This is a genomic window from Rhizobium sp. BK377, from assembly GCF_014193935.1.
Classification (GTDB): Bacteria; Pseudomonadota; Alphaproteobacteria; order Rhizobiales; family Rhizobiaceae; genus Rhizobium.
The window spans coordinates 1-331,688 of sequence record NZ_JACIAC010000007.1 but is presented as its reverse complement, the minus strand read 5'-3'; the positions used below and the strand labels follow the sequence as shown (position 1 = coordinate 331,688).

Sequence of the window (331,688 nt, the reverse complement as noted above, 5' to 3'; positions counted from 1 at the left end):
ATCTCCGGAACGGCGACGGCACAGTATGAGACGCCATCCTATATGGATTTCTTCATGCTGTTGGATAACACACCCTCGATGGGTGTTGCAGCCACCGCGGCTGACATTACCGCCATGAAAAAGGCGACAGCAAACGGCCATGATGGCGGCAAAGATAAAAACTGCGCGTTTGCATGCCATATCGTTTCTGAACAGGGCGTAGAGGATAAGAAGAGCTATTATAACGTCGCACGTAATAACGGCGTCACAATCCGTATCGACGTCGTAGCCGCGGCCGTCAAAGCCTTGATGGCCAAGGCTAAGGACACGCAATCCATGCCGAATCAATTTCGTGTCGCAGCATATACGTTCGGGAAAACGGCCCAGGACGCGAAGGATGCGAAGCTCTTTAAGGTCTCCGACCTAGACTACAACCTCAGCGCGGTGGCAGTCGCGACGGACACGATAAAGCTGATGAGCATTCCCTATCAGAACTACTACAACGATCAGCAGACGAGCTTTGACGGAGCCTTAAAAAGTATCGAAAGCGAGATAACGGGCAATATCGGCAAGGGTACGAGCAATGCCGATCGCCAGAAGATCGTATTCTTCGTGGCCGATGGCGTCGGGGACAGCTATAAGGCTGCAGGCTGCACCAGCCCGAAGGGATCGAACGGCGGGCGGTGCATCGAACCGATAGACACGACGTATTGCAAGAAGCTCAAAGATCGCGGCATCAAAGTTGCTGTTCTCTACACGACGTATCTGCCCTTGCCTGACAACGGTTTTTATAATGACTGGGTCAAGCCCTTCGAGACAAAAATAGCGGCGAAGATGCAAGAGTGCGCTTCCCCAGGGTTCTATTTCGCGGTTAGTCCAACCGAGGGTATTGAGGAGGCTATGAAGGCCTTGTTCCTGAAGATCGTCAGCTCGCCTCGGATAACGAGTTAAGACCAGCCGCAGCGGACAATGCTTCCTAGTTGGGAGTTTGTGGCGGGCGCTCCATTTTTTTCGAACCTTTCGACGCCGGGCGCAAATGGAACGGACGTCAAGGCAGGGGGTGGGCAGTAATGGCGAATGTCAATCGGCTTGGTAACGGGACCCCTTATCGGCTCCCAATTGGACGCCGATCACCCCAAATGCGGGGTCCTTAATCCATGCCTAATCACATCGCGGTGGCACTGATGGCCTGGGCCGTTCTATCCGTCGACTTCGCCTGGTCTGTCTGGTCCGGCTCGTTCCTAATTGCCGCGCTCATCAGCGCGACGCTGCTGACCGCTGCCCTCATTACCATGATCGGCGCTACGGCGTTGATCTGGGTGCGCTCCAACCATCTTTTCTCGATCTTCTTCGGATTTTGGGAATTGACGCGCTACCCCCTCAATATTTTTCCGGGCAGCATTCAGACCATCCTCATAACCGCGGTGCCATTGGCCCTCACCAGCTCGGTCCCCGTCGGCGCCCTGCTCGGCAAACCCATCGCGATTCTCGGAGACTGGGCCGGACTTGTCGCCCTTGCAGCCGGTCCGATTTGGGTGCTCATAGCAATCACTTACTGGCGCTATGCCACCGGCAAATACCAGGGCGCCGGAGGCTGATGCTTAAAGCTTAGAACTGCCACCGTGATTGAAATTCCGATCCGATGCTTTGCGGTATCTGTCGTCCTTCTACGCAGGGTGTCCGCGGGATGCGAAGTGTTGCTTCTGCGCCGGAATCATACTCTGGTTGGCGAATGGTGCCAGATCGCCGGCGCGATCGAAGAGGGTGAAAAAGCATGGGAAGCGGCGCTGCGCGAAGTGAACGAGGAGACAAATCTCACCTGCGACCCTTCTGTATTCCGCAGACATTTGTGAGCAGTTCTACGAGGCCGATCGTGATGCCATCAGCATGTTACCGGTCTTTGTCGGCTTCGTGGATACTGATGCGGCTGTTGTCATCAATCACGAACACAGCGAATTTCGATGGGTATCGTTCGAGGCGGCCTTGGCGATGGTGCCATTTGCAGGACAGCGCCATGTGCTGAAGCACGTGGAGGCCGAATTTGTGTTGCATGAGCCGGTTCAGCATCTCTTGATCAAGGCTGCTTTCCGGCGATCCTGACGGGCAAGGGTATTTGTGATGCCTCGATACGTGTCTTTGAACGAAGCGGCGGCGAAATTGGCGAGAGCTAATCGAATTCTTGTCATCGGCTGCTCTGGAGGCGGGAAGACGACCTTTTCCCAGAAGATCGCGAATTTGTTTGGTCTGGAATTTCAGTCACTGGACAGGGATGTCAGGTGGCTGCCTGGGTGGAAAGAGCGCGCCCGTGAGGAGCAAAGGACACTCATCGCCGAAATGGCGCAGCGGAGCCGATGGGTAATGGACGGCAGTGGGGCATCATCTTTCGATCTCAGACTACCGCAAACTGATCTGGTTCTGTGGGTGCGTGTTCCCCGGCGGGTCGCCTTATTCGGACTGGCAAGACGAGTTGCCCGCTTCTACGGTTCAGTGCGACCAGCCATGGCGCCGGATTGCCCTGAACGATTGCCAGACCGGGAGTTCCTTTCCTATATCTGGAATTTCGAGAAGAAGTACGCGCCGATCTTCATTCAAAGTATTGACCAGCATGGGCCAAATGTCCCGGTGGCGGTGCTCCGCTCCCATCGGGAGATGGCCAGACTGTTACAGATTTCATCAAATTTCTGACTTTCGGTCGATAAGGAACCACACATGGAGGGACGCTTTGATTGAGAAAGCCTTGGTCTACGGCACCACGTCTCGCGGTCTTCTGGTATTCGATGAACCCGATTTTCCTGAAGTTCCCATACAAGTGCCGGGAGGCACAGTCGAAGCGGGGGAGCAGGTGATTGATGCCGCCCGTCGTGAATTCGGCGAGGAAACCGGGCTGTTGGACCGAACGGGGTTTCGGATCCTGGGCGACAGTTATCGCACATTCGAGCGAGACGGGCTGCATCTTGATCTCCACCGCACCTACTTTCATTTGCCGCTTGAAGAAGATCTCCCGGATGGTTGGCACCATTTCGAGACTACGCCGTCGGGCGGTGGCGCGCCTATCCTATTTCGGTTTTTCTGGATCGACATCGCATCGGCGCGGGCACGCCTCGACCTTGGCACCGGAGAAATGCTCGATCGATTACCGCCCATGGGGAGCTACGAGCTGGTTCTGGTCGAAAGCGCGGCGGACCAATCCGCCTATCACAGGATACGGCGGACGGTGCTGTTCGAGGCCAGGGGGCGTTTCGACTATATTCCCGACGGGCCGGAGGAGATCAAAGAGCAAAATCTGTCTCTGATTTTGAAGTTTGATGGACAGGCAATAGGAACCGTTCGGCTCGATCAGAAATCGGGTGGAAGGGCAATTGTGCGTCTTGTGGCGATAACGGCCGACTTCCAAAATCAGGGTCACGGGAGAGCCCTCATGACGCATCTTGAACGCCTGGCTCTTTCACTCGGCATCAATGAGCTTCTGGTGCACTCGGCTCCCGATGCGGCCGGCTTCTATCAGAAACTCGGGTTCGCAGCTTTTGAATTCGAAGCCGGAAATATTGAAAGTGTGCAGTTGCACAAAGTGATCTAGCTATCCGTTTTTGCCGCAGAGATCCTGCTTTTGAACGTTGCAAAAGTCTGCGTATCATCTCATGCAAAGAGCGGGATTTTTGCGACAACAGGAGACTGGTGTATGGCGCCTGAACTGCCGCCAAAAAGATACCCTGAAATGAAAGGCAAGATTGCTCTTGTCACGGGTGGCAGCACAGGAATTGGGCTGGCGACAGCGCAAGCCTTCGCGCGCGAAGGCGCAATCGTCATCATTGCCAGCCGCAATGAAAAGCGGGCGAAGCAAGCCCTAACTACGCTCGCGGACGATGGTCGTGGGAGCTGGGCGCAGTGCGATGTGACGGACGGCCGCGACGTTGAGAGGCTTATATCTTCGATACTAAAAGAGCATGGGCAGATCGACTACGCCTTCAACAACGCTGGCAGCGGGGGGAAAATGTCTCCGATAGCGAGCATGAGTGAAGATGCGTGGGGTAAGACGATCAACGGCTATCTGACGTCCGTTTTCCTCTGCATGCGCTATCAGTTGCCCGCCATGCTCAAAACCGGACGCGGTGTCATCGTCAATAATTCATCGGTCGATGGATTGCGAGGCTATCCCCTTGTAGGAGGGGCTGCATATGCCGCTGCCAAGCACGGAGTGTTGGGTTTGACGCGGAGCGCGGCGCTCGAACACGCCAAGGACGGCGTGCGGATTACCGCGATTTGCCCCGGTTGGATTGGCACGCCGCCGGTCAAGAATTTTATTACGAAGAACGAGGAAATCGGCACTCAAATCATAGGGCAAGAGCCCATCGGCCGGCTTGGAACACCTGTTGAAGTCGCCAACGGGGTTCTCTGGCTCTGCTCCGAAGCAGCTTCCTTTATGCTCGGTAGTCCGCTCGTCCTCGATGGCGGTTACATGGCGTAGTATTGCGGAAATCCTGAAACCCGCTGAATGGCAGACAATCGCGCGCAAGACTCGAGCCAGCCCCGCCCGTCGGACGGCGGGAATAATGCATTGCTCAACGAAACTTTGGTACACATTCCACTTCATTGGGTTGAGCAAAGCCCCCGCCCGTGACGAGCTTCATCTCCGAGGGCGGGCATGAATCGTCCGTGACGATTACCTGTTGCCCTTGCCTGAGCGCGCCCTTGTCAGGAACCTTGTCAACAAGCGGGGGCCCGCAACATTAGTTGCTCGAACTCGCGATTGTTGGGAGAATAATATAGGCGCGGATGCTTTAATGAATTGAGGCAACTGCGCCAACACCGGCTTCATTGGCCGCTCGAAGGATCGCACTTCTCAGCTCGTCGCTGCTGGCTTTCCCCCTCATAACGCCGAGAAACGCTTTCACTGCGGTTAGAAACTCCTCGCCATCATCTGATGGCCACTCCTTCGCCCAGTTCCGCGTTCTGGTGACGCGCCGTCCCAAAAGACACGACCGCATACCGCTCCGCGTCGCTGAACATCCGGCGACAGCGTCGGCCGCTCAAGGAACAGTTCTTGGCGGAAGGCAGACTGGTCGTTCTACTTCCGACGTTCTGGGCCCGGCAAACTGCTGATATCGGCCCGTGTTGCCCAATTGACGATAGCAGCGCCGAGGGTAAGCTGCTTGCGTCGGATTCTTCCGAGCCCAACCGTCCGACCGACGTTATACGCGACAGAAGTCTTCGTTTGGTCCTGGACCCTGTCATCAGGAGCGCATGGGATGAGGCCTATCGTTGGGGCAATGGCAATCGTCTTTCGTCGCGAAGAAATTCTGATGATCCGTCGTGCCAAGGACCCGGAAGCGGGCCTGTGGAGTTTACCAGCAGGAAAGATCGAGCTTGGTGAAACGATGCAGGCGGCGGCGGTGCGCGAACTCGCTGAGGAGACAGCGGTCGTAGCTGTGGCGCAACGGGTTCTCGCGCCGGTCGAGGCAATGGAACGCGATGAAGCGGGCCGGATCAAATATCATATTGTGATCACGCCGGTACTGTGCGTCTGGACGTCAGGGGAGCCGTTTGCAGGTGATGACGCGGCGGAGGCGAGATGGGTCAAGCTGGCAGATGTCAACCAACTCAATCTCGTTTCAAGCTTCAATTTGGCGAGGTTGATCGCGCTAGCTGCAGCACCGGAGGGCGGATGCGCGAACAAGCCGTTGCCTTGGGGCTGATGCGTGATCTCGAATGGAGGCTAATTTGCAAATCATCGGCATAGACCACATCCAGATCGCGATGCCGCCGGGCGAGGAAGACGCAGCTCGCGCCTTCTACGGAAGACTACTTGGGCTTCGAGAGGTTGCAAAGCCAACACACCTGGCTACGAGAGGAGGGTGTTGGTTCGAGGGAGACGGCGTCAAAATCCATCTTGGTATCGATGCGGACTTCGCCCCAGCACGAAAGGCGCATCCCGGCCTGCTTGTCCGTGATCTGGCCCAGCTCGTCGAACGACTGGAAGAGGCGGGATTCAGGACGGTCATCGATCAGCCGCTTGACGGCTACAATCGCCGGTACGTCAGTGATCCCTTCGGCAACAGGTTGGAATTCATGGAACGCTAACGTGCTCGGTTCTTGAACCGGGCGACATTATGAGATCAAGCGGGGCCGATGGAAAGCGAGATGCCGAGTGATTCAGATATTCGACCCCGACCGAGGAAGATATCGCGGGCGTGGCGCGGTGGTCACCTAAGCCTGGCCATCAACATTCACTGGTCCACATGGTCCTGGATTGAAAACGGGATCGGCGCGAGGTCGAAACGGAAAAGACCGAGATGACGAGTTGATCGATTGCACGTAGTCTGGCTGTATGAGAACCCCGGACCTTCCCCCTGATCTGACATTTCGAAAGCTCACTCCAACGGCCGAGGAAATTGAGTTCTCGTTCCAGGTGAAGAAGCAGGCGCTCGGTCCCCACATACTATACCAGTGGGGATGGGATGAAGAGTTCCAGCGCAAAGTTCACCACCAGCGACTGCGTGAAAAGCCATCGCGAAGCCGCGCGAGGTGACAGGCCGTTGGGCAGTGCCAAGCGGGACTTCGAGACAATACATGTCGGGAAGACATATGACATCCATTTGCGATCCGAGGACGGTGCTGAGGCAAACATCGAAAAACTACTCGTCGCGTGGAGAAATGGCGGCCGCTCCTCAAGTTTCGTCGAACTGAAGTCCGCTTAGGGCAGACGGGCGACCAACTGCTCTTCAGGAAGCTGACGGCACTGGTCACGGCCAACCCATTCGGCATCCCATTGTGAGTTGTCCTTTCCAGTATTCTGGTGGGCCCTCTCTCGATATTCATCAGATCCCCACCGCCCCATCATCTTATGCTGCTCACGCCTTGGCAGGACAGTGCCGGCGTATTACGGTCTCCTACAAAGGTAGGGACGCGAGCGCGATAAATGTACGAAGCTCTATGGATATTTTCTATCATTGCATTCCCGTTGATCCTCTTCGGCCTGCGAATTCGTGAGATCTACCTTTCGAAACGATGGCGGTCTGCAACCGCTAAGGTTACCGCTTGCTACTCAGCAGCCATCGTGGATGTTGATAGCTTGTTCGTTGATGTTGAATTTGTTCTCGACGGCGTGCGCCATCAAAAGACTGAGGTTAACACGCGTCAGATGTGCCGGGACGGATTCGAGCCTGGGTCTCTTGTTGCAGTATTAGTCAATCCGAATGACCCCAGGCAGGTTGCCCTAGACAAGCGTGACACCAATTTCCTGGATGCTTGGGCGAGGTCTTTTGTCACGCGCTTTTTGCCGACCTCACCGGGACCGATCTGATTCCCACCCCATCATCATTTTCTTCGTAAAGTGGCGACCCGCTATAATTTTCTAAGAACTCGGGGAACGCGCTACGGAGTTTAGGCAGACGAATTGCGCCTGACTGTCATGCCACCGCCGCCTCGTCAAATGATGACTTTACTCGTTGGTGTTCGCCACGTTTGGGATAAACTCCATGAAGTCATGGCTGTCCATCACGTTTGAACAACGCCGTTCGGGTGGATGAAAATGACGAGCCAATGTGTGCTGTCGATCTGGAATGCAATGTGGGACCCGTTCATGGATCACCTCCTGATTGCCAGGAGTTCCGCACGTCGTCGGTAGTAGGTCGAACCCCGCATAGGGGGAAAAGGAGCCCGCCGGAGCGGGCTAGTCGGGGTAACAACAGGAGAGCGGACCGCGCGGCGAGGGCCACGAGTTGAGCGGCTGGCAATCCACGGCAGCTATGTCCGCGGAGCAGACCTTCCTTATAGCGTCGCCATCCGCTCCGGACAGGCTTAGCAACCCCGACCAGCACGCCTGACCGGGGGCAGCCTTTAAGCCCTTGTTGCATTACATTAGAAGTCACAACGACCAGTAAGGAAGCCCCTTCAACCGTTGTCGCAAGCAACCGGATATTGGTGTAGGCCACCACCAGAGAACCGCCGGCAAGAGCAACTGATTGCTTATCAGCGCGACCAAAAGCCAGAGATCCCGTGTCCAGGCATGTCGGATCCTGCTGGAGGAGGAAGTGAAGTTGACGAGAGCCCGCAGGAGTACGATCCGTTAAGGCGGCGCCACCGCGGTGCCGCACTAACGGGACGGCTGGTTGCATCAGTTGATGCTAATATCGTTTCATAATCTTCTACGTAACTGCATCTGCGGGAGAAAAAGCTGTGTTTCCTGTCCAGGAAGAACAACTTCAACGGATATTGATCTTCGGAAATGCAGGGACAGGTAAAAGCTGGCTCGCGCGTCAGATCGGTGTCTTGATCGGCCGTACAGCAATTCATCTCGACGACATGCGGTGGGTTCCCGGTCACTATGGGGTAGCGCGGAACAATCGCCTCGTATTCAACAAGGTCGTTGAAGCTGTACAAGCAGAAGCCTGGTTGATGGAAGGGGTCTATGGCTGGCTTGCGGAAGGTGTGCTGGGTCGAGCGACGACCTTAGTCTGGATCGACCTACCCGAAGATGAGTGCGTGGCGAATGTAACAGCTAGAGGCATTCAAGGCGGCGGCAGCGAGGAAAATTTCAAAGAACTAGTCGAGTGGATCAAAGAATATCGCCGGCGCGAGAACTCATCGACTTCCTATTCTGGGCATCAAAAGCTGTTCAATGAATATGTGGGGTCCAAGACACTTCTCGCGAACCGGGCCGAGATCGCAGCATTTGTCGAGAATATTCGTGCGATGACTGCTTATAGCCGACAGGAGACTTAGAAGCGCATCACCCTGAGTTATAATTCCACAGCAGAAGACCTGCGATGTGGCTCTGCCTATGGCCGTTGACGATGACTTTAAGCGTGCGGGTCAAACCCGACGATCAAATGTCGCGCTACCGCACGACCTTCGCCTCCGATGTAAGATCTCAGTTAGAGACTTTGGAGTATCTTCTCTCACGAAAACAATAAAAAGAGTGCATAACTCATAAACGCGCCGACCGCTGATTGAAATCACATAATAAAGAACGCAACCTCTCTAAGCGAGCTTGGAGGGCGCGCCATGAAGAAGTTTGCTATTTCCGCGATAACGGCAACAAGCTTGGCGGGATGTAACACTATCCCACCGTTTGAACTTGGGATGAGCGACAAGACATATGGCACACCTATAGTGCGCATCGCTTCTATTATGGCAAATCTTAAATGCGAGTTGTGGAATGCAGCAAATGACAAATCGCCGCTACCGCAATTCGAAAACGACATCTCTCTCAAACTCGAAAGGCACCCGCAGCCAACACCTGAGAGGGAGTTCAATCTCAGGAACATTTTCGCTGCTATCGAATATGTAGGCGAGATCGAACTGATGATCGACGCCGAGCAAACCGCCGGCAGCAACCCATCGCTATCGTTTCCCGGACTCGGCTCCGGCTCCCATCCGCTCACGATCGGAGTTGACTCTGGAGTAAGCGAGAAAGGGCATCGAGCGAACACGACGTATCATTCCGTAGATTTCGAACGACTCGTGGAAGGTACCGAGCAACCAGCTGCTACCCCGCCGAGCCAACCATGTGGCCGCGGAACCGAACTACAAGGTCCACTTGGGATTAAAGACAATCTGCAAATGGGGATTGTCGCCTCGAGTATGAACGATATTTCCGTGTGGCCTAAAAACGCCTCAAATCCGGGCGTGTCAAAGGATGTCGGGGTTGGATCGCAATACACAGTAGGCCAGATCCACGCGGTTATTGATTTCACCACAACGACCCACATAAGCGGGGGGCCGAATTGGGAGCTCACCCATTTTATCGGGCCTAACGGCAGCGAGGGCCTATTCAATCACAAACGACAGGCCCTGAATCAGGTGTCGTTCACGTTCCTTCCGATCTGTATCAGGAACGGGTTCAAAGGCGTAAAGAGCGGGTCGCGTTGGAGTTACACTCCACCTTTGCCTCAGGGAACGCCGGCCTGGGCAAACTACCTTCCGCCCTGCAGCCTGCCCGGGGTTCAGCAAAGTAAAGCGTCCGCCCTCGGGGCTGCGCACGACACAAACATCAGATCGATGGACAGCATCCGGCTACGCTCCTTCTAAGGAGCGTGCCAACCGACCCAGCCAAGTCGCTCCCCCCTAACGACCGCTTCAGCGTTCTCAAGCGAAGAAAATGAAAGCTCGCTCGTTTAACAGGTGATGCTTTTCCAACGTGCCTGAGCCTCCTGACAGCGAATGAAGCAGTCAAGGTCATCTCGTGGGACGTCTGGCGGCGATATCTCGTCCATGCCAAAAGATGATCTTACATCGGAAATGGGTCAATAGACGGTCGGTATGCACAGATACGGCGGCAGCCCACACCGGCCAGCCCCCTCAGAGGTAAGAGGTTAACCGTCCATCCTTCCGTCACCCGGCTTCAGGATAATCTCCACATCGCCTTCGAGGACGATGTGCAGCGTCCTGATCATGTCTGCGGCGTTGTCTTCGGCTGGTACGACAACGAATTCGGCCTTGCGACGCGAATGCTCGACGTCGCAGCGCCCCTAGGACGCGCACCCGGTTAACCCCCCGCTCGATCCGGCAGGATCGACCGACAGATAAAGAAGCATATCGGAGCTTTCAGCATAGCGATCGCACCATAGGTGCGGGAAAGCGGGAATTCGCGTCACACGAGGGCGTGAAGACGGGCAGCCGCAGGAGCGTCAGCGTGAGCGGTCCTCAGGAGACACGGGACCGACTGCCCCGCGACCGAGTGTTCCGTTTCCCGGCCGACGTCGCACCTGGTGGCGCTCCCGATACCAGACGTCCGGCCCTCTCCTGCCCTCACCTCCCTGGCCGCACCAGCGACCGGGCAATATCGATGATGTCGTCACGGCCGGCAGTCGGATCCTCCCGGTTCCAGGCGACGCCAAGCCCGATCTTAAAATCGACTCCCCTCACCTTCTTGAGCTCAAAGCCGCGGTTCGGCAGATCCTGCGTCCATTCCGGCACGAAGCCGATGCCAAGGCCGGCAGAGACCAGTGACACCAGCGAGAAGGTGTCATCACAGGTGTAAGCGACATTGTCCGTCAGATCATGCTCCTCGAACTTTTCCGCGAAATAGCGCTCGCTGTAGGAGAGGTTCTGACGGGAAAAGGAGATGATCTTTTCGCTTCGCAGATCCTCCAGATCGATCTCGCTCTTCAATGACAGCGGGCTCTGTTTGGCCACCGCCAGCAGATAGCGTTCATGGGCAATCGAGAAGAAGCGCAACGAGCCGATATTCTCCACCGGCCTGATGAAGCCGAGATTGATGCGGCCCGCCTCGATATGGCGGATGATGTCATCGGTGGTGCCGCTTTCGATATGCATGCGGATATCGGGATATTTGCGGCCGATGCGAGACAGGAAGGACGGCAGCACGCCGATCGTGGCAGGATAGACGGTACCGATGGCAATCCTGCGCGCCGACCTCCCGCCAACCGAGCGGGCGATCTCCCGCGACAAATCGACTTCGCTCAGGATCCGAACGGACCGCTCATAGAACGCCGCCCCTGCCCGTGTCAGCTCCACCCGCCTCGTCGAGCGGAGGAAGAGCTGCACGCCGAGTTCCTTCTCCAATGCCAGGATCGCGTCTGACAGGCCAGGCTGGGTGATACTCACCTTGGTTGCGGCTCTGCCGAAATGCAGCTCCTCGGCCACCGCAACGAAGTAGGATAGCTGGCGTAGTTCCATAGGTTTGCCCACCCTGCCCTCGCGAACAGTGACCAATAGCGACGCGCGAGCGACGACGTTGTGATAATATGTCGGTTATATCCCATGGATTAATGCAATGCAAGATGGTGCCCATGGGCTATGGACACTCGCGCGCGCATAGCTTGGAATCTGCGAAACCTTCGCTCCCTGCGGAACATCACCCAGGAGAATCTTGCCGTCGACGCTCAGGTGGACCGGACCGTTATCAGTGATTTGGAGAGAGGAAAGCACAACGCCTCGGTCGATCTGCTGGATAGACTAGCCCTCGCTCTGGCTGCGGATATTTCTGAATTTTTCTCTGAGCCTTCCACCGAGGACCGACCGAAACCGATGCGAGCAGGACGAAAGCCGAAGCAAACATGAGCAGCTTGCTTTCCAACGTTGCAAATGATGGTCGCCTTGAAGGGGTTCGAACCGTCGACCCGTGCATCCGTCAAAATGAAGGCTCTGATTGCAAATAATAAAAAGCTTCGCTTGCAACAAGGTCAACGTTCCTAATATGTTCTGAGCTTGGTTGTCGAGAACGTTGTTGGACGGCTCGAATTTGATGAAGGATCATCTGCGCTACGTCACCAAGCCGACCGTGCCATGCCGAGTAAGGAAATATTGTAGCTTTCATCGCACCATCCCAGTGTGGATGACCTACGCCACCGCCTTATATTGCCGCCCGGTTTTGTATTAGGATGGCTCAACGAAGAGAGAATGACCGTGTCGAACGCCAAGCAAATCCTTGCCATGTTGCGAAGTCGCGCTGAGGGCGACGACGACCTGTTTTTCTCGATTGCTCTCCAGATTGCCGCATCCGAGGCCCGTCAGGGACACAAGACCACCGCTGATGAAATGCGAGCCGAGGTTGATAAGGCCCGAGCCCGCAAATCCCGAGGAGCAAGCGTTGCCATTCCGCTCGGGGCGCCTCGAGGCGATCTCGAAGGACTTCTCGAGCTTCGCGAGCCACGCTTCAAGCTGAAGGACATGGTTCTGGCGCCGGGATTGCTCGACAACCTCGAAGATATGATCCGGCAGCAGAGGAAGCGTGACTGGCTGCGGGAACATGGCCGCACGCCTAATCGCCGGGTTTTGTTCGTCGGGCCGCCGGGTTCGGGCAAGACGATGTCCTCGGAAGCGCTGGCCGGCGAGCTCAACCTGCCATATTACGTGATCAGGCTGGAAGGGCTCATCACCCGCTATATGGGCGAGACCGCAGCAAAGCTCAGGCTAGTTTTCGACGAAACCGCAAAGCGCCGCGGCGTCTACCTCTTTGACGAATTCGACGCGGTTGGTGCGCATCGAACATCGACGAACGATGTCGCCGAGATGCGCCGAGTCCTCAACTCATTCCTGCAATTCATGGAAGAGGGCAATTCGACGGACAGCCTTGTTGTTTGTTCGACCAATCACCCCTCGCTTCTCGATCGAGCGCTGTTGCGTCGATACGATCTGGTTCTTGAGTTTGAAGCGCCAACGGCCGACCAGATCAAGCAAATCATCGTCAAGAACCTCAAGCCGATGACATCGGCCAGGCTCGGCTGGACGAAAATCGTCAAGGCAGCCGATGGTCTCAGCCAATCCGAAATCGTCCGCGCGGCCGATGATGCAGTCAAGACCGCGATCCTTGATGAGCGGAAGACGATTGCAACCGAGGACGTCGTGCAACGTCTTAATCAGCGTCGGGAGATGCGCGACGCATTCCTCGATGAGAAGCGTGTACACTGACCGATGGCAGGCCGATTCACGCTTCCCCACATTGATGTTTCGGCGCTCCATACCGCAAGCCCCTATACCGGCACGGGTAGCGGTGGTTCGAGCGTGCCGCGCATCCGTGCGGAGCATGGACGCAAACTCAGCAACGAACTGGATGTCGCGCTTGCCGCAATTACCGAACTCAGGGGTGCTGATCCTAGACTGGAACCTGCCGCAGGCGGATACGTCGAAGTTGAGTTGCGGCCCGGCACCAGCGCCGACGTTTTAGAATGGAAGAAGCAGGGCATACGCCCGGGGGCGACGAAGGACCGCGATAACGCGCGCACGGTGGCGCTCTATGTTCCGGACAATGCGCGAGAAGCCATCCAGCAGATCCTCCATGATTATCTGTCAGGTCCCCTCTCCCCGAAGGGAAATCCCCCGAACGCCAGCCGCGTGGAGAAAATCGAGGAGATCAGGCGCGCACGCCTGGAAGTCTTCTGGACCGACGACCCTAATGCCCTGCCCGACAATCCTCAGCATCAGATGTGGTGGGCGATCTGGGCGCATCGTGATAATGAAGCGGCCGTTGAGGACGTCTGCCGCCGGCTTTCTCTGCGTGCCGCCTCTTCCGATCGCCGGCTGTATTTCCCGGAAGCGGTCGTCATCCCCGTGCTCGCGCGCCGCGCCGCGATCGAGCTGATGACCTTCGCGACCGGGGTCGTCAGCGAGCTCCGACGCGCGAGCGACAACCCGGTGTTCTTCCTTGAAGACGCCAAGGAAAGCCAAAACGAATGGGTCGACGATCTCGCCGGTCGTATCGTCTGGCCTGGAAACGAGGTTCCTGCCGTCTGCGTCATGGATACGGGAGTCAATCGCGGCCACTCGCTGATCGAGCCGGCACTGGCTGCAGCCGACCAGCACGCAATCGACCGTGACTGGGGCGTCGACGATCATCACAGCCATGGCACGGCTATGGCGGGTCTGGCCCTGCACGGGGATTTGACGGCCGCACTATCCGATCGGTCCGAGCGACGACTGAACCATCGACTCGAATCGGTGAAGCTCCTGCCGCCGCACGATATGGACCCGAATGATCCGCACTCCTACGGCGTGATCAGCCAGACCGCGGTATCGTTGGCAGAGATCGCTGCACCCGAGAGAAGCCGGGTATTCTGTATGGCGGTGACGAACGACAATGTTTCCGGTGCCCGGCCATCGACCTGGAGCGCTGCGATCGACCAAGCCGCGGCCGGCACGATGAATGGCGACGACGACGACGCTCCGAAGCGGTTATTCGTCATTTCTGCCGGCAACGTTCCAGCCGAGATCGAATTTGCTCGGATTTCCCAGCAGGACGATTACCCCGCCGAAGATCCGAGTCAGGCTTGGAACGCCATCACCGTCGGCGGATACACCGATCTCAATCAGATCTCCGACGCGGGCTACGAAGATTGGTCGTGCCTTGCCGGCCCCGGAGAACTCAGCCCTTACAGCCGCACGAGCGTCAACTGGGCTCACGCCCGCGCGCCGATCAAGCCGGAAGTGGTCCTGGAGGCCGGCAATCGCGCACTCAGCCGGGGTCGCCGAGAGGTTCTCAGCCTGGATTCGCTATCACTTCTAACCACTTCGCCGACGACCGGCGCAAATGCCCTCACGGCGTTTCAGGCGACGAGCGCTGCGACCGCACAAGCCGCGCGCATGGTCGCAAGGCTCACGGCCGAGCACCCGAATTATTGGCCGGAAACCATTAGGGCGCTTGTCGTTCATAGCGCCGAATGGACAGAACCAATGCTTGAGCAGTTAAACAGTCCTGCGGGAAAGAAGGACCGGTACCCGCTGATGAGGCGGTTCGGCTATGGGGTACCTGATTTCGACCGCGCATCCGCCTCAGCACAGGACCACCTGGCGCTAATCGCGCAGGCCCATATCCAGCCGTTCCGCTTGAAAGGGCAGCGCGAATTCAACGAATGCCATTATTACCAGCTCCCGCTTCCGGCTGCGATCCTGGAGGATCTGCAGAACACCGTGGTCGAGCTGAAGGTCACGCTGTCATACTTCGTGGATCCCAATCCGGGGTTCTCGGCCAACGTCGATCCACAACGCTATCAATCCTTCGGCCTACGCTTCGACCTCCAGCGCCGCGGTGAGCTCGCCGAACGCTTCAAGCAGCGGGTCAATGCCGCTGAGCGCGAAGATGGTGCGCGGGCGCCAAGTCATCCCGACGATGCCCGATGGATGTTTGGTCCAGGCAGTATTTCGGCAGGTTCCCTGCATTGCGACGTTTGGTCAGGGCCTGCCATCGAGCTGTTGAGCCGTGAGCTGTTGTGCGTGAAGCCGGTGGTTGGCTGGTGGCGCAATCGAGCCGCTAAGGCTGTCGTCAATCGTAAGACGCGCTATTCTTTGGTCGTGACGTTGAAGGCTCCAGGCGTCGAGGTTGATCTCTATAGTGGCGTGATCGCCGCGAAGGCTCGCATTGAGACGACGGTTGCAGCAGAAACAGATATCCTGGTCTAGTCTCGCGACAGAGACTCATAGCGAAGGATGGCTTGCTCTTGAATGATCGGAACCGACGGCCCGCTCATACTAAATTCCTTCCGCGCGAGATTAGAGGCGAACCAAGAACTTGGTCCGGCTGGATTGACTGATCTGCGGCCGATACCGAACCATCCCAAACTCTGGAGATCGGACGGCACTCTCTTCCACACGAGATCAGCGGGCATGCGAGCAAAAATCGCAATTGCGGCCAATTACGATGCCTTTCGCTTCTTTTTTCCAACCGAAACTGTGAGATCAAGAGCGACCTCGTCCTCATCGGACTGAAACTTTCTCCACGCCGCCCATGCCTTTTCATTAGTATGGTGTAGATCTACCTCAAAATAGGCCTTACGAATTCGCTCGATCAATTCATCTAAGGCGCGACGCATTTTCCGTCGGGCCTTGTCGATGTCATCCCAGTCGTCTTGTTGTTCTTTGCGTAAAGGTGCATCCATCGGGTTTGAAAATACCTGCACTTCGTAGTTTGCGGTATGATGGTAGCGGTCATCGTGTGACATTGCGCGTCGCCAACCAGAAGAAAGCTTACCGATCGCTTTTCGTATGGCGGGGTCGTAGACGTAAAAGAGGCTGTTGGTTACGATTGCTGTGAAGCGATCACTGAACCACGCTGCCTTGAATGTGGTTTTGTACGGAAGTTCGTCAATGTAGTCGTCCATTGTCGGCAAGTGGATGTTGGACATCAGCCAGGTGATGTTTCGAACATCGTGATCATGTTGGATTTTTTCCTTCGTCAGTCCCTTCAGCTGTGCGGGTCGTTTAGGATCGCCCGCAATGATCATGTCCACCGCCGTCTTCAAGAAATCCGCCAATGCCTTCCGCTCCGCGGCGCCGCCGGTTTCCGAAAAGCTGTAAGGATGTGCCCGGTGCTGTGCAAAATCAAACGGCATATCGCCCGGAAAGACGCCGTGGGCGGTATTGAAAAGCAGGATGACGCGGTCCCAGCCAAGGTGTGCGACTGCAAATCCCAATTCGTGCGTCACGTTCGGATTGGGACAAGGCCGAGACGACTGTCGCGGAGTGATCGTTGTGATATCAGCGATGAAAATATCACACGCTTCGATCTTTTCCATGATTTTTCCCGCGATGTTCGGGCTGCCGGGGACGTTTCGCGTCGCCTCATCCCTTTCAACCTTGATCGAAGGGCTGGCAGCGCTGATCGCCTCGCAGGCGCTTTTGAGGGCGTCCCGGATGGCATTCAGGTTGGTCTTTTTGGGGCTATCGCTCTGCCAGGAGTAAAACGCTTTGAGCCTTATGGTGGAATTCGCCATTTTTCTGCTTCTAAGGGTGTTGTCGGTGCGTATTGGGATTACGCGCGTCGCCTAGATTTATTGTATCCTCATACACCAGGATAAGGGGATTCCAACCAGCGATCCTGTTGTTATGAAGGCCCCGATCACCAATCTCCTGTAGTGGACCCGCCGCTAGGAAGGTCCTTGACTTCGACTGATCCGTGCATTCAGAACTCGTCTATGGATGAACGCATCCGACGGATCAAAAATGACGCTCGACATTCGCGGAAGTTTGAAGAACACCAAGATCAGCTCGGACGGATATGTTGTCCTCGAAGAACTGATTTCCAATTCAATCGACGCCTTTCTGATAAGGCAACATCTGGATCCCTCCAAGCGGAGCCTCGAAGTATCGATCGAGGTCGACGTCACCGCATCCGGACTATTCGGCGACGGCTCGGACATTTCGATGACCTGCACCGACAATGGATGCGGCTTCGGGGACGATCAGACCGACGCCTTTCTGACCAAGGACACGTCCTACAAGGATGACCTTTCGATCGCGGGGATCGGAAAGTGCAAGGGGGCCGGCCGCATCCAGTATTTCCATCACTTCGAGATGGTCGGAATCCGCAGCACTTATCGCCGCGGCAAGGATATCCTTACGCGCACCCTTCCACTCGCGGCGGGAAGGAAGAAGATCGACCTTGCCGACTTCGTCGTGACCGACGCCAACGCTGATGAAATAGGTACTACCATCCGGCTCGAGAGCCTTAAACAGGCACCCCGCACGCGGCTCTACAAGTCTGAACCGCTCGGCGAGATCTTCTCGGCGGCGAACATGCGGCGCAACATGCTGATCGCGTTCCTGCAGCGGTTGGTCAGCCTAAAGCCGCAACTGGGCGACTTCGTGATCAAGTTCAAAACTCGGTACCCGGAAGGCCTCATTGACCGGAGCAGTCTGAGCGCTGCCGACCTGCCGGACGTGACTGTCGTCAAGCTGGCCGAGGTGGGGGAGCGCGATCCCCGGTCGGGCAGCCCACTGGGAAAGGCGAAACAGTTTACTCTCTCCCACTACAAGCTTGACGCGAAAACCTACGACCTGCCGCGTAACGCCATCTCGTTCTGCGCCAGATCATCGCCTGTGCTCGATATTACCAAGCGCTACTTGCGCACTGCAGCCGAACAAAACCGCCCAGTCGAAGGGTTCCACCATATCGTGCTGGTTGAGGGGGATGTTCTCGATAAGCGCGTAAACGAGCAGCGCGACGGTTTCGACGACATCCCTGAGGAGATCCCAGTGGACGATCTCTTCACCGACGAAACTGTGTCCTTCGACGGGATCTTCGATCAAATCGATCCAATTATCGAGGAAATGGTCACCCCGTCGGGCTGGAGCAAGGAAGACGTCATCAAGGACGTGACCGACAAATTCGGCGTCATCCCGGCGATGCTGACCGACACGGACACGCGGGTCGTCTATGGGGACAGCGCGAAGACCGTTGCGGAACGCGTGCTTAAGAAGTATCAGGAGCGCATAATCGCCGATACAGCGGAAATCTTCGACCTTAGGGCGGAAATCGAGAAGGCCGAGCCGCACTCCGCAGACTTCAGGCACAAGATCCACGAGCTTTCCTGGAAATACACGTCGTCGCTCAAGACATTTGACATGGCCAACCTGTCGCAGCTCGTGGTGCGGCGGGCCGCGATAGTCGAGATCCTCGAGCTGGCCTGCAATCGCGAACTCGCCGTCCAGACGGTGTCGGAGGGCCAGCGCCGTAAGGATGAGCAAATCATCCACAGCATCTTCTTTCCAATGAAGAAGGACACCCACGAGACGTCGGATCACGACATCTGGCTGCTGAGCGAGGAATATCAATATTACGACTACATCGCGTCGGATAAACCGCTGGCCCAGATTGAGTGGAAGGAAGGCGAGAAGCTCTTCGATGCTGATATCGACACCGAGATGGCCACGACCCTGCGCCGCCGTGCCGACGAGAACGCCGCCATGCGGCCGGATATTGCGATCTTTGGCAAGGAAGGCTCCGCGATTATCATTGAATTCAAGGCGCCGGGCGTCAGCATGGATGACCACACGGGTGACCTGTCGGAATACGCTCACCTCCTCGCCGCCAAGTCGACCGGCCGCCTGAAGAAGTTCTACGGATACATCATCGGCGACACACTCAATCCTCTGCGGATGGCCGGGTGGAAGAGGTTCGCCTCAGGTAAAGGCTACTTCCGGACGAGCGACCTGCCAGATCCTGATAGTGGAAGAAACCTCGGCGAACTCTACGCCGAGACACTCTTCTACGACGACGTCGTCGATCGCGCGAGCAAGAGAATTGGGATCTATCGCGACAAACTACGGATCGACTTCACCAAGAAGTAGGCCGGATCTCCACACGATAGGGCATTCTCTAGCCTTTACTCAGCGGCGGGCTGAGCGTGTCCGGCTTCATGTGATCGGTGAGCTCCACCTGGGAGAGACGGCAGCTTTCAGCGGTGGTCAAGGACCGTTGAGCGTCTGGGATGGGCATTGCCGGCGGACGGAGTCGTGTGCTCCATGCTCGCCCTCACAGAACGCTCTGCAAAATGCCGCTCGCGATACGTCCTTTCAGCCATTCGTGAATCTGATCGGCTCCCATCATCGCCTGTTCAAAACGCTCCGCAGCATTTGCTCGCCAGACGAGGTCACCGGCTTGGCCGAAGGTACGTCTTAGATCGCGTAGCGTCCATAACGCCTGTCCCGCCCACGTGCGAAACGATTCTATCTCCCAATATGAGACTGTATGGAGATGCGGTATCGCCCCCGACTTGGCCTTCGTCACAGGCGAAACCAGCACCGGGACGATCGTCGCATTCTCCGGCAGCACGACATGATCTCTGATCCAATTTGGATGCGAGAACGCCTGGCGAGCCTTTGTAGCGTCAAGCACATCGTTGGTCGCGCCAGCATGGTCCTCGAACACGAAGCACAGGTCGTCCGCCACCCACCAGGGGTCAGGTGAAGCGTCATCCTCGCGCTTACCTGCTGTGAAGCCCAGCATCTCGCCCAACCGCACCTGTGCTTGTTCAAATCCATCTTTCGAGGCAAGCCCTTGCAGAATCTCCTGCTCCCGCTTGTTGAAGTCGCGATCTGTCACGGTGCCGAGCCGTTCCAGCACACCCTCCACCCGCTCTATCTGATGCAGTAGCCGTGGGCTGCGGCCAAGGTGCGGCTCATCGCCTGCTTGATACCGCGCCAATTTCACCAACCAGGGTAGGTCCGAAGCCGCACGCTTCGCATGGTTGAAGTGACTGCGGGCCTTGACCCCCAGCGATGCGATGCCTGCACGCTCTCCGTACCAGGCAGCCGATCCGGCTAGATAATGCCAAAGCGCCCGGTAACCTCGCAAGTCGGGATCAGTCAACCCGCCCAAGACGGCTTCCGCAGCCTCGACCGCCCCTTCAAAGTCACTCTGCCAGAGCCGGTTTTGGTACTCAATTTCTCGACCAACGATCGCCTGCAGCTCGCCAAGGGCCGGAAAGGGCTGCTGCACCGCCGTTGCGCGCTTTGCAAGGATATCGTTGTTTGCGGCACCCCAGCGGGCGTCGTTTGCGAGGAAAATATCGAAGTTCTCTATGATGTCGGCCATCGTGGTCCCGACCGACTGCTCGTTGCCAAACTCAAGTTCAGCTTGGAGTTCGGGGTGAAAATGGACGCGCCGCCGTCGATCAGCCAGGTAATCAGGCAGCTCTTCGCCAGAAACAACAACTGCCGAATAGTCCTGAAGCGAGCGGGTGCAGCGTCCGATTGCTTGAAGGACACGCGTCTGTACACGATCGTTGAACAGCTGCGATGCGCCCATCCGGAGCATGATAAAGCGCTCCTGAAGATTGGCGGCTCGGGGGAGTCCTTCAATGAAAAGCAGGCGGCAGTCATTACCGGGAAAGTCGATTCCGTCATAGCGATTGGCGATTACTGCCACTGCCTGAGGCGTCGCGACGAACGGTTGTTTCGATTCCTCGATGTCGTCTGCCGTGAACGTCGCGAATCCGAGATTCGTTCTCACCTCTTCCCGGATCTCGTCAGCTTGCTGATCGCTAGGCACAAGTACGAGACTTCTCCCCGCACGCCGCATGAGGTGCTGGCGCAATGTCGAGACGTCTTCGGCTTCAAGTGAACTATCGGGAAAAATAAAGAACCGACGCCCAATCCCCTGTCGATCCCACCCTTCGGGAACCTGAAGACGTTTTATCGTCCGTCGGCCGGTTAGCCGCTCCAGATCGCCTCCCGCTCCGAGTGTCGCGGACATGAAGATGCGTTGCCGCGCATTTTGGTAGGGAGCGTGTTGCCACGTCGGTGCCAAAAGGGGACGGATGAGCAATTCGGTGGAGGAGATGTAAAGTTGGCATGCGTTGAGATGGCTGCGGACCATCGACCATGCCCATCTGACGTCAAGCTCCTCGGCGTGCTCGTCAACGACCGCTGTCAGCTCATCCCTAATCTCGGCAAATACCGGGGTCGGAAGCTTGTCTACCCAACGTCGGTCCTCTGGTCTACTATCCCATCGTCCCCACAGGCGTGAGAAGTCAAACGGGTCCAGATGCGGACGTAGGACGCCTGTGAGCGCTTCAAATAGGACACGGTGCGGCTGTTTTGTCCGCTGTATCCGGACAGTCCACATTTCACCAATATAGTTCTCTGCGGCATGCGCATCGTCGATGACGATAACGTCGGGGTCCGAGAAGAAGGGACTCGTGTTAAAGAGCGAGTTGTAGGTCGTTACCGCGACACGATCGGCGTTTTGATACTCGGCGCGCGCGCGCGGATCGTAGTCTCGCTTGCTCCCAGTGAACCCATTGATTGTCAGGCCATATTGAGTTCGGGCTTGCTCTACAACCTGGTTCACGAGCTGCTTGGTGGGGCACAGATAAACGACTCGTTCTCTGAATTTGCGCCGGCGCCATTCAGCAATCATTAGGCCGACCAGCGTTTTACCACTTCCCGTTGGCAGCTGCAGCGCAACATCAGGATCGGCGATTGCTTGCGCTGCATAGCTCCGCATAATTTCGCCTTGATGTAGCAAAACACCGGGGATGGTTCGGCGGGGCAGCGTGAGAAGAATCTCTTCCGGACTCGCCGGAACGATTTCGGCCGGGGCAGCGCTTTTGAATGCCATTCTATGTCCTCCTACCACTCCCGCCTTTATCTCAACTCAAAGTGGGTGGCTAGCGGACCCGGCGTTTTTCGGCGAACTCTTTCTGGATGTAGAATACAGTGGGGAACCATATTCCAGAGTCAATCCGATAGGCTTTGCTCCGGCTATACTTGCGTCAGCTTTCGTTCGATGGCTTCCCAATCTAGTCTCATGTCGTCAGCGAGATCCATGCTCCTGAGGCCGTAACGCGCTACGAGAAATCCTTCCATTTCATCGTACATCGCACATTCAGGCCAGTGCAGCTCCCAACTTCCCGCAAAGGCGCCAACAAATGCCTTTGAGTAATTTTCGATGTTGAACGCAGAAAATGTCTCTGCCGACAAAGCATCACTGGGCTGCTCGACAAACTCCATCGCGCGCTGGGCCTGTTCACGGATTTCCGGTGTCATGCGCTCGGGCGAAAATCCCCTCGCCGCGACAGCAATGTTATTCAGCACACTGAGGATTTCCCAGTCGGTCCTGCCCTCTTGGTGCAGGATAAGAAGGCGGCTCAAAAATTCCCGATCGTCCATCGCTCTATCGAGCGTGAATCTGAGCGCACGCCGCGCCCAGTCGTATCGCCTTCGAATATCTTCTTCCGCACGCGCTTGATCGAAATTCGGGCCGGGTCCGCCAAACCAGTCGACCCTCCTTCCAGCTCGACACTTGAACGACCTATCGGGGTCGAGTGGCGATGTCGCGAGCCGCGTCGCTTCGTCGAAGATCGCGGACGGCATAAACTCGCGATAGAGTTCGCAATAGGGTCGCCCTACGAACAACGCATCAAGTGGATCACGGTCGAAAGCCTCCATCAGTGCCGCATCATCAAGCACGGAGCAGGCACGCATGGCCGTGCCAAAGACGACCATGGCGTCGATGGACTGTTCAGGCCCGCGATCAACAGCCGATACGGAGATACGCAATGAGCGATCCTCAGGTGTCGGCTCAGTAACCTTTACTCCTTGCATAGCGCTATCGCCGATCGAGACATGGAGTTCGATTGAGCATCGCACGAGACCTTGATCCCGATCCGCCATCGCGCAGGCGATCAGCTGCAGTTCGCTGATCAGCTGCTCTGCATGTGGCGTGGTGCGATAGTCGTTGGCAAAGTGACAGGACCATTCGAGGCCGAGAGCCTGCCAGCGGACGCATCGTTCTTGTCCAAGGTCCCCGAAGGGACGGTCAAGGAGTGCCTCCTCCAGCTCGGCCCAGGCCTCGTCCCACGTTCCATTCAGCCAGAACCCATCTTTGGCAGCCGCCGCTTCGATAATTGGGACTCTGATTGGTTCAGGCCAGATTGAGATCGTCGGATCGAGTGCCATCCGGGCACTGGGATTGCCTCTTCCTAGAAATCCGAGCAGAGCCGCCAGCTGGCCGAAGTTTTGCGAGAGCTCAGGATGGCGCTCCATTTCGAGCGGGCGGTCATCGTTGCGCACGTGGCTATCGAGATAGAGCGGCAGAAGCTGAAGAAATCCGAAGGAATTTCCGGCCGCCTCCTCTGCATTGACGAGCGCCATCAAACATTCTGGCTCAAGCTGACGCATTTCGCCATGCGGCTCGTAACGAGCGAGAAATGCGCCGACCATGGCATGATATTTCCCGGCATAGGCAAGACCGAGGCGACAATATTGCTCCGACAGAAGGAGCAGGATGCGCACTACCGATCCCATCATCGCTCCCGAGAACCATTTCGCCTTCGCAGCGTGAAGAACGCGTATCGCCGCTGTGGCCTCGTCGCGTTCGATGAGCGATAGGGCCCGGTCGACGGCTTTCTTTCCAGCTGCAGCAGTTCCAGCGCGCGACGCGAACATATCCTCGACACGGTTCGCCAGATCCTCCAAAGCTTTGTCGCTTCCGTAAGTTCCGACGATTTTGATAATGTAATCGGCAAAGGACTCGAGCGGAAAGAGAGGCGCCTCCTCGACGTAATCGAGCATGCTCTGCCATCGTTGCAAAGCATCAGAAAGTTCGGGCGTGCTGCCAGGTTTCTTCGGTGTAAGCTCTAGCATCCCAAGAATATTGAGGAGTCCGGCGCGCTGACCCGGTCCATTGGCAGCGGCGAAACAGGTCTCAAGTGCTTGCTCGATCTTGACTCGCCACTGATAAAGATCGGTGTCATCCGCACGATAGTTCCCAAGCCAAAAAGCTCCAAAACTATAGATCAACAGGGTAGTTGCGTCCGTTAAATCTCCGATCGAGAGGAATTCGTCGAGGTCGCCGAAATAGTCAGCCAAGTGATCCGCTTGGTCGGAAAGATCGTTGCGTCCGCGTAGACTCGCAACTGCGATCTCATATAAGGCCGACCGCAGCAAGCCGCGTGGCGCCTCTTTGCAAAGGAAACTTTCCATCTGGCGGAGCCAGAAGCCTAGATCCGGACGCGCGTCTGGATCGAAGGTTGCCTTGCGCAAGCCGGACTTCACCGCGACGAAGTCGGCCATGCTGATTGGGATTACGCTACGGTTCGCCCACTCTCGCTTGTGTTGCAGATAACCCTCGTCACGACTTACGACTGGGAAAAATTCAGCAGGAACTTTGAGATATTCTTCCGCGACCCAGAAAAGGTCCGGCTCGGTCAGCAACTCTGCGAGGGTATTGCCATCAAATATCTGCAGATCAAAACCCTTGTCCTTTGCTTCGGCGATAAGCTTGTGTCGCTTGCCAACAGGGACATTTGCTTCACAAAACACCACCAATTCGTCGATACCGCCGCCCACGGAGATGGTCTCCATGTCTTTTCTGATTTTAGGCTCGATTTTCTTTTCCAGCGTGCAGGCAAACGCGACAACCCGCGCGCCCGAGGCGTGATTTGCGAATGCCGAGCCTGGATCCCGACCGACCGCAAGATAGGTACGAAACGTCTCGAAATCCTTGCCGCCATCACCGCCGGCGCTCACCGGTCCAGTCGCTGGAAGAATGTTGCTGTAGAGCCTAGCCCGTGCGACATGCCGGGCCAGATGCTCAAATTGGTGGTGGGCGTTCTGAGGCGACAATTCGCTGAGATGGAAGCGCAGCATTGCTGCAAGTTTGGCGGGATTGGTCATACAGACAACTTATCAGGCAATTCGCCCAAGAAAAGGTTGTCCATGGGCGTCATGAGCCAACAATTTCGTTAACTAGATCATAGAACTGGCGAGGCTGTCGTCCGGTCTCAGTTCGTTAGTATACTCCGTCCTCTGGAGGCATTTCGCCTCATGTACTCCCTGAATTCGTCCGCATTCATCTGCTCGTGTCGGGCGTCATAGGTGGAGCTATCCTGATTGTATGGGGAGCTCGTGCTGAAAAACACGAAGCTTCCCCTGAGATAGCGCGTGATACTCCTTGAGCCCGCCGGCAATTCACGTTCGCTCTCTTCACGATAGTCCACCACGTCAGGATGCGCGTATTGCCCCGGGTTCAGCTCTGACAGATATTCGTAGTAGTCGCCGGCCTCGACAGGATAATAACCGGTTGGTTCGACAGGAGCCGCTTCGAGGCGGAGATAGTCCCACTTCGGATCTTGTCTGAAAGAAACGAAGGAGAGCGTCGCTGGCTTCAGCAAAGTCACGAATCCCGTGTGAAGCTCAATAAAACCGAGTTCGGGCGCACGTCGGACCTCCTCGATCGTCATGCCCCCTCCACTTGGAAAAAACATATGGTTCAGGCCCGGGACCCGACCAATCTCGTTGAGGATATCAACGATTGCGTCCACGTCCGTCCAAACTGCTTCTTCGGGCGTTTGCCGAGGGAAGAACTTTTGAGCAAACTCCGCCCATTGGTTGGCATTCTGTAGCGCACGGTCATCGATCACTCTCAGCCAATACCGAAGTCTATCAACAACCTCCCCCATTTTGGGTCGAGCAACAGGATCATGCTGAGTGCAATCACTGAGTAAGACATCCAACGTTGTGGTGTACTGTCCAGGCAAATAATTTTGCAGTCCCACGCTCGAATCCGCGGCGTACGGTCCATCGAAGCCTAAACCCTTGCCAGTCAAAAAAATCCAAAGGGTCTTGGCGAAGGAGAAAACGTCCGCAGGCAGCCCATCAGCTTCCCATGCTTCTCTACGCATTTCAGGTGCCATTGTGAATTTGGCGCCGACGTCGCGCCGTTCAGGTGTAATTGGAGTCAAGTCTGGATATTTGACGAGACCGAAATCTGAGAAACACAGCCGACCGTTCAAGGCCAGGAGGTTCTGCGGTTTTATATCCCGGTGCGCATATTTCTTTGCGTGAAGCACCGCGAGGGTCTCACCCAGACGCACAAATTCGGCGACGATCGACTTTGCATCGGCGTTTCTGAAAAATGCCACGCTTGTTTCGGCCACCGGCATGGCATACCAGGGACGAGAACCTTTTCCTTCCGGAAATTCGGAATCCAAAATCGGGATGATCCCTTCCAGGTTGCCAAGTTCCCGCAGAGCCGTGATCTCGTTGCGGAATCTGGAAAGGGGCTCCTTCCCAAGATTATGGAGTATCTTTATCGCCGCGACGGCTCGACTTTCAGGGTCACGAGCGATCCACACGTCGGCGTTCCCTCCGCCATCGATACGTTTCATCAATCTCCACTTACCGTATTGACCGCCCGGTTGCGGTTGCCCCGACTTCGAACTCATTTTTTCTTCTTACGATCCTCAGAGGGTTAGACATAGCAGAGGTCACTTGGTCATTCGCAATGTGGACTGCAAATCTTCCTGGGTTTTAGATCGGCATGCTCCTTCATAGCACCCCCCATGCCCGAAACCTCCCCCTCCCGGTCATCTCCCTTAAGCCCAATTCCAAAACAATCCGCCGCGCCGCCTGCGGCGTCATTTCCAGCGTCTTGGCGACCATCCCGGCCGACACGAGGGGTTTCGCCATCACCAACTCGACGAGCTCAGGCAGTTTCGAAGACGTCCGTCGCCCCTCCAATTTTCGGTCCATCATCGCCTTCGCCAATGTCAGCCGGTCATGCTCTTTCAGACCGATCTCGGCGGCCGCCAAAAGACCGTGGGCGATGGCGAGCAGCCGCGTTTCCCGGTCGCGATGCCGGCGGCGATCGACGGGAATGGTTTTCAGGCCAAGATTGATGGCGGCCAGATGGGCGCCGGTGGTGATGCCGGCCTGGCGCAGGATCGACACGCCAAACAGCCGGCCGAGCCAGGGCGCATGCTGCAACACCGACAACTCGTTCCAGGCATCGAGGGCGACGATCGCCTGCAGCACCGCCGGCAAGTGTTCGGCCTGCCGCAGCACGGTGCGCCATTCCTCCAGCCGCTCGTCCTCGTCCCAGTCGAGATCATAGACGAGCGGGTCCTTTTCGGCCGTCATGCTGCCGCCGGCAGGGCCGGGACGCGTCGCGTTTTCGATCGCCGCCGAGGATCGGGCTAGCGTCGCATCGATGGCGGCATAATCGATGCCCGGGAGATCCCCGAGGTCATCACCATCATCCCCCTCGCCTTCTCGTTCGACCAATTTGACAGTTCCGGAGCCAGAGCCATTCGCGATCATGTCAGGATCGTCCGATGGTCCAGGCCACGCCTGGGTCTGTCGCAAAGTTCGGATACCATCTGCGGACAACACCCAGTCTGGCGACTGGGTGGCGATGCGCCGACGGGTGCGCAACACGTCGCGGGCAATGGTGAGCTCGTGGGTGGGCGCACGGATGTCGCGGGTGGCATCATGGAGGACGAGGTCTTCGAGATGGACGAGTTCGCCGTCGATCCACAGCGACGCACAGGCGTCGGCAAAGTTTTGGCGTTCGAGGAAGCCTTCACCGACCGTCGAACGGGCGATGCGCTCGTCGAGACGCGTGAGAGCGACACCGGCGTCAAAAGCCGGCCGCATCAAGTCACTCATGCTGATTTTCGCAAGATCGTAAGCCATTGAAATCATGGTAAATGATTTTCTACAGGAACTCCATCTAAATGTTATGGTTCCTCATATAGTATGATTGCTGGTTAGCGTTCTAACCAACGATAAGTTTCAAGTATCGATAGTGATATGGTCAGCGCTTGACCAACTTATGGAAATGGCCATATGATCGAGCAGATGTCGAAAACGGTGCAAATCGCCGTCTGCTCGACGAGAGAGACTATCCCTGGAGCATCATCATGACCGTTACCGTCAAGGTCGCCGAAGCAAAAACCCATCTGTCCGAGCTGCTGGCGAAAGTCGAAGCGGGCGAAGAGGTGATTATTTCGCGCGGCAATACACCTGTCGCCCGTCTCTCTCGCATCCGCCGCGACAACGACGTCGACGCGTTGATCGCCGAAATCAAGGCCCAGCGCACCGGCCGTCCCGTCACCACGCAGGACGAAATCCGCGAATGGCGCGATGAAGGCCGACGTTACTGATGTCCTTCGTTCTCGATGCCTCCATCGCCGCCGCCTGGTTTCTGCCCGACGAGCAACACGATGCCGCCGACCGGCTGATGTCGGAGATACGGTCGACGGTCGGTCTCGTGCCGGCGCTGTTCTGGTTCGAAACGCGCAATCTGTTTCTTGTGGCCGAACGGCGTGGCCGGCTTCGCCCGGGCGAACCACTTCTGCTGATGACCCAGTTGCGGGGGTTGCCGCTCGAGGACGCCGGATCGGGCGGAGATGGGCTGGTGCTGGACCTGGCGGCCCGTTACACGCTGGCCGCATACGACGCGAGCTATGTCGCGCTTGCCAGAACGCACGGATTACCTCTGGCGACCGGCGACCGAAAGATGGCCGCCGCCGCCCGCGGTGAGGGAATCCCCGTTGTCGGACCACTCGAACATGAGCACTGAGCTGCGGCTTTCAGGCCATGAAATTCTAAAACGTGCCAAGGAACTGGACGCACTCGATGCGATCCTGCCATTCGACCGGCGCGACCAGCTCGCCGAGCTCCTGACCGACGAAGACGTCGCCACGCTGAAACATCTCGCCAGCGAGGGCATGGGTGCCAACACGCTCCGCGCGCTGGCGTCCGACCTTGGCTATCTTGAGGCCTGGTGTTCAGTGGCTACCGGCGCCCCCCTCCCCTGGCCGGCGCCCGAAAGCCTGCTGTTGAAATTCGTCGCGCACCATCTGTGGAACCCGGCCGAGCGCGAGAATAATCCGGATCACGGCATGCCCGAAGATGTGGCGATCGCACTTCGCACTAAGGGCCTCCTGAGAAGCGTCGGCCCGCATGCGCCGGCGACCGTTCGCCGGCGGTTGACCAGTTGGTCGATCCTCACCCGCTGGCGCGGCCTGAGCGGATCGTTTACCGCCCCTTCCCTGAAATCTGCGCTCAGGCTCGCCGTGCGGGCCAGCGCTCGGCCAAGGCGGCGCAAGAGTACAAGGGCGGTCACCGGCGATGTGTTGGCAAAGCTGCTGGCCACCTGTGCCGGCGAGCGCATGGTCGATCTTCGCGACCGCGCCCTCTTGCTCACCGCCTTTGCCTCCGGCGGCCGCCGACGCTCCGAAGTTGCTGACCTGCGCGTCGAAGATCTCGTCGACGAAGAGCCGGTGCATGCCGATCCCCGAAACTCTGTCTCCCCTCTCGTGCCCTGCCTCACCATCAGTCTGGGCCGCACGAAGACGACGACAGCAGACGACCGAGTGCATGTCGTTTTGATCGGCCGGCCGGTCGTTGCCCTGAAGCAGTGGCTGGCGGCGGCGAAGATCGACACTGGACCGGTGTTCCGACGTATCGACCAATGGGGCAATATCGATCGCCGGGCTCTGACGCCGCAGTCGGTCAATCTGATCCTGAAGACGCGTTGCAGCCAAGCTGGCCTCGATCGCAAGGTATTTTCGGCGCATGGGCTGCGATCCGGGTATCTGACCGAGGCGGCCAATCGCGGCGTGCCGCTGCAGGAGGCCATGCAGCAATCCTTGCACAAGTCGGTGACGCAGGCGGCAAGCTACTATAGCAACGCCGAACGTAAGAACGGACGGGCGGCTCGATTGATCATGTGAGCGACCGTATCGCGATCACTTATGGTTCTACACAGCACCTACCGGCACTGCGCTGCCTTGCGGACATAAGCGAAATATGTAGTCCTGGGCTTGCTTTGCAGGCCATTGGAGGATTGGTGCGATGAAGGCTCGGATCGACACGATTATCGAGAAGGCGATCGAGACAGGCAAGATCGTCGGCACTGTCGTGATCGTCGTCGAGGACGGAGAGATCGTATATAGCCGCGCCGCGGGTTATGCCGATCGCGAAATGGGGAAACCCGTCGAAATCGGGACCATATTTCGTCTCGCGTCCGTAAGTAAGCCGCTTGTAGCTGCCGCCGCCTTAGCACTTGTCGACAAGGGGAGGCTTGCTTTTGGCGACCTCGTGCGGGATCACCTTCCTTATTTCCAGCCTCGGCAGCCAGATGGGAAAATAGCCGATATCACCATCCATCACCTGCTCACTCATACGGCGGGCCTCAGCTATGGTGCGGACCCCAAAACCACACCACCGGAGCGGATGTTCAATAGTGGTCTTTCCGATACAGACCTCGATTTTCAAGAGAATTTCGGCCGATTATCGACCTTTCCGCTCCTGGCCGCACCGGGCACGCTCTGGTCTTACTCGATCGCTATCGACGTCCTAGGGGCAGTCATAGCGCGGATTGAAGGCTGCAGCCTGGATGAAGTGGTGCGTCATCACGTGCTCGAACCGCTTGGGATGAGCGACACCGGTTTCTCGGTCAGTGACCTGGAGCGACTTGCTACGCCTTATGCTGATGGCAATCCGACCGCCGTCCGGATGAATGATCGGCATCTGGTCCCGGACAGTGATGGCAACTTGCTGACCTTTGCGCCGTTTCGGCTCTTCAACCCAAAGGCTTTCCAATCCGGTGGCGCCGGCATGGTGGGGACGGCGCCGGATCTGATCTCCTTTCTTGAAACCATTCGTCAGGGCGGGGCTCCTATCTTGAAGGCGGACACGGCGAGGGCGGCGCTTCTCAACCAGATCGGTAATATCCCGCGCCCAGCCGAACCAGGACAGGAGTTCTCCTTTTTGGGCGCGGTGATTCAGGATCCGGTTCTGGCGGAGTCTCCGATGTCAAAAGGATCGGTAACCTGGGGCGGAGTCTATGGGCACAGTTGGTTCATCGATCCGGTGAAAGGCATTTCCGCCGCGATCATGTCCAATACCGCCGTCGAAGGCTGCCTGGGAATGTACCCGAGAAATATCGCTCGGGCGATCTACGGCCTTTAGTGGTTTTCTCGCGGGAGGCCGTTCCCGGCGTTTGGAAGAGCGAGCCTGAGAGCAATCACACCTACCGCCTGACCTTGTGACGTGCTGAAGAACGGATTGCCGGGCTTGGTCTTCTGGCCCAAGTGGAGCTTCATTCTTCCACGCGGCAATAAGTTCCACGATGTTGGAAGGCTTGGTTACGGGCTCGATGATGAGCTTGTGCCGGCGACAGCCTGCGCGATCTGCGCGACCGCGCCATCTTGATGGTCGCCTTTGCGTCCGGGGGTCGCCGGCGCAGCGAAGTCGCCAACCTGCGGAAGGAGCAGCTGACGGTCGAACCGCCGATAAAGGGTGAGGACGATGCCCCCCTCCCCTCGCTTTCCATCCATCTTGACCGCACCAAGAATTCCGGCGCCAGCCAGGACGAGGTCGTTTATCTCATCGGCCGGCCGGTAGAGGCACTCGATGCATGGCTGGATGCCGCGAAGATCGACAAGGGCGGGGTGTTTCGGGCGATCGATCGATGGGGTCACGTTTCTGGCCGGGCGCTGGATCCGAAGGCGGTCAATGATATCGTCAAGACCCGGGTGGCCCAGGCCGGGCTGAAGGTGGGGGAGTTTTCCGCGCACGGGCTACGGTCGGGTTACCTGACCGAGGCAGCGAACCGCGGCATCCCCCTCCCCGAGGCGATGGAGCAATCGCGTCACCGCTCGATGCAGCAAGCGTCCAGCTACTACGACAATGCAACGAGGAGGAGCGGCCGGCTGCGCGCATGCTGTAAACGCCAAGGGGCCTCGGCAGGACGACCGGCTGCTCATGTCCGAAATGCGTTGTCATAGAGGATTAGGGTTGGGCTCCTATCGATCGATCTGGAGCAACGCTCGTAAGGCCTCATGTTCAGGCCCGTTAGGTTTAAGATCGAGGAATGCGTCGATCGACCTGCGTGTCTCGTGCCCGCCCGATGCCGGATTGGCGCGGTGCAGGACAAAGGCACCTTCTCGCTTGCCATCCCCGCACAGAAACCAGCGGTCGCCGTTGGAACTCGCGGCGAATTCCATCTGCTTTTCCGGTCCGCAGCTTTCCTCGACAGGATCCATCTCGTCCAGGCGATGCGCCTGACCGCAAGGGATCGTTCCTTGATCCGCCGGCTCACCTGGGGCTTGCGCGTCACCTGTTGTTGTCGAGGCGGGATAGTCATCCGGCGCGATCATGCCAGACCGGATCTGCTCAACGAGAGTGGTCTCCGCCGCGTGGTCCGCTCCCGCTTCCGGCTTCAGGTCAAGCGTCGCGTAGTCCGCTCTTTTAAGAAGCTTGCGCAGAAGAGACTGCTTTATGCCGGTTACATTCACCATAGCCAGCCCTGCGTGATCAAGAATAGGATAAAGAGGAAGCTCGTAACGGCGACTGCTGCTGGAGCGGCGTTGGAAGAGCTTGGCGAAAAAATTCTATAGATGGGAGGCATATCCTCTCCTTCCGTTAACGCGTCGTCTGACTACCGGGGATGATTCCGCGGGTAGTCCCTCATCACGCTGCTGCGGATGATGCTGTCTTCCGGCGCCCGGTCGGGCGGCCCGGGTTTGGCATAACCGGCTGCGCTTCGCGTAATTGGCGCAGGCGTGCCGTTTTGCGGATCCGCTCGGCTGCTTCCGTTTGAATGATCTGCCGCGCGACTTCGCTAGTGGTTGCGGCCTTGTCTCGTGCGGAAACCTTCTCTGGCTTGAAAAACTCCTGCTTCGTCATGGTCATGATAATCTTCTTTCGGTCTGTAGCTCGGACGCATCCGAGAAGTCGACGGTTGGATCGAAGCCGGTCTAAAAACAAAAAGGCCGGGCGCTAACCCGACCTCTCACAGTCACTCAGCTCTGCTGCCAGTACATCCGTGGTCAGCGGGGCGAATGAAAACTCAAGCTGCCTGAAGATTTTCGGCCGAGCTTTTGCCGGACTTGCCGTCCTGAACAACTTCGTAGGAAATCTTCTGGCCATCCGTGAGCGAACGCATTCCAGCGCGCTCGACAGCAGACGCATGGACAAAGACGTCCGTGCTACCGTTGTCCGGTTGGATGAAGCCGAAGCCCTTGGTGGAGTTGAACCATTTTACAGTACCAGTATTCATGACGATTTCCTTTCAGAGCAATCGTTGTGGTTCCCGCGATACTTCGCGGGATAAGATCGATGATTTGAGAGGAAATCCGACGGGAGCGAAGACCCGGACCAACATCACAAGCAATGGTCGATAAACCACATATGGGCACAAGTTGTGATTTTACAAGGGGCGCGCCGATTTAAGTCTGATCCAGGAGGATCCCGGCGTTTCCGCCTGTCGCTCGCATCATCAGCCGATGAAGGCGATATCGACGGCGACATGCATCGACATAAAGGCATCCGCGGGACCGATAAACGTTCCCGACACGGGCATGAGCTGGGTAATGTCGCGTGCGACGGCCACGGGGATCAGGTTGGCGCTTCCCATGCTCCTGTTTGTCGGATCGAACGCGATCCATCCTGCACCCGGGAGGAACACCTCAACCCATGCATGGGTCGATCCGCCCGACGACGAACCGACGAGGGTGCTCGCCGGGTCATAGAGATATCCGGACACGATCCTCGCCCCGAGCCCAAGAACCCGGACAGTTTCGGCAAGGAGTGTCGCAAGGTCCCGGCAGCTCCCGGACCTTAGGCGAAGGGTCTCCAGCGGAGGCTGTGTTCCTTCGGTATCTCGTGCTCGATAGGCAACGCCGTCCGAAACACCGGCACTGAGATCCTTCAACAGCGACAGCGTGTCGGTCGAATTCTCCATGACGAAGCCCCTGACCCACTGCTCCAGTTCGTCGGAGGGATCGGGATACTGAGCATCCCTGAGAGAGCCAAGATCCTTCCAATCCTGATCGTCGTAGAGGAAGGGGTAGGTTACGCCTAACGCAGCGATGTCGAATACCGGCCAGGCTTGCGATTTCAGGTCGACATCGGCATGGCTTATGATCTCTAGCTGGTGCGTCGGCTCCGAGAACGTCAGGGTCGCAATTGCGTTTCCGAACACATCCGTAGTCCACGCGACTTTGCCTTCCGGCGAGACCGTCATTTGGTGATGGTGCAGCAGGAGATCTGGCCCTTCGCGCGGTCGCAGCAATAGCCGATAGGGCGAGAGGTGAACGGGACATCGGTAGCTGTAGGTCGTCCGATGGTTTATGGAAAGCTTTGCCATTTCCGCTCCTCACGCAGAATAAACCTAAGTGCACATATGTTCAGATACTGTGAAACAAGAGCCGTTTTCTCCCGTCGCCGCGGGTCCGACGGTCCGCCGGATCCAGAATTAGTACCGTATAGCAGTTGAAGGAATTACTTGCCGGGCGGCCAAGAACACGCTCATCTCATGAGCCCTGCGGATCGCAGCGCGCTCTCTATGACATCCTGGACATAGCTCGTGGCCTCCTTGCGATCATCGCTTCGTCTCTCGTTAGAGGTCGCCGCCCGCGCATCGGGTCTGGCGCGACGCTCGAAGGACGGCGTGAGACCCCAACTCCGAGCAATGTGTTCCGTCGACGAGATGCCGACGTCGAGCATGTAGGGCGCTTGCGAGCCATAGCCGCTCGACGTGTCGATAGGAGTGCCGTGTCCCATGCCGCCAATGCGGTGAAGCTCAATGGCGTCCGCGCCTGTCTTGTTTGTCCAGGTATGACGTTCATATCCATCGATAGCGTCAGACCGCGCCGGTCGATCGGCAACCTCGTGCACGACCTTCCATTGCTCGATGATGGCCCGCGCGTTCAATTCGTCTACGGTCTTGTCGGCCGCACCATGCCAGACGGATATCGTGGGCCACGGGCCCACATGCGTCGACGCCAAACGAAGCCGCTCCTGAAGTCGTTCGCGGCAGGGCATGCCGTGGCCCCGCATCCGGTCGAACGCCTCTGGAACGCTTGAGGCAACGCCATAGGGCAGACCCGCAATGATCGCTCCCCCTGAAAACACCTCCGGATAAGCGGCAAGCATGGCGTTCGCCATGGCGCCGCCGGCTGACAGCCCCGTGATGAACACTCTTTTGGGGTCGATGCCGTGGTCGGAAACCATCCTATCGATCATCTCGCGGATCGAGCGGACCTCTCCGCGATCACGTTCGATGTGGCTTTCGGAAAACCAGTTGAAACAGAGGTTCGGATTATTCTGGCGGGACTGCTCGGGAAATAGAACAGCGAAACCGAATTCGTCTGCCAATTTCGACCATCCCGATCCAGCATCGTAGCCGGCCGCGGTCTGGGTGCAGCCATGCAGGACGACGACAAGCGGCAGTGGGCCCGATCGCTGGTTGGTTTCGGGAGGATAGTACCAGCCAAGGAGGTTGCCAGGGTTAGCGGTAGCAATCTCTAGGCGCTTGAGTCTGGTTGGACCCGCATCCATCACCGAATTGGTACGGTATCGTTGCAACCGATGCAATGTATCCGAAAGACTTCTCATGGAGCATCCTCGCTAATCGCGGAAGGCCAATCGACGTCCCGGATATTCTAGGTAATGCTGCACTGCACAATTGCAAGTCCCGAACACCGGATAGAGATCGGCCGAGCTCACGGCAAATGCCATATGAAACCGGCGGGCAAGGCAATCATGAGGCTTCCTTCTCGGCTTGGGTGAAGGAAATCAACCGCTGCGTTTTCTCGTTCCAAAGCACGAGCCTGACTGATGCCGAGCCATCGCGAATGCTGATCGACCAACGTCGGCAAGCTCAGGATGGTCACGAAGCACCTCACGCAGCCGATAAAACGGTACCCGGCTTGAGAGGTGATGAAGGTGGTGCATCCCGATATTGCCGGTAATCCACCGCAAGGGTCGAGGCAGATCGTAGTGGGAGGCTCCATGCATGGCTGCGTACGGAAATGCCCATTCCGGCGGCCTCGACCAGTGGGGCTCCTCGAACTGATGCTGGACATAGAACAGCCAGACGGCCGCGGATCCGGCAATGAGAACGATGGCCAGATGGATCAACAGGAAAGGGATGATGCCGACGCTCCAAATCAACACCGTCGCCAGTGGGGTAACGGCGAGGTTCGTTGCCATCGTCGAGACCCAAGACAGGGCACCCGAGCGGATCATTCCAAAGGGCAGCCGCTGTTTGATGAGAAACAAAAAGGCTGGGCCAATTCCGAACATCACAAAGGGATTCCAGGCGGCCCGAGTCGCGCACATCCCTGCCGGTATACCCGGCTCTTGTTAAAGCAAAAATTGTACGTATCTATCTAATGTCGACCATTGCTTGTGGCGTCGAGTTGGAATTATGCTCCGCCGATTGCTCCATACCGGTTGATCTTGCCGCCGCGACAAGGCGGGTTGAGCCGTTCCCGTGGACGTCAAAGTTTCTGCTGGCGGCCTTACCCCAAACAGAAGGAGGACGCGATGTCTTCCAATCATTATGCCGCTGACGATCGCGCCAACGGCCTCGGTGAGCTGTCGCATGTCCGTCGGCTGAGATTGCGAGCCCCGTGGCCTACGAGGGCAACGCGAAGGCATCACGTGGAACCATGAGCCTGATCACAAGCCCATCACGCTGCCAATCCCGCGACACCTTCCCATTCAACGTCCGAACCACCATCTGCTCGAGCGTCGTTCCGAACCCCGTGTCCTCGCTTGGTGAGACTGTGGCGGGTATCGCAAGCGATTCCGCCCACGTGATTTCGAAGCTGTCGGGTCTGGAGCTCAAAGTGACATCCAGTCGCCCTTCGGGCACAGAAAGGGCGCCGTACTTTACCGCGTTGGTCGCATATTCATGGAAGAGCAAAGCGAGGCTTGTGACCCTGTCGGCGCTGACTGGCGCGTCCTCGCCGTGCAGCCGCCACCGCCCCTCCTCCTGATCTCCAAAGGGAGAAAGCAGGCTGGTGAGAAGATTAAAGAGGGTCGTCGACTGTTCCGCGAATGCCTCGCCGCCGGTGAAGCTCGGTAAGGTCATCTCGTGGGCCCGCGACAGAGCGACAAGGCGATCCTTCATGCCGGTTGCAAGCTCGGCCGGGGTCTGCGCTGTTCGCGCCGCGAGCGTGATGATGCTGCCGGTAATCGCAAAGAGGTTCTTCACGCGGTGGTGCATCTCACGCAGCAGCAGATCCTGATGCTGTGCCGCCCGTTTGCGTTCCGAGATGTCGCGGGCGATCTTCGATGCACCGATGATCTTGCCGTTGCCGTCGCGGATCGGCGAGATCGTCAGGGAAATATCGATGAAACTCCCATCCTTTCGTCGGCGGACCGTCTCGAAATGATCGACCCGCTCGCCGGATCTGATCCGCGCCAGGATCGCCGGTTCTTCGCCGAGCCGATCCTCCGGGATCAACATGGTGATCGGCCGTCCCACGGCTTCATCCGCGGTATAGCCGAATACGCGCTCGGCGCTCTTGTTCCACGTGGTGATGATGCCCTGCAGGGACTTGCTGATGATGGCGTCGTCTGAGGACTCGACGATCGCGGCGAGGAAGGCCGCCGCATCATGTCCTGGCTGCGCGGCCGCGACACCCGCTTCAAGCTGTTCAAGACGATCCTGAGCGCTACCGCCCTGCCCGTCGTAGCCTCTGTCTGTCATTGCCGCTCACGTACCCCAGGATGTGAATCGAAAGAACTTGAACGAGCGGGATTACGCATCCTTCGGGTGAAGAATAGCGCCCCGGCGTGGGAAATAAAGCCCTTGGTACAACGGGGCTGTTGCAATATCGTCCGCCGGACCTACGGTGCGATCACCTTCTCCTATCGGATGACCATTCCCATGCATGACCTTCCAAGACTGTCCACTGGAATCCCCCGCCTCGACACAATCTTGGGCGGCGGCCTTGTCGAAGGGGCGTCCTATATCGTTCAGGGTCAGCCCGGCGCTGGCAAGACGATCTTTTCCAATCAGGTGGCGTTCGCCAACGTCTCCAAGGGTGGCAAGGTCCTGTATGTCACGCTTCTGTCGGAGACCCATGACCGTCTGTTTCAGGCGCTTGGTACGCTGGACTTCTTCGACCGTTCGCAGCTTGGAGTGAGCATCTCCTACGTCAGCGTGTTTCAGACGCTGCGCGATGAGGGTCTGTCTGCCGTCGTTAGCCTTATACGTCAGGAGATCGCCCGTCAGAGTGCAACTCTGCTGGTCTTTGACGGCCTTCTCAATGCAAGCGACCGCGTGGACACCAATCTCGACGTGAAGACCTTTGTTGCGGAAGTCCAAAGCCAGGCCGCGTTCGCCGGCTGCACCGTCCTGTTCCTGACCAGCACGCGCATTGCCGAGGACAGCCCGGAGCACACTATGGTCGATGGTGTCATTGAGCTTCATAACGAACTTGTCGGGGTTCGAACTGTCCGTCGGCTACAGGTCAAAAAGTCAAGAGGAAGCGCCGGACTGGGTGGCTATCACCAGTTCGAAATCACCTCCGCCGGACTGGTCGCTTATCCGCGTCTTGAAGCCATCCACTCGACTGCAGCGGTTGAGGACAAGCCCGGATCTGCGCTGATTGCATCAGGAACCACTGGATTCGACGCCCTGCTTGGCGGTGGGTTGCCGGAGAGTTCCGTGACACTTGTGTTTGGCCCTTCCGGATGCGGCAAGACTTCATTGGGACTGAATTTCCTCAGCCAGGCGAGCGCCGAAGAGCCGGCGCTGCATTTCGGGTTCTACGAGACCCCTTCCCGCCTCCTGAAAAAGGCCAGAGCTCTCGGCGTCGATCTGGAAACGGCGATGAAGTCTGGCGCACTGGAGATGATCTGGAGTCCGATGACGGAAAACCTGCTCGACAAACTCGGTCACTGGCTCCTCGATGCGATCCGGTCACGTGGCGTCAAACGCCTTTTGATCGACGGGCTCGGCGGTTTCGAGCGGGCTGCGGTCCATCCCTCGCGCCTCGTTGAATTTTTCGCCGCGCTGACGAACGAAATCCGTGCTTTAGGGGTTACTAGCCTAGCGACCTGGGAATTGCGTGATCTGTTCGGTCCGACGGTGACAGCGCCCGGATCTGAAATCTCCAGCCTACTGGATAATCTGGTCATGCTGCGCCATGTAGAACTCGGGTCCCGCTACAAACGCACTATTTCCGTGCTGAAGGTGAGGGACAGGGAATACGAGCCCGTCATCCATGAACTCGGTTTCGGGTCAAAAGGGTTGAACGTCGTCTCCGCCCTTGAGCCGGTGACAGGAGCGACAACCGGTGTGGCTACCGCCGTCGGCCCGGAACCACACGCATGAGAGAAAGCATGAGCCGAACCAGATGCCGCTGATCGTAATCGCCGAGGATGAGTTTCTGATCGCTGACCTTTTGGCCATCATGCTGAAAGACGCCGGTTATGAAGTTGCCGCGGCATCGCACGGCAGGGCAGCGCTTGCTCTTGTACGCGAGAAGCGTCCGTCCCTCGTTATCACGGATTTCATGATGCCACTGATGACCGGCATGGAACTGGCCCAAGCGATGCGCGCCGATAGCGACTTGGCACGAATCCCTATCATCCTCGTCAGCGGCGCCCAAGGCAGCATCGGCCGCGCTCATCCCGAGGTGTTCGATGCTGTCCTGGACAAGCCCTATAATGAAACGAAGCTGATCGAGACGGTGTCGCGGCTTATTTCCGCAGACGAGACGCGCAGCATGGGATGACAGCATTCATTCGTGGGGTCTGGTAGCGGACACCTCGAGGCCAAACGCCATTCTGACGGGTGCGTCGTTCGCGCGCGAAGGCCAACCCGACAGGTTGGACTTACTCACCTCTTAGGAAGAAGTTGCGGTCCTTGCGATAAGCTCTTCTGATTGTCCTGAGAACAATCGCAGGAGCCGCCTGACGGCGTTTGGCGCGGCGTCCATTTCCGATCGATCCGCGATCCGATCGACACGTCCACGCCACAAGGCATGTTTTCGCTTCCCGGACTTCGTGAACGGCGGCCAGAAGCGATCAAGGCAGTATCAAAGGCTAGAGAGAAACTCTATCTCGATGAACTGATCTCGTCCGCCAAAATCGACAGCGGCAGTGTGTTTCGGGCGATTGACCGCTGGGGCAATGTTTCCCGCCGCGCGCTCGATCCGAAGGCGGTCAACGACATCGTCAAACGGCGGGCGACATTGGCGGGTTTGAATGCTGGAGATTTTTTTGCGCACGGATTGCGATCGGGATACCTGACCGAGGCCGCCAATCGTGGCATTCCTCTTCCTGAAGCAATGGAGCAATCGCGACATCGCTCGGTTCAGCAGGCGTCGAGCTACTACAACGATGCAGAGCGGAAGAACGGGCGGGCGGCACGTTTGTTCGTTTAGCCGCGTCCCGGCTTTTACGGGTCGGATACCACGTTTCCCTTGCAATTCTGGAGTTTAATTCCATAAATGCAAGGATGATCAACCGTCGAATATCATCCGAGCTGAGCGAACTGCTAGACACGCGCCCAGCTGTCGCGCTCATCGGCCCCCGATCTATCTAGATCTGGAATCGGATGCTGATCGTGCCAAGCTCGCCGAACCGGAACTATATCTCAGCCAACACAACGACAAGCTCGTCATCTTGGACGAGGTCCACCGGCTTCCTAATCTCTTCCAGAATTTGCGCGGACTTATCGATCGCGGCCGTCGTAACGGAAGGAAAGCCGGACAGTTCCTGCTGCTCGGGTCGGCATCCATTGACTTGTTAAAGCAGTCGGGCGAGACGCTGGCTGGCCGTATCGCCTATCTTGAAATGGGACCGGTCAACGGCATCGAAGTACCAGCTGATGAACTGGATCCGCTGTGGCTACGAGGTGGTTTCCCAGACAGCCTATTCGCTGCGAGCGATCGTGCAAGCCAGCGATGGCGGCAGGACTTTATTCGCACCTATCTGGAGCGAGATATTCCTTTGCTCGGTCCTCGTATTCCCGCCGAGACACTGCGGCGCTTCTGGACAATGCTCGCACATCGTCAGTCCGGACTTCTGAACGCCGCGGAGTTTGCACGCGCGCTTGGCGTCGATAGCAAGACCGTCGCCTCCTATCTCGACCTTCTAGTTGATTTGCTGCTCGTACGGCGTTTGGAGCCTTGGCATGCAAATGTCGGAAAGCGGCTCGTAAAGTCACCACGAGTTTATGTTCGCGACAGCGGCATCACCCACACCCACACCCTCTTGGGACTGACCAGTCAGGAAGATCTGCTCGGTCATCCGGTCGCCGGTGCAAGTTGGGAGGGTTTCGTGATCGAGACGTTGATCGCAGCAGCACCGGCCGGAACACAGAGTAATTTCTATCGGACATCCGCCGGTGCCGAAATCGATCTTCTGCTCACGCCACCGGGCGATCGTCCCTGGGCCATTGAAATCAAGCGCAGCCTATCACCGAAACTCGAAAAGGGGTTCTATCTTGCGTGCGAGGATTTGAATCCGCTGCGTCGGATCGTCGTTTATCCCGGGCGCGAAGTCTTTCCCATGAAGCAAGACGTGGAAGCAATGTCGCTGTCAGCTTTAGGGACAGCTTTGGCCCAACTCACGTAGTGCATGATCGATCGCGTCTGCCAAGATAAAGCCAAGGCGGGTACTCGGCCCCAACTCACTAGCCGTTCCCCGCCCGCGTGCCCCCATCGCCATTGCTGCGATAAAGCGCCATCAGCATGGGACCGAGCGCAAACTCTCCACGTTCGGTCCGTCTCGTCAGGTCGCGCAGATAGCCGCCGGCCGAATTGATGTGCCCTCCCCTTTCCAGGATGCAGGCAATGACGGTTGCGGCATTTTCCGGTCCCATGATGTCGCAGGCGTCCTGATAGGCCGACGGACTGACGCCCAGCATCGCTCTAACGGTAACTGCGGCCGACATCAGCTCCCGCCAACTGCCGATCGCTCCGCCCGCAGCATAATCGGATATTTGCGGGCAGGCCTGGAGGACCAAGCCGAGCGGAAAGGATTTCAGGTCGCTTATTGTCTGTCCCCTCGCCCTTTGCATTGCCATGCCCTGCTGCCCTACCGTCTTGGCACTCCGTTCGTTGTCGCCCTCAGCTTTCGCGCCCAGCTTCGTTTCGAAGCCAGGTTCAAGTTCAGAAATAGAGTCGGGATTTGAACTCTGTATGTGCCGCTCACTTTGACGGGCATTGCCGCTTGTTTTTTGGGAATTCAGGAGATTTTCCAACTGGTTGACCACATCCTCGCGCAGTTGCTCCATTTCTTCGAGAGCTTCCTCTAGCTCTGAGGTGCCGGGATTGCGCGTGAGCGCGCCGACAATGCCCTTCTGATACGCGATCACAGCGTTCCAATCACCAGAGAGGTTTTCCTCAAGCGCGGTTTCGACGAGCTTTGAAATGTCGCGACGGCAAAGCGTCAGGCGCTCTCGCAGGCGCTGCAGATGCAGCCGATCGGCAACGACCTGTGCGGCCAGCGTCTCGATCTCTTCCGAGCGCGCAAGCAGCGGAGCGAGCGAAAAGCCGAAAGCATCCTCGACGGATCCCGACCTGTCCTTGCGCGCGTAGCGCTTGCCATTCGGGCTATCCTTGCGGATCAATAGCCCAGCGCCGACAAGGACCGCCAGATGGCGCCGGATCGTCTGCTCGGCCATGCCGTGAGCGCGAAGGGAGAGCTGGACATTGGAGGGAAACACCACGAGGCCGTTTTCCTCCGAGAGCTCGTTCTTCGGGTAGAAGCTCAAAAGCGCATTCATAACGGCAAGCGCGCGGTCGGATATGCCGAGCAGCACCCGCGCTTCGCACAGCGCTCGATAGAGTTTCCATTTGTCGACCGACTTATCCGGTTCGATCTGGCGCGAGACGACCTGGCTTGAGAACATGCCAAGCGTCATCGGCCGCCGCCCAAAGGGCGTCGTCACACTTCCACCATTCATTTTCTTTCACCCTCTGTCAGGCAAAAGAAAGCCGCTCGCCAAACTGACGCCTAAAGACTCTTGACTGCGATTCGTGGAAATGCGATTCTTGATTTGCTAGAACGAGAAGGGCTTCCACGACGGTGACGTTTGGGGGCCTTTTTCTTTTGCTTTCCTAAGCTCCTCTTTGCTGTTGGTATTCCGCATAGAGACGCTTGAGCCTCTCCTGCACGAATTCATCAAAACCTGGCGCTGCCTTGCTGTCGAAAACAAAGGTCGCGGTCGCCGGCGTGCGTTTGAGCTTCACCGGCAGATCGCCGATTTGCGTTGACGTCATGGCAGCCTTCGCACCCGTCGGCTTTTTCGTCGCCAGCGCAAAGGCATGATGGAACCGGTCATTACTCGACATGTCGCCAATGTTGTCCGCGGACAACATTGTGAGGAGCGCGTCTATATCAGCCGTCTCGAGATGTTCGCCGAATTCAACCCAGCGCCGTCGGCCGATCTCCGGCGCCGATCCGATCGCAGTGATCAACGCGATCGGAACCTGACGCGTGATAAGACGCATTCTTGACAATGCAGCCCTGTCGACGTTCAGCGCAGCCATCACCACGTCGCTGCCGAAACCCCTCTCATCGAGCCGATACGCAAAGAGCGCCCGCTCGATGTAGGAAAGATCGGTGCGGGCATTGTTTTCCTGCCCCTGGCTGACGACAAGCTGTTCGTCGCTCAACGCCCGCACGATCGCCTTGACCTTTATCCCGAGGGCTTTGGCAGCAGCGAGGCGGCGATGGCCGAAGGCAACCTGGAAACGGCCCTTCTCGTCGGGATGCGGACGCACCAGAATAGGGACTTGTTGGCCGTGTTCGCGGATCTGATCCGTCAATTGCGCGAGCTCAGCGGCGTCGACTTCAAGTCTGTCGGCGACGAAGGAAGCATCAATCAGCGCCGTGTCGAGCTCGACGACCGTCTGGCCCTCGGCGAGCTGGCGTTCCAGGTCATTGGCGCGCTCAACCTTCTCGGTGATATTGCCAAGCGTCCTGGTAATGCCGCCGACAGGGCCGCCACTGCGGGACTGCGGGATGAAGCCGGCGATCGGCCGGCTGTCACGCGGCGCGACTGCAGACGCTTCCGGGCGAACTTCGTTCGAGACTTCGATAAGGTTCTTGCGCGCCATTCAGCTATCTCCTGCCCCAGGTCGAGCGGATGTGGGCCTCTATCTCGCCGTTGACGAGGTTCATCGATTCCAGCGCCCGGTCGTAGGTTCCACGGGTGAACTGAGAGCGGTCGACCTCGTAGAGCGTCTGCTTGGTAACGCCAGCATCCGAGATTGCCGTCGACTTCAGCATCGAGTTCTGAAGCATGCGATTGCCGAAGATCGCCCGCATGAAGCCGGTCATCTGGCTCTGCGGTCCGTCATTGGGTTCAAAGCGAGTGACGAGATAGCGCATCCAGTCGTAGCTGGTGCGCCCGCCTGCCCGTTCGACGACCGACATGAGTTCGCTCGTCATCGTCAGGAATTGCGACATCGACATGACGTCGAGCATCTGCGGATGAACAGTAATCAGCACCGAGGTCGCAGCACAAAGAGCCGACATCGTGAGAAAGCCAAGCTGTGGCGGGCAGTCGATGACAACAATATCGTAGAGACTTTCGATATCGGTCAGCGCCTCACCGATACGGGCGAAGAACATGGATTCGGCAGTGCCTCCCGTCATCGCCTTCGGCGTCTCATGCTCGAATTCCATCAGTTCGAGATTGCCGGGAATGATATGGAGGTTCGGGGTATAGGTCGAGCGAACCACTTCCGAGATCGGCACCGGATTTTCGTAGCGGATGGCGCCGTAAATCGTTTCTCCCTCACCGACGTCGAGTTCGGGCTGGTGGCCGAAGAGCGCCGAAAGGGACGCCTGCGGGTCAAGATCGATGGCAAGCACGCGGTAGCCGCGCAGCGCCAGAAACTGCGCGAGATGGGCCGACGTCGTCGTCTTGCCGGAGCCGCCCTTGAAGTTCATGACCGAGACGACCTGCAGCTTTTCAGCGCCGCGCCGGATGGGGACATATTTCGGAATGCCGTTGCGCTCGTCGAGCGCCTGACGGATGCGGTTCATGTCGTCGGCATCATACTGGCGCCGGCCGTTGGCAAGTGGATCGGGTCCGTGGCCGTCTTTGGCGATTTGACGGAGATAACCTTCGCCGATCCCGATATAGGAGGCGGCTTCCGCCGGAGAGAATAACCGCATCGTCTTTCGAGACAGCGGCGGGAAAATTTTTGCCTGGTGCTGCTGGAGCTGATAGGCGAGCTCCTGAGCATCCGTTGCCAGAAGCGACGGAAGGTGCTCTTGATCGTCTTTCAGAACTGGATTCGCTAGCATCTTGGTTTCCAATTTAATTGCGCAATTTTGGGAGAAACGGCATCAACTGCGCAGTTATATTATCGCCCGATTCGTTACCGATTTACAAACGCTTAACCATAAGGCTGTCCACAGGCCTTTTTGGCCTCCTTTTCTGCAGCACGACTCGCCGTAATGCGCCGCCATCGAAGCCGCGAAGGCATATTGATTAGGTACGTGCTCCGCCTACCGCGAGTTTCGATAAGCGTAACGATCGTCGACCTTCTGCGTACTTCTGCGCCGCAATCGAGGATATGCGAAAGTCTACTAAGGCTCATCCCCACGCATGTGAGGGGGTCGCGCTGCGTCGCCAATCGTCAGAACGCTACATGTTGTCCGCGGACAACAAGAGATGTGAGTCTACGAACGCAGCGGCGAGATCAGAGCGGCATCGGTCACGCCAAATGCCCGAGTGCCCAGTCAATCGGGCGCTGTTCCGCTCGAAGCGAAATGCTCTCTGTGCGAATAGGCCGAGATTCAAGACGCGTGAACCGTATCGAAGGCGACCGACAGCTTTCGGTGATTGTCTCTCCTGCGACCCGGCCAACGGCCGGAACGCTAGCCATTCTATGAGGACCACCCAGATGGCATCAGCTGTACGATATCGGGTTCGACACTCTCCAAGGTCACGTCTTTCGACGAAAAGTAAAAAGATGCGCTTTGCGAGGTCGGCGGCGGCAAAGTCAGTGCGACAGATTACAGGTCACATGAAGCGGTGTACGATTTGACGGTGGAGGAGGGAAGGGGACCCAATGCCACTGCAGAGGCGGAGTAAGGTTCGCTTCATGACGCCCGGCCACGGGACCTCTGCCTGGTGCCGCCAATCCAGGAACAGCGTTTCACCCGCGTGGATATGCTCTGAGGACTGCGGGTTCCGGTTTCGCACCGCAGCCGGGTTCTCGTGTGCTCGCCCGTCGGCCGAATCTCGAATAGGCCCTGCAGTCTTGCTTGAGAGCTGCAATCGATGGACGACGGCTCTTCGATTTGCTCGAAACCGACCGGACAACCGGGCGTCCGGAGACGGGTTGCTAATGGGACATCCAAAATGGCCAACGGAAGTGAGTGCAGATTTCGCTTCCGCCTGGTGAAATAGCGCCATTACGTCATATGGTTAATGAACCTGAAATTCAAGCACGCCGGCCGGTTCGCGAGCAACAGCGCGTGTGGCTTCCAATCAGGGGCCGCAGACGAAAAGCGTTCGGCCAAAATTTCGCTACGGAGCAGGAAGGGCCATCCTTTCTTGCCGCGCTACCTCTTGGGGGAGATCGTCAGCAATGGCTGCACTGATGACCTCGCCCCCCGCGGCCCGATCGGTGCCGAAATGTCGAACAGCATTCAACGCGAATACTCCACCGACAACATGTGGCGATGACGTTTTGCGCCACGATCAAAGCGATCAGGGCCCCTCACATTGGAGGGTCTGACAAGCCGCAGACATCGTGGTTTGGATAACCGCACCTCAAATGACGTGGAGAACGCTCATGATTGCAACGGCGATCGCACCGGCAGATGCAGCATCAGAATCATATCTTCTCGACACCATGTTCCGCCTCAGGGCACGCGTATTTGGCGGGCGCCTGAACTGGGAGGTCACAGTCGAAGAGGGGAGGGAGCGCGATCGGTTCGACGACCTTGCAGTCTCCTACATCATCATCGTCGATGAGGGCGGTGAGGCAATTGCCTCGGCACGTCTGCTTCCAGCGCTTGGCCCGACGATGCTCGTCGATGTCTTCCCGGAACTCCTGGGTGACAGGCCATTCGTGCCGCATGCACGCATGGTCGAAAGTTCCAGGTTCTGCGTCGACACAGAGACGAAGGCGGCGGCGGCCGGAGCCTTCGGTTTGAACGAGGCGACCGTCTTTTTGTTTGCCGGTATTCTCGAATGGTGCCTGGCCAAAGGCATGACTGAAATTGCCACGGTGACGGACCTGCGGTTCGAGCGCATTCTCAAACGCGTCGCCTGGCCGCTTGCGCGCTACGGCAAACCGCGTTTGATCGGCAACGTCATGAGCGTTGCTGGAAGCTTGCCCGTGTCGGATGAGCATTTCCAGGCGCTGCGGCCGGCTGCCTACCGGTCGACCCTATCGACCTGCTTTCGCTGCGCCGCCTGAGGATCTGGCAATGCAAGCACGTTCATTACCGCGGCTCGTGCGGAAGCTCGAGGACGCTCTCGGTCCTTCGCTCCTGACTGCGCTCGCAGACCCCTCAGTAAGCGAGATCATGCTCAATCCGGACGGGTGCCTCTTCATCGAACGGCTCGGCGCAGGCATCGTCCACGCTGGCGAGATGGAGGAAGGGGCCGCCGAAATCATCATAGGCGCCGTCGCCCATGTCTTAAACACCGAGGTCGATACGGCGCGCCCCATCGTATCTGGGGAGCTGCCAATCGGCGGGCATCGTTTCGAGGGCCTGCTCCCGCCGATCGTGGGGCGTCCGGCCTTCTCGATCCGCAGGCATGCGAGCCAGCTCATCATGCTCGACGACTACGTGACGTCGCGCGTCATGACCGCAAAACAGGCGAGGATCCTGCGCGAGGCCGTCGTTGCCCGGCTCAACGTCGTCGTCTCAGGCGGCACCGGATCGGGCAAGACAACGCTTTCGAACGCGATCATCGCGGAGATTGCAAGCCATTGCCCGAACGATCGCCTCATCATTCTGGAAGACACGAGCGAGCTTCAATGTGCGGCTGCAAACGTCCTTTCCCTGCGAACCAGCGACGAGGTCGGCATGGCGCAGCTCCTCAAGAGCACGCTACGCCTGCGCCCCGACCGTATCATCGTCGGCGAGGTACGCGACGGCGCAGCACTGACCCTTCTCAAAGCATGGAACACCGGTCACCCTGGCGGTGTGACGACCCTTCATGCCAATTCAGCGCATTCTGCACTCGTGCGTCTCGAACAGCTTACCGCCGAGGCAAGTCGTCAGCCCATGCAGACGGTCATCGGCGAGGCCGTCGATCTCGTCGTGTCGATCGAACGGACCCCGCAGGGCAGACGCATCACCGATATCCTGCAGGTCAAGGGTTTTTCCGGCGGTGCCTATCATCTCGAACCCGACATGGAGGAACGTCATGCGGCATAGACATCTGATCGGACTTGTTTTCCTCGCGCTCACAGGCCTTCGGCATCCGGCTCTTGCAAGTTCGGGAGGCAGCTTGCCCTGGGAAGCGCCGCTCGAACAGATCCAGGAATCGATCACAGGTCCGGTCGCAGGCTTCATCGCCCTTGCGGCCGTCGCGGTGGCCGGCGGCATGCTGATCTTCGGCGGCGAACTCAACGATTTCGCGCGGCGCCTGATGTATCTCGTTCTTGTTGCCGGCGTCCTCCTCGGAGCCACCCAGATCGTCGCACTCTTCAATGCGACGGGCGCCACAGTCGGCATATCTGCGTTCGCGGTCCAGGTGGAAGACGAGAGGGGAGGGAAGACGCGATGACCCCGCACGTCCCGGCGCTGCAGAAAAATCGCATCCATCGCGCCCTATCTAGGCCGAACCTTCTGATGGGCGCCGATCGTGAGCTTGTGCTCGTCACCGGCCTTGCCGCCATCATTCTCATTTTCGTCGTGCTGACCGTTTACTCTGCCATGATCGGCATTGCGATCTGGCTGGCAATCATCGGGCTGCTGCGTCGCATGGCCAAGGCCGATCCGATGATGCGCAGGATCTATCTTCGCCATATTCGTTACAGCTCGCACTACCGGGCAACGTCGACGCCCTGGCGAAGGGTTTGAGGTGGGTCATGGTGGCACTTCGCCTTTTTCGCCATACTGGACCATCTTTTGCCGATCTCGTTCCCTATGCCGGCCTTGTCGAGGAAGGCGTCCTTCTCCTGAAGGACGGCTCCCTGATGGCCGGCTGGTATTTCTCCGGGCCGGATTGCGAAAGCTCGACCGATGGCGAGCGCAACGAAGTCGCCCGGCAGATCAACCAGGTGCTTTCGCGCCTTGGCTCGGGATGGATGATCCAAGTCGAGGCCGTCCGCGTGGCCACGGCCGATTATTCGAGCCCCGATCGCTCGCATTTTCCAGACCGAGTGACGCGCGCAATCGATGAGGAACGCCGCCGGCATTTCGAGAGCGACGGTGGCCATTTCGACTGTCACCACGCCATCATTCTCACCCATCGACCACCCGAGCCTCGCCGGTCTGCGTTCGGCAAATACCTCTATTCCGACCCCGTCAGCCGCAAGCAGGGCCATGCCGAGATCGCACTTTCAGCCTTCGAGGCGGCAACACGTGAGATCGAGCAGTATCTCGCAACCACGTTGTCTATTCGCAGAATGCGGACGCGCAGCTTAAAGGCCGGCCGCGATAGCGGCCGCTATGACGAGCTCCTGCAATTCATCCGCTTCTGCATCACCGGCGAAAATCATCCCGTTCGGCTGCCCGACGTGCCCATGTATCTCGATTGCATCTTGACGGCGCAACTGCTGCACGGGTTGGCCCCCAAGATCGACAATCGGTTCGTCGCTATCGTTGCGATCGATGGATTGCCGGCCGAAAGCTGGCCCGGGATCCTCAATAGTCTCGACCTGATGCCGGTTGAATATCGGTGGTCGTCGCGCTTCATCTTCCTCGATGCTACGGAAGCTCGGGTCAGGCTCGAGCGAACCAGAAAGAAGTGGCAGCAGAAGGTACGGCCGTTTGTCGACCAGCTCTTTCAGACCCAGAGCAGGTCGGTCGATCAGGACGCGCTGTCAATGGTGAGCGAAACCGAAGACGCGATTGCCGAAGCCGCATCCGAACTTGTCGCCTACGGATACTATACGCCGGTCGTCGTCCTTTTCGACGATCGTGCCGAAGGCCTGCAGACGAAGGCGGAGGCTGTTCGCCGGCTGATCCAGGCAGAAGGGTTCGGCGCCCGCATCGAAACATTGAATGCCACAGAGGCCTATCTCGGCAGTCTGCCCGGCAACTGGTACTGCAATGTCCGCGAACCTCTTATCACCACCCGCAATCTCGCCGATCTCGTGCCCTTGAACGCGGTGTGGACGGGCAGGGCGACAGCACCATGCCCGTTTTATGAGGAGGCCGCACCGCCCTTGATGCAGGTCGCCTCCGGCTCCACCCCGTTTCGCTTCAACCTGCACGTTGACGACGTCGGCCATACCTTGATCTTCGGCCCGACGGGCTCGGGAAAATCGACGCTCCTGGCTCTGATCGCCGCCCAGTTCCTGCGTTATCGGGATGCGCAGCTCTTCGTCTTCGACAAGGGCTCGTCGATGTTGCCGCTCACCCTTGCTGCCGGCGGCGACCACTATGAGATCGGCGGGGAAGGGGAGGGTGCTGCCCTCAGCTTCTGTCCACTCGCGTTCCTGTCGGACGAGGCCGACCGCGCCTGGGCGTGCGAATGGATCGAAACGCTCATCGGCCTGCAGGGCATTTCCATTACGCCTGATCATCGCAATGCAATAGCGCGGCAGATCGCACTAATGGCCAACTCACCAGGGCGTTCTCTGTCAGATTTCGTAAGCGGAGTACAGGTGCGTGAGCTGAAGACGGCGCTGCGTCATTTTACGGTGGACGGCTCGATGGGGCAGCTGATCGATGCCGAAAGCGACGGCCTGATGCTCGGGCATTTCCAGACATTCGAAATCGAACAGCTGATGACGATGGGCGAGCGGACGCTGCTTCCGGTTCTAACCTATCTCTTCCGGCGCATCGAAAAACGGCTGAATGGCGCACCGAGCCTCATCATCCTCGATGAGGCCTGGCTGATGCTCGGCCATCCAGCCTTCCGTGAGAAGATCCGCGAGTGGCTCAAAGTGCTGCGCAAGGCCAATTGCGCCGTCGTTCTCGCCACCCAGTCTATTTCCGATGCCGTGCGATCGGGCATCATGGACGTGTTGAAGGAAAGCTGCCCGACGAAAATCTGCCTGCCGAATGGTTCGGCGCGCGAGCCCGGTACGCGGGATTTCTACGAGCGGATAGGATTCAACGAACGCCAGCTCGACATTGTCGCGACCGCCAGACCGAAACGCGACTATTACGTCGTCTCTCCTGAAGGCCGGCGCCTCTTCGACATGGCACTCGGACCGCTTACGCTTTCCTTCGTCGGTGCTTCCGGCAAGGACGACCTCAAGCGCATCCGCAAGCTACGCGGCGAGCACGCCGATGAATGGCCATCGATTTGGCTGAAGGAGAGGGGAGTGTCCGATGTCATGCTCTAGCAGCCGCATCCTGGCCCTTTCACTTGCCGTCCTCATGGCGGCAGGAGCCAGACCGCCTGTCGTTATGGCGGGGGCAGCAACCGGTGCTGCGACCGAATTCACGCAGCTTGCCAACAATGGTGAGCTCGTCAAGCTGCTTCAAAGTTCCGGGGTGCAGGTCGATAATCAGCTGACCCAGATTACCCAGCTTGCCGAGCAGATCCAAAACCAACTGAAGATCTACGAAAACATGCTGCAGAACACGAAGCAGCTTCCTGCCCATATCTGGGGAGAGGTCGAGGGCGACCTCAATCAGTTGCGCCGGGTCGTCTCCGACGGCCAGAGCATCGCCTTCTCGATGGCCAATGCCGACGACATTTTGCGGCAGCGTTTTTCAAGCTATGCAAACCTGCGGACAAGCCTGCCGAGCGCTGAGGGCTTTTCAACCACCTATCAGACCTGGTCGGACACCAATCGAGACACGATCGCGGCAACTCTGAGCGCGGCGAGCCTGACGGCAAGGCAATTCGACAGCGAGGAGTCGACGATGGCATCCCTTCGCTCCCTGTCGGAGGGGGCCGACGGGCAGCTGAAGGCGCTTCAGGTCGGCCACCAGATCGCCGCCCAGCAAGTCGCCCAGATGCAGAAGCTTCGCGGTCTCGTCTCGCAACAGATGACGATGATGGGGGCGTGGCTGCAAAACGAACAGACGGACAAAGACCTTGCGCAGGCCCGCCGCGAGCGCTTCTTTCAGTCCACGGTCCCGCCGACGACGGGCGGCCGGACCATGGAGCCGCAATGGTGAGGTCGGCGCAAAGTCACACCGCAGCGATTGCCGGGCGTGCCGTGGCTTGCGCAGTCTTCGGTCTTGCCCTGACTGTTGTTCCCGCCCATGCCCAGGAAGGCTCCCTCATCACATCCTTGCAGGACGAGATCAGCAGTGCGGCCCGGGGCTGGGAACAGACCGTTTCGAATGCGGCGCGATCGCTCTTCTGGATCCTGGCTTCGATCGAGATCGGTCTTGCCGCGATCTGGCTCGCATTGCAGGCGCCATCGCTGCAGGAATGGTTCGCGGTGCTCGTGCGTCGTATCATGTTCGTCGGATTCTTCGCACTCGTCCTCGATCAGGGGCCGAGCTTTGCGAAGGCCGTTGTCGACAGTCTGTTCCAGATCGGGGCGTCCGGCGGCAATGCCTCACCGGCAGACATCTTCAATGCAGGCCTGGTGGTCGCCGGCAAGATGGCTGAAAAAATCCGCTTTGGCCTCTTCGAGGACAACGCGCTCGCCGTCTCGGCTGCCTTCGCAACGATCGTGGTCGTCATCGCGTTTTCCCTGGTGTCCGCGATCTTCGTGGCGATCATGGCGGAGATGTATATCGGCCTGCTCGCCGGGATGATCATGCTGGGGCTCGGCGGTTCGTCCTTCACCAAGGACTTCGCCATCAAATATCTGGTCTACGCGTTCAGCGTCGGAATGAAGCTGATGGCGCTCGTCATGATCGCTCGCATCGGCTCTGAGGTTTTGATCGGCCTGGCCAACCGTCCAGAAATCGGCGAGCAGTTCCAGACGCTGCTCGCGATCGCCGGAATTGCGGTCGTGGTGTTCGTTATCGCGATCTATGTGCCAAACATCATCCAGGGCGTCATCCAGGGTGTGTCAGTCGGCAATGGCATGGAGGTCATCCGGCACGGCGGCCAGGCCGCATCCTTTGCAGCGGGCGCAGGCTTCCTGGTCGCAGGCAGCGCATCGGCCGGCATGGCGGCGGCCCGATCGAGCCGGGCAGGCGGCGCTTCGATCGCGGGCGCTATTTTAAGCGGCATGGCCGAAGGCGTCGGGGCCGCAGGCAAGGCTACCGCCTCGGCCATGAAGGACAAGGCCATCGACGCGCCCGGATCCCATCCGAGCTCGCTGCTCGGCCTTGCCAATGCCAAGCTCGACCAGGCACGCATGACCGCGGCCAGGCCGTCCTCGACGGCGCCCCGACAAGGGCAGCGCCCATGAGAAGCGAAGAAAAGGTGATGCCGACTGGCTCGGAGAACCCGTACCTCGCGGCGCGCTTGGAATGGAACGAGCGCTATGGGTCCTATGTCAGGGCAGCGACGGCCTGGCGCATCGTTGCCGTTCTCTCTCTTTCGATCGCCCTCGTCGGTGTCGGCTACGCACTATACCTTAGCGCCCAGGTTCAACTCGTCCCCTATATCGTCGAGGTCGACAGGCTTGGTACGCCTGTTTCGGCGGGGTTTCCCGAACATATCGAATATGCGGATGCCCGCGTCGTGCGCGCGACACTTGGCGGCTTCGTTACCAGCTTTCGATCGGTCACCCCCGATGCGGTCGTGCAAAAGCAATATATCGACCGGACCTATGCGTTGCTCAGAACCACTGATCCGTCGACCCAGAAGATCAACGCGTGGTTTCGCGGCAATTCCCCCTTTGAAAAGGCGAAGACTGCAACGGTGGCCGTCGAAGTCAACAATATAGTGGCGTTGTCGAACCAGTCATACCAGATCGATTGGACGGAGTTCGAACGTGATCGACGTGGCAAGGAAACCGGCACGCGACGGTTCAGGGCGATCGCCACGGTGACGATGACGGCACCACAGGACGAGGCGACGATCCGCCTGAACCCGATCGGGCTTTATCTCAAAGACCTCGACTGGACCGCACAGTTATGAAGCGAGGACAATTCATGGATTGCCGGACACATCGGTCGCTTACCTTCTCCTTTATGATTTTTGCTGCGATGGCAGCCGGCGTGGCGCCGACCAGGGCACAGTCGATCAGCGCAAACGAGACGAAGGGGACGAGCCTGTCGTCGAAATGGCGCGCCGGCCCAGGCCTCGTCACGAGAGGCCCCGATGGCAAGGTTGTCTTCCTGTTCGGCGAGACCCAGCCCTCGATCGTCTGTTCACCCCTCCAGGTCTGTGACATCGAGCTCGAACTTGGCGAAGTAGTCCGCGACGTTCTCGTCGGCGATACGGTCAGATGGAAGGTGGAGCCGGCAACTTCGGGAGCGGTCGGGGGTCAGGCGATCCACCTGATCGTCAAGCCCGCAGAGCCCGGCTTGGTGACGTCGATGGTCATCACGACATCGCGGCGCACCTATCACATCCAGCTGAAATCCCACCCCAGCCAGTATATGGCACGGGTCGGCTTTTCCTATCCGGACGACGTTTCCGACAGGCTCGCCGAAGTGAATGCACGTCTGGAGGTCAGAGGGGCACCCGGAACGGGCGCGCCGGCAGCGGGTCTGAACTTTTCCTATACCGTCAGCGGCAGCGCAGCGTGGAAGCCGACGCGCGTCTATTCCGACGGGCTAAAGACCTATATCCAGTTCCCCCGCACCCTGGCTGGACAGGACGCACCCGTTCTCTTCGTCGTTTCCGGCGGGCAGAACCGCATCGTCAACTATCGCCTCGCAAACGACATGATGGTGGTCGACTACAATATCGAACGCGCGGTCCTCGTCTCCGGCGTCGGCTGGCGCAAGCAGCAAGTCACGATCCGACGGAGCAGCTGACATGCGCTTATCGCTCCTTGCATTCGCGTGCTGCATCGCTCTCGACAGCTGCCAGGCTCCGGACGGGAACGGGGGGATTGCGATCGAGCCAGCCCCGGTCTCGCCGGACGTCGCGGCGGTGATCGCAGGCGACATGGCGGTCCGGCTTTCCGAGCGTCTGTCTCCAGCATCGAGCCTGATCAGGCTCTCGCTCTCAGATGAGGCGTCGGAATTCTCGCCGGCGCTGCGCGCGTCGCTGAAAGCGTCCGGCTACACCGTCGCGAGCGGTGCGACGCCCAAGGCGAAGGCGATCGTCCTCTCCTACGGTCTTACGCACTCTCCCGATGGCTTTCTCGCCAGTCTCTCGACTGATGGGATGCGGCTTGCCCGAATCTACGCCGTCTCGGGAGCGCGGGTAACGCCGACCGGCCCCCTGTCCGTCACGACGTTCTAGCAGGAGCACGCCATGGCTCAATCACTCCAGCTCGGCCACCTACCGGAGGGACAGAGCCAGACGATGCGTCGCCTCAGCCGGTTGCCGGTGCTCGTAACGCTCGGCCTGATCCTGATCTTCTTTGCAGTGATCATTTTCGGCCTCGCAGGCCGGGGATTCTACGGCAGGCAAGCGCAGCAGGAGGACGCAGCCGGCATCCCCGCATCGAACTATGCGGACCAGCTCAAACGGGGGATCCAGGACGGCATAATCGGCGAGCCAGAGCCGGCCGACCGGTTCAAACCGCAGCCTCCCGAGACGGCGCCCAAACAGTTGACGCCCGATCCACCGCCCGTCATCCAGAAGGCGGCTCCAGGAGCGGTAGAGCCTGAATCCGAAGACAATCTCGAAGCTCGGCTGGCACGCGAAGGGCGCGAACGCTATTTGCGGGAGATCGAGCGCCGCCGCATGGCACGTTTGCAGGCGGCGGAAGCGGCGCTGGATTCGCCGCTTCCAGTCGATATCACGCAGGCCCGCGTCCCCGCGCCGGCTGGCGATAAGGCAGAGGGACGCTCGGCCGTCAGAACGCCATCTTCGCCCCTCGATCTCTATCAAGCCGCGCTTGAGGGGGGATCTGCCGGCCAGAATGCAGATCCGAACAAGCAACTTTCGAAGGAGGATTTCTTCAATGAGGACATAAAGGAGCTCGGCTACCTGCCAAACAGGGTCGTGCCACAGCTTTCGCCCTATGAGCTCAAACGGGGATCTGTCATTCCCGCAACGCTCATCTCAGGAATCAATTCCGACCTGCCGGGGCGGATCAGCGCCCAGGTCAGCCAGAACGTCTATGACAGCGCGACCGGCAACCGCCTGCTGATCCCTCAAGGGTCAAAACTCTTCGGGCGCTACGATTCGAAGATCGCTTTCGGCCAGGCGCGCGTGCTGGTCGTATGGACCGATCTCATCTTCCCCAACGGCCAGACGCTGCAGATTGGCGGCATGGCCGGCACGGACGCGGAAGGTTACGGGGGCTTCGGGGATCGCGTCGACAACCACACGCTTCGCACCTTCGGGTCAGCAGCCCTTATCGCCCTGATTGGAACGGGCATCGATGCCTCCATTCCCGAAAGCTCGGCGCGGGCGACACAGGACACCGCCTCTGACGCTGCAAGGCGCAATTTTGCCGAATCCTTCGGACGCGTTGCCGAGCGGACGATCGACAAGAACCTGAACGTCCAGCCGACATTGCAAATCCGACCCGGTTACAGGTTCAACCTCCTGGTCGACCAAGACATCGTCTTTCCGGGCGCCTATCCCGCATTCTAGGGCAACAGCCATGTCGAATTATCCATCACAGACATCAATTGTCAGAAGGGCGTCGCTTGTTGCAATTGTGTGCAGCGAAAGGACGATGCAAGCGGACGCCCCCGGTCGGACATCGCTACGCGTAATGTATTTCGGATATAGCTCGAATCGGACCCTTCATGTGGCCTGGGAGAGCTTTCTCAATACCGGGCCATTACGACGACCCGCTAAAAACGGACTGGCATCGGCAGTCCAGCTCAAAACCATACGCGCTCGCTTTGATGCCAAGCGCCGCGGCCCAGATCTTCATATCAGGCCGAGGCGCGTCGCCAAATAGATCGCATTCGACGTCGTATGGGCACCGAGCTTGCGTCGCGCGCCGTCCAGATAGTAGCGAACGGTCACCTTCTTGATCCCGAGGATGTCGGCCGTCAGCGACATCGATTTGCCGCGTGCGGCCCAACTCAGGCATTCCTTTTCCCGCACGGACAGGCTGACATCCGCTCTTCGCATGGTGGACGGATCGGCGATTTTTAGCGTTGCATGGACCATGGCTGTGGCGGTCGCCGCGCGAATGTCATCGATTGCGCCGTCGAATCGGAAATCGGGAAGCTTCGACGCCAGTGTCAAAACCGCTATCCGACCAAATTCGGTGGGGATCGGCATCGAGAGCCCGGAAACGATGCCAAATTGACGGGCATGCTCGTAGAATTTTCGTTCTTCCGGTGAGGAGGACCACCAGAGGCCCGTTGCCGACCAATGAAATGGCTTCAGCAAGCGTTTTGCGGCGGTGATGACCGGATCGACCGTCTGATACTGGTTTGCGAAGTAGATATCCTGCCATTCCGGCGGGTAGTTGGAGAAGGCTTCGGTATCGCCGGCACGCACGTTTACATAAGCGAAATGGTCGAAGCCGCATTGCTCGGCGAATGACAGGAGTGCGTGGTGCGTCGAACGTTCATCGGTCGAAAGGCTTAGAACATCAATCAGATTATCCAGTCGTTTTTTCAATGCAAATCGCTCCCGTTGGCCGGCTGCGCGACCAAAGACACGCCCAACCGGGCATCATCACCCACTCCCATATGCCTGCAACCGGGGATTAAACACCCATGGCACGAAAATTGGAATCCGTACTTATTCAGGGTTGATTTGCCCGATGAAGACATAACCGCCAAGACGCACGGTCTGGATGAGTTGGAGGGCATTTCCGCCCTGAGCTAGCTTGCGGCGCAGCCGGCAGATATGCACGTCCACACTGCGCTCAAGTGGCCTGCCGAGACCGATATGCGTGGCGTCCAAGAGCGCCCGACGTGACAGGACGACGCCTGGCTGTCGGCACAAGGCGATCAGGATCTCGAATTCTGCCGCCAGTAGTGCGACATGCGAGCCATCAGGCGCCAACAACTCTCGACGGCGCGGATCGACGCGCCAGCCCTCAAAATTGAGGGTGGGCCGGCGCTCGTCCTTATACAAGTCGGATCTGCGCAAGAGTGCTCGCACATGGACCATCAGCTTGTGCATATCCGCGTGAAAGGGAAGGCAATAATCAGCGCCCGCCTCAAGACCGTCGAGTTGCTCCTCAGCTCCACTCAAAAGGATGATCTGTATCGAACTCGCGGCGCGGATGCGCCGGCACAGGTCGAGGCCGATTTCGGGCGTGGTAGACGTGGAGATGATGAGAATTCGAAAGCGACCGCCTGAGAGCACTTGATCGGTGGCTTGAGCGGGCGCGACGACCGCGCTTGCGAAACCGTGTCTGCCGAGCTCCTCCACCAGCGGTGCGGCGGAGGCGAAATCGTCGGTCGCAATGAGTATGGCGGACTTCCGTCGCGGCGTTTCCATCCGGTTAGGACAGCACAGAATGCGGCACCTTCAAGTCGCAGATGTGAGGGGATCAATCCGCGCGGCGAAAGCCCGAAATCGCCGTATCACCGAGGAAATAATATTTAATATCATAGTCTTTGCTGCCGGTGACCATTCATGGCATCGTTACATCCAAGAGTTGTCGATTCAAAAAGGAACTCGATTTCTCGCGGGCCGCCGGTGAAACCCAATATCGTCATAAGCTCGCCCGATGCCGACTTTTCGCTGACGCTCCGTCATATTCTCGAGGTTGAGGGATTTTCTACCGACCTTGCCATGGGCCCGGCTGAAACGGTCGACGCGATAAGGCAGAAACAGAATGTCGGGCTCGTCCTCGACGGCAGAAACGAGTTCGCAATCAACCTTTGCAGATCACTCAAATCGGATGAAGGGATCGGACAAGTTCGCATCGTCACGCTCGTCCCGGCGGAAGCGGAGCACCGTTACGAGGCGTTTCTGAACGCCGGCGTGGATGAGGTCTTTATCCGGCCGATCGAGCCCGACCGATATCTGCGCGCGCTCAGACGGCTGCTCGGCGCAGACGGATGCCGGTCTTGCACGCATCAGGAACAGGAGGGCATCACTGACGGCGGGCTGACCGTCGACACGCGCGCCCATCGTATCACCTATGACGGCCGCGACATTCATCTCGGGCCGATCGAATTCGCGCTCTTGCGGACGATGGCCGGCGAGCCCAGCCGCGTCTTTCGGCGCGACGAGCTGTCATCTATGGCCTGGCCGCAAGGTGTGTTCGTGGACCCAAGAACCGTTAACGTCCACATCGGAAGGCTGCGAAGAGCGCTTTCGGCCGTCATGGGAAGGGACATCATCCGTACGGTTCGCGGGATCGGCTACGGCATCGAATTCGACCGGGATTGAAGGAGGGAACCTTGTGAGCCAGATCCGTCCGATCGCGATCATCAATGCGAGCGTCATCACCGGTGACGGCGTAACCGTGCTCGACAAGGCGAGCGTGCTTCTTGCAAATGGCCGGATCGAGGCGGTCGTAGAGGTCGATCTGCCTTCGCTCTCCCCGGACTATCTCGTGTCGGACGCGTCGGGATGCAGCGTCCTGCCGGGAGTGATCAACGCCCACGCGCATGGCTGCGTCTTCGGTCCTTCAATGCCAAGCGGATCAGCACCCTTCGATCAAAGAGAGGTCGACTACCAGCGTAACCGCCATCTCCTGTCTGGCACGACGACGCTGCTAAACGTCTGCGGCCTTGCGCTTGATGGCGAGATCGATGCCGGCCCGAATGGAGGCCATCCGCTCGACGTCCATATCAGCACCGCCCACACGCCAGCCAGCCTCGCCGCTGCTCGGGCGGTCGATGGCGCGGGGCTCTCGGGCAGACATCTGGCAGCAAGGATCGATGACCTTCTTAGCCGCGGCGCCAAGGCGCTCGGCGAGGCGGGCGGGGGCCAGACGCTTGGCGGCGGCGCCCAGGACTACCGTATTCTTCCTGCCGCGATTAAAAAAGCCTGCGGCCTGACCGTGCATCCGAATCTGGCGCGGCTCCTCAAAGAGGCAACGCTCGGGCGCAATCTAAACGGAGCGGACAATCCGGGCGGCGAAGCGTTGGCGCGGCTGATCGAGGAGAACGGGCTCGGCCGGCATTTCGCGGTCGAAAGCCTCTCCAGTCTGATCCGCGAGACTGTGATGCCGCCAGTAGCGCTCGCACGAAGGGGTTTTGCCGAAATTGCCGACGAGGCGACCCGCACCGCAATGCCGGCCATTTTCCACAACGCAGCACCAACGGCCAGCCAGCTGATCGATCTTGCAAGAGCCCATCCGAGAGCGAGGATCGTCGCCGGCCACAGCAACCATCCCTCGTTCACGACAAAGGAAGCCTTGGAGACCGCCGTGGCGCTGCGCGATCTCGGCGCCAGCATCGACGTTTCGACACTCGACTGCATTTCAACACGTTGGCGCAATGGACCAGGCAATTTCGATGCACTTGTCGAAGCCGGTCTTGTCGATACGATTTCGACCGACTTTGCCGGCGGTGACTGGGACGGTATCCTCGAGGCGGTTCATCGGCTGGTGAGAAAGAGGCTGTGCCTGCCCGCAGCAGCAATTGCCAAGGCGACGGGAAACGTGGCGCGTATCTTTCCTGAGCTTGCGGGCGACCGCGGCTTGATCGCCAGAGGCAAGCGAGCCGACATCCTCATCTGCCACTCCCACAATCTCGCCCGGGTCCGCGACGTCCTGTGCGCTGGCAGAATTGTCGTTTCCAATGGAGAGCTCCGATTCAACTCCATTTCATCTCAGGGGATGTCAGAAGGCGCTTAGGACGACTTCGTCAGGCTCTCAAGGGATCTGGTGATTGCGACTGGGTTTCCCTCCGGTATTGCTGCGACGGCGTCTATAAGCTCCTGCTGATGCCTCTCCTGAAGGCGATGCCGGGTGACGGTCTTGAACTTCTGCACGATGGCCGGCCAATCCATCGGTCTCGTCGGTTCTCCGACCGGCGTGTGGACCGAAGAGACAAGCTGCAAGGTCCGCGTGCTGACGATCAGCCGCGCCAGGGTCTGCGCCGGGAAAGATCGATCGATCTGCGGATCGACAGTCAATCGGATTTTGCGTGCCAATTGCTGCAGGTCTTTGCGTCCAATCGTGCTGACATCAATCGGCGACAAGGCCTGGCTGCCGTCGATCGCAAAAATCGCCAGGCAATAGGGAAGGCTGTATTGCACGTCGATCAGGCTTTGCGGTTCGAGACTGTTTGCGAGTTTTTGAACCCAGGAAAAGCTCTGAACCTCGATCTCGACGATGTCCTCGGCGTCGATCGTATCCGCTGTGGCGATTTCGCCATAGGCGTCGAGAGCTGCATGAATATAGCGGCAACAACCATATAGCTTGAAATAGGTATCGCCGATTTCCCATCGTTGGCCGAGATCTGCCACGATGCGCGCGCCGTCGTAATAGTCGGAATGATCGAGAATATCCAACGGACCGGTAAACCCGGCACCTCCCAGATGAGCTGCCGTCAGTCCGAGAACGCTGCTCCAGGCAATGCCTTCCTTCACGTCGTTGCCGGTCATTTTCGAATAGCCAGAGCTGCCGTTGGCAAGCTGGTTGGGCGCAAGCACGCCGGCGATCGCGAGCGCGTGGGCAAGGCAATCGGGATCGAGCCGGAGCAGACGGCCGGCCGTTGCGGCGGCCGCAAAGCTTGCCCAGCGCCCCGACTGCCGCGTCCTGATCCGTTCGGCGATATGGCCCGCCGCAATCCGCACCCCGACATCATAGCCACAGATGACGGCGCTCAAGAGTTCTGCGCCGGTAGCGCCGGCGTGACCTGCCAACATCAGAGCAGCCGGAATGACTGCTGCACCCGGATGGCCGCGAGCCGCACGATGTCCATCATCGATGTCGAGGGCAGTCGCACCTGTCGAATTGCAGAACAGCGCGCCGGCCGGCGAACTGCTGCCCTTCAGCCAGATCGTGTCGGTGCCACTTCCAAAAACGGAGGTGGCGATGGAGCGCGCCGCGACGGCGCCTGGCATGTCGGCGCCGGCAACAGCTGCACCGACGAGGTCCAGGATGCAGCGTCGGGCGACATCGTTGAGTTCGGCCGGATAAGCGGTCGGGGCCTGGCATACATGATCGGCAAGAACGCGACTCAGATAGTGCATGCGGCGATCCGATCGGCATCTGCGGCCCGGCAATATTTCTCGTAGCTTGCCTGGGCAACGAAAAGATCGAGCATGGGCAGGCCTACGCAGGTGATGCAGGTCGGACCATCCGCATCCAAAGACCAGTCCTGAATATCTGAAAGCGAGCGAATGCCGATCAGCGGCCCGACGGCTTCCAGCGATAGGCCCTGGCGAGAGAAATGCAACGCGATGCTCTGCGAGTTGCGACGCGAGACGGTCGGTAGGTCGTCGCAGATGACGAGCCCGGAGCGCAGCACGCGCCGCAGGTAGTCCGCCGGCGCCTCGTCACCGCCAAGATGCAGGGTCGTCGCATCCTCTGCAAGCTCCTCGTCGCTAAAGACCGGGGCGCGCGCATTGGTTGCGGTGATAACGAGCGCGCAGTCGCGCATCGCCCTGTTGTCCTCGACGCAGAGGAGGGGGATCTTCGTCTCGGTCGAAAGCCCGATCGCCAGCGCACGGGCGCTTTCGATCCTGCGGCTACGGATGAAGATCTGCTCGATCCGGGTTTCGCAGGAATAGGTGAGCGAGCGGATCACGCTGCGGGCGACCGGCCCCGATCCTAGAAGGAAGATGGAGGCGGTGGCCTGCCGGCGCAGGCATTTCTCGGCGACGATCGACGCGTAGGTTCCGGTCCGGTCGGCCGACAGAACCGTTTCGTCGAGGATGGCGATCGGCCGAAGCGTATATTTGTCGAAGAGGATGAAGGTCGACGTCGATCGCGGCAGGCCAAGACGCCGATTGAACGCATTTGCGCCGATGATCTTGACGCCGCCATATCTCGAGTTGACGCCATAGAGCGACGACAGTTTCCAGCCGAGCCGCTCGTCGGCAAAATCCTCCTTAAAGGGGGCGAAGTCGGGCCTCGACCAGAACTCATCTTCCGAAAGCGAAAAAACCGTCTTTCCGCCGCGTGCCGTTCCCGATCGGATCTCATCCCAGGCGTTCGTCGTGGCCAGGTGAATCTCTGCGATCGTCAGCGCGCGATCGTCGTGCTCGAGGTCCCTGGCATTTAAAAGCAAGATATCGTGCGATGCCTCCATCGTCGTCTCCTCCCTTGTCGCAGTCTAAGGCGTGCAAGAGTTCAACTTACGGTTTTTGCTGGGTGCTGGGGGTGAATATTTGGACAATTCTCGTGCTGCATGAAGCAGTGAACGCAACGGTTCGGCAACCTTTCGGCGACGTTTGGTTGATGGCGGTCACAGCCGCGGTGTCATCGGCCGGTGCGATCGCCATTGGAAGCGGCTGCCGCTGCGCATTGCGGGAACAAAGAAACCTGCTTGATGTTCTGCGCCAAGGAGGTGGCCATGCCGAAATTTCTCTTTCAGGTCATCGATCGCACAAACCCCGAACCAACCGAAGTCGCGCACGAATTCCCAAGTCTCGACGATGCCAAGCGCGAGGCAAGGTTGGCGCTCGCCCAGATGGCTTGCGAAGGACTGCCGGCGGCTCCGCTCAACATGATTTCTGTCGAACTATTCGATGAGGATCGTGTCCCGATTGCTGAATACCGACTACTTCTCGAGGAAATCTCAAAAACGCCACCGCCGACACCGCCCGTGGAACAATAAGGTTCCTAAAAGCCGCCGCGAGCCGTACGAAGGGCGCCGGGGACAGTCCGCTGCAGTCGGTCTAGGCTCCCCGGTCACGCGGACCGCCACAGATACCGGTAATCTTGCATAGCCATAAGACGGGGAAGCCAAGTAACAAAATCCTCCCGCCCGACGGGACACACGGGAACTTCGAGGTTTTCGGCGGCGTTAGGCCGCGAAGAAACGGAGGAAGACATGAGCCAATCAAAATCCCCGGCCGTCGAAGCATACGAACTCGACAAGGCAAGGAAGCAGCAGCAAGAAAAGGACGGCGACCTCGACAAGGCACTCGAGGATACGTTTCCAGCCTCTGATCCCGTTTCGCACTCGGTTACCTCCGTTGCCGGCGCCCCGGCGGCATCCGAAAAGGCGGACAGCGAAAACCTCCTCGACGCAATCAGGGCTTGGGTCAAGGATAATCCGATAGCGGCCGTCGCCGTCACGGCCGCCGTCGCATGGGTGATCGGCTCCAGACGATAGCGGCAGCCTTGTCTGGCGATCCTTCCCCTCGTGGGTAGAGTAAGAACCGTCTCGGCGGCTCATACGACGTCAAAAGCTCAACGCGCGTTGGTTCTGCAGGATGAGTGCTGTCGCCGGGTCCCTCGACACAGGCTGTCATCGAGACCCAGGCTGGATGGTAGTCGACGAGCGGTCGCAAGCGTGCCCCGAGGAGTTGGTCGCCTCCGTTATCGGTCTGAAGGGCGGCGACCCGACAAGCTGATCCATCCCGCCGCGTGCATCATCTGTCGCCTTGAATGGGAACAAGTAAAGCGCCTGCAGGTTCACCTCGGCGATCTTCAAAGACTGTTCATGCGACTGGGCGGAGACAGACCGAGTGATGACAACAGCAATCTCTTCGACCGCTTTCCCTCCACCTCTGCGGATCTACTATGTCAACCCGCTTCTGCTGTCGGGCAGAGACCGCTGGCTTGAGGTTTTCGACCACGCAGCCCTTCTTGGCTTCGATACCGTGCTGTCGGCCTCGCCGTTTCAAAGGACAGATGAAAGCCTGTTCTTTCCGCACGACTACGGCAGCCTCGATGCGGCCCTCGGCCTTGCTGGGGATGCCGAGGAGGCGCTTGCGATGCTGGCCGGCGAGGCCGAAGGTCGCGGTATCAAATTGATGCTGGACCTCACGATCAGCCCAGGAACCGAGGTCCACAATACCCTGCGGTCTCTTGACCCGCGGCGATCGCCGCTCATGCCATTCCGTCACCCGGTCTCGTCTACCTCGCCCGGGCTGATCGAGGCGTGGAAGAGGAGACTTTCCCGCTTTGCTGCTGCCGGAATTGCTGGCTACCGACTTGTCGGCCTGGATAATCTGGAGATCGCCGAATGGCAGCAACTGATCGCCGCTGCCCGGGCCGCCAACCCCTCAACGGGTTTTCTTGCCTATACGCCCGGCACCGCCTTTGCCCTGCGAAACAGCCTGCGCGATTGCGGGCTCGACGCCACATTTACCTCGCTCGCCTGGTGGGACCTGCGGGAAAGCTGGATGCTCGAAGAGTATCGCCTTCAGCAGTCTCTCGGACCGCAGATAGCCTTTCCGGAGCCGCCCTTCGGCAAGCGGCTTGCGCATGGTACGGAGAGCAGAGAGATCCGCGAGCGGCGGTCGCGCCGCGCCCTGCGCCTGGCGGTGGCGATCGGCGACGGTCTTCTCGTGCCGATGGGTTTCGAATTTGGAGCGGTGCTGCCGCTCGACCCGACGCATGGGCATGGCGAGGGCCTGCGTCGGCTCAGAGCCGACGGCACCTTCGATCTGACTGACGAACTGCGCGATCTGATAGCATCCAGCCGTAACGGGGCGAAGCAACTCGTCAATTGCGAGATCGCGAGCCATGTGACCGTCATGACGCAAGCCGACTCGGCCGACATCAGGAGCGCTCGTTCGGTACAGCTGGTTGCAGTCAATCGAGATCTTCGTCGTTCCGCCGTCCTTCCGGAGACCATTCTCAATCGAGCTGTCGCACCCTTCGTGCCCGTTGATGCAGCGACGCCCGACCTGCGCCTAAAGCCTGGCGAGGCCCGTTTGATTCCAACCCAGGCGCGTGCCGCCATTACCGCCGAGCACGGAGACCTGCCGCTCGACAAGGCGACAACCTCGCCGCGCATCGCTATCGAAAAAGTCGCCCCGGCAGTCGACGACGGTCGCTTCCCGGTCAAGCGCATTGTCGGCGAGACGGTCGTCGTCGAGGCCGATATCTTCGCCGACGGGCACGATCTTTTGTCGGCAGCGCTCCTCTTCCGCCCACGCGGACAAGACGGGTGGCGCGAAGCGCGTATGGGCCTTTTCGAAAACGATCGGTGGAGGGGCAGTTTCGTTCTCGATCGTGTCGGTCGGTTCCAATTCTGCGTCGAGGCTTGGAAGAACCCGTTTGCGATCTTCCGCTACGAGCTCGTCAAGAAACATGAAGCCCGCCTCGACCTCAGACTGGAAATCATCGAAGGGGAAGAGTTGATACGCAGGACGGCGGCGGATCCCGCCCCGGCGATGGCGGCCGAGGAGCGCAGCGAGCTTGAAGCGCTCCTCGGCGAACTCGAGCGTCGAGAGGGCGTCGCAAAGCTCGATTTACTCCTGGGACCGCGCACCGCCGAGCTCATGGCACGCGCCGACAGGCGCCCCTTTTCCTGCCGCACAGCAGTCTATGGCGTTGAATCGGAGCGGCGCGAGGCCGGATTTGCCAGCTGGTACCAGATCTTCCCGCGATCGCAGAGCGGCGATCCGAACCGTCACGGCACGTTCGAGGACGTAATACCCCGTCTGCCGGCCATTCGCGATATGGGTTTCGACGTTCTCTACTTTCCGCCGATCCACCCGATCGGCCGCACCAACCGGAAGGGCCGCAACAATTCTCTCGTCGCCACACCCAACGATCCGGGCAGCCCCTACGCCATCGGCTCGGAAGCCGGTGGCCATGAGGCAATTCACCCCGAGCTCGGTGAATTCGACGATTTCGAACGTCTGGTCGATGAGGCGAGAAAGGTTGGGCTGGAGATCGCCCTCGATCTCGCTATCCAGGCCTCGCCCGATCATCCGTGGCTGCGCGAACATCCCGGCTGGTTTGACTGGCGCCCGGACGGCACCATCCGTTACGCCGAAAACCCTCCGAAGAAATACGAGGATATCGTCAACGTCGATTTCTATGCCAAGGATGCGATTCCGGACCTGTGGGTGGAACTGCGCGATATCGTCGAGATGTGGGTCGACGAAGGCGTCAGGCTTTTTCGCGTCGACAATCCGCACACAAAGCCTTTTCCGTTCTGGGAATGGCTGATCGGCGACATTCGCGCGCGCCACCCCGACGTCATTTTTCTGTCAGAGGCTTTCACGCGCCCGAAGGTCATGTACCGGCTGGCCAAGATCGGCTTCTCGCAATCCTATACCTATTTCACTTGGCGCAACGAAAGGTGGGAGCTCGAGCAATATATGAGCGAGCTTACCGCAAGCGAGGTGCGGGAATTCTTCCGGCCGCATTTCTTCGTCAATACTCACGACATAAATCCAGACTTCCTGCAGAACGCGCCGCGGCCTGCCTATCTGATCCGCGCCGCGCTTGCCGCCACGTTGTCGGGCCTTTGGGGCGTCTACAACGGGTTCGAGCTTTGCGAAGGACGCCCCGACGCAAAGCGTAAGGAATATGCCGACAGCGAAAAATACGAGATCCGCGCCTGGGATTACGACCGCCCCGGCAACATCAAGGCGGAAATCGCCATGCTCAACCGCATCCGCAGGGACAACCCTGCACTCCATTCGCATCTCGGTCTGACGCTTTTGCCCTCATCGAACAGCAACGTCATGTTCTTCGAGAAAGCAGATGCCGAGCGTCATAATGTGCTCCTGATCGCCGTCACTCTCAACCCGCACGCAATCGAGGAGAGCAGCGTCGAGTTTCCGCTCTGGAAGTTCGGCCTCGGCGATATGAGCGCGCTGGCACTCGAGGACCTTGTCAGCGGCCAGAATTTCAAGCGCACCGGAAAGTGGCAAACGATCAGGCTGGACCCGGCCCATTTGCCCTTCGCTATATGGCGGGTCAGGGCAGGAGAAGCCTGAAATGGATGCAGCCTTCGTAGAAGACCGGAAACCGACAACCGACGATGCGCTCTGGTACAAGGACGCGATCATCTATCAACTGCACATCAAGTCCTTTTATGACGCCAACGGCGACGGCATCGGCGATTTCGAAGGCCTCTATCAGAAGCTCGACTATATCGCCTCGCTCGGCGTCAATGCCATCTGGCTTCTTCCCTTCTTTCCTTCGCCCCGCCGCGACGACGGCTACGACATTGCCGATTACCGCAATGTCAGCGCCGACTACGGGACGCTCGACGACTTCCGCCGGTTCGTCGCAGCCGCCCACGAGCGCCATATCAAGGTGATCATCGAACTGGTGATCAATCACACCTCCGACCAGCATCCCTGGTTCCAGCGCGCCCGCCAAGCGCCAGCCGGCAGTCCCGAGCGTGAGTTCTATGTGTGGTCGGACAATGACCACAAGTTTCCCGAGACCCGTATCATCTTTCTCGACACCGAAAAATCGAACTGGACGTTCGATCCCGTCGCCGGCGCCTATTACTGGCATCGCTTCTATTCCCACCAACCGGATCTCAACTTCGACAATCCGAAGGTGATGGAGGAGCTCATCGACATCATGCGCTTTTGGCTCGAAACCGGCATTGACGGTTTCCGGCTCGATGCCATTCCCTATCTGGTCGAGCGCGAGGGCACCAATAACGAGAACCTGCCCGAAACCCACGCGATCCTCAAACAGATCCGCGCGGCCCTCGATGCCACACATCCGGGCGTCATGCTCTTGGCCGAAGCCAATCAATGGCCGGAAGATACGCGGGAATATTTCGGTGACGGGGACGAGTGCCACATGGCCTTCCACTTCCCACTGATGCCGCGCATGTACATGGCGATCGCCAAGGAAGACCGCTTCCCGATTACCGACATCATGCGACAGACGCCGGATATTCCGGAAACCTGTCAATGGGCAATCTTCCTGAGGAACCATGACGAGCTGACGCTGGAAATGGTGACGGATGCCGAGCGCGACTATCTCTGGGAGACCTACGCGTCCGACAAGAGGGCCCGCATAAATCTCGGCATCCGTCGCCGGCTGGCGCCGCTCATGGAGCGCGACCGCCGGCGGATTGAGTTGATGAACGCGCTGTTGTTGTCGATGTCCGGTACGCCGGTCGTCTATTATGGCGACGAGATCGGCATGGGAGACAATATCTATCTCGGCGACCGGGATGGCGTGCGCACGCCGATGCAATGGTCGCCCGACCGCAACGGCGGCTTCTCACGGGCGGATCCGGCACGCCTCGTCTTGCCGCCTGTCGCAGATCCACTTTACGGCTTCGAGGCATTGAACGTCGAAGCGCAGGTGGCCGACGCCCATTCGCTCTTGAACTGGACGCGGCGTATGTTGGCGCTGCGGCGCCGTCACAGTGCCTTCGGGCGCGGGTCCTTGCGGTTCCTGACGCCGAGCAACCGCCGGATCCTCGCCTATCTGCGCGAGTATGGAGACGAGGTCATCCTGTGCGTTGCCAATCTCTCGCGCCTTCCTCAGGCGGTCGAACTCGATCTGTCGGCTTTCGAAGGCCGCATCCCGATAGAGCTCACCGGCATGTCGCCCTTTCCACCGATCGGGCAGCTCACCTATCTTTTGACGCTTCCGCCCTACGGGTTCTTCTGGTTCCAGCTCAACAGCGAGGCGGATGGCCCCGCCTGGCGCACGGCGCCGCCCGAGCAACTGGCCGACTTCGTCACCGTCGTCATCCGGCGCAACCTGAGCGAACTTGTCGAACAGCCCCAGCACGCGGCAATGCTAAGCCGCGACATCCTACCGGCCTACCTGTCCAAGCGGCGCTGGTTTGGCGCCAAGGATCAGGCGCTTCAGGAGGCTCGGCTCGTGTCTGCCACACCTATCCCGTTCGCCGATGGTGTTGTTCTGGGCGAGCTTGAGGCCGTGTTGCCCGATCACGTGGAGAGCTATCAGCTGCCGCTTGCTGCCGAATGGGACGACACACCACCCAACGTGCTCGGCCAACAGCTCTCGCTCGCTCGCATCCGGCAGGGCCGGCGTGTCGGCTTTCTGACGGATGGATTTGCGGTCGAGACAATGGCGCGCGGCATCCTGCGAGGCCTGTGCGACCGGTCCGTCGTCAGCGGACGCACGGGGCAGATCGAGTTCATTGGCACTGACACGCTCGACCGCCTGTCGCTGTCTGACGACATGCCGATCCACTGGCTATCGGCGGAGCAATCCAACAGCTCGCTCATTGTCGGGGACGCGGCGATGATCAAGCTGATCCGACATGTCTTCGTCGGCATTCATCCGGAAGTCGAGATGACCCGCTATTTGACGCAGCACGGCTACGAACATACCGCGCCGTGGCTAGGCGAAGTCGCTCGCACCGACCGCGAAGGTCGGCGCTCGACCCTGATCATCGTTCAGGGCGCCATCCGCAACCAGGGCGACGCTTGGAACTGGATGCTCGCCAACCTCAGACGTGTCGCCGACGAGATCGTCATGACGGAAGTCGCCGTCGAGATGGCTGACGAGCAATTGCGACCGCTTGTCAATTTCGTCGCAATGATCGGGGAGCGGCTCGGCGAACTGCATGTGCTCCTGTCCCGGCCGACCGATGACGAGGCCTTTTCGCCGCGCCGGGCCGACGAGAGCGACGTTGAAACCATCCGCAAATCCGTCTCCGGTGAAATTGCCTACGCCTTCTCCAAGCTCACCGACCTCGGTGCAGAGATCGACGAGGGAATGGGTGGCCCGGCCGGATCGCTCCTTCAGCGACGCGACACCATCGTCGAGCTTGCCGGAGCATTGGCGGACGGAGCAAAAGGAACGCTGCTCACACGCGCCCATGGCGATTTCCATCTCGGCCAGGTCCTGGTGACGGAGGGTGACGCCGTCATCATCGATTTCGAGGGGGAACCAGCTCGCAATCTTGCCGAACGCAGGGCAAAGACAAGTCCGCTGCGCGACGTGGCAGGGCTTTTGCGCTCGCTCGACTACCTGTCGGCGACCGCGAAACTCGAAAACGATGCGATCTCCGACCATCATGACGCGCGTCGGCGCGAGGTCATTTCCCGCTTTGGCGCCAAAGCTGAACAGGTCTTCTTGCAGGCCTATGTGCAGGCGCTCTCGGCCTCTGCGGATCTGCCGAATTCGGAAGCCGAGGTCAGACGCATCCTCGACGTCTTCCTTTTGGAAAAGGCAGCTTACGAAATCGCCTATGAAGCGCGCAATCGCCCCAAATGGCTACCGATTCCGCTGAATGGCTTTGCCAACATCTTGACCCGCCTCTCGGAGAGCCCCTCATGACGACAGACTTCGCCGACATCTTCTTCGGTGTTGGGCCGGATGCCATGCAAGCCCTCATCGAGGGGCGCCATGGCGATCCATTTTCAATCCTCGGCCCCCATCAACGCGGCGATGGTCGCTATAGTGTTCGCCTATTCTTGCCTGGGGCCACGGGCGTCGATCTAATCGCCGGCGACAGTGACAGGCTTCTCGCAACGGCGGATCTCGTCCATCCGGCGGGCCTGTTCGGCGCCGTGCTGCCGGAACTGGCCTCCTACCATTTGAAGGTATACTGGCCTGACGCCATCCAGGTGACCGATGATCCCTACAGGTTTGGCCCGTTGCTCGGCGACCTCGACCTGCACCTCGTTGCCGAAGGCACGCACTACAGTCTGACGCGTGCGCTTGGAGCCAATCCAATGACGATCGACGACGTTGTTGGCGTGCGCTTTGCGGTCTGGGCACCAAACGCACGGCGCGTGTCGGTCGTCGGCGACTTCAACAGCTGGGATGGCCGGCGCCATCCGATGCGGCTTCGGCCCCAGGCGGGTGTCTGGGAAATCTTCGTTCCGCAGATGAGCGTCGGCGAGCGCTACAAGTTCGAGATTCTCGATCGGTACGGCAATCTTCTGGCCCAGAAGGCCGATCCGGTCGCCAGGGCGGCGGAGCCGGCGCCCTCGACGGCATCGGTCGTGGCTTCCACCGATCCCTTCGCCTGGACCGATGCAGCCTGGTTGAACGCCCGCCGCAGCGCCGACAAGCAAGCAGAGGCGATCAGCATCTACGAGGTGCACCCCGGTTCGTGGCTGCGCGACATGAGCGAGGGGGCGCGCGTGCTTGACTGGGTCGAGCTATCACAGCGCCTCATACCCTATGTTCGTGACATGGGCTTCACTCATATCGAGTTGCTTCCGATCATGGAGCACCCCTTCGGCGGCTCATGGGGCTACCAGCCGCTCGGCCTGTTTGCGCCAACCGGCCGCTATGGCACACCAGAGGATTTTGCTTACTTTGTCGACCGCTGCCATGGCGCCGGGATCGGCGTCATCCTCGACTGGGTGCCGGCGCACTTCCCGACTGATGTCTGGGGTCTGGCGCGTTTCGACGGGACGGCGCTCTATGAGCACGAAGACCCCCGTGAGGGTTTTCACCAGGATTGGAATACACTGATCTACAATCTCGGTCGCAACGAGGTCAAAGGCTTTCTGATCGCCAGCGCCCTTGAGTGGCTCGAGCATTATCATATCGACGGATTGCGCGTCGATGCGGTGGCATCCATGCTTTACCGCGACTACAGCCGGGCGGCTGGCGAATGGATCCCGAACCGTCACGGCGGCCGTGAAAACCTCGAGGCCATTGAGTTCTTCAAGCATCTCAACAGCATCGTCCATGACCGGTTTCCCGATGCGTTGATGATCGCCGAGGAATCCACCGCTTTTCCGAACATTACCAGGTCACCGCAGGACGGGGGGCTCGGGTTCGACATGAAATGGAATATGGGATGGATGCACGACACGCTGAATTATATGTCTGAGGATCCGGTCTATCGCAAATATCACCACGGATCGATGACCTTCGGCATGATCTATGCTTACAGCGAGCGCTTCATTCTACCCTTCTCGCATGACGAGGTCGTGCACGGAAAGGGATCGATATTCGCCAAGATGCCCGGAGACGCCTGGCAGAAGATGGCCAATTTGCGAGCGCTTTTTGGTTTCATGTGGGGCCATCCCGGTAAGAAGCTCATCTTCATGGGGTCGGAGATCGGCCAGACGACGGAGTGGAACCACGACGGTTCAGTGGAATGGGATCTGCTTGATGATCAGGCTCATTCCGGCCTGCAGCGACTTGTGCGCGACCTCAACCGAATTTACCGCTATTTTGTCTGCTTGCAGTATGGCGACAGCGAGCCGTCGGGGTTTGAATGGGCAATCGCCGATGATGCGGAAAATTCCGTGCTCGCCATGCTGCGCTATGACCGCGAACGCCGATCGGTCGCTCTCGTCATTTCGAACTTCACGCCGATTCCGCGTCACGCTTACCGGGTGGGCGTTCCCGTGCCGGGCCACTGGCGGCAAATCCTCAACACCGATTCATCCGTCTACGGCGGCACCGGCACGAGCGGTGGAGATCGCAGCAGCGACAATGTCGCTGCCCATGGCCGCAGCCAGTCACTTCTCGTCGACCTTCCGCCGCTGTCGACGATGATTTTCGTGCATGAGGACGGTTAGTCGCCTCGAGGCCCTGCGGGTCGCTCTCGGACGCGCATGGCGCCAGGGTTTGGGGTTTTTTCTCCAGGTTTCGACCCCGACGATTGCCTTGGCATCGCCCGATCGCGCAAAGCGAGCGGCTTTCGGCCAAACGGCGTGCCCGCCCACACCCGATGCTGCCGCCAGCGCGCGAACGTGGTTGCTACGGAACCAGAAGCGCAGACGAAAGTTCACTCGATACTGGTGCAGAGCGAAGCTGCCGATTGCCGCTCGCGCTGGAGGCAAGTCGGGAGACACGGATGGCGCCGAGCCAGAGACAAATATCAAACCGCATGCTGACTGCGCTCGAACCGGCTGATTTTGCGATGCTTGCACCGTATCTCGCCCAGGTCGATCTTCCCGCTCAGTTCCAGATCGCAAAGCCGCGCGAAAAGCTCGACTACGTCTATTTTCCCGAAAGTGGGATCGGAGCGGTCATGACGGTCTCTTCCACAGGCGAGACCGCGGAGGCCGGCATGTTCGGCTGGGAAGGCTTTGTGCCGACCGCCACCATCATTGGCGACAATGTCGTTCCCTATGTCGTCGAAATGAACATCGCCGGTTCGGGCTATCGGGTGCCGATCGAGGCGATGCGGCAGGCCACGATGAAGAGCTCTACCTTCCAAGTGCCGCTCGTCAAATACATGCATATCTTTGCCACGCAGGTCGCCTTCACCGCGCTTGCCAATATTCGCTATCTGCTCGAACAGCGGCTCGCCCGTTGGATTCTGATGTGTCACGATCGCCTTCGCAGCGACGAGATGGCGATCACCCATGAATATATCGCGCTGATGCTCGGGGCCAGGCGCCCCGGTGTGACGGCGGCCCTGCATGTCCTGGAAGGGCATCGTTTGATCCGCTCCGTGCGCGGCTCCGTCATCATTCGCAATCGCGCCGGTCTCGAGGTGTTTGCGGCCGGATCCTATGGGATTCCCGAACAGGAATTCGAACGGCTTATCGGGAGCCGCTTGAGCAATCACAAACCGGCATGAGCGGCGCTGGCTTCCAATAGACAATCATCCAGTGAAGCATGCGGTATTTTTCACATACGTGACGGCGAGGATCTGATCTGGATAAGGAGGGAAGCGATTGCGCGCGCCTTGCTGTTGCCATCGAGGAGGCCAAGGCCGGTGCGCGCGACCCCATGGCGGAGAGGTTGAGGTCCGGCCGGGAACTCGACGGGCAGTGCTTCGAGATCGTCGATGACGCTGGAACCCTGGCAGCCGTCGTCCGGTTCAAGGACGCCTTGCCATCGTGATCGTAAGGCCGTCGCGCATCTGGTCCCGGAAGGAGCGAATGAGATTTCACATCCTCAACGATCTGGGAGGAGGCGCGCAGGCGTCTGGCGCCAAAGGGTAATTCAGGTCAGGCGTGGCCTAGCGCGTCAACGCCAACTGCGCCCTAAACAGGGTGCCATTCATGCGCTCGATCGTGAAGGTCCCGCTCATCTCGTTGACGAACGCCTTGATCAGCCGGCTGCCCATGCCCGCCTTTGCCGCGGCCGGATCGTATCCGATGCCGTCATCGGCAATTTCGAACAGCACGAGATCGCTCGACTGTCGCGAAAGCCGGACGCGGATTAGCCCCTGAGGCCGATCAGCGAAGGCGTATTTCATGCTGTTCGTCAGCAGTTCGTTGAGCAGAAGCGCAAAAGGCGTCGCCCTTTCAGCGTCGATCTCGATGTCGTCGAGTTCGAACCTCAAGTCGATAGGGCGATCGTTAAGCCTAACAAGCGTGCGCGCGAGGCTTGGAACGAGCTGGCGGGCATTGACGCTTTTGAACTGATCGAAGCCATACATCTGCTCGTGGACGGCGGACATGGCCTGAACCCGGTCGTTCAACTTCTGTACCGTTTCCGGCCTGAGGCCCTGCAGGCGCACAAGTGCCATAACGGTTTGCAAGTTGTTCTTCACGCGGTGGTGAATTTCACGCATGAGGGTCTGATTGGTATGCAGCGCTTCTGCCAGTTCGGCCGTGTGACGGGCGTCGGCCCGTGCCAGGCTCAGTATCTTCCATCCGGCAGCCAGGCTTGCGACGAGGGCAAGCGTGGTGATGAGCGCCACGATTGCGACATCCGTCCAGAAGGGTTTCAGGATCAGCGAAGTTTCGGCGGAGGCGATCGCCACGAATGGCGTGCGCTCGACAATGCGATAGGCGACCAGACGCTGCACCTGGTCGACTGGCGAGACCGAACTATAGGTTCCGGACGTGGCCTTGCGCATATAGTCGGTAAACAGCACGTAGTTGCCGAGATCGACCGTCTCCTTCGGTTCGGGATGGCGCGCGATCAGTTTGCCATCCCTTCGAAAAAAGCTGACGGTGGAACCTGGACCAAGCGGCGACGCGTCCCAGATCGAACGCAACAGTCCGGTATCGAAGGCTAGAACGGCGACCCCGACGAATTTGTGGTCGCGCTCGATGCGGGCTGCCGACAGGAAGACGCGTCTTCCGGTACTGGCCATCTCAGTCATTGCCGACGTGTAGGCTTCCGCTCCATTGGAGAGCCGCTGGAAGTATGTCCGATCGACAATGTCGGCCGGCGTGCCCTCCCGATCGGTTGAATAGATAAGCGAGCCGTCGGAGGCCAGCACATAGGCTGTCGCTGCACTTGGCAGCTCCTCCGTTGCCAGGTTCAGCCGTCTGAGGCGATCACCGTTGTCCGGACCAATTGCCGTACCAAAAGCATCGTCCATTCGAAAAAGGGTCTGACGCGCAAGAGAATTGATCCAGACAGCATTGGCCACCACGATCTTGGCGGTTGCAACAACTTGTTCCTCGCCGCTTTTAACCGCCGCCGAATAGCTCGAATGCAGCCAGACTGCCAGGACGACACAAAGGGCGGCAAATAAGCAGGCAACTGCGGTGATCGCGGCCCTGCCGACAATTGTGAAGCCGTTTGCCGGGCCCATCCAGTCCTCATGATCTGACGAAGCGGCACTGTCTGATGGTGAGCTATTGGATGTCAAGAATTCGTACGGTTGGAATCAATGTGAGGTGTCCAAGACGCGATGCAGCTTTCAGTAACGACAGATGAGCCATTTGGCGGCTCTCGTCCGGTGCGGCGAAGAACGGGAGGTGCCGGAACAATCGACGGCATACGCCATTGGGGCCTCGAACAAGAAGGGGTGCGACGATTGACGATCTCCGGTATAAGAATGCCGCCATCAACTGCCTCTCAGTCGAAGCCTTCATGGATGCGTAGAGTGACGGGATCGGCGATTTCACCGGGCCTGCGCGCCGTCTCGATTTGCTGGTCTCGGCATCACGGCGATCTGGCTCATGCCGTTCAAAACGCCGGGCAAGCAAGGACGATGCTGCGGCGTCTCGGTAATATAAAGTCGGCCCTGCTACGGGGATGCTCGGTGACGTCGTCGGGTTTCACGCATGGCGCAAGACAGCGCCGCATCCTACGCCGCACGGCAATCCGAGGCGGTCTGATGTCTCCATCGCGGCGGCGCAGGACGGTGGTTATAAAGCGTAAAACGCCGGTAGCGGTCTTTTACTCCCCGCCCTGATGGATCAAGGCATGATCGTCGGCATGTTGAACCACCTAGATTTCCGGGCAGCCTCTGACATTGGCAAAGCGTATGCGCTCAGACCTGCCGCTGCGTGTGAATCCTTCGACGATGATGCTGCGGCGCGTCTCGCCGATGATGTGCGGTCGGCGAAGACCGGCATCACGCGCATTGTCTAAGGCATCACGCGGGTCACACCGGCGCCGCGGGCCGTAATCGTCATCCGGATCTGCATACCGGTCGCGATCGGGATTTCGCATTTCGACCCCGCCGGGCCCCAATCGCAGCTCGACCTGGGCGTGAGCGACAGATGGCAAGGCGGCAGCGCCAGTGACCAACGTCAACAGGAATGCTTTGAGCACAGTGTTCATACTTTTCCTCCACTAAGACTGAGATCCGAACCTCTGGACCGTCGTTTGGTTCCCTGCCAGCACCACGGGTTCGTCATGGCCTTTGAGAAACGACGAGATCCGTCCCGATCATCGGTGTTCTATTGAGGCGCCAACGTGTTTAGACGGCCGTCAGGTATCCGAAGCGCTGGATTGCGAACCGGTTAGCCTGGGACTATCGCAGCGTCGCAACAGGCTGCGCTGGTGACGCGCAACCTGGCGCGCGCCTCTCCTTCGCGCCAGTCTTCCGTTCTTTCCGTATCGGTTTTTTCTCGATGTTCCAGAATGGAAGAACTCCAGGCGTCAGCGCCCCTGCAAGCCCAGATCGGCCTTCGTTTTTCGGGAAACCCCTGCGGATCCTGCCAAATGCAACCATATCGTCAGCTCCTTATCTGATGAGCAACGTCGTTGGCCCCAGGCGGTTCCCGCTGCGCGTGGCGTCACCGCTGAAACTTGTAGCCTCACGGTGCCGTCCGGTCGGAACGACGCGTTCGCCACAATTACAGCAGGTCGAATAAGAAGCGGCATGCGCTTCCGCTCTCATCTGGAGCAAACCAATGACGGCCGCGGAAATAAGGTCCGACGGCTCTTTATCATCGATGGGTTTATGTAACGATTTTTGGAGATCGACACATCCTCCAACCACCTCCGACAATGCTTGAAAGGCAACGACGAAGGCCACAGGGCAACCTGAACAAGAATATCGTCGATTGATGAAGCCTCTTGGGTCGGCCCCTTGAGCCCCTCAAAAGGTCATGTCCGTCACGCGGCGATTGGGCGTGGCAGCATTGGCAGTGGCGAGCGGCATGGCCGTAACATCTACCCGGTGTGCTTCCATCGGAATCCAGGCTCGAACCTGCCTCAGCCTATCACGGTCAATTCTGGCGCTGAGAACCCCCGGCCTATCGTCGGCCCTTACGAGAATTTGTCCCCAGGGGTCACAAATCATCGAATTCCCGAACATTTGCCGCTCCTCGCCGGCAGGCGTCGTGTAGGAACCGCATTGGCCGCAGGCGACGACGAACGCCTGGAACTCGATGGCCCTGGCCCGGCACAGAACCTCCCAATGGTATTTTCCGGTCTGGGTCGTGAAGGCTGCCGGTAGAACGAAGACATCGGCCTTTTCGGCGGCCAGACGATCGAAAATGCGGGAGAACCGCAGATCGTAGCAGATGCAGCAGGCTAGTCGGAAACCATTCAGTTCATAAATGAGCAGCTGATTGCCGGGCGCAACCGTCTCGGATTCGGCATAGCGTTTCCCGTCCGGCGTGACGATGTCGAAAAGATGGATCTTCCGATAGGCACCGATCTGTCTCCCATTGGCGTCGAAGACGACACTCGTATTGAAGATCCGGTCGTGGCCAGGAACGCTTTCAAGGATGCTGCCGGCATGGATGGCGACACCATGCTCGGCAGCAAAGCGTTGCACCATCTTATAGGCTCTGCCGCCGGGGATAAGGTCGGCGGCCGCCTTTTTCTCGGCTGCAGTACCTCCCGTCCAGTCGAAATGTTCCGGCAGCACGATGAGGTCCGGCCTTTCGTTTCGAACCGCCTTCAGCATCAGGCGCCCAGCTTCGGCAAGATTGTAGGCGCGGTCCGGGCGGGCGTTCATCTGAATAAGCGAGATCTTCATGCAAGGTCCTCTTGCTCGAACAGGAATATGGATTTGCCGGCAGTCAGGTGCGCACGCAGCGCTGCTGAGCGCTGCTGGCGTGCAATCGCCATTTCCGCAAGGGCGTGCATGCGCTCGGCCTCGGCAGCAAAGACGCCTTCGCTATCGGCCAGGACGGCGTAGCCCGGTAGAATTGCCGCGCTGCCGCAGGCGACTGGCACGTTGATCGATCCGCCGATCGAAAAGATCCGGTTTGTCGTCCGCGACGAAACACCCCGGCACCAGATCGGAAGGCCAACCGCGACCAACTCCTCGACATCGGTGCAAGGCCCGTCGATGACGACACCGCTTGCGCCCTTCGCCTTGGCAGCGGCAGCAACGCCGCCACCCACACAGGCCACATCGTCGCGGTCGACACGGGAAATGACCAGCATGTCGCCTGGCTTCAGCATGTCGACCGCCTTGTAGATGATGACGCCGTCGCGGCCTGGCGCCGCGACGGTCAAGGCCGGCCCGAAGGCCCGGCAGGGAAAGACCGGACGGACATTGTCGCCGACAAAGCCCAGATGCTCGACATGTCCGATCGTTGCGGTTTCGACCGCCGCAAGCATGTCGATGAGATCCGGGGGTAGGCTGAGCTGGCGTTCATAGGCCCGGTAGAAGGGTGTCATGTCACGGTCTTTCCTGAAATAAGATCAGATCGGGCGCTCGCCGGAGGTGGTCGTCCGGTGCATAATGCGGATCGATGCCGGATCGAAAGAGTCGCGCCGATGCATCGTGCAGCGGTTATCCCACATCATGATGTCTCCTTCGTCCCAGCGTTGGACGAAGACTTCCTGCTCTCGGGTCGTGTGATCCCAGAGCTCGGCGAGCAGCGCGTTGCTCTCGTCGAGCGGCATGCCGACGATCCAGGCGCCATCGGAGGTGCCGCCGAGATAAAGGGCCTTGCGGCCGGTTTCGCCATGGGTGCGCACCAGCGGATGCACCATGCCGCCCCACTCACGAAAGTCCTTGCTTTTAGGCTCCGTCTTGCCGAGCCGCAGCTTGCCGGTCTTGTCGTAAACGTTCTGGAAATAGATCTGGCGACCATCGACCAGCGTTTTCAACGACGACGGCAAGGTTTCATAGGCCATATAGGTGGATAGGAAGTAGGTATCCCCCCCTGACGGCGGAACCTTGATGGCCCGTAGAATGGCGCCGGCAGGCGGTCTTTCGTAGAACCACGTGTCGGTATGCCAGGTCGCTTCGCTGTTGCCCATGGCACCGGTCGGCTTGCCATCTTTCGTCGTGTTGCTGATGACGAGGATTTCCGGATGAGTCAGATGACCACCCTCTTGCAGCTGTTTCGGATGGATGACGAACTCGCCGAAATGGCGCGAGAAGGCCACCTGGTCTGCATCGGTGATGCGGGTCCGCTTGAAGCGAAGGACGCCATATTGCAGCCAGTAACGACGCAATTCCTCGATATCGCGCGCATCGTAATTGTTGAAATCAAACCCCTCGATGTCGGCGCAGACATTGCTCTCGACTTGCACCGCCTTCAGTCTTTCCTTCAGCATTTCCATTCTCCTTCTGTGGTCCCCTTGTGAGGCCGAGGTGATGCTACGTCCGGGAGGGTCGCTAGCTCCAATAGCGATTGTCGCGCATTGATAGGGGCGATCGATTGGTCCCGATTCACGTCGCCAGAGGCCGGACGTCAGCGGGATCGACCGCGAGCGTCACAGGATGGCCGGGCGTGAGGCCATGTCCGGTTGCGATGGTTGGGTGGTGCAGGATCACCCGGTGCCCGCCGTCGATGATCGCCTCAAGCTCAGCATAGGCGCCGAAGTCGGTCACGCGACGTAGGGTCCCTTCAAGCCGGTTCATCCCCGCTGGAACCTCGTCCACCCCGGCCAGCTTCACGCTCTGTGGTCTTACGGAGCAGAAACTGACTTGGGCTGGCGCGTTCGACCCGGCGGACATGAGAATCGTGGGTCCGCCCTCGATCGACAGTTTGATGCGGGACGCCGAGCGCGAACATCCCGAAATCGGCAGGATGTTCGACCGCCCGATGAAATCGGCAACGAAACGCGATGCCGGCTGGCGATAGATGTCGCCGGGTGCGCCTTGCTGAACAATGGCGCCACGATCCATGATGACGATCCGGTCAGACATGGCCATGGCTTCTTCCTGGTCGTGTGTCACGTACACAAAGGTCATGCCGAGCGTCTCATGGATCTCCTTCAGTTCGGCGCGCATCGCCTCGCGCAATTTCAGATCGAGATTGGAGAGCGGCTCGTCGAGAAGCAGGAGCGAGGGCCGAGGAGCTATCGCCCGGGCGAGTGCGACGCGCTGCTGCTGGCCGCCGGAGAGCTCCTTCGGATAACGTGCGCCGAAACCATCCAGATGCACGCTTCGAAGTGCCTTCTCCACCGCCGCATGGATCTCGGCGCGCCGCGCGCGGCGCATACGAAGTCCGAACCCGACGTTTTCGGCGACCGTCATATGAGGAAAGAGCGCGTAGTTCTGAAACACGAGCCCGAGGTTGCGGTTCTCGGGCGGCACATTCAGCTGACTGCGTCCGCGGATCCGGATATCGCCCCGGCTCGGAGCGCTGAAACCGGCGATCATGTTCAGCGTCGTCGTCTTGCCACAGCCGGACGGCCCAAGAATGCTGACGAACTCGCCGGCCGGGATCTGCAGATTCACGTCTCTGACCACGCAAACCTGGCCGAAGGACTTTGTAACCGACAGGAGTTCGATATCGAATTCGCTCATTTGCTTCCTCCATGAAGCTGCGCGGAAAAACCGCCGAGTTTTTCGAAAGCCAGGATCACCATCAGAACGAAGATCATCGACGCCACGTTGACCGCCGCCATGACGGGGTCGAGGCTATATTCGAGGTGATTGATGACGGCGATCGGCAGGGTTGTGTCGCCGGGGCGGACCAGAAAGACCGACAGCGGAATATTGTTGAACGAGATGATGAAGGCGAAGGTGACGCCAGACAGAACGCCCGGCTTGATGAGGGGAAGCACGACGTACAGCATCCTTTGGCGTCTGCTGGCGCCGAGGATCTGGGCGGCGCGGTCGAGGTTCTCATCGAAATTCGCAAGTGCGCCGGCTGCCATCCGCATTACGAAGGGAAGGGCCAAGACGATATGAGCAGCAATCAGCGCCGGCATACCGAGCATGTTTTGCAGGCCGATGATCGACAGGAAAAGGACAATCGCCACACCCTTGACGATCTGCGGGACAGAGAGCGGCGACAAGAGCGCCGCCATGATGACGCCCGAACCTGGAATACGCTCATAGACAAGGGCAAAGGCGGCAAGTGTCCCGAGAGCGCCGCTGATTGCCGCCACGATCACCGCAATCTCAACGCTTAACAGGAAGGGTCGGACCCATCGTTCCTCGAAAAGCCCGCCGTACCAGACGAGTGTCCATTCCCATGGCCGGAATGTCACGGCCGCGGTTGGGCTGAGCGAAGCCGCAACAACAACGAGGAGCGGCAGTGCGATGAACGCCAGCACCAGAATAAGCGCCGCCCAGAAGCTGATCGCAATCACCTTCGTCATCTTACCTCTCCCTTCTTTGATGATTTTCGCACCTTGAGGCGTGCCTCCCACCGAATTCCGATCAGCGAGGCGACGAGCATCAATGCGAGCAGGGCGATCGCCATGACGCTCGCGAAGGGCCAGTCGATATAGAAGAGCACCTGTTCGGAGATCATCGTTGCCAGCACCTTGAAACGCGCGCCTCCGAGAAGAGCCGGTGTTGCGTAGGCACTGGCCGCCATGGTGAAGCTGATCAGCAACGAGCTGACGATGCCTGGCACAGAGAGAGGAAGGACGATGTGACGGATGACGGACGCTCTGGAGGCGCCGAGCATCTGGGCGGCGCGTTCCAGATTGACGTCGATCCCCTGGATGCTCGTCATCAACGACAATATGCCGAAGGGCAGCACGACATGCGTCAGTCCGACGACGACCGCAAAAAGGCTCTTAGAAAGGGGAAGGGGCGTCGAGACGATGCCGAGATGAATCAGTGCGTCATTGATGAAGCCTCGATCCTCGAGGATAATCAGCCAGCCATAAGTGCGCAGCACCACGCCCGCAAGTTCGGGCGCGAGCGCCAGCGCGAAGACAATGCTCCGCCAGCGTGTTTGCGAACGGGCAAGGAAATAGGCGACGGGATAACCGAGAAGCGTAACGGCAACGGCGACCAAGGCCGACATAATTGCCGTGCGGGCAAGACCGGGCAGCGACAATCCATCGAGGAAGAAGCGCTCGTAATTTCCAAATGTCGGGGTGAGCGTCCGGCTGTCGAGAAAGCTCATGCCGATCATCATGCCCATCGGAAGAGCAAAGAAGATCGTCAACAACAGGCAGGACGGCGCGAGCAATATCGGTGCAGATGTTCGCACGGCAAATCGACCGGGAACAACCGGTGCAGTATCGGTAAGTGCTGTCATGGACACTCCTCAACGCGCCTGCGAGACGACGTCCCGGTCCCAGCGTTCACCCCATTCGGAGAGCTTGTCGCCAAGCACGGTCAGATCGGGCAACTTGAGCGACCTGAGATCCTCTTGCGACGTGATCTGCCGGCGGCGCAGGGCTTCCGGAACATCGATGTCGGCGCGAGCGCTACCTACCTTGTACCCAGCGACCCAGGCTTCCTGGCTGGCCTTTTCGAGGAAGAAATCAATGAAGGATCTTGCTGCCGCCTTGTTCTCGGCGCCAATGGGGATGTTCAGCGTCGCGATCAGCGGGATGGTGCCTTCTTGGGGCCGCACATAGTCAACGGGCAGGCCCGCGTCGACCAAAAGCTGAGCGCGGCCGCTCCAGAAGGGCATTGCCCAGACCGTGCCGTCCTTGATGTAGCTTTCGAGGATGGCAGAGGATTGCTCGAAGCCGATCGAGCGCTTGGAGAGACGCGCCATAGCCGCAAACCCGGGATCGATATTGTCGATCAGCCCGCCCCCTTCCGTAATCGACATCATTTCCAAGAGATAGACGGCCATGATGTTCTGGAAGGTCGGCAGGACCACCTTGCCATCGAGATCAGGCCGGAGGAGATCGCCCCAGGAGGTCGGCGAGGACGCGAGCTTGTCGGTTCTGTATAGCAGCGACATGTACTGCACCTCGTGGACCGCGCCACAAGGTCCCGCTACGTCCTGTAGGCTTGTCGTGAGCGAACCAAGGTTCGGGATCGTGGTAACGTTGAGCTTGTCGAGCACGCCGTCGCGGCAGCCTTGAAGCGATTGCGACGCTGTCATGACGACTACGTCAAAGCCGGGATGTCCGTTTGTGGCCTTGATCTTGGCATAGTCCTGTGAGGCCGAACCGACCGCATCGTAGATGACGTCGATCCCAGTCTTGCGTTCGAAAGGTTCGATGATGGCCTGCCGAATGATCGCCTCATAGGGTCCACCATAGCTGTTGACGACGAGCGTTTCGGCATGCGCGAGCTGTGGCAGACATAGCGCAAAGACCGCAGGTAGAATGGAAGGTGGCTGGAATGGTCGCACGTCGGTTTCTCCCGGTTGGTATTGTTCCCGGAAAAAGTGTGCCGACGCGACATCCACACGTCTAATAACAATCAGCTGGCATTTATGCCTTGACGCTATGAATCGAGGCGAACTCATCGAAGGCGTGCAATGCGGCAGCGGATGATTTCAATTGGCCGCCACGTTCATTATTCAAACCGTCACAATGGAATGAAGCTATGGCGCTCTATCCAAGGCTCGTTGAGCAACGAAATAGCGGCGCCATATCAGACACGCCAGTCGTGGCTGGTTGCGGAGCTTCCCGACAATCAGGAAAACCGACCCTCGCGACTTGGCCAGCGCGGAAATCGAATACCCCACGCTGGATAATGCGATGACCCTCGATGCAGCGACACAGGATCCAGTCGGCTTTGTAAGAAGCATGGACCGCGCCATCATCGATGAAATACAGCGCGCCCCCGGGCTGTTTCGGCATTGTGCTAGCGCTTCGCACACTATCCTTCTATCGCCTACTTGTTCTCAATCCTCGAAAGATCGATCCGGATACCGGCATCCTGCGGCTTTGACTGAAAAGACACGGCTGGTTCGACCGGTTGACCGGACGTCGTCGACGTTTCGCTAGGAGGAACACTAAGCTGCTCGCCGAGCTTGCCTGCGGGATCCTCTGCCCGAAACACGCTCTCGCCCTCAAACTGGCCCGTCCTCCAGGCATAGATGGCGTCATCGAATATCTGAGGGAAAACCTCCTCGCTCTTTGGGTTTCCGTACCACTTGGTCACAGTACGGAGGATTTTGGCGAACATCGCCGTCCCCATTCGGAGGTTGGCACATGGCTCGACAAGGTCGAGTTTCAGCTCGGAAGCGTCTTTCGCACCCACACCAGCCGGCAGTTGGGTGAGCCCGACGCGAACGATCGCCTTCCCGACATATTTGCGCATGAACTCAAGAGCCTCATCGGGTGTTTTCGACCTTGGCATCAGGATGAGCCGCCCGCCTGCGTGAACTGCGACGGCCAGGGGATCGGTAGAACCCGCAACCTCGATAAATTTCTCGACGATCGCCGGCTTCAGGGATGCATCGGCGCATTGTTGTATGAGTGCAGCATCGATCATAAATGCTCCGTTTGTCAGGTGTTAAAAGAAAGAACTAGCGGTTTGCCGAACAGCCGAGCCCAAGCGGTGGTGCTGGCTCGCTGGATGTCGACGATCGACGTCCCTGATGTCCACCATCCGTTTCCTACAGCCACAATCAGATCCGGGTCGTAGCGCATCGACTGCAGGACCGGCCAGACGACGAGCTGCTCGTAGCAAATCAGGGGCGCGGCCTGTTGATCTCCTATCTTCGCAATCGGATTGGCGAAGAAGTGCGCACGTGCGCCGCCACTCTCGCCGAGCCAGGACTTCCACGGCTGCCACATCGAGCCCGGGACCGGCATACGCTCGCGATAGAGAATGCTGCTGCCGGCGCCGGATAGGACGACGAGAACATTGTCATATCCTTTCGGGTCGACAACGGCGGCGCCAGCGACCACGGAAGCATCCATGCCCCGAAGGGCTGCGTTCCAAAGCCGTTCGACCGCCGGCGTCCAGAGGCCGAGGGCGCTCTCCGGCAACACGATCGTTTGGCCAGTTCCACGAACCCTCACCGTGGCAATCAGATCACGGTGGCGCTGCATGCTGGTGTCCCGCCCCAGCGATGACCCCATTTGCAGATCGACGCCCCGCCAGCCCTCAGGTAGGTTCGGATCGGTCCAGAAGACGGCGGACCACAGCCAAAAGCCTACCAAGGCGATGGCAACAGCCGGCCACATGCGGGTTACGAGGCCCATGAGGCTGGCTGTCATCGCAGCTAGTCCCCACCATCCCCATGCGGGAAACAGGACGCCGGCGGCTGTCACAGGGTGCGCCCATCCCGTGATGCCGAAAGGTGGCACCGCCATGAGCGCGGCCGCCATCAGATAGCGAAACGGCCGACCGCCGGCACGGCTCGTCCAGAGCATCGCATGCACGCCAACAAAACTCACCGACGTATATAGCCATAGCAACAGACCGGGCCACAGATCCGACGAATAGAAGGTAGCAACACCCTGCGGCAGACCTCGCGAAGCCGCCAGGAAATACCCGCCTGAAACAAGCGCCGCCACGGATCTGGTTTGGGCCCGCGCCCAAAGAATCGGGAACGCCAAGGCGGCGGGAAGCAGCAGGACACGGCCACTCCACCCGACCGTTCCGACAACGATCGCAACAATGATCAGCAGCGCTGGTTGGTAGTGATTATGGCGCATAGGTCAGGACCTGTTGCGCTAGACCGAGGATACCCGAAGCGGGGAGGGGACCGAAATAGCGGGAGTCGTAGGAGCCCGCGAAAGCCGAGTGCAGGAACACGCTACCCGCCGGCACGATCCCGCCTCCAGCCGGCGTCAACGACCGTCCCTGTCCGTCCTGGTCTGCAAGCTTCGATCGAGCAACGTCACGCCCGTCGACGCGGACGCTTGCTGCGACCTCGACCCGCTGGCCGGCGACGGCGATCACCGTCTTGATCAGCGGCGCAACGCCACTTGGGCAAAGGCCGGAGCGCAGATAACCGCGGCTACGTGCCTCCTGGATGGCTGCCGTTTGCGGCGGGCAAATGAAGACGAGATCGCCGACCTCAGCGGCGCGCTCGAGCTTGACGATATGCCAGAGACCGAGCGGTTGGCTCGGTGTAAGATTGATCCGATAGCCACCGAACGCGGCCGCGACGATCGCAGCAAGAAGCGCTGCTGTGACTGTCGCCACGGCCGGAAGGACCCCCCTGTGCGGACGCCGCGCCAGCGCCATTATCATGAGAGACAAGTTCATTTCAGCGACATCCCCTGGCCCTTGGCTTGGCGCATCGTCTCAGCTTGTTTGATGGCCTCGATCGTTCGGTCATGAGCACCGAGCTTCTGCACTGCGCGCATAAGGCTCCATGCTGACTGGACCTCTGCTTTCTGACCGGGGCTCATGTCCGCCGTAATCGTCTTAAAGGTCTCGCCATTGGTGTCCTTGGCAGCCAAGGGCAGCAAGGTCCGCTCGCCGAAACGCTCGGCGACCGCCTTGGCAAATCCCTCCAGTTCCGCCTTCACTTGTCTGTCGGCAAGACCGAACGCGAGCGCCGACGGAAGGTCATTGCGGTCGATCGCATCACGCACGCGTTCGAGCGTCTGGCGGGCATTCGGAGATAGCGCCGGAATGTCGATCGAGATCTTGCGGCGGAGGGCCACTTCCTCCGCCTGATAGCGTTGTCCGGCCCGGTTGCGCTGGCGCATGTAATCACCGAGGCTTTGAGCTAGAGCAGGAACGTTGCGTTGCGCCCTCTCGCGCTCCTGCCTTTCGGCCCGGCTTGCGAGGATGCCGGCTTTCCCCTTGAGTACACCAAAGCTTTCCGGCTGGCCGGCGAGCTTCGCCAGCATCGATTTGGCGACAGTCTCATCCTTCACCATAGCGTCGACATTGACGGTCCTGAAGGCGGCTTCCGGCTGGGCATAGATGAGATGGAAGCGAGTCGACACATCTTCCCATTGCTTCTTCAAACCGGGGTCCGCTTCGAGCTTTTCGGCGACGGCCTGCTCGATCGTTTTCGGGAACGTCGCGATACCGGCAACCATGGGGCTGGCATCCTTGCTACTTTGCGAGCGGATCGGTTTGGAACGGGCACCGAGACCGAGTTTGGCGCCGATGGCGAGGAGCCGATGAGCAAGAACGGCCAATTTTTGTTTCTGGCGGATCGTCCATTCGAGCCTGTCGCGGGCAACCGTTCGGGCGACGTTGACGATATGCAGGCCGCGCGCTTCCGCGAAGCGCAGCGCTTGTCGATAGAAGGTAGCCTTTTCGTAATCGAGCGTGGTTTCCTTGGCGTTCTTTCGCGACAGGATGTTGATCAGCCCGCCGGCGAATGCGAAGGATCGGGTACCGTAATAGATGCGGAGATCCTCGCGATGGCGGGTCATCGCCACATAGGTCAGATGCCGATCGAGCGAGAGGGATGCGAGCACCTTGACCCGGTCTACGGTGGCGCCCTGGCTCTTGTGGATCGTGGTGGCATAGCCGTGGTCGAGATTGTTATAGAAACGCTGCTCGACCGTGACCAGGCGGCGGTGCTCGCCTTCGCCGACCTCTGCCACGATGTGGTTTTGAGCAGCGTCGACGACCTTGGCAAGCATCCCGTTCTTGATGCCGAGCGAGCCTTCATTCTTCAGGAATACGATCTGGTCGCCGACCGCGAAGTCGCGGTGCCCGTGCTCCGTTCGGAACGCAAAACCTTGGCCAAGGACGCCACGCTCGACGAGCTCGGCGCGTGCCATCTCGTTGAGCATGCGCACGTCACGGCGGAGGTGGGCGAGGATCAACGTCGTCCTGCTCGGATCGTAGTCGCGGCTCCAATCGGCGATGAGCGTCTCGACGGCCTCTTCCTTCAGACGCAAGCCGATCATTCGGCCCCGAGCGGCATAGGCATCGACAGCCTTGCGGATGTTGCCGCGCGCAAGATCGAGCGACGCATCGCGCATCCATTGTTCGCGCTGGCGATAGATGGTTTCGAGCTCGGCATAACCGATCCGATCGGCGATCGCTCGGAAGGCGGCGCCGGCTTCGATCGGCTGAAGCTGCTCCGGATCACCAACCATGACAAGCTTGGCGCCGGCCTTCGTCACCGCCTCGACCAGGTGCGCCATCTGGCGTGACGACACCATGCCGGCCTCATCGAGAACGAAGACCGTCTTTGCGTCGAGCTGGTTTCGGCCTCCGCTCCAGCGAAGCTCCCAGGACGAAAGCGTGTGCGAGGCGATCCCCGCTTCCTTCTCCAGACCCTCCGCCGCTTTACCGGCAAGAGCACCACCGACGACATGATATCCGGCACCTTCCCACGCTTCCCGCGCAGCCTTCATCATCGTGGTCTTCCCGGCGCCGGCGCGGCCGATGACGGCTGCGATCCGCTCGGGTCCTGCGACATGCTCGATCGCTGCCTTTTGCTCCTCTGAGAGGCGGGAATGGCGCGCGAAAGTCGCCTCTAGCACCGCGTCCTGAACGCCATGCGACGATCGCTCAGAAAGCCAGATCGCGCGGTCAGCCATCACCGCTTCCAGCCGGATCAACTCGCGGGTCGTGTATTTGGCAAGCACCCTGGCCCCGGTCGCAAACGCGATCCGCTCACGTTCGAGGCGGAGCGCTTCGGGGCTCTGCAGGACACGGACCATCAGGTTCTGGAACAGGGCGGCATCATCGATATAGCGATGCAGGATTTTCGCGACGTCTCGGCTATCGAAGACACTCTTCTCGCGCATGATCAGGTCGAGGACGATCTCCGGCCGGCGCTGGATGCGGCGTGCGTTCTCGCTTCGCCGCGCCTCCTGCAACTCGATCCGTTCGAGCTTTGGTGACGCTGCCTGCGTCTCCGCCTTCCGGTCGATGGCAGTCGCACCGACACCAATATGGATGGTCGGCTCCACGTCGATGCCTTGCCTTTCGAAGGATCGGCCATCGACGCGGACGTCGAGGCCGGCCATTGCCAGATGCCTGTTCTGGCAGCCGAACCAGCCGTCGCGAAATACGTTGAAGTCATCGAGGTTCCCCGCCCAAAGCTCGTAGACGATCTTCCCGGCGTCGTTGCGAATCGCATTCCCATCCGGCCCGAGAACCGCGACCTTCTTGGCGCCGAACCCATCCTCCTTCAGTGGCCGCAAAGTCGTCATCAGATGAACATGCGGATTGCCCGGCGCATCGTGATAGACCCAATCGGCGACCATGCCCTTGGCGGTGACGTGACGCTCGACGAAGTCTCGAACGAGCGCGATGTTTTGCGCGGTCGTCAGTTCGATCGGCAGGGCAATCGTGACGTCCTTGGCGAGCTGCGCATCGGAGCGCTTCTCGAAATCCTCGACCCTGTTCCAGAAGGCTTCGGAAGCACCGGAGATCGACCGATCGGCGGTTATTGTCCGCAACCACTCGGGCGCGTCAGCCGGGATCACGAACTCCTCGTGCAGGAGACCGCGCTTGTGGGTGTAATCGATCGTCCGCGCCTCCCGCTCATACTCCATTTTTGCGCAGTGCCGGTAGGCTACCGACAGCACCGCACTGCGGCCGGAGCCGCGGGCGACGACGCTGACGGAGAAATGAGGGACGGCCACGGCGAAAACTGCTCCTGCGTCGAACAAATTCAAAGGGTTCGTCGGGAGCGGTGGCACCGCCGGCGCAAAAGCAGAGCGTCGCATCAGCGACGTATAATTGCGCCCTTCGGATCCGCTCCTTCGGAACGGCCGGGATGATGCTCAAAGGCGTTGGCTGCGCCAACTCGCATTTATGTTAGTAGATCGGCACGCCGATCTAGGGGACTCTCACGTGGTTCGAATTCAAAAATCGCATGAAAGGACGCTCGGCAATGAAGAAGCCTTCCTCCAAGATCCGCGACGAGATCGCCAGACTCCAGGAACAGCTCAAGGCTGCGGAAATCCGCGAAGCCGAGCGGATCGGCCGGATCGCGCTCAAAGCAGGTCTTGGAGAAATCGAGATCGAGGAAGCCACGCTCCAAGCCGTCTTCGAGGATCTGGCGAAACGGTTTCGCGGAGGGCAGGGCGTTTCGAACGGAGGGAAGAAGAGCAACGGAGACGCCAGCACCGGTGCATCGCCCGGGGCGGTCACGCATGGCGCGGCTCAGGGCAGCACTGGCGAGGCTTGAGCGGATGGCGCGAACAACCACATCAGATGCGCGCAGACAAGACACGCGCGAGAAGATCGAACTCGGCGGCCTGATCGTCAAGGCCGGTCTTCGCTACGAGAAGCGGGCACTCCTGCTTGGGGCACTGGTCGAACTTAGCTCGCGGCTGAAGTCTGATGACAGCGAGCGGGCGCGACTGATCGCGATCGGAGCGGAGGCTTTCGGCGATGACCGCGAATAAGCTTGCTCTGTCCGGCGTCCCGGTCGTGCTCATGATGCTGGCGGTCATCGGCATGGCCGGGATCGAGCTATGGCTTTCGGCCTTCGGCAAGACGGAAAGCGCGAGATTGACGTTGGGCCGGGCAGGCATCGCCGCGCCCTATATCAGCTCCGCGGCGATCGGCGTGATCTTCCTGTTCGCGAGCGCCGGCGGGACTTGCATCAAATTCGCAGGCTGGGGCACCGCCGCGGGAAGCATGGCGACGATCCTGATCGCGGTGGCGCGCGAGACGACACGTGTTGCCGGTTTCGCCGGGCAGGTTCCGGCGGGCAAGTCGATCGTTTCCTATCTTGACCCGGCGACAATGATCGGCGGGGCGGCCGCGCTGATGGCGGGATGTTTCGCGATACGCGTCGCGCTGATCGGCAACGCCGCCTTCGCGCGAGCCGAGCCGAAACGCGTCCGCGGACCACGCGCGCTGCACGGTGAAGCCGACTGGATGAAAATGCAGGATGCGGCCAAACTCTTTGCCGACACGGGCGGCATCGTCATCGGCGAGCGCTACCGGGTCGACAGAGACAGCACGGCCGCGCGCTCATTCCGTGCCGATGACCCGAAGACCTGGGGCGTCGGCGGTAAGTCGCCGCTGCTCTGCTTTGACGGTTCATTCGGATCGTCCCACGGGATCGTGTTCGCCGGATCAGGTGGCTTCAAGACAACGTCGGTGACAATCCCGACCGCCCTCAAATGGGGCGGTGGACTTGTCGTGCTGGACCCTTCGAACGAGGTCGCACCAATGGTGCAGGAGCAGCGCAGGGGTGCGGCGCACTTCATCCGCATTCTCGATCCGAAGGAGCCGAAAACCGGGTTCAACGCACTCGACTGGATCGGCCGGTTCGGGGGGACGAAGGAGGAGGATATCGCTTCGGTCGCGTCCTGGATCATGAGTGACAGCGGCGCCGCACGCGGCGTGCGCGACGACTTCTTCCGCGCGTCAGCGCTCCAGCTGTTAACCGCTCTGATCGCCGACGTCTGCCTGTCCGGCCACACCGACCAGGAGAACCAAACCTTGCGTCAGGTGCGTTCCAATCTCGCCGAACCAGAGCCGAAACTGCGCGTGCGGCTGCAGGAGATTTACGACAATTCGAACTCGGATTTCGTGAAAGAAAATGTGGCTGCCTTCGTCAACATGACGCCGGAAACCTTCTCCGGCGTCTACGCCAATGCGGTCAAGGAAACGCACTGGCTGTCCTATGCAAACTATGCCGCGCTCGTGTCCGGGTCGACCTTCTCGACCGACGCGCTTGCCGATGGCAAGACCGATGTGTTCATCAACATCGACCTGAAAACGCTGGAGACGCATTCCGGTCTGGCGCGTGTCATCATCGGGTCGTTCCTCAATGCGATCTACAATCGCGACGGAGCGGTGCAGGGCAGGGCGCTATTCCTCCTCGATGAGGTGGCACGACTTGGCTACATGCGCATTCTGGAAACCGCGCGCGATGCCGGCCGCAAGTACGGGATCACGCTGACGATGATCTACCAGTCGATCGGTCAGATGCGCGAGACCTATGGCGGCCGCGATGCAGCGAGCAAGTGGTTCGAAAGCGCGAGCTGGATTTCGTTCGCCGCGATCAACGACCCCGACACCGCCGACTACATCTCGAAGCGTTGCGGCATGACGACCGTGGAGGTCGACCAGATCAGCCGCAGTTCCCAATCCAGGGGATCGTCGCGAACGCGATCGAAGCAACTTGCGGCAAGACCACTGATCCAAGCGCACGAGGTTCTGCGCATGCGAGCCGATGAGCAGATCGTGTTTACGGCCGGCAACGCGCCGCTTCGCTGCGGTCGGGCGATCTGGTTCCGGCGGGATGACATGAAGGCCTGCGTCGGCAAGAACCGGTTTTACAAGATCGAGAAAACGCTTGAAGCCTGATCAGCCGGCGCGCAGTGCAACGAGCAAGGCTGATCCAGGACAAAGAAGAGTATCGGAGAAATCAGCATAGCGGCGACCAACGGTCGCGATTTCGGGAATTCTCGTCGTGCGAGGGCGGGAAGCAGCGCAGCCGCGGGAGCCTCAACTGAGTTACCGAAGGGGAGGCGGGACCGACTGCGCCCCGCATCTCGCGCACCGCCTGAAGCGCCTTGCCCGTAAACGCAGATGAAACCGAAGCCGAGATAGGTTGAGGCGAATCCAGACACTCGGGCGGCGCGAGACTCGGATGGTGCGGCTGGGGCCCGCGAGAGGATTGTCACCGGATGGCCGAAACCGGCTTCAGGATGGGGCGAGCGCGGCGAGTAGAGCCTGCGCCGAAGGGGTCTCGCCCAAGCCTGTCACGGCCTTTCCAATATCATCACGGATATGAATCGATCCACCCCGACCGATTCATAAGTGTCGTTGGACGCAACTCCGCGGATCGCCGATTCTCATCTCATGATCTCGCAGCCCTATCACCTCTATGTCGAGCGCTCGGACGCTGCCAGGAACATGGCGCGCTACTATGCTATGTGGATCGAGCCGAACCTGTTCGGCGACGTCTGCCTGTTGCGGAAATGGGGGCGCATCGGTACCAAAGGGCAGATGATGGTCCATCATTTCGAGAGGGAAGAGGAAGCGGTCGTGCTCTTCCTCGATCTGCTCCGGCAGAAACGAAAGCGCGGTTATCGTCAGCGCCCCTCAATGTCGATATAAAAAACGCGCCGAAGCGGGCCAGAGAAATGCTCATCGGCGCCAGTTCCACATTCGTAGCCCTCGGTCAAAATCGCGAGAGGCGGCCACTCAGCATACGGATGGTTTGAGCATCCGCATTGGCAAAGGCAAAACGGAGATAGGCGTCCTGGCCCTCTCCGAAATAGGCGCCAGGCACACAGAGAATGCCGGCGTCGCGCGCGAGCTTCTCGGCGACTTCGGTCGAATCACGCCGGTCGAAGGGATGACGTACGAAAGCGAAATAAGCGCCAACCGCGCCAAGCTTCCATTTCGTCACCTCTGCCATCGTGAGGCGAAGGGTTTCCGCCCGCAATGCAATCTCCCGCCGGTTTTCCTCCCGCCATGCGGCTAAGCGCGGAAGAGCCTTCGCCACGGCCGCCTGAGGCGCACGAGGCGCGCAGATCTGCAGGTTGTCCATGATCTTTGCGACCTGGCTCACGACCTGCGGCCCTGCCGTGATCGCTCCGAGCCGATGGCCAGGGATGCAGAAGGACTTGGAGAAGCTGTAGAGGCCGATCAGCGTATCTTCCCATCCCTGCTTGGCAAAGAGACCGTGCGGTCGGCCGACACCTTCGGGCAGGAAGTCACGATAGGTCTCGTCAAGGATCAGCCAGATCCCGCGCGCCTTGCAGAGGTCGAAAATCTTCTCGATCAGGTCGGCCGGATATAAGGCGCCGGTCGGGTTGTTGGGCGTGACGATCGCCAACGCCCGCACATCAGGCGTGATTGCCGCGGCGAGGGCGGCTGGGTCAGGCAGGAAACCGGCTGCCGGATCACAGGCGGCAAACCGGCTTTGGATCCCCAGCATGGCAAGGGTCGTTTCATGATTGAAATAATAGGGATTGGTCATCAACACTGCGTCGCCCGACCCAGCAACCGTCATCGCCGCACAAACGAAGGCCTGGTTGCAGCCTGCGGTAATATGGATGTTGGCAGAGTCGATAGGGGCGCGATAGACCTCGCAGGCCTGAGCAGCATAGGCTTGCCGGAGTTCCGCTTCGCCTTCGATGGGCCCGTAGCCGGTATACGCGGCTGAAGCAGCGGATTCCCCGAGCAATTTCAGCATTTCCGGGTGGGCCGGATAGCCTGGTACGGCCTGAGAGAGATCGATCAACGGTCCGTACCGTCCGTCATAGGACCTTGCCCAAGCGAAAACGGAAGGAATCGGAGGCGGTACGAGTTTGTCGACGAGCGGATTGAAGGGCGGCATTGGGTTTCCTGTGGTTCTATCCGAGTTTAGGCCCGAGATTTGCGTCTCTGCACGAGCCCTGCCCGCCGTTGACCGGGCGCCGAAACAGGCTGAAAGCCTTCCTGACCGGCACGGCCGGCGCGCGTTCTGAGCAAGGTGCGGGCCGAGTTCTTCGGTTCTGGCAAACTGTCGGCCTCGAGCGAGGCGAAGAGCCAATCGATGAAGACCTTGGCGATGGGGGCCGCCCGAACCTCGTGGCGGCAAGCGACATAGAATGCATCATTCGCAGGCACCGTGAGATCGAAGGGAACAATCAGTTCCCCCTTGGCGATCAAGTTCCCCGCTGTAATCGTATCGCCAAGGGCAATCCCCTGACCGTGCAACGCGGCTTCAGTCGAAAGTCGCGCATCGCTCATGAAATGCTGCTGACCGCGACTGAGATCGATCGCGTCTGCGGCGGCAAGCCACGTATTCCACTCCCGTCCGTCGTCTCCGTGAAAAAGCACGTGGTCGGCGAGATCGCGCACGGATCGCAATGGCCGGCTGTTGACCAGAGTGGGACTTGCGATCGGAAAGAGACGCAAATGGCTCCAGAGCCGTGTCCAGCAGTCGGACCAGTTGCCGTCGCCATAGAGGATGCAGATATCGACATCCCTGGAATGAAGTTGACCGGGATCATTGGATGCAATCAGCGTCAGCCTCACATCCGGATACTGCTCGGTGAAACGGTTGAGGCGCGGGATCAGCCAGAAGGACAGCAATGCCGGGACGCAGGTGACGGTGAGTTCACCGCTCGTCGCCGGTCGTTTCATCAGTGCGGTGGTCGCAGCGATTTCGCCAAAGGCCTTGGTGACGGCAGGCAAGAGGAGCGCACCTTGCGCGGTGAGCTTCAGCCGCTTGCCACCGCGCTCGAAGAGCGCCGCATTCAGCGAAGCTTCCAGTGCCCGGATTTGATGACTAATCGCACCGTGCGTGACGTTCAGTTCGCGCGCAGCTGCCGAAACTGAGCCGCGACGCGCCGTCGCCTCGAAAGCACGCAAGGGGTTCAGGGGTGGCAAACGATCGGACATCCAACTTCCCGGGGCAATTTCATGTGAATTTTTCTCACATCAATTGCTATAACAATGTCAATTGATTTTCTATCTGCTTTGTACCGATAATGGAAAAAACAAGGGCAAGGCCCGAGACTCGGATGATGTCAGGTCGGAATCGGCCTGACATCTGAAACCGTCTCTCGATCAAAAAACAGAGGGAATGTCGCCCGAAAACGGCGTACACCAATTTCGGCAATCCGCTCTGGGGAACAACATTCTTACAGCCGGCGAGGCGGGCGATTTTTCGCATGTCCCGCCGCGCAGAAGGGAGGCAGGAATGGCATTCGACAATGGAAAGCTGCAGGCGTTGAGGGCAAAATATAGCGAGGGCCATGGCGGCGAGCTCTTCGATGCCGCCTTCCGCAAGGTCGCCGACAAGATCTTTTCTAAGACCGGTACGCGTCTTGCGCCCTATGCCGGTGTGCCAACCTTCCTGACCGCCCCTTACATGCCCGTCGAAGCCGATAATCCGGATTTCGGCAATCTGCAGGTTGCGATCACCGGTGTGCCGATGGATCTTGGCGTTACCAACAGGCCCGGCTCGCGCTTTGGACCGCGGGCGCTGCGCGCCATCGAGCGGATCGGCCCCTACAATCACGTGCTCGGCTGTGCGCCGGTCTTTGATATTCGTGTGGCAGACATAGGCGATGTGCCTTTCGCCAGCCGCTATCGGCTGGAAATGAGTCATGACGATATCGAGCGGCGGATCGGCCAGATCGTTGATGCCGGTGTCGTTCCCCTATCGGTCGGCGGCGACCATTCCATCACCCATCCAATCCTGAAGGCGGTTGGGAGGAAGGAACCGGTCGGTCTGATCCATATCGACGCCCATTGCGATACCGGCGGCGCATTCGACCAGACCAAGTTCCACCATGGCGGACCGTTCCGCAACGCCGTGCTCGATGGAGTGCTCGACCCCACGCGCACGATCCAGATCGGCATCCGCGGCTCGGCCGAATATCTTTGGGAATTCTCCTATGAGTCAGGCATGACGGTGATCCATGCGGAGGATGTCCCGGGCATGGGCATTGCAGCGGTCATCGAGAAGGCGAAGGCTATCGTCGGCAACGGCCCGACCTATCTTTCTTTCGACATCGACAGCCTTGATCCGAGCTTCGCGCCAGGGACGGGCACGCCGGAAGTGGGAGGACTTACAACGCGCGAAGTTCTCGAACTGATCCGCGGTCTCAAGGGCATCAATCTCGTCGGCGGCGATGTGGTGGAAGTCGCGCCGCAATATGACGCGACAACGAACACGGCGCATGCGGGTGCACAGGTATTGTTCGAGATACTGAGCCTGATGGTTTTCAGCCCTTCCATCGCGGCAAAGGTGTAAAACATAGTAATAACAATGTGGGAACTGGCCGGGATGGCGAAAACGCCGGTCGGCAAATAAAGGAGAAAAGAAATGAGTGACATCCTCAACACGAGCGTGAGCCGGCGCGCCCTGCTAGGCGCCGGTCTTGCCGGCGCCTCGCTGCTGGCCATGCCGACGGTCCTGCGGGCGCAGGACAAGTCGTTGAAGGTCGGCGTCTATGGCGGTTATTTCAAGGACAGCTTCGACAAGAACATCTTTGGCGACTTTACCAAGGCGACCGGAATCGCGGTCGAATCCGTCGCCGAGCCGACTGGCGAAGCCTGGCTGGTACAACTCGAGCAGGCCGCCAAGGCTGGGCAGGCACCGGCGGACGTCTCGATGATGTCGCAGGTTGCGATGCTTAAGGGACAGGCGAGCGAGCTCTGGGCGCCTCTCGATACAGCGAAGATTAAAAATTCGTCCGGCGTCATCGATCGCTTCATCAATAAATATCCGAATGGCCGCGTGGCAGGCATCGGCGCCGTCGCATGGTACATTACGCTGGTCACCAATACCGATGTCTACAAAGACGCGCCCACGTCATGGGCGGCGTTTTGGGATCCGGCAAATGCCGACAAGCTCGGCCTGCTGGCGCTCGTCTCCAATTCCTTCCTGCTGGAGGTGACGGCCAAGACCTTCTTTGGCGGCACCAATGCACTGGATACGGAGGAAGGCATTCTGAAGGCCTTTGAAAAGCTCGCTGAAGTCAAGCCGAATGTCCGGCTCTGGTATCGCGATGAAGCGCAGTTCGAACAGGCGCTGAAGTCCGGAGAAATTCCGATGGGCCAGTATTACCATGACGTCACGGGACTTGCAGCCGCCGACGGTTTCAAAGTTCGCTCGACCTTCCCCAAGGAAGGGGGCATTCAGGACTCCGGTTGCTGGGCGCTGTCGCGGGCATCCAAGAAGGCAGAAGAAGCGCATATCTTCATCGACTATATGTGCCAGCCGGCGATCCAGGCGACTTTGTCGCGCAAGGTCGGCACTGCGCCTACGGTCAAGCGCGATCTGCTCGATCTCAACGAGAAGGAATTCGCCGCCGTTTCCTCCGACATCGAGCCGATCACGCCGCGCTATGATCTCTACCAGAGCAAGTCCGACTGGCTGAACCAGAAATGGACGGAACTTATCGCCGGTTAAGCGACTATTGACGGGTCGCCGCGCTGGACGGCGACCCTTTTACCGGAGAGATTTGAATGTCTGGCTTGGCGTTAAACAGCGTCTCAAAACAATTCGGCACGTTCACTGCCGTCGATCACGTGCAGCTCACCGTGCCGCACGGAACCTTTGTCTGCATGCTCGGTCCGTCGGGTTGCGGAAAGACGACCCTGTTGCGGATGATCGCCGGCCTGGACACGCCGACCAACGGAACAATCCTCATCGACGGAGCCGATATTACACCAGTTCCGACGCACAAGCGGGATTTCGGCATGGTATTTCAGTCGCTTGCGCTTTTTCCGCATCTGACGGTCGGCGAGAACATAGCCTACCCCTTGCGCATTCGCGGCGCGGCAAAGGAAGCGCAGAAAAAGCGGGTCGAGGAGCTGCTCGCGATGATCGATCTTACTGGCTATGCCGGCCGACCGGTCCATAAGCTTTCGGGAGGCCAGCGCCAGCGTGTTGCAATTGCGCGCGCATTGGCCATCTCGCCGAAGCTCTTCCTGCTTGACGAGCCGCTCTCGGCGCTGGACGCCAAACTGCGCGAAGCCATGCAGGTCGAGCTGCGCCAGCTGCAGCAGCAGCTCGGCATCACCACGATCGTTGTCACCCATGATCAGCGAGAAGCCATGACCATGGCCGATACAGTCGTCGTCATGAATGGCGGCCAGATCCGGCAGGCGGCAAGCCCGATCGAGATCTACCGACGTCCCGCCGACCGCTTCGTTGCAGATTTCATCGGATCGACCAACCTTCTTGCTGTGGAGAGCGACAGCGCTGGACGTGCGCTCGTGCTTGGCCACCCAGTCGAGGGGGTAGCAATTCCAGACGGGCTGACCAAGGCGGCGCTTTCCGTACGGCCGGAAGACGTGCACCTGACGGCGCCGGGAGCCGGGACGATCAACGGCAAGGTTACCTTCATTCGCGATCTCGGTGGCACGATCGAAACCTTTGTCGATATTTCCGGCACAAAGGTGATCGCAGTTTCCACTCCCCGCGAGCGGCCAAGCGTCCATGTTGGTCAGGAGGTCGGCGTGACGCTTTCGCCGGATGTCTGCGTGGTGCTGAAGCAATGACACGCGAACCGCCTCAGACGCTCCGGGACTACGGGCCGCTTGCCTTCCCGGCAGCGATGCTGACGGTCTTCTTCGTCATTCCGTTCGGGACGATGATTGCGGTTAGCTTCTTCCAGCGACAACAGGGCGGCTTTTACACGCCTGCCTTCGTCTTCGATAACTATGCACGATTCTTCAGCCTCTTCTTCGGCAAGGTGCTCGGCTTCTCGCTCTTTCTTGCGGTTTCGGTGGCCGTCTGCTGCATCGTTCTCGGCATCCCATTCACGTACTTGCTGACCCGCATAAGCCGGAGAGCTCAGATCCTGTGGCTGATCGCCCTGTTGTCCATCCTGTCCCTTTCCGAGGTGATCATAGGCTTCGCCTGGTCGACGCTCTTTTCGCGCACGGCAGGCATTACCAATCTGCTCGTGATGCTCGGCGTGATGAAGCAAGCCGTGGCGCTGACCCCGGGCTTCCCGGCCGTGTTAACCGGAATGGTCTATCAGGCACTGCCCTATACGATCCTCGTACTCTATCCCGCCTTGGTGCGTCTCGATCCGACACTGACCGAGGCGGCGCGCACGCTTGGCGCCTCGCCCGTCAAGTCCTTCTTCACGGTCGTCCTTCCAGCGCTCCGCAATACGATCATCGCCACGCTGATCATGGTCTTCATCTTCGCGCTCGGCTCTTACCTTCTGCCGCAAATCCTCGGCCGACCACAGCATTGGACGCTGTCGGTCCTCATTACGGACCAGGCGATCTACCAATCCAACATGCCGTTTGCAGCGGCCATGGCTGTATTCCTCGTGTTGGTCACGCTGGCGCTCGTGGGCCTCACGATCCTGGTCGGACGCAAAGGAGCGGCGGCATGAACGTCTGGCATCGCCTCTTCTTCTTTTTCATTGGCTTGTTCCTTGCCGCGCCGATCATTGTGGTCGCCGGCGTCTCTATCAACGAGAAGCAAAGCCTGACTTTCCCGCCGCAGGGTTTCTCGCTTGCCTGGTACGGTGAAATCTTCCTCAATCCAGAATGGCGGAGCGCCTTCTTCGCGTCGCTGACACTCGCCATTCTTTCCGCTGCCGTTGCAGTGCTGATCGCCCTGCCGCTCGCCTGGTTCCTCTGGCGCCGCACTGCGCCATGGGCGAACATATTCCAACTTCTTGGCATTGCGCCCTTCACGCTGCCACCTGTTATCACTGCACTCGGAATGCTTACTTTCTGGGCGACCGTCGGCTCTTACGGCCAACCATGGACAGCAGTCATCAGTCACGCGATCTTCTTCGTGACCCTGCCGCTCGTTACGATCTCGCTCGGCTTCTCAGCGATCGACCGATCGCTCGTGGAGGCGGCCGCGACCATGGGCGCCGACGATAGGACGGTGTTTCGCACCGTCGTCATGCCGCTCATTCTGCCTTACCTTATTTCCGGCTATGCCTTCGCCTTCGTGCTGTCGCTCAACGAGTATATTGTGGCCTACATGACCGTCGGCTTCACGCTCGAGACGTTACCGATCAAGATCTTCAACGCGTTGCGCTATGGCTATACGCCGACCATGGCCTCTGTGACGATCCTGTTCGTGGTCGTGGCAGCGACGGTGTTCAGCCTCGTCGCGCGCTTCGGCGATCTGCCGAAATTGCTCGGCGCCATGTCGTCCAACGATTAATAGGAGCCGGGAGGATGGAACTCGCCGCTCTGCAAATGCAAGCCGTATGTGGCGATGTTGAAGCCAATCTCGCACGCATTGAAGATGCGGCTCGTAAAGCAGCCGCTAGCGGTGCGGGCATGCTGGTCGCGCCGGAACTGGCAGTTATCGGATATGGGGCGGGAGAGGCTTTTCGTCGTCTCGCCTGCGAGGCGAGTGGCGAGATCCCTGAAAGGCTCGACGCGATTGCCCGCGAGAACGGCATCGCCGTCGTTGCGGGCTTCGCTGAACGGGTCGCCGACACGATCTACAACAGCGCGCTTTTGACCGATGGCAGGGGAACGACTGCTGTTTACCGCAAGTCTCATCTCTACGGCGATTATGAACGAACCTGGTTCAAGCCAGATTTCCCCTCGTCTGAGATCATGTCGGTCAATGGTATGAAGCTGGGGATGCTGATCTGCTATGACGTGGAATTCCCCGAAAACGTACGGCGACTGGCACAGGCCGGCGCCGATCTCATCGTTGTGCCCACGGCCCTCCCGAGGGGTCACTCAGGCACCATGATTGCCGAGCATATGATCCGTGTCCGTGCTTTCGAAAACCAGGTTTTTGTGGCCTATGTCAATCATTGCGGCACCGACGATACGTTCGCCTATGCCGGGTTGTCGCAAATAGCCGCGCCTGACGGAACCCTCCTCGCGGAAGCGCCGGCCGAAGGCGAAAAACTGCTTTTCGCGACCATTCGACCGCAAGATTTTGCCCATTCGCGTGCTGAAAACACCTATCTCGCGGATCTGGTTCGGACCTAAAGCCTGTCGCGTGAAAAGAGGATGAACGGACAGGCCTTAGCTCATTGATTCGATAGATGTCGTTACCGCAAGCCGCTGCGAACGTTTGCGCGACATACATGAGAGAGAGGAGCAGCGGCGCGGCGGGGAAAATTCTGGCGGCGCCAAGTTGCGTCGCGGCGAACGGCTAACATTCCCGATGAGAGATGGCGGCATCGTCGAAAGGAGAGGGCAGCTAAGAGCTGCTCGGCATGGCGTTTCGGCCATCGACGATCCGCTTGTTCAGAAACGGCGCACCGTAAGAATGTGACTCTGAGCGTTCGGCTCCGATTAAATAGAGAGGCCGCCTTGGCCGCCCCTCGATCAATCGGGACTGCAACTGCAGGACTGGTCAGGATTCTGACCAGCAGGCGTGAACGGCGCGCGCTGCGCGTACGTCAATCCCGGTTTCCCGCGTGATATCCTTGAGGATCGCCGCCAGTGAGCCGAGTTCGTCCTCAGTCAGGGAAACCAGATCCGGATAGGCGAGATCGACGCCAGTGTCGTCTGCCGTCAAAGCGATGACCCAATCGCCGCCGTTGATCCGATATTCGTGCGTGTCGAAATCTATTTCGAGCTTGTCGAGCAGGTTGATGGCCAAACGTGCGAAAATCCCGGTCTCCCATTCCAGCTGATATTCCGCGAACTCGTCGTCGCCCATGAGAACGCTGCGCTCCAGCGCCATGATCATCCGTAGGCGGTCAATTCCTGCCTCCAGTTGGTCGACCAGACGGTCGTGAAGCTTTCGCGAGAAGTCGGTATCGCAGCCGAACCGGTTGGCGAGCACCACGAGCCGGAAGCCGGCAAGCTGGGTGTAGAGCATAAGGTTCTGATCGGTTGCCATAATGTGATCTCCTTCATCTTGATGACGGGGATCGGCCACTCCTCAGCAAAGAGGCGTCAAGGACTGCGGAACGCGGCTTGCAAGCGGGGGAACCGATTTTTCCAGAGCGAAGTCGTAGCGCAGCAGCGGAAAAATTGGGGGAGACCGCGCCGTCCTTGACGCCGGATTTGCTGGAGTAAAATCGGACGTCAGAGAGAGAAGAGACCCGCGGCCCAGGAGGGGTCGCGACCGTATCCGGCGCGAGCCGGCGGGAGTGTCGAGGGATGAAATCCCTGACAGCCGGTCTGGCCGGTCGATCCGGCCAACCCCGCTCGCAAGGCGGAGAAAAAGAGCCTCCCTCAAAAGGGCGGCTCAGCCGAGATGACGCCCTCCTGCTCCGCAACCAGAACGGCCAGATCGGCTTGGGCGAATTGGAGCTCCGCTTCGATTTCGCGGCGCTCGACTGCATCCAACGTATTGTTGAGCTCGGCACGCAGTTCCTCGATGTGCTGTTCGATGGTCATCGTCTCATCTCCTTGGGTTCGTGAAGGACGACGACGCAGGGGCGTGGTGGGATGGCGGGGTCAGGGATCGCGCAAGCGACCGCCGGCGGCGGCGAATGGGCGAGCCGATTTTCTGGTGACGGCCGCAGGACGGCACCGGAAAATTGGGGGAACCGTTCGTCCTTGAGGCCGCCGTCCCGCCACGGCACAATCGGGCTATCTGAGCAGACATTTCCGGTTCCGTATGGCATCAGAAAAGAGGTAACAGGCTCGATGCCTGTTACCGATTTGCCAATCGGGCCTTTGACCCCGCCTTGAGGAGCGGGGCCGTCCCTGATCTCAGTCCCGGTTGGGGCGAGACCAGATCAGCTGGTAACCGTCCTCGCCTTCGACTTCGCTAAGGGTCGCGTAGATCGGGGCGGGGAAGCTCGGGTCGTCCAGCTTGACCGAGAGATAGTCGCGATCCGTGTCGGTGGAGCGCTTCTGCCACGCGGCGCCGAACTCGACATTACCGGCGTAGATGCGGTAGTGCGGTCCCTTGTCGGAGGGGTTCTCGACGCGGGCGATGCGGGCCTTGACGTTGAGGGCAAGCGTGCGGATCGAGCCGTTGAAGCCGGTTTCCGTGGAAGTGAAATTGCCGATGGTTGCCATTGTCATGTTCCTTTCATTGGTTTCGGGCCGCGCCCTTCGCGGCCTCGATGGCTGTCGCAAGGATCGGGGACGATCGGACCGCACCCCCGGGGTCCCCGTTGCGCCTGCGCAATGGGGTGGTTCATAGGGCCGGAACAGCGTGGAGGGCGGCAAGTCGCAAATTTGTTAGTTGGCGAGGAATGGCGGCAACCTGGGTCCCCGCTCGACCTGTCGAGCGGGGTAGGTCCGACAGGGGTCAGAAATTGCGGCGGCCGTTGCGGGAGGACGATCGAGGCGAAGCCGCTCTCCGATCAGACACGCCTCATCGAGCCCGCGGGGGACGCGCCGGCAACAGCGGTGGAGCATGATGATGGCAGCTCTCGCTGCTGTTCAGCCTACCGGCGGTTTCAGCGCGCTGAAATTTCAAACATCTGCTGCGTCTGTTCGCTCGAGTTCTTCGCAACGCGCTCCGGACTTGCGGTCACCGTATCCATCAACATTTTTGTGCGGTCACTAGAGGCTAAATCTCAGCTTGCCGATCGCGGTCATCTCGCCGACGCCACGCAGCAGATGGAGCTGAAACGCTCGCCCTCGTGCACGAAGACATGGAGATTGAGGATGTAGTCGTTGCCATGCCAACGAGGAACTGGCTCGATTAGCCTTAGCGCTCCATGGCCTGCCGCAACGCTGCGTTGATGCGCTCTTGCCAACCCGGGCCGTCTTCCTGGAAAAAGGCAAGGACATCACCATCGATCCGATCGAGACGGTCTCGGTCGCGACCGGGACCGGGCGCCGTTCGACGGCTGCCGCGGCTGTCTTCTTTGTCGGCTTGAAGAGTGCTTCGGCGGCATCCAGCGGATTGACCGGTCGGCGGGGTGTGGTGGCCATCGGATTTCTCCTTTACTCGATTGATGACTGCGGAAGGGCGGGACCGTGGACCAAGTCGGTTGTTTCATCGAGTTTCAGCGGATTAGCGGCCGGAGCGCCTCCAGGCAATTGCTGAGGTTCCCGCACCGTCCGAGTGTTTCGCGACGCGCGCGCACGTTCTTCCTCGCGCACCGTTATGAGATACTGACGGCGCATTTCGGCTGCGTCGATGACGCCGTCGATCCAGAGTTCGACGAGGCGTCTGGCATTCGCATCGAGAGGGAATCCGCTTGCTTTCCATCGAGCAATGACCCGATCGGCAATTTCTCGTCTTCGGTTCATTGCCCCTCGCAGAGTTGGCATCCCGACATCGAGGATAACACCGGGGCACGACGTAAGATAAGAGCCTCGATCAGGTGCCGAGGCTCTCTGCATGTTACTTATTCATTGCTTCCTTGAGTGCCTTAGCTGGCTGGAAGCTCAGCTTCTTGGCAGCCGCGACCTTGATCGTCGCCCCTGTCGACGGATTACGTGCTTCGCGCTCGGGCGTTTCCTTGACCTTGAACTTGCCGAAGCCCGGCAACGAGGTTTCATTGCCAGCAAGTGCCGCCTCGGTAATCGAGGCGATGACGGCCTCGACAATTGCCTTGCCCTGGACCTTCGTCAGGCCGTGTTCTCCAGCGATCTTGTCTGCGATTTCGTTGGTCGTCGTCATGTCGTTCTCCGCATTATGGGTAATGCGGAATTCCTGACATCGGCCGCCTCCATTGTCATGACGCAGGTGCTAATGCCGGAGTTCTTCCGACGACATTTCCACAGCTTCCGAAAGATTCATAGGCGGCGCGGGGCATTCTCTGAGGGTCCGCGCCAAGTACGCGCCGGCCGGCGAGGCGGAAAGGTCCTGATCCTCGGGATGATCGCGTCGTTCTGTTGGGACCTGGCAGCGCTGGCGACGTCCGGGCGCCGCAGGATGTTGAGTTCCGGGCTAAACCTTGTCCCGTCTTACGTCTTGCATGTCGCGGCCGCGTCGGACCCGATGCTCCGGCAAACCAAGGTCACAGAATTCCGTCAGGCTCGGGGGGTATGATGGGCTGCGACCTGCAGCGCGCCAGCGACATGGCGTGGACGCCGGGATCAGTCTCTCTCAGAAACAGATGACCAAGGCGCTATCCGACATCTCGCGGGACCCGGTGTCCCACTTGATCAACACCCATTGGCATTTCGACCACGGATGGAAATCCCTGGATCGGGTCCGGCGGCGCCAAGATCATCGCGCACGAGAATACCCGCAAGCATCTTTCGCACGTCCAACGAGTGGAGGACTGGGATTACAATTTTCTCCCGCTGGCGCGGAGCGGTGTTCCCCAGCATGTCTTCTCCAACGAGCATCCGAGGCGTTCAGGACCACTAGCCGCGGAGCCTACACGGGGGTCGCCGCGCAGCCCGGCAAGGACGGCGAGCTCCTCATCGCCGTATCGGCAAAAGGCGGTTCTAAGATCGCCGACGAACTCTCCAAAGGCGCGCGTTTTCAGCTGTATCTCGCGCTCCGGGTAGCGGGATATCACGAGTTCGTCGCCAATCGTGCTCCCATTCCGTTCATCGCAGACGACATCATGGAAACGTTCGACGATTTTCGCCCCGAGGAGGCCTTCCGGTTGTTCACTGAGATGGCCCGCCATGGGCAGGTGATCTACCTCACGCATCATCAACACCTTACCGAGATCGCGAGGAAGGTTTGGCCGGGCGTTCGGCTGCACGATCTGGAGACGCTCCAGTCGGCGAGCCGACTTAATGGACTTGCTGCGGAATAGGATGGGCGTGAGAAGCTCGAGCACCCGAATGCGATGGCTCAATGCAAGCGGGGCAGCTTCATTGTCTCTTTGACCATCCTGTCATTGAGGGTTACTTGGACCTTTCCGATCAGTCTCGCCCGTGAACGGATCCATCACTCGCGCAGAAGCATACATGCGTGTATCAACGTCGAGAATTCTGGTTCGAAGCCGGGCAAATGCCGGTTGATAATGCCCTTCCGACGTCGCTACCGGGGCAAGGTCCTTTAGTTAGCACGTCGATGTCCATGAAGAAGCGAATCTCGAACATGCCATCATAGCCGAGGAAGCGGATGCGCTTGGCGGTTTCGTCATAGCTTCTGGCGCTGTTGCAACGCGTTGTTGGCGAGATCGGTCAGATCGATGCGGGGCTCGTCACGCAGATACGTCAGTCCTGGCCCACCGCGACGGATGCACCGCAACTGCAGCATATTCTTTCAATAACGCAACATCCTAATGTTGAAGGCACAAACAAGGAACAATCAGGCATTGAGGCAGCCATCCCACATGTGGCTAGACGTGAGCAGGTCGATTTGCCCAAAATTCCTCGAAGGAGCCGCTGATCTGGCCGCGGCCCCCAAACGGGAAGGAATACGGGCCAAACGTCGTCTATACCTGCGGCGCGATGCGCCACAACGACCAGATCGTTCTGCCCTATGTGGTTCACGACACGTTTTCGAATATCTCGACGATCAAGATTTCGGACCTTCTCAAGACGCTCGATGCTGAGGTGCGGGTTCGTCAGCCGTGAGCTGCGCAATGAAGCAGAGATGCAGCCTCATGTGTAATCCAAACCTGAAGGCTCTCTCAGATGAGGCGGGTCGTCCAGCATTTTGCCGGGCACGTGATAGGTGCCATTCGCGGCCGGTTTCTTAAGTCCCTCGGCGGGTATCTCGCGGAGCTGTTCGACGGGCTTGTTCTCGGCTTTCTCAGGCGTTGTTTGCGAGTCGGCCTTTTTTCGAAGCCGATCATTCGTTATTTTCCTGATCTGGTCGATTGGGGCTGCGCTTCCAACCAATATGGGAGCGTTTCCGTGACCGGGTGTCTCAGCCGGCAAGAGCCGTGGTGCAACCCTGAACCCCGAGCCTGTCAGGAGTGGTCTGTCCCGGCATGGTCGCCCACCGACCGGCCTCGATGAACTGACGCTTCTTATAGCTGTCGGTGATCGCCTTGAACTCCGCAAGTTTTGCGGACGCATCCGGCGCAGCGTTGAACCGCTCGACGCATATAGCGGAGGCAAGCTCGCCGCGCGCGTTCTCGACTGCGGTCGCTTCCGCCGTGCGGAAGGTGCCGCCCGTCACCCAGCCGGCCCAGTTGAAGCCAATGACGATGGTTGCGACCGCTGTGATGGCGCAAGCCCATACGAGGGTCGTCTTGGAAGGCTGGTAGCTGTCGATCTGCCCGGCGATCGATGTCTTGCTGCTGTTCTGCATGGCCTTGCAAATCTCCGTCTCTGTCGTTGTTCGCGTTCCACCGCCCGGCCACCCCGCCAAGCGGCTCAGGCACTGTCCTCAGTATCCCATCCCGGTCATGGCGTTGTTTCCGGCGCCGGAGGCAAAGTCTTTTGCAGGAATGTCGGCGATCATCGCTTCGCAGGTGACCAGCAGTGCTGCGATCGAGCCGGCATCCCGCAGGGCGGTCCGCACGACCTTGGCTGGATCGACGATTCCGGCTTTTATCATATCGACATAGGTTTCCGTCTGCGCGTCGAAGCCCTCGTTGTGATCTTTACTGTCGGCGAGCTTGCCGATAACGATCGAACCTTCGACGCCGGCATTGTCGGCAATCTGCCGGATCGGCGCTTGGAGCGCTCGGCGCACGATTGAGATGCCCGCCGTCACATCGGCATTGTCGCCGGTGAGGCTGGCCAGCACCGATTTCGCACGCAGCAACGCCACGCCGCCGCCGGGAACGATACCCTCTTCAACCGCCGCACGGGTGGCGTTCAGCGCGTCGTCGATGCGGTCCTTTTTTTCCTTGACTTCGAGCTCGGTCGCGCCGCCGACTCGGATCACCGCAACGCCGCCGGCGAGCTTTGCCAGCCGCTCCTGCAGCTTTTCCTTGTCGTAATCGGAGGTGGTTTCCTCGATCTGCGCCTTGATCTGCTGGATGCGCGCCTGGATGGCGGCTTTGTCGCCGGAGCCGTCGATGATCGTCGTCGTGTCCTTCTCGATCAGCACACGCCTCGCGCGGCCGAGCATATCGATCGTGACACTCCCCAGCTTGGTGCCGAGATCCTCGGAGATCATCTCGCCGGATGTCAGAATGGCGATGTCTTCGAGCATCGCTCTGCGGCGGTCGCCGAAGCCTGGCGCCTTGACGGCCGCAACTTTCAGGCCGCCGCGCAGCTTGTTGACCACGAGCGTCGCCAAGGCCTCACCTTCGACATCCTCGGAGATGATTAGCAGCGGCTTGCCGCTCTGCACCACCGCCTCGAGGATCGGGAGCATTGCCTTCAGGTTGTCGAGCTTCTTCTCATGGACGAGGATGTAAGGATCCTCCAGCTCTACGCGCATCTTTTCGGTATTGGTCACGAAATAGGGCGAGAGATAACCGCGGTCGAACTGCATGCCTTCGACGACATCGAGTTCGGTATGGGCGGTCCTTGCCTCTTCGACGGTGATGACGCCCTCGCTGCCGACCTTGTCCATCGCACTGGCGATCATCTCGCCGACCTCGGCATCGCCGTTGGCGGCGATCGTGCCAACCTGGGCGATTTCGCTCGAAGATTTGACCTTGGTGGCGCGCGCCTTGATTTCCGCAAGCACGGCGCTAACGGCGAGATCGATGCCGCGCTTCAGGTCCATCGGGTTCATGCCGGCCGAAACTAGCTTGGCTCCTTCGCGCAAGATGGAAGCGGCAAGCACGGTCGCCGTCGTCGTGCCATCGCCAGCAAGATCATTGGTCTTCGAGGCGACTTCGCGCACCATCTGCGCGCCCATGTTCTCGAACTTGTCTTCAAGCTCGATTTCCTTGGCGACGGAGACGCCGTCCTTGGTGATGCGCGGCGCGCCGAAGGATTTATTGATGACGACATTGCGGCCCTTGGGGCCGAGCGTCACCTTGACGGCATTGTTCAGCAGTTCCACGCCGCGCAGCAACCGGTCGCGGGCTTCGGTGGAGAAGATAATTTCCTTGGCAGACATGGTCTTTGCCCAGTTCAGTCTTGAGAGAAGGGATCGGAAATTCCACGGATCAGGCGGCCTTCCCGACAATACCCATGATGTCGGATTTCTTCATGATCAGCAGGGCTTCGCCGCCGGTCTTGACTTCTGTTGCGGACCATTTGCCGAACAGGATCGTATTGCCGGCCTCGACGTCGAGCAGGATAAGCTTACCGATTTCGTCGCGGGAACCAGGCCCGACGACAAGCACTCGCCTTCCGGGGGTTTTTGTTTGGCGGTATCGGGAATGATGATCCCGCCCTTGGATGTGAGATCGCCTTCCGCGCGCCTGATGACGACGCGGTCGTGGAGGGGACGGAATATCATGAGAAATCTTTCTGCGGCCGGCGCATAGGGCAGCTGCATCCCCTAGATAGCACTTATGACACTCGATTGATAGGAGTGGCAGGAAATATTAGCGGGAGAGGAACATGATACGAAATAATCTTTGCTCGCCTGTAGCTTTATTTTTTATGAATAAGGGGGAATTTATTTAAGGAAAAGGATTTTTACTTTAGTTCGCTGCTGTTTCTATATGAAATAACGCCGAAAAAACTTTTCGCCTTGATTGCCTCAATCGAAGCATAAGAATAAATCTCGTCTGATTTGGCCTATCTGGCTTCGCGGTGTCAGAGACTACGGCCTGCCATACACTACGAATTCTTGATAGTGAATGCATGGCGCCGTTTTGGCGTGCGGCATCGAATCCGACCGCTCCTGGACTGTCTATCATGTCTTCACCGGCCTTCAGGCGTGAGCAGACGGACGGAGCCTGACCGGCATGTGCCGATCGGATGTGACCAGGGGCATGTTATCCCTCAACCTCATCAATACCGGATGCCGCAGGGAACAGACCAGACTGTCGGAACTCGCCCTGTCCGCGCAGAAAACGACGGAAGGCCAAACATCCCGTCGCTTGGAGACTTCGGGATGATGGCAAACCGTCCGGGAGGGGACGGAAGAACCGGAACACTTAGGTACCCGTCTGGTTCTGTTAAGGAGATCCAATCCGATTTTTTTAGCTGGAGGGCCGCTCGCACAATCGCCGGGATGGTTGCCAAAACCGGGTTGTGGACCGGACTGTCGGTATTCGGGCTTTTGCGATGGAGAGACCTATGGAAGCCAATACCAGCGCCGAATCAACTGGCTCAACAGAAGGGTTAAAGCCCGTCTTAGACGCCCGGGTCAGATCTCTTGATCTACCTTCTGGGATTCCTGATGCCGTGCACTCACCGATCTCGCTGACGTTAGTTCGCAGCGACAATTTCCATACGAAGCTCAGCTAGGCACCAGGAAGAACCGCACCATCTCATGTGCCGTGTTTGGTGCACGGGGGACCTGGGGCGGTCTCGGGACTGCGAGCCGGGCATGGCCGGCGTGCTCAACAAGCTGGTTCCAACACGAGAAATCCTTGCACATTGGCGACAAAAGGACGGTAATCTCAATCACTTCGATTTGCATCATCTCAAATGTTTCCAGTTATTTTCGAAATTATATCAAAAGTTTGGAACAAGCCTTCGGGGATCGTGTTAGCGAGCATGGATAAAGAACGATTCGACAAGATCGCCGAACCCATCGCACTCGTCGTGGATGACGAACCATTGATCCGGATGGATACTGCCGACTTAATTTCGGAAGCTGGATATTACGTCGTAGAGGCGGATACGGCCGACGAAGCTTTCGCGTTTCTCGAAAAATACAGCTTCCTCCAGCTACTGTTTACCGACGTGCAGACCGGCGGAGACCTTGACGGTTTCGAATTGGCCAGGAAGGTCGCCGAGCGGTGGCCAAACATAGAGGTGATCGTCGCATCGGGAGCAAGGATGCCCAAGGAGGGTGATCTCCCGAGCAATGCAAGTTTTGTTAAGAAGCCGTTTTCTGCCGAGATCCTTCTCGAAGCACTCCAAGAGCACGTTCCAAGCAAAACCCGAGATAGGAGCTGATACCTTGGCGCAGGGCGCATGAGCCGTTTGAGAGACCCTCGCTGGCTGATTATAGAGGCATCGTGAATGTGAACCGGGTGTCTGAGTGGTCCGACGTAACGGTCGATCGCCTGCGAGGGCGAAGGCCCACCGTTCTCGACGACTGGGACGGCATGGGCCAGCGGCTGACGGCGAGCGGCGGCGTGTTGCTGGAGGACGTCGAGGTCCTGCCGCACGAGATTTTCACGCGTGGCCTGAATACGCTCGTCGGCCGTCACACGTCTACGCTTCGCCAGCTTCATCTTGCCGCCTCCATGGCGGGTGCGGTGCGCGGTGCCGTGGCTGAGGGCACCGATTATGTGCGCAGACAGGCGCGTTCGGCCGCCCATAGCACTGCCGAAACGGCCAATGCCGACCCGTTTGTCCAGAAAATCCTAGGCGAGATCGCCAGCGGCTCATTTGCCGTCGATACATTGATCCGCGAGGCGGCCCGCGCACTGGACCGTTCCGTCGAGGCGTTCGGCGCAGGCGATTCTGAAAGATTGGAGGCAGCCCTCGTCGAAAGCGCGCTTACGACGGCGCGCATCCAGATCGTCGCCTCCCAGATCGCGCTTTCTGCCGCAACCAATGTCTTCGAACTCGGCGGCGAGTCGGCCACGTCAAGGCATCTCAACCTCGACCGCCACTGGCGCAACATCCGCACCGTGCTCAACCATAATCCGTTGCTGCACAAGGCGCGTGTGGTCGGCGATTTCTACATCAACGGAACGACGACGCATCTGGAAGAAGGCAAGGTCTTCTAGGCACAGCCGATCTGCGTCGCTGAAATTCCGATCATCGTTCGAGGTGGCCCCGGCTTCCGGTGTTAGGCCGGCAGGTTATCTATGCGCTTTTTCAGTCGGTCCCGGGTCTGTGTGACGGCGAAGGAGAGGTCTCATGCAGTTCGATCCGAAGCCAGGTCATTCTGTCGTCATTGTCGGCGGCGGCTTTGCCGGGGCCCTCTCCGCGCTCAAACTGCCCGCCGAAACGATGGTCGCACTGTCTATCACCATCCTGGAGCCGCGTGCCGAGCTCGGGCGCGGCGTTGCCTATAGCACCGCCGACCCGGCCCATCTCGTCAACGGACCGGCCGAGATCTTCTCGCTCTATCACGACGACATGGGTCACCTGACCCGCTGACGTCGCCGCAAGCAGCCCGCCCGCGTCATCTTTACGGGACCTATGTTCGCGACGAACTGAAGCGCGCGGCAGCGCAAGCGCGATCCGGATCCAGCCTAAATCATGTCCGCTCGTCGGGGGCGCATCTGTCATCGTCGCCACATCGGATCCGTGTTACGACCACGCAGGGCGCTGTGTTAGAAGCGGACGAGGCGGTGCTTGCGCCCGGGGTATTCCAACCCGGTCTGCGTCCTGACGAAGCCGCAGCCGCAGGCCATCCGCGCTTCCCCGAAAATCCGTGGAATCCGGGCGCACTCGACCGGTTGGTCGAAAGTTCCGATATCCTTATCATCGGCGCCAGTCTCTCCATGGTCGATGCGATCGCGAGCATGGAGGCAAGGGGCTTTCGCGGGCGCTACCGGGTGATCTCGCGGCGCGGCCAGTTCGTCGGGTATAGGTGTCACCATAGGGCATCACATCGTGCGGCACGTCGAAGCGCACACCGTCAGGCCCGCGCGGACAGCCGGCGTCGTCGAAAAGCTGTTTGCCCCTGACCGGATCATGGGCATAGACCGGAACGTCAGGATTATAGAAAGCCTTCAGGAAGGGATCGATCGGGCTCGGCGCGACGAAACTGCAACCCGTCTGCACGAACGACCGGCGAAGCAACTGGTGAGACTGGCGGTGCAGCCTTCGGCACGACGCCAATCTCCTGCCGTTGTTGCATCGATACCTGGTGAGGCGGTCTATCCATGCGCTGGGTCGAGGAATGCAATGCCGGCTCATCGCCAGCCCCAAACAACCTCGTTGTTTTGCAGAAGTCCCGGCCTTTAGATCTTATTTGAGCCAGGGCTGATGCTCACGTTGCATATCTTGCGCTTCCTAAGCTCAGTTGAGCTCTTCATTTCAAGGAGAGCGGGCTGTCGCGCTGAATAAGCCGCGAGATCTTCAAACACCGCCCCGTGAGGGGGCGCTTCTCGGCAGCGCGAACTTCGAAGAGCGCGCAAGGTTCTAGGGCTAACCAACGGAGGCCGCCATGCACCCGAATCCAGTCTTTGACAAACTTTGCCAAGATCGGTAATGGTACCTTCAAATGGAGGTTTCCAATGGCTACGATGAATGTATCTCTTCCAGACCCGATGAAGGATTGGGTGGAGGCCCAGGCCAGGACGGGGCGATATTCTAATGCCAGCGACTACGTGCGCGACCTGATCCGACGCGACCAGACACGCAACGACAAGATTGCCGCCATGCAGAGCTTCGTCGATGCCGGGCTTCAAAGTGGTGTTGGGATTCGATCAAAGGACGAACTTTTTGCCGAAGCTGTGGCTCGTGCCAGCAAGTCATGAGCTTCAGGCTTTCTGTCGAAGCGGAAGAAGACGTAATCGCGATCGCCGAGCAGGGTGTTCGCTTGTTCGGAGTAGTGCAGGCGCAGCGTTACCACGATGACCTTTTCGCACTCCTTGATCTGATCGGTGCCAATCCACGCATCGCGCGGGAACGGGATGAAATTCATCCGCCTGTTAGAATTCATCCCTTCAAAGCGCATCTAATTGTCTACCGGATCGAAGACGATGACACAATTTTTGTGATACGAGTTCGCCACGGGCACGAAGATTGGGCAAGTAATTCTATTTAGAGCACCATGAATCAGCAGTAGAATTTGGTGCATCGCAAGTTCGTCTCGATGGACAGGCCGGCCGTGGAGGCGGGCCTGGCCGTCCTTGAGGCCGGAGGCGATTTTGCAGACGGCGTCATCGCGCATGAAGGAGCGTGACTTGGTGGCGAGACGTTCGTGTCTTTCAACCGAAAAGCAGTTGATCTGCTAAACGGTCAGGGTCGGCAAACGCTCCTTCTGACTTAGATGGGCTCGCCACGGGTGGCGGGAAATACAGCGTCAGCGCTTTCCCGATCAAGGACAGTTCGGAGATCACAGCTGCCGGCAGAGAACAACAACCTAAATATGCAAAACAACTTAAAGTTGTAAATCGCATAACATGTCTTATGGAACTGGCGCAGAAAGCGGGAAATCAATGTGCTCATCCGTCGTCGTGTCAGTCGTCCAACTTCGCGAACGCGAGCATCCCCGCTGATTGTTGGATACGGAGGATGCATTCTGCTTGAGGTGAGCAGCGCAATGTCCTGCGAACCACAGAACTGAGGGGCCCTACAGCCTTTGGAGCAAGTGACCCAGTGTTTAGGCTTCATCCTTCAACAAGGCCTGCAAGCCGGCCAATTGGAAACGCCAGAAGCACCCGATAACTTTGCGAATGTCTTCAGGTTTCTGATACTGCTGCAGAATTGCGCAAATAGTGTCCAAGGTCGCAGAGAAAATCCGGCGAAGGACGAACTCAAGAGATCCGTCTTCTTCCTTCCCTTGTGTCTTCATCGCGCGTGAGGTCATCTCCTCGATTATTTGTTCACGGACACCGGCAAAGCGGCTGCCCTGGGCATTGCCAATTAGGATCGCCGCAACATGTCGGTGATCCACCCAAAACTCGAGGAGCTTTGCTGCAGCAGATGATTGGCTGTCGGTGAGAGCGGTCCAGGGCCGACGCTCACCAAACTCATCTAGGCGGGCCCGCAAAAGTTGCATGTGGCGCTCCGCGAGATCAGGGGTGACGACCTTGAGGAACAGAGCTTCTTTGTCGGCCACGTATTTATAGATATTGCTGACGGCAGTGCCGGCCTCGCGCGCTATGTCGGCAAGACGGACAGCCTCGAAGCCTCGTGCCGCAAATTGCTTGCCTGCGGCTTGAAGAATGCGGGCATGCATCTCTTTTTTCAGGACTTGGGCCATGTCAGCCTCCGAGACAGCTCTTGCAGTCTGGGAAGCCATGGAGCCGCTGCCTCAAGCTGAAAGGCCAATCGGAACAGAAGCGCCTCCTGGCCCTCGCGGGCAACGAAGTGGCTTCCGATCGGCAGACCGCTTTCGCTGACGTGTAATGGCACGGACATGGCCGGATAGCCTGCCATTGAGGCAGGAGCCGTGAATGCGGCACTCCGCTCAAAATGCAAACGCAAAACTTCGTTGTCAGTGCCGGGAGCAAACTCGCCGAGCGGGAAGGCAGTAAATGGAATTGTCAGAGAGAGCAGCACGTCGAACCCGTTAAGAAATTTTGTAAAGTCGTGGCCAACCGCCGCCATCGTCTGCATCGCTTCACCGATGCGGGAAGGAGCAATCCCGCGGCCACGTTCAACCAACCAGCGTGTATAGGGCTCCAGCGACTGCTCACTTTGGCTCGCTGTGAGGTTTGGGGCGACCATCCCCGTGATATGTGCGGTCGTCACCGCCATCAGATCGAGAATTGCACCTCCAGACCCCGCACGATTCAATCGTGGGCCGTCAATTTGCATGAGGCGATGACCAAGCGCTTCACAAAGCTCCACCGTTGCACTGAGCGCTATTCGCACGTCCGGGTCAGGCAGATCGCCGAAACAGTCTCGCTCGAACCAGCCGATCCGCAGCGAGCCAGGTGAATTCGCGGCCAGTTCGGCAGCATCGGCCAACGGATTGGCGGTCCCTTCTTTTTCCGTCACGCGTAGCCAAGTGGCGCTGTCCCGAACAGTTCGGCTGAGACAATGGTCGCTCAGTAAGGCCGAAAGTGGCGCGTCATCGGGCATGCCTGTCGATCTTGTTTTGCCTCGTCCAGGCTTGAAACCAAAGACGCCGCAAAGCGAGGCCGGACCGCGTATCGAGCCACCTCCATCCGAGGCGTGCGCCACCGGAAACATGCCCGAGGCGACAGCCGCTGCCGCTCCCCCTGACGACCCTCCGGTCGAGCGCGACAGATCCCAAGGATTGCGTGTCTGGCCCGTTACCATCGATTCTGTTGTACCCAGGAGGCCAAACTCCGAGGTGGTTGACTTGCCCACGACAGCCAGGCCGGCGGCATCAATTGCGTCGGTATAGGGTGACCCTGCGGCGGGAACATACCCGGCCAAAAGCCGTGAGCCGAACGAAGCCGGCAGGCCAGGATAGGCAAGAAGATCCTTCAGTATCGTCGGCACCCCTTCGAAAACGGTGCCGCTTGAATTTCGGTGTAGACGCTGGCTGGCCTTATCGGGATTAAAGATCGCAACCGCATTCACAATAGGGTTCAGGGCTTGATATCGTGCAGTTGCGGCATCAAGCAGATCGGCAGCCGTTAAGCTACCTCTCCTTACCAGTTCAGCCTGCGACGTCGCGTCAAGATCAATAAGCGGCAGATCTATATTATTCGAGAGAGGGAACGGCATCAAAGACCTCCAAAAGAGAATCGTCCATTCTCTTTTATGTTCGGTGAGCTTAGAAGTCCAGTTCCAGGACAGCAATCGCGCTACAAAAATCGAAACGATGTCGATCCAGTCACGCCACCGTCGCCTCAGCTTCTCGCCTACCGTCAACCAAAGGAGCGGCGCTGAACTTCACCGCCGGCCTGGCCGAAATGGTCGCCTTGATCCGCGTAGAAGGAAGGCCGCGGCAATTGCAAACGTCGCCCTCGCATGATCAGAAGGAAGTGACGGGTCGCCGCTGCGCTCGATCAGAAATCGGGGTAAGGGTGCGTTCCGCTCTAGTGGAAGTTTCGACTTTTCACCTTGAGCGTATCGATGTGCAGATCGGGGATGTAGATATCCCTCGTCTGCACGACAGGCTTCGGATTTTCTCGCGGGTCCGGCCCGCCACCATGCTTGACCTGATCGCCCCGTCCGTGCGGCAACGGAAACTCTCCGTCGCTCGCCCCGATATTCGCGAGGTCCGATGACAGGTCGAACAGCCTCTGGGCAACGAGATGAACGACCTCGCCTTCCCGCTGGATTTTCCCGTTAATGGCCATCATGCTCGCCCCCATGAGAACCCGGCGCTGACGCTCGAACAATGACGGCCACACGACGGCGTTGACGATCCCGGTCTCGTCTTCGAGTGTCAGGAACATGACGCCCTTTGCCGATCCCGGCCGCTGCCTGACGAGAACGAGCCCGGCCGTCATCAGCCATCGGCCGTCCCTCTGGCTCATGGCCTCGGCACAGGTGACGATGCTCTTCTTCTCGAGTTCACCGCGCAGGAAACTGACGGGATGCCGCCTCAGCGTCAGCCCAGTATGCGAATAGTCCTCGACGACCTCCCTGCCCTGCGTCATCGATTTCAGTGTCACCTCTGGCTCCTGCATCTCAGATATCGTCCTGGCTTCGCGTTCGGCGGCCGCTGCCCAGAGTTCGAGGGGTTCGTCGCGTAGCGCCTTGATGTCCCATTGCGCCTGACGGCGCTCGAGCTTCAGCGACGGCAGGAACGCATCTGCTTCGGCGAGCTTCTCGAGAGCTGCGACCGGAACGCCGGACCGTCGCCACATATCGTCGACGGACATGAATGGATGGTCGGTGCGGGCGATGACGATTTTGGCAGCATCGTTCAGCGCGAGGCCTTTGACCATTCGCATCCCTAATCGGACGGCGAAGCGATCGGTGCCTTCGATCGGCTCCATCGTGCAGTCCCAGCGAGAACGATTGACGCAGACGGGCCGGACTTCGACACCATGTTTTCGGGCGTCCTCAACGATTTGCGCGGGCGCGTAAAAACCCATCGGCTGGCTGTTGAGAAGCGCGGTGCAGAAAACATCCGGATGATGGCATTTGACCCAGCAGGACGCATAGGCGATGAGCGCGAAACTCGCGGCGTGGCTTTCGGGGAAGCCGTACGAGCCGAAGCCTTCGAGCTGTCCGAACGTCTGCTCTGCGAATTCCGGCGTATAGCCGTTGTTGATCATCCCGGTGATCAGCTTGTCCTTGAACTTCGAGACGCCGCCTGTGAATTTGAAGGTCGCCATGGATTTGCGCAGTTGGTCGGCCTCACCCGCCGTGAAGCCCGCACAGACCATGGCGACCTTCATGGCGCTTTCCTGGAACAGCGGCACCCCGAGGGTCTTCTTTAGCACCGCCTCGAGTTCGGGCGTCGGATAGACCACTTCCTCCTTGCCTTCGCGTCGACGAAGGTAGGGATGCACCATGTCACCCTGAATCGGACCCGGGCGCACGATCGCCACCTGGATCACCAAGTCGTAAAACGTCCTCGGCTTCAGGCGAGGAAGCATTGCCATCTGCGCACGGGATTCCACCTGGAATGTCCCAAGCGTGTCGGCCTTCCGTATCATCGCGTAGGTCTTCGATTCCTCCTGCGGGACATCTGCAAGTCCCATCTCAAGGCCCTTGTGTTCGGCAAGCAGCTCGAAGGCGCTGGACATGCAGCTGAGCATTCCCAGCCCTAGGACGTCCATCTTCATGAATTTCAATGCCTCGAGATCGTCTTTATCCCATTCAACGACCTGACGGTCGTCCATTGAGGCCGGCTCGATCGGCACCAAGTCATCCAAACGGTCCTGCGTCAGAACAAAGCCGCCTGGGTGTTGTCCAAGGTGGCGCGGAGCACCCATCAATTGCGACGACAGCTCGAGCGCCAGACGCAGGCGATAGTCGGCAATGTTGAGATTGTTCTCCTTGAGCTGTCGCGCTCCGACACCCTCAGACCAGTCCCAGACCCCTGAGGACAGCTGTTCGATCAGGTCCGTCGGCAGACCTAGCGCCTTGCCTACATCCTTCAGCGCCCCTTTCGTGCGATAGCGGGTGACCGTGCAGACCAGCGCGGCACGGGAACGGCCATAGGTCTCGTAAATCCACTGGATCACTTCCTCGCGGCGATTGTGCTCGAAGTCGACGTCGATGTCGGGCGGTTCATCGCGTTCGCGCGATACGAAGCGCTCGAAGAGCAAGTCGGATGTCTCGGGATTGATCGACGTGATGCCAAGGCAAAAGCAGACCGCCGAATTGGCGGCCGACCCTCGTCCCTGGCAGAGAATGCCCTGCGAGCGTGCATACCTGACGATGTTGAAGACGGTCAGGAAATACGGCGCGTACTTCATCTCGCGGATCAGTTCCAGCTCGTGCTGGATCGCCGTCCTGACCTTTTCCGGAATACCCTCTGGATATCTTTCCGCAGCCCCCTTCCAAGACAGCTTTACCAGCGACTGTTGGGGGTCGAGGCCCGGAACAATGGCCTCCTCGGGGTACTGGTACTGCAACTGGCCGAGGTCGAAACGACAGCGGTCGACGACCTCGCGCGTCCGAGCCAGCGCCTCGGGATAGTCGGCAAATAGCCGATGCATCTCCTCCGGCGGCTTGAGGAACCTGTCGGCATGCCGCTCGCGGTCGAAGCCGACATCGTCGATGGTCGTGCCGTTTCGAATGCAGGTGACGATATCCTGCAGCTGCCGTCGCCCCGGCTCGTGGAAAAGGACATCGTTGGTCACGACGGTCTTCACTCTGTGTCGGGCGGCCATGTTCGACAGGTTGTGAAGCCTGAGGCGGTCGTTCGGCCGACGCCGGAGGCAAAGCGAGACGTAGGCACGATCGCCGAAGATCGCGCCAACCCTCCTCAGCTGGCCTGCGTAGATGTCGTCCGCCTCATCCGGCACGAGGATCGCCAGCAGTCCCTCGCTGTAAGCTTCGACATCGGTGATATCGAGGATGCACTTGCCCTTGCCGCCACGGCTTTTCCCGAGCGATAGCAATCGGGTCAGCCTGGAATAGGCGGGGCGGTCCGTTGGGTAGAGGAGAAGGGACATTCCGTCCGCCAGGTCGAGACGGCATCCGACGACGAGGCGAACGCCCGTTGTCTTGGCCGCCTCCCAGGCGCGGACGATCCCTGCAAGGCTATTACGGTCGACGACACCGAGCGCGTCGATGCCATACAGTGCAGCTGTTGCGAACAACTCCTCGGCTGAACTTGCTCCCCGGAGGAAACTGAAATGCGACGTTACCTGGAGTTCGGCGTATCTCATCACCCGAACACTCCATGAAGGAACCACTTATGGGAGCCCGTGGCCACATCGACGCCGTCGCCGGCTCGGAAGACCCAGTACCGTTCGCCCGTTTCGTCCTCGACGACGAAGTAATCGCGGACGGCGCGCATTTCCAAAGGCGTGGTCCACCATTCGCCGAATATGCGCTCGGGGCCGTCGGCTCGCTTCACACGGCGGCGTTTCCCCCTCCAAGAGAAAACCGCCGGTGGCTGGTCCGGCAGGACCGCGATCACGTCGATCTCTTCCGGATGCAGCAACAGGCGGGAGGGTCTCGGCCATTTGGCGGCCCAGGTGGCTCCAGTTTCCTCCACGGTCGGCCCGACGCGCGCCACGGAGCGCTCGGGGACGTCGGAAGCAACTGGCGTGACCCGGTAGAGACGTTGGCCACGGTTGCCGAGGATGTCGACCAAGGGCGTGATATCGACGACCTGCTCTTCGATGAGGGACGCGGCGGTCTGCTTCTCTTCGAGCGGCTCGGCCATGATTGCGGCGAGGACCATTCGCTCGATCCCGTAGCCCGGATCGATTTTCTCGATGCGGTCGCATAACAGTTTGGAGAGACGGGCCGGGTCACGCACAGGCTTCGCCAATCCGGCTCGCAGGGACTGCCTCGTATTGTCAACCCGATGGATGATGAGATCGGACCGCCTGACGCCGAGACCGCGGCTCTCCAGTTCCGTCGTCAGCTGGCCGACCAGGCGTCGGACGTATTTCGCGATCGTCTCGGCAGCACCGATCGGTTCCTGAAAATTGCGCGACACCTCGACCAGCTCCGGCGTGCGAAGCGGCTCGATCGGTTCGGCGACGCGCCCGAACAACTGGTCGAGCCGTCTTCCCGGCTCCGGACCGAACCGAAGCGTCAACGGCGCGCGCGGCAGTACCGACAGTTCGCCGACTGTCTCGATGCCCATGGCCCTCAATCCCTGGGTGGTATCCAGCGGTAGTCTCAGGCAGTGGATCGGCAGTCCGACCACCGCCTTTGCAAGACCTCCTATCGGAACGACCGTCGTCTCGGCAGATGTCAGGCGGGCGACCGCATGGGCGGCACCCCGCGTGTCGGCAACTGCCGCCCGTGCTGTGAGACCCCGCGCGCGAAGCATGTTCACCAGTCCCGAAATCAGCCGATCCTCGCCCCCCTGAAGATGGTCGGCCCCTTCTGTGTCCATCACGATCCCGTCGGTACCGTCCACTGCGACGACCGGGCTGTACTGCCGCAGCGCCCACAGCGCCAGGCGTTCGAGCGCAGCAGCGTCCGCGGTGGGGTCGGCATCGACGGTCACAAGATTGGAGACCATCGCCTGCGCCTTGCTTGCCGGCATTCCGGAATGGAGACCAAGCTTTCGGGCGTTATTATCCGCAGCCGAAATCCAGCGTTTCGATCCGCTTTTGGCGATCACCACCAGAGGCTGGTCAGCCGGAACTGCGTCCTTGCCGTGCCGTCTGATCCGGTCTGTCGGCAGAAACGGGAAGTAAACAGATACGACCCTTGGCATCACAGGCTCCTATTTCGAACTCAGCACACTCGCCTGCTTTCACGCGCATCAATTCGGCCAGCCACCTGGCCCGGCCTACTCCGGAAACGGGTAACGGCTCAGAGGGCAGCACGCTGATCCGCCATCTTGTCGTCGACGCTGTCGGCTGACCGTAGTCAGAGGCCTCGGATTGTCTCCTCCACCTCCTGAGAGCGATCGCCATCGTGCCGGTCTTCTCGGCAGCCAGATGCAGGCGGCGCGACGCGGTCATCGGCAATCGGACCAATTCCCCGATCACAGCTGCAAGACCTCCGAACGCCAGGCCCTCTTCCATTGATGCCAGAACATCCTCCTCGCGATCGCTTTCGCAAAAGATGACCCGATCGGGGTGCAGTCCCGCTTGCGAGACCGCCGGAAAAAACAGGTCAGGCCTCGTCAGGCACCAAAGCACCTTGCCCTTCATGCGCGCCGCTATTCCGGCCACCATCAAAGCGGCAGCCGCGCCATCCACCGTTCCCGTCCCGCCACCTGCGAACTCGTGCAGAGCACCGCAGCCCAGTCCTCCGCCAGGAAGGCTCTGGTCAATCTCCGGAACGCCGAACGGCAGGACAAGCGGTTTGGCTCGCTGACCTCTTTCGAGGTGTCGAATGCGCTCCCTCAATTCGAAAATAATGGGCTTCGCACTTGCCTGGGCCATGGCTGTTCATCATTCAGATTCAAGTTTTCTAATTGCGCAACAGCGCATATGTTCCTTATTTGTTCCTTGAATGAATGTGAGTCAACGCGCATGTATCGGGTGAATATTCCTATACGACGACAATCTATACTCGAGTTAATCGAAAAAACATCTAAAAATCAAACCAATAGCTGGTCGATCGCGACTGTATCCAAGATGTCATCGATGAGAAAAAATACCTATAACCAGCTGACCATCCGCGAATTCCGCGATCCGATTATTTCCGTTGAATGCCTCGCATGCGATCGCCGCGCCGATCTCGACCGCCAAGCATTGGTCAAGCAATACGGAGCGAGCCTCAGCTTCGAGCAGCTTCGAAGACGCATGTCCATGGGTTGTCCGAGAATGGTTTCACTCGATGGGATCGACCGATGCCAGACCCGGTTTCCAGGTCTGATCGACGCGCGAATGCCCCTGGAGGCAGCCGACGGGGAACGACCTCAAATGAGGCGGCGCCTTCGCCATACCCCTTGAGGCTGCCCTTGGGCCGTGGAATTTGCGACGCAGACGTGCTGGAATCGCCTTCTCAACATCAGGTGGCAAGCCATTGAAATTAATTCGTTTCGCATCGGAACGAATCACCTTCGCCAGACTTGAGTCGACAATCGTCGATCAGGAGTATCGCGTCATGGCGCCAGGACATCGTGCCCAATGGAAGGGGTTCTTGAAGGTTGGAGAGGTGAGCTGCGGCGTTGCGCTCTATACAGCTGCCTCAACAGCAGAGCGTATCACCTTCAACACGGTCAACAAGGCGACGGGCAACCGGGTGAACCGCATCTTCGTCGACAGCGAGACCGAGGAGCCGGTGCCGAAAGAGGAACAGACGAAGGGTTTCGAGATCGACGATGGTCGCTACATCATGATCGATCCGGAGGAGATCGCCGCGACCATCCCCGAGAGCAACAAGACCCTGGAGATCGAAGCCTTCGTCCCCTGCTCCGAGATCGACGACGTCTATTTCGACAAGCCTTACTACCTGACGCCGAGCGACCGGGTGGGATCCGATGCGTTTACACTGCTGCGGGACGGAATGAAGAGAGCGAAGGTCGCGGCGATCGCAAGGACCGTCCTCTTCCGACGCATGCGCACGGTTCTCATCCGCCCGCATGGCGCCGGCATGATCGCAAACACTCTCCAATACGATTATGAGGTCCGCTCGTCGAAGACGGCGTTCGAAGAGATACCCAAGCTGAAGATCGAGGGAGAGATGCTCGATCTTGCCAAGCATATCATTTCGACGAAGATTGGCGAGTTCGACCCGGCCACTTTCGATGACCGCTATGAGCGGGCTGTCGCCGAACTGGTCCGCGCTAAACTCGAAGGCAGGTCCCTTCCCAAACCGAAGAAGGTGCAGGTTTCGAAGCCGAACGACCTTTTGGCCGCACTTCGAGAAAGTGCCGGCCTTGCAGGCAAGACCACAGAACAGCCCAAGCGCACCGCCGCCAACGCCAACAAGGGCACGGGCAGGCAAAGTGCCGCGCGCCGGGCAGCTAAAACCGCTACACCAGCCGCCTCGCAGCGTAAGGTCGGATAGGAGCACGAGCAATGGCACCACGTCCCTATTGGAAAGGTTACCTCAAGCTGTCGCTGGTCACCTGTCCGGTCACAATGTCTCCGGCGACGTCCGAATCGGAGAAGGTGCGCTTTCACACACTCAATCGCGCCACCGGCAACCGCGTCGTCTCGCAATATGTCGACTCGATCACCGGAAGGCCCGTGAAGGACGAGAACGAGGCCAAGGGTTACGCGCGCGGCGAGAACGACTATGTGATCCTGACGGACGAAGATCTGGACTCGGTGGCGCTCGACACCGTCCGGACGATCGACATTGAAAAGTTCGTGCCAGCCGATTCCATTGGCTGGACCTATCTGGAGAAGCCTCACTACCTGACGCCCGACGATCCGGTCGGTCAGGAGGCCTTCTCCGTGATCCGCGACGCCATGAAAGCCTCGAAGGTCGTTGGCGTATCGAAACTCGTCGTCGGCCGGCGTGAACGCGCCGTCATCCTCGAACCCCGCGATGAAGGCATCGTGCTTTGGACCCTTCGCTTTGGCGACGAGGTTCGGCCGGAAGAATCCTACTTCGAAGGGATCGATCCCGATTGCGAGAAAGATGCCCTTCCGCTGGTCGAGAAGCTGATCAAGCAGCGCACGAAACATTGGTCGCCGGCCATGGTCACCGATCCGATCCAGGAGGCGCTGCTGGTGCTCATCGAGGACAAGAAGAAAACGCTGAAGCCGAGGAAAGCCGGCAAGAACAACAAGCCGGAAGCCGCCCCCGCCTCCAACGTCATCAACATCATGGACGCCCTGAAAAAGTCGGTTGCGGCCGAGAAGCGGGCTGGCAGATGAGCCGGCGCGCTAAACCGCTTCTTCAAGACGACCAGGTTCTCAAGTCGAAACCGGCCCGCTCCCGCGACCCCCTGCAACCCAGTCTTCCTTTCGATCCGATGCCGGAGCGCATCGAGCCGTGCCTGGCGCTTTTGAAGACCATCCCCCCGCAAGGTCCGGACTGGGCGTTCGAGGTGAAGTGGGACGGTTACCGCCTCGCCGTCCACATCGAGCCGAGCGGTGTGCGGATCATTACCCGTGGCGGGCACGACTGGACGCATCGATTCCCTGTGATCGCCGAGGAAGCAAGAAAGCTCGGCGTCGCAACGGCGATCCTCGACGGAGAGGCGGTCGTTCTCGACAAGGAGGGCCGTTCGAGCTTTGGCGCATTGCAGCGTTCGCTCGGAGGTCGGGGAGGCAAACGCGCCTCGATGGAATCAGTATTATTCGCCTTTGATCTTCTCTATTTCGACGGCCATGATCTGACGAAAACGGAGCTCGCCGTCCGACGGCACCTGCTCGAGGACTTTCTCGATGGTGCCACCGGCGCGATCCAGCTGTCGGAGGAAGTGCACGGGGACGGCACCGAGCTTCTGGCGAACGCCTGCTCGATGGGGCTCGAGGGTATCATCGCCAAGCACCGGGACCGGCCCTATCGCTCCGGCCGCACCGGCGATTGGCTGAAGATCAAATGTGTTCAGGCCGAAAGCTTCATGATCGTCGGCTACGAACAGTCAAAAGTAGCGCGCGGCGGCATCGGCAGCCTGCTTCTTGCCGCCCGCAGCGGCCGCGACTGGGTCTATGTCGGCTCGGTGGGAACAGGGTTCGATGCCAAGGATGCCGTGCAACTGCGCACGCTGCTCGACAAACTCAAGACCAGTCGGCCGGCAATCGCGCTCAAGGACAAGAACTTCGTCTTTGCGGAGCCGACGTTGATCGCCGAGATCGAGTTTCGCGGCTGGACCGATGACGGCAACTTGCGACACGCATCTTTTAAGGGTCTGCGCGAAGTCCAAGACAACGCCGCCGTCTTTGATATCGACGAAAAACCGGCCGGAACAATGTAGTCGTCAGCCAGTTTTGTGAAAATCGACGTGAACGGAGGATCGACCATGTCCCGTGGACCATTGACTGCACTGCTGGCCGTGCTGGCAGTCGCCGGCTACCAGAACCGCGACAAGATCGCGGAAGTTTTGAAGGGAATTGGCCAGCGCGCGCAAAGCGGCCAGTCCGGAGCCGACAGCGCATCAAGCGCAGGCGGCATTGGCGACATTCTCGGCAACCTTGCCCAGGGGGGAGGTCTCGGCGATATTTTCGGCGGCAGTTCACCCGGCGGCATTCTGAGCGGAGGTCTTGGAAGCCTTCTGGAACAGTTCCAACGCAAAGGCCTGGGTGACAGGACTGAATCCTGGGTCGGCACCGGCGAGAACAAGCCGATAAACGATCAGGAACTGAGCCAGGCGCTTGGGGACGAAACGCTAAACGAGCTTGCTGCCAAAACCGGCCTGTCCAAGGAAGAAATCTTGAGCCGTCTGTCTCACGATCTCCCGAAGGCCGTAAACGAGTTGACCCCGGACGGGCGCGTACCAACGCAAACGCAGGCTGATGCCTGGACTTCGGCGCAATCTCCATCGACGCCCGCTCCAGGCGGCACATTCGCCTGAATACCGTCACAGCGCGTCAGCCGCCAGCGTCTGGTCGCAAGGACTTGCCCGCGGCTTGTTCGCTGCGTTCTTTTGCTCGCCGCCTGGATTTTGCCTCCCGTCGCGCAGGCCGCAACTCGTCGAGCGTCGGCTTCCACCAGCCTCGCGCGCGCTCTGTCTGCTGCGGCGGTATCGGCGCCGGCCAGGTCGTCACCAATTCTTCCAGCGTGCCGCGCCGCCACGATGCCCAGACATATTCCTCGTCATCTGCGGGCGTAAAGTAGAATGCGCTGACTGTCGCCGCGTCCGCGATTTCACCGTCGGTCCCGATGAAAAAGACGATGCCGACATGCGTGCAGATTGCGCGATCGAGCGGCGGAGCATCGTCGGCGGGGACTGGGTACCGCTTTCGCCGGCGCTCCTTCAGCCTTGCCTTGGATGCCTCCTCCTTCTCGGTCCCTCTGATCTCCTCACGCCTCGCGCGGCGCGCCTCCGGCTCGCTATGTTCGGCCGCCGCCTCGATTGCCGGCCACCGCTGGCGCAGTTGCTCGAACGAGCGGTAGGGTACCGTCCAGAGGCGGCGAGCTGCATCCCAGCGCGCATGCGGAATTTCGCGGATCTCTTCGACAACGGTCCGTGAATAGGGCGTGCGGATCTGCAAATTTGCAGGCGCTGCGTCGAGATACCGGCTTTCGATCGGCTCGAAGGCAAAAGCGTCCCTGCCCTTCTCGTCTGCAAACCTGTCTGCCTCGGCTTCCTGCTCAGCCAGCCAGCGGCCGATGCGTTTTTCGGCGGTGCGGCCGGGCACGAACCATGCGTTGAGGCGGTCACTCCACCGGGCTCGGGGAAATGCTTCCCGAAACCGTGCCACCGTTATCCGATCATGCGGCAGGTCGGTCGTGGCCCCCTCGGGCGGCGGTGGTTCGGATGTCTTTTTTGTTGCGTCGTCCATATGACATCGCCAGCAGCTGCCCTCGAAAGATCATGCTGCCCGTCCTGATTTCCCGAGCCGCTTGATCGCCTGCTCCAGCGGCCGCTCGCCGTCACGATAGTCCCGCCAAGCGGACGTTTTCGCAAGCAGTGCCGGCACGGTGCGCAAGGTAAACCGCTTCGGGTCGAGATCTGCCTTCACCTGCGTCCAGGTGAGCGGCATCGAAACGGTTGCGCCTGGACGTGCGCGCGGCGAGAGCGGCGCGACGGCGGTCGCCATACGATCGTTGCGGAGATAATCGAGGAAGATCCTACCACCTCGAAGGCTCTTGGTCATCTTGATCAAATAGAGATCGGCATTATCACGCGCCATCTCCTGACAGACATCATGTGCAAAGCCCTTGGCTTCGGCCCATGACAGGGGTTTGCGCTTGCTGACGGCAAGCGGGGTCACAACATGCAGCCCCTTGCCGCCCGTGGTCTTGCAGAAGCTGACGAGACCCAACTCGTCGAGCCGATCGCGCATTTGCCGGGCGGCCGCCACCACGGTCGAAAACGGAACATCAGGTCCGGGATCGAGGTCGAACACCAGCCTGCCCGGCACTTCCGGCTTGCCGGGCTCGCAATTCCAAGGATGCAGTTCAATCCCACCGATCTGGGCGATGGCTGCAAGTCCCTCGATCCGATCGATCTGCAGGTAAGGCTTCTTGTCGCCGAAGACCTTCACCAATTCCAGAAGGTTGGAGGTGCCAAGCATAGCGTGGCGTTGAAAGAACTGCTCTCCGCCGATACCGTCCGGCGCCCGAATGATCGAACAGGGGCGGCCCTTGATATGCTCGATCAGCCAGGCGCCAACTGCTTCATGATAGCGGGCAAGGTCCTCCTTGGTGACGGGCTCGCCATCGCCGGCGTCCGGCCAGAGCGGCTTGTCGGGATTGGAGATGAGAACGCCCATGACCTCGGCTTTTGCGCCTTTGCGGCGGACAGGCTTGCGTGTCGCGGTCGCGGCAGGCTCTGCTGTATCGGTCTTGGCAGGCGATGCAGGCTTCTCGGCCTCCACCTCTTTCGCCGGCTTGTCCTCACGTAATCCCTTGAAGGAGGCCTGGCGCACGAGGCCGTCCGCGGTCCAACCTTCGAATTCGATTTCGGCGACAAGCTCGGGTTTCACCCAGACAACTTCGGCCTGCTTCTTTGGCGCTCCGATGCCGGCGAACGGCGATCTCGCCGTCTCCAGCGCCTTCAGCTTCGGAAGCAGCGTCTCGACCTTCTTGGCGCCATAGCCGGTCCCGACGCGGCCGACATAGACGAAATGGTCGCCGCGATGAACACCGACAAGCAGAGACCGGAACTTGTCATTGGTCTTGGCATATCCGCCGATCACCACCTCATGGCCGGCCCGGCATTTGGACTTTGCCCAAGTGTCGGTGCGGCCGGATTGATAGGGCGCATCCATCTGCTTGGAGACGACGCCCTCGAGATGCAGCTTGCATGCTGATCGGAGTACGGCATCGCCGCCGGATTCGAAATGTTCGACATAGCGGATGCGCGGATCGCCGTCAGCGCTGGCAAGCAGGTTTTGCAGCCGCTCCTTCCTTTCGATGAGCCGCATCGACCGCAGGTCCTCGCCGCCCTCGAACAGCAGGTCGAAGCCGAAATAGACAAGATCGGCGGTCTTGCCTTCAGATAGAGCAGCCTGAAGTGCTGCGAAATCCGGTGCACCGTTTTCATCGAGCGCGCAGATCTCGCCATCGATGATGCAGTCGGGAAGATCGGCAGCCGCATCGGCGATTTCGGGATATTTTCCCGTCCAATTGAGGCCCTTGCGCGTCTTGAGCGTCGCAGCTCCATCGGCGACCCGCATCTGGATGCGGTAACCGTCGAACTTGATCTCGTGCAACCAGTCTTCGCCGGCAGGCGGCCGATCAAGCCTTTCGCACAGTTGCGGATCGATGAAATCCGGAAGATCCGCAGCGGTTGAGGTCGCGACATCCTTTCGCGATCGCTTCTTGCGCTCATCAGCCGCCAGCCCATGCTTGCTATCCCAGACGGCATCCGCCTCGATGTCCGCATTCGCCATCATGAACGGACGCGGCTTACGGCCCTTGCCGTCTGCGATCTGTTCCATCGTCCGGCCGGAGGCGACCGAAGTCGCATTCGCCTCGAGGACTGCGGCGCCGTTCTCCTCGACACAATAGTCGTCGTGATGCTTGATGAGCAGCCAGTTCGTCCGCTTACCGCCATCCCGATCGCCGTGCATCCTGACGAGGACGAAACTGCCATGCAGCCGCTTGCCCTCGAGCGTGAACTTGAAGTCGCCCTTTCTCAACGCCTCCTGCGGCGACTTGCGGCCTTCCGGCTCCCAGTAGCCGCGATCCCAGAGCATGACCGTGCCGCCGCCATACTGGCCTTTGGGAATGGTACCTTCAAAGTCGCCGTAGTCGAGCGGGTGATCCTCGACCTCGACGGCGAGCCGCTTGTCATGCGGATCGAGCGACGGCCCCTTTGTCACTGCCCAGGACTTGAAGACCCCGTCGAGCTCAAGCCTCAGGTCATAGTGCAGGCGGGTGGCATTATGCTTCTGAATCACGAACCGCAGGCGGTTCGACGGCTTGACATGGACCTCGCCACTCGGCTCGCTGGTCTTTTGAAAATCGCGCTTGGCACGGTATTTGGAGAGAGTGTCGGCCATGCTCAGCGGCTCGAAACCCACAGCGCGCCAGCCTCGCCGAGACACCGCTTGACGGCGCCGACCTGGCTGAGGCTGACATCTGCCGAAACCTGGATCTCGCCTTCGAGCGGCGCATCGCGCCGTGCGCCCTCTTCATGAGAGGCGTCCCCACCCGAGGGCGCCAAGCCGGCGGTGTTGCGATCGGCCGCCGGCTGGATGAAAATGTCGGGCCGCGAAACGCCAAGCTGCTGAACCAGATGTTCGACCGCGATATCGGCGGCTTCCCGTGTTTCGAAGCTGGCCTCAATTGTCGTCGTGCTGCCGTCTCCCATGGCTCTCTCCTGATGATGTTCTACAGGACGACAACGCCTCCAGCGGCTCGTGGTTTCCCTTCGGTCTTCCAAAAAGCCCTTTAAGCGTGGCTAGCAGGAATGGGTACTGGGAAGGGCCACGGAGCGCGAGCAACAACGTGGCAATCGAAAACAACAATTTTTCTCGGACGGGTTCCTCTCGACCAGAGGTCGCATGACAGATCTTTGCGACCTATTGCTGTGACACCGGCATGGGAGCGGTAAAAGGGCTCGCGTTACTCGATACATCGGCGAGCCCTTAAACCTTTGAGTGCTGCTTTTAAACAATATGTTAGCGGCGAGCCGGCAGGCAATTTGCCCAAATGTACTAGCCACCACCAAATAGAATTAGATTGCCTGGTTGATCCAGTGCTCGCCACATGTTGGAGATCTGGTCACAGCCGGATTGCAAAAGAAGCCTCCATCGAACGCACCGATCTGCGTCGCCGTCTGAAAAATGGGGCGCCTTGTGTTCCCACAATTGATTGCTAGAGCTGCTGCTACATCGGAGGCCATCGGCGATCAGATGTTGTCGACTTTGCCATGAGCGGCGACATTACCACGATAACGGCTCATGACATCTGCGATCCCCCGCACCATCGGAAGACGTTCGAGCGCCGCCAAATCAACTGAAAGCTTGGGCCTCCAGTTCGGATAGGTTTTGTCGGTACCGGGGATGTTGGTCGGCGCCTGTTCATTCGTCAGGTCTGCAAGGCGAACACTAACCAGCATGCACGGGGTTGAAGCAATGTATTCGTGAGCCGCTATGATAAGCTGTTCCAAGTTTTCCGAACCTGTCTGCTCGTCCGACCTGATCATTCCAGCGGCCGTAAGTGCTGCGATAAGATTTTTACGTTCGCTCTTTCGTGTCTTCCGATGCTGCAACGTCATGTCCTTCGAAACCAGCCCATGTTTCCGACGGAGATCGATATCAGCGCCTTTCCACCATCCGGAAAAGGTCTGATGGTCGTGCGTGGAGACACAGGCGAGCGCGAGCTCGGGATAGTCTTCGGGTCGCACGAAACCTTGGTCTGACTGTTCATAGGACAGGATGCGATAAGATAGCACACCGACCGCCGCCATATCCTCGCGCAGCCCAGCCGCGAGGTCGCCAAGGTCTTCGCCGATGACGATAGATTGGTACCTGACAGACATATTAGCCAGCTCCTCCAGCATATCGTCGATCGGATAACGCACATAGGCACCGTCCCCGGGCGTCGCGTCGGTCGGTACAAGAAACAATCGGGCGAAAGCGGCCGCATGATCGATCCTTACTGCGCCGGCATATTGCATTAAGGCGCTCATCAACCGGGCGAATGGGGAGGGATCACCGCTGGTGATCCTGTCAGGGCGCAGCGCCGCCAGCCTCCAGTCCTGGCCTTCGGTCGCAAAGGGTTCAGGCGGATTTCCGATGGCAGCACCGCGAACGTATGAGGTTCTGTCGCTCCAGGTGGCGGATCCGTCGAGCGCTTCACCGACGGCAAGATCGAGATAGAGCCCGAGACGCATCTTGGCCCTGCGACAGCACGATTTTGCCTCTGAAAGCTGGATATGCGCAATCCATTGCAGCCATTGATGGAATTTGATCTCATCCTCATGTGCTCGCGCGAACTCGCGTACAACCGTGCTCTCCGGCAACTGAAATTCTCGTGGCCAGCTCAGCCAACCGGCACCTTTACCCGCCATCGACTGGGCAAAGGATAGCGCCTCGAATAGAGCGTGAAGATGCAGATCCCGCTCCCCATTGCGGATGAACTCCTCCAATGCTGGATTCTGAACCTGTTGGACCGACTTCCAGATCGTGCCCAGAACGCGCAGCTTGATTGCTGCGACAGCCTCGTAGTCGACCAGGGAAAGCTCTCGGAGCATGGAAAGCTCCGTCTCGATGTCAGACGAGGTGACAAAACCCTCCACCTCGTCGACGGCGATGTAGAGAGGGTTTAAAAACTTGCGGTTGGAAGGTTCGTATGGACTGCACCGGTTTGCCTCGTAGAGGAAACCGGCATGCAACGGGTTTAAACCAATGAAATCGGCGCCAAGAGCGCCGGCCATCGAACAGATCGCCCACAAGTCCTTGAAGTCGCCGATTCCCCAGTTGCGATTGGACACTAATTCATACAGTTGCAGGCTGAGGCCCCAGGCCGGCCGCTCTATGAGGTCGGCTGGTACATGACAGCGATCCTCACCATCTGATGATTTGCACGCAACATCTTCGCCAAGCGCAGCGAGCATTCTGGCGAGGTTACGATCGGAGACACGAATTAGGCGGCCCTCTGGGGATGGACGAACCAATTCGATCCCCTTCTGCCTTGCCAGGCGCCGGAGCGACGAGGACGCTTCCTTCATTCTTGACCTCCAGTCAGTGCAGTCGTTCTGGTTTGATGTTGCCTCTCCGAAGGTCGGAGCCGAAGTCGTGACGGTGTCACGTCAGCCTCTTTGATGGGTTTTTCGTGCAGGCCGAACTCAAGAGAAAGGCGATCGTTCCCGCCGAATGGGGCAGGTCACGTCCCTTTAGACCGCGTGCGTCTATCGTCGGGGAACTTTCATCATCAGGCGAAGTTCCTGAAAGCTACCGGTTGAGATCTGCGGCCTTGAGCACGAAGGGCTCGCTACTTTTCTGATCGCCAACCCAGTCTCGTGTAACTTGAGGACCTCGACGATGAAGAATTTAACAACAAGCGGGATGATCCTCATTGTCGCTAGTTTTATCATCGGGTGCAGCACGCAGGATCCCGCCACAACGCGAGCGGCTCCCACTCCTTTGCCAGGCAGCCTGACTTACGGCGGCAAAGTCGTCCATTCCCCCTACAAGCCTGGAACGATCGTCAAAAACACCTTTCTCGGGCAGTTCGGATACCGTGTCTTCGAGCGCTATGTGGTTCAGCCCGACGGAACCTTGCGGCTCACCTATCAGACAGCGGGACCTGACTTTCTTTGGGACTGAGCTCCCGCTGCGCAACGATGCGCTCGCCTCCTGAGCTGGTGCCACGGCACTTCGCGCCGGCGCTGTCGGCGACCATTCGGCTGCATGCAACAGCGCCAATGACGTCTAGGTGTTGAGATCATCCTCGGCCTGAGGCGATCTACCGGAGGGAATTGCACCTAGCGCCGCTTACCCTGTTCCTCAGCTTGCAAGCGAGCAAGGCGCAGCCGTGCGGTTTTGACCTCGCGCAACCGACGCTCCAATACGAGGGCCTCGCGCGCCGCTTCGCTCGTTTTCTCCAACCGTTCAATCTTTTCTTTGGCGGTGCCGACGACTCTTTTCCGCTTAATATCGTATGTCATGGTGTCATCTCCTCGAGAGGAGATAACGAGCTCGCCGGCAAAGAGATGCAGTACGATACCGGACGCTCCCCCACCATCATCGGTTTTCCTCATCACCGACAGCTTCTTGATGATGTTCTCGAGGGCGCGACGGCACCTTGATGCTCAAGGTTCGTCTTCATAGGACGCGCTCATTAAAAACGTTGATATCACCCTGAACGCTGTTATGTTCTCTCTTTGTTTCGACGCGATTTTTACGGCCGATCCATTGGGCTCCTTGAAGCTGGAATGAAAGACCTAGGCTCCTCCCCCATCCGAAAAATCGTCCATGTCGACATGGATGCATTTTATGCGTCGGTCGAGCAGCGCGATAATCCGGAACTACGTGGCAAGCCGATCGCCGTCGGTGGATCGGCAGCGCGCGGCGTAGTGGCGGCAGCGAGTTACGAGGCGCGCGCCTTCGGTGTTCACTCGGCCATGCCTTCGGTGACAGCCAAACGAAAGTGTCCGGAACTGATTTTCGTGCCTCCACGCTTCGACGTCTACAGGGCCGTGTCCCAACAGATCCGCGAGATTTTTGCGGAATATACGCCTGTTATCGAGCTGCTCTCGCTTGACGAAGCCTATCTCGATGTCACCAAAAATCTCAAAGGCATGGAGGTCGCCACCGAGATAGCTTCGGAAATTCGGGCCAAGATAAAACAGGTGACCGGGCTCAACGCGTCGGCCGGTATTTCCTACAACAAGTTCCTCGCCAAAATGGCAAGCGACCTCAACAAGCCGAACGGCCAAGCTGTCATCACACCGAAGAATGGGCCGGTCTTCGTCGAAGCCCTCCCCGTCAAGAAGTTTCATGGCGTGGGCCCGGCGACGGCTGAAAAGATGCACCGGCTCGGGATCGACACCGGTGCTGATCTCAAAGAGAAGACACTCGAATTCCTTGTGGAGAATTTCGGCAAATCGGGACCATATTTCTACGGCATTGCCCGCGGCATCGACGAGCGCGAGGTCAAGCCGAACCGGGAACGCAAATCAGTCGGCGCCGAAGATACTTTCTTGCAGGACCTCCATGCCTATGGGCCGGCCCGCGAGGGGCTGCAGCCGCTGATCGAAAAAGTATGGGCTTACTGCGAGGCAAACGGGATCGGCGCCAAAACGGTGACACTCAAGGTCAAATATGCCGACTTCAATCAGATCACCCGCAGCAAGACGGCTTCCACACCGCTGTCGGCGATCGACGATCTCGAAGATATCGTCGATCTGCTGCTTTCGCCGATCTTTCCGCCTCGCAAGGGCATCCGCCTGCTCGGTGTCACCCTTTCCTCGCTGGGGAGGCAGACCGTTGCAATGGAGCCGCAATTGAGACTGGCGCTTTAGAGCGAAAGCGCTGGCTGGTCAGAAGCGCCCGAGGTCAGTTTGATACGGAACGTCCCTGCAGGCAACGGTCGCAGGATCTCGTCTTCCGGGAGAAGACCATCGAGCCAGGCCACGCTTTGCTCGCGTGTCAGCACCGCCATCTGCCGATCGTGGTAGGGCGCAATATCCGCATTCGCCTCGATGGTGAGGATGGCATAGGCCTCCGGCCAACCCTCGGTCGCCGGCCGCCAGATCCCCGCGAAATAGAACCAGTCGCTGTTGGCGAGCGAAAAACTGAAATTCCTGTGGCCGAACTCGGAAGCCGGCACCAGACAGCGGTGGGTCGGAAATCGCCGGCCTTCCGATCGGACGACATAGACGGAACGCGCACCGCCATCTCGGGCACGAAGCCCCCAAGGCAGTTCCACCATCTCCACCTCGCCGTCATGGCGCCTGACGATGATCCTGCGCTTATCGACAGGGCCATCGGATCGAAAGGTCATCGCTTTCATTATGGAGAACATATCAGGAACCAACGCATCGGACAAGATCGAGCGCTCGCCCGTGCTGTCCGGCCGCCGACCATGGATGATCAGGATCCCCTCGTTCTGCTGGAGCGCGCGCGATCCGAGCCTATATTCCACCTTTAGCGGCTTGGCCGTGAGCGATCGAGAAACTTGAAGGAAGACCAATGTGCAATGATTACCGATTGATGGTGGATGCTGCATCGATCGCAAAAGACTTCGCCGATCTTAAGATCAAGATCCGGTTCGGTGAAGGCATTCCGAACCTCCAGGCCCGCGAAGATATCAAGATCACAGACGTCGGCCCGATCCTCCGCGCGATCGACGACAGCGATGAGGCAGAGCTCGTACAGCGGCGATGGAGTTGGCCGGGGCCCAACAAGCGACCGGTCTATAATTTCCGCTCCGAGGGGCGGGAGTTCACGTCCAATCGATGCCTGATCGTCGCCGACGGCTTCTACGAATTCACGGACCCGAAGGACCCAAAAAAGAAGCGCAAGGACAAATGGCTTTTCACCAAAAAGAACGAGCCGATCTTCTGCATCGCGGGCATCTGGCGCGACACGCTGGATGTGGGTCAAGCCTTCACAATGCTGACGATGGAGCCCGGACCAGACATCTTGCCCTACCACGATCGCCAGATCGTCATCCTCGAGCGGAATTCATGGGCAGACTGGCTCGATGCGACTGTGTCAGCACAGTCGTTGATCAAGCCGCTTGAAGCAGGGACGTTATCGGTTGAGCATGTGGGGTAATCCGCACAGCGGCAACACCGAGGGCCGCTCCCTCAGGAAGAACGCGCTTGGTACGGTAAGAGTCCAACCTACGCTCTTGCCGAATCGACCTTGATTCACGGTTGTCAAGCTGGGAAGATGGCGTTGTGCTCCAAATGAGACAATGGCCGATGACACAAGATCTGACCCACGGCATTTATTCTCCCGATGACCTGCGCGTCATGCGGAATGTCTTCACCAGGGTCAGTATGGAACCTTGGTTTTCATCCGGTGCGGCGAATAAGGCCGGACTTGCCCGCTACATCATGCGGATGTATCGGCGAGGGCTTGTGTGCCCGGAGCGTCTGGAAGCGCTTTGCCGCACCGCGGCACATGAGAAGTTCTCGCGCCACTCGGGTCTTGAAGGCTTTCGATTGCTGCTCGTGGAAGATGATTACTACACTGCAGCGGATGCGAGGCAGCGGCTGAATTCGCTCGGCGCCGAAGTTCTGTCAGTTTCCTCCGTTGCTGCAGCACTCGACATCGCCGAGCATGAACATGGTCTCGATGGCGCATTGCTTGACGTCAATCTGTCAGGTCAAATGGTCTATCCGGTCGCGGCCATCTTGAAGATGCGGCAGATCCCTTTCGCCTTCGTCACCGGATACGATGACAGGCTGCTGCCGCCATTCTACCGCAACGACAAAGTTTTTATGAAGCCAGCCGACTGGGCCATCGCGGCAAAGCATGTCGCGCGTCGCTCGCGACTTATGGCAGCATGAACGTCTAGAACGATCATGGAATATCTTCTATGCAGCCCGGAATGGTGCCGCAAATTACAGGTCAGTTGATATCAGCCCGACTAAAGTGCCTGTAGCGCTTAGGATCATGCGCCGCATGGGCTTGAATCTGTAGAATTAGACCATCGACCACAGCACCGACCAAGGCGCCATCCGCCCCGCCGCAAAGGCCCCGACCAGGAGAATCGGGCTTTCGTCGATGACCTCTTCATCAAATTCGACAGTCCTGCCACTGAGATTTGCCATGAGCCGCAGCCTGCGTCCAGCCGAGAGAGCCCATTCAACGGTCAGGCCGCCACCGGCTGACAAACGATAGCGCCCACTGCCGCGGACTATGTCCATCAATATGGGCGCGATCCGCTGGCGCCGCAGAGCAACAAGCTCCCGATAGAAATCGAGCCATTGCCTGGAATTATCCGATTGAAGCTTCGTCCAATCGGGCTTTGCAGAGAGGAAGGCAGCCTCTGCCGTCGGATCCGGCAGTTCGTCGGCATCAAACCCGGGAAGACGGGAGAGTTCCTGACGCCGACTGCGACCGCGTCGTGCCTGTCGACATCTATGTGCCCGGGTGCCCGCCGACCGCCCACGAGCCATCGCAGGAGGCTTTCGATCCGACCGTTGAAGCCGATAACGTTATATGTCGCGGGTTGGCCTATTCTCGACCGATTTCCGCTTCGACCCTCTTCCGGGAATTCCCGGCGGTCTTCACCGCTTTTTTGACCGTGTCCTTTGACACGCCTTCCTTTTTCGCCTCGTAGCGCACTTCGTGATCCTGCCCGGCGGCGACCTTAGCTCGATCCTGTGCTCTACCTCGGGACGCGCTTGCCATTTGCATTCCTCCTGGTGATTTCGATCGATGGAAACGAACGCCGATTCAAGAAGTTCCGAACTACGGCCCAGGGCACTTCCCTTAGATGCCGCAGCAATCGTCATCATGGTCGATTGCGGCCGCCCGCATCGGCGATTTCGTCTAGTCGGCCATCCGGCGGGTGCGGCGCACGGTCATCTCGTCAACCATGGCGGCAATGGCTTCCAATCCGTATGGCTTTGGGACGAAGACGGAGTGGCCGGGCAGCTCGTCCGCCCGGAGACGATGTCCACCCGACGCGATGATGACCGGCACGTCTCTATGGGTGGTCGAGATCATCTTCGCCAGGTCAAGGCCGCTCAAGCCTCCGGGCATGTCGACGTCGGTGACGACGGCGTCGATCTTGCGCTGTCCAAGCACTCCCACGGCTTCGAGTACGTTAGCCGCCTCGATGACGTCGAAGCCTTCGTTTGCAAGGGTGTCGGCAAGCACCATCCTGATGAGGAACTCGTCTTCGACGATGAGAACCGTACGCTGATACATGGCAGTCTCCGCTCCTGGTTACGAGATGAACTCGTTTGTCCAGATTTAGATCGCCCCTCGAAGCAGAGTATTTTCCAACATATTTAATAAAATGCGAATGTTCTGACGCGTTGCGGGGGAACAGCAGGTGCTGACGATTTTCGAAGGCGGTTTGGCGAAGAAGCCTTAGTTTGCCCCGCGACGACGTCCATGGGATCGGCCGCAGTTTCTGTTCGTGATCATTCGACCAGGTTCTGCGCGTACTCTTCCTGTTCCGTTTATTTTGCCTGCATTACGGTGATCGTCTGATCGTTTCCAAAAGGCGCTCGCAACTTCGCACCACGTTTTTAACCGGCGCGGTCGCGACGCCGAGCAGCAGTCCAGCCTCTGCCGTTCCAGCCGATGCATACCACGGAGAAAGAGGCGCGGGGAACACGCCAAAGGTCAACGCCTCCCGGGCAATCGCTACGTCAGGCGCTCCCCTGGGCAACCTGAGCAAAACTGAGAGGCCTGGAGCCGACACGCGATCCGGACCGACGACATCACGAAAATAGTCTAGGACCGGCTGTCGTGCTGCGGCGTAGGCACGCTTTGTCCTCCTTAGGTGCCGCATGTAGTGCCCCTCGCGGATAAACTCGGAAATCGCGAACTGGACCGCCGGCCCAGGAGGCGGAGCCAGACAGGCCGCCGTTTCGGCGAAACGCGATGCGAGCTCCACTGGTACGATAATGAAGCCGAGCCTGAGTGTCGGGCTTATCGTCTTGCTGAACGAGCCGATATGGATGACACAGCCACCGCGATCGATAGATGCGAGCGCCGGAGCGGCTCGTCCGCGAAGTTGCAGCTCGCTCAGATAGTCGTCCTCGACAATCCACACCCCGTTCTTGACTGCCCATTCGAGAAGCTGAAGACGCCTCTGAAGAGACAAAGTCGCCCCGAGCGGCGCCTGCTGTCCCGGCGTCAAAATTACGAGCTTCGCCGCGGGATGATGACGGATACCATAATCGACGTCCACGCCATCCCCGTCGACAGGTATTGGGACTGGAGCCACATGAGCCAGCTCGAGTCCTCGCCTCGTCCAGGGAAAGCCGGGCTCCTCGAACCATGCATCGTGCCCTTGCAGCCCAAGAACGTTGAGGGTCAGACCAAGCCCGGCCGCGAACCCGTTGGTTATGATGACTTGCGATGCCGAGCAGTTTATGCCGCGGCCCACGGCCAGGTATGCCGCGATCTCCCGCCTCAGCTCGAGCTCGCCGCGTGGGTCCGGGTAGAGTGGCACAGCACTGACTTCAGCACGAACCGCGCCGGCGCGCAGCCGTGCGAGCAATGTGGACGGGAAAGTATGGGCTGCCGGCACGCCCATTTGGAACAGCGCGGGTCCCTGAGTCATCTCGAGATAGGTCTCAAGGAAGGAGCCCTTGTCGGGCAGAGGTTCCTTGCGGGGAACAGCGCGGGGGCGATCGGCGACATGCGTTCCCGCGGCCCTCGACGCTTCGATCAACTGGGCGGCCGCGAGTTTCTCGTAGGCAGTGCGCACAGTCCCGCGCGAGACGCCGAGTTGGACCGCAAGATCCTGCCAGGATGGGAGCCGCGCTCCCGGCTGCAGCACGCCTTCCTCGATAGCCTTCGCGATACCTCCGCGGATCTGCTCCGACAGCGATAGCTTGTTCGACCGGTCTACGGTCAGTCCCAGCGATTTATCCATTCGGCCATGGTACATCATTTCTTCGCGTTCTTGGTTCTTTTTTCTGGCTCAGAAAAGCGTCATTTTCTGGGTGTCACTGAAGGAGACAAGACTATGAAACCAAGGATCATCGCCGCCGCCATAGGGGCGATCGCCACCGCGATTGCAGGCCCGGCGCCCGCTCACGACGCTGAACGGGAGACGGTCACGCCCAAGTTCGCCCAGGCGATCGCGAACATTCCCGGCAAGTCGATACGAGCGGTGGAGGTCGAGTATGCCCCCGGCGCTTCCTCGCTCCCGCACACCCATGCCCCATCCGCCTTCATCTACGCCTACGTTCTTTCCGGCGAGGTGGAATCAAAGGTGAACAACGGTGAAACGCGCCGCTACAAGGCCGGGGAAAGCTGGTTCGAGGCACCGGGGGCGGTTCATTCGATCAGCCGCAACGCCAGCAATACGGCTCCAGCGAAACTGCTCGCGGTATTCGTCGTCGATACCGACGACACGAAGCTCACCACACCCGTCAAGTAACAGAAGGAACTCGAACGATGAAAAGGAGATTGGATTACAATCAGGTGGCTCCAAACGGCGCCAAGGCCCTCGGCGGCGTCTATGGCTATGTCCTGCAGAGCGGCCTGCCCGGAGAGCTGGTAGACCTTGTCTATCTGCGCGTATCGCAGATCAACAACTGCGCCTACTGTCTCGACATGCACACGCGCGAACTTCTCAAGCGCGGCGTGAAGATCGAGAAGGTGGCACTGGTCCAGGCGTGGGAGGAAGGCGGAAACCTCTTCAGCGAGGCCGAACGGGCCGCGCTCGCCTGGGCCGAGAGCGTGACACTGGTCGCGGAGACCGGCGTACCTGACGACGCCTACAAGGCAGCGCGGGAGGTCTTCGACGAGAAGCAACTCGTCGATCTGACGATCGCGATCAGCCTGATGAACAGCTATAATCGCATGGCGATCAGCTTCCGCAACACGCCCCAAGCCGTGCTTGAGGCTTGATGGAGGACGAAGCATGGCCGTCGTCGAAATTTCCGGAATAAGGATTCCAGACAGCAGGCTCGCCCGCGAAGCGACCGAGTTCATCCGGGAGGCGGAGAGCGCGCTTCTGTTCGAACATTCGACACGCGTCTATTTCTGGGGCGCGTTGGCGGGGCAGCGGAGAGGCGTGCGCTTCGATCCTGAGCTCCTCTACACGGCGGCGATGTTCCACGACGTCGGCTTGACGGCCGGCTTCAAGGAGAGCCACCTTCGCTTCGAGGTCGACGGAGCGAATGCTGCGTGCGATTTTCTGCGCAGCCACGACATCTTAGAAGACGACATGCAGAACGTCTGGCTCGCGATCGCCCTGCACACGACGCCCGGCATTCCCGAGCATCTGAATGCCATCGCTGCGCTCACTGCCGAAGGCGTGATGATGGACCTGGTGGGCGCCGGCTGCGAGCGGTTCACCGAGATGCAGCGGGCGGCCGTGGAAGCAGCATTTCCACACACTCGCCAGTTCGCGGAAGACCTTCTCCAGGCACTTTACGAAGGCCTGAAGCATCGACCGGAGGTCACACAAGGCACCGGCCTCGCCGACGTGATGGCGGACAAGGAACCTCATTTCCATCGCCGCGACTTCTGCTGCCTGATGCGGAACTCCCGGTGGACGTGCAATGACTGCAACGACAGCTAAAGAAGGATTGAGCTATGCGCCGTTCTTCGTGTCGAAGGCAGCTATCACTCGTATGCGGCCAGGCAGCGCCATCATCAACACGACTTCGATCCAGTCGCTCCAGCTTTTGAAGCGAAACCTGGATCGAGGTCTATTGGCGTGAGTGGACCTTCTCCTTCGGGTCTCTGCCGCGGGCCTACAAAGTATCGTAAACGAGATGGCGAGACATTTTAGCAGTTCCGAATCTTCATCCTTGACTCAATCAATAATGAGAACATAATAAGAACATCCTACGGGATCGAATGGGCCGGGCGGCGACCTCCTTGTTTTACACCAGAGAATGCTGCCCGGCCCTTGACCCTCTTCTAGGAGCATCACCAATCGAAAGGAGGATAACGGCGATGAGCAACTTGCCAAACGATAAATCATGCGAAGATGAGCTTTATGATGATCTGACTGGTACGTATTGGACGCCACCAGAAGCTTTGAACATCGATCAGATCCATCCCGACATTCGCGCGGTGCTGGTCGAGGCTTTGAGGCGCCGCGGTCCCGCACTGCTGGTGACAACAGAAGGACATGAAAATTTTGAATTCTATGCAGCGGGAACCGTCGATATGGCGTCTTGCATACCAGTCGGAGGATTCACGATCGCAATCGACAGACAGAACAATCACGCTTGCGGTGTCTGCCACTGTGACGGCGAACTCGGCCTTACCACACCGATGAAGTTCGCTTTTAGGGGTGACATCGATCTCGCTTTTGCGGATTTCTATAGTCTCGCCAGAGATGAAGGCTACGTGTCCTGATGGCCGAGCCCTGATCGATGCAGATCGGGCGATCCCACGGTTGTCGAAAATGAACTGTGCAAAGAAGCTTGCGCGCGGATCGGTAACGGGCCGATCAGTCCTCGTCAAAATGCCGAGCAACCACTGCCACCACGTTGAAGCGACCGCGAGCCTGGGCTGAAAAGCGAGTGGGCGAATTCGAGATACCACCTTTTATCGTGGCAGCCTCTCCTGATTGCAGGGTAGATAAGTATCAACCTTTCATTAACCATCCGTCCTTAGGCTCCGGGGAGAGGAGCAAAACGTTCAGGCAACTTTCGAGGAGGACACCATGTCGCTCGTAACCGCGCCCGGTAAAATTCGCCTCTACGGCAACCATGCCATCCTGATCATGACGGAAGGAAACCTTCATCAGGCCGTCTGCATCACCGACGATGCGATGCCTGCCGGTGAAGGTGACGTTATGCAAGGTCTTCTTCAGTGTCTTCATGTTTATGAGGGTATCGCCGATCGGAAATTCTCAGACGGCGAATTGGCCTATGACGGACGGGTGTGGATTACGTCCTCGGACATCAAACCGCATTAACGAGCGACGCCGCTTTCCATTCGTCAATCGGCCATCTGACGGGCTGTCGAAGGAATAGAGGCCACATACAGCGATTGCTGTCGCGGGCGCCGGCCTCTCCGCCTGAGCATCGACATGCGTCTCCAGCAGAAAATTCAACGGTGCGGCCTCAGGACAGGAACCGCTCCAATGCCGTCAGGCTGTTCACGAGCGCCTCCGCATCGTCCCACTAATAGATTCAGGCGAGAAGATATTTGAGCTCATCCTCCAGCATCTCTTCCGTAACGTCGATCCACGAGGAGTTCGGCGGGCCGTCACTTCCGTCTGTCCGGCGATAGCCCCGTTTCCTCAGGCGATCCTTTATGTCGAATGGACTGTGTTCGAAGAAGAAGCGCATGAGCAAATTCCGGCGGTCGCCTTCTTGGTTATCCGTCGCGAGGACGTCAAGCAGAACAAAATAATCGCCCGTGATATTATTGCCTCCCGAGCCGGTCTGAGCTTCGTTGTCGCAATCTCGCAGATTGCGTTGCCCTGCCCCGTTATGGCAGACCAGCACAAATCGATGACAAAAAGGCAGTCTACTCGGACCTGAGATGAGAGGCTGCCGTTACAGCGACGAAAGCGTGGGCTCGTCCCTCATCATGGACCTGTTATGATTGCCTCTCTTTATGCCGATTATGTTCAAGACCTGAAGGCAAAGCTGGACGATCTGTTCGAACGGCCTGACCGCTATCAAACCTTCGACCTCCACGTGGAGCTTGCGATGGGCGCGGCCCACCTCATCTACGAAACAAAGAGGCAGAAAGGGCAAACCGATAGGATTGCCTACTCCAGGACGCCGCAGCGCAACGTTCAGGTATCGCCAGAACTCGCCCAACAGCGGATCTCGTCGTTCCTGGCGATGCAGGGCCATATCGCTTTGACCGGCGAGCCAATGATCAGCCTCAATGAGGAGTATCCACATGCTGTGATCAGCTTCGAACATCGCGCGAGGGGCGCGCCCCTCAAGAGTTCGATGAAGATGATCTTCGTTGGCGTAAATGATCCCGAAGATGCCCGCCGCTACGTTGAAATCGCGGCAGAACCGGCTGCCGTCGTCACGACGCGACCGCACCATTCCAAGAGGCTCTGGGAGTGGAGGTAGGAGGAGCCGTATCCTAAACGCTTCGATGAAACGATCGCGGTTTCAGCAGATGCGGCCCTAGGATTTGGAACAAAAATTCGAGGCGGAGGTTCTGACACAAGCCACGCACGCTTTGCCGTCCCGTGTGCCGAGGTTCAGTGACGATGACAGGCAAAGCCCCGACCGGTTCCCAAATAAAATCTGGCATACGGCGCTACCAGGTCGGAGCCGAGATCATGTCCGGCTCAGTTTCATTCCGCACCTGGGCACCGTCGCACGATCAGGTTTATCTCGTGCTTGATGATAGCGCCGAATACCCGATGCAAGCCGAGGAGGATGGTTATTTCCGGTTCGATCTTATAGATGGACGGCCTGGACTGCTCTATCGCTTTCGTCTGGGCGACGGGAGAGACTTACATGCTGACCCGGCATCGCGTTTCCAGCCGGAGGGGCCTTCCGGCTTCTCGATGGTGGTCGATCATTCGCGCTATAATTGGAGCGATCGTGACTGGCGAGGCGTCGAGGCGGACAGGCAGGTTCTCTACGAGTTCCATATCGGCACCTTCACGAAGGAGGGAACCTATGCCGCTGCGGCCAAGAAACTTCCGCTGCTGAAGGACATCGGCATCACCTGCTTGGAGATGATGCCTGTCAACGAGTTTAGCGGAACCTTCGGTTGGGGCTACGACGGCGTGCTGCCTTACGCGCCAAGCCACCTCTATGGTACGCCCGATGATCTGAGATCATTCGTAGACGAGGCCCACGCTGTTGGATTGGGCGTGATACTTGACGTCGTCTACAATCATTTCGGTGCAGGCGAGCGATATGCCGACTTCACGTCCGACTATTTTACCGATCGCTACACCAATGAGTGGGGCAGATCGATCAACTACGATGGCAAGAACTGCCACGGTGTGCGCACCTTCATTGCCGGGAACGCGGCCTACTGGATCGACGAGTTTCACTTCGACGGCTTGAGGATCGATGCAACGCAGGCGCTCTTCGACAGCAGCGACGAGCACATCTTGGCGGTCATAGCACAGGAGGCTCGCGCGGCAGCCAATGGCAAATCCATTTACCTCGTCGGCGAGAATGAACCCCAGGACACGCGCCTGGTTAGACCGCCGTGTCGGGGCGGCCTTGGACTCGATTCCGTATGGAACGATGATTTCCACCATTCCGCCGTCGTTGCCCTAACAGGAAGGAATGACGCCTATTACCACGACCACCATGGAATGGCACAGGAGTTCGTTTCGGCAGCAAAATATGGCTATCTTTTCCAGGGGCAAAGGTATGACTGGCAAAACGCGAGCCGCGGGCGGCCGGGCCTTAATTTGACGGCGGCGAGTTTCGTTCATTTCCTGCAGAACCATGATCAGATTGCCAATTCGGGCACAGGTGAGCGGATCGCAAACCTCTCGTCGCCTTCGCGCATGCGGGCGATGACTGCGCTCCTCCTGCTCGGACCGCAGACGCCGATGCTGTTCCAGGGTCAGGAATTTGGTGCCTCGAGTCCCTTCTTTTATTTCGCGGATCAAACTGGCGAGCTCGAAGCGATAGTGCGAAAAGGGCGCCTGGACTTCCTCAGGCAGTTTCCGAACCTCGAAGATGAAGCTTTTAGCTTGGTCATGCCGAAGCCAAGCGACCGTTCTACATTCGAACGCTCAAAGCTGGACTGGAGCGCATTCGACGGCAACAGCCATATTGTTGCTTTGCACCGTGATCTGCTGCGGCTGCGACGCGAAAGCGGTGTATTCGCACCAGGGAGAGGCGAACGCAGCGTATCTATCGATGGAAGCGTGCTTAGCCGTTCGGCCTTCCTACTGCGCTATTTCGCAGGAAAGGAGGCAGATGAACGTCTGCTGATCGTCAATTTCGGCGGGAGCCTTCTGGTCTCCAGTCTGCCAGACCCGCTCTTCGCACCTCCCGAGGGCTGCCAGTGGAACGTTGAATGGTCGAGCGAAGACCTTGCCTACGGAGGATGTGGCAAACGACCGATCGACGTTCAGCGGCGGTGGGTGCTCGATGCCGATTCCGCGCTTGTTTTTGCCCCGCGGCGTGCTCACCGATAACAAACCCATGATGACAAATCCCTTCGGCAATGGCAGCAAGCGATTTCGAACGTCTGACACTCCAGTTGCTGTGTCAGCCGAGAGCCAAATACAAAGGCAACAGGTCGGATCGATCAAGACCGGCGCCTTCTGAGAAGTGGACCGTATCTATCGTTTTTTCGTCACGCCTTCGCGGACTTCTCGCAGTGTCGTCGAAAAGCTAAGCTCGCCGAACGGTCGGATGGAATGCTATTTGCAGCGGGCCAGCCCCCACGCAGGTGCTGGCGTTGTACCAAGCGAACGGCGTGTTTTAGTCGGCGGCGTCCAATCACATGCAATCGTTCTGCAGGCCGGGGCAAAACCCGCAAAGACATTTTGCGCTCGACGAGACGCCGCATACCGTTCGCTTCCTACCCAAGTCGAAGAGAACGCTACTAGCTGGAGGAGCTGTCGATTCGACCGCGCGAACGTCGGTAATGCCGCAGTGCCTTTGCACGGTTCCCGCAATCTCCCATGGAACACCAGCGCCTGTTCATCGCCCTGCTCTCGTCGATGAACAGGCAGCCGCAGCCGCGATCATCCTGGCACTGCCGGATACGATGCGCTTTAGGACCGGTCATGAGGCTTGCCGCAGACGTGGTGATGGGTTTGAACAGATCCCGATCGCTGGCTTCGCGGAGATCCCAGGCAAGTTCGCTCGCCCTCGCCCAAAGCCTTATTCCATCCGCGGGCCGAACCAAGTGAGCGTTGAAATGCTCGAGAACCGCGATCGGCGGGGCGACATCTGCGATGCGGGCGACGAGGAGCTCATAGATAGCCTCGCGCAATGCAATCGCCGCCTCGTAGGTTTTGGCGCCATCATGTTGATGCGCGCGCCAGCGCACATTGATCGGTGCCAACTGCTGCTCACTCCCAGCCAGGTTGGCCGTCAGCCAGTGCAAAAATGCCTGCGCGTCAGGAAGCCGCTCCTCACGGGGTGAGCGCAACCGCCAAGCCGCTGTGTTCACAAACCGGATCGCCAATTCCTCTTTGGGGTCACCGACGGCGCTTGAATGTCGGTATTCTAAGGAACTCATCACTCGGATCCACGTTTGAAGCCTAACCCTATAAAAGGTTAGGACCAGCCATGATGCTTTCAAGGACGCATATCACGATTGGCGCGGCCTTTGCCGCGATCTATGTCATTTGGGGATCGACCTATCTTGCCTTAGCTTTGGGCCTGCAAACGCTGCCACCGTTTCTTTTGATGGGCATACGCTGTTTGATCGGAGGCACCATTCTCTACGGCTATGCGAGGGTAAGGGGTGCCCAAAATCCTTCAGTCCCGATGTGGGCTGTCGCGGCAGCCTGTGGCCTGTTCTTCTTCGTCGGATGCCACGGCGTTCTGGCATATGCGCAGCAACACGTTCCGTCCGGCGTGGCCGCTCTGGTGCTGGCAACCATGCCATTCTGGATAGTACTCCTGCAGGCCTTCATTCCCGGAGGTGACCGACCGACCGGAACAACGGTGGCGCTCCTTGTTCCCGGCATTGCAGGTGTCGCTCTCATCGCTTGGCAGGGAATATCCGCCGATGCAGGCGCGGTGCACCTCATGGATCTCATTTTCCTGCTGGGGGCTTCACTGTCCTGGGCGATCGGAACAGTCATATCGGAGCGCTATTCCGCTAAGTTTGCCTCAACCGGGCTCGCGGGGATCGAACTGCTCGGTGGCGGAGTTGCGCTGGCGGCAATTAGCGCGCTGTCGGGCGAACTGGACGCACTGCAGCCGAACCGGATCTCCGCCGTTTCGCTCGGTGGCTTGGCTTACTTAATTCTGTTCGGCACGGTGATTGCCTTCGCGGCATATACCTGGCTTCTGAAGCGAATATCGCCCTCGTTGGTCGCCACTTACACCTTCGTCAACCCGATCATTGCCGTTGCCCTGGGCTGGATGTTTCTCCGGGAAAGCGTAACGACGCCCACCCTCATCGGCGCAGCCATGATCATTATCTCGGTTGCCGGGCTGTTGCTGACCCAATACAAATCAGCAGGCAGGGACAGAACGCCCTGTTCTGGCGAGCCTCAACTACTGCGACAGCGTTCCTGAGAGCGTTCCGCGCCACCTCGACTATCGCCGGCCGCCAATCCGCGCAGGGAAGCCAAAAGCAAACTTGAGCGGGCCGCCGCCATGATGGAGCATCCCTCATGCCAACAAGCTTCGCAGTTGAGGGAATACGAACCGATGCCCAGGTATTCCCTCGTACGGAGTATCGTTGATTTATGGAACTCGGCGAGGAACTATCCCCATTGCGCTGGAGTGATCTCGAGGCGCCGGCATAATCGAGCTGATTATTCGGCGCCAACACCCGACCTATGGCGCGGCGGTTTAATGAGGTCCCACTAATTGACGTTTAGGTTTTAGTTAAAATGCGATTTACCCTGTTTGCAGATGAAAAGGCACGTTTTTGGCAGATGACGCGTTAACGCGCCATGCAACACATGTACCGCCAATGGCTAATCTCCGCTCAAAACGCGACAAGCTATCGCGCCAAGTTCATCTTGGCGACGGAGATCCTGAACTCCGATCTGTCTTCCTATGAAATTCAAAATGCGTCGCGGCGCGTCGTTAGCGCACTCGAAGCCGTCATCGACCTTCCCATTGCCAGTGCCGACGTGTTGAGAAAGGCACGAGAGCGCTTCGACGCATTGACGGAACTGCTCTCATCCACAGAACGTCTGGCAACAGGCGACGATGCACATTATCGGGACCGCGTCATCGTCTGCGACGTCAGTAACTGAAAGCTGATGTGACAATTGGTCAGCACGGTTGGGACCGTCATCGCCCTCAGCCGTCGAGCACGGCTCTGACGCGCACCGCCAGGTCCTCGAACGAAAATGGCTTCGGCAGCAGGTGAACGCCTTTATCCAGCCGACCGTGATGGACAATTGCGTTGCGGGAATAGCCAGTGGTGAATAGGGCTTTCAACGACGGCTGTAGCTCCCTTGCCTTGGCAACCACGTCTGCACCGCTCAATCCTCCAGGCAGGACCACATCCGTGAAAATCAGGTCCACCGGCCCGTTTGCCAACAGGATCTGCAGTGCCCCCGGGCCGTCCTTAGCTTCCAATACGCGATAGCCGAGTTCCTTGAGCGATTCCACGGAATATGCTCGTACGTCAGGATCGTCCTCGACGACCAAAATGGTCTCGCCAACTGCCGCCTCGGGAATTGCGAGAGGCTCGGCGGTCTCCTCGTCGGAATATTCCGACGATAGGCGGGGCAGATAAATCTTGACCGTGGTCCCTTCTTCAACCTCGGAATAAATCTTCACATGCCCCTTCGACTGTTTCACGAAGCCGTAGACCTGGCTGAGCCCGAGGCCGGTACCTTTGCCCTGTTCTTTGGTGGTGAAGAACGGCTCGAAAGCGCGAGAAAGGGTTTCGGCATCCATACCCGTTCCGGTGTCCGAAACCGAAATCGCGGCGTATTGTCCCGGTATCACTTCAACGTGGCTCGCTGCGTATGCCTCATCGAGATGCGCGTTGAAGGTCTCGATCGTCAACTTTCCGCCGTACGGCATCGCGTCGCGCGCGTTGATGGCCAGATTGAGCAAAGCGCTTTCGAGCTCATTCGGATCGGCTTCCGTCTTCCAGAGTCCGCCGGCGAGAACGACCTCGAGCTGAAAGAGCTCTCCCAGCGTCCGATGCAAGAGCTCAGACATCCCCCGGATCAGCGCGTTCGCGTCGATGGGCTTCGGGTCAAGCGGCTGGCGCCTGGCAAACGCAAGAAGGCGTTGGGTGAGCGCCGCAGCACGTTTGGCGCCATTCATTGCCTGCGAGGCGGCGCGCCGGAGCCGACCTGCTTCCGGCGGCAGGTTCCGCGACAGCGTATCTAGGTTTCCAACAATGATCTGCAGCAAGTTGTTGAAGTCGTGCGCAACGCCGCCTGTGAGTTGCCCGACCGCCTCCATCTTCTGTGCCTGCCGCAAGGCGTCGGCATTGCGGGTGAGTTCATCGGTTTTCTGTCTCACAAGGTCTTCAAGATTGGTATTTAGCTCCTTCAGGGCCTCCTCTGCCCGCCGCCGCTCCAGCAACTCCCGTTGCGCCGCCTCGAAGAGACGTGCGTTGTCGATGGCCACCGCCGCTTCGCCGGCAAGGCCCGCCAGCCCACGCTCTGACGCTTCGTCGAAAACTCCGACGTCGCCATGACCGAAGAACAGGCCGCCGATCACCTCGCCGGTTCGAGAAATGACGGGAACCGCCAAATAGCTGCGGACCGGAAGATGCCCCTTCGGCATGCCCATGTGAGGAGGGTTCTTGCCGAAGCGCGGATCCTGCGTGATGTCGGCGGATCGGACAATGCCTTCGCCGTCGAACGTCGCGGCAAAGACCTCGGTATTGCGCGGCATTGGGAATCCGGAGAACAGCTCTCGCGGCACGCCCGAGAGCGAATAGAGCATGTAACTCTCGCCGACGTTATTGACCACGTTGTAGAAAAATGCGCCGAACTGTGCTCCGGTCAGTTCGACCCCCGCGTCCGTCACCAGTTGGACGACGCGCTCAAGATCGGTTTCCTTTGCGAGGCCGGCCCCTGCACGGTTAAGAACCTCGAGAGCTCGTGTGCGCTCGCGGAGCGCGATCTCCGTCCGCCGTTCCATGGTGCGGTCTCGTAGGATTTTGACGAAGCCGATGAGGTGTTGCTCATGGCTGAAAAACGGAGTGGTCTCGCCGACAGCCCAGATCCGCCCCCCGTCCCTGCGCAGGCGCCATCCTTCCCCTCCCCCCTTACCATTCGTTCTCGCGTCCTCCAGCTCAATGGCAAGCAGATCCGACGCGCCTTCCTCTGGGGGGAAAATCTCGACCAGCGTCTTTCCGAGCATCTCCGCCTCAGTCCAACCGAGCAGATGGGTCGCTCCTTGGCTCCAGCTCGTTATGACACCATCAGGATCGAGCGTAATGACGCCGGTATGTATGGCGCTGTCGAGAACTTGCTGAAGACGGTCAGTGGGCAATTGCTCTGATGAATTCATGGGTGTCTGTCTTGGCAAAAGAAAACCGGATGACGATATAAAGAGGCAAGGTTCCTCATCTGCCTTAACTTCAGCGTTGCCGGGTTAACTACCTGACGCCATTCTTGTTCCGGAAAGCCTTTCGAAGTGCCAACATGCCGAGATCACGATGCTGGGGGCGAGCATAATCCCCAGGTCTGGTTGACGCGATGAAGAACCTCACCAATTCACACTCACCGGTCCTTCCTGGCCCATCGAACCTGGTGCTGACGTTGACGTTACCATACAGCGAAGTGTTGCGGGAACCTGCCTCGTGCCATCGACGCCAAGTTCGATCCAGGTTTCGTCAGGATCGGCGGGGAACGGCATGAAGCCGTCTGCTACGCGACGTCCGGTTCGATTATTCCGTTGCAATAACTGTCTGTTTTCGATGCCTGTGAGACGGCAGCTGTTAATCAGCAACAAAGGTTGACCGCATACCGCTTTTACGCGAAAAATTGATTATACGAGAACCTCCAATGTACTCTCCATGGAGAAACTTCCGTTGCTCGTCCATGGAAAGCCGATCACAGATTAGGACGAACAGGACAACGTGGGATCAGAACATCGGTTACGAACGCCTGAAGTTACGTCAACTTTCGTCATAGAGACGTCATCAGGGATGAAGTATGGGCCACCTCTCGCTCTCCGACAGCCCCAAAGCCGTTAGCCTGAACTCCTTAGTCTATCGGTTCTCACGCGCGGTCGTAAGTGAATGACGTCAACAAGGTCGTTACAAAGTTGCTGGCCCGCTCCTTGACCAACACCTCGGTCCACTCGTCTGTGCCTCTTAGCCTTAGATCGGTTTGAATGCTGTCGACGGCGGCCTCTTCAATCCGCTTAATGTGGCCGTTGAAGGCTGCCTCCCCGCCTGCATGATAAAGGTCACGAATGACCATGCGCAGGATTTCCTGTATGGCGATTTGCCAGGCAGTATTGATCGCCTGGAGCTCGTTTGTATTCGGTGCCATCGGTGGCTCCCAAGGTGTGAGTAATGTGAATGGCTGACTGGCTCAACTACCGCAGACTGGAAGTGGAGCCGAAACTTCAACTGCTTACGCTTGCCTCGCCTTGCGATTGGCATATCGTCTGTCACGCTCGGCTTTACGTGCCGCTTCGTCTTCGATGACCCGTGCGATCCGGGCATTTTCGGCAGACTGGCGCGCCTCGTTCTCAGCGAGGATGGTAGCCTGCGCAGCTGCTTGCTGTTCAGCCGCCTCTGCTTCGAGCCGAGCAGTCTCCTCAGCCTTGAGACGTTTCCGTTCGGCGCTTCTGGCCTCACGCGCTGCGACAACCGAAATGCGCTCGGCTTGACGTGCCAGTCTGGTAGGCTCAGCAGCAGTTTTCGCGGCGCGGTAGGCACTGAGGAGGGATGCCTTGGCGTCCGCGGCGGCAGAACGTCGATCGGCGAAATCGTTATTTCTGGAGTTTTTCAAGTATTTTCCTGACGTGAGTTGGGAGGTAATCAGCCGCCCTTGGAAGGCTTCAGGGGCGCGGTAGTTGAGGCGGCAAGTCGCGCAGCCTCTTCTTTGGCCAGACGCGCCTCTCGAAGCCGCAAGGTTTTAGCGCCCCGGGCCAGTGCCTGCGATGCAAGTTCTTCGACCGCATTGTTCTTGGAGAAGAACTCTGTCTGGAGATTCCCAAATGCGATCTCGGCCTTGTGGCGTGCCTTACTGTATGTCTCTGTCATCAGAACTTTAGCTTTCCGTTGTGCGCCGAAACGACGAAGGCCAGGCAAGTGCCTGGCCTCCAACTGATAGCGTGCTTCCGGCAGTGCCAGTACATCCGTGGTCAAGGGAAGCAGATATCGATTAAGCGGACTGAAGATTGCAGGCCGACATCTTGCCCGACTTCTTGTCGCGCTCAAGCTCGAAGCCGATCTTCTGGCCTTCGAGGAGTTCGCGCATGCCGGCGCGCTCGACAGCTGAGATATGAACGAAGGCGTCAGCACCGCCGTTGTCAGGCTGGATAAAGCCGAAGCCCTTAGTGGAATTGAACCATTTTACTGTGCCAGTGGTCATGATGAACCCTTTCAAGCATAGAGTGAGGGACCGCGAAGCAGATGCGACGCAGCGGAGAACCGACTATTTTTGAAAGAGAAGTTCGCTTAAAGCGCGGTGCCAATCGCGCGGTAGACAAAGCTCGGCAAGCAAAAGATCGATGACGTTTTTCTACACGACGCAGATAGTGGAGTCAACGCTTAGTGTTGAAAACTTCACCATCGCCTATGGGTTGTATCTGTGCAAACTTCACGTCGGGAATGTTCGCGATAATGCCCATTCTGCCGGCGCCATGGACCGCGTTGGCGTTAGGTCAACGACGCCATCGCAGGATCCTCCTGTCTCACTAAATGGACTGTAAACCGCCTGGCCGTGTCCTACGCCCGGCTCGCCCGAACGCTCAGCCACCAATCTTCCGGCCTTCCCATGCAGCGACGTATGTCGCCGACGATGGCGGCCCCTTACCATGACCCCTGCCATCCCTGGAACACTTTAACGGGATGGAAGTTCTCTCCTCGAGATCAAGCCGATCTCTTACGGAGGAATGCAACATGCCATCTACAAGTGGATCACAGACGAAGGGCGGCCCAAAGTCGGGCAGTGGCACTAAGAGCGCGTCGGAAAAGAGTTCTAGCTCCTCCGGCAAGCAGGGCGGCAGCCACGAGCAGCATGTGAAGGCTGGAGAGCAGAGCCACAAGAATACCAAGTAGACGCCCTGCGCGACACTGAGGCCCTCGTTGTTGACAGGTAAATGAACAGGCGCGGAGCCAATCCGCGCCTGGGCTGCACCAAACGATGACAGAATGCGTTGTTCAATCAGCGGGGTTAACGTACCACGACTTAGGTGATCGACGACGCAACGGCCCAGTTTTGCATCGAGGGCTGCCAGACCGCGCGGGGAAGAGCATGCGAGCTTCCCCAGCGCGCGGCGTTGTCTTCGCGATCGTGGAGGTCTTCTTTGCCTATGCGGGCTTTCGCGTCGACGCTCAACAATCAGGCAGCACGGGGGATGCCCTAGCCCGGGTCAGGCAGCTCCCCTTCGGCGCCGTTCTCTATCTCGCGGTCGCCATAGGACTTGGCGCGTTCGGGGTCTATAATCTCATCGAAGCCCGCTACCGCATAGTCCGCGGCCCGTCTTTTGAAGAGCTTAAGCATTCCATCCCGACGCCCTAATTCACGCTTCTCGTGTCTCGATAACTCCAGGGCCCCTGCCCGGCGCCGAAAAAGAGATCACTACGACTTCTGCCGGGAGGACCGCGTCCGATCGCGATGTTGCGCGGCAGGCCCCCGGCGAGCACGGCCTCGATCATCGATCTGGATCCGGGATCAACCAGCTCAGGATATAGATCCCAAAGGGCCGCACCCGTTTTCGTGGACCTTCGTGCCCACCGGAGAGCATTTGATCAGTTCCAGGCTATGGCCATAGAAAGAAACGAGCTCATTAGACTGACCGGACATGGGCGCGCCAGGTTGGATCATTCATCCCTACCTCGTTGTCTCATGTGGGAAAGCTAACATGCCGTCTGAAATATCCAATCAGGCCTCGCTGATTACCAGAAGCACATCTCGAGAGCGCGCCTTTCAAAGACGGCCACAGGGCAACCGCAGCGCTACGCGCATCGTGATCAGCTCACATGAACCAGCTGATGACCATTCCGCCCAGGCAAACAGCCATCGCAATTGTGGAAGTCCATCCTAACCAGCGCAGCCAGCCCTTGGACTGTGAAGTCGCCCATGACCTCCGCTGGGCGGTCATCATCATCATAACTCTCATGACCGGAACGGCCACGGCTCCGCTGATGACCGCTGTTCAATACAACGCCCTGATTGACTCGCCATCCGTACCTTTTAAGGTGACGTCGCAGTCGGTACGGCGCTTCCTGACACCGTCGAGGTCCACACAATCCCCGATCAACCTCATTACGGTTATGTGGTCGTCAACAAAAAGCATGTGCTCATCAATCCGAAGACCCGCACGGTGATTGAGCTCATCAAATGAGTTGAAAGCATCGCGGGCCTGCTTCCAACGCCCGCGATTTTTCTATCATTGAACGTTTGTCCGCATTAGGAAAGTTGACTTCAGCTTTGCATCCACCGCAGCTAGCCGCATCAGACGACGTCGTAACCGCAGGGTCTCCTTTGGGCATTCCAGACACGAAGGAGCAAGTTGATCGTCGAATTTCGACCTCATCATTCGCGGTTGATCTTCACGGTTTGCTGTGCTCGTCCCCGGACCAAGACAGCGTTGTATTCTGCGAAGACCCTTCTGGAGCACAAGTCGAACCACGAAACACGGGTCGCTTCGCAATATAGACCGAAGCATCACGAGTGACAGATAGGTTCTCCGAGCTTGCTGGAACTCCCAAAACGCATATTTTTGCGTGGCGTCGATTGCACTACCGATCGCGTATCGGGGGAGCTGCGGATTTGCGGCCAGCGAACGCCTGACGACCTCCAGCGCACTTTTGCCCATTCGTAGGTGATCGGAAGACATGCTGCCGGGATGCTTTCGATATCCCACCAGCCGTTCGGGAACGACTTCGATGAAGTAGCGTGAGGCTAGCTTGAGCTCGAAATCAAGGTCTTCGCATCCTCCAATACCGGCTGCGGCATACGAGCGATCGAATCCGCCAATCGAAAGCGCGGCATTCCGCCGGACGAGAAGCGCGCTTCCGTTTCCTATATATTTAACATTCAGATGCCGCGCATAGATATATCCTCTCGCGACGTTGGAACTGCTAGGGCAAATGATCTCGTCGTCCTCGTTAATGATATAATGCAGCGTGTAAACCGCAGCCCAGTGGAAGGACAACCGGGTGAGAGCGTTCACCTGTTTTTCGATTTTCGTCGGGTGCCACAGGTCGTCCGCATCAAGGAATGCCACAAATCGACCTGATGACGCCTCGATCCCGGTATTCCTTGCGGCGGCGACACCGCTGTTCGGCGTGGACAGGAGGCGAATCCGAGAGTCTGACATCGCTATATTCTTGACGAGTTTTGGCGTGTCGTCCGTGGAGCCGTCGTTGACAACGATAATCTCCAAGGCGGCGTAGGTCTGGCGCATAGCCGACCGAAGCGTGCGCCCGATGTAGGCGGAAGCATTGAAGGCCGGGATGACTACTGAGACCAGAGGCTGGCTAGAACAAAATGTGTCTCCTCGATTCTCGCCTGTATACGAAAGCATTGCAGATCTCTCGCCACGTCAACCAAAAGGTTACTCTCGTAGGGATGAAGGGACTGCATTTCGATTTCTGCGGTTTTCATAAATTCAATTCAGAGCAAGAAACGCGCCGCCGACATCGTTCCGACATCGCCTTCAACACGCCTACACTCTAACTTTGTTCTGCGGACGCAAACGGACTTTGGTCCGACGTAGATCCTCTACTTTCGTGGAAGAGGGCGGACATGTCAGTCCGGACTTTGGTGAAGAACATGAAGCGGCCGGGCCTGGCATCGAGATCTGGTCCTCGGACATCTTTCATGCGAACCGCAGCAGGGGCGCGGGCGCGCGCGATCTCAACCACGCATCCTAATTCTCAAACCTTAGTCGGGGATGCGTGAGACTCAGGCCCTAGACGTGGAACCGCTTGTGGTTGGGGAGTGTTTCGATTGGCGGCGCGAAAGAGCGCCGCACCGATTTTTCAGCCGCCTGGAGACGAAATATGCGTCTGCTCATTGTCGAAGACGAACCGGAAATCGCTCTGATGATTGAGGACGTCGCGGTCGGCGCCGGATTCGAAATCACCGGCATCGCGGGAACAAGTCAGAAGCTCTGGAACTCGGCTCCGAAGCAGACATCGCCATCATCGACGTCAGGCTTGGGGATGGCATCACCGTGGCACCCAGTCTTATCGAGAACCCCGAGGGCCGAGCTGTCGTCACCATACCGGAGAGTCCCGAGAGGATAGTGGACGCGTTGTCCATGGCAGCCAGGAACGCTCGCCCAGGAACCCATCGGGTCGCGAGCGGACCAACCTTCCAGTGAAAGCTTGAGGCGCCGAACCGAATTCAAAAGGGCTCTGCGTCACCAGAACTGGTGCCGGCGCCCCCGCAGAGCATTCCGTCAGTGGACGACGGCAATAACGGGAGTTCCGACTTCCTCCGCAGCACGAAGGAGTGAGGAACGTATTTCCTGTGCTGGGACATTTCCTTGAATGGCATCGAGACATGTCCTTACTGCCGCGATGCCATGCGGCTACAAGAGCCTCTTTTGGAGCGTTTGCCCGAAAGGCTTAAGGTGTTCGGCAATGCCGAACAACAGAATTGGTTTCGGCCCACTAATTCGAACGGCTCTCCAGTTGTAAATCATTGTCATCGACCCCGGCATCGAGGCCGTCTCAACAACGCAAAAGGAAATCAACCGTGCGCAGACTTGCTAACAAGACCGCCCTCATAACCGGGGGCACCAGCGGCATCGGCCTTGAAACGGCTCGCCAATTCGTCGCCGAAGGCGCGCGCGTCGCCGTGACGGGCAGCAGCGCTGCCAGTGTCGAAAAGGCGCGCAAGGAGCTTAGCGAAGACGTCATCGTCATTCTGTCCGACGCCGGCAACGTCCCCGGTCAGAAGGAGGTGGTCGACCAGGTCACGAAAGCCTTCGGCCACCTCGACATCCTGTTCGTCAACGCGGGCGTCGCTCAGTTCGGTCCCGTCGAGAACTGGTCGGAAGCGGACTTCGACAAATCGTTTTCGACGAACGTGAAGGGCCCCTATTTCCTCATCCAGGCTCTCCTGCCGATCTTCTCGAAGGGCGCCTCGATCGTGTTAAACACGTCGATCAACGCGCACATCGGCATGCCGAACTCGAGCGTCTATTCGCTGACGAAGGGTGCCCTCCTGACGCTGGCAAAGACGCTCTCGGGCGAGCTGGTCGGTCGCGGCATCCGCGTCAACGCCGTTAGCCCTGGCCCGATCGCGACGCCGCTTTACGGAAAGCTCGGTATGTCGGAAGCCGACATGAAGGCGATGACCGAAGGTGTGCAGAACCAGATCCCGGTCGGTCGGTTCGGTGACGTGTCGGAAGTGGCGAAGACCGTGGTGTTCTTCGCATCGGACGAGGCGTCCTATATCGTCGGCAGCGAGCTCGTCATCGACGGCGGCATGAGCAATCTTTAATCGACGTCCAACCTTACAGGAGCAGAATATGCAGATCGATCTCAAAGGAAAGACAGCCCTGGTGACAGGGTCCACGGAGGGCATAGGCTACGCGATCGCTCGGCAGCTCGCGAGAGCGGGCGCGGACGTTGCCGTGAACGGCAGATCCGAAGACAAGACCGCGAAGGCCGCCGAACGGTTGAGAAACGAGGGTGCCAAGGCCAGCGTCACGGCGGTCGCGGCCGATCTCGCCACCGCCGAAGGATGTAGCGCGCTTGTATCGAAGCTGCCGCATGTCGACATCCTTATCAACAATGCCGGGATCTTCCAGCCAAGCGACTTCTTCGATACCAGCGACGAAGTATGGGACCGGCACTGGCAGGTAAACGTCATGTCGGCAGTTCGACTATCCCGCGCGTATCTGCCAGGCATGCAGGAGGCAAACTGGGGCCGCGTCATCTTCATCGCGTCGGAATCCGGCTTCAACATTCCCGTCGAGATGATCCACTATGGCGTCAGCAAGACGGCCGACATCGCTGTCGCCCGCGGGCTTGCGAAGCGCATGGCGGGTACCGGAGTGACCGTCAACTCGGTTCTTCCGGGTCCAACATTGTCTGAAGGCGTCGAAGCTATGCTCGCCGACGAGCGTGAAAAGACCGGCAAGCCGATCGAGGAGGTAGCCGCGGAATTCGTCAGGAAACATAGGAGCAGCTCCATCATTAAACGCGCGGCTAGCGTCGAGGAAATCGCCAACATCGTAACCTATCTGGCTTCCCCGCTTGCATCAGCCACGACCGGTGCTTCCATGCGTGTTGATGGCGGCCTGATCGATACGCTTTGAGAGGAGCAAGTCCCTGAACGCGATGTCCGCGGACGAGTAGCCGGAACTGAAACCCTTTCGACTGGGTTCTCATCAAGGGAACCGCGCCTGCCTACTCGCGGGCGTGGCTGCTTGAATAGCTCAGCGCGCGTTTACTCGACCTGCTGTTCATGCAAAAAACGTACGCAGATCGTTGCTTAAAAGCTTTAGATCTATGCAAAGCCGTAAGTGCGTCACATCCCAGATGGGCACCTCACCTGCGATGATGGATTTGATCAGTAAAGTCCAAAATTCAAATTTATATTGAAGTGTCGCAGCGGCTGGGAAAGGGTGCGATTGCGGCGGTCAACGACCGTGACGTTGGTTCCGGCGCGTTACCGGTTCGATCGCACAAGCCTGGCAGCCGAAACCGCCGCAAATGATGACGATATGGCGAGAGACGCGGCGTTCGGCCTCACGGCCAAGTCGATCGTTATTCGAAGTCATCATCCGCTCCGTCAATGGCTTCAAGGATGTTGCCTGTAACCGATGCATCATGTCGGAAGGCCGAAGCAGCGCAGCAAAAGCAAGTCTTCAAGCGCAAGGTTTGGGCCGAATAGAAGAACCGACCACACCGGTCGCGTCGCCAAGACAAGGCCGAGACCGAAAGCATCCCAGATTAACGCAGTGCGGACTTCACGTAGCATCTCAGCCATGGCGTCGTCTCATGAACAGTACGCCGATGGCGACCATCGCCACACCCCAGACAAGGAACCCGAAGTCCCAGAAGAACCACTCCCCGCGAGGAACGGTTTCGTTGACGTGGTGCAGGCCGAGCACCTGGTGGTCGATAATGCCTTCGCCAAGGTTGAACGCTCCGAAACCGATGAGCATCGTCGCGAAGAGTTCGCTCGCCGACCAGCGGAAATGGCTGAGGCGGCCAGACCGCCACAGGATGAAGAGGCCAGCAAGCACAAGGACATACGTCCCGGAATGGAAGACCCCGTCCCAGAAGGTGTTTAATTCAAGTTCCTCGATCGTGGTGATCGGATACCAGGAACTGAGCATGTGGTGCCATTGAAGAAGCTGGTGAAGAACGATACCGTCGAAGAAACCTCCGATCCCGAGACCCAGAAGCAGCCCCGCGGACAGCGGGAAGCTTCGTGTGGGCCGCCGCTCTATTCCTATCATCAGAGCACCCTAGCCGAGACCGCCGCCTCACCAAACGCGAGGCGGGCAAGGTCCGGGCTACCTTGCGCGATCGCGTCGGCGCAGCGATGCTTGGCGACCGCGTATTCCGATTGACTGCTAGCCGGCCAGAGGTGCAGGAGCGCCGCCAATGCCGCGTCCGGCGCGTCAATGCGTTCTCGCATGCCGTTGCCAATCCGGACGAAGACGGGCGATTGCCAGGTCACGGGGAAATCGACGTCGATGACCTTGTCCATGAAAGACCTTCATTTGTTTCGCCACGACAAACCTTCACATGGGGTGCAAGTTCCCAAGGCTCCGAGTTGTGTACGGAACCGAACGGGCCGCACCGTCATCTCGGCGGCCCGGGAACTTTGTCTTCTCCTTCAGGTTAGCAGGCCTCCACCCCAAACCCAGGAGAGACGAATGTTCTACACCGACAACAAGCTGCAATTTCCGGTTCGCGTGGAAACGCCCGACCCGCAGTTCGCACGAGCCCTGCAGCAGGCCATTGGTGGCGTCGAAGGCGAAATCCGCGTTGCTATGCAGTACTTCTTTCAAGCCTGCGGCGCCCGGGGCGACCCGAAATTCCGCGATTTGCTGATGAACACGGCGACTGAGGAGCTCGGCCACATCGAAATGCTGGCAACAGCCGTGGCACTCAACCTCGAGGGCGCCCCGGTCTCGATCAAGGACGAGGTTGCCGCCGACCCGGTCGCAAGCGCCGTCCTTGGCGGCCTAAATATGAAGAACCTTTTGTCAGCCGGTCTGTCGGCGATGCCCGTCGACTCCGACGGCGTCCCGTTCGATATGTCCCACATTTATGCGAGCGGCAATATCGCAGCAGACATGACAGCGAACGTCGCGGCCGAGTCGACCGGCCGTGTCCTTGCGACCCGCCTATACAATCTGACGAGCGACCCGGGTATGAAGGAAATGTTGTCGTTCTTGATCGCTCGCGACACCATGCACCAAAACCAGTGGTTGGCGGCACTGGAAGAGCTCGGCGGATCGACCGGCGTCTTCCCGATCCCGAATAGTTTCCCTCAAGAACAGGAAAACCAGGAGTTCAGCTACGCTTATTTGGGTTTCCAAAAAGACGGGTCACCGTCTGCGGCAGGCCGCTGGTCAGAAGGTCCATCTGTCGACGGTAAAGGCGAGTTTGTCACGGTATCGATGAAGCCGCTCGGTTCGCAACCGGTCCTCGGCCCGGCACTGCCCAACAGCGGCGCTCAAGCCGAACAAATGTGACAGCCGCGGCGGGCCGAAGCCCGCCGCCGTCTATCTTCATCAATCGAATAGCATGCGCTGCCGATCCAGCTAAACAGCGGGCCTACTCAGCCACGGGCCCGAGATCAACTTAGATAGCGTCTGGGTGACAGCAAATCCCTCGACCGCTGTCGTTACTTGTTCTCCGATGCGAGTTCGCCCGGTTCGCCGCCCTGTGAAGGGATGGCACTCGACTTTTTCTTGCCTCGTCCGCCAGGAATTCCAGTCGCGCTAAGCGCGACCGCTGCTCAGCTCTTCACCGATCCGGCCGCCATGCCGGCCAGGAAGTAGCGTTGAGCAATTAAATACAGAACCAAGAGCGGGAGCGATCCCAGCACGCTCATCGCCATCATTTCGTTCCATTCGAACGCATGCTGACCCATAAGAAGCTCGATACCGATCGGGACCGTCCGCATGTCCATCGACTTCGTCAAAGTCAGGGCGAAGAGGAATTCGTTCCATGCCAGCAGAAAGGTATAGACCGCCGTCGCGACAATTCCAGGTACAGACAGCGGGATGATCACACGCCATAGCGCCGTCCAGCTCGACCCGCCGTCGACAAGCACCGCCTCGTCGAGTTCCTTTGGGAAGGTATTGAGATAGCCGGTCATGAGAAGGATCGCATAAGGCAGGGTAAAGACCATGTAGGTCAAAATCAGCGCGAAATAGGTGTTGAAAATACCAAAGGCGACGACCATGCCAAAATAGGGGATCAAAAGCGTGATCGGCGGCACGGTCTGCGTGCTGATGATGAAGACGTTCAGCGTTTTCTTGAGCCGGAATGTGTACCGGCTGAAAGCATAGGCCGTCACGATGGCGATCAGCACCGTGAGAACCGTTACCACTCCCGCAACGAGATAGCTGTTGATGAAGAAACGAACCTTCGTCGGGTCGTTGAAGATCGCAAGATAGGCGACGCTGGTGAAATGGTCCGGCAGCAGCCGCGGCGGCAGGGCAAAGATCTCGGTATTCGATTTCAAGGACGTGAAAAACATCCACAGGATCGGAAAGCCCGCGAAGACCAACCCGACCGCCAGCCCGAGATATGTCAGGAGGGTCGGTACGATGGTGCGACTGAGAGAGCGTTTTGCCATTGCCGGTCACCTAGCCTTCTGATGTTTGATGTAGAAATACGTGGCGCCCATCGAGATGAGCAGAATGAAGATTGCGCTCGCCGAGGCGCGCGAAAATTCATAACTCGAAAAAGCGAGTTTGTAGGTGTAGGTGCTGAGCACCTCGGTCGCGTAGATCGGACCGCCTCCCGTCGTCATCCACACGAGGGGAAAGACCTGCATCGTCCAGATGAAATCAAGCAAGGCGATGCTGATGATGATCGGCATCAATTGCGGGATCGTGATGTAGCGGAATTTTTGGAACTCGTTTGCCCCGTCAATGCCGGCGGCCTCGTAGAGATCCTTGGCAATGCCCTGAAGGCCGGCGAGAAGGCTGACCATGTAGAGCGGGTATCCCGCCCAAATATTCGCAAAGGTCAGCGCGTGCAGCGCGGTTGTCGTGGAAGAAAACCACTCGACCTTGAAGTCGATGATATGGAGCGTCATCAGAATGCTGTTGACGACGCCGTTGGGGTCCAGCAGCAGCCGCCAGATGATCGCTATGATCACCGCCGTGAAGAGCCAGGGCAAAATGTAGAGAACCCGCAGAATGCTTCTGATCAACGGATCGACACGCTGGCTGTTGAGCAGAAGGGCGAAGGCCAGACCGATCAGAAGATGGAAGATGACGCTCATTATCGTGAAGTAGAGTGTCTGTCCGACCGACTGCCAGAAAACAGGATCTTTGAAGATCGTCACATAATTCTGCAAACCGACGAAGGACGCGTCCTTTTTTGTGATCGCACCGTCCATCAGCGAATAGCGCAGGACGGTGAGCATGGGAAACAGCATCAGCAGGCAGAAAAGAAACGTCGCCGGTGCGACGTATAGATAGGGTAAAAGCCTCTTTCGCGTCTTGTAGGAAAGAATGCCGGGCCTTCGTACTTTAACACGCGTGCGGATCGATGTTTCTGTGGCGAGGCTCATGAGAGGTAATTTCTCCCTGGTCGTAACGCATTGCTTGGTCGCGGTGTAGCGGCAGCGTGATTGAAGTCTATCACGCTGTCGCTACCGTCTTGGGAGACTACTTGGCGAATTCGGCCAACCATTGCTTCTGCGTATTGGCGGCTGCCTCCTTTGCGCCTTGCTGACCGTCGAACATCTTTTGAACTTCGACGTTCATCTGGCGCATCAGATCTTCGGCCACAGGCAGTCCGACGAATTCGTTGGCGAGCTTTCCGCTCTGGAAGATTTTGAAGGCTTCTTCAAACAGCGGATCTGACTTGGAGAAATCGGGCTTGGCGTGGATATTGCCCGGGAAGGCATTAGCGATCGACACGAGACGGCTGTTCACTTCCGGGCTCATCAGATATTCGACGAGCTTCCAGGCTTCCGCTTTGTGCTCGCTTTTGTCGCTGATGCCGATACCCCAGGAAGCATAGGGCAGCCCGCGCTTGCCAGTATAGCCGTCAACGGCTGGAAGGGCGGAGATGCCGAACTTGAGATCGGGGTTCCGCTGGCGAATGAGATTGATGTGCGCCAACGAGTCGATCATCATGCCGACACGTCCGTTGACGAACTCTTCGACCTTGTCCTGTTCCTTCTTCGCAAAAATACCAGGCGAGATGACGCCGGCGTCCTGCAGCGACTTGATGTATTCAAGCGTGCCGACCACGGAGGCATTTTCCAGATCGGGCTTGCCATCCTTCAGCATGGATGCTCCCGATGCCCAGACCCAGGACATCACGTCATTTTGGATGCCGCCGGGATTTTGCAACGAAAGCGGCAGCACCCAACCATATTGGTTCTTGTCTGCGTTGGTCATCTTCTTTGCGGCAGCGGCAAATTCGCTGCGGTTTGTCGGCATCTTCTCGACGCCGGCGGCCTTTGCCAGATCGAGGTTGACGAAGACCGGGTAGACGAACGAGGCAAGCGGGAACATGACGCTTTGCCCGTTGACCTTGATAATATCGGCGATCTGGCTCTGATCATATTTGGCATCAGCCATCAGGCTGTCCATCGAGGCAATTGCGCCCTGCTTTGCTAAGCCGTTAACCCATGCGCCGTCCAGGCCGACGACATCGCTGAGTGTCCCGGACGCGGCTCCGACAACGATCTGATCATGGGTGGCGGAATAGGGACCGCTGACGAGCGTCACCTTGATGTCGGGGTTTTTAGCTTCAAAGTCGTCCATGATGCTGCGCAGAGCGCCGGCGGGCATTTCTGGTTCCCACCATTGAATGAATTCGAGATTGGTCTGAGCAAAGGCGCAAGTGGCGCATAGTGCCCAGGCGGCCACCGCCGACTGAGCCGCCATGATATATCTTCTGACGTTCATGTTTCCCTCCCTAGGAATGATATTATTGCTCGATCCTCCCGATCGAGCTCAAAGTAGGTTCCTTGAGCCCTCTGGCTGTCAATGAAGAACTGCAATCGGAAAAAGCAAGAAGGCTCCAGGGGTGCTAAAAATGTCTTTAACCTATTGATTTTCGGACATTTTAGGTTTCAACCTCGATCCGTTTTTTTCTTTCCGAGATATTGCTCGTGTTGCATTTTTTCTTTACTTTCGTAAACAAATGAAAGGCGGGGCGTTCAAAGGAAAACAAATGAAAGGCTTTGAGCGGTATGGGAAAAGCAGGGGTTCGGTCGAATTGAGCGCCATAGCGATATCACTTTAAAGTAGCAATTCGGTGCAGCGACAACAAAAGAGAGCCTGGCGTCTGTGCCGGCGGCAAAGAGCGGCGATGATGGTGGCGAGCACTTTTAAACAATCGAGTAAGCAGGCGCTCCTGCGACCGCCTGCCGACCAGCTCCGCCCACCGCGGATCCTGTTAGATTGCCAGATGCGTCTGGGGATCGAAGAAATGCAGTTTGGCCACATCGATCGCCAAGTTGATCATTTCTCCCGGCTGGACTGTGCTGACGGCTTCGAACTTCGCGACGGCGTTTGCCGCACCGCTCAAGTCCTCGACGGCATCGGGATCACCGGAGTCGATCCGCACTGCTTCGATCTTCAGATGAACGATCAGCTCGGAGCCCAGTTCCTCGATCGATTTCACAAGGGCCGGGATCGTCGCGTAGCGTGATCCCGATTCCAGACCGCTGTCGTAGAGGTCTTCCGGGCGAATTCCGAAGATGATTGTCTTGCCTTCGAACGACCTCAGACCGGGAGATTGCTCGAATGCGGTCGTCGAGACCGGTATGGAAAAGGTTGGCAGCTCGATCCTGCCGTTCTGCAAGCGGCCTTCGAACAGATTCATTGACGGCGAGCCGATAAAACCCGCAACGAAGGCATTGACCGGCCGGCTATACAATGTCTTTGGCGTGTCGACCTGCTGAAGGACGCCGCCCTTCAAGACGGCAACCCTATCGCCCATGGTCATGGCCTCGGTCTGATCGTGCGTCACATAAATCGTCGTCACGCCAAGCTGTCTTTGCAGGCTGACGATTTCGGCACGCATCTGTACGCGCAACTTGGCATCGAGATTTGACAGGGGCTCGTCCATGAGAAAAGCTGCCGGTTCCCGTACCATTGCGCGTCCCATGGCGACCCGCTGGCGTTGACCGCCGGAGAGCGCGGCCGGTTTGCTGTCGAGCAGCGTATGCAACTGAAGTGTCTTTGCGATTTCATTGACCCGCTTCGTGCGCTCTTCCTTGTTCTTGCCCGCAAGCTTCATCGAGAAGGCAATATTGTCGAACACCGTCATATGCGGATAGAGCGCATAATTCTGAAAGACCATTGCTATGTCCCGGTCCTTCGGCGCGAGATCCTCGACATTCTCTCCACCGATGCTCAGGGTCCCGCTGCTGATCTCCTCCAGCCCGGCGATCATGCGCAATGCCGTCGACTTCCCGCATCCCGAAGGGCCGACGAGGATCAGGAACTCGCCATCATTTATCGTCAGGCTAAGATCCTTGATCGCGTGGAATTTGGTTCCAAAGGTCTTGCAAATTTTATCGAGTACAACAACAGCCACGGCACTTCCTCCTTAGTATCGTCGCCATCCAATCCTGAAGACAGCCCCTCCCTGGCGCTGTTTCGGATTGAACCGAAACCGTCATCTGCGCGTCACAAATCCGATCGTCCAGGACACCAGTGTGACGGATTCTCAGCCTGGCGGCACAACCGGCCTGGGAACGGGTGCATTTTCCCTCGCCAGCCACGCGAGACAGGCGCTTTGATCCGGCAGCGCAATGCGGCCACCGGGGCCAGTCACCGAGATCGCCGCTGCGGCAGTTGCATAAACGGCGCAGTCGACAGGCTGCTTTCCCTGTGTCAGCGCAAAAGCATAAGCGCCGTGAAAGCAATCTCCGGCGCCCGTCGTGTCGACTGCTTTAACCTTGTAGGCCGGAACATGCCAATAAACGGCGTCTCCCGCCTGCCTGACATAGGATCCTCGTTCACCGTCGGTCAGAACGACTGCGGTACGATCATCGGACCAAAGCTCGTGCAGGATCAACGCCGGATCGGTTTCGCAGGAATAAGTCTGAGCAAATTTCAGGGGCAATACCAGATGGTTGGACAGGCTCATCAATCGTTCCGTCGCAGGCCCGACCGTCCATTCAATGTCTGCCACCACCGCAAGGCCGAGCATACGGGCGCGCGCAACGATCGTATCGGCGTGGGTGGCATAGCCGTCGATCAACAGCACCTGAGCTTGTGCAAGAATTTTGTCGGTCAGGGCCTCGGAGGTTCCGTGCGGTACATCGTCGTCATAGGCGATAAACCTGTCACCTTCGGGTCCGACCGTGATCACCGACCGTATTGGCCGGGCGTCGGCGCGGCGCGGCGCAAAAGATATATCGACCCCATGCCGTTCGAGCTCGCGGGCGCTGATATCGGTGAGAGGCTGATCGCTCAGCCAGCCGATGAAACCGGCCCGCCCTCCAAGCTTTGCGACCGCAACAAGGGCCGTCGCGACATTGCCGCCGTGGTCCTGGGTGCGACTTGTCACCTTCCCCTTGCCGGCACTCAGCGGTCGATCGACATAGATGATATCGTCGATCGCCAGAGCGCCGAAGCCCAGAACCTGAAGGTTGTGTACCACCTGTCAACCGCCCGCGGCAGCGAGCGCCTCTTGCGGTGCCATACCGCCGTGAATGACGAACTTGAAGGCGCGAGCCGCCATCGTCGTGTCGCCGTGCCCCCAGAGGTTTCGACCCACCACGGCACCCTTTGCCCCCGCACGCAATGCGTCGAAGGTCTGCGTTAGTGCACCGAGCAGATTTTCCGTCTTAGGACCGCCAGCGATAACGATGGGAACCGGGCACGTGGCGACGGTTTCCTGGAAAGAGTCGAAATCCCCGGTGTACCCGACCTTGATCACGTCAACGCCGGTCTCGAACCCGATCCGCACAGCATAGGCAATTTCGTCCGGAGTGAAGACGATCTTGCCGCCGTTTGAATAATCACGGGGATAAACATGCGCAACGACCGGCATTTCAAAGCGAGCGGCGGCGTTGACCGTGTCGGTGAGCCAGCGAATATATTCGCCTTCCGTATTGCCGCGCACCGGAATGGCAACGGCCAGAGCATCGGCACCGTAGCGTACCGCATCCTCGGGGGTCGCGATTAACTGACGGATTCGGTCGTCCGGCGTAAAGCAGCCGGCTTGAATGACCAAGGCGGCCTTGCCGGCATAGGCGGGCCACAAGTGGCGCGCAGCACCAGGCTGAATGCTGATATAGTCCGGCTCTCCGGCCATCACCCGCTTTAGAGCGCCCGGCAGATCCGCCAGGCCGCCCTCTCGCACGTTGCCATAGCCAACGAAGTGGTCGACTGCGCCACCGAACAAATGCCCTGACGGATGTGAAAACAGCCGTGACAGGCGAATCTTGGTTCCAAGGCCCATTTCGATGCTGTCCCTCCACAAGTTTGATTGCTCGCTGAGAGCCTAACTCGAAAATAAACGAATATTCAATATTTCGATTCCTTTCGTTTTGATCTAAAATGACTTCACCGTGGACTGGACATCTACTCACACCGCCCTTCATCGCGTCTTTAGAGCACAAAGGGTTTCCGTGGATTTTCGATTTTCGAAAGCTAGGTACCGTCATCGAAAGGAATTCGGGGTCACACATGCTTGCGGAACAACGGCGACATCAGATCATGCTGGAACTTCAGCGGACCGGCCAAGCGCGCACCACGCAGCTGGCGGAAAACTTCGGCGTCTCGGAGGTGACCATCAGATCCGACCTGGAAATTCTGGATGCCAAGAAGCTGCTTATCAAAACGCATGGTGGCGCGATCGCATTACCTGCCAGCTCGCCCGCGGCCGCCTTCGAAGAACGGATGAACCGCAATTTCGATGCCAAGCGGCGCATCGCGCAGATGGCCGCACGCCAGATCATCGACAATCAGTCCATTGTGTTCGACAGCGGCTCGACACTGCTGCAGGTCGCCATGCAAATGCCCCCGGTCAATAACGTCGTGGTGGCCACAACCGCCATGAATATCGCGCAGCATCTGATGTATCGGCCGGGGCTGGACGTGCATATGATAGGCGGCCGGGTCTTTCCCAGCACCGTCAGCACGATCGTCTCGGATTCCGATAAGGCGGTCGGCGGTCTTGTCGCCCACCAGGCGTTCCTCAGCGCTCATGCCATCGATCACGCATTCGATGTCGTCGATGTCTCGGAAGACATTGCGCGCACAAAACGCAATCTGGTCCGCATGGCGAGGCGCGTCATTCTCGTGGCGGATTCCAGCAAGTGGGATATTGGCGCTTCGTCCAAGGCATTTTCGCTTTCCCGGGTCGATCTGATCATTACCGACACCGCCATGCCGCACGGGATTCGCACTCGACTGGACAAGCTGGGGGTCGAAGTGCGCTATGTGTAGAGGCGGCCACTGCCAATTGTTCTTCATGTAACAAAAAATTTTGCGCATGCGATATTCTCAGGCTACAAACGCAATTCGAAAGCCCTCACACTGACCGCCTTTGCGATATCTGACGCAGACGAGCCTTGGCGCAGTGCAACCAGAATCGCCAGTGAACAAGATGACGATCAAAACCATGGACGATTTCGCCCGCTCCTGTGGCGTTTCTCGTCCAACGCTTTCCAGGTATTTCGATAACCCGAGCAGCGTAAAGCCGGGAACGCGCAAACGCATTGAGGACGCTCTCTCGGCATCGGACTACCGGCCGAACCTGTATGCCCGCAACCTTAATCGCAAAAGGACACGGAATATTGGCATTCTCGTGCCTGTCATCACAGATCCATTCTATGCCGAAATGATCAACCGGCTGGAATTGCTCGTGCGTGGTGAAGGTTACTGGCCAATCGTCATTTCGTCTCACGGCTTGCCGGATCTCGAAGCCGAGGCTGTGAACACACTTCTGTCCTTGAAGGCTGCCGGTGCAATCATCGCGCCTCTTGGTCTCTCTTCCGAGCCAGGGATCTTTGAAAAACTCCGGGAGAGCATTCCCATTGTCTACTTCGATACGTTCATCGAAGGCGACACGCCCTTCATTGGCAACAACAACGCCCGAAGCGTTGCGACGATTGTCGACTATCTTTGCCGATCGGGCGAGCCGCCTGCATATTTCGACATTCCGCATGTCAATCACAATTCCGGGGAGCGGCTGGCAAGCTATATCGCCACGATCAAGTCGCTCGGTTTCGAACCGGTCGTGTTTGGCGCCACTGAGAATTATGGCTGGGATTTCGAACGTATGGGATACGAGCAGACCGACGCAATGATCGCGGCCGGAACGCTCCCGGGCAGGACGATTCTCTGCGCAAACGATCGCCTCGCCTTCGGCGCAATGGCAGCCGCCCACTCGCGCGGCCTTCGCGTCGGCCGCCGAAGCGACAGCGATCTTCGCATCGCCGCCCATGACGACCACCCTCTCAGCCGCTATACCTGCCCGCCATTGACGACAATGGCGCAAGACTTCAGCGCCATGGCGCGCGGTAGCGTCGACACATTGCTGTCGATGCTCGATGAAGACAATGACGCCACAAAGGTTGTCGCGCGAAAAATCATCCTCGACGGTACATTGGTGATGCGTCAGTCGGCGTGATCGACGAGGCTGCGCCATCCGGCAACCGCCTCTTCCACCGCTTGCCGCGCCGCCGGAATATGCCGCCCCATGGAAACGAAGCCATGGATCTGGTCCTGCCAATGCCGCAGGACGACAGGGACACCCGCCTCGGCAAGCCGGCGGGCATAGGCTTCACCTTCGTCTGCAAGGATATCATGGCCTGCAATCGCAACGAAGGCCGGTGGCACGCCCGCGACATTTCCGACACGCAGGGGTGAGACGCGCCAGTCACCGATATCGGCCGCATCGCGGACGTAGTGATCCCGGAACCAGCGCATCGTTGAGGTCGTCAAACCGTATCCTTCTGAAAACCTCACATAGCTGTCGGCCGTCTGTCCGGCATCGGTATTGGGATAGAGCAGAAGTTGCGCCGAGATTTTCTGGGCAACGCCATCCCGCGAGAGAAGCGACAGGACAGCAGCCAGATTGCCGCCGGCACTGTCGCCCGCGACGGCAATGCGATCTCGGTCGATACCGAGCGCGCTTGCCTGCTCCACCATATAGGCAAGAGCCGATACGCAATCCTCCAAACCCGCCGGGAACTTGTGCTCGGGGGCCAGCCGATAGTCAGGACAAAATACCGCACAGGCGCCGATATTTGCAAACCACCGGCAGATCTCGTCATGGGATTCAAGCGTGCCGACGACCCAGCCGCCACCGTGAAGGTAAAGAAGTGCCGGCGCATCCGCGTCTGGCGCACCCACGCCTCGATAGATCCTGACCGAGATCGGGCCGCCCGTCCCTACAATTGTTCTGTCCTCGATCGCCCCGACCGGCTCGCGATCGCCCTGCAATGTCGGACAACCCGCGTCATAGGCGGCGCGCGCCTCGTTTACCGTCCCGCGCTCAAAGGGTGGCTGATTTGCGGCGCGACCGAGCGCCAGGACATGCGCGGCGCCGGCATCCAATCGATCGTTCATCGTTTCACCTCAAGCAAGCAGGCTGCGGGCTTCGTCTTCGCCGAGCAGCGGCGGTTGTGCGACTGTACCCGCAATCACAACCGCGCTCCTGGCCTCACTGGATGCCAAGGTCGCCTCCATGATCTCGAGAACATGAAGGGCCAAATCGCCGGAGGCGCGCGGCGCCCTGCCCTCGCCAAGCGCGCGGATGAGATCGGCAACGCCCAGCATGCGATAATTGGCGCGGTCGGGAGCGCTATATGGCCAGTTCAAAGCGCCATACAACTCGCCTTCGCTTTCGAAATTCTTCCATTCGGCACCACGCTCGGAAAGCGAGACCGTTCCGCCGAACGTATCGGGATCTGGCAAGCGCAACGAACCTTCCGTACCGTGCAGCTCGATCGGATGATTGGAGTGCCGGAAGACGTCCCACGACGTGCCGAAATTCACCGTTGCGCCCGATTGAAACTCGAGAAGCGAGAGCACGTTGGTCGGCGTGCCCACTTTGAACCTCGTGTTCTTGAAGGGGCCGTCGGCCGTGATCAGCCGTTCTTCCTGGCCTTTCGTCGCCATTGCCATGACGCTTTTCACCGGCCCGAGCAGATTGACCAGCATCGTCAGATAATAGGGACCCATGTCGAACATCGGCCCGCCACCGGGCTGATAATAGAATTGCGGATTGGGATGCCAATGTTCCATGCCGCGGCCGAACATGAAGGCGGTGCCGCTGACCGGGCGACCGATCGCACCTGCATCCATCAGGCCTCGTGCGCGCCGACCGGCCGCTCCGAGGAATGTATCGGGAGCCGAACCCAACAGAAGACCGCGACGTCTGGCTTCAGCCACCAGCTTGCGGCCCTCGGCGGCCGACGTCGCAAGCGGCTTTTCGGTGAAGACGTGCTTGCCCGCAGAAAGTGCCGACATCGTCACGTCGAAATGAACGGCCGGGATCGTGAGGTTCAGGACAAGGCCGACTTCGGGGTCTGCCAAGAGCGCGTCGACCTCCATCGCCCGGATGCCATATTCCTTCGCCCTCAGCGCCGAGATGTCGGATGAGATGTCGGCACAGGCCCTCAATTCGACTCCGGCAAACAGGGCAGCATTACGAAGGTAGGTCATCGAGATATTGCCGCAGCCGATAACGCCGATGCCCAGCCTCGTTCCCGGATATGCTTTCATGAATTGGCCTCCCCACCAATTTCAGACGTTTCGCCCATCATCGATGGGGATCGCTGCCGCGACAATCGCTATAGACCATATTATTTCTTGACGCGCGATAAATTTTTATAAACCATGCGGAAAATCCATCGGATGTCATCGAACGCCTGAGAGCATCAAGGAATGAGGCATGAGTATCAGAGAGCTGAAAGTCGGCTGCCAGACATTCACCTGGGAAATGCTCGGGAAAAACTGGAATGGCGGCCCGGACGATCTGCTGGAAGCAATTGCAAAGGGCGGCTATGCGGGCATCGAGATCACCGACACGATGATCGGTCAATACGCAGACCGTTCCGACGATTTCGCCGCAAGCCTGAAGAAACATGGCCTGACGCTCGTGTCTTTCGCGATGGGCTCGAAAAGCGGCTTTACTGTCAGGCAAGAGATCGACAACGACCTCGGAACCACACAGCGCTGGATCGATTTCGCGGCCGCCTTTCCCGGCGCCCTCGTTTCGATCGGCTCGGCGACGGTTGTCTCGGAAGGACCGCGGGAAGCGAAATTCGAAATCGCTTCGGAATTCTACAATCGGGCCGGCGAACTGGGCAAGGCATCGGGCGTGGATATCGCTGTGCATCCAAGCTCGCACCACAATACGCTGCTGTTCGACCGTGCCGATTATGACCGGATCTTTTCGCTTATCGACAAGAACCTCGTCGGCTGGGTGCCCGATACCGGCCATATCCTGCGCGGCCATGGGGATATTCTCGATACGCTGCGAACCTATCAGGACCGCATCCGATATCTGCACCTCAAGGACGTCGATGCGAACGGCAAATGGGCCATGCTTGGCAAGGGGGTCTGCGATACGCCCGCCGTGATCGACATCGTCGCCGCTGCGCCGCGCTTCAATGGCTGGCTGGTCCTGGAAGAGGAATCAGACACGGCCGCCGCCAATCCCGTGGCAGCCGTCCGGGCGAACCGTGAAACGATGCGCCGCTACGGCGCCTGAGGGAGAAGTCATGATCCGTAAGGAAGACCGCCGGCTGCGTGTGGGCGTGCTCGGCTGCGGCCCGATCGCACAGTTCGCCCATCTCGAATCCTGCGTGAAAGCCAGGAATGCCGACCTCTACGCCATCTGCGATGCAGCACCCGACTTGCTTGCGCGCATGGGTGCGACGTACGAACCACAGAAGATGTACGCCGATTATGACGAGATGCTCGCCGATCCCGAGCTCGAAGCCGTCATCATCGCCACATCAGACGCCTATCACGTGCCGATGTCGATCAAGGCGCTCGATGCTGGAAAGCATGTGCTCTGCGAGAAGCCCACTGGTGTTACGATCGAGGAAGGCCGGGCGCTCGCCGACGCCGTGAAGCGCTCCGGCAAAGTGCTGCAGGTCGGTCACATGAAGCGTTTCGACCCGGCGCTGGAGGCTGCCCGGGATTTTGTCCGTGACGATATCGGCGAGATCTTCGCGCTGAAAGCATGGTACTGCGACTCCACCCACCGCTACACCAATACCGATGCGGTCCAGCCGCTGCCGATCACCAGCAAATTCGCGAGGAAACCCTCCGGAAATCCCAAGGCTGACCTACGCCAGTATTTCATGCTGGCGCATGGCTCGCATCTCGTCGATACCGCCCGTTTTCTGTGTGGTGGGATCGTCGCGGTGCGAGCCCGCCTTCTCGAGCGTGCCGGCGCCTATTGCTGGTTCGTGGAAACCGAATTCGCCAATGGCGCGCTCGGCCATCTCGATCTGACGGTCGCGGTCCGCATGGACTGGCATGAGGGCTTCCAGCTCTATGGCGAAAACGGTTCGGTGATCGCCAAGACCTTCAATCCCTGGTACCTCAGAGCGAGCGAAGTCGAGATCTTCCACGAAAAGGACGCGACGACCCGAAAACCTCTAGGAGCCGACGGGCACTTCTTCCGCCGGCAGCTGGAAGGGCTCGCCGATACCGTGCTGAACGGCGCGCCGATGCGCGGCGCCGATATAGAGGACGGGATCGCCTCCATCCGCGCCATGGTCGCCATCGCCCGCTCGGTAGAAACGGGTGAACGCGTCGAACTCGCAACCGTCACGGGATCGGTCTGATGCAGCTTGGCATCTTTGCAAAGACCTTCCCCGGCACCGATCCCCGGCAAGTCCTCTCGGCCGTGCGTGACTGCGGATTTGCGACGACGCAGTTCAATCTCGCCTGCGTCGGCCTGCCGTCGATGCCGGATGAAGTGGCGCCGGAAACGATTGGCGCGATCCAGGCGGCATCTGAAGAGACCGGCGTTTCGCTCGCGGCACTTTCAGGCACCTATAACATGGCCCATCCGGACAAATCCGTGCGGGAAAGGGGGCTCAAACAGCTTGGCGTGGTGATCGAAACGGCTGCGGCCTTGCAGATTCCGCTGGTGACGCTTTGCACCGGCAGCCGGCATGCCCAAGACCAATGGATGCATCATCCCGACAATAGGCTTCCGTCCGCCTGGGCCGATATGGCGGCCGAAATGGAAAAGGCGCTGGAACTTGCCGAGCGGCACGGGATCGATCTCGGCATCGAGCCGGAACAGGCAAACATCGTCACCTCCGCCGCCGATGCGGTGCGACTGATCGAAGAGATGGGTTCGAGGCGCCTGCGCATCGTGCTCGATCCGGCAAACCTCTTCGAGCAGGCGACGCCGGCCGAAGTGTCCGACATCATCGACAGGGCGATCGATATCTCGGCCGGGTATGTGACGATGGCCCATGCGAAGGATCGCTATGCCGATGGCCGCTTTGCGACGGCAGGTCAGGGTATCGTCGATTTCCCCGCCTTCATCGACGGCCTGCGCGCGACCGGTTTCAATGGTGCGCTCGTCACGCACGGTCTTGCGGCAGAAGAAGCACCCGCCGTCGCCAGATTTCTTTCGGATCTGATCCGATGAAGGTGCAGATCACCCTCAGGCGAGATGATGCCGACCTGTCCGTCCACGACTGCGGGACAGGCCAAGCCTTGCTCTTTCAACACGGGCTCGGAGGCAATGAGGCGCAGGTCGCGCAGGTTCTCCCCAAGGGGCTCGACTGGCGGCGGATCACGACCGAGTGCCGCGGGCATGGAAGCTCGACGCTCGGAACGCGACGCCCCTTCTCCATTGCGATGTTTGCAGCCGACGTCTTGGCCGCAGCAGACGAAAAGGGAATAGACCGGTTCATCGCCGGCGGCGTCTCGATGGGCGCAGCCATCGCGCTGCATCTGGCCAAAACGTATCCCGAGCGCGTCATGGGTCTCATTCTGGTGCGACCGGCCTGGTGGTTTACCCGGGCCCCAGACAATCTCGCGCCGATCCGCGAGATCGCGGCATTGCTTCGATCTCATTCGCCTGGCGACGGCCAGAGAATTTTTGCCAGGTCGGCGACGGCGGGACGTCTGCGGATGGAAGCGCCAGACAATCTCGCCTCTCTGCTTGGCTATTTCGAACGCCCGGATGCGCGAGCTTTCGCCGACGTCCTCTGCGACATCGCCTCGGATGGCACCGGCGTTTCGCAAGAAGACGCGGCAAAGCTTGCTATTCCGACCCTCGTCCTCGGCAACCGGCGGGATGCCATTCACCCTCTCGCCGTTGCACGGTTGACGGCTGACGCGCTTCCAAATGCGCATTTCCTCGAAGTGCCGGCAAAGGCAGCGGATGCCGAAGCGCATTTCGCCGCAGTCCGAACGGTGATCCAGCAATTCCTCACCACAGAATTCAAAGATCGGAGCGTCGCTCAACCATGACATCGAACTCTCTCTCGGGCGGCGCCATCGCCGCATTGCCCCGGCATAGGCTACTCGGCGAGTTTTCACTCTGGTCCGCAGATCTTGCCAATATGGAGCGCGACCTTCGCCGCATCGAATCCTTTGTCGATCTCCACCATATCGACGTAGCCGACGCACGCTTCACGCCCGGCTTCCTGTTCTTTCCCGATTTCGTCGCCCGCATCGCCAAGCTGACGGCAAAACCGATCCATGTGCACCTGATGGTCGAGGCCGAGATCGTCGAGGAGCAGACACGCCAGTTCATCGAGGCAGGCGCCGATCTCATCAGTGTTCATGCCGAGAATGGGGAAGCCGGCTTGCGTGCGGTGGCACTCGCAAAAGAGCTTGGGGCCGAAGCCGGTGTCGTTCTGCGACTGGAAACTCCGGTCGCCGCGGCAGAACCGTTCCTCACTGAGGTCGCCTTCTTCACGCTGCTCGGGACCTCAATCGGCGTCAAGGGACAAAGCCTTTCGGACAAAGCCTGCGACCGTTTGCGCGAAGCGCGCTCGCTGATGAAGCGCGCCGGACGCGAAAAAGAGATCGTCCTTGCAGCGGATGGCGGCATCCGCGAACAGACCGTTCCGCTGTTGCGGGCAGCAGGTGCCGAGACGGTCGTGCTCGGATCACTGGCGTTTGGCGACATGGATCTGCCGGGTCGCATCGCCTGGCTGCGTGCTCTGGAGGCCGAGCCGCAATGAGCAGAATTGCGCTCGCATTCGATCTGGGTGGAACGGAGTTGCGCGCCGCACTGGTTGGCGATGGCGGCAATTTACTGGCGTTCGCATCCGCTCCGACGCGCGCCAGGGATGGACCGGTTGCAGTCATCGAGCAGATCACGATGCTTGCAGAGGAAACCTGTTCGGAACTTCCCGACGCCAGGCCGCTCGGTATCGGCGTCGGAGCGCCCGGCCCGCTTGATCCGGCCGCAGGCATCCTGACTGCACCGCCGACACTCTCGGGCTGGCGTGAAGTACCCCTCGCGCGCCTTCTTGAAGATCGCTTGAACCTGCCTGTCCGGTTGGAGAACGATGCGAACGCCGCCGCTCTCGGCGAATGGCGTTTCGGCGCCGGGCGCGGCACGGCCTCGCTTGTGTTCGTCACCGTGTCCACCGGCATTGGCGGTGGGGTGATCGCCGATGGCCGGATCGTGCACGGTCGTCGTGGGCTCGCAGGTGAAATCGGCCATATGACTATCACCGGCGAGAGTGAACGATGCCTTTGCGGGGCGGTGGGCTGCTTCGAGGCGGTGGCATCGGGCACGGCACTTGGCCGTCGTGCGACAGCACTGACAAAACCGGGTGACGGTTCAGTGCTACGGGCGCTGTCACATGACGGCGACGTGACGGGCCAACACGTTGTCGAGGCTGCGCGCGGGGGTGACGAAGCAGCCCTTGCGCTGATTGACAGGGAGGCCCGCTGGCTGGGCATCGGCTTTACCAATCTGCTCCACCTCTACTCGCCGGATATGATCGTCATGGGCGGTGGAATTTCCCACGGCTACGATCTTCTTCGCGAACGGATCGAGGCCACCATTCAGGAGCGCGCGATGCCCGCTTACCGCGATGTGCCGGTCGTGCCGGCGCAACTCGGAAGGCATGCCGGTTTGATCGGCGCCGCAAGCCTGGTCCTTCTCAAATGAGGTTCCGAAATCTGACCGCCGCCCCACTGCAGGATGATGGCCGAGTGCTGAGTTGGATTTGTATAAGCAGTAGCCTTCGATGAAGACAGCTGATGTATTCGCGTGGGTGGGAATCCAACGACGAACCGCAGGGCGAAGCTTGCATGACGGCAATCGAAGAGGCGGATCGACTTTTGATTTCCGCCGGTACCGTCGCCGAGGCCCTCCTCGTAGCCTCACGACGCAATGTCGGCGAAGAAGTAGAGCCCCTCAGCCGAGTGGAACAGAGCTAGACACCGGAAGACATACGGTCGCGCTGACGCGCGTATAGGATCGCTGATGCTCGCTTTGGATCCGGGGGCAGCACGGCATTTTTCAAGGCGAACGAATAGTCGTGCTGCGGATTGTCCAGCACGGCACGGGCGTCTCCGCTTTCGACGACCACGCCCTTGCGCATGATGATGACACGGTCGGCGATGTAATAGGCGGTCGCAAGATCATGAGTGATGTAGATGATCGATACCTTCAACGTGTCGCGCAATTCGCGGAAGAGATTGACGATCGACATGCGCAGCGACGCATCCACCATGGAAACCGGCTCGTCTGCGACGATAAGCTTCGGTTCGGGAATGAGCGCGCGTGCCACCGCAATGCGCTGGAGCTGGCCACCGGACAATTCGTGCGAATAACGTCCTCGAACCTCCGCAATGGAAAGGCCGACCCGCTGCAGCGCCCCATCTGCCAAGGCCTCCCGTTCGGGGCGGCTCCTCGCACCCTTGAAGCGATGCGCCGTGGCATACAGATACTCGTCGATTCGCGTCAGCGGATTGAAGGCTTCGAAGGGATTCTGGAAAACCGGCTGAACTCTGGTCATGAAGGCTTCGCGGGCGCTGCGGCTGCTGATATCGCCAATGTCGGCGCCGTCGAAGCGGATGGTGCCGCGGTCTGCGGCTTCGCTGCCGAGGATCATCTTGGCGAGCGTGGATTTGCCGGAGCCGGATTCGCCTACGATCGTGAAAATCTCTGGCCTGTCAGCCGCAAGCGCAAAGCTCACGTCATCGACCGCCGTCATTCTGGCGCGTGAAAAGAACCCGCCGATCGGAAAGAACTTGCTGACATTTTCAAGCTGGAGAAGCTGTTCGCCACTCATTGGATCTTGTACTCCCCTGCCCTGAAACAGGCCACACGCCCGCCGGTCGCGCTCGGCTCCATGACAGGAACCTCCTTCGAGCACCTGTCGATCGCAATCGGACACCGTGGATGGAAGCGACATCCCGACGGCGGGTTCGAAAGCGCCGGAGGCTTGCCCTGCAAGCTCTTCCGCGTCCGGGTATCGCCGATGCGCGGCAGGCTGCCGATCAGGTGAGCCGTATAGGGATGTTGCGGATTGTCGAAGATCGCCTGCGTCGGCCCTTCTTCGGCGAGGCGGCCGGCATACATGATCGCTAGGCGATCAGTGATCGCGGCGTGGACAGACATATCGTGGGTGACGAAGATGACTGAAGCTTGCATACGCGTCTGCACTTCCTTGATCAACGCCAGAACATCCTGCTGCACCAAAACGTCGAGCGCCGTCGTCGGTTCGTCGGCGATGATGAATTCCGGTTCGCACACGGTGGCAAGCGCAATGGTCAGCCGCTGGCGCATACCGCCGGAGAGCTGGTGCGGAAAGGCTTCAAGGACATGCGGATCGAGATGCAGGCGGGCAAGATGCGCCTCGACCCGCTGGCGGAAAGCAGCTTGATCCAGATCCATATGGCGGAAGGCGAAATCGTTGAAAGCGTGTTTCACCCGCCGGACCGGGTTTAGCACGTTCATCGAGCCCTGCATGATGTAGGAGAGATGCCGCCAGCGCGCAGCCCGCATCTTTTGCGGTTCGCCATAGACGTCGATCGGCTTGCCATCGAAATTGAAATTGACCGTGCCGCCGACGACCCTCATCGGCGGGCGAATGGCTCCGGCAAGCGTCTTGATGAGCGAGGTCTTGCCGCTCGAGGATTCTCCGGCAATGCCGTAGATTTCGTTCTTGCGTACCGTCAGGCTGATATCGTCGACGGCCCTGATCTCGCGCCGGACGCCGAAATAATCGTTGACGTAGTAGCATTTGAGCCCGTCGATCGTCAGCGCATCCCGGGAGTTTTCGACGAGGGTCAAAGGTGCTTGCCTCAAAGAATTCTGCATCGTCTCAGGCTCCCATCCGTGCCAGGCGCGAGCGCGGGTCGATATATTCATTGACCGACATGGAAAGCATGAAAAGGCCGAGGAAGAGGATGACCACGAAGAGCATCGGGAAGGCCACCCACCACCAGATGCCGGCAACCATGGCCGAATGTGCATTGGCCCAGTGGATCATGCCACCGATCGTCGGCCGGTTAATGTCGGAAAAACCGAGAATGGAGAGCGTCACCTCCAGGCCGATCGCCCAGATAAGATTGTTCATCGTCGTGAAGAAGACGATCGGCATGACATAGGGAAGATGTTCGCGAATGAGGATCTGCGACGTGCGCATGCCCGAAAAGACGGCGTGCCGGGTAAACTCCCGTTGCCGAAGCGATAGCGCAACGGAGCGGATGAGCCGGCTGTCATGGGTCCAACCGAGCAGGGCTGCGACGACCGCCAGCATCGACCATGTCATCTGGTCACGCAGGACAAAGACCAGAAGAAGCAGGATCGGGATGTTTGGCAGCGCGCCCAGCGTATCGTTGACGCCCATGATGATCTGGTCGGTGCGGCCGCCGATGTAGCCGGAAACGAGGCCGACGACGAGCGCGATGAGGCGGCTGACGACGGCGACAATGATGCCGAAGATGAGCGTATTGCGCAGCGACGCGCCGATCTGCCAGAAGACATCCTGGCCGCGCGAGGTCGTGCCGAACCAGAATTCGGCCGATGGCGGCATGTCGGGGATCACGACATAGATGGCGGTCTCGTCATAAGGCGAGAAGAAGGAAGAGACGATCAACCCGGCAATGATCAGGATCAGGATCGTCCCGAGCAGGAATTCGCGGTTGTAACGAAGCAGGTCTCGGAGGATCTTGAACATCGCGATTATCCCAGTTTCACGCGCGGATCGATCAGCGGATAGATGATATCGATCACGAAGACGGCCGCAGCAACAGCAATGATGGCGATGGTCGTGACACCCAGGACCAGGCTGTAATCGCCGGAATAGATACCCGAGATCAGCAGCTTGCCGATGCCCGGATAGTTGAAGACGAACTCGACGATGACGGCACCGCCGAAGACATTGCCGAGGCTGAGCGCGAGACCCGTAACCTGCGGCAGCATGGCGTTGCGGGCCACATAATACGAAAAGATGCTGCTCGAGCGCACGCCGCCGAGCTCGGCATAAACCACATGGTCGTCAGTGATGATGTTGGAGACGAGCGAACGCATGGAGATGAACCAGCCGCCGATGCCGACGAGCACCAGCGTCAGCGCCGGCAGAATGCCATGTTCGATTACCGAACTGATGAAAACCCAGCTCAAGGCAGGCGCAAGATTGACCTGCGCGCCGCCACTAATCGGCAGGATCGGCCAGACGAAACCAAAGAGAATGACGAGGCTGAGGCCGATAATGTAGGTGGGGATCGGCTGCAAAGCCATGATGACGATGCCGGCAAGCTTGAGCAGCCGGCTGTTGCGGAAATAGCCGGCAAGCGCACCGAGCAGGTTGCCGATGATCCACGAAATGATCGTAGCAAGCGTCAGAAGGCCGACGGTCCACGGCAAGGCGCGTCCAATGACGGTCATGACCGGTGTCGGGAAAGAGGACAGCGACGGACCGAAATCGCCGGTCAGCACCCGTCCCCAGAATGTGAAATACTGACCGATAAGCGGGCCGCCGGTCCCATAGAGCTCCCGCAGCGACTGTCGCAGAATTTCGACCGATTGTGGATCGGTCGAGCCGAAACTCGTCAAAAGCGATACGGTCTGCTCCACCGGGTCGACCGGCGAGAAATGCGCGATCAGGAATGCGAGCGTGATGCCGGTGACGACCACGAAAAGGAACTGCAGGAAACGTTTGCCCGCATAGATCAGAAAACCGTTCATGGCATCCATCCTTCTGTAGCAGAAGGGGAGCGGCCGGCAATCAGCCACTCCCACGTCGACGCGATCAGTTCTTCGGAGCGTCCGGATTGGCCTTCAGGCCGGTCACCATGTAACGAATGTTCGACCAGTTCGGACCCGAGGCGGAATAGGGGTTTTCAGCGCTCGGATAGTTCGTCCAGTAGGTCGTGTCGAACGGTGCGAACTTGTTATAGGCCATCAGCGGGATCATCGGCATCTCTTCGACCGCGAGCTTTAAGAAATCCTGACCGACCTTGGTGACGTCGGGCGAGTCGAAGGCGATCGAGCGGTTCTTCGCGATGATCTGATCGAGACGCGGATCCTGCCAGCGCTGCAGGTTGCGCGGCGGCTGGATCTGGCCGAGCGGCTTTATGAATTCCGAATGATAGCTGTCCAGGAAGAAGGACAGGTCCGGATGGCCGCCCCAGGTTTCAATACTCCAGTAGATTGCGGCTTCGTAATCGCCGGTCGAGAGGCGCTGACCGTTGGTCGGGCCGGCAACGTCGACCTTCGTGGCAATTCCGTTCTGGCTCCATTGCTGGGCAATGACCGTGCCGGCACGCGCCAATGTCGGAATGGCATCGCCCTCGACCTGCAGGCGGATCGTGAACGGCGTGCCGTCAGGCTTCAGCCATTGATTGCCGCTCTTCTTGAAACCGGCCTTTTGCAAGAGCTCGGCTGCAGCCTGAACATCCTGCTTCCACCAGCCGAAGCCGAAGGTCCGCTGCAGCTGTTTCGGATCGGTCGGGATCTGGTCGCCCCACTGACCACGCACCATGGTGGCGATCTGGGCGGAGATGTTAGGATCGTAGGGCTTGATCTTGCGGCTGCCGGTATCGAGCTCGAAATTGGTGAGCCAGTCCTGCATCGGTGCGTAATAATCGTCCGGCGCCGAGCCCGTCGGCGGCGTGGCGAGAGCAGCCAGATTGGCGGCACCGCGATAGGAGCCGAGAGCCACGGCGCGGATATCGATCATCAATGCCAGCGCCCAGCGCACATCCTTGTTGTCGAAGGGCGGCTTTTTGTTGTTGAGCAGCACGGATGGCAGGGTCGGATCGGGATGGGCGAAGGGAAAGCCCTTCAGCCAGGAGGCAACGCTCTTGCTGTCGCGCATCATCGCAAACATGCCCTCGGGTGCCATGTCGTTGATCACGTCGAGATTATGATTGCGCTGCTCTATGACGCGGGCTTCGGGATTGCCGGCGGCGCGATAGACGACATATTTGACCTGCGGCGGCTCCTTGGCGGCCATGCCGATCGACGTCCGTTGCCAGTCGTCGCGCAGTTTCCAGATGGTCCAGTTGCCAGCCTTGTCATAGCTCTGCAGCACATAGGCGCTGAGCGAGACCGGCGGATTATTCTTGAATGCCAGAGGGTCGCCCGCCTTTTCGAAAACGTGCTTCGGCATGATCCAGGCAGCATTCCAGCGCACGGTAAACACGGTGTGGAAGCGCGAATTCGGCTTCTTGAGATGGAAGATCACCGTCTGCGGATCGGGATTTTCCACGCTGGCAACGTTGACGGAAAAGGGCGCGCTCCAGGACATGCCGGGATGGTCGATCTGCGTCTTGACGGTATAGGCCACGTCATCGCTGGTGAATTCGACACCGTCACTCCAATAGATGCCCTTGCGCAGCTTCACGGTCATTTGCGTGAAATCGGCATTATAGGCCGGCGGCTCGGTCGCGAGCGCATTCTGCCAGGCATCCGGACCGCCCTCCGGATTGATGAACCAGAACGTATCGGTCGTCAGCTGCTGCAGGCCGTTTACATTGGCAGACCCGCCACCGCCCGGCGCCCAGACATTGAACCAGTCGGCATTCTGCTGCGGCGTGCCCTGGATGATCAGAGTTTCATTACGCGGAATACCGGCGATGAAATCCTGCGCATAAGCAGGCAGAGCGGCGAGAGACGATAAGGCAATGGCTGCAAATCTTGGGAACTTCATCGGACGCTCCTCCTTGGCCCGCAGAGGCGGGCGCTTCCCGTTATCCGTTATCGATCGCATTCCGGCGAAAGCGTCTTCATAGGGACCTGATAGTTCCTATGGCTCCTCCAGCCGACAAGCTTCGCCTCAGCATTTATCGACAATTTTTCGCGGAACGGCAACAGGTAATTTTCCAGACGCTAAAAACTCTCGGAAATTCCGGCATTTTTTGATCATCTAGTTCATCGTCTATTTTTATATTATTGACAAAATGGTCATTTCGCTTAGCTTTTTGCGGCGAGCGCGGCACCCTCCCAAGACGGCCGCAACTCATCACCATATTGGTCGGTTAGCCTTCGGGAGGAGGCAGAGGCTTGGCCGTTCAAGAGGAAAGACGATGACGAGTTCCTATGACGTGACCATCAACGTTCACGTCGGCAGGCCGACAGGCGCCTATAAACCGCTGTGGAACTGGTTCGGCTATGACGAGCCGAATTACACCTATTCCCCCCATGGCAAGAAGCTGCTGAAGGAGCTGACGGAACTCAGCCCCGTCGCTCCGCGCATTCGCACCCACAATCTGTTAACGAGCGGTGATGGTAAGCCGGCCCTGAAATGGGGCTCGACCAATGCCTATACAGAGGATGCGAACGGCAATCCCGTCTACGACTGGACGATCATCGACCAGATCTTCGACGCCTATGTCGAGGCCGGCAACATTCCGCTGATCCAGATCGGCTTCACGCCGGAGGCGCTTTCCGATTTCGACGGTCCCTACAAGCATCATTGGGAACCGGCGGATAAATACGCAACGATCACGACCGGCTGGACCGCGCCGCCGAAGGACCTGAAAAAATGGGGCGACCTCATCGAGGAGTGGGCGCGGCATCTTGCCGATCGCTACGGCGAAGACGTCGTCTCCTCCTGGCCCTGGGAAGTCTGGAACGAGCCAGACGGCCACTACTGGACCGGTACGATCCCGGAATTCTGCGCCATGTATGATGCGAGCGCACATGCCGTAAAACGAGCGTTGCCGAAAGCACGCGTCGGCGGCCCGCATACATGCGGCGGTTTCGCCAATGAGAAGGCGCAGACCTTCCTGCGCGCCTTTCTGCGCCATGTTGTCGAGAACAAGCCGCCGATCGATTTCATCGCCTTCCACGCAAAGGGCAATCCGGTCATCTTCGACGGCCATGTGCGCATGGGCCTGCACAAGCAACTGCGCGACATCGAAACCAACCTCGCCATTATCAACGAATTCCCCGAGCTTCGGCATCTGCCCGTCGTCATCGGCGAATCCGACCCGGAAGGCTGTGCGGCCTGCTCGGCCCGCGTCCACCCGCAGAACGGCTACCGCAATGGACCGCTCTACGGCGTCTATGTCGTCGAGAGCATGATCCGCACATATGAACTGTCGCGCCGCGCCAATATCGAAATCGAAGGTGCCGTGACCTGGGCCTTCCTTTTCGACGACCAGCCCTATTTCGACGGCTTCCGGGATCTTGCCACCAACGGCGTCGACAAGGCAGTGCTGAACGGCTTCCGGATGCTCGGCAAGCTGGGCGGCGAGTGGCTGGAATCCGAAAGTGACTATCGCCGCGATATCGAGGACATCATGAGCCACGGCGTTCGCGACAAGCCGGACGTCAACGTTGTTGCGACCCGCGACGACAAGGGCGTCTCTGTTCTCGTCTGGCACTATCATGACGACGACGAGGCAGGCGCCGCTGCCGAGATCAGCCTGTCGATCGACGGCTGGGGCAATCGTGCGGCTGCGCTCAAGCATTTTCGCATGGACGAGCAGCATTCCAACTCCTTCCGCATCTGGAAGGAAATGGGCAAACCGCAGGACATCAAAGGCGCCGATTACGCCAGGCTCGAAGCCTCCGGCAAGCTCGCCGAGATCGACAATGAAGCATCGATCTCCGTCAAGGACGGCAAGATCGATCTCAAGTTCTCCCTGCCGCGTCAGGGCGTGTCTCTCCTGCGCCTGGACTGGTGAGACGGCAGGCAAGAGAACGCAGCCCTCAAAGTTGCGCTCTCGGACTTCCCTCAAGCAATGGCGTGCGGCCGTCACCGGCCGCGCGACATGACCGGCATCTCCTAAAACCTTTCCCTGCAGCACTGCCGGCATGAGCAGGCTGGTCAAGCGCATTGCGCTAACAATCCGCAGCTTGCACATCGAAACATTCATCATAAAGCGGTTTACAGCCAATAACTGACATGTTAGTCATATCGTACTGACATCGAGGAGATATATTGGTGACGGGGTTTGGTTTGTCGGTCGCATTGGCGACGCCTTTTGAAAGCAGCGGCGCCATTGCCGTCGAGGTCATGATCGCCCAAGCGAAGCGCAGCCTCGATTCGGGTTGCGCCAGCGTCACGCTGTTTGGAACGACCGGCGAAGGCGCATCCATTGGCAATCAGGAACGGGAGCGGATCCTCGACGCGTTCGTCGCCGCCGGCGTTCAGCCCCGGCAGATCGTCGTCGGTGTACTCGTCGATGCGGCTGAAGACGCCGCCCAGCAGATGTCGCATGCCTTGTCGAAGGGCGTGGGCAACATCCTTCTCGCCCCGCCTTCCTATTTCAAGAATGTCAGCGATGACGGCATTTTTGCCTGGTTTGCGGACGTCTTTGCGCGCATCGGCGACACAGTGCGTGGCGTTCTGGTCTACAATATTCCTTCGGTGACGATGGTCGGATTGAGCATCGACCTGATCAGCCGGTTGCGAACGGCATTCCCCTCAATCGTCATCGGCGTCAAGGACTCCTCCGGCGACTGGCCCTACACCGAAGCCCTGCTGCGCCAGCACGGCGACCTGATCATCCTGATCGGCGACGAGCGGCATCTCGCCAAGGGTGTCCGCATGGGCGGCCAGGGCGCAATTTCCGGCATGGCCAATTTTGCGCCGCATGAAGTGCGCGCCATGGCCGTCGACGGTAATGACGACCCCCGTATCGAGAGCTTCGTCGCAGAGCTACTCAAGCACCCGGTCACACCGGCTGTGAAAGTCATGGTGTCCAAGATGACGGGCGATGATACATGGCTTGCGGTTCGCCCGCCTTTGACGTCAATCTCCGCCGACGGTCAGCGCGAGCTTGCCCTTGCCTTTGACGCACTTTTTCGCACAAAGGCAGCATAGCGGTCATGTACGAGGAGAGCCCGATGGATGGAGGTGACGAGCAGCCGACGCTGAGAGAGAAAGCTTATGAGAGCTTCACCCGGCATCTGCTTGCGCGTGACGTCCGTCCCGGGCAATTCGTGTCCCAGCGCAGGCTTGTCGAATTGACCGGCCTGACGCTCGGCGCCATTCGCGAGCTCATTCCCCGGCTTGAAGCCGAAGGCCTCATCAAGACAGTACCGCAACGCGGCCTGCAGATTGCGCATATCGACCTCAACCTCATCCGAGAAGCCTTTCAGCTTCGGCTTTTTCTCGAAAAGGAAGCCGTCGCCATCTTCACGGAGACGGCAAGCGACGAGACGATTGCGGCACTCTTGCAGCAGCATCGAGAAATCGTGGCTGCGATCGAGGGCGGCAATCTTTCCCATGAACTGGAAATCCACGCCCAGGCCGTCGACTGGGGCATGCATGACGCCTTTATCGATGCGCTGGGCAATACGATCATTTCCAATGCCTACCGCGTCAACTCCATCAAGATGCGCCTGATCAGCCAGGAGCGTTTCCGCATCGAAGGGCGCGTCGGCCCCGTCATGGGCGAGCATCTTCGCGTGCTGGAGGCGATTGAGCAAAGGGATGCGCAAGGAGCCGTCGATGCGCTTGCCGCGCATATCAATCACGCGCGAAGTCGCGCGCTGAGAATTTAGACTGACGCCTGCGGTGAGGAGATCGCGGGCCACACAAGAGGAGGAGAGCATGTCATCATCATTCATTCGTCCCACGCGGCGAAACTTCCTGGCAGGTTCCGCGGCGATCGGTGCCGCCGGCTTCTTCGGCATCAAGCCTGCTTCGGCAGCTGTCGACTGGAAGCGCTTTGCCGGAACGACGCTCGAGGTGAACCTCGTCAAGAGCCCGCGCAGCGAAACGATCCTCAAATATCTGAGCGAATTCGAAGCGCTGACGGGCATCAAAGTCAATGCCGAAGCAACACCCGAGCAGCAGCAGCGTCAGAAGACGACGATCGAACTCAGCTCCGGCAAACCAAGTTTCGATGTCGTGCACCTCAGCTACCACGTCCAGAAGCGCCAGTTTGAAAAGGGTGGCTGGCTTGCCGATATCAGCGGATTCGTGAAAGATCCTTCACTGACCGACCCGTCTCTGGTCGAGAGCGATTTTGCAGAAGCCGGCCTGCAGTTCGCCAAGGATTCGCAGGGCGTGCTGCGCTCGCTTCCCTTCTCAGTGGACTACTGGATCGTCTACTGGAACAAGGAATTGTTCGAGAAGAAGGGCCTCTCCTACCCCTCGACCTTCGACGAGATGGCCAGTGCCGCTGAAGCCCTGACGGACGCCTCCACCAATACCTACGGCTTCGTCGCGCGTGGTCTTAAGAATGCAAACGTCCCCGTCTGGACGACCCTGCTGCTCGGCTACGGCTCGACGCCCCTCGGTCCTGATGGAAAGCTGCGCACGACTTCGGATGAAGCCGTGGAAGCAGCTAAGCTCTATCAGCGGCTAATGACGAAGGCCGCGCCCGTCGGCGTTTCCGGCTTCAACTGGGCCGAAGCACAGTCTGCCTTCCTGCAGGGCAAGGTCGGTATGTGGCTCGATGGCGTCGGCTTTGCTCCGCCGATCGAGAACCCGGAAAAGTCGCGCGTGGTCGGCAAGGTCGGTTACGGCATCATGCCGAAGGGACCGAAGGCCCAGGCTGCCGCAACGACCGGCGACGGCATCGGCGTCACCGCTGCCAGCAAGAACAAGGAAGCAGCCTATCTCTTTTGCCAATGGGTCGTTTCCCACGACATGGGCGCACGCCTGCTGCAGGCAGGCGCCGGCGTTCCCTTCCGCAATTCGATCCTCGAAGATGCTAAGGTTCGCGAAGGCGTCAAGATGCCAAGCAGCTGGGTCGATGCCGTTGCGGGCTCGGCAAAGATTTCGCAGCTCGCGCTGCCGGTCATCATTCCGGTTACCGAGTTCCGCGACATCTATGGCGTCGGTCTGACCAACATGATCGGCGGCGCCGATCCGGCAGCGGAACTCAAGAGCGCCACCGCGCAGTTCGAACCGGTACTGGCCCGAAGCGAGGGATAATGGCATCCGTGAGCATGGACACCACGCGATCGAAAAGCATCGCAAATGCAAGGAGCAAGCCTGGCAGGCTTGTTCCGAACTACTGGCCCTTCGTTGCCCCGGCGTTGGTCGTCATTGCCGCGGTCATCGTGTTTCCCTGGTTATTTACGCTCTGGATGAGTGTGAACAGCTGGACTCTGGGCCAGCCGGTGGTTTTTGCAGGCCTGGACAATTACACCCGGCTGCTGGTGGACATGCGCTTCTGGGAGTCCTTGTGGCACACGGCGCTTTACACGCTGCTTGCGGTCGTCGCCCCGCTGTTTCTGGGCACGCTCGCAGCCCTGATCTTCGACGCGCAGTTTCCGTTCCGCGGATTGCTGCGCGGCGTTTTCGTCATGCCAATGATGGCGACACCCGTCGCCATCGCGCTCGTCTGGACCATGATGTTCCATCCGCAGCTTGGCGTTCTGAACTATCTGCTGTCGCTCGTGGGCATCGGACCGCAGGAGTGGATCTACAACCAGAACAGCGTCATTCCTTCGCTCGTGCTGGTGGAGACCTGGCAGTGGACGCCGCTGATCATGCTTATCGTGCTTGGCGGGCTCGCCGCCGTGCCGCGCGAACCCTATGAAAGCGCGGAGATCGACGGAGCAAACGCCTGGCAGAAATTTCGATATCTGACCCTGCCGATGATCGCGCCCTTTCTGATGATCGGCGTCATGATCAGGAGCATCGATGCGGTCAAGAGCTTCGATATCATCTATGCGATGACACAGGGCGGTCCGGGCACTGCATCAGAGACGATCAACATCTACCTCTATAATACCGCCTTTTCCTATTACGACATCGGCTACGGATCGGCGATGGCAGTCGTCTTCTTCATCATCATCGTCGCGCTTTCCTTCGTGCTGATGATGATCCGGCAGCGCGCCAACTGGTCCGACACGGAGACACGCTGATGAAACGCAAGACGATCGACCGTATCGGGCTGCTGTTCGTCGCCCTCGTCATGGTCTCCCCTGTCATCCTGTTTTTCCTCTGGATGATCTCGCTGTCGCTGAAATATGAAATCGACAATGGCGCCTATCCGCCGATCTTCATCCCCGAGCGCTTCGCCTGGTCGAATTACATGAAGGTCTTCGAGGAGAACAATTTCTTCCTCTACTTCTGGAATTCGATCCTCGTGACGGGCGGGGCGACCCTGCTTGCGCTGCTGATCGGCGTGCCTGCCGGCTACGGCATTGCGCGGCTGAAGGCGGAGCGCTCCGCCATGGTCATCATGATCGCACGCATGACGCCCGGTCTGTCCTTCCTCATCCCACTGTTCCTGCTGTTCCAGTGGCTGAACCTTCTCGGCACGCTCTGGCCGCAGATCATCATCCATCTGGTGGTGACCGTTCCGATCGTCGTCTGGATCATGATCGGCTATTTCGAAACGACGCCAATGGAGCTCGAAGAGGCTGCCAGCATCGACGGCGCGACATCCTGGCAGGTCTTCCGCCTGGTGGCGCTGCCGATCGCCAGGCCCGGCATCGTCGTGGCCTTCATTCTGTCTGTCATCTTCTCCTGGAACAACTTCGTATTCGGCATCGTACTTGCTAGCCGCGAAACCAGAACCCTGCCTGTGGCCGTCTACAACATGCTGTCGTTCGAGCAGGTCAGCTGGGGGCCGCTTGCCGCAGCCGCGCTCATCGTCACGCTGCCCGTGCTGGTGCTGACGATGTTTGCGCAAAAGCAGATCGTTGCAGGCCTGACGGCTGGCGCCGTCAAGGGCGGCTGACCGGACATTCAAAGGACTATCAACATGGCAAACGTGAATATTCGAAACGTCCAGAAGCGCTTTGGCACCGTCAATGTCATCAGGGACATCAGCGTCGATATCTCCGACGGAGAATTTGTCGCGCTCGTCGGTCCGTCCGGCTGCGGCAAATCCACCTTGCTGCGCATGATCGCCGGTCTGGAAGAAATGAGCGATGGTGAGATCCGGATCGGTGCTCGTGATGTCAGCAATCTGAGGGCCCGCGACCGCGATATCGCGATGGTCTTCCAGAACTACGCGCTCTATCCGCATATGAGCGTCGCCGACAATATGGGCTTTGCCTTGAAGCTGAAAAAGGCCGACACGTCGGAGATTTCTGAACGAGTGACCAAGGCGGCAAATATCCTTAGTCTTGAAAAGCTGCTCGACCGCTATCCCAAGCAGCTCTCTGGCGGTCAGCGCCAGCGTGTCGCCATGGGCCGTGCATTGGTGCGTGATCCGCAAGTCTTCCTGTTCGACGAGCCGCTTTCCAATCTTGATGCGAAGCTGCGCGTCCAGATGCGCGCCGAAATCAAATCGCTGCATCAGCGTATCAAGACGACGACGATCTATGTCACCCATGACCAGATCGAGGCAATGACGATGGCCGACAAGATCGTTGTACTGCACGATGGCGTCATCGAGCAGGTCGGCGCTCCCCTGGAACTCTATGACCGCCCCGCCAATCTCTTCGTCGCCGGCTTTATCGGCTCACCCTCGATGAACTTCATCGACGGCAGGATCGAGGAGGGTGTCTTCCGCACGGAAAAGGGCCTCATCCTGCCACTGCCGGAAAACATCAAGAGCGCACCACCCGCCGGCGAGCTGGTCTACGGCATCCGTCCCGAACATATCCGCGCCAGCCAAGGCGGCATTGGCGGCCGTGCCGAAATCGTCGAGGGAACGGGATCGGAAATCTTCGCCAAGCTGGATTGCAATGGCGAACAGATTTCCTGCCTCTTCCGGGAACGGCTGGCAATCGCGTACGGCGACACAGTTTCGATCGCGATCGATCCGGCAAGTGTCCATCTCTTCGACAAGTCAACTGGCCGACGCATTTGAACATGACCTCACTCAATGCGGACAGCAGGCAGCGCCACGTTCTGTGTGTTGGTGCGGCCGTGCTCGACACGCTGTTTCGCGTCCGCGCAATTCCGCAGACACCGGGCAAGGTTCTGCCCCATGAGATGCTGCAGATAGCCGAGGGCATGGCTTCCAGTGCGGCCTATGCGATCGTGCGCCTCGGTGGTCTTGCAAGCCTGTGGGGCGCAGTCGGCGACGATCCGGCCGGCCAGCAGATCCTGTCAGAGCTCGAACAAGCCGGAATTGATGTCAGCGGCAGCGCCCGGGTTGCCGGCGCCCGTTCGGCCGTTTCGACGATCCTCATCGACGACGATGGCGAAAGGCTGATCGTTCCCTTCTACGATCCGCGACTGCACGAAGATGTCCGGGAGGTCACGACCGACGATCTCGCGGCGTTCGATGCCGTCATGGTGGATGTGCGCTGGCCCGCTCTCGCCCTGAAGGTCCTAAAAGCGGCAAGGGCGGCAGGCAAGCCCGCAATTCTCGATGGCGATGTCGCTGCGCCTCACATCATCGACATGCTGGCGAAACATGCCAGCCACATCATCTTTTCGGAGCCGGCAGCCCGCAGCCTGTCGCAGATCGGCGATCCCGCCGGCATGGTGCCGCTTCTCAAGAAGCAATATCCGCAGGCTTTGATCGTGGTCACGGCCGGAGAGCGCGGCAGCTATTGGTGGAACGAAGAAACAGCTGACGTCGCGCATGTGCCTGCATTTCGGGTCAAAACGGTCGACACGCTCGCAGCCGGGGATATTTTCCACGGCGCCTACGCGCTGGCGATCACCGAGGGATTAACGACCGATGCCGCCATTCGCATGGCGTCGGCCGCTGCGGCCCTGAAATGCAGCATTTTTGGAGGACGGCTCGGCGCACCCGAGCGCGCCGAGGTCCTGGCCCTCATACGGAACGGCGGATGTCATCAGCCGGCATGATCGCCGGTCTGCTCCTTTGGGCCTCGATTATCGCTCACATAAGCGAGGTAGCGCTTCTTGCTCGGCTGCAGGTGATCGACGCAGAGCTGCGCCAGGACCCAATTGTCCCTGCCCTTCAGCATCTCGATCATCAGCCGGTGATGTTCATGCGAGATTCGCAGCGATTCCTTGCTGGACATGGAATTGGCGCGCACCGGCAGGCTGAGCCGCATATAGAGTTCGATTGACTGGACGAGGTGGGAATTGCCACACGCCCCGAAGAGCGTCAGGTGGAACCGGTCGTTCGTCTCGTGCACGCCGCGAAGATAGCCGGATTCCACGTGCCGGCCGTGCTCTTCATGCAGGACCGTCAGTTCAGCGATTAGCCCCTCGGGTGCCGGCAATGGAATCCAGAGCGCGGCCTGCCGCTGCAGCAGCTCGCGCACGTCATAGATCTCCTGCACCTGTCGCGGGGTCAGCGAACGGACAGTGGCACCCTTATTGCGCTCGCGCACGACAATGCCCATCGCCTCCAATTGGACAATCGCCTGACGGGCGAAATGGCGGGTGACATGGAAGCGCGCCAGCAGCGTGTCTTCGGTCAGACGCGTGCCTGGCGCCAGGCGTCCGAAGATGATGTCTTCCTCAAGGGCGCGCGCGATGCTCAGGTCGTCGTGTTCGATCTCGCCTTCACTGATATCGTCAAGCGTCTGCATCCATAATCCTCCGGCGGTTTGCCATCTTATCGCGGTTTGCATCGAGCGTCGAACCGGCTCAGCCGATAGATATCTTCAACCAGCGCCAGCGTCTTCATGTTATCGGCGGGCACGGTCTCCATCGGCGCACGCCCCTCCAGCCCGTCGAGGAAATGGGCGATCGTTGCATCATAGGCGCCCTGATAGACCGCATCCGCATCATATTCCTCCAGGCGCTGGATTTGCCCGTTCGCCGAAAGACGGACGCCGTCCAGTTCCAGCGTCGCCTGTGTACCAAAAATCCGCAGATGGTCACGCGGCGCCGGCGGAGCGCCATGCACAGCGAGATTGGCGTTTACAGTGACGATCACCCCGTCGTCCAGACGGCGCAGGACGACGGAGGCAACATCTTCGGCAACAATATCCCCATTGCTGCGCTCGAGACGTGCGGCAACGACCTCCATCTCGCCGAACAGGTAGCGCAGCGTATCCAGGTGATGGATCATCACCTCCATGACAAGGAGGCGTTCCTGGTTGCGGAAAAACGGCTGGCGGACGAGGGCCGGCCTTCTGCCCTCACCGTCTGCGATCATCCCACTCGATAGGAACTCGAATTGGACCTGCCTGACGGCGCCCGCAATGCCCTCTTCCAGCCATGCCTTCAGCCGGCGATAGTAAGCGCGAAACCGCCAGTTCTCATGCACCATCAACCGGATCGACGGCGGCAGACCGGCAACGAGAGCAGCGGCCTGATCGTAGTCGGGCGCGAGCGGCTTCTGGCAGATGATATCGAGGCCCCTTGCCGCGGCAAGCCGCACAAGCGCAACATGGACCTCGCGCGGCGCGCAGATATCGACCGCATCGAGCGCCTCATTCGCCAGCATCGCCTTCGCAGTCGCGTAAGCGCGTGGAATCCTAAAGTGCTGGCTTTTGACCTCGCGCGCCTCTTCCGAGGGATCGGCGATCGCGACGATCTCGGCGCGCGCCGACTGTTTTGCCCATGCCGGCAGATGATATTCGCTCACCCAGCCGGCACCAATAATCCCTACGCGCGTTCGCCTGATCTCTTCCATATACCACCGCAACTCGTTTTATCGATAATCTAAGCGCCGCCGGCTGGGAAGCCAATGCGTGGCGCAGATAAAAATAGGGAAATAACGTGAATTATGTTGCGTTTTCGTTATAAAATCGCCGACCAAGCTAACCTGCACATATGCGACCATATCTTTATTTATTGACAATCATGCGCATCCCACTAGGCTTGAGATCGATTTAAGGTCGAGGGAGGAACAATGTCGAGCGGTCTTCGTCGCAAGCTGACGAGTTACGGCGATCAGGGTTTTTCCCTTTTTCTTCGAAAAGCTTTCATCAAGGCGATGGGCTATTCCGACGATGCCCTCGATCGCCCGATCGTGGGGATTGCCAATACCTACAGCGATTTCAACCCCTGCCACGGCAACGTCCCGCAGTTGATCGAAGCGGCCAAGCGCGGCGTCATGCTGGCCGGCGCCATGCCGATGGTCTTCCCGACCATTTCCATTCACGAGAGCTTCGCCTCCCCGACCTCGATGTATTTGCGCAATCTTATGGCGATGGAAACCGAGGAGATGATCCGCGCTCAGCCGATGGATGCAGTGATCCTGATCGGCGGCTGCGACAAGACCTTGCCGGCGCAGATCATGGCCGCCGCTAGCAGCGAGATCCCGGCGATCTTCCTGCCCACAGGGCCGATGGCCGTCGGCCATCACAAGGGCGAAAGGCTCGGCGCCTGCACCGATTGCCGCCGTTTCTGGGGCCGCTTCCGCGCAGGCGAAATTGACGAGGCGCAGATTAGCGATGTCAACAACAAGCTCGCAAGCTCGATCGGCACCTGCACGGTGATGGGAACGGCAAGCACTATGGCTAATCTGACCGAGGTTATGGGCCTCTGCCTGCCGCGGGCAGGATCGGCACCGGCTGCCGAATCCGAGCGGATGCGGCTTGCCGAAGAAACGGGCCGGATCGCTGCCGGCCTTGCAGCCAATCCGGATGCGCCAACCGTGCGCGATATCCTGACACCAGCGGCCATCCGCAACGGTCTTGTCGCCCTGCAAGCGATGGGCGGCTCGACCAATGCCGTCGTCCATCTTGCCGCCATTACCGGGCGCCTCGGCTTTCACCTCGACATGGCCGAACTCGACAGGCTTGGCAATGTCGTACCGCTGCTCGTCGACCTGCAACCCTCCGGCCAGCACTATATGGAACAGTTCCACGAGGCCGGTGGTGTGCAGACGCTGCTGAAAGCCGTTCGTCACGAGATCGACGGCAGCCAACGGACAGTCTACGGGATGACTGTTGGCGAGGTGATCGACGCGGCCCCCGATGAGCCTGGGCAGACAATCATTCGCACGGTCGAAAAACCGCTGAAACCAATCGGCACCATTGCCGTACTCCGTGGTAATCTCGCGCCTCGCGGCGCCGTCATCAAACAATCTGCCGCATCGAAGGAGCTTCTGCAGCACGATGGGCGAGCGGTCGTCTTCGATTCCGTCGAGGACATGGCTCTGCGGATCGATAGCGACGACCTTGACGTCGGTGCCCACGATATTCTCGTTCTGCGCAATGCCGGTCCGAAAGGCGCGCCGGGAATGCCCGAAGCCGGATACCTGCCGATCCCGCGCAAGCTTGCCCGGCAGGGCGTCAAGGACATGGTTCGGATCTCCGATGCGCGCATGAGCGGCACGGCCTTCGGGACCATCGTGCTCCATGTCGCCCCCGAAGCTGCCGCCGGCGGACCCTTGGCGATCGTCAGAACCGGCGACCGCATCCGCCTCGACGTCAAGGAGAGACGCATTGACCTTGCCATCGACCAGGCCGAATTCGACCGGCGGATGGCGGAGTTCGGAGCGGTATCGCCTGCCGAGCCCGCGCGCGGTTATGCGAAACTCTACCATGCGCGCGTGTTGCAGGCCGACGAAGGCGCCGATTTCGACTTCCTCCAGCATGAGGAACTGGATCGGAAATGAGCCGGCCGGATAGTGAAGCGCCCCTCTGCCTGCCACGTCTGCCGTTGACCCGTCTTCCGAACACGCCGTTGCCTGAGGGCACGATCGACACGCATTTCCATGTCTTCCGGTCGGACGCTCCCCTGAATACGCCGCGCAGCTACACGCCGCAGATCGCCACGACGGCCGACTGGATCGCCTTCGCCGACCGGCTCGGTATCGGCAGGGGCATTCTCGTGCAGCCGAGCGTCTACGGCTTCGACAATCGGGTGCTTGTCGAAGCGCTGGCTGCCTTCCCGAAACGTCTTCGCGGCATTGTCGTCATCGATCCCGAGACGAGTGCCGAAGAGATCGGCCGCCTCGACGGACTCGGTGTCCGCGGTGTGCGCATCAACACCCGCAATAAAGGCGGCCTGCCGCTGGCAGCCGCCGAAAAGATTGCGGCAGCCATCCGCGAATTCGGTTGGTCACTGCAGCTGCAGATCAGCTCGGACCAGATCGATGATCTTGCCGCACGGCTGCCATCCCTCGGCATCCGCTTCGTTATCGATCACATTGGGTTCATACCACTCGATGCGGGCGCATGGCGACAACACATTCCGCCCCTGCAGCGGCTCGCCGATCACTCCGGGGGCTACATCAAGCTGACGGCGCCCTACCGGCTGACGCGCAAACGCGGCCATGGCGGGCTCGCCGACATTGTTGGCGCGCTTGCCGCCAGTCATCCGGATAAGCTACTCTGGGGAAGCGACTGGCCGCATACCGAACTCTGGAGCGATATGCCTGACGACGCCGACTTGATCGACGATATTCAGGACGCCATCGGCAACCCCTCGCTTGCTCGCAAGATTTTCATTGAAAATGCGGAAACGCTGTTCTTTGGCCGCTAGGGCCATTCCAGGAGCGCGCGAGCTTAGCGCCCGCGATCAGACGAAATTCACATTACTGGATTTTCGCATCCGAACGCAGATGCATCAGAGTGGATATCCAGGCGCAGATTTGGTCACCAAATGGTGCTATCTATAACATCATAATCAGGAAGCAACGATGCGATCGACTATCAATCTCGACGACACGCTCCTGGAAAGGGCTAGGTCCCTAACCGGCACGAAAGAAACCGCCACTCTGGTCCGGCAAGCGTTGGAGACGCTTGTCCGGGTGGAGTCGGGAAAACGCCTCATCGCGCTCGGCGGAACTATGCCGGACGCGGAGGCAGCCCCACGCCGCCGATCCGTGTCTCAGTCAAATGACCGAGCCGTGGCGAGAACGTGGGAGACTTAGGGCAGGAAAGCCTCTTCGCAAAAGGCAACCCCGCATTTCGCGAGCGTTGCCTGATCATAAACCCATAGCGGGAACGCGAGCTCAGGCCGCCTTGGCAATATCGTCGCTGTGGCGGATTTCCGTGCCGAGCACCTTCAGGCATTCGCGGATGAATGCAGCAAGCGCGGTCCATCCCTTCGCGGAAACCATAGTGCCATCGACATAGGCTTCCGTCGGCGACAGATCGATATAGGTGCCGCCTGCAAGCGTGACTTCCGGCTCGCAAGCCCCGAGAGCACCGACCTTCTTGCCGCGAACGACGCCGTCGACGGCAATCAGAATCTGGACACCGTGGCAGATCGTAAAGATCGGCTTTTGCTTCTCGTGAAAATGCCGCACGATTGCCTGGACGCGTTTATCGGTGCGGATATATTCGGGGCCGCGACCGCCTGCGCAATAGACCGCATGATACTGGTCGAGTTGCGCCTCGGCCTCCGAGAAGGTCTTGTTGATCGTGAAGAAGTGCCCGAGCTTCTCCGTATATGTCTGATCGCCCTCGAAATCGTGGAGCGAGGTCTTGATCAGATCGCCGGCCTTCTTGTCGGGGCAGATCACGTGGACCGTGTGTCCGACTGCCTCCATCGCCTGCTGGTAGACATAGATTTCGTATTCCTCGGTGAATTCACCGGTCAGCATCAGTATCTTCTTACCAGGCATGATGTACTCCTCTTCTTCATGCAATGGGGCGGCGGCTGCGGCCGCCCCCGGTTTGGGTCTCATCAGAATGGAGAATCGGGGAAATAGTATTCCTTGGCATTCTCCTGCGTGATCAGCGGCGCATCCAGCTTGACCGTGCCTCGTACCGGCGCCTGGCCAACAATATTGGCAACGGTCATGTAGATGGCGGTCTTGATCATGGCAGGCGGATAGGGTGTCTCGACCGGCGTCATCTTATCGCCGTCGATCACCTTCTTGACGATGTCCTTCATACCATTGCCACCAAGGGCAAGCTTGATGTCCTTGCGACCAGATTCCTTGACGGCCTCGAGCACACCGAGAAGCATGTCGTCGTCATTTGCCCAGACAGCGTCGATCTGCGGGTATTTGGCAAGATAATCCTGCATCAGCTTGAAGGCGTCATCACTGTTCCAGTTCGCGTACTGGATGTCCAAAACCTTGAGATCGGTTCCCTTGATGGCATCCTGAAAGCCCTGGATGCGTTCATCGTCGATGACCGTCGGAATGCCGCGCAAGATGACGAGGTTGCCTTTGCCGCCCAGCTTGTCGATCATGAACTTCGCCGTATTGCGGCCAACGGCGATGTTGTCGCCGGCAAGGTAAAGGTCCTGGATGGATTGGTCGTTGAGACCCCGATCCACGACGGTGATGAAGCTGCCGGCATCCTTGACCGCCTTGACCGGCGTCGTCAGTTCCTCCGACGTATAGGGCAGGATGACCAGCGCATCGAGCTTGCGTCCTGCGGACAAATCTTCAAGCGCACTCACCTGCGCCGTTGCCGAAGGCGAGGTCTTCACGACGACCTCGACATTCGGAAAGGCGGCATTGACTTCCTTGGCGGCAGCCTGTGCATGATAGACGATGCCCGCCGTCCAGCCGTGGTCGGCTGCCGGGATCGACACGGCAACAACCTTCTTATCGGCCGAAAGGGCCTGGCCGGCGAGCAGACCCGTACTGACGGCCAGGGCCGCAATCCATTTTCTAGACATTCATTCCTCCCAGAATCGGACCACATACATCAATCCGCGCGGTCCGGACGCGGTTACTTCGAGAACCTCTGAATGAGCATTGCGATGATGATGATGACACCCTGAACACCGGCGACGAGGTATTCCGATACGAAATCCGAGAGCACCATCAGGTTGGCGATAAGTTCGAGGATGACTGCACCGGCGACCGTGCCCCAGACATGGCCCTTGCCACCTCGCAGGGCAGTTCCGCCTATGACGACTGCAGTGATGACCTGCAATTCCCACAGCACGCCGGTGGTCGGTGTCGCCGCTCCGAGGCGCGGCACATAGCAGATCGCAGCGATCGCAACACAAACGCCCTGCATCGCGTAAGCGATCGTACGCGTCTTGATGATTGAAATGCCTGAGTAGCGGGCCACGTCCTCATTCGCACCAACGGCAGCGCATTTCCGGCCGTACTTCATCTTGTAGAGGATGAAGGATGCGATGGCGGCGACGGCAATCGAAGTGAGGATCGGAAAGGGAATACCGCCAAGGGTGCCGAAATAGACAGGCCGATAAGCATCGCGGAGGCTGCGATCGATCGGGATCGTTCCGCCATCCGACATATAGGTGATGAGGGCGCGGAAGATCCCCATGGTACCGAGTGTCGCGATAAAGGGCTCTATCCTTCCGACAGTAACGATGAGCCCGTTCATCAGCCCGCAGATGAGCCCGACGACAAGCGCGATGGCCATGCCGGCAGGTATTGCCAGGACACCCCAGTCGGCAGCCATCCTGTTCATGAACATGATGGTTATGCCCGTGATGAATGCGGCCATCGAACCGACTGACAGATCCAGTCCGCCGGATGAGATGACGAAGGTCGCACCGACGGCGATGATCGCGATGAAGGCGCTTCGCGTAATCACATTGCCGAGATTGGTCGCCGAGAGGAAATCCTGGTTGATCGAAAAGCCGATCAGCAGCAGCGCCAGAAGCGCAAGAAAGGGGCCGACATCCGACCAGCCGATGTTCCATTCCCGCTCCGGCCGAACCGGCGTCGAACCCGTAATCACACTCATTGTCTTCCTCCCTGCTTCGCCGCAACCGTCGTTTCGCTGGTGGCAAGAAGCGCAATCTCATGTTCCGTCATTCTGTCGCCCGTCACCTCTCCCGTGATGCGCCCCTCCCGCATCACAAGAATCCGGTCGCAGATCCCGATCAATTCCTGCATTTCGGACGAGATGACGATGCAGGTCCTTCCTTCTGCGACGAGGCGCTCGATGAAAGCGTAGATCTGGGCCTTATTCGCGATGTCGATTCCGCGCGTCGGCTCGTCGATGACCACGACCGAAGGGTCAGTGAGAAGCACCTTGGCGAGCAGAAGCTTCTGCTGGTTGCCACCGGAAAGCTGACCCGCCTTGACGGCGTAACTTTTCAGCCGGATGTCGTACGTGTTGACGGCTTCGACGAGCGCACTCTGCTCACGACGGCGCCGCATCAGAAGGCCGGGGTGAAATTTGCCGAGGGCAGACAGCGTGAGGTTCGGCGCAAGCCGTTCCTGCAGCAGCAGGCCCTTGCCTTTGCGGTCCTCGGTCAGGTAACCGATGCCGGCATCCATCGCCGCCCGGGGACGCCTGATATCAATCGTCCTGCCCTGCAGTTTTACGGTTCCGGTGGCAGGACGCAGGCCCATGATTCCCTCGAACACTTCGGTGCGACCTGCACCGATCATGCCGGCGAATCCGAGGACCTCGCCTTTGTGAGCGGTAAACGAGATGTCGCCTGCGAAGCCGGGAACGCCAAGGTCCTCGACTTCTAGCATCGCCTGTAGCGCTGGCTTCACAGTCTTCTCGGGGTAAAGGGCGGCGAGATCGCGCCCAACCATCAGCCGCGCCATGTCCATCTGCGTCAGGCTATGACCGGGATATGTGCCGACCATCTTGCCGTCTCGAAGCACCGTCACCTTGTCGGCAAGCCGCTGGACTTCATCGAGGCGATGGCTGATGTAGAGGACGGCAGCACCCTGCTCCTTCAGCTGCAGGATGATGGCAAGCAGTCGCTCGACCTCCTCACCCGTCAGGACTGCAGTTGGCTCGTCGAAGATGACAATCTTGTAATCGTCGAAGAGTGCACGGGCGATTTGGACAAGCTGGCGATCCGCAAGCGAGATGTCGCGTACCAAGGCGTTAGGCGATACGTGACATCCAAGGTCCTGAAGTTTCTCGACAGCAAGACGCCGCATCGTCCGATCATCGACCAGGCCATAACGCATCAGCTCGCGGCCGAGGAAAAGATTTTCGGCGACAGTCAGGGCGTCGGCAAGCAGGATCTCCTGGTGCACCAGAACAATACCCGCTTCCTGCGCCTGCTCAGGCTTTGAGAAACCGACCTTGCGGCCGCCCATCGACAGCGTTCCTGCAGTGGGCTCGGCGTAACCGGAAAGGAGCCGCATGAATGTCGACTTGCCGGCACCATTCTCGCCGATGATGGCATGGATCTCGCCGGGCAAGATATCGAGCGTGACTTCCGAGAGTACGGTGACCGCTCCGTACTTTTTCGACATGCCCTCTGCGCGAAGGACCGGATGAGAGACAAGGCCATCGGTTTCAGGCACCAAGCTCCTCCCCTTCCTCTCCATGGTCATGACGCTCGACATTATCCGCCTCTTAATCGAAGGCCGGCAGGAGCCGGTCCCGTGAATGTTCGAGATGGGTCCTCATGGCCTTCTCGGCAGCCGATGGGTCACCTGCAGCAAAGGCAGAGAGAAGCGCTTCGTGCTCGTCCAGTGCCTCTTCGGTGACGCGGGAATGGAACATCAGTCGAAAGATGTGGAAATGCGTGTGCTGGTGGCCGAGAGTTTGGCGAATGAGCTCGTTGCCGGCAAATTCCATGATCCTGTCATGAAAAACGGCGTCCTGCCGCGCGAAGGTGGAATAGCGCAGGCGTTCATCGGCCCCTTCCCGGCGCCCCATGACGCCAGCCGCCTCCCTGAGAATCGCGAGCTTTTCATCGTCCATGGCCTTTGCCGCCCTCGCAGCACCGTCGGGCTCGAGAAGCAACCGCAGGTGATAGAGCTCATCGAAGCGCCGATGGGTAATCTGCGGGGCAGCGCTGTAACCGATAAGATGCGTCTTGACGACAAGCCCCTCACCCTCGAGGCGGCCAAGCGCTTCACGGATCGGCGTCTGGGAGACGTTGAATTCCTTGACCAGATTATCGACCGTGATGCGCGCACCCGGAGCGATCTTCAGAGACATTAGCTGCGCAAAAATCACCTCGTAGACGCTGTCAGCGAGACTGTTGCTGCGCTGGATGAAACCACTCGGATCAGGCGTGGCGTTGAGCATCATGGTATTCTGGCCCTGCATTTCTTTTGCCTCTTGACAGGAACAATCGCTAACACGATGCTCGGCGATACGCAATCCCATATCCTATAGGATTTTATATCGGAGGTTTCATGAAGGTCATTCGGCTAAGCGCGGAGGACATCGCGCGACAGTTTTGCGACGCTTCCTCAAGGTCTTTCGTCATCCCCGCACTGGTGAAAGGGCCAGTACAATGACCCTCTTCGCCGCTATCCGGCTCCCGAAAGAAATTCTGTTCGGCAAGGGCCAACGTTTCGCGCTGCCGTCGGTCGCCAAGAGGCTCGGCCAAAGGGCGCTGATCTGCACGGATGAGCGCTTCGCAGGCACTTCCATCTTCGCCGAGCTTGTAGCCGCACTGAACACGGCGTCGATCGAGACACTGATCCATGACCGGGTCCTGCCGGATGTGCCGCGCGACACCGTTGCGCTATGCATCGAGGAGGCGCGGAGCTTCGAGCCCGACATGGTGATGGGGATAGGCGGGGGGAGTTGCCTCGACATGGCAAAATGCGCCGCCCTGCTTTTGAGCTATGGCGGAAGCCTCTCGGATTACTATGGCGAGTTCAAGGTTCCCGGTCCGACAATCCCGATCATCGCTGTCCCGACCACGGCGGGTACCGGCTCGGAGGTGACGCCGGTTGCCGTCATCTCCGACCCGGATCGGACGCTGAAAGTCGGCATATCGAGCCCTTATCTTATCGCCGCAGCGGCTATCTGCGATCCGGAGCTGACAATGTCCTGCCCGCCAGGCCTGACCGCTGTCGCGGGCGCGGACGCGTTGACTCATGCAATCGAGGCATTCACAGCCGCCCGACGCGGCGCCGACCCGTTGCTGCCCCAGAATCATGTCTTTATCGGTAAGAGTGAACTTACCGACTATTTTGCGCTTCTCGCGATCAAGCTCCTGGGACGCAGCCTTGAAACGGCTTGCAAGGAGGGATCGAACGAAGATGCGCGCGCCGACGTAATGATGGGTGCACTGGCTGCCGGCTGCGCATTCGGCACGGCCGGTACCGCAGCAGCGCATGCCATCCAGTATCCCGCAGGCGCATTGACCCATACGGCCCACGGGCTTGGCGTCGCAACGATGATGCCCTACGTCATGAACTACAACCGCTCCGCCTCGACGGCCGAGCTGGCCGAGATCGGCCAGGCACTGGGTCTGGATTCAACGAGCAGGACGAAGCAGGAAATGGCGGAAGCAGCCATCGAGGAGATCCGCAGGCTCTTTCGAGCCATCGGCATCACGCCGACACTCGCCGATCTCGGGCTTACCGCCGACAAGCTCGACTGGACTGCCGAACAGGCGCTCAGCATCGACAGATTGATCAAGAATAACCCGAGGCCTCTCGACATCGACGCCATGAAGCGTCTCGTTCGTGCAGCCTATGACGGCGATCTTACCGCCTCTGCCCTCTAAGCATTCGAGAACCAAAATGACTATTGCCCAGCAACTGCCACAGGCCGAGCGCCACCTGCCAGACATTGAGGCCACGACCCGCGGCCTTTATATCGATGGGAACTGGCGGCAATCGAAAAGCGGGCGCAAGATCGACGTGACCGACCCCTCGACCGGGGCGCTTCTTGCGACTGTTGCGGACGCCACCGTCGAGGATGCGCAGGCAAGCATAGAGGCCGCATCCCGGGCTGCGCCTGACTGGCGGGCCACGCCGCCGCGCAAGCGCTCGGAGATCTTGCGACGCTGTTTCGAACTGATGATCCAGCGTTCCGAAATGCTTGCGACCTTGATCTCCCTGGAGAATGGCAAGGCGCTGCGCGACGCCCGCGGCGAGGTCGCCTATGCCGCCGAGTTTTTCCGCTGGAATGCAGAAGAGGCCGTCCGCATTAAGGGAGAATTCGGCATCGCTCCGTCGGGAGCCAACCGGATCATTGTCGATTACCAGCCGATCGGCATCTGCCTGCTGATCACCCCATGGAATTTCCCGGCTGCGATGGCTACGCGAAAGATCGCCCCGGCACTTGCCGCTGGCTGCACTGTCATCCTGAAACCGGCAAGCGAGACACCACTGACGGCCTATGCACTGGCGTCGATCTATGAGGAGGCCGGTGTACCGCCAGGCGTCGTCAACGTTCTGACGACAAGCACTCCCGCCCCAGTCAGCGCGACCATCCTCGCGGACCCGCGCGTCAGAAAACTCTCGTTTACCGGGTCTACGGGTGTTGGCCGCCTGCTTCTCGCGGAAGCGGCCAAGCATGTCATCTCCTGTTCGATGGAACTCGGCGGCAACGCTCCCTTCATCGTTTTTGACGATGCCGACTTGGATGCAGCACTCGACGGCGCAATGGTTGCGAAAATGCGCAACGCGGGCGAAGCCTGTACCGCGGCGAACCGTCTTTACGTCCAGTCAGGAATCTACGAGTCATTCGCGGCAGGGCTGACCAAAAGAATGGCAGCTCTCAACGTAGGTCCCGGTGTCGATGCCCTTACCGAATGTGGGCCAATGATCACGCCAAAGGCGGTGGAGAAAATTGATCGCCTCGTGAGTGACGCCAAGGCAAAGGGTGCGCGGGTCACCTGCGGCGGCGAGGCCCTTGCGGGGCTGGGTTACTTTTACCAGCCGACGGTACTTGTCGACATGCCCGACGGTGTCGAGATGTCAAAAGAGGAGATCTTCGGACCGGTTGCGCCACTTTACAGGTTTGATACCGAGGACGAGGTGATAAGGCGTGCCAACGACACCGAATACGGTCTCGCCGCCTATGTCTTCACGCGCGACATAGCACGGGGATTTCGCGTTTCCTCCGCTTTGGAGGCGGGTATGATCGCGCTCAATCGCGGGCTGGTTTCCGATCCCGCAGCGCCGTTTGGCGGGGTCAAGCAAAGTGGTCTCGGACGTGAAGGCGGACAGCATCACGGCATCGCCGAGTTCATGGAGGCCAAGTATGTCGCAACGAGCCTCTGAGACGGAGGAAAATTTCTTGGAGACTGATCCGTTTCGCATACGGGGACATGTGTCAGACTTCGACGCCATCGTCTCGGAGATTAGGGCAAGGAGTGCTTCGACCCGCGCAAGGCTCCCCATGAGGGAAATCTCTTATGGGAACGGAACAGGTGAACTCCTGGACGTCTTCTATCCCGACGGTCCAGCCGGGCGGCCGGTGCACATGTTCATCCACGGCGGCTACTGGCGGATGTTTTCCAAGCGCGACTACTCCTATGTCGCCGACACGATCGTCGGCACGGGAGCAATCGCCGTCATCGTCGATTACGCTCTAATGCCGCATGTCAGGATGGAGGTGCTCGTTGACCAGGTCCGGCGAGCAAAGCAGTGGGTGCTGGCACATATCGCAAGCCACGGCGGCGACGCATCTCGCTTTTCGGTCAGTGGTCATTCCGCCGGGGCCCATCTTGCCAGCTTCCTGTTTCATCGGCAGGAGGCTTTCTCGGGCGTGTCGGCAGCCCTCCTGCTTGGGGGTCTATACGACCTGAAGCCCCTGCAATCATCCTTCCTGCAGTCAGAGATTGGCATAACAGACAGAGAAGTTGCCGACTTTTCGCCGATCCTGCACTCTTTTGACCAGCGCTGCCGCGCCACCATCGCGGTCGGCGCTGAAGAAACGCCGCCGTTTCATCGGCAGGCGGAAGCCTTCTCATCCCACTTGCAACAGCAAGGACTGTTGGTCACCAGCGAAAGGCTTGAAGGCTCCAATCATATGAGCAGCGTTCGCGATCTCGGCCTTCCTGGCACGGCCCTCGGCCGAATTCTCAGCGAGACGATTGCCAATGCCCGTTGAGGATGAAAAACACCATCTCACAGGCTTCCTAGGCAGAGCATCCAGGTAGATCGGAACGCGCTCACCTTTCAGCGTGCGAAAGTCCACCAATGTATATGGTCGTCAAACCGTTGGTGTTCACGCCAGCGGGCGACCACAATACCAACGCGGCTGCTGCGGAGAGAACCTGAGACGAAGACGTCGCCACTTCCCAATGATATCTGCATCCCCAAGCGTTTGCCTCTCGCGTCCTTCGTCTCGTTCGATAAAGCGATCTGACATCAAGCTTCACCTCTCGGCGGCCTCGTTCACGCTCGATTCGATCTTGGCCCCGTTGCCGGTCTGTCCGGCGCCCGACGGAGACATTATCGCAATGCTGAGCACCGAGGCTATCATGACGGCAACAACGGCAATCATCAGACGCATGAACGTTCAAACCCTGTTTGTCTTGCAGAAGATTAAACGTCGGATGTTTTGGAGGGTTCCGTGTTGGCTACTTCCCGGCTGGGAGGTATTTGCCGGCGCCGTCGGTGTCAGGGTGCCGAATCCGGTGCGAATTCCGCCAACTCAGCCTTATGCCGGCTGAAGGCGAGTGGCCATCGTTCAGGCGACATTTGAAATGGCTTCAGGCTGCCGTGGGAGAACTCATTGTGGCCGACATCGCTGCAGAAGTTCGAACCCGGCAAAATCGAAGTGGCCATTACGGTTTCGCTTGTCCATCGCCCTAGCCTAGCGCGGAGCGGAGGAGGTTAAGGATTCTGCGTCGACTGCGATAACGGCTGCGGCGGAGTCGCTGATTTATTGAAGGCGCTTGTTCGAGGCTCGATGTGCCACGAGATCGCCACGGCGGTATACGCGCGATGGCAGACGACGCGCTATATGTCCCTCTTCCACTATTCAACTAGGTCGCGGGCATGTGGTTCCGCTGAGCCCTGCTGTTGCTGCGCACTCTTTCGAGGAGGGCCCGCCTGTCGAAAAGAACGGGCGGATCTTCGGCGGATATTTCGTGATTCGGCAGGACGAAGGCCTGGATGTTGATCACGCAAACGTTGGCAATCGCGCGAACCTCTCCGATCATCTAGGTGACCGTAACGACGACGCAGCCGCCCAGATCGTCCAGAGCATACGGAAGATCCGGACGACTGGCGACGCTTCGAATATTAAAGCCGCCGCACCGCCGCACCTCACTGGCGAGGTAACGGCCCCGGTCATCTGCGATATAGACCAGAACGGGACAGTAGGCGATTTCGCCTGACATTGCGCGTTTCCATTCACTTCCGGTTTTCGTCCCACGCTACGGATTTCGCCGCAAAGGTGGGCTTCGTTTTGTTCAATTCTATGATTGGGGCGATCTTCCCGTCGTGTCCGCAGGTGAGAAGACGCACCCTTTCTTGCGGATCCTTCCGCGCGGCCTGCCGGCAAGCCGGGAAGAACCCCGCAGGGACCTGACGATGCCTTCAGACCCGTCCGCCATCGTGCGTGCGATAACCGTAGCCGATCCTGTAGAAGAACCGCCCAGCTTCGGTGCCGCCTTTGTAGATGGTACGCTGCTCAATAGGGCCGATCTCCTCGAACCAATTGGCGAGGCCTTGACCGGAAAGGCTGTCCTCCTTCAATCCGACCATGATCACGACCCTGCCGGAAAGCGCCTGCGCCGATCGCCAGTGCTCGAACATCAGACCGGAATCGCCGAAGAGGTTCCTGCTGGTGATGTCATCGAGCCTTGTCCGGCCCCTGCCGTAAAATCCGAGTTCGCTCGCCACATTGTACTTGTCCATCCCAACAAGAAGCGGCCGCCCGTCGGTCGTTGCAGCAACCCTCGCCTTCACCTCCTCGGCAGCCGACACGAATTCCTCAAAGGCAATCGGTATGGCCCGCAGCCCCTTTGGATATCCGACCAGGGGCAGGCCGAGGGCGAGGTAGTGGAGAAGCACGGAAAAGACCAGGACGGTGCCGATCGCAAGAACTTGCGCGGCAGTCGCAACCTTTGTCATCGAAGCAGATCTGAGCGCGGTTTCGATCATCCTGGCCATGAGCGGGAGGAGCGCTAGCCAGATCGGACCGGTCCAGTTGAGCTTGACCGCGTGAAACTGGCTGAAGGCTATGAAGACGGCAAGTGGAACGAAGGTGAAGACCGCGAGGAATGTTTCCGATCTGCACAATCGGCGCGCCGCCAACAAGCGCGTCAGTCGCGCGGTGGACGTGGCCGCCAGAAGCAACCCCACCGGTCCGAGCACGATGGCGATGAACAGGAGAAGCGTTGGAGCTGAAAAGACCACATCATCGGAGAGCCACCGACGGCTTCCCTGGAACTCGAAAGACAACCAGCCATGTGCAGCGTTCCAGGCAACGACCGGGGAAAACAGGGCTGTCGCGCAGATGGCGCAGAGATAGGGCCAGCGAGTTGCAAACCATCGACGGGACTGCGGGCGGACGATCATGAAAACGAGGGCCGCCGGTCCGAGGAGAGCAATCGTATATTTCGACAGCATGCCGAACCCTATCAAGACGCCAGCGCCGAGCCAGGCTTTCGGGCAACCGGCAACGAGTGCCCGCTGCAGGAAATACAGCGCCCCCGCCCAAGCTGCCGTCAGGGGTGCATCCGGCGTCATGACGGCGCCCGTCGCAAAGAAAAACGGAAGGACCGCCAACAACGGCAGCGAGAGAAAGGCCGCCGTACGGCCGAAGGTCTCGCTTGTCGAGCGAAACATGAAAAATGCGGTCGCAAGCCAACACAGCGGCGCTGCGATGCGCACGCCGAATTCCCTGTCACTAAAGACCGCTGTCCCGAGCCAGATCAGCCAGGCGACCATTGGCGGATGATCGAGATAGCCCCAGTCCAAATGCTGAGCATAGGTCCAATAATAAGCCTCCTGCGGCATGAGGTCGATGGCGCCCTGGTAGAACAGGCGCAGGAAAAAGACATAAGTCGTCAGTCCGATTGCGCCTAGCTTCCAGCGTACGGCGAGGGGGAGCATGTCTTTTCTGCGAAAGGCAAAAAGATCGTTGCCCAGATAACTGACGATGCCACCGCCGATAATCCCGGCTGCCAAAGCAATGGTTACCGGAAGACAAAGAAGGGACGCCGCCGAAATGATGCCCCCGCGCATCGCCAGCGCCAGGATCCAAACGGCTGCGGAACGCATCCGCTGGACGCTGTCCTTTCCGCGGTCGTCGAACGAATAATGGGCATGTCCGACGTAGCTGCAGGCGGTCGCAATGGAAAAGCCGCAAATATGCGCTACCATAATGCCGGCGCCCAACCCCTGGACAAAGGACGCGATCACCAGATCGAGCACGAAGCCTGCCGTGCCGACCACCGAGAAGCGCGGGAAAGTGCCGGAGAAACGTGTACCCCGGAGATAGGCGAGCAGCTGGGCGAGGTAAGCGACCAGATGGCCGGCGCCGATCTTCGATTGGCCCGATTGCCGATCGACGAAGGAAATCGGCACTTCGCAAACCCGAAATCCCGCTCCCGCCGCAAGAAGGGCCGCCAGTCCGATCTTGAAGCCCCTCGCATGAGTTCCGGCGGCGAGAAGGCAAGGACGGCGGATCGCAAAAAAGCCTGATAGCGGATCCCGGACGTCGGTGAAAGGCGAAGCGAAGGCCGCCCCCAGGCGCGAGAGCAGCCTGCGCCGCAAAGACCACCCGACAGTGGCGCCTCCGTCGACATAGCGGCTGCCGATCGCCATGTCGTGGCGGCCCGAGGCGACACGATCGATCAATTCTGCGAGCGATCCTGCGGGATGGCTTCCGTCGGCGTCGATGACGACGACGATGGAATATTGAGCCTGCCCTGCCGCGGCCAGGACGTCTTCGGCAAGGCCGCCACCATTGTTCTGCAAAAGCCTGACGGGATAGTGCGCGCCCCAGCGCCCGACCCTCTCGCACGTTCCATCGCGCGATCCGCCATCGGCCACCAGAATTTCGAACGTATATCCGGTTTCAAGATTGTCGATGATCTCGCCAATCGCGCGATCGATATTTTCGACTTCGTCCAAGGTCGGAAGGATGACCGAAACGGATGAAGAATGCCGGACTTGATGCGGGGACGCCGCGACCAAGGTTTCGAGAGCTTCGCTCTGCGGCAATGGCTTAAGATGCGATAACATTTTTTTCTCCGGGCTCGGCGGCCGGGGATCCCGGCTGCACGACGTCCTGGAAGTAGCCCTTCGAGTAAGGGATCGGTTTTAAGTGATATTAACTCGCGCTGCGATTTGTTGCGGAAGCTGGCGGCGCGGGGCAGAAGTAAACCGCGTCGGGCATCACGCCGCGTCCACGGCCGATCCCCAAAGCTACCATGGCAGAAGCATCTCTTAACAAGACAAAATCCATCAAAGAGCAGTTTGCCTGCACTTTTCGCGCGGTCGCAGAGCGACGTGGCAAACAGACAGCCCGGGAGCGGACATTGTCTTTCATGAATAGGAGTAGTGGCTTGGTTATCGTGGCAGCGCTGATGTCGCCGCTTTCAGCCTTCGATTAGGCTGAAGCCGCCGAGGCGGACGTCTATGGTCGCGGCGAACCGGTGGGGAAGGCGCAAAGGAACGGGCGCCAGAGCGGCTAGCGCGCACCCTACCAAGAATGGGATGTGATTGTCGACGAAGCGGTCTACGGCCCGAAATTCGAAGGATCGAAGGAGGTCACGCCGGTCCCGTTCATCTATGAATCCAGCACCGAAGGTAGACCACGGATAAAAGGCTCGCAAGTGTCTGAATTCGCAGGAACACCTGGATCCGGATGGACCATCATCGGCTCCGATCGTGACCCCTCTCCATTTTCATCTCGGATTGTAAATCAATTCCTTGCGTAAGAGCGGTAGGGGCAACCATTGGTGCTGGTTCACAAACACACGACCATTCACCTGTCGCGTTTGACTTTAGGTTCACCCATCTTGACTGGGGTCAGCCAAGCCCGCAGCATAAAAACACCGACAATAAGCACGACTGCCCCGAGCACTATCATACCCCACCCGATTCCATTCGGGCCAAAACGAGTGTATAGCCAACCTGTCTGCTCGGCATCAGTTGCTGGAGTTCCAAGACGATACCAGCCGTTCAGGAGCGCTCCGACTCCGATAATCAAGGCAACTACAAAGCGGGGCATTTGGCTCTTTCGCTCACTTTAGGTCTACATCGCGCAGAAAGACAAAGGAGGCTTCCGCGGTCAAGTTGATTTGTGCCGAGTGACAGCGAAGGCCGCGCGGCTGGCAGCAACGCCGAAAATAGATCAAGTCATGGGCAGCATATCGCCTTTTTTAATGCGGCGAAATTGCACCTCTTTAGGCAAAGGCCTTCGGCCACTCGCACTGTGGAAGCAATTCGCGAAGCGTAGCGGTCTGTTCGCGATCGGGGGCCATTTCGGCGCCATTCCGCCTCGCCGCAGGACGTGATGCGGAAGCCCTCATGGCGGAGCCGGTCTAAACCACTTGCGCGTCAAAGCTCGCCATGCACAAATTGATTTCGGACAGGAATGTGACTGGCGACTCCGAGATATAAGTTCGAGCGGTTCCACTGTCGCCTGCACATTGATTGGAAGCGTGAAGGACATCGTTGTGCCAAACACCTTATCGTTCGCCGCGCATATACGCCAGCCGTGATGTTCGATGATCGTGCTGGGCGCCGGTCGGACGGGTGCCTTTCGTAACTGCATCCTGCCAGCGGGTGGATTTCTGGAAGCCGGCGAGTATCGGCGAGATCGCCGGACGGCGGTCGCTGACGATTGACGTCGAGCTGACCGCCGGGACCGGCGGCACTCCCGGTCAGGAGGACCTTCTTGTCGGGACGATGGTGGATGGACTACTGATCGTTCTCAGAAGATTCGCGTTCACCGCCTGCGTCAGAACGTGAGTTCTCGGATTCTAATCAACGTTATGGTGAGAATGCGGATCCGGCTCCTGCACAGGTCCAGGCGCGGAGATCTGCGAGCATTCTGCTACCACCCTCTTTTTCTCGATCAACGCGCGAGCGAAGCTGACAGAGTCTTGGAAAGACCCGTTCAATGTTCCATCATGGTCTAGTCCATCATAGCGGCGCCAAGTCACGTCGTTGCCGGCCGCACACAGAGCCGACACCAGAGCATATTGACGCATAGGCTCGACCGTGTGATCGGCAAGACCAGTCCCAATAAGCAATGGTATATCCATGGTCTTCTGCGGCATGTCCGTGGCATTCACTCTGATGGCTGCGAGCTCCTCAAGCGGAATAGAGAATGCGTCCGCCAACGACTTTACTCCAAGCTTTTGAGCTTCTATGCCAACCTCACGGGTGCAGCCTTGCAGCGCTGTTACAAGAAGCTTTTTCCCTTTGTCGCTAAGGATTTCCTCTACACTTCGCTTTTGATCCCGCAGCCCAACTGTAGCTACGCTGAAAAACATGTTCGCAGAATTGCGCGCCGGAAGCGAAATTGGACCGTCTGGAAACGTGCTGTTGGGCGCTGTAGCGATGACACCTAGGATCTCGAGGTCAGGAGAGTATTCACGAAAGAGATTAGCCGCGCCCAGTGCGGCCCCCCCGCCCTGTGACTGGCCGGCAATTACGACTTTACCGGAAAGACGACCTGGAGCAGCAGCCGAAGCAGCACGCACCGAATCGAGGATTGAGCGTGCTTCCGACTGCCAATAAAGGTATGGATGGGGTCCCGGCCCCCCGAGCCCTTGATAATCCGTAGCAACCACAGCAAAACCGGCACCTAGCCACTGGTTCACATAGGCGGCATCTCGCTTTTTCAGCCCTGCCCAGGAAGGCGCACAGACATCGGCTATGCCGAGGGTGCCGTGGCCCCATGCAATCAGTGGCCACCCCTCAGCCGGAGGCGGACCCGCCGGGAGGTACAACATGCCGCTGACAGGCAGAAGTCCTGAGTTCCATCGCGCATCTGTGGATGTGTAAAGGATACGTAGGACTTCGCTCGCCGATTCTAAATCCTTTTGAACCGGCGCAGACTCCTTACGCAGCAGATGTCCCGGCTTTTCAGGCAATTCACCATCCCATCGGTAGAACGGCGACAGCTCCATGTCACCAACTGCGGGCCCGGTGGGAAGTACACTCGTGACGGAACGTTCTGCTTCCGCTCGCACTTCAACTTTAAATCCGCTCATGGTGGTCACTGTTGTTGCGGACAGCGCTAGAGCACAACAAACAATCGTTAGGTGTACTTTTGAACCCATAATCTTCCCTCATTTAATGTGCATGCCGTCGGCGGCTTATGCGTCTGGCAGCCGACCTTGCGAGACCACCTAACGGTCGAGGCTTCAATGCATCGCCGTAATGCAATCTACACAGGTGCGGGGGCACGATTATTTTATTGTGTTACGAAAAATTGCGACTTTGCCGGTTCTGCTCGGGGCGAGATATGGATTGCCGTTCGGTAGATAGAGCCCTCCGATGACAATGCCGTCGACGATCGCCTCGATCTAGCGGCTGTGCTCGTCTTCCGGTTCACTCGGCAATCCCTTTCTCGTGAGGTGCGGCTCCCGCCCATTGGCAACGATCGCGACGCCGTTCCATGGCTTCTGGCCCTGCCGCACAGCCCCGTAGCCCGCAGCCTCGATCGCCTTGACCGGAAATTTCTCCTGCGGCGCCTTCAGCTCCTGCAGGCAGACGACGTCCGGCCCAGCCTCTTCGAGCCATCGGATGAGAACTTCAAGCCGGCCGTTGACGCCTTTGACATTATAGGTCGCGATCTTAACGGCCTACAGACGGCCGATTTCCTGCTCGACCTCTTGCGAGAGTTGCCGGCGCTTTTCACGGCTTTCTTAACCGTGTCCTTGGAAACGCCTTCCTTCTTAGCCTCGTAGCGGACCTCATGATCCTGTCCGCCAGCGACCTAGGCTCGATCCCGCGCTCTGCCTCGGGACGTGCTCGCCAGCGAAGTCCCCTACGATTTCATTTCGGTCAAAAAACGGATGCCGATTCAAGAAGTTCCGGCCGCCCGCGGTGAACAAGTCAACCACCGGGCCTATATCCTTTGCGCAGCAACAATCGATCCCGCGAAATCGGCGAACACGCGTGTCTTTGCATTGTCAGCCTGTCGGTGGCGAACACCGCCCAAAGATCGATCCTCGGAGTTTCCTGTCTTCTAGGACGCGCCGCACGCTGCGATCAGCCAGTTCCAGCGCATCCAGTCGGAGGCGACCGCCAGGCCCGGATGAGACAGGACGGCTGTGCGAACCCGCGGACATGAATTTACCGACGGATAGCGCAGCGGTACCATCGGCGCCGCATGTTCATTCAGGCACTTTGCAAACGGGGCTCTCCAACCACCAACTTATCTTCAAAGCCTAGCTTGTTCGACGGAGCTAAAACGCAATGCTCTATCGTCTGCCGCGACTATCGCATCCATCTCCTCTGCGAGCACATCGCGATCATCGACACCGCGCAAGAGACGGCCAGCCAGAGTATCGAAGCGTCCGGCAGCGATGTCGGCAATCAAGAGTGCAGCCCGCGACGGTTCGATGTTGACACCATCCTCGAAAAGCTTCTGGATCCCGGGCAAGTAGATTTTCCCGGCCTCCGACGATAGCTGCAACTCGGTCATCGCCGTGCGAACAAGACCGGGATCGACGGCGAACGCGCGCACGTTGTTGCCAATGGTTGTGTCGTTCAGACACTCCGTGAAACGCATGATGGCGGCCTTGCTGGACGCGTAGCCAGAGCCATGAGGAAAGCTGTTGCCCGTTCCGCCACCAACGAGGTTTACGATCCGGCCGCTGCTCTGCGCCAACATCATAGGGGCGGCCGTGCGGCAAGTGTTGAATGTACCACGAAGATTGATCTCGACATCCCGCCACCAAACAAGGGGATCACAGTCCCAAATAGGACCAAAGCCCTGAAATGAGCCGTGGTTGTTGATGAGAATGTCGATCGGGCCCAATTCGCTCGCAACGCGAGCAAAGGCACTTTCAACGGCGGCAAGGTCAATCAGGTCCGTCGAAACAGCGATCGCTTCACCGCCCGCTTCGTCAATGAGAGAGGCTGTTTCCTCAATCTCGGTGGCCGTTCGCGCCAACACGGCGACCTTTGCCCCTTCCCTGGCCTGCTGTAGAGCGATCTCTCGACCTATTCCTCTGCCGCCGCCAGTTACGACGGCGACCATGTTTGAAAGGCGGGCCATGCTTACTCCTATGGCGTTTTAGAAATCGATTGCATACACAAAAATATGTATGCCTCGACGGCTGATGGCAATAACGGCGGCTCGACTTCGATCTCGGGTGAGGTCCAATTTCAAGGCGTCGTACCGGGAGCCGCTGGACGCGCTGGCCGACTTTCGTCGCTTTCCTTCTGGGATAAGACGGAAACCCGTTCGGTTACGTCTTCTGCTGGGACGCTCAATCCCCCCGGTCGACCTGGAAGTCCAGTCAGATCCTGCGCCCACGCCAAAGCCGAGGAGCACCAGATCTGCGAATGGGGCTTCAGCCCCCGACGCTGATTGACAGTTCCCAGTCTGATCCCGACCTGCTCGGCGTCTTCATTCTCTCCCGTCGTGTAGATGGGCGATCCGCAATCGGAACAGAAGAACTGCAGCCGCCGACGACCATTGTCGGCGGTCTTAACATAAAGTTTAGGCTCACCTGACGTGGTATGGAACTGGCTACGTTGTGTGCTGACGGTCACCCTATAGGCGGTGCCAGTCAATCTCTGACAGTCGGCACAATGGCAGATCGCGACGTCTTGCAGATCGACCTCGGCTTCATATGTGATCTTTTCGCATTGGCATGCGCCATCGATGTGCATGTCAGCTCTCCATCCAGTATTGCTGCTTCGGGACATAGAGGATGGCCCTGACAAGTCGACATCTAGTCCTGCCTCGCCGCGCTACCTTCTTGATTCTGCGCATGGGCCGCTCACGGGATCTTCTGCAGTAGATGGAGAAAATATGAAAAACGTGGCAAGTGACGTGGGATGTCTAGTCAACAAAGCCGATAGATGTCGGTCGCATAGAACATCACCCCTCACCCTTCCCCGCCTCGGCGGGGTTCTCTCCCCAGCCGACGGGGAGGAAATTGCATTAGAAATCGCAGCCGTCGCGAATCGACAACTCAAGTCGCCCTCCCAGTCACTGATTGACTTTGAAGAGGTCCCCTCTACGCAGCCGGTAGAAGACGCTATCCTTGACTGATGCGGAGTTCGTCACCATCTTCATCACATGTTGATCTTGCATCATGATATCGTCGTAAGACGGGTGTTCCTCATCGCAGGAACTTGACCCCCGGCTGGCCGCATCGCATCCAGCCGAGGGGGTTGGCGGCCGAGGCTGGGAGTCTCCCCGCATTTTCTCAACAATTCCATCATTCGCCGTCGCAGAACCTGGTTGGCGGCGTGCAGGAGTTATCGAATGGCAAGCAGCTGGACCTCGCGAAGACCGGCGATCACCATAGGCAAGGGCGAACATGGAAGGCTGACCAAACTCGCCGAGGCGCATGCGTCCAAGAACCCTGATGTGTCTGACGCGCTTCTTCAAGAACTGTAACGGGCGCGCGTTGTCGACGACGCCCTCGTCCCTTCCGATGTCGTCCAGATGGGCTTCGAAGTTCGCTTTACCAGCGATCTGGGCGAAGATAGGCAGGTGACCCTCGTGTTTCCCGGAGAGGCAGACATTGCCGAAGGCAAGATTTCAATTCTTACGCCGATCGGTGTCGCGCTGATTGGCCTGAAAACCGGTCAGTCGATCGACTGGACGGCTCGCGATGGGCGGTTGCACCGCCTGACTGTGAGGACGTTGCGAGAGCCCGCAGAAACGGAGCACCTGTTATGAGCGCCTACAATCGCCCTCGTCTTCCTGGAGGGTGTATTACCGCAGAACGCTGACCCCTGTGCCGTGCGCGGCCAGGGGAACTCCATCCATGTCGGTTATGAACGCCCCTCTGCGGGCGATGGAGAACTGCGATGAACGACCAATGCCTGCTGACCACGAAAGACTACACCCTGCTCGAGACGATGCACGACGACCCACTCGTGCGCGACACCGCGCTCTTACGCCTCCTCAGGCGGAAGAAGGCTTCGGCCATCGTGATGTTTAGGGAGGATCTCCCGGAGGACATCGCCAGCCTGAACAGTCGCGTGACTTTCAGCGCAGACGGCCGCCGCGATACGCGAGTCCTCACCACCGGCCGCATGACGACGCCGGTCGGAATGCTTCTTCCGGTGGACACACTACGCGGTCTTGCGCTGCTTGGCCTGAGGGAAGGTCAGACCATCGTCATCGAAAACGTAGACGGCCATATGGAAGCGATCTCGCTGGAAGCGGTGAAGTACCAGCCGGAGCGCATGATGCGCAGATCGGACAACTTTCCGGTGAGGATAGGCTTGGGCAACAAGCCGATCCTGAGATTGGTGCAAGGCATCGGACCCGCGTGCAGCGGAATACCGCCGGAGGAGCCGGACGACCCCGGACCGTCGGCCGCCTAGCGTACTAGCCCTTCCACGCGGCGGGCCAAATGGTCTCAGGCTCTTGACCACATCGACTGCTGGCGTTTACCGCATTGGTGTCTTACGCAGCGCGCGCGCTGGCGAGGCCGAGGGAGCATGGCTGGCCGCTGCTGGAAGTGGCATCGCAGGCCGCCCGCCGGCTTGCACCTTGAACCGTGAAATCAACCGGGAAAGAGAAACGATTCTTCTGCCAACCGGTCCGTACTTGCAGTGGCCTCCTCTCAACTCGCGTCTACGAGGAAGGTTCCGCACGCTTGTTCTCAGCCATCCGGAGGTCGAGCGAGCATCTCTATGTGCCGCTCGGAGAGTTCCGGAAGATTTAAGAGGTTTAGAGACATCGTTGTAGCTCCACCTAAGGGAAGAACACGTCTGACCTCCCAATCGGCTTCGCCCTATTAGATCGCCGACTGGAATTCTATACGCTTTGTTTGGCGCGATGGCCTGCATCAAATCACATGCTCAATCCCAGTGTGTTGGTGCTGCCAAGGGAGCGTTTCAGCTCCAGCCGCTGGGTAAGCTCGGCGCGATGGCTGCGGTCGGCAAGCCGCGTGACATCGCGGATACGCTCGATGTCACCACCTGACCTGACCCTGCCCGCTTCAGCTGTTCTGCAAGGTCTGCGGGATTGGCGCGACCGAAGCGTTTTTCGATCGCGCTCACGACTTCTTTTGCTTCGTCCAACGCTCTGCGACCTTCAGGAGTCATTGCCAACTCGCCAACTGGCCTGCTCTTCTCCGACGACGGCAGACCGTCGAGCTCGCGAAGCAGCGTCTTCGATCCATCGCTGAGATCTGGCACCGCAATCACGTCCTGCCTTTCCCGCTTCCGGCGTTCGGAATTGGTCTCGGCCTCAAGTCGCCGCTGCCAGGTTTTGCCGCACTGCTCGACGTGAGCTGCCAGCCCCTTGATGAGGCCGAGCGCCCGGCGACGCGCAGCATTGTCTTCGAACATGCCGGTCCTGCCGAGGAGTGTGCCTATCGTTTGCGGCGACGATTGGAGCTGTCTTGAGATTTCGCGAGGATCTGAATTCCCGTCAAGGATGCGGCCGCGCAGTCCCTGCATGGCTTCTTCGGCATTCGAGAAAACGTGTTCCGCAAGTGATCGCGCCGGCTGCCCTTGTGCTGCATCGGCTGGAGAAAAATCGCGACCTGCAGATCACAGAAGGACTGGCCGCGTGGCTTCGATCCGAATTGCCGAAGTTCCTCACCCGCGACGGCGACCGGGATCTGTTCGACGATCTTCTGAAACAACAGCTGCCCGAGCCGTCGATCGGATAGTGGGAGTGCAGCATTATGATGTATGCTAGTCAGATCAAAGCTGCGTTCGCCAATATGATGCGCACGGCAGCCCGCGATCCGCTCTCAGCGATCGTCGCGCTTATCACTTTGCCGCTCAGATATGCCCGGTCGTTCCTCAAGGGATCTGTAACTTATCTGATTGCCATCTACGGCCTGCGTGTGATCCTCGGCAGCAGCAAGGGTGATATCCTCCGGCACGTCGGCGATTGGGCATTCGTGCTGTTTGCCGTCGTATTGCTGATCCGCTTTTTGACGGCGCCGCTGGTTGGGCATTTCGGAACGATGAGTGAATCGGACACGCACGGGACGGCGCGCTTCGCCGGCGCGCGAGAAATCGCGCCGCTGACGAAATCCGAAGACGGATTGCTGATCGGCCGCTTACGGAACAACGGCCAGCTTCTCCGATATCAGGGACCGGCCCATCTGCGCAAAAAGGATTATGTCGACGTTCCGACCTTGCTGGGCCGCCCGCGAGCGCGGCGGTGGCTACGATGATTTGTCAGCGCGACCGTTCATCGGAGGTTCATTGAGCAGGGCTCCCAATGGAGCCGTTCCGTTATCGGCGCCATAGCTCAGGCGGAAGAGAAGATTGAAACGTCAACATCATCGACTGAGGCCAATCACATGTCGCACAAATTGCTTCTCTCCGCTGCCGGATCGTTGCTTGCTGCATTTATCATGTCGACGCCGGCGCACGCGCTGACGATGAAGGAATGCAGCACAAAATATCAGGCGGCAAAAGCTGACGGCTCTGCCAAAGCCATGAAATGGAACGATTTCCGCGCCAAATTCTGCGGCGCGGACGCTGCTGCCGCCGATAAGGAAGACGAGGCGGACGTCGCAAAGACCACCGACAAAGAGCCTGAAAAGGCGACGACCGCGGCGCCGAAGAGCGTCGAGTTCCCGAAGGCGATCGACAAGAAATATTCAAGCGAGACGCCCGCAAAGGCTCGCCTCCATACCTGCGTCGATGCCTATCATTCGGCCAAGGATGCCGGCACGCTTGGAGATCTGAAGTGGATCCAAAAGGGCGGCGGCTATTGGAGCCTTTGCAATACAAGCATCAAGGCTGCTGGCTGAATGTAACACTAGAGAACGCAGAAGGCCGCCGCAAGCGGCCTTTTGCTTGCTAACGACCGCCCTGTCACCGACCGGGTCGTCTTGCCGCAAGCCCGAACCCAAACCGGACGAAAGCAGCGAGGGCCAGCGTTCATTCCTTTTCGCCTTGAACGGAATCGAACCGCCCTTCAGCGGGCAAGATTCTATTTCGCATCAATGACATCCGATACATAAGAATGGAGGGCGTTTGAGACCGATGCTTCTGCATTTGGGTCGACCGCCGGCGGCAATCGGCAACTGGCTCATTCCATCCAGCAGCAGCGATCAGGAACGCAATGAGGCCCATAAATGGGGCTTCTCACTCGTCCCCAACAGAGTTCGCGAATGAACACGTGCGAAATCGCGATATGGGGTGCTATGGCAAGCTCTACCATCCTGGCAAAGGAAATTGACCGTTATCGAAACTCTGATTTATGATTTACGGTAATGATTATACCCAGACCCTCTCGAACAGGCCTTGGCGCACACACCCGTGGTCGCGCTAGTCGGCGCACGTCAGGTTGGCAAGACCACGCTCGCTCGCAAACTTGCGGATCGAGTACAAGGCACAATTTCTCTGGACCTGGAACGCGTAGGTGACCGACGCAAACTGGAAGATGCGGAAGCGTTCCTCCAAGCTCAAGTGGGGCATTTAACGGTGCTCGATGAGGTACAGCGATTGCCGGCGCTGTTTGCAGAGCTGCGGGGATCGTTGACGATCGGCCACTCGCGAGATTGTTTCCGACTGATCCGGTCTCGCCCTCCACGTCAAAAAGCACGCGGGCTTTTTTGCTCGCAAGCGGTCTCCCTATTTTTCTGTGGAACTTTTTATTGAGCTTTGCGTTCGAAGCGACGGGGAATGCGCACGCTCGCGCGCTTCCTGACCTTTCCAGTTACCGCACTCCTTGCCCCGCCCTATGCGGGGCATTTTTCGCTAGGCTGCCAGGCACCAAGAAATCGTTGACGTCAAAAACTCGCATCGGACTTTGGTCCGTTGCACACCGTGGTGCGTCCGCTAACTCCTATCCTGCTGGCGCCTTTAAAGTCGGTATGAAGGGTGTCTTTCCGTAACCGGGTGGCACCCTTTTCTCAGGCCGCGGATCAGATCGAAAGCACGACGCTGTGACCGCCGACATATGTCACGTGGTATTCACACGACAGTCTTCACCCTCACTTTTAGCTTTTCGCACGAAGCCGGTCAGTAAGACGTGTGACTGTGGGGTACTGCGCAACGAATTCGACACCTCTCCCGAATTTGGTCAAGTCATCCTCATCTAAGGATCCGGGCCGGCGGATGTGCGGACGGTCGTTGTCGTCCATCTCCATGCCTCTTAGTTCGAAGCTGAAGATCGAGCCGTAGAAATGAAGCGCCTCCTCGACGTCGTCGATTTCGAGCGCGACGTGATTGACGCCGACGAGGCGACGTTTCGAGGTCATGTTGCAGCCTCCTCCCGCTTGGTCATCGCGTCTTCTCCGTTCCGGATGGCGTGGTGACCTGCGTCGGGCCGCCGCCGTTTCCGCTTGGGGAAGGAGATCGATCCGTCGCTTCAGGCGGTTTGCTTGACCCGTCGGCGGCGCTGTTGTCGAAGGTTCCGGCACCGGAAGGCTGGGCGTTTATCGGGTCGTTTGACGTCGCTGCAGTCGTCCGGCCATCCGTCCGGTCGATATTTTCGCCCCAGATCTCGACGCCGCCCCAGACGATCATCGCGAGCACGAGGCCGCCGACCAAAACAAGGAACACGGACTTCCCGTACCGACCCTGCCGGGCTTCCGTTGCAGTCTCGGTAACGCGGGCATTCCGCCTGTCTCTGATTTCGGTCATGACGTCCTCCGTTCCTGAACTAGTAACCGCCGACGATCGGAATGATTTCGCCGGTGATGTAGCTCGACATCTGCGGGGACGCGAGGAAAACGTAGGCCGGCGCGATTTCTTCGGGCTGGGCCGCACGCTTCATCGGCGTCTGGCTGCCGAACTTCGCGACGTCCTCCGCCTGCTTGTCGGAAGGATTGAGCGGGGTCCAGACCGGTCCCGGCGCGATTGCGTTCACACGGATGCCCTTCGGCACGAGTTGGCTCGACAGAGCCTTCGTGAAGGCATGGATGCCGCCTTTCGTCATCGAATAATCCAGCAGCTCCTTGGAGCCTTCGAGGCCGGTCACCGAGCCGGTGTTGATGATCGCCGAGCCGTTCTTCATATGCGGGACGGCGGCCTTGGCCATGTAGAAATAGCCGTAGAGGTTTGTCTTCAGCGTTTCGTCGAAATGCTCGTCCGTCAGGTCTGCGATTTCGGCGGTGTGGACCTGGAAGGCGGCGTTGTTGACGAGCACGTCTAGGCTGGAAAACTCCTTTATCGTCTTCTCGACCGCCTGGCGGCAGAAGTTTGCGTCCTTCACGTCGCCGCGGATGACGAGGCACCTGCGGCCTTCCTTCTCCACCGCAGCCATGGTCGCCTCGGCGTCCTCGGCTTCGTCGAGGTGGACGATCGCGACGTCGGCGCCCTCACGCGCGAAGAGGATCGCAACGGAACGACCGATGCCGGAATCGCCTCCGGTGATCAATGCGACCTTGTCCTTCAGCTTTTCCGAGCCCTTGTAGAAGGGCGCGTCATACATCGGGGCGAGTGGAAGATCGGCTTCGGATCCTGGCTTGTCCTGATGGACCTTTGGAAACGGTGGCTCGGGATAGCGGCGAGCGCCCGCCTGCATCGCGCCGGGTTCCTTCGGCTTCTGCTTCTTGTCCGCCTTGTCGACTTGATCCTGGATTTCTCGCTGCTTTGCGGCTGTGGCTTCTGACGTCATCGAAAATCTCCTTCTCTTACTTAGAACGTTGGCGGTTGAAAAAGGTTACGTCGGCGCAGCCTGTTCGGCCTCGGAGGGGCTGCCTCAGGGCTTGTGTCTCAGACCGCCGCCCACGCGGTCGAGGGATGGGAGCTCAATGCGCAGTTGGAGCCCTCCGTTTCCCCAGGTCCTGTGGATTGATCCACCAAGCTGCTTCTCGACCACCGCGCCAAGGAGGACCGTGCCGAAACCATGTCCGTGCCGCTCAGCCGGGACAGGGCCACCTTCCTCGTTCCAGTGAAGCACCAGACCGTTTCCTTCTTTTCTCCAGTCGATAGAAAGTGTGCCTTTTCCGCGCGAGAGCGATCCATGGACCGCGGCATTGGCTGCAAGCTCGTGGACAGCCAGCCCAAGAGGCTGAACCGATGGTGCGGGAACCATGATCTCCGGCCCCTGGACGTCGACTTGATCGCCGCCAAAGACGGCGACCTGGGTGCGAATGATGGATTCGAGACTAACTTCCTGCCAGCCGCTCTCCGCGAGCAGCATGTGAGTGCGCGACAGCGCCTGAACGCGCTGCTTGACCGAAGCCGAATAGGCTGCTGAATTCTCCGACTTGCTGAGGCGCACGATGCTGTCGACGATGGCGAGCACGTTCTTGGTTCGATGATCGACTTCCAGAAGCAGCCTGTGCTCGGCCTCTTCCAGCGTCTGCACACGCCGCAGCTCGGTGACGTCGACCTGCGACGCGAAGAAATAGGCAACGGCACCTGCCTCGTCCCGAAGGGCGGACAAATGGAGTTGGTTCCAGAACGGTGTGCCGTCCTTCTTGTAATTCAGGATCTCGATTGTCGCGTCGCGCCTTTGCGCGATTGCCGCACGGATCTCCGCGACGGCTACGGGCGACGTGTCTGGACCTTGAAGGAACCGGCAGTTCCGGCCGATTATCTCTTCGGCACAATAGCCCGTCAGCTCGACGAAGGCGTCGTTCGCAAGAACGATCCGCATATCGGGCTCGCGGGCGTCGGCGACCACCATTGGCATCCGGGTTCGCTGGAATGCGAACGATGCCAGTTCCTTGCGGTCTGCCATTCCCTGTTCAGAAGCTGCTGCTGGGATATCTCCATGGATTTCGGGCCGGTCGTCTGTGCGCACGTGGTCACCTCATTTTTCGAACTGAACGTGAGGAAACGAGAAAGGTTTCGCAAGGCAAGGACAGCGAGGCGCCTGCGACGCTCAGCCCACGAAAACGTGGGTTGCGACGCCGGCCCAAGACAACTACGCTCCTTGTGCGGAGGGGTATCGCGTGAAGCTCGGAAACGTTCTCGTCCTCGAAGACGAACCATTCATCTCGCTCGACATGGAGGAGATGCTCAAGGAGTTCGGAGCAGCGTCCGTGACGTCGCTGGACACGAGAGCGGATGCGCTGGCATGGCTGGCGGTGAACACGCCGGATCTCGCAGTCGTCGATCCGAGGGTGAACGACGGCCTGTGCACGGACGTCGTCGAGGCTCTCGCGCAGATGAAAGTTCCCTTCGTGGTGTATTCCGGGGCCGATGTCGACCAGAGTGACGTTGCGGCCGAAGCCTTCTCGGCTGGAGAGTGGCTTTCGAAGCCGACGATGCCGGAGATCATGGCCGAGGTGCTGGGGCGGGCAACGGCTGGCCGATAGGTCGGAAACGCTTTGCCTAGCCCGCTATCTTGTCGGACGACGAGCGTGCTCCGCCGACCCCTAAAGATCTGGACCAGATCCCACCCTGGCGATCGCTGAGATCGACCAAGCTGAGCACGTCAGCTCAACAGCTCGAATAAATCGGAGCAATGGATTCGATGCCTTTGCATCCAAACGAGTGCAATGTATAGTTGCTGCGTTCCATTGATGATTGTCGTTTGAGGGCGACTATGAAGTGGCGTACAGTCAGACCGATCGAGCCAATTGTTCTGGTCTTTCCGGATAAACAGAGGCGGAAAACAGTCCGCACAGCTCGCGATGCAGCCGAAGCCCTCCTTCACGAATGGCCGCACGACGATGGCGAGGAGTTCTGTGCTGCCGTCAAAGTCTGTCTGGATGTCATCATCGGTCGCGGCGATCCACATCACCTTCGAACCGCCATGTTGCGCGCCGCTGGCGAAGCCGGAGTGATCGCAATAGCCGCTATTCACTGATTGCGGTCAAACGTCTTCTCCTCCGCCATCAGGGCTTACATTCGCCTGGGCTTCTCTCGAGGTGACGCGCGGCTCATCTGTGAAGTCGGCAATGAACGATAGAATACGGCGCCAGGGCCGACAGGATCAACTTAGCCGCCATCACCTGCCTCTTCAGCTTGCCCGAAGATCATGGCGCCAGTCAGGAGGGCGCAACGTCAAGCGTTGGATCGTCCAGATCCGCAACGCCTCTCAGTTGCGATGACCGGACGGGCATTCGACGAATCTGCAGATATTGGTTCGAACCTTCAGCCTAAAGTCCGATGGCGGAACAAACAGTTTATCACGGGGTTGAGCAACGGATCCAACGACGAAGATCCGAGCTAGAGAGGAAACTATGAGAAAGATCATTCTTGCCGCCGCACTCGCCTCCGTATCAACTCTTTCAGCCGTTGCTCAGACTGCACCCGCAGCCAACAGCAATGGCAACACCCCGGCGGTTGCGACACCGGACACGAAGAACCCCACGGCCCCGGTCGAAGGCGCAAACAGCTTTACGGAAAGTCAGGCCAAGGACCGGATCGAGAAAGCCGGTTATACCGGGGTCAAGGACCTCAAGAAGGACGACCAAGGCATCTGGAATGCCGCCGCCATGAAGGACGGCAAGGCCGTTACCGTCGCACTGGATTACCAGGGCAACGTCGTCGCCAATTAATCTCAAGGAGATCATCTATGAGAACTGTAACCGGACTGTTCGATGACTACGCAGATGCCAGCGCGGCGGTAAGTGACCTTGAAGCTGCAGGTGTGCGGTCTAGCGATATCAGCATTGTCTCCAATAATGCCGACAGGCGGCATGGGGATTCGAATGCAGCAGAGGGCGCTGGAACCGGGGCCGGAATCGGCGCCGTGGTCGGTGGCGCAGGTGGCCTCCTCACTGGCCTTGGCTTGATGGCGATACCAGGTGTCGGGCCGGTTGTAGCGGCAGGCTGGCTTGCAGCGACCGCTGCTGGCGCGGCGGCGGGGGCAGTCGCCGGCGGTGCGGCCGGGGGCATTATCGGCGCTCTCACCGAGTCCGGTGTCCCGGAACGCGATGCCCATTTTTATGCGGAAGGCGTTCGTCGGGGCGGTACATTGGTCACCGCCAAGGTGGACGAAGCCATTGCACCCGAAGCCGACGCGATCTTGAAACGCTCAAGCTGGGTTGATCCGGCCGAACGCCGTAGTGCCTATGAACAGCAGGGATGGACGCGCTTCGATGACACGCTTGATCCCTATGATGCCAAACAAGTCGTGATCTGAACCCTTCAAACTGGACCAGTTTTGGTTAGAGTTTTCCGGTGCATTTCCTGGCTGGGAAAGGACGGAAGATGATGAAGGCATCGCAGTTTTCGGACGCGCAGAAGGCGTTCATTCTGAAGCAGGGTGATGAAGGTGTGCCGGTGGCGGAGATTTGCCGAAAGGCGGGCATCAGCCAGGCGACCTATTTCAATTGGAAGAAAAAGTACGCTGGCATGTTGCCGCCGGAGATGAAGAAGCTGAAACAGCTCGAAGACGAGAACGCTCGGCTGAAGAAGATCGTCGCGGACCTAACGTTGGACCGCGAGATGCTGCAGGATGTCATCCGCCGAAAGCTTTAAGGCCTGCTCGCAAGCGGGAGGTGGTTAAGGGCATGTGCCGCGATTGGGCGATCTCGATCCGGCAAGCTTGTAGGGCACTGAACTTCGATCGTTCGACCTACCACTACACCTCTCGCCGTGCCGATCAGGCCGGCCTGGAACGTCGTATTCGTGAGATTTGCGAGACCCGTGTCCGTTACGGCTACCGTCGTGTTCATGTACTCCTGGAACGCGAAGGTTGGGGCACCAATATCAAACGAACTTATCGGATTTACAGGGACTTAGGCCTTCAACTACGAAATAAAACGCCGAAGCGCCGAGTCAAAGCCAAGCTACGGGAGGACCGGCAAAAGGCCGTTGAACCCAACGATGTCTGGGCGATGGACTTCGTTCACGACCAACTCGCGACCGGCAAGAAATTACGAGTGCTGACGGTGGTCGACACCTTCTCGCGCTATGTGCCGGTGCTTGATCCGCGGCATAGCTATCGGGGAGAAGATGTCGTGGAAACATTGGAACGGGTATGCCGGCAGGTCGGCTATCCGAAGACGATCCGTGTCGACCAGGGGACGGAGTTCGTTTCACGCGATCTCGACCTCTGGGCCTATGCCAAAGGCGTGACCTTGGACTTCTCACGCCCTGGCAAGCCGACTGACAACGCCTTCATCGAGGCGTTTAACGGCCGCTTCCGGGCGGAATGCCTGAACCAACACTGGTTCCTGACCCTTGCGGATGCCCGCGAAAAGATGGAGGATTGGCGTAGAGACTACAATCCTGTTTCATAACACCCATCTTTCTATGCCATTGAAGGGAATAGGTTTTCCTGATCTGGAGGCGATCCCGCGGGGTGGCGAGGGTTCTTCCGGGCACGATCGAGGATCTGACGTGCTTGTGGGGTCGCGAGTTTGGAACGGCTGAAGATCCATGGGCCATCGGGTAGCGGATGATCCCCCTCAATATCGCCAGCCTCGGCCGCCAGACGCAGCGTCTTTGGCGTTATCCCGAGTAACTTCGCCGCACCGCCCAGATTAAGCCATGGCTCGACCCCGTCGATCTGCGGACGGAAGACCGGTATCTTGCGATATGACCTCAGCGCGGTGACCCGCTCCCGTGTCCAGCGATTGCCATTGCCGGTCGTCAGTCCGTTGCGATTGAGGACACCGGCAATCACATCATCATTGGCGATCAAGACGAGCTGTCTCACAGCGTCGACAATGTCGTCAGGGGTCGCGTTTCTTTGGCCACGGCGTCGCTTCGGCAGGCGCAGTTCGGAGTGGACGCCTCCAACCCAATGAATGACGAGGACGATCTCAGAGGTTCCATCATCGAGATCGGCGACCACTTCATTGATGAGCGTGCGCACGATGCGCTTCTTCAGCCTTGCATCGGTTGTCGGCGCCGTCCAGACGGTGCGAAGGTTTCCCGCAAGTGCGGTTACCTGTGATGCGGACATGGGGAACGGCTGAGGCGTAACTGTCCGATGTTTGGCAATCCTGATCTCGATCTCGCCGACGCGTGCGAGTGTCCTATTCCAGCGCGCTTCGAGCTCTGACGTTACAAGTCTGTTCTCCGGATCGGCCGCGTCATATTGCCGGAATGCCCGGTCGGCTGCATAGCGTGCTGCCTCGAGGTCGCGTAGCAGGGCATCCTGAACCTGATCGCGTTGGCTGGCCATATTGCGTTCCGCCTCAACGGCGGCCGCAATGGCTCCCGGTTCGACCACGCCGAGCAGCGCCTCCTCGATCGCATCATCGACCCGCAGACCGCCGAAGGCGATGCAACGTGGTTCGCCATTATCGAGTAGACCACGCCAACAGGAATAGCGCGGGATGTTATGGTTGGCTCCTGTGTAGCGAACCGTCAGCTTCCGGCCGCACCTTTTACAGCGGAACAGGCCGGCAAGCAGAGCGTCGCCATGCTTCGGCGCTCCATGATGGCGACTGGCCGGTACATTGTCGCTGACCATCTTGCGGATCTCCTCCGCCCTTTCCCAACTGATGTAACCTTCGTGTGCGTCCGGGATCAGCGCCAACCATTCATCACGCGCCTTGCGGCGAATTCCAGATCGGCCATCGTATCCCGGTACGGAACGACTCTTACCATAAGCATAAGCGCCGCCGTAGATCGGGTTCGCAATCATCCGGTGGATGGTGGCATAATTTGGCCTGCGCCAGATGACGTCACCGTTGGCGCACCTGACGGGCAGGTCCAATCCCTGCTCAAGGAACCATAGCAAGGCCTGCCGGGCACTCCCGAGTTCGGTGACCTTGTCGAAGACGAGTGCGATGGCTTCCTGGATGCGCCGATCGGGATCCTTCTCGATCCTGTCACCGGCCTTGACGAAGCCGGCCGGAACAGTGACGACGAGTTCACCGCGGCGAGCCTTCTCATAGCGGGCGGAAAGGGAACGCTGACGCAAGAGATCGAGTTCGTACTCGTTGAGGCTGCCCTTCAAACCCAAGAGCAGGCGGTCGTTGCCCTGGCGGGGCGCATAAACTGCTTCCTGGTCGACCAGGACGGTATCGACAACGCGGCACATCTCGATGAGTTGCTGCCAATCGCGGCTGTTGCGGGCGAAGCGCGATACCTCACGCGCGGCCACGGCGCCTACCTTGCCAAGGCAGACTTCCGCCACCATCCGATCAAATCCAGCGCGGGTCACGCCGCCGGCGGCCGAACGACCAAGGTCGTCATCCACCGTCTCTATATGTGACCATCCAAGCGCTGCCAGACGGTCGCGCATGGCGTACTGGAGGGCGCTGCTCTCTCGATTGTGCAGAACCTGGTGAGCCGAGGACTGCCGAACATAGAGGATGGCCTTCCGCTCCAGATGATGCGGTCCGATCTTCTCATGCATCATGACCGGCCTCCTTCTGTCGGGAGGCATGTCCGCACTTTGCGTGATCGACGAACAGCCGCACGATGAGCACCGTCAACGCTTGGCGGGTCTCCTCCGGCAACTCCGGCCATTGCGGCGTCCCTGCCGTCTTCCCCTGCTGCGGGGCCGAGAACAGATCGAACTGGCATGTCATGGGCTGGCGAGGCATGAACATCTCTCCGACTCGTTTCGTGAGAGACCAATGCTGCGCCCATTACCGAAGATTGCGATGAGGCATCAGCGTCCTTCAGCAATCTTGCCAAAGTATGCAGGCTTGCGAGATCGACGTACGGGACCGCCAGGCTGCGCCAACAACCACTCACTGATCGGTCGAACATCCATGCTGGGACTTCAAGAAGTCGATCAGAAGAAGAACCAGAAAGGCTGCAGCGGAAAATATGCGTCCCTTTGGACACCGCCTCATGCACGCAAACGAGCCGCCCGGACCAAGGATGCCACGGATACAAAAGCTCCCGAACCTCGGTCCCGTGGGTGTTCTGTCGTCGTGTTGTACAATGAGGTTCGGCCGCATGGTGCGATCGGTAACAAGGTGCCGATCTCGCTGATGAATTCCGGAGGCGCAACCAGCCCGCCTCCCTGAGTGAAGCCGGAAAACTCCAGCCTCCGCTGGTCCAGAATCCTGGGGCGGTTCAAAAACGGCTGAGGCTCTAATCGTAGCCGGATGAAACTTCAGTGGCAGGTCAATGTGGCTGTCACAGTGCTCGCACGCGACATTTTCGGTCAGCCATCCTGAAAGAATCCGGCTGCTCCTCGTCGACATTTGTCATGGCTTTTGCTGGCGGTCTCTCTGCCCATGCGGTCACCTCCGCACACGATGCCCTAAAGGCTGTCAAGGGCGGCACGTTACAACCATTGCCGAGGCGACACTGCGCCCTAATTGCAAAGACCTGGCAAGAACGATCGACACATCGATGTCTTCGGGCAACGCCAAGATCACGGAGGCGGAATTGGAAGAAGACCTCGGCCCCCGACGCGTATATTCGACCTCGTCATCCTCTTCACGCATGCCTGCCTTCGCGAGTGTACTCGCTGTTATTGCTATTCTGTATTTCGGCAAGGAAGTACTTCTACCTCTGGCAATCGCAGTCCTGTTGACGTTCGCCTTGGCACCCATTTCCTCCCGTCTTCGAAAGCTTGGCCTGCCTCGTATTCCGGCGGTCATCATCACTGTCGTGCTCGCTTTTCTTGTCCTTGTCCTGTTCGGGCTTGTCGTAGCGGGACACATTGCCGAAGTTGCGCAGAACCTTCCGGCCTACCAGGGAAATATCATAGCGAAAATCCGGTCTCTCCAGGAAGGTGGAACGGATAGCGGCATTGTGCGGCGCCTGACGTCCGTCGTTGAAAGCGTCGGTCGTGAGCTCAGCAATGCGGAAGAGCGCCCAGTTACTCCCGGTAGCGCATCCAGACCAAGGGAGCCTGTGCTCGTCGAGATATTCGCGCCAAGTAGACCAATTGAAACGCTTACTAGCCTGATTGGCCCGCTGCTTGGTCCCATCGCCTCATTGGGTTTGATCATCGTCGTGGTAATATTCATGCTGTTGGAACGGGAAGAGCTTCGCGATCGCTTTATCCGGCTCGTTGGCTATGGCGATCTGCATCGCACAACAGAAGCCATCCAGGAGGCGGGAAGCCGCGTCGCACGGTATCTTCTTATGCAGTTGGTGGTGAACTGCGCCTACGGCGTTCCATTGGCTCTTGGACTGTGGGCGGTTGGCATTCCAAATCCAGCGCTCTGGGGGATGCTGGCCATCGTCCTTCGATTTGTCCCCTATATAGGGCCTGTCATCGCTACAGTTCTGCCGCTGTTCCTGGCCTTTGCAGTAGACCCTGGCTGGAGCCTTGTTCTCTGGGTTGCGGCCATTTTCGTCGTGCTGGAATTGACCAGCAATAACGTCATCGAGCCCTGGCTCTACGGTTCTCGTACCGGCCTCTCTCCGCTAGCAATCATCGTCGCGGCGATTTTTTGGGCATGGCTGTGGGGACCAGTCGGTCTTGTGCTTTCCACGCCGCTGACCGTGTGTCTTGCAGTATTGGGCCGGTATGTCCCGCAGTTCGAATTCCTCGAGGTCGTTTTCGGTAGTGACCCGGTGCTCGATCCCAAGGAGCGTCTGTACCAGCGGCTTCTTGCCGGCGATCCTGATGAGGCGACCGACTACGCTGAGGAATTCCTCGAGGAGGACTATCTGGAGGATTACTATGGCAAGGTTGCCATTCCCGCCCTCCTACTGGCGGAGAAAGATAGGCGTCGAGGCGTCTTGACCGCGGAGCAGATGGAACAGGTGTTTGGGACCGCCATCACACTGGTCTCGAACCTCGGGGAAATCGCGGAGGAAGAGGAAGACGAACAGAAGGAGACGGAAGCGGCAGGTCGGCTCAGCACCACCCTTAAGGAAGGGAATGGAGATGAAAGCGAACTACCTGATGGACGTGGCAAGACCGTCTTTTGCGTCGGAGGCAGGGGCCCGCTCGACGACGCGTCGGCTGCGATGCTTGCCCAGATTCTTCAGGTCCAGGGAGCCGAGGTGGTCGCAGCGAGGCATTCTGACATCCCCAATCGCCGTGCGATGAGCCTCGTTCCTAAACAATCGAACGCCATCGTAGTTTGCTTCCTGAACAAGGACTCGGCAAGGCACGCCGCCATACTTGTTCGTCGGTTCAAGCGCATATACCCAGCCATTCGCGTCGGCGCGGTCCTTTGGGTGGAAAATCAGGAGGAAGAGCAACCGCCCGCGCTTGAGCAGGCGGATTTCGTTGCCACGACATTGACCTCGGCTGCCCGAGAGGCACTCGCCGATGCACCACCATCATTGGTGACGCCCGCGCGCAAGATTCGTACCAGGCGGTCCTCGAACAAGACAGGCATAACCGCCGCGCAGTCCAGGATTTAGCGGCAAGGCTTGCCCGCATATGCCGGCACAGTGTGATGGGACAAGAAATTTTGGTTTACTACGTCGTATTCGTCAATGGAGCGGCCGAACGCCAGGAGCCGCTCTTCATTCGACCGTTCTTTGATTGATCTGAATCCTTCAGCGGGAGCTGGAATTGTTCACTTATGATCCCCTGAAGGGAAGAGGAGAATTCCAGTTCCAAACGGTCTAACTTCACGGGAGCACGTCAGTACCCCTCTCCTGGACGTCGGAAATACCTGCCAGCACGGCGAATAAATTGCCTAAGTGGCTCGGCTGTTTGCCTGCCTTTCAGCCAAACGTTCGGTCATTGCCCGCCTTTCAATGAGGTGCTTCTTCGCGCGAGCTACTTTTTCCACGAGATTGTCGGGAGATAATGGCTTCGTTATGAGATCGATTGGCTCGGGTCGATTGTCTGTCGGGAGCTTCTCTGGGTAGGTTCTGACGAAGAACGCGAAGCAGTCCACGAAACGCGGCTCTTAGCATTGACTTTAAGTAACTAAGAATCAAATGCTTGCCCGCCTGACAGAGGAGAACACTGATGGCCGACGAAACCGGAATTGAAACAACTGCGACCACCGAAGTGCCTGCCGCAGCCCCCGCTGAGAAGAAGACCCGCAAGCCACGCGTGCCGAAAGTCGCGGCCGAAGCCAGCACCGCCGATTCGATCGCTTCACCTGCTGAAAAGTCGGTCAAGAAGACGCGTGCGAAGCGCGGCTCTAAGATTGTTCCGCTCAAGGCCGAAAAGGTGGTTCCCGCACGGAAGACGGCTGCCCCTCGCGCCCCTCGCGTCGAAGCTACGCCCGCTCCGGTCGCCACCTCTGTCGACGTCATCGACGATATCGCTGATCTCATCAAACTCGAGGAAGAGAATAAGCAACTTCGCAAGGAGCTCTCCGAAAAGCTACGCGCCGAAAATGCAGATTTGCGCAAGCGGCTTGGCAAGGCCTGATTCCGTTTTGCAGCGGCGTCAATCGTTCAACGTGATGGCGCCGCTGATCTTTCGTCTGATAGGGCCAAGATGAATAAGATCCTGCTGTCAATGAATGACTGCGGTCATGTCCCGCCGCTATGTATTGAAGGTTGAATATGATGAGAACACCATGGAGATTTGTGGCTGACCTGGTGTCGCGTAAACCAAAACCACATAGTTTTGATGAGAGCCGAGAAGCCGAAGCGAAGACTATTGCTCTCGAATACAAACCGGCCCCCAAGGTGGAACAACCTGTCATCGACGCGACGACAGTTGACCGCCCAGCTGAGCCCGTCTCCGAGGCGCAGGTCGAGGCAAGCCGACCGGAACCAGATACCAATTCTAGTGAAGCCGAAACAGCGACATCAGTTGCGACAGACGCTCCCGCAGTCGCAGTCGGTGACGGTGAGCCTACAAGCCTCGCTGGCACGCAGCAGGCTGAAAAAACCCCGACGCCGCCCCCCAGGACCGAAGCTTCCAAGACAACCACCAAGGCCGCGTCCACGCGGCGGAAGCGGGCTGCTCCCGCCGTGGAGCCGGTTATTCCGATCTATGCAGCTTCAGAAAAGGCTCCTGTCGTGGCTGCAGGCCCGAAATCGTTCATCGATGAAATTGCTGACCTTGACGCGGAAGTCGCGGCGTTGCGGCGTCAGCTCGCGAAGAAGCTCGTCGAGCAGAACGCGCAATTGCGAAAGATGCTTGCCAGGTTCGATAGGCGCTAACCGCGCACCGCCATTTCGATGGGGGAAGGCTAGCTCAGCGTCGATTGGATCAGCTTGGGCCAGCTCCTGACAAAAGCCACAGTCGCCTACCCGAAGGCGCACGGAAGGCCGATCGTGCGTTCATGGACGACCTCGCACCCGACAAGGCCGCCGATGCTATCCGCTCCCTCAGCCGCGAAGCCGACTCATCGGCATGATAACCTCAGACCACCCGCAGGTGAACCACGCGGTGGATCACTTGGCCGGGGAAGGCACCGGTAGTCCCATATCTCCACCGCCTCCCGCACAGGCTATGTTGGCAACGACTGCGTCAAGAAGGGTCGGACTGCCGCATGGTTCATAGCCGGCCTTGTCGGAGGTGGCGGCAAGGTCGCAGTCTTCGTCGGCAGTCACCGTTACCTGGCGCAGGAGCTGAACTAAGTGGCCGATGCGGATGTTATCCTCAAGACCTGTGCGGCAGTGTCTGCCCAATTCGGTGCACCGTTTGTTCAGCGTCACTTGGTGCCGGCCGATCCCGGCAGCGCTCTTTTGCGGCAGTGAACCGGTGATCGCAACGCAGACTGTGCAAGGCTCTTTCGTATCCATTTTTCTCGCCGGGCGAGGAGCGATGTCGCGCTACGCCGCTTCCCTCAGGGCTTGCGTTCCGCTCCCTCCCAGGCGCGCCGTAGCAGATCGCGCAAGGGGGGAGCGGCTTCGATTGGACGCGGGTTCCAATACGGATTAGTGCGCGGTCGAGGTCGGATTCCTTCACACCGAGGTCGCGCAGTGCTGTGGGACGCCAAGTCTGATTGCCAACCAGTGCAGCCCGATCGGCGCATCGGACGCACCGATCGCCGCCGCGATCCATGCCATGGTCTCGGGTGCCGCTGGGCTGTTGTAGGCAAGCGCGTGGCGAAGTCGCAAAGAGCCACTGCTTGTCAGCGTCAGAAACACATTTTTCATTATGGGAAGAGGGATTCGATTCCCCTATGGCGTGCCACTCTCTTTGAAATCGTTGCGTAATTTCGACGTGCGGGTATGCCCCGCCGCACGGCATTTCGTGCCGCGTAACAATCCGATCTGCTTTCAACTTTTGGCTACCGACACATCGTGTCGGCCTGTGTTATAGTCGCTCTGTCAGGTGCAGGATCTAGCAGACACGCAAGGGCCGGCGATGGCGAGCGAAAGTCCTATCAACTCACCGAAGCATACACGAAAATCGACGGGCGGGGGCGCGCGGCCGGCGGAGCATGGCAGCGAGCGGCGCCTCATCACGGCGCTCTGCTACGATCTTGTCGGATCGACAAATCTTTTCCATCAACTCGATATCGAGGACTTCCAGGAGCTGATTTCCGCCTTTCAGCACGGGGTGCGGTCGGCGATCCTCGCGCGTTCCGGCGTTATGCGGGTCGAGGCCGGTGACGGCGGTGTTGCCCTTTTCCCGACCGAACTTGGCGCGCGCGATGCCGCGTCGCTGGCGATTCGCGCTGGCTTCGACGTTATCGAGGCCTGCCGGCGCATCGGCCGCGAGGCGCGGCGCAGCGACATGCATGTCCGCGTCGGCATCGCCACCTCCATCGCGCTGGTCCAGGAACCGCGCGAGGAAGTCCCTTCGCAGGAACCGGTGACGGGGGCGGCGCTCGCCATGGCGACGCGGCTGGAAGCCCTCGCGGCCCCTGACAGCATTCTCGTCTCGGAGGAAACGAAGACCCTCGCTGGACGCGCCTACGCCTTCATCTTCGAGGGCAGCCGGTCGCTAAAGGGATTTGCCGAGCCCCAAAGGGTTTGGCGCGCGCTCGAACATCGTACCGAAGTCACCCGCTTCTACGCCTTCGGACGGCTTGGCGGTTCCTTCATCGGCCATGCCGCCGAGCTTGAGACAATTGCCCGTTGCTGGCGAGAGGTCTTGGCCGGGAAAGGCCAGATCCTGGCGATCGAAGGCGACGCCGGCATCGGGAAATCGCGGCTTTTGCGGGAGATCCGCAAGCTTACCCGCAAGGAGCGATCGAGGGCCTTCCTGTTTCAGTGCGCGCCCGGCGGCGCGCGCTCCACGCTTCACCCGATCATGCATGGTTTTCCCGGCACGGCGTCCAAGGCGGCTGGCCCCTCACGCCTGACGGCCACAACCGTCGCCGCCGCGTTCGCCCACCACGGCATAGAAGAGCCAGACGTCGCCGAACTGTTTTCGTATCTGCTCGGCGCTGCGGGCCGAAACGAGTCCCTCTCCGGCAGCGATCCCAAGGCAATCCGCGACAGGGCGCGGCGGGCGACCATCCAAGCGCTGGAGACCGTCGGCGCACGCGGTCCGCTGATCATGGCGGTCGAGGATATTCACTGGATCGATCCGACGTCGCAGGACCTCCTTGGGGAAATCGCCCGCACAGTTTCACGGCTTCCCATCCTTCTCGTCGTCACCTTGCGTCCCGGCACCGCGATGGATTGGGCCGACGGTGCCGACGTGGTGCACCTGTCGTTGAAGCCACTCAATCGCGACGAGACGAAGCAGGCGATCGAAGCGAGTTGGCCGGCACACAAGCGGACGGCACTTCCGGAACTTCTGGAGGCGACGGAGCGGATTTCCGGCGGCATTCCGCTGTTCATCGAGGAGATCTGCCAGTGGATCACGGAGATCGCGCCTGCGGATGCGGCGAATATTCCTGAGGCAATCGCGCATGATGGCGAGGCAAAGGTCTCTCACACGCACGCGCTTGCCTTCGAAGGGATTCTCGACGAACGACTCGCGCGGCTCGGACCGGCGCGGGACGTGGCGCGAGCCGCGGCGATCGCCGGCGGCCGTACGACGCTGCCGCTGCTTCACGCGCTTTTGCCGGATCTCGCCAGGCGGTCGCTGGCTAGTGCGGCGGATGTGCTGTGCGAAACCGGCTTTCTGACGCGTGGCCGAACCGGCGGAACCGTGATCTACCGCTTCCGACACGCCCTGATCCAGGAAACGATCTATAAGGCACTCCTGCGCAAGCAACGGCAGGTTCTGCACCGGCGGCTGTTCAACGCTGTCAGCGACGACCGTGGGCTGGCGGAATGGATCGACACCGGCGGGCTCGCCGACCAGGCGGAACGCGCCGGGCTCACGGAGGAGGCAATTCGGCTGTTCATCGCCGCCGGCTCCGAGAGTGCCGGCCGCTCGGCGATGATCGAGGCGCGCCACCATCTGGAGCACGCGCTGGCCCTTTGCGCCGAGATGGACGAAAGCGAGGCGGTCGACGCCTTGCGGCTTTCCGCCTTCACCAGGCTCGGCCCGATCCTCACTGGCCTCGTCGGTGCCAATTCTCCGCCCGCCCGCAAGCTGTACGAAGACGGCGTCGCCATCGCCCGCCGCCAGCCGAAGGAAGACCAGCCAAAGTGGTTTCCGATCTATTGGGGCTGGTGGCTGACCGGGCCTGACTTTCTCGTCATGCACGACCGCGCACTCGAAGTGCAGATGATGATGCTTGGCACCGAAGATCGCGAAATCGCCCTGCAGGTCAAGCATTGCATCTGGGCGATCGACTTCAATCTCGGCTGGCACAAGGAGACGCAGGAGGCGATCACGGCGGGGCTTGCGCTCTACGACGAGCGATCGGCCGAAACCGCGCGAACGCTCTATGGCGGCCACGACGCCAAGGTCTGCGGCCTCGGACAACTCGCTCTGTCGCTCTGGCTGACGGGACAGGGCTCGGCCTCGGACACAGCACTTGCGGACATGGTCGGCCTGGTCGAGCGCATCGGCCATGTTCCGAGTACCGCCCATTCGCTCGACACCGAGGCAGTCTCGGCCTTCTACCGCGACGATTTCGAGCGGCTGGCGGATGTTTCAAGCCGGATGCGGCTCTTTGCCCAGCAACATGAGATGCAGTCGCTCGCTGGCATGTCGCTGCTTTTCGGCGGCTGGGCCAAAGCCCACAGCGACGACCTCCTCGCCGGCCATGAGATGTTCGGCGAGGGATTGGCGCTGCTCAAGGACCTCGGCGCCGTCGCCGACCTGCCGATCTATCTCTACATGCACGCGACCCTGCTCGGCCTTGCCGGCAAGTATGAGCAGGCCATCGACGTCGCCACCGATGCCATCCGGCAGGCCAAGGAAACCGGCCATGCCTACTGGCTCGCCGAACTCTACCGCTGCCGGGCCGTGCTGCGCGCTCGGGGAAACGTGAAAACCAATCTTGTCGCCGCCGAACTGCTGACCGCCGTGACCATCGCCGAAAGCCAGGGTGCGATGGCTCTGCTGCAACGGGCGAGCCGCTCAACCCGGGAGCTGGGTGTTGTTATCGGACGCTGACACGGCCGAAGGCTTGACCCCTGCCCCGCCGGCGATCGACGGACGGATTGCCGACTTTCGCGACGAGCTTGCCGCTGGCTTGAGGCAACCGCTCGATACGCCGGCCGACCCCGGCGCCGCCGAGGCATGTTTTCGCAGGCTACTCCCTTTCAGCCGCCGGGCCGGCATCACCCGTCTCGCTGACCTGACCGGGCTCGACCGTCTCGGTCTGCCGGTGGCGCAGGCCATCCAGCCGGCCGCGCTTTCCGAGGTGACCTCGCTTGGCCGCGGCCTCACCCTGATGGAGGCGGCGGTCGGGGCGATCATGGAGGGTCTCGAGCGTTTCTTCGCCGAGCGCATTCCCTCCTCGGACTGCTTTCTTGCGACCGCCGACGAGCTTCGGATCGACGCGGCCCTGTTCGAAAACCTGCTGCTTCCCCACGCCGGCACCGCATGGCGATCGCTGCCAATTCCCTGGACCTTGGCTGTCGATGTCGCGAGCGGAGCGCCGCAGCCGGTGCCGCTCGAACTTGTTCACACCTGCTATACCGATCCCGAGCCACAGGGCGACGGATTGTTCATCCGCACCACCACCGGCCTTGCCTGCCACAGCACGGCGCGCGATGCCTTCGCGCATGGGCTGTTCGAATGCATCGAACGCGACGCGATCGCGCGGGCCTTCACCACCCACGGCTTTTTCGATCGTCGCCGCATAGCGACATCGCGCATCGGGCCGAAGGTCGAGCATATTCTTTCGGTCACCCGGACGCAGGGCATCGCTTTCGCGCTTTGGCACGCCCCCTCGCCCACCGACCTACCGGTGATCTGGTGCCAGGCGATCGAGGCCGGCGCGGCTGAGCCGACCCTGGCGTTGCCGACGGAGGGCCATTCGGCGGGCTTTACCGTCGAGACCGCCGCGGCGAGCGCGATGCTGGAGGCATTGTCGGCGCGCGCCGGGGCGATTTCCGGCGCGCGCGACGACCAGACGCGCGAACACTATCGCAAGAGCACCGATCCGCTCGTCGCGGACGCCCGCCGCCTGATCCTCGAAGCCACGACAGCGGGCACGGCAGCGTCGCCCTTCGCCCCAACATGCCTGCGCGACGTCGTCGACCGGGTTGCCGCCTGCGGGCTTGGACCTATTCTCGCCGTACCGGTTGGAGCGGACGCCGAAGCAGGCGTGGCCTGCGTGCGAACCATTCTTGCGGGTGCGCGGCCGTTTTCAATTTTGCGTTGAGGGGTTGCCGATGACGAATGCCGGCAAGGAAGGTCCGATTCTGGTATTTCTCGGCCCCACGCTGCGTCGCGACGAGGCGCAGGCGGTGCTCGACGCGATCTATCTTCAGCCCGTATCCCAGGGAGACGTCATACTCGCCGCCCATGCCTTCCGGCCACGTGCGATGGTGCTGATCGACGGACAGTTCGAGGACCGCCCCGCCGTCCGCCACAAGGAAATTCTCTGGGCGATGGCACAAGGCATCGTCATGATCGGCGCGGCCAGCATGGGAGCCTTGCGGGCGGCCGAGCTTGCGCCCTATGGCATGATCGGCGTCGGCCTGATCTATAGGTGGTACCGGCGCTGGCCGTTGACGGCGGAGGATGCGGTCGCTGTGCAGTCAGGGCCCGCCGAACTCGGCTTTCTGCCGCTCACGGACGCACTGGTCGACCTTCAACGGACATTCTCGACGCTTGCCCGCCGAAATATGATGACATCCGATGAGCGCGACCAACTCATCGCATTGGCGCGCGGGACGAACTTTCGCCATCGCTCGCTCGCAGCCCTATTGCGGGCTGGGGGATTTTCCAGCGACCGTATTTCGGCATTGCGGAAAGAAATGACCGGGCAAAAGCGCCAGGACGCACTCCTTGCGTTACGTATGGCGCCTTCTCTAACAATAGAGCGGCAGGGCCGCGATGTTGATCGCGCCTGGGTCGCGACCAATACTTTCATGAGAGATTTGGAAGCCTCGCATATTGACATCGACTTGATACGAAATTACTAATTAAACGTGTGGTTGCTCAATCCTTCTTCTTCGAAAGCGATTGTGCTATGGAGTATCCGAACAATGTGACGGAACGCGTGAACCCACGCATCGGAACACGATTCTGGATTTTCCCCCAGCCTCCCTTCATCCCCGGCTACGAAGAGCCCGATCGCGTCTGGCTCTCGATCCTGCCCGACGAGATCCGTGACGGACCGAGCGACCAGTGGGTGTACGTGGTCGATCCGTTGATCGAAAAACGGCCCTATGGTCCTGACGATCTGCCGCCGTTCGAAGGCGAGCGGCGACCGGCGGCACGATCTGGCCCGGATCGCAACTTCGACAATATGGATCCGAAATCGCGGGCCTACCTCGGCGTCCACGTCTATGCCTGCGTACATTTCGTGCTCGACATCTGGCACAGCTATCTCGGTCATCGCATCCGCTGGTTCTTCGACCCGGTCTTTCGCCGCCTGGAAATCATTCCCCTGGTCGAGTGGGACAACGCCCATGCCGGCTACGGCTATCTGGAGCTGGGAGCCTCCGATGTTGGCGGCGTGCTGCGGCCCTATGCGCTAAACTTCGACACAATCGCCCACGAAGTCGGCCATTTCATCAGCCTGTCGGAACTCGGCATACCGATGATCACGTCGCGCGAGGCCGATTTCTTCCCGTTTTCCGAAGCCTTTTCCGACTGCGTGTCGCTGATTTCGCTGCTGCATTTTGATTCCGCCGTCGACCGGCTGCTGCGTCGGACGCAAGGCAATCTCCTACTTTCCAACGAGCTCAACCGCTTCGCCGAGACCAGTCCCGAGACGCAAATCCGTCTCGCCACCAATTTCCGCCGCATGTCGGAAACCACCCGCGAGCCGCACGACCGCTCGCTGCCCTTCCTCGGCGCGATCTTCGACAGCATCGTGGAGATCTATCATCGGCAATTGGTCAGGGACGGCTTTGCCGACAGGCGCCTTTTGAACGTCGATCTGCGTGACTTGACGCTGAGCGAGTTCGACGAGTTCCGCTCGCTGACCGAACGGTCGTTTCGCGACCGGCCGCTCTATTTCAAGCTGGCGCTCGAGACCGCGCGTGACCAGGTCGGCAGTGCACTCGCCGCGTCGCTGCGTACACTTGATCCCAACACCATGACTCTCGAGCAAGTAGCACGGGCCGTCATCCAAGCTGCCAGCCGTGGCGGCGCCGATGCGCTCGAAGCGAATTTTGTGTGGCGTGAAATTATCGGTCCGAGATGAACTCTAGGAGGGCAAACAATGAGCGACTGTTGCGGTCCCTATCCGGGCGTGGGGGAGGAGCCGAAAGGCCTACAGGTTCCTGACTACAGTACCTACAACCCAGGAGAAGTGAAATTGTATGGACGACCTGCCACTCTTCTATCCGCAATCAACGACAACATGCTAAAGGAGAAAATTTATGCCGCGATGGACTCGAACGAAGCAATAAACAACCTGAATCCGGAAGCAAAAAAAGAAGTCGGTGGAATAATCGACGACCTAATAAGAGAGATTGAGAGAAAAACCGGCGAGGACGTCATCCTTTCCCTCTTGAACGGAAGAATAACATTCACGGCGCTTGGTGACGACGGAATTTATGCGCTGCCAATTACCATCGGTGGTCAGACGCTCCACAAGCAAGTCCGGCAATGCATGAAAAGCATCGGCGTCATCTACGGATACGCCTATGAAGGCCATTGCTACCGTTTGCCAAAGCCGCAAATCATGTTCTTGCCGGAAGAGGCTCGCACCATCGTGCAGGGCGATTGCGGATGCGACTGCGGATACGAGCCCAAGCTCGGATATGCCGTATGGCAAATCGACAAGCTCGATGTCGTCGTGGCACTCGACATCCGAGCCGACGACGTCAAGACGCTCGTCCTCGACGCCAATCTCCCGGGCAACCGTTCGCCGCTTGCCTATGCGCAGACACAGGCGCTGGCTCCGCAACGTGGGCCAATGGGCGGATAGGGCCGGGAAACGGATGCCAAATCGGGTGGCTGCAACCACCAGCCGTCCCCCAAAGCGCCTCGGCGAAAGGGCGGAAGAGGAATATCTCAGGCTGCCGCCAGTATTGTCTCCGTGCTGTCGGCCGGTGTTCTTCGTCGTTAGCACAACAAGCCGTAAGGCCATCTCGCCCGGATCTGACGCGCCAATATGTCCTTTTCGGAACTAGACTTTTTCGGATTGCAGCATAGCGCCACTACACTACACTACACTGCAGTGCCGACCCCTCGTCACTGAAATGGCAGAGATGACAGCTTATGGCTCCGCTGCGACCGGGTGTTTTCACCACGTAATGTCCGCTTTGCGGCGACGTCGACCGGTGGCTCGATGACCACTATGGAGGCGCAAAGTAACCGCTCAAGCGCAAAAACGCGTCAGAACCAAATCAAGCTTTGCCCGCTTGCCTTGCGAGTTGCAACAGGCGAGCGCGCACCGAGGCACCGAGATTTCTGACTTCTTTTAGCCACATGGGTCTCGACGCTTTCGTTGAGAAGGCTGTCTGTGAAACGTACGATACACATCGAGGGCCGTTCGGTTGTGGGGCCCAGTCCGTGGAAAGCGAGGGCCGAAACAAGGCAGACAAGCGCCTTCGGGACGCGTTTGGCAATCTCTGCCAGACTATGGTTGGTATCGAGTTCCGCATCGGGGAGTTGATAAAGACGGCGGTTAAGCCGCACGACCTTGCTATCCCGTTACATCGGCTCATGGTGGCCGCCGTCACCCCTGCATTCCGCAGTTCCGCCAGACGTGCTATCCCGCGTTTAGCGAGCACAGTTCGGGCGATTTGGCGTTGGGTGACGGAGGCCGGCATTGATACAAAAACCCGGAGCATAGAATCTATTATCCGAGGATTTGTATCAAAATCCCTGGCCTTGAGAAAGGCGTTGATTGGCGAAGCCGTGAGTAACAACTGACCTTCGCCTTGAAGGGATCAGAACTGGCGATCCGCTTAGAACCACATGATAAAACGATCTATGGACCTTGCGCTCAGCAATCTCACCTTCGTCCATAGATCATTCGTTCAGACGACCAACCAAACGCTGCATGAGATCCATTCGTTCATGAAATATCGCCACGATCAAGGCGGGCGCATCCTCGCGAAGCAGGCAAAAGACGTAGTGATGTTCGCACCGGGCCATTCGTAACGCCGGATGAAGCGCGCTCAGATCCTTGAAAGGACTTTTGCCCTCCGCCAGATTTGCGATATGGCGCTCCAACGCTGAGACGTAGCGGCGTACCTGGGCGGGACCCCATTGCGCACGAGTGTAGCGGATTACCGAACGTAGATCGGATTCCGCCTCTGCGGTAAGAATGTAGGCCGTCAAACACGACCCTCGACCATCTCCTCGTCGAGGATCTCACCTACGGTTTTGGTTGACAGTTTTCCGGCGAGCCCGTCATTAATGCGCGTGTTCATCAACGTCTTCAACTCCTCCCAGGCTCGTTCTCCATCTGTGTCACCGGGAAAGAGGCGCTCGAGCGCGTACTGCTTGATTGTCTTGCCCTGCAAAGCGGCGAGCGCCTTTAGGCTTTGATGTTGCTGGTCCGTTATGTCAATTGTCAATCGGCTCATCCAACGTGCTCCTGAACTGAAAAGCCACATTAACACATATGTGGGTATGTGGGCCAGGCGCAAGGGGCGGAGAAGGAGAAGCGTTGGAACTCGAACGCTATATCAAAGCGCTTCAAGCGCACGATGCTGTGCGGGCGCGTTGGAGCACACAATCTCGATCACCTTTCCCTGACACCAATCTTCCAATCGGCCGAAGCATTAGGTGTACCGGTCCCGCTCCATCCCCGCACGCCTCAGATGGCCGTCAGGTCAGCCTACTATTCTGGCTTTACACCAGAAGTGGATGCTGCCTTTTCCAGCTATGGTCTGGGCTGGCACTATGACGCCGGCATTCGGTTCATCCGTTTGGTGCTTGCCGGCACATTCGATCGCATGCCGGGGCTGCAGACGGGTGGGTGGGCGCAACCCAACGATATGAACGATGGGGCGCCTTAGCTGAGACCTGAAGCAACAATCTCACCTTGTCCGTGAACGACTAAGACGCTTGAAAGCAATCGCGAGAATTGCTGCCATCCTACACTGCGACACCCGCAGTAGTTCCAGCCTTGTCGCTGGTCTGTGGCCTTGAGCAGACGCGAACTTTCTCCCCGAAAATTGGCAAAACCGTCGTGGGGATCGTGCGCGGCGAGGGGCGCCAGTTTGTTCAACCGCCTATTTGACTCTATGCGGTCGGCGACGTGCTCGGACGCACCGGACGCCCTACTAGGCTCGCAATCGGACATGGAGCGAGTATGATTTTCAGCCGCTATCTAAGCAAGGCGCCGTTCGCTTTAATAAGAAAGAAGCTAAGTTAAGCGCACTTAAATAAGCGTCGTTCAATTCCACGCCTTGAGCGGACTCGAACTCTCGGCACCAGATTTGTCTCCACTTCGAATGAAATCAACTGCTTGGCTTTCGAAGCCGAGGACGGCCTATTCCCCAAACGGAAGTTCAATTTCTTGGCGGATTTTTTTTGCGCCCTCGATCAGGACCGCGCTGAACCGCTCGGCATCTTGTGCCGGCAGCATCCCTGCGCCGGTTCGAATTCCTTCTTGCCACGCAGGCCCGCGCTCCCAGGCTTCGTTGTAGACGAGCGCCAAGTCGGCAGATCGCCTTGTCTGCTGCAGGGCTTCAAAGAGCAACGCAGCTTGACGAATGTCCTTCTCTTGCTTTGCCGGCCCCTGCCCGTCAGTGTGTCGGCGACTGGCGACGATGAGCTTGTGGACCGCATAGCGGGCCGGATCAGGGACGACAACTGGGACACCACTTCGGTGGAGCAGCATTGTCCTGATAGGTTCCCTTATGAGGAAGTCGAGAAAGCGTAATGGATCCGCGCTGGCGCCACCAAGGGCGGGCATCTTCGCCGGCTGGTCGATGTGGTCGTCCGAACCGCGGTTAGAGGTCAAGAATTCGACCCTGTAGCCGTCGGCATTCTGAAACGCCGACGAGACCGCGGATCCCGACCGATGTGGGATTGGCCGGAAGCTAGCGTCGACGCCCTGCAGCAGCTCAACGATCGGGGGTAGGCTGTCTTCAACCTCCCGACTGATGGCATAATCCTGGGCGATGTCCGCATCGCCCGTCAGGATTGCAGCCATGGGAAGCCGCACCCCCAGCAGTCCCGAATAGCACTGAAAGGCCACCGTGCCGATGAGAACACCCCGGAGCCGGAAAAGACCGCCATCGGCAAGAGCCTCGACGATGTCGCCCGACATGGCGTCAGGGGCAATCATCCCGCCTTCGCGGGTGAGGGTATTTACCAAGCGCCTGCGAGCGCGTAGATCGTCCTTGTCCCGCTTATGATCAGCTACGCGCTGCGCGATATCCGGATCATCAGCACGACCGACGTAACGACGTTTCGTGCCACCATGTCCATCAGGGATGTCGAAGTACCAGTACTTGCGCCCTTTGATGTTCGCCGGGGTGAACCGACCTTCTGGAGGGAAATCGGCCGTCCAAGCGGCGTCGAGCGAGCGCTGACCCAGCTCGGCAAGCATCGTCTGATACATGAGGTCGATGGGTTTCATAGTCTTGGCTCCGGCGTTATACCGTTTTTCAAAAACAGTATAACGGTCGAGAGAATAGGCCGCAAGATTATCAGCCGTCCCGCAAGTTCAATAATCCAAGCGTAAGGGTTGGTCACGTGGTCGTGAGCCCACGCTTCAGCCGCATCCATTGTCATAGGTTTCGTGTCGGAATGGCTCACGCCGAACATCCACAATGTCGGAGTCGCCAGGGCCGTAATCGCTCTCTGGATATCAGCGTCCGGCGACTTTGGAATGTTGCCGATGGCTTTGGGCCTCGACGAAGGCGGCGAGCAACGTGCCCCGATGGCCCATGCCGTAATTGGTGGATTGATATCCTCTACGGCGCTTAACCTGGTCCTTGTGCCGGTGGTCCTGACTTATCTTGACGGCATGGCGGGGGCTTGGGGCGCTGGTTTGCTCATCCGGCGGCTGCCACAAGGCCGTGAGGTCGGCAACAAGACACGGTCTGCTGCAAAGGTCAGCCAGCGCTCAAGATGCATGACATCCTAGGCCTTGAATGGAATCGAACCTGCGACCTTAGGGGCTTGCGTCTGGAGTTCGGTGGAAGTTCAAGCTCTTGACCAGAGATCGACCGCCATATCGGCTACTGGGAATCCTATGCGACGAGCCATGAATCCTTCAACAAAGACGAAGGAATGAAAGAGGAGGTCCGCAACGCCGCAAAACCCTTCTCGAAGGAATGTTCACCGAAAAACACGAAAACACGAACAACAGCTCACCGCCGGCTCAACCTCACCCACCCACGTCAAAAGTAGAACGTAGGCGGAGATACGCGTTACCGATGGAAAAATCGGCCTGTCCCTCGGCGATCCCGATGTCGTTCACAGCCGCTCTATATCCATCCGCTGTCAACGGCTTTTCATCGATAGCTTTTATATCGATGTGTCGGGCGGCAGCCTTGGTGGGTCTGAAACTCCGTCATGGCGCTCAGTTCGACACTAGCGTGTTTTCGGTTCGCGGGCCTGAACCGGTGGCCGAGGCAACAATCTGGCGCGTTGGCGCAACACAGGCTCTGCGCGGGCCATCGAAAGGCTGGTAACTGTTATCCTCTGCCCGATAGGACTGGTAGCGGGCCGCGCACCACGCTTTGGCGGCGCTCTCCGCGGCTCCGGATTCCTGCTGTTGCGGATTCGTTCCGGCCGTCCTCAGAGGAGCCGAAAACGGCGAAGTGCATGTCTTTGTCTGGCCGCTGTAAGCCCGATAGCTGTTGGTAGCGGGATCGAAAGACCGATAGTGGTTGGCGCACCAGTCCACGTGCTCTGGCGACATCGTCGCTATCGATGTTGCCTCCGGTTCGCGCGGGGCAGGCGCCTTGGCCCGCGAGGCAACCGCCATTTTCGGCGCGTCGGTGACATAGGTGGAATAGACAGCTGGAATGCGTTCGTAATGTTGGCTGGCGACGTCTACCCGCACCGGTTTCGTCGTCCAGATATCCGGTCGCGAGAGGCTTTCGAACGTGTGAGGCCCGGGATCGGCCAGCACGACTGAGGCGACCGAGCCGGCGGCAACGCACAGGCCAATAGAACTCGCGATACCAAACGCCAGTGAAGCGATGGCCTTCATGATCAAAATCCTGCTTGTTGGAAAGAGACGGACGCGGCAGCATGCCGCGTCCCAGGGGCAAGGTCAGTTGATGACCTGAATAACCTTGCGGGACGACGGCTCGACGATGACGCGCTCGTCGTTCACGATCGCATAGGAATATTTCGGGTTCTCCGGAACCGGCGTCACGACCACCGTTTCGGGAAGCGGCTGGCCAACCACGACCTTTTCCCTGACGACGACGGGGGTCGCGGGCGCCGGAGCTTGCTGGACATAGGTAACGACCTTCTGCGGCGGCGGATCGATTGCAGTGCCGACGATCGCGCCGGTTACGCCGCCGACGGCTGCACCGACCGGACCGCCGACGATCGCGCCGGTAATGGCGCCGCCTGCAGCTCCGTTGACCGTCGACGACTGAGCAAAAGCCGCGCCCGACATAAGTGTCGCGGAGACAGCCGCGCCGATCATGATCTTGTGAAACATAATGTCCTCCTTTGACTGATGCGGCCAGGGGACCGCAGGCCAAGAACGAGCGATCGCGCAGTCGGTTCCGGGAATAGGACTTTGGTCCGTGGTAGCTATCTTGCAGGCGGGCCGGGCGAACCAGCGAACAAGCTGCTGGGTGGGCCACGTGGAGATTGTTGTCCGAGCAACACTGACGGCGGCCTTCGCGCGATAGGTCCACCTTTCATGCGTGCAAGCTCTGTTGGCATGCCCGCGCCAAGCTTGAAGCCGGCGCCAGTTGGCAGGAAAGGCTCCGGCTCGATTGAGTTCGCCTATCATCACAGATGGTGCCGGCGCGCAATGACAGCGGTTGCGGCACCTATCATCGGCGACGAGCCTTCGACGCCCGTTTGAGCCGACTGGCAATGCGTTTCGAGAGCTGGTTTCCCAAGAAGCGTAGCCTGCCGAACAATCCGATCCGATCGAGGTTGGTAGGCATCCGAACAGCCAGAAAATGGGAGGAAGACCATGCCGGAAGACATCTCCAAATCCGCACAGGATCCAGTGAACGTGCAAGGCAGGACCTCGCGAGGGAATGACCGGTCAGGTTCAGACCAGTCGGCGCCAAACTTCAGCGATCTCAAAGCGAAGGTTTCCGAAGATCTGACGCCGGCCAGCGATGCCGTTGGAGAAACCACTGCGACCGTTATCGACAAGGTTCCAGGAGACCGTCGTCGAACAGAAAAACTTCGCTGCACGCCAGATCGAGGGCGTCGCCGCGATTGCGTAACAGAGATATGCTTCGACGAAAGCGCCTGAAACCGGCGGTCGAAGAGCTAAACGACCGTCAGCGACGGCGCCTCGCAATGTCGGAGTTCCGTCAGGCGCACGCAGATAGCTGCGGCTCCGTCCTGAAATCAAGCACCTGCGTGCCGATCCCAGGCAAGCCGTTGTTCGTTCAACGGCACTCGTCTCTCAAGGTGCCATTGCGCATTTGTGCACGCCACTCACGCGTGTCAGGTCGCGGGCATGAGCGCTCGGTGCGGTGGATTCCTGTAACGTTTCCGGTTTCGATGGGGTCGAGCGGGATCGCGATGCCCCCTTGGTCGTAGTCCCGACGGTAGCGATCGGTCCCAGGCGGCATACCCCCGAAACGACCGCGGGAGTCCATGTCCCCAAACGACTGGCAAAAGCCGGGGGCGGTGCCGAAGCCGGCCAGAACAATCAACGTTAATGCGAAGAGCCTGCGCATGACGGTTTTCCTTTTTGGTTGGCAGGAGGAAAATCGTCGTGGGCTGTTCTTGTTCCAGATGCATCCTCTATCCACAATGGTTCTCGAAAAGCCACGGCTTTCTCGACCTTCCTCGGCGATCACAGCGACACAGGCACGTCCAACATCGCGATATTCGCGCGGATCTACCTTCGGGCAGCGCCTCCGCCGGTTGGTTCCGCAGCCTCCCCTCCCTAATGTCGTCGCTTTGTCACACCAGCGGCGTTTCTCGTCAGGTTTAGCCGGTCGTCTTGAAGCGAATCGCGAAAGGCGCGAAGTGAGAAATCCGGGTGAAACGATGAGGGCGTGCGATTTGCTCAGGGTCATTGAGGGTGGGCTTCATTGTCCGGCCGCGCAAGATTGTGCGAGCGACGCGGTCGTAAAACTTCGCGGAGAGGGGCAGCGGCGTTTGCGCCAGGCAGGTATCGAACGCTATGAATCACGCCAAAGGGTAACGGGTCGTGCCATCCCGCCATCGCTGAAGTTCTTCAAGCTGCAGATTGAATTTGCAGTCCAGGCCTTGTCGCAGATGTCGCCCTTGCCGGCCGATTATATGTCCGACCGTTACTGGCCGTTGCATGAAAACCGGGCGGACCTTGGGTGAGGCAGCCCGTTCGATCGGTCAGGCGGGCGTCGCCGACCCACCGCAGACTTCGGATGACCTCCTAAGCTCGCAAGACCATTCAGATTACCGGCGATTTTTCACGCGTCGTGGCTCCAGCCTTCGGCAGCAATTTCATTCATTTCCTCGATCGTTAGGGACTTTTTCACCCTGCCGGCATCGTCCGATCATTGATCGCCCCTGCGGCGCCGGCAGCTCGGATTCGTAACTCTCCGTGCGGCAGTTTGTTCGTCCGCTCTTCGGGTTCCACCCAGAGATGGGCAAGGAGCTCGCGTTTGAGGGTTACCTTGATCTTTCATTGCGAGGGACGGTGAAGGCATAAGATTTTCCAGCTGAATACCTCCACAAAAATAAACTGATATTCCCTTTTCTTTGAAGCCGACAAGCTTGGCGCGAAGGGCATTCCGGTGGCGTGGTAGCACTGGCCCGGCACGGATCTCGAGAGGGATCGGCATCATCGCGCCAGCCGTCCTCCACAATCCCAAAACCGGTGCGGCCGCTTTCAAACATGGCCTGCAGGACGTCGTTCCATTGCTGAAGGCCAACCTGGCCCAAGAAGAAGCGACCGACAAGAAGCTGACACAGCTTGCGCAGGCGCAGGCGAATGCCAAGGGTCAGAAGGTCGCCTGATGATATGATGCGATCAAGGCCGCCGATAGGGCGGCCTTTTTTTGTTCAGAGGAGGACAATCGGCTGGCGGGCGCGGTAAGAGCCGGAGAACGGCATCCTATTTCGGCATGAAAGCGTCTAGTGCGGAATTCTTGATAGCCGTAATATAAGGGGCCTGAACACCGATGATCGTCCATCGACGGTTCCGTCGCTTCGGCCTTCATATCAGGCGATTTCTCAGAGAAGGGAAAGGCAGAACGTTCGCACCGGAACTTGGGCTCCGGACGCCCGTTTAAGGCTCAGACCAAGCAAGGAGCTTTTCCATGGGAGATCGCGAGCAAGCACGGCGAGAGCGCGCCTACAGAATTTGGGAGGCAGAAGGTCGCCCCGAAGGACGCCATCTCGATCACTGGCGACGCGCAGACGAGGACGGCGAAGCAGTAGAGACGGAAGCCGCCGACGTGACTGACGCAAACCAGGAAGCCAACCGCCAGTTCAATGGCAAGGGCGCAGAAGCGCCATCAGCGGTAGATGTCAGACCGCCTTCCGTGTCGAGCGCTGACTGACAAGTGCGCGAAGGCCTGCACTGATGGCCAGCCGTTGGGCGCAGCGTTGCGAACGGCAATACCGGGTCCAGTTTCGTTGTCACGCTGACCAGTCGTGCGTCCCCCAGTTGGATACGAAAATCTTAGCAATCGTAACACTGGGCACGGAGCCATGTGATGCGGCCTGCCCTTCTGGCGCATTGCCTCCACCACCGGCGTCGTGAAGAGGTACTACAATCCGGGACGTCGAAGTTCCACGCACATCGTCTCCGTTGCAGCTGATGGGCAAGGCCTTCGGATGGGCTGGAGAACGTTTCCAGCACTCGCAGCCATTCTTTACATTGGAAATCCATGCGATGGCTGCCACTATCGAAACGCCGCGAAGTGTTAAGCGTCTCCCCTCGTTATCGCGTTCAAGCGGCTTAACTTCACATCTGTTTCCTTAGGGTCGATAGAGTGTCTGCAATCGAATTGAACAATGAAACCGCGTGTGCCGGAATAGCGGACATGCTCGAGCAGGGGCTTTGGGACGACTCCGTCGTGGGACCGCCGTCGGAATGGCCTGACTGTCTGAAGTCCGCCGTGGACATCATGCTTCCTTCACATGCACAGATCGTGATGTTCTGGGGCGACCAGTATGCAGCCCTTTATAACGACGCCTATGCTCCCACGATCGGCCTTAGGCATCCGCGTGCATTTGGAAGACCGGCAAAGGAGAACTGGGGCGAGCTCTGGGATGACCTTAAGCCTTTGTTGGATCGCGTCCTTTATGGTGGCGAAACCGTTTCCGCCAGGGATCGTCAATTTTACATCGAGCGCCACGGACATCCCGAAACCGTCTATTTCGACATTTCCTATTCGCCGATCAAAGACGAAACCGGTAGCGTCCGCGGGGTGTTCTGCATCGTCAGCGAGACGACAGAAAGGGTGCGTTCGCAGCAAGCACTCAAGGAGAGCGAGGAACGTCTACGAGCGCTATTTTCCCAGTCTGCCGCAGGTATCGGCCAGATCGACCTTCAGGGCCGAATGACGCTCGTCAACCAGCGCTTCTGCGAGATGCTCGGCTACCAGCGGGAGGAGCTTGTGGGCATCCGTTTTCAGGACTTGACGTTTCCGGACGACCGTCAGGAAGTTGAACGGCTTTTCAAGCACCTTACCGCGGCCGGCGAACCCTTCGATATGGAAAAGAGATGCGTGCGGAACGACGGAAGTATCGTATGGACGGCTGTCTCGGTCTCTGCCCTCACAGATGACGACGGTTCAATCCGGCAGTTAGGCTTCATCGCCATTGACATCTCGGCGAGAAAGAGCGCCCAGGAAGCGGAGCGTCTGCTTGCGTCGATTATCGCTTCCTCCAACGACGCCATCCTTAGTATCGATCTCGGCATGACGATCACCAACTGGAATGCGGCTGCCGAGAGGCTCTACGGATACACTCGAGACGAGGCGGTGGGAAAGTCGGTCCTGATGCTCCTCCCGGAAGGCCGTCATGACGAGGAGCCTGAAATTCTTCGGCAAGTCAGCGCCGGAAAGGTCGTGGAACCTTACGAGACGCAGCGTCGAAGGAAGGATGGCGGCCTGGTAGACGTCCAGCTTAGCGTTTCCCCGATCTATGACAGCAATGGAAGAACGATCGGCGCTTCCAAGGTGGCCCACGACATCACGGCTCGAAAGGAGGCCGAACGTCTTCAAACGGTGCTGACCAGCGAGCTTAATCACCGCGTCAAGAACACGTTCTCCACTGTCATTGCTATTGCAAGGCAGACCCTGGATCGGGAGGGCACGGATCGAAACCAAGTGAGCGCATTCCAGGATCGCCTCATTTCGATGGCGAAGGCACACGATCTGCTCACGCATCGCGACTGGCAACGCGCTGACTTGGGAGAGTTAGTCAGCCAGGTGCTGGAACCCTACCCTCCTGAGCGGTTCGACATCGAGGGCTGCGCTGTGCTGTTGCCTCAGAAGGCCGTTCTCTCGTTTTCGCTCGCAATCCATGAGCTTGCAACGAACGCCGCAAAATATGGAGCATTGTCTGTCGCTCAAGGGACGGTCTCGATCTCCTGGAGCTATGAGGAGGCCATCACGAGGCTGCGGTTCAGATGGGTCGAGCGGGATGGCCCGACAGTACAACCGCCGTCCCGGAAAGGCTTTGGTTCGCGTCTGGTCGAGAGGCTTCTGGCAGCCGAGCTGAATGGCCGTTCGACAATCAACTACGATCCTGCCGGTGTCATCTGCGAGATTGAGGCGATCTTGGATCCGGACGCAGCACCGGAGCGACGATAGCTGGTCTTCAGCCATGTTCTGTCATGCTAGCGTCTCCCGTCTTTTCTCCGCAAGCGCCCAATTTTCGCTGATCGCCGCATGCTTTGTGGATCCTTGAAGGGGAAATTCTCCAGCCTAACTGTTTTCGGGCCTCTCACCGATGGAGCGGGTCGGGGTCGGGCAAGCTGTCGCCGAGGAACGAGCGGGAACTCGCCCAACCCACAATGCATTACACCGAGACTAGAAGCCACTAGGTCACTATGCAGGAAAACGACCAGACACGAGCTGAAGCGCGAGATGCCGGGGAGCGCCTTGTTGCCCGCCACGTTCGCGAAGACCCCTTTGCCGCAGCCTTCAAAGCGACGCGTATGCCGATGATTGTCACCGATCCAAATCAGGCCGATAATCCCATCATCTTCTGCAATGCCGCATTCGAAAAGCTGACCGGCTATTCGAGCAGCGAAGCAGTAGGTCGCAACTGCCGCTTCCTTCAAGGCCCGGAGACGAACTTGGAAACGGTGGGTCGCATTCGCGCTGCAATCAGCGCCGGTTCCGATATCGCCATCGACATCTTGAACTACAAGAAGGATGGCGAACCCTTCTGGAACGCCTTGTTCCTATCTCCGGTGCGCGACGATAAAGACAAGATTATCTACTTCTTCGCCTCCCAGCTCGACTTCACCAACGTGAAATCACGGGAGGCCGATCTCGCCGCCGCACGTCATCGCGCAGAAGAGGAAGTCGCCGCGCACACCGAGAAACTGGAGGCTGCACTCAAAGCCAGGTCGCTGCTCGTCCACGAAGTCGATCACCGCGTCAAGAACAACCTGCTGACCATGGCGTCGATCGTAAAACTTCAGACCCGGCTCACCAGGGATGAAGGGCAGAAGCGCGTTTTGAGGTCCGTGCTAAACCGCGTGGAGGCCTTAAGCACCGTTCAAAAAAAACTGTTCACGCTGGAGGACGTCTCCCGGTTTGACGTCGCGGACTTCACGAAGGAACTCGTTACCGATCTTGTCGAAGCTGTTGGGCGCAAAGATATCCGACTGACCCTTGATCTGCATCCGCTCTATGTGCCGGCCGTAAAGGCGACACCGCTGTCGCTGATCGTCAACGAGCTCGTCGGCGATGCCGTCCGGCGCGGCTTAAGCGACGGTGGCGGCGACATCCATGTTGTCGTCAAACGATTGAACGGCCATTTCCTTATAAGCGTGGAGGACACCTCCGTACCGGTTGAGGTCGATGCGGACACCGCCGAGATCGGTCGCATTCTTCTCGAAACCTCTGCCAGGCAGATTGACGCGAAAATCGAGAAGCGGATCGAGGGACATCGGACAACGGTTAATGTCACTTTGCTCGTCGAGGCACAGGAGAGCGCGCATTGAAGGTTATGATTGTCGAAGATGAGATGTTGCTCGCCATGGAGCTTGAAACCGAGGTTGAAACGGCCGGACACGAGGTGAGTGGCATGGCGATGAACCGCAGGCAGGTGGACGACCTTCTACAAGCGCATCGCCCGGATTTCGCTTTTGTCGATATCCATCTTCAGGACGGTCAAACCGGGATCGACGTCGGGCGCGCTCTGGCATCCAAAGGCATTCCGTACGTGTTCGTCAGCGGTAACATCAAGAAGATCCCCGCCGACTTCGCGGGCGCCCTCGGCGCCATCGAAAAGCCCTACACGATGAACGGCATGACGAATGCTCTTGCCTATATATCAGCGATCCTTAGGGGTGAGGAAGATGTCTCTCCGCCTGCGAGCCTTGTGCTCGCCGAAGACATTTGGACCACCGTGTTTGCAGGCGCTCGTAATTCGACGTCACGGTGGGAAGCTCCGGATAACCTCAACAAACGTTAGGCTGTTGCAAGCAATCTGTCGGCTGAGCGGATATGCCGCTTGCTCGGGCCGTGCAGAATCACCGAAATTCAGCTTTCGTGAACGGCGGCTTCCAAAGCCTCAATTCCAGCCGGAAAACACTTGTGCCGCGATTTCTGGCGGTGCAATCGGCCGGTCCGGAGCGGGTAACAAGTCTCAACACCTACTCACAGGGCGGCTTTTAGGCCGCCCCGATCAATCTCTTCTTATTCGAACCCCAGACTGACGAGCCAATCCACCCGGGTAGTTGGTCCGGACGCGCCGGTGCAAAGATCTCATAATAGACACAACCTCCCGGCCCCGTTCCGATCGCCGCGTGTCGCGAGCCTGTCGGAAAGAAAACCATGTCGCCTGCGCTGGCTTCAAGCTCCTTGCCATCGATGACGAGCTTGCAAAGACCCGAAACCATAATCAAGACCTGCTCATTTTCGTGTGAGTGTGTCTTGCCATCGAAAGCAGCGTCGGCCGCCGTTTCAATACGCACGGCCGAGATCTTATCGGCGCAGATTCCCTTGCGGGAGGAGCCTGCACGCATGCCGGCAACAGCCGGCAATGTCTTCCAATCAATCAGCATGTTTACGTCATACGATCGCAATCAGCCCGCCATCGATGCGGATTAGCCAGCCGGTGAGATAGGATGCCCTGCTGCTCGCCATGAAGGCCACGACATCGGCGTATTCCTGCGGATCACCGTAGCGATCAAGGGGGATCGAGGCTGGGCTGGCTGCTGAAACGTCTTCTACGGACTTGCCTTCACGCTTGGCTTTCTGCTCGTCAAAGTATGTGACGCGTTGGGTTGCGACACGGCCTGGAAGGACGACGTTAACCGTCACGCCGTCACGGCCCACCACGCCTGCCGGTTGCGTCATGAACGTCAATCTGAAAGGCGCCTTCCTCTGCAGCCGTGAAGCGGTTCGGTTCATGCTCCAGCGGCGCAAAACAGTCTCTGCAGCGCAGTTGCATCGGGTAACATCCTGACTGGCAAGGGCGGTCGAGCCGTCCTTCCCGAAACGCTTGAATATTCGCGCAGCCGAACGCCCATGCCGCGTCTGGCCCCCTAAGGGTTGCCAAAGCGGCCTTCGTTCTGGCCTGCAATGATTTAAGCTTATCGATGCGCATATGTTCGCTATTGCCGGAAATGGCAAAAACTAGCGAACATCGGGTTGCCGATCCGATCAGTTTGGCAACTGGGAGGTCTATTTGGATATAGGCAAGGGCTTCGCGATCTTGTACTTTGCCCCTGCTCGACATTGTCTGTTTGACAACTCTATGCTGATGGCGCTTGAGCATTCTTTACGAGCTCGGCTTTGAGCCGCGCGGTTTCCAAGCCCAGTTCAATGAACTGGCGGGCATGCCGAGCCAACGCAACATTGTCGTCCCAGAGATTTCGCCAGATCGCTGTCTTCAACGACAAGTCTTTGTCAACGATAGCCGTTGAGAAGGATTCGAACGTGACGTAGTCGTCCCATCCGATCGCGATCAAAGCATCAAAAATTGCGGCAAAATCGATGTTGCCGGTCCCAAGAAATCCGCGATGGCTTTCACCGATGTGGACATAGCCGATTTTATCGGCGGCATTGCGTATTGCCAATCCGACGTCAGCTTCCTCAATATTCATGTGGAAGGTGTCGAGATGCAGAAAGACGTTCGAAGCACCTGTGTCGTTGATGTAGGCCAGGCCTTGAGCTGCCGTATTGAGCATATTGCTTTCGAAACGGTTGACGATCTCGAGATTGAGGGTCACGCCTGATTCCCTTGCGCGATCGGCGACGCGTGAAAGGGTGCTGACGCTGGTATCCCATGCCTTGCGAGACAGTGCGCGCTCCTGTTTTCCGTGCGAGGAACTCAAAATGCCGGCGAGTTTTGTGCCACCAATATCGCGAACGAGCGCAACCGCTCTGTCCAATATGGCCTCACCGTTGGCGACCACCGCGGGATTATCGCTGGAGATGTCGCCATCAGCCGGCAGGCCCATGCTCACTGCGACGTCGAGACCCAATTCACGGATGCGAGACGATAGCCACTTCACGTCGACCAGCTTGGGATCGAGATATGAAAACTCCACGAGCTTGAAGCCGAGTTCATGCGATCTCGCAAGCGTGCGCTCAAGCTCATCGCGAGACGAGCCAGCGCTCCAAACGAAAGAGTGGACGCCGATTTTGGACATGGCTCTAAATCCTATTCCATTGAAGAAAGGGCTCGCCGAGCCTGACCGCACCGGCGAGCTCCCGGGAGGAAACGTTAGCGAGCTGCAGTCCAGCCCTTGTAGTCCTTGACGTTGTCGGCCGTGATGAGCTTCGGGTCGAGAAGCACGGTGTTTTCCGCTGGTTTCTTGCCGTTCAGAACATCGACAGCCATCTTGAGCGCGTCGCCGGCCATGACGTAGGGGTCTTGGGAAGCTGACGCCTTGATCATCGAATTGCCGCTTGCGAGCGACTTCTCAATGTCCGGAGCACCGTCGACGGCGGTGATGAAGAACTCGTTGCGGTTCAGCTGCTTGGCGGCAAGTTCCGCACCGATGCCAGTCGGGTCGTTGATGGCGAAGACGGCGTCAATCTTGTCGAAGCGCGTCAGCAGGCCCTGCATGACGGCAAGACCGCCATCACGCGAACCCTGACCGTTCTGGTCGTCGGACAGGATCTTGATGTCCGGGTTCTTCGCCAGCACGTTCTTGCAACCCTGGACGCGGTCGAGGATCGACGAAGAAGCAGGCCCGTTGATGATGACGACGTTACCCTTACCCTTGAGCTGATCGACGATGTACTGGCACGCCTCTTCACCAGCCTTGATGTTGTTCGTCATGACGGTGACGTCAGCGCCCGGGGCCGAAACGTCGAAGGCGGCGACGATAACGCCGGCAGCCTGGGCTTTCTTGACGGCAGGGGCGATTGCCTTGGCATCGACGGCGTTCAACATGATGATGTCAACGCCAGCAGCGATGAAGCTGTCGATCTGCGAAACCTGCTTATTGAGGTCGTAGTCAGCCGAGACCGAGGTGACCTGAACGTTCGGATTGATTTCCTTGGCGCGATCCTCGATGCCCTTGATGGTCGCAACGAAGAACGGGTTGCCGAGCAGACCGACGGAAATGCCGATCTTCTGAAGGTCCTTGGCGGCTGCCGGCATTGCAATTGCTGCGGCCAGAGCGGTCGCTGCGAGCAGTTTCGAAATCATGCGCATATTTTCCTCCTTATGGCGCTTCCTGCGCCTGTTATCCGGCAACCCGGTTCCTCCAGCCACACTTTAGGTGCGGCTAAGTCCTTTCAGCCTGTAGCGGTCGAGCGCCACGGCAACGATGATGACAAGTCCCTTGATGATGTACTGCCAGATGTCGGAAACACCGACGAGGATGAGGCCGTTCGACAGCACCGCGATGATGAGGGCTCCGATGAGGGTGCCCCAGATCGAACCGACACCGCCGACAAAGCTGGTGCCGCCTAGAATAACAGCAGCGATGGCATCAAGTTCGTACGATTGGCCAAGCTGCAGGCCGTTTGCGGCATACAGGCGAGCCGCCGACATGACGCCCCCAAGCCCTGAGAGCAGACCCGACATCGAGTAGACGAAGAGCAGCACCAGCGGAACCTTGATGCCCGTAAGGCGCGCTGCCTCCACGTTTCCGCCAACAGCATAAATCCAAGTCCCCAATACCGTGCGCTTCAGGATGAACCACGAGATCAGGATTGTCGCCAGAGCGATGATCGCGAGCCATGGGACGCCGAAGAAACTGCCATTTCCGATGAAGTCGAACGGTAGGTCGGGATTGAAAACCGTCGTGTCATTGCCAAGCAGTCGGGCGATGCCGCGCATCGCGGTCAGTGAGCCGAGCGTGACGATGAAGGGCGGAAGCTTGAGCGCGGAAATGATGGTTCCGTTGACAACACCGCAAGCGAGACCGACGCCGATCGCAGCCGGGATGCCCAGCATGCCGACGTCCGGCCAGAGAGACACGATCACGCCCACCATAGCCGAGGCAGCAAGGATGGAGCCTACCGAGAGATCGATGCCACCCGTCAGGATGACGAACGTCATTCCGGCGGCCAGAACAGTGTTGATCGACGCCTGCTGCATGACGATCGACAGGTTGTTGACGCTTAAAAAGCGACCGCTCAACAGGTGAAAGCCGATGGCCAGTATGACGAGAACGGGCAACATACCGAGCGCGGTGAGGGTCGATCTGAATTTTGCCTTGCCCGCGTTCGGCTGGTCGGTTGATGTCGAGGTCATATCTTTAATCCCGTCGTCTTTGTTAGCCGGCTTCAGGCGACTTTCGACGCCGATCCGGTGGAGAAGGCCATGATGGCTTCCTGGCTGATTGGCTGATTGGGCGTCGCCAGCACTTCGCCCGCGATCCGACCTTCGCGCATGACGAGGACGCGATCGGCAATGCCGATGATCTCCGGCAAGTCGCTCGAGATCACCACGATCGCTATGCCTGCCTGAGCGAGTTCGTCGATTATCCGGTAAATCTCGGACTTCGCCCCCACGTCGACGCCGCGTGTCGGTTCGTCGAAAATGATAACTTTGGGCTTCGTTTCGAGGAGACGAGCGATCAGTGCCTTCTGCTGGTTGCCACCCGACAGCGCGCCGACATTGATGCTTGCGCTCAATGTGCGAATGGAAAGTGCTTTTATGGCACGGGCCGCACGCTCCCGGGCGGCGGCGAAATTGAGGATACCGCCGGGGCCGGCGTCTTTATCGATAACGCCGATGTTGATGTTCTCGTTGATCGTCATATCGAGGAAAAGTCCGAGACCCTTCCTGTCTTCGGTGAGATACGCGATCCCGGCTTCCATCGCGTCGCGAGGACCACCGATGGCGAGCTCTTTGCCTTCGAGGGACACGGTGCCGGTCGTTTTATGGTCCGCACCGAATATAAGACGCGCCAGTTCCGTCCGTCCGGATCCGACCAGACCGGCGATACCAAGGACTTCACCTGCCCTTGCATCGAATGAACACCCGAGAACCCGGCGACCGTCACCGATATCTGTCACGGAGAGGACGATTTTGGCCACGTGAGGCGCCGTACGGTGTTCCTTCTTGTAGAAGGTCGAGAGATCGCGACCGACCATCATGGAGACCAGTCGTTCGGCCGATAGCTGTTCACGTTCGAGCGTGCCCACGTAAGCGCTGTCCCGCAGGACGCTGACGCGATCTGCGAGCGCGTAGATTTCCTCCATCCTGTGACTGATATAGATGACGGCGATGCCCCGTGCCTTGAGGCCCGCGATGACCTCGAACAGCCGTTCCGTCTCCCGTGAAGTCAGTGAGGTGGTCGGCTCGTCCATGACGATGATCTTCGCATTGGTGGTGAGTGCTCGGGCAATTTCCACCATCTGACGTTCGCCCAGCGAGAGCGTCGCCACGAGTTGCGCCGGACCGAACGTCGTGCCCAGTTGCTTGAGGATTGGCTCGGCACGGGCGCGTGCCGCAGCCTTGTCGACGACACCATAGCGTGATGGCTCGGCACCCAGGAACATGTTCTGGGCAACCGTCAGGTTTGGGGCGAGCGACAGCTCCTGGTAAATGACCGATATGCCGTTTGCCTTGGCCTTGATCGGATCTCCCGCCACGATCGGCGTTCCCTCAACGAGTACGGCGCCGCCAGGATCGGCGACGTAGGCCCCCGACAGGACCTTCATCAGGGTCGATTTGCCAGCCCCGTTTTCTCCCATCAAAGCATGGACTTCTCCCGGATAGACCGTCAACGAAACATTGGTGAGCGCCTTTGTGCTGGCGAACGTCTTGCTGATATTGCGCATCTCCAGAACGGGCACGCGCGTTTCGGTGTTTGCCGCGCTCATGCGTGGAGCTCCTTCCTTGGCTGCGTCGCTTCCGGTTCGTCAATCTCAGCCATCGCCTTCCAGGCGTCGCGGTATGCCTCGAGGCCAAAGAGCTCAGCCGGCGCAACTTGTCTTGTCTCGTTCGCGAAGGGTTTTTGACCAAGCGTGTCGAGCACAAGGGCCGCAGCCCCAAATGCACTGCCTTCAGCGGTCGGACTGGTGAAGACCGGCTGTTCAGGACGCAGCTGTGCAAGTATCTCGGCAAACAAGCCTGTCTTGACCAGGCCCCCGTCTATGACGATCGCATTCTCGGAACGAATGAGATCGAGAGCCAGACTGGTCATGAGAACCACGTAGAGAAGCGCAACTGCCGCCCTCTCCTCGCCTTCGACCTCCGGTCCCACGAACCTGCCTTCGAAGCCCTGCATCGGCCCGCCCGGCGCGAACGACGGCAATGCGAACACGCCTTTTGCAATCATGCGTGATAGTGCTTCGAGGCTGATCGGCTTGCTCCAACCGCCGCTTGCAATATCGTACTCTCTGCCGCCCATGAATCGGATCGTGGGCGCTGGCCTGCCGTCGACCGTTACGTTCGCCAGCATGTCCCGATGCTCGTCCAGCGCATCGAGGGGGCATGCCGAATTGAAGATCACTACCCAAGTGCCGGTCGATACGAGGGTGAAATTCTCGAAGCCGACAGAACGATAATAGTAGAGGGCCGAATTGCTGTCGTGCACACCATTGTGGACCACGACCGAGAGTGCAGCCCCTTCCTCCGAAGCGCCCTCCCAGCGGCCCAAGGCAGCCCCCGCTTTTTCGAAATCGGGCATCTTCTCACGCCATCCTCGGCTGTCGACAAGACTGCTGAAATCACCGAGCAGGGGTGCCCACAAGTGAGAGTGGCAGCCGATATAGGAGACTTCCGAGACCTTGCGACCAGAGAATTTCCACGACCAGAACTGCGGATAGGAAAGAACAGCATCGGCGCGGTTTAGGGCCTCAGGCCTGACGGCCTCCAGCCACAGCATGTGCCGCCCGTAGTTGAAACCCAGCGGCAACTTTGGAGAGTAGGTCTCTAAGAAGGGAGGGATAGATACGTCGATCCGACCTGCCAGCGACGGAGGAGGTTCCTGTTCATAGTCGAGGATCGGATGGACAAGGTGATCCTGCTCGACGAGCGCAAACGTGCAGCCATGACCGGAGAAGATGACGTGTCCGACCGAATGGTCTTCGACCGCCCGCGCGAGCGAGATCTTCATCCATTCGTAGAGCGCCTTGTCGTCAAGTACGCGAAAACCCTCGTACTCGGCCCACAACGGCTTTGTTCGCGTTTCCGAAAGTACGGACCCGTCTGTATCGAAGACAAAGAGTTTCGAATTGGTCTTGCCGAGATCGAAGACCGCGATCACGTTTGATGCCGTCATGCCTGACCTCCCACCGTCGCGATAATTATCGTAACACCCGCATCCTCAAGCATCTTTGCTCCGACATCCGAGAGTCCGTCGTCGATGACGATCGTGCCGATACGCGAAAGCGGGAGGACGACGTTGCGCGGTTGGATCGAGAGCTTGCGGCTATCTGCCAGGAGGACGATTTCGTCTGCACAACTGCTCAGCTCTCCAATCGCCTTCGTCAACAACGGATGTGATTCAAGAAGCCCCTCGCTGCTGATACCCTGCGTCCCTACGAAAAATCGTGAGGCGAAGAAGTCGGGCGCGCCCGCTGACGCTTCGTGGATAATTCCCGGCTCGCGGTAAAGCACCCCGCCCGCCAGAGTCAGATGGCAAGTCCCGTGCTCGCCGACATATGCGGCCAGAGGCATGGAATTTGTGTAGAGGCGGACGTTGCGGCGAGCCAATTTCAGCCCGAGTTGATAGCAGGTCGATCCCGCATGCACGATGATCGAGTCTCCATCCCGCACGAGCCCCGCGGCGGTTTCGGCGATCGCACGCTTGGCATCGACCGCTATGTCGCGGTTCTCGTCATAGGGACGAGCGGAAAGGCGCGCCGTGGTCGACGGCTCGTTCGCGGAAATCCCGCCGTAGACCTTCCGGGCAACCCCAATCTCGTGAAGCTTGTCGATATCCCTCCGTATCGTGGCAGGAGAGACCCGAAGTCGCTCCTGCAAATCGCGAACCGACGCAAAGGGCCGTTCGCGAAGCATCTCGGCGATCAGACGGTGGCGATCGGAATCGTTCAAAGCGGGCCTCCAACGACGCTTCTCCCTCAGCGTCTATGACGAACTATAATCATATCAGCGGAAAGATCGCAACACTTGATGAAGGGAAAACTTCATCGTTGACGATCTGCAATCACATTTATAGGATCGCGCAAAAGTTCGCTCACGCGCTCGCCCCGGACAAGGAAGCGACTGTCAGGGCAACAGGAGGGAGACGCCATGACCAAACCGGACCTCAGGGACACCGAGCTATTCAGAGACTTCCTCCGGCTCACCAGTCAGATCGGCAGCGATATCCTCAAGACGCAGGGCGCAGGCGGTAATACGTCCATCAAGAGCGACGGCGTCATGTGGGTGAAGGCATCGGGCACGTGGCTTTCCAGGGCGGGTGCTGAAGACATCATGGTCCCGGTTGTGGTTGATCCGCTGATCGCGGCCCTCCGCGAAGGCGATCCGCGGGCCGAGAAATCCACCGATTTCGTCGTTTCCGAGCTCAATTCCAGCGGACTTCGGCCATCGATCGAAACCAGTTTTCACGCAGCGCTCAAAAGCCCCGTGATCGCGCACTATCACTGTGTAAACGCAATCGCTCTGGCTGTTCTTGAAGACCGCGAGACAGAGTTTGCCCGACGCATGAGCGCTGTTTCCGATCTCAGCTGGGTAGCGATACCGTATAGGCGTCCGGGGACGCCGCTTGCCAGGGAGATCGAGCGGTCGGCGTCCTCAATGCCTGATGTCCTGATCCTGTTCAATCACGGCATCATCGTCTGCGGCAGCACAGTGGAGGAAGTGGCCGATCGGATCAATCGTGTCACGAAGGCACTTTCATGCCCGCCGCGAAATAGCGGTTCCCCCGATATCGATGCGTTGGACCGGGTTGCGAAGAATTCCGGCTATCACCCGGCTCGTGATGGCGAGAGCCATTCAACCGCACTGTCGGATACCAATCGGAGGATCGCACTTGGTGGATCGCTCTATCCGGATCACGTGATTTTCCTTGGAACCGAGATCGGTGTGCTATCGGAGGGACAAAGTGCTGCCGACCTCGAGGCCAGTTCGCACCGAGAAGGTCGTGAAGCGCCGAAAATGCTGATTGTGCCCGATAAGGGGGTCCTCTTGTCCAGCACGCTCACTGCAGGCGGCGAGGTAATGGCCCGCTGCCTCGCGGAAGTGGTGGGCCGTATCCCCGAAGAGAAGTCGGTCGTCTATCTCTCGAACGACGACGAATACGAATTGACGCACTGGGAAGCGGAGCAATACCGACAGGCGCTGGATCGCGGGTCCGAAAGGCGGCCCGCGTGAACGCCAAGAGCAACCAGGCCGTTTCACTCGGGATTGACATCGGCACGTCCGGCGCTCGTGCCTCGGCTATCGACCGCAAAGGCAACCCCGTAGGCTTCGCCACCGCGCCATTCACATCGCCAGACGAGATGCGTCAGCCACGGCATTGGTGGAAGAGGGTTATTGAGGCCATCGAGCGCCTCGCTCACGAAACGGACGTCAGCTCAATCGAAGGTGTCGCCGTCGATGGGACCTCCGGGACGGTCCTGTCGCTCGATCTTGCAGGCGAGCCGACAGACAAGGTTCTCATGTACAATGATCCCTGCCCCGATGATGAAATCGTCGATCGCATAGCAAGGGAAGCTCCGGCGGGTAGCACTGCCGTCGGCGCGAACTCGGGCATCGCCCGCGCCATCTATCTCTCACGCCAAGACGGCGCTCACTCGATCGTTCATCAGGCTGACTGGATATTGATGAAATTGGGCTGTCCAATGCGCGTCAGCGACGAAAACAACGCGCTCAAGACGGGTTTTGATTTGGAATCGGAACGGTGGCCGGATTGGATCGCGGCCGCGGGGATGGAGATATCAAAGCTCCCTAAGGTCTATCGCGCGGGCGAAAAGGTCGCACCGGTCGAAGGTTACCTGCATGAATTGGGCCTGCCTGATCACGCCTGGTTTCACGCAGGCACGACTGACGGCTGCGCTTCGTTTCTGGCGACTGGAGCATCGACCATAGGCGACGCTGTGACTGCATTGGGGTCGACGATCGTTCTCAAACTGGCGTCGCACGCTCCTATCAACGCGCCCGAGTACGGTATATATTCGCATCGCGTCGGCCGGTTCTGGCTTGCTGGCGGCGCTTCCAACAGCGGTGGAAACGTCGTACGCGCCTTGATCGGTGACGACCGGCTGGACGAACTCACAAAGAAGATCGATCCAGGCCGCAAACTGGATCTCGATTTCTATCCTCTCCTCCGCCCGGGTGAACGTTTCCCAATCAACGATCCGCAATATCCACCCCGGCTTACGCCGCGACCCGCCGACGACAGTGATTTCTTTCAGGCCATCCTCGAGGGCATGACAGAGATTGAACGATTGGGTTACCAGCGATTGCGCGAACTTGGGGCACCGGCGCTCGCTAGCCTCCGAACGGTGGGAGGCGGGGCTCGAAATCCGGTTTGGACCACAATGAGAGCCCGAGCCATGGGTGTCGAAACTTTGACCGCAAAATCGGTCGAGGCCGCTGTCGGTACGGCTGCCCTGATCCTCTCTCGACTGGATAGCGCCAATGCCTAAAGTCATGCCCACCAGCCTGCCTCAACTGATTGAGGGATACGACGTCTTCTTCGTCGATCAGTTCGGAGTCCTCAGGGATGATGCCGGCCCCTATGAGGGCGCTGTCACGGCTCTGGCCGAACTCGCTTTTGCAGGGCGAAAGGTGGTCATCCTGTCGAACTCGGGCAGAAGCGGCGAGTACAATTCCGAGCGGCTTGTGAAGCTCGGCTTTTCCTCTGAAAGCTTCGACTTCTTTGTCACATCGGGGGACGTGGCGTTCGATATCCTCTCGCGGCCTGAAAATGCTATCGGGGAGAAAGCAAGGTGCCTGACGATATCCAGCGGCGGAGACAGCAACCTTGCCGACCGTCTAGGGCTGGTTTCCACTGATAACGCGTTTGAGGCCGAAATTGTCATCATATCCGGCAGCGAAGCCGAACGCATACCTATGGACGTCTACCGCGAAATGCTGCATCCGGCCGCAAAAAAGGGCATACCCTGCTATTGCACCAACCCCGACATCCATAAATTGAACAATGGTTCCATTGCTCCAGGAGGAGGGAGTATTGCCAAACTCTACGAGAGTATGGGCGGCCCCGTGACTTGGCTCGGAAAGCCCTATCCAGAGATCTACGAACACGCATTGAGGCTGGCAGGTGTCACCGACCGTCGCCGTGTCGTCTGCGTCGGCGACAGCATCGATCACGATATTCTGGGTGCGAAGTCGGCTGGCTTGGATTCCGTACTCGTGCGTACCGGGATTCTTGCCGACGTCAACGAAGAGCAACTCAAAGATCTCTACGACCGAGCGCGTGCCTACCCGACGCATATTCTGCAGCGATTTGCACTACAGCCCGGCTGCGACGTCTGACCGCGCTGTCGCAGACGCCGACCGATCTACCCGCGCGTGGGTGCCCGGATGGGCACACACAGGCAGATCGGCCAGTAGCATGCTTTTAACAGCGACGATGGAAAGCCCAACCCCAACATCTTGGGAGACATATCGATCGGAGCGCAGGCCGTTCGTGGATTACCCTACCTCGATCACCTCTCCTGCCACGACGAGCGCGAGCGAGTAATAGTCGTGTGTGCGTATGAAGCCACGTGATCTGCTAGCTTGGAATGTGCGGAAGTTGAGGGTCGCTCGTGGCCTCTCACAGGAACGTCTCGCGCTGGAAGCAAACCTAGAACGTGCTTCGATATCTCAGATCGAACGGAAGCAAATCAATCTAGGGATAGGCGCGCTACGAAAGATTGCGAACATCCTTGAATGTAAAGTTTGCGAACTTCTTGCCACCCCCCCTGAAGGAGAACAGCCTCCTGCAAACCTGCGTCCCGGACGTCGGGGCTGACGCCATTTCAATTGACTAAGTTAATCTCGCGGTCGCCTTGATGGGATCAGAACCTGGGGCCCATCATTGGAAGTTTGGCTTGCAGTTGATGGGAATCGAACCACGGCCCGCGGTTCTTCAAACGGAAACAGCCTCAAGATTTCCCTTGCGGGCGAGTGTCCTTCGCTCACTCCTCCCTGAATGCGCGTGCGACCTGGTCCACGAACGGTTTCGTCAAGTAGGCTAGAGCAGTTCGCTCCCTGTCTGAATGAAGGCCCCGACCGGCATTCCGGGAGAACGGCAGCGACCTGTCCAAGTCTCTGCCATTCGCGGTCGGAAACCTTGGCGCCCACGACATAATAACCGAGGCCGGAGCGCTGGTCGGAGGTCACGTCAGCTGCCACGCTTGTAACGGCACCATCGAGTTCCGGCGTGTTGCGCTGGCTGAAAGCGAAAAACCGCAGATGCACCGCCTTGCCGACGCTGACTGATCGATGTCTGTCGGCGAAAGCTTTACTTCGGCGATGAGCCGGCTGCAATGACAGTGCCTGAGAGACGCGGGGTCGCTGCAAGGCCACCCCGTGACCCCGCCGAGCAAGAAGACGACGCTGAGGGCGGCAATCGTCAACCTGCGGACGGCGCGCTCGGCCTGGCCGGAGACGCTTGCCGGTGCCATGGGGCGGCTGGCATCCCTACGACCTATCCCGGGCGGCGACGCGAGTGAGGAAAGAACTGGATGGTAAGTCTATCCCTGATGACCGTGCGGGAGTGAACCCTGGCGATGCCCGACATAGCCGCCCTTCTCGAAGACGCCGCCAATCGGATCGCGGACATTTCGACGGCTGATCTGCAGATCTTGCTCTGCCGCGCCGCACTGCTGTTGCGCACGATCGCCTTCGACGATGACATTGAAGAAGCTCTCCAGGGATTTGGCTGGTGAGTTTGGCAAGACGCGCAACGATACCGTCAGGCTTATCGTGCGCGAGTGGATGGAGAAGAACACTTATCTGCCGGTGCACATGCTGCATGAGGACAGCGATGTTGATGGGTGCTTGATTGAACGAAGACCGCATTTGGCTTCGGATTGGCCTCTGCTTCGGGGACTGCTTTAGCAGGTGACGCGATATCCGGGATTAAAGTTAAGACCGTTCTATTCGGAAGCGTGCCCCTTTTCTACCGGTTGTAGCCATTGTGCTCAGCGTTCGCGATGAACCGGTGTCTGCGTCGGTCACGTCGTTCGCGCAGAACCACATGGAGCGCATCGAAGAATGCACGCGCCTCAAGCTTTCTGTTGAAATACTGTTCGGCAGCGTCGAAAATTTCTGCGACATCGAAATCGTCTCGGCCGGTCATCTGTTGTCGCATGAAGACAATAAGCAATCGGTGCATCGTACATCCCTCCAGCCCCTCAAAAACAATCTGCAGGACAGCGGATTGAAACGAATTCACCGATATTTTGTTCCGGGACCTCTTTCTTGAAAGGGGTAAGCAGGTAATTCCCAGCTACCATAGACGGACCGCACACCCGGCTTTAATGGAGAAAAGCTTCAATCCCGGCTGCGTATTCGAAGCGTGGACTCTAGCGGTGAAGGAAAATTCCGGCGCTGGTCCTAGAGTCCGAAAACTCTGACCGCCGCCACGACCGCGTCGACGGTCCAAATGAAGGTTTTTCGCGACAATTTCCTCCGAAGTTACTGCTGGGGCAGAATGATTTTCTGTTCTGTGGTGCTCTTTACGGGCTTTTCTCCGGGCACGTGCGACATCGTGCGCGTCGTGCTCTGCAGTGAATCTTCACCGGCGGTTGTCTTTGTCCTCGATTTGCTGAAGGTGCCCTTGTCGACGGCCTGAGCCTTGGTCTGCGCCTTCAGTTTTTCGCTGTTGTCGTTGACGTGCGTCTTGCTTGTTGCCTTGCCGTCGACGGCCGCAGCGCTACCGCCAGAGCCGATGGAGGAGGTTGTGCCGCCCTCGGTCTGACAGACACCTGCGGTTCCTACAGAGCTCGCGGTCGTACCGCCTGCAGCGGCGCTCCCTCCCGTCCCGACTGTGCCCGCAGCTGTGCATTCCTCTGCCGAGACGGTGGCTGTTGCAGACAAGAGCGCGAAGGTCATCACGCCAATAAGTTTGATCCTCTTCATTGGTCTCTCCTAGTTTTTCGGTTTGGTGACGGAGCAGGTGCCATCGGACCGCTTGGTGATAACCGTGCCGTCCGGCCGCGTAACGCTCGCCGTCGAGGAACTGTCGACGCTTCCCGAGCCTGCTGAGGAGCTCGATGCCGACGACGACGCCGAAGTTGATGACCCGGTTCCGGTCGTCGTCGACGATGTCACCTTGCCGTTTCCTGCCGTTACCGTGGTGGACATGTCGCCAGAAGCGGACTTTCCCTCGATCACGGTACATGTCGATCCATCATCCAGCTTGATATCTTCGGCTCCAGCCTGCGTTGCGATGAGCAGAGCGGCTCCGTACATGAGTGATTTTGTGGCATTAGACATTGTTGGCCTCCGAATGAGGATGGCCGGCGTCTTGAAACGCCGGCCCCAGTGGTTAGCAGGATTGGGTCGAGCCGCTCTTCTTCGCCTGTCCGGGGGCACAGCCCTTCTTTCCGTTGTTCTCATGAGAGGAACCTGCCTGGCTTGCGCCGGTCCCCACGGTGCTGCCGCTCTGCCCGCTTCCTGCGGAAGAACCGCCCGTACCGACGGAGCTGCTGGAGGTTCCACCCCCCGCAGACGAGCCGCCCGTCCCAAGGGTGGAGGACGAACCCGAGCCTGAGCCAGCCGCCGAACCACCTGTGCCGACTGTACTGCTGGAGGTCCCGCCACCTGCCGAAGAGCCACCGGTGCCAACGGTCGACGAGCTGCCAGACGGACAGTTAGTCGCCCCTGCGGTGCAATCGCCCCCGGCGGAGCTTCCACCAGTACCAACGGTGCTGCTGGACGTGCCACCGCCCGCAGACGAGCCACCGGTGCCAACTGTGCTTGATGTCTGGGCGAATGCCGTGCTTGCGAGAAGGGCAGCCGCGAACGCGATGCCGGTTGCCTTGAACATAGATTCCTCCATCGATTGTTGAACCAGTACCGGATCGAAGCGACCGGCTGTCAGACGAACGACGGCATGCACTGACTGTTCCTCATCACGGACTTCAGTCGAGGGTACCTGGGACCATCGTCTGATGGCCGGATGCTGCGATCGCTCGAGATCCCCGTCCGCAAACAGGTATCTGCCGGTGGCGGACACAACCTTTTGGGAATTGATGCGTTCTCATAGGCGCCATAGTCCCGACAGGATGATTTGATGCCCCGAAAGCGCAATTTCGCACTTCTCGGCAGATCAGGTTACGCTGCTCGCGGGATCGTCTTCCTTCTCGTTGCCGGACTCGCGCTCCTCTCGGGAGTCGCCGGAGGCAAGGCAGATACGAAGTCGGCTGTATCTACCTTGCTGGAGCAACCGTTCGGTGGAAAGCCATCGTAATCAGGGTTGCGATGTCCGGTAGCGCGATCACTTATCTGGGTCTCGCTGGCTGCGCACTCGGGCACGCGCTTGCAGGCATTGGCGATAGTGAAGGTCCTGGCGAGAAAGGCCTCGCTCAGTGGGTTATGTCGCAGCCGTTCGGATCCTATATCGCGATCATTATCGGTTTCGGCCTCATCATCGGTGGTGTTGTGACATCGGCAAAAGGCCTGACGCGAAAATTCGAAAAGTACCTGCGTCTTCCGGATGCCAAAGGCGTCATCAGTCCCTGTGAAGCTGCTGCGGCCTTGATCATCAATGAATGGTCAGAAAAACTCATCCCACGCGGGCTCGACCGCTCAAATCTTGGACGCAGTGAGCGCGAGAGCATCGAACCTATGAACGCCTTGCGCGCCTCTCGTGCGCCAACGCCGCACCGAAGATGCCGAGCGCGCGAAATGGACCTTCAATCTGACGTCCGAGCCCGGTCAGGTCATAGGCGTTGCCTAAATCGATCGTGATCGATCCGACAAGACCGGCGCTCTCCAGTTGTCTCAGATTCCGGGTGAGCTCCTTGGCGCTAATCCCTTCGACGCTCTCAAGCAGCCTGTTGTATCGCTGCGGGCCATCGAGCACGAGAGTGCGCAGGATGTGTAGCTTCCAGCGTCCACCAATGGTGTTGATTGCCAAGCCCACAGGACAGGAAGCGGGATTCCCGTCCCAATGATCCTTCATTGTGCCCAAGGTTACCTCCTGGTGCGTTGCTTGATTGGCGCTGGCCCGGCAGGTTTTCCGGATGAAATACGAAGTTCATAGCACATCCAAGGAGCGTCTCGAAACGACGCGAGCAGCAGGAAAGCCGGTCACGGTAGCGGTTCTTGGCGCAAGCGGCCGCCTCGGCGGTTTCGTGGTTAAATCCCTGCTGGCAGAAGGTCATTGGATCAAAGCTCTTGTCCACCGACGTCCAGTAAACATAGACCATTCGCGGTTGGTGCTCATCCACGGTGACGTTCACGATCCTGCGTCTCTCCTCCAGCTGCTGACCGGCGTCGACGTCGTCGTCTCAACCCTCGGCAGTGCCGAAGCCGACGTGCCGGATGTTTGCACGGCTGCGGCAGCCAATCTGGTTTTGACCATGCCGCAACTGGGGCTGTCGAGGCTCCTCGCCACGACCGGCTCAGCGGCCCGTGAGGATAGAGAGGTCGGCGTGGAGCACCCCCACCTCTTCGCCCGCCGTTCTGTCCTCATGCCTCAAATGTCAGACCTGATCCTGGACGGAGAAGCGCAGATGCGAGCACTGGCTAGCTCCAATTTGGATTGGACCATCATTCGGCTCCCTCGCATGACGATGGATTACACCAGACCGGTTCGACTTGCCTCAGCCCCGGCAGCACCTTGGGAGGTGGCCGGTTACGGCGCTGCGGCGACAGCCATTGTCGCCGAGCTGTTCGGATCGAATTGGGTTCGTCGAGCCCCTTTTGCAGTGGCAACCTAGAGCCATGCCTTATTGTTCCGTGTCAAACTCGGTAGAACTATTGGGCTCGCGGTGGTGATGTCCGCACCGGTTGGTCTTGCGCTGGCGACATATCCCTCGCAAATCGCTCACTGGTCTCGCGCGAGGATGGCTGCTTAGGCGTCTGGCACACAGCAGACCCTTTCATTACGCGTCACCGCCTGCTCCTGCACCGATCGATAGGAGACTCAGCGACCCGATAGAGGTGGAGATTGTCTCGATGCATCCTGCGCGCCTCAGGCGAAGAAGATCGAAGCTGATCTGCGTATCCCTCGCTTCGAGCAACCTCGCGATAGCGGCCGTCCCAGTCAGCGGCACGCGTTTGTCGATGATGAAAGCCGGTGTCTCGTGTTGCGCGTTTAGGCGGCCAAAGGATGGAACCCTTCATCGTGGCCAGCATGTCCACGCGGCACGGACAGATGGTTTTCCCAACCATTCGATAGTCGCAACCAGCTCTCACGGAGCTTCCGAGTGGAAGTACAGGACCATTCCGACACGTCACACTGTTGTGTGTCTGCACACTTCAGTTTGTGCGTGCGCGACGAAATGGACGGCTGTCCGAATTTCGTCACGACTTTCATGCTGGCGCAAGATCGCACAGATCACGAAAACAGTGTTCCTGAGGATCTGCCTCTCGACCGTCTGCAATGGTCCGTCGCGCAGCTGTTGAATGTGACGCTCGATGCTGCGCTGCATCTCGCGGACGAACAAGTCCTTGACCTCCGCATAGCGTGTGTCCGCAGCGCCAGCGAGCAATATCAGCGTCCGTTGGCGTTCCAGAACCCAGATCCAGAAGGGCGGCCGCAGCAGCGCTCACACCAACATCGCTGTTCATCCAGTCGTCGAGGCTCCTCAACTCTTCCAAGCGGGCACGAAGCCGCCTGAGGAGGGTTGCAGCATGCTCCGGCCGCACGACGGCATCGAAGAGCGCTTCCTTGCTGCTGAAGTACTTATAGAGATTGCTTGTGGCGATATCGGCCCGTTCCGCAATGGTGGCGAGCTTCGTGCCGAGATAGCCAGCCTCCGCAAAAGTCTGAAGTGCTGCGCTCAGGATGCGCTGGCGCACATCTTCCTTCAGTCGTTGGGCCACAAGAGCTCTTACTGCCGTGCCAGAAGCCGTGATGACCAGCCCTGCGCGTGTTCAAGATCGAAGGCCAGCCTGAAGAGCATCTCTTCTTCCCCCTGGCGGGCGGCCAGGTGACTGCCGATAAGAAGGCCTTCCGCAGTCCAGTACAAGGGAACCGACATAGCTGGCCAACCCGCAAGTGAGGCGGCAACCGTGTAGGAGGCCACATGGCGGATATGGTCCATGAGTATCTCGGCCGGCTTGCCCGGATCACAGCTATGAAGTGGGAAGGCTATGTCCGGGACAGTCGGGCATAGAAGCATATCTACGTCGGTGATGGTCTTTTCGACGGCGCGCCCCGAGGCCGCCAAAACGTCCTGCGCCCGCACCACGTCGTCCGGACCCCAAGAGCGAACGCGGTCCGCGAGCTCAAGCGTGAAGGGTTCCAGTAGACGTACAGGGAAGGCATCGCCCATCTGAGCGCGGAGCATGTCCGTAACCAGCCGGACAGCGAAACCGGAGAGACCGAAAAACGCCTCTGCGGTGTCGTCGGCGAAAAATTGCGGCGGGCGCACCTCGATTATCGAATAGCCAAACGAGCGGCAGAGCGACACCGTCTCGTCAAGGCCTGCCAAAGCTTGCGCACTTGCCTGCGTTCCAAACACGCTTTCGGTATAATACCCGATCCGCAAACTGCGGCCGACGCCATGCGACAGATGTTTCCAAGGCGGCGGGGGCGGGCCGCGCTGCTCGCTGTCGCGCGCAACCATTCTACGCTGTCGCGCACGGAGCGGCTGATGCAGTGTTCGCTCAAAATCGAGGCGGTCGGGTGCTTGGTGGAATATCGGCCGGAAGCGTCGCTCCGCCGCTTGGCTTGAAGCCGAAGACACCGCAGAAGTGGTATGTCGACGCCCTGATGCGCCACGAAAAGCGACCCTACTATGTGGGCTTGTTGACGGCCGCGGCCGCCCAGGCGCCTCCCACCAGGCCACCATGGTATTTCAGGTCGTCACGAACAAACTTCTGCCGGATATTGAGGCTGGGCGAACGCGGATCGTGTTTTCATACCGCAAGGATGTGGGAGCGGTGTCGGCAGGAATCGAAGACCGCAAGACGCCTTCGGGATATATGAAGCTATCCTCGCCGGAACTGACGGCGTTCGACCCGATACGCTATCCGCATTCCGGGGCTGGTCTGGACAATATTGCTACGGTGCTTTCAGAGCTCGCCGAGCGATTGCAACCCAAAAAGCTTGCCTCCCTGTCGCGTGCCTTCGAGAAAGCGGTCGCACGACGCCTCGGATATCTGCTTGGGAGACTGGGGCACTTTGAGGTAGCGGAAGCGATGTTTGCAGCGCTCTCTCCTCGCGGGCCGTTGCCATGGGTCGAACTCGATCCCAAACAGGCCGGTGATCCAGATCTGTCGCCGCCGCCATCCGAACGCGATGAACACTGGCGCGTGATCGTTCGCCGGCCGCCGGAGATCGACGAATGATACCGCAGGACTACATCACCGCATGGAATGGTGTGGTGCCATGGCAAGTCAACGTGGTGGACGCCTCATCCATTCTCCGTGGGCAATCTGATCTGTCGATGCAATGGAATCGGCTGAACTCTGTAGGGGTAAGGCAGAAAAAGACGCACCACTCCGCTGCACGGTATCAACTGACGCATTTGAAGAGGCGAGGATGGCGTCATGTCGCGGGCGAGAAAAGTGGGCGCTTGCGACACTGCGCGGCTAAGCACCGGGTACTGGCGCCTGCTGGAGCCGGCCCATTCCAAAAACTTTAGTATTCTCGCAAATAAAAAAATATTTTCCGAAAAGAGTGATAGGATGCACCTTGTAGAATAAATTTTTTGAGAGGAAAAAACATGCAATATTATTTTCCAGGTCTTACGGGAAGGCAAATCACTATGTTTCTCATCGAAACCTCAGTGCTTATAGCTGCGCTAGCTGGCGTCGTCGTTGTTACCATCCCTATGATCTGAGCCAGGATGAGGACCGTTGAGCTGTGTCGGCCTGCGCAAAACGTCCGGGGATTCGTTCGGCCGGATAAACTTGCTTGGCTCCTCGTCACCGTCCCGACTTCACCTTCGATCAAGCAACTGGTGTGGAACATATGGCAGATAAAGAGCTAGACCGGCTACTCTTTGACCGGATTTGGGCTTTGGGCGCGAAGGCAGTACAGGACAATCAAATCTCCGCGCTCGCCGGTGCCACCCTCCGTACCCCTACCTTGGAAGAATATCAGAACAGCCACGGCGAACGGATGAGCGATCTTATCAAGGTCATCAAACTGGGAATCGCGCAACTCCGGTAACGCCCGTCGCTGGTCCTCGTGCTTTGAGGATCAGCCGAATTCGCTCACTAACATCGCGAAGCCGTACTGCTTCCTGGTCAGTCTGTTCAGGAACCGCGCATCGCCCAACTCACACCTCAGGGAGTCTTTCAGATGAATGACCGCAGTCAGATGGCTTTCTCGCCAATCAAGCAGATGAGAAATCACCGTTCCCAGAAGAAGGATCTAAGGTTCGCCGAAAACAGGATCGACAAGATAACAAAGCTTCTTGTCACTCAGACGGCGATTGTCAGCGCGCGCCGGGCCAACTGGGGATTGGCAGAAACGGACAATGCGCTTCTCGCGAGGATATGTGATAGCAGGCGTCGCGCTATGGATTACCTATTGCGTGTCCAGGCTTTTTGCTAAGCCACCATTCGATCGAAGTCCGAAATGGTGATGGAGCTGGCGATTTCCCTTGCTGTTTATCTTGAATATAAGCGCGGGGAGACGTCATGTCGAAACTCAATCGGGTATTGTTGGTCGTAATTGTGGCCGCCCAGCCCATCATCGCGCGAACCGAGCCACTCGAAACCCTCCACCTCCAAGACCGAATCGATGTCGTGGGGCAATCGTTGGGAACCAGTCGTTACTACAAAATCACCACTAGCACATCGCGAACAGTACTGTTCTCCGTGGTTATCGATGCATTCTGTCACTACACCATGCAGAAGGGAGGACGTAGAAACCTCCAGCCACGCGCCGACACGACTCCCATCGAATTTGCGGACAGAGCTTCGGTTGCCGAAGTTTATATTCTCTCCTTTTCTCAAACTCGCCCGGCCTGGCAGGCGAGCAGACCTTGCGCCTATTCATTTTCGCTCAAATGAGGGCGGGCTTGGAGGATCAGCCGAATTGATTCGCTAATACACCTGCTCTGTGAGCCTACTGTCTAGCTTGGCCGTTTGGTACCTGTTCCGGCATCTAAGCTTCTCGGAGCCCCCCACAACCCTGGGAGGGCTCCTTTTGTTGCGGGGAGGTAGGGGGGCGGCGAAGTACTAAATCCAAACGCTTGCACCAAGTAGCGAACGCCCTAGTTGGATACAAGCTCGCCCGGAGAATGGTTGTCGCCACTTCTCGGTCATCTTTCGGACGGCCCCCTTAAAGGAGCGTGCCATGTCCACCAGATCGACCTTAGGGAGTATGAGTGCTGAACGGCGGGAGGCGGTCCTGCGCTCGCTCGTATCGATGCTGCAATACTCTGCGGGAGTAGCTAAGCTTCGAGAGTATCCGAGTTGGAACGAGATGGAAGTGTTGGCCGCAGAATTATCGCGAAACGCGGCCGCCATTGCTCAGGAAACCTCGGAAGCCGCCGAAACGTCTGTCGCACAGGCCATAAGGCTTTTGAGTGAGTTCGAGTTGCATCATCCCTCCACCGATTTTAGCTTTCATTAGAGTCGCTTCATCATCCGTTGATAACCGGCCATGGGTTAGCCCCTATTGGCGACTTGCACCCAAAAGCCTTTCTGAACCATATTCTCGCGCCGACATCTTGGAGCGCTTGACACAACACCCAACGGTCAACCGGGATAATAGAGGTCGGCGTCTGCCCGCTTTCGGTCCGCTGAGGAAAACCGCCTCAGAATCGTGGAGTTTTCAAAGCGACGCGCGGCACTTTATAGATACGAGCGTGGCTGGCGCTGCACGTCCGAGAGCTTGACGATTATTGCATCTTGGCGCGACTTCGATCGTTTCTATCGAGCAAATTGCTCCGCGCCTTTTTGCCCTTGTAATTCAAAATTTCAGCACGACTTAAGATATTAGTGACGGCTCGTCTTTAGGGCGCTGTCATCAAGGGTGCAAAACCTTGCCCCAACAAAGGAGGATGTAATGTCTTCCAATCCAGCAGCACCGCATGTCGAGTCCGCCGGCTTCAAGCTGGTCAGGGAAGTCTTAAGGTCCGCCGGCCTCCGGGGATCTCAGTCGGACGCGAGTCCCGACATGAAACCTGACGCCTCGCTCTTCCTCTCAGCCGCGTTCCGTAGCGGTGTGAGGACCAAATCGGCTCTCCTGCATTCTCTCGCCAACCGCAAACAGTCGTCGACACGAGTATGTCTTGATCCCCAATCGAAGGGTAGCGCTGTTGATCGGTGGCAAGATGAGGGTGGGCGCTGATGGGCATCTTGTTCCCAAACGAAGCTCGTAGTTTTGACGACAGAAATCGCTGTGTCCGTTTCACCGGATACGACGGGATGTTCGAGATCAAGTTCTATGTGGCGACCGACGTCTTGGCCTGCGAGAAATCGCATCGAAATGCCAGCGAGGCAGATTACCTGACGGCGTTCGACGCGTTGCGGCCGCGAATTTTGAAAGCTGCGACCTCTGCTTATTCGAAAGTTCGATCCAGCGCAATTACGCTGGATCTCGCGCATTTTCGTTGAGCATACAGTGATCCTGAAAGGATACGATCGTGCATCATCGAGCCAAATCAGCTCCGGCGCTAGCACCAGGGGCAGCGAAAACTGTGCTTGTGAGCGAATTTGCGAAAAGGTTTCGCCTCGGTCAGGTGGAGGAGAACCGGTTGCGGAAGCTCCTGGGCCCCATCGCTAAGGAAATAGACCTCCTCAGAAATGCCGGCGGATAGAGGCATCGGCGGTATTATCGCCGCTTCCACTCTCCTTGCCTGCCATAGAGCATTCCATTCTCCAGACAGAAGGTGCCATCATGAACACAACAGTGAAAAGCATCACTATCGTTCGACCGTTCCAGCTTCCCGGGATGGCGCAACCTCATCCACCAGGCATCTTCGACCTACAGATCGACGAGGAGCCTATCGACGTCTCATGGGAGGCTTATCATACGACGATGACCTTGCTCCTAAGCTCCAACGGGCGCACCGAGGCTTGGCCCGTGTCGAGGGAGGAATTTGAAAGGACGCTGGCGCCGTCTATTGCGCCTTGAGCGATCTCGCCTTCGGACCCGACGAACTGGCGACCGAGGAGATTTTTTCTGGGCATAGACACAATGGCGCCGAGCCGCGGAGATAGCGGCTCCGCAAGCGCGTTCCCGCCTTTGCGGTTCTCAAGGTCAGTGCCGACAGCACAGGAGCGACAGCAAAAGACGATCCGATCTCAGGTCACCCCGATCTTAGCGGCAAGATCAAGGAGACCACTATGACATTCGACCGTGCCAGTGTGAGAACAACGCTCAAGCCATGGGGTCGTCTTGATCTCGGGCCATGGGCATCGGAGGAAAACCATCAGGATAGCCCTGTCGGCGAAATCTCGTTTGCCTATGACGAGGCGGGGGAACGGGATCGTCTGCTCCTCCTGAAGCTTCTCTTCACACGGGAAACTCTGTCGATACAGGTTCATCCAGATGATGCCGCCGCCAGGTCGATGGGGATGGAAAGCGGCAAGAGCGAAGCCTGGTATGTGTTGGCAGCGGAAGACGGGGCGCAGGTCGCCGTGGGCCTCAAGCGACCACTGACACAGCTCGAATTCAGGAAGGCCGCGATCGACGGATCAATCGAGGGCCTTCTCGACTGGCAGGCGGCCGCGGCCGGTGACGTGTTTTATGTTCCGGCTGGCACCGTGCATGCCATCGGTGCGGGTCTGGTCATTGCCGAGATCCAACAACGCAACGAGACGACGTTTCGCATCTGGGATCATGGACGCTCGAGAGAACTTCACATCGAACAAGCCATAGCCGTGGCACGGCTGGAACCAGCGAGCAGCAGAAAGCTGCCACGCCATATCACCGTCGAGCGCTCCGAGCTCATGTCCTGCCCATTCTTCACCCTCGAACGGTTGAACCTCCCTGCGGACACCGTTTGGGAATTGATCGCGAGCCGAGAGAGCTGGGCGCTGGTCGTCGCGGGAGACGGAACGATAGGAACTTTGACGGCCACGATTGGCGAAGGGTTTTTCGCAGAAGCTGATCGTGCCGACATCCGTGTCGGGCCTGACGGAATCGTTTTGCTCATCGCCACCGCAGCGAGCGCGCCTGCGATCGGGCTCCTGCGCGAGGTGATAAAAGATAGACTGCAATCCGATTTTGCGGACGCGGACAGCGGTCCTGCGGGAGTCGACGTCACTCCATCCAGCCCGTCGGGAGCTTCGCTATGAACCAGCTCAAAAATATAGCTTTCATCGGCAACTCCCTGCCACGCCGCTGTGGTATCGCGACTTTCACAACTGATCTGCAGCATGCCGTTTCCAAATCTCCAGCGCATGTTGCCACGGCAATCGTGGCCATGACGGACCACGGTCATGTCTACGATTACCCGCCGGAGGTCCGCCTCTCGATAGCCGATGAAAATCGCGATGATTATATTCGTGCCGCAGATGTGCTGAACTCCGGCAATTTCGACGTCGCCTGTCTGCAGCACGAGTTCGGAATATTTGGCGGCGAGAACGGGGAGCATATCGTTGCGCTGCTGTCGCGGTTGAAGATGCCGGTCGTCACCACGCTGCACACGGTTCTTGCTGAACCGAGCTCCGGCCAGCGTCGAGTCCTGAACAAAATCATCGACCTGTCCGACAAACTGGTGGTCATGGCGGAAAAGGGCAGGACTTTGTTGTCGGAGGTCTATCATGTAGCGGCCGAAAAGATAGAGGTCGTTCCTCACGGAATTCCCGACATGCCGTTTTTGGAACCGGCAGTCTCGAAAGCTGGCCTCGGGTTTGACGGGCGCTCGGTGATCCTGACGTTCGGCCTTCTCTCGCCCAACAAAGGCATCGAGGTCATGATCGATGCCATGCCCTTGATCTTGAAAAGTCGGCCCGATGCGGTCTACGTGATCCTTGGGGCAACTCATCCCAATCTCGTACGCGACGAAGGTGAGGCCTATCGCGAGAGCCTGGTGACGCGGGTGAACGACCTGGGCATCGAGGACAGCGTGGTGTTTCTCGATCGCTTCGTCGATAAGGCAACGCTGCTGGAGTTCATTTCCATGTGCGATGTCTATGCCACGCCTTATCTCAACGAAGCCCAGATGACATCGGGCACCCTGGCTTACAGCTTCGGTCTCGGGAAGGCCGTCGTCTCCACACCTTATTGGCATGCTCAAGAGCTGCTGGCTAACGATCGTGGTGTGCTCGTTCCCTTCGGTGACCCGACGGCCATCGGACGCGAGATCGCGTCGCTTCTCACCAATGACGCAAGACGCGACGTAATGCGCCGGCAGGCATACCAAACCAGCCGACCGATGACATGGCAAAAGACCGCGGAGCGCTATCTCGCATTGTTCTCACAGGTAGCGATTCAAAATCTCGCACGCTGGCCCGCAGCATCAAAGAATGTCGTGATGCAAAAGGCCCCTCCCCTGCCCGAGCTTCAGCTCGGCTACTTCATGTCGATGTGCGACGATACAGGACTATTCCAGCATGCCGTCTATTCGGTGCCTGATCGGGCGCACGGCTACTGTGTCGACGACAATGCCCGCGCGCTTCTCTTGTCGGTTGCCCTCAACGAGCCCGGCGAACGGCTTCTTCCGGAGGCGCTCCCCTCGCGCTTCGCTTCCTTCGTGCAGCACGCCTGGAACCCCGACGAGAAACATTTTAGAAACTTTATGGGCTTCGACCGACGCTGGCTGGAAGACAAGGGATCACAGGACAGCCACGGCCGAACGCTCTGGGCTCTCGGGGAATGCGCCCGTGGCGACACTAGCCCCTCCCGGCGCGCGTGGGCTACGGCCCTGTTCGCGCAGGCATTGCCAACCGTTGAAGGTTTCGGCTCCCCACGCGCTTGGGCCTTTGCGCTTTTGGGACTGGACGGCTATTGCGCGGCCTCGCCTCAGGACGTACTCGCGCAACACATTCGCTCGTCCCTGGCCGACAGGATGATGGATATCTTCCATCGCGTCGAGAGAACGGGCTGGACCTGGTTCGAGGAGAACCTGTCCTACGACAATGCCCGGCTGTGTCAGGCCCTGATCGTGACGGGACTGGGTGCTGCACGCCCCGATTATGTGGCGGCAGGCCTCAAATCCTTACGATGGCTGTTGACGATACAGACGGGGCCTGAAGGGCTATTCAGGCCGATCGGAACGGATGGCTTTACAGATCGGGCGGGAGAGGTGAAGCACTTCGACCAACAGCCTCTGGAAGCGTCGGCGACGATCGCTGCTTGTCATGCGGCATGGCGGGTCGGCCACGACATCACATGGAAAAAAGAGGCTGCAAAAGCTTTCGCCTGGTTCCTCGGCAGCAACGATCTCTCATTGCCGGTCGTGGATCTTGAAACAGGCAGTTGCCGCGACGGTCTGCATCCGACGCGTCTCAATGAAAATAGAGGCGGCGAATCCGTAGTCTGCTATCTCCTTGGCCTTCTCGAGTATCGCAAGCTTTCGCGCGCGAGTGGCCATCCATCGACATTCGGCCAGCTTCGCGCACTGACGGCATGAATCACAGCCTCAAATCAGATCGAGATCATTGTGTCACAGACAGCATTTCTCAACCGCCAAGCACTTTTCCTACGACCGGATCCTACGCGCGTCGTGGTGCGGCCCTTCAAGCCAGCCGCGGAACCGCGAGATCTCAAGCCGACGGACAAAACGCGTGCCAATCACATAGTCGATCGTGTGCTCGGCCTCGACATGGAGGTCGCAAAGCAGCAACTTGCAGAGATTCTCGAAAACTTCGAGGGCCGACACCGTAATCTGCTGGCGACGTTCGAAAAGCGCGCTTATGAAATGGAAGAGGCGTTCGCACCGCATATTACTTTCACCAAGGTGCAACGCCAACTCGTCGGTGCCTTCTTCATGCACGAATATTCCTTCGAGGCATCCGCTCTGTTCAACCCAAGCATTGTCGCCCATGCGGATCAGTCAGGGGTCCCAAGCGGCAGCAAGCGCTTTGTCTTGAGCCTGCGTGCGGTCGGCGAAGGACATGTTTCGTCTCTCACCTTTCGATCGGGAATTGTCGACCAGGATGGCACTGTGGATATCGAACCCACGGCGCGACTTGCGTCCATTCCCGTTGTTGAAAATCCCCTATCCACATCTCCCGACGAGCCTTTGGAACTGAGGTTTTTCTCCGAGCAGCCAATCAGTGAGCGGGTGATTTTTCCAGTCAGCGCTGCGCAGTCGAACGGCATCGAAGATGCTCGCTTCGTCGAGTTCGAAGAGGCTGGGCACAAAACCTATTACGCCACCTACACGGCCTATAATGGCAGAGACATTCGCTCTGAACTCCTCGAGACTAAAGATTTTCTGTCGTTCCGGATGACACCTCTCATGGGGACAGCTGCAAAGAACAAGGGGATGGCCTTATTCCCGCGAAAGATCGACGGCCAGTTTGCGATGATCGGCCGTCAGGACAATGAAAACCTTTACCTGATCCGTTCCAATGACCTCCACGTCTGGAATGGCGGCGAGATCATTCTCGGGCCGAAATTTCCGTGGGAATTCGTGCAAATGGGCAATTGCGGATCGCCGATCGAACTCGACGAAGGCTGGTTGCTTCTCACGCATGGCGTCGGACCCGTGCGAAGATACGCAATCGGCGCAGCCCTTCTCGACAAACGTGATCCGTCCAAGGTTCTCGCCCGCTCGAAAGAGCCGCTCGTTCACCCGGAGCCGTCGGAACGCGAGGGATATGTACCGAACGTCGTCTACACATGTGGCGCCATGCGTCACAACGATCAGATCGTGCTACCATACGCCATCTGCGACACGTTCTCGAACTTCTCGACCATCAAGATTGCCGATCTGCTGGACACGTTGACCGGCTGACTCTCTGCTTTGGGTTATAATCAGCAACGCGGTGAAGGTTAAAGCCGGCCGAAGCCAAGCCATAGCCGCTGTGCCCTCCTATTCAGAATACCCCTGCAGCATCAGGCCTGTTTACGGGTACTGCTTCAGTCGGGCAACAAACAGCCCGAGCCAAGATATCGCATTGGGAACTCGCCCTTCGAATCTAGGCCGCCTTCAACTGTTTGGTGCCGACACCGGGAGACCAGCAACATCAAACGGCCGTAATGCCGCGGTACGCTACCTTCAACTGCGATGCCGCCCCGAGGGGCGATACCATTGGCGAGTTCGCCTAGATTAGTCGCCGTCAATCATTCCCGAAATTACGACCTTTATGGAGCAGGCCTCATGCAGGCTTGAATTGTTGTTTTGAAATCACCACGCCGAAATTCTACTCCGTTTGCCAGCAGCCGTGCTCGAGCCACCGCAGATAAAAAAGTAATATCGAGCCCGCAGAACTTAATGAGACGATATGAACAATATATGGTTTCAGCCCGAGAAGCCGCCCATGCCGGTGACGGGGTCGAGGCGGAGAACCTTTATCAGCACGCTGAACACTTCTATCTCGCGGCAGCCCTGGAGAAAGCCGGCATGCAACGATGATCGCGGAAACAAAGTCATCCATGGAACGAGGTTCGGACGAAAAAGCCTGGCTCAAAATCCTTGCGAAATATCGCAAGCCGCATGCGGGCCGCAGCGTGTTCGAGTTGACGCCCTTTCGTCGCCTTCTGGACGCTGACTTGGCTCGCGGTTCATTTCGGCTTCGCGCTTCGATGACTGGAGAGGACGCGTTCTCGGCGTCCTTACCCTGACGCCTCATGACTATTGGCGCAGGGCGCATGCTACGCACCACGCGTCGGCCGGCAATCTCGATGAGCGCGGCGTCGGGGATATTACCACTCTTACCGTCACGGAATACTATGGTCGGTCCCGGTGGAGACAGATTGGATATCGCCTTTATCGGCATCCGCTGGTGATGTTTGGAATAGGCCCTGCCTGGCTCTTCCTGTTTCAGCAACGGCTGCCGATGGGGATGATGCGCGAAGGTGTACTTCTATGGATGTCGACGATAGCTACCAACATCGCGGTGATGGTGATCGCCAGCGAAAGCTCCTTTGGAAAATTCAGGGTCGCACGCTGGGAATTTTGTCGAACGCACGAGAGACTGGTTGCGCGACACAGGTTCGATACGACCAACACAGCAGGAGCTTAGAACAAAAACCAGATAGGTATTGCAAAACCAAAAATTGAGCTTATATGTTGATTATCGACCAATGCTTGTGACGTCGTTCCAGAGCTTTATGCTCCCGTCGGATTTCCTCTCAAATAATCGATCTTATTCCGCAAGGCATCGCGGGAACCACAACGATTGCTTCGAAAGGAAATCGTTATGAACACTGGTACTGTAAAGTGGTTTAACTCCACCAAAGGCTTCGGCTTCATTCAGCCTGACAATGGCAGCACGGATGTGTTCGTGCACGTGTCTGCCGTCGAGCGCTCCGGCATGCGTTCGCTCTCGGATGGTCAGAAGATCACTTATGACATCGTCCAGGACCGCAAGTCCGGCAAGAGTTCTGCCGACAACCTTCAAGCGGCGTGATAAGGTCATTCGACCGCTGACCACGGATGTACTGGCAGCAAAGCTGAATGACTGTGAGAGGTCGGGTTCATGCCCGGCCTTTTGTTTTTCCCGCCACAGAGATTGGCAATTTTAATCTCCGAAGCGTCCGCAAGGACGGGTCCGGTTTCAACCGCTGCAACATCCGGCCCGAGCGGCATCGCAGGCACAAATGACAATAGCCTGCCCAAACGGCGAGGCAGGCATGTGGCAGACGCAATAGCCGCATCATAGGCATCGCTGTCTTTCCGACGGCCTTACCAAAACGAGAGGAGGACACGATGTCTTCCAACGAGTATTCCGGCTACGTTTCACAAAATCTGGCCCGTTCGAGTCCATTCGGATATCATGAACAAGCGACCCTTCGCGCGCTTCTCGAGACCGCGGTCACCCGAGCCGCTCAGCGAAACCTACCCCTGGCGGCGATGAGTGCCTTTCTAAATTTCGGCATCGACGGAACCCGCATGCGGACGATACTTCAAGGCAGGACGCTCCTCCCAGTTTAGCAAATTTGCTTCGAGACAAACGCGGACCCAAATCACTCCAGCTCAAACAGCGCCGACATTTAGGCGCCGAAGGATAAACCCATGGCCAAAGGCCAAACGCGTAGCAACCGCGAAATCCGTAAACCGAAAAAAGACAAGACCGCAACAGTGACACCCGCGCCCTCTGGCTCGCAGGTCAAGCTCACGGGCGGCCACACCGCGAGTGTCAGCAAGAAATAGCTCGTCGTTGTCACGCCAATACCATCGCAAAGGGCGCGATAGCGCGCTCATTCTTCGAGGACAAAATGACAAGCTACACCACCCGAAAATCCGCAGAAGGGCTGTTTCGTGCACCTGCCGCCGAAGCCGGTTCCAGTGCCGAAAAGCTCTTCAACCTTCGAAAAGGGATGCAGCTGCGCCAGCGCCAACTGCGCGATAGCGAACGGACCGTGCGAGATGCCGCCCGTCGCCTCCGTCATCCTGTCGCAACCGCGAGGGCTCAAATGTGACCCGGTTCGATTATACGGGCGGAGCTGGACTTTACGCCGGCAAGTCGAAAGGTGGAACAAGCGGCCCTCGCTATCGGCGGTTCGAGACAGCTGCCGAAGCCCTGCGTTTCGCCGTAGAGGACATGCCAAACAGTCAGCAGCGTGGCTCTATGTTGGAGATTGACGAGGCGCGTTTTGATCAGAACCAGATTCGCGCGCTCTATGACGCGCCGGGCTACCCACTTTCACGCCGCTCGCCTGACCGGCGACAGGTCTGACGGACTCTTGAGACGTCGGCATAAGCTTTGATCTGCGACGCTCAGAGATCCGGGGCCGGAGCCGCGAGGCTATAGAACGATCGGACTGAGGTGGCTCAATTGTCACGTTGTGGTGCTTCTTCGATCTCGAAGGGGTGAGAACCATCAGCCGCCTTCTCGATGAACATCTCCCCTGTTCACCCGCGCGTGTCGAACACCTGTGCCGGAAGAATGTGCGGCTCAGGACGCTGCCTCTTGCCCTGACTAATACCGTCCTCCATGGATTAAGGATGGACTTAATACAGAAAAGCTCTACGTATCCCTCATCGTCAGCAATGAATTCGTAGGCGCTGGCGGCTGAGGGCTAAGAGCTCCCGCCTGCCAATGCAGGACGCGCTCGTGGTCGATGATTGCGCCGAGACTTTTCAGAAAATCATCAGCGAAGACAGTAGCAAGCTGCTTGTTCTCATCGCTGAAGATGAATTACTCATCAAACTAAGTCTCGAAGACGTCGTGACGGAAGCAGGCTTCGAGCACCGCGCCGTATCGGATGCGGATGAGGCTATTCTTGCTTTGGAAGAGGACTCTGCTCGCTTTTGCGCCTTGATAACCGACGTGAGGATGCCAGGACAAACAGACGGTTGGGATTTGGCTCGCCGAGCGCGAGAATTGCAGCCGCTTATCCCAGTGATCTATATGACAGGCGACAGCGCCAAGGAATGGGCAGCTCAAGGCGTTCCCAATAGCGTTCTGCTTCAGAAGCCTTTCGTCCATGCCCAGCTCGTCACCGCATTAACCACTCTGCTGAACGATGCTGCCACGAGCGGGATTGGCCAATAGCTTGTCAGCATGAAAGACGAGATCGGCTCGGGCGCTCAATCTTTTTGCTTGGCCTCCTCGGCGGGCGCTGTGCCAAACGGCTGCGGTCTGCCTGCCGTCCCGGCCTTTGCCCAGCCGGCGGTCTCACCGCCATTCGCAATCCATCGCCGGGTGGCCACTCGACCGCGGCGGCAATCCGTACGATAATGCCAAGGCCGAAAGCTTCATGAAAACGCTGAAGGTCGAGGCGGTCTATCCGATGGCCTTCGAAACCTTCGAAGACATCACTGAACACCTTCCCCACTTCATCGAGGAGGTCTACAACAAGCGCCGGCTCCATTCAGCACTCGGCTACCTGAGCCCCCAAACAGTTCGAGGATCAACACATCCGGCAGACTGGCAAATCAGCAGCCTGATCATTGTCCACCCCGAGGGGCGCACTCCAATTAGGGGTGAATTTTGGACACCATGACGTAATTGCTCGCCTTAGTTCTTGGAATGACGCTCAATATTTGAGCCCCATCCTCGAAGGAGACTCGCATGAAACACTATGTTGGCCTGGACGTATCGCAACGGGAAACAGCCGTTTGTGTCGTGGACGAGACCGGAAGACTGATCTTCGAAGGTAGAGCTAAGTCGAATCCCGGAGCCCTGGCAGAGCTGATCCGGAGGAAAGCGCCGTTTGCGGAACGCATCGGCTTTGAAACTGGAGCTATGTCGAGCTGGCTGTGGCATGAGCTCAGGCGTATCGACTTACCTGTCGTCTGCATCGACGCACGGCACGCGAAAGCCGCATTATCGGTGCGCATGAACAAGAGCGACGAGAATGATGCCCGAGGCTTAGCGGAGCTGGTTCGCATCGGCTGGTACCGGGAGGTGAAGGTCAAGAGTGCCGAGAGCCAGCAGGTTCGCTCCCTGCTCGTAACCCGCTCGCGCCTGATCGAAATAAGACGAGCGATCGAAAACCAGATACGAGCGATGGTGAAGGAGTATGGACTGCTCTTCGATCGCGCCATTGGGTCGATGTTCCGGCGTAAGGTGGCGGAATTGGTCGATGCCGAACACCCTCTCAAAGATGTCATCGCCCCGCTGCTTTCCATTCATGAACAAGTTTGCGGCGAACAGGAAAAGCTCGACAAGCGGATCGCCGCTCTTGCACGCGCCGACGAAACAAGCCGTCGGCTGATGACCGTGCCAGGCATCGGCGTCGTCACAGCGCTGACGTTCCGTCACACCATCGACGATCCGAGTCGGTTCCGATCGGCCGCGACAGTTGGCGCATATCTCGGTCTGACACCCAGGCGAAAGCAATCTGGGGAGAGCGACACGAACGGCAAGACATCGAAATGGGGCGATCGACTGTTAAGAACGTATCTGTTCGAGGCCGCGTCGGTCCTGCTGCACAGGACGAAGAAATGGTGCACATTGAAGGCGTGGGGGCTGCGGCTTGCGAAGCGCATCGGGATGAAAAAGGCCAAGGGCGCCGTTGCCCGAAAGCTCGCTGTCATTCTTCACTGCATCTGGGTCGACGGCACCACCTTTGAATGGAATGCTCAGAAAACCGCTTGAACTAAACCTGAGTTTGCAGGCCCTAGACGGGGTCTGCAATGTCCCCGCCGGGACGGTGGTTGCGGTGACTTCGGTCAATCGGCTGATGGCCCAACAGGCACATCGATGGACACGTTGAAGCACTCGACCCGAACAACATCATGAGGCAACGACCTCGGAAAGGACCATGACCCCGGCAAGGATGTTGCAGGCGCTTGACAAACACCCGCAATTAAAGGGCTGTTTGACACGTATCGCCCAAATATTTGCGGCGTCACGCTGGCGTGGATCGCTGAACCGGCTGGGCGTCTTTCGCATCGAATGTGCGGGACAACGGAGCACAACGTAGTTCGGGAACTTTCGTTCCAGAAGGCTAAGTAACCTGCCGTCACCGTCTCTAGGACCGCTCACTTACGGGGCCTCTAATACGGGGCGGGGCGGAGTTTTCGGCAAGTCTGGCATATGCGGTCGAACGGCGGATTTTGCTCTTTGGTGCTACAGCGGATCATCCCGGCGGCGCCCTGCGCTGTTTCACCTCGTTGAGTTCGCGTTCAAGGCACTACTAACATGACACATTGACTCCTCCGCCTACCTTTCGGGGGTTAGGCTGGGCGACGCCGGCCGACTGGTTGAGGAACCGGAACTGCGTGGCTTGTTCACGAAGCTCGAGGATTCCGTCGCTGGCGTCCTGGCCGCCAGACGCGCCGGGATGAGAGTTCTGGGTTTCACAGGTGGTGGACATGCCTACAGTGGTCTCGCTTCCCGCCTAACGGATGCCGGGGGCGGAACAGGTTTGCGGCGCCGGCAACGTCGTACCGCCGGTCCCCGACCATGACGCAGTGATCGCGCTCAAGGCCATTCTCGCACATGGGCGATCAGTTCCGGCTTATGGTCGATATGGCCGTCCGGCGTCGATCCGTAGATACCGGCAAACAACCCATCCAGCTCCTTATTCTCAAGGATCCTGCGTGCGAATGTCTCGCGCTTCGACGTAGCCAGGTACAGTCTGGCAGATTGTCTCATCGCCAGCAGAGCATCAGGGATACCGTCGTAAACCTCACTGAAAAGCAGGCCTCGAGCGCCGTAATCCTGCCGGTAGGCGTCGACCGCTTCCGTGACTCGATCGTCCCCTAATTGTCGGAGAAGGGTAACGCATGACGTGAGAGGATCCGCCGGAAGCTTCGCCGGAATGCTCAGCGCCGCCCCATCCTCATCGGTATATTTCGCATCGTAGCTGTAGAAACCACAGCTTCGGCCGGGATGATCTCACCCCGGCGGGATACGAACAGACCGCCCTTGGTGTCCTCAAGCACGCTGCGCGGGCAGATCCCGGAGCCAATCCTAACCGGTGATGAGCTGGCCCGCCTTATGGCACCGGCAAGACACAATAGTAAATGGCCGGTGCTTCCGCATACGGCCTTTGCCCCTGAGAAGTCGAGACTTGTGATGGAGCCTTCCCTACCGCTCGACCGGCTTGGCGGGGGCTTCGCTCTTGGATGCTCTTCGATCTGCGAGCAACGAGTCCAAAGCCTGATGTTCCGGACCAAACGGCCGCTGATTCAAGAATGAACTCACTGGGATTGTCGTTTCATGCCCACCGGAGGATGGGTTGCCACGATGAACAACGACTTCGCTGTTGGTGGCAGCGTCAACGCCGAGAAACCACCGATCGCCATTCGTGCTTGAAGCAAACTCTTTGAGATTTTCCAAGTTCGGACTCCTTCTGGAATCAGAGGTAGCGCGCGCAACAGGAATTGCGAGAAAGTATCCCTCCGTTTGCAAGAATCATGCGTCCTGGTCGTCGCTTGCCAATAAACGGAACTTCGGCGCCCGAGCCATGTTGTAGTTCTCATGAGCGACACCGAACGAAAAGCCAGCAAAGGCATGATTAAGTTCGTGCTGACGATATTCGTCATCGCGATCATTGTTGCCGTCGCTTACATGGCTTTGTTCACGCCCGGAAAGGCTGAGCCGGCTTCGCCAGTGGTCCAAGGAGGCCCCAATGCGATACTATGTCTATGCGATACACACCGACGACACACGCAATCGGCTACACGAGGTGTTTGATAATTTAGCCGAAGCCGCAGCTATTGAGCGAGAACTGCAAAGCCGTACCCAACCGGGAGACAACTATTTCGTCAGGATGTTCCCTGCGCAGAACGTCGAGGAAGCGCGGGTAAAAGCTGATCGGATGCGAACAGTCCCCCTGATGCTCAACTGACCGGAGCGTAACGATGGCCTTGGTGATCGGACGTAGACGTCGAGCCTGGAGCGTGCAAATGGGTGAACGAAATGAGCAAACACTTCAGCGCCATGGAGACTTTCGCTATTTATGGCGAGAGCGAGACGACGGTTACGGTTACGGTTGTACTCGACACCTTGTCTACCGAGGAAAAGACCTATCCACCAGCGAAGGTCCCGTTATCCTCACGGGCGTCAATTTCACGACGGGACGGCTTCCTAGGACGAAGGGCTTTTTGAAATTGTCCACCCGGCCGATGACAATGCCACGCACGCCGATCACCTTCAGACCGTCGTCGCTTCCTGTCTTCAGAGCGGCAACCCTGAGGTTTTTCCGCATGCGTCTGAGCGCGTCTGGATCGAGAAGCTCGCGTCGTTCCTGATTGGTGAGGCCGTCGTCCGGGGCGCTCCAACTCATCCAGAATTCGCTCAACTTCGTCGCGATGCTGTTCGACGTCATCAAGGAGGCGAACAAATCAGGGACACGGCGCGACTGCTTATAAAAGAAGACGTCCCACGTTAGACGCTCAGCTTTGGTCAGTCCGGGGCAGCTATCACGCTGCGCCGCATCGATAGCTTGCGGGTGACGGGAGCAGCTCGCTTTCCAGATCCGAGAAGATTTCTCCAGTGAGGGTCTTTTGTGCGTTCCGGATGGATATAGCTATGGAGATGCCCTCGAGAAACAGGTTTTCATACGAGCTACGCCAAATACCCCTCCCCCTGTTTCGGCTATCGAACGTCCAGAGGCGGTCGTCTTCGTCGACGAAGTTCTTCTGCAACATTTCAGGGACGTAGTGGTGCCGCTTAGGGAGTATCATCGTCGTGCGTTTCTTGGGGCGCGGATCCGGTTGCCTTTTTACTGAGGTGTTCAGAATTTTCTTCACGGCTTTCCCATTCGAAAAGGCGGGTGTCGAAGTCGCCGTTGCTGAACTGCAAGTTCGACTTGATGGAGCGGATATTTCCGCCACCATCTTATTTTCCGGATCTGCCTCGTGCGTGTCGTCTCTGCGGACGATCGCTGCCGGCGCTTCAAAGAAGCTAGAAATTCCAGCAGGCGAGAGTGTTGAACGGGCACCATTGTCACTCGGCATTTGATTATATTGTACAAATTCAACGGCGGCGGTGATGGAGGCGGCACAATGGGCTCATTTGGCACAGACATCGGGGCTCCACCTGCTGCGAGAACGTAGGAAATCACGCAGAGTTCCGTTGACGTTCTGCCCCTTAGACACCATTTGCTGCGACATGCCTAAGACGAAGAAGAAGGAAAGCAACGATCCCGAACTGATCAGTGAGTGGCCGCTTCCAGTTGCTGTGACCCTCGGATCCGGTGTCCGAGTGAAGGGAATTCTGCAGGAAATCCGCTCACGACTACCATCTCCGGTCCGCAAGTCGCTGAATATGCACGCAGGCGGGCTCATCCTCGTCATGCCAGAGACTTCGAAGACAGCATTCAGAGCAACGGCATCGGCCGTTTCCAGTGCGCTCGACGACATCGCAGATCTTCCGATCATTCCGCGTGAGATCGAGGATATCCTGACAATCACGGCAGCAGAGCGGAAGCGCTGGCTCGAAGACGGTCGCCTGCCAAGCGCTGGAACGCGAACAGTCAGGCTGCAAGGGCGTGCAAGGAAGATCACCTTTCACGTATTCGACCCCCGAGTTGTTGAGGATCTGCTCGATCGCGGCGCCGTGGACGAATGGAGGGAGGAAGACGCTGCGGCGAAAGCGGAAAATCGCAGGCGGGCCGCATACCAGGCGAAGCTGACCCGTTCGCTGAAGAAAAAGGAAAAAGCCGAACAAACTGAACGCGCGGAGGAAGCCGCGACCAGGCTAAGTGGATGGGACGAGTTCGGACGCGACGGCCTCCTTCGGTAGGACTGGCGTCTCTCTTCGGATTGCTGCGGCACGACCCCGATCAAAGCAATCTTGCCAAGAAAGTCATATTCGGATCCCATACGTCAGTTAGAGACGCATCACTTACGTCCGATATCTTGGGGTTCTCTAAGGGCACTTGCGAGCTAGACCGTCAGCTAACCGGCCTACGGTGCAATGGCTACGGCCGGGTACGAACCGCGAAAGACATAGCCGCTGAAATCACCCCGCGGACAACGCTGAAGGAGAGCCAAAGGCGAGAAAGGTTACCGGTGTCGCACCATTACCAAGTTCTTCAAAAACCGTCGCCTGACCACCGTGTCATGCGATCCCGAGTAGCCGGATAGGCGAGCTCCTTGTGATGCGAAGGGCCGGCAGGGGTTCGGCCCGAAGCCGACATCTTCGGCGACGGCTACGCCTGAAATTCTCTGGAGAGTATGCCGATTATTAGATCGTCATGCCACACACCGTCTACGAAGACGGTTTCTCGTTCCCGTCCCTCAATCACAAATCCACACTTCTGGTAGGGCCTGATTGCTCGCTCATTGTAAGCAAGAACCCTTATGCCAATGCGGTGAAAATTCAGCTCGGTGAAGGCGTGGTGCAAAAGCAGGCGGATGGCTTCGCTTCCATGTCCCTTTCTAAGCTGCATGGGATCACAGATTGCGATTGCCATTGACGCTCTGCGATCCTGCGCATGAATGCCGTGGAGTTTGATTTCTCCTATCAGCCGTCCCGCAAGTTCAATAATCCAAGCGTAAGGATTGGTCGCGTGGCCGCGAGCCCACGCATCAGCCGCATCCATTGTCACAGGTTTCGTGTTGGAATGGCTGACGCCGAACATCCTCACAATGTCGGCGTTGTTTCCCAGCGAAAAACGAGCTGCCGCATCGTCAGGCGAAGCGTGCCGTACCCGCAAGCTTGGGCCTTCCGAGCAAATCATCATGGCCGTTCATAGTGTTTTTATGCCATAGTGCCGCCACAGACATTCTGCCCAATCATGCTTGTATAACAAGCGGATGGCATAAAATGAGATTGCTGGTTCTACTTGCTGCGAGCCTCTTTCTGACAGCGGCGCATGTCCAAGCCCAGGTTTACGCGCCGTATGATGGATACGACGAATACGACCCGTATGGGTATGAGGACCCCTACAGCCCCTATCCCCCACCTCCCTACTACGAGCCCCAACCTGGCTATCGGGAACCTTTGCAGGAACGGCGCGAACCATCGACGCGAACTGGCAGGGGAACCATCGTGATCGCCACACGGGAGCACACCCTTATCTACACGACAGCAAGCGGAGAGCAGTTCGCTTACCCGATAGCTGTAGGTCGTGAAGGCAAGCAATGGTACGGAACAACCCGGGTTGTATCCAAGCGGATGCATCCCGAATGGCGGCCAACGCCGAGCATGCGACAGAAGAACCCAAGGCTTCCAGAGGTCGTGAAGGCTGGGCCTGCCAATCCGCTTGGAACTCGCGCAATTTACCTGGCCGACGGCCTGCTGCGCATACACGGCACCAACGACCCCTCTTCTATCGGCACCAATGCATCGAGCGGATGCTTTCGGATGTACCGCGAGGACGTCGAAGAGCTTTACGAGATGGTGCAACCGGGAACCAGGGTGATCGTCCAACGGTGACTTGCGCTACGCCCGTTGAGCGTCTACTGCCGACCGATTTCGCGATCACTACGCGCCCCGGCAAGCGGCAGGAACCTCAATCGCACACGTTCTGCGGTCCTGAATTGCCTGCCCCTCTCCCGGACGGGCGGCAAAGATCCGCGGCCTTAACGCCCGCGTCTTACGGACTCAAAGGAGACCTTTGGCACGCAAGTCGGCCGCGAAGGTGATGAGCGGCATCACAGGAAGCGTACCAGTTGGCGGCTCGCTCGCCTTTGGCATCGATGATCAGTAGAAGTCCCCCGCCCTCTCCTGCAAGTCGCAGGCAGCGGAGCGCTGCGGCGGCTAGGAGCCGGCCTCCCAGTCCCTGCCCGGCAACCGCGCGGTCGGTAGCCAGTCGCGCAAACCTGAAGCCCGGCACATCATCGCGGGCAAGACCGCGTGTCATTGCATCTGGCACAGTCGCATGCTCGACTGCCGAAGGCGCGATCGTATAGAACCCAAGAATCCGGCCGGGCATTGCGTCGTCGATAGCACAGAAGGTTTTCGAGGCATTCTGCTCATGGCTCTGTCGGGCAAAGTGGAGCAGAAACTCGTTCATTTGACTGTCGCCGCAATCGAAGGCCGCCCGACCGTGAGACTTGGCGATCGGTTCCTCATGCCATGGAGGTAAAGTCATAGGCTGTCGGGCAAACCGGCAATCGCCGCTCGAAGCTTGGCGTTGGGTTTGGGCGGATTTTCCAGAAGCTCAAGAATACGAAGATGATCGCGTTCTGACACTTTGATCGTCTCGGCTTCTTCAATGACAGCCTCTGCTTCTCGCAGGGCGGATTGCGACGGAATATAGGCGAAAATCCCTCATCCTCAATGGCGTGCGTCTTCAAGGCGTACAGATCGCCAACGCGCACTTCTCTATCTTCTTGGCTTGCCTCAGGGCGCGCAGAACATTGGGATCACCTGTCAGCTGGCCAGCGATTTGCAGACCATCACGCACGCCCTCAGGGGCAACGGGCGTTCGATCTCGCCAATTTCGACGTTGCTATCAACCTCAGGTCAAGCGCCTCAAATATCTGACTAGTCTGACTGACTAGAAACGGAAAGCTGGGGCTTCGAACACAGCCCTCCGCGACAGATACGGGCTCTTTGATTTTGAAACAACGCTAGCGTTGATCCAATTCGACTTCTTCGGCTAATCGTGACCACGCCAGGTATTCATGGCCTTAGTGCCACCCCCCGGTCTTTGGCTGCCTTGCCGACGCGATCCTACGCCGACTGACACATCAGGCGAGTGGAGCATCCCAGGGATTTTTAAGTGCGACCCCGAGGGTCTCGAAATCTTTGACGTTGCGTGTCACCAGCGTCATTCGCCGCGTGAACGCCGTCGCTGCGATGTAGACATCGTTGATTGGCTTGGGGTGAGGCACATGCCATTTGGCTGCCTGACGGGCGGCCGACTCGTCAAGGGGGAGGATACGTCCGGAAAACGCGGACAACACGGCATTTTCCAACCAATTCCGCATCACCTTCCCGGCCGCAGCATCATTGTGCTCCACCAGCCGGACACCAATCTCGAGTTCATGCAAAACGACAGACGAAATAAAAGTCTCTTCCGGATCTACGGTCTCGTTCCAAACCACGACATTGGGATCGGCCCTGCCGCTTGCGACCTTGCGCAACTCCGACACCACGTTGGTATCGAGCAGCAGCATCAGGACAGGTCAACCGGCTGAGCATGTTCCGTGCGCGACACGAGCGGCAAGTCGACGTCCTCCGCACCCGGCGCCGCGAGCATATCGCCGAGCGTGCGCGTTTTGCCGGTAAGCCGCTTGTAATCCTCGAACGACAAAAGGACATGCGCGGGCCGGCCCCTGTCGGTGATGATCACAGGCCCTTCCTGGGCGGCTCGCTTGGCGCGACCTAAATCTTGATTAAGTTCTCGGCCCGAAAGTGTGGTGACGCTCATAACAAGCCTCCCATGATCGTGGTTACGTAACCACATTTAGTTCATATGGGGCTGATTTACAAGGACTCCCGCCGGCGAGGAGAAACGCTCTGGCGCCTGACCTCGAAATCGCGCGCAAATACGCTTAGCAAAACGGGATTTTCCATTAAGCTGCAATATCGGGCAATGGCATGCCGTGAGGCGCTCGCAGGGCTTACTTATCCGATCACCTAAGCCGCTCTTCTTTGCTGGTGAGGTGCGCTCAAGGCCGCGCATTTAGAAATGCTCTCCGACCCAGGGCGGAGGCCCGGTGAATACGCGATCAAGGATCATGATTGCCTCATCGGACCCATCGAGGCCGCCAGTGCGGCGAAGGAACGCGGCCGACCGAAACCCCAGAGGCTGCGATGCTGATCGTTTCCGATGCTTGGTGATCTTGGCTGACGGACGCGACGCCGTCGATGATCGAAACCGAAAGATGTTCTATTTCCTGACCGTGGATCTCCAGGCTGAAACGCGTGTCGGCGCACGTGTACCCCCTGCGCGAAAGCGCCGCGGCGGGATCCATCAGTTTGAGCAGAAATTCCTCTTGATGGACAAGATGCCAGCCCTTGTCGGGCAGCGCAAAAACCAATAGATCGTGGGGAGCGCGGTGCCAGCGCACGCGCGGATAGACCGTCGAAAAGACCCAATAAACTTGAGGCACACCAGCTTGGTCATCCAAACAGCAACCAAGGCAAGTGCTACGAGGTGGATAGCTGCGCGGAGTTCAGATCACTGGCCTTTCAAATAAGGATTTCGAAAGTCTTAGGAAGAGGTCAACGCCCGCCTGAGCACACTCGGCGTCTTGCGCTGGTGTGCCGGAACTCAAACCAACGCCACCAACAACTTCGGCATCGATGCGCGGCATTTCCCATTCTCGTGTTTTTGCCCACGCCCCAGTCTTTTGCTGAGAAAACCTACGACATCGTGCATTGGACCGATATGGTGAGAGCCGGCATTTAGCCGCCCTAGAAGAGCCGACCTGATTCTGGGCGACCTACAGGCCTTCATCGCGAACGTATCGGGAGAGCGTCCCTGAGGTCGGAAATCTCTCCTTACGCCGTCACGGCGCCGTTTGGGTGTTCCTAGAACCGAGAGCCTTCGACACAATTTGGTAACGGCGCGACACACTCTTACGACAAAATAATGATAGCATTTTCGTTGGGATCGTTTGCCTAAACATCGGCTCAGGAGCACACCGGACCCAGCGAGGAGATCGATATGACGGAGCACCAGGAAATTGCGGCTTCCTGCAAATGCCTCATTCCCGCCGATCGATCGCAGCGAAAGCATTGTTCCGGTGAATTTCAGAGCGACGTCAGCGCACCGCCATCGGCAACCCCTTGGTGGCCTGAGGCTGAAAATTCGATGCAGGGACGATCAAACCGACCGATTTCCGTTGCTGTTGTTCTCCTTGCGGCGGGACAATCGAGCAGAATGGGCACGATCGGCGCCCATAAGTTGCTTGCGGAATTTGATGGGATGCCGCTCATCCGCCGCTCTGCGATCACGGCGAGCAATTCCAACGGCCGCCCGGTGATCGCAGTGACTGGCTATCGACACGTCGATTTAGAGCGCGCCATTGAAGATCTGCCGGTCACAGTCGTTCGCAATGCTGCGTTCTCATCGGGGATGGCAAGTTCGCTTGCCCTCGGCGTCACAGCCGCCGAGGTAGGAGCCCCGGATGGCATTATGATCATGCTCGCCGATATGCCTGCTCTCACGGTGATGGACCTGGAAATTCTTATAACAGCGTTTCGGGCCGCACGCGGCAAATCGATCATTCGTGCCGCCGCGCGAGGCAAGCCCGGCAACCCGGCCATTATTCCTGAAGCGCTTTATAGCCGATTGAAGAATTTGAAGGGGGACAAAGGCGCACGTGAGTTGATCAAAGGCTCAGGCCTTCCCATTGTCGATGTCGAGATTGGTGACAGCGCTCTCATCGACGTCGATACGCCTGATGCAGTTGAAGCCGCGGGAGGGATTTTGCGCACGTAGAGTTTGCAGCCTGCGAACGTGTTGCTTTCCAGGACCAACAACCGTCCTACCGCAGCGATCCATATTGAGAATATCCAACCACGGCGGCAGGAAAACATCAAGCGGCATCAGAGCGCTCGGCTTCACCGCGCCGATTGTAAGGCGATTTCCCCACCCCACATTGTCTGCAGTAGAAGCGCCACTCCTAGAGGCGCCAAGCATGACCGGAGGGCAAGCAACTGCTAGCGCATTAGCCAAGGAAATGCGGAGTTGTCGCAAAGCCCTTCTGCAAAGGTGGCTACGACCTGGATCGCAGCGACTTTATTGCATTATTGTTCGCCTATGTCCTGCCGCACAGCAGCGATCTCGGCAAGCACGGAAAGCGCAAGCGAAGCTGAATCGCGCGCTGGTCCGAACAATCCAATCGGAGCCTTAATCCGCTCGATGTCAGCCTTAGAAACGCCGGAACTTGCCAGCATCTCGATACGCTTGGCATGTGTCCGCGTGCTGCCGAGAGCGCCGATGTAAAAGGCCGGCGAAGCGAGCGCCGCTGCAAGTATCCGCTTTTCTGCATCGAGATCGTGGTGGAGTAGCACGACAGCCGTATAAGCATCGATCGCTCTTGCAACATAATCGCCATCCGCGCTTTCCAGCCGGGTGACATCAAAGTCGAGAACAGTTGCACAGCGAGCGAGCATCTGCGCTTCCAACGAACGCCCCGAGATGACCACGCGCGTGCGCGGACGGTAGGCGGATAAGAAGTCCTCCTCAATCCAGCCCGATTGAGCAGGCGGGTCGGTGGGTGCAAGAACCTGATTTCGCGGCGAGTAGCGAACGCCCGCCGGCTGCCTGCGCTCAAGTCGCTCGAGTACAAATCGGAGGACTGAGGCTGTACGCAAGACATGGATTGCCACGGTGAGCCCTCCTCCGCATGGAAGAACAATGTCGAAAAAGGGGGAGCCCTGGCCGAACATTACTACGCGATCCTTTCCTTGAGAGATCGCGAGCAAAGCCTCGAAGGCCACCGTGGATTCAATGCATCCCCCCGATACAAAGCCGCAGTAGCTGCCGTCAGCTGCGACTGCAATGAGCGATCCAGGAGAGCGCGCTGCCCCACCCCGAATGCTGACGAGCATCGCAACAGCAACCGCACCTCTTTGAAATTGCTCTTCTGCAAACCGCAGGATCTCGATCGGATCGTCGGTCGCCTTCGCCTGAATGGGCGTCGGAAATTTCTCTATGAATACGGTTTCGTTCATATTGGATCCTCGAAATCAACCTGAAGACACCCGCAGCTTCGCGTTATCCGGCATCGCCATCCAAGGCAGGCTGTCGATGCCGTGGAGCTGGACTTAGGGTAAAGGGGTCTCGCTCGACTGGATCGTAGCTTGAACTTGTCGTGTGTGTTTGTCAGGAATCCGGGGAATTGTATCAATCTCTCGGCTAGCAAGGCGAAGGGAAATCAGGGCGCAGGCGGCGGGCGCTCATCCCGGCATTCCTTCGAAAACTGGCCGCCACAGGTCTCCACGCCTCATCGGCGTACGCAGACGCGCCGGTTGATCGGCGCCGATGCCAATCAGAAGCCCCGTGGTCGGTTTCGCCACCTGGCGGGCAGACGTCGGTCGCGAGAAGCATGCCGCCGAAGACTTTAAGAAGGCCTACAGTCAACACCAGCACGTTCAGCGGGCACTGGAACGGCGTCGGCCACCCCGCAGCTTCACATCCGTGCATGGCGAAAGATGCGGCTGCGACGCGCCAAACCACGAAGCGATTGCGGTGCCGCCCCTGGACAGGTGCCCTTCGCATATCGTTCTCCTCATGCTTGCATCGTCATCAACCATCGCGCCGCTTTAAACGCCCTCGGCCTCGTCTGAACGGCGGCGGAAAGCTGCACCGGCTCTGTCGCACGGGCATACCGAACGCCGCCAAAACTGTCGCCGGCCGAACCGATCCCGATCAGTCTCCGGTCAGGCTCATGAGTGCCGTCAGCGCGATGATGGAGGTGAAGAGGATGATATCGGCAAGCACCCCTTCAATCATCGTCGGGACGATGTGTCTTTCGAACCCGTAGCTGCTGAACTCGTGTGCCATGAGTTTTCCTTTCCTTGTCAGCCATCCGATCAACCGCAATGGACGTTGCAAATGTGCTTGCGCGCCTCACAAATCGGTTGGTTGGCGGAATGTCAGAGACACCGCTCGCTTTGATCATGATGGAAAGGTTAGCTTTGCCATATCGCAGAGCTGTGTCGAAGGTGAAGCAAAATGTAATCGATTGTCACCGGCCTCTAAGTGATGCCGAGACCGTGCCACGAGTACGCCAGTATCAGCAGGACTTCTGGGTATTAAGGATGAAGATGGCAAGCCGGGGTGCGAAGACAGTGCCGGAATTACTGTTGTGTCCGCGGCTTTGACTGTTTTTCAGCAAGGTTCTGGGTGCGCGACCCAATCGATCCTCGCAGGAGCTTCCAATCGCGCCCCTTCTTGACCTTTGACGGTTCCACGCGGCCGTCCCGTGGCAGGGAAAGAACGGCTTGCATGCCGCCATTGCGTGTTATGAACGAAATGTCGCCACCATGCTGCCTAGCAACCGCCCGCGCGATGGAAAGGCCCAACCCAATCCCGCCGGTATCTCGATTGCGAGACCCCTCAAGCCTGAAGAAAGGTGCAAAAACCTTTTCCTGCATGGGCTCAGGGATACCTGGGCCGCGGTCTTCGACAATAATATCGACGGTTGCAGCCGTTGGTCGGATGAAGACGCGTGCCTCTCCGCCATAGCGGATGGCGTTTTCAACGAGGTTTCTCACGGCACGTCTGAGGCCATCCGGGCGGCAGCGGTAGGTCAACTTTGCGCCTTCAACGAAATCGACTGGCTGGCCGAGATCTGACTGATCGTCACAAATGCTTCCGACCAGCGCTTCGAGATCAATGTCGCGCGTTTCTTCTTCGGTGGATTCTCCACGAGCAAAAGAAATGGCGGCTTCAGTCATTGCCTGGAGCTCATCGATAGTAGACAGCATTTTCCGCTGGATCTCCTCATCCGTAACGAACTCAGTCCTCAACCTCAGCGTCGTCAAGGGTGTTCGCAGGTCATGTCCGATGGCGGCAAGCATCTTCGTCCGGTCCTCAACGAACCGGTGCAACCGGCTTTGCATCTTATTGAAGGCCTCGGCGGTGCGCCGGACTTCTTCGGGTCCTTCTTCGGAAATCGGCGGCAAGTTTTCTCCCCTCCCCAAGGCCTCGGCTGAGGCCGCAAGCTGTCGCAGCGGCCTTGAAATGCGGCTGGCAAAGAACACACCGATCAACGCCAGGACGACGGCCGTCAGGCAGAGCGAGGCCAGCGACGTGGATGTCCACCATCCTCCGGTCTGGCGCATATAAAATGCCGCGTTCAGCCAAGTGCGATCATCGACCTTGATAACCAAGCCATAGCCCCTCGACCCATCGAAATAGATATATTTGATAGGCTGCGGGAGCGCCCAAAGACTTTGCATTGGAACGCGCCACCCCTCACCGAGGTTTGACACTGCCACTCTTTTCGCATCAGGGATTTGAGTCCTGGCTGAACCGTCTTGAAAAATTCTGACGAGGTCTACGAAGTTTTCCAGAGGGCGGGAAAATTCCGCTGCAGCCGTCTGACGCCATGCCCCAGCGTCCTCCGCCTCGCGGTCCGTCACCCAAAAACGCGAATCGCTTGTCTCGCTTGCCAGCAGCGCCTGCCTTTGGTACTCGGCCGGAACCGTTTCTACGAGACGGGTCATCGTGCGCGCTCGACTGAGGAACTCGCTCTTGGCTGCTGCGTCAAGTGCTCGGGAGTGCTCTTTCCACGAAATCAGAAACGTCAGCGCCTGGGAAACGAGCAAGGCCGCAAGGGTGAAGGCGATAAGCTGCGTCGCGAGGCTTCTGTTCCAGACGTGACTCATTCGATTGCTACCTCAGCAGCAAGACTATAGCCGCCACCCCAATGCGTCTTGATAATCGATGGGCATTTTGGATTCTCTTCGATTTTCTTTCGCAGCCGGCTGACCTGATTGTCGATGCTGCGATCGAAGATATCTGCCGTCCTGCCGACGGTGAGATCGAGTAGCTGCTCGCGGCTGAGGATCAGTCCCGGCCGTTCGATAAACACCTTAAGCAATCGGAATTCGGCAGTGCTTAACGGAATGCCGACGCCATCCTCACCAGATATTTCCTGACGGCCCATATTCACGCGCCAATTGGCGATGCGCACGGTTCTCTGCTGCTGAGTGATGCGCTGTTGTGTCAGCGGATTGGCGGAACGCCGAAGGACGGCTCTGATTCGAGCGAGAAGCTCCCGCGGATTGAAAGGCTTCACGACATAGTCGTCGGCACCAAGCTCCAATCCGATGATGCGGTCGGTATCTTCCACCAAAGCGGTCAGGAAAATGATTGGAATATCGGTGGCAGCACGCAGCTGGCGACAGACGGACAATCCATCCTCACCCGGCATCATGACGTCAAGAATGATCAGGTCAACGACCTGCCGCTCGCGATCGAGCAGGCGTCGAAGCGCAGCGCCACTTTCGGCAACGCTCACCCTGTAACCTTGCTGCTCAAGATACTGCCGAACCAAATCCCGGATTTCGCCGTGATCGTCGACGACCACGACATGCGACGTGTTCTGCATCTGCCTAACCTCTGAACCTATTGTTGCAGACGCTTGGGGTTTGCGCATCGAAAAAAGTGTAACAAAGTTTCACAGCGCGATCGGCCCTATCAATCCCGGCTCGGCTCCGGCCTCAAGTGATCGCCCTGACCATAGCCCTCGTCTGCTCTTTCGGAGGTCATGATCAAATTGCGAAAGTCGCTTTTGGCGGTTGGTGCAATAGTTTCACATAGCGACGTCACGCCAAACTATGTCCCATTCAACAGCGCGTTATTCGCAGGTCGTGTCAACCGTGGTCCGCCTTTAGGTGCTAAGTTCCACTCTGCTGACAGTGCGCGAAGCGAGTTGCCTCCAAGCGCACGGGAGCGGATCGGATTCCTGGACGCCGTGGCCAAAACGCAGAGCCGCTAATAGCGGCTCCCGTCCTGTCTTTGTTTTAGATGGTCACAATGACACTAAGGCCGAGCGGTGTGCAATGACGCAGTTCCAAGCTGCCTTGATGATTTGGTCGGGAGCTGCCGTCGATCAAAGGACGTCCTCTATTCGGATTGGCAGCTTTCTGACGCGCTTGCCCGTCGCGTGATAGATCGCATTCGCGATTGCAGGAGCGGTGCCGATCATTACGAGCTCGCCCATTCCCTTGACACCCGCCGAATTGACCATCGTGTCTGGTTTGTCGATGAAGCCGACCTCCACGTCACCGATATCGGCATTAACTGCCATTAGATAATCGGCCAGATCGTCGTTGAGGTAACCGGAAAAACGCGGGTCGATCTCTGTCTCCTCTCGAAGCGCTGTGCTAAAGCCCCAGACAATCCCGCCATACATCTGCCCGCGGGCGGTCACCGGGCTGACGACCTTTCCGATATCGGCAATGCTGACGGCCCGCGGCATGTGAATGCGGCCCGTCGTCGGTTCGATATGGATTTCCACGAACTGAGCAATGTAGCTCATCGACGTAAATCCGGCGTACTCGGGGCCGGCGCCTGCACGCCCCCCTGTTCGAAAGGCGTCAAGAGCCGAGGCATCCTGGCCGGGCGCGAGCTCCGAAACGACGACTTCGATCTGGAGACGTTTCAGGCGCGCCAGTTGCTCGTGTAAATTGCCAGGCGGTGGGTTCGGTCCCGCAAGCTCGTCAAAGCGGGCGCGCAAAGCCCTAACAGCCTTCGCGGTGACAGGAATGATGCTGGCCGTGCCGCGTTCACCGACCGTCATCATCTGCGGTCCCACGGTCGTGTCCCCAAGCAAAATCTCGAGACGATCGGGATTAATATCAAGCCCTTGGATAATCGTGTTTGCGACAGCCGTCCGGATACCCTGCCCCATTTCATGCCCGGAGGAGATCACCCGTGTCGTACCGTCGGCACGAACCCGCAGCGTTGTCTCGGCGGCCGATCCCGACGCGCCGAAGATGCCGCACGCAACACCGTAGCCGACCATCGTGCCGTCATCCAGCCGCATCGACATTGGCTCGGGTGACCGCTGGCTCCAGCCGAAGCGTCTCGCACCCTCCCGCAGGCAGTCATTGAGAAAATGCGGCGACAACGGCTGACCGGAAATGATGTCTTTCTTTGCTTCGTGGTCAAGGCGAAGTTGAACGGGATCTTTGCCGAGCTTGTAAGCCATCTCGTCGATCAAGCTTTCCAGCGCGAAGCCGGCGGGGAACGGATGCGTCCCGCGCGTGTGGCGCGGCATTTGGCGATCGATATGGATATCGCCACATGTGGCTCGAAAATTTTCGATGGCATAAAGACGGGCGATATCCTCGTGGTAGCCGCTTGAGCGGAACCCGCCGTCGGGAATATTTTCTTGCACCACATCATAGAGTACGCCGTCCAGCCGCCCCTCAGCATTGGCGGCGAGTCGCATGGCGTGGACACTGCGCGGCCGGTAATTCGCGATGTGAAAAAGCTGCCCACGAGGCGTCACCAGTTTAACCGGCCGCCCGGCAAGCTTGGCAGCCTGTGCAACCAGGGCGGTTTGAGGCTTGGGAGGAGACTTCTGGCCGAATCCGCCGCCGACATGTTCAGATCGGACGACTACCTGGTCCGGCGAAAGCCCAAACGCTTTGACAAGCGCGCCCTTGGCCGCCTCAATATTCTGGCAGCCCTCGTGAACCGTCAGCCGTCCATTAGACCACTCTGCGACCGTCCCGAAGAGTTCCATGGCATTGTGATGCTGTGTCGGTGTCTCGAAAGTACCCTCGACGGTAACCGCTGCCTGTTGAAATGCGTTGTCGACATCGCCTGTAGTGAAGCCTTCTGCCGCAAATCGTTGTGCGCCGGGACTGGTCATCAAAGCGAGGAACGGCGCCTCTTCGTAGACAGCGGACACCGCTTCGGCACCCTCTATCGCGGCCTCGATGGTCTCAGCGACAATCAAAGCGATTGGTTGCCCTCTGAACGATATTTCTGGGCGGAGGGAGGGAAAGTCACCGATGGACAAAACATGAGTGACACCGGAGATCATGGCCGCGGCGGTGATATCAACTTTGGTTACCTTACCTTTTGCGATGGAGGCGGGAACGAGCATCGCATACAGCATGCCCGGTAGCTGCGTATCAGCTGCGTACTGCGTCCGGCCCTGTACCTTATCCCTGGCGTCGACCCGAACGATTTCAGCGGAAACTTGTGACGGCATTAAGCACTCCTTTCGGCGGCGATCATCAGAGCATCGGCGATAACCCGGGCTCCTAGGTCGGATTTGAAGCCATTGTGCTGACCCGGACGAGCATCCCCAAAGGCGGTCCGTCCGGCTTGAAGCGCCAGATCAGGCGTCAATTGCTTCCCACGCAGCGCCTCTTCAGCACTGTGCGCTCGCCACGGAACCGTCGCCACTCCGCCGAGCGCAATGCGCGCTGTTCGGACAATGGCGCCCTCCATTTCGACAACGACGGCGGCGGACGCCAGCGCGAACGCGAAACTCTCTCGATCTCGGATCTTATGATAGGTCGACGATCGGCTCGGCGTCTTTGGAACGCTAATCGCGGTGATGATTTCGCCGTGGTCTATATTAAATTCCAGATGTGGCGTATCGCCCGGTAGTCTGTAGAAATCGGAAATTGGGAGCGTTCGTGTTCCCGCGGGTCCATGGATCTCGATCGATGCGTCCATAGCCGTCAATGCCACCGGCCAATCGCCCGGTGATACCGCGACACAGGCATCGCTGACGCCGAGGATTGCATGGCCTCGATCCAAGCCGCCGATTGCGGCGCAACCGGAACCGGGGACGCGCTTGTTGCAGGGATACACACCCACTGTCGACGAAGATCCGGCGCCGTTGCGGAAATATGGACACCGTGTTCGCTGAAGCAGGTTGCCACCGACTGTCGCCATGTTGCGCAGTTGCTGCGAGGCTGCTTTCAGCAAGCTCTCGGAGAGAACCGGGTACTCCTCTCGCACAAAAGGTGTGTAAGCGACCTCGTTCATCAGTGCCAAGGCACCAAACCGCAGCACATCTCCGTTTGTGTCAATCGTGTTGAGGCCAGTGATCCCGCTGACGTCGATCAGATGCGTCGGTTGCTCCACGCGGAGCTTCATAAGATCATAGAGCGTAGTGCCGCCGGCGATGTAACGCGCATCCGCCCCAACCGCGGCGAAGGCTTCAACGGCTGCTGCGATGCTGTCGGCGCGGGTGTAATCAATGGGTCGCATTGGTCAGCCTTTCCTCGAATTTGCCGCAACACCTTCAATGGCAGCGACGATCCCGGCGTAAGCGCCACAGCGACAAATATTTCCGCTCATGAATTGTCGGATCGAGGTCCTATCCGTGGCATGACCATGTCGAACGCAGGCGACTGCCGACATGATCTGACCCGGCGTGCAATATCCGCATTGCAACGCGTCGCAATCAATGAATGCGGTTTGCATTGGATGAAGCGAAACTTCATCTGCGAGCCCTTCGATGGTCATCACATGGCGTCCATCGACTTTCGCCGCAAGCGTAAGACACGACACGACAGCTTGCCCGTCCAGATGGACCGTGCATGCACCGCACTGACCGTGATCACAGCCCTTTTTTGTTCCCGTAAGCCCGACACGCTCGCGCAGCAAATCAAGAAGCGATGCCCGTGAATCGATCTCGAGGACGATGTCTCGTCCATTCACAGTCGTAGATACAGAAAGCGTCCTGCCCGTTTCCTTGAGAGAAGGAGTGTCCTGGGCAATTGCGGGCTGCATTGGAAGTATGGTCGCGACCGCAACGCCGGCGCCGGTACCGAGGACGGTGCGTCGCGTCACGCCGACGCCACTAAAATTAGCGGAGCTCTCTTCTGTCATCTGTGCTTTTCCTGTCCTCAAAACGAAATGCACCACCGCAGCGGCGATCTAAAACTAGCCAGTGGGTGTCGCAAAACTGTGCCGCGGAGTGGAACTTTTGTAACAAAATGTCGCAACAACGCCTGCGCGTCAGAGGACGTTTGGACGATTGATGACGTGGCAGTTTACCTGCGCAGACCAGATGGAAGTTTCGGTCAATGTGCGAAGCGGCGGTCCAGGCAGGCAGTTTCGACGTGAAACCATCGCCTTAAAGTATCGTGACCTGCTACGGGTATCATTAGAGTCCGGCCCATCAAAGGACGGACGAATGAAGAAGCAGAGATTTACTGAAGAGCAGATTATTGCGGTGCTGAAGGAGCAGGAGGCTGGCGCGAAGGTGGCCGACCTCTGCCGCAAGCATGGGATTTCGGACGCGACATTTTACAATTGGAAAGCCAAATACGGCATGGAGGTTTCCGAGGCGAAGCGCCTCCTCGGTACGCCGCACTTGCAAAAATACACATCAGTGTGTATTGTAAGGCGCATGAAGAGTGGCGATATCATTGTGGCCTTGCAGAAGGATGGCTGGTACGAGGTCGCCACCAAGGGCAGCCATGTTCAGTTTAAGCATCCCGAGAAACCCGGGCGCGTCACTGTTCCACACCCGAAAAGAGATATCCCAATCGGAACGCTGAAAAGTATCGAGAAGCAAGCCGGACTCAAACTGAGGTAACGAACATGCGCAATTATATCGGATTGATCCATAAAGATGCCGACAGTGATTACGGTGTATCCTTTCCCGATTTTCCTGGCCTGATCACTGCTGGAATTAACCTCGATGATGCGCGAGCTATGGCCGAAGAAGCCCTAGCTCTACACATCGAAGGTCTAACCGAAGACGGCGAAGCAATTCCTGAACCCTCCACACTGGAGGCGGTGATGGCAGACGCGGAGAACCAAGATGGCGTTGCAATTCTAGTTGGCGTCAAGACCGAAGCCAAAAGAGCGGTTCGCGTCAATATCACTCTGCCGGAGGACGTCCTAAAGGCAATCGATGCGTTCGCTGAAGCCCAAGGGCTGACCCGATCAGGGTTCTTGGTTCGAGCTGCCAAGCATGAGATCGGCCATGCAAAAGACGACCCCAATGATAACTACGCAGATACGCGGCTAGGGGCTTAAGTGGAACATAGTCACGCTCGCTCGTTTCTTTAACAACGCTGATTGTCTTGCGCGGGCGCAGGCCCGAAACTAAAGTATCTGGATGTGGCCTCACGGCCGAAAGTAGATCATCTCGCCTTGAACCAGTTCGAACCACCGACCCCGTTAATTCTCAGCACCGAGAACAAAGCCTAGCTCGTTGGCAAAGTGTCTGGCCATTCCTGCGCGCCATGGAGGACGCGAAGAATACGGATTGCTGATTCGGTAATTGCATAAGCCGCGACGTACGGCGTACCGTTAATTACCAGTTCGCGGGTTCCAGCAATTCTACCAACACGACCGCTCGCGGGAAAATCTATCAACCGACGAACGGCAGCAACGATCCGTTCGTCGACCAGAATAGCGGCTGACGGATTTTCCGCTTCTATGTATGTAAATATGGCGTCGCGATCCGATAATGCGAAGACAGACCAGGTAAGCTTCACGATTTTCGAGAATCCGCTTTAAGTCGGGCTGCCGCTCGACGTGCGGCAAAATGTGCCTCGGCTTCGTTATCCGAGACGTCTGGTCGAGTATCGTTCAGCGCTTCAAGCACCTTGGTGCGAAACCACGCGTCATGCGCCTCGCTGCCTGAGAGAAGCTCGAGTGGCAGCGCACCCTCATTGGCCGTCCGGGTGAGCAAGATACGAACCGCGTCCGATACTGTAAGCCCCATGTTTTCAAGCACTGCGGAGGCCCGATCCCGGACTTCGGCATCAATACGAGTTTGCACGAGTGCATTTGCAGCCATAGCTATCTCCACTTTTCGGTACGATGGTAATGCAAATGAATGACAAATGCCATAGCGCATTTTGAGCAGCCTTCGCCCCTCTCGTTTCTTTTAGTTGCTCTTGAATGTATCTGAACAGACGGCGTAATCAGGTGGGATAATGCCGATTTATGGAACTGCATTGAACTGCATCATTAGCGGCTTGGCGTTTAGCCGCTGGCGGATGCAGGTAGTGGCCGACATTTACGCTGGCTCCGAGAGGCCGCTATAACCGATAGAAGCGCGCGGCGTTGTCGTGAAACAGTGCGAGGCGCTCGTTTCGAGAATAGCTGGCGGTGATGGACTTGAAGCCGTCCATGATCTTGTCGTAGCTGCCGAACAGCTTGTCGACCGGGAAGTTCGAGGCGAACATGCACCTCTCGATGCCGAACGCTGCGATCGCCTCCTCGACATAGGGTCTGATGCTTTCGACCGTCCAGGTCCAATCGCCCATTCCGAGACCTGAGATTTTGCAGGCGACATTGGGCGCCTGCGCAAGCACGCGCATCCCACTTCGCCACCCCTCGAAATGGCTTAGTCCGTCCACCTGCATGCCCGTGTGGTTCAAGATGATCTGTACATCGGGAAAATCGCGGGCAAGATCGAGAAATTCTTCCATCTGCCAGTAGTAGAGCTGAAGGTCGAAACTGAGATCCCGTCGGGCAAGTTCCTTGAAGCCCCTGCGCCATTCCGGCGTGCGGCTAACGCCAGCTTCGGTAAGATAGGTCTTGGCGGGATCCTGGTGATAGTTCATCGACTGCCGGATGCCGCGGAAGTTCGCGCACGACATGTGCTCGTCGAGCAGATCGGCGACGTCGGGCTTGCGGAGGTCCGCATATCCGACGATGCCGTGAGGAAAACCATGCTTGTCGGCCACGCCCTGCAGCCACCGCGTCTCACCGGCCGGATCCTCAGGATCGTATCCAACGTCAAGATGGACTGCCTTTACGAGGTTCTGATTTTTGGCGTCGGCCAGAAAGTCGTCGATGAGGTAGGTCTTGTTGATGGCGGTATAGTCGCCGAAGGCAGACGGTTTCACGCCGTCCGACAGCCACGGATAATAGTTGTTGTCGAGATCCCACAGATGAAAATGCGGATCGATGATCGGGAGGTCTTTCATGCCTGCTGCCCTTCAAGAGATCGCTGAAAAGGACGCCGGCCAGAACAGCCGGCGTCCGCATCACCTTAGTTGGCGGGCGGGAACACCCGTGCGATGACGGCCTTCGCTTCCGGCGAGTCGACTTTGTCAGCCGTCACCAGCGGCATGACGAGAGCGAGGTCTTTCTTGACCGGCGCACCCGAAATTGCGTTGAACACCTGCTGCGTCCCGTCGATTCCTTGTCCGACCGCCTCCTGGAAGAAGATGCCCTGGATGGCGTTCGACTTCAGCAACGAGATCGTCGTCGGGCTACCGTCTGCAACCGCAATGCCGACCTTGCCGGTAAGGCCGCGGGTCTGCAGCACTTTCGCGGCACCTGTGCCGGCCTCATCATACATGCCGTAAATGGCCTTGATGTCAGGATGGGCGGTGAGCATGTCATTGGCCTGCGTGACCGCCTCGTTGACGGTAAGGCCCCTGGTCTCCAGCATCTGCGCCAGATCGCAGCCGCTCGCCTTGAACGCCTCTTCTGCACCCTTCAGATATTTCTGGGCGTTCTCGCGGTCCTGCGGCAATGAGAGCATGCCGACCTGGTTGCCGCCGCGGTCCTTGGCAAGCTTGCAGACGAATTCGCCCTGCGCCTTGCCGGTCTCGTAATTGTTTGCCGTTACCGACGACGTATAGTCGGTTTGGCCGGGCTGCGGGCCGATGCCGGCGAAGGCGATCGGGATGTTCTGCGATTTCAGATATGCGAGAAGCGGCGGCGTGCTAGTCGAGCTCACGGGGCCGATCACGATCGCGTCGACGCCCTTGGTCACGGCAGTGCGGGCATTGTCCATCTGCTTGGCCGGCGAATTTTCCGACGTGTACTCGACATAGTCCATGCCGAGTTCCTTGGCCTTCTCCTTCACGCCGTAGCCGACCCACTGCCAGTAGGAGATGTCAAGCGACGGCGCGAGGTACGCCACTGTCTTCTTTTCCTCAGCATGGGCGGCAGCCGAAAGTGAAAGGGCCACCATTGCAACGCCGGCAAATAACCTCACTGCGTGTTTCGTGCTTTTCATTTTCATTCCTCCTCCAAAAACCGGCTCTCGGGCCGGGTTGTTGTCAAACGGCCCCCCGCCGCGACTTGCTGAAGCGGTCGATGAGGACCGCGATGAGAATGGCGACGCCGGTGACCGACCCCTGCCAAAAGCTGTTGATGCCGATAAGATTGACGCCATTCTGGATGACGGTAATCATCAGGGCTCCGAGCACGGCGCCGACAGCGGTGCCCGTGCCGCCGAGCAGGCTTGCTCCGCCGATCACGACCGCCGCGATGGCCTGGAGCATCAGGCTCGACCCAGCCGTGGATTCCGCGTTCAGAATGTAGGAGATCGTCAGGAGGCCGGAGAACGATGCCAGCAGCGACGACGCGACATAGGCCATGAATTTTGTGCGCTTGACCGGGATGCCAAGCAGATAGGCAGCCGTCGAACTGCTGCCCACAGCATAGAACCAGCGGCCCGCCACCATCTTCTTCAGGAAGAGCTCGATCGCGATCAAGAGGATTACGCAGAAGAGGATGTAATTCGGAACGCCTGGTATCAGGCTGCCGCTGTTGAGGAGCCAGAAGTCCGGATCGCCGATCGGCATCGAGCGTCCGTTGGTGACGATGAAGGCCAGCGAGCCGGCAACGGCAAAGGTGATGAGCGTCACCACGAACGGCGCCAGACCGGCGATCGTGACGAGGAAGCCGTTGATCGATCCGAAAACAAGTCCGACGCCGAGACCGACCAGGCTTGCCGAGATGCCGCCAAACCCGTTTGCCATCGCCTGCGCGGTCACCATCCCGGTCAAGGAGAAGACCGAGCCGACGGATAGGTCGATACCGCCGGTGATGACGACAAGCAGGACGCCCAGCGACATGATGATAAGAGGTGCACCGGCCTGGGTGATATTGGCGAAGTTGCCCCAGGTGAGCGCCTGCGGAACCTGCGAGCCGACTGCAAGGGCCAGCAGCACGATGGCCAGAGCGATCGCGATCTCTGTCCTGTAGACGCTAAAGAGGCTTTCCCTCTGTCTGATTTGTGTTGCCGGCGCCTCAGTCGGCGCGATGTGTGCCCGTGTCCCAGTCATGCGGCCATTCCAGTCAAGGTAACAAGTTTCTCTTCACCAAAGTCGTCGCGGTCCATCACGCCGGCACACCGCCCCTCGGTGTCGAAGGCGATGATGCGGTCGCAGACTTCCAGCAGTTCGACATTTTCCGTGGACCACCAGACGATCACTGTGCCTGAAGCGGCCATCTGTCTGATGAGCTGATAGATCTCTCGCTTGGTCCCGATATCGACACCTCTGGTCGGTTCCTCGAGGACGAGCAGCCGGGAGGGCACGCCTAGCCAGCGGGCAAGCAGCAGCTTCTGCTGTGTGCCGCCGCTCAGCGTGCTCGGCAGATCCCAGACGGAACCGGCCTTCACCTTCAGGGCCTTCAGCAGATCGAGGCATTCGCCCCCTTCAGAGCCGCCGGTGAGGAGCGCGCCTCTGGTCACACGGCGGGACGCCATGACGTTATCGATCATCGGAAGACTGTGGAGGACACCCTTGTGTGCCCGATCGCCGGTCACATAGCCCGCTCCCATGCGTGCGGCCTTGCGCGGCGAACGGAGCTGGTCCGGCCATCCTGCACGCGCAACCGTCCATCGCTTCTTCCGGGCGGCGCCCGTCAGCGCTTCGATCAGTGCTGCCGGTCCAGCCGGTGCGCCGGCCACGCCGAGCACGGTGCCTGGCTGCAGTTCCAGTCTGAAACCTGCCTCCTCGATGGCAATAGTGTCCGTCGCAGCGGAGGCGTCCGACCGGTAGTCGGGCCGCGGCGCCCGTTGCGGTGCATGAGAGGCTGCCACCTGCCCCATCCTTTCGATGATGCCGGCGTCCGTCAGCTCTTCCATCGGCTGATGATCGACCACCGTGCGGCCGTCGCGGATGATCGTGCAGACATTGGCGATCTGCCTGATCTCCTTCATTCGGTGCGAGACGAACACGACCGACAGACCAGTATCCCGGGTGAGACGCCTCAGGACCGCAAACAGTCTCTCCGTCTCCAGAGCTGTGAGATTGGCAGTCGGCTCGTCGAGGAGGATCAATTCCGCACCCGATGAAAGAGCCCGGGCAATTTCGACCATCTGACCTTCGTGGAGGCTGAGGCTCCCCACCAGCCTGTGCAAAGACCTGGCCGCAAAATCCTGGTCGATAATCCGCAGTGCGTCGTATGCTTGTCCCGCCGCCGCCGCACGCCGAAACAAGCCCGCGCCTCTCCTGTGATGCGGCAGGGCAATGTTTTCGGCCACGGTCAAATGCGGCAGGAGCGCGAGTTCCTGGTGCACGACCGCGACCTTCGCCCTGCCCTCGGCCTCGCTGCGTTCGCTGCCCTCGCTGTCGAAGAAGCGTATCTCTCCGTCGTTGCGCGAGGCCGCGCCCGTAATGATCTTGATCATCGTCGACTTGCCGGCGCCGTTACCGCCAAGCAGCGCATGAACCTCCCCTCGAGCAACGGAGAAGTCGACGCCTTTGAGGACCGACGTTGCACCGTAGGACTTTGTAAGTCCTCGGACGGTGATGACGTTCTTCGACGTTTCACTCATCGAACGCTCCTCAGTAGATCGTCAGCGCGGGTACGAAGCTGACCGCGAGGAGGAGGAGCATGGCCATGCCGAAATACGGCCAGAGCTCGCTGGTCGTCGTTCCCAGCGGCGCCTTTGCGATCGACGACGAGATGAACAGGGTCGTGCCAATCGGCGGCGTGTAGAGCCCAATCCCGAGGTTGATCACCATCATCAGTCCAAGCTGGACCCGGTCGAGACCGATGGAATCGGCCAGAGGAACGAAGATCGGTCCGAGCAGGAGGATCGCCGGCGGCATGTCGAGCGGCATGCCGACCACCAGCATGATCAGGTTCATCATCAGAATGATCACGATCGGGCTGGAGATGTGCGTCGAGACCCATTCGGCCATGTGCTGCGGGGCCTGATCAAATGTCAGAACCCAGCCCACCGCCGCACTGCCCATGATCACGAGCATGACGACGCCCGTCGCGACGCCCGCCTCCACCATGTTCTCGCAGAAGCGTTTCCAGGTCAGGTCACGGTAGAAGAGGATGCTGAGCAGCAGCGAGTAGACGACCGACAGGACCGAGACCTCTGTCGGCGTCGCTAGGCCGGAACGCAGAAAGACGATGATCAGGATCGGGAGCAGGATTGCCGGGAAACTTTGCAGTGCCAGCCGCGCCAGCTCGCGCTTGCGGACCTTCACGGCCTCGGCGGCATACCCCCGCCTCACGGAGACGTACCAGCAAACGAACACGAAGCTCGCCGCCATGATCAGCCCCGGAACGATGCCGGAGATGAACAGGTCACCGACGCTGACGCCGCTAATCAGAGCGTAGAGGATCATCGGAATCGAAGGCGGGATGAGGACGTCGATGACAGCGGAGGTCGCGTTGTTGGCGGCGCAGAGCGCCGGCGGAAACCCGTGCTTCTTCTGCCAGGGGATGAGGACGGAGCCGAGCGCACTCGCATTCGCCACGGCCGAACCGGATACGCCGCCAAAGACGACCGAGGATACGACGGTGGTCGAGAGCGGTCCGCCTCGCCACCGCTGCATGGCGCGCGAGGCGAGCTCCAGGAGCTGACGACCCAACTCGCCGCTAAGCATCAGCGTGCCTGCAAGCATGAAGAACGGAAGCGCCAGCATCGGGAAGGACTGGGTCTGGTCGTAGACCTGCTGGGCGACCACCGAGAGCGGAACGTAACCGTTGAACAGGACTCCAAGCCCCGCTGCAATGATCAGCCCATAGCCGACGGGAACGGCGAGGACCATGAGGATGCAGAAGGAAACGATCATGACGAGTGTCATAGCGCGATCTCCTCGGGCTTGATCTCGAGGCGGTGATCCCAGCCCAAGCGAAGAACGCGGACGGTCGCGGCGATGGTGACGATGGACACCAGCACCGCGCCGATCGACAGCGAGTAATAGCCGATACTGTTCGGAAGCTGCAGAACGGGGCTGTGTTCTGCCCCGGCAATCTCGGCCACCACGGTCGCCTGATATGCCAGCACCAGAAATGCGGCGACGCTGATCGCGTTTGCTGTGATGAGGGCCGTCGTCCGACCACTGCCGTCGAGCTTTTCGTAGAGCCATTCGACGGCCATATGCCCGCCCGCATGGGCCGCAATGATGATCCCCGCGATGATGAACCATGGAAACATCAGCATCGGCAGCTCCTGGGCGAAGGACAGTCCTCCGCTCGCCGAAGCATATCGGGCAACGACATTGGCCGTGGTGACCACCGTCAGCGCGATGCCACTGACGATGATGACCATGCGCGCAAAGATAACGATGATGCCGGCGACCAGATCGACGGCTGAATAGAACCTGCTCATGGGGCCTCCGGATCGTGAGAGGAGCCTCAGCCCCTCGCAGCCGCTTCCACCTGGGTGACAAAATCGCCGAAAGGCTTCTTCTTCCAGCTGTCAGCGACGGACGCTGTCGCCTTGACGAAAGCGTCATGGTCGACTTCCACAACCTCGACGGCGGAGTTCTTCTTGAAGTTCTCGAGCACGTCAGCGGCCTTCTCGCTCGAGAGCTTCCGCTGAAGAGCACCTGCCTCCTTTGCCGCGGCCTTTACCGCCTCTAAATCAGACCCCAACCGGGCCTGAGCGATCTTCGACATCAGGAACGGTGTGGATTCCCATTTGTGGGCGGTTAGGCTGATGTATTTGTTGACCTCGTGAAGTTTCGAGCTCTCGATATTGGCGAGCGGATTCTCCTGCCCATCGACAACGCCCTGCTGCAAGGCGATGTAGAGCTCGCCGAAGGCGATTTGTTCGGTGCCTGCTCCCAATGCCTGGAAGATGTCGATGGTCATCGGATCGGCCGGCGTCCTGATCTTCATGCCCGCCAGGTCGGCAGGCGAAGTCACTTTGCGCTTCGAGTTCGTCAGGTGCCGGATGCCGTTGTCCCACCAGTCCAGGGGAACGACGCCCACCGCCTCGAACCGCTTGTTGAGTTCGGTCCCGACCGGCCCATTGAGCACGGCTATCGCTTGGTCGGTGTCCTCGAACAGGAAGGGTAGGCCGAGCGCGCTGAGCTCCGGTACGATCGCGGACGTGGCACCCTGGCTGTTGGCCGTGAAATCAAGCGCGCCCGTCCTGAGGCTGGTGAGCATCGCGGAGTCGCTGCCAAGCGTCTCGGCGCCTGCGACGTTGATCTGCATACGACCTTCGGTCTTCTGCTTGAGGAGTTCCGCGAACTTATCCGCGGCCACGGCTCTGGGATTGCCGGGAGCCGCGCCATGGCCAAGGGTCAAGGTCGTGGCGGCAGCGCTGGCGGATCGGCTTGAAAGAACGATTGCCGGGGCCGCGAGCGCAGCAGTGGCGGTCGCCAGGAAAAATCTTCTGTTCATCTGCAAGCTCATTTCATCCTCCATCATAAGCTTGTTTAAACGGCCGGCATCTCCTCAACCGGCCGAGGTCGTCAGGTCGAGAGCCAGGCCTTCACCGCCTCCGTCACCTTCAGGGTCGATAGCCCGTATTGGTCATGGAGCGTCGGCAAGGCGCCCGCCTCCAGGAACTGGTCGGGCAGGCCGATCTGGCGGAAGGCCGGCGGTGCGACGCCGGCGCGCAACAGCGTCCCGGCGACTGCCTCTCCAAGGCCGCCTATGACGGTATGGTTCTCCGCCACGACCACCAGCCGTCCGCCTTTGCGGCACTCGGCGACGATCGTCGCCTCATCGAGCGGCTTTATGGTCGGGACGTGCAGGACGGCAACGTCGACGCCGTCGTTTCGAAGCTGCGTGGCAGCCTCGAGCGCGCGCATCGTCATCAGGCCCGACGAGATGATGAGCGTGTCCTTGCCATCCCGAAGGAGCTTGGCCTTGCCGAGTTCGAACTTGTAGCCGTATTCCTCCAGAACCAGCGGAACGTTGCCGCGCAGCAGGCGCATGTAGACTGGCCCCTTATGGGCGGCGATCGCCGGAACTGCCTGCTCTATTTCGCTCGCGTCGCACGGATCGACGATTGTCAGCTTCGGCATGCCGCGGAACATTGCGAGATCTTCCGTCGCCTGGTGGCTCGGCCCATATCCCGTCGTCAGGCCCGGAAGGGCGCAGACGATCTTCACATCAAGCATCTCCTCGGCGATCGCCAGGCAGATGAAGTCGTAGGCCCGTCGGGACGCGAAGACGGCATATGTCGTCACCCAAGGCTGAAAGCCTTCGCGCGCCATTCCCGCCGCCGACATCATCAGCAACTGTTCCGCCATCCCCATCTGATAGAAGCGGTCGGGATGGGCAGCGCGGAACACATGAAGGTCCGTGTATTTCGCAAGGTCGGCGGACATGCCGACAACACGCTCGTCCTTCCGCGCCAGGGCGGCAAGCGCGTTGCCGAAGGGTGCCGGTCTCGTCGGCTGATCGGGTCCGGCGATCGATGCGATCATCGCCGACGTCGTGAGCCGGGGCTTGTCGATGCCGCTTTCAAGATGCGCAGGCCGGATGTACTTCGAACGCCTCATGCTTCCGCTCCCGCATCGATGATTCTGAGGGCCTCGGCCCATTCGTGGGGTTCCACGCGCAGGAAGTGGTTTCGATCGCGTGCCTCGAGGAAGGGCACTCCCTTCGCCATTTTCGTGTCGCAGATGATGATGCGGGGCTTGGCCTCGGCGTGATGACGAGCTGCGTCGAACGCCTTTACGAGCGCATTGAGATCGTTGCCATCGACCCGCTGGACGAACCAGCCGAAGGCCTCGAATTTGGAGCCGAGCGGTTCGAAATTGAGGACGCCGATCGAGGGCCCGTCGGCCTGCATCTGATTGACGTCGACGATGCCGATCAGATTGTCGAGTTTGTAGGAGCCGGCGGACATCGCGGCCTCCCAGGTGGAACCCTCGTCAAGTTCGCCGTCGGAAAACAGATTATAAACAAAGGAAGAGGACTTCTTCCGCTTCAGCGCCAAGGCCATGCCGACCGCGATGCCAAGTCCGTGTCCGAGCGATCCGCCGGTGATTTCCATGCCGGGCGTGTAGGCGGCCATGCCGGACATCGGCAGCCGGCTGTCGTCCGTGCCGTAGGTCTCCAACTCGTCCTCGGGAATGATCTTGGCTTCGATCAGAGCAGCGTAAAGCGCAATCGCATAGTGGCCGATCGACAGCAGGAACCTGTCGCGGCCTTCCCATTCCGGATCTTCCGGCCGGTAGTTCGTGGCGTGGAAGTAGGATACGGCAAGGACGTCGGCGACGCCGAGCGCCTGGGCGATGTAACCCTGCCCCTGCACTTCGCCCATACGCAGCGCGTGACGGCGGATGCGCCGGGCGCGCTCTGTCAGGCTGATATTGTGGCCAATCTGGCTCATGTCGGTGTCTCTCCAGATAGACCTCAGTGGATCAGCATGCCGCCGTTAACGTCGATGACCGCGCCGGTGACGTAGGCGGACAGATCCGAGGCGAGGAACAGGTAGATATTCGCGACGTCGGCGGCCTCTCCGAGCCGGCTCAGAGGGATGCCCCTGATGATGTCGGCGCGCATCTCATCGGTAAGTTTGCCACCGGTGATATCTGTCTGGATGAGCCCAGGCGTGACGGAGTTGACGCGAATGCCGGCTGGACCAAATTCGCGGGCCATCGCTTTAGCGAGGCCGAGCACGCCTGCCTTGGCTGCGGAATAATGAGGCCCGCCGAAGATGCCGCCGCCACGCTGTGCCGATACCGAGGACATGCAGGCAATCGATCCGCCGCCATTGTCGCGCATGTAGGGGATGAAGGCCTGACTCAGGAAGAGCACACCGGTCATGTTGACCGCCACGATCCGCTGCCAGTCGGCTTCGGTGATATCGAGCGTGGTAACGGGCTGGGTGATGCCGGCATTGTTGATCAGCGCGTTTACCGAACCGAACGAGGCGATCACCTTGGATGCGGCATCGGCGCAGGACGACTTTTCGGCGACGTCGCAGCGCAGGCCGACATGGTTGCCAGACTTGACGCTCGGCAGCGCCGCGGCGGCCTCCGCAGCGGCGTCAGCATCGATATCGAGGATGGCGACGCGGGCGCCATGCTCGGCGAAAAGCTGCGCCGTTGCACGGCCGATGCCGCGCCTGCTCGCCGCGCCAGAAATGACCGCGGTCTTCCCATTCAGTAGCATGTAATCTCCTCCCGATGCGTCCCGAGCATCTGGCAAATCTTTGACAAGTCAGTTGGCTTGCGGGTCCGAAACTGATCGAGTTGACGCCGTTCGACAAACGCGAAGTTTACAACGGTGGGTGAATCTGGTTCACTAATCCGATGTTGCAGATGGCCTCCCTCTCCGCGGTCCGCATCTTTGAAGCCGCAGCCAGGCTGGCGTCTTTTCGCGCTGCAGCCGAGGAGCTGCACCTGTCACCAAGCGCCGTAAGTCATGCCATTGCAAAGCTCGAGCGTGACCTTGGCATCTCCCTCTTCGAGCGCAGCACGCGAAAGGTCACCATGACACTGGCGGGGCAGACGCTCCTCTCCCATGCCTCCAATGCCTTTGAAGAGCTTCGTCGCGGTGTTGAGATGATTTCATCCAACAAGACCCACCTGCTGCGGGTTCACTGCGCGCCTAGCTATGCGGCGCAGGTGCTCTCCGCACGTCTTCCCGACTTCCTGGGCAAGAATGAGGGGGTTGAGGTCCGGGTGGCGGCGAGCACAAACTATGCGCGTTTCGTGGACGGCCTCTTCGATGTCGACATCGTTTACGGCGAACCATCGAACAGAGAAGATCTGATCGTCGTGCCGCTTGGAGAAGAAATCATTTCTCCGCTGTGTTCTCCAAAGATGGCTGAACGACTGAAAAACCCGCGCGACCTGGCGCGCCTTCCCCTCATCCGCAGCGACCTGAAAAGGATTCAATGGATCGACTGGTTCGAACTCAACAATCTCGGCCCCCCGCCCCTCCCCGCCATGAGCTTCGATAGAAGCTTTCTGGCAGTCGACGCCGCAGCGAACGGACTGGGAGTGGCGTTGGAGTCCAACACTCTGGCAAGGCGCGAGCTCGACAGCGGGCGTCTGGTTCGCCCGTTCAGCAACAGCCGTGACAACCGCTACATCGGCCACTACCTCGCCTATCCGAAGGCCGGCAGCCAACGGAGGCTATCGAAGATTTTCGCAGACTGGCTTACGTCGCAGGTTTTTTGACAATATGTTTGTCCTCCCGACAAAGCGGGGCATTGGGACCGTCTTAACTCATCAACACCGCGTCGTATATGACAACGGACCTGTTTATTGCGTCATCGTGGATGACAGCTGAATGCGGGCCGAACCTACAGCCCTCGTCTACACCAAGCGGTCACGATGTCCGATTTGAACCGAGGCTACCTGGTCTATAGCCATCGTCATATCCCCCAGTCACCGCCGCAAGCATCCCCGGGAGCTCTTCGGCCAGGAAGTCGAGGAAAGCCCTCACCGCTGGCACGAGGCCCCTGCGGGACGGAAACACGGCATGAAGACCGTGCGCGTGCAATCGATAATGCGGCAAGACCTTCACCAGGCGGCCGTCGGTCGCTCGCCCTTGCTCGCAGAAGCCGATTAGGGTTCCCCATACCGGAATTCCAAGCAGGAAAGGACGGGTGCCATCAATCGGATCGAGGACCCACTGACAGGCTCCAGCTCCCGTGACGCCGTACTCTTCACCGACAATGCTGTGATCGGGAAACTCCTCGGAAATCAGCCCGAATGCGCGTCGCTGGGAGTATCTTGAACAAGCAGAACAGGGCGACATAAGAGGTCACGTCTATCGCCTGCAAGTTGCCCTAGATGACGTCATCATCGCAGGAGATGGGTGGAGTATCACGGTTCCAGAGAACCCCAGCGCGCGCCCCACAGTGCGGACGAGTGCTGCAGCAGATGTTCAGTGCCCCGTGTTCGACTCGGATTTCCTTGAAGAAGCACTCAGCCTGGCCAATGATCGGGTGGCGCAAGTCCGCGGCAAAATCTCGACCGACTGGCCAAGGAGGTCGACGAGGCCCGATGGAAAGGGGGCGATCTCGCCACCCACTGTGGGACCGCGACTCCGACACCTGGTTTTGCTTGCATTGTAACGGGAAGATTACGGGTGTTCAGATCGCACAAAATCTGTGGCATTGCCCTGCATGTGGCGCTTCCCCAGTCGACATTTTCGATACTGCCTTCTGGTGCGAAGATGAAGGCAAGTCGCTCCCCCCGATTGGCGCAAAGGGAAAATCGAACAGCAGCAAGCCTGACTTTCAGGTAGTCGACGACCGTCCAAAACTTGAGTTGAGCGAACGCAACATCGTGCTTCTCATGAGAAGCGCACTGTTAGATGATTCGACGGACGTAAGCGAACGGTTGGGGGCGCTCCTGGCCGAAATCACCGTCGATGAAGACAACGACGTGTGGATCTCGCTCGAAGAGGATTTGTGGCCGGATCATAAGGAGCCAACTCAGGCGATCAAGGTCGCAGCACAGCTCGGTATCGAAATTGAGTTGGAGACCATGCGGTCAAAGATACCTTTTCACTGGCCAGGTCTGGGCGAACTGACCTCAAGCACCACCGAATACACGCAGATGTTGCTCGATGCGTATGCGCAGTATGCGGCACCCTCGGATAGCAAATCGTAATCCGTCCCGGCCAACCTCCTCGATTGAAGATCTATTGAGGAGGTTGGTCGCGACAATGGATGCACTCTGCCCTCTTCGAAAAGTAGGTGGTCTTGCATCTCATCCGAGGAGCGCGGTTTTTCGGGGGCAAAGCCGGGCAGTTGAGGAGATTCGAACCAGCGACCCGGCTACCTACGTTGTCGTTGCGCACGGCTTGTAGCATCAACTTGAGGAATCGACCTACTTTAGGATCGTCTACGGCCTATGTTGAACTGTGGTTCATGTGGTTCTCGGGAGTTACTCGACTAAGCCGCCCCTCGTTCTAGGACAAGTGACCCTATCAGGGTCCATTTTTGAAGGAGATCAGAATCGTCCCTGGCGGCATCTCCTTGGCGTCCAAGTCTGACGTATCAAAGGGGTGCGCACCGTCAGCGAGAAACGAGTCGATCATGACCTGTCGTTCTTCCGAGTTTTGCCATGACTGTTGAGGGAACCGCATCATCGGGAAGTCTGCGACGCCCTCGTACTCTACGACAATGCCCGCCAGGATCGTGACGCCATGTGCAAGAGATGTTGCGAAGCCAAAAGTCTCTATCCTGGATGCGGCGTACTCGTGAATGTTGCTAATCAGCGCGAGAGTCGCGTTGGTGCCGGCCGATATCCTCAGGCGAAATCCCAAGCCTCGTATAGGCACGGTAACGGATCGCCCCGCCTGACAATGCACCGAAACCGGCAGTATTGCCGACCGCATAGGCGCTGAAGGCGGTGAGCGCGACATGCGGAAAAGGCAGCCGCTTGCCGATATAGTCGATGGCGTTGAGATCGTAGAAAACGAGTGCCAGAAAGCTCAGCGCCGTGAAGAGCAAGGCGAGCAGGATCGAGCTCGGTCGGGTTGCCGCGAGGGCCTCGACCCGATGGAAAGGATCGATACCGTGATGAGCTTCTGAAGCATGAAAACCTCCATGTGCTTCCTTGGTTTTCATCAGGGAAAACTTGAGGCGCAGCGCGAGGTTCCGCTCATCACGAATAAGTTTCGACGGATATGCCAGTTCTGATGCGCGGAAGACATTTCCTCAACCGCCCTTTGCGTGTAAAGAATTTTCGCGTTGCCAAGTTTTCTAAAACTATTGCGAGCTTTTTTAATGGCCACTTCCCTACCCCACCGTCCTGCGCCAACGTTTCGGGGATCGTTTGGGACGCCGAAAACCGATGGAAGCCACTGGAATCACCGGATATTTCCCGGCAGGAGGTCCATGCGCCAGTTCATGTTCGGCCCGCTTTCCCTGATTCTTCTCTCTGTCATCGCGCTGCTGGCCGCGGCGACCGCTTCGGCGCAAGCCGCCCCTGTCGTTGCCGCCGTTTCGGTCCCTGCAAATGGATATTACAAGGCTGGAGACAACCTGGCCTTTACCATCCAGTTCAGCGAGAACGTGACCGTCACCGGCACACCGAGCCTTTCAGTAGTGATCGGCAGCTCGTCGCGTGCGGCAAGCTATTTGGGAGGAAGTGGCACGAGTGCCCTTGCGTTCGGATACACAGTTCAGCCCGGCGACATGGACCTGGACGGCGTGTCGCTCGGGGCCATGATCAACCTGAACGGCGGCACAATTGAAAATACCGGAGGTGAAGCGGCCGACACCACGCTTAACAACGTCGCTTCGACGAGCAATGTCTTCGTCAATACGCAGCAGCCGAGCGTCGCGGCCGCCGTCCTCGGCAATCCGCCCTCAAACGCGACGCAGGTGACGTTCCAGATCGTCTTTTCCGAGGCCGTGACGGGCTTCACATTGAGCGACATGGTTCTGACGGCGACAGGAACCGCAAGCGCCACGCTGACCTCGCTCCAGACCTCCGACAACATCACCTATACGGTCCTCGCCCAGGCCATTTCCGGCTCCGGTACACTCCGTCTCGATATTCCTGCAAATTCGGCTCAAAACAATGCGGGCAACGGCAACCTGGCAGCGGCCTCTGCGCCCTGGGCCGTCGGCGCCTCATCCAATGCCGATCTGTCGCAGCTGCAGCCCAGCCAGGGCAGCCTCAGCCCGGCTTTCAATGCGAATACGCTGTCCTATTCGATCGCGGTGCCACATAACGTAACCGCCATCACCTTGACACCTGTCGTCTCGGAGCCGAACGCGACCGTCACGATCAATGGTTCACCCGTCGCTTCCGGCAGTGCCAGCATGTCCGTTTCCCTTGCGGTAGGGTCCACGGCGATCCCTGTCGTCGTCACCGCACAGGATGGCACGATGAAGACCTATAATGTCGATGTCATCAGGTCCGCTCTGGGGGTCACGGCAGCGTCCCGCACGGTCACGGTGATGGCGGGAACGACGGTCGCAGTCGATCTGACTGCGGGCGCGACCGGGGCGCCCTTCACCGCAGCCGCGCTCACCTTCCTGCCGAACCCGGAAGCAGGAAAGCTGTATTTCGACGCAGCGCAGAAGCGGCTCTCCTTCACGGCGAGCCCTTCGTTCGCAGGCCCGGCCCAGGTCGGCTTTACGCTTTCGAATGCGTCCGGAACCTCGGCGCAGGCGACGATCACATTTGCCGTTGCCGCCCGTCCCGATCCGACTGTGGATCCCGATGTGATCGGCCTTCTCAATGCGCAGGCGGATGCCGCCAGGAATTTTGCCCAATATCAGACACGCAACTTCAACAACCGTCTGGAGCAGCTGCACGATGAAGGCGAGCGACAGCGCCGGTCATTCGATATCCGCCTCGGGCTTCGCCGCTCCGACAATAGCGGCTCAAGTAGCGGCCCCATTGGCGGCCCCAATGGCGGCATTGCCAATGCCGAGCGCCAGTTCGGCTGGCCGGGCGGCAGCGCCCCCGATCTTGTCAATCCCGCCCTATCCCGCCGGCAAGGCGACAGCACGGGGATACAGGGGATGGATCCCGGACCCTTTGCAGTCTGGTCCGGAGGCTTCGTCGATTTCGCGGATACCGGCAATAGCGGCCCGGATATCGGCTCAACCACGGTCGGCGTGAGCGCCGGCGTCGATTACCGATTCTCCGATCGCTTCGTCGCCGGCTTCGGCCTCGGCTACGGGCATGACAAGAGCGATGTCGGAGATGACGGCACGGAAAGCCGTGGCGCCGCTTATAGCGCTGCGATCTACGGCTCCTTCAAGGCGGCCGATAACCTGTTCCTCGACGGCCTGGTCGGCGCAAGCCGGCTTGATTTCGATTCAAGCCGCTACATCAGCTCATCAGGGGATTTTGCTGAGGCCACCAGGGACGGAGGGCAGATGTTCGCCTCCCTCACCGCGGCTTACGAATTCCGCAACAGAACCTGGCTCGTCTCTCCCTATGGCCGATTCGAGCTGTCCAGGTCCTGGCTCAACGGGTTCACCGAGAGCGGCGGAGGCATCTACGACCTGACCTACGGCAATCAGACTGTCGATACGGCCGCAGGCGTCATCGGCCTGCGCCTGAGCTACACCCTCATGACGGACTGGGGGATCCTGACACCAGGCGCGCGGGCGGAATATACCCATGATTTCGCCGGCTCAAGCCGGATGCAGCTCGGATATGCCGATTCCGGCAATCTTCCCTACGAATTCGAAGCGGAGGACTCGGGGGATGACTATGCGTCGCTCGGGCTCTCGCTCGATGCGGCCCTCCTGAACAACTGCGCAGTCGGCGTGGAATACCGCGCTTCCATCGGCAGCGGCAGGCAGGACCATGCCGTCGGCATTCGGGTCAGCAGCCAATTCTAGCGGATTCCTGCTGTGCAAGACCATGGTCAATGGCAGATCGCCGGCCGCATTCTGCTGTGTCGCCTGATCCATGGAATTCACGGCCGTGTTGATTTCCTTCAGCCCCGTCGCCTGCTCGCGCGCCGCCTCGACGATAGCCGCGACGTTCTCGTCGATCTCAGCCACCTGCGCGACGATCTCTTGCAGCGACTGTCCGGTCCTGCCAACAACCAGCTGATCAAGTCCTGGATCTCCTTGGCGGCCTTCGCCGCACGCTGGGCGAGCTCACGTACTTCCTGGGCAACGACAGCAAACCCCTTGCCTGCTTCGCCCGCCCGAGCGGCTTCGACGCCAGCATTGAGCGTAAGCAGGTTCGTCTGGAAGGCGATATCGTCAATGACGCCGATGATACTGGTAATCTCTCTTGAGAACTGTTCGATCTGATCCATGGCGGCCACGGCGCTTCTGGCCATCGAATCCTCCGCATGTGAAGCGGCGCCATCGGTGATGACGCCGTCTCCCAATCAATGATGGGCGTGATGCTCATTGCGCTTGCGCGTGGCAGCGGCCTTTTTGGTTGAAGCGGAACGCTCTTCCTTTGTCCGTGATGCAGCAGCGGCACCACCCTTGCGGCCACCTTTTTCGGAGGAGGCATGGTTCTCGTGATGGCCGCGGCCGGAGCCGGATTTCTTGCCGCCACCGCTCTCCTTGTTGACGGTAGCCCAGGCGCGGGGCTCGGCCTCCTTCTCGGAAACGCCACGGTCTTCGTAGCCTTCCTCAATGTGCTGAGCCTTGCGCTTCTGTTTGTCGGTATAGGCGGATTTGTCACCTTGGGGCATGGAACATCTCCTTAGCTGATGTGAAGCAAGGAAAACTGCGGTTTCGCGGCGAAGTCTCGAGGATCCTCCACAGCGTGGGCGCAGCCGGTGTCACCCGAATTGCGTTTTGACCAGCCCTTGTTTGCGAGCGGAACCAACATGGCCGGGCGGCTAAGCATCTCAAGCAAGTCGCGCGCCTGAGCGTGTGAAAGCGAACCTTTTCGTTCTCGGAGGTCGCTGGCATCATCTGCACGGGGCAGGTGACCAGCGATAGCTTGAGATAGCCTTTCCAATAGGGGCGAGCTGCCAAGGTCTCTTCCGATCAGCTCGCGCGCCGCGTTGGCACGGCCGCCGACTTCGATTTGGCGCTGGCCGCCGGTTTTGATGCCTTCTGGCGCGATGCCCCCTTGTTGGCGTTGGCGGCGGTCCGTTTCGGCTCTGGCTTCTTCGTGCCGACCCCAGCACTCTCCCTGAGAGCCTGGAGAAGATCGCTGGGCTTGGACGCGGGCGGAGCCTTCTTCTTCGGTAGCGCCCTGCCCTCGATTTTCGCCTTCACCAGCTCGGCGACGGCCGCCTCGTAGCGATCGTCGAACGCGCTGGCGTCGAAGCTGCCCTTCTTGGTGCCGATGATATGCTCGGCAAGCTCCAGCATCTCGCCTTCAATCTTCAGGTCGGGAAGTTCCTCGAACGCCTCTTCGGACGAGCGAACTTCATAATCGAAATTGAGCGTCGTGGCGATCAGTCCCTTGCCATGCGGACGGATGAGAACCGTTCGCACACGCCGGAACAGCACAGTGCGGGCAATGGCGGCGACATTCGCTGTCTTCATGCCTTCCCGCAGGAGCACGAAGGCGTCGGTGCCCATCTTGTCAGGCGCCAGATAGTACGGCTTGTCGAAATAGACGTCGTCGATCTCGTTGCAGGGGATGAAGGCGTCGATCGTGAGTGTCTTGTCGCTGTCGGGCACGGCCGCCGCCACTTCGTCAGGCTCAAGGACGATGTACTGACCGTTCTCGATCTCGTAGCCCTTGACCTGATCGTCGCGTTCGACCGGATCGCCGGTTTCGCTGTCGACGAACTCCCGCTTCACCCGATTGCCGGTCTTGCGATTGAGAGTGTTGAAGGCGATCCGCTCCGACGATGAGGCGGCGGTGTAGAGCGCTACCGGGCACTACACCTCTCCGAACTTGATGAAGCCTTTCCAATTCGCTCTCGGGGCAACCATGACGCAGAACTCCTGACACAACCAATGCGATTCAAGCGAATCGGCATGTAATTGTTCCGAGTCGAAACGAATCATTTTTTCAATGACTTAGGCCATCGCCGCCGCTCGTTTTGCAAGTCCCTGCTAGAGTACTGATTCCGGTGCATCTTTTCGCGGCCACGCGCGTTTTCCCCGACAGCAACCCTAAAGGAGTCCTGCCATGAGCAAGCGCGAACTGATCGCTACCGGAACCGACAAACGTTATGTCCGGCGGGACAAGGAAGGCAGGTTCAAAGAGAGCGTCAACGTCTCGCGATCGCTGTCTGCCGATGCTCGCCACGACGCCAAGCATGATGCGAAGCCGGGCCAGGGGGACAAGGGCGATCGCAAGCACTGACGGAAACGCCGCTGAAGCTCGCCACCTATAACGTCAACGGCATCAACGGTCGCCTCGACGTGCTGCTGCGTTGGCTGGCCGAATCGCAGCCTGATGTCGTCTGTCTGCAGGAACTCAAGGCACCGGACGAGAAGTTTCCCCGCCGGGAAATCGAGCGTGCCGGCTACGGCGCCATCTGGCATGGTCAGAAATCCTGGAATGGCGTCGCGATCCTTTCCCGGGATCACGAGCCGCGCGAAACTCGGCGTGGCTTGCCGTGCGACCCCGACGACAGTCACAGCCGTTACATCGAGGCTGCCATCGATGGCATCGTCGTCGGCTGCCTGTATCTTCCGAACGGCAATCCAGCACCTGGGCCGAAGTTCGACTACAAGCTTCGCTGGTTGGAGCGGCTGCATTCCTATGCGGCGGAACTGTTTGAACTCGATGTGCCCGTAGCTCTGGTCGGCGACTTTAATGTGATGCCGACCGATCTCGATGTTTACAAGCCGGAGCGCTGGCGAGACGATGCGCTGTTTCGACCTGAGGTTCGCGCAGCCTATGCCGAACTCGTTGCCATGGGCTGGACGGACGCTATTCGGCTGCTGCATCCGGAAGAGCGGATCTATACGTTCTGGAAGTATTTCCGGAACGCGTTCGCCCGCGATGCCGGGCTGCGCATCGACCATTTCCTGCTGAGTCCGTCGCTGCGAGAACGGCTGCAGAGCTGCGGTGTCGATAAGTTTGCGCGGGCCTGGGAGCACACCAGCGATCATGCGCCGGTCTGGATCGAACTCGATGACGAGTAGGCCGTTATCGCTCAAACATCCGATGGCACAGGAGGAGCCAGGCAATGGCAGAGAAACAAGACTTTGATGCCGCGGCGTTCGTAGACCAGCTTTCCGCGATGACCGACGAAGAACTGTTCGCGCTGATGCAGAAGCTGGAAGGCGAGAGCGAAGACATCCCCTCCGAAGACCGCGACAGCAGCGACGTCTTCCTCAGGATTGCCATGGTCGAAACTGCAATCGAAGACCGATTTCCCGGCCAGCTGTTGGCGCCATACAAGGACTGGCAGCAGCGGCGGATAGATATCTGAGGAGCGAAGATCGTGACAAATGGACCCGACAATGCCGAACGATTGTTCCAGCATCTCGATGATCTTGTCGCCGAGATCATCGACCGGTTTGCGAATGAGGGCCATGGAACGGTCACGGTGATCGAAACGCTCCAGGACGTCATTGCAAGACGTCGCCTAGCTTACGACCGTGACCCCGACCCGGCTGAAGACGTTGAGGAGCCGGCGAACGATTGGCCCGCTGCAGTGACTCCGGCAGCAGAGGTGAAGGAGTAACGCTTATGCTTCCCTCCCTCGAGCACCCCTCCCTCGGGCACCCGGCCCAGCCGAGACGGCAAAGAGCCTTACCCGGAGCCAACGGGACGCACTCCGCGCGATCGCGTTTTTTCGGCGCCAGCGCAAGGCGGGGAAAGGATGGTTGGTTGGCGACAAGCGGCTGTCCGAAAAGCTGATCGAGCGCCTGGAAAAGATGGAGCTGGTGGAAGAGAGCTGCATCGGCGGCCAGCCGACACTTCAGTTGACCATCGTCGGGCGCGCCATCGAAGCAAGACTGCAATAGTCGTGTCACGAATCCCGGAGAGGTCACACCGGGCGCAAGTCTCGGACTGCGTCTGCAAATATCGTCGATCTTCCTGCGGAACGTTGTGGCCAACACTAGCAAGGATATGGCGGCTATAGGGTTCCTTGAAGTGGACAGCATCTTTGTCTTCCATTGATGGAGGGTCGACACCATCGTCGGCGCCGAGCAGCACTATGGTGGGAACCTTAATGGCAGGCTGCTCCGCCAGCCGGGCTTCGATGTCGGCGTAGGCCGGATCGCCGGGCACGACGCCGTACCGATGGCGATAGGAATGAATGACGACGTCCACGAAATCCGGATTGTCGAACGATGTGGCGCTGCGTTCGAAAGTGGAGTCAGCGAACTTCCAGGACGGCGACCACGTCTGCCAGAGAAACCTGCAGATCTCATCTCGCTGCTGCTCAAGTCCCTTCCGCCCCCGCTCGGTGTGGAAATAATACTGATACCAGTCCCGGGCTTCCTGGTCCGGAGCACCAGGCGAGACGAGACGCTAAACTGTCATGGCAATCTTAGGAACCACCCAAAGACGCCTCAGCATATCGCACGGCTTTAGCTCAAACAATCATCGGCCGCACCGTGGCCACTCGCGATTTAGCTAAAATACAACCAGCCGCTCTACCTTTTGATTTATGGCTCACTGTTATTGATCGCCTGTGGAGTGTGATTGTTGTGACGCAACAACCGTCACCGCGATGGCGAAGGGGCTTTGATATGATGCGTCGTTTCATTTTTGACCGATCTGGCAATTTCGGAATTATGACAGCGCTACTCCTCGTGCCGATCCTGGGCGCTGCGGGTACAGCCATTGATTTCA

At 58.9% G+C, this 331,688-nt stretch carries 309 protein-coding genes and 42 pseudogenes; 184 read left to right on the top strand and 167 right to left on the bottom strand.

Going from position 1 to position 331,688, the window contains the following annotated elements; all coding sequences use genetic code 11:
- From FHT92_RS25340 to FHT92_RS25310, 6 genes and pseudogenes are all read left to right on the top strand, one after another.
- Window positions 1-930: hypothetical protein (locus FHT92_RS25340; RefSeq protein ID WP_183830482.1), on the top strand; the 930-nt coding region annotated here is incomplete at its 5' end.
- Window positions 931-1,148: 218 nt separating this feature from the next.
- A pseudogene (locus FHT92_RS25335) lies at window positions 1,149-1,577 on the top strand (ABC-2 family transporter protein); the annotation flags it as partial.
- Between the two features lie 24 nt (window positions 1,578-1,601).
- Window positions 1,602-2,079 (top strand): annotated as a pseudogene (locus FHT92_RS25330) (NUDIX hydrolase).
- An 18-nt stretch (window positions 2,080-2,097) separates the two neighbouring features.
- On the top strand, window positions 2,098-2,664 hold the full coding sequence (locus FHT92_RS25325; protein ID WP_183830479.1) for an AAA family ATPase: 567 nt from the start codon (window positions 2,098-2,100) through the stop codon (window positions 2,662-2,664).
- 37 nt (window positions 2,665-2,701) lie between these two features.
- On the top strand, window positions 2,702-3,556 hold the full coding sequence (locus FHT92_RS29515; protein WP_246735550.1) for a bifunctional NUDIX hydrolase family protein/GNAT family N-acetyltransferase: 855 nt from the start codon (window positions 2,702-2,704) through the stop codon (window positions 3,554-3,556).
- 102 nt (window positions 3,557-3,658) lie between these two features.
- A complete protein-coding gene (locus tag FHT92_RS25310; protein ID WP_210278590.1) occupies window positions 3,659-4,444 on the top strand; it encodes an SDR family NAD(P)-dependent oxidoreductase in 786 nt (261 codons plus the stop codon).
- A gap of 94 nt (window positions 4,445-4,538) precedes the next feature.
- Here FHT92_RS25310 and FHT92_RS29885 read toward each other — a convergent pair.
- A pseudogene (locus FHT92_RS29885) lies at window positions 4,539-4,679 on the bottom strand (DUF6719 family protein); the annotation flags it as partial.
- 78 nt (window positions 4,680-4,757) lie between these two features.
- Window positions 4,758-4,964, bottom strand: a complete 207-nt coding sequence (locus tag FHT92_RS25305) for a DUF982 domain-containing protein (protein ID WP_246735549.1) — start codon at window positions 4,962-4,964, stop codon at window positions 4,758-4,760.
- A gap of 261 nt (window positions 4,965-5,225) precedes the next feature.
- Here FHT92_RS25305 and FHT92_RS25300 point away from each other — a divergent pair, with 261 nt between their 5' ends.
- From FHT92_RS25300 to FHT92_RS25275, 5 genes are all read left to right on the top strand, one after another.
- Window positions 5,226-5,672 (top strand): NUDIX hydrolase, encoded by a 447-nt coding sequence (locus FHT92_RS25300; protein WP_183830477.1) that lies wholly within the window; start codon window positions 5,226-5,228, stop codon window positions 5,670-5,672.
- A gap of 25 nt (window positions 5,673-5,697) precedes the next feature.
- On the top strand, window positions 5,698-6,057 hold the full coding sequence (locus FHT92_RS25295; RefSeq protein WP_210278589.1) for a VOC family protein: 360 nt from the start codon (window positions 5,698-5,700) through the stop codon (window positions 6,055-6,057).
- Window positions 6,058-6,895: 838 nt separating this feature from the next.
- A complete protein-coding gene (locus FHT92_RS25285; RefSeq protein WP_183830458.1) occupies window positions 6,896-7,279 on the top strand; it encodes a DUF3592 domain-containing protein in 384 nt (127 codons plus the stop codon).
- A gap of 875 nt (window positions 7,280-8,154) precedes the next feature.
- On the top strand, window positions 8,155-8,700 hold the full coding sequence (locus FHT92_RS25280; RefSeq protein WP_312858788.1) for an AAA family ATPase: 546 nt from the start codon (window positions 8,155-8,157) through the stop codon (window positions 8,698-8,700).
- Between the two features lie 282 nt (window positions 8,701-8,982).
- Window positions 8,983-10,008, top strand: coding sequence for a hypothetical protein (locus tag FHT92_RS25275; protein ID WP_183830455.1), 1,026 nt, complete (start codon window positions 8,983-8,985; stop codon window positions 10,006-10,008).
- Window positions 10,009-10,728: 720 nt separating this feature from the next.
- Here FHT92_RS25275 and FHT92_RS25270 read toward each other — a convergent pair.
- Complete coding sequence (locus tag FHT92_RS25270; protein WP_183830452.1) at window positions 10,729-11,619, bottom strand: LysR family transcriptional regulator; 891 nt, start codon at window positions 11,617-11,619, stop codon at window positions 10,729-10,731.
- A gap of 120 nt (window positions 11,620-11,739) precedes the next feature.
- On the opposite strand from FHT92_RS25270, the gene FHT92_RS25265 reads away from it, so the two are divergent.
- The 3 genes from FHT92_RS25265 (at window position 11,740) to FHT92_RS25255 (ending at window position 15,837) form a co-directional block, all read left to right on the top strand.
- On the top strand, window positions 11,740-12,003 hold the full coding sequence (locus FHT92_RS25265; RefSeq protein WP_183830449.1) for a helix-turn-helix transcriptional regulator: 264 nt from the start codon (window positions 11,740-11,742) through the stop codon (window positions 12,001-12,003).
- A gap of 339 nt (window positions 12,004-12,342) precedes the next feature.
- The gene (locus tag FHT92_RS25260; RefSeq protein WP_210278588.1) at window positions 12,343-13,353 is read left to right on the top strand and encodes an AAA family ATPase; all 1,011 of its coding nucleotides are present in this window, start codon (window positions 12,343-12,345) and stop codon (window positions 13,351-13,353) included.
- A gap of 3 nt (window positions 13,354-13,356) precedes the next feature.
- Entirely contained in the window at window positions 13,357-15,837 is a 2,481-nt protein-coding gene (locus tag FHT92_RS25255; RefSeq protein ID WP_183830446.1) for a S8 family peptidase, read from the top strand.
- Between the two features lie 233 nt (window positions 15,838-16,070).
- On the opposite strand, the gene FHT92_RS25250 is transcribed toward FHT92_RS25255, so the two are convergent.
- Complete coding sequence (locus FHT92_RS25250; protein WP_183830443.1) at window positions 16,071-17,147, bottom strand: hypothetical protein; 1,077 nt, start codon at window positions 17,145-17,147, stop codon at window positions 16,071-16,073.
- Window positions 17,148-17,376: 229 nt separating this feature from the next.
- Here FHT92_RS25250 and FHT92_RS25245 point away from each other — a divergent pair, with 229 nt between their 5' ends.
- Window positions 17,377-19,503: a hypothetical protein gene (locus tag FHT92_RS25245; RefSeq protein WP_183830440.1), complete on the top strand. Its 2,127-nt coding sequence runs from the start codon at window positions 17,377-17,379 to the stop codon at window positions 19,501-19,503.
- Window positions 19,504-19,687: 184 nt separating this feature from the next.
- Here FHT92_RS25245 and FHT92_RS25240 read toward each other — a convergent pair whose 3' ends face one another.
- The 4 genes from FHT92_RS25240 to FHT92_RS25225 all read right to left on the bottom strand — a co-directional run bounded on the left by FHT92_RS25240 (window position 19,688) and on the right by FHT92_RS25225 (window position 28,134).
- A complete protein-coding gene (locus FHT92_RS25240; protein WP_183830438.1) occupies window positions 19,688-22,276 on the bottom strand; it encodes a DEAD/DEAH box helicase in 2,589 nt (862 codons plus the stop codon).
- A 143-nt stretch (window positions 22,277-22,419) separates the two neighbouring features.
- Window positions 22,420-25,335, bottom strand: a complete 2,916-nt coding sequence (locus FHT92_RS25235; protein ID WP_183830435.1) for a hypothetical protein — start codon at window positions 25,333-25,335, stop codon at window positions 22,420-22,422.
- A gap of 107 nt (window positions 25,336-25,442) precedes the next feature.
- Window positions 25,443-26,828: a protein kinase domain-containing protein gene (locus FHT92_RS25230; RefSeq protein ID WP_183830433.1), complete on the bottom strand. Its 1,386-nt coding sequence runs from the start codon at window positions 26,826-26,828 to the stop codon at window positions 25,443-25,445.
- Between the two features lie 160 nt (window positions 26,829-26,988).
- The gene (locus tag FHT92_RS25225; RefSeq protein ID WP_183830536.1) at window positions 26,989-28,134 is read right to left on the bottom strand and encodes an RHE_PE00001 family protein; all 1,146 of its coding nucleotides are present in this window, start codon (window positions 28,132-28,134) and stop codon (window positions 26,989-26,991) included.
- 227 nt (window positions 28,135-28,361) lie between these two features.
- Here FHT92_RS25225 and FHT92_RS25220 point away from each other — a divergent pair, with 227 nt between their 5' ends.
- The 5 genes and pseudogenes from FHT92_RS25220 to FHT92_RS25200 form a co-directional block, all read left to right on the top strand.
- Window positions 28,362-28,604 (top strand): type II toxin-antitoxin system Phd/YefM family antitoxin, encoded by a 243-nt coding sequence (locus FHT92_RS25220; protein WP_183749390.1) that lies wholly within the window; start codon window positions 28,362-28,364, stop codon window positions 28,602-28,604.
- Complete coding sequence (locus tag FHT92_RS25215; protein ID WP_183830430.1) at window positions 28,604-29,023, top strand: type II toxin-antitoxin system VapC family toxin; 420 nt, start codon at window positions 28,604-28,606, stop codon at window positions 29,021-29,023. The genes FHT92_RS25220 and FHT92_RS25215 overlap by 1 nt, the downstream gene beginning before the upstream one ends.
- Window positions 29,013-30,179 (top strand): site-specific integrase, encoded by a 1,167-nt coding sequence (locus tag FHT92_RS25210; protein ID WP_183830427.1) that lies wholly within the window; start codon window positions 29,013-29,015, stop codon window positions 30,177-30,179. The genes FHT92_RS25215 and FHT92_RS25210 overlap by 11 nt, the downstream gene beginning before the upstream one ends.
- Before the next feature lie 121 nt (window positions 30,180-30,300).
- Window positions 30,301-31,419, top strand: a complete 1,119-nt coding sequence (locus FHT92_RS25205; protein ID WP_183830424.1) for a serine hydrolase — start codon at window positions 30,301-30,303, stop codon at window positions 31,417-31,419.
- A 197-nt stretch (window positions 31,420-31,616) separates the two neighbouring features.
- A pseudogene (locus tag FHT92_RS25200) lies at window positions 31,617-32,237 on the top strand (tyrosine-type recombinase/integrase); the annotation flags it as partial.
- Between the two features lie 18 nt (window positions 32,238-32,255).
- On the opposite strand, the gene FHT92_RS25195 reads toward FHT92_RS25200, so the two are convergent.
- The 7 genes and pseudogenes from FHT92_RS25195 to FHT92_RS25165 form a co-directional block, all read right to left on the bottom strand.
- Window positions 32,256-32,750, bottom strand: a complete 495-nt coding sequence (locus FHT92_RS25195) for a hypothetical protein (RefSeq protein ID WP_183830421.1) — start codon at window positions 32,748-32,750, stop codon at window positions 32,256-32,258.
- A gap of 172 nt (window positions 32,751-32,922) precedes the next feature.
- The gene (locus tag FHT92_RS25190) at window positions 32,923-33,144 is read right to left on the bottom strand and encodes a hypothetical protein (RefSeq protein ID WP_183830418.1); all 222 of its coding nucleotides are present in this window, start codon (window positions 33,142-33,144) and stop codon (window positions 32,923-32,925) included.
- A gap of 157 nt (window positions 33,145-33,301) precedes the next feature.
- Window positions 33,302-33,511 carry a cold-shock protein gene (locus FHT92_RS25185; RefSeq protein ID WP_183830415.1) on the bottom strand — a complete coding sequence of 70 codons (210 nt, stop codon included), beginning with the start codon at window positions 33,509-33,511 and terminating at the stop codon, window positions 33,302-33,304.
- A gap of 219 nt (window positions 33,512-33,730) precedes the next feature.
- Window positions 33,731-34,600 carry a transglutaminase family protein gene (locus FHT92_RS25180; RefSeq protein WP_183830412.1) on the bottom strand — a complete coding sequence of 290 codons (870 nt, stop codon included), beginning with the start codon at window positions 34,598-34,600 and terminating at the stop codon, window positions 33,731-33,733.
- 161 nt (window positions 34,601-34,761) lie between these two features.
- On the bottom strand, window positions 34,762-35,850 hold the full coding sequence (locus FHT92_RS25175; RefSeq protein ID WP_183830409.1) for a PHB depolymerase family esterase: 1,089 nt from the start codon (window positions 35,848-35,850) through the stop codon (window positions 34,762-34,764).
- A 145-nt stretch (window positions 35,851-35,995) separates the two neighbouring features.
- A pseudogene (locus tag FHT92_RS25170) lies at window positions 35,996-36,549 on the bottom strand (fatty acid desaturase family protein); the annotation flags it as partial.
- Window positions 36,550-36,874: 325 nt separating this feature from the next.
- Window positions 36,875-37,954, bottom strand: coding sequence for a PAS domain S-box protein (locus FHT92_RS25165; RefSeq protein ID WP_183830406.1), 1,080 nt, complete (start codon window positions 37,952-37,954; stop codon window positions 36,875-36,877).
- Here FHT92_RS25165 and FHT92_RS25160 point away from each other — a divergent pair.
- From FHT92_RS25160 to FHT92_RS25145, 4 genes and pseudogenes are all read left to right on the top strand, one after another.
- Complete coding sequence (locus FHT92_RS25160; RefSeq protein WP_246735548.1) at window positions 37,862-39,586, top strand: ATPase domain-containing protein; 1,725 nt, start codon at window positions 37,862-37,864, stop codon at window positions 39,584-39,586. The two genes, FHT92_RS25165 and FHT92_RS25160, sit on opposite strands and share 93 nt — an antisense overlap.
- Window positions 39,587-39,608: 22 nt before the next feature.
- Window positions 39,609-39,989 (top strand): response regulator, encoded by a 381-nt coding sequence (locus tag FHT92_RS25155; protein ID WP_183749311.1) that lies wholly within the window; start codon window positions 39,609-39,611, stop codon window positions 39,987-39,989.
- A 348-nt stretch (window positions 39,990-40,337) separates the two neighbouring features.
- Window positions 40,338-40,640: pseudogene (locus FHT92_RS25150) on the top strand (tyrosine-type recombinase/integrase); the annotation flags it as partial.
- A 91-nt stretch (window positions 40,641-40,731) separates the two neighbouring features.
- A complete protein-coding gene (locus tag FHT92_RS25145; RefSeq protein ID WP_183830530.1) occupies window positions 40,732-41,835 on the top strand; it encodes an ATP-binding protein in 1,104 nt (367 codons plus the stop codon).
- A 58-nt stretch (window positions 41,836-41,893) separates the two neighbouring features.
- On the opposite strand, the gene repC is transcribed toward FHT92_RS25145, so the two are convergent.
- From repC to repA, 3 genes are all read right to left on the bottom strand, one after another.
- The gene (repC, locus tag FHT92_RS25140; protein ID WP_183830403.1) at window positions 41,894-43,168 is read right to left on the bottom strand and encodes a plasmid replication protein RepC; all 1,275 of its coding nucleotides are present in this window, start codon (window positions 43,166-43,168) and stop codon (window positions 41,894-41,896) included.
- Between the two features lie 154 nt (window positions 43,169-43,322).
- On the bottom strand, window positions 43,323-44,324 hold the full coding sequence (gene repB / locus FHT92_RS25135; RefSeq protein ID WP_183830400.1) for a plasmid partitioning protein RepB: 1,002 nt from the start codon (window positions 44,322-44,324) through the stop codon (window positions 43,323-43,325).
- 4 nt (window positions 44,325-44,328) lie between these two features.
- Complete coding sequence (gene repA, locus FHT92_RS25130; protein WP_183749307.1) at window positions 44,329-45,522, bottom strand: plasmid partitioning protein RepA; 1,194 nt, start codon at window positions 45,520-45,522, stop codon at window positions 44,329-44,331.
- A gap of 1,499 nt (window positions 45,523-47,021) precedes the next feature.
- Here repA and FHT92_RS25125 point away from each other — a divergent pair.
- Genes FHT92_RS25125 through trbI form a run of 11 tightly spaced genes read left to right on the top strand, consistent with a single transcriptional unit; the run spans window position 47,022 to window position 56,944 of the window.
- Complete coding sequence (locus FHT92_RS25125; protein ID WP_183830397.1) at window positions 47,022-47,651, top strand: acyl-homoserine-lactone synthase; 630 nt, start codon at window positions 47,022-47,024, stop codon at window positions 47,649-47,651.
- A 10-nt stretch (window positions 47,652-47,661) separates the two neighbouring features.
- Complete coding sequence (trbB, locus tag FHT92_RS25120; protein ID WP_183830394.1) at window positions 47,662-48,621, top strand: P-type conjugative transfer ATPase TrbB; 960 nt, start codon at window positions 47,662-47,664, stop codon at window positions 48,619-48,621.
- A complete protein-coding gene (locus FHT92_RS25115; protein WP_183830391.1) occupies window positions 48,611-48,973 on the top strand; it encodes a TrbC/VirB2 family protein in 363 nt (120 codons plus the stop codon). Before trbB ends, FHT92_RS25115 begins: the two co-directional genes overlap by 11 nt.
- Window positions 48,970-49,269, top strand: coding sequence for a conjugal transfer protein TrbD (locus FHT92_RS25110; RefSeq protein ID WP_183749303.1), 300 nt, complete (start codon window positions 48,970-48,972; stop codon window positions 49,267-49,269). The genes FHT92_RS25115 and FHT92_RS25110 overlap by 4 nt, the downstream gene beginning before the upstream one ends.
- A gap of 8 nt (window positions 49,270-49,277) precedes the next feature.
- Window positions 49,278-51,707: a conjugal transfer protein TrbE gene (locus FHT92_RS25105; RefSeq protein ID WP_183830389.1), complete on the top strand. Its 2,430-nt coding sequence runs from the start codon at window positions 49,278-49,280 to the stop codon at window positions 51,705-51,707.
- The gene (gene trbJ / locus FHT92_RS25100; protein ID WP_183830386.1) at window positions 51,694-52,491 is read left to right on the top strand and encodes a P-type conjugative transfer protein TrbJ; all 798 of its coding nucleotides are present in this window, start codon (window positions 51,694-51,696) and stop codon (window positions 52,489-52,491) included. Before FHT92_RS25105 ends, trbJ begins: the two co-directional genes overlap by 14 nt.
- Window positions 52,485-53,687, top strand: coding sequence for a P-type conjugative transfer protein TrbL (gene trbL, locus FHT92_RS25095; RefSeq protein WP_183830383.1), 1,203 nt, complete (start codon window positions 52,485-52,487; stop codon window positions 53,685-53,687). The genes trbJ and trbL overlap by 7 nt, the downstream gene beginning before the upstream one ends.
- Before the next feature lie 17 nt (window positions 53,688-53,704).
- Window positions 53,705-54,361, top strand: a complete 657-nt coding sequence (gene trbF, locus FHT92_RS25090) for a conjugal transfer protein TrbF (protein ID WP_183830527.1) — start codon at window positions 53,705-53,707, stop codon at window positions 54,359-54,361.
- A 53-nt stretch (window positions 54,362-54,414) separates the two neighbouring features.
- Window positions 54,415-55,206, top strand: a complete 792-nt coding sequence (trbG, locus tag FHT92_RS25085; protein ID WP_183830524.1) for a P-type conjugative transfer protein TrbG — start codon at window positions 54,415-54,417, stop codon at window positions 55,204-55,206.
- 1 nt (window position 55,207) lies between these two features.
- Window positions 55,208-55,639 carry a hypothetical protein gene (locus tag FHT92_RS25080; protein WP_183830380.1) on the top strand — a complete coding sequence of 144 codons (432 nt, stop codon included), beginning with the start codon at window positions 55,208-55,210 and terminating at the stop codon, window positions 55,637-55,639.
- Between the two features lie 12 nt (window positions 55,640-55,651).
- A complete protein-coding gene (gene trbI, locus FHT92_RS25075) occupies window positions 55,652-56,944 on the top strand; it encodes an IncP-type conjugal transfer protein TrbI (protein WP_183830377.1) in 1,293 nt (430 codons plus the stop codon).
- 285 nt (window positions 56,945-57,229) lie between these two features.
- On the opposite strand, the gene FHT92_RS25070 is transcribed toward trbI, so the two are convergent.
- Together FHT92_RS25070 and FHT92_RS29795 are read right to left on the bottom strand one after the other, a co-directional pair.
- A complete protein-coding gene (locus tag FHT92_RS25070; RefSeq protein ID WP_183830374.1) occupies window positions 57,230-57,934 on the bottom strand; it encodes an autoinducer binding domain-containing protein in 705 nt (234 codons plus the stop codon).
- A gap of 123 nt (window positions 57,935-58,057) precedes the next feature.
- Window positions 58,058-58,696, bottom strand: a complete 639-nt coding sequence (locus FHT92_RS29795; RefSeq protein ID WP_183830371.1) for a winged helix-turn-helix domain-containing protein — start codon at window positions 58,694-58,696, stop codon at window positions 58,058-58,060.
- A gap of 270 nt (window positions 58,697-58,966) precedes the next feature.
- Between FHT92_RS29795 and FHT92_RS29695 the strand changes: the two genes are divergently transcribed.
- Both FHT92_RS29695 and FHT92_RS25055 read left to right on the top strand, forming a co-directional pair.
- Entirely contained in the window at window positions 58,967-59,665 is a 699-nt protein-coding gene (locus FHT92_RS29695) for a winged-helix domain-containing protein (RefSeq protein ID WP_183830368.1), read from the top strand.
- A gap of 13 nt (window positions 59,666-59,678) precedes the next feature.
- Window positions 59,679-61,079: an amidohydrolase gene (locus FHT92_RS25055; protein ID WP_183830365.1), complete on the top strand. Its 1,401-nt coding sequence runs from the start codon at window positions 59,679-59,681 to the stop codon at window positions 61,077-61,079.
- Here the strand turns inward: FHT92_RS25055 and FHT92_RS25050 are convergent.
- Together FHT92_RS25050 and FHT92_RS25045 are read right to left on the bottom strand one after the other, a co-directional pair.
- Window positions 61,076-62,422 (bottom strand): MmgE/PrpD family protein, encoded by a 1,347-nt coding sequence (locus FHT92_RS25050; protein ID WP_183830362.1) that lies wholly within the window; start codon window positions 62,420-62,422, stop codon window positions 61,076-61,078. The two genes, FHT92_RS25055 and FHT92_RS25050, sit on opposite strands and share 4 nt — an antisense overlap.
- Window positions 62,410-63,483: an ornithine cyclodeaminase gene (locus FHT92_RS25045; RefSeq protein WP_183830359.1), complete on the bottom strand. Its 1,074-nt coding sequence runs from the start codon at window positions 63,481-63,483 to the stop codon at window positions 62,410-62,412. The genes FHT92_RS25050 and FHT92_RS25045 overlap by 13 nt, the downstream gene beginning before the upstream one ends.
- A 264-nt stretch (window positions 63,484-63,747) precedes the next feature.
- Here FHT92_RS25045 and FHT92_RS25040 point away from each other — a divergent pair, with 264 nt between their 5' ends.
- The 7 genes from FHT92_RS25040 (at window position 63,748) to FHT92_RS29880 (ending at window position 74,864) form a co-directional block, all read left to right on the top strand.
- Window positions 63,748-64,011 (top strand): DUF6894 family protein, encoded by a 264-nt coding sequence (locus FHT92_RS25040; RefSeq protein WP_183830356.1) that lies wholly within the window; start codon window positions 63,748-63,750, stop codon window positions 64,009-64,011.
- Between the two features lie 216 nt (window positions 64,012-64,227).
- Entirely contained in the window at window positions 64,228-64,512 is a 285-nt protein-coding gene (locus tag FHT92_RS25035) for a hypothetical protein (RefSeq protein WP_183749290.1), read from the top strand.
- A 358-nt stretch (window positions 64,513-64,870) separates the two neighbouring features.
- Window positions 64,871-68,083, top strand: a complete 3,213-nt coding sequence (locus FHT92_RS25030) for an alpha-1,4-glucan--maltose-1-phosphate maltosyltransferase (protein ID WP_183830353.1) — start codon at window positions 64,871-64,873, stop codon at window positions 68,081-68,083.
- A gap of 1 nt (window position 68,084) precedes the next feature.
- Window positions 68,085-71,378, top strand: a complete 3,294-nt coding sequence (gene treS / locus FHT92_RS25025) for a maltose alpha-D-glucosyltransferase (RefSeq protein WP_183830350.1) — start codon at window positions 68,085-68,087, stop codon at window positions 71,376-71,378.
- The gene (glgB, locus tag FHT92_RS25020) at window positions 71,375-73,588 is read left to right on the top strand and encodes a 1,4-alpha-glucan branching protein GlgB (RefSeq protein ID WP_183830346.1); all 2,214 of its coding nucleotides are present in this window, start codon (window positions 71,375-71,377) and stop codon (window positions 73,586-73,588) included. The genes treS and glgB overlap by 4 nt, the downstream gene beginning before the upstream one ends.
- A 278-nt stretch (window positions 73,589-73,866) precedes the next feature.
- Entirely contained in the window at window positions 73,867-74,598 is a 732-nt protein-coding gene (locus FHT92_RS25015; RefSeq protein WP_183830342.1) for a Crp/Fnr family transcriptional regulator, read from the top strand.
- Between the two features lie 77 nt (window positions 74,599-74,675).
- Complete coding sequence (locus tag FHT92_RS29880) at window positions 74,676-74,864, top strand: DUF6894 family protein (RefSeq protein ID WP_409527172.1); 189 nt, start codon at window positions 74,676-74,678, stop codon at window positions 74,862-74,864.
- 118 nt (window positions 74,865-74,982) lie between these two features.
- Here FHT92_RS29880 and FHT92_RS25010 read toward each other — a convergent pair whose 3' ends face one another.
- Entirely contained in the window at window positions 74,983-76,515 is a 1,533-nt protein-coding gene (locus FHT92_RS25010) for a sensor histidine kinase (RefSeq protein ID WP_183830340.1), read from the bottom strand.
- Window positions 76,516-76,796: 281 nt separating this feature from the next.
- Here FHT92_RS25010 and FHT92_RS29790 point away from each other — a divergent pair.
- Window positions 76,797-77,013, top strand: a pseudogene (locus tag FHT92_RS29790) (trehalose synthase); the annotation flags it as partial.
- 143 nt (window positions 77,014-77,156) lie between these two features.
- On the opposite strand, the gene FHT92_RS25005 reads toward FHT92_RS29790, so the two are convergent.
- From FHT92_RS25005 to traA, 12 genes are all read right to left on the bottom strand, one after another.
- Window positions 77,157-77,492 carry a hypothetical protein gene (locus FHT92_RS25005; protein WP_183830337.1) on the bottom strand — a complete coding sequence of 112 codons (336 nt, stop codon included), beginning with the start codon at window positions 77,490-77,492 and terminating at the stop codon, window positions 77,157-77,159.
- A 763-nt stretch (window positions 77,493-78,255) separates the two neighbouring features.
- Window positions 78,256-79,143, bottom strand: a complete 888-nt coding sequence (locus FHT92_RS25000; RefSeq protein ID WP_183749284.1) for a carbon-nitrogen hydrolase family protein — start codon at window positions 79,141-79,143, stop codon at window positions 78,256-78,258.
- Window positions 79,140-79,793 (bottom strand): RraA family protein, encoded by a 654-nt coding sequence (locus tag FHT92_RS24995; protein WP_183830334.1) that lies wholly within the window; start codon window positions 79,791-79,793, stop codon window positions 79,140-79,142. The genes FHT92_RS25000 and FHT92_RS24995 overlap by 4 nt, the downstream gene beginning before the upstream one ends.
- 24 nt (window positions 79,794-79,817) lie before the next feature.
- On the bottom strand, window positions 79,818-80,681 hold the full coding sequence (locus tag FHT92_RS24990; protein WP_183830331.1) for a TauD/TfdA family dioxygenase: 864 nt from the start codon (window positions 80,679-80,681) through the stop codon (window positions 79,818-79,820).
- A 115-nt stretch (window positions 80,682-80,796) separates the two neighbouring features.
- Window positions 80,797-81,879 (bottom strand): ABC transporter ATP-binding protein, encoded by a 1,083-nt coding sequence (locus tag FHT92_RS24985; protein WP_183830328.1) that lies wholly within the window; start codon window positions 81,877-81,879, stop codon window positions 80,797-80,799.
- A complete protein-coding gene (locus FHT92_RS24980; RefSeq protein WP_183830326.1) occupies window positions 81,876-82,679 on the bottom strand; it encodes an ABC transporter permease in 804 nt (267 codons plus the stop codon). Before FHT92_RS24980 ends, FHT92_RS24985 begins: the two co-directional genes overlap by 4 nt.
- On the bottom strand, window positions 82,676-83,575 hold the full coding sequence (locus FHT92_RS24975; RefSeq protein ID WP_183830323.1) for an ABC transporter permease: 900 nt from the start codon (window positions 83,573-83,575) through the stop codon (window positions 82,676-82,678). Before FHT92_RS24975 ends, FHT92_RS24980 begins: the two co-directional genes overlap by 4 nt.
- A 9-nt stretch (window positions 83,576-83,584) precedes the next feature.
- Window positions 83,585-84,607 carry an ABC transporter substrate-binding protein gene (locus FHT92_RS24970; protein ID WP_312858792.1) on the bottom strand — a complete coding sequence of 341 codons (1,023 nt, stop codon included), beginning with the start codon at window positions 84,605-84,607 and terminating at the stop codon, window positions 83,585-83,587.
- A gap of 512 nt (window positions 84,608-85,119) precedes the next feature.
- Window positions 85,120-85,722, bottom strand: coding sequence for a TraH family protein (locus FHT92_RS24965; RefSeq protein WP_183830320.1), 603 nt, complete (start codon window positions 85,720-85,722; stop codon window positions 85,120-85,122).
- A 14-nt stretch (window positions 85,723-85,736) separates the two neighbouring features.
- Window positions 85,737-86,894 (bottom strand): conjugal transfer protein TraB, encoded by a 1,158-nt coding sequence (locus FHT92_RS24960; RefSeq protein ID WP_183830317.1) that lies wholly within the window; start codon window positions 86,892-86,894, stop codon window positions 85,737-85,739.
- On the bottom strand, window positions 86,884-87,450 hold the full coding sequence (gene traF, locus FHT92_RS24955) for a conjugative transfer signal peptidase TraF (RefSeq protein WP_183830314.1): 567 nt from the start codon (window positions 87,448-87,450) through the stop codon (window positions 86,884-86,886). Before traF ends, FHT92_RS24960 begins: the two co-directional genes overlap by 11 nt.
- A complete protein-coding gene (traA, locus tag FHT92_RS24950) occupies window positions 87,447-90,755 on the bottom strand; it encodes a Ti-type conjugative transfer relaxase TraA (protein ID WP_183830311.1) in 3,309 nt (1,102 codons plus the stop codon). Before traA ends, traF begins: the two co-directional genes overlap by 4 nt.
- A 251-nt stretch (window positions 90,756-91,006) precedes the next feature.
- Between traA and traC the strand changes: the two genes are divergently transcribed.
- The 4 genes from traC to FHT92_RS24930 all read left to right on the top strand — a co-directional run bounded on the left by traC (window position 91,007) and on the right by FHT92_RS24930 (window position 94,197).
- A complete protein-coding gene (gene traC / locus FHT92_RS24945; protein ID WP_183830309.1) occupies window positions 91,007-91,303 on the top strand; it encodes a conjugal transfer protein TraC in 297 nt (98 codons plus the stop codon).
- A gap of 4 nt (window positions 91,304-91,307) precedes the next feature.
- Complete coding sequence (gene traD, locus FHT92_RS24940; protein WP_183749272.1) at window positions 91,308-91,523, top strand: type IV conjugative transfer system coupling protein TraD; 216 nt, start codon at window positions 91,308-91,310, stop codon at window positions 91,521-91,523.
- Entirely contained in the window at window positions 91,510-93,441 is a 1,932-nt protein-coding gene (gene traG, locus FHT92_RS24935; protein ID WP_183830306.1) for a Ti-type conjugative transfer system protein TraG, read from the top strand. The genes traD and traG overlap by 14 nt, the downstream gene beginning before the upstream one ends.
- 498 nt (window positions 93,442-93,939) lie before the next feature.
- Window positions 93,940-94,197: a WGR domain-containing protein gene (locus FHT92_RS24930; RefSeq protein ID WP_183830303.1), complete on the top strand. Its 258-nt coding sequence runs from the start codon at window positions 93,940-93,942 to the stop codon at window positions 94,195-94,197.
- Window positions 94,198-94,261: 64 nt separating this feature from the next.
- Here the strand turns inward: FHT92_RS24930 and FHT92_RS24925 are convergent, their stop codons facing one another.
- Together FHT92_RS24925 and FHT92_RS24920 are read right to left on the bottom strand one after the other, a co-directional pair.
- Window positions 94,262-95,425, bottom strand: coding sequence for an aminotransferase (locus FHT92_RS24925; protein ID WP_183830300.1), 1,164 nt, complete (start codon window positions 95,423-95,425; stop codon window positions 94,262-94,264).
- Between the two features lie 26 nt (window positions 95,426-95,451).
- A complete protein-coding gene (locus tag FHT92_RS24920) occupies window positions 95,452-96,474 on the bottom strand; it encodes a LysR substrate-binding domain-containing protein (protein ID WP_183749268.1) in 1,023 nt (340 codons plus the stop codon).
- Between the two features lie 301 nt (window positions 96,475-96,775).
- On the opposite strand from FHT92_RS24920, the gene speB reads away from it, so the two are divergent.
- The 6 genes from speB (at window position 96,776) to FHT92_RS24890 (ending at window position 102,522) form a co-directional block, all read left to right on the top strand.
- Complete coding sequence (gene speB / locus FHT92_RS24915) at window positions 96,776-97,834, top strand: agmatinase (RefSeq protein ID WP_183830297.1); 1,059 nt, start codon at window positions 96,776-96,778, stop codon at window positions 97,832-97,834.
- A gap of 72 nt (window positions 97,835-97,906) precedes the next feature.
- Complete coding sequence (locus FHT92_RS24910; protein WP_210278586.1) at window positions 97,907-98,995, top strand: PotD/PotF family extracellular solute-binding protein; 1,089 nt, start codon at window positions 97,907-97,909, stop codon at window positions 98,993-98,995.
- Window positions 98,996-99,051: 56 nt separating this feature from the next.
- Window positions 99,052-100,089: an ABC transporter ATP-binding protein gene (locus FHT92_RS24905; RefSeq protein WP_183749266.1), complete on the top strand. Its 1,038-nt coding sequence runs from the start codon at window positions 99,052-99,054 to the stop codon at window positions 100,087-100,089.
- A complete protein-coding gene (locus tag FHT92_RS24900; RefSeq protein ID WP_183830294.1) occupies window positions 100,086-100,940 on the top strand; it encodes an ABC transporter permease in 855 nt (284 codons plus the stop codon). Before FHT92_RS24905 ends, FHT92_RS24900 begins: the two co-directional genes overlap by 4 nt.
- On the top strand, window positions 100,937-101,731 hold the full coding sequence (locus tag FHT92_RS24895; RefSeq protein ID WP_183749264.1) for an ABC transporter permease: 795 nt from the start codon (window positions 100,937-100,939) through the stop codon (window positions 101,729-101,731). The genes FHT92_RS24900 and FHT92_RS24895 overlap by 4 nt, the downstream gene beginning before the upstream one ends.
- A gap of 14 nt (window positions 101,732-101,745) precedes the next feature.
- On the top strand, window positions 101,746-102,522 hold the full coding sequence (locus FHT92_RS24890) for a carbon-nitrogen hydrolase family protein (protein ID WP_183749263.1): 777 nt from the start codon (window positions 101,746-101,748) through the stop codon (window positions 102,520-102,522).
- Window positions 102,523-102,892: 370 nt separating this feature from the next.
- On the opposite strand, the gene FHT92_RS24885 is transcribed toward FHT92_RS24890, so the two are convergent.
- The 6 genes and pseudogenes from FHT92_RS24885 to FHT92_RS24860 all read right to left on the bottom strand — a co-directional run bounded on the left by FHT92_RS24885 (window position 102,893) and on the right by FHT92_RS24860 (window position 106,102).
- Window positions 102,893-103,384, bottom strand: coding sequence for a hypothetical protein (locus FHT92_RS24885; RefSeq protein ID WP_183749262.1), 492 nt, complete (start codon window positions 103,382-103,384; stop codon window positions 102,893-102,895).
- Between the two features lie 338 nt (window positions 103,385-103,722).
- The gene (locus FHT92_RS24880) at window positions 103,723-103,887 is read right to left on the bottom strand and encodes a hypothetical protein (RefSeq protein WP_183749261.1); all 165 of its coding nucleotides are present in this window, start codon (window positions 103,885-103,887) and stop codon (window positions 103,723-103,725) included.
- 318 nt (window positions 103,888-104,205) lie between these two features.
- A complete protein-coding gene (locus FHT92_RS24875; RefSeq protein ID WP_183749384.1) occupies window positions 104,206-104,517 on the bottom strand; it encodes a DUF736 domain-containing protein in 312 nt (103 codons plus the stop codon).
- Between the two features lie 640 nt (window positions 104,518-105,157).
- Window positions 105,158-105,384, bottom strand: a pseudogene (locus FHT92_RS24870) (BrnA antitoxin family protein).
- Between the two features lie 12 nt (window positions 105,385-105,396).
- Window positions 105,397-105,705 carry a hypothetical protein gene (locus tag FHT92_RS24865; protein WP_183749259.1) on the bottom strand — a complete coding sequence of 103 codons (309 nt, stop codon included), beginning with the start codon at window positions 105,703-105,705 and terminating at the stop codon, window positions 105,397-105,399.
- A 94-nt stretch (window positions 105,706-105,799) separates the two neighbouring features.
- Entirely contained in the window at window positions 105,800-106,102 is a 303-nt protein-coding gene (locus FHT92_RS24860; protein ID WP_312858791.1) for an HU family DNA-binding protein, read from the bottom strand.
- Window positions 106,103-106,424: 322 nt separating this feature from the next.
- Here FHT92_RS24860 and FHT92_RS24855 point away from each other — a divergent pair.
- From FHT92_RS24855 to FHT92_RS29690, 3 genes and pseudogenes are all read left to right on the top strand, one after another.
- Window positions 106,425-106,752 (top strand): annotated as a pseudogene (locus tag FHT92_RS24855) (MBL fold metallo-hydrolase); the annotation flags it as partial.
- A pseudogene (locus tag FHT92_RS24850) lies at window positions 106,737-107,174 on the top strand (ATP-binding protein); the annotation flags it as partial. The pseudogenes FHT92_RS24855 and FHT92_RS24850, both read left to right, overlap by 16 nt.
- Window positions 107,175-107,817: 643 nt before the next feature.
- The gene (locus FHT92_RS29690; protein ID WP_281412883.1) at window positions 107,818-107,943 is read left to right on the top strand and encodes a hypothetical protein; all 126 of its coding nucleotides are present in this window, start codon (window positions 107,818-107,820) and stop codon (window positions 107,941-107,943) included.
- Between the two features lie 295 nt (window positions 107,944-108,238).
- On the opposite strand, the gene FHT92_RS24835 is transcribed toward FHT92_RS29690, so the two are convergent.
- From FHT92_RS24835 to FHT92_RS24825, 3 genes and pseudogenes are all read right to left on the bottom strand, one after another.
- Window positions 108,239-108,625, bottom strand: coding sequence for a hypothetical protein (locus tag FHT92_RS24835; protein WP_183749257.1), 387 nt, complete (start codon window positions 108,623-108,625; stop codon window positions 108,239-108,241).
- A gap of 78 nt (window positions 108,626-108,703) precedes the next feature.
- On the bottom strand, window positions 108,704-110,338 hold the full coding sequence (gene groL / locus FHT92_RS24830) for a chaperonin GroEL (protein WP_183749256.1): 1,635 nt from the start codon (window positions 110,336-110,338) through the stop codon (window positions 108,704-108,706).
- A gap of 49 nt (window positions 110,339-110,387) precedes the next feature.
- A pseudogene (locus FHT92_RS24825) lies at window positions 110,388-110,683 on the bottom strand (co-chaperone GroES).
- Window positions 110,684-111,894: 1,211 nt separating this feature from the next.
- On the opposite strand from FHT92_RS24825, the gene FHT92_RS24820 reads away from it, so the two are divergent.
- The 3 genes and pseudogenes from FHT92_RS24820 to FHT92_RS29780 form a co-directional block, all read left to right on the top strand.
- The gene (locus tag FHT92_RS24820; RefSeq protein ID WP_183749255.1) at window positions 111,895-112,299 is read left to right on the top strand and encodes a response regulator; all 405 of its coding nucleotides are present in this window, start codon (window positions 111,895-111,897) and stop codon (window positions 112,297-112,299) included.
- A 128-nt stretch (window positions 112,300-112,427) separates the two neighbouring features.
- A pseudogene (locus FHT92_RS24815) lies at window positions 112,428-113,081 on the top strand (acyl-CoA dehydrogenase); the annotation flags it as partial.
- A gap of 133 nt (window positions 113,082-113,214) precedes the next feature.
- Window positions 113,215-113,609, top strand: a pseudogene (locus FHT92_RS29780) (FAD/NAD(P)-binding protein); the annotation flags it as partial.
- 175 nt (window positions 113,610-113,784) lie between these two features.
- Here FHT92_RS29780 and FHT92_RS29775 read toward each other — a convergent pair.
- Window positions 113,785-114,087, bottom strand: a complete 303-nt coding sequence (locus tag FHT92_RS29775; RefSeq protein ID WP_312858793.1) for a hypothetical protein — start codon at window positions 114,085-114,087, stop codon at window positions 113,785-113,787.
- A gap of 455 nt (window positions 114,088-114,542) precedes the next feature.
- On the opposite strand from FHT92_RS29775, the gene FHT92_RS24805 reads away from it, so the two are divergent.
- The 3 genes and pseudogenes from FHT92_RS24805 to FHT92_RS29495 form a co-directional block, all read left to right on the top strand.
- A complete protein-coding gene (locus tag FHT92_RS24805; protein ID WP_183749254.1) occupies window positions 114,543-114,785 on the top strand; it encodes a type II toxin-antitoxin system ParD family antitoxin in 243 nt (80 codons plus the stop codon).
- On the top strand, window positions 114,782-115,075 hold the full coding sequence (locus tag FHT92_RS24800; protein ID WP_183830292.1) for a type II toxin-antitoxin system RelE/ParE family toxin: 294 nt from the start codon (window positions 114,782-114,784) through the stop codon (window positions 115,073-115,075). The genes FHT92_RS24805 and FHT92_RS24800 overlap by 4 nt, the downstream gene beginning before the upstream one ends.
- A gap of 42 nt (window positions 115,076-115,117) precedes the next feature.
- Window positions 115,118-115,300, top strand: a pseudogene (locus FHT92_RS29495) (VapC toxin family PIN domain ribonuclease); the annotation flags it as partial.
- A gap of 333 nt (window positions 115,301-115,633) precedes the next feature.
- Here the strand turns inward: FHT92_RS29495 and FHT92_RS24790 are convergent.
- From FHT92_RS24790 to FHT92_RS24770, 5 genes are all read right to left on the bottom strand, one after another.
- Window positions 115,634-116,236, bottom strand: a complete 603-nt coding sequence (locus FHT92_RS24790) for a TetR/AcrR family transcriptional regulator (protein ID WP_183749252.1) — start codon at window positions 116,234-116,236, stop codon at window positions 115,634-115,636.
- Window positions 116,221-117,675 (bottom strand): amidase, encoded by a 1,455-nt coding sequence (locus FHT92_RS24785; RefSeq protein ID WP_183830289.1) that lies wholly within the window; start codon window positions 117,673-117,675, stop codon window positions 116,221-116,223. The genes FHT92_RS24790 and FHT92_RS24785 overlap by 16 nt, the downstream gene beginning before the upstream one ends.
- 314 nt (window positions 117,676-117,989) lie before the next feature.
- Window positions 117,990-121,247, bottom strand: a complete 3,258-nt coding sequence (locus FHT92_RS24780) for an error-prone DNA polymerase (RefSeq protein ID WP_183830286.1) — start codon at window positions 121,245-121,247, stop codon at window positions 117,990-117,992.
- Complete coding sequence (locus tag FHT92_RS24775; protein WP_183830283.1) at window positions 121,247-122,761, bottom strand: Y-family DNA polymerase; 1,515 nt, start codon at window positions 122,759-122,761, stop codon at window positions 121,247-121,249. Before FHT92_RS24775 ends, FHT92_RS24780 begins: the two co-directional genes overlap by 1 nt.
- Window positions 122,679-123,437 (bottom strand): ImuA family protein, encoded by a 759-nt coding sequence (locus FHT92_RS24770; protein WP_183749248.1) that lies wholly within the window; start codon window positions 123,435-123,437, stop codon window positions 122,679-122,681. Before FHT92_RS24770 ends, FHT92_RS24775 begins: the two co-directional genes overlap by 83 nt.
- A gap of 204 nt (window positions 123,438-123,641) precedes the next feature.
- Between FHT92_RS24770 and FHT92_RS24765 the strand changes: the two genes are divergently transcribed.
- The 5 genes from FHT92_RS24765 (at window position 123,642) to FHT92_RS24745 (ending at window position 127,471) form a co-directional block, all read left to right on the top strand.
- Window positions 123,642-123,950, top strand: coding sequence for a hypothetical protein (locus FHT92_RS24765; protein WP_246715413.1), 309 nt, complete (start codon window positions 123,642-123,644; stop codon window positions 123,948-123,950).
- 154 nt (window positions 123,951-124,104) lie between these two features.
- The gene (locus FHT92_RS24760) at window positions 124,105-125,010 is read left to right on the top strand and encodes a Ku protein (RefSeq protein ID WP_183749247.1); all 906 of its coding nucleotides are present in this window, start codon (window positions 124,105-124,107) and stop codon (window positions 125,008-125,010) included.
- Window positions 125,011-125,021: 11 nt separating this feature from the next.
- Window positions 125,022-125,828 carry a Ku protein gene (locus FHT92_RS24755; protein WP_183830280.1) on the top strand — a complete coding sequence of 269 codons (807 nt, stop codon included), beginning with the start codon at window positions 125,022-125,024 and terminating at the stop codon, window positions 125,826-125,828.
- Complete coding sequence (gene ligD / locus FHT92_RS24750) at window positions 125,825-126,874, top strand: non-homologous end-joining DNA ligase (protein WP_183830277.1); 1,050 nt, start codon at window positions 125,825-125,827, stop codon at window positions 126,872-126,874. The genes FHT92_RS24755 and ligD (FHT92_RS24750) overlap by 4 nt, the downstream gene beginning before the upstream one ends.
- Window positions 126,875-126,919: 45 nt before the next feature.
- Window positions 126,920-127,471: a YidB family protein gene (locus tag FHT92_RS24745; protein ID WP_183830274.1), complete on the top strand. Its 552-nt coding sequence runs from the start codon at window positions 126,920-126,922 to the stop codon at window positions 127,469-127,471.
- Window positions 127,472-127,487: 16 nt separating this feature from the next.
- Here FHT92_RS24745 and FHT92_RS24740 read toward each other — a convergent pair whose 3' ends face one another.
- The 4 genes from FHT92_RS24740 to malQ all read right to left on the bottom strand — a co-directional run bounded on the left by FHT92_RS24740 (window position 127,488) and on the right by malQ (window position 133,744).
- Complete coding sequence (locus FHT92_RS24740; protein ID WP_183830271.1) at window positions 127,488-128,402, bottom strand: hypothetical protein; 915 nt, start codon at window positions 128,400-128,402, stop codon at window positions 127,488-127,490.
- A 30-nt stretch (window positions 128,403-128,432) separates the two neighbouring features.
- Entirely contained in the window at window positions 128,433-131,069 is a 2,637-nt protein-coding gene (gene ligD, locus FHT92_RS24735; RefSeq protein ID WP_183830267.1) for a DNA ligase D, read from the bottom strand.
- Between the two features lie 2 nt (window positions 131,070-131,071).
- Window positions 131,072-131,380, bottom strand: coding sequence for a hypothetical protein (locus FHT92_RS24730; protein ID WP_183830264.1), 309 nt, complete (start codon window positions 131,378-131,380; stop codon window positions 131,072-131,074).
- 540 nt (window positions 131,381-131,920) lie between these two features.
- Window positions 131,921-133,744, bottom strand: a complete 1,824-nt coding sequence (gene malQ / locus FHT92_RS24725; protein WP_183830261.1) for a 4-alpha-glucanotransferase — start codon at window positions 133,742-133,744, stop codon at window positions 131,921-131,923.
- Window positions 133,745-134,057: 313 nt separating this feature from the next.
- Between malQ and FHT92_RS29485 the strand changes: the two genes are divergently transcribed.
- Window positions 134,058-134,342 (top strand): hypothetical protein, encoded by a 285-nt coding sequence (locus FHT92_RS29485; protein ID WP_246735547.1) that lies wholly within the window; start codon window positions 134,058-134,060, stop codon window positions 134,340-134,342.
- Between the two features lie 158 nt (window positions 134,343-134,500).
- Here the strand turns inward: FHT92_RS29485 and FHT92_RS24715 are convergent, their stop codons facing one another.
- Complete coding sequence (locus tag FHT92_RS24715; protein WP_183830259.1) at window positions 134,501-134,683, bottom strand: hypothetical protein; 183 nt, start codon at window positions 134,681-134,683, stop codon at window positions 134,501-134,503.
- Window positions 134,684-134,950: 267 nt separating this feature from the next.
- Between FHT92_RS24715 and dinB the strand changes: the two genes are divergently transcribed.
- Window positions 134,951-136,039, top strand: coding sequence for a DNA polymerase IV (gene dinB / locus FHT92_RS24710; protein ID WP_183830256.1), 1,089 nt, complete (start codon window positions 134,951-134,953; stop codon window positions 136,037-136,039).
- Here the strand turns inward: dinB and FHT92_RS24705 are convergent.
- Window positions 136,036-136,533, bottom strand: a complete 498-nt coding sequence (locus tag FHT92_RS24705; protein ID WP_409527171.1) for an SOS response-associated peptidase family protein — start codon at window positions 136,531-136,533, stop codon at window positions 136,036-136,038. The genes dinB and FHT92_RS24705 overlap by 4 nt on opposite strands.
- Before the next feature lie 176 nt (window positions 136,534-136,709).
- On the opposite strand from FHT92_RS24705, the gene FHT92_RS24700 reads away from it, so the two are divergent.
- Together FHT92_RS24700 and FHT92_RS24695 are read left to right on the top strand one after the other, a co-directional pair.
- Entirely contained in the window at window positions 136,710-137,297 is a 588-nt protein-coding gene (locus tag FHT92_RS24700) for an SOS response-associated peptidase family protein (RefSeq protein ID WP_183830243.1), read from the top strand.
- 149 nt (window positions 137,298-137,446) lie between these two features.
- The gene (locus tag FHT92_RS24695; protein WP_183830240.1) at window positions 137,447-138,037 is read left to right on the top strand and encodes a hypothetical protein; all 591 of its coding nucleotides are present in this window, start codon (window positions 137,447-137,449) and stop codon (window positions 138,035-138,037) included.
- A gap of 135 nt (window positions 138,038-138,172) precedes the next feature.
- On the opposite strand, the gene FHT92_RS29685 is transcribed toward FHT92_RS24695, so the two are convergent.
- The 4 genes from FHT92_RS29685 to FHT92_RS24675 all read right to left on the bottom strand — a co-directional run bounded on the left by FHT92_RS29685 (window position 138,173) and on the right by FHT92_RS24675 (window position 141,090).
- On the bottom strand, window positions 138,173-138,649 hold the full coding sequence (locus FHT92_RS29685; RefSeq protein WP_183830237.1) for a DUF3459 domain-containing protein: 477 nt from the start codon (window positions 138,647-138,649) through the stop codon (window positions 138,173-138,175).
- 58 nt (window positions 138,650-138,707) lie between these two features.
- Window positions 138,708-138,884: a DUF3606 domain-containing protein gene (locus tag FHT92_RS24685; protein WP_183749237.1), complete on the bottom strand. Its 177-nt coding sequence runs from the start codon at window positions 138,882-138,884 to the stop codon at window positions 138,708-138,710.
- Window positions 138,885-139,025: 141 nt separating this feature from the next.
- On the bottom strand, window positions 139,026-139,406 hold the full coding sequence (locus FHT92_RS24680) for a response regulator (RefSeq protein ID WP_183749236.1): 381 nt from the start codon (window positions 139,404-139,406) through the stop codon (window positions 139,026-139,028).
- Between the two features lie 271 nt (window positions 139,407-139,677).
- Window positions 139,678-141,090: a PLP-dependent aminotransferase family protein gene (locus FHT92_RS24675; protein WP_183830234.1), complete on the bottom strand. Its 1,413-nt coding sequence runs from the start codon at window positions 141,088-141,090 to the stop codon at window positions 139,678-139,680.
- A gap of 93 nt (window positions 141,091-141,183) precedes the next feature.
- Between FHT92_RS24675 and FHT92_RS24670 the strand changes: the two genes are divergently transcribed.
- The 8 genes and pseudogenes from FHT92_RS24670 (at window position 141,184) to treZ (ending at window position 147,276) form a co-directional block, all read left to right on the top strand.
- Window positions 141,184-141,600, top strand: coding sequence for a cupin domain-containing protein (locus FHT92_RS24670; RefSeq protein ID WP_183749235.1), 417 nt, complete (start codon window positions 141,184-141,186; stop codon window positions 141,598-141,600).
- Between the two features lie 17 nt (window positions 141,601-141,617).
- Entirely contained in the window at window positions 141,618-142,073 is a 456-nt protein-coding gene (locus FHT92_RS24665; RefSeq protein ID WP_183749234.1) for a carboxymuconolactone decarboxylase family protein, read from the top strand.
- A 13-nt stretch (window positions 142,074-142,086) separates the two neighbouring features.
- On the top strand, window positions 142,087-142,749 hold the full coding sequence (locus FHT92_RS24660; protein ID WP_183830231.1) for an HD domain-containing protein: 663 nt from the start codon (window positions 142,087-142,089) through the stop codon (window positions 142,747-142,749).
- A gap of 13 nt (window positions 142,750-142,762) precedes the next feature.
- Window positions 142,763-142,852, top strand: a pseudogene (locus tag FHT92_RS29475) (NAD(P)-dependent oxidoreductase); the annotation flags it as partial.
- A 277-nt stretch (window positions 142,853-143,129) separates the two neighbouring features.
- Entirely contained in the window at window positions 143,130-143,537 is a 408-nt protein-coding gene (locus FHT92_RS24655; protein ID WP_183830228.1) for a hypothetical protein, read from the top strand.
- Between the two features lie 310 nt (window positions 143,538-143,847).
- Complete coding sequence (locus FHT92_RS24650; protein ID WP_183830225.1) at window positions 143,848-144,102, top strand: hypothetical protein; 255 nt, start codon at window positions 143,848-143,850, stop codon at window positions 144,100-144,102.
- Between the two features lie 631 nt (window positions 144,103-144,733).
- Complete coding sequence (locus FHT92_RS24645; protein WP_183749229.1) at window positions 144,734-145,225, top strand: hypothetical protein; 492 nt, start codon at window positions 144,734-144,736, stop codon at window positions 145,223-145,225.
- A 215-nt stretch (window positions 145,226-145,440) separates the two neighbouring features.
- Window positions 145,441-147,276, top strand: coding sequence for a malto-oligosyltrehalose trehalohydrolase (gene treZ / locus FHT92_RS24640; protein ID WP_246735545.1), 1,836 nt, complete (start codon window positions 145,441-145,443; stop codon window positions 147,274-147,276).
- A 413-nt stretch (window positions 147,277-147,689) separates the two neighbouring features.
- Here the strand turns inward: treZ and FHT92_RS24635 are convergent, their stop codons facing one another.
- Complete coding sequence (locus FHT92_RS24635; RefSeq protein WP_246735544.1) at window positions 147,690-148,394, bottom strand: CGNR zinc finger domain-containing protein; 705 nt, start codon at window positions 148,392-148,394, stop codon at window positions 147,690-147,692.
- Between FHT92_RS24635 and FHT92_RS24630 the strand changes: the two genes are divergently transcribed.
- Both FHT92_RS24630 and FHT92_RS24625 read left to right on the top strand, forming a co-directional pair.
- Entirely contained in the window at window positions 148,382-149,341 is a 960-nt protein-coding gene (locus tag FHT92_RS24630) for an EamA family transporter (protein WP_183749227.1), read from the top strand. The genes FHT92_RS24635 and FHT92_RS24630 overlap by 13 nt on opposite strands.
- Before the next feature lie 452 nt (window positions 149,342-149,793).
- A complete protein-coding gene (locus tag FHT92_RS24625; RefSeq protein WP_246735543.1) occupies window positions 149,794-150,033 on the top strand; it encodes a hypothetical protein in 240 nt (79 codons plus the stop codon).
- 46 nt (window positions 150,034-150,079) lie between these two features.
- On the opposite strand, the gene FHT92_RS24620 is transcribed toward FHT92_RS24625, so the two are convergent.
- From FHT92_RS24620 to FHT92_RS24600, 5 genes are all read right to left on the bottom strand, one after another.
- Window positions 150,080-152,263, bottom strand: a complete 2,184-nt coding sequence (locus FHT92_RS24620) for an ATP-binding protein (protein WP_183830218.1) — start codon at window positions 152,261-152,263, stop codon at window positions 150,080-150,082.
- A 713-nt stretch (window positions 152,264-152,976) separates the two neighbouring features.
- A complete protein-coding gene (locus FHT92_RS24615; protein WP_183749225.1) occupies window positions 152,977-153,252 on the bottom strand; it encodes a hypothetical protein in 276 nt (91 codons plus the stop codon).
- A gap of 84 nt (window positions 153,253-153,336) precedes the next feature.
- Window positions 153,337-153,717: a DUF6481 family protein gene (locus tag FHT92_RS24610; RefSeq protein ID WP_183749224.1), complete on the bottom strand. Its 381-nt coding sequence runs from the start codon at window positions 153,715-153,717 to the stop codon at window positions 153,337-153,339.
- Window positions 153,718-153,746: 29 nt separating this feature from the next.
- Window positions 153,747-153,971 carry a hypothetical protein gene (locus FHT92_RS24605; protein WP_183749378.1) on the bottom strand — a complete coding sequence of 75 codons (225 nt, stop codon included), beginning with the start codon at window positions 153,969-153,971 and terminating at the stop codon, window positions 153,747-153,749.
- A 121-nt stretch (window positions 153,972-154,092) separates the two neighbouring features.
- Window positions 154,093-154,302, bottom strand: coding sequence for a cold-shock protein (locus FHT92_RS24600; protein ID WP_183830215.1), 210 nt, complete (start codon window positions 154,300-154,302; stop codon window positions 154,093-154,095).
- Window positions 154,303-154,832: 530 nt separating this feature from the next.
- On the opposite strand from FHT92_RS24600, the gene FHT92_RS24595 reads away from it, so the two are divergent.
- The 3 genes and pseudogenes from FHT92_RS24595 to FHT92_RS29770 all read left to right on the top strand — a co-directional run.
- Entirely contained in the window at window positions 154,833-154,991 is a 159-nt protein-coding gene (locus FHT92_RS24595; RefSeq protein WP_183830212.1) for a hypothetical protein, read from the top strand.
- Window positions 154,992-155,202: 211 nt separating this feature from the next.
- Window positions 155,203-155,454: pseudogene (locus tag FHT92_RS24590) on the top strand (DUF1206 domain-containing protein); the annotation flags it as partial.
- A 656-nt stretch (window positions 155,455-156,110) separates the two neighbouring features.
- Window positions 156,111-156,280: pseudogene (locus FHT92_RS29770) on the top strand (DUF1236 domain-containing protein); the annotation flags it as partial.
- Window positions 156,281-156,325: 45 nt separating this feature from the next.
- On the opposite strand, the gene FHT92_RS24580 reads toward FHT92_RS29770, so the two are convergent.
- Both FHT92_RS24580 and FHT92_RS24575 read right to left on the bottom strand, forming a co-directional pair.
- Window positions 156,326-157,465 (bottom strand): glycosyltransferase family 2 protein, encoded by a 1,140-nt coding sequence (locus FHT92_RS24580; RefSeq protein ID WP_183830206.1) that lies wholly within the window; start codon window positions 157,463-157,465, stop codon window positions 156,326-156,328.
- Window positions 157,466-158,344: 879 nt separating this feature from the next.
- Window positions 158,345-158,467: pseudogene (locus tag FHT92_RS24575) on the bottom strand (DUF982 domain-containing protein); the annotation flags it as partial.
- A gap of 176 nt (window positions 158,468-158,643) precedes the next feature.
- On the opposite strand from FHT92_RS24575, the gene FHT92_RS24570 reads away from it, so the two are divergent.
- Together FHT92_RS24570 and FHT92_RS24565 are read left to right on the top strand one after the other, a co-directional pair.
- Window positions 158,644-159,393 (top strand): SDR family oxidoreductase, encoded by a 750-nt coding sequence (locus tag FHT92_RS24570; protein ID WP_183830203.1) that lies wholly within the window; start codon window positions 158,644-158,646, stop codon window positions 159,391-159,393.
- 28 nt (window positions 159,394-159,421) lie between these two features.
- On the top strand, window positions 159,422-160,213 hold the full coding sequence (locus FHT92_RS24565; RefSeq protein ID WP_183749218.1) for an SDR family NAD(P)-dependent oxidoreductase: 792 nt from the start codon (window positions 159,422-159,424) through the stop codon (window positions 160,211-160,213).
- 666 nt (window positions 160,214-160,879) lie between these two features.
- Here FHT92_RS24565 and FHT92_RS24560 read toward each other — a convergent pair.
- Together FHT92_RS24560 and FHT92_RS24555 are read right to left on the bottom strand one after the other, a co-directional pair.
- On the bottom strand, window positions 160,880-161,362 hold the full coding sequence (locus FHT92_RS24560) for a DUF2243 domain-containing protein (protein ID WP_183749217.1): 483 nt from the start codon (window positions 161,360-161,362) through the stop codon (window positions 160,880-160,882).
- A complete protein-coding gene (locus FHT92_RS24555) occupies window positions 161,362-161,616 on the bottom strand; it encodes a DUF982 domain-containing protein (protein WP_183830200.1) in 255 nt (84 codons plus the stop codon). Before FHT92_RS24555 ends, FHT92_RS24560 begins: the two co-directional genes overlap by 1 nt.
- A gap of 169 nt (window positions 161,617-161,785) precedes the next feature.
- Between FHT92_RS24555 and FHT92_RS24550 the strand changes: the two genes are divergently transcribed.
- Window positions 161,786-162,610 (top strand): manganese catalase family protein, encoded by an 825-nt coding sequence (locus FHT92_RS24550; RefSeq protein ID WP_183830197.1) that lies wholly within the window; start codon window positions 161,786-161,788, stop codon window positions 162,608-162,610.
- Between the two features lie 266 nt (window positions 162,611-162,876).
- Here the strand turns inward: FHT92_RS24550 and FHT92_RS24545 are convergent, their stop codons facing one another.
- From FHT92_RS24545 to FHT92_RS24520, 6 genes are all read right to left on the bottom strand, one after another.
- Window positions 162,877-163,722, bottom strand: a complete 846-nt coding sequence (locus FHT92_RS24545; protein WP_183830194.1) for a carbohydrate ABC transporter permease — start codon at window positions 163,720-163,722, stop codon at window positions 162,877-162,879.
- A gap of 6 nt (window positions 163,723-163,728) precedes the next feature.
- Window positions 163,729-164,667 carry a carbohydrate ABC transporter permease gene (locus tag FHT92_RS24540; RefSeq protein ID WP_183830193.1) on the bottom strand — a complete coding sequence of 313 codons (939 nt, stop codon included), beginning with the start codon at window positions 164,665-164,667 and terminating at the stop codon, window positions 163,729-163,731.
- 97 nt (window positions 164,668-164,764) lie between these two features.
- Window positions 164,765-166,018 carry an ABC transporter substrate-binding protein gene (locus FHT92_RS24535; RefSeq protein ID WP_183830190.1) on the bottom strand — a complete coding sequence of 418 codons (1,254 nt, stop codon included), beginning with the start codon at window positions 166,016-166,018 and terminating at the stop codon, window positions 164,765-164,767.
- Between the two features lie 493 nt (window positions 166,019-166,511).
- Window positions 166,512-167,657 carry an ABC transporter ATP-binding protein gene (locus tag FHT92_RS24530; protein ID WP_183830187.1) on the bottom strand — a complete coding sequence of 382 codons (1,146 nt, stop codon included), beginning with the start codon at window positions 167,655-167,657 and terminating at the stop codon, window positions 166,512-166,514.
- A 132-nt stretch (window positions 167,658-167,789) separates the two neighbouring features.
- Complete coding sequence (locus tag FHT92_RS24525) at window positions 167,790-168,728, bottom strand: PfkB family carbohydrate kinase (RefSeq protein ID WP_183830184.1); 939 nt, start codon at window positions 168,726-168,728, stop codon at window positions 167,790-167,792.
- A gap of 3 nt (window positions 168,729-168,731) precedes the next feature.
- A complete protein-coding gene (locus tag FHT92_RS24520) occupies window positions 168,732-169,532 on the bottom strand; it encodes a class I fructose-bisphosphate aldolase (protein ID WP_183830182.1) in 801 nt (266 codons plus the stop codon).
- A gap of 227 nt (window positions 169,533-169,759) precedes the next feature.
- Between FHT92_RS24520 and FHT92_RS24515 the strand changes: the two genes are divergently transcribed.
- Both FHT92_RS24515 and FHT92_RS24510 read left to right on the top strand, forming a co-directional pair.
- Window positions 169,760-170,521: a DeoR/GlpR family DNA-binding transcription regulator gene (locus FHT92_RS24515; RefSeq protein ID WP_183830512.1), complete on the top strand. Its 762-nt coding sequence runs from the start codon at window positions 169,760-169,762 to the stop codon at window positions 170,519-170,521.
- A gap of 151 nt (window positions 170,522-170,672) precedes the next feature.
- Window positions 170,673-171,707, top strand: a complete 1,035-nt coding sequence (locus tag FHT92_RS24510) for a LacI family DNA-binding transcriptional regulator (protein ID WP_183830179.1) — start codon at window positions 170,673-170,675, stop codon at window positions 171,705-171,707.
- On the opposite strand, the gene FHT92_RS24505 is transcribed toward FHT92_RS24510, so the two are convergent.
- Entirely contained in the window at window positions 171,695-172,648 is a 954-nt protein-coding gene (locus tag FHT92_RS24505; RefSeq protein WP_183830176.1) for an alpha/beta hydrolase, read from the bottom strand. The two genes, FHT92_RS24510 and FHT92_RS24505, sit on opposite strands and share 13 nt — an antisense overlap.
- 9 nt (window positions 172,649-172,657) lie before the next feature.
- The gene (locus FHT92_RS24500) at window positions 172,658-173,806 is read right to left on the bottom strand and encodes a Gfo/Idh/MocA family protein (protein WP_183830173.1); all 1,149 of its coding nucleotides are present in this window, start codon (window positions 173,804-173,806) and stop codon (window positions 172,658-172,660) included.
- A gap of 169 nt (window positions 173,807-173,975) precedes the next feature.
- Between FHT92_RS24500 and FHT92_RS24495 the strand changes: the two genes are divergently transcribed.
- The 7 genes from FHT92_RS24495 (at window position 173,976) to FHT92_RS24465 (ending at window position 179,467) form a co-directional block, all read left to right on the top strand.
- A complete protein-coding gene (locus FHT92_RS24495) occupies window positions 173,976-174,797 on the top strand; it encodes a sugar phosphate isomerase/epimerase (protein ID WP_183830170.1) in 822 nt (273 codons plus the stop codon).
- A gap of 10 nt (window positions 174,798-174,807) precedes the next feature.
- Complete coding sequence (locus FHT92_RS24490) at window positions 174,808-175,884, top strand: Gfo/Idh/MocA family protein (RefSeq protein WP_183830167.1); 1,077 nt, start codon at window positions 174,808-174,810, stop codon at window positions 175,882-175,884.
- Window positions 175,884-176,705 (top strand): sugar phosphate isomerase/epimerase, encoded by an 822-nt coding sequence (locus tag FHT92_RS24485; RefSeq protein WP_183830165.1) that lies wholly within the window; start codon window positions 175,884-175,886, stop codon window positions 176,703-176,705. Before FHT92_RS24490 ends, FHT92_RS24485 begins: the two co-directional genes overlap by 1 nt.
- Window positions 176,702-177,535, top strand: a complete 834-nt coding sequence (locus tag FHT92_RS24480; RefSeq protein WP_183830162.1) for an alpha/beta fold hydrolase — start codon at window positions 176,702-176,704, stop codon at window positions 177,533-177,535. The genes FHT92_RS24485 and FHT92_RS24480 overlap by 4 nt, the downstream gene beginning before the upstream one ends.
- Window positions 177,532-178,254 carry a ribulose-phosphate 3-epimerase gene (locus tag FHT92_RS24475; RefSeq protein ID WP_183830159.1) on the top strand — a complete coding sequence of 241 codons (723 nt, stop codon included), beginning with the start codon at window positions 177,532-177,534 and terminating at the stop codon, window positions 178,252-178,254. Before FHT92_RS24480 ends, FHT92_RS24475 begins: the two co-directional genes overlap by 4 nt.
- Window positions 178,251-179,195: an ROK family protein gene (locus tag FHT92_RS24470; RefSeq protein ID WP_183830156.1), complete on the top strand. Its 945-nt coding sequence runs from the start codon at window positions 178,251-178,253 to the stop codon at window positions 179,193-179,195. The genes FHT92_RS24475 and FHT92_RS24470 overlap by 4 nt, the downstream gene beginning before the upstream one ends.
- 92 nt (window positions 179,196-179,287) lie before the next feature.
- Window positions 179,288-179,467 carry a hypothetical protein gene (locus tag FHT92_RS24465; protein ID WP_409527173.1) on the top strand — a complete coding sequence of 60 codons (180 nt, stop codon included), beginning with the start codon at window positions 179,288-179,290 and terminating at the stop codon, window positions 179,465-179,467.
- Here FHT92_RS24465 and FHT92_RS24460 read toward each other — a convergent pair.
- The 5 genes from FHT92_RS24460 to FHT92_RS24440 all read right to left on the bottom strand — a co-directional run bounded on the left by FHT92_RS24460 (window position 179,464) and on the right by FHT92_RS24440 (window position 185,193).
- A complete protein-coding gene (locus tag FHT92_RS24460; protein ID WP_183830153.1) occupies window positions 179,464-180,324 on the bottom strand; it encodes an ABC transporter ATP-binding protein in 861 nt (286 codons plus the stop codon). The genes FHT92_RS24465 and FHT92_RS24460 overlap by 4 nt on opposite strands.
- The gene (locus FHT92_RS24455; RefSeq protein ID WP_183830150.1) at window positions 180,321-181,355 is read right to left on the bottom strand and encodes an ABC transporter ATP-binding protein; all 1,035 of its coding nucleotides are present in this window, start codon (window positions 181,353-181,355) and stop codon (window positions 180,321-180,323) included. Before FHT92_RS24455 ends, FHT92_RS24460 begins: the two co-directional genes overlap by 4 nt.
- 4 nt (window positions 181,356-181,359) lie before the next feature.
- Window positions 181,360-182,217: an ABC transporter permease gene (locus FHT92_RS24450; RefSeq protein ID WP_183830147.1), complete on the bottom strand. Its 858-nt coding sequence runs from the start codon at window positions 182,215-182,217 to the stop codon at window positions 181,360-181,362.
- Window positions 182,218-182,222: 5 nt separating this feature from the next.
- The gene (locus tag FHT92_RS24445; RefSeq protein WP_183830144.1) at window positions 182,223-183,227 is read right to left on the bottom strand and encodes an ABC transporter permease; all 1,005 of its coding nucleotides are present in this window, start codon (window positions 183,225-183,227) and stop codon (window positions 182,223-182,225) included.
- A 64-nt stretch (window positions 183,228-183,291) separates the two neighbouring features.
- Window positions 183,292-185,193, bottom strand: a complete 1,902-nt coding sequence (locus tag FHT92_RS24440; RefSeq protein ID WP_183830140.1) for an ABC transporter substrate-binding protein — start codon at window positions 185,191-185,193, stop codon at window positions 183,292-183,294.
- Window positions 185,194-185,569: 376 nt separating this feature from the next.
- On the opposite strand from FHT92_RS24440, the gene FHT92_RS24435 reads away from it, so the two are divergent.
- The 8 genes from FHT92_RS24435 to FHT92_RS24400 all read left to right on the top strand — a co-directional run bounded on the left by FHT92_RS24435 (window position 185,570) and on the right by FHT92_RS24400 (window position 194,172).
- Window positions 185,570-187,174: a GH39 family glycosyl hydrolase gene (locus FHT92_RS24435; RefSeq protein WP_183830137.1), complete on the top strand. Its 1,605-nt coding sequence runs from the start codon at window positions 185,570-185,572 to the stop codon at window positions 187,172-187,174.
- 257 nt (window positions 187,175-187,431) lie between these two features.
- Window positions 187,432-188,316 (top strand): dihydrodipicolinate synthase family protein, encoded by an 885-nt coding sequence (locus FHT92_RS24430; protein WP_183830135.1) that lies wholly within the window; start codon window positions 187,432-187,434, stop codon window positions 188,314-188,316.
- 23 nt (window positions 188,317-188,339) lie between these two features.
- Entirely contained in the window at window positions 188,340-188,999 is a 660-nt protein-coding gene (locus FHT92_RS24425) for a GntR family transcriptional regulator (RefSeq protein ID WP_183830132.1), read from the top strand.
- 49 nt (window positions 189,000-189,048) lie between these two features.
- Window positions 189,049-190,380, top strand: a complete 1,332-nt coding sequence (locus FHT92_RS24420) for an ABC transporter substrate-binding protein (RefSeq protein WP_183830129.1) — start codon at window positions 189,049-189,051, stop codon at window positions 190,378-190,380.
- Window positions 190,380-191,318 (top strand): carbohydrate ABC transporter permease, encoded by a 939-nt coding sequence (locus FHT92_RS24415; RefSeq protein WP_183749188.1) that lies wholly within the window; start codon window positions 190,380-190,382, stop codon window positions 191,316-191,318. Before FHT92_RS24420 ends, FHT92_RS24415 begins: the two co-directional genes overlap by 1 nt.
- On the top strand, window positions 191,318-192,139 hold the full coding sequence (locus tag FHT92_RS24410) for a carbohydrate ABC transporter permease (RefSeq protein WP_183749187.1): 822 nt from the start codon (window positions 191,318-191,320) through the stop codon (window positions 192,137-192,139). Before FHT92_RS24415 ends, FHT92_RS24410 begins: the two co-directional genes overlap by 1 nt.
- 24 nt (window positions 192,140-192,163) lie before the next feature.
- Window positions 192,164-193,219 carry an ABC transporter ATP-binding protein gene (locus FHT92_RS24405; RefSeq protein ID WP_183830126.1) on the top strand — a complete coding sequence of 352 codons (1,056 nt, stop codon included), beginning with the start codon at window positions 192,164-192,166 and terminating at the stop codon, window positions 193,217-193,219.
- 2 nt (window positions 193,220-193,221) lie between these two features.
- Window positions 193,222-194,172 carry a sugar kinase gene (locus FHT92_RS24400; RefSeq protein ID WP_183830123.1) on the top strand — a complete coding sequence of 317 codons (951 nt, stop codon included), beginning with the start codon at window positions 193,222-193,224 and terminating at the stop codon, window positions 194,170-194,172.
- Here FHT92_RS24400 and FHT92_RS24395 read toward each other — a convergent pair.
- Window positions 194,160-194,867, bottom strand: a complete 708-nt coding sequence (locus FHT92_RS24395; RefSeq protein ID WP_183749184.1) for a GntR family transcriptional regulator — start codon at window positions 194,865-194,867, stop codon at window positions 194,160-194,162. The two genes, FHT92_RS24400 and FHT92_RS24395, sit on opposite strands and share 13 nt — an antisense overlap.
- A 26-nt stretch (window positions 194,868-194,893) precedes the next feature.
- Window positions 194,894-195,919: a Gfo/Idh/MocA family protein gene (locus FHT92_RS24390; RefSeq protein WP_183830119.1), complete on the bottom strand. Its 1,026-nt coding sequence runs from the start codon at window positions 195,917-195,919 to the stop codon at window positions 194,894-194,896.
- A gap of 219 nt (window positions 195,920-196,138) precedes the next feature.
- On the opposite strand from FHT92_RS24390, the gene FHT92_RS24385 reads away from it, so the two are divergent.
- The 3 genes from FHT92_RS24385 (at window position 196,139) to FHT92_RS24375 (ending at window position 199,111) form a co-directional block, all read left to right on the top strand.
- Window positions 196,139-197,851, top strand: coding sequence for an IlvD/Edd family dehydratase (locus FHT92_RS24385; protein WP_183830116.1), 1,713 nt, complete (start codon window positions 196,139-196,141; stop codon window positions 197,849-197,851).
- A complete protein-coding gene (locus FHT92_RS24380; protein WP_183749181.1) occupies window positions 197,848-198,720 on the top strand; it encodes an amidohydrolase in 873 nt (290 codons plus the stop codon). The genes FHT92_RS24385 and FHT92_RS24380 overlap by 4 nt, the downstream gene beginning before the upstream one ends.
- A 157-nt stretch (window positions 198,721-198,877) precedes the next feature.
- Window positions 198,878-199,111, top strand: a complete 234-nt coding sequence (locus FHT92_RS24375) for a type II toxin-antitoxin system VapB family antitoxin (protein WP_183749180.1) — start codon at window positions 198,878-198,880, stop codon at window positions 199,109-199,111.
- A gap of 81 nt (window positions 199,112-199,192) precedes the next feature.
- Here FHT92_RS24375 and FHT92_RS24370 read toward each other — a convergent pair whose 3' ends face one another.
- The 5 genes from FHT92_RS24370 to FHT92_RS24350 form a co-directional block, all read right to left on the bottom strand.
- Entirely contained in the window at window positions 199,193-199,807 is a 615-nt protein-coding gene (locus FHT92_RS24370) for a DJ-1/PfpI family protein (protein WP_112972442.1), read from the bottom strand.
- A gap of 62 nt (window positions 199,808-199,869) precedes the next feature.
- A complete protein-coding gene (locus tag FHT92_RS24365) occupies window positions 199,870-200,817 on the bottom strand; it encodes a substrate-binding domain-containing protein (protein ID WP_183749179.1) in 948 nt (315 codons plus the stop codon).
- A gap of 53 nt (window positions 200,818-200,870) precedes the next feature.
- Entirely contained in the window at window positions 200,871-201,863 is a 993-nt protein-coding gene (locus FHT92_RS24360; RefSeq protein ID WP_183830113.1) for an ABC transporter permease, read from the bottom strand.
- On the bottom strand, window positions 201,860-203,422 hold the full coding sequence (locus FHT92_RS24355) for a sugar ABC transporter ATP-binding protein (RefSeq protein ID WP_183830509.1): 1,563 nt from the start codon (window positions 203,420-203,422) through the stop codon (window positions 201,860-201,862). The genes FHT92_RS24360 and FHT92_RS24355 overlap by 4 nt, the downstream gene beginning before the upstream one ends.
- A gap of 28 nt (window positions 203,423-203,450) precedes the next feature.
- Window positions 203,451-204,131: a GntR family transcriptional regulator gene (locus tag FHT92_RS24350; protein WP_183749375.1), complete on the bottom strand. Its 681-nt coding sequence runs from the start codon at window positions 204,129-204,131 to the stop codon at window positions 203,451-203,453.
- 211 nt (window positions 204,132-204,342) lie between these two features.
- Here FHT92_RS24350 and FHT92_RS24345 point away from each other — a divergent pair, with 211 nt between their 5' ends.
- The 4 genes from FHT92_RS24345 (at window position 204,343) to FHT92_RS24330 (ending at window position 209,139) form a co-directional block, all read left to right on the top strand.
- Complete coding sequence (locus FHT92_RS24345; protein WP_183830110.1) at window positions 204,343-205,569, top strand: iron-containing alcohol dehydrogenase; 1,227 nt, start codon at window positions 204,343-204,345, stop codon at window positions 205,567-205,569.
- Between the two features lie 16 nt (window positions 205,570-205,585).
- Window positions 205,586-207,073, top strand: coding sequence for an NAD-dependent succinate-semialdehyde dehydrogenase (locus tag FHT92_RS24340; protein ID WP_183749176.1), 1,488 nt, complete (start codon window positions 205,586-205,588; stop codon window positions 207,071-207,073).
- A gap of 118 nt (window positions 207,074-207,191) precedes the next feature.
- Complete coding sequence (locus FHT92_RS24335) at window positions 207,192-207,905, top strand: alpha/beta hydrolase (protein WP_312858787.1); 714 nt, start codon at window positions 207,192-207,194, stop codon at window positions 207,903-207,905.
- 895 nt (window positions 207,906-208,800) lie between these two features.
- Window positions 208,801-209,139, top strand: a complete 339-nt coding sequence (locus FHT92_RS24330; protein ID WP_183749174.1) for a hypothetical protein — start codon at window positions 208,801-208,803, stop codon at window positions 209,137-209,139.
- A gap of 202 nt (window positions 209,140-209,341) precedes the next feature.
- Here FHT92_RS24330 and FHT92_RS24325 read toward each other — a convergent pair whose 3' ends face one another.
- A complete protein-coding gene (locus tag FHT92_RS24325) occupies window positions 209,342-211,996 on the bottom strand; it encodes a glycosyltransferase family 39 protein (protein WP_183830107.1) in 2,655 nt (884 codons plus the stop codon).
- A gap of 1,518 nt (window positions 211,997-213,514) precedes the next feature.
- Between FHT92_RS24325 and FHT92_RS24320 the strand changes: the two genes are divergently transcribed.
- Window positions 213,515-213,730: a hypothetical protein gene (locus tag FHT92_RS24320; RefSeq protein ID WP_183749171.1), complete on the top strand. Its 216-nt coding sequence runs from the start codon at window positions 213,515-213,517 to the stop codon at window positions 213,728-213,730.
- An 11-nt stretch (window positions 213,731-213,741) separates the two neighbouring features.
- On the opposite strand, the gene FHT92_RS24315 is transcribed toward FHT92_RS24320, so the two are convergent.
- The 5 genes and pseudogenes from FHT92_RS24315 to FHT92_RS24300 form a co-directional block, all read right to left on the bottom strand.
- Window positions 213,742-215,049 carry a lipase family protein gene (locus FHT92_RS24315; RefSeq protein WP_246735542.1) on the bottom strand — a complete coding sequence of 436 codons (1,308 nt, stop codon included), beginning with the start codon at window positions 215,047-215,049 and terminating at the stop codon, window positions 213,742-213,744.
- A gap of 147 nt (window positions 215,050-215,196) precedes the next feature.
- Window positions 215,197-215,565 (bottom strand): annotated as a pseudogene (locus FHT92_RS29465) (endonuclease/exonuclease/phosphatase family protein); the annotation flags it as partial.
- A 9-nt stretch (window positions 215,566-215,574) separates the two neighbouring features.
- Window positions 215,575-215,750: pseudogene (locus tag FHT92_RS29460) on the bottom strand (DUF3606 domain-containing protein).
- A gap of 405 nt (window positions 215,751-216,155) precedes the next feature.
- A complete protein-coding gene (locus FHT92_RS24305) occupies window positions 216,156-216,995 on the bottom strand; it encodes an SDR family NAD(P)-dependent oxidoreductase (protein WP_183830104.1) in 840 nt (279 codons plus the stop codon).
- 224 nt (window positions 216,996-217,219) lie between these two features.
- A pseudogene (locus tag FHT92_RS24300) lies at window positions 217,220-217,615 on the bottom strand (GFA family protein); the annotation flags it as partial.
- Between the two features lie 601 nt (window positions 217,616-218,216).
- On the opposite strand from FHT92_RS24300, the gene FHT92_RS29765 reads away from it, so the two are divergent.
- The 3 genes and pseudogenes from FHT92_RS29765 to FHT92_RS24290 all read left to right on the top strand — a co-directional run bounded on the left by FHT92_RS29765 (window position 218,217) and on the right by FHT92_RS24290 (window position 219,289).
- Window positions 218,217-218,351 carry a hypothetical protein gene (locus FHT92_RS29765; protein WP_312858786.1) on the top strand — a complete coding sequence of 45 codons (135 nt, stop codon included), beginning with the start codon at window positions 218,217-218,219 and terminating at the stop codon, window positions 218,349-218,351.
- 12 nt (window positions 218,352-218,363) lie between these two features.
- A pseudogene (locus FHT92_RS24295) lies at window positions 218,364-218,636 on the top strand (GreA/GreB family elongation factor); the annotation flags it as partial.
- Between the two features lie 131 nt (window positions 218,637-218,767).
- A complete protein-coding gene (locus FHT92_RS24290; protein ID WP_183830101.1) occupies window positions 218,768-219,289 on the top strand; it encodes a nucleoside-diphosphate kinase in 522 nt (173 codons plus the stop codon).
- A gap of 472 nt (window positions 219,290-219,761) precedes the next feature.
- Here the strand turns inward: FHT92_RS24290 and FHT92_RS24285 are convergent.
- Window positions 219,762-220,423, bottom strand: a pseudogene (locus FHT92_RS24285) (Ti-type conjugative transfer relaxase TraA); the annotation flags it as partial.
- Here FHT92_RS24285 and FHT92_RS29455 point away from each other — a divergent pair.
- The 4 genes and pseudogenes from FHT92_RS29455 to FHT92_RS29450 all read left to right on the top strand — a co-directional run bounded on the left by FHT92_RS29455 (window position 220,315) and on the right by FHT92_RS29450 (window position 222,541).
- A complete protein-coding gene (locus tag FHT92_RS29455; protein ID WP_246735541.1) occupies window positions 220,315-220,587 on the top strand; it encodes a hypothetical protein in 273 nt (90 codons plus the stop codon). The pseudogene FHT92_RS24285 and the gene FHT92_RS29455 sit on opposite strands and share 109 nt — an antisense overlap.
- Window positions 220,588-220,602: 15 nt before the next feature.
- A pseudogene (locus FHT92_RS24275) lies at window positions 220,603-221,034 on the top strand (type IV secretory system conjugative DNA transfer family protein); the annotation flags it as partial.
- Between the two features lie 198 nt (window positions 221,035-221,232).
- A complete protein-coding gene (locus FHT92_RS24270) occupies window positions 221,233-221,688 on the top strand; it encodes a hypothetical protein (protein WP_183830098.1) in 456 nt (151 codons plus the stop codon).
- 511 nt (window positions 221,689-222,199) lie between these two features.
- Complete coding sequence (locus FHT92_RS29450; RefSeq protein WP_312858789.1) at window positions 222,200-222,541, top strand: AAA family ATPase; 342 nt, start codon at window positions 222,200-222,202, stop codon at window positions 222,539-222,541.
- Window positions 222,542-222,882: 341 nt separating this feature from the next.
- Here FHT92_RS29450 and FHT92_RS24260 read toward each other — a convergent pair whose 3' ends face one another.
- The 4 genes from FHT92_RS24260 to FHT92_RS24245 all read right to left on the bottom strand — a co-directional run bounded on the left by FHT92_RS24260 (window position 222,883) and on the right by FHT92_RS24245 (window position 225,638).
- The gene (locus FHT92_RS24260) at window positions 222,883-223,143 is read right to left on the bottom strand and encodes a hypothetical protein (RefSeq protein ID WP_183830095.1); all 261 of its coding nucleotides are present in this window, start codon (window positions 223,141-223,143) and stop codon (window positions 222,883-222,885) included.
- 22 nt (window positions 223,144-223,165) lie between these two features.
- Window positions 223,166-223,528 (bottom strand): hypothetical protein, encoded by a 363-nt coding sequence (locus FHT92_RS24255; RefSeq protein WP_183830092.1) that lies wholly within the window; start codon window positions 223,526-223,528, stop codon window positions 223,166-223,168.
- A gap of 19 nt (window positions 223,529-223,547) precedes the next feature.
- Window positions 223,548-224,504, bottom strand: a complete 957-nt coding sequence (locus FHT92_RS24250; RefSeq protein ID WP_183749165.1) for an SDR family oxidoreductase — start codon at window positions 224,502-224,504, stop codon at window positions 223,548-223,550.
- Window positions 224,505-224,588: 84 nt separating this feature from the next.
- On the bottom strand, window positions 224,589-225,638 hold the full coding sequence (locus tag FHT92_RS24245; protein ID WP_183830089.1) for an HWE histidine kinase domain-containing protein: 1,050 nt from the start codon (window positions 225,636-225,638) through the stop codon (window positions 224,589-224,591).
- A 151-nt stretch (window positions 225,639-225,789) separates the two neighbouring features.
- Here FHT92_RS24245 and FHT92_RS24240 point away from each other — a divergent pair, with 151 nt between their 5' ends.
- The 5 genes and pseudogenes from FHT92_RS24240 to FHT92_RS24220 form a co-directional block, all read left to right on the top strand.
- Window positions 225,790-226,155 (top strand): response regulator, encoded by a 366-nt coding sequence (locus FHT92_RS24240; protein ID WP_183749163.1) that lies wholly within the window; start codon window positions 225,790-225,792, stop codon window positions 226,153-226,155.
- A 230-nt stretch (window positions 226,156-226,385) separates the two neighbouring features.
- Window positions 226,386-226,649 (top strand): DUF982 domain-containing protein, encoded by a 264-nt coding sequence (locus FHT92_RS24235; RefSeq protein WP_183749162.1) that lies wholly within the window; start codon window positions 226,386-226,388, stop codon window positions 226,647-226,649.
- 376 nt (window positions 226,650-227,025) lie between these two features.
- Window positions 227,026-227,343, top strand: a complete 318-nt coding sequence (locus tag FHT92_RS24230; RefSeq protein WP_183749161.1) for a PepSY domain-containing protein — start codon at window positions 227,026-227,028, stop codon at window positions 227,341-227,343.
- 17 nt (window positions 227,344-227,360) lie between these two features.
- A complete protein-coding gene (locus FHT92_RS24225) occupies window positions 227,361-227,930 on the top strand; it encodes a general stress protein (protein WP_183830086.1) in 570 nt (189 codons plus the stop codon).
- Between the two features lie 71 nt (window positions 227,931-228,001).
- Window positions 228,002-229,020, top strand: a pseudogene (locus tag FHT92_RS24220) (IS3 family transposase); the annotation flags it as partial.
- Between the two features lie 23 nt (window positions 229,021-229,043).
- Here FHT92_RS24220 and FHT92_RS24215 read toward each other — a convergent pair.
- Both FHT92_RS24215 and FHT92_RS24210 read right to left on the bottom strand, forming a co-directional pair.
- Complete coding sequence (locus FHT92_RS24215) at window positions 229,044-231,107, bottom strand: recombinase family protein (RefSeq protein ID WP_183830083.1); 2,064 nt, start codon at window positions 231,105-231,107, stop codon at window positions 229,044-229,046.
- The gene (locus tag FHT92_RS24210) at window positions 231,097-231,294 is read right to left on the bottom strand and encodes a hypothetical protein (protein ID WP_183830080.1); all 198 of its coding nucleotides are present in this window, start codon (window positions 231,292-231,294) and stop codon (window positions 231,097-231,099) included. The genes FHT92_RS24215 and FHT92_RS24210 overlap by 11 nt, the downstream gene beginning before the upstream one ends.
- A 763-nt stretch (window positions 231,295-232,057) precedes the next feature.
- On the opposite strand from FHT92_RS24210, the gene FHT92_RS24205 reads away from it, so the two are divergent.
- The 3 genes from FHT92_RS24205 (at window position 232,058) to FHT92_RS24195 (ending at window position 235,747) form a co-directional block, all read left to right on the top strand.
- The gene (locus tag FHT92_RS24205) at window positions 232,058-234,034 is read left to right on the top strand and encodes an AI-2E family transporter (RefSeq protein WP_183830077.1); all 1,977 of its coding nucleotides are present in this window, start codon (window positions 232,058-232,060) and stop codon (window positions 234,032-234,034) included.
- Window positions 234,035-234,593: 559 nt separating this feature from the next.
- A complete protein-coding gene (locus FHT92_RS29445; protein ID WP_246715449.1) occupies window positions 234,594-235,004 on the top strand; it encodes a hypothetical protein in 411 nt (136 codons plus the stop codon).
- A 137-nt stretch (window positions 235,005-235,141) separates the two neighbouring features.
- Entirely contained in the window at window positions 235,142-235,747 is a 606-nt protein-coding gene (locus FHT92_RS24195; RefSeq protein ID WP_183830074.1) for a hypothetical protein, read from the top strand.
- 234 nt (window positions 235,748-235,981) lie between these two features.
- On the opposite strand, the gene FHT92_RS29440 is transcribed toward FHT92_RS24195, so the two are convergent.
- On the bottom strand, window positions 235,982-236,332 hold the full coding sequence (locus FHT92_RS29440; RefSeq protein ID WP_246715448.1) for a 3-keto-5-aminohexanoate cleavage protein: 351 nt from the start codon (window positions 236,330-236,332) through the stop codon (window positions 235,982-235,984).
- A 162-nt stretch (window positions 236,333-236,494) separates the two neighbouring features.
- A complete protein-coding gene (locus FHT92_RS24185; protein ID WP_183750002.1) occupies window positions 236,495-236,650 on the bottom strand; it encodes a hypothetical protein in 156 nt (51 codons plus the stop codon).
- Between the two features lie 250 nt (window positions 236,651-236,900).
- On the opposite strand from FHT92_RS24185, the gene FHT92_RS24180 reads away from it, so the two are divergent.
- The 5 genes from FHT92_RS24180 to FHT92_RS24160 are packed head-to-tail and all read left to right on the top strand — an operon-like array spanning window position 236,901 to window position 243,942.
- The gene (locus FHT92_RS24180) at window positions 236,901-240,002 is read left to right on the top strand and encodes an ATP-binding protein (RefSeq protein ID WP_183830071.1); all 3,102 of its coding nucleotides are present in this window, start codon (window positions 236,901-236,903) and stop codon (window positions 240,000-240,002) included.
- Window positions 240,003-240,015: 13 nt separating this feature from the next.
- The gene (locus FHT92_RS24175; protein ID WP_183830502.1) at window positions 240,016-241,218 is read left to right on the top strand and encodes a YcaO-like family protein; all 1,203 of its coding nucleotides are present in this window, start codon (window positions 240,016-240,018) and stop codon (window positions 241,216-241,218) included.
- Window positions 241,219-241,228: 10 nt separating this feature from the next.
- On the top strand, window positions 241,229-241,984 hold the full coding sequence (locus tag FHT92_RS24170; RefSeq protein WP_183830067.1) for a TfuA-like protein: 756 nt from the start codon (window positions 241,229-241,231) through the stop codon (window positions 241,982-241,984).
- Between the two features lie 47 nt (window positions 241,985-242,031).
- A complete protein-coding gene (locus FHT92_RS24165; protein ID WP_183830064.1) occupies window positions 242,032-243,213 on the top strand; it encodes a hypothetical protein in 1,182 nt (393 codons plus the stop codon).
- An 18-nt stretch (window positions 243,214-243,231) separates the two neighbouring features.
- Window positions 243,232-243,942 carry a hypothetical protein gene (locus FHT92_RS24160; RefSeq protein ID WP_183830061.1) on the top strand — a complete coding sequence of 237 codons (711 nt, stop codon included), beginning with the start codon at window positions 243,232-243,234 and terminating at the stop codon, window positions 243,940-243,942.
- 500 nt (window positions 243,943-244,442) lie between these two features.
- Here FHT92_RS24160 and FHT92_RS29435 read toward each other — a convergent pair.
- The 3 genes and pseudogenes from FHT92_RS29435 to FHT92_RS24150 all read right to left on the bottom strand — a co-directional run.
- Window positions 244,443-244,789 (bottom strand): annotated as a pseudogene (locus FHT92_RS29435) (transcriptional regulator); the annotation flags it as partial.
- Window positions 244,790-244,991: 202 nt separating this feature from the next.
- Complete coding sequence (locus FHT92_RS24155) at window positions 244,992-245,303, bottom strand: type II toxin-antitoxin system RelE/ParE family toxin (protein WP_183830058.1); 312 nt, start codon at window positions 245,301-245,303, stop codon at window positions 244,992-244,994.
- The gene (locus tag FHT92_RS24150; RefSeq protein WP_183749996.1) at window positions 245,300-245,551 is read right to left on the bottom strand and encodes an antitoxin; all 252 of its coding nucleotides are present in this window, start codon (window positions 245,549-245,551) and stop codon (window positions 245,300-245,302) included. Before FHT92_RS24150 ends, FHT92_RS24155 begins: the two co-directional genes overlap by 4 nt.
- 237 nt (window positions 245,552-245,788) lie before the next feature.
- Here FHT92_RS24150 and FHT92_RS29115 point away from each other — a divergent pair, with 237 nt between their 5' ends.
- Window positions 245,789-245,986 (top strand): hypothetical protein, encoded by a 198-nt coding sequence (locus FHT92_RS29115; protein WP_210278583.1) that lies wholly within the window; start codon window positions 245,789-245,791, stop codon window positions 245,984-245,986.
- Between the two features lie 476 nt (window positions 245,987-246,462).
- On the opposite strand, the gene FHT92_RS24140 is transcribed toward FHT92_RS29115, so the two are convergent.
- Window positions 246,463-247,557, bottom strand: coding sequence for a GSU2403 family nucleotidyltransferase fold protein (locus FHT92_RS24140; RefSeq protein WP_183830055.1), 1,095 nt, complete (start codon window positions 247,555-247,557; stop codon window positions 246,463-246,465).
- A 243-nt stretch (window positions 247,558-247,800) separates the two neighbouring features.
- Between FHT92_RS24140 and FHT92_RS29875 the strand changes: the two are divergent.
- Window positions 247,801-248,067 (top strand): annotated as a pseudogene (locus tag FHT92_RS29875) (efflux RND transporter permease subunit); the annotation flags it as partial.
- A gap of 438 nt (window positions 248,068-248,505) precedes the next feature.
- Here the strand turns inward: FHT92_RS29875 and FHT92_RS24130 are convergent.
- On the bottom strand, window positions 248,506-249,141 hold the full coding sequence (locus FHT92_RS24130) for a BA14K family protein (protein WP_183830052.1): 636 nt from the start codon (window positions 249,139-249,141) through the stop codon (window positions 248,506-248,508).
- 63 nt (window positions 249,142-249,204) lie between these two features.
- Window positions 249,205-249,603: a DUF1236 domain-containing protein gene (locus FHT92_RS24125; protein WP_132658304.1), complete on the bottom strand. Its 399-nt coding sequence runs from the start codon at window positions 249,601-249,603 to the stop codon at window positions 249,205-249,207.
- 489 nt (window positions 249,604-250,092) lie between these two features.
- On the opposite strand from FHT92_RS24125, the gene FHT92_RS24120 reads away from it, so the two are divergent.
- The 7 genes and pseudogenes from FHT92_RS24120 (at window position 250,093) to FHT92_RS24090 (ending at window position 256,730) form a co-directional block, all read left to right on the top strand.
- The gene (locus FHT92_RS24120; RefSeq protein ID WP_183830049.1) at window positions 250,093-250,383 is read left to right on the top strand and encodes a hypothetical protein; all 291 of its coding nucleotides are present in this window, start codon (window positions 250,093-250,095) and stop codon (window positions 250,381-250,383) included.
- Between the two features lie 350 nt (window positions 250,384-250,733).
- Window positions 250,734-251,438, top strand: a complete 705-nt coding sequence (locus FHT92_RS24115) for a hypothetical protein (RefSeq protein WP_183749992.1) — start codon at window positions 250,734-250,736, stop codon at window positions 251,436-251,438.
- A gap of 510 nt (window positions 251,439-251,948) precedes the next feature.
- Window positions 251,949-252,086 (top strand): annotated as a pseudogene (locus tag FHT92_RS29430) (DUF892 family protein); the annotation flags it as partial.
- A 302-nt stretch (window positions 252,087-252,388) separates the two neighbouring features.
- Window positions 252,389-252,631: a DUF2934 domain-containing protein gene (locus FHT92_RS24105; RefSeq protein ID WP_183749991.1), complete on the top strand. Its 243-nt coding sequence runs from the start codon at window positions 252,389-252,391 to the stop codon at window positions 252,629-252,631.
- Between the two features lie 486 nt (window positions 252,632-253,117).
- Entirely contained in the window at window positions 253,118-254,893 is a 1,776-nt protein-coding gene (locus FHT92_RS24100; protein ID WP_183830047.1) for a PAS domain-containing sensor histidine kinase, read from the top strand.
- A gap of 239 nt (window positions 254,894-255,132) precedes the next feature.
- The gene (locus FHT92_RS24095) at window positions 255,133-256,257 is read left to right on the top strand and encodes a PAS domain-containing protein (RefSeq protein WP_183830044.1); all 1,125 of its coding nucleotides are present in this window, start codon (window positions 255,133-255,135) and stop codon (window positions 256,255-256,257) included.
- Window positions 256,254-256,730 (top strand): response regulator, encoded by a 477-nt coding sequence (locus tag FHT92_RS24090; RefSeq protein WP_183749988.1) that lies wholly within the window; start codon window positions 256,254-256,256, stop codon window positions 256,728-256,730. Before FHT92_RS24095 ends, FHT92_RS24090 begins: the two co-directional genes overlap by 4 nt.
- 199 nt (window positions 256,731-256,929) lie before the next feature.
- Here the strand turns inward: FHT92_RS24090 and FHT92_RS24085 are convergent, their stop codons facing one another.
- From FHT92_RS24085 to FHT92_RS24050, 8 genes and pseudogenes are all read right to left on the bottom strand, one after another.
- Window positions 256,930-257,322, bottom strand: a complete 393-nt coding sequence (locus FHT92_RS24085) for a cupin domain-containing protein (protein ID WP_183830042.1) — start codon at window positions 257,320-257,322, stop codon at window positions 256,930-256,932.
- Window positions 257,323-257,329: 7 nt separating this feature from the next.
- A pseudogene (locus tag FHT92_RS24080) lies at window positions 257,330-257,605 on the bottom strand (SDR family oxidoreductase); the annotation flags it as partial.
- Window positions 257,606-258,015: 410 nt separating this feature from the next.
- On the bottom strand, window positions 258,016-258,915 hold the full coding sequence (locus FHT92_RS24075) for a sugar phosphate isomerase/epimerase (protein WP_183830040.1): 900 nt from the start codon (window positions 258,913-258,915) through the stop codon (window positions 258,016-258,018).
- A 74-nt stretch (window positions 258,916-258,989) separates the two neighbouring features.
- Window positions 258,990-259,928 carry an ABC transporter substrate-binding protein gene (locus tag FHT92_RS24070; protein ID WP_183749985.1) on the bottom strand — a complete coding sequence of 313 codons (939 nt, stop codon included), beginning with the start codon at window positions 259,926-259,928 and terminating at the stop codon, window positions 258,990-258,992.
- Between the two features lie 63 nt (window positions 259,929-259,991).
- On the bottom strand, window positions 259,992-260,975 hold the full coding sequence (locus FHT92_RS24065) for an ABC transporter permease subunit (protein WP_183749984.1): 984 nt from the start codon (window positions 260,973-260,975) through the stop codon (window positions 259,992-259,994).
- A gap of 32 nt (window positions 260,976-261,007) precedes the next feature.
- A complete protein-coding gene (locus FHT92_RS24060; RefSeq protein ID WP_183830037.1) occupies window positions 261,008-262,552 on the bottom strand; it encodes a sugar ABC transporter ATP-binding protein in 1,545 nt (514 codons plus the stop codon).
- On the bottom strand, window positions 262,549-263,955 hold the full coding sequence (locus FHT92_RS24055) for an FGGY-family carbohydrate kinase (RefSeq protein WP_183830034.1): 1,407 nt from the start codon (window positions 263,953-263,955) through the stop codon (window positions 262,549-262,551). Before FHT92_RS24055 ends, FHT92_RS24060 begins: the two co-directional genes overlap by 4 nt.
- The gene (locus FHT92_RS24050; RefSeq protein WP_183830031.1) at window positions 263,952-264,731 is read right to left on the bottom strand and encodes a DeoR/GlpR family DNA-binding transcription regulator; all 780 of its coding nucleotides are present in this window, start codon (window positions 264,729-264,731) and stop codon (window positions 263,952-263,954) included. Before FHT92_RS24050 ends, FHT92_RS24055 begins: the two co-directional genes overlap by 4 nt.
- A gap of 198 nt (window positions 264,732-264,929) precedes the next feature.
- Between FHT92_RS24050 and FHT92_RS24045 the strand changes: the two genes are divergently transcribed.
- The 4 genes from FHT92_RS24045 to FHT92_RS24030 all read left to right on the top strand — a co-directional run bounded on the left by FHT92_RS24045 (window position 264,930) and on the right by FHT92_RS24030 (window position 268,620).
- Window positions 264,930-266,012, top strand: coding sequence for a class II aldolase/adducin family protein (locus FHT92_RS24045; RefSeq protein ID WP_183829998.1), 1,083 nt, complete (start codon window positions 264,930-264,932; stop codon window positions 266,010-266,012).
- Window positions 266,009-267,289 (top strand): FGGY-family carbohydrate kinase, encoded by a 1,281-nt coding sequence (locus FHT92_RS24040; protein WP_183829995.1) that lies wholly within the window; start codon window positions 266,009-266,011, stop codon window positions 267,287-267,289. Before FHT92_RS24045 ends, FHT92_RS24040 begins: the two co-directional genes overlap by 4 nt.
- Entirely contained in the window at window positions 267,282-268,139 is an 858-nt protein-coding gene (locus tag FHT92_RS24035; protein WP_183829992.1) for a TIGR01459 family HAD-type hydrolase, read from the top strand. Before FHT92_RS24040 ends, FHT92_RS24035 begins: the two co-directional genes overlap by 8 nt.
- A gap of 223 nt (window positions 268,140-268,362) precedes the next feature.
- The gene (locus FHT92_RS24030; protein ID WP_183829989.1) at window positions 268,363-268,620 is read left to right on the top strand and encodes a helix-turn-helix domain-containing protein; all 258 of its coding nucleotides are present in this window, start codon (window positions 268,363-268,365) and stop codon (window positions 268,618-268,620) included.
- Window positions 268,621-268,786: 166 nt separating this feature from the next.
- Here FHT92_RS24030 and FHT92_RS24025 read toward each other — a convergent pair.
- Window positions 268,787-269,128: pseudogene (locus FHT92_RS24025) on the bottom strand (HlyD family secretion protein); the annotation flags it as partial.
- Between the two features lie 52 nt (window positions 269,129-269,180).
- Between FHT92_RS24025 and FHT92_RS24020 the strand changes: the two are divergent.
- From FHT92_RS24020 to FHT92_RS24010, 3 genes and pseudogenes are all read left to right on the top strand, one after another.
- Complete coding sequence (locus FHT92_RS24020) at window positions 269,181-269,342, top strand: hypothetical protein (RefSeq protein ID WP_183830554.1); 162 nt, start codon at window positions 269,181-269,183, stop codon at window positions 269,340-269,342.
- Window positions 269,343-269,374: 32 nt separating this feature from the next.
- A pseudogene (locus tag FHT92_RS24015) lies at window positions 269,375-269,711 on the top strand (CopG family transcriptional regulator).
- Between the two features lie 139 nt (window positions 269,712-269,850).
- The gene (locus tag FHT92_RS24010; RefSeq protein ID WP_183829986.1) at window positions 269,851-270,078 is read left to right on the top strand and encodes a hypothetical protein; all 228 of its coding nucleotides are present in this window, start codon (window positions 269,851-269,853) and stop codon (window positions 270,076-270,078) included.
- 212 nt (window positions 270,079-270,290) lie between these two features.
- On the opposite strand, the gene FHT92_RS24005 is transcribed toward FHT92_RS24010, so the two are convergent.
- From FHT92_RS24005 to FHT92_RS29425, 3 genes are read right to left on the bottom strand one after another with little or no spacing between them, the layout of a single operon-like run.
- Window positions 270,291-270,734, bottom strand: coding sequence for a hypothetical protein (locus tag FHT92_RS24005; RefSeq protein ID WP_183829983.1), 444 nt, complete (start codon window positions 270,732-270,734; stop codon window positions 270,291-270,293).
- A 9-nt stretch (window positions 270,735-270,743) separates the two neighbouring features.
- On the bottom strand, window positions 270,744-271,091 hold the full coding sequence (locus tag FHT92_RS24000) for a hypothetical protein (protein ID WP_183829981.1): 348 nt from the start codon (window positions 271,089-271,091) through the stop codon (window positions 270,744-270,746).
- A gap of 52 nt (window positions 271,092-271,143) precedes the next feature.
- Window positions 271,144-271,644 carry a hypothetical protein gene (locus FHT92_RS29425; RefSeq protein WP_246735538.1) on the bottom strand — a complete coding sequence of 167 codons (501 nt, stop codon included), beginning with the start codon at window positions 271,642-271,644 and terminating at the stop codon, window positions 271,144-271,146.
- Between the two features lie 246 nt (window positions 271,645-271,890).
- Here FHT92_RS29425 and FHT92_RS23995 point away from each other — a divergent pair.
- Window positions 271,891-272,333, top strand: a pseudogene (locus tag FHT92_RS23995) (DUF1206 domain-containing protein); the annotation flags it as partial.
- Between the two features lie 109 nt (window positions 272,334-272,442).
- On the opposite strand, the gene FHT92_RS23990 reads toward FHT92_RS23995, so the two are convergent.
- Window positions 272,443-272,781, bottom strand: coding sequence for a winged helix-turn-helix transcriptional regulator (locus tag FHT92_RS23990; RefSeq protein ID WP_246735553.1), 339 nt, complete (start codon window positions 272,779-272,781; stop codon window positions 272,443-272,445).
- Between the two features lie 61 nt (window positions 272,782-272,842).
- Between FHT92_RS23990 and FHT92_RS23985 the strand changes: the two genes are divergently transcribed.
- Window positions 272,843-273,541, top strand: coding sequence for an NAD(P)-dependent oxidoreductase (locus tag FHT92_RS23985; RefSeq protein ID WP_183829975.1), 699 nt, complete (start codon window positions 272,843-272,845; stop codon window positions 273,539-273,541).
- A gap of 595 nt (window positions 273,542-274,136) precedes the next feature.
- On the opposite strand, the gene FHT92_RS23980 is transcribed toward FHT92_RS23985, so the two are convergent.
- Complete coding sequence (locus FHT92_RS23980; protein WP_183829973.1) at window positions 274,137-274,649, bottom strand: TetR/AcrR family transcriptional regulator; 513 nt, start codon at window positions 274,647-274,649, stop codon at window positions 274,137-274,139.
- A gap of 8 nt (window positions 274,650-274,657) precedes the next feature.
- Window positions 274,658-275,395: an amidase family protein gene (locus tag FHT92_RS23975; RefSeq protein ID WP_183829970.1), complete on the bottom strand. Its 738-nt coding sequence runs from the start codon at window positions 275,393-275,395 to the stop codon at window positions 274,658-274,660.
- A 223-nt stretch (window positions 275,396-275,618) separates the two neighbouring features.
- Here FHT92_RS23975 and FHT92_RS23970 point away from each other — a divergent pair, with 223 nt between their 5' ends.
- The 16 genes and pseudogenes from FHT92_RS23970 to FHT92_RS23895 all read left to right on the top strand — a co-directional run bounded on the left by FHT92_RS23970 (window position 275,619) and on the right by FHT92_RS23895 (window position 289,892).
- Window positions 275,619-276,119, top strand: coding sequence for a type IV toxin-antitoxin system AbiEi family antitoxin (locus FHT92_RS23970; RefSeq protein ID WP_246735537.1), 501 nt, complete (start codon window positions 275,619-275,621; stop codon window positions 276,117-276,119).
- Between the two features lie 568 nt (window positions 276,120-276,687).
- Window positions 276,688-276,945 carry a hypothetical protein gene (locus FHT92_RS23965; RefSeq protein WP_183829967.1) on the top strand — a complete coding sequence of 86 codons (258 nt, stop codon included), beginning with the start codon at window positions 276,688-276,690 and terminating at the stop codon, window positions 276,943-276,945.
- Window positions 276,946-277,077: 132 nt separating this feature from the next.
- Window positions 277,078-277,332, top strand: coding sequence for a hypothetical protein (locus tag FHT92_RS23960; RefSeq protein WP_183829964.1), 255 nt, complete (start codon window positions 277,078-277,080; stop codon window positions 277,330-277,332).
- A gap of 86 nt (window positions 277,333-277,418) precedes the next feature.
- Window positions 277,419-277,793, top strand: coding sequence for a hypothetical protein (locus FHT92_RS23955; protein ID WP_183749871.1), 375 nt, complete (start codon window positions 277,419-277,421; stop codon window positions 277,791-277,793).
- Window positions 277,794-278,079: 286 nt separating this feature from the next.
- Window positions 278,080-278,358 carry a hypothetical protein gene (locus FHT92_RS23950; RefSeq protein ID WP_183749872.1) on the top strand — a complete coding sequence of 93 codons (279 nt, stop codon included), beginning with the start codon at window positions 278,080-278,082 and terminating at the stop codon, window positions 278,356-278,358.
- Window positions 278,359-279,077: 719 nt separating this feature from the next.
- A complete protein-coding gene (locus FHT92_RS23945; RefSeq protein ID WP_183749873.1) occupies window positions 279,078-279,344 on the top strand; it encodes a DUF1488 domain-containing protein in 267 nt (88 codons plus the stop codon).
- Window positions 279,345-280,076: 732 nt separating this feature from the next.
- Window positions 280,077-281,030 (top strand): class I mannose-6-phosphate isomerase, encoded by a 954-nt coding sequence (locus tag FHT92_RS23940; protein ID WP_183829961.1) that lies wholly within the window; start codon window positions 280,077-280,079, stop codon window positions 281,028-281,030.
- Window positions 281,027-283,309 carry a glycosyltransferase family 4 protein gene (locus FHT92_RS23935; protein WP_183829958.1) on the top strand — a complete coding sequence of 761 codons (2,283 nt, stop codon included), beginning with the start codon at window positions 281,027-281,029 and terminating at the stop codon, window positions 283,307-283,309. The genes FHT92_RS23940 and FHT92_RS23935 overlap by 4 nt, the downstream gene beginning before the upstream one ends.
- 30 nt (window positions 283,310-283,339) lie before the next feature.
- The gene (locus FHT92_RS23930; protein ID WP_183829955.1) at window positions 283,340-284,638 is read left to right on the top strand and encodes a glycoside hydrolase family 130 protein; all 1,299 of its coding nucleotides are present in this window, start codon (window positions 283,340-283,342) and stop codon (window positions 284,636-284,638) included.
- Between the two features lie 387 nt (window positions 284,639-285,025).
- Window positions 285,026-285,259, top strand: a complete 234-nt coding sequence (locus FHT92_RS29675) for a DUF4167 domain-containing protein (protein ID WP_210278581.1) — start codon at window positions 285,026-285,028, stop codon at window positions 285,257-285,259.
- Window positions 285,256-285,761: pseudogene (locus FHT92_RS23920) on the top strand (fatty acid desaturase); the annotation flags it as partial. The gene FHT92_RS29675 and the pseudogene FHT92_RS23920, both read left to right, overlap by 4 nt.
- Before the next feature lie 285 nt (window positions 285,762-286,046).
- Window positions 286,047-286,256 carry a cold-shock protein gene (locus FHT92_RS23915; RefSeq protein ID WP_183749878.1) on the top strand — a complete coding sequence of 70 codons (210 nt, stop codon included), beginning with the start codon at window positions 286,047-286,049 and terminating at the stop codon, window positions 286,254-286,256.
- Window positions 286,257-286,861: 605 nt separating this feature from the next.
- Window positions 286,862-286,999, top strand: coding sequence for a hypothetical protein (locus tag FHT92_RS23910; RefSeq protein ID WP_167078042.1), 138 nt, complete (start codon window positions 286,862-286,864; stop codon window positions 286,997-286,999).
- Between the two features lie 889 nt (window positions 287,000-287,888).
- A complete protein-coding gene (locus tag FHT92_RS23905; protein ID WP_183749879.1) occupies window positions 287,889-288,344 on the top strand; it encodes a response regulator in 456 nt (151 codons plus the stop codon).
- Window positions 288,345-288,501: 157 nt separating this feature from the next.
- Window positions 288,502-288,687: pseudogene (locus tag FHT92_RS29415) on the top strand (integrase core domain-containing protein); the annotation flags it as partial.
- 176 nt (window positions 288,688-288,863) lie between these two features.
- The gene (locus tag FHT92_RS23895; RefSeq protein ID WP_183829952.1) at window positions 288,864-289,892 is read left to right on the top strand and encodes an IS110 family transposase; all 1,029 of its coding nucleotides are present in this window, start codon (window positions 288,864-288,866) and stop codon (window positions 289,890-289,892) included.
- Between the two features lie 828 nt (window positions 289,893-290,720).
- Here the strand turns inward: FHT92_RS23895 and FHT92_RS29870 are convergent.
- The 4 genes and pseudogenes from FHT92_RS29870 to FHT92_RS23885 form a co-directional block, all read right to left on the bottom strand.
- A complete protein-coding gene (locus FHT92_RS29870) occupies window positions 290,721-291,062 on the bottom strand; it encodes an HAD family hydrolase (protein WP_348644773.1) in 342 nt (113 codons plus the stop codon).
- Window positions 291,039-291,187: pseudogene (locus tag FHT92_RS29405) on the bottom strand (D-alanine--D-alanine ligase A); the annotation flags it as partial. The pseudogene FHT92_RS29405 and the gene FHT92_RS29870, both read right to left, overlap by 24 nt.
- Before the next feature lie 142 nt (window positions 291,188-291,329).
- Entirely contained in the window at window positions 291,330-291,581 is a 252-nt protein-coding gene (locus tag FHT92_RS23890) for a hypothetical protein (RefSeq protein ID WP_183749882.1), read from the bottom strand.
- Between the two features lie 75 nt (window positions 291,582-291,656).
- The gene (locus FHT92_RS23885; RefSeq protein ID WP_183749883.1) at window positions 291,657-291,863 is read right to left on the bottom strand and encodes a hypothetical protein; all 207 of its coding nucleotides are present in this window, start codon (window positions 291,861-291,863) and stop codon (window positions 291,657-291,659) included.
- Between the two features lie 10 nt (window positions 291,864-291,873).
- Here FHT92_RS23885 and FHT92_RS23880 point away from each other — a divergent pair, with 10 nt between their 5' ends.
- Window positions 291,874-292,092, top strand: coding sequence for a hypothetical protein (locus FHT92_RS23880; protein ID WP_183749884.1), 219 nt, complete (start codon window positions 291,874-291,876; stop codon window positions 292,090-292,092).
- A 162-nt stretch (window positions 292,093-292,254) separates the two neighbouring features.
- Here the strand turns inward: FHT92_RS23880 and FHT92_RS23875 are convergent, their stop codons facing one another.
- Both FHT92_RS23875 and FHT92_RS23870 read right to left on the bottom strand, forming a co-directional pair.
- Window positions 292,255-292,530, bottom strand: coding sequence for a hypothetical protein (locus FHT92_RS23875; protein ID WP_183829950.1), 276 nt, complete (start codon window positions 292,528-292,530; stop codon window positions 292,255-292,257).
- A 136-nt stretch (window positions 292,531-292,666) separates the two neighbouring features.
- Window positions 292,667-293,203, bottom strand: coding sequence for a hypothetical protein (locus FHT92_RS23870; RefSeq protein ID WP_183829947.1), 537 nt, complete (start codon window positions 293,201-293,203; stop codon window positions 292,667-292,669).
- Between the two features lie 154 nt (window positions 293,204-293,357).
- Between FHT92_RS23870 and FHT92_RS23865 the strand changes: the two genes are divergently transcribed.
- The gene (locus tag FHT92_RS23865) at window positions 293,358-293,990 is read left to right on the top strand and encodes a hypothetical protein (RefSeq protein ID WP_183830496.1); all 633 of its coding nucleotides are present in this window, start codon (window positions 293,358-293,360) and stop codon (window positions 293,988-293,990) included.
- A gap of 409 nt (window positions 293,991-294,399) precedes the next feature.
- Here the strand turns inward: FHT92_RS23865 and FHT92_RS23860 are convergent, their stop codons facing one another.
- Entirely contained in the window at window positions 294,400-294,933 is a 534-nt protein-coding gene (locus tag FHT92_RS23860) for a GNAT family protein (RefSeq protein WP_312858785.1), read from the bottom strand.
- 83 nt (window positions 294,934-295,016) lie between these two features.
- Here FHT92_RS23860 and FHT92_RS23855 point away from each other — a divergent pair, with 83 nt between their 5' ends.
- Window positions 295,017-295,628: a L,D-transpeptidase gene (locus FHT92_RS23855; RefSeq protein WP_183749887.1), complete on the top strand. Its 612-nt coding sequence runs from the start codon at window positions 295,017-295,019 to the stop codon at window positions 295,626-295,628.
- Between the two features lie 168 nt (window positions 295,629-295,796).
- Here FHT92_RS23855 and FHT92_RS29400 read toward each other — a convergent pair.
- The 7 genes and pseudogenes from FHT92_RS29400 to FHT92_RS23830 all read right to left on the bottom strand — a co-directional run bounded on the left by FHT92_RS29400 (window position 295,797) and on the right by FHT92_RS23830 (window position 298,459).
- Window positions 295,797-296,286, bottom strand: a pseudogene (locus tag FHT92_RS29400) (GNAT family N-acetyltransferase).
- Window positions 296,283-296,444 (bottom strand): annotated as a pseudogene (locus FHT92_RS23850) (DUF1778 domain-containing protein); the annotation flags it as partial. The pseudogenes FHT92_RS29400 and FHT92_RS23850, both read right to left, overlap by 4 nt.
- A gap of 443 nt (window positions 296,445-296,887) precedes the next feature.
- Window positions 296,888-297,316: a type II toxin-antitoxin system VapC family toxin gene (locus tag FHT92_RS23845; RefSeq protein ID WP_183829944.1), complete on the bottom strand. Its 429-nt coding sequence runs from the start codon at window positions 297,314-297,316 to the stop codon at window positions 296,888-296,890.
- Window positions 297,316-297,570, bottom strand: a complete 255-nt coding sequence (locus FHT92_RS23840) for a type II toxin-antitoxin system Phd/YefM family antitoxin (protein WP_183749889.1) — start codon at window positions 297,568-297,570, stop codon at window positions 297,316-297,318. Before FHT92_RS23840 ends, FHT92_RS23845 begins: the two co-directional genes overlap by 1 nt.
- A gap of 255 nt (window positions 297,571-297,825) precedes the next feature.
- Window positions 297,826-297,948 carry a sterol carrier protein domain-containing protein gene (locus tag FHT92_RS29865; RefSeq protein ID WP_409527170.1) on the bottom strand — a complete coding sequence of 41 codons (123 nt, stop codon included), beginning with the start codon at window positions 297,946-297,948 and terminating at the stop codon, window positions 297,826-297,828.
- Entirely contained in the window at window positions 297,890-298,213 is a 324-nt protein-coding gene (locus FHT92_RS23835) for a hypothetical protein (RefSeq protein ID WP_183749890.1), read from the bottom strand. The genes FHT92_RS29865 and FHT92_RS23835 overlap by 59 nt, the downstream gene beginning before the upstream one ends.
- A 105-nt stretch (window positions 298,214-298,318) precedes the next feature.
- Window positions 298,319-298,459, bottom strand: a complete 141-nt coding sequence (locus tag FHT92_RS23830) for a heme-binding protein (RefSeq protein ID WP_183830551.1) — start codon at window positions 298,457-298,459, stop codon at window positions 298,319-298,321.
- A 353-nt stretch (window positions 298,460-298,812) separates the two neighbouring features.
- Here FHT92_RS23830 and FHT92_RS23825 point away from each other — a divergent pair, with 353 nt between their 5' ends.
- The gene (locus FHT92_RS23825; protein ID WP_312858784.1) at window positions 298,813-299,589 is read left to right on the top strand and encodes a nucleotidyltransferase family protein; all 777 of its coding nucleotides are present in this window, start codon (window positions 298,813-298,815) and stop codon (window positions 299,587-299,589) included.
- Window positions 299,590-299,897: 308 nt separating this feature from the next.
- On the opposite strand, the gene FHT92_RS23820 is transcribed toward FHT92_RS23825, so the two are convergent.
- The 7 genes from FHT92_RS23820 to FHT92_RS23795 form a co-directional block, all read right to left on the bottom strand.
- Window positions 299,898-300,827 carry an XdhC family protein gene (locus tag FHT92_RS23820; protein ID WP_183749891.1) on the bottom strand — a complete coding sequence of 310 codons (930 nt, stop codon included), beginning with the start codon at window positions 300,825-300,827 and terminating at the stop codon, window positions 299,898-299,900.
- Between the two features lie 697 nt (window positions 300,828-301,524).
- On the bottom strand, window positions 301,525-301,659 hold the full coding sequence (locus tag FHT92_RS29670) for a hypothetical protein (RefSeq protein WP_281412890.1): 135 nt from the start codon (window positions 301,657-301,659) through the stop codon (window positions 301,525-301,527).
- Window positions 301,660-301,955: 296 nt separating this feature from the next.
- Entirely contained in the window at window positions 301,956-303,488 is a 1,533-nt protein-coding gene (locus FHT92_RS23815) for an ATP-binding protein (protein ID WP_183749892.1), read from the bottom strand.
- Window positions 303,485-304,213 (bottom strand): response regulator, encoded by a 729-nt coding sequence (locus FHT92_RS23810; protein ID WP_183749893.1) that lies wholly within the window; start codon window positions 304,211-304,213, stop codon window positions 303,485-303,487. The genes FHT92_RS23815 and FHT92_RS23810 overlap by 4 nt, the downstream gene beginning before the upstream one ends.
- A 504-nt stretch (window positions 304,214-304,717) precedes the next feature.
- Window positions 304,718-306,832: a xanthine dehydrogenase family protein molybdopterin-binding subunit gene (locus FHT92_RS23805; protein ID WP_183749894.1), complete on the bottom strand. Its 2,115-nt coding sequence runs from the start codon at window positions 306,830-306,832 to the stop codon at window positions 304,718-304,720.
- Window positions 306,832-307,845 (bottom strand): FAD binding domain-containing protein, encoded by a 1,014-nt coding sequence (locus tag FHT92_RS23800; RefSeq protein ID WP_183749895.1) that lies wholly within the window; start codon window positions 307,843-307,845, stop codon window positions 306,832-306,834. The genes FHT92_RS23805 and FHT92_RS23800 overlap by 1 nt, the downstream gene beginning before the upstream one ends.
- A gap of 3 nt (window positions 307,846-307,848) precedes the next feature.
- The gene (locus FHT92_RS23795; protein WP_183749896.1) at window positions 307,849-308,469 is read right to left on the bottom strand and encodes a (2Fe-2S)-binding protein; all 621 of its coding nucleotides are present in this window, start codon (window positions 308,467-308,469) and stop codon (window positions 307,849-307,851) included.
- 307 nt (window positions 308,470-308,776) lie between these two features.
- Between FHT92_RS23795 and FHT92_RS23790 the strand changes: the two are divergent.
- The 3 genes and pseudogenes from FHT92_RS23790 to FHT92_RS23780 form a co-directional block, all read left to right on the top strand.
- Window positions 308,777-308,941 (top strand): annotated as a pseudogene (locus FHT92_RS23790) (transposase); the annotation flags it as partial.
- 51 nt (window positions 308,942-308,992) lie between these two features.
- A complete protein-coding gene (locus FHT92_RS23785; protein WP_053249526.1) occupies window positions 308,993-309,181 on the top strand; it encodes a type II toxin-antitoxin system HicA family toxin in 189 nt (62 codons plus the stop codon).
- A 5-nt stretch (window positions 309,182-309,186) separates the two neighbouring features.
- Window positions 309,187-309,627, top strand: coding sequence for a type II toxin-antitoxin system HicB family antitoxin (locus FHT92_RS23780; protein ID WP_183749897.1), 441 nt, complete (start codon window positions 309,187-309,189; stop codon window positions 309,625-309,627).
- 170 nt (window positions 309,628-309,797) lie between these two features.
- On the opposite strand, the gene FHT92_RS23775 is transcribed toward FHT92_RS23780, so the two are convergent.
- The 12 genes from FHT92_RS23775 to FHT92_RS23720 all read right to left on the bottom strand — a co-directional run bounded on the left by FHT92_RS23775 (window position 309,798) and on the right by FHT92_RS23720 (window position 320,679).
- Window positions 309,798-310,091, bottom strand: coding sequence for a type II toxin-antitoxin system RelE/ParE family toxin (locus FHT92_RS23775; RefSeq protein ID WP_183829942.1), 294 nt, complete (start codon window positions 310,089-310,091; stop codon window positions 309,798-309,800).
- Entirely contained in the window at window positions 310,088-310,396 is a 309-nt protein-coding gene (locus FHT92_RS23770) for a type II toxin-antitoxin system RelB/DinJ family antitoxin (RefSeq protein WP_183749907.1), read from the bottom strand. The genes FHT92_RS23775 and FHT92_RS23770 overlap by 4 nt, the downstream gene beginning before the upstream one ends.
- 244 nt (window positions 310,397-310,640) lie before the next feature.
- On the bottom strand, window positions 310,641-311,534 hold the full coding sequence (locus tag FHT92_RS23765) for an amidohydrolase (RefSeq protein WP_183749908.1): 894 nt from the start codon (window positions 311,532-311,534) through the stop codon (window positions 310,641-310,643).
- 65 nt (window positions 311,535-311,599) lie between these two features.
- Complete coding sequence (locus FHT92_RS23760; protein WP_106795871.1) at window positions 311,600-312,577, bottom strand: substrate-binding domain-containing protein; 978 nt, start codon at window positions 312,575-312,577, stop codon at window positions 311,600-311,602.
- 43 nt (window positions 312,578-312,620) lie between these two features.
- Window positions 312,621-313,631: an ABC transporter permease gene (locus tag FHT92_RS23755; RefSeq protein ID WP_183749910.1), complete on the bottom strand. Its 1,011-nt coding sequence runs from the start codon at window positions 313,629-313,631 to the stop codon at window positions 312,621-312,623.
- Entirely contained in the window at window positions 313,628-315,130 is a 1,503-nt protein-coding gene (locus tag FHT92_RS23750; RefSeq protein WP_183829938.1) for a sugar ABC transporter ATP-binding protein, read from the bottom strand. Before FHT92_RS23750 ends, FHT92_RS23755 begins: the two co-directional genes overlap by 4 nt.
- A gap of 10 nt (window positions 315,131-315,140) precedes the next feature.
- Window positions 315,141-316,400 carry a TRAP transporter large permease subunit gene (locus FHT92_RS23745; RefSeq protein WP_183829935.1) on the bottom strand — a complete coding sequence of 420 codons (1,260 nt, stop codon included), beginning with the start codon at window positions 316,398-316,400 and terminating at the stop codon, window positions 315,141-315,143.
- A complete protein-coding gene (locus FHT92_RS23740) occupies window positions 316,397-316,927 on the bottom strand; it encodes a TRAP transporter small permease (protein WP_183749913.1) in 531 nt (176 codons plus the stop codon). The genes FHT92_RS23745 and FHT92_RS23740 overlap by 4 nt, the downstream gene beginning before the upstream one ends.
- A gap of 26 nt (window positions 316,928-316,953) precedes the next feature.
- Window positions 316,954-317,961, bottom strand: coding sequence for a TRAP transporter substrate-binding protein (locus tag FHT92_RS23735; RefSeq protein WP_183829932.1), 1,008 nt, complete (start codon window positions 317,959-317,961; stop codon window positions 316,954-316,956).
- 59 nt (window positions 317,962-318,020) lie between these two features.
- Window positions 318,021-319,058 (bottom strand): transketolase family protein, encoded by a 1,038-nt coding sequence (locus FHT92_RS23730; protein WP_183749915.1) that lies wholly within the window; start codon window positions 319,056-319,058, stop codon window positions 318,021-318,023.
- Entirely contained in the window at window positions 319,055-319,894 is an 840-nt protein-coding gene (locus FHT92_RS23725; RefSeq protein ID WP_183749916.1) for a transketolase, read from the bottom strand. The genes FHT92_RS23730 and FHT92_RS23725 overlap by 4 nt, the downstream gene beginning before the upstream one ends.
- A 23-nt stretch (window positions 319,895-319,917) precedes the next feature.
- Window positions 319,918-320,679 (bottom strand): SDR family NAD(P)-dependent oxidoreductase, encoded by a 762-nt coding sequence (locus FHT92_RS23720; RefSeq protein WP_183749917.1) that lies wholly within the window; start codon window positions 320,677-320,679, stop codon window positions 319,918-319,920.
- Between the two features lie 140 nt (window positions 320,680-320,819).
- Here FHT92_RS23720 and FHT92_RS23715 point away from each other — a divergent pair, with 140 nt between their 5' ends.
- On the top strand, window positions 320,820-321,692 hold the full coding sequence (locus tag FHT92_RS23715) for a LysR substrate-binding domain-containing protein (RefSeq protein ID WP_183829929.1): 873 nt from the start codon (window positions 320,820-320,822) through the stop codon (window positions 321,690-321,692).
- 151 nt (window positions 321,693-321,843) lie between these two features.
- Here FHT92_RS23715 and FHT92_RS29860 read toward each other — a convergent pair whose 3' ends face one another.
- Window positions 321,844-322,275, bottom strand: coding sequence for an inositol monophosphatase family protein (locus FHT92_RS29860; RefSeq protein WP_409527168.1), 432 nt, complete (start codon window positions 322,273-322,275; stop codon window positions 321,844-321,846).
- 248 nt (window positions 322,276-322,523) lie between these two features.
- Here FHT92_RS29860 and FHT92_RS29395 point away from each other — a divergent pair, with 248 nt between their 5' ends.
- Entirely contained in the window at window positions 322,524-323,135 is a 612-nt protein-coding gene (locus FHT92_RS29395; RefSeq protein ID WP_246735536.1) for a hypothetical protein, read from the top strand.
- Between the two features lie 629 nt (window positions 323,136-323,764).
- On the opposite strand, the pseudogene FHT92_RS23700 reads toward FHT92_RS29395, so the two are convergent.
- Window positions 323,765-324,025 (bottom strand): annotated as a pseudogene (locus FHT92_RS23700) (hypothetical protein); the annotation flags it as partial.
- A 342-nt stretch (window positions 324,026-324,367) separates the two neighbouring features.
- On the opposite strand from FHT92_RS23700, the gene FHT92_RS23695 reads away from it, so the two are divergent.
- A complete protein-coding gene (locus FHT92_RS23695; RefSeq protein ID WP_183829926.1) occupies window positions 324,368-326,839 on the top strand; it encodes an autotransporter domain-containing protein in 2,472 nt (823 codons plus the stop codon).
- A gap of 9 nt (window positions 326,840-326,848) precedes the next feature.
- Here the strand turns inward: FHT92_RS23695 and FHT92_RS23690 are convergent.
- From FHT92_RS23690 to FHT92_RS23680, 4 genes and pseudogenes are all read right to left on the bottom strand, one after another.
- Window positions 326,849-327,294: pseudogene (locus tag FHT92_RS23690) on the bottom strand (methyl-accepting chemotaxis protein); the annotation flags it as partial.
- Between the two features lie 48 nt (window positions 327,295-327,342).
- Window positions 327,343-327,657, bottom strand: coding sequence for a plasmid stabilization protein (locus FHT92_RS23685; protein WP_183829923.1), 315 nt, complete (start codon window positions 327,655-327,657; stop codon window positions 327,343-327,345).
- A 166-nt stretch (window positions 327,658-327,823) separates the two neighbouring features.
- Window positions 327,824-327,946: pseudogene (locus tag FHT92_RS29390) on the bottom strand (Ku protein); the annotation flags it as partial.
- Between the two features lie 12 nt (window positions 327,947-327,958).
- Window positions 327,959-328,861, bottom strand: a pseudogene (locus tag FHT92_RS23680) (Ku protein).
- Between the two features lie 199 nt (window positions 328,862-329,060).
- On the opposite strand from FHT92_RS23680, the gene FHT92_RS23675 reads away from it, so the two are divergent.
- From FHT92_RS23675 to FHT92_RS29105, 6 genes are all read left to right on the top strand, one after another.
- Window positions 329,061-329,237, top strand: a complete 177-nt coding sequence (locus tag FHT92_RS23675; protein ID WP_183829920.1) for a hypothetical protein — start codon at window positions 329,061-329,063, stop codon at window positions 329,235-329,237.
- Between the two features lie 11 nt (window positions 329,238-329,248).
- Window positions 329,249-330,025, top strand: a complete 777-nt coding sequence (gene xth / locus FHT92_RS23670; protein ID WP_183830488.1) for an exodeoxyribonuclease III — start codon at window positions 329,249-329,251, stop codon at window positions 330,023-330,025.
- A 44-nt stretch (window positions 330,026-330,069) separates the two neighbouring features.
- Window positions 330,070-330,315, top strand: coding sequence for a hypothetical protein (locus FHT92_RS23665; RefSeq protein WP_183829917.1), 246 nt, complete (start codon window positions 330,070-330,072; stop codon window positions 330,313-330,315).
- A gap of 12 nt (window positions 330,316-330,327) precedes the next feature.
- Window positions 330,328-330,570, top strand: coding sequence for a hypothetical protein (locus FHT92_RS23660; RefSeq protein ID WP_210278596.1), 243 nt, complete (start codon window positions 330,328-330,330; stop codon window positions 330,568-330,570).
- 142 nt (window positions 330,571-330,712) lie between these two features.
- Complete coding sequence (locus FHT92_RS23655; protein WP_183829914.1) at window positions 330,713-330,853, top strand: hypothetical protein; 141 nt, start codon at window positions 330,713-330,715, stop codon at window positions 330,851-330,853.
- A 672-nt stretch (window positions 330,854-331,525) separates the two neighbouring features.
- Window positions 331,526-331,688 (top strand): TadE/TadG family type IV pilus assembly protein (locus FHT92_RS29105; protein WP_409527169.1); only part of this gene is annotated, 163 nt, incomplete at its 3' end.

Excerpts from the sequence above, each read along its gene's own strand:
- FHT92_RS25325 (WP_183830479.1), top strand. The coding sequence starts at position 2,098 with ATGCCTCGATACGTGTCTTTGAACGAAGCGGCGGCGAAATTGGCGAGA.
- FHT92_RS25310 (WP_210278590.1), top strand. The coding sequence starts at position 3,659 with ATGGCGCCTGAACTGCCGCCAAAAAGATACCCTGAAATGAAAGGCAAG.
- FHT92_RS25305 (WP_246735549.1), bottom strand. The coding sequence starts at position 4,964 with ATGCGGTCGTGTCTTTTGGGACGGCGCGTCACCAGAACGCGGAACTGG.
- FHT92_RS25300 (WP_183830477.1), top strand. The coding sequence starts at position 5,226 with ATGAGGCCTATCGTTGGGGCAATGGCAATCGTCTTTCGTCGCGAAGAA.
- FHT92_RS25285 (WP_183830458.1), top strand. The coding sequence starts at position 6,896 with ATGTACGAAGCTCTATGGATATTTTCTATCATTGCATTCCCGTTGATC.
- FHT92_RS25275 (WP_183830455.1), top strand. The coding sequence starts at position 8,983 with ATGAAGAAGTTTGCTATTTCCGCGATAACGGCAACAAGCTTGGCGGGA.
- FHT92_RS25270 (WP_183830452.1), bottom strand. The coding sequence starts at position 11,619 with ATGGAACTACGCCAGCTATCCTACTTCGTTGCGGTGGCCGAGGAGCTG.
- FHT92_RS25265 (WP_183830449.1), top strand. The coding sequence starts at position 11,740 with ATGGACACTCGCGCGCGCATAGCTTGGAATCTGCGAAACCTTCGCTCC.
- FHT92_RS25260 (WP_210278588.1), top strand. The coding sequence starts at position 12,343 with ATGACCGTGTCGAACGCCAAGCAAATCCTTGCCATGTTGCGAAGTCGC.
- FHT92_RS25255 (WP_183830446.1), top strand. The coding sequence starts at position 13,357 with ATGGCAGGCCGATTCACGCTTCCCCACATTGATGTTTCGGCGCTCCAT.
- FHT92_RS25250 (WP_183830443.1), bottom strand. The coding sequence starts at position 17,147 with ATGGCGAATTCCACCATAAGGCTCAAAGCGTTTTACTCCTGGCAGAGC.
- FHT92_RS25245 (WP_183830440.1), top strand. The coding sequence starts at position 17,377 with ATGACGCTCGACATTCGCGGAAGTTTGAAGAACACCAAGATCAGCTCG.
- FHT92_RS25240 (WP_183830438.1), bottom strand. The coding sequence starts at position 22,276 with ATGGCATTCAAAAGCGCTGCCCCGGCCGAAATCGTTCCGGCGAGTCCG.
- FHT92_RS25235 (WP_183830435.1), bottom strand. The coding sequence starts at position 25,335 with ATGACCAATCCCGCCAAACTTGCAGCAATGCTGCGCTTCCATCTCAGC.
- FHT92_RS25230 (WP_183830433.1), bottom strand. The coding sequence starts at position 26,828 with ATGAAACGTATCGATGGCGGAGGGAACGCCGACGTGTGGATCGCTCGT.
- FHT92_RS25225 (WP_183830536.1), bottom strand. The coding sequence starts at position 28,134 with ATGGCTTACGATCTTGCGAAAATCAGCATGAGTGACTTGATGCGGCCG.
- FHT92_RS25220 (WP_183749390.1), top strand. The coding sequence starts at position 28,362 with ATGACCGTTACCGTCAAGGTCGCCGAAGCAAAAACCCATCTGTCCGAG.
- FHT92_RS25215 (WP_183830430.1), top strand. The coding sequence starts at position 28,604 with ATGTCCTTCGTTCTCGATGCCTCCATCGCCGCCGCCTGGTTTCTGCCC.
- FHT92_RS25210 (WP_183830427.1), top strand. The coding sequence starts at position 29,013 with ATGAGCACTGAGCTGCGGCTTTCAGGCCATGAAATTCTAAAACGTGCC.
- FHT92_RS25205 (WP_183830424.1), top strand. The coding sequence starts at position 30,301 with ATGAAGGCTCGGATCGACACGATTATCGAGAAGGCGATCGAGACAGGC.
- FHT92_RS25195 (WP_183830421.1), bottom strand. The coding sequence starts at position 32,750 with ATGGTGAATGTAACCGGCATAAAGCAGTCTCTTCTGCGCAAGCTTCTT.
- FHT92_RS25190 (WP_183830418.1), bottom strand. The coding sequence starts at position 33,144 with ATGACCATGACGAAGCAGGAGTTTTTCAAGCCAGAGAAGGTTTCCGCA.
- FHT92_RS25185 (WP_183830415.1), bottom strand. The coding sequence starts at position 33,511 with ATGAATACTGGTACTGTAAAATGGTTCAACTCCACCAAGGGCTTCGGC.
- FHT92_RS25180 (WP_183830412.1), bottom strand. The coding sequence starts at position 34,600 with ATGGCAAAGCTTTCCATAAACCATCGGACGACCTACAGCTACCGATGT.
- FHT92_RS25175 (WP_183830409.1), bottom strand. The coding sequence starts at position 35,850 with ATGAGAAGTCTTTCGGATACATTGCATCGGTTGCAACGATACCGTACC.
- FHT92_RS25160 (WP_246735548.1), top strand. The coding sequence starts at position 37,862 with ATGTCCTGGCTGCGCGGCCGCGACACCCGCTTCAAGCTGTTCAAGACG.
- FHT92_RS25165 (WP_183830406.1), bottom strand. The coding sequence starts at position 37,954 with ATGACAGACAGAGGCTACGACGGGCAGGGCGGTAGCGCTCAGGATCGT.
- FHT92_RS25155 (WP_183749311.1), top strand. The coding sequence starts at position 39,609 with ATGCCGCTGATCGTAATCGCCGAGGATGAGTTTCTGATCGCTGACCTT.
- repC (WP_183830403.1), bottom strand. The coding sequence starts at position 43,168 with ATGAATGGTGGAAGTGTGACGACGCCCTTTGGGCGGCGGCCGATGACG.
- repB (WP_183830400.1), bottom strand. The coding sequence starts at position 44,324 with ATGGCGCGCAAGAACCTTATCGAAGTCTCGAACGAAGTTCGCCCGGAA.
- repA (WP_183749307.1), bottom strand. The coding sequence starts at position 45,522 with ATGCTAGCGAATCCAGTTCTGAAAGACGATCAAGAGCACCTTCCGTCG.
- FHT92_RS25125 (WP_183830397.1), top strand. The coding sequence starts at position 47,022 with ATGATTGCAACGGCGATCGCACCGGCAGATGCAGCATCAGAATCATAT.
- trbB (WP_183830394.1), top strand. The coding sequence starts at position 47,662 with ATGCAAGCACGTTCATTACCGCGGCTCGTGCGGAAGCTCGAGGACGCT.
- FHT92_RS25115 (WP_183830391.1), top strand. The coding sequence starts at position 48,611 with ATGCGGCATAGACATCTGATCGGACTTGTTTTCCTCGCGCTCACAGGC.
- FHT92_RS25110 (WP_183749303.1), top strand. The coding sequence starts at position 48,970 with ATGACCCCGCACGTCCCGGCGCTGCAGAAAAATCGCATCCATCGCGCC.
- FHT92_RS25105 (WP_183830389.1), top strand. The coding sequence starts at position 49,278 with ATGGTGGCACTTCGCCTTTTTCGCCATACTGGACCATCTTTTGCCGAT.
- trbJ (WP_183830386.1), top strand. The coding sequence starts at position 51,694 with ATGTCATGCTCTAGCAGCCGCATCCTGGCCCTTTCACTTGCCGTCCTC.
- trbL (WP_183830383.1), top strand. The coding sequence starts at position 52,485 with ATGGTGAGGTCGGCGCAAAGTCACACCGCAGCGATTGCCGGGCGTGCC.
- trbF (WP_183830527.1), top strand. The coding sequence starts at position 53,705 with ATGCCGACTGGCTCGGAGAACCCGTACCTCGCGGCGCGCTTGGAATGG.
- trbG (WP_183830524.1), top strand. The coding sequence starts at position 54,415 with ATGATTTTTGCTGCGATGGCAGCCGGCGTGGCGCCGACCAGGGCACAG.
- FHT92_RS25080 (WP_183830380.1), top strand. The coding sequence starts at position 55,208 with ATGCGCTTATCGCTCCTTGCATTCGCGTGCTGCATCGCTCTCGACAGC.
- trbI (WP_183830377.1), top strand. The coding sequence starts at position 55,652 with ATGGCTCAATCACTCCAGCTCGGCCACCTACCGGAGGGACAGAGCCAG.
- FHT92_RS25050 (WP_183830362.1), bottom strand. The coding sequence starts at position 62,422 with ATGCACTATCTGAGTCGCGTTCTTGCCGATCATGTATGCCAGGCCCCG.
- FHT92_RS25045 (WP_183830359.1), bottom strand. The coding sequence starts at position 63,483 with ATGGAGGCATCGCACGATATCTTGCTTTTAAATGCCAGGGACCTCGAG.
- FHT92_RS25040 (WP_183830356.1), top strand. The coding sequence starts at position 63,748 with ATGCCGAAATTTCTCTTTCAGGTCATCGATCGCACAAACCCCGAACCA.
- FHT92_RS25035 (WP_183749290.1), top strand. The coding sequence starts at position 64,228 with ATGAGCCAATCAAAATCCCCGGCCGTCGAAGCATACGAACTCGACAAG.
- FHT92_RS25030 (WP_183830353.1), top strand. The coding sequence starts at position 64,871 with ATGACAACAGCAATCTCTTCGACCGCTTTCCCTCCACCTCTGCGGATC.
- treS (WP_183830350.1), top strand. The coding sequence starts at position 68,085 with ATGGATGCAGCCTTCGTAGAAGACCGGAAACCGACAACCGACGATGCG.
- glgB (WP_183830346.1), top strand. The coding sequence starts at position 71,375 with ATGACGACAGACTTCGCCGACATCTTCTTCGGTGTTGGGCCGGATGCC.
- FHT92_RS25015 (WP_183830342.1), top strand. The coding sequence starts at position 73,867 with ATGGCGCCGAGCCAGAGACAAATATCAAACCGCATGCTGACTGCGCTC.
- FHT92_RS25010 (WP_183830340.1), bottom strand. The coding sequence starts at position 76,515 with ATGGGCCCGGCAAACGGCTTCACAATTGTCGGCAGGGCCGCGATCACC.
- FHT92_RS25005 (WP_183830337.1), bottom strand. The coding sequence starts at position 77,492 with ATGAACACTGTGCTCAAAGCATTCCTGTTGACGTTGGTCACTGGCGCT.
- FHT92_RS25000 (WP_183749284.1), bottom strand. The coding sequence starts at position 79,143 with ATGAAGATCTCGCTTATTCAGATGAACGCCCGCCCGGACCGCGCCTAC.
- FHT92_RS24995 (WP_183830334.1), bottom strand. The coding sequence starts at position 79,793 with ATGACACCCTTCTACCGGGCCTATGAACGCCAGCTCAGCCTACCCCCG.
- FHT92_RS24990 (WP_183830331.1), bottom strand. The coding sequence starts at position 80,681 with ATGCTGAAGGAAAGACTGAAGGCGGTGCAAGTCGAGAGCAATGTCTGC.
- FHT92_RS24985 (WP_183830328.1), bottom strand. The coding sequence starts at position 81,879 with ATGAGCGAATTCGATATCGAACTCCTGTCGGTTACAAAGTCCTTCGGC.
- FHT92_RS24980 (WP_183830326.1), bottom strand. The coding sequence starts at position 82,679 with ATGACGAAGGTGATTGCGATCAGCTTCTGGGCGGCGCTTATTCTGGTG.
- FHT92_RS24975 (WP_183830323.1), bottom strand. The coding sequence starts at position 83,575 with ATGACAGCACTTACCGATACTGCACCGGTTGTTCCCGGTCGATTTGCC.
- FHT92_RS24965 (WP_183830320.1), bottom strand. The coding sequence starts at position 85,722 with ATGATCGATGCTGCACTCATACAACAATGCGCCGATGCATCCCTGAAG.
- FHT92_RS24960 (WP_183830317.1), bottom strand. The coding sequence starts at position 86,894 with ATGCGCCATAATCACTACCAACCAGCGCTGCTGATCATTGTTGCGATC.
- traF (WP_183830314.1), bottom strand. The coding sequence starts at position 87,450 with ATGAACTTGTCTCTCATGATAATGGCGCTGGCGCGGCGTCCGCACAGG.
- traC (WP_183830309.1), top strand. The coding sequence starts at position 91,007 with ATGAAGAAGCCTTCCTCCAAGATCCGCGACGAGATCGCCAGACTCCAG.
- traD (WP_183749272.1), top strand. The coding sequence starts at position 91,308 with ATGGCGCGAACAACCACATCAGATGCGCGCAGACAAGACACGCGCGAG.
- traG (WP_183830306.1), top strand. The coding sequence starts at position 91,510 with ATGACCGCGAATAAGCTTGCTCTGTCCGGCGTCCCGGTCGTGCTCATG.
- FHT92_RS24930 (WP_183830303.1), top strand. The coding sequence starts at position 93,940 with ATGATCTCGCAGCCCTATCACCTCTATGTCGAGCGCTCGGACGCTGCC.
- FHT92_RS24925 (WP_183830300.1), bottom strand. The coding sequence starts at position 95,425 with ATGCCGCCCTTCAATCCGCTCGTCGACAAACTCGTACCGCCTCCGATT.
- FHT92_RS24920 (WP_183749268.1), bottom strand. The coding sequence starts at position 96,474 with ATGTCCGATCGTTTGCCACCCCTGAACCCCTTGCGTGCTTTCGAGGCG.
- speB (WP_183830297.1), top strand. The coding sequence starts at position 96,776 with ATGGCATTCGACAATGGAAAGCTGCAGGCGTTGAGGGCAAAATATAGC.
- FHT92_RS24910 (WP_210278586.1), top strand. The coding sequence starts at position 97,907 with ATGAGTGACATCCTCAACACGAGCGTGAGCCGGCGCGCCCTGCTAGGC.
- FHT92_RS24905 (WP_183749266.1), top strand. The coding sequence starts at position 99,052 with ATGTCTGGCTTGGCGTTAAACAGCGTCTCAAAACAATTCGGCACGTTC.
- FHT92_RS24900 (WP_183830294.1), top strand. The coding sequence starts at position 100,086 with ATGACACGCGAACCGCCTCAGACGCTCCGGGACTACGGGCCGCTTGCC.
- FHT92_RS24895 (WP_183749264.1), top strand. The coding sequence starts at position 100,937 with ATGAACGTCTGGCATCGCCTCTTCTTCTTTTTCATTGGCTTGTTCCTT.
- FHT92_RS24890 (WP_183749263.1), top strand. The coding sequence starts at position 101,746 with ATGGAACTCGCCGCTCTGCAAATGCAAGCCGTATGTGGCGATGTTGAA.
- FHT92_RS24885 (WP_183749262.1), bottom strand. The coding sequence starts at position 103,384 with ATGGCAACCGATCAGAACCTTATGCTCTACACCCAGCTTGCCGGCTTC.
- FHT92_RS24880 (WP_183749261.1), bottom strand. The coding sequence starts at position 103,887 with ATGACCATCGAACAGCACATCGAGGAACTGCGTGCCGAGCTCAACAAT.
- FHT92_RS24875 (WP_183749384.1), bottom strand. The coding sequence starts at position 104,517 with ATGGCAACCATCGGCAATTTCACTTCCACGGAAACCGGCTTCAACGGC.
- FHT92_RS24865 (WP_183749259.1), bottom strand. The coding sequence starts at position 105,705 with ATGAACCGAAGACGAGAAATTGCCGATCGGGTCATTGCTCGATGGAAA.
- FHT92_RS29690 (WP_281412883.1), top strand. The coding sequence starts at position 107,818 with ATGCGCCACAACGACCAGATCGTTCTGCCCTATGTGGTTCACGACACG.
- FHT92_RS24835 (WP_183749257.1), bottom strand. The coding sequence starts at position 108,625 with ATGCAGAACAGCAGCAAGACATCGATCGCCGGGCAGATCGACAGCTAC.
- groL (WP_183749256.1), bottom strand. The coding sequence starts at position 110,338 with ATGTCTGCCAAGGAAATTATCTTCTCCACCGAAGCCCGCGACCGGTTG.
- FHT92_RS24820 (WP_183749255.1), top strand. The coding sequence starts at position 111,895 with ATGGATAAAGAACGATTCGACAAGATCGCCGAACCCATCGCACTCGTC.
- FHT92_RS24805 (WP_183749254.1), top strand. The coding sequence starts at position 114,543 with ATGGCTACGATGAATGTATCTCTTCCAGACCCGATGAAGGATTGGGTG.
- FHT92_RS24800 (WP_183830292.1), top strand. The coding sequence starts at position 114,782 with ATGAGCTTCAGGCTTTCTGTCGAAGCGGAAGAAGACGTAATCGCGATC.
- FHT92_RS24790 (WP_183749252.1), bottom strand. The coding sequence starts at position 116,236 with ATGGCCCAAGTCCTGAAAAAAGAGATGCATGCCCGCATTCTTCAAGCC.
- FHT92_RS24785 (WP_183830289.1), bottom strand. The coding sequence starts at position 117,675 with ATGCCGTTCCCTCTCTCGAATAATATAGATCTGCCGCTTATTGATCTT.
- FHT92_RS24780 (WP_183830286.1), bottom strand. The coding sequence starts at position 121,247 with ATGAGATACGCCGAACTCCAGGTAACGTCGCATTTCAGTTTCCTCCGG.
- FHT92_RS24775 (WP_183830283.1), bottom strand. The coding sequence starts at position 122,761 with ATGCCAAGGGTCGTATCTGTTTACTTCCCGTTTCTGCCGACAGACCGG.
- FHT92_RS24770 (WP_183749248.1), bottom strand. The coding sequence starts at position 123,437 with ATGGCCCAGGCAAGTGCGAAGCCCATTATTTTCGAATTGAGGGAGCGC.
- FHT92_RS24765 (WP_246715413.1), top strand. The coding sequence starts at position 123,642 with ATGAGAAAAAATACCTATAACCAGCTGACCATCCGCGAATTCCGCGAT.
- FHT92_RS24760 (WP_183749247.1), top strand. The coding sequence starts at position 124,105 with ATGGCGCCAGGACATCGTGCCCAATGGAAGGGGTTCTTGAAGGTTGGA.
- FHT92_RS24755 (WP_183830280.1), top strand. The coding sequence starts at position 125,022 with ATGGCACCACGTCCCTATTGGAAAGGTTACCTCAAGCTGTCGCTGGTC.
- ligD (WP_183830277.1), top strand. The coding sequence starts at position 125,825 with ATGAGCCGGCGCGCTAAACCGCTTCTTCAAGACGACCAGGTTCTCAAG.
- FHT92_RS24745 (WP_183830274.1), top strand. The coding sequence starts at position 126,920 with ATGTCCCGTGGACCATTGACTGCACTGCTGGCCGTGCTGGCAGTCGCC.
- FHT92_RS24740 (WP_183830271.1), bottom strand. The coding sequence starts at position 128,402 with ATGGACGACGCAACAAAAAAGACATCCGAACCACCGCCGCCCGAGGGG.
- ligD (WP_183830267.1), bottom strand. The coding sequence starts at position 131,069 with ATGGCCGACACTCTCTCCAAATACCGTGCCAAGCGCGATTTTCAAAAG.
- FHT92_RS24730 (WP_183830264.1), bottom strand. The coding sequence starts at position 131,380 with ATGGGAGACGGCAGCACGACGACAATTGAGGCCAGCTTCGAAACACGG.
- malQ (WP_183830261.1), bottom strand. The coding sequence starts at position 133,744 with ATGAAGGAAGCGTCCTCGTCGCTCCGGCGCCTGGCAAGGCAGAAGGGG.
- FHT92_RS29485 (WP_246735547.1), top strand. The coding sequence starts at position 134,058 with ATGAAGAATTTAACAACAAGCGGGATGATCCTCATTGTCGCTAGTTTT.
- FHT92_RS24715 (WP_183830259.1), bottom strand. The coding sequence starts at position 134,683 with ATGACATACGATATTAAGCGGAAAAGAGTCGTCGGCACCGCCAAAGAA.
- dinB (WP_183830256.1), top strand. The coding sequence starts at position 134,951 with ATGAAAGACCTAGGCTCCTCCCCCATCCGAAAAATCGTCCATGTCGAC.
- FHT92_RS24700 (WP_183830243.1), top strand. The coding sequence starts at position 136,710 with ATGTGCAATGATTACCGATTGATGGTGGATGCTGCATCGATCGCAAAA.
- FHT92_RS24695 (WP_183830240.1), top strand. The coding sequence starts at position 137,447 with ATGACACAAGATCTGACCCACGGCATTTATTCTCCCGATGACCTGCGC.
- FHT92_RS29685 (WP_183830237.1), bottom strand. The coding sequence starts at position 138,649 with ATGGCTCGTGGGCGGTCGGCGGGCACCCGGGCACATAGATGTCGACAG.
- FHT92_RS24685 (WP_183749237.1), bottom strand. The coding sequence starts at position 138,884 with ATGGCAAGCGCGTCCCGAGGTAGAGCACAGGATCGAGCTAAGGTCGCC.
- FHT92_RS24680 (WP_183749236.1), bottom strand. The coding sequence starts at position 139,406 with ATGTATCAGCGTACGGTTCTCATCGTCGAAGACGAGTTCCTCATCAGG.
- FHT92_RS24675 (WP_183830234.1), bottom strand. The coding sequence starts at position 141,090 with ATGGATAAATCGCTGGGACTGACCGTAGACCGGTCGAACAAGCTATCG.
- FHT92_RS24670 (WP_183749235.1), top strand. The coding sequence starts at position 141,184 with ATGAAACCAAGGATCATCGCCGCCGCCATAGGGGCGATCGCCACCGCG.
- FHT92_RS24665 (WP_183749234.1), top strand. The coding sequence starts at position 141,618 with ATGAAAAGGAGATTGGATTACAATCAGGTGGCTCCAAACGGCGCCAAG.
- FHT92_RS24660 (WP_183830231.1), top strand. The coding sequence starts at position 142,087 with ATGGCCGTCGTCGAAATTTCCGGAATAAGGATTCCAGACAGCAGGCTC.
- FHT92_RS24655 (WP_183830228.1), top strand. The coding sequence starts at position 143,130 with ATGAGCAACTTGCCAAACGATAAATCATGCGAAGATGAGCTTTATGAT.
- FHT92_RS24650 (WP_183830225.1), top strand. The coding sequence starts at position 143,848 with ATGTCGCTCGTAACCGCGCCCGGTAAAATTCGCCTCTACGGCAACCAT.
- FHT92_RS24645 (WP_183749229.1), top strand. The coding sequence starts at position 144,734 with ATGATTGCCTCTCTTTATGCCGATTATGTTCAAGACCTGAAGGCAAAG.
- treZ (WP_246735545.1), top strand. The coding sequence starts at position 145,441 with ATGTCCGGCTCAGTTTCATTCCGCACCTGGGCACCGTCGCACGATCAG.
- FHT92_RS24630 (WP_183749227.1), top strand. The coding sequence starts at position 148,382 with ATGATGCTTTCAAGGACGCATATCACGATTGGCGCGGCCTTTGCCGCG.
- FHT92_RS24620 (WP_183830218.1), bottom strand. The coding sequence starts at position 152,263 with ATGAATTCATCAGAGCAATTGCCCACTGACCGTCTTCAGCAAGTTCTC.
- FHT92_RS24615 (WP_183749225.1), bottom strand. The coding sequence starts at position 153,252 with ATGGCACCGAATACAAACGAGCTCCAGGCGATCAATACTGCCTGGCAA.
- FHT92_RS24605 (WP_183749378.1), bottom strand. The coding sequence starts at position 153,971 with ATGACAGAGACATACAGTAAGGCACGCCACAAGGCCGAGATCGCATTT.
- FHT92_RS24600 (WP_183830215.1), bottom strand. The coding sequence starts at position 154,302 with ATGACCACTGGCACAGTAAAATGGTTCAATTCCACTAAGGGCTTCGGC.
- FHT92_RS24595 (WP_183830212.1), top strand. The coding sequence starts at position 154,833 with ATGCCATCTACAAGTGGATCACAGACGAAGGGCGGCCCAAAGTCGGGC.
- FHT92_RS24580 (WP_183830206.1), bottom strand. The coding sequence starts at position 157,465 with ATGCTTTCGTATACAGGCGAGAATCGAGGAGACACATTTTGTTCTAGC.
- FHT92_RS24565 (WP_183749218.1), top strand. The coding sequence starts at position 159,422 with ATGCAGATCGATCTCAAAGGAAAGACAGCCCTGGTGACAGGGTCCACG.
- FHT92_RS24560 (WP_183749217.1), bottom strand. The coding sequence starts at position 161,362 with ATGATAGGAATAGAGCGGCGGCCCACACGAAGCTTCCCGCTGTCCGCG.
- FHT92_RS24555 (WP_183830200.1), bottom strand. The coding sequence starts at position 161,616 with ATGGACAAGGTCATCGACGTCGATTTCCCCGTGACCTGGCAATCGCCC.
- FHT92_RS24550 (WP_183830197.1), top strand. The coding sequence starts at position 161,786 with ATGTTCTACACCGACAACAAGCTGCAATTTCCGGTTCGCGTGGAAACG.
- FHT92_RS24545 (WP_183830194.1), bottom strand. The coding sequence starts at position 163,722 with ATGGCAAAACGCTCTCTCAGTCGCACCATCGTACCGACCCTCCTGACA.
- FHT92_RS24540 (WP_183830193.1), bottom strand. The coding sequence starts at position 164,667 with ATGAGCCTCGCCACAGAAACATCGATCCGCACGCGTGTTAAAGTACGA.
- FHT92_RS24535 (WP_183830190.1), bottom strand. The coding sequence starts at position 166,018 with ATGAACGTCAGAAGATATATCATGGCGGCTCAGTCGGCGGTGGCCGCC.
- FHT92_RS24520 (WP_183830182.1), bottom strand. The coding sequence starts at position 169,532 with ATGGGCCTTGGAACCAAGATTCGCCTGTCACGGCTGTTTTCACATCCG.
- FHT92_RS24515 (WP_183830512.1), top strand. The coding sequence starts at position 169,760 with ATGCTTGCGGAACAACGGCGACATCAGATCATGCTGGAACTTCAGCGG.
- FHT92_RS24505 (WP_183830176.1), bottom strand. The coding sequence starts at position 172,648 with ATGAACGATCGATTGGATGCCGGCGCCGCGCATGTCCTGGCGCTCGGT.
- FHT92_RS24500 (WP_183830173.1), bottom strand. The coding sequence starts at position 173,806 with ATGAAAGCATATCCGGGAACGAGGCTGGGCATCGGCGTTATCGGCTGC.
- FHT92_RS24495 (WP_183830170.1), top strand. The coding sequence starts at position 173,976 with ATGAGTATCAGAGAGCTGAAAGTCGGCTGCCAGACATTCACCTGGGAA.
- FHT92_RS24490 (WP_183830167.1), top strand. The coding sequence starts at position 174,808 with ATGATCCGTAAGGAAGACCGCCGGCTGCGTGTGGGCGTGCTCGGCTGC.
- FHT92_RS24485 (WP_183830165.1), top strand. The coding sequence starts at position 175,884 with ATGCAGCTTGGCATCTTTGCAAAGACCTTCCCCGGCACCGATCCCCGG.
- FHT92_RS24480 (WP_183830162.1), top strand. The coding sequence starts at position 176,702 with ATGAAGGTGCAGATCACCCTCAGGCGAGATGATGCCGACCTGTCCGTC.
- FHT92_RS24475 (WP_183830159.1), top strand. The coding sequence starts at position 177,532 with ATGACATCGAACTCTCTCTCGGGCGGCGCCATCGCCGCATTGCCCCGG.
- FHT92_RS24470 (WP_183830156.1), top strand. The coding sequence starts at position 178,251 with ATGAGCAGAATTGCGCTCGCATTCGATCTGGGTGGAACGGAGTTGCGC.
- FHT92_RS24465 (WP_409527173.1), top strand. The coding sequence starts at position 179,288 with ATGTATTCGCGTGGGTGGGAATCCAACGACGAACCGCAGGGCGAAGCT.
- FHT92_RS24460 (WP_183830153.1), bottom strand. The coding sequence starts at position 180,324 with ATGAGTGGCGAACAGCTTCTCCAGCTTGAAAATGTCAGCAAGTTCTTT.
- FHT92_RS24455 (WP_183830150.1), bottom strand. The coding sequence starts at position 181,355 with ATGCAGAATTCTTTGAGGCAAGCACCTTTGACCCTCGTCGAAAACTCC.
- FHT92_RS24450 (WP_183830147.1), bottom strand. The coding sequence starts at position 182,217 with ATGTTCAAGATCCTCCGAGACCTGCTTCGTTACAACCGCGAATTCCTG.
- FHT92_RS24445 (WP_183830144.1), bottom strand. The coding sequence starts at position 183,227 with ATGAACGGTTTTCTGATCTATGCGGGCAAACGTTTCCTGCAGTTCCTT.
- FHT92_RS24440 (WP_183830140.1), bottom strand. The coding sequence starts at position 185,193 with ATGAAGTTCCCAAGATTTGCAGCCATTGCCTTATCGTCTCTCGCCGCT.
- FHT92_RS24435 (WP_183830137.1), top strand. The coding sequence starts at position 185,570 with ATGACGAGTTCCTATGACGTGACCATCAACGTTCACGTCGGCAGGCCG.
- FHT92_RS24425 (WP_183830132.1), top strand. The coding sequence starts at position 188,340 with ATGGATGGAGGTGACGAGCAGCCGACGCTGAGAGAGAAAGCTTATGAG.
- FHT92_RS24420 (WP_183830129.1), top strand. The coding sequence starts at position 189,049 with ATGTCATCATCATTCATTCGTCCCACGCGGCGAAACTTCCTGGCAGGT.
- FHT92_RS24415 (WP_183749188.1), top strand. The coding sequence starts at position 190,380 with ATGGCATCCGTGAGCATGGACACCACGCGATCGAAAAGCATCGCAAAT.
- FHT92_RS24410 (WP_183749187.1), top strand. The coding sequence starts at position 191,318 with ATGAAACGCAAGACGATCGACCGTATCGGGCTGCTGTTCGTCGCCCTC.
- FHT92_RS24405 (WP_183830126.1), top strand. The coding sequence starts at position 192,164 with ATGGCAAACGTGAATATTCGAAACGTCCAGAAGCGCTTTGGCACCGTC.
- FHT92_RS24400 (WP_183830123.1), top strand. The coding sequence starts at position 193,222 with ATGACCTCACTCAATGCGGACAGCAGGCAGCGCCACGTTCTGTGTGTT.
- FHT92_RS24395 (WP_183749184.1), bottom strand. The coding sequence starts at position 194,867 with ATGCAGACGCTTGACGATATCAGTGAAGGCGAGATCGAACACGACGAC.
- FHT92_RS24390 (WP_183830119.1), bottom strand. The coding sequence starts at position 195,919 with ATGGAAGAGATCAGGCGAACGCGCGTAGGGATTATTGGTGCCGGCTGG.
- FHT92_RS24385 (WP_183830116.1), top strand. The coding sequence starts at position 196,139 with ATGTCGAGCGGTCTTCGTCGCAAGCTGACGAGTTACGGCGATCAGGGT.
- FHT92_RS24380 (WP_183749181.1), top strand. The coding sequence starts at position 197,848 with ATGAGCCGGCCGGATAGTGAAGCGCCCCTCTGCCTGCCACGTCTGCCG.
- FHT92_RS24375 (WP_183749180.1), top strand. The coding sequence starts at position 198,878 with ATGCGATCGACTATCAATCTCGACGACACGCTCCTGGAAAGGGCTAGG.
- FHT92_RS24370 (WP_112972442.1), bottom strand. The coding sequence starts at position 199,807 with ATGCCTGGTAAGAAGATACTGATGCTGACCGGTGAATTCACCGAGGAA.
- FHT92_RS24365 (WP_183749179.1), bottom strand. The coding sequence starts at position 200,817 with ATGTCTAGAAAATGGATTGCGGCCCTGGCCGTCAGTACGGGTCTGCTC.
- FHT92_RS24360 (WP_183830113.1), bottom strand. The coding sequence starts at position 201,863 with ATGAGTGTGATTACGGGTTCGACGCCGGTTCGGCCGGAGCGGGAATGG.
- FHT92_RS24355 (WP_183830509.1), bottom strand. The coding sequence starts at position 203,422 with ATGGAGAGGAAGGGGAGGAGCTTGGTGCCTGAAACCGATGGCCTTGTC.
- FHT92_RS24350 (WP_183749375.1), bottom strand. The coding sequence starts at position 204,131 with ATGCTCAACGCCACGCCTGATCCGAGTGGTTTCATCCAGCGCAGCAAC.
- FHT92_RS24345 (WP_183830110.1), top strand. The coding sequence starts at position 204,343 with ATGACCCTCTTCGCCGCTATCCGGCTCCCGAAAGAAATTCTGTTCGGC.
- FHT92_RS24340 (WP_183749176.1), top strand. The coding sequence starts at position 205,586 with ATGACTATTGCCCAGCAACTGCCACAGGCCGAGCGCCACCTGCCAGAC.
- FHT92_RS24335 (WP_312858787.1), top strand. The coding sequence starts at position 207,192 with ATGAGGGAAATCTCTTATGGGAACGGAACAGGTGAACTCCTGGACGTC.
- FHT92_RS24325 (WP_183830107.1), bottom strand. The coding sequence starts at position 211,996 with ATGTTATCGCATCTTAAGCCATTGCCGCAGAGCGAAGCTCTCGAAACC.
- FHT92_RS24315 (WP_246735542.1), bottom strand. The coding sequence starts at position 215,049 with ATGGGTTCAAAAGTACACCTAACGATTGTTTGTTGTGCTCTAGCGCTG.
- FHT92_RS24305 (WP_183830104.1), bottom strand. The coding sequence starts at position 216,995 with ATGGCCCGCCTTTCAAACATGGTCGCCGTCGTAACTGGCGGCGGCAGA.
- FHT92_RS29765 (WP_312858786.1), top strand. The coding sequence starts at position 218,217 with ATGGCAAGCAGCTGGACCTCGCGAAGACCGGCGATCACCATAGGCAAG.
- FHT92_RS24290 (WP_183830101.1), top strand. The coding sequence starts at position 218,768 with ATGAACGACCAATGCCTGCTGACCACGAAAGACTACACCCTGCTCGAG.
- FHT92_RS24270 (WP_183830098.1), top strand. The coding sequence starts at position 221,233 with ATGTCGCACAAATTGCTTCTCTCCGCTGCCGGATCGTTGCTTGCTGCA.
- FHT92_RS24260 (WP_183830095.1), bottom strand. The coding sequence starts at position 223,143 with ATGACCTCGAAACGTCGCCTCGTCGGCGTCAATCACGTCGCGCTCGAA.
- FHT92_RS24255 (WP_183830092.1), bottom strand. The coding sequence starts at position 223,528 with ATGACCGAAATCAGAGACAGGCGGAATGCCCGCGTTACCGAGACTGCA.
- FHT92_RS24250 (WP_183749165.1), bottom strand. The coding sequence starts at position 224,504 with ATGACGTCAGAAGCCACAGCCGCAAAGCAGCGAGAAATCCAGGATCAA.
- FHT92_RS24235 (WP_183749162.1), top strand. The coding sequence starts at position 226,386 with ATGAAGTGGCGTACAGTCAGACCGATCGAGCCAATTGTTCTGGTCTTT.
- FHT92_RS24230 (WP_183749161.1), top strand. The coding sequence starts at position 227,026 with ATGAGAAAGATCATTCTTGCCGCCGCACTCGCCTCCGTATCAACTCTT.
- FHT92_RS24225 (WP_183830086.1), top strand. The coding sequence starts at position 227,361 with ATGAGAACTGTAACCGGACTGTTCGATGACTACGCAGATGCCAGCGCG.
- FHT92_RS24215 (WP_183830083.1), bottom strand. The coding sequence starts at position 231,107 with ATGATGCATGAGAAGATCGGACCGCATCATCTGGAGCGGAAGGCCATC.
- FHT92_RS24210 (WP_183830080.1), bottom strand. The coding sequence starts at position 231,294 with ATGCCTCGCCAGCCCATGACATGCCAGTTCGATCTGTTCTCGGCCCCG.
- FHT92_RS24205 (WP_183830077.1), top strand. The coding sequence starts at position 232,058 with ATGTCTTCGGGCAACGCCAAGATCACGGAGGCGGAATTGGAAGAAGAC.
- FHT92_RS29445 (WP_246715449.1), top strand. The coding sequence starts at position 234,594 with ATGGCCGACGAAACCGGAATTGAAACAACTGCGACCACCGAAGTGCCT.
- FHT92_RS24195 (WP_183830074.1), top strand. The coding sequence starts at position 235,142 with ATGATGAGAACACCATGGAGATTTGTGGCTGACCTGGTGTCGCGTAAA.
- FHT92_RS29440 (WP_246715448.1), bottom strand. The coding sequence starts at position 236,332 with ATGGATACGAAAGAGCCTTGCACAGTCTGCGTTGCGATCACCGGTTCA.
- FHT92_RS24180 (WP_183830071.1), top strand. The coding sequence starts at position 236,901 with ATGGCGAGCGAAAGTCCTATCAACTCACCGAAGCATACACGAAAATCG.
- FHT92_RS24170 (WP_183830067.1), top strand. The coding sequence starts at position 241,229 with ATGACGAATGCCGGCAAGGAAGGTCCGATTCTGGTATTTCTCGGCCCC.
- FHT92_RS24165 (WP_183830064.1), top strand. The coding sequence starts at position 242,032 with ATGGAGTATCCGAACAATGTGACGGAACGCGTGAACCCACGCATCGGA.
- FHT92_RS24160 (WP_183830061.1), top strand. The coding sequence starts at position 243,232 with ATGAGCGACTGTTGCGGTCCCTATCCGGGCGTGGGGGAGGAGCCGAAA.
- FHT92_RS24150 (WP_183749996.1), bottom strand. The coding sequence starts at position 245,551 with ATGAGCCGATTGACAATTGACATAACGGACCAGCAACATCAAAGCCTA.
- FHT92_RS29115 (WP_210278583.1), top strand. The coding sequence starts at position 245,789 with ATGGCCGTCAGGTCAGCCTACTATTCTGGCTTTACACCAGAAGTGGAT.
- FHT92_RS24140 (WP_183830055.1), bottom strand. The coding sequence starts at position 247,557 with ATGAAACCCATCGACCTCATGTATCAGACGATGCTTGCCGAGCTGGGT.
- FHT92_RS24130 (WP_183830052.1), bottom strand. The coding sequence starts at position 249,141 with ATGAAGGCCATCGCTTCACTGGCGTTTGGTATCGCGAGTTCTATTGGC.
- FHT92_RS24125 (WP_132658304.1), bottom strand. The coding sequence starts at position 249,603 with ATGTTTCACAAGATCATGATCGGCGCGGCTGTCTCCGCGACACTTATG.
- FHT92_RS24120 (WP_183830049.1), top strand. The coding sequence starts at position 250,093 with ATGCCGGAAGACATCTCCAAATCCGCACAGGATCCAGTGAACGTGCAA.
- FHT92_RS24115 (WP_183749992.1), top strand. The coding sequence starts at position 250,734 with ATGTCCCCAAACGACTGGCAAAAGCCGGGGGCGGTGCCGAAGCCGGCC.
- FHT92_RS24105 (WP_183749991.1), top strand. The coding sequence starts at position 252,389 with ATGGGAGATCGCGAGCAAGCACGGCGAGAGCGCGCCTACAGAATTTGG.
- FHT92_RS24100 (WP_183830047.1), top strand. The coding sequence starts at position 253,118 with ATGCTCGAGCAGGGGCTTTGGGACGACTCCGTCGTGGGACCGCCGTCG.
- FHT92_RS24095 (WP_183830044.1), top strand. The coding sequence starts at position 255,133 with ATGCAGGAAAACGACCAGACACGAGCTGAAGCGCGAGATGCCGGGGAG.
- FHT92_RS24085 (WP_183830042.1), bottom strand. The coding sequence starts at position 257,322 with ATGCTGATTGATTGGAAGACATTGCCGGCTGTTGCCGGCATGCGTGCA.
- FHT92_RS24075 (WP_183830040.1), bottom strand. The coding sequence starts at position 258,915 with ATGTCCAAAATCGGCGTCCACTCTTTCGTTTGGAGCGCTGGCTCGTCT.
- FHT92_RS24070 (WP_183749985.1), bottom strand. The coding sequence starts at position 259,928 with ATGCGCATGATTTCGAAACTGCTCGCAGCGACCGCTCTGGCCGCAGCA.
- FHT92_RS24065 (WP_183749984.1), bottom strand. The coding sequence starts at position 260,975 with ATGACCTCGACATCAACCGACCAGCCGAACGCGGGCAAGGCAAAATTC.
- FHT92_RS24060 (WP_183830037.1), bottom strand. The coding sequence starts at position 262,552 with ATGAGCGCGGCAAACACCGAAACGCGCGTGCCCGTTCTGGAGATGCGC.
- FHT92_RS24055 (WP_183830034.1), bottom strand. The coding sequence starts at position 263,955 with ATGACGGCATCAAACGTGATCGCGGTCTTCGATCTCGGCAAGACCAAT.
- FHT92_RS24045 (WP_183829998.1), top strand. The coding sequence starts at position 264,930 with ATGACCAAACCGGACCTCAGGGACACCGAGCTATTCAGAGACTTCCTC.
- FHT92_RS24035 (WP_183829992.1), top strand. The coding sequence starts at position 267,282 with ATGCCTAAAGTCATGCCCACCAGCCTGCCTCAACTGATTGAGGGATAC.
- FHT92_RS24030 (WP_183829989.1), top strand. The coding sequence starts at position 268,363 with ATGAAGCCACGTGATCTGCTAGCTTGGAATGTGCGGAAGTTGAGGGTC.
- FHT92_RS24010 (WP_183829986.1), top strand. The coding sequence starts at position 269,851 with ATGGAGCGCATCGAAGAATGCACGCGCCTCAAGCTTTCTGTTGAAATA.
- FHT92_RS24005 (WP_183829983.1), bottom strand. The coding sequence starts at position 270,734 with ATGAAGAGGATCAAACTTATTGGCGTGATGACCTTCGCGCTCTTGTCT.
- FHT92_RS24000 (WP_183829981.1), bottom strand. The coding sequence starts at position 271,091 with ATGTCTAATGCCACAAAATCACTCATGTACGGAGCCGCTCTGCTCATC.
- FHT92_RS29425 (WP_246735538.1), bottom strand. The coding sequence starts at position 271,644 with ATGTTCAAGGCAACCGGCATCGCGTTCGCGGCTGCCCTTCTCGCAAGC.
- FHT92_RS23990 (WP_246735553.1), bottom strand. The coding sequence starts at position 272,781 with ATGAAGGATCATTGGGACGGGAATCCCGCTTCCTGTCCTGTGGGCTTG.
- FHT92_RS23985 (WP_183829975.1), top strand. The coding sequence starts at position 272,843 with ATGAAATACGAAGTTCATAGCACATCCAAGGAGCGTCTCGAAACGACG.
- FHT92_RS23975 (WP_183829970.1), bottom strand. The coding sequence starts at position 275,395 with ATGGTTGCGCGCGACAGCGAGCAGCGCGGCCCGCCCCCGCCGCCTTGG.
- FHT92_RS23970 (WP_246735537.1), top strand. The coding sequence starts at position 275,619 with ATGGTATTTCAGGTCGTCACGAACAAACTTCTGCCGGATATTGAGGCT.
- FHT92_RS23960 (WP_183829964.1), top strand. The coding sequence starts at position 277,078 with ATGAATGACCGCAGTCAGATGGCTTTCTCGCCAATCAAGCAGATGAGA.
- FHT92_RS23955 (WP_183749871.1), top strand. The coding sequence starts at position 277,419 with ATGTCGAAACTCAATCGGGTATTGTTGGTCGTAATTGTGGCCGCCCAG.
- FHT92_RS23950 (WP_183749872.1), top strand. The coding sequence starts at position 278,080 with ATGTCCACCAGATCGACCTTAGGGAGTATGAGTGCTGAACGGCGGGAG.
- FHT92_RS23945 (WP_183749873.1), top strand. The coding sequence starts at position 279,078 with ATGGGCATCTTGTTCCCAAACGAAGCTCGTAGTTTTGACGACAGAAAT.
- FHT92_RS23940 (WP_183829961.1), top strand. The coding sequence starts at position 280,077 with ATGACATTCGACCGTGCCAGTGTGAGAACAACGCTCAAGCCATGGGGT.
- FHT92_RS23935 (WP_183829958.1), top strand. The coding sequence starts at position 281,027 with ATGAACCAGCTCAAAAATATAGCTTTCATCGGCAACTCCCTGCCACGC.
- FHT92_RS23915 (WP_183749878.1), top strand. The coding sequence starts at position 286,047 with ATGAACACTGGTACTGTAAAGTGGTTTAACTCCACCAAAGGCTTCGGC.
- FHT92_RS23910 (WP_167078042.1), top strand. The coding sequence starts at position 286,862 with ATGGCCAAAGGCCAAACGCGTAGCAACCGCGAAATCCGTAAACCGAAA.
- FHT92_RS23905 (WP_183749879.1), top strand. The coding sequence starts at position 287,889 with ATGCAGGACGCGCTCGTGGTCGATGATTGCGCCGAGACTTTTCAGAAA.
- FHT92_RS23895 (WP_183829952.1), top strand. The coding sequence starts at position 288,864 with ATGAAACACTATGTTGGCCTGGACGTATCGCAACGGGAAACAGCCGTT.
- FHT92_RS23880 (WP_183749884.1), top strand. The coding sequence starts at position 291,874 with ATGCGATACTATGTCTATGCGATACACACCGACGACACACGCAATCGG.
- FHT92_RS23875 (WP_183829950.1), bottom strand. The coding sequence starts at position 292,530 with ATGAGTTGGAGCGCCCCGGACGACGGCCTCACCAATCAGGAACGACGC.
- FHT92_RS23870 (WP_183829947.1), bottom strand. The coding sequence starts at position 293,203 with ATGCCGAGTGACAATGGTGCCCGTTCAACACTCTCGCCTGCTGGAATT.
- FHT92_RS23865 (WP_183830496.1), top strand. The coding sequence starts at position 293,358 with ATGCCTAAGACGAAGAAGAAGGAAAGCAACGATCCCGAACTGATCAGT.
- FHT92_RS23860 (WP_312858785.1), bottom strand. The coding sequence starts at position 294,933 with ATGATGATTTGCTCGGAAGGCCCAAGCTTGCGGGTACGGCACGCTTCG.
- FHT92_RS23855 (WP_183749887.1), top strand. The coding sequence starts at position 295,017 with ATGAGATTGCTGGTTCTACTTGCTGCGAGCCTCTTTCTGACAGCGGCG.
- FHT92_RS23845 (WP_183829944.1), bottom strand. The coding sequence starts at position 297,316 with ATGCTGCTGCTCGATACCAACGTGGTGTCGGAGTTGCGCAAGGTCGCA.
- FHT92_RS23840 (WP_183749889.1), bottom strand. The coding sequence starts at position 297,570 with ATGAGCGTCACCACACTTTCGGGCCGAGAACTTAATCAAGATTTAGGT.
- FHT92_RS23830 (WP_183830551.1), bottom strand. The coding sequence starts at position 298,459 with ATGCCGCGCATCGATGCCGAAGTTGTTGGTGGCGTTGGTTTGAGTTCC.
- FHT92_RS23825 (WP_312858784.1), top strand. The coding sequence starts at position 298,813 with ATGACGGAGCACCAGGAAATTGCGGCTTCCTGCAAATGCCTCATTCCC.
- FHT92_RS23820 (WP_183749891.1), bottom strand. The coding sequence starts at position 300,827 with ATGAACGAAACCGTATTCATAGAGAAATTTCCGACGCCCATTCAGGCG.
- FHT92_RS29670 (WP_281412890.1), bottom strand. The coding sequence starts at position 301,659 with ATGGCACACGAGTTCAGCAGCTACGGGTTCGAAAGACACATCGTCCCG.
- FHT92_RS23815 (WP_183749892.1), bottom strand. The coding sequence starts at position 303,488 with ATGAGTCACGTCTGGAACAGAAGCCTCGCGACGCAGCTTATCGCCTTC.
- FHT92_RS23810 (WP_183749893.1), bottom strand. The coding sequence starts at position 304,213 with ATGCAGAACACGTCGCATGTCGTGGTCGTCGACGATCACGGCGAAATC.
- FHT92_RS23805 (WP_183749894.1), bottom strand. The coding sequence starts at position 306,832 with ATGCCGTCACAAGTTTCCGCTGAAATCGTTCGGGTCGACGCCAGGGAT.
- FHT92_RS23800 (WP_183749895.1), bottom strand. The coding sequence starts at position 307,845 with ATGCGACCCATTGATTACACCCGCGCCGACAGCATCGCAGCAGCCGTT.
- FHT92_RS23795 (WP_183749896.1), bottom strand. The coding sequence starts at position 308,469 with ATGACAGAAGAGAGCTCCGCTAATTTTAGTGGCGTCGGCGTGACGCGA.
- FHT92_RS23785 (WP_053249526.1), top strand. The coding sequence starts at position 308,993 with ATGAAGAGTGGCGATATCATTGTGGCCTTGCAGAAGGATGGCTGGTAC.
- FHT92_RS23780 (WP_183749897.1), top strand. The coding sequence starts at position 309,187 with ATGCGCAATTATATCGGATTGATCCATAAAGATGCCGACAGTGATTAC.
- FHT92_RS23770 (WP_183749907.1), bottom strand. The coding sequence starts at position 310,396 with ATGGCTGCAAATGCACTCGTGCAAACTCGTATTGATGCCGAAGTCCGG.
- FHT92_RS23765 (WP_183749908.1), bottom strand. The coding sequence starts at position 311,534 with ATGAAAGACCTCCCGATCATCGATCCGCATTTTCATCTGTGGGATCTC.
- FHT92_RS23760 (WP_106795871.1), bottom strand. The coding sequence starts at position 312,577 with ATGAAAAGCACGAAACACGCAGTGAGGTTATTTGCCGGCGTTGCAATG.
- FHT92_RS23755 (WP_183749910.1), bottom strand. The coding sequence starts at position 313,631 with ATGACTGGGACACGGGCACACATCGCGCCGACTGAGGCGCCGGCAACA.
- FHT92_RS23750 (WP_183829938.1), bottom strand. The coding sequence starts at position 315,130 with ATGAGTGAAACGTCGAAGAACGTCATCACCGTCCGAGGACTTACAAAG.
- FHT92_RS23745 (WP_183829935.1), bottom strand. The coding sequence starts at position 316,400 with ATGACACTCGTCATGATCGTTTCCTTCTGCATCCTCATGGTCCTCGCC.
- FHT92_RS23740 (WP_183749913.1), bottom strand. The coding sequence starts at position 316,927 with ATGAGCAGGTTCTATTCAGCCGTCGATCTGGTCGCCGGCATCATCGTT.
- FHT92_RS23735 (WP_183829932.1), bottom strand. The coding sequence starts at position 317,961 with ATGAGCTTGCAGATGAACAGAAGATTTTTCCTGGCGACCGCCACTGCT.
- FHT92_RS23730 (WP_183749915.1), bottom strand. The coding sequence starts at position 319,058 with ATGAGGCGTTCGAAGTACATCCGGCCTGCGCATCTTGAAAGCGGCATC.
- FHT92_RS23725 (WP_183749916.1), bottom strand. The coding sequence starts at position 319,894 with ATGAGCCAGATTGGCCACAATATCAGCCTGACAGAGCGCGCCCGGCGC.
- FHT92_RS23720 (WP_183749917.1), bottom strand. The coding sequence starts at position 320,679 with ATGCTACTGAATGGGAAGACCGCGGTCATTTCTGGCGCGGCGAGCAGG.
- FHT92_RS23715 (WP_183829929.1), top strand. The coding sequence starts at position 320,820 with ATGTTGCAGATGGCCTCCCTCTCCGCGGTCCGCATCTTTGAAGCCGCA.
- FHT92_RS29860 (WP_409527168.1), bottom strand. The coding sequence starts at position 322,275 with ATGTCGCCCTGTTCTGCTTGTTCAAGATACTCCCAGCGACGCGCATTC.
- FHT92_RS29395 (WP_246735536.1), top strand. The coding sequence starts at position 322,524 with ATGGAAAGGGGGCGATCTCGCCACCCACTGTGGGACCGCGACTCCGAC.
- FHT92_RS23695 (WP_183829926.1), top strand. The coding sequence starts at position 324,368 with ATGCGCCAGTTCATGTTCGGCCCGCTTTCCCTGATTCTTCTCTCTGTC.
- FHT92_RS23685 (WP_183829923.1), bottom strand. The coding sequence starts at position 327,657 with ATGCCCCAAGGTGACAAATCCGCCTATACCGACAAACAGAAGCGCAAG.
- FHT92_RS23675 (WP_183829920.1), top strand. The coding sequence starts at position 329,061 with ATGAGCAAGCGCGAACTGATCGCTACCGGAACCGACAAACGTTATGTC.
- FHT92_RS23665 (WP_183829917.1), top strand. The coding sequence starts at position 330,070 with ATGGCAGAGAAACAAGACTTTGATGCCGCGGCGTTCGTAGACCAGCTT.